This window comes from Pedobacter sp. N36a (assembly GCF_014472395.1).
Taxonomy (GTDB): domain Bacteria; phylum Bacteroidota; class Bacteroidia; order Sphingobacteriales; family Sphingobacteriaceae; genus Pedobacter.
Window position 1 is genome coordinate 1 of record NZ_JACSZW010000007.1, and the last position, 325,988, is coordinate 325,988.

Annotated in this window: 261 protein-coding genes, 6 tRNA genes and 1 pseudogene; 140 read left to right on the forward strand and 128 right to left on the reverse strand. The window is 41.0% G+C overall.

The window, feature by feature from the left end; all coding sequences use genetic code 11:
- The 4 genes and pseudogenes from H9X96_RS14740 to metG all read right to left on the reverse strand — a co-directional run.
- Window positions 1-219 (reverse strand): annotated as a pseudogene (locus H9X96_RS14740) (IS256 family transposase); the annotation flags it as partial.
- A 146-nt stretch (window positions 220-365) separates the two neighbouring features.
- A complete protein-coding gene (locus H9X96_RS14745) occupies window positions 366-1,184 on the reverse strand; it encodes a metallophosphoesterase (protein WP_255431130.1) in 819 nt (272 codons plus the stop codon).
- An 865-nt stretch (window positions 1,185-2,049) separates the two neighbouring features.
- A tRNA-Arg gene (locus tag H9X96_RS14750) sits at window positions 2,050-2,121 on the reverse strand.
- Window positions 2,122-2,126: 5 nt separating this feature from the next.
- Window positions 2,127-4,235, reverse strand: coding sequence for a methionine--tRNA ligase (gene metG, locus H9X96_RS14755; RefSeq protein ID WP_222943912.1), 2,109 nt, complete (start codon window positions 4,233-4,235; stop codon window positions 2,127-2,129).
- Between the two features lie 40 nt (window positions 4,236-4,275).
- Here metG and H9X96_RS14760 point away from each other — a divergent pair, with 40 nt between their 5' ends.
- Both H9X96_RS14760 and H9X96_RS14765 read left to right on the forward strand, forming a co-directional pair.
- The gene (locus tag H9X96_RS14760) at window positions 4,276-5,172 is read left to right on the forward strand and encodes an LD-carboxypeptidase (protein WP_187667035.1); all 897 of its coding nucleotides are present in this window, start codon (window positions 4,276-4,278) and stop codon (window positions 5,170-5,172) included.
- Between the two features lie 277 nt (window positions 5,173-5,449).
- Entirely contained in the window at window positions 5,450-5,929 is a 480-nt protein-coding gene (locus H9X96_RS14765; protein ID WP_187667036.1) for a hypothetical protein, read from the forward strand.
- Between the two features lie 100 nt (window positions 5,930-6,029).
- Here H9X96_RS14765 and H9X96_RS14770 read toward each other — a convergent pair whose 3' ends face one another.
- The 9 genes from H9X96_RS14770 to H9X96_RS14810 all read right to left on the reverse strand — a co-directional run bounded on the left by H9X96_RS14770 (window position 6,030) and on the right by H9X96_RS14810 (window position 29,031).
- Window positions 6,030-7,520 carry a RagB/SusD family nutrient uptake outer membrane protein gene (locus H9X96_RS14770; protein WP_187667037.1) on the reverse strand — a complete coding sequence of 497 codons (1,491 nt, stop codon included), beginning with the start codon at window positions 7,518-7,520 and terminating at the stop codon, window positions 6,030-6,032.
- Window positions 7,521-7,533: 13 nt separating this feature from the next.
- Window positions 7,534-10,716: a TonB-dependent receptor gene (locus H9X96_RS14775; protein WP_187667038.1), complete on the reverse strand. Its 3,183-nt coding sequence runs from the start codon at window positions 10,714-10,716 to the stop codon at window positions 7,534-7,536.
- 383 nt (window positions 10,717-11,099) lie between these two features.
- Window positions 11,100-12,554 carry a RagB/SusD family nutrient uptake outer membrane protein gene (locus H9X96_RS14780; protein WP_187667039.1) on the reverse strand — a complete coding sequence of 485 codons (1,455 nt, stop codon included), beginning with the start codon at window positions 12,552-12,554 and terminating at the stop codon, window positions 11,100-11,102.
- A 10-nt stretch (window positions 12,555-12,564) separates the two neighbouring features.
- Window positions 12,565-15,612 carry a SusC/RagA family TonB-linked outer membrane protein gene (locus H9X96_RS14785; protein WP_187667040.1) on the reverse strand — a complete coding sequence of 1,016 codons (3,048 nt, stop codon included), beginning with the start codon at window positions 15,610-15,612 and terminating at the stop codon, window positions 12,565-12,567.
- Window positions 15,613-15,933: 321 nt separating this feature from the next.
- Window positions 15,934-17,403, reverse strand: a complete 1,470-nt coding sequence (locus H9X96_RS14790; protein ID WP_187667041.1) for a SusD/RagB family nutrient-binding outer membrane lipoprotein — start codon at window positions 17,401-17,403, stop codon at window positions 15,934-15,936.
- A 17-nt stretch (window positions 17,404-17,420) separates the two neighbouring features.
- The gene (locus H9X96_RS14795) at window positions 17,421-20,579 is read right to left on the reverse strand and encodes a SusC/RagA family TonB-linked outer membrane protein (RefSeq protein ID WP_187667042.1); all 3,159 of its coding nucleotides are present in this window, start codon (window positions 20,577-20,579) and stop codon (window positions 17,421-17,423) included.
- 875 nt (window positions 20,580-21,454) lie between these two features.
- Window positions 21,455-22,903: a SusD/RagB family nutrient-binding outer membrane lipoprotein gene (locus tag H9X96_RS14800; protein WP_187667043.1), complete on the reverse strand. Its 1,449-nt coding sequence runs from the start codon at window positions 22,901-22,903 to the stop codon at window positions 21,455-21,457.
- A 13-nt stretch (window positions 22,904-22,916) separates the two neighbouring features.
- Window positions 22,917-26,111 carry a SusC/RagA family TonB-linked outer membrane protein gene (locus H9X96_RS14805; RefSeq protein WP_187667044.1) on the reverse strand — a complete coding sequence of 1,065 codons (3,195 nt, stop codon included), beginning with the start codon at window positions 26,109-26,111 and terminating at the stop codon, window positions 22,917-22,919.
- Window positions 26,112-26,529: 418 nt separating this feature from the next.
- Window positions 26,530-29,031, reverse strand: a complete 2,502-nt coding sequence (locus H9X96_RS14810) for a M14 family metallopeptidase (protein ID WP_187667045.1) — start codon at window positions 29,029-29,031, stop codon at window positions 26,530-26,532.
- Between the two features lie 89 nt (window positions 29,032-29,120).
- Between H9X96_RS14810 and murF the strand changes: the two genes are divergently transcribed.
- Together murF and H9X96_RS14820 are read left to right on the forward strand one after the other, a co-directional pair.
- The gene (murF, locus tag H9X96_RS14815; protein ID WP_187667046.1) at window positions 29,121-30,422 is read left to right on the forward strand and encodes a UDP-N-acetylmuramoyl-tripeptide--D-alanyl-D-alanine ligase; all 1,302 of its coding nucleotides are present in this window, start codon (window positions 29,121-29,123) and stop codon (window positions 30,420-30,422) included.
- Window positions 30,423-30,697: 275 nt separating this feature from the next.
- Window positions 30,698-31,348 carry a DUF6266 family protein gene (locus H9X96_RS14820; RefSeq protein WP_187667047.1) on the forward strand — a complete coding sequence of 217 codons (651 nt, stop codon included), beginning with the start codon at window positions 30,698-30,700 and terminating at the stop codon, window positions 31,346-31,348.
- Here the strand turns inward: H9X96_RS14820 and H9X96_RS14825 are convergent.
- From H9X96_RS14825 to H9X96_RS14835, 3 genes are read right to left on the reverse strand one after another with little or no spacing between them, the layout of a single operon-like run.
- Window positions 31,335-31,814 carry a gliding motility lipoprotein GldH gene (locus tag H9X96_RS14825; RefSeq protein WP_187667048.1) on the reverse strand — a complete coding sequence of 160 codons (480 nt, stop codon included), beginning with the start codon at window positions 31,812-31,814 and terminating at the stop codon, window positions 31,335-31,337. The genes H9X96_RS14820 and H9X96_RS14825 overlap by 14 nt on opposite strands.
- Window positions 31,807-33,480, reverse strand: coding sequence for a regulatory iron-sulfur-containing complex subunit RicT (ricT, locus tag H9X96_RS14830; protein ID WP_370576746.1), 1,674 nt, complete (start codon window positions 33,478-33,480; stop codon window positions 31,807-31,809). Before ricT ends, H9X96_RS14825 begins: the two co-directional genes overlap by 8 nt.
- 2 nt (window positions 33,481-33,482) lie before the next feature.
- Window positions 33,483-34,631, reverse strand: a complete 1,149-nt coding sequence (locus tag H9X96_RS14835) for a DNA polymerase III subunit delta' (RefSeq protein ID WP_187667049.1) — start codon at window positions 34,629-34,631, stop codon at window positions 33,483-33,485.
- 50 nt (window positions 34,632-34,681) lie between these two features.
- On the opposite strand from H9X96_RS14835, the gene ruvX reads away from it, so the two are divergent.
- The 9 genes from ruvX (at window position 34,682) to H9X96_RS14880 (ending at window position 42,796) form a co-directional block, all read left to right on the forward strand.
- Window positions 34,682-35,098, forward strand: a complete 417-nt coding sequence (gene ruvX / locus H9X96_RS14840; protein ID WP_187667050.1) for a Holliday junction resolvase RuvX — start codon at window positions 34,682-34,684, stop codon at window positions 35,096-35,098.
- A 76-nt stretch (window positions 35,099-35,174) separates the two neighbouring features.
- Window positions 35,175-35,810, forward strand: coding sequence for an O-methyltransferase (locus H9X96_RS14845; RefSeq protein WP_187667051.1), 636 nt, complete (start codon window positions 35,175-35,177; stop codon window positions 35,808-35,810).
- Window positions 35,811-35,813: 3 nt separating this feature from the next.
- Window positions 35,814-36,497, forward strand: a complete 684-nt coding sequence (locus H9X96_RS14850) for a glucosaminidase domain-containing protein (protein ID WP_187667052.1) — start codon at window positions 35,814-35,816, stop codon at window positions 36,495-36,497.
- Window positions 36,497-37,408 carry a glucosaminidase domain-containing protein gene (locus H9X96_RS14855; protein WP_255431132.1) on the forward strand — a complete coding sequence of 304 codons (912 nt, stop codon included), beginning with the start codon at window positions 36,497-36,499 and terminating at the stop codon, window positions 37,406-37,408. Before H9X96_RS14850 ends, H9X96_RS14855 begins: the two co-directional genes overlap by 1 nt.
- Window positions 37,409-37,516: 108 nt before the next feature.
- Entirely contained in the window at window positions 37,517-38,269 is a 753-nt protein-coding gene (locus H9X96_RS14860; RefSeq protein WP_187667053.1) for a hypothetical protein, read from the forward strand.
- 26 nt (window positions 38,270-38,295) lie between these two features.
- Window positions 38,296-38,601 (forward strand): hypothetical protein, encoded by a 306-nt coding sequence (locus H9X96_RS14865; RefSeq protein ID WP_187667054.1) that lies wholly within the window; start codon window positions 38,296-38,298, stop codon window positions 38,599-38,601.
- 71 nt (window positions 38,602-38,672) lie between these two features.
- Complete coding sequence (locus tag H9X96_RS14870; RefSeq protein ID WP_187667055.1) at window positions 38,673-39,671, forward strand: DUF3078 domain-containing protein; 999 nt, start codon at window positions 38,673-38,675, stop codon at window positions 39,669-39,671.
- Window positions 39,672-39,755: 84 nt separating this feature from the next.
- On the forward strand, window positions 39,756-41,096 hold the full coding sequence (gene ffh, locus H9X96_RS14875) for a signal recognition particle protein (protein ID WP_187667056.1): 1,341 nt from the start codon (window positions 39,756-39,758) through the stop codon (window positions 41,094-41,096).
- A gap of 158 nt (window positions 41,097-41,254) precedes the next feature.
- Window positions 41,255-42,796 carry a YifB family Mg chelatase-like AAA ATPase gene (locus H9X96_RS14880; protein WP_187667057.1) on the forward strand — a complete coding sequence of 514 codons (1,542 nt, stop codon included), beginning with the start codon at window positions 41,255-41,257 and terminating at the stop codon, window positions 42,794-42,796.
- Window positions 42,797-42,862: 66 nt separating this feature from the next.
- On the opposite strand, the gene H9X96_RS14885 is transcribed toward H9X96_RS14880, so the two are convergent.
- From H9X96_RS14885 to H9X96_RS14905, 5 genes are all read right to left on the reverse strand, one after another.
- Window positions 42,863-43,135 carry a hypothetical protein gene (locus H9X96_RS14885; protein WP_187667058.1) on the reverse strand — a complete coding sequence of 91 codons (273 nt, stop codon included), beginning with the start codon at window positions 43,133-43,135 and terminating at the stop codon, window positions 42,863-42,865.
- A gap of 38 nt (window positions 43,136-43,173) precedes the next feature.
- Window positions 43,174-44,604 carry a COG3014 family protein gene (locus H9X96_RS14890; RefSeq protein WP_187667059.1) on the reverse strand — a complete coding sequence of 477 codons (1,431 nt, stop codon included), beginning with the start codon at window positions 44,602-44,604 and terminating at the stop codon, window positions 43,174-43,176.
- 25 nt (window positions 44,605-44,629) lie between these two features.
- On the reverse strand, window positions 44,630-45,223 hold the full coding sequence (locus H9X96_RS14895) for a penicillin-binding protein activator LpoB (RefSeq protein WP_187667060.1): 594 nt from the start codon (window positions 45,221-45,223) through the stop codon (window positions 44,630-44,632).
- Between the two features lie 35 nt (window positions 45,224-45,258).
- On the reverse strand, window positions 45,259-45,666 hold the full coding sequence (locus H9X96_RS14900; RefSeq protein WP_187667061.1) for a hypothetical protein: 408 nt from the start codon (window positions 45,664-45,666) through the stop codon (window positions 45,259-45,261).
- 196 nt (window positions 45,667-45,862) lie between these two features.
- Window positions 45,863-46,456 (reverse strand): TlpA disulfide reductase family protein, encoded by a 594-nt coding sequence (locus H9X96_RS14905; protein ID WP_187667062.1) that lies wholly within the window; start codon window positions 46,454-46,456, stop codon window positions 45,863-45,865.
- Between the two features lie 84 nt (window positions 46,457-46,540).
- Here H9X96_RS14905 and H9X96_RS14910 point away from each other — a divergent pair, with 84 nt between their 5' ends.
- Complete coding sequence (locus H9X96_RS14910; protein ID WP_187667063.1) at window positions 46,541-48,691, forward strand: S9 family peptidase; 2,151 nt, start codon at window positions 46,541-46,543, stop codon at window positions 48,689-48,691.
- Window positions 48,692-48,814: 123 nt separating this feature from the next.
- Here the strand turns inward: H9X96_RS14910 and H9X96_RS14915 are convergent, their stop codons facing one another.
- From H9X96_RS14915 to htpG, 8 genes are all read right to left on the reverse strand, one after another.
- Window positions 48,815-49,771: a tail fiber domain-containing protein gene (locus H9X96_RS14915; RefSeq protein WP_187667064.1), complete on the reverse strand. Its 957-nt coding sequence runs from the start codon at window positions 49,769-49,771 to the stop codon at window positions 48,815-48,817.
- A gap of 29 nt (window positions 49,772-49,800) precedes the next feature.
- Window positions 49,801-51,213 carry a hypothetical protein gene (locus H9X96_RS14920; RefSeq protein ID WP_187667065.1) on the reverse strand — a complete coding sequence of 471 codons (1,413 nt, stop codon included), beginning with the start codon at window positions 51,211-51,213 and terminating at the stop codon, window positions 49,801-49,803.
- Between the two features lie 5 nt (window positions 51,214-51,218).
- Window positions 51,219-76,544, reverse strand: a complete 25,326-nt coding sequence (locus tag H9X96_RS14925; protein ID WP_187667066.1) for a choice-of-anchor Q domain-containing protein — start codon at window positions 76,542-76,544, stop codon at window positions 51,219-51,221.
- A 465-nt stretch (window positions 76,545-77,009) separates the two neighbouring features.
- Window positions 77,010-79,145 carry a M3 family metallopeptidase gene (locus H9X96_RS14930; protein WP_187667067.1) on the reverse strand — a complete coding sequence of 712 codons (2,136 nt, stop codon included), beginning with the start codon at window positions 79,143-79,145 and terminating at the stop codon, window positions 77,010-77,012.
- A gap of 120 nt (window positions 79,146-79,265) precedes the next feature.
- Window positions 79,266-80,645, reverse strand: coding sequence for a hypothetical protein (locus H9X96_RS14935; protein ID WP_187667068.1), 1,380 nt, complete (start codon window positions 80,643-80,645; stop codon window positions 79,266-79,268).
- Window positions 80,646-80,709: 64 nt separating this feature from the next.
- Window positions 80,710-81,279 carry an RNA polymerase sigma factor gene (locus H9X96_RS14940; protein WP_187667069.1) on the reverse strand — a complete coding sequence of 190 codons (570 nt, stop codon included), beginning with the start codon at window positions 81,277-81,279 and terminating at the stop codon, window positions 80,710-80,712.
- A gap of 185 nt (window positions 81,280-81,464) precedes the next feature.
- A complete protein-coding gene (locus H9X96_RS14945) occupies window positions 81,465-82,184 on the reverse strand; it encodes a DUF4397 domain-containing protein (protein ID WP_187667070.1) in 720 nt (239 codons plus the stop codon).
- A 153-nt stretch (window positions 82,185-82,337) separates the two neighbouring features.
- Complete coding sequence (htpG, locus tag H9X96_RS14950; protein WP_222943914.1) at window positions 82,338-84,227, reverse strand: molecular chaperone HtpG; 1,890 nt, start codon at window positions 84,225-84,227, stop codon at window positions 82,338-82,340.
- A gap of 154 nt (window positions 84,228-84,381) precedes the next feature.
- On the opposite strand from htpG, the gene H9X96_RS14955 reads away from it, so the two are divergent.
- From H9X96_RS14955 to def, 5 genes are all read left to right on the forward strand, one after another.
- Complete coding sequence (locus tag H9X96_RS14955) at window positions 84,382-85,365, forward strand: DUF2157 domain-containing protein (RefSeq protein ID WP_187667071.1); 984 nt, start codon at window positions 84,382-84,384, stop codon at window positions 85,363-85,365.
- A complete protein-coding gene (locus H9X96_RS14960; RefSeq protein ID WP_187667072.1) occupies window positions 85,362-86,534 on the forward strand; it encodes a hypothetical protein in 1,173 nt (390 codons plus the stop codon). The genes H9X96_RS14955 and H9X96_RS14960 overlap by 4 nt, the downstream gene beginning before the upstream one ends.
- A gap of 55 nt (window positions 86,535-86,589) precedes the next feature.
- The gene (locus H9X96_RS14965; protein WP_187667073.1) at window positions 86,590-87,093 is read left to right on the forward strand and encodes an HmuY family protein; all 504 of its coding nucleotides are present in this window, start codon (window positions 86,590-86,592) and stop codon (window positions 87,091-87,093) included.
- Window positions 87,094-87,249: 156 nt separating this feature from the next.
- A complete protein-coding gene (locus tag H9X96_RS14970) occupies window positions 87,250-88,479 on the forward strand; it encodes a pitrilysin family protein (RefSeq protein ID WP_187667074.1) in 1,230 nt (409 codons plus the stop codon).
- An 18-nt stretch (window positions 88,480-88,497) separates the two neighbouring features.
- Window positions 88,498-89,058, forward strand: coding sequence for a peptide deformylase (gene def / locus H9X96_RS14975; protein WP_062546315.1), 561 nt, complete (start codon window positions 88,498-88,500; stop codon window positions 89,056-89,058).
- On the opposite strand, the gene H9X96_RS14980 is transcribed toward def, so the two are convergent.
- Genes H9X96_RS14980 through H9X96_RS14990 form a run of 3 tightly spaced genes read right to left on the reverse strand, consistent with a single transcriptional unit; the run spans window position 89,055 to window position 91,102 of the window.
- Complete coding sequence (locus H9X96_RS14980; RefSeq protein WP_187667075.1) at window positions 89,055-89,693, reverse strand: hypothetical protein; 639 nt, start codon at window positions 89,691-89,693, stop codon at window positions 89,055-89,057. The two genes, def and H9X96_RS14980, sit on opposite strands and share 4 nt — an antisense overlap.
- 53 nt (window positions 89,694-89,746) lie before the next feature.
- Window positions 89,747-89,992, reverse strand: coding sequence for a NifU family protein (locus H9X96_RS14985; protein ID WP_187667076.1), 246 nt, complete (start codon window positions 89,990-89,992; stop codon window positions 89,747-89,749).
- 36 nt (window positions 89,993-90,028) lie between these two features.
- A complete protein-coding gene (locus H9X96_RS14990) occupies window positions 90,029-91,102 on the reverse strand; it encodes an Mrp/NBP35 family ATP-binding protein (protein ID WP_187667270.1) in 1,074 nt (357 codons plus the stop codon).
- Between the two features lie 119 nt (window positions 91,103-91,221).
- Here H9X96_RS14990 and H9X96_RS14995 point away from each other — a divergent pair, with 119 nt between their 5' ends.
- From H9X96_RS14995 to H9X96_RS15005, 3 genes are read left to right on the forward strand one after another with little or no spacing between them, the layout of a single operon-like run.
- Window positions 91,222-93,393 (forward strand): transglycosylase domain-containing protein, encoded by a 2,172-nt coding sequence (locus H9X96_RS14995; RefSeq protein WP_187667077.1) that lies wholly within the window; start codon window positions 91,222-91,224, stop codon window positions 93,391-93,393.
- A gap of 18 nt (window positions 93,394-93,411) precedes the next feature.
- Window positions 93,412-93,969, forward strand: coding sequence for a hypoxanthine phosphoribosyltransferase (gene hpt / locus H9X96_RS15000; RefSeq protein ID WP_187667078.1), 558 nt, complete (start codon window positions 93,412-93,414; stop codon window positions 93,967-93,969).
- Window positions 93,970-94,018: 49 nt separating this feature from the next.
- Entirely contained in the window at window positions 94,019-94,678 is a 660-nt protein-coding gene (locus tag H9X96_RS15005; protein WP_187667079.1) for a phosphatidylserine decarboxylase family protein, read from the forward strand.
- Between the two features lie 608 nt (window positions 94,679-95,286).
- On the opposite strand, the gene H9X96_RS22930 is transcribed toward H9X96_RS15005, so the two are convergent.
- The 7 genes from H9X96_RS22930 to H9X96_RS15035 form a co-directional block, all read right to left on the reverse strand.
- The gene (locus H9X96_RS22930) at window positions 95,287-95,421 is read right to left on the reverse strand and encodes a hypothetical protein (RefSeq protein WP_255431133.1); all 135 of its coding nucleotides are present in this window, start codon (window positions 95,419-95,421) and stop codon (window positions 95,287-95,289) included.
- A gap of 248 nt (window positions 95,422-95,669) precedes the next feature.
- Entirely contained in the window at window positions 95,670-96,017 is a 348-nt protein-coding gene (rplS, locus tag H9X96_RS15010) for a 50S ribosomal protein L19 (RefSeq protein WP_187667080.1), read from the reverse strand.
- 220 nt (window positions 96,018-96,237) lie between these two features.
- Window positions 96,238-96,528: a hypothetical protein gene (locus tag H9X96_RS15015; RefSeq protein WP_187667081.1), complete on the reverse strand. Its 291-nt coding sequence runs from the start codon at window positions 96,526-96,528 to the stop codon at window positions 96,238-96,240.
- A 174-nt stretch (window positions 96,529-96,702) separates the two neighbouring features.
- Window positions 96,703-97,023 (reverse strand): hypothetical protein, encoded by a 321-nt coding sequence (locus H9X96_RS15020; protein WP_187667082.1) that lies wholly within the window; start codon window positions 97,021-97,023, stop codon window positions 96,703-96,705.
- Window positions 97,024-97,443: 420 nt separating this feature from the next.
- The gene (trmD, locus tag H9X96_RS15025) at window positions 97,444-98,121 is read right to left on the reverse strand and encodes a tRNA (guanosine(37)-N1)-methyltransferase TrmD (protein WP_187667083.1); all 678 of its coding nucleotides are present in this window, start codon (window positions 98,119-98,121) and stop codon (window positions 97,444-97,446) included.
- A 14-nt stretch (window positions 98,122-98,135) separates the two neighbouring features.
- Window positions 98,136-98,663 carry a ribosome maturation factor RimM gene (gene rimM / locus H9X96_RS15030; protein WP_187667084.1) on the reverse strand — a complete coding sequence of 176 codons (528 nt, stop codon included), beginning with the start codon at window positions 98,661-98,663 and terminating at the stop codon, window positions 98,136-98,138.
- Window positions 98,664-98,799: 136 nt separating this feature from the next.
- Window positions 98,800-99,369, reverse strand: coding sequence for a 30S ribosomal protein S16 (locus H9X96_RS15035; RefSeq protein ID WP_187667085.1), 570 nt, complete (start codon window positions 99,367-99,369; stop codon window positions 98,800-98,802).
- 313 nt (window positions 99,370-99,682) lie between these two features.
- Between H9X96_RS15035 and H9X96_RS15040 the strand changes: the two genes are divergently transcribed.
- Window positions 99,683-100,003, forward strand: a complete 321-nt coding sequence (locus tag H9X96_RS15040) for a heavy metal-binding domain-containing protein (RefSeq protein WP_187667086.1) — start codon at window positions 99,683-99,685, stop codon at window positions 100,001-100,003.
- A gap of 76 nt (window positions 100,004-100,079) precedes the next feature.
- On the opposite strand, the gene pfkA is transcribed toward H9X96_RS15040, so the two are convergent.
- From pfkA to H9X96_RS15060, 4 genes are all read right to left on the reverse strand, one after another.
- Window positions 100,080-101,063: a 6-phosphofructokinase gene (gene pfkA / locus H9X96_RS15045; RefSeq protein WP_187667087.1), complete on the reverse strand. Its 984-nt coding sequence runs from the start codon at window positions 101,061-101,063 to the stop codon at window positions 100,080-100,082.
- Window positions 101,056-102,762 carry a protein-disulfide reductase DsbD gene (locus H9X96_RS15050; protein ID WP_187667088.1) on the reverse strand — a complete coding sequence of 569 codons (1,707 nt, stop codon included), beginning with the start codon at window positions 102,760-102,762 and terminating at the stop codon, window positions 101,056-101,058. The genes pfkA and H9X96_RS15050 overlap by 8 nt, the downstream gene beginning before the upstream one ends.
- Before the next feature lie 229 nt (window positions 102,763-102,991).
- On the reverse strand, window positions 102,992-103,441 hold the full coding sequence (locus H9X96_RS15055) for a protein-disulfide reductase DsbD domain-containing protein (protein ID WP_062546331.1): 450 nt from the start codon (window positions 103,439-103,441) through the stop codon (window positions 102,992-102,994).
- Window positions 103,438-104,217 carry a biotin--[acetyl-CoA-carboxylase] ligase gene (locus H9X96_RS15060; RefSeq protein ID WP_187667089.1) on the reverse strand — a complete coding sequence of 260 codons (780 nt, stop codon included), beginning with the start codon at window positions 104,215-104,217 and terminating at the stop codon, window positions 103,438-103,440. The genes H9X96_RS15055 and H9X96_RS15060 overlap by 4 nt, the downstream gene beginning before the upstream one ends.
- 41 nt (window positions 104,218-104,258) lie before the next feature.
- On the opposite strand from H9X96_RS15060, the gene rsfS reads away from it, so the two are divergent.
- The 4 genes from rsfS (at window position 104,259) to H9X96_RS15080 (ending at window position 108,605) form a co-directional block, all read left to right on the forward strand.
- On the forward strand, window positions 104,259-104,633 hold the full coding sequence (gene rsfS / locus H9X96_RS15065) for a ribosome silencing factor (RefSeq protein ID WP_187667090.1): 375 nt from the start codon (window positions 104,259-104,261) through the stop codon (window positions 104,631-104,633).
- Between the two features lie 30 nt (window positions 104,634-104,663).
- A complete protein-coding gene (ftsH, locus tag H9X96_RS15070) occupies window positions 104,664-106,754 on the forward strand; it encodes an ATP-dependent zinc metalloprotease FtsH (protein WP_187667091.1) in 2,091 nt (696 codons plus the stop codon).
- A 57-nt stretch (window positions 106,755-106,811) separates the two neighbouring features.
- Window positions 106,812-107,456 carry an LUD domain-containing protein gene (locus H9X96_RS15075; protein ID WP_187667092.1) on the forward strand — a complete coding sequence of 215 codons (645 nt, stop codon included), beginning with the start codon at window positions 106,812-106,814 and terminating at the stop codon, window positions 107,454-107,456.
- 66 nt (window positions 107,457-107,522) lie between these two features.
- Window positions 107,523-108,605: a 3-oxoacyl-ACP synthase III family protein gene (locus H9X96_RS15080; protein WP_187667093.1), complete on the forward strand. Its 1,083-nt coding sequence runs from the start codon at window positions 107,523-107,525 to the stop codon at window positions 108,603-108,605.
- 24 nt (window positions 108,606-108,629) lie between these two features.
- Here H9X96_RS15080 and H9X96_RS15085 read toward each other — a convergent pair whose 3' ends face one another.
- The 5 genes from H9X96_RS15085 to H9X96_RS15105 all read right to left on the reverse strand — a co-directional run bounded on the left by H9X96_RS15085 (window position 108,630) and on the right by H9X96_RS15105 (window position 112,895).
- Entirely contained in the window at window positions 108,630-110,126 is a 1,497-nt protein-coding gene (locus H9X96_RS15085; RefSeq protein WP_187667094.1) for a tol-pal system YbgF family protein, read from the reverse strand.
- Window positions 110,127-110,251: 125 nt separating this feature from the next.
- Window positions 110,252-110,995 (reverse strand): zinc ribbon domain-containing protein, encoded by a 744-nt coding sequence (locus H9X96_RS15090; protein WP_187667095.1) that lies wholly within the window; start codon window positions 110,993-110,995, stop codon window positions 110,252-110,254.
- Window positions 110,995-112,092, reverse strand: coding sequence for a Nif3-like dinuclear metal center hexameric protein (locus H9X96_RS15095; RefSeq protein ID WP_187667096.1), 1,098 nt, complete (start codon window positions 112,090-112,092; stop codon window positions 110,995-110,997). The genes H9X96_RS15090 and H9X96_RS15095 overlap by 1 nt, the downstream gene beginning before the upstream one ends.
- 124 nt (window positions 112,093-112,216) lie before the next feature.
- Window positions 112,217-112,576: a TM2 domain-containing protein gene (locus tag H9X96_RS15100; RefSeq protein WP_187667097.1), complete on the reverse strand. Its 360-nt coding sequence runs from the start codon at window positions 112,574-112,576 to the stop codon at window positions 112,217-112,219.
- Complete coding sequence (locus H9X96_RS15105) at window positions 112,569-112,895, reverse strand: DUF2752 domain-containing protein (RefSeq protein ID WP_187667098.1); 327 nt, start codon at window positions 112,893-112,895, stop codon at window positions 112,569-112,571. The genes H9X96_RS15100 and H9X96_RS15105 overlap by 8 nt, the downstream gene beginning before the upstream one ends.
- A 112-nt stretch (window positions 112,896-113,007) precedes the next feature.
- Here H9X96_RS15105 and mfd point away from each other — a divergent pair, with 112 nt between their 5' ends.
- Both mfd and H9X96_RS15115 read left to right on the forward strand, forming a co-directional pair.
- Entirely contained in the window at window positions 113,008-116,349 is a 3,342-nt protein-coding gene (gene mfd, locus H9X96_RS15110) for a transcription-repair coupling factor (RefSeq protein WP_187667099.1), read from the forward strand.
- 12 nt (window positions 116,350-116,361) lie between these two features.
- Complete coding sequence (locus H9X96_RS15115) at window positions 116,362-116,574, forward strand: DUF3820 family protein (protein ID WP_062546342.1); 213 nt, start codon at window positions 116,362-116,364, stop codon at window positions 116,572-116,574.
- Window positions 116,575-116,683: 109 nt separating this feature from the next.
- Here the strand turns inward: H9X96_RS15115 and H9X96_RS15120 are convergent, their stop codons facing one another.
- The 10 genes from H9X96_RS15120 to H9X96_RS15165 form a co-directional block, all read right to left on the reverse strand.
- Entirely contained in the window at window positions 116,684-118,006 is a 1,323-nt protein-coding gene (locus H9X96_RS15120; RefSeq protein WP_187667100.1) for a DUF4302 domain-containing protein, read from the reverse strand.
- 24 nt (window positions 118,007-118,030) lie between these two features.
- The gene (locus H9X96_RS15125; protein ID WP_187667101.1) at window positions 118,031-119,425 is read right to left on the reverse strand and encodes a putative zinc-binding metallopeptidase; all 1,395 of its coding nucleotides are present in this window, start codon (window positions 119,423-119,425) and stop codon (window positions 118,031-118,033) included.
- Window positions 119,426-119,443: 18 nt separating this feature from the next.
- Window positions 119,444-120,889, reverse strand: coding sequence for a RagB/SusD family nutrient uptake outer membrane protein (locus H9X96_RS15130; protein WP_187667102.1), 1,446 nt, complete (start codon window positions 120,887-120,889; stop codon window positions 119,444-119,446).
- Window positions 120,890-120,929: 40 nt separating this feature from the next.
- The gene (locus H9X96_RS15135; protein ID WP_187667103.1) at window positions 120,930-124,550 is read right to left on the reverse strand and encodes a SusC/RagA family TonB-linked outer membrane protein; all 3,621 of its coding nucleotides are present in this window, start codon (window positions 124,548-124,550) and stop codon (window positions 120,930-120,932) included.
- A 33-nt stretch (window positions 124,551-124,583) separates the two neighbouring features.
- Entirely contained in the window at window positions 124,584-125,561 is a 978-nt protein-coding gene (locus H9X96_RS15140; protein ID WP_187667104.1) for a FecR family protein, read from the reverse strand.
- Window positions 125,562-125,630: 69 nt separating this feature from the next.
- Entirely contained in the window at window positions 125,631-125,900 is a 270-nt protein-coding gene (locus H9X96_RS15145; RefSeq protein WP_187667105.1) for a hypothetical protein, read from the reverse strand.
- Between the two features lie 53 nt (window positions 125,901-125,953).
- A complete protein-coding gene (locus H9X96_RS15150) occupies window positions 125,954-126,550 on the reverse strand; it encodes an RNA polymerase sigma-70 factor (protein ID WP_187667106.1) in 597 nt (198 codons plus the stop codon).
- 55 nt (window positions 126,551-126,605) lie between these two features.
- A complete protein-coding gene (locus H9X96_RS15155) occupies window positions 126,606-127,415 on the reverse strand; it encodes a phosphatidate cytidylyltransferase (protein WP_187667107.1) in 810 nt (269 codons plus the stop codon).
- A gap of 24 nt (window positions 127,416-127,439) precedes the next feature.
- Window positions 127,440-127,649 (reverse strand): DUF2007 domain-containing protein, encoded by a 210-nt coding sequence (locus tag H9X96_RS15160; protein ID WP_187667108.1) that lies wholly within the window; start codon window positions 127,647-127,649, stop codon window positions 127,440-127,442.
- Entirely contained in the window at window positions 127,621-128,556 is a 936-nt protein-coding gene (locus tag H9X96_RS15165) for a CPBP family intramembrane glutamic endopeptidase (RefSeq protein ID WP_187667109.1), read from the reverse strand. Before H9X96_RS15165 ends, H9X96_RS15160 begins: the two co-directional genes overlap by 29 nt.
- Window positions 128,557-128,609: 53 nt before the next feature.
- Here H9X96_RS15165 and dusB point away from each other — a divergent pair, with 53 nt between their 5' ends.
- Window positions 128,610-129,617, forward strand: a complete 1,008-nt coding sequence (dusB, locus tag H9X96_RS15170; RefSeq protein WP_187667110.1) for a tRNA dihydrouridine synthase DusB — start codon at window positions 128,610-128,612, stop codon at window positions 129,615-129,617.
- Between the two features lie 35 nt (window positions 129,618-129,652).
- On the forward strand, window positions 129,653-130,039 hold the full coding sequence (gene apaG / locus H9X96_RS15175) for a Co2+/Mg2+ efflux protein ApaG (RefSeq protein WP_187667111.1): 387 nt from the start codon (window positions 129,653-129,655) through the stop codon (window positions 130,037-130,039).
- 15 nt (window positions 130,040-130,054) lie between these two features.
- On the opposite strand, the gene H9X96_RS15180 is transcribed toward apaG, so the two are convergent.
- A complete protein-coding gene (locus H9X96_RS15180; RefSeq protein WP_187667112.1) occupies window positions 130,055-130,750 on the reverse strand; it encodes a zinc metallopeptidase in 696 nt (231 codons plus the stop codon).
- 161 nt (window positions 130,751-130,911) lie between these two features.
- On the opposite strand from H9X96_RS15180, the gene H9X96_RS15185 reads away from it, so the two are divergent.
- Window positions 130,912-132,234 (forward strand): DNA recombination protein RmuC, encoded by a 1,323-nt coding sequence (locus H9X96_RS15185; RefSeq protein ID WP_187667113.1) that lies wholly within the window; start codon window positions 130,912-130,914, stop codon window positions 132,232-132,234.
- Here the strand turns inward: H9X96_RS15185 and thiL are convergent.
- Window positions 132,229-133,269, reverse strand: coding sequence for a thiamine-phosphate kinase (gene thiL, locus H9X96_RS15190; protein WP_187667114.1), 1,041 nt, complete (start codon window positions 133,267-133,269; stop codon window positions 132,229-132,231). The two genes, H9X96_RS15185 and thiL, sit on opposite strands and share 6 nt — an antisense overlap.
- Window positions 133,270-133,360: 91 nt before the next feature.
- On the reverse strand, window positions 133,361-134,353 hold the full coding sequence (gene nadA, locus H9X96_RS15195; RefSeq protein WP_187667115.1) for a quinolinate synthase NadA: 993 nt from the start codon (window positions 134,351-134,353) through the stop codon (window positions 133,361-133,363).
- A gap of 400 nt (window positions 134,354-134,753) precedes the next feature.
- On the opposite strand from nadA, the gene nadB reads away from it, so the two are divergent.
- Window positions 134,754-136,340: an L-aspartate oxidase gene (nadB, locus tag H9X96_RS15200; protein WP_187667116.1), complete on the forward strand. Its 1,587-nt coding sequence runs from the start codon at window positions 134,754-134,756 to the stop codon at window positions 136,338-136,340.
- Between the two features lie 3 nt (window positions 136,341-136,343).
- Window positions 136,344-136,853, forward strand: coding sequence for a gamma carbonic anhydrase family protein (locus tag H9X96_RS15205; protein ID WP_187667117.1), 510 nt, complete (start codon window positions 136,344-136,346; stop codon window positions 136,851-136,853).
- A 33-nt stretch (window positions 136,854-136,886) separates the two neighbouring features.
- Here the strand turns inward: H9X96_RS15205 and H9X96_RS15210 are convergent, their stop codons facing one another.
- The 5 genes from H9X96_RS15210 to H9X96_RS15230 all read right to left on the reverse strand — a co-directional run bounded on the left by H9X96_RS15210 (window position 136,887) and on the right by H9X96_RS15230 (window position 147,787).
- Entirely contained in the window at window positions 136,887-138,515 is a 1,629-nt protein-coding gene (locus H9X96_RS15210) for an Ig-like domain-containing protein (RefSeq protein ID WP_187667118.1), read from the reverse strand.
- Between the two features lie 143 nt (window positions 138,516-138,658).
- Complete coding sequence (gene mnmG / locus H9X96_RS15215) at window positions 138,659-140,521, reverse strand: tRNA uridine-5-carboxymethylaminomethyl(34) synthesis enzyme MnmG (protein ID WP_187667119.1); 1,863 nt, start codon at window positions 140,519-140,521, stop codon at window positions 138,659-138,661.
- 1,038 nt (window positions 140,522-141,559) lie between these two features.
- On the reverse strand, window positions 141,560-143,422 hold the full coding sequence (locus H9X96_RS15220) for an ABC-F family ATP-binding cassette domain-containing protein (protein ID WP_187667120.1): 1,863 nt from the start codon (window positions 143,420-143,422) through the stop codon (window positions 141,560-141,562).
- Window positions 143,423-144,010: 588 nt separating this feature from the next.
- The gene (gene ybeY / locus H9X96_RS15225) at window positions 144,011-144,457 is read right to left on the reverse strand and encodes an rRNA maturation RNase YbeY (RefSeq protein WP_187667121.1); all 447 of its coding nucleotides are present in this window, start codon (window positions 144,455-144,457) and stop codon (window positions 144,011-144,013) included.
- A 12-nt stretch (window positions 144,458-144,469) separates the two neighbouring features.
- Window positions 144,470-147,787 (reverse strand): DUF4175 family protein, encoded by a 3,318-nt coding sequence (locus H9X96_RS15230; protein ID WP_187667122.1) that lies wholly within the window; start codon window positions 147,785-147,787, stop codon window positions 144,470-144,472.
- Between the two features lie 122 nt (window positions 147,788-147,909).
- Here H9X96_RS15230 and H9X96_RS15235 point away from each other — a divergent pair, with 122 nt between their 5' ends.
- Entirely contained in the window at window positions 147,910-148,731 is an 822-nt protein-coding gene (locus H9X96_RS15235) for a glycerophosphodiester phosphodiesterase family protein (protein ID WP_255431134.1), read from the forward strand.
- A gap of 87 nt (window positions 148,732-148,818) precedes the next feature.
- Here the strand turns inward: H9X96_RS15235 and H9X96_RS15240 are convergent, their stop codons facing one another.
- From H9X96_RS15240 to H9X96_RS15250, 3 genes are all read right to left on the reverse strand, one after another.
- On the reverse strand, window positions 148,819-149,010 hold the full coding sequence (locus H9X96_RS15240; protein WP_008241764.1) for a cold-shock protein: 192 nt from the start codon (window positions 149,008-149,010) through the stop codon (window positions 148,819-148,821).
- A gap of 95 nt (window positions 149,011-149,105) precedes the next feature.
- Window positions 149,106-150,044 carry a hypothetical protein gene (locus H9X96_RS15245; RefSeq protein WP_187667123.1) on the reverse strand — a complete coding sequence of 313 codons (939 nt, stop codon included), beginning with the start codon at window positions 150,042-150,044 and terminating at the stop codon, window positions 149,106-149,108.
- A gap of 60 nt (window positions 150,045-150,104) precedes the next feature.
- On the reverse strand, window positions 150,105-151,355 hold the full coding sequence (locus H9X96_RS15250; protein WP_187667124.1) for an aspartyl protease family protein: 1,251 nt from the start codon (window positions 151,353-151,355) through the stop codon (window positions 150,105-150,107).
- A 172-nt stretch (window positions 151,356-151,527) separates the two neighbouring features.
- Here H9X96_RS15250 and H9X96_RS15255 point away from each other — a divergent pair, with 172 nt between their 5' ends.
- The gene (locus tag H9X96_RS15255) at window positions 151,528-152,031 is read left to right on the forward strand and encodes a histidine phosphatase family protein (RefSeq protein ID WP_187667125.1); all 504 of its coding nucleotides are present in this window, start codon (window positions 151,528-151,530) and stop codon (window positions 152,029-152,031) included.
- Here the strand turns inward: H9X96_RS15255 and H9X96_RS15260 are convergent.
- The 4 genes from H9X96_RS15260 to H9X96_RS15275 all read right to left on the reverse strand — a co-directional run bounded on the left by H9X96_RS15260 (window position 152,026) and on the right by H9X96_RS15275 (window position 156,278).
- Window positions 152,026-152,712, reverse strand: a complete 687-nt coding sequence (locus tag H9X96_RS15260) for a M15 family metallopeptidase (protein WP_187667126.1) — start codon at window positions 152,710-152,712, stop codon at window positions 152,026-152,028. The genes H9X96_RS15255 and H9X96_RS15260 overlap by 6 nt on opposite strands.
- A gap of 3 nt (window positions 152,713-152,715) precedes the next feature.
- A complete protein-coding gene (locus H9X96_RS15265; protein WP_187667127.1) occupies window positions 152,716-153,942 on the reverse strand; it encodes an alanine dehydrogenase in 1,227 nt (408 codons plus the stop codon).
- Between the two features lie 62 nt (window positions 153,943-154,004).
- Window positions 154,005-154,421 (reverse strand): tRNA (adenosine(37)-N6)-threonylcarbamoyltransferase complex ATPase subunit type 1 TsaE, encoded by a 417-nt coding sequence (gene tsaE, locus H9X96_RS15270; protein WP_187667128.1) that lies wholly within the window; start codon window positions 154,419-154,421, stop codon window positions 154,005-154,007.
- Between the two features lie 300 nt (window positions 154,422-154,721).
- Entirely contained in the window at window positions 154,722-156,278 is a 1,557-nt protein-coding gene (locus tag H9X96_RS15275) for a bifunctional response regulator/alkaline phosphatase family protein (RefSeq protein WP_062546370.1), read from the reverse strand.
- A 106-nt stretch (window positions 156,279-156,384) separates the two neighbouring features.
- Here H9X96_RS15275 and H9X96_RS15280 point away from each other — a divergent pair, with 106 nt between their 5' ends.
- The 6 genes from H9X96_RS15280 to H9X96_RS15305 all read left to right on the forward strand — a co-directional run bounded on the left by H9X96_RS15280 (window position 156,385) and on the right by H9X96_RS15305 (window position 162,568).
- On the forward strand, window positions 156,385-157,608 hold the full coding sequence (locus tag H9X96_RS15280; RefSeq protein ID WP_187667129.1) for an HD domain-containing protein: 1,224 nt from the start codon (window positions 156,385-156,387) through the stop codon (window positions 157,606-157,608).
- A gap of 105 nt (window positions 157,609-157,713) precedes the next feature.
- Window positions 157,714-158,787 (forward strand): UDP-3-O-(3-hydroxymyristoyl)glucosamine N-acyltransferase, encoded by a 1,074-nt coding sequence (gene lpxD / locus H9X96_RS15285; protein ID WP_187667130.1) that lies wholly within the window; start codon window positions 157,714-157,716, stop codon window positions 158,785-158,787.
- Complete coding sequence (locus tag H9X96_RS15290) at window positions 158,787-160,199, forward strand: bifunctional UDP-3-O-[3-hydroxymyristoyl] N-acetylglucosamine deacetylase/3-hydroxyacyl-ACP dehydratase (protein ID WP_187667131.1); 1,413 nt, start codon at window positions 158,787-158,789, stop codon at window positions 160,197-160,199. The genes lpxD and H9X96_RS15290 overlap by 1 nt, the downstream gene beginning before the upstream one ends.
- Window positions 160,196-160,981 carry an acyl-ACP--UDP-N-acetylglucosamine O-acyltransferase gene (gene lpxA, locus H9X96_RS15295; RefSeq protein WP_187667132.1) on the forward strand — a complete coding sequence of 262 codons (786 nt, stop codon included), beginning with the start codon at window positions 160,196-160,198 and terminating at the stop codon, window positions 160,979-160,981. The genes H9X96_RS15290 and lpxA overlap by 4 nt, the downstream gene beginning before the upstream one ends.
- 9 nt (window positions 160,982-160,990) lie before the next feature.
- Window positions 160,991-161,605 carry an ABC transporter ATP-binding protein gene (locus H9X96_RS15300; RefSeq protein WP_187667133.1) on the forward strand — a complete coding sequence of 205 codons (615 nt, stop codon included), beginning with the start codon at window positions 160,991-160,993 and terminating at the stop codon, window positions 161,603-161,605.
- A gap of 372 nt (window positions 161,606-161,977) precedes the next feature.
- Entirely contained in the window at window positions 161,978-162,568 is a 591-nt protein-coding gene (locus tag H9X96_RS15305) for a 5-formyltetrahydrofolate cyclo-ligase (protein WP_255431135.1), read from the forward strand.
- Between the two features lie 5 nt (window positions 162,569-162,573).
- Here H9X96_RS15305 and H9X96_RS15310 read toward each other — a convergent pair whose 3' ends face one another.
- From H9X96_RS15310 to H9X96_RS15325, 4 genes are all read right to left on the reverse strand, one after another.
- Window positions 162,574-163,584, reverse strand: a complete 1,011-nt coding sequence (locus tag H9X96_RS15310; RefSeq protein ID WP_187667134.1) for a formimidoylglutamase — start codon at window positions 163,582-163,584, stop codon at window positions 162,574-162,576.
- A complete protein-coding gene (gene hutI / locus H9X96_RS15315; protein WP_187667135.1) occupies window positions 163,584-164,828 on the reverse strand; it encodes an imidazolonepropionase in 1,245 nt (414 codons plus the stop codon). Before hutI ends, H9X96_RS15310 begins: the two co-directional genes overlap by 1 nt.
- A gap of 11 nt (window positions 164,829-164,839) precedes the next feature.
- Window positions 164,840-165,610, reverse strand: coding sequence for an exodeoxyribonuclease III (locus H9X96_RS15320; RefSeq protein WP_187667136.1), 771 nt, complete (start codon window positions 165,608-165,610; stop codon window positions 164,840-164,842).
- A gap of 119 nt (window positions 165,611-165,729) precedes the next feature.
- Window positions 165,730-166,449 carry a peptidylprolyl isomerase gene (locus tag H9X96_RS15325; protein ID WP_187667137.1) on the reverse strand — a complete coding sequence of 240 codons (720 nt, stop codon included), beginning with the start codon at window positions 166,447-166,449 and terminating at the stop codon, window positions 165,730-165,732.
- Between the two features lie 94 nt (window positions 166,450-166,543).
- Between H9X96_RS15325 and H9X96_RS15330 the strand changes: the two genes are divergently transcribed.
- The 5 genes from H9X96_RS15330 to ygiD all read left to right on the forward strand — a co-directional run bounded on the left by H9X96_RS15330 (window position 166,544) and on the right by ygiD (window position 169,941).
- The gene (locus tag H9X96_RS15330; RefSeq protein ID WP_187667138.1) at window positions 166,544-166,942 is read left to right on the forward strand and encodes a hypothetical protein; all 399 of its coding nucleotides are present in this window, start codon (window positions 166,544-166,546) and stop codon (window positions 166,940-166,942) included.
- Window positions 166,943-167,046: 104 nt separating this feature from the next.
- On the forward strand, window positions 167,047-167,583 hold the full coding sequence (locus tag H9X96_RS15335) for a heavy-metal-associated domain-containing protein (RefSeq protein ID WP_187667139.1): 537 nt from the start codon (window positions 167,047-167,049) through the stop codon (window positions 167,581-167,583).
- Between the two features lie 9 nt (window positions 167,584-167,592).
- The gene (locus H9X96_RS15340) at window positions 167,593-168,405 is read left to right on the forward strand and encodes a hypothetical protein (protein WP_187667140.1); all 813 of its coding nucleotides are present in this window, start codon (window positions 167,593-167,595) and stop codon (window positions 168,403-168,405) included.
- Between the two features lie 83 nt (window positions 168,406-168,488).
- Window positions 168,489-169,061: a YceI family protein gene (locus H9X96_RS15345; RefSeq protein WP_187667141.1), complete on the forward strand. Its 573-nt coding sequence runs from the start codon at window positions 168,489-168,491 to the stop codon at window positions 169,059-169,061.
- A gap of 52 nt (window positions 169,062-169,113) precedes the next feature.
- Window positions 169,114-169,941 (forward strand): 4,5-DOPA dioxygenase extradiol, encoded by an 828-nt coding sequence (gene ygiD / locus H9X96_RS15350; RefSeq protein ID WP_187667142.1) that lies wholly within the window; start codon window positions 169,114-169,116, stop codon window positions 169,939-169,941.
- Between the two features lie 38 nt (window positions 169,942-169,979).
- Here the strand turns inward: ygiD and H9X96_RS15355 are convergent, their stop codons facing one another.
- Window positions 169,980-171,380 carry an aldehyde dehydrogenase family protein gene (locus H9X96_RS15355; protein ID WP_187667143.1) on the reverse strand — a complete coding sequence of 467 codons (1,401 nt, stop codon included), beginning with the start codon at window positions 171,378-171,380 and terminating at the stop codon, window positions 169,980-169,982.
- Between the two features lie 242 nt (window positions 171,381-171,622).
- On the opposite strand from H9X96_RS15355, the gene H9X96_RS15360 reads away from it, so the two are divergent.
- The 3 genes from H9X96_RS15360 to H9X96_RS15370 all read left to right on the forward strand — a co-directional run bounded on the left by H9X96_RS15360 (window position 171,623) and on the right by H9X96_RS15370 (window position 175,341).
- Window positions 171,623-173,989, forward strand: a complete 2,367-nt coding sequence (locus tag H9X96_RS15360; RefSeq protein ID WP_187667144.1) for a prolyl oligopeptidase family serine peptidase — start codon at window positions 171,623-171,625, stop codon at window positions 173,987-173,989.
- 145 nt (window positions 173,990-174,134) lie between these two features.
- On the forward strand, window positions 174,135-174,680 hold the full coding sequence (locus H9X96_RS15365; RefSeq protein ID WP_062546387.1) for a peroxiredoxin: 546 nt from the start codon (window positions 174,135-174,137) through the stop codon (window positions 174,678-174,680).
- A gap of 76 nt (window positions 174,681-174,756) precedes the next feature.
- Entirely contained in the window at window positions 174,757-175,341 is a 585-nt protein-coding gene (locus tag H9X96_RS15370) for a carboxymuconolactone decarboxylase family protein (protein WP_187667145.1), read from the forward strand.
- Between the two features lie 364 nt (window positions 175,342-175,705).
- Here the strand turns inward: H9X96_RS15370 and H9X96_RS15375 are convergent, their stop codons facing one another.
- The 5 genes from H9X96_RS15375 to H9X96_RS15395 all read right to left on the reverse strand — a co-directional run bounded on the left by H9X96_RS15375 (window position 175,706) and on the right by H9X96_RS15395 (window position 183,083).
- On the reverse strand, window positions 175,706-178,297 hold the full coding sequence (locus H9X96_RS15375; RefSeq protein ID WP_187667146.1) for a phosphoenolpyruvate carboxylase: 2,592 nt from the start codon (window positions 178,295-178,297) through the stop codon (window positions 175,706-175,708).
- 239 nt (window positions 178,298-178,536) lie between these two features.
- On the reverse strand, window positions 178,537-180,084 hold the full coding sequence (locus H9X96_RS15380) for a DHA2 family efflux MFS transporter permease subunit (protein ID WP_187667147.1): 1,548 nt from the start codon (window positions 180,082-180,084) through the stop codon (window positions 178,537-178,539).
- Window positions 180,085-180,088: 4 nt separating this feature from the next.
- Window positions 180,089-181,132 (reverse strand): HlyD family secretion protein, encoded by a 1,044-nt coding sequence (locus tag H9X96_RS15385; protein WP_187667148.1) that lies wholly within the window; start codon window positions 181,130-181,132, stop codon window positions 180,089-180,091.
- 21 nt (window positions 181,133-181,153) lie between these two features.
- Window positions 181,154-182,467: a TolC family protein gene (locus H9X96_RS15390; protein ID WP_187667149.1), complete on the reverse strand. Its 1,314-nt coding sequence runs from the start codon at window positions 182,465-182,467 to the stop codon at window positions 181,154-181,156.
- Window positions 182,457-183,083 carry a TetR/AcrR family transcriptional regulator gene (locus tag H9X96_RS15395; RefSeq protein WP_187667150.1) on the reverse strand — a complete coding sequence of 209 codons (627 nt, stop codon included), beginning with the start codon at window positions 183,081-183,083 and terminating at the stop codon, window positions 182,457-182,459. The genes H9X96_RS15390 and H9X96_RS15395 overlap by 11 nt, the downstream gene beginning before the upstream one ends.
- A gap of 181 nt (window positions 183,084-183,264) precedes the next feature.
- Here H9X96_RS15395 and H9X96_RS15400 point away from each other — a divergent pair, with 181 nt between their 5' ends.
- Window positions 183,265-183,447, forward strand: a complete 183-nt coding sequence (locus H9X96_RS15400; protein WP_187667151.1) for a hypothetical protein — start codon at window positions 183,265-183,267, stop codon at window positions 183,445-183,447.
- A 253-nt stretch (window positions 183,448-183,700) separates the two neighbouring features.
- Here H9X96_RS15400 and H9X96_RS15405 read toward each other — a convergent pair whose 3' ends face one another.
- From H9X96_RS15405 to H9X96_RS15430, 6 genes are all read right to left on the reverse strand, one after another.
- Window positions 183,701-184,210 carry an anti-sigma factor gene (locus H9X96_RS15405; protein WP_187667152.1) on the reverse strand — a complete coding sequence of 170 codons (510 nt, stop codon included), beginning with the start codon at window positions 184,208-184,210 and terminating at the stop codon, window positions 183,701-183,703.
- Window positions 184,207-184,788: an RNA polymerase sigma factor gene (locus H9X96_RS15410; RefSeq protein ID WP_187667153.1), complete on the reverse strand. Its 582-nt coding sequence runs from the start codon at window positions 184,786-184,788 to the stop codon at window positions 184,207-184,209. The genes H9X96_RS15405 and H9X96_RS15410 overlap by 4 nt, the downstream gene beginning before the upstream one ends.
- A gap of 32 nt (window positions 184,789-184,820) precedes the next feature.
- Window positions 184,821-185,180: a DUF6249 domain-containing protein gene (locus H9X96_RS15415; protein ID WP_255431136.1), complete on the reverse strand. Its 360-nt coding sequence runs from the start codon at window positions 185,178-185,180 to the stop codon at window positions 184,821-184,823.
- A gap of 179 nt (window positions 185,181-185,359) precedes the next feature.
- Entirely contained in the window at window positions 185,360-185,785 is a 426-nt protein-coding gene (locus tag H9X96_RS15420; protein ID WP_187667154.1) for a hotdog fold thioesterase, read from the reverse strand.
- On the reverse strand, window positions 185,785-186,291 hold the full coding sequence (locus tag H9X96_RS15425) for a DinB family protein (protein ID WP_187667155.1): 507 nt from the start codon (window positions 186,289-186,291) through the stop codon (window positions 185,785-185,787). Before H9X96_RS15425 ends, H9X96_RS15420 begins: the two co-directional genes overlap by 1 nt.
- Window positions 186,269-187,486, reverse strand: a complete 1,218-nt coding sequence (locus tag H9X96_RS15430; RefSeq protein WP_187667156.1) for a HAMP domain-containing sensor histidine kinase — start codon at window positions 187,484-187,486, stop codon at window positions 186,269-186,271. Before H9X96_RS15430 ends, H9X96_RS15425 begins: the two co-directional genes overlap by 23 nt.
- 89 nt (window positions 187,487-187,575) lie before the next feature.
- Here H9X96_RS15430 and gltX point away from each other — a divergent pair, with 89 nt between their 5' ends.
- The 8 genes from gltX to H9X96_RS15470 all read left to right on the forward strand — a co-directional run bounded on the left by gltX (window position 187,576) and on the right by H9X96_RS15470 (window position 197,068).
- Window positions 187,576-189,084 carry a glutamate--tRNA ligase gene (gene gltX, locus H9X96_RS15435; protein WP_187667274.1) on the forward strand — a complete coding sequence of 503 codons (1,509 nt, stop codon included), beginning with the start codon at window positions 187,576-187,578 and terminating at the stop codon, window positions 189,082-189,084.
- A gap of 72 nt (window positions 189,085-189,156) precedes the next feature.
- Window positions 189,157-189,993: a neutral zinc metallopeptidase gene (locus tag H9X96_RS15440; RefSeq protein WP_187667157.1), complete on the forward strand. Its 837-nt coding sequence runs from the start codon at window positions 189,157-189,159 to the stop codon at window positions 189,991-189,993.
- Between the two features lie 132 nt (window positions 189,994-190,125).
- Window positions 190,126-191,250, forward strand: coding sequence for a hybrid sensor histidine kinase/response regulator (locus tag H9X96_RS15445; protein WP_187667158.1), 1,125 nt, complete (start codon window positions 190,126-190,128; stop codon window positions 191,248-191,250).
- Between the two features lie 14 nt (window positions 191,251-191,264).
- Entirely contained in the window at window positions 191,265-194,879 is a 3,615-nt protein-coding gene (locus H9X96_RS15450) for a response regulator (protein ID WP_187667159.1), read from the forward strand.
- A 42-nt stretch (window positions 194,880-194,921) separates the two neighbouring features.
- The gene (locus H9X96_RS15455; protein WP_187667160.1) at window positions 194,922-195,290 is read left to right on the forward strand and encodes a two-component system response regulator; all 369 of its coding nucleotides are present in this window, start codon (window positions 194,922-194,924) and stop codon (window positions 195,288-195,290) included.
- Window positions 195,291-195,296: 6 nt separating this feature from the next.
- Window positions 195,297-196,118 (forward strand): protein-glutamate O-methyltransferase CheR, encoded by an 822-nt coding sequence (locus tag H9X96_RS15460; RefSeq protein ID WP_222943915.1) that lies wholly within the window; start codon window positions 195,297-195,299, stop codon window positions 196,116-196,118.
- Window positions 196,118-196,681, forward strand: coding sequence for a chemotaxis protein CheB (locus tag H9X96_RS15465; protein WP_187667161.1), 564 nt, complete (start codon window positions 196,118-196,120; stop codon window positions 196,679-196,681). The genes H9X96_RS15460 and H9X96_RS15465 overlap by 1 nt, the downstream gene beginning before the upstream one ends.
- 18 nt (window positions 196,682-196,699) lie before the next feature.
- On the forward strand, window positions 196,700-197,068 hold the full coding sequence (locus H9X96_RS15470) for a response regulator (RefSeq protein WP_187667162.1): 369 nt from the start codon (window positions 196,700-196,702) through the stop codon (window positions 197,066-197,068).
- Between the two features lie 71 nt (window positions 197,069-197,139).
- On the opposite strand, the gene H9X96_RS15475 is transcribed toward H9X96_RS15470, so the two are convergent.
- Window positions 197,140-198,822 carry a Zn-dependent hydrolase gene (locus H9X96_RS15475; protein ID WP_187667163.1) on the reverse strand — a complete coding sequence of 561 codons (1,683 nt, stop codon included), beginning with the start codon at window positions 198,820-198,822 and terminating at the stop codon, window positions 197,140-197,142.
- A gap of 137 nt (window positions 198,823-198,959) precedes the next feature.
- On the opposite strand from H9X96_RS15475, the gene H9X96_RS15480 reads away from it, so the two are divergent.
- On the forward strand, window positions 198,960-199,793 hold the full coding sequence (locus H9X96_RS15480) for an N-acetylmuramoyl-L-alanine amidase (protein ID WP_187667276.1): 834 nt from the start codon (window positions 198,960-198,962) through the stop codon (window positions 199,791-199,793).
- Window positions 199,794-199,916: 123 nt separating this feature from the next.
- Here the strand turns inward: H9X96_RS15480 and H9X96_RS15485 are convergent, their stop codons facing one another.
- The gene (locus tag H9X96_RS15485; RefSeq protein ID WP_187667164.1) at window positions 199,917-201,578 is read right to left on the reverse strand and encodes a glutamine--tRNA ligase/YqeY domain fusion protein; all 1,662 of its coding nucleotides are present in this window, start codon (window positions 201,576-201,578) and stop codon (window positions 199,917-199,919) included.
- 80 nt (window positions 201,579-201,658) lie between these two features.
- Here H9X96_RS15485 and H9X96_RS15490 point away from each other — a divergent pair, with 80 nt between their 5' ends.
- The 7 genes from H9X96_RS15490 to H9X96_RS15520 all read left to right on the forward strand — a co-directional run bounded on the left by H9X96_RS15490 (window position 201,659) and on the right by H9X96_RS15520 (window position 206,679).
- The gene (locus tag H9X96_RS15490; protein ID WP_187667165.1) at window positions 201,659-202,078 is read left to right on the forward strand and encodes a cobalamin B12-binding domain-containing protein; all 420 of its coding nucleotides are present in this window, start codon (window positions 201,659-201,661) and stop codon (window positions 202,076-202,078) included.
- A gap of 28 nt (window positions 202,079-202,106) precedes the next feature.
- Window positions 202,107-202,889: an enoyl-CoA hydratase/isomerase family protein gene (locus H9X96_RS15495; protein WP_187667166.1), complete on the forward strand. Its 783-nt coding sequence runs from the start codon at window positions 202,107-202,109 to the stop codon at window positions 202,887-202,889.
- 174 nt (window positions 202,890-203,063) lie between these two features.
- Window positions 203,064-204,464, forward strand: a complete 1,401-nt coding sequence (locus H9X96_RS15500; protein WP_187667167.1) for a sigma-54 dependent transcriptional regulator — start codon at window positions 203,064-203,066, stop codon at window positions 204,462-204,464.
- Between the two features lie 6 nt (window positions 204,465-204,470).
- Complete coding sequence (locus tag H9X96_RS15505) at window positions 204,471-205,523, forward strand: AI-2E family transporter (protein WP_187667168.1); 1,053 nt, start codon at window positions 204,471-204,473, stop codon at window positions 205,521-205,523.
- A gap of 53 nt (window positions 205,524-205,576) precedes the next feature.
- Complete coding sequence (locus H9X96_RS15510) at window positions 205,577-205,843, forward strand: YtxH domain-containing protein (protein WP_187667169.1); 267 nt, start codon at window positions 205,577-205,579, stop codon at window positions 205,841-205,843.
- 22 nt (window positions 205,844-205,865) lie between these two features.
- Window positions 205,866-206,252, forward strand: a complete 387-nt coding sequence (locus H9X96_RS15515) for a phage holin family protein (RefSeq protein ID WP_187667170.1) — start codon at window positions 205,866-205,868, stop codon at window positions 206,250-206,252.
- The gene (locus H9X96_RS15520; RefSeq protein ID WP_187667171.1) at window positions 206,236-206,679 is read left to right on the forward strand and encodes a hypothetical protein; all 444 of its coding nucleotides are present in this window, start codon (window positions 206,236-206,238) and stop codon (window positions 206,677-206,679) included. Before H9X96_RS15515 ends, H9X96_RS15520 begins: the two co-directional genes overlap by 17 nt.
- A 65-nt stretch (window positions 206,680-206,744) precedes the next feature.
- Here the strand turns inward: H9X96_RS15520 and aspS are convergent, their stop codons facing one another.
- The gene (gene aspS / locus H9X96_RS15525; protein WP_187667172.1) at window positions 206,745-208,490 is read right to left on the reverse strand and encodes an aspartate--tRNA ligase; all 1,746 of its coding nucleotides are present in this window, start codon (window positions 208,488-208,490) and stop codon (window positions 206,745-206,747) included.
- A gap of 146 nt (window positions 208,491-208,636) precedes the next feature.
- Here aspS and H9X96_RS15530 point away from each other — a divergent pair, with 146 nt between their 5' ends.
- From H9X96_RS15530 to H9X96_RS15560, 7 genes are all read left to right on the forward strand, one after another.
- Window positions 208,637-209,182 (forward strand): RNA polymerase sigma factor, encoded by a 546-nt coding sequence (locus H9X96_RS15530; RefSeq protein ID WP_187667173.1) that lies wholly within the window; start codon window positions 208,637-208,639, stop codon window positions 209,180-209,182.
- Window positions 209,183-209,184: 2 nt separating this feature from the next.
- Window positions 209,185-209,718 carry a hypothetical protein gene (locus H9X96_RS15535; protein ID WP_187667174.1) on the forward strand — a complete coding sequence of 178 codons (534 nt, stop codon included), beginning with the start codon at window positions 209,185-209,187 and terminating at the stop codon, window positions 209,716-209,718.
- Window positions 209,715-211,046 carry a hypothetical protein gene (locus H9X96_RS15540; RefSeq protein WP_187667175.1) on the forward strand — a complete coding sequence of 444 codons (1,332 nt, stop codon included), beginning with the start codon at window positions 209,715-209,717 and terminating at the stop codon, window positions 211,044-211,046. The genes H9X96_RS15535 and H9X96_RS15540 overlap by 4 nt, the downstream gene beginning before the upstream one ends.
- A 90-nt stretch (window positions 211,047-211,136) precedes the next feature.
- Entirely contained in the window at window positions 211,137-211,916 is a 780-nt protein-coding gene (locus H9X96_RS15545; RefSeq protein WP_187667176.1) for a TerC family protein, read from the forward strand.
- Window positions 211,917-211,925: 9 nt separating this feature from the next.
- Window positions 211,926-212,981: a nucleoid-associated protein gene (locus tag H9X96_RS15550; RefSeq protein WP_187667177.1), complete on the forward strand. Its 1,056-nt coding sequence runs from the start codon at window positions 211,926-211,928 to the stop codon at window positions 212,979-212,981.
- 156 nt (window positions 212,982-213,137) lie between these two features.
- On the forward strand, window positions 213,138-214,673 hold the full coding sequence (locus tag H9X96_RS15555; RefSeq protein ID WP_187667178.1) for an MFS transporter: 1,536 nt from the start codon (window positions 213,138-213,140) through the stop codon (window positions 214,671-214,673).
- An 18-nt stretch (window positions 214,674-214,691) separates the two neighbouring features.
- Entirely contained in the window at window positions 214,692-214,949 is a 258-nt protein-coding gene (locus H9X96_RS15560; RefSeq protein WP_187667179.1) for a DUF6814 family protein, read from the forward strand.
- On the opposite strand, the gene H9X96_RS15565 is transcribed toward H9X96_RS15560, so the two are convergent.
- Complete coding sequence (locus H9X96_RS15565) at window positions 214,946-216,130, reverse strand: class I SAM-dependent rRNA methyltransferase (RefSeq protein WP_187667180.1); 1,185 nt, start codon at window positions 216,128-216,130, stop codon at window positions 214,946-214,948. The two genes, H9X96_RS15560 and H9X96_RS15565, sit on opposite strands and share 4 nt — an antisense overlap.
- Window positions 216,131-216,288: 158 nt before the next feature.
- Between H9X96_RS15565 and H9X96_RS15570 the strand changes: the two genes are divergently transcribed.
- The 3 genes from H9X96_RS15570 to H9X96_RS15580 all read left to right on the forward strand — a co-directional run bounded on the left by H9X96_RS15570 (window position 216,289) and on the right by H9X96_RS15580 (window position 217,786).
- Entirely contained in the window at window positions 216,289-216,624 is a 336-nt protein-coding gene (locus tag H9X96_RS15570; RefSeq protein ID WP_187667181.1) for a tRNA-binding protein, read from the forward strand.
- Complete coding sequence (locus H9X96_RS15575) at window positions 216,625-217,098, forward strand: nucleoside deaminase (RefSeq protein ID WP_187667182.1); 474 nt, start codon at window positions 216,625-216,627, stop codon at window positions 217,096-217,098.
- Between the two features lie 82 nt (window positions 217,099-217,180).
- Window positions 217,181-217,786 carry a superoxide dismutase gene (locus tag H9X96_RS15580; RefSeq protein ID WP_187667183.1) on the forward strand — a complete coding sequence of 202 codons (606 nt, stop codon included), beginning with the start codon at window positions 217,181-217,183 and terminating at the stop codon, window positions 217,784-217,786.
- Window positions 217,787-217,908: 122 nt separating this feature from the next.
- Here H9X96_RS15580 and H9X96_RS15585 read toward each other — a convergent pair whose 3' ends face one another.
- On the reverse strand, window positions 217,909-218,841 hold the full coding sequence (locus H9X96_RS15585) for a hydrogen peroxide-inducible genes activator (RefSeq protein WP_187667184.1): 933 nt from the start codon (window positions 218,839-218,841) through the stop codon (window positions 217,909-217,911).
- Between the two features lie 135 nt (window positions 218,842-218,976).
- Entirely contained in the window at window positions 218,977-219,906 is a 930-nt protein-coding gene (locus tag H9X96_RS15590) for a GDP-L-fucose synthase (protein ID WP_187667185.1), read from the reverse strand.
- A gap of 94 nt (window positions 219,907-220,000) precedes the next feature.
- Here H9X96_RS15590 and trmB point away from each other — a divergent pair, with 94 nt between their 5' ends.
- From trmB to H9X96_RS15610, 4 genes are all read left to right on the forward strand, one after another.
- A complete protein-coding gene (gene trmB, locus H9X96_RS15595) occupies window positions 220,001-220,651 on the forward strand; it encodes a tRNA (guanosine(46)-N7)-methyltransferase TrmB (RefSeq protein WP_187667277.1) in 651 nt (216 codons plus the stop codon).
- Between the two features lie 64 nt (window positions 220,652-220,715).
- Window positions 220,716-221,042: an MGMT family protein gene (locus H9X96_RS15600; RefSeq protein WP_187667186.1), complete on the forward strand. Its 327-nt coding sequence runs from the start codon at window positions 220,716-220,718 to the stop codon at window positions 221,040-221,042.
- 135 nt (window positions 221,043-221,177) lie between these two features.
- Window positions 221,178-221,519 (forward strand): carboxymuconolactone decarboxylase family protein, encoded by a 342-nt coding sequence (locus H9X96_RS15605; RefSeq protein WP_187667187.1) that lies wholly within the window; start codon window positions 221,178-221,180, stop codon window positions 221,517-221,519.
- Between the two features lie 88 nt (window positions 221,520-221,607).
- Window positions 221,608-222,168 (forward strand): DNA-3-methyladenine glycosylase I, encoded by a 561-nt coding sequence (locus H9X96_RS15610; RefSeq protein ID WP_187667188.1) that lies wholly within the window; start codon window positions 221,608-221,610, stop codon window positions 222,166-222,168.
- A 22-nt stretch (window positions 222,169-222,190) separates the two neighbouring features.
- On the opposite strand, the gene H9X96_RS15615 is transcribed toward H9X96_RS15610, so the two are convergent.
- Complete coding sequence (locus H9X96_RS15615; RefSeq protein WP_255431137.1) at window positions 222,191-222,883, reverse strand: hypothetical protein; 693 nt, start codon at window positions 222,881-222,883, stop codon at window positions 222,191-222,193.
- A gap of 197 nt (window positions 222,884-223,080) precedes the next feature.
- On the opposite strand from H9X96_RS15615, the gene polA reads away from it, so the two are divergent.
- Complete coding sequence (gene polA, locus H9X96_RS15620; protein ID WP_187667189.1) at window positions 223,081-225,894, forward strand: DNA polymerase I; 2,814 nt, start codon at window positions 223,081-223,083, stop codon at window positions 225,892-225,894.
- Between the two features lie 123 nt (window positions 225,895-226,017).
- Here polA and H9X96_RS15625 read toward each other — a convergent pair whose 3' ends face one another.
- The 4 genes from H9X96_RS15625 to H9X96_RS15640 all read right to left on the reverse strand — a co-directional run bounded on the left by H9X96_RS15625 (window position 226,018) and on the right by H9X96_RS15640 (window position 229,977).
- Window positions 226,018-226,695 (reverse strand): metal-dependent hydrolase, encoded by a 678-nt coding sequence (locus H9X96_RS15625; RefSeq protein WP_187667190.1) that lies wholly within the window; start codon window positions 226,693-226,695, stop codon window positions 226,018-226,020.
- 33 nt (window positions 226,696-226,728) lie between these two features.
- Window positions 226,729-227,034, reverse strand: a complete 306-nt coding sequence (locus tag H9X96_RS15630) for a YbaB/EbfC family nucleoid-associated protein (RefSeq protein ID WP_062546437.1) — start codon at window positions 227,032-227,034, stop codon at window positions 226,729-226,731.
- Window positions 227,035-227,177: 143 nt separating this feature from the next.
- On the reverse strand, window positions 227,178-228,719 hold the full coding sequence (locus H9X96_RS15635; RefSeq protein ID WP_187667191.1) for a DUF4394 domain-containing protein: 1,542 nt from the start codon (window positions 228,717-228,719) through the stop codon (window positions 227,178-227,180).
- Between the two features lie 109 nt (window positions 228,720-228,828).
- Window positions 228,829-229,977 carry a M28 family metallopeptidase gene (locus H9X96_RS15640; RefSeq protein WP_187667192.1) on the reverse strand — a complete coding sequence of 383 codons (1,149 nt, stop codon included), beginning with the start codon at window positions 229,975-229,977 and terminating at the stop codon, window positions 228,829-228,831.
- Between the two features lie 112 nt (window positions 229,978-230,089).
- On the opposite strand from H9X96_RS15640, the gene H9X96_RS15645 reads away from it, so the two are divergent.
- The 9 genes from H9X96_RS15645 (at window position 230,090) to H9X96_RS15685 (ending at window position 239,841) form a co-directional block, all read left to right on the forward strand.
- Window positions 230,090-231,292, forward strand: a complete 1,203-nt coding sequence (locus tag H9X96_RS15645) for an FAD-binding oxidoreductase (RefSeq protein ID WP_187667193.1) — start codon at window positions 230,090-230,092, stop codon at window positions 231,290-231,292.
- A gap of 611 nt (window positions 231,293-231,903) precedes the next feature.
- Entirely contained in the window at window positions 231,904-232,611 is a 708-nt protein-coding gene (locus H9X96_RS15650) for a GNAT family N-acetyltransferase (protein WP_187667194.1), read from the forward strand.
- A 13-nt stretch (window positions 232,612-232,624) separates the two neighbouring features.
- Window positions 232,625-233,818 carry an argininosuccinate synthase gene (argG, locus tag H9X96_RS15655; protein ID WP_187667195.1) on the forward strand — a complete coding sequence of 398 codons (1,194 nt, stop codon included), beginning with the start codon at window positions 232,625-232,627 and terminating at the stop codon, window positions 233,816-233,818.
- Window positions 233,808-234,779, forward strand: a complete 972-nt coding sequence (gene argC / locus H9X96_RS15660) for an N-acetyl-gamma-glutamyl-phosphate reductase (RefSeq protein ID WP_187667196.1) — start codon at window positions 233,808-233,810, stop codon at window positions 234,777-234,779. The genes argG and argC overlap by 11 nt, the downstream gene beginning before the upstream one ends.
- A 71-nt stretch (window positions 234,780-234,850) precedes the next feature.
- Complete coding sequence (locus H9X96_RS15665; RefSeq protein ID WP_187667197.1) at window positions 234,851-235,987, forward strand: aspartate aminotransferase family protein; 1,137 nt, start codon at window positions 234,851-234,853, stop codon at window positions 235,985-235,987.
- 1 nt (window position 235,988) lies between these two features.
- On the forward strand, window positions 235,989-236,951 hold the full coding sequence (locus H9X96_RS15670; protein ID WP_187667198.1) for an acetylornithine carbamoyltransferase: 963 nt from the start codon (window positions 235,989-235,991) through the stop codon (window positions 236,949-236,951).
- Between the two features lie 166 nt (window positions 236,952-237,117).
- The gene (gene argB, locus H9X96_RS15675; RefSeq protein ID WP_187667199.1) at window positions 237,118-237,906 is read left to right on the forward strand and encodes an acetylglutamate kinase; all 789 of its coding nucleotides are present in this window, start codon (window positions 237,118-237,120) and stop codon (window positions 237,904-237,906) included.
- A 43-nt stretch (window positions 237,907-237,949) separates the two neighbouring features.
- On the forward strand, window positions 237,950-238,768 hold the full coding sequence (proC, locus tag H9X96_RS15680; protein ID WP_187667200.1) for a pyrroline-5-carboxylate reductase: 819 nt from the start codon (window positions 237,950-237,952) through the stop codon (window positions 238,766-238,768).
- A gap of 5 nt (window positions 238,769-238,773) precedes the next feature.
- A complete protein-coding gene (locus H9X96_RS15685; RefSeq protein ID WP_187667201.1) occupies window positions 238,774-239,841 on the forward strand; it encodes a M20 family metallo-hydrolase in 1,068 nt (355 codons plus the stop codon).
- Window positions 239,842-239,911: 70 nt separating this feature from the next.
- On the opposite strand, the gene H9X96_RS15690 is transcribed toward H9X96_RS15685, so the two are convergent.
- Window positions 239,912-242,815 (reverse strand): prolyl oligopeptidase family serine peptidase, encoded by a 2,904-nt coding sequence (locus H9X96_RS15690; RefSeq protein WP_187667202.1) that lies wholly within the window; start codon window positions 242,813-242,815, stop codon window positions 239,912-239,914.
- 149 nt (window positions 242,816-242,964) lie between these two features.
- Between H9X96_RS15690 and argH the strand changes: the two genes are divergently transcribed.
- Entirely contained in the window at window positions 242,965-244,296 is a 1,332-nt protein-coding gene (argH, locus tag H9X96_RS15695; RefSeq protein WP_187667203.1) for an argininosuccinate lyase, read from the forward strand.
- Between the two features lie 24 nt (window positions 244,297-244,320).
- Window positions 244,321-245,574 (forward strand): pyridoxal phosphate-dependent aminotransferase, encoded by a 1,254-nt coding sequence (locus H9X96_RS15700; protein ID WP_187667204.1) that lies wholly within the window; start codon window positions 244,321-244,323, stop codon window positions 245,572-245,574.
- 100 nt (window positions 245,575-245,674) lie between these two features.
- Here H9X96_RS15700 and H9X96_RS15705 read toward each other — a convergent pair whose 3' ends face one another.
- Together H9X96_RS15705 and H9X96_RS15710 are read right to left on the reverse strand one after the other, a co-directional pair.
- On the reverse strand, window positions 245,675-247,255 hold the full coding sequence (locus H9X96_RS15705) for a peptide chain release factor 3 (protein WP_187667205.1): 1,581 nt from the start codon (window positions 247,253-247,255) through the stop codon (window positions 245,675-245,677).
- A 153-nt stretch (window positions 247,256-247,408) separates the two neighbouring features.
- Window positions 247,409-248,833 carry a DUF6600 domain-containing protein gene (locus tag H9X96_RS15710; RefSeq protein WP_187667206.1) on the reverse strand — a complete coding sequence of 475 codons (1,425 nt, stop codon included), beginning with the start codon at window positions 248,831-248,833 and terminating at the stop codon, window positions 247,409-247,411.
- Window positions 248,834-249,131: 298 nt separating this feature from the next.
- On the opposite strand from H9X96_RS15710, the gene H9X96_RS15715 reads away from it, so the two are divergent.
- Window positions 249,132-249,845: an SAM-dependent methyltransferase gene (locus tag H9X96_RS15715; RefSeq protein ID WP_187667207.1), complete on the forward strand. Its 714-nt coding sequence runs from the start codon at window positions 249,132-249,134 to the stop codon at window positions 249,843-249,845.
- Window positions 249,846-249,847: 2 nt separating this feature from the next.
- Here H9X96_RS15715 and nadD read toward each other — a convergent pair whose 3' ends face one another.
- The 3 genes from nadD to H9X96_RS15730 are packed head-to-tail and all read right to left on the reverse strand — an operon-like array spanning window position 249,848 to window position 251,863.
- Complete coding sequence (gene nadD / locus H9X96_RS15720) at window positions 249,848-250,420, reverse strand: nicotinate (nicotinamide) nucleotide adenylyltransferase (RefSeq protein ID WP_187667208.1); 573 nt, start codon at window positions 250,418-250,420, stop codon at window positions 249,848-249,850.
- Window positions 250,421-250,993: a guanylate kinase gene (gene gmk, locus H9X96_RS15725; protein WP_187667209.1), complete on the reverse strand. Its 573-nt coding sequence runs from the start codon at window positions 250,991-250,993 to the stop codon at window positions 250,421-250,423. It lies immediately after the preceding gene.
- Between the two features lie 6 nt (window positions 250,994-250,999).
- The gene (locus H9X96_RS15730) at window positions 251,000-251,863 is read right to left on the reverse strand and encodes a YicC/YloC family endoribonuclease (protein ID WP_187667279.1); all 864 of its coding nucleotides are present in this window, start codon (window positions 251,861-251,863) and stop codon (window positions 251,000-251,002) included.
- A gap of 230 nt (window positions 251,864-252,093) precedes the next feature.
- On the opposite strand from H9X96_RS15730, the gene H9X96_RS15735 reads away from it, so the two are divergent.
- A complete protein-coding gene (locus H9X96_RS15735) occupies window positions 252,094-252,810 on the forward strand; it encodes a hypothetical protein (RefSeq protein WP_187667210.1) in 717 nt (238 codons plus the stop codon).
- 22 nt (window positions 252,811-252,832) lie between these two features.
- Here the strand turns inward: H9X96_RS15735 and rnc are convergent, their stop codons facing one another.
- From rnc to H9X96_RS15750, 3 genes are all read right to left on the reverse strand, one after another.
- A complete protein-coding gene (rnc, locus tag H9X96_RS15740; RefSeq protein ID WP_187667211.1) occupies window positions 252,833-253,561 on the reverse strand; it encodes a ribonuclease III in 729 nt (242 codons plus the stop codon).
- 62 nt (window positions 253,562-253,623) lie between these two features.
- Complete coding sequence (gene fabF / locus H9X96_RS15745; protein ID WP_187667212.1) at window positions 253,624-254,877, reverse strand: beta-ketoacyl-ACP synthase II; 1,254 nt, start codon at window positions 254,875-254,877, stop codon at window positions 253,624-253,626.
- Between the two features lie 28 nt (window positions 254,878-254,905).
- Window positions 254,906-255,142, reverse strand: coding sequence for an acyl carrier protein (locus H9X96_RS15750; RefSeq protein ID WP_008241990.1), 237 nt, complete (start codon window positions 255,140-255,142; stop codon window positions 254,906-254,908).
- 159 nt (window positions 255,143-255,301) lie between these two features.
- On the opposite strand from H9X96_RS15750, the gene H9X96_RS15755 reads away from it, so the two are divergent.
- From H9X96_RS15755 to H9X96_RS15770, 4 genes are all read left to right on the forward strand, one after another.
- Window positions 255,302-255,721: an IPExxxVDY family protein gene (locus H9X96_RS15755; protein ID WP_187667213.1), complete on the forward strand. Its 420-nt coding sequence runs from the start codon at window positions 255,302-255,304 to the stop codon at window positions 255,719-255,721.
- 140 nt (window positions 255,722-255,861) lie between these two features.
- The gene (gene pyk, locus H9X96_RS15760) at window positions 255,862-257,292 is read left to right on the forward strand and encodes a pyruvate kinase (RefSeq protein ID WP_187667214.1); all 1,431 of its coding nucleotides are present in this window, start codon (window positions 255,862-255,864) and stop codon (window positions 257,290-257,292) included.
- A gap of 47 nt (window positions 257,293-257,339) precedes the next feature.
- Window positions 257,340-257,427 (forward strand) — tRNA-Ser (locus tag H9X96_RS15765).
- 263 nt (window positions 257,428-257,690) lie between these two features.
- Window positions 257,691-257,963, forward strand: coding sequence for a hypothetical protein (locus H9X96_RS15770; RefSeq protein WP_062546460.1), 273 nt, complete (start codon window positions 257,691-257,693; stop codon window positions 257,961-257,963).
- Window positions 257,964-258,073: 110 nt separating this feature from the next.
- Here H9X96_RS15770 and H9X96_RS15775 read toward each other — a convergent pair whose 3' ends face one another.
- The 3 genes from H9X96_RS15775 to H9X96_RS15785 form a co-directional block, all read right to left on the reverse strand.
- The gene (locus H9X96_RS15775) at window positions 258,074-258,784 is read right to left on the reverse strand and encodes a hypothetical protein (protein WP_187667215.1); all 711 of its coding nucleotides are present in this window, start codon (window positions 258,782-258,784) and stop codon (window positions 258,074-258,076) included.
- 146 nt (window positions 258,785-258,930) lie between these two features.
- Entirely contained in the window at window positions 258,931-259,365 is a 435-nt protein-coding gene (locus tag H9X96_RS15780; protein WP_187667216.1) for an SRPBCC family protein, read from the reverse strand.
- 108 nt (window positions 259,366-259,473) lie between these two features.
- The gene (locus tag H9X96_RS15785; protein ID WP_187667217.1) at window positions 259,474-260,049 is read right to left on the reverse strand and encodes a 2OG-Fe(II) oxygenase; all 576 of its coding nucleotides are present in this window, start codon (window positions 260,047-260,049) and stop codon (window positions 259,474-259,476) included.
- Window positions 260,050-260,235: 186 nt separating this feature from the next.
- Here H9X96_RS15785 and H9X96_RS15790 point away from each other — a divergent pair, with 186 nt between their 5' ends.
- Entirely contained in the window at window positions 260,236-261,243 is a 1,008-nt protein-coding gene (locus H9X96_RS15790; RefSeq protein ID WP_187667218.1) for a TlpA disulfide reductase family protein, read from the forward strand.
- Window positions 261,244-261,319: 76 nt separating this feature from the next.
- On the opposite strand, the gene H9X96_RS15795 is transcribed toward H9X96_RS15790, so the two are convergent.
- Window positions 261,320-262,054 (reverse strand): MIP/aquaporin family protein, encoded by a 735-nt coding sequence (locus H9X96_RS15795; protein WP_187667219.1) that lies wholly within the window; start codon window positions 262,052-262,054, stop codon window positions 261,320-261,322.
- Between the two features lie 382 nt (window positions 262,055-262,436).
- Between H9X96_RS15795 and H9X96_RS15800 the strand changes: the two genes are divergently transcribed.
- The 3 genes from H9X96_RS15800 (at window position 262,437) to H9X96_RS15810 (ending at window position 265,934) form a co-directional block, all read left to right on the forward strand.
- Window positions 262,437-263,051 carry a porin family protein gene (locus H9X96_RS15800; protein WP_187667220.1) on the forward strand — a complete coding sequence of 205 codons (615 nt, stop codon included), beginning with the start codon at window positions 262,437-262,439 and terminating at the stop codon, window positions 263,049-263,051.
- A gap of 293 nt (window positions 263,052-263,344) precedes the next feature.
- Window positions 263,345-263,992 (forward strand): porin family protein, encoded by a 648-nt coding sequence (locus H9X96_RS15805; RefSeq protein ID WP_187667221.1) that lies wholly within the window; start codon window positions 263,345-263,347, stop codon window positions 263,990-263,992.
- Window positions 263,993-264,197: 205 nt separating this feature from the next.
- Window positions 264,198-265,934, forward strand: coding sequence for a glycoside hydrolase family 3 protein (locus tag H9X96_RS15810; RefSeq protein WP_187667222.1), 1,737 nt, complete (start codon window positions 264,198-264,200; stop codon window positions 265,932-265,934).
- A 41-nt stretch (window positions 265,935-265,975) separates the two neighbouring features.
- Here H9X96_RS15810 and H9X96_RS15815 read toward each other — a convergent pair whose 3' ends face one another.
- Window positions 265,976-266,473 carry a thioredoxin family protein gene (locus H9X96_RS15815; RefSeq protein WP_187667223.1) on the reverse strand — a complete coding sequence of 166 codons (498 nt, stop codon included), beginning with the start codon at window positions 266,471-266,473 and terminating at the stop codon, window positions 265,976-265,978.
- Window positions 266,474-266,633: 160 nt separating this feature from the next.
- On the opposite strand from H9X96_RS15815, the gene H9X96_RS15820 reads away from it, so the two are divergent.
- The 5 genes from H9X96_RS15820 (at window position 266,634) to H9X96_RS15840 (ending at window position 276,732) form a co-directional block, all read left to right on the forward strand.
- A complete protein-coding gene (locus H9X96_RS15820) occupies window positions 266,634-269,873 on the forward strand; it encodes an exodeoxyribonuclease V subunit beta (RefSeq protein WP_187667224.1) in 3,240 nt (1,079 codons plus the stop codon).
- 2 nt (window positions 269,874-269,875) lie between these two features.
- Complete coding sequence (locus H9X96_RS15825) at window positions 269,876-272,791, forward strand: PD-(D/E)XK nuclease family protein (RefSeq protein ID WP_187667225.1); 2,916 nt, start codon at window positions 269,876-269,878, stop codon at window positions 272,789-272,791.
- Window positions 272,792-272,812: 21 nt separating this feature from the next.
- A complete protein-coding gene (locus tag H9X96_RS15830; RefSeq protein WP_187667226.1) occupies window positions 272,813-272,959 on the forward strand; it encodes a hypothetical protein in 147 nt (48 codons plus the stop codon).
- A gap of 300 nt (window positions 272,960-273,259) precedes the next feature.
- Window positions 273,260-274,246 (forward strand): pyruvate dehydrogenase complex E1 component subunit beta, encoded by a 987-nt coding sequence (locus H9X96_RS15835; protein ID WP_187667227.1) that lies wholly within the window; start codon window positions 273,260-273,262, stop codon window positions 274,244-274,246.
- A 173-nt stretch (window positions 274,247-274,419) separates the two neighbouring features.
- Window positions 274,420-276,732, forward strand: coding sequence for a Tex family protein (locus H9X96_RS15840; protein WP_187667228.1), 2,313 nt, complete (start codon window positions 274,420-274,422; stop codon window positions 276,730-276,732).
- A 50-nt stretch (window positions 276,733-276,782) separates the two neighbouring features.
- Here H9X96_RS15840 and H9X96_RS15845 read toward each other — a convergent pair whose 3' ends face one another.
- On the reverse strand, window positions 276,783-277,256 hold the full coding sequence (locus H9X96_RS15845) for an Lrp/AsnC ligand binding domain-containing protein (RefSeq protein ID WP_062546475.1): 474 nt from the start codon (window positions 277,254-277,256) through the stop codon (window positions 276,783-276,785).
- Window positions 277,257-277,411: 155 nt separating this feature from the next.
- Between H9X96_RS15845 and H9X96_RS15850 the strand changes: the two genes are divergently transcribed.
- A tRNA-Asp gene (locus H9X96_RS15850) sits at window positions 277,412-277,522 on the forward strand.
- A 98-nt stretch (window positions 277,523-277,620) separates the two neighbouring features.
- A tRNA-Asp gene (locus H9X96_RS15855) sits at window positions 277,621-277,763 on the forward strand.
- Between the two features lie 128 nt (window positions 277,764-277,891).
- Here H9X96_RS15855 and H9X96_RS15860 read toward each other — a convergent pair.
- Both H9X96_RS15860 and H9X96_RS15865 read right to left on the reverse strand, forming a co-directional pair.
- On the reverse strand, window positions 277,892-279,205 hold the full coding sequence (locus tag H9X96_RS15860; protein ID WP_187667229.1) for an amidohydrolase family protein: 1,314 nt from the start codon (window positions 279,203-279,205) through the stop codon (window positions 277,892-277,894).
- Window positions 279,198-281,924: an amidohydrolase family protein gene (locus H9X96_RS15865; protein WP_187667230.1), complete on the reverse strand. Its 2,727-nt coding sequence runs from the start codon at window positions 281,922-281,924 to the stop codon at window positions 279,198-279,200. Before H9X96_RS15865 ends, H9X96_RS15860 begins: the two co-directional genes overlap by 8 nt.
- Before the next feature lie 321 nt (window positions 281,925-282,245).
- Here H9X96_RS15865 and H9X96_RS15870 point away from each other — a divergent pair, with 321 nt between their 5' ends.
- The 8 genes from H9X96_RS15870 to H9X96_RS15905 all read left to right on the forward strand — a co-directional run bounded on the left by H9X96_RS15870 (window position 282,246) and on the right by H9X96_RS15905 (window position 288,754).
- Window positions 282,246-282,698, forward strand: coding sequence for a cytochrome B (locus H9X96_RS15870; protein ID WP_370576748.1), 453 nt, complete (start codon window positions 282,246-282,248; stop codon window positions 282,696-282,698).
- A 254-nt stretch (window positions 282,699-282,952) separates the two neighbouring features.
- Complete coding sequence (locus H9X96_RS15875) at window positions 282,953-284,356, forward strand: anthranilate synthase component I family protein (RefSeq protein ID WP_187667231.1); 1,404 nt, start codon at window positions 282,953-282,955, stop codon at window positions 284,354-284,356.
- A 19-nt stretch (window positions 284,357-284,375) separates the two neighbouring features.
- On the forward strand, window positions 284,376-284,948 hold the full coding sequence (locus H9X96_RS15880) for an aminodeoxychorismate/anthranilate synthase component II (protein ID WP_187667281.1): 573 nt from the start codon (window positions 284,376-284,378) through the stop codon (window positions 284,946-284,948).
- Window positions 284,949-284,951: 3 nt separating this feature from the next.
- Window positions 284,952-285,743, forward strand: coding sequence for an indole-3-glycerol phosphate synthase TrpC (trpC, locus tag H9X96_RS15885; RefSeq protein WP_187667232.1), 792 nt, complete (start codon window positions 284,952-284,954; stop codon window positions 285,741-285,743).
- A 22-nt stretch (window positions 285,744-285,765) separates the two neighbouring features.
- Window positions 285,766-286,956: a GTPase HflX gene (hflX, locus tag H9X96_RS15890; RefSeq protein ID WP_187667233.1), complete on the forward strand. Its 1,191-nt coding sequence runs from the start codon at window positions 285,766-285,768 to the stop codon at window positions 286,954-286,956.
- A gap of 19 nt (window positions 286,957-286,975) precedes the next feature.
- Window positions 286,976-287,359 (forward strand): 30S ribosome-binding factor RbfA, encoded by a 384-nt coding sequence (rbfA, locus tag H9X96_RS15895; RefSeq protein ID WP_187667234.1) that lies wholly within the window; start codon window positions 286,976-286,978, stop codon window positions 287,357-287,359.
- Window positions 287,360-287,378: 19 nt separating this feature from the next.
- Window positions 287,379-288,086 carry a peptidoglycan DD-metalloendopeptidase family protein gene (locus H9X96_RS15900; protein ID WP_187667235.1) on the forward strand — a complete coding sequence of 236 codons (708 nt, stop codon included), beginning with the start codon at window positions 287,379-287,381 and terminating at the stop codon, window positions 288,084-288,086.
- A 17-nt stretch (window positions 288,087-288,103) separates the two neighbouring features.
- Entirely contained in the window at window positions 288,104-288,754 is a 651-nt protein-coding gene (locus H9X96_RS15905; protein WP_187667236.1) for an energy transducer TonB, read from the forward strand.
- A 21-nt stretch (window positions 288,755-288,775) separates the two neighbouring features.
- Here the strand turns inward: H9X96_RS15905 and H9X96_RS15910 are convergent, their stop codons facing one another.
- On the reverse strand, window positions 288,776-289,654 hold the full coding sequence (locus H9X96_RS15910) for a diacylglycerol kinase family protein (protein WP_187667237.1): 879 nt from the start codon (window positions 289,652-289,654) through the stop codon (window positions 288,776-288,778).
- A gap of 53 nt (window positions 289,655-289,707) precedes the next feature.
- Between H9X96_RS15910 and H9X96_RS15915 the strand changes: the two genes are divergently transcribed.
- Entirely contained in the window at window positions 289,708-290,688 is a 981-nt protein-coding gene (locus H9X96_RS15915; protein WP_187667238.1) for an App1 family protein, read from the forward strand.
- Between the two features lie 28 nt (window positions 290,689-290,716).
- On the opposite strand, the gene H9X96_RS15920 is transcribed toward H9X96_RS15915, so the two are convergent.
- Window positions 290,717-291,085 carry a YccF domain-containing protein gene (locus tag H9X96_RS15920; protein WP_187667239.1) on the reverse strand — a complete coding sequence of 123 codons (369 nt, stop codon included), beginning with the start codon at window positions 291,083-291,085 and terminating at the stop codon, window positions 290,717-290,719.
- Between the two features lie 72 nt (window positions 291,086-291,157).
- Here H9X96_RS15920 and aat point away from each other — a divergent pair, with 72 nt between their 5' ends.
- Window positions 291,158-291,790: a leucyl/phenylalanyl-tRNA--protein transferase gene (gene aat / locus H9X96_RS15925; RefSeq protein ID WP_187667240.1), complete on the forward strand. Its 633-nt coding sequence runs from the start codon at window positions 291,158-291,160 to the stop codon at window positions 291,788-291,790.
- Between the two features lie 13 nt (window positions 291,791-291,803).
- Here the strand turns inward: aat and H9X96_RS15930 are convergent, their stop codons facing one another.
- Window positions 291,804-294,698 (reverse strand): DEAD/DEAH box helicase, encoded by a 2,895-nt coding sequence (locus H9X96_RS15930; RefSeq protein ID WP_187667241.1) that lies wholly within the window; start codon window positions 294,696-294,698, stop codon window positions 291,804-291,806.
- 246 nt (window positions 294,699-294,944) lie between these two features.
- Here H9X96_RS15930 and H9X96_RS15935 point away from each other — a divergent pair, with 246 nt between their 5' ends.
- On the forward strand, window positions 294,945-295,550 hold the full coding sequence (locus H9X96_RS15935; protein ID WP_187667242.1) for a GIN domain-containing protein: 606 nt from the start codon (window positions 294,945-294,947) through the stop codon (window positions 295,548-295,550).
- Window positions 295,551-295,655: 105 nt separating this feature from the next.
- Here the strand turns inward: H9X96_RS15935 and H9X96_RS15940 are convergent, their stop codons facing one another.
- A complete protein-coding gene (locus H9X96_RS15940; protein WP_187667243.1) occupies window positions 295,656-297,194 on the reverse strand; it encodes an aldehyde dehydrogenase family protein in 1,539 nt (512 codons plus the stop codon).
- Window positions 297,195-297,530: 336 nt separating this feature from the next.
- Here H9X96_RS15940 and H9X96_RS15945 point away from each other — a divergent pair, with 336 nt between their 5' ends.
- From H9X96_RS15945 to H9X96_RS15975, 7 genes are all read left to right on the forward strand, one after another.
- Entirely contained in the window at window positions 297,531-298,934 is a 1,404-nt protein-coding gene (locus tag H9X96_RS15945) for a tetratricopeptide repeat protein (RefSeq protein WP_187667244.1), read from the forward strand.
- A gap of 67 nt (window positions 298,935-299,001) precedes the next feature.
- Window positions 299,002-299,772 (forward strand): phosphosulfolactate synthase, encoded by a 771-nt coding sequence (locus H9X96_RS15950; RefSeq protein ID WP_187667245.1) that lies wholly within the window; start codon window positions 299,002-299,004, stop codon window positions 299,770-299,772.
- A gap of 16 nt (window positions 299,773-299,788) precedes the next feature.
- Complete coding sequence (locus H9X96_RS15955; RefSeq protein WP_187667246.1) at window positions 299,789-300,529, forward strand: shikimate dehydrogenase; 741 nt, start codon at window positions 299,789-299,791, stop codon at window positions 300,527-300,529.
- Window position 300,530: 1 nt separating this feature from the next.
- The gene (gene gldD / locus H9X96_RS15960; protein WP_187667247.1) at window positions 300,531-301,118 is read left to right on the forward strand and encodes a gliding motility lipoprotein GldD; all 588 of its coding nucleotides are present in this window, start codon (window positions 300,531-300,533) and stop codon (window positions 301,116-301,118) included.
- Between the two features lie 16 nt (window positions 301,119-301,134).
- Window positions 301,135-301,776 carry an MBL fold metallo-hydrolase gene (locus tag H9X96_RS15965; protein WP_187667248.1) on the forward strand — a complete coding sequence of 214 codons (642 nt, stop codon included), beginning with the start codon at window positions 301,135-301,137 and terminating at the stop codon, window positions 301,774-301,776.
- Window positions 301,777-301,790: 14 nt separating this feature from the next.
- Entirely contained in the window at window positions 301,791-303,023 is a 1,233-nt protein-coding gene (locus tag H9X96_RS15970) for an ABC transporter permease (protein WP_187667249.1), read from the forward strand.
- 4 nt (window positions 303,024-303,027) lie between these two features.
- The gene (locus H9X96_RS15975; protein WP_187667250.1) at window positions 303,028-303,405 is read left to right on the forward strand and encodes a hypothetical protein; all 378 of its coding nucleotides are present in this window, start codon (window positions 303,028-303,030) and stop codon (window positions 303,403-303,405) included.
- A gap of 18 nt (window positions 303,406-303,423) precedes the next feature.
- Here the strand turns inward: H9X96_RS15975 and H9X96_RS15980 are convergent, their stop codons facing one another.
- Both H9X96_RS15980 and mqnB read right to left on the reverse strand, forming a co-directional pair.
- Window positions 303,424-304,269: a menaquinone biosynthesis family protein gene (locus H9X96_RS15980; protein ID WP_187667251.1), complete on the reverse strand. Its 846-nt coding sequence runs from the start codon at window positions 304,267-304,269 to the stop codon at window positions 303,424-303,426.
- A gap of 85 nt (window positions 304,270-304,354) precedes the next feature.
- Window positions 304,355-304,987 carry a futalosine hydrolase gene (gene mqnB, locus H9X96_RS15985; RefSeq protein ID WP_187667252.1) on the reverse strand — a complete coding sequence of 211 codons (633 nt, stop codon included), beginning with the start codon at window positions 304,985-304,987 and terminating at the stop codon, window positions 304,355-304,357.
- A gap of 72 nt (window positions 304,988-305,059) precedes the next feature.
- On the opposite strand from mqnB, the gene H9X96_RS15990 reads away from it, so the two are divergent.
- From H9X96_RS15990 to H9X96_RS16005, 4 genes are read left to right on the forward strand one after another with little or no spacing between them, the layout of a single operon-like run.
- Complete coding sequence (locus H9X96_RS15990; RefSeq protein WP_187667253.1) at window positions 305,060-305,470, forward strand: 6-carboxytetrahydropterin synthase; 411 nt, start codon at window positions 305,060-305,062, stop codon at window positions 305,468-305,470.
- Between the two features lie 10 nt (window positions 305,471-305,480).
- Window positions 305,481-306,113: a GTP cyclohydrolase I FolE gene (gene folE, locus H9X96_RS15995; protein ID WP_187667254.1), complete on the forward strand. Its 633-nt coding sequence runs from the start codon at window positions 305,481-305,483 to the stop codon at window positions 306,111-306,113.
- Between the two features lie 19 nt (window positions 306,114-306,132).
- Complete coding sequence (gene fabD / locus H9X96_RS16000; RefSeq protein ID WP_187667255.1) at window positions 306,133-307,023, forward strand: ACP S-malonyltransferase; 891 nt, start codon at window positions 306,133-306,135, stop codon at window positions 307,021-307,023.
- A 31-nt stretch (window positions 307,024-307,054) separates the two neighbouring features.
- Entirely contained in the window at window positions 307,055-310,741 is a 3,687-nt protein-coding gene (locus H9X96_RS16005; RefSeq protein WP_255431140.1) for a HAMP domain-containing sensor histidine kinase, read from the forward strand.
- A gap of 8 nt (window positions 310,742-310,749) precedes the next feature.
- Here the strand turns inward: H9X96_RS16005 and H9X96_RS16010 are convergent, their stop codons facing one another.
- Window positions 310,750-311,658, reverse strand: coding sequence for a hypothetical protein (locus H9X96_RS16010; RefSeq protein ID WP_187667256.1), 909 nt, complete (start codon window positions 311,656-311,658; stop codon window positions 310,750-310,752).
- Between the two features lie 184 nt (window positions 311,659-311,842).
- Between H9X96_RS16010 and H9X96_RS16015 the strand changes: the two genes are divergently transcribed.
- The gene (locus H9X96_RS16015; RefSeq protein ID WP_187667257.1) at window positions 311,843-313,399 is read left to right on the forward strand and encodes a glycoside hydrolase family 10 protein; all 1,557 of its coding nucleotides are present in this window, start codon (window positions 311,843-311,845) and stop codon (window positions 313,397-313,399) included.
- A 115-nt stretch (window positions 313,400-313,514) separates the two neighbouring features.
- Here the strand turns inward: H9X96_RS16015 and H9X96_RS16020 are convergent, their stop codons facing one another.
- Window positions 313,515-316,379, reverse strand: coding sequence for a pitrilysin family protein (locus tag H9X96_RS16020; RefSeq protein ID WP_187667258.1), 2,865 nt, complete (start codon window positions 316,377-316,379; stop codon window positions 313,515-313,517).
- Window positions 316,380-316,503: 124 nt separating this feature from the next.
- Window positions 316,504-318,423, reverse strand: coding sequence for a glucosamine-6-phosphate deaminase (nagB, locus tag H9X96_RS16025; RefSeq protein ID WP_187667259.1), 1,920 nt, complete (start codon window positions 318,421-318,423; stop codon window positions 316,504-316,506).
- Between the two features lie 217 nt (window positions 318,424-318,640).
- Here nagB and H9X96_RS16030 point away from each other — a divergent pair, with 217 nt between their 5' ends.
- From H9X96_RS16030 to H9X96_RS16040, 3 genes are all read left to right on the forward strand, one after another.
- Window positions 318,641-319,840 carry an anhydro-N-acetylmuramic acid kinase gene (locus H9X96_RS16030; protein ID WP_187667260.1) on the forward strand — a complete coding sequence of 400 codons (1,200 nt, stop codon included), beginning with the start codon at window positions 318,641-318,643 and terminating at the stop codon, window positions 319,838-319,840.
- A 70-nt stretch (window positions 319,841-319,910) separates the two neighbouring features.
- Window positions 319,911-320,126, forward strand: coding sequence for a hypothetical protein (locus H9X96_RS16035; protein WP_187667261.1), 216 nt, complete (start codon window positions 319,911-319,913; stop codon window positions 320,124-320,126).
- A 62-nt stretch (window positions 320,127-320,188) separates the two neighbouring features.
- Window positions 320,189-321,889, forward strand: coding sequence for a S41 family peptidase (locus H9X96_RS16040; RefSeq protein ID WP_187667262.1), 1,701 nt, complete (start codon window positions 320,189-320,191; stop codon window positions 321,887-321,889).
- On the opposite strand, the gene H9X96_RS16045 is transcribed toward H9X96_RS16040, so the two are convergent.
- Window positions 321,890-322,210 carry a 2Fe-2S iron-sulfur cluster-binding protein gene (locus tag H9X96_RS16045; protein ID WP_062546508.1) on the reverse strand — a complete coding sequence of 107 codons (321 nt, stop codon included), beginning with the start codon at window positions 322,208-322,210 and terminating at the stop codon, window positions 321,890-321,892.
- Between the two features lie 2 nt (window positions 322,211-322,212).
- Window positions 322,213-323,223: an NAD(P)/FAD-dependent oxidoreductase gene (locus H9X96_RS16050; RefSeq protein ID WP_062546509.1), complete on the reverse strand. Its 1,011-nt coding sequence runs from the start codon at window positions 323,221-323,223 to the stop codon at window positions 322,213-322,215.
- Between the two features lie 129 nt (window positions 323,224-323,352).
- Here H9X96_RS16050 and H9X96_RS16055 point away from each other — a divergent pair, with 129 nt between their 5' ends.
- The 4 genes from H9X96_RS16055 (at window position 323,353) to H9X96_RS16070 (ending at window position 325,631) form a co-directional block, all read left to right on the forward strand.
- Window positions 323,353-324,096 carry a UDP-2,3-diacylglucosamine diphosphatase gene (locus H9X96_RS16055; RefSeq protein ID WP_187667263.1) on the forward strand — a complete coding sequence of 248 codons (744 nt, stop codon included), beginning with the start codon at window positions 323,353-323,355 and terminating at the stop codon, window positions 324,094-324,096.
- A gap of 161 nt (window positions 324,097-324,257) precedes the next feature.
- Entirely contained in the window at window positions 324,258-325,331 is a 1,074-nt protein-coding gene (gene prfA, locus H9X96_RS16060; RefSeq protein ID WP_187667264.1) for a peptide chain release factor 1, read from the forward strand.
- 77 nt (window positions 325,332-325,408) lie between these two features.
- A tRNA-Asp gene (locus H9X96_RS16065) sits at window positions 325,409-325,482 on the forward strand.
- Window positions 325,483-325,557: 75 nt separating this feature from the next.
- Window positions 325,558-325,631, forward strand: a tRNA-Asp gene (locus H9X96_RS16070).
- The last annotated feature ends 357 nt before the right edge of the window (window positions 325,632-325,988 follow it).

Sequence of the window (325,988 nt, forward strand, 5' to 3'; positions counted from 1 at the left end):
TACGGTCTTTTTACTCTTACCATTCTTACGGTTAGGATGATCAGCCAGCTTACTCTCGGAAATATGATGCTCCAGCTCAGCGGTCATCATGGATTCCAGAAAATGCTTCATCATTGGTGCCAGCACGCCATCGCTGCCGGTCATCTTTTTGCCAGAGTATAATCCAGCTATAGCTTCCTTTTTAAAGGACTCAAAATCAAAGTCGTCTTGTGTTGCCATATTTATGTCGATAGTTTAAAGTTACACTATTGACACAGTTTGTGAAACACCCTCAAATCCAATCATGTTTGATCAAATAAGTTTACCCTTTTTTCTACCCCAATAACGTCTCCAGATTTTCCACCAAGGTGTTTTAATACATGATTTTATATTTCGATTATTAGCTCCTTATTATAGCCATTATGTTTTTCATCAAGATAGCCATGTGGATTACATATAATCTCTGTTTGACCTATCTTATATCTTGTTGGAGTATGAATATGCCCATGTATCCAATACAACGGATTATATTTCGAAATCAAATCCTCAAGATTAGAAGCGTATGCAGAAGTTACTGGATCATTTTTGTATAATTCAGGAACCGATTTTATACTCGGTGCGTGATGCGTAATAACAACATTCTTATAATCTCTTGATTCCTCCAGACTTTCCTCCAACCACATTTTTGAAAACTGGTGAATCTTATAGGTGTCTATAGTTCTCAATTTAGAATAGGAAGGATCCCAGCGAATTTGTTTATAGTCATTCATTTTAGCTTGGCAGATAATCCCATATTCAACTGGGTTTCCAAACAAGGAAAAGTCTGTCCATAAGGTTGTACCATGGAACCTTATCCCGCTGAACTCAATTCTGTTATTTTCAAGAACTGTTACATTTGAGTCTCTTGATGCCTCAATGATCTTATGGAGTGTCTTTGGATATGAACCCTTGTAGTATTCATGATTACCAAGAATATAAATTACAGGTATATTTGGAATATATTTTTTAACCCATTCAAGCCCTTTTGTCCCAAGATTGGTATCACCAGCTAAAATGACAAGGTCAGCATTTTTAAAGTTTAGATCTGAAATCCCAAACTCTTGATGTAGGTCGCTAATAATTTGTATTCTCATTTTTATTTTAAGAGATGACATTACCATACTTATCAAGTTCTGCTTGACACTTAGAACATGTATTCCCCCCATAAAATGCCTGATTTTGATTCTTGGGAACTCTTATTATAGGTTGCTTATTACCGCAGACAGGACAATAAACTCTTTTAAAGTTCAACCCATATTTTGATTTACGCTTACTCATTATGATGAGCCATATAATAAAGCCAAGCGTTATACCTACAGTCAGAATCAAGTCGATGTATCTATCCATATTACTACTGAAATTGATTGTTGCTAAATATCGTTTATTTTTTGTCGAAAGCTTAAAGCTCATTTTTTTTGAGAGAGCAACGAATAACACGCTTCTGACCTTACCCCTGACTTAAATAGATTTCGTCGTTCTCGGGCAATAAAAAGTGGTTAAAACGCATGATTAAGTTTAATCCGGTCTACCTTTTCAATTTCCATATTACTATTTCATTACTGCGTGTCTCAAATAGGATTTATCTTTAATGATCACAAACTTGATTTGATCTCTTTCTCATGCCTCAGTTGAGCATTGCTCATTTACTCTCTTTGGGGTTTATCATTATTCTGGCACTAGTACAGGAATTAAAGTCATTTACTTACATATTCCCATACTATATTATCATTTCCCCTCGGCGGGTAAATGAGGTAACTTTGGTAACGTGAATCGAACACTGGATGTATGAAAACCAAGAAATTCCTACAGCACCAAAAAAATCTGTCAGAAAAATATTTTAAAATTATTTTATCTATACAGGAATTTTGATTTCTTGAGCTCTGAGGAATGCAATTTGATGAAGCTAAAAGATCAAGCCCAAAGCTCAAATCGAAGCAACTGAAGACCAATCATCGTCAAATTTACTCGCCCCTTTTCTCGCCCCATGGCATAAAAAAACCAGTAGTTATGTATAACTACTGGCTAAATAAGTGGTCCCGACGAGAATCGAACTCATATCTAAAGTTTAGGAAACTTCTATTCTATCCGTTGAACTACGGGACCAGAACCTACCTGATTACGCTGCCATTACCATGGTTTGCTACAGGAGCCACAAAAGTAAGTTTTCCTTCTGAATTTTCAGACATTAAAATCATTCCTTGTGACAAAATTCCTTTTATTTCTCTTGGTGCAAGATTTACAACCAAACTTACCTGCTGACCAACAATATCTTCCGGTTTAAAAAATTCTGCGATACCTGATACTACAGTACGTTGATCGATGCCAGTATCTACTGTTAATTTCAGCAGTTTTTTAGTTTTCTCTACTTTCTCTGCAGCGACGATGGTCGCAACACGGATATCAATCGCACCAAACTGCTCAAACTGAATGTTTTCCTTTGCAGGAGCAACTTCAGCAGTAGTCAATAAGTTATCTGATTTACTCTTATTCAATTTGTCAATTTGTGCCTGAACCTCTTCATCTTCGATTTTCTCGAACAATAATACTGGCTCATTCAACTGGTGACCGCGGTGCAGTAAATTCACTTTACCCGCATCTTCCCACTGGTGACCGCCATAATTCAGCATCTTCATCAGCTTATCTGCCGTGAAAGGCAAGAATGGCTCGATCAGGATCTCAATATTAGCTGCAATCTGTAAACTGATATTTAAGATCGTGCGCACCCTATCTTCGTCCGTTTTGATCACCTTCCAAGGTTCTGTTTCTGCCAGGTACTTGTTACCTAAACGTGCCACATTCATCACCTCTGTTAAAGCTTCTCTGAAGCGATAGTTTTCAATTGATGCGCTGATCTTTGCAGGATAAGCGGCAAGCTCATCCATTACCGCCTGATCAACCGGAGTAATCTCCATACACATCGGCACCCTACCCGCAAAATATTTATGCGTCAATACGGTTACCCTGTTGATGAAATTCCCAAGAATCGCCACCAGCTCATTGTTATTTCTTGCCTGAAAATCTTTCCAGGTAAAATCATTATCCTTTGTTTCAGGAGCCGTAGCCGTCAATACATAACGTAGCACATCCTGTTTACCTTTAAACTCTTCCAGGTACTCGTTCAACCAAACTGCCCAGTTTTTAGAGGTAGAGATCTTTTGGCCTTCTAAATTCAAGAACTCATTTGCCGGAACATTATCCGCTAGGATGTAATCTCCATGTGCCATTAACATCGCAGGAAAAATCACACAATGGAACACAATATTGTCTTTACCAATGAAGTGAACCAATTTCGTTTCTTCATCTTTCCAATAATCTTCCCAGTTACCTTTATTTAAGCCCGTTTTATTGATATAATATTCTTCTGCCTTAGGATTCCATACATCCAGACGGGCATATTCGAACAGCTCTTTAGTCGCCGAAATATAGCCGATAGGCGCATCAAACCATACATAAAGCACTTTACCTTCCGCATCTTTAACCGGAACTTTTACACCCCAGTCTAAATCTCTGGTCATTGCACGAGGCTGTAAACCGGCATTCAACCAGGACTGACATTGTCCGTAAACATTTGGTTTCCACTCTTTATGACTTTCAATATAAGTTCTCAATTGATCCTCATATTTATCCAGTGGCAAGAACCAGTTCTTGGTCTCTTTCCTTACTGGTTTTTCGCCAGAAAGTGTAGACTTGGGGTTGATCAGGTCAGTTGCATTTAAAGTACTTCCACAGCTCTCACATTGATCACCGTAAGCATTTTCATTGCCGCATTTCGGACAAGTTCCTGTGATATACCGATCTGCCAGGAAAGTCTGTGCCTTCTCATCATAATATTGTTCTGTGACCTCTTCGGTAAAAACCCCTTTTTCATAAAGGTTTTCAAAGAATTCTGAAGCGGTCTGATGGTGCATCAAAGAAGAAGTACGGTGATAAATGTCAAAAGAAACACCGAAATCCCTAAAAGAATCTCCAATGATTTTATGGTATTTATCAACGATCACTTGAGGACTAACCCCTTCCCTTTTAGCTTTAAGGGTAATAGGCACGCCATTCTCATCCGATCCACAAATAAACTTCACATCTCTCTTATTCGAACGCAAATACCTCACATAGGTATCCGCGGGCAAATAAACACCCGCAAGGTGTCCAATATGCACTGGCCCATTTGTATAAGGCAAAGCGGCCGTAACCGTATATCTCTTTATTTTACTATTATCCAAAACTATTTTTATTATTTTGTCAAATATAAGTGTTTTACCTATGATTAAGCAGCCGCCATATTTAAAAAAAGGAGACAAAATTGGAATCAGCTCTCCTGCCAAGAAATTAACCACAGACCTGAGCAAAGCGATCGCCGTTTTAGAGGGCTGGGGGCTGCAGGTAGTCCTTGGCGAAAATGTTTATGCTGCGCATGATCAATTTGCAGGAACAGATGAGCAAAGACGAAAAGACCTGCAAACGTTTTTAGACGATCCGGAGATCAAAGCCATCTTTGCTTCAAGAGGCGGCTATGGGACCATCAGAATCATAGATGAACTTGATTTTACTAAATTTCAGCAACACCCAAAATGGGTCATTGGCTTCAGTGATATTACCATTTTACTCTCCCATATTTTGGCCAAAACCAATACGCAAAGTATCCACGGACAAATGCCTAAAACATTTGAAACTGGCACGGCGGAATCATTGGAATCATTAAGAAAGGCCTTGTTTGGAGTAACAGAAACCTATACCTATAGCACTGAATTCGAAAACAGACCCGGCCAATCAGAAGGAGTGCTGATTGGCGGGAATTTAACTTTACTAATCGCCACAGCAGATTCTGATTCCGAATTTGATTATAATGATAAAATCCTGTTCCTAGAAGATGTAGGAGAACATGAGTACGCTATCGACAGGATGATGAGAGCACTAAAAAGAAGTGGTAAACTGGCTAAATTAAAAGGTTTAATCATAGGTGCATTTAATGGCTATGAAGTGGAAGAGCTCCCATTCGGACAAAGTCCGGAACAAATTATACAAGAAATTGTGAAGGATTATGATTATCCTGTTTGCTATAATTTCCCGCTTGGCCATATTGACGACAACCAAGCAATGATTATTGGAAGAATGGTTCAGTTCTCTACCAAGACTAATTCCACAAACCTCACATTTTAGCCGCTTGAAAACAACTTATCTTAATAATTATTATTATTTTCAAGACACTAAGCATCACTCTTAATCCACAATATGACATGAAAAAGTCTTTAGCGCTTCTCCCATCTTTATCTTTTGCCTCGCAACGGCCGAAGCTCAAATCAGTATAAGCACCGATGTTTCCGGTAAGCCATTAGAGGCTAGAAATTCAAAAGACAATCCAGTTGGGAGTAAATACCTGAATGAAAGCTGGACGCTTGGCGATGTACTTCAGGTAGATAACAAATACTTTAATGGAATGAACCTGAAGTATGATATATTCAATGACCAACTGATTTTTAAAAACCAAAAAGACGCGATATTAGCATTTAAAACTCCCGTTAAAGAATTCCATTTGTATGAAGATGTTAATGAAAATACCAGGGCAGTTCGAATCTATAAAAACAATTTTCCAGAGATAGATAAATTTCATAAAAACAGCTATTACCAGGTCTTAGTAGATGGAAAAGCAGTTTTATTAAAGAAATTCTTCCTGAATATTGTAGAGGGCATACCCTATGGAACTTCTGATGTACAAAAGACACTCATTCCAAATCAGGCTTATTTTTTATTGGTGAATGGAAAGATGACCAAGGTAAAGAAGCAGAAAGACAGCTTTCTATTACCGCTTTCCAATCATAAAGCAGCACTGAACCTTTACATTATAAATGAGAAAATCAAATTTAAATCTGATGAAGACCTGATCAAAATTCTTAGCTACTATAATACGCTAAATTAAAGACCCAGTTCAGATTAACTTATAGAAAGGTTAATTCCATAAAAACAAAAAACGGCGGCTGTATCATGATACAGCCGCCGTTTTTTGTTTAAAATCGGGATTATTGTCCGACTAAATTATTAGTATTCCTCTCTATTGTAGGAATTGGGAAAGTATAACGTTGATCTGATACTGCAATCGAAGTACCTGCTCCAACCGAAGGAAGCGGCTGATTAGTTCTTGCCAGGTCATTGTACCTGAAACCTTCACCTAAAAGTTCAATCCTTCTTTCTTTTAAGATTGCTGCTTGAAGTTGAGTGGCAGACAATGGACCAAAATTATAAGCGGCATCAGAACGATGACGCACCGCATCAAGTAAAGCTCTTGCCCGCACAGCATTTCCACCTGGTGCAGCTTCCGCTTCAGCAACGTTCAACAAAACCTCTGCATAACGAAGGATAGGCACAAAATCAATAAAAGGATTGGGAGTTGCGTATTTCTTTAAGAAAGGCTCATTTACTAAACCACTTCCTGTAAATAGGCCTGTGAATTTCACCTTACGGGCATCAGTTGCCGGCCATGCTGGATCAGCATAAATTCCAGCACCTGATTTATTCAAGTAATAAATAAACCCTCCACTCGTAGAGTTAAAATAAAAAGCCAGACCATTCTGCGTTCCTGGAGCGTTTGTACTTGCCATAGGAAAGGAGAAGATGGATTCTGGAGAAGTATATGGCGTAGCGAATATTGTTGCTGGATCTGCAGCCAATGAAGCTGGAGTTCTTGCTGTATTCACAAATGGAGCCACTTGTGGAACCATCTTATTCCCTTCTAAAATTACATTTGCATAATCTGCTTTAGCCAAATAAACCCTGGTTTTTAAAGCGATAACTGTATTCTTATGCGCTCTTGTGGTACTTAACTTTAAAGTTGCAGATACTGGGTAAGTATCTGGCAAATTAGGCTCTGCCTCATTCAAATCTTTTAAAATCTGAGTATAAACTTCTGCAACAGTACTGGATTTCAAATTGTTATTTGCTAAAGTACTTTCTGGGGTTAACCTCAATGGCAAACCTCTGGAAGTACCTCCATTTAGTACATATGGTTTTGCGAAAAGCTGGACAAGGGTAAAATAATTTAGGGCTCTGATAAATTTAGCTTCAGCGATCCCAGTATTCACTACACTGGCAGCCAGGCCTTTCTCATTTTTCTCTAAACCCGCAATTACAATGTTTGCTCTGTTTATCGTTAAATATGACTGAACCCAAAAATTGGCAACATTCGAACTTCCCGCGTCATTGGTCCCCTGATAAACGTCGTAACCAGTTACCACATTCGGATCTCTCGAAAGAAAATCTTCTCCCCTAACATCGTTGTACACTAAATATCGTCCTCCAAATATTCTACCATCTTTGGCAGAAAAATAAAGCCCCGACACTAATTTTTCTACTCGTTCCGGAGTTTCAAAAGCTTGACCTTCCGGAAGTTCTAGTACCGGTACTTGTGTTAAAAAATCCTTCTTGCAAGAGGAAAGCACCGCTGTAAATGCTATTGCAACAATAGCAGCTCTTGCTATTGGCAATGTATATGTGTTTCTATGAAATATTTTCATTGTCTGTCTTATATTATAAACCTATACTAATCCCAAAAGTGAATACTCTTCCTTGTGGAATACTATTTCTCTCTACACCACTAGAAAGATTTTGATTACCATTAGAGGAAATCTCTGGATCTACACCACTATAACCCGTGATTAAAAATGCATTGTTCACCTGTCCATAAAATCTAAGTTTACTAATTCCTGATTTTCCTAAAATACTAGAACCTGTAAATAGATTGGTAGGAAGTGTATAACCAAGCGTTACTGTTTGCAGACGAAGGAAATCACCCTTTTCAACATTCGCTGAGATCAGATAAGAAGAACCATTGGAAATGTTATCACCATAAATTGGCTTAGGAATTTCTGCATTCTGTCCTGGAGCAGACCAAGCATTTAAAACATCAACAGAATTGTTCCAGAAACGTTGGTCCAACAAACCAGCTCTTGAGCCGTTATAGATATAGTTACCTCCTGAGAAAGTAAAGTTAACCCCCAAATCAAAGTTTCCGTAGCTCAGATTATTGTTAAAACCACCATACCATGTTGGTAAAGTATTTCCAAGAATTTGTTGCTGATCTGTTGGTGCTGGAGCTGTCGTTCCGTCACTCACATAAGTATAACGAGAACCTAAATGCTCATACTGGATCTCACGACCTTGTAGGTCTACAAAGATACGGCGTCCATTTACAGGATTCACACCATTTGTTTTCACCCCATAGATACTCGCAGCAGAGTAACCCACAATAGTTGCACTCGTAGTTTCTAAACCAGAGGTCGTTGCCGTTACTTTCTGCACATTAGGATCTAATGCCGTTACTTTATTTTTTATAGACGTAAAGTTCAATGAAGATGTCCATTTCAGCTTAGTATCTCTAAATACAGCGGCTGTAATACCAAGTTCCACACCTCTATTGTACATCGCTCCAACGTTAGCTAAGATCTCACCTTGTGGATCATTTGGAATACCTTTTGAAGGTGCCTGAGGAACGCTTAAAATCATTCCGTCAATATTTTTGTTAAAATAGTCTACTTCAACCGTTAGTCTGTTGTCAAACATCCCAATATTCAAACCAATATCCGTTTGCTTACTGGTTTCCCAGGTTAGGTCAGTATTACCTGCCCTATTAAAGATAAAGCCAGTACCAGCTTCACCATACAATACAGGATTAAAAGTAGTAAACGCTCTATAAGCACCTACAGCACCGTTACCTACTACACCATAACTTGCTCTAAGTCTAAGGTTGTTTACAAAAGAACCCAATGAAGAGTTTGCGAAGAAGTTTTCTTTCGAAATCAACCAACCTACTGATGCACCACCAAAGTTCCCCCATTGTTTACCAGCGGCAAGTCCAGAGTTACCATCGCGTCTGTAATTTCCACTAATAAAGTATTTACCATCATAATTATAGTTTAACATTGCTAAATACGACTCTAAAGCCACTGCACTAATTCCATTTCCAGCAGCAGTATTCGTAATGAACTGTCCTTGAAATTGATTGTAAAAAGGGTCAGAAAGGCCTGCTCTTTGAGCTCCCCAATCATCTACAGTAGTCTTTTGAATCTCATTACCTACAATCACATTTAGGTTGTGAAGTTCTCCAAATGTTTTAGTTAAGTTTAAAGTATTGATCCAATTCCAGTTATTCCTTCTGTTGTTGTTATTATAAGCTAAGCCATTCGGTGTTTTACCATCACCTGATAATGGGTTCCAGAACTGAATATTTTCCGTATTACTTCTATCCCATGAATAGCTACTTTTAACCAACAATTCTTTTGTTAGTTTCAATTCAGCACCTAGGTTGGCAATAAATCTCGTTGCTTCCGAAGAATTTCTATCCTTTGCGATTAATACCGCAGGATTTGACCAAGAAGTTGGAATCAAGTTATTTTCATTGCCCACTGAACCATTTACAGAATTCAGGCTATAACTCCCATCAGGATTATATGGTCTTAAATTTGGTGCCAGAGCCACTGCAATCCTTCCTAAACCTGAACTCGCAAAAGCACCTCCGTCCGTAGAGCCACTATTAGGGCTGGCATTAAAACTGTTGGTGTAAGCCATGTTCATATTTAATTTCAGGTAGTCTGTTGCCTGATGTGTTACGTTTGCACGACCTGTGTATCTTTTGAAGGAGTTTCCTTTTAAAAATCCGTTTTGATCAGAGATACCACCAGAAACAAAATAAGATGTTTTCTCATTTGCGCCACTCAAGTTCACATTGTGATTTTGTGTGTAAGCAGTACGATATACCTCATCAAACCAATCAGTATCTACATTAGATCCATCTGCATTTACTGTAGGGAAGAAACTTTTTCCATTTGCATCCCTTTGAGATGCGGGAATTCCAGTAGGGTTAATCGCCAATAAGTTAGCAACTGCCTTATTTTTGTGGTTGATATATTGTTCCGCATTTAAAACTTCCGGTAATCTAACCGCATTACTCACACCAAACCAGCCATCATAATTAAGTCTGGTTTTACCGATTTTACCTTTCTTAGTGGTGATAATCAATACGCCTGCTGCACCTCTTGAACCATAGATTGCAGTTGATGCTGCATCTTTAAGGATGTCGATACTTTCGATATCCTCAGGATTGATATCTCCTAATGGGTTGTTAGCGGCAGAGTTCGCAGAGGTATTGCTTGTAGAAATTGGAATACCATCTACTACTACCAATGGAAATGAACTTAAAGAAAGAGAACTTAATCCCCTAACTCTAATCACCGGTGGATTGTTCAAAAGCCCATTCGGCTGAACAATACTTACCCCTGTTGCCTGACCCGCTAAACTTTGTCCAAAACTCTGAACTGGTTTATTCGCAATCTGGGCAGCTGTAACTGTTGCGGCAGATCCAGTAAAGGTCTTTCGGTCAATTTTACCGTATCCTGTTACTACCACTTCTGTTAATGCTTTTGAATCCGACTCCAACGCAATGTTAATCACAGAAGCATTGATGTTCTTAGATTCAGAAACATAGCCCAAATAAGAAAACTCTAAGGTATTTACTCCTTTTGGCACTTTCAAGTTGTACCGACCATCTGAACCAGTCTGAGTGCCGCCTTGTGCTCCTTTTAATTTGATGGTTACGCCTGGTAGTGGTTTTCCATCACCACTGTCCGTAACTGTTCCGGTAATTGTTCTTTCTTGCGCCATTGCAGTTCCTGCAACAAACAAAAGAATGAACAAACTTCGTAGAAGTTTTTTCATAAAAATAATTTAGGTTAGTTAATAGTTCGGTTAAGATATGTAACATATTTTATAATTTTGAACAAAAAATCATTTTACTGTCTTTTTATTCGGAAAAAACAATAAAAATCAATGGCCTAAATAATAAGTGGTTACAGAAAAATAGCCTACAAATTCAATAGACATTGTTTTTTCGCAAAAAACTTGCTATGAAGGAATTAACGAAAAAAATGAGCTTCAAGCACCAAATAAGGTTTTTTCGTAAGGTAGAATTGAGCATATATCCTAAAAGGAAGGCATTAACAATGTAAAAAACAAAACGGCCGATCCTTCCAAAATGAAAAATCAGCCGTTTTGTAAAAAAAAATGCCCTGGAAATTTCTGGGAATCCAATATAAAGTAGGCTAGTTTGGGTTCTGAATCAATACCCCATTTGAGGCATTAATAGAGATCTGGTCAATGGGCAATTGAAATTTATCAGATCCGGCAGGAAGCAATACTTTTCTGTAAGGGCGACCAGTCCCATCTGCGCTGTCACCAAAACGAGCATTTCTAACTACCGGTAGGTTTTTACGTTTCAAGTCCACAAACCGATCACCTTCAAAAGCAAGCTCTAATCTTCTTTGTAAAGCAATCGCAGACTGCAGAGCTATGCCCCGCTCCCCACCAGCTCTAAAATCAGTATAACGTTTAGACCTCAGGTTATCTAAATCGGCAAGTGCCAATCCATCATTACCCGGGATATTGCTATAAGCTTCTGCTCTGTTTAATAATACTTCAGCAACGCGCATGAGTTTAATATCTACTACGTTCAGGTTTCCAGAAGCCCTGCCCTCGTATTTACTCACATAATTGAGCAGAATACCTTCGTTTGTTTTCTCGGTAAAATAGGCTGCCTTTCTAACATCCGTTGCCTTGTATAAATTATAGAAGTCGAAAGCCGGCACTTGCTCCGCTCTGGCATTTTGTCCTAAAACAGTACCTGGAGTAAGTCTATTCACATCAAGAACAGCTAATTTGAACAATACACCTGCATCAGTCGCATCTTTCCAAATCCCTGAAAATTCGCTCAACGAACCTGCATCCCCGTTAATTGCTAACGCACTGCTGCTTGCAGTGACACATTTGTCCCATTCCCCACGGTATAAATACACCCTCGACAAATAGCCGTAAACTGCCGCTCTGGATAAACGTCCTTTTGCTTTAACAGCTGACAGGTCATCAATTAAGCCCGCTGCTTTTTCTAAATCATCTCTGATTTGATCATAATTACTTTTTACTGTTGCTCTAACAGGGTTGTCGGTCACCAGTTGAACCGTTTTGAGGTAAGGAATGCCCAAATCAGTAGCCGAAGCATTGGTATACGTTTTACCAAATAACCTTAGCATATCAAAATGTACAATTGCTCTGACTGCTAGCGCCTGCCCTTCAACATCAGCTCTCGAACCATCTTTAAGGTTATCGATTTTTGCTAAAATTGCATTTGCAGTTCTGATGATGCTGTAACCATCTTGGTAGAAATTAGTTGTCGATAAGCCATTGTAATCCCAGTTCTGATAAACCAGGCCTGTTTGCCGACCGCCGCTGTAGCTGATCGCATTATCCGAAAGGATGTCATTCGAAGCAATAAAATTAAAATTATCAGTACCACCATAGTAATCATTGGGTACATAGGCCGCCTGATTTCCCTTAGATAGCATTCTTAAATACATTCCTCTCGCTGCGGCTGCAAAATCGCTTGGCCTGATCAAGGCTTGCTCGTCAGTTACGGCATTGAATGGCTTTAGATCTAGTTGTTTTTTACAGGAACTAAAGGCGATTACAGCCATCAATCCCGTTAATATATAAATACGTTTCATCTTTCTTAATTTAGAAGGTCATGTTTAAACCAACAGTCCATGATTTATAGTTTGGATAAGAATACAAGCTATATATACCATTTACATAAGGAGTACCATTCACTGGATTTGTAGGATCTGTCTCTGTAGAACCGATTCCGACCTCGGGATCACCTTTGTAATGCGGACGGTAAGTCAGCAAATTATGCCCGGTTACATACACATTTACGGCCTGGATAAATCCAGTTTTCTGCAAAATCACTTTAGGGACGCTATAAGCTAAAGTCACATCTCTCAAACGGACATAATCCCCTTTTTGGAGAAATCTATCTGTATCCTGGAAATCCGTATTGCCTTTAACCGGTTTTGGATTTTTACTGAGCTGACCTGGAGTTTTCCAATAATCCAAAGCATCCTGAGCCAACCTTAAACCAACGCTTGAACCATCAGAGATTTGAGTAGCATATATTGCATTATAGATATAGTTACCACCACTAAAAGCAGCGATTGCCGACAACGTAAAGTCTTTATAACCTAGCTGGACATTTGCTCCACCATAATAGGTAGGCGTAGCCGATTTACCGGATAAAGCAACCGCATAGCTGCCGAATTTATTGGTGACATTTCCCGCCAAATCATAATAAAGGGCATCCCCATTTTCTGGATCAACACCTGCAGATCTCGTAAGAAAAAAGTTTGCATAGGGCCTGCCTACAGCTAAAGTGGTGTAGCCATCCGGCTGAGGTATGCTTTCGTTAGGCTTACCCGTTAGTTTCGTGATTCTGTTTTTATTAAACGAAACGTTCCCTCCTGCACTAAATCGCCAGTCCTGGGTCCTGATAAATTTGTAGTCCAATGAGAATTCATATCCTGAGTTTTTCATGGTACCCATATTTTTAAGCTGCGAAGTAAAGCCTACCGTACTTGGAACCGGAACCAATTGCAGCAAATCTTCTCTAACCTGAGTATAGTAATCGATTGAACCTGTCAATCTGGTATCAAACATGATGAAATCAAAGCCAACGGTACCTGCCTTTTGTTTTTCCCAAGCTAAATGATCACTTCCCAATTGGGTTGGCCTCAAGGCTGATCCACCGCCGTAACTCCCGTATCCATATAATGGTAAAGAGTTATAATTGCCAATGTTAAAATTACCGGATGTACCAATGCTGGCCCGAAACTTTAAGTCGTTGATGACCTCAACGTCTTCCATAAAGTTTTCTTTGGTAACATTCCATGCCAGACCAGCAGAATAGAAAGTACCATATTGATTATCCTCACCAAACCTTGAAGAACCATCTCTTCTTACAGAAAAGTCAACAAAATATTTCTCCTGGTAGTTATAGCTAGGCTTGAAGAATACGGAGAATAAGCTCCATTGCTCTCTACCTGTACTTGTTGTTAAAGGTACGGAAGAGTTGTTTTGAGTCGTTAAATCAGGATTTGCGAAACCTTTACTTGATAAAAAGTAGTTCTTTGCATCATTCTTTGTGAACTCAGAACCCAATAGGAAATCTAAATGATGGTCTTCATAGATGGCCGTTTCATAATGAGCGGTATTAGTCCAGGCATAGTTGAACAGCCTCGTACCATTGTCTGTCTTCGTTCCAGGAGCGGCTTTATCACCACTGATCTGATCCAGGTAAGAACCTGGCTTTATATAAAATTCTCTGGTATAATCATAGAAATTCAAGCCCATTTGAGACTTCAGTTTTAAGCCTTTCATTGGATTTGCTTCTACAAACAAAGACCCGAAGGCGGCATTTGTGTTGTTAAATTCAGGGTTATTTTTGATCGCCTCTAATACTGGGAAACCACTATAAGTAAGGTTATAACTGCCATCCTTATTAAATACCGGCTCATAAGGGTTGGTCCTCATGGCCACGTAATAAGCATTCTGTGGGCTATATCTATCCCTCTGCGCATCAATACGGAAAGAAGAAAAGTTAGAATTGACACCGACGCTTAGCCATTCTTTAGCTTTATAAGTGACGTTTAAACGACCACCAGTGCGTTTAAACTTAGAACCAATCACAATACCGTCCTGGTCAAGGTGTTCTAAACTCAAATAATAATTAAATTTACCATCTGCTCCGGATAAGGAAATTTGATTTCTGACTTGTGGCGCAGTACGCAGGATTTCTTTTTGCCAATCTGCTCCATTTGCATTTAAGCTGTTCCATTGTTCAGTTAATTTATCCGCAGGAATAGCCTGAAGATTAGCATAACCATTGTTTCGCATGAAAGCAGTCATGAACCGATTACTGAATCCTAAATCATACTCATACTGTAAGGTCTGATCTGGAGTCATCAATTTATAATTGTCATTGATGCGCGACTGCTCCGTATACTCCACCGAATACGTGAATTTTGGCTCATTTAATTTTCCTTTTTTTGTGCTGATTAAGACCAGCCCATTCGCACCCCTGGCACCATAAATGGCCGAAGAAGAGGCATCTTTAAGGATAGAGATCTGCTCGATATCATTTGCATTGATCGCATTGTATACTTTAGCATCTACAACCGTACCATCGACTACGAATAAAGGATCGGAACCTGCCGCCAGTGAGCCCACACCTCTTAACCTGACAAAGGCACTTTGCCCTGGAGCACCGTTCATTGCGGTTACCTGTACGCCTGCAGCCTGACCTTGTAAAAGGTTACTTAAGTTAGGTACCGGTAAATTCTCAATTGATTTACCACTGATCGAAGAAACCGCACCGGTAATCGTTGATTTTTTCTGGCCAGAATAACCAGTCACCACAACCTCACCCAGCTGTTCCGTATCCGTACTCAATACAACATTGATAATTGTAGCCGAGCCAATAAACTTGCTGATTTTTGTATAGCCTACTGAATAGAATTCAATCGTCATAGCTGAGGCCGGGGCTGAAATGGAATATTCCCCCTGTTCATTGCTGGAAGTACCCATCGAAGTGCCAATAATTTTAACAGAAACACCAGGAATCGGCAAACCGTCATCTTTTCCGGTAACTGTACCAGTAATTGTCCGGTTTTGAGCCAGCGCAGTACCTGCGATGAACATCAAAATGAACAAACTTTGTAAAAGTTTTTTCATATAATACATTAGATTTTTTAATAGGGGCCGAATATAGACAAACAGGATAGGCATGCGCCATAAAAACCGATGATACAACCTTAATGACGTTTTTTTGACAAATAGAAACCTGAAGATTTCGAGGCTCTATAAAACGCATTAAATTTCATAAAAGAATGCCAGTCCAAATTTAATTTTCTTATTTATGGACAAGGGGTATGATCACCCTGGAAAATAAACCGAAATGTAGTAGTGTAAAGAAATAACTTGATTTTACTATAAATAACAAAGCCCGCTGAATTTAAAATTCAGCGGGCCTTTACTTAAATATAAAAATGGGAATTATGGTCTTACGTCCCAGAAAGCTCTAGCATCCATGCCTGTTTTTTGTTTGGCATTTGGATTTAAGGAAGTCTCTGTTTGTGGATAGAATAATGATCTTGGAATATAATTCGTTACCGCTTGTGCAGCAACTGCAATTGCTGGATAACCTGTTCTTCTCCAATCCGTCCATGATTCTCCCAGTACACCAAAACTAGCGATATATTTTTCATTGATGATTTGTTGAAGTTGTTGAGCCGGAGTACCAGTCAAAGTACCATGACCTGCAAGATATATATCCCGATCTACAGCTTCAACTTTAGCATCATTCATCGAAGCAGTTATACCTGCCTGGAAGAAGGTCTGCGCACTACCTGGAGAATTAAACCTTAATGCCGCTTCAGCTCGCATGAAATTATATTCAGCGAAAGTTAGCATTCTAATAGGAGCAGCTCCAGAATAAAAATCTTCATTCGCATCATACTCTCCTCTTAAATACTCATGAAACTTAGAGTAATTCTGAGAAGGCGCAGCACCACTTACACTTCCTACAAACAAACCAGATCCTTCAGGAAACTCTGTAAAATAAAATGCACGTCTTGGATCATCCTTCACGTTCATCATGTTCACTATAAAGTTATTTGCTACCAAATAACCAGCACGAGCCGTTGCATATTGCTCAATTGGATTCTGATTACTCGCTTCACTGGTAAAAGGCATTTGGAAACTATCAGCATTACTTGTGAACAATGGAACCCCTGAAGCAATTAGCTGATCAATCTGAGCTTTTGCAAAAGCAGGATCTTTCTCACTATAATGAAGGTATATCCTTAATTTTAAAGTATTTGCAAACTTAATCCAGTTCGCTTTTGAAGTTGAAAATGCTCCTTTATAAATAGTACTGTTTGTACTAGGAGACTCAAGTGAAGTTGTTGCATTTACTTCGGCAATTCCTTGATCCAATAAAGGAATCAGCGCTTTATAAATAGATTCCGAAGAATCGTATTTTGGCTGAAGATTAGCCAACGTCTGCTGAGTCTCAGAAAAAGGAATATCTCCCCACATGTCTACAGAAGTCTGGTAGGCATAAGCTTTCATGATTTTTGCAATACCAGAATAATGAGGGCTTCCTTCTGCAGTAGCTTTAGTGATGATATTTTCTGCATCATTTAAAATCGTAGCATACAATGTTGACCATGCATTGTTTAGATCAGTTCCTTGTATCAAATATCGCTCATAAAGTTGAGTAGCATTTAAAGTCCCACTGCTCTGTCCAGAAAACTGCTGCATAATCAGCGAGGTATTTCTATTCATATCACTACCAGCATAAAACCCAAGGTTTACGGTTAATGAGGTTAATTGTTGTTTAATTGGAGCAGACAATACAGAGTCTGGATCCTGATTAATATCGTAAAACTTCTTGCAAGAGCTAGCAGTCAATATGCCAACTGTAGCAAATGCTATAACGACTATATTTTTTATATTTTTCATATACGTTCCTATTTAAATTATAGTGATAATTTTAAATTCACACCCACGGTTCTTGTACTTGGCAATGAGTTAAACTCAAGACCTTGTGCATTACTTACACCAAATGCATTTTGCTCTGGATCAAAGTGTGGATAGTTTTTAGCTTTCAAATAAAGATTACGGCCAAAAACACCAAACTCAACACTTCTAAATGGAGTCTTACCAATCACTGATTGTGGCAATCGGTAGTTTAAAGCCGCTTCACGAATTCTAAACCATGAAGTATCATAGATATATCCTTCAGCAGCGACGTACTTACCCGCATTACCATAGTAATCCTGTGCACGTACTTGAGTCGTATTTGGCTGTCCTGCATTTGGACCTGATGCATAAACTCCCTCGAACCTATAAGGTCTTGTTGGCGTTACATTATCAGCTTCAAAACGTGGGAATTCTGCAGTTTCTTTAGCAGCACCATTCCGCTGAACATCAGCTATATTCCTTGAATATTGATCGCCACCTTTACGAATATCAATTAAGAATGAGAAAGAGAAATCTTTATATTTAAAAGTATTAAAGATACCAGCAGTATAGTCAGGATTTGGATTCCCAATTTTCTCAACATTCGCACTTGACAATGGCAACCCAGTCGCTGGGTTAATCAGCAATTGACCTTCAGCATTACGTTGATAAGCAGAACCATAAATCTGCCCATATTCATCCCCTGCTACCAATTGAATATTTGGCGTAGTAAAACCAGCAAGGAAAATATCTTGTACACCTGGTGCCAATTCTTCTACTGTTGATTTATACTTAGTGAAGTTCAAGCTAATATCCCATGAGAAATCAAGCGTTTTTAATGGCGTACCACTCACCATAAACTCGAAACCTTTAGTACTTAGCTTTCCAGCATTCTTATATAAGTTGGTAATTCCAGAAGCAGCAGAATAAGGAACAGAAAGAATTACACTTCTTGTGTTTCTAGTATAATAAGTCGCATCTAAAGTTAATCTGTTTTTAAAGAAAGTCAATTCCGTACCATAAGAAATCTCTCTGGTAAACTCAGGAGTTAGGTCAGGATTCCCCGCAGTATCATTCAAGGTATAACCAGCTAAACCATCAAAAGGGAAAATAATTTCTGCTCCAGTACCATCACCAGCAGAGGACTTATCATAATAAGTAGATGTGGTATAAGCTGGAGCTCCTTTTCCAACCTCACCTGCACTTACCCGAAATTTAATCTGATTGATATACTTATCATCTTTCAACTCTGGAAAAGCGTCAGTAAGCACGAAACTTAAGGCAGCTGCAGGATAGAAAATAGATCTATTAGCTGGTGCTAGAGTTGAAGACCAGTCATTACGCGCTTTTAAGTTTAATGACAAGTAGCCTTTATAGTCTACTACAAAATCCGCAAAAACACCCAGCAGTCTGGTTTTAGAACTGCCCAAAAATGGGTCACGAATCAAAGTGTTTTTTATGTTATCAAACCCTGGAATAACAACGTTATAACCAGTGATGCTCATATTACCAATATAATTTTGATTGATCTCATTACCTAAAGTAGCCAATAGGTTAAAATCACCAAATTTCTTATTTGCATTTACAGTAAAATAAGAACTGAAATTTCTAACATTGTTGTTTTGGTCGATAATACCACCGATTAACCTTGATGTTGCACCAGTAAAACCTCCTCCTCTGTTGCCAACCTCATCAAAGCCTTTGCTTTTCATGTTGAAGAAATCTGTTCCAACTTTAAGGTCTACGTTTAACCAGTCAGTGAATTTGTATTGTGCATTTGCATTTCCAAGAATACGATTCACTTCATCATTATACTTATTGTATTTGATCGTCCAATAAGGATTGTCTTCTCCAAATGGGAAAAGTTGATTGCCTTTTACATCTTCAAAAGGAAGACCGGTCAAATCATAAGATCTAGGAGTAAAAAATGCTCTAAACAATGGATTTGACAATTGGTTACCTTGCAAGGTTCTAATCGAATTCGTATTGGTATAGGTAACAGAAGCGCCAACGGTCAACTTAGAAGTAACCTCAGTAGTTCCATTAAAAGTCACGTTATTTCTCCTTAACTTATTATTATCAATTACATACGTTTCCGTAGAATTACCATAAGCTAATCTAAAAGTCGATTTTTCCGTACCTCCAGCAAAACTAACGTTATTCTGCAGATTATAGGACTGCTTGAAAATGTCTTTTACGTTATCAGGATATGCTGTTAAGATAGCAGGTTGACCATGGGCGTTGGTATAAGCCTGACCCATAATTTTTGGTCCCCATGAAGTACTTACACCACTTCCAATTGCTGTAGCTTTACCAATGTTAGCTGGCGTTAACAAGCCATTGTTACCTTGAGCATACTCATTTTGATACTCAGGAAGGCGATTTACATTTCCTACATTGTAACTAGAAGAAACAGTAATTGTTCCTTTTTCATTCTTTTTACCTTTTTTGGTAGTAATCAAAATTACCCCAGAAGCACCTCTTGAACCATAAGTTGAAGTCGCTGCAGCATCCTTTAAGACTACGATGTTTTCAATATCGTCAGGATTGATATCGATAGCCCTGTTGGATAAAGAAGGTCCTGATTGCAATGGGGTATCACCACCACTGTTGTCGATTGGCACACCATCCACAACATACAACGGCTGGTTGCTTCCTGTAAATGTAGTCATACCTCTAATAATCACACCAGAACCGGTAAATGCACCACCCGAACCTGAAGCACGAACACCTGGCACTTTTCCTACCAGCTCATTTGTTACGTTTGTAGATTTAGAAGTAGTTAACTCCTCCGCATTGATCTTAGTAGTAGAATATCCGAGAGATTTTTTATCCCTTTGGATACCGAAAGAAGTTACAACAACTTCATTCAACGCTTTTGAATCGGACGCTAAAGAAACATTCACTACGTTTCCAGCACCAAGTGTTACAGATTTGCCTACATAACCTAGATAGGAGAATTCTAAAGTAGCGGCAGATGAAGTTACTTTTACAGCATACTTACCGTCTGCTCCTGATTGAGTCCCGGTTTGGGTTCCTTTAATTTTAACAGTTACACCTGGTAATGGCTTACCATCTTCAGTGTCCGTAACTGTACCAGTAATTGTTCGATCCTGAGCCATAGCGGAACTCGCTATAAACAGCAAAATGAACAAACTTTGTAAAAGTTTTTTCATAAAAAATAAATTTAGGTTAGTTAATAATTATATGAATATAGACAGTTTGCTTACCATAATGTTACTCTAATTATTTTGCAATAAATAAATGACAATTTCATGACTATATTTTTTTGTAACAAAACTCATAAAAACCAGACTAATACCTCTATTAATTTGTTAAAAAAGCGCTTTTGCAAAATTAAATACCAAAATCTAAGAATCGCATTATTGCCTTTTTTTTTGAACCAAAAAATGACATTTATATCGAATAAGATTCAATTTAAAGGTTTTCTAAGAAAATAAAAATGAAAAATTAGTGCCAGAACACGTAGAGGATGGGGCAAGCTTTCTGATGAAAACAAATGCAACCGACAACTTAAAGGAGTAATTTCGGTCTAGATACTTTTAAAAATGAACGAGTTACTAGAAGTCTATATTCAGCTATTTTGAAGGTTCATTTTATTAAAACATGAATACACATGAACTTATAAAATAGCCTTACAGCATCAAAAACGCTATTAACAGTTTCAAACTTGCTGCGAAATGATCATCCCCTAAACAACCAAATTAGATTGAGATATTTTATTAAAAAAAAAGAAAAGATAGCGACAATTATGAAAATCACATTGAAAAAAAATTTTACAAAGCCTCACAATTAATATTAAGTTAATCACCAACAATAAATAAACCTTCAAGTACATCAATTGCCATTCTCCAAAAGAACCGAAACTATCACTAGGACACTATTATAGAGCCATATATAAGCCCACAATACCAGCTCACCTGACCACTATTGCCATCTTCATAAAGGGAGAGAACCAGAGGTAAAAACACCAGCAAAAAAGGGCGTCCATTTTCATGAACGCCCTTTCGGAATTATTTAAGAGAACTAACTATCGTGTACCACCGGCCCACCATACATTCTCAGTTTTTACATACTGACCATTGCCATAAGCATTCTTAACGTTATTGTTAGTAGTCACATCACTGCTACCATAAGTGAAACGTAATGGGAATTCAGAAGGTTTTGGATTAGTCAAAACAATAAAGTTATCCCCCATCGCTTTCAACCTGCGGTAATCATTATAAGATTCAATTGCTTCATCATCATAGAAAGCAAGGTATTTCTGAACCATGATCTCCTTTGTAGGATTCTGGTCAAATAAAGCTTTCACATGATTCGTATAATAAGCATCTGCAGCAGCTGAAGTCAAACCAACCTTAACAAAAGCAGCGCCAATACCAGCCTTTAAAGCTGTTTCAGCATTCCCACGATCACCTAATCTTGCATAAGCTTCTGCTTTCAAGAATTGAAGTTCATGGAAACTCAATAGGTTAACAGCAGCAGTAGCATCAAGTAATCCTGAAATGCCATAACGCTCCTGTACCTGACTTGGTGCACCATTTGGCGCAAATTCCAAAGGAATTGGATTTTTCTTAGGGTAAGCCTTGAAAAACACATTATCGCGCGGATCTGCTCTATCCACTAGTTTCTCATGTAAGCTCTGACTTGCACCGAAATAATCACGGTCGCTGTAGAAGCTATATAAAGGATTAACAGTAGAACCTCCATTAAATTTAAATGCAGCCTGCTCAGTTGCGGTAGCAAAAGATTTATTCGCATCGTCAATTACTTCCTGGTATTTAGCAGATCTGAAAGAAAGACGCATTTTATAACGTGCTTTTAATCCTTGAGCCATTTTAACCCATAGTTCGTTCTTTCCAGCATACAATAAATCCTGACCGCCCATTGAAGGGAAAACAGTTGTTTTTCCAAGATTTACAATTGCATCATCCAAAAATTTCATGATGTCTCCATAAATCACTTCTTGTTTATCCAGTTTCGGCTGGAAAATCACAGCTGGCTGAAGTGCTTCAGACCATGGAATATCTCCCATTAAATCCGTCTGAATCGCAAGGTTATAAGCAGACAAAATCTGGGCAACACCCAATGCCTGGTAATTTCCTGCTTCAGATCCTCCTGGAGAACATTTTTCAATCACCGCCTTTAGATTCAAAAGGTTGGTGTAAGTAGAGCTCCATGCATTATCGTAAGTGGAAGAAGAAAAAGGCTCTGCTATTCTGATCTCTGCGTTAAACATCTGGCCGTAAATACCAACCTGCTGCTCCATATAAATAGCGGAATAGAAGGCATAATCACTTCCTGTTACTTTAAATGCACTCGATATAATCGCATCAGTCAGCACAAAGCGCGCAGGTGCAGTAACCGGGTTATTTCTGTCCTCATTGATTCTGTCCATCACATCTTCTGAACAAGAGGAAAACACAACGGTCGTTAAGAATAACGCCAGTCCTGTCTTTTTTATATTTTCTAATATCATGATTTACTAATTATTAAAATGTAAGGTTTAAACCCATACCAAAAGTAGACGTTTGAGGAACCGAGAAACGCTCGAATGCTCCACCCATATTTGTATTACCTTGAGAAGACTCAGGATCGAAGTTTGGCAACTTAGACCAGATTAAGATGTTACGTGCAAAAGCAGAAACGCTTAAATTCATTTTATTGAACTTAGGAACTTTGTAGCTGAACACTAATTCTCTCATTTTCACAAAAGAAGCATCATAGATGAAAGCCTCATCAATGTTACCTAATACATTTGAATACAACATTTCGTAAGCATAAGAATCCGAAGCGCCACCTCTAACGATATCATTTACAGATCCATCTGCTTTAACACCTGGATAGATAAATGGTGTAGTACGATCTTCTGTATCTTTACCCATACCATAAGTATTCATCAGGCCATTGCTTCCAGAATAAATTGAACCACCATTTTTCCATTCAAAAGTAGTACTTACAGAGAAGCGTTTGTAACGGAAAGCTGCATTACCACCTAAAAGGAATTTAGGAGAAACACTACCAATCACACCTGGCTCACCTGCTAAAGGCATACCGTAGTCATCTGCATTTTTATCTTCCTGAACAAGAACGTTTCCATTTCCATCCCTTAAGAAGGTACCACCATAAATTACCGGGAATTTATCTCCTACACCAGCACGTACTTGTGGAGTAGTGAAACCACCTAAGAAAATGCTTTCTACACCAGGAGCTAACTCATCCACATAGTTGTCAATTTTCGTGAAATTGAAACCGATGTTAAAGTCCATATCTTCCTTTTTAACAGGATTGATATTTAATGAAATCTCATGTGCATTGGTATGGATTTTTCCACCATTCATAATGATCTGACTTGCACCAGATGAACCTCCAAGAGGAACAGGGAAAATCTGATTTTTTACATCCTGTCTAGAGAAAGTATAGTCAATAGTAAATAAGTTATTCAATACTCTTGCTTCAAAACCAACCTCTTTAGAGATGGTATTCTGAGGCTTAAGGTCTTTATTGTATAATGTTCCATCTGGTGTATAAGCTGTAGTTCCGTCAATAGGATAATTAACAGGATCATTACGCCAGAATCCACCACCATAACTAGGTGTACTGTAATAGTTCATCAAATATTTACCTGCCTGACCAACTTCTGCATAAGAAGCTCTTAACTTTAAGAAGTTAAGTACCTCACTCTGCTTCAATCCTTCCAACTCAGTAACAATAAAACCTAACGATGCTGAAGGGTATACGAATGAACGGTTACCTCTTGGCATACTAGAAACGATGTCATTTCTTCCTGTTAAATCTAAGTATAACATGCCTTTGTAAGCTAAGTTTACGCTAGAGAAGAAACCTACTGTTCTGTATCTGTTCTTAGATTCAGTTGCATTTCTAGTGGTCGTATTGTCGATATGTTTCCAGCCACCGAAGTTGAAGTTCAAACCTGTCTCATCATATCTCTTTAAATTCTGGTCATTAATCTCGTTACCCAATAAGGCAGTTAAGCTGAAATCATCAGAAAGTTTAACCGCATAATTAGCCGTTAACAAAGAGTTATAAGTCGCAACAGTAGCCCCATAATTATTGATCGAACCAGCCTTTCCGCCGTTTCCGTATCCAAAAATGTCCTGGTAGTTTGAAGCGTAAGAATCCACACCTAACTGATATTTAACGAAGAACTTTGAATCTCTTCCCCAGTTCACTACAGGGTTGAAGTTCACATAACCATTTCCAAAGAAACGGTTGGTACGCTCGTTAAATACGTTGTTTTCCATACCCCAATAAGGGTTATTGAAAGTTAATGAACGATAATTGATCTGTGTATATGGATCACTTGGAATATGACTTGGAATTCCTTTTAAATTATAATTCACCGGAGCAGGATAAACTGTTCCCAATAAGGCGTCATTTCCAGCAGAAGCTTTGTCAATATCCGACTGCACATAGTTTCCAGAGAAGCCTATTTTCCATGCTTTATTTAGATTAGTTTCCGCTGCAACTTTAGCATTATATCTCTCCATTGAAGTAGAAGAAATAATACCTGTTTGGCTGGAGTTACCTATACCAATGGAAAAGTTTCCAGTTTCAGTTGCCTGAGCTACATTTACCGAGTTGTTGAAGGTTCTTCCAATTTCGAAGAAATCTTTAACATTGTCGTATTTACCAGGAGTTGCCCATGGATCCAGACCTGCTTGCGCCAATTGCGGTACATAGTACTGACCTGGGTGTAAACCACCTACAGTATAGATATTGTCTTTACCCTGTGTGTTTCCACCATAAAAAGTACTATTTGGAAGATCCTCTACTTTTGGTCCCCATGACATAGATGTATTTGGAGCAAATTCGCCATCACTTCCTTGTGCGTAAGTATTCTGCAATTTTGGCTTGCGTGAAATTCTGTCTAATGCAAAACTAGAGTTAAAAGTAACCACTGGTTTTCCTTTAGCTAATCCTTTACCACTTTTAGTAGTGATCACAATTACACCATTTGAAGCACGAATACCATATAATGCCGAAGCTGCCTGACCTTTTAAAACACTCATGCTCTCGATGTCATTTGGATCTAAATCCACAGAACGATTCGCTATATCAGATCCTGTTACCCCATTTCCTGTAGAAAAATCTGCAGTAGAAGAAATCGGCATTCCATCAATCACGTACAAGGGACTGTTGTCACCAGTAAATGATCTCGCTCCACGTACCACAACGTTTGCAGAAGCACCCGGCATACCACTTGAAGGCTTGATCTCTACACCTGACAATTTACCTTGCAGCGATCCAACTAAACTTGGGTTAGATGCCTTTGTTAAATCTTCACTTTTTAAGGTTTGAACATTGTAAGCCAACGCTTTTTTCTCGCGTGAAATACCCATTCCCGTAACCACAACCTCAGAAAGTAATTTTGAATCAGCTACTAAAGAAACATTAATAACATTAGACGCTAATGAACGTAATTGCGTTAAATAACCTAAATAAGAGAACTCTAATTCTGTTGCGGATGAATTTACCTTTAAGGTATATTTACCATCTCCGCTTGTTTGTGTACCCCCTTGGGCACCCTTAATCCTAACTGTTACTCCTGGAAGTGGCAAGCCATCTCCTTTGTCAGTAACCGTCCCACTGATTGTCCTTTCTTGTGCTATCGCTGATCCCGCGATAAACATCAAAATGAACAAACTTTGTAAAAGTTTTTTCATAAAAATATTAAAATAAGGTTAGTTAATAGGGGCTGAATATAGACATAACATGCTATGCGAGCATCATAAAAAACCCTCAAATTAGGCTTAAATGACGGTTTTTTGACAAAAAACCCATTTAGTTTAAAAAAAATAGAAGTCAAAAAACAACATTTAATTTTGCAATATTGATTTTTGCGGAATTTTATTTTCTTAGTGATAGCTTAGAGATGCTAAATCCTTTTTTTAGAAGGAAAAATCAGTTTTTAATTAAAATTCAATTTTCATGTAACAAAAACATACAATTCTGATCTGAGAAACACAAAATTGCCAAATCGTCCACACATCTGAACGAATATGGGTATTGACAAATTGATAAAATTTAACATTGACCTCTAAAAAGAAAGAAATTGGGGCTATTGAGTAGAAAAAGCCTCATTTAATTCACTAAAAACAACGCGTTTAAGAACAGTTGCTTTCCATTCTCCCAAAAAGAGCGGAACAAAACATCGGTTCCAATATAGATTATAGCCCCTTTTCCCAAAGATTGAACCCCCAATGTCATTCCGGAGCTCAGTGTTTTTTTTACCGTATTTCCTGCAACTCCAGCCACATAACTATCCGGCTTAAGTAAGCCTACGTTCCAGCCTTTATTTAAAGGGGAATAAATATGATCGTCGGTTTTAAGTGCATAATAATAAGCCCCTAAACCGGTAGCCAGCGGATGGCTATGGTCTAGATGTACTTTAAATATAGCCCCTGGAATCGCATCAGAGAGGTCCAGCGTATTCCGATTTGCATACAGTGCTGGATTCACCAGTACTTCGTCTTCTTTAAAAACCTCTTTCTTTCTAACCTCAAAAAGTTTAGAGTCAGTGACACTTTGAACGGCATCCTCCAGCAGGATTAATCTACCTCCAATCTTGATCCAATCTTCTAATTTATCCATTATTTCCACTGGATAAGTCCCATCAGGAAGAACCAAAACGTTGATCTTGTTCAGATTAAGATTATCAATGTTTCTCAGAGCAATCAGGCTTACTGAATAATTTAATTCCTGTTCCATGAAATGCCAAAGCGCTCCAACGCTCTGTGAAGTGCTTTCAGGACCAGACACTATCGCTACTTTGGGTTTAATCAAGATCCTGTAGGCAGAAGAACCAAAGTCCTTTCCCCGATCTACAAAGCCACTTGCGGCAGGATAAAAGGACTGCTTCATCTTTCTCTCTATTGCAGCCATTTTTGCAGCCAGCCCAGGTATCAGTTTCTCATTTTCTGTCCGGTAAACTAGTAAAGAACCAATCTCAAATTTACGCCCAGTAACGGTAAATGGCTCCTCAGCAATCCGAACCTTGATGTTTTCATTCTGCAGGGCAATTAAGACCTGTGCATCGTTCATACTTCTCCAGGGAAAAATCCAGGCATAAGGTCTTTCAACCACCGGAAAGAGATCCGTTTTTTCTTCTGGCGTAGAGAAAAGCCCTTTAATGGCTTCCTGGGTAGCAAAAGCAGGCAAGCCATAGGCATAAGGCAATGCCCAGGCGGTAATGTCGTAAGTATTGGAATCGCTCACAACGGTTTGAGGCTCCATCAGCACGTTCGCCAATACAGCTCTGGGCTGGTTTAAATTGATCACCAGGTCATTCCGCTCCCCTTTAAACCGTTCGGTTTTTCTACTTTCATAACTATAACCCGTATATTCCTTATCCAGACCATAAGTAAACTGTATGTGGTTCTTTTTCAAAAGACCTGCCAATTTCTGCTGTCTATATTTATTTTGCGCCTTAATCACATAGCTTTTATGGACTCCTGGAGGAGTGGCCATCCCCTTTTCAAAATACTTCCCAAACTCCTCAACTAGCTGATCAGCATGTGCCGAAACCGTTTCCAATGTGGCCATCCCTGTAGTAAAATGATGCGCAATCCTATCTTTTAAGGTCAGCGTATCCCCATCAATGGTCGCCACAGCTAACCCTGCCCCAATTCCTCCTTGCTCATACGTCATTCCAATCGCACCATTATATAAAGGATAGGTATCCCCATAAGAAGGGTACAACAGGTCAAACTGCTCTTTTGTGAAATATTGCCAGCCATTCTGGTCAAAATATTTGGCATTACTCTTTCCTACAGTAATCTGAAAACTCCTTTGCCAAGGAGTAATGTCCTGATGAATCGGCTCTGCAGCAGGGGCGAAATAATAAGGCTCATTGTAGCTTTGCTCATGAAAATCAACATGAACTTCCGGCATCCAATCCTGATATAAATCCAGTCGCTGCTGAGTTTCTATTTGTGATTGCCAGGCCCAATCTCTGTTCAGATCGAAATAGTAATGATTAGATCGACCTCCAGGCCAGGGTTCAGTATGTTCTCTAGACATCGGGTCTGGATTGGGTTGTATGCCCACTGTTGAGGTAAAAAAACTCAAATAGCGTTCCCTCCCATCTGGATTGAGACAAGGATCAATGATCACCACCGTATTCTTTAACCAATTTTGAATGTTAATCGTCTTTGCCTCTGCCAATGTATACAGCATTTTCAGAGCGGTTTCCGTAGAACTCGCCTCATTGCCATGGACATTGTAACTCAACCATAAAATAGCAGGTTGTTTGCCTTTAGGAACTTGCTTATTGATCAAAGAAAGGCCTTCAGCATTACTTAAACTGAGATTTTGCTTCCTGATACTCTCCAGATTATCCATATTCTCCTTTGCAGAGACAATAGCCACTAATAGCTCCCGACCTTCATAAGTCTTTCCATATTTCTGGATTTTAATGTTCTTATTGACAGATCCCAAATATTTGAAGTACTCCAGCACTTTATAGTGAGGCGTAAATTTACTGCCCAAAGGATAGCCTAAGAAGTCTTCCGGCGACCTTAGCTGTGCTTCCGCAGGCCTTAGTCCGGTCAGCAACAACAAGAATGAGAGCAAATAATACTTCATAATCAGCAATTAAGACTCCAAAATACTAAAGAATATTTTTTGTTTCTCTTTCATAGTGTAATTTTACCATATCATTTAGATTTAAGCACATGTCAACTCCAAACTCCCTGTATCCATATTTTTTAAAATACCCTACGATATGCACCGATACAAGGAGCATTACTAAAGACTGTCTTTTCTTTGCCCTCAAAGGCGAAAATTTTGATGCCAACTCCTTTGCGGAACAGGCATTAGCCAATGGTGCTGCACATGCGATCATTGACAATCCCGCTTATTCGATTGATGAGCGCTGCATTATAGTGCCAGATGTATTAACCGCGCTGCAGGAATTGGCCAAATACCACCGCGAACAATTAAATATTCCTGTAATCGGTTTAACCGGCAGCAACGGAAAAACAACCACCAAAGAACTAATCAATGCCGTTCTTTCTGAGAAATACAAAACATTTGCCACTAAAGGCAACCTGAATAACCACATTGGTGTCCCGCTTTCCCTGCTTTCCTTAACCAGTGAAACAGAAATCGCAGTGATAGAGATGGGTGCAAATCACCAAAAAGAGATCGAATTTTTATGCGAACTCGCAAAACCAACACACGGCCTGATTACCAATGTTGGCATGGCCCATCTGGATGGCTTTGGAGGATTTGAAGGGGTCAAAAAAGGAAAAGCAGAGCTTTATACCTACCTAAAAAAACACGATGGAACAGCTTTCATCAACCGTGATAACCCATATCTATTAGAAATGACCGCTGTTGCTGAATTGACAAACACAGTCTATTATGGTAGGGAAGTCAACAATACCATTTCGGGTAAACTATTGAAAACCGATCCATTTCTGGACCTTTTCTGGACAGATCAGGTGAGAAGCCATCATGTACAGACTCAACTTACCGGAGCTTACAATTTTGAGAACATGCTTGCTGCGATATGTATCAGCCATTTCTTTGGCCTGACTGCCGCACAAATCAATGCTGGATTATCGGGATATCAACCTAAAAACAACCGTTCGCAATTGAGCAAAACGGATAAAAATACTGTGATCTGTGATTTTTACAATGCCAATCCAAGCAGTATGACCGCGGCTTTGGCCAATATCGAGGCCCTTTCTGCCGACAAAAAAGTAGTCATCATCGGAGATATGTTTGAACTGGGCGATGAGTCTGCTGTACAGCACCAGCTAATCATTTCTGAAGCCGAAAACACCAATATAGCGACCCTAATTTTCATTGGTAAATATTTTTATGAGCAGAAGGGCGATCACAGAGGTCATTTTTTCCATAATCCAGCCGAAGCTAAAGCCTTCCTGGAACAAGCTTCAATTGAAGATAGCCTGGTGTTACTGAAAGGTTCAAGAGGAATGGCTTTGGAACAATTACTTCCTTTTTTGTAAAAAAAATTTAAAAAAAAGCCTCCTTTTTTGGAGAGCATGTCTTTTCCTCAGTCAAGGCCCTAACAGGCTTTTACTAGGGGGCTGGCAGGGCCCCAAACCCTACGGGAACTTCATCAATCACGACTTAAACCGCTCGTCGTACTCAACAGTGTATAGACAGTTTCCCCTCCAGCTCACAGACAGTTCTGTGTCCTGAAAACTATGAACTTTTAATGGTAGATTTAATTATGATGACTAGAATTCATCATAAGAATTGAAACCATAAACCAATTATCATGGCAATCATGAAACACAATGCCTTGGGTATCCCCCATGGAAAAATCGGAAATTTAGTTTTCTATCGTTTAAACGACAAACTGATCTGCAAGAGAATCGGCAATCCTGGTCCGGCTACGCCATTACAGCTGGTGAACCGTCAAAAGATGACGGTCACGATGAAGCTGCTCAGTCCGATGCTCAAATACCTCGATCTGGGATTCGCAAAAGCGGTAAAAGGAACGGATAAAAACGCCCATAATCTGGCAACGGCGTACCATAAAAAACACGCTTTAAAAGGGGAATATCCCAATATAGAAGTGGATTATGAACAGGTGATCATCAGTCAGGGAACACTCGCTGTAATTCAAGGGGTACAGCTCAGCAAGGCAGCGACAGGACTGCATTTTACCTGGGATGCCAGTCAGCAAACTGAAAATGGAGAATACGATGATCTAGTCATGATCATGGTATGCTATACCGATACTCAAAAAGCAGATTCTCACCTAAATGCGGCAAAGAGAAGTGATGGTGTTCACTTTTTACAGATGCGCTCTGACGATCTTAAAAAACCAATGGCCATATATATGAGTCTCAGGAGTGCAGATGGAAGGCGTATTTCAGACAGCAGTTATCTGGGCGCTTTAAATGTCAGGCCTAAGGCTGAATAGCGGAAACCTTTATGCCCGCGTCACTGATCCCTTTTAATGGATTATCGCGCATATTTTGCTCTAATTCCAGCTCATATTTTCCCGGAGAAGGGAACTTATAATTGGTTAATAAAGGCAAAGTATAAGTGTAAAGGTTACCGGAACCGGAACCATTCCATTGGCCATCAGGCTGTGCTAAGCGGTATTCGAAACGTCTGGTTACTTTTTTATCTCCTTGTTTACGCAGATGCATCAGCACAAAGATGTTAGAATAACCATAATCAGCGGTATGACGAAGCTTAAAATAGATATTATAAGGCTTGCTGCTATCGGTAATATCGATTACTGCTTTTACCCTGTGGTCATAGCTCCAGTTTCTGGAGGGCATAGAAACATTGTTATCAATTACATTATGGGTATCACAGCCGCTCGAAAGAGTGGCCATGATACCCGTAATTAGCACTAAAACTGCTTTAAAATTATTCATTTGCAGGCTTATCCGTTGGTTTTTTTCTGCGGTTATTATTTCTGTTTCTATTGTTGCGACTCTTTGCAGGAGGCGTAGTCCCCTCAGTTGCGGGTACTCCATCCACTGCCGGACCTGATTCTCCAGCTACATTTGCTGCTGGTCTTGGTACTTTTGGCTGTGTATTTTGCCCTGTTGTTCCTAGGTTTTTTGCAGGTCCTTTATTTTGACCTTTCTGCTGTCCAGCGTTACCGCCTGGCTGCTGTGCTTTTGCTGGAGCGCCTGCTGCCGCCTGTGCATTTGGAGCGGATCCTTGTGCTTTAGGCTGTGCATTTGGGTTTCCTCCCTGTGCTTTGGGGTTTGCATTTCCAGCAGACCCCTGTCCTTTTGGCTGTGCATTTTGTCCGCCAGTTGCAGGTGCATTTTTATTCCCTTCCGGACGTGGTTTGGCAGGTTGTCCAGGCCTGTTTTGCTTCTCTGGTCTCGCCGCTTTATCGTTTCTGTTAGGGTTGTTATTTGTTTTTTGCTCCCCAGTACGAGGCGCATTATTTCTATTGTTGTTGTTGCGGTTGTTCTTATTTCTAGGCTTATCGTCCAGACGTGTTAAACTATCCTGTCCAACTACATTTTCATAATCAGGGATCTTCTCAATCACTGTGTTTGAAACCAGTTCTACTGCTTCTTCTTTCAGGTTATTCGGTTTCAGGCCTTTCTTATTCATGGCCATGATCTCTTTCACTCGATCCACTTTCAATGGAATCCAGTCTTCCATGTTAGGATAGCTGAACCACATCAATTTCTTAAAAATATCTGTTTTCTGGTGACGGGCAACGCCAACTTCTGTCTGCAGATTCTCAATACGGTCTGGGATATCTTTTAAAGCATCCAGGTACGTATCCAACTCGTAGTTTAAGCAGCATTTCAACTTTCCGCATTGTCCGGCAAGTTTCAAGGTATTTAACGACAGGTTCTGGTACCTTGCAGCGGCAGTAGATACTGTTTTAAAGTTCGTTAACCAGGTAGAACAGCACAATTCGCGACCGCATGAGCCAATTCCGCCCAATCTGCCGGCTTCTTGTCTCATTCCAATCTGGCGCATTTCGATCCTGATTCTAAACGTTTCCGCCATTTTCTTGATCAGCTCTCTGAAATCTACACGCCCTTCAGCAGTATAAAAGAAAGTAGCCTTGGTTTTATCACCCTGGTAATCTACATCACTGATTTTCATCGACAAACGTAAATCTAAAGCCAGCGTACGGGCTTTATGCATGGTTTCCCATTCTAGGCCCTTTGCCAATTTCCATTTCTCTACATCTGCTTCGGTTGCTTTCCTGTAAATCTTTCTGGTCACCTGATCGAGCGGGGTCTTACGACGTTTCATCTGCATGCGGACCAATTCTCCCGTTAGAGAAATATGTCCTATGTCGTAACCTCCTGTAGGGCCTTCTACGGCCACTAATTCACCAATTTCAAGGTAGATATTCTCAGTATTCAGGAAAAATTCTTTCCTCGCACCTTTAAATTTAACTTCTACAACTTGAAAAGGTATATAATTTGAGGGCATGTCTAAATTCGACAGCCAATCGTAAACTTCTAATTTCTGACAGCCGCCAGTAAGGCATGAGCCATTACTTTTGCAGCCCGAGGGGGCGCAACCGCCACCTGTAGAACAACTTCCACATCCCATAGTTAATTGTATATATATTGAGTCCCTTTCGGGAGCGTTTTAAACTTAATTATTTTTACCAATTGTAAAGATACATCTAAAAACAAGATTTTAGGGTTGGCGTTTCTTTCGATATGGTAATGAGCGCGTTCCAGTTCCTGAATAATGGCCTCCGCCATTGATAAATCCAATACCTTTTCGCTCAGCTTTTTTGCGGTATCTAATGTTCTTGCGGGCAGTTTCACCAGTACTTCGGCATCACTAAGCAGCAGGCTGCATTCCCTCAGAAAATTAATTCCATATTTTAAAAAATTCTTTTGATTTTCTCTTCCCCAACCGGCTGCCTGATCCACAAAAGCAGTCAGTTCCAACACACGGTTGCCATAACCCATCCTCAGCCAGTCGGCAAATTTATCGGCATTGCCATTTTGAGTATTGGCTAGTAACAGCTTCGCTTCAATCAGATTTCCATCCGCCAGAAAGCTATATTCTGTAGCCTGCTCTTCCGGCATACCGTGTTTTTCGGTCAGGTAGCTTTCAATTGTTTCATGTGATAACTTCGGGATCTTCACAATTTGCGTACGTGACAGCAAGGTTGATAAGATTTGCTCCTGGTTATTCGCCACCAGCAAAAATAAGGTATTTGCAGGTGGTTCTTCGATGATTTTCAGCAAAGAATTCCCTTCACGATCCAAGTATTCGGGCAGCCACATGATCAAAACCTTGGTCTCCCCTTCAAAAGCTTTATAACTCAGCTTTTTTATAATGTCATGACATTCGGCAATGTTGATGTTGGCCTGTTTATTCTCCGCATTTAATTTTGAACGCCAGATGTCCATGTCAAAATAAGGATCTTCAAGCAGCATACTGCGCCATTCGTCGATCACATCAACTGCAATTCTGGCATCCTTAGATGCGAAAAAAGGATAGGAAAAATGCAGGTCGGGGTGGATATATCGCTCGTACTTCCGACAAGAAGAACAGGCCCCACAGCTATCATTATCCTGCTTGTCCAGGCAATTGATGTATTGCGCATAAGCGATAGCCAAAGGTAAAGCACCACTCCCTTCAGTAGACAGAAATAACTGGGCATGGCTCACCCTGTTTTCGACAACGGTTTGTACCAACTGTGCCTTAATCTCTTCCTGTCCGATGATGTCTTTAAATTGCATTTGGTGCAAAATAACAAATTTTTAGATTATTGATTTGCATATTTGCATTTATGCCTAGAATTCTAGCTTTTGATTACGGAACTAAACGAATCGGAATTGCCGTTACAGACCCCTTGCAGATTATTGCAACTGGGCTGGACACCATACACCCGAAAGATATCATCGAATACCTAAAAAAATACATGCTCACAGAATCAGTGGAAGCCTTTGTCCTCGGAGATCCCATCCAAATGGACGGCACACCTTCAGAATCCAAGCAGCATGTAAAAGGTTTTGCGAAGATATTGAGGAGAACTTTCCCAGACATCCCACAATTCTGGATTGATGAGCGATTTACCTCTAAACTGGCGCATCAAACCATCATGCAGAGTGGCTTTAAAAAACAAGATCGGAGAGATAAAGATCGGGTGGATACCATTGCAGCAACCATCATCCTGCAATATTTTATGGAACAGCCCCGTTTATAGTGGAATTAGTAAACCTGGTTCATGAAAGGAGTAAACCAGATCCAATTAAAGAATAAGAATGCCGAATAATTAAATTATGAGCCTGATTAATGACGATATGCAGCAATTGCTGCTCAATTACTGCGAACCGGAATCAGCGTTACTAAAAAAAATAGACCGCGAAACCAACCTTAAAGTACTGATGCCAAGAATGATTTCCGGCCATTATCAAGGTCGCGTATTGAGTTTTTTAAGCAAAATGATCACTCCGCGAAGGATTTTAGAAATTGGTACGTTTACCGGATACGCCACAATTTGCCTGGCAGAGGGTTTAACCGAAGATGGGATCATCTATACGCTCGACAAAAATGAAGAGCTGGAAGAAATGGTCATCCGCAACCTTGCTGCTGCCCCAAATCCTTCAAAAATCATTTATATTTTGGGGGATGCTACGGAAACCATCAATGATCTGGAAGAGACTTTTGATCTGGTATTCATCGATGCAGATAAAAAAAACAACGGCACTTATTACGACCTGATTTTCGACCGTATACGCCCTGGAGGACTGATTATAGTAGATAATGTGCTTTGGAGTGGTAAGGTCTTAAAGCCTGCACAGGATAAAGAAACTAAAAATATAAGTACATTTAATGATAAAATAGCGGCCGACGACCGTGTAGAAAAACTGATCCTCCCCATTCGGGACGGACTTTTTATCATCAGAAAAAAATAAAATATGGTTAAAAAACTATGGTCACTTTTGCTCAGCATCACACTTTTTAGTGTTGCTGCGCAGGCCCAAAGTACAGAAGATTATATTACAGAACGCGTAGATCACGCCCAAGAGCTAATGCGCGAAAACGGAATCCCGGCCAGCATCATTATCGCTGTTGCCATTCACGAATCGGCCTCCGGACAAAGTAAAATTGCCCGATACATGAACAATCATTTCGGCATCAAAGGTCCAAATAACAATACGGAAATCCGTTCCGCTTACCGCGATTATGACTCCATAGAAGCCTCTTATGATCATTTTATTGAGTTTTTGAAAAGCAGAGCAACGTTCAGCCCTTTGTTTGAAAAATACAATCAATATGATTACCGGTCCTGGGCCAGGGGGATACAGCGCGGTGGTTATGCCCACAGCAGATCATGGTCATCCCAAATCGTTGGTCTCATCAAAAAATACGAGCTTTACCAGTATGATGAGCGACCGGAAGATTATGTAGAACCTGCAGTTGTACTGAGCAGTCATCCCAAGAAAAAACCGTCTACCACTACCGGAAGAAGATATACCGTGAAAATTGGGGATAATTTAAGTACGATCGCTAAGCGTTACCATACCAGTACTAAAGCAATTATGAAAAAGAACGGATTGAAGAGCATACGCCTGAAACCCGGACAAAAAATAAGAATCTAATGAACAATAATTTTCTAATGAAAAGTAGAGTAGTCTTGCTTGCCCTGATCCTCCCGCTATTCTTTGCCTGTAAAACCAAACAATACAGTCGCAATAACAAGCAAATTGAAAAAGCGGCCAATAAAGCAAATCCAAATATGCCTTCTTACACCACTTTAAACTACATTGAGTCGTTTAAAGCAGTAGCGATTGAAGAGATGAATGCTTTTGGAATCCCGGCAAGTATTACACTGGCACAAGGAATTATTGAATCCGGTAGCGGAAACAGCAGTCTGGCGAAGTTTGCCAACAACCATTTTGGGATTAAATGTACTTCTGAATGGAAAGGAAAGGCTTATTATAAAGATGACGATAAAAGTGACGATTGCTTTCGCGTGTATAAAGATGCCAGAGAATCTTATAAAGACCATTCACAGTTTCTCAAAAGAAAACGTTACAGTTTTCTTTTTGAGTTGGACAAAAACGACTATAAAAACTGGGCTTATGGCCTGAAGCAGGCAGGATACGCCACCAACCCGAAGTATCCAACCATGCTGATTAACATCATTGAAAAGTACCAATTGAATCAATATGATCAATCAGAAACAGAAAGAGAGAAGCTGAAAAGAGAAGACAAGGTGTTTTCAGAGATCAATGCGGGCATCACTCAGGAAAAGAAAAAATTTACGCCGGTAGCGGTCCCACCTTCTAAACAGGTGATCAAAACACCAGCTGACACCACTGGAACGGTACCCTCTGGACCAGGCTCTGTAGACCCTCCGGGCCCCGATAAAACCTATACCGTACAAAAAGGAGACACACTGTATAACCTTTCAAAAAGGTTCAATATTAGCATTGAAGACATTAAAAACTTGAATTCGCTATCAGAAGAAGGTATTAAAATCGGCCAGAAACTGATCCTGGTTAAATAAAAGGAATACAATAAAAGCAAAACTAATCCTGCTCAAATCAATGCAGGCTTAGTTAAATAATGTTAATCTTTAATTTGAAGCGCTAGATATCTCGTAATTTTGTAATCAATGAAGCGGTTAGGTCTATTCTTGTTACTATCTTTTCTAAGTTTTAAAATTTTTGCACAGCAGCCAGCGGTGCAGGGATTTGTGATAGACAAAGAATCTAAATTGCGATTGGCAAAGGTATATGTCTACAATTCCAGTAAGGATGAAGGTATTTACAACAATCCAAAAGGAGAATTTAGTATCAAAGCTTCGGTTGGGGACACATTATTTGCCGTATTGCAAGGCTATGCGCTGGATACCTTGGTTTATAAGGGCCAGAAAGCCGTCTATTTTCAATTGAAATCTTTAGGCATCAATTTAAGGGAGGTTGCTATTATTGGCGAGAAGTATAGCCCTCAGCAGCGCCATGAACTCACGTTAAAAGAGTATAAATATGCCCTGGATAAAGGCAAAGCTAAAGACCTACTCAATCTAGGCACAGGAGGTGCAGGACTAGGTATTGATGCAATCTACAACCTGCTGAGCCGTGATGGCAAAAATGCCAGACACCTGCAGCAGATCCTCGAAAAAGACTATAAAGAAGCAATTATTGACTATCGCTTTAAATCTGAATATGTCAAAAGAGTACTCCATATCGGTGATTATGAAGCTGCAGATTTTATGCAGCAATACCGTCCTACTTATCAGTTTGCATTGACGGCATCCGATTATGCCTTTATTGTGTTCCTGAAAAACAGCTATGCGAGTTATAAGCGAAATCCTGCTGCATTCCGGCTAAAGCCGCTCCCAAAATTAACGGTTGATGAATTTTGAGGTACTTCTTTTTGATATGGCCCCGGATGTCTGCCAATGCCATGGCCATTTTTCCCTTTATCATTTTACAGCATAAAGCTCAAAAAACCAATACCACCTTAATCAATCATGAGCGCATTCATCTGCAGCAGCAGCTGGAACTCCTGATCCTTCCCTTCTATATTTTATATGGCCTGAACTATTTATGGAACCTTTACCGCTTCAAAAACCACTACCTCGCCTATTTTAACATCTGTTTCGAACGCGAGGCCTATGCAAATGAATCAGATTTAGGCTATTTAAAAAAACGTAAGTGGTTTTCATGGTGGCCTTACCGTGCCGAAAAGCCATAAATCCCTCTGCATCTGCAATTAGTTTGCTATTAAACTTTTAATAAGCAACATTTTTGTTTTTCTTTGTAGGAATGAAGATTTTTTACGCCAGCTTCTTATTGATCTTAGTCGTGTCCCTCAATTCAGCATCTGCTCAGGAAGTAGACAGCATTCCAATTGATACTAAAGGTTTAGACATTAAACTTAAACGCAGTCCCCTGCCTTCCAGAACGGGGAACCTTAATTTTAAACCAGTACAATTTACACCTGTTGTAGTGGGTGCAAAAGTAAATTACTGGAAAACCAGAACTGCTGTAGGCATCAATTTCAACCAGGCAGTCTTTTCAAATAACTGGACAGGTGGTGGTGTGAATTCTATTGGTATCATGGGAACGATCAACTATAAAGCAGAGTACAGTAAAGAAAACTATAGTTATGTGAGTGAGCTGATCCTGGAATATGGAAAAGTGAAAAATAAAGGGCAACTGGAGAAAAAGACGAGAGATCGGATTTTCTGGGACAACAAGGCCGCAATTCAACTTTCCAAAAATTGGTATTTCTTCGGTTCCCTGACTTTTGAATCACAATTCGACCGTGGTTTTAAATATGCGACGAATAGTGCTGGTAAAGAGGAGGAAACCCTGATTTCCAGATTTATGGCGCCTGGAACATTGACAGAATCAATGGGTTTTGAGTATAAGCCTAATAAATATTTCTCTACCAGAATTGGTACAGGTACCGCCCGCCAAACTTTTGTGTTGGACACTAATATTTATAAAAACAACAATTCAAACTATGGGGTGGAAAGGGGTAAGACCTTCAAAAATGACCTCGCTTTCCAGGTAGTATCGAATTTTGAGAAAGAAGTCTTCACCAATTTCTTCGTAAAATCAAGGTATTCGATGTTTATTCCATACGACAAGTCATTGAAATACATTGATCACCGTCTGGATTTAGAGCTAAGATCCAAGTTAAACAGATTGATGGAGGTAAAAGTAACCTGTGTAGGGCTCTACGACAGGGATAATGACAAGCACATTCAAGCCAGTCAGATACTTGGTCTTGGCGTGATGTTTGTTTTCCCGAGGTAATACTTTATAAATATTCCCATTTCATTCGGCCAAAATTAATAACTTTGGCTTTCACAAAAAATTGAACACTAAGCATTAAAGAAAATGTTTGAAAATTTACAGGATAAACTAGACCGTGCATTTAAAGTTTTAAAAGGACAAGGCAGTATTACAGAAATCAACGTGGCCGAAACCATGAAAGAAATCCGTAAGGCTTTGTTGGATGCCGACGTAAATTACAAAACAGCCAAGAGCTTCACAGATGATGTGAAAGAAAAAGCACTTGGTTTAAATGTACTTACTGCTGTTTCTCCAGGTCAATTGCTGACCAAGGTAATGAACGATGAGCTGACTGCCTTAATGGGTGGTGAAGTGACAGAGTTAGATCTAAAAACCAATCCAACCATCATATTGATCGCCGGACTGAATGGTGCAGGTAAAACGACCTTCACTGGAAAACTGGCCAACTACCTGAAAAGTAAAGGCAAGAAACCTTTATTGGTTGCCGGTGATATGTATCGTCCTGCGGCGGTAGACCAGCTTCAGATTCTTGGCGAGCAGATTGGCGTACCAGTATATGCGAACCTTGGGTCGAAAGATCCGGTAGCCATCGCTATGGAAGGTATTGCGGAAGGTAAAAAGAACCACAACAATGTAATTATTATTGATACGGCAGGTCGTTTAGCAATAGACGAGGAGATGATGAATGAGATCGCTGCCGTAAAAGAACATACAAAACCTCACGAAATTCTATTCGTGGTAGATGCCATGACCGGTCAGGATGCCGTGAATACTGCCAAAGTCTTTAATGACAGGTTAGACTTTACAGGTGTGGTATTGACCAAATTAGATGGTGATACCCGTGGTGGTGCGGCGTTATCGATTAAATCGGTAGTGAACAAACCGATTAAATTTATTGGTACAGGAGAGAAAATGGAAGCCCTGGATGTATTTTATCCAGAAAGGATGGCTTCACGTATCCTGGGTATGGGTGACGTGGTTTCCCTTGTTGAGCGTGCACAGCAGCAGTTTGATGAGAAAGAAGCTGCAGAACTTCAAAAGAAAATCCGCAAAAACAAGTTCGATTTCAACGATTTCTATAGCCAGATTCAGCAGATCAAGAAAATGGGTAACATGAAAGACTTGATGGGCATGATTCCAGGGGTGAGCAAAATGATGAAGAATGTGGAGATCGAAGATGATGCTTTTAAAAATGTGGAAGCCATTATTCAATCGATGACCAAGTACGAGCGTGAAAATCCGGACAGCATTCAACAGAGCAGACGCGCAAGGATTGCTAAAGGTTCTGGAAACAAAATTGAAGACGTGACGAAACTGATCAAACAGTTTGAAGATATGCGTAAAGTAATGAAGCAGTTCTCTAATCCTGCAGCAGCAGCGAAAATGATGAAGAACATGCCTAAAATGCCAATGGGCAGAATGTAGGTTCAGCGCTTCAAAAAGAATAATTTTTGATAATTTTAGAAAACCCGGTCCTTTAAGACCGGGTTTTCTATTTGCAGTTTATTTAGGTTTTATTTGCCTGAATCTAACCACTGTATCGTTGATTCGCATAGATTAGACCAGAACCCGATCTGTTAACTATGCTGGTAAAAACCTATGGAAGCGCTGTTTTTGGCGTCGATGCACTGACCATTACAATTGAAGTCTGCATTGGCGGCGGCAATAAATACCATATTGTAGGCCTGCCGGATAATACGATCCGGGAAAGCCTGAGAAGGATAGAAAGTGCTATCCAATCTGCAGGATTAAAAATGCCCAGACAGAAGATTGTGATCAATCTGGCTCCGGCAGGAATCCGGAAAGAAGGTTCTGCTTATGACCTTCCTATTGCCATCGCGATTCTCGCCGCTTCAGGGCAAATAGAAGCGCTCCATGCCGATCAATACTTCATCATGGGAGAACTCTCCTTAGATGGTGGATTACAGCCAATAAGAGGCGCATTGCCAATTGCCATACAAGCGCAGGCAGCTGGATTCAAAGGTTTCATTCTTCCCAAAGGCAATTCCAGAGAAGCGGCCATCGTCAGCGAGTTATTAGTTTATGGGATGGATACTTTGTTGGAAGTAGTTTCCTTTTTTAAACTTCCATTGGCAGAGCGGCCACCGCATACCCTGTTGCCGGCAAAAGAGACCTTTCCTGTGTCGGCTGATTTTGACTGTGATTTCTCCGATGTCAAAGGCCAGGAGAACATCAAGCGGGCCTTAGAAATTGCGGCTGCCGGCGGTCATAACCTCATTTTAATTGGCCCTCCGGGTGCCGGAAAAACGATGTTGGCAAAGCGATTACCCAGTATCTTACCTCCATTGAGTATTCCAGAGGCGCTGGAAACGACTAAAATCCATTCTGTTGCCGGAAAGCTAAATGGCCTGGATGCTTTATTGAGCAGCCGTCCATACCGTTGTCCACACCACACCATTTCTGATGTGGCATTGGTAGGTGGAGGTGCAAACCCGCAGCCCGGAGAAATTTCCCTGGCTCATAACGGTGTACTGTTCCTCGATGAACTCCCTGAATTTAAAAGAAGTGTACTGGAAGTGATGCGGCAACCTTTAGAAGACCGCAACATCACCATTTCCCGGGCAAAATTAAGTGTAAGCTACCCGGCTAGTTTCATGCTGATTGCTTCTATGAATCCCTGTCCGTGTGGATTCTATAACCATCCGACCAAAGAATGTAGCTGTGCTGCAGGTATGGTGCAAAAATACCTGAGTAAGATTTCCGGACCGCTGCTGGATCGGATAGACCTTCATGTGGAAGTTACACCCGTAAATTTTAAAGAGTTAACATCTGCCGCAGCTGCCGAAAAAAGCGAACTGATCAAGGCAAGAGTGATTGCCGCGAGAGTGATTCAAGGCGTTCGCTTCCAGGAAAGACCTGATATGCACTGCAATGCGCAGATGAATGCGAACATGGTACGTCAGGTTTGTCAGATCAATGCGAAAGGACAGGCACTCATTAAAAAAGCAATGGAAAGGCTGGGTTTATCGGCCAGGGCTTATGACCGGATTCTGAAAGTCGCAAGGACCATTGCAGATCTTGCCGGAACGGATGACATCAGATCGGAACATCTAGCAGAGGCCATCAATTACCGGAGCCTGGACCGGGAAAGCTGGACGCCATAGGAAAAAATTAATTTTAATAAACAAGAAAGGCGCAAGCCATAAGTTACGCCTTTCTTGTTTTATTAATTAAGCTTCGTCGTCCTCGTATTGATCTTCAGCCTCTTCGTCTTCTATTTCCGGCACATACGCCATAATTTCTTTACCAATATTATTGATCTCTTCGTCGATCTCAAATAAAGGAAGCGCTGTTTCTTCATCCAGTTTCAACCATTGAAGGTCTGTATCTTTTTGAATGTGGGCATATTCTTTACCTTCCTTAAAAATTACATAAGTATCATTTCCTTCTGGAAAGACCGCGTAACTCACATCCCCTATTTCAATATCAAAAGGCTCTTGCATAACGTTTTATTTCTAATTTATTAATCTGATCATCGCGACTAGCGTAAGGTGGAGTAGTTATAAAATTGCAGCCTTCCTGTGCCCGTCACTTCTATTGTTTTTGTTTCTTCTGTGCCATTCGACGCTTTTAAATTCAGCGTAATGGTATTTTTTCCTTTTTGTAAAGGGATTCGCGTATAGCTAATGCTGGCGGGCAAAGACTGCCAGTTTCTGGTATCTGATTTCTCTGACAGCAAACTATACAATTGAACGCCAAACCCTAATCCTTCCAGTAGAGAATTATCATTTCCATTCTTTCCAGTTCCTTTTGAACTTTCCCTCAACACATATTCCGCGCTTTTCTTCACTGCAAGGCGACTCAAAGTTTTACCCATTTCTTTCAGGAAACGCTGTTGCAGGGTTTTATAGGCCAGCTCATTGATATCTTCTGCTTTTTCAAAGCCGACCGTTGTTTTTCCATCCGTCAAAGTCGCACTGCTATAAAATGGCGGTCTGCTCACATATTTAGGAAAAGTAGCCCTTAAACTCTGGACAGAATTCACGTTAAAATTACTGCCGTAACCATTGCTAAAAGGAATAATAATCGTTCCGCCCACATTGGTGAAGAAAAGACTGCCATCTTCCCCTTTTACCAAAGAAAAGAAAAACTCTTCCTGCTGCTTAACCGGTGCCAGTCCATTTTCCCAGAAGAATACCAATTCGCCACCTTCCGGTGCTTTCTCTGCCGTGTAATTGAGCTTGAACAGCGCTTCAAAACGCTGTAATTCGGCAGTAAAGCCCATTGCAGCAGCCGTTCTTAAAAGATCCTTTTTCAGTTCTCCTGGCATTGACGTGCCGTAATAGGTTTGATCTTTGCTGTTCAGGTAAACTTCCGCAGCATTACGATAAGCAATAAAAGCATTGTTCATATCACGATCATATTCATAGATCAAGCCTTGCAGCATTAGAGAGAAAGCATCTTTCGAATAGCGATTGTCCTTATTATTGAACTTATCACCCTGTTCCTGAGACTGCAACCCAATACGTCTGGCTTCCACAATGGCATCTTCTGGCTTACCGAGATACACATAATTTAAAGCCTTATAGTAGTGGATCATGAACTTCTCAAAGTCTTCTCCTTTATACACCTGATTCATTGGGTTTACTAAAGTCCCAACTACTGCATCCATAGCACCGCCTAATCCGTTTTCTAACCGCTCATCGGCCTCATTAAAATAGCGGTTGCTATTTTCATAATCTCCCAGCAGATGTGCCGTTTTCCCTTTTTCCATCAGGAATAGCAGCTTGTTACGAGGTTTTTGCAGGAGCTTATTCTTTTCCAGCTCCTTCATTGCCTCTGTATAATTACCACTAGCCATCTGCTTATAATATGGCGTAATCATATCATTATAGCTGGAACAGCTAAAAAGAAAGAGCATCAATCCCATAAAAATTGATGCTCTAAAAGTATGCTTAGTGAGATTACCCATGTTAGATTTAGCCTGTTAAGCCAGACTAATTTTTAACGTATTTCGTGATTTTCTTATCGCCAATCCAAACCACTTCATTAGTTTGAATATCAGTCAGTTCCAGGTTTACCTGGTAGTAAACTACTTTTTGTCTTTTATGAGAGTCTACAATAGAATTGATCGATCCCTGAAGGATGTAATCTGCACCGTTTTCCAATCCGAATTTCTTCATCGTAGATACAGAAGCATTGTCCTGCTGATCTGCTTTCTCTGCACGCAGTTCTTCTCTCTTTTTACCACCTTGAACCAGTCTCACGCGGCCGCTTTGGATAAAAGCCTGCTCTACATCTTTCACGAAAGTTTCCGCATCAATGTGTTCATGGCTTTTATTGGTCACCACACCCACAATTACCGTTGGTTTTTTGCCCGCTTTCGCTTCTAAATATTCCGGTAACCATTTGCTTCCCAAAATGCTCTGTGTCATTTCCTGGGCCACTAATCTTGAATCTGTATTGTTCCAATTACCGCTGATATCGATCGTTTGATCAGGATTTACACGTGTAACTTGTCTGGAGCAAGAACTGATCATGATTCCAGAAGCTGCAATAGCCACTAAGGTTATTATCTTTTTGAACTGCATATATTTAAAAAATAAAATTTTCTGTTGTTGTCTGTTTACCAGCGTCCCCAATGTCTGTTGTAGCCAATATTAAAACCTCCATAACGACCAAAATGTCCAAATCCCAAGCCTAAAGAATAGCCGAAATTAGGATAATAATTAAAGGAAGGGTAAAAATAACCGTTGTTATAATCGTAAGGGCTGTACCAGCTGCTGTTGTTTCTTTCTCTGCGCTGCTGACGGCGTTCTTCCCTGGCGGTGTACCAATCGTAAGCTTTATAGGTACTTTGAACAGTGCTGCCTTGTGTCAGATTTAAAGAATCAGCCATTCCCATGTATTTAGCGCGGCTTTCCTGATATCTTGGATTTTGATCTTTAAAAAGTGGAGGCGTTTGTGCAAAACCCATTGAAGCATAAACAAAACTGATCATGCAACCTAAGATAAATATCAAATTTCGTTTCATCTTTTTATGTTTTTATCTGACTCTAAAAATAGGACAACATTTATGCCAATGATTAACGATACAAAGTTAAACATAGCCAGGGTTTTAACTGCCATTTTAACGTTAAAAAATGTTAATTAATTAACTGATGAACGGCTTTGATATTCTATAAAGATGCAGCCGTTACCTAACAGGTATTAAACACCCTGCTAAACGGTTAATCTGCTTTCAACTGTTTAATGAAATCCACAAACTTCTTATTCCCATAATCTGCCGCACCCACCTCATGGTAAGACAGTCGGCCATGCTTATCCAAGACTACCGTTGTAGGCAAAGAACCTGCAAATAGCTGCTGAGGAATTTGACTTGCTACGGCATAAACCGGCATCTGGTATCCCTTTCTATCCATATATTTCTTTGCTTTCGCGAAATCGCTATCTGCATCCACCATGATGAAAACTACTCCATCATCTCCCTTAAACTGCTCATACAATTTATTTACCGAAGGCATTTCCGCCAAACATGGGGGGCACCAGGTGGCCCAAAAGTTAATAAAGATCACTTTGCCTTTTAAATCGCCAAGGTCTACGACCTTTCCTCCTGCATCTTTAAACCTAACTCCAGCCAGACTTTCGGACTGGATGTTTTCGTTGCCCTTTTTATAATCAATACTGGTATCAGGCGAAAATAAACCAACTTTCATCAGCCCCTGGATCATTAATGCCTTTGCCGATGGTACAAAAAGAACCACCAGGATCAGCACACCCAAAAGGCCGTTTATTATATTACTCTTATTGAAGATCTTTCTCATTTAGATAAAGTTTTAATGGGAACCATCCTAACTTAAAGAAATTAATCTATTTTGTAGAGTCTATGCCTCAACCTTTACTAACTTATGATAAAAAAAACTCTTCCAGGATTACTGTTACTCAGCGTAGCTTTGTCCTGTACAAACAAAGCGCAGAAAATGGAACCCTATAAATGGCCAAATGCTACCCCACCAGTAGCGGAAGTGAAACCTCATATCAGAACTATTCATGGTGATACGGTGGTAGACAATTATTACTGGATGATTGACTACTTTAAAAAAGGTAAAGACAGTACTGCTGTAATTGATTACCTGACCGAAGAAAACAAATATCTGGATACCATGATGGCGGGAACGAGACAACTGCAGGCAGATCTTTTTAAAGAGTTAAAAGGTCGTATCAAGGAAAAAGACGAGTCAGTGCCGGTATTGAAAAATGGTTATTTCTATTATACCAGAAGTGAAGAGGGCGAACAATATTATAAATACTGTAGAAAAAAAGGCAGCCTGGATGCTAAAGAAGAGGTATTATTGGATGTAGATCAGCTGGCAAAAGGTTTACCTTACTACTCGGCTACAGGTTTTACCATCAGCCCAGACAATAAAATGCTGGCCTTTGGCGTAGATAAAGTATCGAGACGCCAATATGTGATCCATGTAAAAAATCTGGAAACTGGAGAGGTTTTTAAAGACGCCATTCCAAATACTGAAGGTGATGCCACCTGGGCGGCCGACAATAAGACCATTTTCTATACTTCTAAAAATCCGGTCACTTTACTCAGTGAAAAGATTAAAAAGCATGTATTGCATACCGATGCCAAGCTGGATGAGACCGTCTATGAAGAAAAAGACAAGTCAAATTATATCGGTGTGGGTAAATCAAAATCCGGTAAATACCTTTTCATTTATTCGCAGGCAACACAATCAAATGAGATGAGAATCCTGGAAGCTGATAAACCTAATGAAGCGTTTAAAGTTTTTCAGCCAAGGGTCAAAGATGTATTGTATGATGTGATCGCATTGGACGACAAATTTCTAATCCTGACCAATTGGGAGGCCAAGAATTTCCGCCTGATGGAATGCCCATTGGATAAACCAGAAAGGGCAAACTGGAAAGAAGTAATTCCTCACCGTAAGGATGTTCTGCTGGAAGGAGTCGACGAATTTAAAAGCCATATTGTAGTAACTGAGCGTAAAAACGGATTGACACAGCTACTGGTGCGTCCATTCAAAGGTGCGGAATATCATATTGCTTTTGCCGAGCCAACTTATATGGCACAAGTAGGTTCAAACCCGGACTATCAAAGCAAAACATTGCGCTATATTTATTCATCGCTAACTACACCAACTTCTACTTTTGATTATAACGTAGATACCAAAGCACAGCAGCTGATGAAACAGCAGGAAGTAGTGGGTGGCTATGATAAATCGGCATATGTGTCGGAGCGGCTATATGCAACGGCAAAAGATGGCACCAAAGTTCCCATCTCCCTGGTTTATAAAAAAGGCCTGAAAAAGGATGGCAATGCGCCCCTATTGCTATATGCCTACGGTTCTTATGGATCGAGTATGGATGCGACTTTTAGTAGTGGGAGGTTAAGTCTGCTGGACAGAGGTTTTGTATTTGCCATTGCACACATTCGTGGAGGTCAGGAAATGGGCCGACAGTGGTATGAAGATGGTAAATTGATGAAAAAGAAAAACACTTTTACCGATTTCATTGATTGCGGACAATACCTGATTGATCAGAAATTGACCAGCAAGGGCCATCTATATGCACAAGGTGGCAGCGCTGGCGGATTGCTAATGGGTGCGGTAGTCAATATGGCTCCAGACATGTGGAACGGTATTATTGCACAGGTTCCTTTTGTCGATGTGATCAACACGATGTTGGATGAAAGTATTCCTTTAACCACCAATGAGTTTGATGAATGGGGAAATCCAAAGCAAAAAGCCGCTTATGATTATATGAAAAGCTATTCTCCATATGAAAATATTGAGAAAAAAGCGTACCCGAATATGTTGGTGACCACAGGACTGCACGATAGTCAGGTGCAGTATTTTGAGCCTGCCAAATGGGTGGCCAAACTTAGGGCTACTAAAACTGATAAAAACGTATTGCTGCTCAAAACCGACATGGATTTTGGCCATGGTGGCGCATCCGGCAGGTTTGATTACCTGAAAGATATTGCTTTAAACTATGCGTTTCTATTTGCCCTTGAAGGGATCAATAAGTAACAAAAATTCGCTGATGCGGATTCATAAAAATGCCCCCAAAATTCAGAAAAATTTTGGGGGCATTTCAGTTTTTAAAAGCGATTATATGATGCCATTGATTGGCCTTTCAATCATGACCTGTAATTATTTCTTTGCCTTCAGCAGTTCCTTCAACTCCGCAACGGCCTTTTTCAATTCTTCAATTTCTGATTTCAGACTTTTCAATTCCTTTTGCTGAACTGCGATTTCCTCATCATGTTCCTGCCATCCTTTCAATAAAGGAACGGTCATGGACTGATAATTCAAAGAAAGCGTTTTCTTTGGATCCGTATCTGCTTTTACCAAGGAAGGGAAAAACTCCTGAACATTCTGGGCGATAAAACCGATCTGGTGTAAATCTACATCTCTTCGATCATAAGAGACCGCATGCAATCTTCTCAGTTGCTCAGAAACCGCTGGAAGTGTCTCGATATTCTTCTTCAACCGTATGTCGGAATTTGCCGTTACATCTCCTGAAGCCTTAATATCTCCATTCACAATCACCTGCCCGGTTACCGTTAATTCTGAATTCACATCCAGCGTGGTAAACTTTCCTTGTGCGGGTGTAGAGCCCCCGATCAGAGTATTATCAATTGCCCCTTTGGTGATTTCTACGGCATCTTTATTCTGAATGGCCAAGGTTCCTAAGCCCAGGTTTTCCCTTGCAGCCTCGGCAGTAATTGCGCCCGTTCCTCCTTTTTCAATAGACAGCGTTTCTCCTGTACCTCCACCGGTACCACCTCCCATTTGGCTTTCCACCCAATTGCTATTGGCAATTCCGCCTTTCAATTGATAAAACTTTTCTTCCAGAATGGAATAAACCAACATCCCTACAGACCTTCTGGCAGGGGTAATCAGGTCTCTTTCGGCATTACTGGCTACGGATCTGAAACCTCCTTTACCATAAATATCACTATGGGTCGAGTATTTATCCGTCAGGTCATTGGGCTCTAAAGCTCCAATCACCTTCACCTGCCCTATAGCCGAGAAGCTGAGCGTACACAACAGTACGCAAAATGTATAAATCGCTTTCATTGGGATGTAATTTTCAAAATTCTTCATTGCTTTTTAAATTTGGACTGATGACCGGCTTATTGAATGGTAAAAGTTAAACCCGCAGCAGTGTTGTCTCTTTGCACAAAAATCACATAATCCGTAACCCCTCCAACGCTATTCCTGAAAGACCTGGTCGTCTTTTCAAAAGCACCTGTAGAATCCAGAATGCCAACAATGATTTTCGACCCTCCCCAAATTGAAGGATAGGCAATCACCAGTTTTTGACGTCCTGAAGGACTTGCTGCTTTATTAGAAACGGCTGCTCCGCTTCCGAATTCACTACTGCCAAGCGCCAGAATTTGTGCATCAGTAGGGGCAAAGTTCTCCCCATCTTCACCGCCATTCGCGAATCCATAATAGCGCTTCCATTGGAAATTCAGTGAAGCCGTGGCTTCCGCCGTTTTATTGTCTGCTGTTTTTACGATGAGTTTAAAGGTGTTGGACTGGTTACTGGTGGCCGATACATTAACGGTTCCCGTCACTGTAGCCCCCGGAGCAGGAGAAGAACTGAAAACTTCCTGGCCTGCCACGTTGATACTGGTCAGCTCCCCGGTTTCCATAGCTCGCCCTGCAGTCCAATTTAGCGTAACAGCAGTATTTCCTGCCGGCCCCATTTCTTTTGTCCCCGAAGGGTTGCTGGTTAGACTCGCAGAAGGCCCTAGTGAAGGATAAAATACAGCTTCAATCCATTTCGCCAGATCATTCGTACCAGGATTTACATTCTTATAATAATCTCCGGTAATTGGTCTGTTTCCGTTGAAAGCACCAACGTTACCCCCGCCGCCACCTAGTGTCGCTTTATCAACCCAGGCCACTGAACCATCTGCATTACTGACCATCACCTGATCTGCCGCATCAGATTTGATATTTGCTGCGGTAATGACTTTTTCAGCGATAGAAGGATTAGGATAGGTTCCTGTTAAAGCACCTCCGGCAGCACCAGTTACAGCGCCCTGCAACAACAACCAAGGCCATGTCGCATCCTCTTTCTTCGGACCGAAAAGCGTTTGGTCGGTGGTGTTGATATAGAAATCACCTGTTTTTCCAGTGTCGGCAACCGGAATTCCCACACCATAAATCAGGTTATTTCCTCCCGCAGATGCGCCCGAAGAGAACAAAACCCAATTGGCATTGTTTTCCAATTCCGCAGGTACATCCGCACAGATCAATTGATAGGTTTTTGTTTTCCCGGTACCATCGTCCATCACGGTACATAACATCCCTGGCTGACGTCTTAGCGGACTCAGGTTATTGCGATCTGCGAGAGTCGCCACCTGGTGATGTCCACCCTTTGCATCATTCGTATAGATGATCACTTTTCCGGGTACCGGAATCAGTGGATTACCCACAAATTGTGCTGTTCCCTGTTTCGGGGCAAAAAACACAAATCCCATCGCCACCACCGCACATCTGATCCAATAATCTGTTCGTTTTTGTTTGATTTGCATATCCTTTATTTCTTTACAATTTCTATTTGTCCATCTTCTTTGATCAGGAAGGCCAGTTCATTTCCATAGGCTACTCCTAATTTATTTACCGCATAAGCTTTCACATAATACGGGATTCCAGTACTCAAACCTTCCAGGCTAATGACCGAAGCATCCGCTCCTGACGCCACTTTTGCGTCTGCCAGTGTAGGGTTTGGCACGGTGCTCCAACAGATGCCAGATTCGGTAAGTGCCGACCCGCCATCGCTGATTAAAGCCATACCAGTAAGCACGGCAGTCGTATTTTGAGCACTTACTGCAACTGTTTTTAACAGTGGCTTTTTAACCGGTGCATAACCATACCATTCCGTCAGTTTAAATGGTGGATCCTGATCCTCCAAGTGGCTCTTACCATTCAACCATGCCAAAGAGAATGGTGCTTTTCTTTCTGTCTCATTTATTTCTCCGATGGCGAGCATGTAATCTGCCACCATCTTCATGCTGATCGCTCCGGATGCCGGCAATGGATTCAATTTCCAATCGGCATAAAGCGTAATGCTTTCTGTAATTGGGAGGCCAAAATTAAAAACAGTTTCCATATTTTGGTCACTATACCAGGCATAAAAAACTGCTCCCTCTTTCGTCGTAACTGCAGGAGTAATTAAGGCCTGATCTTCTACAACCAGTGGGGCCACTGCTGTTCCACCATTACTTTCCCAGGTAATGGTATGGTACAATCTGGAAATCTCAAGAGATCCGTTTACAAAAGCAAAGTCATAGTTGTCTGCTTGTAAACTGCCAATTCCCAGTACCACAGGATAAACACCTGGCAAACTCGCCACAGTAGCTGTAGTATTAGCCTCAGGTTCTCCTGTTAGTTTTGTTGCTGCCCTTATACCCGACGCTATTTCTCCATATTTAAAGCCTTCCATTTGATAGGTAAATGATGGATTTTCATGTGCAAAGTAACGTTTCAAACTATCTCCATGAACGGTCAGTAAAGCTTTACTGATGACGAATCTTTGTTCTGCCTCTGCTTTTTCATAAAATGCACTGCCGGCCTGAACAGCTTTAATGATCACTTGTCCGGCACCCTCTATGGTGACTAAATCGCCGTTCAGATTCAGGTATCCGTCTAACAATTCAAAAGTAACTGGCAAACCTGAAGAAGCTGTCGCCTGCAACTGGAAAGCATCATCACCGTATTGCTTATTGGCAATCGCGGTAAAATTGATCACCTGACTTGCTTTTTGAACCCGGATCTCAGCCAGGGCTGTTTTCAAGCCAGTATTGAAGGTGTTTGCTGCCAATGTTAACTCCCCAACCATCAGTAAATCAACAATCGGAGCTGCGACATAAACTGCAGGATCCCAGCTAACCGCCAGGTTTTCTGTAGAGCCATCATTATAAGACACTGCTATTGAAGCAGGTAATCCTAATCCTGAAAACGGTGTACCATAAGCCACTGTTATTGGCGCAATCACCGCTACAGAATCGATATCCTTCTGCAGGGTAATCTTAATTTTCCCTTTCAGGTCCAAAGTATTTCTAATGTCACTGGTCAATTGAACAAGCCCACTGATCGTCTGTTCCTGTAAGAGATTACTTTGATAACCTGCTTCTTCCCAAAGTACCGGTAACTCCTCAGTAGTTTGATCGTCATAGGTCACCTTTACCGTTAAGGGCAGTTCCAATGCGCTGAACAACTTTCCATATACATCTACTAATGCCGGAGATTGTGCTACATCAATGATGTTTTTCTGATCGATAATCACCTCCACTTTAGCCGTAATATCTGTTGGATTTGAAGCCCCAACTGCTGGATCCAGGATTCCGGTGAAGTTAAAACTACCCACCTCGTTCTCTATAAAATCCGCAGATTCCCAATCTACTCCGACAACACCGGTACTGCCAACTGTGTAGCTTACCGGTAAGGTAGCACCCAGCTGCGCCATCACCTGAGCTTTACTGGTGCCTAATGGAAAATGTATTGGAGAATTTACCGTCACCGTATTGATCATTAGCAGAGGAACCTGCACACTTACTTTAATACTGGCAGATTTATTATCCTTGTTTTCTTCAGGGCTATCCGGCAGCAGTATACCATTCAACACATAATCTCCAGCGATATTTCCATTGAACGTTCCTTCCTCCCATAAGACCGATAGTGGTTCAGTTTGCTGGTTATTGTAAGTCACATCCACCATCGATGGCAATGCCAGATTACTGAATAATGTTCCATGAGGCACAACCATATCTGGAATAGCCGCAACAGAAACCACAAATCTAGCTTCCACTTTTACCTTTAACATCGCCGTTATGTCGTTCGGGTTTTCGGTATTTACCGGAAGGGTAACCGTTCCGATGAATTCATAAGCCCCTTTTTCAAAAGGATTGTAATCTGTATTTTCCCAGGTCTTCAGGCTGATCATTTCTGTAGAGCCATCATCAAATACACCAGATACCTGAACAGGCAAGCCCAAGGCATTTAAGGCGGTTCCATTCACTACTGAAATAGAATCTGCTGCAATGGAGACTAACGTTCTGATCTTCTCCGCAACAGTTACACTGATCGCTGGCTGCAGAGGTTTAGGGTTGTCAATTTCATCAGGGACAACCATGGTTCCCGGAAGAATATAGGTACCTGCTAATTTTTCATTGTAATTCCCTTTTAGCCAATCTACCGGCAACAAGTCTTCAGACTGGTCATTGTAAATTACTTTTACGGATTCCGGTAAAGTTAAAGCATCAAAACTGGTGTTGAAAGGAACGCTTAAAGGCGCAATTGCTGCGATTGATACGATCTCTTTTCTACCCACCTTAATCCAAACCTGAGCTGGTAAATTCTTTGGATTTTGCACCCCTTGCGGCAACTCCAATTCCCCTTCAAAGAGGTAGGTTCCCGACTGTGTTTCATCGTAATCCAAGCTTTCAAATGAAGGATTCATCACCGGAATATCCAGGTCTGTTCCATCATCCAATCTCGCATTGCGAAGAACAGGGAAAACAAGATCTGTCAGTTTCGTCCCATAAACCACCGCTAGCGTATCTGCCTTTAAAGAGATAATTTCTTTGGCTCTTGGCAATACATTGATTTCTATCTTAGGAATAATTCCTTTAGCGTTTTCGATATCATCCGGCAGGATAAATGTGCCATTGATGACATACTCTCCTTCCATATTCCCATTATAGTTGCTCAAATCCCAGCTTACACCCAGGTCCTGCATTCCTCCGTCTACGAATTCTGCCATCAGTGCATCCGGCAAAATTAATGACCCCGCATCCGTTCCAAAAAACACCGTTAAGGCATCTGGACTCAGGTAAGATTTGATGATGCGTTTACCAATATTCACTTTTAAATTTGCCTTTACACTATCTGGATTAATGAATCCATCCGGAGTCTCCAGTTCTCCGATCAACTGGTAAGCACCTGGTTCATCCGCTAGATAATCGCCTTCCAGCCAGGTGACATTTAAGCTCCCTGAACTCAGGTTGTCATAAGTCACCGCAGCCTTTTTCGGGAACAATAATTTCGCCGAATTGAAATCCGTACCATAAGGGATGTTCAAAGAATCAGGAATAGAAGACACTACTGTTAATGGTTTCGGTCCAACTTTTACGACCACTTCCGCATACTTCATATTCGGATTTTCAATCTGATCATGGATCACAATTTCTCCTTTGAAAGTATAACTTCCCTCCTGTAAACGGTTGTAGGTAGCCGAACTCCAAAGTACACCTTCTGTGCCCGCCGACTGGTCATTATACCTCACCGCCACTTCATCTGGTAAGCCAATCTGATCTGTTTCGGTTCCATATTTCACATTGATTAATGCAGGATTTGTAACCGAAATGATCTCTTTTTTACCTAAGATAATTGTGATGGATGTACTGCGCATATCCTTATTTGCAACTCCAGGAATCAGGATCGGATCACCATCAAAAGTATAGAACCCTGGTTTCAATGGATCATAACCCTCCGCATCCCAGGTCATGTTCAACGTTCCGTTACTGCCGTCATCATAGGTTACAGGAATCGCTAATTTCAACGCTTCAATTGCATTCACCAAGGTCCCAAAAGAGACATTTACAGAATCTGGTTTTGCAATGGACACGATATTTTTTGGTTTTGGAAGTACCGTTAAAACAATTTTTGCTTCCAGATTACTGGTATTATCGATGCTGGAATTGTGAAGTAGTGTACCTAATAAATTGTAATCAGCGGAAACCATTGGGTTGTATTTTCCAGGTTTCCATTCTACCCCTACCGTATCTGTTGTCCCATCATCAAACTTCGCCATAACTGTTTTAGGTAACTCTACATCGTCAAACTCAGTAGCGTAAGGTGTGCTCGCTGCTGGAACTGGCAATATTGAAGTGATGTTTTTACGGATGATCACCTTCTGCTCTCCGGTTAGGCGTTTACTGTTTGAAGTCAATGGTTTCAACTGTAAAGCTCCATTCAGATCATATTCACCTCCTTTGTTTGGGGTATAAATAGCCGTATCCCAAATCACATTCAGGAAGCCTGTGGTCTGATCATGGTAAGTCACACGGATAGAAGACTGTAATGGCAGGTTGGCTACTGGCGTCTTTAAAGGCACAGTAATATCTGCTAAGGGTTCAACTGAAATAATATCATGTTGCGCATACACATCTACACTAGCTTCAAACCCGGCAGGGTTGGCATGAACTTCTTTCAAGACCAGATCTGCATATAAGCGATACAAGCCAGACTTCAGGTCATATGATCCTTGTTTCCAGACTAGGCTTAACATATCTGTAGTCACGCGGTCGTCATAGGTTACACGAACCTGCTTTGGCAATTGCGGCAATACTTCTGAGAAAGGTATTCCATACCATACATAAACTGGCGGAAATTCTTCCAGTGCGATGATATAAGGGTAAACCGGATCAATCACTGCAACTTTAGCGGTGGCGGTCAGGTTGTTCCTGTTCATTTCTGGCTTGGGCACTATAATATTTCCGATCACCGTATACAGTCCTTCTACGTTCCCGTTATAATCACCCGGCAACCAGGTAACAGGGAATTTCGCCTGGCTCTGATCACTCATGATCACTTCTACCTGAGGGACCAGCGTTAACTGATCGAATGGCGTTCCTGTATCAATTTTAACTGGGAGAGGATAAGGTTTCAAGACCTCGATGATATAAGGTTCCCTTGGATTCACTTTCAATTTAATCTTCAGTGAACCGCATACATTATCTCCGGCTACCGCAAGGATAAACTCATATTCTCCAGCTTCACTTGCTTCTCCGGAAATGACTCCCCCCGGACTTAAAGTCATCCCATCAGGTAATAAGCCCTGGGAAAGACTAAAGATATAATTGCCCGCCGTAGCCAAAGTAACCTGATGGGTATAAGGGCTCCACTGATCTGCTGCCGGCAATTGCTGTTCTGCATTTTCCAGGTATAATCCCTGGAATTCATAGGCCCCGATATCTACGGTATTGTGCTGAATTCTGATGGCTCCGGCAAGGTCCAGACCCAATCCGGCAACCTTACTGTTGTCTCCCATGTTGATGGCAGGAGAGCATGCCGAAAGCGAGAGTTCATCCCCATCAGGATTGTTAAACTGAGGATCCTTAGTTAAAATTAATGTGCCGGTTTTATAGCCATTTTCAATAGTGCTATTGGCTACAATGATGCCCGTAGTCAGCTGATCGGCTACTTTATTTCCTCGTTTGTTATTCCATAAAATACTGTTGTAAATATTCAGCGTTCCAGTATAACGATATACCGCTCCACCATATTGGTTGGCTGCGGAAGTATTCGCATAGGCGATGCTATTATTGGCCATCGAAGTATTCACCAGATTGGTTACCCCATTATAATGGTACAATGCACCACCATAATAACCGCCAGTACTTGTTACCCTATTCCGGCTAAAGACCGCATTGCTGATGTTTAAAGTTCCTGAATACTGATAGATCGCTCCACCATGCTGTACCGCCGTGTTTCCAATAAATTTAGCATTCGTGATGGCTGGTTTCCCATTGGTAGAATTGTAGATGGCACCTCCGCTAATCACTGCTGCATTGTCTTTGAAATCGACTTTATCCATCGTGATGGCAGCGCTGATATTGAATAGTCCAGCACCATGCTTTGCTTTGTTGCTGATGAATTTTACATCTCTAAAACTCGACGCTGCGGAGTTGTACATCCCACCACCATAGGCATAGCCTCCGGTAACTACAGTGTTATTCTCCAATATGATATTGCTAAATTCAGCAGCGCCACTATTGAAAACACCTCCTCCATAATTATAGGCAGTGTTGTCTTTAATCCAAAGGTTTCTAAAGATCACCTTTCCTAAAGCATTGTAAATTCCCGCCCCATAATAGGCTTCATTACTGGAATTAGATCCCATTGCGGTTTTTCCTCCTGAAATGCTAAACCCATCTACAATGGTCGCATTGGTTAAGGCAACACGGTTATAGAGGACGTGGTAACTTCTGTTTTCCCCACTCAAAATCGTCTCATTTGTCGTCGAAATGGTTTCCGGAACCCGGTCTGAAAGCTCATTTTCCGTCCCTGCAAAACCACCAAATAGCTTCAGATTCTCTTTCAAAGTAAAGTAGTTTGTGACTTTAAGACCTGGGTTATATTTTCCTTTTGCCACCCAGACCGTGTCTCCAGCCAGGGCAGAACTTAAACCCTTTTGAAGATCAAGAAAACCATTGGTCCAGTCGGCACCATTGTCCATTCCGCTAGCGGCCTGGTTCACATAAATACGAACCCCACCGATCCCAGGTTTCACTTCTACCGTATACAGCCTGTTTCCACAAAGGTGGCCATCATTTGCCGTTACGTTGAAGGTGTAGATTCCATTATTAATCGGTCTGCCAGTAATGCTTCCTGAAGTACTCATCAACAATCCGTCTGGTAATTTACCATAGCTGATGGCATAGGTATAGGTACCGTTGCCACCTGTCGCAGTCATTTGCTGCAGGTACTTTTGTCCACGGATCCCTTCCGGCAATGCCGCCGGACCCACCATAATTCTATTCTGCTGATTTTCATAAGCACCAAGATCTACCGCATCTGCCATGATCCTGTTCTGACCAGTGATATCTTTGGTTAATCCCGCAGCAAACACATTATCTCCCATATTTATAGCTGGAGAACATGCAGATAAAGATAAATCATCAGGGTTTGTCAGGTTGAACATTGGATTCGCATCAACTACTGTTTTTCCAGCCGCATAACCTCCCTGAATCAGGGCATTGCTCACTTTTACATTCAGGTTTAACTCATCTGCGACATTATTTCCTCGTTTATTTCCCCAAAGGATGCTGTTTTGCAAAGTCAGTGTGCCTGCATTGCGGTAAATACCTCCGCCATATTTGTTAATGGAAGCATTCACGTAACCGATGCTGTTATTGCTGAACGTAACGTTGTTTAAAGTAGATGTCGCTGTATATTGGTAGAAACCACCACCGAAATATCCGGCAGTACTGCTCACTTTATTTCTGCTGAAAATCGCATTGTTTAAAGTCAATGTTGAAGCGTACTGGTATAAACCGGCACCATGCTGTACCGAAGTATTTGCGATAAATGCAGCTCCACCTACGGTAATCTTACCGCTGTAAGCATAGAATCCACCGCCAATCAGATTTGCTTTATTCTCTTTAAAAACCACATTGTTCAAGTTCAGTGCTGCAGTAACATGGTACAGTCCGCCGCCATAGTTTGCCGTATTGTTTAGGAACTCTAGGTTATTCATAGTTGCAGCGCCTGAATTGTATAACCCACCGCCATAAGGGTAAGATCCTGTACTGATCGTATTGCCTTCAAAAGTGATCTTTGTCAGCACCGATGCCGCGGCATTGTACATCCCTCCGCCATAACTGCTGGCATTGTTATTTTTAATCCAGAGGTCGTTAAAGATCATCGCCCCACGACTGTTATACACACCCGCTCCGATATAAGGTTCGCTGCCGCTACCACCAATTGCCGTACGTCCGGCGGTAATGGTAAATCCATCCAGAACCGTTGCTTTTGTTAAAATTGCCGTATTGAAAATAACGTGTCTGTTGATGTTTTTACCGTCTAATATCGTTTGATTAAGTGTTCTTGTGTTTAGCGTATCTCTTTCTGAAAGCAGGTTCTCCGTGGCGGCAAAACCACCGTATATTTTAACCCCTTCTTTCATTTGGAAGGTCGAGGTTAGGAGTGGCCCAGGACTGTATGTCCCTTTCGCTACCCAGATTTGATCCCCAGGTAAAGAGACTTTTAAGGCGTTTTGTAAATCGAGATAGGCATTATCCCAGGTACTTCCGTTGTTCTGACCAGCAACTGCGGCCTGGTTTACCAGGATACGAACCACTCCTGTACCCGCCACAATTTCCATGTTGTACATCCGATGACCACATAAGTTCCCATCAGTTGCTTTAACAACAAAAGTATATTTACCAATTACAATTGGATTTCCTGTGAGGAATCCAGATGGAGTCATTGATAACCCATCAGGAAGTTTACCAGAAATCACCTGATAGGTATAGTTGCCTGCTGTGCTTCCAGCCCCATCAACTCCTTGTAATTGTACACTGATGCTTTCCCCACGATTCCCTTGCGGCATTGCTGCAGGTTTCACCTCAATTACCTCTTGCTGGTATTCTAAAGCACCCATATCTACCCATTCCGATTTGATCCTCTCTAACCCAGCAAGATCTTTGCTGCCTGCTGCTACCAGGTTATTATCTCCCGTATTTACCGCTGGCGAACATCCGGTAAGTCCTAGATTATCCGCTGCTGCGTTCACAAACATCGGTTCAGCATCAATGATATTTGCACCAGCTGCATAACCTCCCTGAATCAGGGAATTGTTTGCCTTAATGTTCAGGTTGAGCTGATCTGGTGTATCGGATCCTCTGGTATTCCCCCAAAGCACACTATTGTTTAAGGTAACTGTTCCTGCATTTCTGTAGATCGCACCACCATAGTTTACCGTACCTGTCTTGAAATAATTGATGCTATTGTTACTGAAACTGTTGTTCGTTAACACTGCCGTTCCGGAGTATAGGTAAACCGCTCCGCCATAATTAGCCGCTGTCGAAGTCACCCTGTTCCTGCTAAAAGTACTGTTGTCAAGCTTAAACACACTGTTAGACCAAATCGCTCCGCCATGTAATGCAGCAGTGTTATTGGTAAATGATGTTCTGTTTAAGGTCAATGTTCCGCTGGCGTAAATTGCACCACCACTTCCTGTTGCGATATTGTCTTTAAAAATCACATTCGTAAATACCGGTGTTCCATTGGCAATAAACACAGCCCCTCCGGTAGTAGATTTATTGGCATTAAAACTGGCATTGGTGATGGTTAAAGTGGCTCCGGAGTTGCTATAAATCGCACCTCCTTGTCCATTGGTGATCGTGTTATTGTCGAACCGGACATCCGTCAGTTCTGCCATCCCTGCGTTGAACAGGGCAGATCCATAACCCGGATAACTCGCCGATTCAATGATTTTGTTGTTTTCAAAAACACCACCTTTAAGCTTAAATCCACCAACATTATAAACGGCGGAACCTCTAGCATAATTACCCGTTGTACGGTTGTTGCTAAAGATGATATTGCTATAAGTTGCATTGCCACTGTGGTAAATTCCAGCACCATAACTGGCCACATTATTCTTAATCCATAGGTGATTGAAAACTGCCGCACCTGCAGAGTTGTAAATTCCGGCACCATAATAATTGCCATTGTAATAATAGCTGTTATAGCTGGTTCCTGCATTTCCTCCTTGAATAGAAAATCCATCCAGCACAGTAGCATTAGTCAACGCTGTGGCATTGTAAACCACATGATAACTTGGCTTACCCTGGCTACCATCAAGAATGGTTTCATTGGCACCACGAATCGCTGTACTGTCTCTTTCTGTAAGTAAGGTTTCTGTACCAGCAAAACCACCATAGATCTTCACGCCTTCTTTTAGGTTGAAGTAAGAACTGATCAGCAAGCCCGGACTATAAGTCCCTTTGGCCACCCAAATCTCATCACCAGCAGAAGTTTGCCCTAAGGCAACTTGTAAATCAGTAAAAGCATTTGGCCAGTTACTTCCGTTCTGATCTCCGGTTGCCGCCTGGTGTACAAATAACCTTCCTGAGCCATTTAAAATGTTAACCGTATACTGTCTATTTCCACCTATCGTGCCATCAGTTGCACCAATTACAAAAGTGTAACTGCCCACCACGGTTGGCGTTCCCCTTAATTTACCATCCGGCAGGAAGACCAATCCGGTTGGCAATTTACCTCCCTGGAAGCTCCAGGTAAGTGGTAATAATGTTCCTGTCGCTGTTAATTGAATTTCAGCATATGCTCCTCTTTTCAATGGCGCAATCGTCATCGGATTTAGAATCAGGCTTTCTCCACCCTCATTTTCATAAGCCCCAAGATCAATCAGGTCATTGATGATACGTGGATTTCCGCCAAGGTCTTTATCAAATCCCTGCCAGCTGTTTTTCCCTGCATCAATAGCCAGAGAGCCTCCTTTTAGTTTCAGGTTATCCGCTGCAGCATTTTCAAACATCGGGTCACCAAACTTAATATCCTCTCCCGCAGCATAGTTGTTCTGGATTAAAGTGCTGCCTGCAACAATACCCGCATTGAGCTGATCCATCACATTATTGCCACGTTTATTGCCCCATAGAATACTGTTATGGAGTGTCACCACGCCCGAGTTGCGATACAATGCGCCCCCATAATTTAAAGTTGCACTGGCATTGATATAACTGATGCTATTGTTACTAAAAGTCACGTTATTGATCAATGCTTCTCCGGAGCTCACATAGATTGCTCCTCCATAATGGGCCGCAGTTGAACTTACTTTATTGCGACTAAAAATACTGTTGTCAATTCTGATACTGCCATTCGTCCAGATTGCCCCACCATGTTGCAGCGAGATATTCTCTATAAAAGAAACCCTGTTTAAGACTGGTGTCCCAGCAGCATAAATTGCACCTCCCATTCCGTTTGCCGCATTCGCTCTGAAGATCACATCGGTAATTTCCGGGAAGCCATTGGCGATAAATAAGGCCCCACCAGTAGTCGCTTTATTTCCTGTAAACTCCGATTTGCTGATTTTTAAACCTGCTCCGGAATTGTTATAAATCGCTCCACCTTGTCCATTGGCAATCGTATTGTTTACAAATTTTACCTCCTCCAGTTCCAGTAAACCGCTATTAAAGATGGCGGCTCCGTAACCAGTGTAGCTAGCCGATTCAGTGATTTTATTGTCTTCAAAAAGGCCTTTAGTTAAGGCAAAGCCCCTGGAATTGTAGACCGCAGCACCCCGGGCATATGATCCTTTGGCAATGTTATTCGTAAATCTGATATTGCTGTATTCCGCATCTCCGGTATGGAATAAACCTGCACCATAAGTGGCCAGGTTGTTCTTTATCCATAGATTTCTGAAGATGGCAGATCCGGCCGTATTGTATATACCTGCACCGTAATAATTGGCATTGGAACCAGAGCTATAAGTAGTCAGTGATTTTCCTCCCTGAATACTAAAACCATCTAAAACTGTTGCCGCCGTCAGGGCTGCGGTATTATACACCACGTGGTAACTGGCTACTCCAGTGCTGCCATCCAGAATGGTTTCATTCGCAGCAGAAATGGCTGTACTATCTCTTTCTGTAAGTAAGGACTCCCTTCCGGCAAACCCTCCGTACATTTTTACACCTTCTTTTAAGGTGAAATAACTAGTCGCCAGAGCACCCGGATTATAAGTTCCTTTTGCTACCCAGATTTCATCTCCTGCCTTGACTTGCGCCATCGCTGCAGTTAAATCTGTAAAAGCATGCTGCCAATTGCTTCCGTTATTGTCGCCTGTTGCTGTCTGATGTACAAATAACTTAACTGGTCCCTCTTTAACGTTTACGGTGTATTGCTTATTTCCTGCTATTGTTCCATCAGTCGCGCCGATGACAAAGGTATAGCTCCCTACTAAGGTTGGCGTGCCCCTTAATTTACCATCAGGCAGGAACACCAGGCCGGTGGGTAGTTTCCCTCCCTGGAAGCTCCAGGTCACCGGCAATGTAGTTCCGGTATAGGTAAGTTGCAGATCCAGGTAAGCCCCTCTGCTGAGGTCTGGAATTAAGCCCGGGCTGATCATCAGCTGTCCGGCGCCATCATGCTCGTAAGCTCCAAGATCCACCACATCATTTACCAATCGGGGGTTGCCCGCCAGATCCTGATCGAAAGTCTGCCAGTTGTTATCTCCCACGTTGATGGCCAGAGAACCTCCTTTAAGTTTAAGGTTGTCGGCGGATGCATCTTCAAACATCGGGTCTCCGATTTTAATCTCCGTTCCGGCAGCATAATTATTTTGAACTATAGAATTGCCGACAATGATTCCTGCGTTCAATTGATCCGCAACATTGTTGCCGCGCTTATTGTTCCAGAAGATGCTATTATGAACGTTTACTGTTCCTGAGCTACGGTACAAAGCTCCTCCATAACTTAGCGTTGCACTTGCATTGATATAGTTGATGCTGTTGCCACTGAAACTCACGTTGCTGATATTGGCAGTTCCCGAGCCGATATAAATGGCTCCCCCAAAATATCCTCCGGTAGCGCTCACCTTGTTTCTACTGAAAATACTATTGTCTATTTTTAATGTTCCACTAGACCAGATGGCGGCACCATGTTGTACCGAGGTATTGCCTGCAAAGCTGATGCGGTTTAAGGTCATCGTAGCTCCCGTATAAATTGCCCCTCCTGTTGCTGTTGCAGCGTTGTCTTTAAAGCTTGCTGCGTACAGATCAAGGCTGCCATTTGCAAAGAATAGGGCTCCACCGGTGGTTGCCTTATTTCCTGCAAACGTTGCTTCTTTAATTTTCACAATGGCTCCGGAGCTAGAGTAAATCGCTCCTCCCTGTCCGCTGTTAATGGTATTATTGATAAATCTAACGTCATTCAGTTCCAAAGCTCCCGCATTGAAAATACCGGCCCCATATCCGGTATAGCTGGTCGATTCCGTGATCTTGTTATTTTCAAAAAGTCCCTTTTGAAGTTTAAAATTTCCTCCATTGTAAACCGCAGATCCCCTTGCCGTATAACCTTTCGATTCATTGTTGCTAAAAGTGATATTGGTATAACTCGCCGTTCCCTGATGGAATAATCCTGCTCCATAAGTAGCAATGTTATTTTTAATCCAAAGATTTCGGAAGATCGCCGATCCGGCAGTATTGTATATTCCTGCCCCATAGTAATTGGCGTTCGTGCCAGAGCTGTAAGTAGTCAGTGATCTTCCTCCCTGAATACTGAAACCATCCAGAACTGTTGCCGCTGTTAAAGCAGCTGTATTGTATACCACGTGGTAACTTGCTATACCTTTACTTCCATCAAGGATGGTTTCATTAACCCCCGAAATTGCGGTACTATCTCTTTCTGTCAATAGGGATTCTGTTCCTGCGAAACCACCATACATCTTTACTCCTTCTTTTAAGATGAAGTAAGAACTGGCTGTTGTTCCGGCAGTGTAACTTCCTTTGGCCACCCAGATTTCATCACCTGCTGAGGTTTGCGCCAATGCGGGTTGTAAATCGGTAAAGGCGTTAGCCCAATTGCTACCATTGTTCCCTCCGTTTGCAGACTGACTTACATATAATCTGGCTGCACCACCGGTTACGGTAACGGTATATTGTTTACTTCCGATCAGCTGACCGTCTGTTGCCGCAGCTACAAAAGTATAGCTGCCAATTAAGGTTGGCATTCCTGTGATTAACCCCTCAGGTGTCAACACCAAACCGACTGGCAAGCTGCCCGACTGAATAACCCAGGTATAATTTCCTGAACCGCCGGTAGCCGTCATCTGAATGGCTGGATTTACCCCTCTTAAGAATGGGCTAAAAGTTGCCGGCAGAATTTTCAATCCTGATCCACCTTGATTCTCGAAAGCACCCAGATCGATCTGATCATTAACTACCCTTGGATTTCCTGCAACATCTGTTGTACTGCTGTTCTTCGCATTGTCTCCAGCGTCTATGCCCGGAGAACCTCCTTTTAACTGTAGGTGATCAGTTGCTGCCTGCTCGAATAAAGGATCCCCAATCAGGACATTTGTTCCTGTGGCGTATCCGCCTTGTACCAGCGAATGGTATAATCCTACTCCGGCATTCAGCTGGTCAGGAATTTCATTCCCACGTTTATTGCCCCAGAAAATACTATTGTTGACATTGATCACACCCGCACTACGATACAATCCGGCACCACCTATGGTACTGGCATGAGTAAAGGCAATCCTATTTTCACTAAAGGTAAGGTTGTTTAAAGTAGCTGCTGCTGCCACATATAGACCCCCTCCGTAATAAGCACCAACAGTGGTGACTGCATTTCTACTGAAAACCACATTGTCCAGGTTAGCTGTTCCTCCCAGGTGATACATCCCTCCTGCCTGCTGACCGGAGGTATTATTGATAAATGAGCTATTCAGCATAGTCAATACCCCACCATTGTGCGCAAAACCACCGGCATAAAGTCTGGCGGTATTTTGCTTAAAAGTGGCGTTGTTTAGGGTTATCGCGGTATTTAGATTGTACATCCCCCCTCCATAAGCACTGGCTTCATTATTCTGGAAAAGAAGGTGTGTAAATACTGCAGGTCCCTGATTGTAAATCCCTGCCCCACGATCTGCTTTATTATTTAATAGTTGAAGGTTATTGAAAATGGCTTTTACTGTGGCATAATTGTAGATACCCCCACCTCGGTGGTTGTCTGTATCTCCGGCAGCGAGTGCTTGTCCGCCGCTAATTGTAAATCCATCTAGTATCGTGGCAGTGGTTAAAGCCAAATTGTTAAACACGACGTGCCTACTGGCTACCCCCTGACTACCATCCAAAATACTTTGATTGTCGCTGTGGATGGTATTTGCCTGTCTTTCTTCAAGCGTGTTTTCTGTTCCGGCAAAACCACCATAAACTTTTACCCCCTCCTTCATGGTAAACCAGTCTGTGGCCAATAAGCCCGGGCTATACTTTCCTTTCGCCACCCAAATCTGATCTCCGGTAATAGATTTGTTCCAGGCATTTTTCAAATCGGTAAAGCCATTTTCCCAGCTGCTCCCATCGTTATTGCCAGTGCTTGCTGCTACATTAGTATATAAAATGGCCGCAGCAGGATTTACCAATAAAGTGTATTGCTTGCTGCCTACCAATTCTCCATCGGTTACGCCAACTACAAAAATATAAGACCCAGCAACCATCGCTCTTCCTGACAGCTCTCCATTAGGTTTAAGTACAATTCCTGATGGTAAATTTCCTGAAGTAATTTTCCAGATTAATGCATTTGTAGAACCGGTTACAGTTAAAGGAACCTCCAGTTTTTCACCACGATCATAGGCCTTCAAACTTGTTGGAGCAACGATCAGACTGGCTGTCCCCTGATTTTCGTAAGCGCCCATATCCACGGTTTCATTTACTAAACGAGGATTCCCATCGAGGTCTTTAGTGGTAGAAATCTTGGTGTTGTTTCCCATATCTATTGCGGGAGATCCACCTTTCAGACGAAGGTTATCCTGCTCAGGACTCACAAACATTGGATTCCCGATCACAATATTTGTCCCTCCCGAATAGTTCCCCTGCACAATACTCTGGTCAACAGTAACCACTCCTGAAATTTGATCCGGAAGATTGGCACCATAAGTATTCCCCCAGAAAATACTATTGTAAACAGCTACAGTCCCGCCACTACGGAATAATGCGCCACCCCCTGCTGCGGCTCTGGCAATGCTGTTGTCACTGAAAGTAACATTGATCAAAGTCGCATTGGCGGTTGCATACATCGCTCCACCATAATAGTTCCCCGTAGAGCTGACCTTATTTCTGCTGAAGATCACGTTGTCCAGCTTGGCAACACCCCCGGAATAAAAAGCACCACCATGTTGTACCGCCTCATTTGCAATAAAAGAAACGCGGTCTAATACTGGTGTTCCCACACTATTGATGGCACCCCCCATTCCTGTGGCCCTATTTCCAATAAAGCTCAGCTCCTTCAGTTCCAGTACCCCTGTGCTCAGATAAGCCGCTCCACCAGTTAGCGCCGTATTTTCAATAAAAGTAGTTTTTGATATTTTTGAGGAAGCACCTGCAGCATGGTAATATGCACCACCTTGCGCATAGCCCGTTCCCTCTATTCTGTTGTTTTTAAAAGTCGCATTGCTAATGTTTGTGAAACCATAATTCATCATTGCACCAGCGTAGGTATTACTTCCTGCTGCTACCACATTGTTTTCAAAAGTAAGGCTGTCCAGGTTTCCTGTTGCGCCACTATTTATATATAATGCGGCGGCTCTTCCATAACTACCAGTCGTGGTATTGCCAATAAACTGGGTATTGGTAATGGTGGCTGTACCTCCGTAAATCATCATCCCTCCACCATAAACCGCATTGTTACCGGTAATGAACAAGTTATTAAATATCGGATTTCCCAGGCTGCTGAAAATTCCTCCTCCATAGTGGTTTGTGCCTAAACTACTGCTGTTAGAGTTGATGGTTTTTCCTCCGCTAATCGTAAATCCGTCTAATAAAGTGGCATTACTTACTGCAATGGTATTGGAAACAACATGGTAACTTGCTACCCCCTGGCTGCCATCCAGGATACTTTTGTTAGTGGTATTGATGTCTGTTATTTTCCTTGCTTCCAATGTTGCTTCTGTTCCGGCGAAGCCTCCGTATATTTTAACCCCCTCTTTTAGATTGAATGTTGATGTGGCGAGTAATCCCGGGCTGTAATTCCCTTTTGCCACCCAGATTTCATCTCCTGCAATGGATTGGGTAATGGCTGATTGTAAATCGGTATAGGCATTTTCCCAATCACTACCATCCTTTTTTCCCGTTGCCTTCTCATTGGTCATTAGATGTGTACTGGCCGCATTGATGATGTAAGTGTATTGCTTGCTGCCGATAAACTGTCCATCGGTTACAGCGACGACAAATGTATAGCTCCCTGCGGTCATCGCTCTGCCCGTTAACCATCCTCCGGAGCTTAGCGAAAGACCTGGTGGCAAACTTCCTGAAGACACTGTCCAGCTTAATTTTCCTTCAGCGCCGCTTGCCGTAAATTGTTGATTTAAGATCGCCCCTCTGCTTCCCTGAGGAAGTGTTGCGGGAAGAATGCCTAAGCTTGCTCCGCCTTGATTTTCATAAGCTCCCATATCCACCTGACCGTTCACCACCCTTTCGTTGATGTCCAAATCTCTGGAAGTTCCAGTAGCCGAGTTGTCGCCGGCATCTATGGCTGCCGATCCTGGTTTAACACGCAGGTTATCATTAGCTGCATCTGTAAAAGATGGATTCCCGATGGAGATATTCGTTCCTGTAGCATAGCCGCCCTCAACGATAGCATTCGCAATGGTTAATCCTGCACCAGATACTTGATCTACTACATTTCCACCACGCCTATTGCCCCAGAATATACTGTTATAAATGGCAGCTGTTCCAGATGCGGCCTTGAAAAAGCCTGCACCGGTAGCAATTGTGGCATGCACATAAGCGGTGGTATTGTTACTAAAAGTGGTATTGGAAAGGGTGGAAGTTCCTGAGGCATGGTACAAGCCCGCCCCATATCCACTGGTATTCACTCCGGTTACTGCATTTCTGCTAAAGATGATATTGTCCAGTCTGATTACCCCACTGTTGTAAATCCCTGCACCATGCTGCAGGCCGATATTGGCAATAAAAGATCCACGGTTCAAGGTTAAGGTTCCACTGGTATATATTCCGGCACCTTGAGTTGCAGAAGTATTTCCTTTAAAGGTTAAATCCTCTGCATCAATAACCCCGGCATTTAGAATCCCGCCACCAGTAGTTGCTGAAATATTGCTTTCAAAAATTCCTTTTCTAATGGTCAATAAACCTGTTCTATGGTATAAACCGGCTCCTCCTCCTGTAGTCGCTTTGTTGCGCAAAAACTGAATATCCTCCAGTCTGACCTCCCCAAGGTAATTGTACATTCCCCCACCAAGAATTCCTTCATTCTCTACAAAGGTCAGTTTTCTAAAATTGGCCTGGGCATTTAGGTTGTATAAACCACCACCATAACCCACACCACCTGAAACGATATTTTTCTCCATTCGAATATTTTCGAATGTAGCAGGACTGTTGTTATAAATCCCCGCACCAGCCTGATAGGCATTGTTATTTTTAACCCATAGATTTCTAAATACGGCCGTTCCTGCATTGTTGTAAATCCCAGCCGCACTATAAGCAATGGAAGTACTTCCAGTTGCTGTTCTTCCTCCGCTAATACTAAAGCCGTCTAAAATCGTTGCTGCAGTTAATGCAGCTGTATTTGTTACGACGTGGTAACTTCTTCCATTTCCATTTAAGATAGACTCATGAGTTCCATATAGCGTATTTACATCCGCCACACGTTTCGATAAGTCATCTTCAGTACCTGCAAAACCACCATACATTTTAACCCCTTCCTTCAGCGTAAATGTTGAAGCAAGCTCTGTTCCTGGAAGGTAATTTCCTTTGGCCACCCAAATCTCATCCCCTGCTCCCGCTTGAGCCAGGGCTACCTGAAGATCGGTAATCGCATCGTTCCAGTTGGATCCATTCTTTGCACCTACTGCGCCTTCACGGACATAAATACGAGTTGGAGCCTGTTGTACTTCTACGGTATATTGTTTAGATCCGATCAGCGTACCATCCGTAACCGAAACTACAAATGTATATCCGCCAATTACTGGAACCATCGCACGGCCAAAAAATTTCCCTTCCGGAGCTATCGAAATTCCCGGAGGGAGATCTCCTGACAACAGCGCCCAAGTATAGGCCCCAGTACCACCGCTGGCTTGTAATTGGAGATCCTGCGCTTCACCGCGTATCATCACCGGAAGAGATGCTGGCGTAATTTTTAAAGAAGCACCACCTTGATTTTCATATGCCCCCTGATCAACAATCGTATTGTAAAATCTTGGGTTACCATCGATATCATTTGTAGTCGTGGTATAACTATTATTCCCTTTGTCGATGGCCAATGACCCGCTTTTCAGACTAAGGTCATCTGTTTCCGGGTTGCTGAATAATGGATCTCCTACCAGGATGGCTGTTCCTGTGGTATAATCATCCTGTACAGTACTGCTGATGATCGCATTGATTCCAGTGTTCAACTGATCTGGAACTCCGCCAGCTTTGGTATTCCCCCAGAAAATACTATTGTAAATTCTTACCGTACCACTATTTTTGAATAAACCTCCACCCGCATTCGCCGCCACAAAAGCGACATTGTTGTTGCTGAAAGTTCCATTGGTCAGGGTTAAGGTGCCACTGTACAAATACAATCCACCACCATTAAACAAACCTGTCACCTTATTCCGACTAAACACAACGTTATTCATCGTATTGGTTACTGTTCCATAATAGGCCCCTCCATTTTGTACCGCAGTATTTCCGATAAAAGCAACCCGGTCCAGCGTACTTGTTCCCACGTTATTCATGGCACCAGCAATCAAGGCCGCGGTGTTCTCTCTGAAAACAGCATCTGTCAGGGTGATGGTACCCGAATTGTAGATCGCTCCCGAATGACCATCTGATCTGTTCTTATTGAATTCGGAATTGGTCACGATCAGGTTGGTCACATTTGCAGCATTCACCAATGCCCCTCCATAGGTTATACCCAGGTTATTCTCAAATATCGCTTTGTTGATGGTAGCGCCAATTCCGGAGTTGTACACACCTCCACCAATCGTTCCCTGGTTACCCTTAAAAATAACATTATTAATCACCGCATTTGCTCCGGAGGTAAATAAACCAGCGCCATATCGAAGCCCTGTAATCAGGATATTGTCTTCAAAAAGTACGTTATCAATTTTTAATGCCGGCGCCAGGTTATAAAATCCTGCTCCGTATTGGGTCCCTTTATTATTTTTGATGATCAGGTTCCTGAAAGTACCGTTTGCCGCAGCAGCAAGATGGTTGATTCCAGCACCGGAAAGATTAGAATTTCCATTAGAAATGGTAAAACCATCCAATAAGGTTTCTATACCTAAAGCTGTGGAATTGGTGATGACGTGGCGGTTAAAATCATTCCCGCTTAAAATTGTTTCCTGCTGGGTAAACTTACCATTCGCATCCGCCTTACGCTGGGTTAGACTCGTTTCTGTACCTGCAAATCCCCCATACATCTTTACTCCTGAAACCATATAAAACGCAGAATCCAGAACTGCTGTAGGGATATATTTTCCTTTGGCTACCCAGATTTCATCTCCATCTTTTGCCAAGGTCAATGCACTTTGCAATTTGATGAATCCATTTTTCCAGTCTACACCATTATTGCTTCCTGTTGCATCCAGTTTAACATGTAGTCTTGTGGCACCAGGGTTTACAACCAGGGTATATTGTTTTGTTCCAAGGAGGGCTCCCTGAACCGAACGAAGCACAAAAACGTAGGTTCCAGCGATCATTGGGATTCCGCTGATTATCCCTGTTTGGGGATTTAAAGTTAAGCCTAAAGGTAAGGTACCAGTAAGTACCTCCCAGGTTGCCGGAGCAGGTCCATTGCTTAAGCTAAACGGCAGTTCAATCGATGCTCCACGCGTCAATGGCGTTAATGACTCCGGAAGAATGGTTAAAGAAGCAGACATTCCCAATGGATTTTCAAGAGCTCCAAGGTCTACTGTTCCATTCACAATTCTGGGTTTTCCTGCAAGATCCGTTGCCGTAAAAACCTGCAGGTTATCACCTGCATCAATTCCTATAGCGCCATTTTTTAAGCGTAAATCATGTTGTTCCGGATTTTCAAAATCAGGGTTAGCCACCAGGTTATTGATCCCGGAAGTGTAGTTGTTCTGAACCAGGTTGTTCGTCATGTTTTTAAGCACAGCGCCACCGATCTGATCCTCTACATTGGCCCCACGTTTATTGCCCCAGAATATGCTGTTATAAATATTTACTGTAGTTGGGCCAGCCCATAAACCTCCACCGGCAAACGTTCCCTCTGCAGCTGTCATTGCTACCGTATTCTGACTGAAAGTACTATTTTGAATATGAGCGGTTCCACTTTCCACCATCATCCCGCCACCATTAGAAGAGGCTGCAGTACTGGTGACCACATTTTTACTAAAGATCGTATTTCGCACCGTCGCCAGAGATAAGGTATAAAGTCCTCCACCTCTTAATTCCGCCGAATTTTCAAGAAAAGAGACGCGGTCAAGTACAGCTGTTCCGGTACTATACATCCCGCCACCATAGGTCTTAGTGGTATTGTTTTTAAAGCGCACATCGCTCAGACTGACCTCTCCAGTATTTACCATTCCTGCTCCTGATGCAGAACTCGTATTCCCTTCAAAACTGCTTTCAGTCAGGACAACTTTAATTGCGGTGATATTGTATAATCCTCCACCTTGTGTGGCAGTATTGTTTCTGAAAACAACCTGATTCAATAGGGCATTGGCACCTGAGTTATACATCCCACCACCATATCTAGTGCTCGTCAGTACCTCGTTATTGTCAAAAAGAACATTGTTCAATTTTAAACCTATGGCAGCATTGAACATCCCTCCACCATAGATATTGGCTTTATTATTTTTAATGATCAGGTTGTTGAAAATTGCATTACCAACCGAAGCACCATTGTAAATTCCTGCTCCATATCCATTTGCGGAAGTCCCATTTGCAAACCCTTCTGTGATGGTAAAACCATCCATCAGGGTATTGGCAGAGAGGACCACGACATTGTATACCACATGTTTATTGGTTCCATTTCCATTCAGAATGGTTTCATTGGCAGTAAATTTCCCAGATGCATCGGCTTGTCGCTGACTGATCTCAGTCTCAGTCCCTGCAAATCCACCATACATTTTCACGCCAGAAACCATAGAGAACGCAGAGTCTACATGTAAAAACGGACTATAGGTCCCTTTTGCTACCCAGATCTCATCTCCATCTTTTGCGAGTGCCAATGCAGTTTGTAACCTGGTAAAACTATTAGCCCAATCGTTCCCACTATTTTTTCCTAAAGCGGCTGCATTGACATGTAATCTCGTCAGTCCTGCATTCACCACAACCGTATACTGGCGGGTTCCCACTTTATCTCCCTGTAATACGCGCAATACAAAAACATAGGTTCCGGCTACCATTGGAATACCACTTAACTTTCCAGTATTGGCATTCAGCGTAATTCCCAAAGGCAGATCTCCCGTTAATAGCGACCACTGTGCGGCACCAGAACCGCCACTAAGGCTCAGCTCCTGTTGGAAATTAGCCCCACGAATCTGGGCTGGAATTTCCGCTGGCATGATGGTTAAAGAAGCAGGCGTTCCTATCGGATGCTCTAGTGCACCTATATCTACAGTTCCATTGATGATCCTTGTATTTCCTGCAAAATCCGTTTCCGTACTCACCTTCAGATTATTTCCGGCATCAATAGCAATAGAACCATTTTTAAGTCGGAAGTCATGTTGCTCCGCATTTTCAAAATCAGGATTACCGATCAGGTTATTGGTTCCGGAGGTATAGTTATTCTGGATAAGGTTATTGGCCATATCTTTAAGTACCGCACCACCGATCTGGTCTGCGACGTCGTTCCCTCTTTTATTAGCCCAAAAAATACTATTATGAATATTCACCGTACCAGATCCAGCCCATAAACCGGCACCAACAAAACTTCCATCAGCAGCAGTAAGCGCTACGGTATTTTGACTGAAAGTACTATTCAGAATGTTCGCTGTACCAGTTTCCACCATCATACCTCCACCATTAGAAGCTGCTGCGGTACTGGTTACACTATTTTTACTAAAAATCACATTTCGCAAAGTAATGGTCGTTAAGGCATAGAGCCCTCCACCTCTTAATTCTGCCGAATTTTCCAGGAAGGATACCTGATCCAGTGTTGCTGTTCCGGAACTATACATCCCGCCACCATAACTCTTGGTTAAATTGTTTTTAAATACACTATTTGTGACGCTGATTTCTCCGGTATTCAATAGACCAGCCCCTAATGCTGTGGTATTATTTCCTTCAAAACTGTTTTCGGTTAAGGTTACTTTTGCGGCTACGTTATATATTCCAGCCCCTTGAACGGCGATATTATTCCTAAAAATAACCTGATTCAAACTGGCATTAGCCCCTGAATTATACAACCCACCACCGTATCTGGTTGAAGTTGTCGCTTCGTTATTCTCAAAAAGAACATTCGTCAATTTTAAGGCGACGGCCACATTAAACATCCCTCCACCATGCGTGTTGGCCTTATTATTTTTAATTACCAGGTTATTGAATATGGCATTCCCTACTAAGGAGCCATTGTATATTCCCGCGCCCTGACCATTCGTTGAGGTACCATTTGCATAACCTTCCGAGATGGTAAAACCATCCATCAAGGTGTTTGCAGAGAAGGCAAGCACATTATAAATGACGTGTTTATTGATTCCATTTCCACTTAAAATGGTCTCATTTCTTGTGAATTTCCCCGATTCATCGGCCAATCGTTGAGTCAAACTACTTTCTGTTCCTGCAAAGCCACCGTACATTTTCACACCTGAAACCATAGCGAATGCAGAGTCAGCATGTAAAAATGGGCTGTACTTTCCTTTCGCTACCCAAATTTCATCTCCATCTTTAGCAATGGCCAACGCCGTTTGCAACCTCGTATATCCGTTTGCCCAGTCTACCCCGTTGTTCATTCCTGTTGCCGATACGTTCACGTGTAATCTGGCTGCTCCCGGGTTAATTGCAAAATTGTATTGTCTGCTTCCGATCAGACTTCCACTAGTTGCTTTGATCACGACCGAATAATTTCCAGCAATCGTCGGAATCCCACTTAGCTGTCCTGTTTGTGTGTTTAAGCTAATTCCGGGAGGCAAGAGCCCAAATGTGATCTCCCATTTACTTGCGGTGGCACCTCCTCTCAAGCTGAGCGGCTGGTTGTAAGGTAGTCCACGTTGCTGTTCAGCAATGCTTCCTGGAAGAAGATCTAATGTCGCTGTCATTCCAGAAGGGCTCTCTATTGCCCCCAGGTCTATGTTCGCACCAACCAACCTTACATTGCCAGAGAAATCAGCCGTGCCATTCTGTTTGGAATTATCTCCTGCATCAATTGCTATAGATCCATTTTTTAATTGAAGGTCATCTCCCTCTGCGTTCCGAAAATCCGGGTTAGCGATGATATTATTTAGCCCGTATAAATAGTTATTTTGGACAATACTACGCTCCATCGTGATTCTGACCCCGCCAATCTGATCCTCTACACTGTTGCCTCTTTTGTTTCCCCAGAAAATACTGTTATAAACATTCGAGGCCACATTCACATACAGTGCGCCTCCATAAGTGTTATTGTCTGCAACCGTATAAGAAATGGAGTTGTTACTAAAACTGCAGTTAAAGATATTCAGCGCAGTGCTCATGCCATATACGGCCCCGCCAATATGATTTGAAGCCAGCCCGGTAACCCTATTCCTGCTGAATATTGAATTCCGAAGCGTCATTCCACCCGAGCTGTAAATCGCTCCTCCCTGCTGACCGGCAGTATTTTGTATAAAGCTAACCCGATCTAATGTTAAAGAGACCGTACTCGCTAATCCCCCTCCATTGATAGTCGAAATATTGTTTTTAAATACATTATCCTCTAGGGTAGAAACTACCGTATTGTATAGTCCTGCACCTGAGCTTGCCCCGGTATTATTGATAAAAGAAACACTTTTGAAAACAGCGGCTCCAGAATTATACATCCCAGCACCAAAGGTGTAACTGAAGGCCGCGTTATAAAAACTATTGTTCTCCAGAACAAGGTTGATGTAAGTCGGCGTACCACTATTGAAAAATCCTGCGCCATAATTACTGGCGATATTTTCCTTAATCCATAGGTTTTGAAAGACAGCAGATCCAGCAGTATTATAGATCCCTGCACCTCTATTCACTACATTTGAAGCGTTACTGTTTACGGTTCTTCCTCCACTGATGGTAAATCCATCTAAAACCGTTTCTTTAGGAACATTCACAAGGTTGCTGACCACATGGTTGTTGACATTGTTACCAGTAAGAATACTTTCATTATCGCTGAATAAGCCTGCCGCATTTGCGATACGCTGTGTCAATGAACTCTCCGTCCCTGCAAAACCTCCGTAAATTTTAACGCCTGCTTTTAGCGCAAATGTGGCCGCTGCCGCTGTCCCAGGGCTATAAGTCCCTTTTGCCACCCAGATTTCATTTCCGGTAGCCGCTTTAGTAATGGCATTGAGCAAGTCCGTATAGGCATTATTCCAATCCGCACCGGTATTTGAACCCGTAGCGGCAGCATTTACATAAATTTTAGTTTGAGCGGTAATTTGAAGAGCGGAAAAGAATAGAATGGAAAAAGTAATGGCCTTAAAAAGGGAGGTACGCATAATTTGACAAAGGGATTTCTTCTTGAAAAAATTAAGATTCAATATGTGCGGGGCAAAATGGTTTATCAGCTTTCCACCAAAGAAAGAAAATTGTGCTTTATGGCATTTTTAAGAAAAAATCTGTAAAAAGAACCAAATTATTGTTGTTTTATTGATGGTTTAAATAACAAAATCAACCCATTGGCAAAGCTATAAAATAAAGTTTGCTTCACAATAAAATTACCAACTGTTTTAGTAAAAAAATAGATAGCTAAATCAATAACTTAGAATAAGTTAGCTGAGATTACACGCGATTCTGAGAATTTGAATTTTAAATTGCCTCTAGGATTAAAAGACCAGCTTTTTGAAAAAACAAAAGGGGACAAAAAAAATGACCAACATCGTCAAAATCGAAGATGTTGGTCATTTAACTTTGCTGGCGCAGCAATCTATGCCGCTCCAGAGCACAAAAAAATAAAGCCAGGGTTAAAGCGCTTTGTCCAGCCCCCTATCTTTTAGCAAGTATTTCATATTTGGTTCTTTACCTCTAAAGGCTTTATATAAATCCATTGGCTCTACAGTTCCGCCTTTTTCAAGTACGTTTTTACGGAAAGAATTGGCCACTTCCGGATTAAAGATGTTTCCGCTTTCTTTGAAGGCAGCGAAAGCATCGCTATCCAATACCGCCGACCAGATGTAGCTGTAATAGCCTGCTGAGTATCCAGAAGCAAAGATATGTTGGAAATAAGTACTGCGGTAGCGAGGTGCAATTTGCTTGATCAAGCCATATTTATTCATTTCTGAAGTTTCAAATTCCGTTGCATTTACTTCTTTTCCGGCAGGCACGGTATGGAATCCCATATCCAGCAAAGCAGCAGCAAGGTATTCTACGGTTTCGAAGCCCTGGTTAAATTTCGAAGCATTCTTCATGCGATCGATCAATTCCTGAGGAACAATTGCACCCGTTTTATAATGTTTAGCATAAAACTGAAGTACTTCCGGCTCAAAAGCAAAATGCTCCATCACCTGAGAAGGCAACTCTACAAAGTCGCGGGGAACAGATGTTCCAGCCAGACTTCTGTATTTCACATTCGACAATAAGCCATGCAATGCGTGTCCCATTTCATGGTAGAAAGTAGTCACCTCATCTGCTGTAAACAAAGCCGGTTCATCACCGTTAGGTCCTGAGAAATTACAAACGATAGAAACTACTGGCGCTACACGTTTGCCATTTTCATAAGATTGAGTCGCATAAGAAGTCATCCATGCACCGCCACGTTTAGAGCTGCGGGTAAAGAAATCCATGTAAATCACGCCGATATGGGTTCCATCAGCTTCTTTCACCTGATACGCAGAAACGTCTTTATGGTATACCGGAACTTCTGGAAGCAAGGTAAAAGTAATGCCATACAATTTGTTGACTACTTTAAAGAATCCTTCTCTTACATTGTCAATCTGGAAATATGGACGTAAGGCTTCTGCATCATAATTGTATCTTTCTTTACGCACTTTATCTGCATAATGTGCCCAATCCCAGGCTTCCAATTGCTCATTGCGACCTTCTTTGTCCATCATTTTCTGCATATCCACAGCTTCTTGTTTGGCAACTGGTAGAGCCGCATCCCAAAGACCATTTAACAAGTCGTAAGCTTCTTTAGGAGATTTTGCCATACTTTCTTCCAGTACAAAATCAGCGTGGCTGTTATAACCTAATAATGCGGCTTTTTCTGCACGCAGCGCCACAATACGGGAAATGATCTTTTTGTTGTCATGCTCATCATCATGATTGGCGCGGTTGATATAAGCATTGTACATTTTTTCGCGAAGGGCACGATTTTCCGAATACTGAAGAAAAGGCGTTACACTAGGTGTGTGCAGGGTAAATCTCCATTTTCCTTCTTTTCCTGCTTGCTTAGCGGAGGCCGCAGCAACAGCTTTTACCGATTCTGGCAAACCTGCAAGATCAGCCTGGTTGTCAATCAAAAGTTCGTAAGCATTCACTTCAGCCAGCAAATGCTGTCCGAAATTTAAGGTCAGTAAAGAAAACTCTTTATTGATCGCTCTCATTTGCTGCTGCTGTGCTTCATTTAAGTTGGCACCGCTTCTCACAAAAGCTTTATAAGTTTTCTCCAGCAAGCGCTGTTGTTCTGCACTCAGCTTTGAAGCAGTACGTTTATCATATACCGCTTTTACTCTTTTGAACAATTCCGCATTCAGGTAAATGTCGTCACTGTGTTTAGACAATTCCGGAGCCATCTGCTGCGCAATTTTCTCTAGCTCAGGCGAAGTATTTGCGGAACTCAGGTTAAAGAAAACTGTACTCACTTTCGACAATAATTTGCCGCTTTCTTCCAAAGCCACTACGGTATTCACAAAAGTTGGCACCGAGCGTTGTTTATAGATAGCGGCAACTACCTGCTGCTGCTGTTTCATTCCTTCCTGAAAGGCTGGAACAAAATGAGCATTGGTAATTTTATTAAATGGTGGCACCCCATAAGGAGTGTTATACGTTTCCATAAATGGATTTGTGCTTTGTCCTAATGCCATTTTATCGGTCACCAGGAGCATACCGCAAACTAAAAGCATAGAAGGGATTCCTTTTTTTAAGTTCATCTTTTTCATCAAAATTTATTCATCTACCACAAAACCCTGGCAATCCAGGTCCTCACAAAGATAATTTTAAAAAGACTGATGCCCTTCTTAAAATGTATCATTGTTGCAACAAAATAGTGATAAAAGTATTTAAAAATCGAATTTCACCCGCAAACCTGTTCCAATCAGGTATAGATTTTCCTGAGTAAACTCTTTAATTGGGAGTTTTAAAAATGGCTCTAAAGAAACTGATTTTCCGCGAGAGATGCGTTGCTTGTAGCCCAAAGAGAAGTTATAGAACCCAAGGTAAGGATCTGTTTTAAGCTCATCAGAAGACTGACGTTCTTCTGTAATCATAGTGTTCAGTACATTGGATTTAAAGGCAAATGTTCCTGCAGGATCAACCGGACTATCCTGAACCTGACTTTCCAAAAAGATGTTTTTTCTTTTCTGATTCAGGACCGCAAAAGCGGATATACCCACATTTGCATATAGACTTTTACTCAGGCGGTAGCTAATCTCCAAAGGAATATCTATTCCCTGCAGACTAGCGTCTACGGATTGCAGCTGTTTGCTATTGCTCGGAAATCCACCAGCAAAAGTACTTGGCATATTTTGCTCAGCTCCAGCAGAAGAGGCTGCATTTCTTGAGGCTCCCATCTCATTGTAGGAAATTCCTGAATTGATGGATACCTTTTTACTCAAAGCGTAGGCCATGCTAACTCCATACCCCATATTCAATTTCTTGCTGCTGCCAAAAGATGGAGCGACCATCACCCCCATCTCCCATTTGTCGTCTTGCATCGCTAATGCCCTTTGATTACCGGTATTTCTTCTTCCGCGGGCATTCCCATTTTTGGATTCCTGCGCTAAAAATTCTTCCAGACTTTGTTTTTGAACTACAATTGGAGCTTTCGGTAGGGCAGCTTCTGTGGTTTTATCTTTTACAAGCGCCATACTAGAATTGTTCAGTCCGGCAACCGCAGTGTTCAATGGCTGCTGGTCCATAGGAATTTTAGTACTGGCTACAGCTGCGTTTTCCTTTTTTAAACCCTTGTCTTCATTTATCCCCTTGCCCTGGCCAACATCGTTACCTTCGCTTGCATCCATGTCTTTCAGGGGCAGATTTTGTGGAACACTAGCAGATACATTTTGTTTCGAAGCCCTAGGATTGGAAAGCCCTATTTTTTCTTTTTCCTTTGCAAATTCACCTGACTTCAATCTTTCATCGAACCCCTTTTCCGTTAATTTTATATCTTGATTCGAGGTCTTATTTCCGGTCAATACTGACGGTTTAGGCCCTTCTTTTCTTTCATTTATTAAAAATATAGCAAAGCCGATCAGGATCAATGCGGCAGCACTGCTTAAACTTCCGAACCAGAAGAATACACCTCGTTTTTTGGCTGGCTTTTCAGAATTGAAATTTTCCCATGCTCCGGGAGCATAGTCTTCCTCATGAGCCATTAACTGCTCCTTAATGTGAGCGATCAGCTCATCATCAGGCAATTTCATATGTTCATTCGGTTTCATCCTTATATTTTTATTTAGGTCATTTTCCCCATTCATCCCCTATTATTCCTTTCGCGCGCGCCTTTTAATTGGGTTCAAAATCAGTAATTAATGATTTTGAATACAGTATTCTTAATTTGTTCTTTGCCCTGGTCAGGTACACCCGACTAGAACTTTCCGGTATTTTTAGTAGTTTCGAAATCTCCTCATGAGAAAAGCCCTCCAGTTCATACATATTGAAGATCAATTTATGCGTTTCCGGTAATTGATTCAATAGTTTCATAATGTCTTGCACATGGAGTTGAGAAATGGCATTTAATTCTGTGATTGGCTGTGGCGGCTCCTCCATATCGTCTACGTATAAAAAAGTCTTCTTACTGCGTAAAAAGTCGATCGCTGTACGGGAAGAAATCCTGGCGGCCCATCCTTTAAATGCTTTTTGTAATTGTTCCGGATCATTAGGCGCCCCAAACTGCCCTAATCCTTTAAATACCTTAATGAAGCAGTCGTTGATCAGCTCTTCCGCATCATGACGATCGTTGACATACCTTAAAATAACGCCCATTAAATACCCATAAAATGATTTATAAACCACCTCCTTGCATTTATTGTCATTTTTCAAACATCCAGCTAAAACGTCCTCAAACTTGAGCATTCTTTTCTAACACCATTAAGGATTTTTTTAATTTACATTGTACAGAAGAAAGGAAATTTATTAAAAACTTCCTTTCTTCCGGACATCTTCTAAAACAAGGTTTACCCTTAGAAAGGCTAATTTACGCATTTCCAAATTAACCGTTTTAGAAGCCGGCCCATAAATGGGCCAAAGTTCATGGTGTCTTATTTTGCAGCGTAAACTGCTGCTTTAAATTTCAAAGAATCTGTCTCAGCTTTGTCTTTAAATCCTTTTGCCCAAACGGTATAGAATTTACCTTTTTCCAGTTTCATTGCAGGAAGTGTTGCTTTAACGGCTTTAGTAGTATGGTCTTTTACTTCCAATGCTACACTTTCTCCTGGCGTTACATCAGTAAAAAGGCTATACTCTTTAAATGCTTTGTTGCTCGCGATATCTGTTGCTGAACCAGTAATGGCTAAATCTAAAGTTGGTGCATCTGGACTTAAGTTGATGAAACGAACTTTTGCATTGTCATTCGCTTTGATACTATCTAACTTGTCATTGATCGTTAGGAAAGATCTTTTACTTCCAGTATCCAATAAGAAAGTACTGTAGAACTGACCTGATTTATACAATTCATTTTTTGTCAGCAAGAAAGTTGTTTTTCCTCTTTCTGTGATGGCAATCGTACTCATACCTGGATACAATCCCAGGTACCCTAGTTTAAAGCCATATTTAAATGCACCGTCATTGTTTGCTCTTTGTCCGCCAACAATAAAATCTAGTTCTTTAGCATCCGGACCAGCATGAACAATGGTTAAAGCTGCAAGATCAATGGGCTCTCCGCCATCGAACTTTTTTGAGCAGGCTGAAAACACGACTGATACTGCAACTGCAGCAACAAAAGTCTTAGATATTGTTCTTAAATGGTTTGAAACTCTCATAATTATTTTTTTTGTGTGAATGGTTAATTATTGGCCTTTAGCCTTTTCCTTATAAAACGAAGGTCATTTTAAAAACGCTACAACCTCCATGAAAATAAAATAAAAAACCCCGCTGCATTGCTGCAGCGGGGTTCCATATTCTTTTAAAAAAGATTAAATCAGGTTTACACTTCTACTTACAAAAGCAGTCAATTCCGCACCTGTTAACATTCCTTGCGCTAATAAAGCAAGATCTACGGCTTGTTTAGCCAATAATCCTTGTTCCTCTTCATTGTCGGTCAAAAGAATCTTACCAATCAATTTATGGTTTCCATTGATGGCTACTTTATAGCTATCTGGCATGCTGCCGTACAAGCCCATTCCGCCACCCATTTGTGCCATTTCTTTCATGCGGCGCATAAACTCGTCCATGGTTACCGTTACTGGCAATTCTTCCGGGTTCAGGCCAACTACTTCTACCTGCATTCCTGGTTTAGTAATCGCTTTGGTAAAGATATCCGTGATCTTTTTCGATTGATCTTCTGTCAATACAGACTCGATCGCCTCGTCCTTTTCGATCAGTTTATCGGCAACACTAGAATCTACACGTTTCAATAACGTTTTCTCCAGTTTATTTTCCAGAAAGCTGATAAAGTGATTGTCAATTGCCGAGTTCATCAGCAGTACATCGTAATCTTTTTTATTGGCCGACTGGATAAAGGTATCCTGTTTAGAAGGATCCGTTGCATAGATATAAACTACCTGGCCATTTTTGTCGGTCTGGAAGTCTTTTACCTTATCATGGTATTCTCCTAAGGTGTAATTTTCGTTTTTAGTATTGGTTAGCAAGGCAAAATCCTTCGCTTTATCATAGAATTTCTCTTCGCTTACCAAGCCATATTTCACGAACAATCCAATATCACCCCATTTTTCTTCGTAACCTTTACGGTCTTTATTGAAAAGCTCCTGAAGTTTATCTGCTACCTTTTTCGTGATGTAGCTATTGATCTTTTTCACATTGCTGTCTGCCTGAAGGAAACTTCTGGAAACATTCAAAGGAATATCCGGTGAATCAATTACCCCATGTAACAACATTAGGAATTCAGGAACGATGTCTTTTACCTCATCGGTGATGAATACCTGACGTGAAAACAACTTGATCTTGTTGCGCTGCATGTCAAAATCATTCTTCACTTTCGGGAAGTACAATACGCCTGTTAAGTTGAAAGGATAATCTACATTCAGGTGAATCCAGAACAAAGGATCTTCTGCATAAGGATACAATTGCTTGTAAAATGCAAGGTACTCCTCATCTGACAAATCTGCAGGTGCCTTAGTCCAGATAGGATTGGTGGTATTGATGATATTATCTACCTCAACAGCCACTGTTTTTGGTTTTCCTTCTTCATCTTCTCCATCAGCAACATGTTCCGTTCTTGTACCAAATTTAATTGGTACCGGTAAGAACTTACCATATTTCTCCAGAATCTCTTCCAGTTTGTTTTTGCTCAAAAACTCTTCAGATTCAGCATTGATGTGCAGGGTAATTTCTGTTCCACGAGTGGTTCTGTTACCTGCAGAAATCTCAAAAGAAGTACTGCCATCACATACCCAGCGTGCTGGTTCTGCACCATCCTGGTAAGAAAGGGTTTGAATTTCTACTAAATCCGACACCATAAAGGCCGAATAAAAGCCCAAACCGAATTTACCTATGATTTCATTCGCGTCTTTCGCGTCTTTAAACTTCTCTACAAACTCACTTGCGCCGGAGAAAGCCACCTGATTGATGTATTTCTTGATCTCCTCAGCAGTCATACCTAAACCATTATCTGTAATGGTAATGGTTTTTTTATCTGCATCAACCGCTACTTCTACCAATGGGTTACCCAGCTCTCCGTTGTATTGTCCTAATGCAGCAAGACGTTTAATCTTTTGTACCGCATCTACTGCATTGGATACCAGCTCGCGCAGGAATATCTCATTGTCTGAATACAGGAATTTTTTGATGATCGGGAAAATATTCTCCGTGTGAATGGAAATGGTTCCTTTTTCTTCTATGCTCATATATTAACTCATTTTTAAGTACATAGCCAACCTATCAATGGCTATTCCAATTCGAAAATCTTGTCAAATTGACAGTAAAAACTGGCCAGATATTGCCAAATCATTCTCCCAAATTTATGTATACTTGAATATCTTATCTATATCATCTCGTCTCATGACTAATGCCGACCTTTACGAAACCTTGAAAGAGGAGGGGACCCTGTCACCCGAATCTTATGAAAAGCTATGTGAAAAACAGGGAAACACCTTGTTTTCCTTACACTGGGAATTAAAGACACTCCTATACCTTGGCGTGATGATGCTCAGCACCGGATTAGGCGTGCTGATTTATAAAAACATAGATACAATCGGCCACCAGGGCATATTGGCCCTCATCGCAGCCATTAGCGGTGGCTGCTTTTACTATTGCTTTAAACATAAGAAACCCTTCAGCAAAGAATTGGTAAAGGCTCCTAATGCGATGTTCGACTACCTGCTGCTACTGGCCTCCCTAAGTTTCCTGACTTTTACCGGTTACCTACAATTTCAATATCAGGTTTTTGGAACCAATTATGGCCTGGCCACCTTTATTCCAATGGTGGTTTTATTTTATGTGGCTTATGAATTCGACCATTTAGGAATTCTCAGTATGGCGATCGCCAACCTCGCCGTTTGGATGGGGGTATCGGTAACCCCAAGCCGCTTACTTTCCAATGGAAATTTCGACAACCAGACGGTCATTTATACTTACCTGGGCTTAGGATTCATCCTACTCCTTGCAGGTTTCCTAACCGATCGATACGATTTTAAAAAGCATTTCCGATTCAGCTACCTTCATTTTGGCACCCACATCAGCTTCATCGCTTTGCTGTTTGGATATTTTAATGCGTATGAATCGAAACTGGCCGTTTTATGGTTATTGGTCTTATTTGCCCTTGCCTTCTATCTATACCTGGATGCTTTGCGCCATCAATCTTTTTACTTTGTGCTACTGGTAATCCTTTATAGTTATCTCGCGGTCAGCATTCTTGTTTTCCGGATGCTGGATGGGATAAACAATATGGGCGGACTCTACCTGCTCTGCTTCTACTTTATCATTTCTGCCACCGTATTAATCCTGCGCATTGTCCGTTTAAACAAACAAATGAAAGCCTCATGATCATTTACAATATTACCTGGTTAAAAAATCTGATCATTCAGGATCAAATGAAAAAAGTGCAGCATGATCTGCAGCCTGGTGAATTACTAGACATCCTGGAAAAACATCCAGTGCCTTTTCATAGTTCTAATCTGTTTATGCGGATCGGATTATTTGTGGTCACTAGTATTCTGACTTCTTTTGCCTTTGGCTTTGTGAGTCTGATACTGAGCAATAACCAGTTACTAGAATCCCCCGCTTATTATATTTTTCTTGGCTTGATCAGCTATACTGCACTGGAAATTGCGGTAAGGGAATACCATCATTATAAATCAGGTGTGGACGACGCACTGCTATGGACAGCCGGATCCTTACTGATCATGGCTCCTTATGTTTACATCGACATGAAGTACAACCTGAACAACCTGACCAGTGGATTACTGATCTCTGGAATGATCAGCGTGTTGGGCACTTACTTTACACTCCGATTTGTGGATATGCTCATGGCCTTGCTTACTTTCTGCGCATTCATCGCTTTTGTCTTTTTTGCCTGGTACGAATATGGCTTTCTACCTTTTGCAACCATGCCCTTCCTGATGATGATTGTATCAGCGACGGTCTATTTTCTAGCACGCGATCTTTTTAAAAAGCATTGGATCTATAAAGATTGCCTCCGCATCATCCAATTGGCAAGTTCATTAATCACCTATGCCGCCGGAAATTATTTTGTAGTCAGAGAGCTGGGCAGCATAATGAATGACATCAGCCTGTCTCCAAATCAAGGCATTCCTTTTGGCTGGTTTTTCTGGCTCTGGACCTTTGGAGTTCCATTAGTATATATCGGAATGGGCTTAAAGCAAAAAGAAGTGATCCTGCTGCGATCAGGCCTGATTCTCGTCGCAATGGCTGCTTTTACCTTTAGAAATTACTACCATATCCTACCTATTGAAATGGTACTGGTCATTGTTGGAGCTTTACTGCTGGGGCTTTCTTATGGAATCATGCGATACCTGAAAACTCCGAAACATGGCTTTACAGCAGAAGAATTGGAAGGAGATCAGGTATTAGACCAGCTCAAAGTAGAGTCGCTGGTGGTAAGCGGTACTTTTGGAACAGGAACGACAAGCCCAGAAGGCACCAGAATGGGTGGCGGCAATTTTGGCGGAGGAGGAGCATCAGGAAATTTTTAGAAAATTATTTAGAATAATTATAAATAGTTCGTTTCTTTGTGAAAAAAGAACTCCCATGAAATTCATCATCAAGACCTTATCTATTCTATCTCTTACGCTTTGTACAGGGCAGGCCATATTTGCACAAACTGCTAAAACGGAAAAAAATCTGGATGCAAAATCTAAAACCACCTTTTACAGCCTGGCGGAAGGAAAGCCAGTAAAAGAAGGCGAGAACTGGGATCTTGCCTTCAATAACACGACCATCAAACTCAACAGCAAACATAAAGTTGCCGGTCAGATATTAAGCAATACCAGCTTTGATAAAGTAGTCAAAGCACCAGAAACGGGCTATAAAGAAGATACGCAAAGTACAAGTGTGATCCCTACCGGATCAGGAAAAGGCTGGTATAACTATGACATGGCCAGCCATGCTTTAACCCCAATTGAAGGTAAAATCATTTTGATCCGCAATGCTGCCGGTAAACACTATAAGCTGGAAGTATTGAGTTACTATTATGACGAGCAGGACTACAACGAAACTGGTTTTTACACCTTCAAGTATAGGGCATTGAAATAGGGGCTGCGGGGATTCTGATCTCAATTCATAAAACATCAACCGATAAAATAAGCGTCTTATCAAAGGCTAAGTCGCTTATTCCGACACAGAAATGACCGGAATGCTACATAAATATTATCCCGCTGAAGGTGATTTCTTCCGTATCTTTGTGCCCTGATGGAATACAATGTTCACACCCTGCCAAACGGCATACGATTACTTCATGTCCCTTCTCCTTCTGCAATTTCTCATGCCTGCATTATTGTAAATAGTGGGTCTAGAGATGAGCAGGAAGAAAAATCTGGTCTGGCTCATTTTATTGAGCACTTAATCTTTAAGCGCACAGAGAAAAGAAATACGAACCAGATCTTAAACCGACTGGAAAGTGTGGGTGCAGATCTCAATGCCTACACTACCAAAGAATATACTTGTGTTCATGCTTCTTTTTTGAACCCTTATCTGGACAGAACCTTAGAGCTTTTCCATGATATAGTATTCCATTCTACCTTCCCGGAAGATGAAATGGACAAAGAAAAAAGTGTGATTCTGGATGAAATTACCTCCTACCTGGATCAGCCGGAAGAAGCGATTTACGATGATTTCGAAGACCTTGTTTTTGCGGGTCATCCACTGGGTAGAAATATCCTAGGCAGCCCTGAAACGGTGAATAACATCAGCCAGGCAGACATCCATCAGTTCATCAAAGAAAACTACCATACCGACAAGATTATTGTTGCGGTTTTAGGAAACTACAGTCTGAATAAACTGATCAAAACCGCTGATAAATATTATTCGGAGATTCCAGAAAACTCACACAAAGATACCAGAACAGCACCAGAAAAAGCTCCTTTGGCGAAGGTGATCCTGGAGAAACCGATCAGCCAGGCTCATGTCATGCTGGGCGCGCAGGCCTATTCTTTGCACCATCCTTATAAAACCGGCTTATTGTTACTGAACAATATTGTTGGCGGCACAGGAATGAGTTCTATTTTAAACTTACAGATCCGCGAGAAATACGGTATTGCATACACCATTGAAACTGGTTATAGTCCGCTGAGTGATACTGGCATCTTTACCTTGTATTTCGGTACAGATAAAGAAAAAGTGGACCGTGCCTTATCGCTGATCTTTAAAGAATTTAAAAAGCTAAAGGACCAGCCATTAACGGAAGTACAGCTTCAAAAGGCAAAGAATAGATTTATCGGACAAATTGCTTTAGGTGAAGAAAATAGAATCGGACTGATCATATCTATGGCTAAAAGCCTGATCGACTACAATCACATTGAGGATTTACAGGCGGTATTTAGTAGGATTCAATCCGTTACTACTACTGATATGGCCAATATTACCAATGAAATCTTAGATGAAAGTAATCTTAGCGCCTTAACCTTTTACCCTTTAGCGTAATATTTGTATTTTTGCATTATGAAATTACCCATTGTAGCATACGGCGATCCGGTACTTAAAAAAGTTTGCGCTCCTATAGACGAGACTTATCCGGATTTAAAACAATTGATCAGCAACATGTTTGACACCATGTATAATGCTCATGGAATTGGTTTAGCTGCCCCTCAGATTGGCTTACCGATCAGGTTATTTATTGTAGATACGGGAGTGGATGAAGAGGAGAAGCAAGGCTTCAAAAGTGCTTTCATCAATGCAGAGATCCTGGAAGAAACAGGCGAGCCCTGGGCTTTCAACGAAGGCTGCTTGAGTATTCCTGACATCAGAGAAGATGTAATGCGAAAGCCTAACATCCGCATCAGATACTATGATGAGAACTGGGATTTACAAGAAAAAGAACTTAATGGCATCCTAGCCCGTGTGATTCAACATGAATATGACCACATTGAAGGCAAGCTGTTTACAGAAACTTTAAGTTTATTGCGTAAGAGAATGCTGAAAAGCAAGCTGGATGCGATCTCTAAAGGGAATGTAAGAGTAGATTATAAAATGCGTTTCCCGCAGCAGAGCAGAAGGCGTTAATTCCCTTCGCTCCTGCTTTTATCACCTTTGAATATGGATTGCATCAACTTACCCCATGCGAATGGGTTTAAAAGCGGGTTGGTTTGCACCATATTCTTGTTTACAGACCTATCGTGATTCAACCTGAAGTTGATTCCGGAAATCTCTCCGGCATCTCTCGGCAGCGTCTGCATCATTCCACTGATACTTTCTGGTGAAAGATTCCTGATGGCGATTGCAAAATCATCATCAGCAATCTTCATGGCCATAAAATCTCTGGTGAAATCCTCTACTGTTGCCCATGGGTAAACCCGAACGGTTGGCAGATTGACGATCTCAGACTTTAGTTTTACCATCGCTGTATATTTACTGTCGTCAATTTGTGTAGGAATCGCCTGCAGCAAATCCCTGTACCCTACGGCAGTATATAGAATGGTATCACCGGGATGTGCGATAAAAGAGAAATAACCCTTATAATTCGCTGCATACCGCTGGCCTTTATTAGTTAAATTGGTCACCGTCACATAAGGCACCACTGTATTACTGTCTACATCGGTAATAATCCCGCTAAACTGAATCAACTTTTTACTAGGACCGTCCTGTGCAAAGGCCGTACCCATAAAAAGAAGTAATAATAAGGTGAGTGAATACTTCATATACAAAAATAGCGGTATTAATTAAGACGGCTAGTTAAATAGTGTTAAAACGATTATACTGGCTCTGCAAGGTTAATAGCCACAACAGAAGTGATTTGCGGCACAGCTTTCATAATGGCTTGTTCAATACCCGCTTTCATGGTCATGAAGCTCATTTTGCAAGATCCACAGTTACCTAATAATTTCAATTTAACTACATTTTCCGCCGTAATCTCTTCTATAGCCACGTCCCCACCATCAGCGATTAAATATGGTCTGATCGTGTCTAGTGCCTGCTCTACTTGTTGTGTTAAATCCATTTTATCAATTTTTTAAAATATAAAAATAGTAATTTTTTAGCAATTAACCGTCAGCGCATTGTTAATTGCGACCTGTTGTGCCACCTTTCCTGCAATTTCTGCAAACACAGCTGACATTTTACTGGACAGGTCCAGTGCAATCGGAGCACCATGATCACCAGCAGCTGTAATGCCCTGAACGATTGGTATTTCGCCTAAGAATGGCACCTCGAATGATTTTGCCAGCTCCTTACCACCATCTTTACCGAAGATATAGTATTTGTTATCTGGTAATTCTTCTGGCGTAAAGTAAGCCATATTTTCGATCACACCTAACACCGGGATGTTAATACTTGGCATTTTGAACATCGCCAGTCCTTTTCTTGTGTCTGCAAGGGCTACCTGCTGAGGAGTGGTCACAATCACCGCACCTGCAATCGGGAAGCTTTGAGTAATGGTAATGTGAATATCGCCTGTTCCCGGAGGAAGGTCAACAATCAGGTAATCCAGTTCCCCCCAATCTGCATCATTGAACAGTTGCTTGATCGCATTCGAAGCCATTGGACCTCTCCATGGTACGGGCTGATCTGGATCTGCAAAAAATCCCAGTGACAATAGCTTGATACCATATTTCTCAATAGGAAGAATCAGTGTTTTTCCGTCTTCAGTTTCTCTGGCGCTAGGTTTTGCACCCACCAGGTCGAACATGGTTGGAACTGAAGGGCCGTAAATATCGGCATCAATCAATCCTACTTTTGCACCATCAGCAGCCAAAGCCACCGCAAGGTTACTCGCAACCGTAGATTTCCCAACTCCACCTTTTCCGGAAGAAACCAGCAAAATATTACGGATCGCTTTCAGCTGAGTTGTATCCATAGGCTTGGTTACCCTCGATGTGATGTTGATTTCTACTTCTGCTTCCTGGCTTACAAAATGTTTCACCGCATTTAAACACGCATTTTTCAGCATATCTTTCATCGGACACGCAGGAGTAGTTAACTCCAACGTGAAACTTACCTTCTTATTTTCTATTTTCAAATCTTTGATCATGTTCAAAGTCACCAGATCTTTTTTAAGATCAGGGTCTTCAACATTTCTCAGAGCGGCTAGAACTTGTTCTGGACTAATCATCATTAGCCAAAATTAACAAAAGACGGCCACAATTAATTGACTTTAGGCTTTTTAAGTGTAATTTTAACACGAAATAAACATTTGCGTTTAACGTTTAGCAATTATACCTACTTTACCGTATGCAACTTCCCAAAATTAACATCCCAAAAAAATATATAAAAATAGCGGCCTGGGTGTTTGGAGTTTTTCTTGTGACCTCAGTTATTGTAGGCGGTATTGCCTATAGTAAAAGGGAAGCATTGTTACAAAAAATGATGGCGAAAGCCGTTGCTAAAGCCAACAAAGACTACGGCCTGGACCTTAAAATAGGGAGCTATGGTTTCAGTGGATTGAGTACAATACACCTAACCAATATCTCTGTCGTGCCGAAAGAACGCGATACACTAGCCACAATTGATGATTTTACGGTTGGCGTAAAGCTCTTCCCCCTGCTCTTCGGAAATGTAAAGCTATCAGAGATGATCCTGAATAAAGGGAACCTGAACGTGGTGTTTAAAGATTCCCTGAGCAATCTTGATTTCCTGCTGAAACGTAAAAAGAAAGACTCGGTGAGCACAAAAAAATCTGATCTTGCCGACCTTGCCCATAATTTATTAAACCAGGTTTTATACAAAATTCCTGACCACATGGAGCTGAAAGACCTGATGCTCCGAATCAATGATAATGATACTGCAAAGCTTACCTTTTTAACGACTACAGCCACCATAAATGATGGGGAGTTATTGTCTACGATTAAAGTGAACGGTAATTATGCCACCTGGCATGTGAACGGCTCCGTGTATCCAGGGAAAAAACAGCTGGATATGATGCTCTTTGCTGACAACAAAAAAGTAGATTTTCCTTACCTTGAAAACAGGTTCAAAACGAAGTTCAGCTTTGACACTGTAAGAACGGAACTGAAAAGTGCGGACTATAGTGGTGATGACTTCAAAATTAAAGGCTCATGGGCTGTGAAAAATCTACTGCTGAACCATCCAAAGGTTGCTTCAAATGATATTGTGATTGCCGATGCTAAGATTGATGCCGATATGCGCATCGGTCCGAATTACATCGCAGTGGACAGCTCATCAACGGTCTACCTTAAAAATGCAATCGTTCACCCCTACCTGAAATATACACTATCACCGAATAAAATATATGAAGTGAAAATCCAGGCGCCGGAACAGGACGCGCAGCAAGTGCTGAATGCTTTCCCACAAGGATTGTTCGAATCATTAGACGGTCTGCAGGTAAGTGGTAAGGTGAAATATGCGCTGAACTTTTACCTGGATAGCTCCATACCAGACAGTGTGAAATTTGATTCCGGTTTAACCCCAGTCAATTTTAAGATCCTGAAATGGGGGAAAACAAACCTGCAAAAGATCAACAGCGACTTTATCTATACGCCATACGAGCGTGGAAAGCCAATGCGCGACATTATGATCGGCCCTTCAAACCCGAATTTTACACCGCTTTCGCAAGTATCCAGCAATTTCAAAAATGCGATCCTGACTTCAGAAGACCCTTCGTTCTTTACCCATAAGGGGTTTGTACAGGAGTCTTTCCGCAAGTCCTTAGCCGTGAATTTTAAAGAGAAAAAGTTTGTCAGAGGTGGCAGTACGATCTCGATGCAATTGGTGAAAAATATCTTCCTCAGCAGACAAAAAACACTGGCCAGAAAAGCAGAAGAAGTGCTCATCGTATGGCTGATTGAAAATAACCGTCTCATCAGTAAAAACAGGATGCTGGAAGTCTATTTCAACATCATAGAAATGGGACAAAATGTATACGGTATCGGTGAAGCCACCCGCTATTACTTCGGAAAACGACCTTCCGACCTGAATATCGGAGAAGGGATATTCCTCGCCAATATCGTTCCGCGTCCAAAGATTGCCCTGTTTAAATTTAAACCAGACGGCGGACTGAAAGATTACCTGCATCCGTACTTTAAATATATTGGCAATATCATGGCCAATCGGGGCTTAACGCCAAGAGATAGCAGTGCCTACGGCTTCTACAATGTGCAGTTAAGACCTGCATTGAGACAATATTTATTACCGGATACCACCGCTGTAGACACTTCGGCATTCGATAATGATGACCCTCTTCCAGCCATAGAAACTCATGATGAGTCTAAAAGTTTATTCGACCGAATCTTTGGCGGCAACAAAAAAGACACGACCTCCCGTCCAGCCATTAAACCTGATAGCCTGCAGAAAACTAGAAAACAGTTGAGACAGGAAAAAAGAGAGCAAAAACGGAAAGAACAAGAATTAGAAAAACAAATGGAGCAGTCCAAAGGAAACGGTTAATGCTCCAAAAAATAAGATATGAATACGATTAAAGTACTAGATAAGGACTTCGATATCCTTCTCGAAAATGACAACATTATGAAACGTACCCGATTAATCGGGATACAGATGAATGTTGATTATGAAAACCGTAATCCCCTTTTTATTGGGGTGCTGAACGGTAGCTTTTTGTTTATGGCTGACCTAGTGAAAGAGATCACCGTTCCCTGTGAAATGACTTTTATTCGTGTTTCTTCCTATAAGGATACCCAAAGTACTGGAGAGATCAAAGAGATTTTCGGCCTACCGGAGAACCTGGAAAATCGCGATATTATTATCGTAGAAGACATTGTAGATACCGGTTTTACTTTGAGCCATATCCTCAAAGAGATCTATAAACAAACACCGGCTTCCGTTAGCGTATGCTCCCTATTGCTCAAACCAGATGCCTTAAAAGTACAGATAGATGAGCTGGAATATGTCGGATTTGAGATTGCAAATGACTTCGTTGTTGGTTATGGTCTGGATTATAATGGCTACGGCAGAAACCTTAACCACATCTATACGGTTAAAACTGTTGCCAACCCTTTACCTTAATGTTATATTTTTTTATCACTTTTGCAGAAACTAATACTCCCCATCATCAATGACCATACATAAAGAAGGTTACACTACCATTGCCGTATCATTGCTGTTCATCTTTGTATTGAACGCATTCATCGATTATAAATTTGCAGATATTACCTGGTTAACCTGGTTCGTATACATATTATCATTTGCCCTGTTCGTTACTGTATTGCAATTTTTCAGGAACCCTAGCAGACAGTTCATTACTGCCGACAATAAAGTAATCTGCCCTGCAGATGGTAAAGTGGTGGTTATTGAAGAAACTGAAGAAGGTGAATATTTTAAAGATAAAAGAATTCAGGTGTCCATATTTATGTCGCCAGTGAATGTACACATCAATAGAAACCCGATTTCTGGTGTGGTGAAGTTTTTCAAATATCACCCAGGTAAATACCTGGCCGCATGGAACCCGAAGTCTTCTACAGAAAACGAACGTACAACAGTGGTAGTAGAACATGCGAATGGAACTCCAGTATTGTTCAGACAGATTGCTGGTGCCCTTGCCAGACGTATCGTATGGTACGTGAAAGAAGGTGATCAGGTGAAACAATCGGAAGAATTTGGATTTATCAAATTTGGTTCCAGAGTAGATATATTTTTACCCCTTGGCACGAAGGTTAACCTTCAGCTGGATCAGGTGGTAAAAGGTGGAATTACGGTGTTAGCGGAATTGAGCTAGATCGTTTCCTAAGCGATTATTTAAACGGCGTTCTGTAATAGGACGCCGTTTTTTGTTGCTGTTATTTGGAGTAATTAAGGGCAGGTCTAAAAATCGGCCACCACTCTTCAGCGGCTGAAAGCTTTGCGTTGAAAGACGCAAAACCTTCTATGCCTTTTCAGAGGATACCCGATTTTTTTGACTAATGAAGGTTCTGTTAAATGGCATGAAACGGAAATAATTCGTTTGTTTCAAACGCAGATCGCATTTGTTAATGTTTATCAGAATTTTATTTTGGAGTCCGCAAAGGTTTATTGGGTGCATTAGTATTGCTTCATGAAGTTCTTCAAGGTTACTGCCGTTCATATAGTGTAGGATTAATAAAAAAATTGGATTGTTCTTTTTATCCCTGTGAAGGTTTGCCCTTCAGCAAGGATTCGAGGACAAAAAGAATACCCCAGTTTTTTAACGATGATGACGAATCGGATGACAAGTAATAGAAAACCTTTAAAAAGCTAATGCAAGGGCAAAAGAAGCTTTTACGACGCATTAAACCTATCCATGGATCAAGAACTGAATGTTTTTTGTTAAAGGCCTTAGCATGCGCCTTTCATTAAATTCTTTGATCCTTATAAAGGAAGCTTGCAAAAATTGTAGACGCTACTATTTAGCTGGCCAATCTGAGGGATTCGCTCATTTACGCTGACCAGGGAAAGGTCATCACGTGTACCATGAGTTAGGGCTGCCAGAGTGGAAACTCTCATGGGTTTTAAATGGGTACGCGGAAATTAATTACCAGACAGCCTTCGGCCATAGGTATACATCCTTCCATTCTAAAGCATCTTTGCCTTATTTACCCGGTAATTTACTCGAATCCTTTTTTAAAAGGATAGCTCTTGGTATCACAGGCAAAATACCGGCGAATACTTTTGAAATACCTCTTTCAAGAGGAGAACAAAAAAACCTCCCCGATTGGGATCGAGAAGGCTATTATGCTTTTTGACTAGAGAGATTAAATTCTTCTAGATTTGATACGAGCTGCTTTACCAGTTAATTCACGTAGATAGAATAATTTCGCTCTGCGAACCTTACCGTGGCTGTTAACCTCTATTTTAGCGATATTAGGCGAATTGATAGGGAATATACGTTCCACACCAATACCATTAGACATTTTACGAACAGTAAACGTTTCATTAGCCCCTACACTATTACGTTGTAATACTACACCTTGGTAAATTTGAATACGTTCTTTATTACCTTCGCGAATTTTATAGTGAACACTCACTGTATCTCCTGATTTGAATGCAGGAAACTCATTTTTTGCGATTACCTGCTCTTCAACAAATTTTACTAAATCCATGATTTTAAGCTATTAAGCCGACTTTTTGTTGTTTAAAATCGGACTGCAATATTAGGAATTATTTTTTATAAATGAAAGCGATTTCTGTTTTTTTCCACATTCTTTGATATTTCCACATTCCATTCTTTCGCATTTCCACAATTAAAGCCACTACAAAGCTGTTTTTAGCTTAAAAATTATTTTTTAGCGATTTGACTACCAGCAATGTGAGTGATTTAAATTATGCTTCTTCAATAGGCTGAGCATCTTCAGCAATAAGCTGAGCCAGGCGCTTCTCTTCAATAGGATAATTGGCGAGTTGACCACGCTCCAGTCCAAAGATTCCCTCCAGCATAATGACCGTTGCATAAGGGATATCAGCCTTTCCGTTCATCGGGAGTTTCCTATAATTATGAAAAGTATTAAAAGCAATGTTCAAGTATTTTGGAATTAACCTACTCGCCGCTTTATAACTCTTAAGGTTCAACTTGTTCATTTCTTCTTCAATTTTGTACTTCCTTGGTTCTTCCATTATTTTTTTGGTTTTGCGATTAACAAATTAGAAATTGATTTCATTGAGATTAAGTACAGCTTATTTCTAATTAAACAATTATCAGGTTGCAATTATATAAATAAGTGCTGACTCTACATAATTTATTTCTTTTTAGCGTACGTATTATCACCAAAGGAATTCAAGGAAGTGCCTTTACTTGGTACTGATCTTATGGATGGGCCATTCCAAACGCACTTTATTTAAACTGGGCTGCATCAGGTCCTTTAGGTTACAAACCTCAATAGGTTCTGTCCTTAAAGTGCCAGGAGCCATACCAAAAAGCTGCTCCATCATCACAACTTTTTCATAAGGAATGTCCTGTGTTTCGGTTCCCAAAATATTTCGATAATTATGGAAAGTATTTAGAGAAATGCCCAAAATTTTAGGTAGGTGTTGTATCGCCATCCTATACTCTTTCACATTGAGCTGGTAGAGATAATCATTGATTTTATACTTTCTAGAGGCTTCCATCATATGTTTTTAAAAAAAATAATATTTGAAGTGTGTTTTTATCAAAATTATGACGTCAAACACATAATTTACTAAAACTAAAATACTTATTATTTTTAGCAAAAACACCAAATATTACAATTTTTTTAAGAATCTAAAAAGTACGGTAGACGGGATCTTAAAGAAAAACAACGGAAGGCTCATTTGGTTGGCCGGAAAAATGGATCATTAAAGCTGAGTCTGGTTACAGGCTCCATCAAATATAGGGATCTAGAAAAGATGGCCAAAATACTGGAGGCTTTTCCTCAGACGTATTTTAGCGAGATTAAAGCAACTTTAAATGACCCAGTAGGAAAAGATCCGTTGTAACATTAGACCCGAATACAGCGAATTAAAACAAACTTTAAAGAGCTGCAAGCGTTAACCGATAAGTTAGCTCGGGAGTTAGTCTGTCAATAAATCAGGTCTGCGTTGCTGCGTACGCAGCAAGGCCTGCTCATGACGCCAGTCGTTGATTTTCTGCTCATGACCGCTCAATAGGATCTCTGGTACTTTATGTCCGTTAAAATCAGCTGGACGCGTATATACTGGCGCATCCAGTAATTCTCCCTGAAAACTATCTGATAAAGCCGAAGTTTCATCATTTAATACGCCAGGGATCAACCGCACAATAGCATCCACCAGGACGGCCGCTGGCAGCTCTCCTCCAGACAATACGTAATCGCCGATAGAAATCTCTCTGGTTACATATAAATCTCTTATACGCTGGTCTATACCTTTATAATGCCCGCATAAGATCATGATGTTCTCTTTGCCGGACAATTCATTGGCGATGGTCTGGTTAAAGGTCACGCCGTCGGGACTCATAAAAATAACTTCATCATATGCTCTTTCCGCTTTTAAGGCTTCAATACAGCTTGCAAAAGGTGGAATAGACATCACCATTCCACTTCCCCCACCGTAAGGATAATCATCCACACTTTTTTGCTTATTCGTGGAATAATCTCTTAGGTTATGGACTACAATTTCGGCAATTCCTTTAGTCTGCGCACGTTGTAAAATAGAGTGTGCAAAAGGACTGTCCAATAAAGCGGGTAATACAGATATGATGTCAAAACGCATAGGGCAAAGGTAATTTAATTTTCCAGGTAAATGTCTAACAAACCATCAGGAAGGTGTACTCGAAGGATACTTTCTTCCTCATCAATCTCCACGATCAGGTCGTCATTGAGTGGAAACATGATTTCTTTTTCCTGATAAATCACCGTAGCAACAAATTGCTGAGGGTATTCATTTACTTCAGTAATTTCTCCTAATTCACCATGGTTTTCATCAGAAACCAAGTACCCTTTCAGGTCATTATAATGAAATTCATCATCAGAACGGTCTGGCATTTTTGTAAGTGGTAAATAGATTTTTTTCTTCAATAAAGGCTGAGCTTTATCGATATGGTCTACATCATCGAAATAGATATTGGCGGTATTATTGACCTGCAATTTATAAGTAGAGACAAAATAAGGGACTAATTTCCCATTAAAATCAGCAAAAACGACATCCAGTTCCAACAAATCGGGTGCATCATATTCAAAAAATAGCTGTACCTCTCCTTTTAATCCTTTGGTCTTGGTGATGTAACCAATGTAAAATGCTTCTTCAATCTTCATAATCGTATCTTTAATATTTTCCAGGTCTTCTGGAATTGCGTCTTATAGGCTGCGCCAAAAATATGGCTTAAATGAAAATAGCGAAGAATACATTCCAATGGAAGATTCTTCGCTATTGTTCAGAATAACAAAAATATTATGCTTGTTCTTCTTTGTTTTCTTCTGCTGCAGGAGCTTCTTCAGTTGCAGGAGTTTCCTCAGCTACTTCTTCAGTTGCTACTTCTTCTTCAACAACTTCTTCTGCTACTGGAGCATTTTTGATTGCTAAAGCAGCTGCGCGATCTGCATTTTTCTTAGCTTCAGCAGCTAAAGCAGTTTTCTTAACTTCTTCTTTAGATTTAGTCAAGTTGTCTTTTTTACCTTCGATTTGACCGTCTTTACCAACTAACCAAGCAGCAAATTTAGCTTCTGCTTGTTCTTCAGTTAAAGCGCCTTTTTTAACACCACCTTGTAAATGTTTTTTGTATAAAACACCTTTGTATGAAAGGATAGCACGACAAGTATCCGTAGGCTCAGCACCTTTGTTAACCCAGTCTAAAGTTTTATCGAAATTGATTTCGATGGTTGCAGGATTGGTGTTTGGGTTGTATGAACCTAAACGCTCAATGAATTTACCATCTCTTGGTGAACGAGAATCCGCTACCACTACGTGGAAAAAAGGCTTACCTTTTTTACCGAATCTTTGCAATCTGATTTTAGTTGCCATTTGTTATATAGTTTATGTATTCAACATAGTTCCCGGAGCAACGCGCTTGCGGGAGTGCAAAAGTAAGTAAAATCCTATTGATTAGCAAGATGCATTATTTTTTAATTATATGAAGCGCAGGAGAATTGAAGGGAGCAGAAAAAAAACACAGGGGTGCAAGGAAAGGATACTCTATTCCTTAGTTCTGACTGGGTTGTGGCGGGGATCATTATATTTCCTTTCCATATCCCGATACTCTGGGCGACTTACAATTTTAGGCGCAAAATTTGTAACATCGAATTCAGATCCACATCAAATCTAAAAAAAACAAATTATGCTAGTCACGACAACGAATTCAATAGAAGGCAGAAAAGTAGTAAAATACATTGGCCTGGTGAGCGGCGAAACGATTATCGGCGCAAACATTTTCAAAGATTTATTTGCCAGCATCCGCGATGTGGTGGGTGGAAGATCTGGTTCTTACGAACAGGTTTTGAGAGAAGCAAAAGACACGGCGATCAATGAAATGCAGCAATATGCTTCTGCATTAGGTGCCAATGCCATCATTGGCGTTGATCTGGACTATGAAACAGTTGGCAGCGGAGGCAGCATGCTACTGGTTGCAGCTACAGGAACAGCTGTTATTATTGAGTAAGTTTTAAAACAAACATGCCCCATAAAGCTTCGAACTTTATGGGACAATATCACCGCTTTGTGAGGGCGTTATATTTTTATAAAGAAAGAATCTCTACCAGTTTTAACCAGGCTGGAGTGATTTCTTTAGCATCGATATGTTTGATGGCATGGTCAAAAGGCGTAAAGATTATTTCTCTGTTCATCTGTCCAACCATGGCACCTGATTGCCCTGCAAGCAATCCTTCTACGGCAGCAACACCAAGGGTGCTGGCCAATACACGGTCCATACAACTTGGTTTACCGCCACGCTGAATGTGTCCAAGCACAGAAACTCTGATGTCATACTGAGGGAACTTCTCTTTCAGGACTTCACCTACATTAAATGCACCACCCACTTCATCGCCTTCGGCTACAATAATAATTTTTGAGGACTTATCTTTTCTTCCGGAGGCTAATCTCGTTACCAGACCTTCTACGCCCATATTGGCTTCAGGAATCATGATCGCTTCCGCCCCAACACCTATCCCGCTTCTTAAGGCAATCAGTCCGGAGTCACGTCCCATTACTTCTACGATAAACAGACGGTCATGAGACTCTGCGGTATCGCGAATTTTATCTACTGCATTGATCACCGTATTGATGGCTGTATCGTACCCGATGGTGAAATCAGTTCCTTCCAGGTCATTATCAATCGTGCCTGGCAGCCCCACTACAGGGAAATCAAACTCTGTAGTTAGTAAATGCGCCCCAGTAAAGGTACCATCACCACCAATAACAATCAGTGCATCAATATCTTTTGCTTTTAATTGTCTGTAAGCCTCATCTCTACCTTCTTTGGTGCGGAAGGCATCGCTTCTAGCTGTTTTCAAAATCGTGCCGCCACGTTGAATAATATTGGCTACAGATTTACGGTCCATATCAAAGAAATCCCCATGAATCAAACCTTCATAGCCCCTTAATATACCGGTAACTTTCAAATCATAATAGATTGCCGCTCTTACCACTGCCCTAATGGCAGCATTCATTCCCGGGGCATCACCGCCGGAAGTTAATACTCCTATATTTTTAATTTTATTCATTTGGTTTTTCAGCGTTTTTAAATTTATCTAAACCACTTTGTAAATATGCAGCGTACTCCTTTGCGTCAAAAATTGCGCCCTGAGGTTTTACCAGAGGGTTCAGGTCATGGCCTCCCAATACGTAGTAAGGCTGGGAATTCGAGCCATATTTTGTGGCTTGAAAATCACCATTCCACCTACCCAGATCGTCGGTTGTAGTCCTTAAGATTTCCGAATAGTGGACTTTATCTTTAGGCATTTTGATGTTTCTCTCATCCACATAAAGCTGGATCAGGACATATTCCTCCTTGATGATCCTGCCTACTTCTTTATCAATCCAAACCTTATCTTCCATCTTGCGGCAGTTTACACAGGCATGTCCTGTAAAGTCGATCAGGACAGGTTTATTTACACTTTTCGCATAAGCTAAACCTTCATCCAGGTCGAAGAAAGCATTGAATCCTACTGGCGGTTTCAAGGTTTCATTATATTTTACAGTGGCAGGGAAGCTACTGGAAGCAGCGGATGCCGATCCTCCTCCATTACCACTCAGGATAAAGTCTTGGGTATTCATTGGCGGTGCAATGCCGCTCAAAACATTTACTGGCGCACCCCATAGTCCAGGAACCAGATATACGGCAAATGATAAAGAGATGATGGCAAAGAATAACCTAGGGACGGAAACGTAAGGTACATCGCTATCGTGCGAGAACTTGAGCTTTCCTAGCAGGTAAATGCCCATCAGCACAAAGATGACGATCCATAAGGCCAGGAACAACTCACGGTCGAACCATTCCCAATGCCAAACCAGATCGGCAGCAGAAAGGAATTTCAAGGCCAATGCCAGCTCCAGGAATCCTAAACATACTTTTACACTGTTTAGCCAGCCACCGGATTTGGGCATTGCGCTTAAGAATCCAGGGAAGATCGCAGATAAAGTGAAAGGTAATGCCAGTGCCAATGCGAAACCAAACATCCCGATTGCAGGGGCGAGAATGTCTCCTTTAGAACTCGCCTGTACTAAAATAGTTCCGATAATCGGACCGGTACAAGAGAAGGAAACCAGCGCCAGAGAGGCCGCCATAAAAAAAATTCCTCCTAAACCTTTGCTATTGTCTGCTTTCTGATCGATTTTATTAACCAGCGAACTTGGCAGTGTGATCTCGAAAGCACCAAAGAAAGAGATGGCGAAGACGACCAATAAGATAAAGAAGAAAAAGTTAAAGTAGCCACTAGAGCTGAGTTCATTGAGTTTTGCCGAACCAAAAAGTACGGTAATCAATAGTCCAAGCGCCACATAAATAACAATAATTGAAATTCCATAGATTAATGCCTGTCCGATTCCACCTTGTTTACTGCCTGCTCTTTTAATGAAATAGCTGACAGTAAGCGGCACCATTGGAAAGATACAAGGCATTAGAAAGGCAATAAAACCGCCCAATAAACCTGCGATAAACGTTTCCCAAAGGGTTCTGTCTGCTTCTGCTGGTATGGTAGTTCCGGTAGCAGCTGCTGTAGTCATTTTGACTGCAGTATCTTTCTTTACCGTGTCTTTAACGATGTTATTTGCGATGCTATCTTGCGAGGACCCTACTTCGGTAAAAACAAGTTCTTCTTCTGTAGCGGCAGTATCTGGTTTTTGTATGGAGGCAAAACCAGTTGAGGTTAGGGCTGCGATAAATAGCAGCATTAGGCTCAACATTAAAAATAATCTCTTCATTCTTGTGTGTATTTTACTCAAAGGCTCACCATAAATGGGGAAAATCCATTAAAACGGCAATTCTCTTTATGATAAGGGCGTGAAATTAGTTATTATTTTTTATTTAAGGCTTTCAATATGGGCCGATGGGCTATAATTTTACGTTGGACGGATAACTCTCTGAATGAATGGGCATAAAAAAAGCGATGAGAGAAATCCCATCGCTTATATTGCTGTTCTTTAATTCCGTTTATTTCACAGGAATACTGAAGCTCACCTCTTCTGGAGGCAGACATTGTTTGTCGTTACATACCATAAATTCAACTTTTCCTTTGACCGTAGCCGTTGCTTTATTCAGTTTCACTTTTTGCTGGAATATTACTTGTTTACCAAAGTAACTTACGTTCATTTTAAAATTCTCGTCAAAATAAGTGGTTGCTTTTGGCTCTGTAGTTTTCCCTACCAGTGTATAGTCTTTTGAAGCCGGGAAACTAAAAATAGTTGGACTCGGTCCGCCTGGTTTCAGGGTTTGCGAGTAAATGTGCCATCCTTCGTCCATCGTGGCTTTCATATACACAACGGCTTCCGTTTTACTTATTTTTTTCGCCGCATACGACCAGGTTACCGGTTTCTCTATTTGAGCAGAAGCACCGATCACTGTGAATAATACGAATGAGAGGATCAAACTGATTTTTTTCATGTTGTGTGATTTAAAAACGCTATTTCTTTAAAATTGTACTCTTTTTTCTCTCCGTCGACCAGGAGAACCAGCATCCCTGCCTCGGTCACTTCAATGATCCTTCCTTCAATTATCTCGCCATTTTGGCGGTAGCTTGAAAGAGTATCAAATTTATACAGTCCGCTGACATAATCAGCGATCAGGTCTTTGTAATTTCCTGACTTTAAACGGAGGTATTGTTTTTCAATATTGCTACAAATTTCTGCTAATACCTGAAATAAATTAACATCCTCTTGTAAAATTCCCTTCATAGAAGTTGCCCGATTTTGAAGCTCCGGTGCGAAGACCGACTGGTTTACATTGAGTCCAATCCCAATAATACTGGCTTTATAAGTACTTCCAGCAAGGATGTTTTCGATGAGTACACCACCCATTTTTCGGTCGCCATGGTAGATATCATTGGGCCATTTGACTTTGATTCCTTCCTTAATAAAAACTTGCAATGCCTTTCTAATACCGATGCTTATGGCCATATTGAGCAGGAATTGCTTGGTTATTGGCAAGAAATTCGGCTTCAGGTAAATGCTAAAAGTAAGGTTTAATCCGGGTTCGGTATGCCATACATTGCTTTGCTGTCCTCTTCCAGCGAATTGATGATCTGCCATAATAACAGTTCCTTCTGTTAATGGCTCGGAATTTGACACCAAGTGTTTTACAAAGTTATTGGTAGAATCAACCTCTAATAATTTGATAAGATTTTGACCAACAAATAATGTTGAAAAAGTGTTATTTTGCAAGTGTTGATTGTATATTTGTTTATCAAAACTAAAAAATTTTAATGGTAAAAAAGAAAAATGTAATCCTTTCTACATACCTCTCAGAGATAGCCGTAAACGGCATGCAGGAAAAAAAAGGGAAAGATATTGTGCGTTTAGACCTACGTGACCTGAACAGTTCTGTTTCTGACTACTTCATCATCTGCCATGCAGATTCAGCTACCCATGTGAAGGCAATTGCGGATAGCGTAGAAGAAGAAATCTATAAAAATACACAAACCGATCCCTGGAGAAAAGAAGGACAAGCAGGTGCAGATTGGATCATATTAGATTATTTTGATGTAGTAATTCACATCTTTAAGACTGACAAGCGCGAGTTTTATGGTATAGAAGATTTATGGGGTGATGCCCAATCTACCAGCTATCAAAGCGCTTAATCATTTACACAAAAACATTGTTGACTCAAGATGAAAGAGAACCCGAATACAAAACCTAAGTTAATTAAGAGAATACCGAATATTCCTAAAAAGCCTCAAAAAGGCTCTAAATTCAATATTATTTGGGTTTATGGGGCAATTATTTTAGGTCTGTTTTTACTGCAGTTTTTATTTAGTGCAGATACGACCAAGGATGTTACTTACCGTACTTTCGAAACTCAAATGCTTTTGCCTGGTGACGTTGAAAAACTGGTTGCCTATAAACATGAAGACCTGGTTAAGGTTGAAGTGTATATAAAGAAAGACAAACTCAATGAGGAGAAGTATAAAAAGTACATCAGCAAAAATAACTTCGGTACACAAAATGGCCCATTGGTATATTTTACTGCTGGATCTATGGATGCGCTAGATGCGCAGTTAAAAGAAGCTCAGAAAAATATCCCTCCTGATCAGCAGATTCTGGCGGAAAAAGAGACGAGACAAAGTACTTTTAACTCTTGGTTCTTCACCGTAATTATTCCGGTATTGTTATTTATCGGGTTCTGGATTTTCATTATGCGTCGTATGGGCGGTGGCGCTGGTGGCGGCGGCGGACAAATTTTCAACATTGGGAAATCTAAAGCAACGCTATTCGACAAAGAAAGCCAGGTGAACGTTACATTTAATGATGTTGCTGGTCTGGAAGAAGCCAAACAAGAGGTAATGGAGATCGTCGATTTCCTTAAAAACCCTCAGAAATACACGAATTTAGGGGGTAAGATTCCTAAAGGCGCGCTATTGGTCGGTTCTCCTGGTACTGGTAAAACCTTATTGGCGAAGGCTGTAGCTGGTGAAGCTCAGGTTCCTTTCTTCTCTCTATCGGGTTCCGACTTCGTAGAGATGTTTGTAGGAGTTGGTGCTTCCAGGGTACGTGATTTGTTCAAGCAGGCGAAAGATAAAGCACCATGTATCATCTTCATTGATGAGGTGGACGCGATTGGTCGTGCAAGAGGAAAAAACAGTATGATGGGTGGAAATGATGAGCGTGAAAACACGTTAAATCAGCTATTGGTAGAGATGGATGGTTTCGGTACAGATTCAGGAATTATCATTCTTGCTGCAACTAACCGTCCGGATGTATTGGACTCAGCATTGCTAAGACCAGGTCGTTTTGACCGTCAGATTTCTATTGACAAGCCAGATTTAGTGGGTCGTGAGCAGATTTTTAAAGTTCACTTGAAGCCTATTAAAACGGATGAAGTAGTAGATGCTAAAAAGCTTTCTGCACAGACTCCAGGTTTTGCCGGTGCTGAGATTGCGAATGTTTGTAATGAAGCTGCTTTAATCGCCGCTCGCCGCAACAAGAAATTTGTAGATATGCAGGATTTCCAGGATGCGATTGACCGTGTGATTGGTGGATTAGAAAAGAAAAATAAAATCATCTCTCCGGAAGAGAAAAGAATAGTTGCTTACCATGAGGCTGGTCATGCGATTGCAGGATGGTTCTTGGAACATGCCGATCCATTGGTAAAAGTATCTATTGTTCCTCGCGGTGTGGCTGCCCTTGGGTATGCACAATACCTGCCAAAAGAGCAGTTCCTGTACACTACAGAACAGCTAACTGATGGCATGTGTATGACGATGGGCGGACGTGTTGCAGAGGACCTTATCTTCGGTAAGATCTCCACTGGTGCACAGAATGACCTGGAACGCATTACAAAATTAGCTTATGCAATGATTACCATTTATGGTATGAATAAGGTAATCGGTAATGTCTCATTCCATGATCCGCAAAATGAATATAACTTCAACAAACCTTACTCAGAAAAAACATCAGAATTAATTGATGTGGAAGTGCGTAAATTAGTAGAAGAAGTTTATGAGAGAACAAAACAACTCTTAACAGATAAAAGTGAAGGACTAGAGAAACTGGCTCAGAAACTTTTAGAAAAAGAGATTTTATTCCAGGCAGATCTGGAAGAGATTTTAGGCAAACGTCCTTTTGACAACCGAACTACTTACGATGAATTCGTAAATGGTACAGGTGATCAGAAACCAGCTGCTGAGGGTCTATTGCACCAAGGTGTTGGCGAGGCAACCGATGTATCGGCTCCTACCAGCCCTGCACAAACAGAATCTTAAACACATTTATGAGGAACCGCCAGTACGATCATGTGCTGGCGGTTTCTCCTTTTTTTTATGCAAGAAAACCGATCTTCTAAAGAGTTAATGCTAAAAAAGATAAGGAAGGCGCTTTTAGAAAAGCGTGACAATCCTTATCCGAATCTGGAAGATACCCCATTGTATCCTAAGAGCGATGAATTCCTGGAAATCATGTTCGCTGAAGAGCTGACTGCCGTTTCCGGTAATTTTATTTATTGCGAAAATGGTATGGATTTCATTGAAAATATGCTGCAGCTTGCAGAGAAATTCAATTGGAGAAAGATCTATTGCTGGGAACCTGAATTACAAAACCTTTTATCAGAATATGAATTCCCCTTTTATCAAACCGATAAGGACTTTGAAATGGCGGAAGTAGGCATTACCCTTTGCGAAGCTTTAATTGCGAGAAATGGCTCTGTAATGGTTTCTAATGAGAATGCTGCTGGCAGAAGGCTGAGCATTTTCCCACATCACCACATCATTATTGCCAGAACCGGTCAGCTGGTACTGGATTTAAAAGATGCATTTAAGCTCATTAAAAACAAATATGCGGATCAGCTTCCTTCTATGATCAGCACAATTACCGGGCCCAGCAGAACTGCTGATATTGAAAAAACCTTGGTACTCGGTGCACATGGACCAAAGGAATTATTTGTAATTTTAATTGACGATTTTAGCTAATCGTTTTACATTTCAATTAATTAATCCTAATTTTATACTGTACACCAATTCAGTATCCGGTTCAAAATGGGCGAAAAAACAAACATACATTCAGTTATTATAGGTACTGGCAGTTATATTCCAGAAAATATCATCTCAGGGGACGCATTTTTGAATTCCACATTTTACGACAATGGCGTATTGCTGGAGAAGGATATTCATGAAATCATCCATAAGTTTAGCGAGATCACAGAGATCAAGGAAAGACGATATGTGGATGAAGATATGACGAACAGTGATATTGCAATGATTGCTGCGCAACGTGCAATTGACCATGCTGCAATAGATAAAGAAAGCCTGGATCACATTATTTTCTGCCATAATTTTGGCGATGTCAAACTCGGTTCTAACCGGATGGATATTTTGCCTTCTCTTGCGGCAAAAGTGAAACAAGCGCTGGAAATCAACAATCCTGATTGTGTGGCGTATGACCTTATTTTTGGCTGTCCGGGTTGGGTACAGGGCGCTATTCAGGCAAATTACCTGATCCAAAGCGGAGATGCCAAAAGAGTACTGGTAATTGGTGCAGAAACCTTGTCTAGGATTACTGATCCTCATGACAGAGATTCTATGATTTTCTCTGATGGTGCCGCGGCCGTGGTTTTTGAAGGACAGCATTCTTCAGAAGACCTGGGCATTATCGCACATAAAACTCAAACTTACGCGGTTAATTTTGGCTCCCTGTTACAAATGGGCAGAAGTAACAATCCGGCGGAAGACAATGGCAATGCTTACCTGAAAATGAATGGCCGTAAGCTCTATGAATTTGCAGTAACCAATGTTCCACAGGTAGTAAAGAAGGCCATTGACAAAGCAGGAATTGATATTACTGCAATTAAAATTGTGTTTATTCACCAGGCCAATGGGAAAATGGACCATGCCATCATGAAACGTTTATTCAAATTGTATGATATAGATTCGGTTCCTGAGAACCTGGTTCCGATGTCTATCTGCTGGCTTGGAAACAGCTCTGTGGCCACCGTTCCTACCCTGCTTGACTTGGTCTGGAAAGGAAACGTAGCCGGTTATCAGATCAATAAAGGCGACTATGCAGTCTTTGCTTCTGTTGGCGCAGGGATGCACATCAATGCATTCGTTTATCGTTTTTAAACTATACTTATATCTTAGTTGAGGCTATTTAATCCGGTTTAATCCCGCCTTAGCCTGAGTTTCAATACTGCTTTCGTATTCATGATTTTTCATCTGGATGGCCGTATTGAAACTTTCCTTTGCTTTGGCTGTGTTCTTTTGCTTTTCATACACCTTCCCCATCTGCAGTGCAGCATTGGCAGCAAAGTAATATTTCAATTGTTTTCCGTTGCTGATGGCCAGCTGATAATTCGTCAAAGCCGCATCATCCTTGCCCAAGTCGTCGTATAAACGCCCTAAACGGTAATAATACTCCGTACGGTCTCTACCCACACTGAAATCTTCTGCTTTACGTGTTGATAATACTTCGACTCCTTTGCTGTAATATCCACCATCAAAAAGTAAACGAACTTTTAAAAGGGTTAAATCAGGCATTGGACCATTTGCTTCATTGAGTGCTTGCTTGTCTTTTTCCTGATAGACATAACCATTGTTTTTTACTTTCGTAGTAAAGCCAGTATAAGCTCCTGTATCGCCTTTTAATAAAGAAACCCAAGCCAAGTGCAGGTTGGCATCTTTAATGTAATTAACGCCTTTATTTTGCTGCAGAAAGCGATTGAAATACACAGCAGCCGAAACATCGAGTTTGTTGAGCATCGCGGTTCCCGTTAGAAGTTCCAGATATGGAAATGAAGTATAATAATTACCAGAAGGCCGGTTTTGCAAGATCTGTATCGCTTCGGCATTGTGACCGGTTTTAGCGCATACACTCGCTTGCAAATAAGCTTTCAATAGACTACTATCAGCCATTCTAGCCGTATATTTCATGGTTTTCTGGTAAGCATTCGGACTGTGTGCAATGTCATTTAATACGAATACATAGTAAAACACGACTTCTTCATAAAAGGGCTCATAAGTAGATTTCGGTAGGTTTTCGGCCAGGTTATCCAGCATATTCATGCCAGCCTTAAGGTTTCCTTTGATGCCAAAAGTAGCCAATGTACTTTTTAACATGCCATCTGGCAGGTTGCCAAGGAAGGCATTGATGACGCCCAGTCCCTTTGAGTTGAGGTGGAAAGCGGGGAACTTTTTAGTGTTTTCCTGCAGTAGCCCATTGGCTTTTTTAATCTCTCTGGCCGCGGTAAAATATTCTCCGTAACGTCCTCTGATTAAAGCCCATTGCAGGTTAATTTCTGCCTGAGCATACAAATAATAAGGCGAGCTTTTATCGTCCCCCTCAATCTGGTCCAATCTTTTTGATTTGTTATCTTTTAGCTGATCAAAATCGGCTTTGCTTTCTGTAGTCAATAAATGAAAGTAATCGACATAATTTTCCAACAGCGGGATGATCGAATTTTTAGGGTTGACTTTTTTCTCATTAGCGATCAATGCTTTAGCGGTGTTGAGTTTCAGCTCAAAGATATTCTGGTAAGCACGGAGACAGTTGGCATTGAAGTCGAAGTTGGCAAAAACCGCAGTAGGCGCAGTTAAAAAGAGGATAAAAAGGGATAATCGGGTACAAAAAGATTTTATTTCAGCCATTATAGATATAAGGAATTAATAAGGATTAACAGCAATGGGGCGACAATGTTTCAAAGATAAAAAACAAGGCCAACGAAAAAAGGCCGGAAATAAATCCCGGCCTTTTTATATTCGATAATTTGTGGTTATACTGGAGCTACTTCTTGTGTTAGGGCTTCATCCACAAGGATTCTTCCACAGTGCTCACACACGATAATTTTCTTACGTTGACGAATGTCAAGCTGACGTTGAGGCGGGATCTGGTTGAAACAACCTGAACATGAATCACGGTCAATCGTTACCACTGCCAATCCGTTATTTGCATTTCCTCTTAACCTGTTATAAGCGGTTAACAGTCTTTCCTCGATTTGAGTTTCTGCTTTTTCAGATTTTTTAGCTAGTGATTGCTCTTCTTTTTCCGTTTCAGCAGTAATGGTTTGCAATTCGCCTTTTTTAATTTCAAGATCTTTTTTTCTTGACTCTAAATCAGCTAATGCTTTTTCATAAACCTCATTTTTCGTTGCGATGTCAAAACCATGCTCTCTGATTTTCTTCTCACAAACCTGAATTTCAAGTGTTTGTATTTCTACCTCTTTAGTTAAGGCGTCATACTCACGGTTGTTTTTAACATCTTTTAACTGGGTCTCATATTTCTTGATCAAGTTCTGAGCTTCTTTGATCATGTTTTTACGCGTTACAATGGCATCTTCAGTATCATCCAATTCGCCTTTGAATTTTTGTATACGTGTTTCCAGGCCAGCAACTTCATCTTCTAAATCAGCCACTTCCATTGGTAATTCACCACGGATTTGACGTATTTTATCGATCTTAGTATGCAGGGTTTGTAATTCGTATAAAGCTTTTAGCTTTTGCTCTACAGTTTGTTCCATTAAATGAAATAATTTATGGGGTTTGTGTTATGCTCCGTTAAACGGATTGCAAAGTTAGGAAATTTTTCTTGAATAATATCTATCAACAAATCAGATGTAAATTGTTCACTCTCAAAGTGTCCGATATCTGCAATGACTAATTTTTCATCGGCATCAAAAAACTCATGGTATTTAAAATCTGCAGTTACAAAAGCATCGGCACCTGCAGCAATGGCATCTTTGAGCAGAAAGCTACCGGAACCACCACATACTGCGACCTTTCTGATTCTTTTAGGAAGTATTTTGGTGTGTCTGATCACGACAGCATCCATCCTGTCTTTGACCAGGTTGAGGAATGCGCGGCCGTCCATAGCTTCGTCCAGCCAGCCGATCATGCCCGCTCCTACGGTATCCAGCTTATTTTCGAGCTGGTAAATGTCGTAGGCCACTTCTTCATAAGGGTGGTTCTCTAGCAGTGCCAGGAGGATTTTGCGTTCATTTTGTGCGATGAATACTGTTTCAATCCTGATTTCTTCTTCATGGTGACGAATCCCTGGTTCTCCAACAAAAGGATCTGTGTGTTCATTTCCTTTGAAAGTACCGGTACCAGTGGCATTAAAACTGCATTCGCTATAATTGCTGATGTTCCCTGCTCCCGCAGCAAAAAGTGCATCTTTAAGTTCTTCTGCCTGTTCCACCGGACAAAAAGTAACGAGTTTTTTAAGTAATGACCCTTTTGGACTGAGAATTTTGGCATTTTTTAGTCCGAGTCTTTTCGCAATGACGCCATTGACGCCATATTTCACATGGTCCAGATTGGTATGAATGGCATATAAGGCAATGTTATTTTGGATGGCTTTGAGGACTACCCTTTCCACGTACGTTTTTCCGGTGATCTTTTTCAATCCTTTGAAAACGATGGGATGATGGGTAATGATTAGGTTGCAGTTTTGGGCTATTGCCTCCTCTACAATCGCTTCTGTACAGTCGAGGGCAACTAATGCGCCATGTACTTCCATTTCAGGCTGGCCCACCAACAGGCCTGAGTTGTCATAATCTTCCTGATAATTGAGCGGTGCAAAGGCTTCCAGATGTGCTATTAAAATGGATAATCTCATAAGCTGTAAATTTACGATTTGAACCGCATAAAATAAACTTAATCATTTTCGGGCTTTTCTGCATTGGATCCTGCAAAAAAAAGCCGGTTCAAAAGATTGAACCGGCGCTGTTATTTTAAAGGTTTTATTGGATATTTCCCATTTTCACCATTTGCAAGCTTTCAAAAACCATACGCTGGTTGTATTCCATGGCTAAAGTTTTGTGGTTTACCAAGTCGATAATCGTCCCAATAAAGCACAATCCAAAGGTAAAGAAGTAAAGGACGCCCATTCCGATCTGGTTGACCAGAAATCTAGGTAATCCAGGAACAAAAAATCCCAGGATACAGTACAATACCATATCATCTGGATTTCTTCTTTTACTTCCGTAAATCATTAAAAATCCCCTTAACTGTTGTTCACTAAATCCTGTAGTTGCAGTCTGCAAGTAAGAATATTCCTGAGGTGTGATGCCCGGCAGTGTCATAAATGGTGAATCAAACATATCTCTCCTCCTTATATTTTAATTTTCTATTGTTATCTATTATCCTGTTAACCAGTTCAATAATTCGGTGTCCAATGATCAGCAGTGCTGGAATTCCAAACCAATGATGCGCCAGACTTTCCCTTACATTTCCGTGGAGCAGCTGGGTAATTGCCCTGCCGATGCCACATCCTGGGCACCAATCTACGCCCAAATTTGCTAGCGGGCACAGTGTAAAATGATGAATATGCCCATGCGGTATTGGTTCTGCCATCGCCAGCAATACCAAGGCCGTAATCCAGAAGATCAATTCAACAGGTATGCGCTGCAGCATTTTCATCAATAGCCATTATTTGGTTAGGAAATTTATGGTCCTAATATCGTTTTTATTTTAGATGGATTAATAGAGACTTTGTTACATTTAAGCTCGCCATAAATCTTACCTTTGCATAGTGAACATCCGTGACCTGATAAATACCTATAAAACAGACGAACGCATTGTCGCATTGGCAAAAGCCCTCAACGCGGGCAAAGGTAATAAACTTCAACTAAAAGGTTTAGTTGGTTCTGCCGATGCAACGATAGCCATTGCTATTTATTTTCTGTTGCACAAGCCCATGTTATTTGTCCTTCCTGATCGGGAAGAGGCTTCTTATTTCATGGCCGATCTGGAGAGTATCCTTGATAAAGAGGTATTACTTTTCCCATCTTCCTTCCGTAAACCCTTTGAATTCACCCAGGTAGACACCGCAAATGTGCTGGCCAGGGCAGAAGTGCTCAATGAGCTGAATCATCATTCAGAATATGGCAAAATTGTGGTGACCTATCCGGAAGCTTTGGCGGAAAAGGTAATCAATAGGAGTGTCCTGGAGAAAAATACGCTTGAAATTGCCGTTCAGACAAAACTGGGAATTGATTTTATCAATGAATTCCTGATTGATTACGATTTTGAGCGCACAGAATTCGTTTATGAGCCTGGGCAATTCTCCATTCGTGGCGGGATTGTAGATATTTTCTCTTTCTCACATGATTTACCTTACCGAATTGAATTTTTTGGTGATGTGATCGAGAGCATCCGGACCTTTGAGATTGAAAGTCAGCTGTCTGTGGAAGATGTAAAAACTTTTACCATCATCCCAAATGTGCAGTCCAAATACCTGACAGAAAGCAATATCAATCTGTTGGATTATATAGAAAAAGACACTATACTTTGGTTTAAAGACGTAGAATTTAGTCTGGACGTCATTAAAGGCGGTTATAAGAAAGCAAAAGAGCTTTGGCTTGCTTTACCGGCAAAAGAGAAATCGGAGAATCAGGATTGGATTGATCCTAAATTTGCTTTTACGGATGAGAAAATGATGGCCGATATGGTGCATGATTTTTCATTGATCGAATTTGGCAAGCAGTTTTTCTATAAAACTGAGCATGTGATCTCTTTTGAGACTAAACCGCAGCCATCCTTCAATAAAGATTTCAACCTGCTCATTCACAACCTGAAAGAGAATGAAAAGCAGGGGATCCACAATTATATTTTCAGTTCTTCTCCGAAGCAAACCGAGCGTTTGTATGCGATTTTAGAAGATATTGATAAAACAGCCAAGTTTACACCGGTTAATATTCCATTGCGGGAGGGGTTCTTAGATCCACACCAGAACGTGGCTTTTTATACCGACCATCAGATCTTTGACCGTTTCTATAAATACAAGCTAAAAAGAGGCTATCAACGGAGTCAGGCCATTACTTTGAAAGAACTCAGAGACCTGAAACCCGGAGATTTTGTGACCCATATTGACCATGGTATCGGAAAGTATGCCGGACTTGAAAAAGTAGAGGTAAGTGGTAAGACGCAGGAGATGATTCGCTTGGTTTATGCCGATAACGACTTGCTGTATGTAAACATCAACTCCCTAAACCGGATTGCTAAATACAGCGGAAAGGACGGAACAGCTCCGAAAATGAATAAACTGGGCACAGAAGCCTGGGATAAGCTTAAAAAAAATACTAAAAAAAAAGTTAAAGACATTGCCAGGGACCTGATTAAGCTGTATGCGCTGAGGAAAACCCAGGTAGGTACTGCATTTGCTCCTGATGGCTATCTGGAAACAGAACTGGAAGCTTCCTTCATCTATGAGGATACCCCAGACCAAGAAAAGGCCACCATGGATGTCAAAAAAGACATGGAAGCGCCGCATCCAATGGATCGTTTGATTTGTGGTGATGTAGGTTTCGGCAAGACTGAAATCGCTATCCGTGCTGCTTTTAAAGCAGTTGCCAACGGAAAACAGGCTGCCATACTGGTGCCAACTACCATTCTGGCACTGCAGCATTTCAAAACTTTTTCGGCCCGTTTGAAGGACTTCCCTTGTACGGTAGACTATATCAACCGTTTCAAGACGAATAAACAGATCAAGGAAACCCTGGCCAAATTGGCTGAAGGGAAAGTAGACATTGTAATTGGTACCCACAGACTCTTGAGTAAAGACGTGAAATTCAAGGACCTGGGCATCATGATTATTGATGAAGAGCAGAAATTTGGGGTAACTTCCAAAGAAAAGCTAAGGGTACTGAGGGCAAACGTAGATACACTGACCTTAACCGCTACACCGATTCCAAGAACATTACACTTTTCGCTGATGGGCGCAAGGGATCTTTCGATCATGAGCACACCACCACCAAACCGTCAGGCAGTAAATACGGAATTACATGTTTTCAATGATAAATTGATCCAGGAAGCTGTTCAATTCGAGCTGGACAGGGGTGGACAAGTCTTTTTCATCCATAATCGGGTGAATGATCTGCCGCAATTAGGAGGGATGATCCAAAGATTAGTTCCTAAAGCAAGAATCGGAATTGCACACGGACAGCTGGACGGCGATGCACTTGAAGATGTGATGCTTGATTTTATCAATGGAGAAAAAGATGTATTGGTAGCAACCACGATTATTGAGGCTGGTCTGGACATTCCAAATGCCAATACCATCATCATCAACCATGCCCATATGTTTGGGCTAAGTGATTTGCACCAGATGCGTGGCAGGGTAGGGCGCTCCAACAAAAAGGCCTTTTGTTACTTGTTGAGTCCACCGTTATCTACACTGACTTCCGAAGCCAGAAAAAGACTGAGTGCGATAGAGGAGTTTTCAGACCTGGGCAGCGGTTTCAACATCGCCATGCGGGATTTAGACATCCGTGGGAGTGGAAACTTGCTAGGAGCGGAGCAGAGTGGTTTCATCGCCGAAATCGGCTTTGAAATGTACCATAAGATCTTAGATGAGGCCATTCAGGAGCTGAAAGGTGATGAGTTCAAGGAATTATTTAAGAATGAACCGGCTCGTCCTTTTGTAACCTATACACAGATAGATACCGATCTGGATATGTTTATTCCAGATGATTATGTGACCAATATTACCGAACGCTATAACCTGTATACCGAGCTTTCCAAGTTGGAAAATGAAACACAGCTGAAAGCTTTTGAAACTGCGTTAAAAGACCGTTTTGGACCTGTTCCGAAGCCGGTAAAAACCATGCTCAATGTACTCCGTTTGCAATGGGTAGCCAAGAAACTGGCTTTTGAAAAGCTGAGCTTTAAAAAAGGGGTATTGCGCGGTTATTTTATCGCTGATAAGCAATCTGCCTTCTTTGATTCAACGATGTTTAATCAGATCCTGCATTTTGCACAGATGCACCCGAGGATTTGTAATTTAAAAGAAGTGAAAAACTCTTTACGGATTGCTTTTGAAGGCTTGAAATCAGTGGACGAAGCGGTAGAGATGCTAAATATGGTGGCTAATTAACCCAAGAAATCAATGAATCCTCAATTATTAAACGATCTGGTGACCATGAAAATGCCTTATGGCAAGTACCAGGGGAAGACCATGTGTGACCTTCCGGAATATTACCTGGTATGGTACCACAATAAGGGTTTCCCTGCGGGAAAACTAGGGGAGATGATGGCTACGTTATATGAGATTAAATTGAACGGTTTAGAATACTTATTACAGCCTTTGAAGAAAAGATAGCCTAAGGGTCTTTTTCAAAGAGAAAGTCGCTTAAATGCGCTTATTCTCGTTCAAAAGAACATAAAAAAAGCTGCAGATCTCTCTGCAGCTTTTTTTATGCTTTCAATTATTATTGAGCCAATACTCCGTAGAAATAAGAGTTTGGATTAGTCTCACTTAAGAATCCACCTACAGTTGATCCTGATGGTGCTGCAGCACCAATATAGGCCACCTTAAAGGCATTTGTGTTCAAATAATTAATAAACGGAGTTAATGCAGGTCTAATCGCCTCCCCATTACTTACCGTTGTACCAGAAACTGGCGCAGGAATTCCTGTAAGTTGAGCAACCCCAGCGTCATTAACCGCCATGTTGAAGTAAAAATCTCCATCATAAAAAGTTGTGCTATTGGTCGCTGCCGGAAGGAAACGAACCCTTAGGATCATTTGGTTATTTCCTGTAAATAATAAGGTCATATAATCCAGACGCAGCCCTTGAATAGCTGGTAAGCTGGTTGCCACAGCATTATATCTTGTCAAGAAATCTGCAGACAAATCGGGTAAAACTGCTGGACTGATCTTCATAGAAGTAAACCTTGTACCAAGAAGGGTATGCAATGCGGGTGTTTTGTCAAGAATTAATGGGACAGTAGAAGCTACAACTTTGAATTTTGTAGTCCCCTCCAACAGGTAAAAATAGCTATCAGTAGCATCCCATAAGACTTTTTTAAAGACATGTGCACCATACACAATTGGATTTTTAAGCTCCAATCCATCAATTGCAAAAGCAAAAGCATTGTCTACACCTCCAATATTGAATGACTTTGTAGACACCCCGATAGACACTGGTACTTGTTTATTATCCAGCATTACATAAGGGAACTTTCCAGCTAAGAAGGCAACTGTTTTAGTTCTCATTGTGTTTAAGCCTCCGCCAATGATTGCTTGTTCTTCCAAGCCTGAAAGCTTCACCATATTCATTAGGTTTCCATTGACAATACCTCTCATTTTGAGCGTATCTCCAATAATTCCATCAAAAGCAAATTCAAAGTCAGAAGTTAAACCTTTACCATTAGTACCACCGCTGATGCTTCCGTTTGGATCTGCTGGCAAGTGAATATAATTGTACGTATCAAACATTAAAGTTGGAAATTGCAAGGCTTTCAAGCGGTAGGTACTTTCCTGAAGAGTAACTGCTGTCGTGGTATTAAAATCCGACAGCATTTTCACTTTCCCTTCTTTGTCAAATTTGAAATAAAAGGAAAACCCTTTCCCCAGCTTTGGGTAAATTGTGCCTTTCCATCCATTTTCAGCGGATAAAAGCTCTGCCTGATGTTCTACAAGTGCTGCTGCTACTCTTTGATCAGGGTCATCCAGAATTGGATTTTCGTCCTTCTTACATCCGGTAATAAACCCTGCGGACAGTAGAACTATATATAATAAGAATCTTTTCATATCAGTATTTTTATTGATCAGCTATTAATATTTAATTACACCTAAAGTCCCAAAGAAGGAACTATTGGCATCTGATGTTTTGAACCATTGACCGTATTCCAAAAGATTGGCATCATAACGGTAATTCATCCCGAAGCTTCCGGTGGTCAGGTAGTTGGTTAAGGCTACAATTCCAGGAGCGATCGTATTTCCGTTCGTATCTCTTCTCACATACGTTAGGGTCATGTTGCGGTTGGCATCGTACGCTGCTTTGTATACAAAATGTGCCACAGTAGCAGTAGTTCCGCTTGTATAGTTGACGCGTAACACCAGTTCGCCTGCTTTAGGGTAAAAGAATACGACAAAACTATTCAATGTTTTTACGGGGCTCGGTAAGGCTGCCAGGCCGGCTTTAGCAGTTGCCCAGGTGCTCATAAAAGCAGCAGACATTCCTGCATTATTAGTAGGGTCTACACTTAGTGAGGTAAATTGACGGCCGTTACCGAAGATCGTCGCCAGATTTATCGGTGCATTCTCTGCCAATGCATAATTGGTGCGATTTCTCAGTTTCGCAAAATCAATTCCATATGATTGCTTAAAATAAGTGATGACACTTTCTTCTTTCTTACGGATAAATGCTTGCGCCGTGGCATTTGGAATTTCTCGCTGAATGATGAAAGGAGGGTTAGCAGGATCAGGAATGGAGTCGATTTTTGGCAAGACAATGCTGTTTACTTTGGCGTCATACGCAGATTTTCCTTCCGTCAGCATAATAGAAGTCATCTCTGCATAATCCTCTCCAGGAGCTGCCTGAGCGTATTGGCTGATATATCCAGCCGCATTTGCATTCGCTAAAGTCGTATTGTTCCAATCTGCAGTATAACCTGCAGGAGTAATTTTCTCAAACTCTTTCGCATAGCTGATGGTCTGGTTTAAGATGTGGGTAAACTCATGGTGAATGGTTTTCAATACCGGTTTAATGATATTCCTGTCAGTCTTTACAAAGTTATTGATGTTGAACAAAGTAACCCTGTTACCACCTTCAGCCTCACCAAGTGTTACCGTACCACCAGAATTGTATTGTAAACTTCCTACTAACAGGTATTGGCGAGGTGCAAATTGCTTGATAAAACCTAATCCTGCTTCTGCGGTATACACATCAATCCATCCTGCTTTCACAATTTCCATCACTGGCTGTACTTTTTCAGTTCTTGGCGGCACCAATGTTTTAGATAAATCCAGTTCTGATCCATCCCAACGATATTTTACATCAATATTGAAAGGCTTGGTGAAATTATCTGAAAGCCAGCTATCTAACGGGCCATTTACCCAGGTATCTCCTCCTAAACCAACAATTTCCCGGTCCAGGGTCTCTGATTTCTTACAAGCGGCCAGGGCTAGCATCATCCCGGCGGTCAATAATATATTTAATTTTTTCATTATAAGCGGGTTAATAGATTAACGTGGATTTAATTCCACACCGGACAAGGTTACTTCTGGAGGCAATTGGCAAAGTCTTCTTGGATCATTTGCCGGTAGTACCCTAATGGTACCATCCAGGTCAATGTGAGTTACCGGGATATTTAAGCGTTTAATATCCAGCCATCTCATACCTTCGTGTACAAACTCAGCAGCTTTAAGGTCTAATACTGCTTTTAAATAAGCTTGCTGCGGATCGGTGATGGTCGCAATGTAAAAGTTCTTAATTTTTGCATCTGTTAAATCATGCGTTGCAGAAATATAGCCGTTTACCCTCCTACTGATCAGTGTATTCATATCTTCCAGGGCAGCGGTATAATTGGCTTTCATTACATTGGCTTCAGCTCTGTTCATTAAAACCTCTTCAGTTGTCAATAGAGGCACCATTGCATAATAAGTACCCGTAGTGGCATTGATGGTAGTTCTAACGAAATGCGCATAGAACTTGTTTACAAAGTAAAAAGTACTGCTGTTGGAGTATTTCCTTAATGCGGAGAAATTGATACCTAATGGAGCAGTCAGGTTATTTAATTTTACCTGAGACATAGAATAACGGGTATTGTAATAGTTATTCGCGATTCTTGAAACCGTTTCACCAAGTAATATATTCCCTGGATTAGTCGCTGCAGTGTATTGAATTCTTGTTTCTGTCTGATCCAAAGCCGCAAAAGCAAACCAAGGTCTAACATTGGATGCGAATTCATTGGAAGGGAAGGTTTCATTGGCTTCAGAAATTACTTTATCATAATCTCTTTTGTTCAAATAAAAACGGGATGCAAAGGCATGAGCTGCCTTTCTAGTGAAATGGTAGGCAGGAGCTGTATAATTATCAACGATCAATGGAAGACCTTCAGTTAAATCTTTCTCGATCTGCTCATATACATAAGCTACAGTTTTACGCTCATACTTCTTCAATACTACGGTTTCTGGCTCCGTTACATAAGGAATACCTGGATCATTAGCTGAGGTTGCTGGATCATAAGCTTTTGAATAATAAGTCACCAACATAAAGTGCGCGTAAGCTCTGGCTACCAATGCTTCTCCTTTTTGTGCCCTATAGGCTTCTGGATTTGCGGCTTTATTACAAGCGTCTAATGCCTGATTTGCGGCGGCAATAGCAGTATAGCAGGCCCCCCAGTAATAGTTTGGTGAATCCTGAGCGATATCTTCCGGATCTTTCCAGAAATAACCGCCAATATTGATGTTATTTGCCGCACCAGCAATACTATTATCGATCACATTATCAGACATCGACTCGCTCCAAAGGAATAGATTGGCTCTAGGGTAGGCGGTAACCAATAATTCTGAAACTTTCTCTGGCGTATTTAACTTGGTACGCTGATCTGGCACTTGCTCCAGGTATTTTTTACATCCGGTGAAAAGGAAGATCACCGCAAGAATAAAGTATATATTATATTTTTTCATTGGAATATAATTTAAATTTTTAGGTTATGAAATGATCCGGTTAAATGCCAACTTTTAGGGAAAGCGTGATCTGTTTCGGAATCGGCATTGCCACCCCTCCAGAACTAAAGAACTCAGGATCCTGACCTTTCAATTTCTTATCTGCATAAATCAACCACAGGTTATTTCCTACCAATGATAGCGACAAATTGTTGCCACCAATCGACTTAATCCACTTTGCAGGAAGATTGTAGGCCAATGAAACTGTTTTCAAGCGTACAAATGAACCATCAGCAACGCGATCTGAAGAATAGTTATAAGCAGTGTAAGGATATTTTCCATTTAAGGTATTTTGTAACAAGTAATCAGCGATCGACGGCACATTTGTGGCATTTTGATCTAGCGGCAGTGTCCATCTGTTTAAGAATTCTTTTGGCAAGGCATCACCATCAGAATATTTAGTCTGGAATACATTGCTAAGGCGGATTTTATTTCCTGCCTGATAAGAAACAAATACGTTTAAAGTGAAATTTTTGTAGCTGAAATTGTTCATTAATCCACCGGTAATCGTTGGATCTACAGAACCTTCATATTTCAAGTAGTCACTAATGGCACTTTGCACATAAACACTATTGCTTACTTCGCCATTCTCATTTACAAAGGTTGGCACCCCAACTTTGTCTAAAGCCTGGAAATCGATAGAATACAAGCCTCTTACCGCTCCGCCTAGCTTAGGACCACCTTCAGGAACGATCAGATCGTAGATACGCGGTGTGCTTTTCAGGTTCACAATTTTGTTGGTGTTGTAACCAAATGTAAAGTTGGTTTTCCAGCTGAAGTCATTTCTTCTCAAGATCGGACCACCAAGAGTGACCTCAAAACCTGAAGAATTCATGTCTGCATAGTTGGCCAGTTTAGTGGTTTGTCCACCAATACCAGAGGTTCTGATCGCAGAAATTAAGTCAAATCCTTTACGGTTATAATAATCTACACTCAGGTTTATTTTACTGTCAAATAAGCCGATATCAAAACCAATGTTGGCTTCATACTGCTTTTCCCAGGTCAGTTCTGAGTTCTCCAGGTCGTCGATAACGATCCTTGGTTCTACTTCAGAAAGCACTGGACGACGTGCAGAGCTGTTTTGGAATACTACAGATGAATTCGTGGCACTTCCCATACTTGCAGTTAGTCCGTAGCCCCCTCTAAGCTTCAAATAAGAGATCTGACTTACATTTTTCATGAAGTCTTCCTGATCCACATTCCATGCCGCACTGGTGGTCCAGGTTGGCAGCCATCTTGCTACTGCAGATTCTCCCAATCTGTTAGAACCGTCATAACGACCAGTTGCACTGATCACATATTTACCATTGTAAGAATATGTTCCGTTCAAGAAGAAGGAAGCATACCTATCATACAACTCATTCATACCGTAGTAGTTAAAGTTGCCTTCCAGGGTTTGTTTAATGATGCGGTAATCAATAAATGGTACACCGCCTTTATCATATTGGTAACCGTAACCATTACTAAAGCTGTTTTTACGGTCTGTAAATTTGATCTCTTGTCCGGCTAATGCAGTAAACAAGTGTTTGTGGTTGAATTCTTTTTTCCAATCCAACTGATTTCTAACGTAGAAATTTAGCAGATTGTCATCATTTCTGTTGTAAAAACCACCCTGTGGCAATACGATTTGCTTATCAATATCTTCCGGGTGACTAGGGTCTTTATACAAAAAGTCGTTTTTATTTCTGATCGTATTTGTTGGCGCATAGCGATACGCATTGGCCATGTTTGAATATTCTGTTACCCGGTGTTCTCTGGTTGTTTTCACATAACGCAGCGCTCCCAAAGACTTAAAATTCAGATTTTCTGTGATTTTAATACCCAGTTCAGCCTGTAATTTCATGTCTAACATGTCCAGTTTAATCTTGTTATTTTCCTGCTCCTGAATGATGTTAAAGGGTGCATAGTTTTTTGGAAAAAAGTCTAATTCCCCATTTTCATCATAAGCAGTTAAGGCTCTACTCGTATTTAAAGCGTAACTGAAAGGGTTGATGTCAAATGAACGGGTATATTTTCCTTCTACTACGTTACTCGTACGGCCCAATGTTCCTGGTGCATCCTGCTGTCTCAATGAACCTGTAGCGATTACGCCAAGGGAAACACGGTCTGAAAGTTTGTAGTCGTTACGTACATTCATCGTGTAACGCTTCACTTTATCAGCAATAGACCAGCCATTGTCATTATAAAAGCCGGTTGAGAAATAACTTCTTGCTTTTTCTGTACCCGAAGAAATACTTACCGTATGTTCCTGAACTAATGAGTTTTTGAACAAAAGATCAAACCAATCGGTGTTGGTATTGACAAATCTGCCGAGGTAAGCAGCACGATCTTCTGCAGTATTGTTTAAGCCAAACTGCCCAGATGTTTTATCATATCCTTTGATCATCTTCCACATCTTCGTATACACCCCACCGTCTGCATTATTGGCGATGCTGATGCCTAAACCGCCTTTACGGGCAATTTCAGAGTATACAGACATCTGATCTGCAGAATTCATAATGTTGTAAGAATCGTAAGTAGGCTTTAAGAAGGTAGAAAAGTTTCCAGTATAAGAAACCACTGTTTTCCCGATACGTCCTTTTTTAGTAGTGATTACGACTACACCATTCATCGCTCTTGCACCGTATAAAGCGGTTGCAGAAGCATCTTTCAGGATGTTAAAACTTTCAATGTCATCTGCGTTAATTCCTGCAAGAGAAGAACCAATCAGCGTAGAGGCATCACCGCTTGACAACTGGTCGTTGGAGATGTTGACTACATCTTCTAATACCACTCCATCTACTACAAATAGTGGTTTATTCTCTCCAGATATCGATGTTGCACCACGAACACGGATTTTTGGTGCTGAACCAAATGTTCCCGAAACGTTTTGAACGGATACACCGGCCACTTTGCCTTCCAGCATTCTCGTCACATCAATTACCCCGTCTTGTTTCACATCTGTTCCACTGATGCTAGTAGCCGAACCTGTAAATAATTTCTTATTGATGGTCTGGTATCCAGTGACCACGACCTCATTTAATTTGTTCTGATCTTCTTCCAGAATGATATTAAACTGAGTTTTTGCAGCGGTTACCTGTGCTTCGATCGATTTATAACCGATATAAGAGAAAACTAAGGTAGCTCCTTCAGGAACGCTGATGCTAAATTCACCGTTTCCATTTGTAGAAACCCCATTTTTAGTCCCTTTTTCTTGAACGTTAATCCCTGCAACTGCGTCAGCAGCGCCAGAACTTAATTTAAGTTTTACACTTCCTTTTGCCGTAATATTTTTTTTCTTAGTGTTGTTGATTACCGGTCTGATCAGTTTACTCAGGATCACTTTTTTTCCAGTGATCACATAAGCGATACCGCTAGGTTCTAATTGTTTTAAAACCTGGTCAATGGACTTAGATTCAGTATTCACCTCCACACTGGTATTCTTGTTTACTTCTGAGGCATCATAAACAAAGTTGACTTTGTACTGCTTTTCCAGTCTTTTGAGCAAAAATTCCAATGTTTCCATCTTCATCTGCATCTCTCTAAAGGCAAAACCAGCTGAGGAATTGAGTAAAATCAACATGGCTAACAGCCAGGTGATTCCATTCCGTCCCCCTCTTCTTTTGTAGAAGTTTTTAATCATAATTGAAAGTTTAGGTTGGTAAATTTTAGTTTGTTATTGTTTTATTATTATTTGATTATCGTGGTGGTCAATCGTGATTTTATAGGTCATTCTCAAGACATCAAGTACATCCTTTAAGGGGTCATTTTTAAAGTTTGCATTCAACTTCTTGATGTTGGAAATGTTTCCTTGAATGGTGATTTTAACACCGTATTGCTGTTCTATTAAGGCACATACTTCGGGTAAAGTAGCGTCTACAAAGTTGAGTTCTTTGTAAAGCCAGTTGGAATTGGTTTGTGTGTTCAGACCCAGGTATTTTTGAGTTTTACCAGTTTTCTGATCATATCGGATGGCCATTCCTTTTTCCAGAATATGGCCAGGATCACGGTCTGTGCTTTCGAACATGACTTTCCCTGATTTAACTTCCAGGGCAATGGTACTGTCGATATTTTGAATGTTGAAGGTCGTTCCCAGTACCTGAACGGCTGATTTATTGATCAGCACGGTAAAAGGATGCGCCGGATCTTTGGCGATATCAAAGAAAGCTTCTCCTTTTAAAAGGAAGAACTTACGCTGCGATTTACTGAAAGTAGTCGCATATTTAATTTGTGTGTGTTTGTTTAGGAAAACTTTAGAACCATCTACCAGCAGAATGGAATCCTGTTGATCATTAGTGCTTCTAAAAATAAAAGCCTCGGATTTAAGCTCTCTGTAGCCCCATAAGCCTGCCATCCCAAATACCAGTACCGCCGCAGCAGCTCTCCACCATAATTTATAGGTTTTTGCAGGGGAATTATATTGGATTTTTTCTTCTAATCGTGCAGTAAAGGCGGCTACCGCCTGATCCAGATCTCTGCCTGTATAGCGTTCTTCTACATTTGCAGATTGCTCCCAAATGCGCTTAATACTGGTATATTCTGCTTCATTAGCTACATCTAGGCCTCTCCAGGCTGCCAACTGCGCTTGTAAAGCAGCATCCGCCGGATGGTTTAATGCATTTATAATCAGAGAATAGTGATCTTGGTGTTCCATACCCTTTTTTAGAGATAGACACGCCCAAAATCAAATACCCTTGCTCGGTTTGATTATTTTTTCAATAATTTACTTGACAAAGAAAAAACAGAGCACCAAACCTGCAGACATTATTGCGGATAAGGCGAATCTGTAGGTCAGCGGTTTTTCTCTTTTAAGGAGGTTATACCCAATAAAACCAAGAATAAAAACCTGGAATAACATCAATGGAATGGTCACCAGCTCTGCCACAGCACCTATCACAACTGAGTTTATGCCAGCGAAAACGCCGGTAAACATCAAAACGAAATATACAGAAGACAGAATTGCGGCTATAAAAATCTTTTTATCAGCAGTCATTTGAGCAGTTGTGGTCATAAAAGCACAACACCATAGCCATTAGAAAGTTTAAACTATTTTTCTAATAAGCACCAGCTGAGGTAGCTCAATAAGAGGAGTATACCCAATAAGTTAGCCCTTAGAATTTTTAAGGCTTTAGCAATATGACCTTCCACGGTTTTCTCTGAAATTTGCAGTTCTTCTGCAATCTGACGGTATTTTAGGCCCTCAAAGCGGTTCATTTTAAAGACCGTTTTGCATTGAGGAGGCAGGCTTTCTATAGCCCTGGCTATCTTCCTTTTCAGCTCCTCCTCTTCCAGTAAAGTATTGACAAATTCCGGATTGGTAGCTTTAGAAAGCTGATCATAATGTTTATTCTGTGTTTTCTGATTGCGGAGTTTATTCAGGGATTCATTGCCCACAGAGCGATACAGGTATCTTTCAAATTCTGCAATCTGATGAAACTTGTTTTCATTTTCCCAAAGTCTCAAAAAAACATCCTGAATCACTTCTTCCGCCAAGTAATCATCCCTCAAAATCTTCAAGGCCGTCATAAACAACCTTTTAAAGTAATGACGGTATAGTTTGGTAAAGACCGCGACACTATTCTCCCTGTTTTCTCCTAAAAATTCTTCTTCTATCAATAATGAGATAGTTCCCTCGCCGTCCATATTACAATTATAACAGAATTCTGTATATAATTATATTATTTTTCGTGTCAAATACTTAGTACAAAATTAGATACAGGTAGACATAAACCACAGGAGCAGACATTAAAAGCCCGTCAAATCGATCTAAAAGGCCTCCATGCCCAGGTAAAATATCTCCAGAGTCTTTTACATTCAAGCTTCTTTTCAACATAGATTCTACCAGATCTCCTAAAGTTCCAAAACTGGATATTAGAACAGCCATTCCTCCAAGGATTAAAAAAGAAAGTTCTGTAAAGTAAATAGAAAGGACATAAGCGACTACTACACTCGTAAATACGCCACCAAAGAAGCCTTCCCATGATTTCTTAGGGGAGTGACGTTCAAATAGCCTTGTTTTGCCAAATTTAGAGCCGAAAAGGTAGGCACCAGTATCATTTGCCCATAACATCAGCATGAAAGCTAATGGTAAATGAAAACTATAATCAGGGATATGACCGATGAAACCCAGAGCATAAAAGAAACAAAAAGGAACGGTCACATACATGAACCCTACAAAGGTGTAAGAGATATTGGCAAAAGGTATTTTATCTTTTTTATACAGCTCTGAGATAAATACAGCAAAGATCAAAGGAACCAGCAGCAGTAAAAACTTGGTTTCAAACTGCAGAAAATGATAACCAGCTGTTATTAAAAATATCAGCGCTGCGGCAACCATGGCCATATTCCGATGCGGTCTGATTCCTGTCGTTTTGATCAGTTTAAAAAACTCCCATAAGGCAGCCAGACTCAGCAGTAAATAAAAAGCAGAATAGACATAAGGTCCCAAAAACATGGATCCTAACATCACTATGGTAAAAAAGAAGGCTGTAATCGCTCTTGTTTTCATGCGTAAAAGTGTAATTGCGGTAATTTATGCGATCTCGTTATCTTTGATATAAGCGTTTGCTTTGTCTACATTATCCGGGTGTACCAGGATATGAATGGTTCCAAAAACCTTATAAGAAGAGTCTTGCTGGTTCATCACTACCGCAGGAATATCATTTTCCAATAGTCCTTGTTTTAATATTTCTGCGGTAAAGTGATCTTCGGTACTAAATACTTTTGTCCAATTGTTTTCCATCTGCTTTTAATGATTTATTTTTAAAATATTTGAATACCAGGAATGTTAAAATCACACTGATCAGCACCCCATACCATTGAAAATTGGTGGTTTTATTTGCTTCCGACAAAGGTATATTGTTTTTTTGCATATACCATGCTCCAGTTACCGCATAAGCGTTATTTACAAAATGGGCGAACATGGAGTACCACAAACTTTGAGTCCAAAAGAAAATGTAACCAAAGGCTGCACCCAGGAGTAAACGCGGTAAAAACCCATAAAACTGGATGTGGATTGCACTAAAAATGAAGGCAGTGAACCAGATTACAAAATGCGGATTTTTAAACATCCTTCCTAGAGATCGCTGAATAGCTCCTCTAAAGATCATTTCTTCGGCAATGGCTGGCAAAATGGCAATCAACAAAATACTGATCAGATAATCCCCAATATTGTTGATTTTTAAGAGATTCACCATGGTTTCCATATTCTTATCCTCCTGCGCCCTCATCCATTCTTCCACTGGTTTCAAAAACCCCGGCAGCACCATTTTCATGTTTATCATGGTGATCCATTCCAATATCGGCATAGAAAACACCATCATCAGGATCACCAAAAGCAGTAATTGGGTTTTAACTTTATTGAAACCATAAAATTCCTGAACCCGCTGCTTTTCTCCCCAGGCCAGCACTAGAGCCGGTAATAGAAAAAGTCCGATTTGCTGCATTCCTATAAATATCCTCATGGTCACCAGATTTTTAGAATTTCCCGGATTCAGCCAATCTGGATTAAAAATTTCTCCGTACCAAAAATATAAGCTTAAAATTGAGGCTAAACTAGCCAGTACGATTCCTGCAATGGCATATAAACCCAAGGTAAGTAATTGTACATAAGGACTTTTTTCAAGTCTTTCGTGATCAATAAAATTCATTATTTGTAATATTTGTACCTTTGTCCTTTGATTTAAGGTTTGAAGATAGAGAAATGTCTGTAAAGATAGGAAATATAGATCTGGGAGAGTTCCCACTTTTGCTTGCACCAATGGAAGATGTAAGTGACCCTCCGTTCCGTTTTGTATGTAAACAAAGTGGTGTGGATATGATGTACACGGAGTTTATCTCCTCAGAGGGGCTCATCAGAGATGCCGCAAAGAGTAGGGCTAAACTGGATATTTTCGAATATGAAAGGCCGATTGGCATCCAGATTTTTGGCAGCGAAATCGACCATATGCGCGAAGCTACAGAGATTGCAACACTCGCAGGACCAGACCTGATGGACATCAATTATGGCTGTCCGGTTAAAAATGTAGCCTGTCGCGGCGCCGGATCTGCATTATTACAAGATATTGACAAAATGGTGAAAATGACCGAGGCTGTAGTAAAAGCCACGCATTTGCCTGTTACTGTTAAAACCCGTTTGGGATGGGATGATACGACCAAAAATGTGGAAGAAGTTGCCGAACGTTTACAAGATATTGGTATTCAAGCCTTAACCATCCATGGAAGAACGCGTGCACAATTGTACAAAGGTGCTGCCGACTGGACTTTAATCCGTGAAATCAAAAGAAATCCAAGGATAAAAATTCCTATTTTTGGAAATGGTGATGTAGACAGCATTCAAAAAGCCGCAGATTGGCGATTAGAATATGAAGTGGACGGCATCATGATCGGCAGAGCAGCCATTGGATATCCCTGGATTTTTCGGGAAATCAGACATTTTTTCAAAACCGGGGAAATCCTTGCCGGACCATCCGTGGAAGAACGTGTCAATGTATGCAGAACGCATTTTGAAAAATCTATAGACTGGAAAGGTCCAAGAGTAGGTGTATTTGAAATGAGACGCCATTATGCCAATTATTTTAAAGGTTTACCAGATTTTAAACCTTACAGAATGTTATTGGTCAAAGAAGAAAACATAGAAATTATTCATAGCATTTTAGACGAAGTGGCAGATAAATACCATAACATTTCCCCTGTAGGGGAAATGGCGTGATTTTTGAAAAGCACAGGCTAATTTAATTATTTAAAATGGTTACAGCAATCACTCAGGGCGTTAAAATATCAGTAGAAACCATGTACCAGGATGAATATTCTAATCCTGGAAATGAGCATTTTATGTTTGCTTATCAGATTACTATTGAAAATTTATCTGACTATGCCGTTCAATTGATGAGAAGACAATGGTTTATTTTTGATTCTAATGGGACAGAGAGAGAAGTAGAAGGAGAAGGTGTAGTTGGTCTGCAGCCAGTGATTGAGCCTGGTACCAGCTATACTTATGTTTCCGGAAGCCATTTAAATACTGATATGGGTTCCATGAAAGGAAATTACCTCATGAACCGTCTTGTTGATCAAACCGATTTTACCGTTGATATCCCAGAATTTAACCTGATTGTACCCTATCGCCTAAATTAACCAGGACGATAGATGTTAATATTTATTGCGTCCAAATAACATGGAAGCATAATAGATTAAATTGGCTAAAGCACCCAATGCTGCGACTACATAGGTCATTGCTGCCCACCAAAGTGCATCTTTGGCCTGTATATTTTCTTCCGGCGTATTCATCACTCCTTTATTATTTTTCAGCCAGATCAATGCCCTATTGCTCGCATCGAACTCCACAGGTAAGGTAATGACACTAAAAATTGTCAATAAAGCTAAGCCAATTACGCCAATACTCAGTACAAAAGGATTTCCCGTAAAACCAATTAATAATACACCAAGGATCAGTACCCATTGTAATAAGGTAGAAGAAATGCTCACTAAAGGCACCATACTTGTCCTCAGCTGCAACCAATGGTAAGATTTGGCATGCTGCACTGCATGTCCGCATTCATGAGCTGCAACCGCGGCAGCAGCTACACTTCTGCCATGGTACACATCGGTACTTAAATTCACTGTTTTATCTGCAGGATTGTAATGATCCGTTAATTGTCCATCTGCATTCATTACCCTCACATCGTATATTCCATAGTCGTGAAGCATCTTTTCCGCCACTTCTTTTCCCGAAAATCCCGAGCTTAAACGCATCTCTGTGTACTTTGAAAATTTACTTCTAAATTTCCACTGTACATACATGCTAATCAATAAGATCGGGATAATTAAAAATAAATAAGTTCCCATTTTCGTAATGTATGTTTTTCAATTATTCCAAATCAAAAAACGAGCCTAAAACCTGATCATTAATAAATAATCTTTAAAAGTTTAAAAATGAACAACTCATTATTTACGAATATCGCTTGCAGGAACGTTTTAATTTTTTCATTTTTGATAAAAATATTAGTATGGAAATAGCAATCTTCTTCTTATTGATCATAATATTAGTAGCAATTGTTGTGTTATTCTTAAAAAAACCTTCCAGCGGAAATCAGCACATTGCCCTGCTGGCCTTGAAAGAAGAAGAACATCAGAAATCATTAAACTGGTTAAAAGAAGAAAAATTGAGACTCGAAGATGAACTGAACGATCTGCGCAGTAATTTCCTTTTAGAACGTAGTAAAGTGATCAAATCTGAGGAAACTCTGGTAGCTCAAAGGGAAAAACAAGCGGAACAGGAAAAATATATAGCTGATTTACAGCAGCGCTTCAAACTTGAGTTTGAAAACATCGCGAATAAGGTACTGGATGAAAAAACAGCCAAATTTACCGAGCAGAACAGAACCAATCTGGACCTTATCCTGAATCCTTTCAAAGAGAATATCAAAGCCTTTGAAGAGAAAGTAGATAAGGTATATAAATCAGAATCTGACGAAAGAAACATCCTTAAAGGGGTCATTTCACAGCTGATGGACCAGAGTAAACAAATCCAGGAGGATGCGAACAATCTCACGAAAGCCCTTAAAGGAGATGCAAAAAAACAAGGCAACTGGGGGGAAGTCATTCTAGAAAGAGTGCTAGAGCGGTCCGGTCTGATCAAAGACAGAGAGTACAGGATACAGGCCAGCTTAAGCGGTGTAGAAGGCAGCAGGATGCAGCCGGATGTGATCATTGACCTTCCAGATGATAAACATGTAGTAGTCGATTCCAAGGTCTCCCTGGTGGCTTACGAGCGACTGGTTACAGCAGAGACAGATATAGAGAAAGAAACTCATTTGAAACAACATTTACTTTCTATAAAAAATCACATTCAAGGATTATCGGGCAAAAATTACCACGATTTATATCAGATTAATTCTCCTGATTTCGTACTCCTGTTTATCCCTATAGAATCTTCCTTTGGCATTGCTGTTCAGCAAGATGCAGAATTGTTCAACTATGCCTGGGACAGAAAGGTAGTCCTGGTGAGCCCCTCTACTTTACTCGCTACTTTACGGACCATTGCCAGTATCTGGAAGCAGGAAAGACAGAACAGAAATGTACTGGAAATTGCCAGATTAAGCGGCAGTATGTATGATAAATTTGTTGGCTTTTTAACAGATATGGAGAGTATTGGAAGGAACATCCGACAAAGTCAGGATGCCTACGATAAAGCCTTAAATAAATTGTCTACCGGAACCGGAAACCTGTCCAGTACTTCAGAGAAAATCAAAAAATTAGGTGCCAAAGCAACGAAGCAAATTGACACCAAATTTTTAGATCCTTTAGTTGCTGAGGAAGACAGCTTATAATTTAAATGCGTTCCATCCCTGTGCTTTCAATTCATGCACCACATTGGACTTAGAAATCATTTTACAGCCAGAGTTTTTATCGGTGATGTGACCGATAATACTGATATCAACATCATTTTTTAACTTCGTATAATCGTCTTGTTTAATGGTAAACAGCAATTCATAATCTTCCCCGCCATTTAATGCGCAAACGGTTGGATCTAAGCCCAATTCGCGTGCAGTTTCATAGGTCATCGGGTCAATTGGAATCTTTTCTTCGTATAAAGTACAGCCTTTTTCCGACTGCTGACAAAGGTGCATGATCTCCGAAGCCAGGCCATCAGAAACGTCGATCATCGATGTAGGAATAATTTCCATTTGTGCCAATAAATCAACAATGTCTCTTCTTCCTTCCGGCTTCAGCTGGCGTTCAATAATATAGTCTTTTCCTTCCAGATCCGGCTGAATATTAGGGTTTTCTAAAAAGATCTGTTTTTCTCTTTCCAGGATTTGTAAGCCCACATAAGCACCGCCTAAATCACCTGAAACACATAGAAGATCGCCTTCCTGTGCACCGCTTCTGTACACAATATCTTTCTTTTCTGCGTAACCAATACTGGTTACACTGATGATCAATCCTTGTTTGCTCGAAGAAGTATCTCCGCCAATCAGGTCAATGTTGAATTTATTACAAGCCAATTCAATGCCTTTGTAGATTTCTTCTACCGCTTCCAAAGGAAATTTACTGGAAATTCCGATCGAAACAGTAATTTGAGTCGCAATACCGTTCATGGCATAAATGTCACTCAAATTCACTTGAACAGCTTTAAAACCTAAGTGCATTAAGGGTACGTAAGCCAGGTCAAAATGGATGCCTTCCAACAATAAATCTGTTGAAATCAACATTTCCTTATCAGGAAAACTCAATACTGCTGCATCATCCCCAACTCCCTTAATACTGCTTTCATGCCTGATCTTAAAGTTCTCAGTCAGGTGTTTTATCAGACCAAATTCCCCAAGTTCTCCGATGTCGGTACGCTCTTTATTCTCAAACATATATTTTATATCTATTGAATTTTAACTTTTATTATTTACTGATTTTCCTTTTAATTATCGCTCGTCTGCAGGAGAATCGCGTATTTTTAAATTATAAACCCAAAGCTGCGGATATCTCCAGCATTCTTTCAATTGGTTTACGAGCCTGCACAATAATATCTGCAGGAACTGTCACTTCAGGGCTTCCATTTTTTAAACATAAATAGAGTTTTTCCAAAGTGTTTCTTTTCATATAAGGACAATCATTACAGGCACAGTTATTATTTGGCGGAGCCGGAATAAATGTTTTTGTCGGATTTGCTTTCTCCATCTGATGGATAATTCCACTTTCCGTTGCTACAATAAATTCCTGAGCATCACTTTTCGTGCTATAGTTCAATAATCCTGTAGTCGATCCAATGTAATCTGCCAATTCCAGAACGGCCTCTTCACATTCCGGATGCGCAATAAACTTCGCATTGGGGTGACGAGATTTCAATTTGGTGATTTTTTCTCTCGAAAAAATCTCATGGACCATACACGCACCATTCCAAAGCACTAAATCCCGGCCTGTTTTCTTAGCCACCCAGGCTCCTAAATTTTTATCCGGACCAAAAATGATCTTCGTATCCTTTGGAAGACTCTCCACAATCTGTACTGCATTCGTAGAAGTACAAACAATATCGCTCATTGCTTTCAATTCTGCCGTACAATTCACATAGGTAATCACCACATGATCAGGGTGTTTCTCTTTGAATTTTTTAAACAGGTGCGGCGGACAACTATCGGCCAGTGAGCATCCTGCTTTCAAATCTGGCAGCAAAACGGTTTTCTCAGGCGAAAGAATCTTGGCAGTTTCTGCCATAAAATGAACTCCTGCAAACACAATCACCTCAGCATCAGTCCTTGCCGCTTCTTGTGATAGTCCTAAACTGTCTCCAATATAGTCGGCAATATCCTGAATATCAGGCTCTTGATAGTAGTGCGCCAGCACTATCGCCTTTTTCTCTTTTTTTAGTTTTTCGATTTCCACGAAAAGATCAAGTGTAGGATCAATCTTTTCTTCGACAAAACCTTTTCTATTTAATTCCTCAAATGTATCCATTTTCAACAGTTCAATAAATTATAATTATTTAATATAGATAGACTTCTATTGTTTATTAGTGTGTTAATAACGTTTGTAAATTATTTTTTTTTAGGCGATTATTTGAGTTATTCATAAGTTATCCACAAAAAAGTTGAATTTTTAAACCAAATATCGGCTGATTTACAGTATTTTATTTTTTGCCCTTAAAACTTATCCATAGTAATATGTGTATTGTTAGTTTGTGTGTAAAAAGTGGATAACCTCTGCAAAGTTGCTCAAAAATAACTGAAAATATTGTGGCAAATTCCCTTTTTAGCTTAGCTTTAAACATTCAAATTTATTTGTTCTATATGTTTAGACAAGAAATTAACAATTATATCAACGTTGTTAACAAAGTAAGGGAAGTAGCTTAATTTCAATGAGAAAAGTAGATTTTTTAGTAATAGGGTCGGGTATAGCGGGTTTAAGCTTTGCATTAAAAGCAGCTCAGCATGGTAAAGTTTTAATTGTTACAAAATCAAATGAAGATGAGTCGAATACAAAATATGCGCAGGGTGGAGTAGCAGTTGTTGTGGATAAAGATGATTCGTTTGAAAAACATATTGAAGATACATTAATTGCTGGAGATGGGCTGTGTGACAGAGAGATAGTTGAAATTGTGGTCAAAGAAGGGCCTCAGAGAATTCAGGAAATTATAGATTATGGGATCAATTTTGATAAAAATCTGACCGGAGTTTATGATTTGGCGAAGGAAGGAGGACACTCAGAAAATCGCGTTTTACACTATAAAGATGTGACCGGATATGAAATTGAAAGCGTTTTATTAAAGCAGATTCATCAGAACGAAAACATAGAGATATTAACACATTACTTCTGTTTGGAGTTAATTACTCAGCATCATTTGGGTGTGCATGTGGATAAGAGTTCAGAAGATATCCACTGTTACGGCATATATGCCTTTAACACAGAGCGTAACGATGTGGAAAAGATATTAGCGAATGTGACTATCATGGCTTCGGGTGGTGCAGGGCATGTATATAGCAGCACAACTAATCCCGTGATTGCCACAGGCGACGGAATGGCGATGGTATACCGTGCAAAAGGAAAACTGAGGAATATGGAATTTATTCAGTTTCATCCAACCGCTTTATATCATCCTGGGGAATATCCTGCTTTTCTAATTTCTGAAGCAGTTCGCGGTTATGGCGGTGTACTCAGAAGAAAAAATGGAGAAGAGTTCATGTATGAGTATGATCCTAGAGGATCTCTAGCCTCCAGAGATATTGTGGCTCGTGCGATCGATTCTGAAATGAAAAAATCTGGAGAGGAATTTGTCTACCTTGACATCACCAATCGAAAAAAGAGCGATATTTTAGCTCATTTCCCGAACATTTATGCGAAGTGTCTATCTATAGGTATAGACATGACCAAGGATTTGATACCGGTTACGCCTGCAGCTCATTATATGTGCGGCGGAATTATGGTAGATGAATATGGTCGTTCTTCTATAAAAAATTTATATGCCTGCGGAGAATGTTCATCTACAGGCTTACATGGCGCCAATCGTTTGGCCTCAAATTCCTTGCTGGAAGCACCTGTGTTTGCGCACCGAATCTATCAAGATGCGATAGCTACTTTTAAAAATACGGTGATCCCTGACCACATCCCTGACTGGAATGACCATGGAGTAAAACAGTCCGACGAAGATATTTTAGTGACGCATAATTTGCGAGAAACGCAAAAATTAATGAGTGATTATGTTGGGATTGTACGGTCTGATTTTAGATTAGATCGGGCAATGAGGCGTTTATTTTTGCTCCATGAAGAAACAGAAGCCTTTTATAAAGCCAATAAAGTATCTGTGAAACTCTGCGAATTGCGCAATGTGATCCAGGTCGCCTTCACGATTATTAAGTCTGCAAAAGCTAGAAAAGAGAGCCGCGGACTGCACTATACCACTGATTATCCAGTACATTCAGCTCAATTAACCGATACAATTTTTTAGAAGATGGCAGTTATATTACCAGTGAAAGATAAGCACCCGAAATGGGCAGAAAATTGTTTTATTGCGCCAAATGCGACGATTGTTGGCGATGTAACCATGGGCAGTAACTGTTCTGTCTGGTTTAATGCGGTGATCCGAGGCGACGTAAATACCATTACTATTGGGAATGATAGTAATATTCAGGATGGGGCAGTGATCCATGCTACCTATTTAAAGGCGGCAACTGTAATTGGAAACAGAGTTTCTATAGGGCACAATGCGATTGTTCATGGCTGTATTTTAAAAGACCATATCCTGATCGGTATGGCTGCCATTGTAATGGACAATGCGGTAGTTGAAGATTACTGTATTATTGCCGCAGGAGCCGTCGTTTTGGAAAATACGCATTGTGAATCAGGCTATATCTACGCAGGCACACCAGCTAAAAAAATAAAGCCCATTACTGAAGAGCAACGGGCTTTACTAAATAAATTGCCGGACAACTACATCATGTATGCCGACTGGTTTAAATAAACGATCGATCTGTCCTAACAGATCGATCGTTTATTATTCTTTTGGAATCGTAATGGTTTCATTTCTTTCCCAAAGGGCTCTGATCGAGAGTTCTTTGGGTTCGTTCCATATCTTTTCCGGCTGTGTGCCTTTGGTCACATTTCCAGTATCCCATTTCTTGTTTTTATTGCTATCGTAGGTAATTCGAGTATAGTATTTACCCGCTTTATAGTTGTTAAAAGTGACGGTGGTATCCTTCGTAATCACCATACTATTGACTGCGTGTTTGTTCGCGTCGATCACCTCTACGATATAACTTTTGTCCTTTTCCGGAACAATCAGTTTTAGGACTAAGGTACCGTAATCATCTTTGCTCCCTAATTTGAAATCTTTCTTGAACTCTTTATTTTTTGTGTTAAAGATCGCTGTAAATGCGCCTGTCTCAAACTTGAGTTCATAAGATTTTTTAACGCGCCAAGGATACTTAATGTAATAAGATAGAAAGTCGGTGCTGTCTTTTTCCAGCGTAAAGTTGGTCCGCTTTACCGAATCTTCCAATAATTCTATTTTATTTACATCTGAGCTTAAAATTGGAAAATTGAAGGTCAGTTTGAAATGTCTGTTCGGATTTAAGGTTCGATCCTCCAGGTTATCTGTTGCGGTCAGAACTCTGGTGTAAGTTTCTTTTTTCCCGCGGTTCAGTATAACGGTCTGCAATAATTTTCCGTTTTCATTGACGTTGACTTTAGCAGAATCAAAACTTAATTCGGTTAGCCAGATTTTTAAGGAGTCATTGTTTTTATTAAACTTAGTATATTTTGTTGCATTAAGTGCAGGAGGATCTGTCACTACGACTTCCGGTTTCAACAACTTCTGATTGAAAGCAAAACTGATACTTCCATCCGCATTGATCCGTTTATCCAATACCCGGAATACGGTGGCGTCTTCTTTGAAGACTTGAATATTTACAGAATCCAGGTTCTTTTTTAAGACGATTGGTTCTTTAATAAAACCAATTTCGTCTGTACTCTGCTGGTAGATTTTATCTCCGCCTTTTTCCTTTAGGGCGTAAATTTTATAAGTGCCTTCTCTTAAATTGTTGAGACTGTAATGACCAGAGCTATCTGTTAGTGAATAAATTGCTGGCCTTCCTTTTCCAAAAATTGTGTCTCTTTCCAAGGGCAGGATAAATGCGACCGCCTCAATTTCCGGTTCGCCAGTGATGGAATTGGTGACCTTGCCTTTGATGCTCAATGAATCGAGCTTCGGACCTGTTGAAAATACATAGGAGAAATTCTTTAGGACGTTGTTTTCGTTGATATCCGCAATCAGCTTCCCGAAGTTCAATGTATAGGTTGTGTTTTTTTCCAGGGTGTCTGGGAACGAGATTTCTAAAAACTTTTTTCTCACCTTGAGTAGGGGAGGGACTTTTAGCTCCGGCGAAATCGAGAATTCTTTTCCTTCGTTCTGAAGTTTGAAATATTCATCGAATTCCAAGAGGATTTTCTTGGCCTTGAAATTTGTCGTTAAATTTTCAGGCTCCATACTCAGCACCTTTGGAGGCTCCGTATCCCGGGGCCCGCCCTGAGGCTGCTGGATGCTCGCACAGCCATATATTATAGAAATTAATAATAGGAGCGATGCAAAAAGCCTGAAGTTCGGTACAATGCTATTTTTGGCCATTTATATGCGTTGTGTTAAGTTTATTACTCTTTTTAATATATAACATTAAAAAATTTTAAAAGTCGCTTAAAACTCATTTAAATGAGTCAGTTAAAAGGGCTTTGAAAACTCAATTAACTAACTCTTTATCAGTTGTTTATGGATTATTTGCTCATATGAACCATCAAGACGGAGATGTCTGAAGGAGAAACTCCTGAAATTCTGGATGCCTGACCCAATGTGCGGGGTTTGATCTTCAATAATTTCTCTCTGGCTTCCTTAGAAAGAGATCCCAGCTGAGCATAATCAAAGTCAGGATTGATGTCTTTATCTTCCATCTTTTGCATTTTGTTTACAATCTCCTGTTCTTTCTCAAAATAACTTTCATACTTAATTTTGATTTCCGCCTGCTCTACCGTCTCTTTGTCGAATGAACTTAGGTACTCCTTAAATGGGGAACTCATTTCACGAACGTCTTCGATACCCACTTGCGGTCTGCCCAGCAAACTAATAATTTTAACATTTTGGTTCAGCGTGCTGGTCCCTAATTCTTCGAGTTTCACATTGGCCTCTTCCATGTCAATACTTTGCTTTTTGGCAAAGGCAACAATGGCGTCAGAATTGGCGACCTTTTGTTTTACAATCTCTAAACGCTCATCGCTGATCAAGCCCAGCTGATGACCGATAGGAGATAGACGGATGTCTGCATTGTCTTGGCGAAGCAGCAGTCTGTGCTCAGCTCTGGAAGTAAACATACGGTATGGCTCTTCGGTTCCCTTAGTCACCAAGTCGTCGATCAATACACCAATATATGATTCAGAACGCTTCATGATCAGCTCATGTAAATCATTCACTTTTTGATGCGCATTGATACCCGCAATAAAGCCCTGACTCGCGGCTTCTTCATAACCCGTAGTTCCATTGATCTGACCAGCGAAATATAAATTGCTGATCATTTTTGTCTCTAGCGTTAAAGACAATTGAGTAGGCGGGAAGAAGTCATATTCTATCGCATATCCAGGACGGAACATTTTAGCATTTTCAAATCCTGGGATTTTAGTCAGTGCTCTATATTGTACATCTTCTGGTAAAGAAGTAGAGAAGCCATTGACATAGATTTCGCAGGTATGTAATCCTTCTGGCTCTACGAAAATCTGGTGTCTTTCTCTTTCTGCAAAACGATTAATCTTATCTTCAATAGAAGGACAATATCTCGGGCCCAATCCTTTAATACGACCAGTGAACATTGGAGATTTTTCAAATCCTTCTTTCAGTGTTTCGTGCACTTCAGAATTGGTATAGGTAATCCAGCAGCAACGTTGTTCTGTTGGGCGTTCTACATTGGTATAAGAAAAGCGACCAGGATTTTCATCACCCCATTGCTCTTCCATTACGGAATAATTTAACGATCGGCCATCCACTCGGGGTGGAGTACCGGTCTTCATTCTTCCGGCTTCAAAACCCAGTTCTACCAATTGCTCAGTTAAACCAGTTGCCGCTCTTTCTGCTGTTCGTCCTCCACCAAATTTCTTCTCGCCAATATGGATTAATCCATTTAGGAAAGTACCATTTGTTAAAACAACTGATTTGCTTTTGATCTCAATTCCTAAAGAAGTTTTAACACCGATGACTGTATTGTTTTTAATGAGTAGACTGCTCACCATGTCTTGCCAGAAATCTACATTAGGTGTACGTTCTAATGCTAATCTCCATTCTTCAGCAAATCTCTTTCTGTCGTTTTGAGCTCTAGGACTCCACATTGCCGGACCTTTCGAAAGGTTCAGCATTCTGAATTGAAGAGTAGTCTTATCACTGATGATTCCAGAGTATCCACCCATGGCATCAATCTCTCTTACGATCTGTCCTTTTGCTACACCACCCATGGCTGGATTACAGCTCATCTGTGCAATAGTTTCCATATTCATGGTGATCAGCAAAACTGAAGATCCAAGATTGGCAGCAGCGGCGGCGGCTTCACAACCTGCGTGTCCGGCACCTACTACTATAACATCATATTCTTTAAACATTACCTGTGTTTTTATATCGCTTAAAAATTGTTTCACGTGGAACGCATAAATATGCCCGCTGTTAAGCGCTGATGTTTCACGTGAAACAATAAGTTAAAATTAATCATTTAATAGTGGAGAGGAGCTAATTCCTCTCTCTTTTATTCTTTCTTTTTTTTGTGTTTACCGATTTAAGGAGTAGCCATTCTATTCCTAATAAAGGAGGTTTTGCAGTTTGAATGATTTCAAAATGCTTGACTTTCAAACTACAGCAGCGCCTATCTTAATTGGAACTCAATTTAAAGCATCGCTTCAAATGATGCTTGCTTTTATATTTTGCTAACTATCTGAAATTGCTTGTGCCAAGGATGCTTTTTATAGATGATCTTCCGCTTTCAGCAGCTTCCTCTGGTATTGTTTAGGGAATAGCTGATGCATCAAATTACCCTCAGCTTGCTGTATTCTCCCTTGGCTTGCTGTCATTCAAAGGGGAAGTAAGTCCCGGTACTTACCCAATTTTTCCAATCATCAGCAATAACATAGGCTGCTTATTAAAGTGTATTTGTTTTAACTCCTGGAATCTTTTCCTCCTTTTTCAAAACTCATGATTCCTTGTTTCTATGGTGGAAATAAGAGACAAATCCAAGAGGGATTTGATCTTTTAACGGTGGCCAATTGATCATAAACATCGATGAGCTCAATATTAAATCAATCCAATTAGCTCATGATCACAAGCAATTTTTATAAGCCAGCCCAACTATATTCAGGAGTTTTTTCCTGCAAAAACCAAATGAACCCTGCAAAACGATCTATGACTGAAACCGAAAAAAAAGCAATTTCGCTTTCAATGCATTTAAATTATTAAAAATGAGAAAGAACAATTTGTTGTTTTTTGAAAGCAGCAGGAGGGAAGGTTTCTAACCAATCGTCCTGAAGAATTTCTTTTATATCATTTAAAAGGGCTGGAAATCGATCATGAATAAATCCTGCAGAGAGGAGAAAATGTTCAATTATCCCCAGCTGAATACTCATGATTCAGGCGGGGATAATGGTTAGGATTTATTGTTCTGATAATGTTAACCAGCGTTCAGTAACTGTTTCCAATTCCTGATTTAAGCCCTCAATCGTTTTAGAAATTTCTTGTATTTTGGTATAGTCGGCACTGTCGATCGTCAGGAGAGAATTGCTCAATTCCTGAATTTTTCCTTCCAGTTCAGCGATCTTCGCTTCCGAATCTTCCAGTTCTTTCTGCTCTTTAAAGGACCGCTTTTTAACCGGACTTGCTGCTGCTTGCGGAGCAGGCTGTTCCTTCGTTTTTGCTGGTGCCTTTTCTTTTGGTGTCTCTAAACTGATTCTATATTCAGAGTAGTTACCATTGTAAATTCCTACTTCTCCATTGCCTTCCATGATGAACAATTGCTCACTCATCTTATCCAGTAAATACCTATCGTGAGATACCAGGATCAATACACCTGGGAAGTTCTCTAAGAACTCTTCTAATACGTTCAGCGTATCAATATCCAAGTCGTTAGTTGGCTCATCCAGGATCAGGAAATTAGGATTCTGCATCAACACCTTCATCAGGTGTAATCTTTTCTTTTCACCACCGCTTAGCTTTTCAACCATCCCATGCTGTTTCTTAGGAGGGAAGAGGAACAAGGTCAATAATTGTGAGGCAGAGATCGTCTGGCCATCGGCCATTTTGATATATTCTGCATCAGATTTTACGATATCAATTACTCTTTCTTTCTCATTGAAGGCTAAACCACCTTGCTTATAATAACCATAAACAGTAGTTTCACCAGTACTTACTTTTCCTTTTTCAGGCGTTAGATATCCAGTAATGATGTTCAGTAAAGTAGATTTTCCCGTACCATTTTTACCTGCAAGACCAATGCGGTCTGCACGTTTAAAAGTATAGCTGAAATCATTAATGATGGGTTTGCCATTGAAAGACTGACCAATATGGTCCAGTTCCAGGATTTTATTCCCTTGACGAGCCATTTTTACATTAAGCGTAACGCTTTGATTGTCAGATCTTTGTTTGGTTTTGCTTTCCAGGTCATAAAAAGCATCAATACGTGATTGAGACTTGGTAGTACGTGCAGCAGGCATTCTTCTCATCCATTCCAGTTCCTTTTTCAAGAGGTTCTTATTTTTCTGAAAAGTACTCTCATCTGCCATTTCACGCTCAGATTTCTTCTCCAGGAAGTAAGCGTAATTGCCGTTATAATTGTAAATCTTTCCTCTGTCTAACTCTACAATCGTGTTACAAACATTGTCCAAAAAGTACCTGTCGTGTGTAACTAACAATATAGTTTTATTGCCGGAAGTCAATAGTTTTTCTAACCATTCGATCGTATCAATGTCCAGGTGATTGGTAGGCTCATCCAATACATAGATCTCAGGGTCCTCTATCAATAGCTTTGCAAGCGCCAAACGCTTTTTCTGGCCTCCAGATAGGGTAGAGATCTGCTGTTGCAGATGAGTGATTCCCATACGGCTTAAAATTGTTTTAATTTCATGCTCGTATTCCCAGGCATTGTGCTCGCTCAATTCTTCGTATAGGCGGTTCAATGTTTTTTCATCCGGGTTTGGATCTTCAATCAGTTCCTCATATTCTTTGATCAGTTGCTGCTGTTTGTTTTCCGTAGAGAAGATGAAATCGCTAATCGAGTGACCATCTGGAAAAGAAGGCTCCTGATCCAGAAATCCTATTTTAACAGATTTATTCTTCACGATTTTACCTTCCAGAGGATTAAACCTTTCGGCAAGTAATTTCAGTAAGGTGCTTTTTCCAGCACCGTTTATACCAACCAACGCGACGCGCTGTCCAGGTTGAATCCCCAGGGTCAAATTTTTAAATAGCCATTCATCATGGTAAGCATGGCCTAAGTTTTCGGCTGCAATTAGTGTACTCAAAGTCTGTGTTTAACGATATTTTATGTATGAAATTACTGCAAAAGTAAGCAATAATTCTTAGGTATAGAGTTGAGCCTATTGAACATGAATCGATTTTCCCCATTAAAAATCAGCCAATTGGGTAAAAAATATTCAGATAGGGCAGCTGGATTGTGAAAAGTATTTTCCGTATCGGGGAGCAGTAAATCATTTAAAAATGACAGAATTGAACAAGTCAGACCCTGAAAAGCAGCAGGCTTAACGATAAGTGTACCAGCCAGTCACCGGCACACTACTTTAGAAAAAGGCTTGGTTTTAGCGCTAAAAATGGAAGATCAGTAACACTATTTAATCGTATGCGTTAAAGAAACAGTCTTTTCAACGGACTTGATGCCAAACTTTGTTCCGGTAAGGATAATGACAGCAGTGGCGCCAATCAGTAATTTTTTTATGGTGGTTTTCATGGTTTCCTGGTTTTAGGTTTGCGAAAAATCTTTCATTAATAAGACGCAGGCCCAGGAAAAACGTTTCAAAAAATTGACGTTCATTAGACCATCTGTGCTTTAATTTCGACGAACAGACGGATATAACCTATCAACGCGAACTACTTTAAACGGCAGATTCCATCGATTTAAACAAAGCCAAAGATTCATCTTCTTTCTGCGTCATCAATGTTTTTGCTGCTTTACCCTTGTCTTTATAACCCAAAAGATGCAAGGTGCCGTGAGCCATCACTCGGTACAATTCATCCGCTACAGTGTGCTTAAATGTTTTTGCATTTTCCTGAATGCGCTCCAGACTGATAAATATATCTCCTACAATCATTTTAAGCTCATCTGAGTTGTCAAAAGTGATGACATCAGTATAAGTGTCATGATTTAGGTATTCCTGGTTTATACGCAGTAAATACTCGTCTGAGCATAAAATGAAGTTCAGTTCTTGTAATGAATAACCTTCTTTTTCAATGATAGCCTTGATCCAGGCCTTAAGCATGGTTTTCTTTTTAAGGGTATAACTAAGGTCTTCGGTGAAAAAATGAACTGCTGGTTTTGCCATCTGGATATAGAATTATTGGGCCAAATTTAGCAATTTAAAATATTCCGCAATTTTATTTTTATAATAGTAGTTCATACTGGGCGGCAACTTTTGGATCCATTCGGTCTCATTTTTTTGATTTTTCCGGAACTTTTCCAGCATTTGCTGATAGGAAGGAGGGAATTCTTTCCCAGCTCTACTTTCTCTTTTTGAATTCTGCTCCTGCTCCCTTTGCGCATCATTTGCCTGCAAAAGTTTAGTCAGGAGTTCTTTCTGGCGGTTCAGCGTTTCCTGTTCCAGGCGCTTATTCACCAAATCAGTTTCTGTCGACTTCATATCCTTGATCATCTGATTCAAGTTGCCCAAACCAGATTTACCGTCTTTATTCTCTTCCCGGTTGATCTTTTCCAAAGCTTCCCGGATCATCTGCTGCTGCTGTGCCATCTTCGCAAACTCTTCAGACATCTGCCCCTTTGGAACAGTGCCCTTATTGCCCGATTTTTGCAGCTGATCCTTTGCTTTCTGCATACTGTTGTTGAGCTGATCCTGCATTTGCTGCAGCTGTTTCATACTTTGTTTCTGTTTTCCTTTACCACTGCCACTGGAGTTTTTCTTCATCTTCTGCAGTTGTTCCAGCGCCTCATTGAGCATTAATGAAAGGTTATTGATGGAAGTCATCGTATACTGCTGGTTCTTATTTGCCGCTGCAGTATTTCTTTCGCCCAGGTTATCCAGACTCTTATCCATGTTGAAGTTGATCTTTTGTAGCTCCTCATTTACCGTGCTTTCAATCTGGGGCACCCGTTTACTTAACGAAAACAAGCTATCGGCAATGGTCTTCATGTTGTCCTTGATCAGTCTTTGCTGCTGGACATTGGCTGTATAAAGTGGATCATTATTACTGAGTTTTCTGAGGTTAAGCATTACTTTTTCCTGATCAAAAGAGGTTTTAAGTAAGTTTTCCAGTAATTGACGCAGCTCCTGAACATTGAGGTTATTTTCCATTTCTGCAGATTCCTGCTGCATATCGTCCATCTTTTTAGCCAGCTGCTCCAGCTGATCGGCTGCCTTCTGCTGGTTTTCAGCTGCTTGCTTACGGTCGTTTTTTTCCAGGTTTTCTTTACTTTCTTTTTGCTGCTGCTGAATGTCTTTGGCCTCCTTCTCAGGGTTCTGGAAAGGATTTGGACGTTCTAGCTGCTCATTTTTTTCCTGAAGACTTTTCAATTCTTTTCGGATGTCTTCAAAAGCAGCACGCTGTTCTTCCTGCTGCTGTTTCAATTCTGAGGCTGTTTTTTTCTGTTCTTTACTTTGCTGAGAAAGTGCCTTCTGTTCCTTGGCAACTGCTTTTATCCGGTCAATATTATTTTGCAGACCTTGTTCAAATTCCAATTGCTTGTAAAGCTCAAGAATGCGATCCAGCTCATTCTTTAAAGATTTATGATCCAGCTGCATCTTGGAAAGCTCCTGCTGCGTCTGGTCCTTGTTATTTTGATCCATCATGCTTTGCAGCTGCTCCAATAGGGCCTTTGTCTTATCGTCCAGCACATTATTAAACAACTCGTCGATTTTCTTTTGTTTTTCGAGCAGTTCATCTTTTGCCGCTGCATTTTCTTCCTTATCAAAATTATTCTTCTCATTCAGCTCTTTGAGCGATTTTACCGACTCTTCCAGCTGTTTTTGCTTGTCCAGCAATTGCTGAATCTGCTTCTTATCATCAAAATTTAAAGCTTTTTTATCCAATAAGCCGGCACCAAGTTTTTTACTCTCTTTTTCTACGGCAGCAGCGAGCTTAATGGCTTGTTCCATTTTCTGTTTTACCGCCAGGCTGCCCTGGTTGATTTTTTCAGCAACTTGTTGTGCAGAAGGAAGCTCGTAGGTTTTTAGCGCAGATTTGGTTGTTTTTGGGCCGTTCACACCATCATTATCGGATACTTCAAAGTAATATTCTAATTGCTGACCAGGTTTAATTCCTGCTTTATTCAGGTCCCAGAAGAAGAAGAACGCATTTTCTAATTGTGTCTTTTTAATCGGAATGGATTGGCTGATCTTATTTTTAGCCTGGCCATTTTCTGAAATTACATAGCTGAATTTCAGCGAGCTGAAACCATGATCATCTGAAACATTTCCAGAGAAATACAGGGCTTTACTACTCAAGGAATCCGGGGATTCTGTAACGGTAATGTTTGGATATTCATCTGCAATGACCGCAACCTGGTGGATCAAAGAATCTTTACTGCCCGCAAAAAAGCTGTTTTTTGGGCTTAGCCTGTATTCTCCACTCTTGCGTAAAGTGCTTTTGAATGTAAAATTATTGTCTTTGGAAAGGATCAGCTGCTCCTTGTTGTCCCATATAAAAGCCATCTGGTCGCTGTTTGCGGTTTTTAATTTCCAGGTTACAGTACTGCCATCAGGGACTAGCAGATCACCGGCATTGGCAATAGTTTCGTCTTTTTTACCCAGATATGGCGGGTAATGAAGATCGGCGGTCATGGCTAAAATCGCTGGACGTGGTTTCACCTCAATTACATAAGGAAGAGAACTAAAACCGCCTGCATTAAAGCGGATCTCTTTGTTCTTCTGCAGATTTTTGAAGGTATATTGAAAAGTAGCTTTGTCCTTTTTTTCCAGCTTATAGGTATTCAGACCGTCAGAAATATACACCTCCTGCGGCAGTTCATTCCCCTTAAGTTTAAGTTTCAAAGTCAGGTCGTCTCCCTGAGCACAGATTAGGGTCTTATTGGTCAATTGAAAGGTAAAAGGCGCCTTCGGTAAGATTTCTCTGTTGTATTGAACAAAACTGCTGGTGCCTTCTCTTAAAATGGAAGGTGCGATTACGGCAATCAGCAAAATGATACTCAATGGAAAAAGGGAATATGGGAGGTATTTTTTATTGTCATTTAAGCGAATGGCCGTACCAAAAGGAATTGGTTTTAGGGCATTGATCTTTTGATCAATACCTGCCATAATGAGCATATTGTGTTCCGGGTGCTGATCTGCAAGGGCCTTTAACTGGAGCGTATTTAACAGCTTGTCTTTGACATTGAAAAAGTGATCGCCAATCAGCGTTGCCGCTTCTTCGATACTTAAGGTTTTACTCAGCTTAAAGTAGGCAAGGGCAGGTTTGATGACCCAAATAGCAATAGCAAACACAGAAAGCGCGATAGAGCCGAAAAACAAAAGTGTTTTCATGGGAATTCCCGGCTGTGCGTAATAAACCAATACGAACAGCAATAAATACAGCGCTAAAAGAAAAGTAGCGGCATAAATGCTGCCCCGCAATAGTTTGTTCAGGTAAAACTTTTGCGTAAATTCATTGACTTTTGAAATTAAAAGCTCGTAATTGCTGTTCATGAATTAGCTATAATGACGCTTAAATATAGGGAATGAATCTTGGTTGTGATAAATAAAGACATCATAACATTAAATTAACGCTGGGATCTCGTCTTTTGTACTATTTATAAACCAATAATAAGATGATCAATTCAATTTATGCCATTGCGATGGCTACGTTATTTACTACAACCGGAATAAAAACTTCTGAGATGGAAAAAACAATAGCTCCTGTGCTGCAAAAAACGGAAACTTGGAATAAAAATCAGGTGATTGCGCATCGTGGTGCCTGGAAGAAGAAAAGCCTGCCTGAAAATTCCATTGCTTCCTTAAATGAAGCTATAAAATTAGGCTGTTACGGCTCTGAATTTGATGTACAAATGACTTCCGACAGTATTTTGGTGGTCAACCATGATGACGATTTTCTGGGAATGACGATTGCCAGCCATACTTATAAGGAATTGCTGGAAAAGAAACTGAGCAATGGCGAAAGCATCCCAACACTGGACGCTTATTTAAAGGCAGGAAAGAAACAAAAAGGAACCAAATTGATCCTGGAGTTAAAGCCTTCAAAAGTCAGTGCAGAAAGGGACTTGCAGATGACCAGAAAGGCGATAGCCATGGTAAAGAAGCTAAACGCAGGTGCTTGGGTAGACTATATCAGTTTTAGTTATCCGATCTGTCTGGAAATACTGTCGTTACAGCCAGGTGCAAAGGTAGCGTACCTCAACGGAGATGCGTCGTTGAAGCAGCTAAAGGAAGCCGGTTTTTATGGAGCAGATTATCATTTCTCCGTTTATAAAAATAACGACTGGTTTACAGATTCTAAAACACTTGGACTGACTTTAAACGCCTGGACCGTGAACACTGAAGCAGAGATGAACCGTCTCCTGGATCAGCATATCGAATTCATTACCACCAATGAACCAGAACTGCTGTTTGGTCTCCTTAAATCCAGGAAATAATCCAAATTATTCAGTAAAGAAAATACGTTTAAAACAAAAAAAGCATCGCGATTGCTCGCGATGCTGTACAATTATGTTTTTAATAATCTAGATTACTTTAACATTAATCGCATTCAACCCTTTTTTACCGCTTTCAACATCGTATTCAACTTTGTCGTTTTCACGAATTTCATCGATAAGGCCTGTTGAATGTACAAAAATTTCGCTATCTCCGTTAGCTGGAATGATGAATCCGAAACCTTTAGTTACATTAAAAAATTTTACTGTTCCTTCTTGCATTGTATTATTTATTAATAAATTAAGTGTGCAAGATACGTAATATTTTCTATAATACACACAGGCGAAACTTTTCTCAAAACGTCGAATTCATGCGTTTATTTAGCTGCCTTTTTTCCGGCAATAATCACGGTTATTTCGCTGGAATGAGGGATTCCAAGGGTACTGCCTGGAGTGATTTTTAATAGGTTTTGGAGGTATACATTGATAATGGCCTCCAATGTTTTTTTCCTTGGCTCATAATTCGCTGGATCCGAAATACGGAAGGTTCCGAGATGCATTTTTCCCTTCGCATCCACTACTGCCGTAAACTCATACCCGAAGTCTTCATAAGCCTTTGAGATGTCTATGCGATATCTCGGAAACAGGTAGTCATAAGCCTCGGTTTTACCATTAAGCCGGTCTACGACGTTTAACTTTTCTACCTTGATCATGTCGCTCAATGGTTGAAATACGACCGGCTGACGGCCAGCGAAAGCCAGCTTAAGCTCTGAAGGATGTTGGTTAGACGCGTCGCTTAATTTTTGAATATATAAAGTGTCTGCTTTTGTTGGCTTTTGCAGCTGTTCGGGCGTAGTTTTAAGCACTTTTTGAATGTAGTCCTCCGAATAATAGGTGATGTTTACGTCTGATCGGATGTCTTTTGCAATTTCCTTTCTCACGACCTGCAAACGCTGCATCAAAAGGCTGTCTTTGCTGATTTTCTTAATTCTAAACCACTCTTTTGCGAAATTATAGACGTCTCCATGGTCATATTGCAGAAAAAAGGTCTGCATTCTCTTCTTCTGAGGACTATAAGCCATGATGGAGTCGTTTGACTTGAATTGAATGATCCAGCTTGGCTCTTGCTGGAAACCCATCTCATTAAAAGACAAGCCGGTACTGAAACGTCGCTTTACTTCATGGTATTTAATGCCTTTTATCGTATCAAAAGACAGTTCTCTTGCGCGATTTCTTCTTTCTTGATTGGTTTCAGCGTTACAGCTCAGCAAAACACTAATGACAGCTAATAAGATATAAATGAGCTTTTTGGACATGCAAAGAAAATAATGGTCATGGATTAATTCTAATGGCAAAGTTATAAGAATCAAGAGATTTTATATTCTTTGTTTCAGTTTTATCACCTTAATGTTGAGCTGCCCCTTCCTTAAGATCGTAACGATAACGGTTTTGTCATTTCCTTCCCGGAAAACCTTGTTGAGCTCTGTTAATGAATAACCGCTGGCGGGTAGGAAATTTAGAAAGATGATCTCATCATCGGCTTCCAGGCCACCTATTTCCGCTGGAGAGCCTGGTTCAAGTCTGCCAATATAATAGCGCTTTAGCTGGGTCTCGTCTGAATATATCTCCATTCCGGCCATGTCGTGCTGAAATGGACGGTTAAAATTCCCATTTTTACGCAAATACATGGCACTGTCGGCATAATCAAAAGTGACATCAAAACGGCTCAATATATCGGCACCCAGATTTCCATTCCGATCATGACGTAATACCTTACCGGCAACCTCCTCATATTTTGGATAGGAAGTTAGGACCCCATTCAATTGAAAAGAGCCGATTCTAAAGATCGGTATCCTGCCGATGCTCCCGCTAATGGGGCCGCCTAAACCCATTCCCAGGTTGGCCAGGATGGACACTGGGGGTAAAGGGAAAGGCTTTTTATCTAATAATTCCAGAGAAATCGCATGGCTGGCGCCATTGTCGACCAGCATTTTTAACGTTAGAGACCCCAATTCCGGCGATTCAACGGCTATTTTTGCATAAGGTTTGTCGTTGATCATTTCCAAAGCAATTCGTTCTCCCTTGATCTTTTTACCATAAGAAGGCAGATAGAAAACGACTCTCTTATTCGAGTATTTAAGCTCTACAATGAAACTTTTGAAAAAGTGATAACCTAATAATCCATGAATTGGCATACCTACATAACTGGACAAGCGAAACAGATCTTCTTTTAGTATTGCCGTTGGGATGTGTTCCAGCGTTGCTTTTCCAATTCTTGCTTCCAACGAAGTGGTCACATAGGCTTCAATTTCGCCGCCTTTACCCAGGCCAGCGATTTTGATGGTCCTTAGGTCTTTGATGTTTAAACTGTCGGTTAAACTGGGATCGGAGATGATCATTGGTCCAACTCCAGTATCTAAGATGAAGTTAAATGGCCCTTTATCATTGATGTAAACAGGAATAATCACCAGATTTTTAATCAGGATCATATGGATGGCATCTTTCTTCCGGTCATTTGAAAACTCGAAATTTTGGGCATAGCCGTACTTTATAGTCATAGCGAAGGTCAGGAAGAGCAGCAGGATTTTAAGCCCTGTTAATTTCATCGCGCATTCTAGCCGTTTCATTGATCTAATTTAATAAATTAGTTCCTAGGAAAATTATATTTAAGCATAAAAACAAAACTTATTCAACAGGTAACCTAGGTATTTTATCAGGTTCGCTTATCTTTAAACGAGCACCGGATTGGCCTCGTTTAGGGCTAAGTTTAAAGGAAATTTTAATACGAATACGATCAACATGAAACGTTTGTTAATATTACTACTGATTTTAACGGCCAGTTACAGTTTACAGGCCCAAACTACAAAAATATGGATTGTCAGACATGGAGAAAAAAGCCTCGAAGACCCTGCAGATAAAGACCCTGCCTTAAGCAAAGCAGGAGAACAGCGGGCAGTAGCTCTGGCTAAATACCTGAAAGGAAAAAAAATGGCGGCCTTGTTCAGCACCGACTATAAAAGAACTAGAGCGACATTGGCCCCTTTGGCAGCAGCACAGCAATTGCCTTTACAGCGGTATAAATCTACCGCTTATCAGGCATTGGCAGATACGATTCTACATACCTATAAAGGAAAAAATATCGTCATTTGTGGACATTCTAACCGACTTTTGGGGATCATCGCCGCATTTAAAGCGACGAGTACACTGAAAGAGATCACAGAAGATGAATACAGTCATATTTTTCTGATAGAGATCAAGGAGGATCGGGTAAAGCTAAAGGAGGGCCATTATGGAAAGCTATAACTTTTCAAAAGGAATGTCCAGCAGGTCATAGTTTTTATAGCCCTGAAAATCAAAATGCCACCACTCGTTTGACAGTACCCGGAAACCATGTGCTTGCATCACCTGTATAAGTAGGTTGCGGTTTTTTAATACTGCAGGGGGCAGCTGATGATAATTTGCCGCAGCCAATGGTGAAAAACTGTCATAAGGAGTAGGCATTTGCAGTTCTTTTCCGGTTTTCAAAGAGATTAAAGTCAGGTCAAGGGCACAGCCTCTATTGTGTCTGGACCCTGTTTTTGGATGGGCAACAAAGTTTTTGTTGCTCGCTTTCTGGTAGAGCATTTTTGTGGCAGTATAAGGTCGGTAGGCATCATAAATTTTCAAGGCATATCCTTTTTTGGCTAAAACCGCCTGTACCTTTTTCAATTGCATGACCACCGGTCTTCTGGCAAAAGCCCTGGCTTGTTTGTAAACGGCGAGCTTCATAAAATTATTTGTCGTTGCGTATCGAATGTCCAAGGCAAGACCTGGAATTTCTTTTTTCAATTCCAGCAGCTCTTGATTGGGATCCTGGACATAAGCCTGTTTGTACGCAGTAAAACTACGTACCACCTTTAACGGTTTTAAAATGGCTTTTTTTTCTGCGGCTGGTTCCTGGAAAAACAAGGAGCTCAGCAAGAGCAGACAAATGGATTGGATCATTTTCTATTGATTAGAGACCACCAGGAGTTCAATATCCTTAAAGGGAAGGTTAAACATATTGGACAGGTCTTTATTCGTCAGGTGACCCTGATATATATATAGGGCTTCCCGAATTCCAGGTTTGCTCCAGATCACGCCGGTCAGGCCACCAAGGTCGCCGATGTCTAATAGGATCGGCGCAAAAATATTGGTCAGTGCATAAGAGGCTGTTCTTGGTACTCGCGAAGCAATGTTTGGAACACAATAGTGAATGACCTCATGTTTTCTAAATACTGGGTTGCTGTGGTTGGTCACTTCGGAAGTTTCGAAGCAGCCGCCCTGATCAATGCTCACATCGATGACCACTGAGTTCGGTTTCATCCGCATCACCATTTCTTCCATCACAATGCAAGGGCTTCGGCCATGATTGGCGCGAATTGCTCCGATCACCACGTCACAGGTGGTAATTGCCTTACCTAAAACGATCGGTTGCATCACCGAAGTGAAGACCCTGCTTCCTAAGTTATTTTGGAGCCTTCTAAGGCGGTATAGGGAACTATCGAATACTTTTACTTCCGCACCTAGAGATAGTGCCGTACGCGCGGCGTATTCTCCGACCGTTCCGGCCCCTAAAATGACCACTTCGGTTGGAGGAACTCCGGTAAAGCCGCCAAGCATCAATCCTTTGCCTCCGGTAGCGGAGCTCAGGTATTCTGCCGCAATGAAAATTGAGGTGGCCCCAACAATTTCACTCATCGCCCGTACCACACTTAAAATTCCACCTTCATCACGCAGGTTTTCAAAACAGAGGGCATTGATCTTTTTATTCAATAAAGCTTTCAGATAATTTTCTTTCAGGCCACCCATTTGCAATGCAGAGAGGAGTGTTTGCCCTTTGTGCATCATCCCAATCTCTTCCAGGGTTGGTGGTGCAATCTTAACCAGTATATCGGCCTCGAAGACGCTTTTCTTATGAAATGAAATGGTGGCACCCTGCTCGCTGTAATCATTGTCGGAGAAATTAGCGCCAATTCCAGCACCACTTTCAATAATTACCCGGTGACCGTTATTGATCAGCAAAGCAACAGACAATGGGGTTAATGCGATTCTGTTCTCCTGAAATGAAATTTCTTTGGGTATGCCAATATAAAGACTATTGGTTTTTTTGTTGATTTCCGACATGGTCTCTTTGGGCTGTATCAGTCCTTTTTGAGCAATAGAGGCCATTCCTTCCCGTAATCCTGTAGCCATTTTATTTATAGATATTTGTCCTCAAAATAAGCAAAATACCTGAAAATAAGTGTATTTACAATTTAAATTTTGGAAATTGACAGTAATCTTTCCGTTTCTCCCGGTGCGGTGATTTCGATTTTAACGTAATGTTCAGGGAGTAGTTCCTCCACTTTTTCCGGCCATTCGATCAGGCAGATATGCTCCGAATAAAAGTATTCCTCGTAACCAATATCATAAGCCTCCTGAAGGTTTTTGAGTCTGTAAAAATCGAAATGATAAATGATAACGTCTTTTCCTTCATATTCATTAACAATAGAAAAAGTAGGACTGGACACGACGTCAGTGACCCCCAATGCTTTCGTCAGTGCTTTGATGAAAGTCGTTTTTCCGGCACCCATATCTCCTTCAAAGATGAAAAAACGCTCATTTTGAGCAAATTCTAATACTTTCTGTGCTGCCTCGTCCAGGCCGGCTAAATTTTTAACCTCAATATTCATTTTAATGTTTTTTATCGATCAGGTCTACTTCCTTCGCAGCGAAATCCCTTACATCCAAAACTAAGAATTTTTAGAAGCTTAGGGAAATTATAAGGTAAATCTAGGTGTCGATAACCAGTGGCGCTGAAGTTCGTATAGTAGTCGGGAAGAGACCTGATGTTCTTTAGCTGTAGGAGGGGGTTCGGTTAGGGTTTGGATAGCAGAGACTAAGCAACCCTACGCGAACCCTACGCGAACCCCCTCCGAACCCTATTATAAGGCAGGTCTCTTCCCGAACACTTCCCGACTACTTCCCCGTTTTTATTTTGAACTGTAAGTTGCTACGGGAATGATCATTTCTTCCAGAGAGATTCCACCATGCTGGAAGGTCTCGTTATAGTAATTTACAAACTGATTATAGTTGTTCTGATAGACAAAATAGCGGTCTTCTTTCGCAAAAATATAGTTAGAGCTGATGTTGATCTTAGGCAGCTGTGCTTCATGCGGATTCTTAATTAAAAATACCTCCTTGGCATTGTAATTCAAATTCCTGCCTTGTTTGTAGCGCAGGTTGGTATTGGTATTTCTATCTCCAATCACTTTGCTGGCATGTTTTACACGAATCGTTCCGTGATCGGTAGTGATCACCAGTTTCACTTTTTTCTGGGCAATCTTTTTCAGGAGTTCCATCAAAGGAGAGTGCTCAAACCAGGAAAGAGTAAGCGAACGGTAAGCGGCATCATCATTGGCCAGCTCACGAATCATCTGCATGTCGGTACGGGCATGAGAAAGCATGTCCACAAAGTTGTATACGATGGCATTAAAGTCATTTTGAAGCAGGTTATTCACTTGCTCATTCAAAGCCTTCCCGTCGTCATAGGTCAGAATTTTATGATAGCTGTGTTTGTAATCTTTACGCAGCGTTCTTTTGATATTTTCCGTTAAGAAAGTGCTTTCATGTAAGTTTTTTCCACCCTCATCGTCGTCATTCTGCCATAATTTAGGGAAGCGTTTCTCCATTTCTAAAGGCATCAGTCCAGAAAATATCGAGTTTCTCGCATATTGTGTGGCCGTTGGCAGAATACTGGAATACGTATCTTCTTCTTCCAGGCGGAAATGCTCCGTAATTAATGGATTGATGATTTTCCACTGGTCATAACGTAAATTGTCAATCAGGATGAAAAACACAGGCACATTGCTATCAGTTATGAGTGGAAAAGCTTTTCTTTTCAAGAGCTCATTTGATAATAAAGGCGCTTTTTCTTTGCCGTTTACCCAACCCAGATAATGGTCTTCGATGAATTTCGAAAACTGTGCATTGGCTTCTGATTTTTGCATGGTCAGGATCTCATGCATCTGTGGATCATCGAGCTTTTCAAGCTCCAATTCCCAGAAAACCAGTTTTTTATAGACATCTACCCATTCTTCATAACTCAGCCTGTCGTTCAGGGTCATTCCTAGTCGGCGGAAATCCTGCTGGTAGGCCATTGATGTCTTTTCGCTGACCAAACGCTTATTGTCAATGATCTTTTTAATGGTCAATAATACTTGTTTTGGGTTCACTGGCTTAATTAGATAGTCGTCGATTTTAGAACCAATCGCGTCTTCCATTAAGTTTTCTTCTTCACTTTTGGTGATCAATACCACCGGCACATCATTTCTGATGTTCTTGATGGCAGTAAGGGTTTCCAATCCGGTTAATCCCGGCATATTTTCATCCAAAAATACCAGATCAAAATGCTCTTTACCAAAGGCTTCTAGTGCATCGTTGCCGTTGGTGAAAGTAGTCACATGGTATCCTTTTTCGTTTAATAATAGTATATGTGGTTTTAATAAGTTGATCTCATCGTCGGCCCATAAAATTTTGGTTTCCTGCATTGCTGTACTTATATAAAATAAAATTAAATCCTTCAAAAAAGTATTTCTCTTTCTTAGTATGGATAAAAATAGCAATTTTTGTACCGTATAATTTTATTTGTAAGGATTGAACAAAAAGAAAATCATAAATGACCCGGTCTATGGCTTCATAAATATCCCCTCTGAAATCGTGTTTGACTTGATCTCACACCCATACTTTCAGCGGTTGCGGTATATCAAGCAATTGGGGATGACCCATTTGGTCTACCCGGGAGCCCTGCACACCAGGTTTCATCATGCGCTGGGCGCAATGCATTTAATGAGCCTCGCTTTAGAAATCCTGAAAAGTAAAGGTCAGGCCATCAGTAGAGAAGAGGAAGAAGCGGCCACAATTGCCATTCTTTTGCATGACATCGGACATGGGCCTTTTTCTCATGCGCTGGAACATACCCTGGTGAACGGAATTCACCATGAATCCATTTCTATGCTGATCATGGAAAAGTTGAATGTAGAGTTTGGAGGCCGACTCACTATGGCTATCAATATCTTCAAAGGTGATTATCCCAAAAAATTCCTGCCGCAGCTGGTTTCCGGTCAATTGGACCTGGACCGCATGGATTACCTCAACCGCGACAGTTTTTTTACTGGTGTAAGCGAAGGAGTGATCAGTTTCGACCGCATCATCAAGATGTTCAACGTATTGGATGGTGAATTGGTGATCGAAGAGAAAGGAATTTACTCCATTGAAAACTTCCTGATTGCCCGCAGACTGATGTATTGGCAGGTATACCTTCATAAAACAGTAGTCGCCGGTGAATATTTGCTGGTTAGAATACTGGAACGTGCCAAGGAGCTTTCCGGCAGAGGCGAAATGCTTTTTGCTACGCCATCATTGCAGCATTTCCTGAAAAATGATGTCAATAAAGAAGAATTCTTTCAGAATGAAGTTCACCTGCAGGCCTTTTCTAAGCTGGACGACCAGGATATTTTTACCTCAGTCAAGGTTTGGAGAGATCATCATGATCCGATTTTATCGCAGTTATGTACGATGTTTATCAGCCGCAACCTCTATAAAGTAGAGATCAGTTCGGAAGCACCAGATCCCGAGCGCGTTCAAAAACTGAAAGAAAAAATCGCCGAAAGCCTAAAGCTCAGCACTCAGGAAGTGGGTTATTTCGTTTTTACAGATCAGATAGAAAACCGCGCCTACAACGCAGGAAGTGGGAATATCAATATTTTGATGAAAAATAATACCATTATTGACATTGCAAAAGCATCAGATTTATCTAATTTAGAATCTTTAGATAAAACCGTAACCAAACATATACTATGCTATCCCAGAATGATTTAGCATTTTTTAACAAAATAATTAATTTTTAATCCCGTTTTTAGATTGTGCAGAGATAACCTAAATAGGTTTATTTGTTCATATCAATTTAACACTTAACTTTGTACGATGCAATTTACTGCCAAGCAGATAAGCGAATTTATAGATGGCACCATTGAAGGCGATGAAAATGCTAAGGTAACAGAACTTTCTAAGATAGAAAATGGTACTGCTGGGTCTTTATGTTTTTTGTCTAATCCTAAATATGAAAATTATTTATACTCCACGAAGGCTTCAGTTGTCATCGTAGGGAATGATTTTTTTCCGTCTCAGCCTATAGAAAGTACCTTAATTAAAGTGGCTGATCCTTACAGTGCGTTTTCAGTTTTACTGGAGAAATACAATGAAGTGATCAACCAGATGAATGCGCAATCAGGTATTGAGCAGCCGTGTTTCATCCACCCTTCTGCAAAAATTGGCAAGAATGTATTCATTGCAGCTTTCAGTTATATCAGTGAAAATGTGGTGATTGGTGATGATACTAAGATCCAGGCGCAGGTATTTGTAGGTGCAGATACCCGAATTGGAAACAATTGTCAGATTTTTCCTGGCGTAAAAATATACAACCGTTCTGTACTCGGGGATCACATCGTTATCCACGCAAATACCGTAATTGGCAGTGATGGTTTCGGCTTCGCGCCGCAACCGGATGGTACGTATTCGAAGATTGCACAAATTGGAAATGTGGTGATTGAGGACGATGTTGAGATTGGTGCGAATACGACGATAGATCGGGCAACAATGGGCTCTACTTTCATTAGAAAAGGAGTGAAACTTGATAATTTGATCCAAATCGCACACAATGTAGATGTAGGCGCACATACTGTAGTGGCTGCACAAACCGGAATTTCCGGCAGTACAAAAATCGGTGAGAATTCGGTTATTGGCGGACAAGTTGGTATTGCCGGTCACCTGAGCCTTGCAAAAGGGACTCAGATTGGCGCTCAGGCAGGAATCAACTTCAATATCACCACCGAATTTAAACAATGGCATGGTAGCCCTGCACAGCCTTTAAGAGACTGGATGAGGGCTTCAGTGATCTTTAAACAACTGCCAAGCGTTGAAAAGCGTATCGGGGCATTAGAAAATACTATTTCAGAACTCAAAGCATTAATTGAACAAAACAGCACAATAGCAAAATAATGAATGTGAAGCAAAAAACCATAAAAGGCGAAGTTTCTGTATCGGGCGTAGGCTTGCATACCGGAGCAAATGTGACGCTTACTTTTTGTCCGGCACCAGAAAATCACGGATTTAAATTTCAAAGAACCGATTTACCGGGTAGTCCGATTGTGGATGCTGATTGTGACAATGTTACGGACACTGCAAGAGGAACTACAATTTCTCAAAACGGTGCCAGTATCAGTACAGTAGAGCATGTAATGGCTTCGTTGGTGGGAATGGACCTGGATAACGTATTGATTAAGTTAGACGGCCCGGAAACACCAATCATGGATGGCAGCGCGATTATGTTCCTGGAGGCACTGGAAAGTGTAGGTGCCCAATTACAAAGCGTAGATCGTGAGTATTTCACGATTCCGCATAACATTACCTATACAGAGCCAGATAGAAAAGTTGAAATTGTGGCGATGCCATTAGATGATTACAGGTTCACTTGTATGATCGACTATAACTCTCCGGTTTTGGGCAGTCAGCATGCCGGAATTTCCAGCATTGCAGAATTTAAGAAAGAAATTGCTTCCTGCAGAACCTTCTGTTTCCTTCACGAATTGGAATACCAGCTTCAAAACAACCTGATTAAAGGTGGAGATTTGAACAATGCCATCGTGATCGTTGATAAAGAAGTGACTAAAGAAGAGTTAGACCACCTGGCGAAAATCTTCAACAGAAGCGCGATAGAAGTGGCTCCTCAAGGCATTTTAAATAATATGGAATTGCGGTACCAAAATGAGCCAGCAAGACATAAATTGTTAGATATGATCGGTGACCTTGCCTTGGTAGGGGTTCACTTAAAAGGTCATATTATGGCTGCTCGTCCTGGACATGCGGCTAATGTGGCTTTTGCTAAGAAAATCAAGGCAGCCATTAAAAAAGAGAAAAATAAAAAAGTACAGCATATCTATGATCCATCTGTAAAACCACTATATGATGTGGTTCAGATTATGGATATTCTGCCCCACAGACAGCCATTCCTGTTTATCGATAAGATTTTGGAATTGTCTAAAACACATGTAGTTGGTGTTAAGAATGTAACGATGAACGAAGAGTTCTTTAAAGGACACTTCCCAGGAGCACCGGTATTTCCGGGCGTAATCCAGATCGAAGCAATGGCGCAGACCGGTGGTATTTTAGTATTAAGTACTGTTGAAGACCCAAGAAATTACCTGACTTTGTTTTTGAAAATTGACAATGTACGTTTTAGAGCTCAGGTATTACCTGGCGATACGATCGTGTTCAGGTGTGACTTAATGGAGCCCATCAGAAGAGGCATCGCTCAGATGAAAGGTGTCGGCATGGTAGGTGGTAAAGTTGTGGTGGAAGCAGAGATGATGGCCCAAATTGTTAAAGTAAAAGAAAGCGAAACCGTATCATGATACAACCCTTAGCGTATATACATCCGCAGGCAAAAATTGCCGATAATGTAGTAATTGAGCCTTTTGCAGTGATACACAAGGATGTAGAAATTGGGGAAGGTACCTGGATCGGGTCAAATGTGGTCATCATGGATGGCGCTAGAATTGGTAAAAATTGTCGGGTGTTTCCAGGATCAGTGATCTCTGGAGTGCCTCAGGATCTGAAATTTGCAGGAGAAGTAACGACTGCAGAAATTGGCGATAATACCACGATCAGAGAGTGCGTAACCATCAATAGAGGTACAAAAGATAAATGGAAAACGGTGATCGGCAGCAACTGCTTGATTCAGGCGTATTCTCACATTGCCCACGATTGTGAGGTAGGTAATCACTGTATTTTCTCTAACAGCACCACACTTGCAGGTCACATCACCATCGGTGATTATGTCGTTCTTGCGGGTTTGGTAGCCATCCACCAGTTTGTAAAAGTTGGTTCTCATGCTTTTGTAACCGGTGGTTCATTGGTGAGAAAAGATGTTCCTCCTTATGTGAAAGCAGCTCGTGAGCCACTTTCTTATGCAGGAATCAACTCTGTTGGTTTGAGAAGAAGAGGTTTTTCTTCGGAACAAATCAATGAAATTCAGGAAATTTACCGCGTATTATTTGTGAAACATAACAATGTAAGTAAAGCATTGGACATGATTGAAGCAGAATTCGCACCTACAGAAATCAGAGACGAGATCTTAGAATTCATCAGAAACTCGAATAGAGGGGTGATGAAGGGCTTTGGTTCTGGTAGCTAATACTTATTGATGAAAATCAGTTTAGATAAGGCCGGAAGAAGGTTCAACCAGGAGTGGATTTTTCGTAACCTCAGTTATGAATTCAAAGCCCCTGGTACTTATGCGATCCTCGGGCCAAATGGTTCGGGAAAGTCGACCTTATTGAGCATGATTCTCGGTAATTTATCTCCTTCTGAAGGCTTAATCAGCTATCAGAAGGAGAAAATTGTTCCCGTCGAAAATATCTATCAGTACCTCAGCTTCGCCGCACCATACCTCGATTTAATCGAGGAGTTTACGCTCGAAGAAACGATAGATTTCCATTTCAAATTTAAAGGGCTATACAAGAACATGACCAAAGAAGGGGTGTTGGAGCTGCTGGGACTGGCGAAGTCGCAGGATAAGGCTTTAAAATACTTCTCTTCGGGAATGAAACAGCGTACCAAACTCGCTTTAGCCTTTTGTACCAGCACACCGATTTTGCTTTTAGATGAACCGACCTCTAACCTGGATCAACAGGGGGTAGACTGGTATCTGCGCTTAGTCGCCGATTTTACCGACGAAAGATTAGTCATAGTAGGGTCAAATCAGGAGGTCGAGTATTCATTTTGTGCGCATTACCTCCAGGTAACTGACTATAAATAATGTCATGTTTTCATTTTTTTTCGCCCTTGAAACGCGTTTAAACGAAGAAAAACGGGTAAATAAATATTTTTTTAAAATACTATTGTGAGATTCAAAAATAGTATTTACCTTTGCAGAACGAAATAAGGGCCGGAGGTTCAGTAATATTTCGGATAAAATGACAAAATACGAACCTGTGAAAACAGGGGAAATATATAAAGATAATAAAATAAGAATTTTCATAGTTTAGTTTTAGGTTTAGGTTGATTGTGGCTTCGGAGTGGTTCCCGAAGCCATCTTTTTTTACCAGGTTTTTTCTCCATCCGGGGCACCACACCCTTCATTTCCCCTTTTTTTGTATCTTGAGCTGCTGAAAATCCGGCTGAGGAATGTTTGGAATCAGCAAGAAGAAATATGGATAAAGCAAGCATCAGAAAACGAATTTTGCCCATGAGAAAGGGGCTTTCTCCTGAATGTGTTCAAGAACTTACGAAGAAACTACTGGAACAGTTCAAACAGCTCGACCTGTCTAAGGTTAAAACCCTTCACATTTTCCTGCCCATTAAGTCTCAGAATGAACCGGATACTTTTTTAATCATCGATTGGCTGAAAATACACCATCCGGAGATGAGGATAGTGGTACCAAGAGCGGATTTTGAAACTTCATTAATGACACATCACTATTTCGAAGGCATGGAGGATCTGGAAATGAATGCTTATCAGATTTTGGAACCCGCAAAGGCGAAAATTCATCATGGAGAAATTCAGATGGTAATTGTGCCTTTGATTGCGTTTGATCGAAATGGATACCGTGTAGGGTATGGAAAAGGATTCTACGATAGGTTTTTGCAGGGAATAAAGACGGAAAAAATCGGTCTTTCGCTGTTGGATGAATTGGTTGAAATTGACAATGTCAACGCGCAGGATGTGCAGCTTGATCGCTGTATTACGCCGGATAAGACTTACGTTTTTCCGATTTCCTGAGTTATTTACCTGCTTCCAGTAGCAACGAGCTGTGCTTTTATAAAATCAGTCACCAGATAGGCAATGGTTTTTGCTGTAGCGCTGCTTTCCCTGCCGTCGCTCATTTTTGCCGCAGCTTCACAAACGTGCATATAAGCGAATTTCTTCTTCGTTTGAAGGATGATCTTCCGGATGTCGTTAAGCTGGAATCCTGAGGGCGTAAATGCGCTGGAGAGGACATTTTCTATACAATCGAGGTCTATTTCCAGTCCCGTAGGATTGGTTAAAACAGAAAGCAAGGGATGCAGTTCCATCAGGTAACTGTGGTCAGCTGCTAACAAATCATCAAAAAATACCGCATTTATATTTGGGTTTTGGGAAATTTCAGTTAAAATACTGCTGCTGTTATAGTTCTGATGCAGGCCGAAAATCGAATAACGCCGTAGAAATCCATGTTTTAGTGCGTAACTGAAGCCATTTCCGCTATGCCTGCCCTTTGCAGGACGAAGATCAGCATGGGCGTCTATGTTCAGCACATCCATCGTTTTTTTTAAGCCTAGCGCGCATCCTTTAAGAATCGGATAAGCATTGTTATGGCCTCCACCGATGATGATGGGTGTTTTTCCCGCAGCGATGATCTTTTGAATGACTGGATAAACCTGTTCATCAATTTCGGCAACTGCGTTTTCTAGTCGGGTATTCTCCAGCCTGATGTTTTTCGAATGGGTATTTTCTGGATCTGGGAATTCGAAATGCCCAAGCACCATTAACTCATTTCCGGATAAAAAAAGAGTGCTTTGTGTGTTTAATAAGGCTTTTAAAGCAGGTATCCAGGCGGTAGCGGCACCTGCAATACCATGATTGGCACGAATACCGATGTCTTCTGGAATGCCCAATAGCACAAAATGAGCCGGACTGTCTTTTAACTGCTCCCAGCCAGAAAATGGGAGTACCTGTTCACCAATTTTGGTTTCGCCTTCCCTTGAATTGACCAGCGCTGAAATGTTCGCTTTATCGTATGTTTTTAAGGCTTCCATTAGTAGATTTTACCGTTAAGGATGATCGTTTTTATCTGCAATTGCCCAAAACTGTAAGGCAGGAAAGCCAGGGAGGAGAGTGGTCTGGTGAGGATCAGATTGGCTTTTTTTCCTTTCGTAATGCTCCCAGTAAGGGCGCTCAGTTCCATTGCAGCCGCTCCGTTTAAAGTACAGGCATTTATCGCTTCTTCAGGCAGCATTTTCAATTTGATGCAGCCTAAAGACAGCACAAAATTCATGTTGCCAGAAGGGGTAGATCCTGGATTATAGTCGCTGGCAAGTGCCACAGGGACGTTGGATTGTATTAAAGCACGTGCATTTGCAAAAGGAATACCCAGGTAAAAAGAGCAGGATGGCAATAAGGTGGCCATCGTGTTTCCTGAGGCCAGGGAAGCAATTGCCGCTTCATCGGTGGCTTCCAGATGGTCTACAGAAACGGCCTGGTGTTTTAGGCCGATTTGTACGCCTCCCGATATGGAAAGTTGGTTTGCATGGATTTTTGGCTTGAGGCCATATGGAGCAGCTGCAGTCAGCAATTGATCGGTCTCCTCCAGGGAGAAGAATCCCTGTTCACAAAATACGTCCATATAATCTGCCAGACCTTCTTCTGCAATTTGTGGCAGCATTTGGTCTATAATCAGGGAAATATAACCCTGGTGGTTATTTTTATAAGCAATCGGGAAGGCATGCGCGGCTAAAAAACTGGCTTTTATCGGAATGGGAAAGCTATCTTTTAGTCGGCGGATGACCCGGAGCATTTTCAGTTCACTGGCTAGCGATAGGCCATAGCCGCTTTTAACTTCAAGGGCACCGGTACCTTGTCGGATCATGTCGTTTAAGCGGATAGCAGCGGCTTCAAAAAGATCCTCTTCCGTAGCCAGCTGCATTTTTGCTGCGGAATTTAGAATACCGCCTCCGGCAGCAGCAATTTCCTCGTAGCTTTTCCCTGCAATTTTCATCACGAATTCCTCCTCCCTGGGGGCGGCAAAAACGATATGAGAATGGGAATCACACCAGGAAGGCAGCACATAGCCACCTTCCGCAGATCGTGTTTCCAATTCATTGGGCAATTGCAAAGGGAGCGCATCCATGGTTCCAAAGTCACTGATCAGCCCCTCTTCGCACAGGAGCCAGGCATTTTCCAAAACTGGAAGCTGTGCCATTTCGGCGCCCCTGAGCATCATGATTCCTTTAGGGTGTAAGCCAACGAGGGTTCCGATGTGGGTGAGGAGTAATGAAGCCATAGTGATAACGCTTAAGTGGTTAGTTCTAACATCACCGGACAATGATCTGAGTGTACGGCATCTGCTAAAATAGTCACGTTTTTCAGTCTTTCCAACATTGGGTTACTGGCCAAATGGTAATCGATGCGCCAACCTAGGTTCTTTCCTCTGGAACCCGCTCTGAAACTCCACCAGGTATAATGATGCGGATCCTTGTTGAAATGCCTGAAAGTGTCGATAAAGCCATTTGTCAGGAACATTTCCATCCACTTTCTTTCTTCCGGTAAAAATCCTGAGGAATTTGCGTTAGATTTCGGATTATGGATATCGATCGCAGTATGACAGATGTTGTAATCTCCGGAAATGATCAGATTAGGGTGCTCCTTCTTCAGTTCTCCGATATAGTGGTCAAAAAAGCGCATGAATTCATACTTTTTAACCTGTCTGTCGTCTCCACTGGAGCCAGACGGCAGATACACACTCATTAAAGAGAAAGTGTCGAAATCTGCACGTAGCATACGTCCTTCTTTGTCGATCCATTCTTCTCCACAGCCGTACGCTACATGATTAGGTTTGGTTTTGGTTAAAATGGCCACGCCACTGTATCCTTTTTTTTCTGCCGGAAACCAGTAATGGTGGTAGCCCAGTTGCTCGATTAAAGTCAGGATTTCCGGAATCTGGATGGGCAATGCTTTAACTTCCTGCAAGCAAACCATGTCTGCATCGGTAGACTGTAACCAGCCGATGAAATTTTTTGTAGTGGCAGAACGTATGCCGTTGACGTTGTAAGAAATGATTTTCATCCGTATTGTTGTGTTATAATGTCTTTAAAAGGGATTTATTCCCCTTCGCAGGTGATATTTATTTTTTGCGCTAAAATGATTGCGAGGTGTTTTTTTGAGGAAGCGCTTAAAGGGGGAGCTTAATCAGCCGAATTGCCGGTCATTAATTCTTCCTGACGTTTCATTTCTTTCTCCAGTTTTTTTGCCTCCCGGCGTTTCAAAACGGTAATCGTCATTCTGACATCTACTCTTGGGCGGTCATTTTTGTCGGTCTCCACACCAGCCACTTGGTCAATCAGGTCGATTCCGCTCACCACTTCTCCATAGACGGTATAATTGCGGTCCAGGTGTGGTACGCCGCCAATCGTTTTATAAACTTCGCGCTGATATGCAGGGATTTTTGCTTTTAACCTGTTGGTTTCTGTCATGTCCAATTCCTCCTCCGTAAACTTGCGGCCCTGAACCAGGTAAAACTGACTGCCGCTGGATGCTTTCTCTGGATTGTCATCTCGAGCAGCTGCTAATACGCCTTTTTTATGAAACAGGCTATCGCGGAATTCCGCAGGAACGGTATAACCTACGCTTCCTTCTCCAAGCCGCTGTCCGAGCTTCGCATTTTTAGTACTCGGATCGCCGCCCTGAATCATGAAACTCTTGATCACCCTGTGGAATAAGGTGTTGTTGTAAACGCCTTTCTTCGTCAATTTCAGAAAGTTATCTCGGTGCAGTGGGGTTTCATTGTGGAGCATGATGATACATTCTCCCTGGTCGGTTTTTAGCCTTACATATTGGTGTTTTGGCTTTGCAGCAAAGGTAGCGCTGAAGCACAAACACAAGATAAGTACACAGAATTTCTTCATTATTTAGTCAAATTTAGGGCTAAGTTAAGGTAAATCTGCTTTATTAAAAGAGGCAGTCGTTTTCTCTCACAATTATGACTAGTTTTGTTAAAAGATGAAGCTGCGACAAAAACTTACACTGGGCCTATGTGCATTTTACCTGATCACCATGATCGGATTTGCATTGAATATGCACTTTTGTGGGGGTAAGCTTTCCGAAGTTCGCTGGATAGAAACGGCCAGCTGCACTGCCTGTAAAGCATCGGAAAAGAAGCAGCTTTCTGGCGATTGCTGTAAGGATAAATCGATTGAAGCGAAGATTAAAGACAGCCATCAGGTAGGGTCGAAAGTCAAGGTTCCAATGGATTTTAGCCTGGAAATGTTCTTTAGTCCAATGATTTCAGAAGTTTTCAGACAATTGCTGCCTACACTATTCAGCAGAGTAGAAAACAAGGCACCGCCGCTCTCCTCCATTCTCTCCCTTCACGCTTTCAACTGCGTATTCAGAAATTAGATCAGGAATAATTTATTTTCCTTGCGGCAAAATGCGGTGAGGACTTTGACGCGTTCGTATTTCGCTGTCAACGAGTTCATTATTAACATATAAATTATATCCACATGAATACTATCAAAAATCTAATCATACTTTCTATCGTTTTCATCGCAGGTAAAGCATCTGCACAACAAATTACTACTGCTGAGTTACAGGTAACCGGTTTAACCTGCTCGATGTGTTCTCAGGCTACTGAAAAATCTTTGAGAACTTTAGATTTTGTAGATGCAATTGAGCCTGATTTGAATAAAAACCTGTTTGCCATTACTTTTAAGAAGGATAAAGCGGTAAATATCGACCAGATCAGGAAAAAAGTAGAAGCTGCAGGATTCTCTGTAGGCAACCTGACCGCCGTTTTCAATTTTAACAATACCAAAGTGGATGACAAAGGACTGGCTACTGCCGGAAGCAATGTTTATCAGTTTTTAAATCAGAAAAATCAAACCTTAAATGGGCCGTTAAGGGCAACGGTTGTCGACAAAAACTTTATCTCTGGTTCCGAATTCAAGAAAAAAGCCGCACAGCTGAAATCTGATACTTATGCCAATGGCGAAGGTCTGGTAAATGGTAAAAAGACACGTATTTATCACCTAAGCATCTAATTGTAAGGCATGAGATTTCTAAAATTTTTACTGGCACCCATCGCAATTGCGATAGGTGCCAGTGCTCAGGCGCAGGAATTATACGTATTCACTGAACCTGCCAGTAATATGCCGGCAAAATCAGTTGGATTTAGGTTGACTCATGAGGGTAGGGTTAGTCCTGACTTCTCGATTAGGACCACTCCAGAGTTAATGCTGGGCTTCAATAAGAACCTGATGGTGCATGCGCAAGGCTTTTTATCCAATATGGATGGCAGTTACAAGGTGGAAGGGGCTAGTTTATATGCGAAATACAGGTTTCTTTCCATAGATGAGATGAAGCGGCATTTCCGCGCGGCTGCATTTGGTAGAATCAGTACCAGCAGCAGGCCTACTTTTTCCGAAGACATTAGTCTGGAAGGTGATAATTCAGGGATCCAGGGGGGATTGGTGTTTACACAATTGCTGCATAAATTGGCTTTATCGACTACTTTAAGCTATACCAAGTCTTTTGAGCGCGAGCGTAAACAGCAGCTGGGGATGCCTCAGCCGAATCAGATGCTGGGATACAGCTTTTCGTCGGGTTACCTGATGCTTCCATTTGTGTATAAGAACTACAATCAGCCAAATTTTAACCTTTATTTTGAGGTTTTGGGGAAAACCAACCCTGAAAACGGAAGGTCTTATGTCGATTTTGCGCCAGCAGTTCAGATGATCATCAATAGTAGGACGCGGATAGATTTGGGGTATAGGTTTCAAGTTGCAGGAAATGTGGCCAACCGCTACAACAAAAACATGTATATGGTTAGAGCAGAGTTCAACTTTTACAATGTGCTAAAATAAGCTGTTGTAGGTATTTCTTATCATACATCAACAATCTGCCTTTTAATTCGTTATACATTTGTAAATCACTAAAATATAAAATTATGAAAAAGGTATTTTTAATGCTGGTTGCGCTTTCCATCAGCCTGGCGTCTTTCGCACAAACTAAATGGAAGCTTGACCCGATGCACTCTTTCGTGAACTTCTCCGTAGGTCATATGGGAATTTCATTTGTAGATGGGGCATTCAATAAGTTTGATGGCACGATAGAAGATGCTAAAACAGATTTTACAGATGCTAAAATTAACTTTACAGTAGATGTAAATAGCGTAGACACCCGTGTAGAACCACGCAATAAACATTTGAAATCAGATGATTTCTTTAATGCAGAAAAATATCCAAACATGACTTTTGTGAGTACGTCTTTCAAAAAATTGAGTGGAAATAACTATGAACTGGCAGGAAAACTGACCATTCGTGATGTGACGAAAGATGTAAAGTTTAATGTGGTTTTCGGTGGAACACATACGGATGATAAAGGAACAACAAAAGCTGGTTTTGCAGCAAATACCACCATTAACCGCCTGGACTATAATATCAAATTTGATCCAACAGGCATGGGTGTAGCTAAAGACGTTAAAATCTCATTGAACCTGGAATTCGTTCAGGCAAAATAAGAAAAGGACATTTAGGGGGGGGGGATCCCCCCTTATTTTTGATTTCATCATCATGACCAATTTATCTCAATTCCGAACTTTTAGTCAGCATTTACCGCTTCAGGATTACTTAATGCCCGTTTTATTTATGGGGCATGGCTCTCCTATGAATGGCATTGAAGACAATGAGTTTAGTGCAAAATGGGCCGCAATGGCTCAGAATATTCCCGTTCCAACCGCTGTAATCGTCGTTTCCGCGCACTGGTTTACGAAGGGAACCCATTTAACCGCTATGGATTTTCCAAGTACGATCCATGATTTTGGAGGTTTCCCCCAAGCTTTATTTGACGTCAATTATCCTGCTCCGGGGAGTCCGGATCTGGCGATCGCCGCGAAAAAGCTGATCCAAAGTGTGGAAGTCGGGTTAGACCACGATTGGGGCTTAGATCATGGTGCATGGACGGTTTTAAGGCACATGTATCCTCAGGCGAATGTCCCTGTGGTACAATTGAGCATCGATTATACGAAAGATGCCAAATTTCATTATGAACTGGCAAAAGAGCTGTATGAACTCCGTAAGAAGGGGGTGCTCATTATGGGCAGCGGTAATATGGTGCATAACCTGAGGATGATGAGCTGGGAAATGATCAATGGAGGGGGTTACGACTGGGCTTTAGAGATCAATGACCAGTTTAAACAGTTGATTCTGAATAATGAACATCAGCCTCTACAAGCTTATCAGACTTTAGGAAAAGCAGCAATGCTGGCCATTCCAACACCAGAGCATTACCTGCCGCTGATGTATACCTTAGGCTTGAAAAATGACCAGGAACCGGTTACACTTTTTAATGATAAGGCCGTTGCTGGCTCGTTAACGATGACTTCTGTTAGAATTGGTTAGCGCTCATTCGGGTATTGTCTCCAGTATCATTGCGTATTTTACATCAACTTCCTCAGCCATTTCAAGACCCATCCTTTCTTCTCATAAGGTGGATAAATCAGCTTGCTCATGTCCAGTGTGGATTGGAAAACAACAGCTCTTTCATGAGAAAAGGTTTTAAATCCAAATTGACCATGACAACTGCCCAATCCGCTGCCATTAACCCCGCCGAAAGGTAATTTAGGGTTGCTGATGTGGATCAGTACGTCATTTACGCAGGTTCCCCCAGCGCTGGTGCTTTTGATTACCTGCTGAATCTGCTTTTTATCCTGACTAAAGATGTAAAGGGCCAAAGGTTTGTCCATTTTATTGACGAATGTAATGGCCTCCTCAATGGTTTTATATGGGATAATAGGTAAGACAGGGCCAAAAATCTCTTCCTTCATGATGTTTGCATTTTCTGGAAGGTCAGTCAGTACTGAGGGTAGAATGGTTTGTGTAGATTTGTTTGCTGGGCCTCCATAAGGAAGTTTGGCTCCTTTTGACAGGGCATCATCCACAAGTCCTTGAATGCGGTTAAAATGCTTTTCATTGATGATTTTAGCATAACTGGAGAGGTTGAGTTCCCCGGTCTCAGTAAAGAACATCTGCTGAACTGCCGCCTTGTATTTTTCCAGGAATGCGGTTTGTAATGATTCCTGAATGAGTATATAATCTGGTGCAATACAAGTCTGTCCTGCATTGGTGAGCTTTCCCCAGGCAATTTTGGAGGCAGCGATGTCGAGGTTGGCCGTTTCATCAATCAGCGTTGGTGATTTTCCGCCGAGTTCCAGCGTTAAAGAGGTCAGATTTTTCGCCGCAGCTTCCATCACTATCTTTCCTACAGCAGTACTTCCTGTAAAAAAGATGTGATCAAAGGGTAAACTCAGCAGATGCGTAGAGAGTGCGGCGTCCCCCTCAAAACAGCAAATTTCCGATTCTTCAAAGCATTCTTCAATCACCCGACAGAGGATAGAACTGGTTTCAGAACTTAGTTCTGAGGGCTTTAATATCGCACAATTTCCTGCAGCAATGGCCGAAATTAATGGGGCCATCATCAGCTGAAAAGGATAATTCCAAGGCGAAATGATTAGGCAAACACCCTTTGGTTCGTAATAGATCCTGTTTTTTGCCATCAGTGCAGTAATTGTTTTGCCTACTTTTACCGGACGCATCCAGCTGCTCAGATTTTTAATGGCGTAGTCTATCTCGCTGTAAATAAAAACCACTTCAGTAAGTGCGGATTCAAATTCGCTCTTTCTCAAGTCGCTCTGCAAGGCCGCATAAATCTCTTTTTCATACAGCTGTATGCTGCTCTTTAAAGCACTCAATTTATTAATTCGTTGCGTCGCATTGCTGTTTCTAAGTGTATATTTATACGCTTGCTGTGCTTTAAAAACGGAGTTAATAGTTTGTATCATAAATGCCGGCTAGGTGATGCTAATGAAAAGGACCTCTGTTGAGGTGATTAAATATACAAAATGAAACGCTCTTCTGCTCATCTTGAAGCGCGGGTATCTAAAATTATCTACCGCTATAACGCTGAAGTTAAGAAGAGGCCTGCTGTGATGATTAAAAGTATTTCAACCCCTTTAATGCAAAAAATAAACCAACCGGCCGGGTAATTAGTTAGCCCTGGTCCAGAACCATCAAAATAGATAAAATGAAAAGATTATTTACCCTCTTACTGCTTGCGGGTGCCAGCGCTCAGGCCCAGCAAAATTCAGCACTCAGTGTTGAGAAGATCATGCGCGATCAGAAATGGATTGGCGTAGCACCCACGAATTTCCGCTGGGCTGCGGATAGTAAAGTCCTGTTTTTTGACTGGAATCCTGAGAATAAAGACAAATCAGAAGGTTTTCAAGTGCAGGCCGCTTCCCTAAAAAGAGAGAAGTCTGATGAAAAGCTGAAAACCGCAGCTATTGGTGCCGACTATATTTATTCAAATGACCGCTCGCTAGGGATCGTTGAAAAATCGGGAGATCTGTACTTATACTACCCGAAAACCCGGCAGGAACAACGATTAACCCGTACTATAGAAAGAGAAAGCAACCCTCGATTTTTAAAAAATGGAGCAGTAGTTTTTCAGCGTGGAGATAATCTTTTTACGCTCAATCTGAAGAACAATGAAATTACTCAGCTGACGAATTTTATCAAGGGAAAAGCAGGAAGTGCTGCGGATAAAGGCAAGCCGACCATTCAAAGTACCTGGTTAAAAGACGAACAGACGGAGCTTTTTGACATCATTAAGAAAAGAAATAAAGAAGGAAATCCGGTAAGGGGACGTTTTGCGAACCTGACACCAGAAAAGCCGGAGAAATCGATAAAGCCCATCTATCTGGAGGAGAAATTCCTGAATGGATTAATCGTAAGTCCAGATGGCAGATATGTGAGTTATAAACTGATGACCCCTGCTGCGGGAACTATAAATACGATCGTTCCCAATTTCATTACCACATCTGGATATGTAGAAGATATTGCTGGCAGAACCAAAGTAGGCGAGCCATTGCCCACCTATCAGAGCTATATTTACGACCAGCAGCGCGACACCGTGTATGGGGTGCATACGGAGCAGATTCCAGGAATTAAAGACCTTCCAGACTATGTAAAGGACTATCCTAAGCAATTGGCTGAACGTCAGAAGAAAAACGAAGATCGCCAGGTGAACCTTAGCGGACCGTATTGGAATGAAGCAGGAACAACTGCCATCATGCTCGCCGATGCACAGGACAATAAAGACCTTTGGATTTTGAAACTGGATGCTGCCACAGGAAATTTAAGCATCGTAGACAGACAAAGGGATGAAGCCTGGATCGGTGGCCCTGGCATTGGCTGGGGAAATGTAGGCTGGGTAGATCAAAACCGCTTTTATTTCCAAAGTGAAGTCTCAGGATACAGTCATTTGTACCTGGCAAATGTTGCCACCGGAGAGAAAAAACAATTGACTTCCGGCAATTGGGAAGTGCAGAAGCTAGCACTTTCAAAAGACAAGAAAACCTTCTATATCACCGCAAATAAAGACCATCCTGGGATCACTCAATTCTACAAACTGGATGTAAATGGTGGTCCATTGGTGCAATTAACCAGTATGAAAGGTGGAAATGAAGTGACGCTTTCGCCGGATGAAAAATGGCTGGCCATCAATTATTCTTATATGAATAAGCCATGGGAACTGTACATTCAACCTAATCAACCGGGTGCAAAGGCCGTTCAGGTCACCAATTCGACTTCTGAGGAGTTCAAAGCTTACCCATGGAGGGAACCAGATCTGGTTGCTTTTAAAAATCGTTACGGATCAGATGTGTATGCGAGGGTTTATCCAGCAAAGCACCCACATCCAAACCGCCCTGCTGTAGTTTTTGTACATGGTGCAGGTTATTTACAGAATGTGCACTACTGGTGGAGCCAATATCAAAGAGAGTACATGTTCAATAATATGCTGGCCGACAATGGTTATACTGTAATTGACATCGATTATACGGCAAGTTCTGGTTATGGCAGAAATCACCGTACCGGGATCTACAGACACATGGGTGGAAAAGACCTCACTGATCAGGTGGATGGCCTGAAAATGCTGGTAGAAAAATATAACGTCAATCCGAAGCATGTTGGCCTATATGGGGGCTCTTACGGTGGTTTTATCACGCTGATGGCCTTATTTAACGAACCGGATGTTTTTGCCAGTGGAGCGGCGCTAAGGTCGGTAACCGACTGGGCACATTACAACCATGGCTATACTTCCAATATTTTAAATGAGCCTTATAATGACGAACTGGCCTATAAACGCAGTTCACCGATCTATTTTGCCAATGGTTTAAAGGGCAATTTGCTGATGTGCCATGGCATGGTAGACGTGAATGTGCAGTTTCAGGACATCGTGAGGCTTTCTCAGCGCTTCATTGAGCTAGGTAAAGACAACTGGGAGCTGGCTGTTTATCCCGTTGAAGATCATGGCTTTGTGGAGCCTTCCAGCTGGACTGATGAGTATAAAAGGATTTATAGATTGTTTGAGAATACTTTGAAAAAGTAAATAGAGGAAAACTAATTCTTAATGCTACTGTATAGTTTTTGTCTATATCTATATTAGTATTAAGTATCTGTTATCTCTTGAATTCGGTTGCATTTGAGGGGATATAGCCTTACCTTTGTGTCACGAAATTAAAAAACAAAAAATTATGATTAATATAGGTCAACAATTCCCATCATTCTCAAAAACTGCTGTAGTTAGTATCGAAAAAGGTAAAGAATTCGAAACAATTACTTCAGATTCTTTAATCAACGAAAACAACCAGTGGACTTGTATGTTCTGGTGGCCAAAAGATTTTACTTTTGTTTGCCCAACAGAAATTGCTGAATTTAACAATAACTTCAATGAATTCCGTGACCGTGATACTACCTTAATCGGTGCATCTACGGATTCTGAATTCGTTCACGCGGCATGGAGAACTCACCACGATGATTTACGTGATTTGAAATTCCCAATGTTAGCAGATACGTCTAAATCTTTAGCTGAAGCTTTAGATATTTTAGAGCCAAACGAAAAAATCGCTTACCGTGCTACTTTCATCATCGATCCTCAAGGTATCGTACGTTGGGCTAGTGTAAATGATTTAAGCGTTGGTCGTAACGTTAAAGAAGTAATCAGAGTACTAGATGCTTTGCAAACTGACGAACTTTGCCCATGCAACTGGGAAAAAGGTCAAGAGACTTTAACTGTATAATTTTACTGTTTAATCCTAAGAATCCCTGTAAAATGCATTTTTGCAGGGATTTCTTTTACCCAAAAATTTATTTATCATGACAGCAGCAACAGAAACTATTCAAGAATTATTAGCCGTAGTAGGTCTTGAACCAGATTATAGAAATGAAAGTCTGACGCTTTTAGAAAAAGGCAATTCAAGATACGTACGTGATTTAAAATTAAACTTAAGCAGCACTTTTACCTCAAGCCATTTGAGCGATAAGGAATGTGCATTGATCGCATTGAGCATTGCTGTAAATAACAACAATAAGGTGTTGACTGATTTCTTTGAGAAATTGGCAATCGCAAAAGAAGCCACAGTAGAAGAAATCGCTGAAGCAGTAGGTTGTGCGTCTTTATTGGCCTTAAATAACGTGTTTTACCGTTTCCGTCACTTTACAGGAAAAGAGAAATATACTCAAATCCCTGCACGTGTGCGCATGCAGATCATGAGCAGCCCGGTTACTGGGAAAGAGTTTTTTGAGTTGATGAGCATCGCCGTTTCTGCCGTGAATGGCTGTGAAATGTGTGTAAATGCACATGAGCACTCGATTCTTGCTCTAGGCGCTACAGAAGAAAGAGTATTTGATGCGGTTCGTATCGCTTCAATTGTTACTTCTGCAGGAAAAGTAATTTACTAATTTGTTTGTTCCTGAGCGACTGAAGGGTTGATCAGGTCCGATTTAAAAAAAGAAGCTTGACTATTCATCGGCTGAAACCTTTTGCGCTAAACAGCGCAAAACTTTCTAGGCCCTTTCCTAGCAAAGCTTCTTTTTTTTGAAATTAAGGTTAGAAGTCCTTCCTGTAAGGTGAAATCCCTTCTTCGACTGATCCATGGGATTAAGTCGGTGTAAGGCATTAGTCGGTTTAGGAGTAAAATAAGTAAGCAGGTAGGAGTGTATTGCAGAATTTATAAAAGGAGAACTATGCTTTGAAGACATTCGAATCTTTGTGTTTCAGCAAAGCTTCGGGGATGAAAAGTATAGTTCTCCTTTTTAGCAGCAGTTAAGCGAGGTTTCTTCCCGCGTTCACGATACCATAAACGGTTCTGATGGACAGCTTTTCTAATGATTGCTGTTCTTCCTCAGAAATATTGTCATTTTGAAGCTGTTCTAATGCGTAATGCTGGATCAATACCAATGGCAGTACAATCTTCTCCCTAACGGAAATAGAACGCTTCTCGACAGGGTAATTCTCCATCAGGCTCTCATGTCCGGACAGCTTCAATAAAAGCGTCTTAGATAGCTCAAATTCATTGTATAGCGTGGTCCAAAATGCACCATATTCTTTATCATTGGCGAAATGGGCAGTAATGGCGAAATCGGCTTTGCTCATAGACATCATACAATTGTCGATGATGGTTTTAAAATAGCCGGATTCCTGATAAGTTTTGACCACTTTATCCCAGTTTCCAAGGTCTAACTGACTTTTTAGTGCTGTTCCGATCCCGTAAAAACCTGGTATATTCTGCTTCAGCTGGCTCCATGCGGTGACGAAACTGATGGCTCTTAAATCTTCGAGTTTCAATGCTTCTCCAGAATTTCTCTTTACCGGTCTGCTGCTGATCGTAATCTTAGACAATAAGGTAAGCGGAGAGAATTTCTCCAGGTAACTCAGGAATAAAGGATGTTTACGTAAGGAAACGAAAGCCTCAAAGCTTTCTGTAGCCATCTCATCCAATAGGTTTTTATGTAAAGGATCCAAGAGGATGTTGTGTTTTTCCTTCATACCAGCAGAGATTCCTGCATTGATCAGTTGCTCCATATTAAATTCGGCACTGTCAATGGAGCCATACTGCGAGCTGATACTTTGGCCCTGAACGGTCAGCTGGATATTTTTATTGGCAATTTCCTTACCCATAGAAGCATAGAAACGGTGTGTTTTACCACCCCCTCTGGAAGGAGGACCACCTCTGCCATCAAAGAAGGCCAGTTGGATATTGTGCTTGTCGGCGGTTTCAGTAAGGGCCACTTTCGCATTAAAAATAGACCAGTTGGCCATTAAATAACCACCGTCTTTGGTACTGTCAGAGAAGCCGAGCATGATGTGCTGCTTGCCGCCTCTGTTTTGTAAATGTTTTTTATAGAATGGGTGACTATACAGTGTTTCCATGATTTCGGAAGCATCTGCAAGGTCATGCACGGTTTCAAAAAGCGGAACGAAATCGATCGTCAGTTTGTCTTCTGTCCAGCCGTTATAAAGGAATAACTCAATCAGCTGTAAGATATCACTCGCCTGCTGGCAATTACTGATGATGAACCTGTGACAGGCCATTTCCCCATTGATCTGCTGAATCTGCTTGATCTCTGCGATGGTTTGCAGGGTGTCTTCCGTTAATGAGTTTGCAGGTTCCGTGTAATTCACCTTGGCGCTTTTAAAGATCATAGCATTGATCTTCTCCTGCTCATTTAAGCTTTCATAGTTTTCAGGGTATAAGGTCGTTAAAGGCTTGCTCTGGCGACAATAAGTATGCACATCTCTCAGTACCCTGCTGTCTTGTCGGATGTCTAAAGAGGCAAAGTGACTGCCATACAGCTCCATCTTGCGGATCAGATCCGAAACAAGGTCAGCAAACAGGCCGTCATGGTCTTCTAAAAGCGTGGTTTTAATCTTATTCAGGATCTCAATTAAGCTGGCAGAAATGTCTTCTGTGGCAATATTTGGATTAAAGGCCTGGGCGTATAGTGTTTCCTGTACCAAGGCAATATTTTCTTCTACTCCTCTAAAGGTAATGCGTCGTTTCAGGTTTCTAAAGTCCCTGTAATAACATCTGAAAAGGATCTGACGCAGCATTTTAGAGACCTGAATGGTCGAATCGGCATGTACATTTGGATTCCCGTCACGGTCACCTCCTGGCCAGAAGCCTAGTTCGATGATCTTTTTAGATTCCAGGTTATAGTCATTTAAGCTTTGATCAATCTCCGATTGGATATTGGCTGCTGCAAAATAGAATACATTTTCCAGGTACCAGGCCAGGCTTAAGGCTTCATCTACCGGGGTAGGTGATTTCTTATTGAAGAATGGCGTTTTACCCAATTGCTGCAGCAGTTGATTGATGGTAGAAATGTCATTCGTCTTAATGGCGGTGGTTAAGTCGGTAATGATCGACAGGACACTTCCAGGATAGAACTGGGTAGGGTGGGCGGTCAGTACCAATCTCAGGGAAAACTCTTCAATCAGTTTCTCAATTTTTTCGGTTAAGGCTGGGTTGTCAACCGCCTTCTTCAGATAAACAAGTAAAGCACTGTGTTCTTCTTCTGCATTTAGTTTATTGAAGGAGGCATCTTCAACAGCATCAAACAATACCACCTGACGTTCGATGTATTGAATGAAGCGGAAAAGCAGGTCGATAATGTCTTTCTTAGAATTATTTTGGGTATACTTTTCAAAAAATGCATTAATGATTCCTGCTGGCGTTTCGTGGTTCTTGACACCATCTTCGCAATACTTAATGAAGAGCGGAAGCAAAGTTCCGGTATCTTTTACTCTGTAGAAGGGAAGGGTAAGGAAAAGGCTGTTGTATAGTTCAAATCTGGAGACAACCTCATTGTTGAATACGGACTCTCTCTGGCCTTTAGCGCGTTGTTTCTGCATCATCTTTATGGTTCATTTTTTCGCGCTTAAGCTACCAAAAATGATTTGGAAAAGGGAATAATGCGGTTAATTAATTTAATTGCGGTTGCGGACTAAATTTATTAACTTAGAGGTATAGAGGTTATACCAATTCCTTTTAAAGAATTGCTAAGTTTGGCGTATGCGCCTGGATGAGGCAGAATTAATTGTTAATTTTTTGGGGTTAAACAGCCGTTAAGAATGTTCTTAACGGCTGTTTTTTGTTAATGTACGTCTGCCGGAATGGCTACGTTTTTCTTGAATTTTTGTAAGTACAGCAATGGAATTGAGCACAATAGCACCAATCCAGCCACCCAATAGGCGTCGCTGTAAGTTAGCAGTAAACTTTGTTTGGTTACTGCACCTTCAATGGCTTTCAAAGCCAGTGATTTTGCATCCAGATAATTGTACCCTTTTGCGATAAAACCCTGAATATAGCCATTGAAACGCTCTGTAAAGGCCGGATTATTTTCGTTGACATTCACCAGCAGATTGCTGCGGTGAAAACCCTGACGTACGTGAATTAAGGTGGTTAGGGCTGCAATACCAAAAGAGCCTCCCAATTGTCTCATCATGTTATTCAATCCTGATCCCTGTCCGATTTCAGCACCTTTCAAGTCCTGAATCGCCAATGTGGTCAGCGGCACAAATAGTAAGGCCATACCCACACCTCTGATCATCAGTGGCAGGAAGAAATCTCCCGTTCCTGATTGTAAGGTTGAGTTGCTCAGCATTGAACAGAAAACGAAGAAAAGGAACATTCCGATGGTCGCCATAAACTGTGCTGGGATATTTTTCTTCAGCATGATCCCAATAAAAGGCATCATGACAATCGTGCAAAGTCCTCCTGGGAACAGCAATTCCCCGGTTTGAAGTGCCGAGAAGCCCAATAAGTTCTGACAAAATACCGGAAACACAAACACGGAACCGTATAATCCGAACCCTAAGATAAAGGAGGTAAACATCCCTACAGAGAAACTGCGGTGCCTCATAATTTTAAAATTTACGATCGGGTGATCCGTGCTGAGTTCTCTCCAGATGAAGAGCAATAAGCCCAATACGGAAGCCACTGCTAATGCAGTAATATATGGTGTAGCGAACCAATCTTCACTTTCTCCTTTTTCCAGTACTGTTTGTAAACTACCTATAGCAATCGCAAGTAACGCGATTCCCCACCAATCTACCGGCATTCCTTTTCCTTCTTTTGGCGTTTCCCTTACAAAAGTGTAGGTACAATACGCGGCGAGAATTCCGACGGGAATGTTCACATAAAATATTAAGGGCCAAGAGCTCACTTCCAGTAAATAACCACCAATGGTTGGACCTACAGTGGGGCCTACTACGGCCCCCAGTCCAAATAGCGCGGTGGCAATACCGATATCTTCTCGGGGCCAGGTTTCAATTAAGATGGCTTGTGCGGTAGAAATTAATCCTCCTCCTGCAAGTCCCTGAAGGATACGAAAGGCGATGAGTTCTTCCAGATTGGTCGCATTTCCGCAGAGGAAAGAGGCGATGGTAAAGAGAACAATGGAAAAAAGGAAATAATTTTTACGTCCGAAACGACTCCCCAGCCAGCCGGACATGGGTAAAACGATCACATTCGCGACCGCGTAACCGGTAGATAACCAGGCCACATCTTCTAGGGTTGCGCCCAGGTTACCCTGTATCTGAGGGATGGCAACGTTCACAATGGTCGTATCAATCAGCTCCAGTAAGGAGGCTGTGATTACTGTGAACGTGATCACCCACTTTTTTAAACCTTTCTCGGCCATCTTGTTAGTCTTTTATAGAAACGGAAACTTTTACACTCATTCCGGGACGAAGTTTTTCCAGGATTTCTTTTGGAGCGTTGGTAATCTTAATCTTTACCGGAATACGTTGTACTACTTTTACGAAGTTTCCTGTGGCATTATCTGGAGGAAGAAGTGAGCCTTTTGCACCTGTAATCGGCGCGAAATTGTAAACTTCACCTTCAACTTCTGCATTTGGATAAGCATCTACTTCCACTTTTACTTTTAAGCCTGGTTTAATGTCTTCCAACTGCGTTTCTTTGAAGTTTGCGGTCACATAAATGCTGTTGTCATTCACGATAGAAAACAAAGATTGTCCAGCTTGAACCAATTGGCCTTTTTGAACATTCTTTTTAGAAACGATCCCTGTTGCAGGGGCTTTAATGTCGGTATACGACAGCTGTAATTTCGCAAAATCTACATCTGACTGGCGTTGTGTAACTCCATTATGGCTTACTGCCAATTGAGATTGCGTAGTACCTACTTGTTTTACTGCTGCAGTATATTGATCGTTTGCTGCTGTAAAAGCGGCTTGCGCTGATTCTTTCTGTGCTTTAGCCTGGTCAAATTGTTGTTGGGTAATTGAACCATCTTTTACCAGGTTTGCATAACGGTCATAATCTTTCTGTGCCAGGGATAGTTTTACCCTTGCTGCTTCAATATTTGCTCTGGCAGTACTGGTATTTGCTGCGGTAGCGGCAATCTGAGACTCAGAAACACCTACACCTGCGCTTGCACCCATTTGGCCTGCCTGTGCTTGCTCTAGTTTCACTTTATAGTCGCTGTCGTCAAGTTTTACTAAAACATCGCCTTCTTTTACGCGCGTATTTTCTTCAAAATTGATGTCTTTTACATAACCGCCAACACGTGCAACAACCGGACTGATATCGCCATCAATCTGTGCATCATCCGTGTCTACGTGTTTGCTGTAATAGATGAATTCTTTTACCCCGAAAATCCCGCCTAGAATGATCAATACTGCTAATATGATCGGGATTATGATATTCTTTTTTTTCTTTTCAGTTTCCATTGGAATTTATATAAAAGGTTTTTATTGGGAGATTTTTCCCGTTGATTTTAATAAGGTATAATAGGCAAGTCCGGCATCGGCTCTTGCCAATTCCAGGTTGATTTTTGCCTGGTATAAAAGGGTTTCCGCATCAATTCTATCGATGGCAGAGGCCACATTGTTTTTATATTTTGAAGCCAGTAACTTGTCGTTTTCTGTTGCCTGTGCGATAGAAGTCTCTAAAACTTTAATCTTGTTGACCGACAGCTGGTAATTCTGATAATTTCTGTTCACTTCAGTTTTCACCTGATCCGAGAACACATCTTTTTGAAGTTCTACCTCTTTCTGCTGAATTCTGGCATCGGTAACTTTGTGTTTATTGGTCCAAAGTGTGCCGATATTCCAGGAAACATTAGCGCCTAAAGTCATAGGAACTAAAAACTGGTGGGTTGGCGGAATGAAAGAACCGCTTGGATTGATATAATACAAATCTGCCCCAATACCTACAGTGGGCAGGGTATTGGCTTTTACAGATTTAATATTTACTTCGGCCACTTTGTTCCTGATGTCAAACTGCTTCAATTCCTGGCGATTTGCGAAAGCCTGATCCAGGTAGCTGTTTAAAGCAGGTAGTGCTTTCAGGTTCTCGTTAGGATCTGTTGGCAGCAGCTCGGTATCCTCAGAGATGCCCAGTAATACGTCCAGGTTGTAGTTGATAATCTTTCGGTTGTTTTCAATCTCCATCTCTGTTAAAGAGACGTTTGCTTGTTGCAACTGGAACCTGAGCACATCATTTTTGGTGACGATACCCTGGCTAAAAAACCTTTCTGCCTGTTTTAGCTGACCAGCGATGGATTCCAGATTTTGCGCCACCACCTTTTTACTTTGGATGATTTTGTAAAGTGAAAAATAGGTGTTGATCACTGCATAGCTGATCTCCTCCTTATCTTTATCTGCATCTAATCTGGCGACCTCTGTCAACAGACGAGTGGATTCTTCTGCATATCTCAGCTTACCACCGCCATAAATCAGCTCTTTTACGCTTGCTGTACCCACAAATGCATCTGCACGTTTTGGCAAATTAATTGGGTTAGCACCGCCGATGATGAGTTGATTGGTTGGGATTTCAGCATGATTGTACAGAAAAGAAGCCTCTGCCGTTGGCAAGGCCATATCTTTGGCAATGCTCAGCTGATTGATTGCTGCATCCACCTTGTTCTGAGAACGTTTCAGGTTTTTGCTGTTTTCAATGCCGAGCTGTATGGCCTCCGATAAGCTCAGGTTTTTGGTGTTTTGCGCGTAAAGCATTCCCGGCAGGAGCAATGCGATGACGCTGAACTTGATTCTATTTATCATTATTGGGAGTTAAATACACGGTGAGCAGGTCTTTTAGATGCGCAATCAGACGGTCGGTAATCACGGCTTTGTCGTCCTCGTTGTTGATATCGAGCGTCGTACCGTAAGTGATTTTTGCAGGGGAAATGGCCACATTACTGATGGTACCCATCACTGTTGCGATGAGCATCCTCACATCTACCGATCGGAAACTACCTTCTGTGATCCCATCATCAATGATTTGTTCAATCACAACGAGGTTGTTGGCCATGGAGTTTTTTACTTTTAAAAACATTTCCGGGCGCTGGGAAAGGGTGAGTTCTCTATGCATCATTTTATGCAAACCTGGGTTGCATAAAATACGGTTCGCATAGTTTTCAATTACTTTCAGTAATTTTTCCATGTGTGAGAGTTTATCCTGGCTGATGCTGAGGAGCTGTTCATTGAAACCGAAAATTCTTTTGGACATGATTTCCATGAAAACGCCTTCTTTAGATCCAAAGTAATAGTTGATCATGGACATATTGGCTCCTGAATCTTTCGCGATTTGACGGGTAGAAGTACCTTCATAGCCCAGTTCTGTGAACAATCGCTCCGCGGCGTCCAGAATACTCGCCTTTTTATCTGCTTTTTCCATTTCTAAATTTGACGAAGCAAAATTAATCAATCGATTGAATAGTTGTGGCGCAAGATTGGAACTCAACTCTTAATTGACAAAGCGTTGACATTATATACGAGAATATTAGATGGATAGTTCAGTGCTTACTGCTTTCTATTTTGAAATAAATCAATATCTTTGGGGCCTAAGTATATTAAAAATGACTAACGAAGAAAATAACAACAGTTTTGATTGGGTATATTATGTTCTAGGCCTGTTTTTCGGAACTTTAACAGCAGCAATAATCTCAGGCACATTTTTATGGTCTGTATTAGGTGGAATTATCGGATTTATTCTTTCCGCAATGTTCCTGAACGGATTGGTTAAAGGACGCGAATACTAGTCTTTTCCCATATTTTAATATAAAATGCCAGCCTAAGCTGATCGTTTACCTATAAACGAATCTATTAGGTAAAGGCAAAAAAGGACACGATATTTTTGGTGACTTGAATGCTGGTTGCTCATGTTTTATGCTATTTTTAGTATAATAAATGCTAAAAGCGAATTCCACAATTCATTAAAATAAAATATAAGCGATATAGAAAATGCCGGATCATCAACTGATCAGGCATTTTTCATTTATTGTATTTAGTGTCTTAAGAAATACCATTCTCATGAGGACCAATGCGCTTCCTTCGCAGAAAACTGTCCAGATAAGCGAAAGCCAATAGGAGATCTACAAATAGAAATATTTTAATGAAGGTGGGCGTGATGTATTTACTAAAGTCCAGTTGTCCGGAGCTGAATAAGCTGCCAAATTTTGCATCCTGAAAAGTAAAATCGCTATTGGCGATGATGTAGGCCACTATTGCGAGTATGGAACAGATGAAAAATGCAGAAATACTGTAAATAATGCGTTTATCTACCTTTGTTTTCATCGATACCGGTGCGATTTCGAGCTTTACCTGCTCCATCACATTCCTGGTAAATGACATAGAAGGTTCTTCCAGGCCCATTCCACTCATCTCTTTATTGATTTCCAGGAGCTCCTGATATAAGGAACTGTAAACTGGATCTGAGGCAATCTTAGCTTCCACAGCCAATTGCTGTTCCGGGCTGCCACTGCCATCAATATAATCCCAGATTTCTTCTTCTATAGTGATCATAATAACTCCTTTACTTCGTCTTTTAACAAATATTGTAATTTTTCTTTCAGTCGGATTCTGGCGCGGTGCAATTTTACTTTTACCGTATTGCTTTCCATATTGAGGGTCTTTCCGATCTCCTCCAGACTTTGTTCGCCTTGATAAAATAGGGTGATGATACTGGCATCATCGGCAGATAGCAAGGCAATGGCCTGGTTTAGGTATACATAACCTGATTTTTTTTCTACCAGGTCTGAATTGAAGTCCGAGGTATGGTTTTCCAATTGGAGGATGCTCCCTTCATCATCGATCGATTGTACATCCAGTCGCTTTTTACGTAAAAAGCTCATAGCAGTCGTATAGGTAATGGTATACAGCCAGGTCGAAAATTTTGCTGTCTGTTTATAGGTTCCCAGGGCTTTATATGCTTTAATGAAACAATCCTGTGCGATCTCCTCCGCGTCTTCCCGACGTTTGGAGAAACGCATGGCCAATGTAAATACAAAGCGCTGATGACGTTTTACCAGTTCGGAAAAAACCGCGGTATTGCCCGACAGGACTTCTGTAATTAAATCGATATCCGATTGCTTATGCTGCATATATTGTAGACGCGCGTCTTTTTTTGAGAGGTTTATATATCTTTCTGTTTATCTAGCCAGTTTTTTTCCATCGCATAAGAAACGATCAGGCCAAATCCGCCAAAAATGCTCAGGCATCCAAAATAAACGGCAACTCCTTCTTCGTCATCTAATCCGGTGTTTCTTACGGTGAATAAGGCAACAATCAATCCCAATCCTAGTCCAACTAATAATAAGCCGAATTTTAAACTCACAAAAGGCATTGGTGCACTAGGTCTTGATTTGGCCAGTCCTGGATCCATGCCACGTTCAATCATGGCCATTTTCTCTTTGTTAGACATGTACCTTAAACCAAATACAAGGGCGGTGGTACAAAGGAAGAGTGTGATCGGTACTAATATTTCATTTCCCATTTTATTTAAATTTTAGGTGTTAAAGATCTGTTTTATTGAACTCATGTTCTGTAAGCTATGACCACATGAAAATGAAACAGGTTACAGGAAAATATAAAAAAAATAAAGTCGGGTAAAAAGGATTAAATGCGAAAAGCCCGGGGTTTCCGAGCTCTTCAAAGCGGGGAAATGAATCCCGCTTATACCTGAGGTTTAGCAATAACGGCTACTGTTAAACGGCTTACACAGTTCATTTTACCTTTATCGGTGTATATTTTTATTTCCCAAACATGGGTTTTTGCGCCTATATGCAAGGGCTTACAGATCCCGGTAACCAGTCCGCTTTTTACCGGTCTGAGGTGGTTGGCATTGATTTCAAGGCCTACAGCCATGTATTTTTCCGGGTCAATGCACATATAAGAGGCAATGCTGCCCAAGGTCTCTGCAAGCACTACAGATGCTCCGCCATGCAGAATCCCTGCAGGCTGATGCGTTCTTTCATCTACAGGCATGGTGGCGGTTAAAAAGTCGGCACCAATTTCTATAAACCGGATGTCGAGTAAACCTCCTAAATGATTTTTCGGGCGATTATTTAACCCTTCCGGTGTAAATTGGGAGAACCACATTATAAATACCTTTCTTCGATGATACCAGTATGATGAATTACGTGACCTGCAATAACAAATAACAAGGCCCTAACGCTGATCTGACGCTCAGAAGCGGTGCCGCTGAGGTTAAGTTCGTGTTCATTTAAAGACTTGAACAAATATAAATTAGCTTTTCTCAGCAAGGCAAATTCTTCTGAAAAACTCTGCAGACTGCGGTCAGCGAAATGAGCATTCGTCACATAATCATCTTCATCAAAGCCAGGTAAGGCATGCTGTTCTGCACGGGCAAAACACGTTAAGCGGTATACCAGAATTCGTTCTGTATCCACAATATGCCCTGCCATCTCCTTAATAGTCCATTTTCCTGGCGCATAAGCATAGTCTGCTTTTTCTGTCAGGGTATTTAAGAACTCAGGAAAATCAGTCCCTTGTTTTTCTAAGAGAGCCAGGATATCATCCCCCGAAATTTTGCTGATGTAGGTCTCCGCCCAGGCGGGATACTCATGTGTTTGAGGTCGGTTCATAAGTTATGCTGCTTTTTAAAATGATGCGGAAAGTGGTTCCTTTTTCCAGTTCAGACTCTTTTACAAAAATCTGCCCGTTATGGTAATTCTCGATAATCCTTTTGGTCAGTGACAAGCCGAGTCCCCATCCACGTTTACGAGTGGTGTAACCAGGTTGGAAAACGGCGTCGAATTTGGATCTTGCGATCCCTCTTCCGGTATCCGTGACATCGATAAATACCTCTTCTTTGGTTAAGTTCTCAATGATGTCGATCGTGATCGTACCTTCATTCTCGATAGCATTTGCTGCGTTTTTCAATAAGTTTTCGGTCACCCAATCAAATAGAGGTACGTTCAGCAAGGCACGAACCTGTTCATCACCGGTAATCTTAAAAATGATCTTATCTGAAGTCCGGAGTTTAAAGTATTCTACAAAGTTATGGATGACAGTATACACAACATGGTCTTCCACGATCGGTTTAGAGCCGATCTTAGAGAATCGATCGGTGATGACCTCCAGTCTTTTGATGTCATTTTCCATCTCGGCAATCAATGGGTCGTCTTCCGCATTGAACCGGGATTTCATCAACTCTACCCAGGCCATCAGTGAAGAAATCGGTGTGCCGAGCTGGTGTGCTGTTTCCTTCGCCATACCCACCCAAACCTGATCCTGTTCTGCTTTTCTCGCCGAACTGAAGGCCACATAGGCAGTGAGTAGGAACAATCCGATCACGGCGAGCTGGATATATGGGAAATAACGCAGCTGCGTTAAAGTGGCGGAATCTTTGTAATAAACGTACCAGCGTGTGTCGTCAAGCCCTATAATAGGGGTTGGGGGGTGCTGCTTTTTCATCACATTCAGCTCCCGGAGGAAATAGGCGGGATCATAAGTCAGCCCGTCTTTCTTTTGTAAATCATAATTGGTTTTCGTAGAATCCAGTCCCTGATAAGAAAGAATTGTCCCTTCGTTATTGATGATCATGATGGGCAATTTAGTATTCGTTCTGATGACGTCAACCAGATCTGTGGTGTTTTCATCGTCATACATGGCCAGTGATTTTTCGGTCACTTTGACGAAGAGTTGAAATTGCATTCTTTCCTCACGTTCCATCTTTTTTACGAAGAAATCGCTGTACAATACAGAGGCAGTACCAATCACGATGGCAAAAAATAGTAAGAAGAATTTCCAGCGGCGCTTTTTTTCGTATGGATTCATAGGTTATCCGGGCAAATTACAAAATACCATTCAAAAATAGCGGAATACAAAGGTAACGCAGTAAAAAATATATCTTTGTAATTCGTATGATGGAAAAGAAAGTAAGAGTAAGATTTGCCCCTAGCCCAACAGGCGGGTTGCATTTGGGTGGTGTACGCACCGCTTTGTTTAATTATTTGTTCGCTAAGCAACATAACGGAACCTTTATCCTTAGGGTAGAAGATACCGATCAGACCCGTTTTGTGGAAGGTGCAGAAGCTTATATCGCTTCCTGCCTGGAATGGTGCGGCATGAAACCGGATGAAAGTCCAGAATTGGGGGGGCCATTTGCCCCATATCGCCAAAGCGAGCGTAAATCTACTTACAAACAATATGCAGATCAGCTGATTGCCGATGGTTTTGCTTACTACGCTTTCGATACCCCGGAAGAACTGGATGCTAAACGTAAGGAAATACCTAATTTTACGTATGGTCTATCTACTCGTGGCGACATGAGGAACTCTTTAACTTTAGCGGATGCTGAAGTTGAAGCCCTTTTAGCTGCAAATACACCACATGTGGTCCGCATAAAAATCCCTGCTGATGAAACCGTTTCTTTTACTGATTTAATCAGAGGTCATGTGAGTTTTGATACGAATCTGGTAGATGATAAGGTATTATTGAAGGCTGACGGCATGCCAACCTATCATTTGGCAGTAGTTGCAGACGATAAAGCGATGGAAATCAGTCATATTTTTAGAGGTGAAGAATGGTTGCCATCTGCACCAATTCATGTGCTCCTTTGGAGATACCTGGGTTGGGACGATGAAATGCCGCAATGGGTACATTTACCATTAATTCTTAAACCTGATGGCAATGGAAAGTTGAGTAAACGTGATGGAGATCGCTTAGGCTTCCCTGTTTACGCACAAAACTGGACAGATCCTAAAACCGGCGACCTAACTAAGGGATTCAAAGAACTGGGCTTTATGCCAGAAGCTTTTGTGAATCTTTTGGCCATGTTAGGCTGGAATGATGGTACGGAAAACGAAATTTTTTCTATGGCGGAGCTGATTGAAAAGTTCTCTATTGAACGCATCAGTAAAGCAGGGGCAAAATTCGACTATGAAAAAGCGAAGTGGTATAATCACGAGTGGATCAAAAATAGTGCTGCTGCGGTAATCTTGCCAACGGTTAAACAGGCATTTGCTGCGGAGGGAATCGAAATCAATGATGAGACCTATTTAGCAACAGTAATTGACCTGATTAAAGATCGCTGTCACCTGTTAACAGATTTTGTTCCTCAAAGTGCTTACTTTTTTGTGGCCCCAGTAGAATTTGATCTTCCAGCAGTACAGCCAAAATGGTCTGCAGAGAAAGCGGCGTTTTTTAATGCTTATGCAGCAGTCATCACTGATGGACTAACAGCCTCAGAATTAGAAGAAAAGTTCAAAGAACTGGCTGCAGTGCATAGTTTTAAACCTGGTGAATTGATGCTACCTTTCCGCATTATGTTGGTAGGCGGAAAATTCGGTCCGGGTGTATTTGACATCGCTATAGCTCTAGGCGCGACAGAAACTATCCAAAGAATACAACTTGCTTTAACTGCATTTGCATAAAAATAAACTTTTCGTTTAAATTGGTATAACAATTGTCGCAGGTTCTTGTAAACCAATTTAAACGGAATTTATATGCAATGGTTCGGTAAAGGAAGTGGGAATATTGAAGACAGGCGAGGAATGAGCGGTGGCGCCATAGGAGGTGGTATAGGAATCATAGTCGTGATCCTCGGATTGTTCTTCGGACAAGATCTAACAGGCCTAGTGAGTCAGTTGCCAATCGGAGAAACGACTCAGGGAACACCCAAAACAGGGGATCCAACAGATCGAGAAGGAAAATTTGTAGATGGAGTGCTCGCCTCCACAAATCAGGTATGGGAACAGCAATTCCAGGAAATGGGAAAAGTCTATGAGCAACCGAAATTAGTCTTATTTACAAATAATGTACAGTCTGCTTGCGGAAGTGCCAGTGCCGCAGTAGGGCCGTTTTACTGCCCCGGCGATCATAAAGTATACATCGATCTGAGTTTCTATCAGGAATTACAAAACCGTTTCGGTGCCGGAGGCGATTTTGCCCAGGCCTACGTGATTGCCCATGAAGTAGGGCACCATGTTCAGAACCTATTGGGTATTTCAGAAAGAGTACAGCGCGCAAGAGCAACGCTCAGCGAAAAAGAATACAACAGACTTTCCGTAAAATTGGAGTTACAGGCAGATTTCTTCGCCGGTTTATGGGCCAATCATGCTCAAAATTTAAAAGATTTTAAATTAGAGGAGGGCGATCTTGAAGAAGCCATTACGGCTGCAAATGCAATAGGAGACGATAAATTGCAGAAACAGGCTCAAGGAGAGGTCGTACCCGATGCCTTTACCCATGGTACTTCAGCCCAAAGAATGTATTGGTTTAAAAAGGGTTTTGATACCGGCGATTTCCGTCAAGGTGATACTTTTAATTCCACTCCACTCTAAGAATCTTGTAAGTTTGAAGAATAAAACATGTCTAAACATGTTTTATTCTTCAAACTTACATAAATTAGCAAAAGACTATTTGCACAATTATGCATTGGCAGCTGATGATTCAGTCGCCCTATTTATTTAAGAATGATACTAATTGTAGATGATACCCCCGAGAACCTGATCTCATTAAAAAAGGTTCTGGAGAAACATAATTTTGAAGTAGATACCGCATCATCAGGAGAAGAGGCCTTAAAAAAAGTTCTTAAAAACGAATACGTCCTGATTATCCTTGATGTACAAATGCCTGGAATGGATGGTTTCGAGGTTGCTGAGGCCATTTCTGGTTATAGTAAGGCAAAAGAGACTGCGATTATTTTCCTTTCTGCAGCAAATACGGAAACAAAGTTTATTACCAAAGGATATTCTTCCGGTGGATTGGACTATATCACTAAACCCGTAGATATGGACATTCTGCTGTTAAAAGTGAAAACCTTTTACCGCATTTATGAGCAAAGCAGAAAGCTGATCGAAATTCAAAAAGCTTTACTGGACGAGATTGAGTTCAGAAAACAAGCCGAGCGTAAAAAAGATGAATTCATTAGTATTGCGAGTCATGAGTTAAAAACCCCGCTTACCAGTGTTAAAGGATATGTTCAATTGCTCGAAAGGAGTATTGATAAAGGGGATGTTCCTACTTTAAAAAAGCATTTGGCGAAAGCTCAGGTGCAATTGGAAAAGTTAAATGAACTCATTACGGATCTGCTTGATATTTCTAAAATCGAAAGTGGTAAACTAAAGTTCAACAAACAGCCGTTTGTTTTAGATGATTTGCTCGACAGTGTGATCGAGATTATTCACCAATCTAATCCGGAATTTAAACTGCTAAAAACAGGTACGGTAAGCAGGGAAATCTGTGGAGATGAAATGCGTATTGAACAGGTGATCATTAACTTTTTAACCAATGCTATAAAATATTCGCCGGGAACCTCAGAAGTACACATCAATGTCGAAGATCGTGGAGAAAGTGTATATGTAGGGGTCAGAGATTTTGGAATTGGCATTGATGAGGAACTGCAGAAGAACGTATTTGAAAAGTTTTATCGGGTAGAAGAAACCGCCATTCATTTCCAGGGACTAGGTATTGGCCTTTACATTTCTGCCGAAATTATCACAAGACATGGTGGTGAGGTAGGCGTGAAAAGTATCCCTGGTGAAGGGTCAGAATTTTATTTTAATATTCCATTTAATGCTATATCCGAAAAGGATTAAAAAGAAAATTAATTATGCTGAAAAATAAGCAACGATCTTTAAGAGGAAAACTCCGTGTTGGATTAGGGCTATCATTATTGATACTGTTTATCAGTTCTATGGCCTCTTATCAAAGTATTACCAGTCTGATTCGTAGTGCGGATATGGTGCACCATAGTAATGAAGTGATTACCGGACTGGAAGAGATTATTTCTACCCTCAAAGATGCGGAGACCGGACAACGGGGATACTTATTGACGGGTGAAACGGTATTTTTAGATCCCTATAATGGAGCGAAACAACGCGCTACGGCCTTACTTGAAAGTATAAAATACTTAACCAGAGATAATTCCTTGCAGCAAAAACAAGTGGCTAAACTAGAGGAGATCATTACTGGAAGGCTGGGTATACTTGAAAAAACCATTTCTATCAAGGAAAGAGGAGGGAGTGTGAGTGTTTCTGAACTCCTTAATGGGAAGAAATATATGGATAGCGCCCGTGCGGTGATTTCCAGTATGGAAAAGGAAGAAAAGCGATTGCTGGAAGATCGTACGGCGAGCATGAATAACCTGTCTAAATATACACCAATGCTCATCGTATTGGCTGCCTTGTTAGCCATTATAATCACCATCTTCTTTTACCGTAAAGTGATCTTTGACTTTAATGAGCGATTGAAGCTGGAAGAAGAGTTAAAGAAGAAAAATGAGGATATTGACCGTAGGATAGAAGAGGTTCGTCATGTTGCTGGACAAATTTCCAATGGTGATTATGACGTTAGAGCAGATGAAGAAGGTAAAGACGGACTGGGAGGGGTAGCGCTATCGCTCAATGCCATGGCCGAATCTCTAAAATATTCTTTCTCCCTCCTGGCAGATAAGGAATGGCTGCAATCTGGGATTGCCAGTCTGAACGATCAGATGGTGGGCGAAAAAAGTGTTCCTGAACTTGCAAATGATGTCCTGGAATGTACAGTTGCCCACACCAATAGCCACGTGGCTGCTTTCTATTTATTGGAAGAGGATAGTCACCTGGAGTTGATTGCAGGCTATGCGCTGCTGGAAAGAGAGCGACAGCAATCTTTAAGATTGGGTGAAGGTCTTGCCGGGCAAGCCTGGAAATCTGCTAAACAGATTTTAATCAATGACATTCCTGATGAAGAATTAACCATCAGCTATGCTGCCGGCAATACTAAGCCGCGTAATGTAGTTGCGGTTCCTGTTTTCCGTCATGACGAATTGGTGGGCGTATTGGAATTGGGTTCTTTAAATACGTATAGCCCATTACAATTGGAGTTCATCAAAGCGATTTCTACCAATATAGGCATCGCCATTCATGTGTCTCAAAACCGCAAAAAACTTCAGGAATTTTTGGAAGAAACGCAGGCACAGGCAGAAGAACTCCAAGCACAGCATAGCGAACTGGAGGGCTTAAATGCTGAATTGGAAGCACAGACTCAGAAAATACAAACCTCAGAGGAGGAGCTGCGGGTGCAGCAGGAAGAGCTTTTACAAAGCAATCAGGAATTAGAAGAACGTACCAGTTTACTGGAAGAAAAAAATCAACTGATTCAGGAACGGAATCTGGACATCCAGCAAAAAGCAGAACAGCTGGAGCAAAGCACAAAATATAAATCGGAATTCCTGGCCAATATGTCTCATGAATTGAGGACACCATTGAATTCTATCCTGCTGCTTTCTAAGCTGATGTCTGATAATAAGGACCTGGACGAAGAGTATATTGAGTATGCGGAGGTGATCCAAAGCTCCGGACAAGGGCTATTAGCATTGATTGATGAAATCCTCGACCTCTCTAAAATTGAGGCTGGAAAGATGAAACTGGAATTTGCTGAGGTGCCAATGACTGAAGTCGCGGCTGATATGCGCGCTTTATTCTCGCCTTTGGCTTCCGATAAAAAATTGGAGCTGGAATTGGAGCTGGAACCAGATTTACCATTGGTAGAAACAGACAAAATGCGACTGGAACAAGTGCTGAAAAACCTGCTTTCCAATGCGATTAAGTTTACCAGCAAAGGAAAAGTCAGCATGAACATCAAAAAAGAGGCAAATGGTAAGTTCCTGCTATTTAGGGTAAAGGATACTGGAATCGGAATTCCTGCCAATAAACAGGCCATGATCTTTGAAGCTTTCCAACAGGCCGATGGCTCTACGCGACGCAATTTTGGAGGTACAGGGCTTGGACTTTCAATTAGTCGAGAGTTGGCGAAATTGCTGGGTGGCGAAATACAGTTGAGCAGTCAGGAGCAAGTGGGCAGTGAGTTTACCCTGAAGTTACCAATTAAACAAGCGGATGCCTTAGTTTCTGGTTTCGGTGAGACGGATGCGGTAGCGATTGTAAAGCCAATATTCTCTGAATCATTCGTAGAAGCACCTATAGCACGTTTTACAGTGCAAAACATTCCTCAGGAGATTGCCGACGACAGGGATGATATCCAGCCTGGTGATAAGGTGATCCTGATCGTTGAGGATGATACTAATTTTGCAAAAACACTGCTGCAGTTTACCAGAAAGCGTGGTTATAAAGGAATTGTAGCAGTAAGAGGCGATGTAGGTATCGAACTGGCCAATCTATATAAACCACTGGCGATTTTACTGGATATTCAACTTCCGGTAAAAGATGGCTGGCAGGTAATGGAAGAGCTAAAATCTAACCCCGAAACCAGACCGATTCCTGTACATATCATGTCTTCTCTGGAAGTGAAAAAGGAAAGTCTGCTGAAAGGGGCTGTTGACTTTATCAATAAACCGGTAGCACTGGAACAGATCAAGAATATTTTCCAGAAACTCGAAGATGCTTTTAGCCGCTCTCCGAAAAAAGTACTGATTGTCGAGGAAAATAAACAGCATGCCGAAGCATTGAGCTTCTTCCTCAGCAATTATAACATCCAAACAGAAGTAGTCAATAACGTAGGTGAAAGTATTGGCGCATTACATAAAAATGAGGTCGATTGTGTGATTCTGGACATGGGGATCCCGGATAAGAATGCCTATGAGACCTTGGAAACTATAAAAAAGAGCGAAGGATTGGAGAATTTGCCGATCATCATTTTTACAGGTAAAAACCTGTCGAAAGGAGAGGAAATAAGGATCAAGCAATACGCCGATTCTATCGTTGTAAAAACCGCACATTCTTATCAGAGAATCCTAGATGAAGCCGGTTTGTTCCTTCACCTGGTGGAAGAAAAAGAAACAGAAGGTAAGCATAATCATAAAAAACAGGCTACTGAGCAACTTGGCGGTCTATATGAAGTCCTCAACAATAAAACGGTTTTAATTGCCGATGATGATGTGAGGAATATTTTCTCACTCACCAAAGCATTAGAGCAGCATAAGATGAATGTTTTGGCGGCTACGGATGGAAAGGAAGCCCTGCAGCTGCTTAAGGACAATCCAACAGTAGACATTGTACTTATGGACATGATGATGCCGGAGATGGACGGATATGAAAGTACCAGGGAGATTAGAAAGATTCCTGCCTTCAAACAATTGCCAGTCCTGGCTGTTACTGCGAAAGCAATGATGGGCGACCGGGAAAAGTGTATTGCAGCGGGTGCTTCTGACTATATTTCTAAACCGGTAGACATCGATCAGCTCATCTCCTTGCTCAGGGTATGGCTTTATGATAAAGCGTAAATTGAAAAAGGTTTAAATGTAATGCTCAATTGTTTTTGATATATGGCAGATAATAAAATATTAATAGTAGACGACGATAACAGGAATATATTTGCGCTTTCGGCAGTGTTGAAGTCAAAAGGTTTTCAATGTGTTTCGGCAATAGGTGGAGAAGAAGGATTGGATTTGCTGAAAAAAGAGAAAGGAATAGCAGTGGTTTTAATGGACATGATGATGCCTGGAATGGATGGGTATCAGGCCATGGCGCAAATGAGTAGACATCCGGAGCTAAAAGAGATCCCGGTGATTGCCGTAACTGCACAAGCCATGTTGGGAGATAGAGAACGATGCCTCAATGCAGGTGCTATTGGCTATGTTTCTAAACCAATCAATGTGGACGAATTAACAGACCTGCTAAAGCTTTATATCTAACCTATTTTGGAAATTTCTGCTGTTAATGACGATCAGGTTGAAATCCTGCTTACAGACCTCCTGGAGCAATATGGGTACGATTTTACCGGGTATTCTAAGGCTTCTTTAAAAAGAAGAGTCAACCGCTTATATACCCTGGATAAATCACTCAGCTTTGCTGAATTTCGGTATAAAGTAAACAATGACCCCCTCTATTTTAAACGTTTTGTAGAACAGATCACGGTAAATGTGACGGAAATGTTTCGTGATCCACAGTTTTTTAAAACACTGAGAGAACAGGTATTGCCCCAATTGGGTACCTATCCCTTTATTCGGATCTGGCTGGCAGGATGTTCCACCGGAGAAGAAGCTTACTCTATTTCCATTCTTTTAAAAGAACTGAATTTACTGCATAAATCATTGATTTATGCCACGGATTTAAACCCAACAGTGCTCGAAAAAGCCGCTCAGGGGATGTTTGCCCTGTCGCAAATGAAACAATACTCGGAGAATTACATTGCCGCCGGCGGAACACAGGATTTTTCCAGTTACTACAGTGCCAATTATTCTCTGGCCAAATTTGATGATGAGCTGAAAAGTAAAATCATCTTTTCTACACATAACCTGGTTTCAGACCATTCATTCAATGAATTTCAGTTGATCCTATGTCGAAATGTCCTGATCTATTTTGACCGCGACCTGCAAAATAAAGTCCTTGAACTCTTTGATGATAGTCTGGAAGATCTGGGATATCTTGCATTAGGAACAAAAGAAACCATTGAATTTTCAGATATTCACAAACAATATAAACGATTACCGGCAAACAAAATCTGGAGGAAACAACGCTAATGAAGAAGTGTAAGGCATTTATAATCGGCGGTTCCGCAGGAAGCCTGGAAGTACTATTAAAGGTCTTGCCAGCTCTAGATCCTAGCCTTTCCTTTCCGATTGTTATTGTGATACACCGAAAACACGGGGCAGATTCTTTGTTGCCAGGCCTCCTTTCCTCCAGGACAGCAATGCCAGTTAAGGAAGTTGATGAGAAAGAAATGATGGTTCCTGGATCCATTTATATTGCCCCCTCAGATTATCACTTACTCATTGAAATGGACTGCACTTTCTCCCTGGACTACTCGGAAAAGGTGAATTATTCCAGGCCGGCGATTGATGTGACCTTCCAAACCGCAGCAGAAGCTTTGAAAGAGGAGCTCGTTTGCCTGCTGCTTTCCGGCTCTAATGCCGATGGTGTAAATGGCTTGGCGACCGTAAAACAATGGGGCGGAATAGCTGTAATTCAGGATCCAGACTCTGCTCAAGTGGCCTATATGCCAGAACAGGCAAGAAAAAATGTGCAGATAGATCGTATCTTGCGCATTGAAGAAATTGCAGCGTTTATAAATTTACTAAGCTAGAAATAACAATATAAATAAATGGGGAATTCAAAAAAGGTTTTTGTGTTTGATGACAATGCGGATATTTTGGAACTGTGTACGATCATTCTGGAAGATGCAGGCTATGAGATTAAGACCTCTGCGACCTCTAACCAGATCATTGATCAGGTGATGGCCTATATGCCCGATATCATCTTTATGGACAATTGGCTGCCAGATGTGGGCGGCATTGATGCCACAAGGGAATTGAAAGGCGATGAGCGCCTGAAAAATATTCCCGTGATTTACTTCACCGCGAATAATGACGTGAAATCTCTGGCAGAACAAGCTGGAGCGGATGGCTATCTATCTAAACCTTTTGATATTCAAGAACTGGAAGACATCATTGAAAAACACTTAAAGGGTTAGTTTTTCCCATAAAAAAAGGGCAATAACCATCAAGGTTACTGCCCTTTTTTTATGGGAAAAGTCAGAGGCTTTTACTTTACGCCCAGCACATCTACACCCTGCTCAAAAATCACATCCACAGGAATGCCTTTTTGCGTCAGTTTGTCTAAGTCTTTTTGTAGTTCAGGACTAATCACCGCATGCTCTTTTTGGACCTTCGCTACAGCAGCTTTATCGCCATTTCCCTGAAGGGTAATGATCAGCTTACTCAGCTTGTTCATCGCCGTTTCAAATTTCGTGTAATCTACTTTATAGGTACCATTCTCATTTCTGATAAAAGCGCCATTCTCTTTGAAGAAGTTGAAACATTGCATATTGGCTTTACCATGTGCACTAGCAGCGCCAAACCTTACTGAACGTAGGATACCTGCCATATATGTCGTATAGAAAGTCTTTAAATCACCTTCCAGCTCGCCTTTTTTAAGTAACCCTGTGACCATATAAAGGCCAAGTACGTCGGCTTTGCCTTCTTCTAACCAGGAGTATTGTTCCTGTAAAGCTTCTTTTACGAAGCCTTTGCCATTTACGGTGTTCTTGATTCCTAAGCCATGTGCAACCTCATGGAACATCACATTGGCAAAGAAAGCATCGAAATTGATGTATTGCTGCTGGTCTTTGTCGATCAGTTCTTTTGAAATTGGTACCAGAATCTTGTCGAACTTTGCTTTCATGGCATTTTTCAATTGAGAACGTCTCGTGCCTTTTTTCTGTTGAATGATTTCATCATTCGGCAGGTTTACGGCAATCGTTTTTGATCCCGCATTACAATCTCCAGCATAGTAAACGACATCATAAGCGTTCAGTTCGGAGTCTGTTCCTGGTTTTTCTTTTTTATACTTTGCATCAACTGGCAGGCCTTCCTGTAATTGAGGCAGCATGGCTACATATTTAGCCAATCGTTTACTCCAAACTTTATCTTTTACCAAGACATAAGCTTCATAAGAAGCTCTGGCATTGAATAATTTATCTTCATAATTTTCAATTGGGCCAATGATGATGTCCAGGTTATTGGTTTTCATGTCTAACCAGGCATAATCACTTGCGGTAAAATTATCTGAAGTTAGGGCATCTGCACGCAGGTTCAGGTATTTTTTGAATCCTGCATCTTCCGTTAATAAAGCGGCTTGTTTCAGTAATGAAGAAGCATTTTGCAGCTCTGAAGCGAACAATACATGGTATGGGATTTCAGTTAATTTTCCAGTACTATCTTTCTGGATCACTGAATATTGGTTGAATTTACCTTTAAGGTCTGATTTTTCCAGTTGCTCTTTCGTCATCCCAGCAGGGTAAAACGTAGCCCCATCAGGTTTTGCGCCGACGCCGGCAATAAATGGTTTATCTCCGTTTAAGCGATCCCATGGGCCATAATTGATCCATACAAAAGCCTTGGTTTTTTCATCTTTTATGGTGCTTAATAAGCTGTCGCGCTGAGGATAAGCCTGTTTCCAGAACAAATCATCCATAATCTGTGCAGCCTGAATCAATAAAGGCAAGATCTTACGGTCGGTGGCGGATAAATCGTTCAGGTTGGTGCTCAGTTTCACTTTCTCATAAATGGCAATCCGCTCGTTTACGTAACGCTGCAAGCTGTCTTCACTGGAAGTGACTTCTTTGGCATGGGTATTGGTGTTTCCCTGAGGATTACTACAAGACGAAATCCCTGTAGCGATCGCGCATCCGGCAATAATAAGCGTTAATTTGCTTAAGTTCTTCATATTGATCTTTGTTTTTTATCGGTAGCAAAGTTACATCAAATGCGGGCATTTTTGTCGTTTTCCTGCATTGATCTGAGTATAAGATGGCAACTAAATTAGTAAAAAATAGTAATTTTACCACTTCTATCCCCTCCACTATGATACAAACCTTTCAAATTAAAAGCTCAGGCTTACTGATGGCTGCCTTATTTTTTATGGCTTCCTGTTCGACAAATAAGTACGCAGTGACGAATAAAATTTATAAAGATCAGGCCACTGGATTTGCCGAAATTATCAAATCAACACCCCCGGTAAAGCAGAGCAAAGAGACGCTGGATCCTACGATGCAAGACTGGATTGGTTCTGTAAATTTCGGAATGCGCCGCCCAAACTTTGTGATTTTGCACCATACTGCACAGGACTCCCTGAACCAAACGGTGAAAACTTTTCTGAATAAAAAAGCTGAAGTAAGCGCACATTATGTGATTGGTAGAGAGGGTAAGGTGGTTCAGATGGTGAACGAATACCTGCGTTCTAACCATGCAGGAGTGGGGAAATGGGGCAATGATACTGATCTGAATTCTTCTTCGATTGGTATTGAGCTGGACAATAATGGTAAAGAGCCATTTGCAGACGCACAAATGAAAAGCCTGGTGGCACTTTTAGGTGCACTAAAGAAAAAATATAACATTCCTACAGCCAACTTTATTGGCCATTCTGATGTGGCGCCAAGACGTAAAGTAGACCCTTTAAACTTCCCCTGGAAAGTTTTAGCGAAGAAAGGATTCGGATTATGGTATGATGATGTGTTAAAAATGCCACCGGTAGATTTTAATGCAGAACTGGCATTGAGAGCAATTGGATACAATGTGAGCAATGTCAGCTCGGCGATAGTGGCCTTTAAAATCCATTTCGTGCAAACCGACGTCACACCGATACTGACGCCGGCAGATAAACTGATTTTATACAATCTATACGCTAAGTACTTGTAAGCTGCTTTTTAGCCTCCTTCGTGAGGAAGGCAAAGAAGAATTTTTAAGATATAAAAAGGCCAGATTAGCGCTAATACCGCTAATCTGGCCTTTTTATATTTTACTCTTTTTTAAGGATTGATTTTATTTTTTTGCTTTCGCCCAGGCATCCTTCAATCCAACCGTACGGTTAAAGATCAAATGATCCGGAGTAGATTCCTGATCTACACAGTAATAACCTTTACGGATAAACTGGTATCTCGAATCCAGGTCTGCACTGGCTAAATAAGGCTCGATATAAGCTTCTTTAATCACTTCAACGCTATCTGGGTTCAGGTAATCTTTGAAATCACCTTCTTCAGAGTCTGGAGATTCTACGGTAAATAAACGATCATAAGATCTGATTTCTGCTTTTTTAGCATGGTGGGTACTTACCCAGTGAATCGTTCCTTTTACATTGATACCGCTGGTATCTTCGCCGCTTTTCGATTCCGGGATATAGGTACAATGTACCTCAGTGACATTGCCTTCTGAATCTTTAACGAAGTTTTCACATTGTACGATGTACGCATGTTTCAATCTTACGGTAGCACCAGGCGCAAGTCTGAACCATTTTTTAGCTGGTTCTTCCATGAAATCTTCGCGCTCAATCCAAAGCTCATTGCTGAAAGGAATGGCTCTGATTCCCCCTTTATCTTCTGCTTCAGGGTTGTTTTCGCCGTTTAAGGTTTCTTCTTGTCCTTCAGGATAATTGGTAATGATCAGTTTAATCGGGTCTAAAACCGCCATCACTCTGTTCGCTATTTTATTCAGGTGCTCACGTACGCAGAATTCCAATAAGCTCAGTTCGATCAGGTTTTCTCTTTTAGCAATACCGATTCTTTCACAGAATTCACGGATACTTTCAGGCGTATATCCTCTTCTTCTTAAGCCACTGATGGTAGGCATGCGTGGATCGTCCCATCCGGTAACTACGCCTTCATTTACCAATTGAAGCAATTTTCTCTTGCTCATCACGGTATATGTAAGGTTTAAACGGGCAAATTCATATTGTTTAGAAGGGAAAATTTCCAGGTGCTCAATGAACCAATCGTACAGTTCACGGTGAGATACATACTCTAAAGTACAGATCGAATGTGTGATTTGCTCAATGCTGTCACTCTGCCCGTGCGCAAAGTCGTACATCGGATAGATACACCATTTATTCCCTGTACGGTGATGTTCTGCATGTTTGATGCGGTAAATAATCGGATCGCGCATGATCATATTCGGACTAGACATATCTGCCCTCGCTCTTAAGATGCGTGCGCCGTCAGGGAATTCACCAGCTTTCATACGGCTAAACAAGTCCAGGTTCTCTGCAATGCTGCGGGAACGGTATGGGCTGTCTTTACCAGGTTCTGTAGGGGTTCCTTTCAAGGCTGCGATTTCTTCAGCAGTGCTGTCGTCGATATAAGCCAGGCCTTTTTCAATCAGTTTAACTGCGAAATCGTATAGTGTATCAAAGTAATCTGAAGTATACAGTTCGTTTTTCCACTCAAAACCAAGCCATTTAATGTCTTCTTGCTGGCTATCTACGTATTCGGTTTTCTCAGTTACTGGATTGGTATCATCAAACCTAAGGTTTGTATAGCCACCATATTTTTTAGTCAGACCGAAGTTCAGGCAAATCGCCTTTGCGTGTCCGATATGTAAATAACCATTGGGTTCAGGTGGAAAACGAGTAACTAGGGTCTCGTATTTTCCACTTTTCAAATCGTTTTCAATGATCTCTTCAATAAAGTTCAATGATCTTTCCTCACTCATAAAAACTGTAAATTTAGTCTTCAAAGTTAACATAAAACCGCTAATTTACTTACATTTACAACCTACTATTCGTATATTTTATGAGCAAGACATTAAACAGACCCGTTCGGGTTTTAGTGGCTAAAGTTGGATTGGATGGGCACGATAGGGGGGCAAAGGTAATTGCCACTTCCTTGCGGGATGCTGGCATGGAAGTGATTTATACTGGCCTTCGTCAAACACCAGAGATGGTGGTAAACACCGCTTTACAGGAAGATGTGGACGCTATTGGGGTCTCGATTTTATCTGGAGCTCACATGACCGTGTTCCCTAAAATAGTAGAAATCATGAAACAGAAGGGAGTGACCGATATTTTGCTGACCGGCGGTGGGATCATTCCTGAGAGCGACATGGACAAGTTAAAAGCAATTGGTGTCGGGGAATTGTTTGCTCCTGGAACTACCATGGAAACGATCACCAATTACATCAAAGATTGGGTAACTGAAAATAGAAATTTCTAACCTCCTTAACCGCATAAACAGACCTTATATGGCTTATCAAAATCTTCTATCAGAAATCAGAGAATCGGTATTATATGTGACGATTAACAGGGAACAAAAGTTGAATGCGCTCAATAAGGATACTTTGTCCGAATTGGCTGCTGTGATTGCTGATGCTGCGCAGAACGCTAAAGTGCGTGCAGTGCTGCTTACTGGTGCCGGACCAAAAGCTTTTGTTGCCGGAGCTGATATTTCAGAATTTGCCGCTTATTCAGGTGAAGAAGGAGAAGCGCTGGCTAGAAATGGACAGCACCAGGTATTTGATGCGATTGAAAATTGTCCGAAACCGGTGATTGCCGCAATTAACGGATTTGCATTAGGCGGTGGATTGGAACTGGCTATGGCCTGCCACATTCGAATTGCCTCGGAAAATGCAAAATTGGGATTGCCGGAAGTGACTTTAGGTTTGATTCCAGGTTATGGTGGTACTCAGCGACTAACGCAATTGGTGGGAAAAGGAAAAGCAATAGAATTGATCACCACTGCAGACATGATCAGTGCTGCGGAAGCCGAGAAAATTGGCCTTGTCAATCATGTCGTTCCTGCAGAAGAATTGCTCACAAAAGCGGAAGAAATTCTATCAAAAATTAAGCAGCGAGCACCACTCGCAATTGGGAGTGCCATTCGCGCTGTAAATGCCGCCTTCCGACAGGATGAAAATGGCTTCGAAGCGGAGATCAAAGAGTTTGGTAAGTGTTTTGATACAGAAGACTTTAAAGAAGGTACTTCTGCATTTTTAGAAAAAAGAAAAGCAGCGTTTTTAGGGAAATAATCGCGTTTTGTACATATTTAAGGCCCATTTGACACGACTTCAATGGGCTTTTTTAATGGATAAAAACTGACCTTTTTATAGGTCGGAGGATTAAAAAGTGTAGAAAATTTTTCCCATACGAAAAAAGTATTTATATTTATCTGGTTATAATACAGTAAACTATTTAATTTCCCTATGAGAAAAATATTGATTGTTGACGACGAAATAAACATTGGTTTATTACTTTCTAAGTTTTTAACCAGAAATTCGTTTAGCGTCTCAACAGCTACAAGTGGTGTTTCAGCGATGGAATATCTGGCAAAGGAAAGCTATGATTTGGTTTTGTGTGACTACCGTCTGGAAGATACGGACGGGAAAGAAATGCTGATCAAGATCAAAGAAAGCTATCCCGGCACTGGAGTAATCATTATTACAGGATATTCAGATATTAAACTAGCTGTAGAACTCATTAAGCTGGGCGCCTACGATTATATCACCAAGCCTCTGTATCCAGATGAAATCTTAAATACCATCAATAAGGCTATTGATACCCAAACTGCTTTGAATGACAATAGGCTGGAAATTCCAGCAGAAATGCCAAAGCAAAAGGGACAAAAGCAGACCTATAGTCATGCGGAGAATTTTGTGATCGGCGCAAGCGGCGCTTCCAAGGAACTGCAAAGACAGATTCACCTGGTTGCACCCACCACTTACAGTGTCATCCTGACTGGTGAAAGTGGGACTGGAAAAGAGTCGGTGGCCATGGCCATTCACTTGAACAGCCCACGTAAAGATTTACCTTTTGTGGCCATGGACTGCGGTTCACTGACCAAAGAGCTGGCAGGAAGTGAATTTTTCGGTCATGAAAAAGGATCTTTTACTGGCGCATTATATACTAAAATAGGGCACTTTGAAATGGCAAATGGAGGTACTTTGTTTTTGGATGAAGTTGGAAACCTTTCTTATGAGATTCAGGCGGCCTTATTGAGGACAGTGCAGGAACGAAAGATCAAAAGAATCGGCAGTACCAAAGAAATTGAACTGGATGTAAGGATCATCGTGGCCACGAATGAAAATCTGGCAGATGCAATTCAAAAAGGGAAATTCAGGGAAGATTTATACCATAGGTTTAATGAATTTTCTTTGAGCTTGCCGCCATTAAGACAGCGTGGGAATGACATTATGGTGTTCGCACATACGTTCTTAAAAGGAGCAAATGAGGAGTTAAACCGCAAGATTCACGGCTTCTCTCCAGAAGTGGAAGAGTGCTTTATGACTTATAACTGGCCAGGAAACGTAAGAGAGCTGAAAAATGTGGTCAGAAGGGCATCCTTGCTGACGGAAACGCAGGAAATTCAATTGAAAGCACTGCCATTGGAAATCTCTACTTATGCCAAAGCTTCCGCCATGGAGACCTCTATTGCACGTACAGAAAAACCTCGTGACCTTAAAAATGCGGCTTTAGAAGCAGAATATGAGGCGATTTTGAAAGTATTGAGAGAAGTGAATTTTAACAAAACTAAAGCAGCTAAAATCCTGAATATCGATAGGAAAACACTGTATAATAAAATGAGAGCTATCAATTTGGAAGGTTAAACGCGAATGTCTTTATTCACCCATAAACAACGGAATAACATCAATCTGGTGATTATCATTGCCTTGGGTTGTTTAATTGCTTATTCTATACAGGGAATCTTTGGATCAATTTTAAGTACCCTGGTGTTGTTTACGATATTAAGACCCGCTTATATCTACCTGGTAGAAGAGAAGAAATGGAATAGACGTCTTTCTGCTCTTCTGCTATTGTTTGCTTCCGTGCTCGTGCTGATTCTTCCGTTTTATGCCTTAAGCACGATGGTGATCGAGAAAATTGCAGAACTGCAAAGCGATCATATTTATTTTAAAAACATGCTCTTCAAGCTAAAGCACTTGATTCCGCTCAATAGCGATTTCCAGAATCTGGTAGAAGAGGGTATGAAAAAAGCTGGAACCTGGGCTACAGAGCTCTTCCCCTCTTTAATTTCCGGTGCTTTTAACATCATCCTGGGGCTGATCATCATGTATTTCCTCTTGTATTTCATGCTGGTGGAGCGCGAAACGTTTGAAGCTTCATTGATCAAATACGCACCTTTCCGGGAGCAGAATGCCTATCGTTTTGCGGAAGAAATGAGGAATACCACCTATTCCAATGTATTGGGACAAGGTTTAATTACGATTGTACAGGGCTCATTGGTGAGTCTGGCTTTTTATGTCCTTGGTTATTCTGATCCATTATTCTGGGGTGTGGTGACGATGTTCATCTCCTTTGTACCCGTACTGGGCCCACCAGTAGTTTTTGTGCCTGCCGCGTTATTGCAGCTAGCCAATGGGAACAACTTTGCTGGCTGGGCCATGCTCATCTTTGGATTCGTGGTGATTATCAATATCGATAATGTGCTGCGCTTCATGATCGCCAAAAAAGTTGGAAATATTCACCCCATTATCACCGTAATTGGCGTAGTTATTGGTGTACCCTTATTTGGAATACTAGGCCTGGTCTTCGGTCCGTTGTTATTGTCCTACTTCGTATTATTGATCAAAATATACGAAAGCAGTGCGATGGCGGCGGAAAGATTGGAAAGAATTAAAACAATTTCTGAAGGGGAATCGTTATAATTACTATATTCCAGCATCAACAAAATAAATATTCAACACAAAATGTAAATGTCATGAATGATAATTCAAAAGTATTAATTGGGCTATTGGCCGGTTTAGCTGCAGGTGCTGCACTAGGGTTACTATTTGCTCCAGAAAAAGGCAGTGAAACAAGAGATAAATTAAGCCAGTCCTTGAAAGATCTTGGAGATACGATCAGAGATAAAGCCGCAGATGAAATTAATCAACTGGCGAGCTTAAAAGATAAAGTGGTAGGGACTGTGAAAGAGAAACTTCGTAAAGAAGAAGAAGAATTTGAAGACGATTTAGAACACGCATAGGTAATCCTAAAAGCACATTATAATGCAGGAAAATAAAGAAAAAGATCTGGAAGGACTGGTTGGAGATGCCAAAGCGTATGTAAATACACGATTGGAGTATATCCGTTTATACCTGATTGAGCGGGGCTCAAAAATGTTCGCCGATTTGGTGACTAACGCCGCGGTAGCCATTTGCTTTTTGCTGGCTTTCTTGTTTGGTACCTTTACTTTAGCCCTGTTTTTATCAGATGTATTGGGCAGTTTTACCAGGGGTTTTGGATGCGTAGCATTGATCTACCTGCTATTGGCTGTGATCGTTTATTTTACGAAAGAAAAATATATTGAAAAGGCCATCATTAATTTTACCATCAGACGCTATTTTAATAAACTAGCCGATAAGGAGGAGGAAGAAGATGAACCGAAAGTATAACATCAATAACCTCGAAGATCTACATCTGCAGGTGCGGCTGTTGAAATCTGAATATACTTCAAAGGGAGAGGCGCTGGTTGGGGATTCTAAAAAATACCTCCATCAGTTTACGATCAATGGCTTGATTAAGAAATATGCCACACCATCAGCTTTCCTGAAAATTGATGATAAATTTAACATCAGCAGCAAAGTGCTTTCTATGGCGCTTCCTTTAGTAATGAACAGCACCTTTTTTAAAGGCTCAGGTTTAGTTACAAAGGCTTTGGTAGGCTTAGCCTCGGGTAAGCTTGGAAAGTCGCTGGATGCAGAGCATTTGTCGGCGATATACAATTCGGTAACGGGTTGGTTTAGCAAGTCTAAGAAAACAAAAGAAAAACTACCGCTGGAAGTCGATTACGGCATTCCGCCAGATAGTGAAACCTACTAAGATTACAGATATAAAAAAAGGAAGCCCTAAAGCTCCCTTTTTTTTATGACCCAACGATACCGTAATTAAACCGTTGTTTGGATTTTCAATTCTTTCATTTGTTTCTCATCAATAGTCGATGGACTATCAATCATCACATCTCTTCCTGAGTTGTTTTTCGGGAAGGCGATCACATCCCTGATGCTGTCCAATCCTGCGAAAATAGAACACAGCCTGTCAAATCCGAAAGCAATACCACCATGTGGAGGTGCACCAAATTCGAAAGCGTCCATCAGGAAGCCAAATTGTTTCTGTGCATCTTCCGGAGAGAAGCCTAAGTGTTTGAACATTAAAGCCTGAAGGGCTCTATCATGGATACGAATAGAACCACCGCCGATTTCAGTACCATTTACCACCATGTCGTAAGCGTTTGCTCTTACATTTCCTGGATCAGTATCTAGTAATGCAATATCTTCTGGTTTTGGAGAAGTGAATGGGTGGTGCATCGCATGATAACGTTCCGTTTCTTCATCCCATTCTAATAGCGGGAAGTCCAATACCCAAAGGGCGCTAAATTTGTTTTTATCACGTAAACCAAGGCGCGTACCCATTTCAAGGCGTAATTCGCTCAATTGCTTGCGTACTTTATCTGTCAGTCCTGACATGATGAGGACTAAATCACCCGGTTGGGTATTCATTGCCGCCGACCATTTTTTCAGTTCTTCTTCATTATAAAACTTATCTACAGAAGATTTCAATGAACCATCTTCGTTATGACGCATGTAAATCAGGCCTGTTGCTCCAATCTGCTGACGTTTTACAAATTCTGTCAATTCGTCCATCTGCTTTCTGGTATAGCTTGCGCAGCCAGCAGCATTGATTCCGATGATCATTTCTGCATTGTCAAAAACAGGGAAATCTTTTCCTTTTACCAGTTCCGTTAATTCTACGAACTGCATTTCAAAACGGGTATCAGGTTTATCAGAACCATAGAATTTCATGGCATCTGAATATTGCATTCTTGGAACTTCCGGTAAATCGAAGTCTTTCAGGTCTTTGAATAATGTACGGATCAGTCCTTCGAAAGTGTTTAAGATGTCTTCTTGTTCAATGAAGGACATTTCACAGTCGATCTGTGTAAATTCCGGCTGTCTGTCTGCACGTAAATCTTCATCTCTGAAACATTTAACGATCTGGAAATAACGGTCGAAACCAGACACCATCAGCAACTGCTTGAAGGTTTGCGGCGACTGTGGAAGGGCATAAAACTGTCCTTCGTTCATTCTGCTTGGTACCACAAAATCTCTTGCTCCTTCTGGTGTCGATTTGATCAATACCGGTGTTTCTACCTCGATAAAGTCCAGATTGTCTAAATAACGACGTACAGCTTGTGCCATTTTATGACGCAATACCATGTTGTTACGGATCGGATTTCTACGTAAATCCAGGTAACGATATTTCATACGCAAATCATCACCGCCATCAGTTTCATCATCGATCATGAATGGAGGTAATTTTGCTGCGTTCAGTATTTCTAATGCAGTGATTTTAATTTCGACTTCACCTGTAGGCATTTTCAGGTTTTTGTTGGAGCGCTCTACCACTAGACCGCTGGCTTTAATTACAAATTCCCTGCCCAGGCTACGTGCTGCCTCGCATAATTCCCGGTTGTCGTCCATATTGAAAACAAGTTGGGTAATGCCGTATCTGTCGCGGATGTCAATAAAAGTCATCCCTCCTAAATCCCTGGATTTTTGAACCCAGCCACATAAGATTACATTTTCACCTAAATTCTCAATAGTTAGAGCTCCGCAAGTAGTTGTTCTTAACATTATTAATAAGTATTAAGTCCCAAAAATATTGATTTTGAACCGGATATTTCAACCCTCATTGAATTTAGCTTGGTATATTGAAAATATTTTTGTTTGAGATGCAACGTTTTAAAAAATCACCTGTCTTATAATCGAATTGGAAAACATTGGAAACTGTATACATCGATAAACACGTAACACTCGTTCAGGAGTGCCGGCAAGGAAACCGGAAAGCACAATTTGAAATTTACAAATTGTATGCTAAGGCTATGTATAACGTAGCGTTGAGAATAGTGAACTTCGATGATGAGGCAGAAGATGTCTTACAGGAGGCGTTTCTGGATGCTTTTACCCGGATAGAGAGTTTTAGAGGAGAGACCACTTTTGGCCTTTGGCTGAAGCAGATTGTGATCAATAAATCGATCAATTACCTCAGAAAGCGAAAAGTAGAGTTTGTGAGCCTGGAAGAAGTAGAATTCGCGGAACCGCAGACGCTGGACGAAGAAGACTTGGAATTGAGGGTAGAGGAGGTGAGAATGGCGATTGCCAAACTGCCAGACCGATACCGTGTGGTGCTGAGCTTATATCTTTTTGAAGGTTACGATCACGAGGAGATTGCACATATTTTGAAAATAGCAGAGAGCACTTCCAGAACACAGTATATGCGTGCGAAAATGAAATTAAATGATTTATTTGTAAAGAGAGGGGTATAGCGATGAACAAGAGGAGTATCGAAGAATACATTAAAGAAAACAAAAAGGAGTTTGACTTCAAAACGCCATCCGACCAGTTATGGGCGAGGATTGAGGCAGGATTAGATCAAGAGCGGGTAAAAAAAAAATCGGGAATGCCATTTTGGTTAGGTATAGCTGCATCGCTGATCCTGATCATGACGGTTACTTTTATTTATACCTCCCGTAAAGAAGGAAAACAGGAGCTGGAAATTGCAGACATCAGTCCGGTTTATGGAAAAAAAGAAATGAAATTTGCCAGTTTGATTGAAGAGAAAAAAGATAGTTTGCAAGTGTTTGCGAAGAAAAATCCGGTGTTATATAAGCAGTTCAGCTCAGATTTGAACCAGTTGGATGGTGATTATGAAAAGTTAAAAAAAGAATTACAACACAGTCCGAATCAAGAAGTAGTAGTAAGGGCAATGGTGAAAAATCTGGAGCTACAATTACAGGTGATCAATCAGCAATTGTCAATCATCAATGAAGTGAATCAAATCAAAGAGGAGAATCAAATATGAAAAAGTTAGTTTGGGGACTGAGTGGCCTGTTATTGGTGGCCAACTTTGCCGGCGCCCAGTCGGTGGTAAAGGAACTGAAAGATGCGCCGAGGATGGCTGTCCTGGTTCCTCTACAGGTAGATGTAAACGTAGGGCCAATTGTGGCCTTGACGCCGCTACCGCCATTGCCTCCTCTGAACCGTCAGGACAGCGATCGTCAGGACGATGCCGAAGATCCTGGGAAATCAAAAACTTTCTCTAAAACGTTTACAGTTGACGCTGGTGATAAATTGGGCATTATCAATAAATATGGTGCTGTAGTGATCAAAACATGGGATAAAAGAGAAGTAAAGGTGGATGTCGACATCAAAGCCTATAGCAAGGATGTCGATGATGCACAGCGCTTATTGGATGAAACCAGTATTGAAGCTGGAAAATCCGGTGATCAGATCTCCTTTAAAACTAATATCGGATCAAGAGATGGTCGCTATGGCAGCAGTGTAAGGAATGGAAAAGTGATCTGGAGAAGAGAAGTGAAGATCAATTATGTGGTTTATATGCCGGCTACTATGGCATTAACGGTGAATAACCAGTATGGTGGATTAAGTATGGCTGATTTTTCCGGCGCACTTTCCGTGAAGCTTCAATATGGTGCGTTTACTGCGGGCAATTTGTCCAGTACGAACAATTATGTCAACGTGCAATACGGACAAACAGATATCGCCAATATGAACAAAGGCGTGATCAAGCAGCAATATGGTGCCGCGCTTAAACTGGGCACGGTAGGTACGCTGGATCTGGATGCACAATATGTTGGCGTGACAATTACGGCGATCAAAGGCGACGCACAGATCAAACAGCAGTATGGAAAAGGGCTGAACATTGGCTCGGTAAATCACCTGGATCTGAATGCGCAGTACACCAATGTAAATGTGAGCATCGTGAATGGAAATGCAAACATTAAGCAGCAATACAACAACATTACGATTGGTTCGGTAAATAAATTGAACATCAACGGACAGTATACAACGGTTAAAGTTGGTACGCTGAAAGGAGATGGAAATTTCGACCTGAGTTATAATAAGCTGGTCGTTGATAATGTCCTTCCGAGCTGTAAAATTTTAACAGTAAATTCTAATTATACCGGGGTTTCGCTTGGCTTTGCTAGCAATTATAGCGGTGATTTTGAAGTAAGAGCAAATTATGGTGGCTTTAAACCAGGTGATAATGTAAGTTCAAAACTGGTTTCTGAAAGCGGAAGCACAAAACATTACTCCGGTAAAATCGGAAACGGGGCTAATGGAAATGTGACTGTACGTACAAATTACGGGGGGATTTCCTTCAATTAATCCAAGGCATAACGTATTTATAAGGAAAAGCCTGTTGATAATTCAGCAGGCTTTTTTTATATCTTAGTGGCTTTAATTATTTTATTTCAAATGGAAATTTTTAGCAGCCCGGAAGCTTGGATATCACTCATTACCTTAACCATACTGGAGATTGTATTGGGTATTGACAACATCGTATTCATTTCAATTTTAGCAGGAAAACTGCCGGTAGATCAGCAGAAAAAAGCACGTCAGGTGGGTTTAGGTCTGGCGATGATCACTAGAGTACTGCTATTATTATCCCTAACCTGGGTGATGAAATTAACGGCACCATTGTTTAATGTGGGCGATTGGATTGCCATCAGTAATGGAGAATGGCTGGAGAAACTGGCGATTTCCGGAAGAGACCTGATCCTAATTATCGGTGGATTATTCCTGATTTATAAAAGTACACATGAAATCCACCAGAAGCTGGAAGGCGAGGAAGAGGGGGGCATCAAAGGAAAAGTTCATTCTTTCATGGGCATTATCATACAGATCCTGATTTTAGATGTAGTTTTCTCTTTAGACTCTGTGATTACCGCGGTGGGGATGGCAGATCATATCGAAATCATGATTGCAGCGGTCATCATTGCCGTATTGATCATGTTAGTATCAGCAGCAACGATTAGTGACTTTGTAAATAAACACCCGACCGTTAAAATGCTGGCCTTATCATTTTTGTTATTAATCGGTGTTTCCCTGCTTGCAGAAGGCTTGGATCAACACATTCCTAAAGGATATATCTATTTTGCCATGGCCTTTTCGGTATTGGTAGAGATGCTGAATCTGAAAATGAAAAAAAGCAATAAACCTGTAGAACTTAAGAATACCCCGCACGAAAACAAGTAATTTTACCGCATGATTTCATTTTTTGAAGCCGCACTGGCTGAATTATCGATACACCGCATTGGAAATAAGGCACAGGACGAATTTTATGTCCTTTCTGAAAAATCTATTCCCGTAAAAGACAATATGCTGAGCAATTTATTGCAGCAGTACTTTTTAGGCCCCTTTGCTAAAGTGAATGAGATTTATCATTTCACACACCCAAATGCAGATTTAAATCTGAATGAAGTGTATCATTTTGCTGCCAAAATTTTTGAAGATGGCACTACATTTCATGAATACAGTATGGAGCTCGCTAAGTACCTGTATGATGTTTCCGGGCATCCAAAAATTAAGCCAGGAGAGCTTTATGTGGCTTATTTTGAAAATGTGCAGATTGAAGGAGAGCTTCATGATGCCATTGGAATCTTTAAATCAGAAACCAAAGAGCCTTTCTTAAAGGTTTATCCGGAAGAAGGTGGTTTTGGTCTGGGTTATGAAGAAGATGCGATCAATATCAATAAGCTAGATAAAGGATGTTTGATCTTTAATACCGACAAAGAAGAAGGTTTCCGCGTTGCGGTGATTGATCAGACCAATAAAAGTGCAGAAGCGGTATATTGGAAAGATGAGTTTTTGAAATTGAAAATCAGAAATGACAATTTCAACCAGACCAATAGTGTATTGGGCGTTTATAAGAACTTTGTTACAGAAAAGCTGGACCAGGAGTTTGATATTTCTAAAGCAGATAAGATCGATTTATTGAACAAATCCATGAAATATTTCAAAGAGAAAGAGAGTTTCGACCTGGATGAGTTTTCAAATGAGGTAATTGGCAATGCCGAAGGAATTGAATCTTTCAAGAACTATAAAAAGAGTTACGAAGAAGAGTTTGATACCCCGATTGCAGACACTTTTGACATTTCTGGTGCTGCGGTCAAAAAGCAAACCAGGGCTTATAAGAGCGTCTTAAAGCTGGATAAGAACTTCCATATCTATATCCATGGAGATAAAGACCTGATTGAGAAGGGTTACGACGATGATAAGTCCATGAACTACTATAAAGTGTATTTCAGAGAAGAAGAATAAAACCTTTCTTTTAGTGTCAATTTATAATCAAAAGAACCAAATCCTTTAGAGTCTCTAAAAGTTTTGGTTCTTTTTTTGCAAATTACTTTTATTGACAGTTAATAGTTGAGAAATAATAGTAGCTTTAGTTCAGAAGCCAAATTATTTCTTTAACGTATGAACCCGGAATTACAGAAGAACAGTATTTTCAAAGTCATTGGTGCCTCTTCTCTGGGGACATTGATCGAATGGTATGATTTTTACATTTTTGGTAGCCTGGCCACGATCATTGGAGCCCAGCTTTTTCCTGCAGATGCAGGGGCTTCTGCCCTGATCAATACGCTGGCGATTTTTGCTGCGGGTTTTATAGTGAGGCCCTTTGGTGCCTTGGTATTTGGTCGCCTGGGTGATTTAATTGGCCGTAAATACACTTTTCTCCTGACTTTAGTGTTAATGGGTGGTTCTACCTTTTTAATCGGTCTGATCCCCTCTTATTCCAGTATTGGCTATGCAGCTCCGATTTTGGTACTGATCCTGCGCTTGGTGCAGGGCTTAGCATTGGGTGGAGAATATGGGGGCGCCGCTACTTATGTGGCGGAACATGCACCCGCCAATAAAAGAGGATTTTTTACCAGCTGGATTCAAACGACTGCTACAGGCGGGTTATTTCTCTCCTTAGGCGTGATTGTATTGACAAAAAACCTGCTGGGCGCAGATGACTTTGCCGCATGGGGCTGGAGGATTCCCTTCTTATTGTCGATCCTGCTGGTAGGGGTATCCATCTATATCAGAATGAAAATGCACGAATCCCCAATGTTTACGAAATTGAAAACAGAAGGAAAGGTTTCGAAAAACCCTTTAAAGGAAAGCTTCAATAATAAAGCGAATTTTAAAATGGTGCTATTGGCGTTATTTGGTGCGACAATGGGGCAGGGCGTGATCTGGTACACCGGACAATTTTATGCGCAATCTTTTATTGAAAACACCTGTAAAGTAGATTTTAACGATTCCAGGTATATATTGCTCTGGGGCATCGCCTTTGCGACGCCTTTCTTTGTCATCTTCGGCTCCTGGAGCGATAGGGTAGGTCGAAAATGGATCATGCTGACTGGCATGCTGCTGGGGATTATCTTTTACCGGCCTATTTACCAGATATTTTTAGACGATACGGATTTTAGTCAAGTCACACAAGAGGATATTTTATCGGTTGACGATCCGGTGATTACGCGTGCAGCCATAGATGGGGGATTAGATAGCCTGGTCAGCACCACGGCCTTAGTGACCCTGGTAGATGGCAGCAGTTATCATAAAGTACAATCTCACACCAAATTTGCTGCTGCGGATAAACCGATTGAAGTTCATCCGGAACTGCTGAAAGATAAAAAATTATCAACTCCGGTATTTTGGAAATTTGTATTCCTGATTTTCTTCCAGATTTTACTGGTGACGATGGTATACGGACCTATCGCGGCGTTTTTAGTGGAGCTATTCCCTACAAAGATCAGGTATACTTCCATGTCTTTGCCTTATCATGTTGGAAATGGTGTATTTGGCGGACTAGTGCCTTTTATCGCCACGCTGATTGCCAGTTTCTCCGGTTCTACACCTTTATCCGGCCTCTGGTATCCAATCGGTATTGCCGCTTTGAGTTTTGTGATTGGCGCTGTTTACCTGTCCAATAAAAAACCTGTGGAAGCAGAAATTGAAAATTAACCGCCAAAAAACACGATTATGAACGGATTAAAAAAAGGATTAGGACTGTTTTGGATGATATTGGGCCCCGGATCGATCATCTTTTTATTTTTGCAGGCTTACGAAAAAGTGGGGCTGGCTGCGGAAGGGGTACAAAAAACGAATACGGCCTTACAATGGGGGATTATATTATTCATTTTTATCCCAATCAGCGCAGGCCTGGTGATATTCGGCTATTATGCGCTGAAAGGGGAATATGATCAACTGTCTGAAGGTTCCGAAGAACCCGCCGACTAAAGTACTCTTAGTAACAAACCTTTCAGGTATTCTCCTTCAGGGAAAGAAACCCTTACTGGATGGTCTTCTGGTTGGTTGAACTGTTTCAGGATCTGAACTTCTCTTCCTGCGTCTAAAGCAGCCCAGGCAATGATTTGTTTGAAGGTTTCCATGTCTACTGCTCCAGAACAAGAATAAGTAGCTAGTAAGCCGCCTTTTTCAAGCAATAACATGCCCAATCTGTTTAGGTCCTTATAAGCTCTTGCAGCTCTGTCTAATGCAGAACGGGAAGGGGCATATTTGGGTGGATCCAACACGATAATGTCGAACTTCTTGCCTTCTTCTTTGAAAACGCGCAGTTGTTTGTTCACATCTGATTGAATGCTTTCCTGGCGTGCGGGATCGAGGCCGTTAAGCTCCAGGTTGTGTTTTAAGGTTTCAATCGCCAAAGCAGAGCTATCTACGCTGGTTACATGCGCTGCGCCCTTTTTTAAGCTATTTAACGTGAAGCCACCGCTGTAGCAGAAGCAGTCCAGCACGTTTTTATCCTTGCTGTAAGCAGCAAGAATGTCGCGGTTATCACGCTGATCGCAATAGAAACCAGATTTTTGTCCGTCTGCTATATTGATGTGGTAAGCAATTCCGTTTTCTTTTACTTCGATGAATTCTGGTGGAGTTTCGCCCCAAAGTAAACCTTGTGTCGCTTCTAGATTTTCATGTTTACGAGCACCAGCATCACTTTTATCAAAAATACCTCTTGGATTTAATTCTTCAATTAAGATCTCCATCAGCTCCTGTTTCGCATTTTCCATTCCTGAACTCAAGATTTGCAGGGAAAGGAAATCTGCATATTTATCTACGATTAGTCCAGGAAGGAAGTCGGCTTCACTGAAAACCAGTCTGCAGGTATTGGTATCTTCATTTAATAAATGCTGTCTGGAAGCAATCGCATCGCGAAGTTTCAATTGATACCATGATTTGTCAATGGTTTTGCTTTCGTCCCATTCCATTAACCTCAATGCTACCCTGGATTCGGCATTGTAATACGCATAGGCAAGAAATTCTGCTGCTGCAGAACAAACTTTAACGATTTCACCATTTTCTGGTTTTCCCTTAATTTTATCAATCGCTCCTGAAAAAATCCAGGGATGGTGAAGCATTGCCGCTTTTTCTTTTCCTTTTTTAAGTATTACATCAATCATGCTGCAAAGTTAGGAAAAACAATGCTCTTTTTAGTTTGATGGATTTGGCCGAAAAAATAAACACTACATGCCGGATGAGGTGGTCATGAGCAAGATTGGAAATCCCAGGCTTCGATGAAAGGACTTGAGGTTCTGGCAATAAGTTGTAATTTTAGCGAATGGAAGAAATAACCTGGAATGATTTTGAAAAAGTCGAACTTCGTGCAGGGACAGTGCTGGAAGTAGTTGATTCTCCGGAGGCCAGAAAGCCCGCTTACAAGCTGAAAGTAGATTTTGGCGAATTTGGCATTAAGATGAGTAGTGCGCAGGTAACGAAACACTATTCAAAAGAAGACCTTGTAGGTCAGCAAATTGTAGGTGTGGTCAATTTTCCTAAAAAACAGATCGGTAAGTTTATGTCGGAATTCCTGGTGACAGGCTTCGCGGATGAGGATGGAGATATTGTGCTGACCACATTAAATGGTACCGTGCCGAATGGCAGTAAAATGATATAAATGAGTTATTTTAATTTTTCAGAAGAAGAGAATCCTGCTGCCGAAGATGAACATTATATGCGTCTCGCTTTGCAGGAGGCTCAAAAAGCGTATGATGCGGAAGAGATCCCAATTGGGGCAATTATCGTGTGTAAAGGAAGGATTGTTGGTCGTGGATATAACCTCACCGAACAATTGAACGATGTAACGGCACATGCGGAAATGCAGGCTTTTACAGCTGCTGCTCAGACTTTAGGTGGCAAATACCTAAAAGACTGTACCTTATACGTGACGATTGAGCCTTGTGTGATGTGTGCGGGTGCCAGCTACTGGACGCAGATCGGACGCCTCGTTTATGGGGCCCTAGAGCCAAAACGTGGCTTTACCTCTAAAAATGCCAGCCTTCTTCATCCAAAAACGGAATTGAAAGGTGGTGTGCTTGCACAGGAATGCGGGTCGCTGATGACACGTTTTTTCGCCAACAAAAGAGGGTAACTTGACAAAGAATTGAACAAAAACTAACGTTTGAATGTTATATTTGTACAAGAAATAATATTTAACCTTAAAATATAATAATATGGCTTTTGAATTACCTGCGTTACCTTACGCAACAGATGCACTAGAACCGCATATTGATAAACTTACAATGGAAATTCACCATGGTAAGCACCACCAAGCATACGTTACCAACTTAAACAAAGCTTTAGAAGGTAAACCGGAAGCGAATCAAAGCATCGAAGAAATCGTTAAAAACATCTCTAAGTTTCCTGCTGCAGTAAGAAACAACGGCGGTGGTCACTATAATCACTCTTTATTCTGGGAAATTTTAGGTCCAAATAAAGGTGGCGAGCCTAAAGGGGAATTGGCAGAAGCAATCAACGCTGCTTTCGGTTCTTTTGCTGACTTTAAAACTAAATTTGCTGAAGCGGGTGCTACTCGTTTTGGTTCAGGATGGGCTTGGTTAATCGTTACTGCTGATAACAAATTAGCGGTTTCCTCTACTCCAAACCAAGATAATCCATTAATGGATATCGCTGAAGTAAAAGGTACTCCACTATTGGGTATGGATGTTTGGGAACATGCTTACTACTTAAAATATCAAAACAGACGTCCTGATTATATTTCAGCTTTCTGGAATGTAGTAAACTGGGATGCAGTTGCTGCTCGTTTCAAAAAAGCATAATCAACACGTTTTTAAAAGAACAGCCTGTAAGGAGATCCTTACAGGCTGTTCTTTTTACTTTCTATTTTGATGCTCCTGGTCAAGGGATGAGCATCATATATATATATTCGTTTTGATCAGGTTTAGATCCCAACCACGTCTTTTCTCTTTTTTTGCTTCATGGCCTTTGGAATGATGGCCAGAATTTCTTCTTTTAGGGCATTCAGCATGCGTTTCTTAATGAAATTCTTATGGGTAACCAGGCTGATCTCTCTGACTGGTTCAGGCGATTTAAAATGGCGTACTTTGCTGAGTTGTTTAGCATTTAGGTCTGTTAAGGCAAGTTCAGGAAGTAAAGTAGCACCATTGTTTACATCCACCATACGGATCAGTGTTTCTACACTTCCCGTGTTATAAGTTAGGCCCTGAAGGCGATTGTCTTTGGTAGATCTACAAATATTCAATACCTGAGAACGCATACAATGCCCCTCATTTAATAACCAGATATTTTCTTCTTCCAGATCATTGGCATCAATTGTTTTCTTTTTATATAACTTGCTGTTTTTGCTGATGTAAGTCACAAAGTTTTCATAATAAAGCGGAAGCTCATTGAGGTGGCTGTCGGCAAGGGGAGTGGCTAGAATGCCACAGTCTAACACGCCCGTTTTAAGGTGGTGGATGATGTCTTCCGTGGTATATTCCCAAATTAAAAGCTTGAGATCGGGATATTTTTCCATCATGCCTGAGATCACTCTGGGTAGTAAATAGGGTGCTACGGTAGGAATGATACCTACTTTAAGCTCTCCTACAACGTCTTGCTGCTGACTGCTGATGATTTCCTTGATCTTTTGGCTCTCCTGGAGGACCAGTCTGGCCTGTTCGATGATCTGGGCACCGATTTCAGTAGGAACTACTGGTTGTTTGCTGCGGTCAAAGATTTTGACATTCAGCATTTCTTCCAGCTTTTGTACCTGCATACTTAAGGTGGGCTGCGTCACAAAACACTTATCTGCTGCGCCAACAAAGCTTCTATAGGTATCTACGGCAACAATATATTCCAGTTGAACTAAAGTCATATAGTTAAAATTTATCTAGTTTAACAAAGATATCAATTTAAGCTATATGACTTTATGCTGGTCTTGCTTGTGACTTAAATATGTCTTGTTGCTCCAGAAAATTCTTTTTGGGCTTGAATCTGTTTTAGACCGGGCTTAAATATGTTTGGCTAAAAAGTCGAGGTAGGCCAGTTTAATGCCTTCTTCCAGCTCTATTTTATGTTTCCAGCCTAATGCATGAAGTTTAGCAACGTCCATTAGCTTACGAGGTGTGCCATCTGGTTTGCTGCTGTCGAATGTCAATTCTCCTGCAAAACCGATCACTCTCTTGATCAATAACGCGAGGTCTTTGATACTCAGGTCTACTCCCGTTCCGATATTTAGAAATCCAGCTTCATTGTAATTCTGCATCAGGAAATAACAGGCTTCTGCCAGGTCATCTGCAAAAAGAAACTCGCGCATTGGTGATCCGGAACCCCAGATATTCACCTCTGCTGTGCCATTTACCTTTGCTTCATGAAACTTACGGATCAATGCTGGTAGCACATGGGAATTTTGCGGGTGGTAGTTGTCGTTATAGCCATATAGATTGGTTGGCATGACAGAGATAAAGTTACAATTATACTGCGCTCTGTAAGCTTCACACATCTTGATCCCCGCAATTTTAGCAATCGCATAAGGCTCGTTGGTTTCTTCCAGCAGACCGGTCAGTAAATAATCTTCTTTTAAGGGCTGAGGGGCCAGTTTCGGATAAATACAGCTTGATCCTAAGAACATCAGCTTGGTGACACCGGTTTTGTAAGCCTCATGAATCACATTGTTCTGAATGCAAAGATTCTCATATAAAAAGTCTGCCCGGTAAGTATTGTTGGCAATAATACCACCTACTTTAGCTGCGGCAAGGAAAACAAATTCTGGTTTTTCTGCAGCAAAGAAGTCGGCCACATCCTGCTGATTGCGTAAATCAAGTTCCGATGATGTTCTGATAATCAGTTGAGTATAGCCTTCCTTTACCAGTTTACGATAGATTGCTGAGCCTACCATACCACGATGGCCAGCTACATATATTTTTGCGTTCTTTTCCAATTACAATTCGATTATAGGAACAAAATTACGAAATAGTTCGCATCATCCTTAAGAGACTGATTTAATTGTATTTTTGCATAAAAAATTTTTAGTAGTGGGTAAAGATAAATTAAGAAAATTTGCAGAGATAGATACTTTTTCCAATGTCTATCAGATGGAAGAAGGAAAACCTTTGAAGGGTAAATGGGGATCAGATCATTTCAAAAATGAAAAACCAATGGTATTGGAACTGGCCTGCGGTAAAGGCGAATATTCGGTTAATATGGCGAAATTCTTTCCGGAGAAAAACTTCATCGGGATTGATTTAAAGGGAAATCGCATCTGGAGAGGCGCAAGAACAGGGGTAGATGAAAACATTGAAAACCTGGCCTTTTTAAGGATTCAAATCGAAGACCTTACTGAATACTTTGAAAAGGCTGAAGTGGACGAAATTTGGATTACTTTTCCTGATCCTCAGCCTCAGGACAGCAGAGAGAAGAAAAGATTAACTTATGATCGCTTTCTGGATATGTACAAAATCTTGCTTAAACCTGGTGGAAGAGTGAACCTGAAAACAGATAATGATGGTTTATATGCGTATACCGTTGAAAAAGTAGAAGAATTGGGCTTGATTTGTCATAAGAAAACAGATCATTTATATACTTCTGAGTATTATGATGACGTTTTAAAGATTAAAACTCATTACGAGCGTATTTATTTGAAACACGATAAGAACATCAATTATATACAGTTCTCCTTTGAATAATGCCACTTTAAATCAAATGAAACATTTGTTTCTTTTGAAAAGGTAAAAAATTAAAAATCATCAGATGGAGCAATCATTTTATGACCAGGTTTTTGAATTGGTTAGGCTAATCCCAAAAGGAAGGGTGTCTTCTTATGGCGCAATTGCAAAAAGTTTGGGCGCTGGTGGCTCTGCCCGAATGGTCGGGTATGCCATGAGCACTGCCGGTGCCGCGCATCCAGCTGTTCCTGCCCATCGGGTGGTGAATAGTTCGGGCTTGCTCAGTGGTAAGTTCCATTTTAAAACGCCGGAAATGATGCAGGAATTGCTGGAAGCCGAAGGTGTTTTGGTGAAAAATGATAAGGTACAGAATTTCAAAAACCTGTTCTGGAACCCTCTGATGGAACTTTAGAGGCTTTAGTCCGTTCTTTTTTTAGAAAGATCTTCAATTAACAGAAAGAAGGTTCTTCATTAAAATGATGTTCTTTAGCCAGGAATACGGTCCATTTAAATAACGTAAAATAAAAAATCATAGTATTAGCTGATTATGGGAAAATTAGTAGAAGAATTTAACGACTACCGTTCTAAAATGAACGATAGGATTATGGAGACTGCAAATACAAATATCAAACGTTTCTTTGCATTAGATACCACCACGTATGCTGAAGGGGCATTAAATGTGAAAACCAAAGAAATGTTAGGTTTAGTAGCTTCGATGGTACTGCGTTGCGATGATTGCATTAAATATCATTTGGAAAAATGTTTTCATGAAGGCGTAAGTAATGAAGAAATTAATGAAGTTTTCATGATTGCAAATCTTGTTGGAGGATCGATTGTGATTCCTCACTACAGAAGAGCTGTGGAATACTGGGACGAATTGAGTCAATAGTTTCTATAATATTAGGAATTTAGGCCATGGGATTATCCATGAATAAAAAGGTCTTCAAAGCATAAAAAGAATATTAATCAATCAAAAGATGTCAGAAATTATCAGATGCGGGTGGTGTGGTACTGATCCTTTATATGTAAAATACCATGATGAAGAATGGGGAAAGCCTGTTTATGACGACCAAACACTTTTTGAATTTTTAATTCTTGAAGGTGCACAGGCTGGTCTCAGCTGGATGACCATTCTAAAAAGAAGAGCTGGATATAAAGCTGCTTTTGCTGATTTCGACGTTCAAAAAGTTGCAGCTTTCAGTGCAGCGGATGAGGAGCGTTTAATGAATGATTCGGGGATAATCAGGAACCGGTTAAAGGTAAAAGCAGCCATCACTAATGCTCGTCTTTTCATTGAAATCCAAAAAGAATTCGGGTCTTTTTCCGATTTTATCTGGGGATTTATTCCTGGAAAAAAGCCAATCGTTAATATAGTAAAGTCCCTAAGTGATGTTCCGGCACGAACAGAAATCTCTGATGCCATTAGTAAAGACATGAAAAAGCGTGGATTTAAGTTCTTTGGAACAACGATTTGCTATGCGCATATGCAGGCAACTGGTATGGTCAATGACCACATCATCGGCTGTATCAGTAAATAAAAATTACAGCTACAAACTTGCCTTACTTATGAGCTTCATTATAAGCCGTCACAAAAGCGATAATTAACTTTGAATCAAAGTTTTCTGTCGCTTTTATTTTTTCTGCCAGATCTGCATCATCGCCTATTTGTTCTAGTAATACTGTTTTGATCCGCTGATTGTTTTCTGCTAAACCGGCTCCATCAACAGGCATTTCCATTAAGCGGCCAGTGCCGGGCTTTTCCATAAAAAACGTAGCGGGCATCATTTTCCTTGCAGTTGGCTCTTGATTACGACCACCCAGAATGGTGATTCCAGCACCAACTCCCAGGCCAGTACCAAAGGTTCCTGTCCCTGCTCCAATGCCAATACTAGGTATAATCCGTGTTTTTTTAACCGCGGGAGGATCAATAAGGACATTTCCGCCTATTGAATATAAGTTAATGGTCCCATATTCAATGATCTTGAAAAATTTGTGCAGTGTTTTTTTGTTTACCACAACCGGCTTACTCACATAAGTTGCTCCATTCCAAACAAACTCCTGGATATCGGAGGCTTTGTAATGAACGACAGATTCATCGTCTTTTGCAAAGACTACAGAGGAGTAGTCTGTTCCCTGGATCGTTCCTCGAACAAAATTTCCTGGAGAAAACACTATAATATCTTGCGCCATTGCGCCAATACCTGCAATCATTAGTAAAACAAACAGGCCTAGGGTCTTTATCGCTTTCATCATGATCAAATAACGGAAATTATTTGCGGTTGTTATGGATAATGATAAACAATTATTTAAGTATTAGTACCTTTATCCGATGCGGTTGCTGCTGATATGGAGGTCATACTCCATAGGCTAACCGTCCAATAATAAAGTATACATGTAATGGAGGATCAGCAGCTAATGATCGCTTCCTAATCAATAAAAAACGAATACTGATGAAAAAACTTTTTCTTCTTGACGGCATGGCGCTCATCTACAGAGCACACTTTGCATTGAGTAAAAACCCCCGGTTTACGTCCACAGGGATTAATACATCGGCAGTGATGGGTTTTGCAAACACCTTAATGGAGGTGCTGAAAAAGGAAAAACCGAGTCATATTGCTGTGGTTTTTGACACCGCAGCTCCTACAGAAAGACATACCGATTTCGAGGCTTATAAAGCCCACAGACAAGCGATGCCGGAAGATTTGTCTGCTGCTTTACCTTATGTCTTTAAGCTGATTGAAGGGTTTAAAATCCCGGTCATTACCAAAGATGGTTTTGAAGCAGATGATATCATCGGTACTTTAGCCAAAGAAGGCGAGAAACAAGGTTTTAAAGTATACTGTATGACTCCCGATAAAGATTTCGCACAACTGGTGTCCGAAAATATTTTCATTTACAAGCCTGCACGTATGGGGAATGAAATGGAAATTATGGGGGTCGATGAGGTGAAAGCAAAATGGGAAATTGAAGATGTAAAGCAGGTCATTGATATTCTTGGCCTATGGGGTGATGCAGTAGATAATATCCCGGGTATCCCAGGTATCGGAGAAAAGACTGCGAAAACATTAATCCAGAAATATGGCTCGATGGAAAATATCATCGCCAACTCCCATGAGCTAAAAGGAAAACAACGTGAAAACGTAGAGACCTATGCAGAACAAGGTTTATTATCTAAAAAACTGGCCACGATCATCCTGGATGTTCCGGTAGAATTTAATGCCGATGAACTGGTATTAGAGTCGCCTAGCCGCGAACTATTAGAACCATTATTTGCAGAACTGGAATTCAGAACTATTGGTAAACGTGTCTTTGGAGAAGAGTTTAATGTGAATGAGGCGAAAGCACCTGTATCTCAGCAAATCGACTTATTTGGCAGTCCAGTGGATCAGCCAGCAGGTAAGACGGGCACATTTGTGTCTGCTCCAACCTTCTCTGAAGAAACACCTGCCTCAAAAACAATAGAAAATACGCCACATAATTACCAATTGGTAGCTACAGCAGCAGCACGCAAATTATTGATCGCGCAGCTGGAAAAAGAAGAAAGCATTTGCTTTGATACAGAAACCACTGGTACAGATGCAAATCTTGCGGATCTGGTTGGAATTTCTTTCAGCACTAAACCTGGAGAAGGCCATTATATTCCTTTGTCTGCGGATAGGGAAGAAGCATTGGCAATTCTGGAAGAATTCAGAGGAGTTCTTGAAAATGAAAGTATTGGAAAAATCGGACAGAACATCAAGTATGATATCCTGATCATGAAATGGTATGGCATCTCTATCAAAGGAAAACTGTTTGATACCATGCTGGCACATTACCTGATTGACCCTGATACCAGACACAACATGGATGTGCTTTCGGAAAATTACCTGGGTTATACCCCAATTTCCATCACAAAACTGATTGGAGCAAAAGGGAAAAACCAGGGGAATATGAGAGATGTTCCAGTAGAGCAAGTGGTAGATTACGCTGCTGAAGATGCAGATGTCACCTTGCAGTTAGCGAATGTGTTCAGACCGATGTTAAAAGAACTGAACGTAGAAGAACTGGCCAGGGATGTAGAAAATCCGCTAGTCTATGTACTCGCTGCGATTGAAAAAGAAGGCGTAAGAATCGATGTAGATACCCTGAATAACTATTCGAAAGAACTCGAAATCGACATCAGAAAATTTGAGCAGAATGTATTCGAGAAATGCGGCGTTACCTTTAACCTCGCTTCTCCTAAACAATTGGGAGAAGTTCTTTTCGATAAATTACAGCTGGATCCTAAAGCTAAAAAGACTAAAACGGGGCAGTATCAAACCGGAGAAGACGTGTTATTGGCATTGGCCAGCAAAAGTGATATTGTAAAAGACATCCTTGATTTTCGCCAGTTACAAAAGCTGAAATCAACCTACGTAGATGCCTTGCCATTATTGGTAAATCCAAAAACAGGACGTGTCCATACCAGCTATAATCAAGCGGTAGCGGCTACAGGGAGGTTAAGTTCTAACAATCCTAACTTGCAAAATATTCCTATTCGGAGTGACCGCGGCAGAGAGGTTCGTAAAGCTTTCATCCCAAGAGATGAAAATCATGTGCTCCTTTCTGCGGATTATTCTCAAATAGAGCTGAGAATCATTGCCGAAATCAGCAAGGAAGAAAACATGCTGGAGGCCTTCAATAAAGGAATTGATATCCACACAGCAACCGCCGCCCGTGTTTATGGAATTTCTATTGAAGAGGTGACTTCAGATCAGCGTCGGAACGCGAAAGCAGTAAACTTTGGAATTATCTACGGTCAATCTGCTTTTGGATTGTCTCAAAACCTGGGTATTCCAAGAAAAGAAGCTGCGGCCATTATTGAACAATATTTTGAACAATATCCAGGAATTCAGCGATACATGGCAGATACCATGAATTTCGCCAGAGAAAACGGCTTCGTAGAAACTATCCTCGGCAGAAGAAGGTACCTGAGAGACATTAACTCCGCCAATCAAACTGTACGCGGTTTTGCAGAGCGAAATGCGATCAATGCGCCGATTCAAGGCTCTGCAGCAGATATGATCAAAGTAGCTATGCTCAATATCCACAAAGACATCCAGGATCAAGGCCTGCAATCAAAAATGACCATGCAGGTGCATGATGAGTTGGTCTTTGACGTGTTGAAAACGGAAGTGGAAGCCATGAAAAAGATCATTACACACCGCATGAAAACAGCGATAAAAACCACTGTGCCGATTGAAATAGAAATCGGTGAAGGAAACAACTGGCTGGAAGCACATTAAAATTTAAATAAAAAAAGGAGATATGTCAGTAGATTCCAGAATCGACGACATGCCTCCTTTTTTTATAAAAGCTCCTAAACAGGCTGATACCTAAATCAACCTACTATGGAAAAAAGCGGAATCTTATAAGTCAATCGTCTCGCCAATTGCTGGTAATAACAAAACCTTATTCTCTCTCTTAAACTTTGCAATCGCCTCTTCTGTGTCAATAGCGATTACAGGGAAGGTATTATAATGCACCCCAATCACTTTATCACATTCAAAATACTTGGTAGAAATCAAGGCATCGTCCACATCCATGGTATAATTTCCACCAATAGGTAAGATCGCATAATCCAAATTGTATAGATCCGCAAGCAATTTCATTTCTATCGTTAAAGAAGTATCTCCGGCAAAATAAATAGTCTTTCCTCCAGTTTCCAGTACAAATCCGGCAGGATTTCCACCGTAACTGCCATCAGGCATAGAGCTGGAATGTGCGGCCCATACCATTCTTAACTTACCGAACTCAAATTTTTGAGCACCGTAATTCATGTCATGCGTATTGGTTACACCTTGTGCTTTCGCCCAGCCAATCACTTCCGGCATGGCAATCACGACTGCATTTGTTTGTTTTGCCAGGCTCACCAGGTCGGCCACATGATCACCGTGTCCATGACTCACCAGCATATAATCTGCTTCAATCTTGGTCGTGTCAATGTGTTTTGCCAATCCATTCGGACTAATAAATGGATCAAAAAGAAATTTCTTGCCATCTGCTTCTAATAAAAAGCAAGATTGACCATAATAAGTATATTTCATGAGGCTATGAAATTAAGGTTTAAAACGATTCGCCTATTGGCCGAACAGACCGCCCAGGCCACCCATCATCGACTGTGTAGCGGCTTGCATTTCATGCGCGCTTACTTGCTCTGCTTGCGCTAAAGCTTTGTTGATGGCAGTTAATAACAGTTCTTCTAATTCTTCTTTATCTGCTTGTTTATAAAATTCTTCTTCGATTTCTACTGCAGTAATGGCTTTATTCGCTGTTGCCGTGATTCGGATGGCACCACCTTCTACTTCACCAAAAACAGAAACTGTATCTAATCTCTTTTTTATCTCTTCGGCTTGCTTTTGTGCAGCCATTAATTTATCGAACATAAGCTTGTTTATTTATTACAACAACGAAATTAAGGGAAATTGGTTTAAAGAAATCATTTAATGTGAAGATTTTCGGAGGGAGAATAAAAAAAACAGCCGCATCCTATCGGATGCAGCTGTAGTCATAAGTAGATAAAAGAAGGTTACATGCCTAAACCAAGGGTCATTCCGGTCACTGTTCTTGGAAATTCAGTAACCGAGGTCGCTACACCACTGGTTAGGTTAATCGTATATATTTTGTTGACCCCGCCAACGGTAAATATGGCGTAAGCGGTTCCTGAGGTACTGCCAATGTCAAAGCCATTGGTGCTGTCCACATTGATGCCCAGACTGCCGACTTCTACTAAAGTTCCGTCGTTTGGCGGCGTTTGTTTGTATAGTTTATCGGTGGCCTGGTCAATATCGTAGAGTATAGTTTCTGTGGCACCGGCAAAGTTATTGGTATAGGCTGCGGCACTAACTGCTGGAGTTCCTGGTTTCAAGATTCCATCTATAGCGGCTACAGCACCAGTTTCGGGGTGTAATCGTAAATTCTGACCATCATTACCTACCACACGAATCCGATCTACGGTAGGATTGAAATCAAAGCCGTAACTGCTGCCCGTTAACAGCGTAGTGAGTACGCCCGGACCAACCAGCGTAAAGGCGCCTGTGGCCGTGTTCACGGTATAAAGTCTGCTGGAACTGCCCAACGCATAAATCTGGCCGTTAGCAGGTCTGAAATCGATGCCTAACACGGTTTCCAAAGGCGCTAATCCTGTGATTGGCTTAGAAACCAGGCTTGCCGGGCTCATTGGATTAAAAATCAAAAAGTTGTTGGCATTGTCTACTGCATAGGCTACCGGATCTGTAGGGATCGCGAGGCCTTCAACTGGACTGGCAGCTGGGAATTTTCCTGCTAGAGTCGCTTTACCGGTTTCCAGGCTGATGGTATAAAGACTGGAAGCTCCGGCAACCGTGCCTGCTGCAAGCGCTTTGGTATTGTCCGGAGAAATGTCAAATGCAGCACTGGTGCCGATTTCTACACCTAATGCGCCAACTTCTACGAGTTTTCCATCATTTGGCGGATCTTGTTTATACAGCTTTTTGCTGGTCAGGTCGATGTCGAAAAGAATAGTGGTTGCGGCTCCGGCTTTGCTGTTGGTATAAGCTGCACCAGAGATAATTGGATTGGTAACACCATTGATATTGCCGTCTGTAGCTGCTACAGCACCCGTTTCCGGATGAAGCCTCAGGTTTTGTCCAGTATTGGTGATCAGGCGGATGCGGTCTACGGTTGGGTTAAAATCTATGCTGACCGCAGTTCCGTTAATCGCAGGACTAAAGCCTGTACCAATTGCTCTGGCGACCCCATTTAGTCGGATTGCAAATAGTTTACTGGTGTTGCTTACCCCGTAAAGTTCTCCTGTAGCAGGGCGGAAATCGATACTCAAAATCTTTTCATTTAATGCAAGTCCGGTAATGGCAACGGTAGACATCGCTGTGCTGACATCTTTTGCATTAAATTTAAGGAGGTTGTTGTTAGATAGGGTGTAGAAAACCTGATCTGGGCCTAAAACAGGAAGTATTGGCGGATCAATGATGGTGTTTTTGTCTTTCTTGCAAGCGGTTATGCTGGCCATAACAGCTAGCAGGATCAATAAGGATCTCCTCAGGAGAATCCCTGTTAAGTTAAAGTTTTTCATAGATAGGTGTTTTTATGATAGGTTATTCGTACCTACGCAAAAAAACTTAGCCCGGTTTTGTAACTCTTGACTCCATTATGGAGTTAAAATCGGAATTCCATATGGAGCGTTATTTCATTAAAGCCTTATTAAAGTCAATAAACAACCTAAAAAGATCTTCAAACTTGTTGAGTGGCAAGGTGGAAGAAAGGTCATTGATGTCGTGGTAGGCCGTAATTCCGCCTTGCGTATATAGAAAAAAAGCAGGGACACCTTTTTCTGTAAAAAAATAGTGATCGCTATTGGCGGCTTTCCCTCTGGAATTGATTTTACTCAGGTATTTTTTGTCCTGATTAATTTGCTTTAATAACGTAAACTCTTTGGGATGAATCGTGGCGTTGACTACTGTGATGCCAGCTTCGCCGGTCCCTACCATATCAACATTCGTTAAAAACCGGATGTGATGAAGGTGAATTAAAGGATGTGCTGTGAAATATTTGGAGCCTTGTAAGCCATTTTCTTCTCCGGCAAAGCCGATAAAGGCCATGGTATACGGCTGTGGGTGCTTGGCGTAATATTTTGCCAGGCTCAGTAACAGGGCAAGCCCACTGGCATTGTCGTTGGCTCCTGGAAAATAAATATCCTTCCCTAAACTGCCCAGGTGATCGTAATGTGCGGTCATTAACAGGATAGAATCCGGATACTGCGTACCTTTTACCAATGCACAGACATTGGCCGCCTGAAATTCGGGTAGGAATTTGTTTTCAATATCAATCTCTATGTTTTCAGGAGTTTCAGTTATTGCTTTCCGGTCGATTTCTATAACCGTATAATCTGCTGCTTCTGGGGCTACAGACCAGGTCAGCTTATCTTTCAGCAGGACAAGGAGCCGGTGTTCAATATTGATAAAACTGACACTGTCTCTTTGCGCCAATATAAGCTTTGCTTCCTTTAAGCCTCTACTTTCCGGACTCACTAAAAAATCCTTTCCCGGAAGGAGTAGTTTTCCATTTATACGCAGCGTCATTTCAGCGGGAAATGTATTGACCGGATAGCTGAATACCTGTTTGAAGTCCTTTCCGTCCATGGGAACCAAGCCATAAGCGGCAAATGATGAGCTGATGAAGCTGGCCGCTTTGGCCATGCCGTCCTTTGTATATCCCCGGCCCCACATTTCCCTGGAAGTTAGGGTGTCTATCACCTTTCTAGCCATTTTTAAATCTTGTCCGAAGGCCGATTTTGCAAAAATAAACAGGAAGATAAACATCAGCTTTTTCATGGGGCTGCAGGGCTTTGAAAACGAATATAGTGGATTTAAACCTGTAGCGTATTAAAACAGATCGGTAAAAGTATTGTTATTGCAGGGAACCCCAATACTTGATCTACAAGATATGAATATTCGATCTAATGAACCTTTCTGGCTAGTAAAAAATGGATTACTGTACACTTATCCTTCCTTAAAGGAAAACATCATTTGCGAAGTTTTGATTGTCGGAAGTGGCATTACAGGTGCCTTGATGGCACATTCCATGATGAAGCAAGGATATGATACAGTATTGATAGACAAAAGAGAAATTGCTAACGGCAGCAGTTCCGCGACGACCTCTATGCTGCAATATGAGATTGATGTGCCTCTTTACAAGTTAACCGAAATGATTGGGGCACAAGGTGCGATTGCGAGTTATAAAGCTTGTAAAGAGGCCATTTACGCCTTAAAAGATTTAGTGGCAGAGATCGAATCGCCCTGCGGATTTGAACGCAAGGATTCGCTTTATTTTGCCGGCAGGCGTAAAGACGTACCCTGGCTGAAAACAGAGTTTGAAGCGAGGAAAGCGGCAGGTTTTGGCGTAACCTGGCTAGAGAAAAAAGAAATTAAGGAGCGCTATGGCATCCTGGCGGAAGGCGGGATTTTATCGGAAGATGGAGGAAGTGTAGATGCCTTTTGTCTGGCACACGATCTGCTGCACTACAACGCCAAAAAAGGACTGCGGGTGTTCGACAAGACGGCGCTGAAAAAAGTGACATACGAAAAAGATAAGGTGCTGGTGGAGCTGGAAACCGGGCTGCAGATTAGCGCGGGTAAGGTAATTTACTGCACGGGCTATGAAACACAGGAGATGTTGCCGGAAAAAATAGTCTCCCTAAAAAGTACTTATGCTATGGTCAGTGAAAAGGATAATACGTTATCGCCGGAACTGGAAAACACCCTGTTTTGGAATACTGATACCCCATATCTGTATATGCGCAGTACCGCTGACGGACGTTTATTGGTTGGCGGCGAAGATGAAAATTTTAAAAATCCAGGACTGAGGGATGCCTTGCTCGGTAAAAAAAGAGACCGCCTGATCAAAACTTTAAAATCTTATCTGCCAGATCATCAGTTTGTTGAAGACTTCTGCTGGTGCGGCACCTTTGGCGAAACCAAAGACGGCTTACCCTATATCGGAGCCCATCCAAAGTTTCCCAATAGCTATTTCGTCCTGGGTTTCGGCGGAAATGGCATTACGTTCTCTGTAGCAGGAATGGATATCATTCCAGAGATGATGAAAGGTACGCCTGGATTGCTATCACATTATTTTAGGTTTGGCAGGTAAAAGATTGTTTTTAAGTCATCTATGTATTTGTTGGTTTTAAAAAATTAATCAAAACTTAATGCTTGTAGGGATCATCCTTTTATCCATTAGCTTATTTTTGAACTATAAGATAATATCTGGAGGAACAGATTTAGCATAAACTTGACAGGATATGGCATTTAAAACAGGCTGATCAATAGAAAGGGAGGCTAAAAAGAAAAGGCTTGAAAAAGGGGCCTGATATTTGATAATTTATGGTGTTGAAAGGAGATATAGGAAGTCAGTTTTCAATTCTATCTTTTTTTACGTAAAAATGTAAAAAAATTAAAAACGTATTGCACAACTCAATATTTATTTAAACCTTTGCGCCTCAACTATTTTAAAGAAGTATCAGACACAAGAAATGATTAAGCAAATTATACATAAACTTTCTATTGTAGAAGCAAAGAATATTGCTTCCAAAAGTCTGTTTATTGTCCGTTTGCGACCCATATTTTCTGTGACCACTAATCGGCAAAATTTCACGCCCCGGATTTGAATCATTTCTGAGTAACCCTCAGTACATTTCCATAGAGGATTGCCTCTTAAAAAACAATTAATCAGAACATTTATTTTTTTTCGTTAACCTATTAATGAATACAAACGATTTTATAGTGCAGGTTGCACTTCCTGAACATCGTGTCTTTGCCGAAGAAATTTGCGAAGAAATGGCCGAATCGGCCAAAGCACGTGGTACAGGTATCGCTAAACGCTCTCCGGAGTATGTTGCAGGTAAAATTTCGGATGGAAAATCAGTCATAGCGTTCCATAAAGATGGAACCTGGGCAGGATTTTGCTATATCGAAACCTGGAGTCATGGACAATTTGTGGCCAACTCTGGCCTCATTGTAAGTCCTAAATTCCGAAAGGCCGGGCTCGCTCATGCCATCAAAGAAAAAATCTTCGAACTTTCCAGACAGAAATATCCGAAAGCTAAAATTTTCGGGCTAACAACTGGATTGGCAGTCATGAAGATCAATTCCGACCTTGGTTACGAGCCGGTTACCTACTCAGAACTTACCCAGGATGAAGATTTCTGGAAAGGGTGTCAAAGTTGCGTGAACTTTGAAATCCTGACGATGAAGGAACGTAAAAATTGCATGTGTACCGCAATGTTATACGATCCTGCAACTCAAAAGCACGATGTGGCAAAGAAATTTGCAGAAGAATTAGCGCGAAAGCCGAAATTGTATGAACGCTTTATGCGCATCAAACAAAGATTGGTGTTAAAGCCTAAGTCTTCGGGAAAAGGGGGAGTAAGGGCCCTGTTATTATTATTGTTTACCTTTTTATTTAAATAGCTGTTATTTTAAGATGAAGAAAAAAGTTGTTTTAGCTTTTAGCGGAGGTTTGGATACTTCGTTTTGTTGTATTTATTTGGCACAGGATCGTGGAATGGAAGTTCACTCTGTGATTGTTAATACTGGTGGTTTTTCTGAGGAGGAATTGCAAGAGATTGAAAAACGTGCTTATGCCTTAGGTGTAGCTTCTCATGCCGTAGTAGACGAAACGGCCAATTATTATGAAGGCTGTATTAAATATTTAGTGTTTGGTAATGTGTTGAAAAATGCGACTTATCCACTTTCTGTAAGTGCAGAACGCGTAAGTCAGGCCACAGCCATTGCAAACTATGTGAAAAAAATTGGTGCTGATTATGTAGCGCACGGGAGTACCGGTGCAGGAAATGATCAGGTACGTTTCGATATGATTTTTAACATCATCATCCCGAATGTAGAAATCATCACACCAATCAGAGATTTAAAATTATCACGTGAAGCGGAAATAGAATATTTAGCCGGTCATGGCGTAGAATACAGTGCGGAAAAAGCCAGATATTCTATCAATAAAGGTTTATGGGGTACTTCTGTAGGAGGAAAAGAAACTTTAACTTCTCATGAAACCTTACCTGAAGAGGCATGGCCAACACAAGTTTCGGAAACGGAGCCACGTAAATTGGAGCTGACCTTCGAAAAAGGAGAACTGGTCGGTATCGACGGAGAAACATTAGCTCCGGTTGCGGCCATCCAAAAATTACAAGCCATTGCACAGCCTTACGGAATTGGAAGAGATATTCACGTAGGTGATACCATTATCGGTATTAAAGGTCGTGTAGGTTTTGAAGCTGCTGCACCAATGGTGATCATCAAAGCACACCATACTTTAGAAAAACATACGCTAACAAAATGGCAGTTGTCATGGAAAGAGCAATTGGGTTCTTTTTATGGAAACTGGCTGCATGAAGGTCAGTTTCATGATCCAATCATGCGTAATATCGAAGCTTTCCTTGCAGATACACAGAAAACGGTGAGTGGAAAAGTATTTGTAGAATTGTTGCCGTACCGTTTCCAAATCATCGGGATCGAGTCGGCACATGATTTAATGAGCAATAAATTCGGTAGCTATGGCGAAATGAACAATGCATGGAGTGGTGAAGATGTGAAAGGTTTCTCTAAGATTTTTGGCAACCAGGTCATGATCTGGCACAAAGTGAACGGCGATGAGAGTTAGAGCAGGAATCGTTGGCGGTGCCGGTTATACTGGCGGAGAGATGCTGCGTTTACTGATCAATCACCCATCGGTTGACATTGTTTTTGTAAATAGCAAAAGCAATGCAGGAAACCTGATCTCTGACGTACACACGGATCTTTTTGGAGATACAGACATTCGTTTTACCGGAGATCTTTCTTCGGATATCGACGTATTGTTCTTATGTGTCGGTCATGGAGATGCGAAAAAATTCTTAGACGCGAATCCAGTTGCTGAAGGGATTAAAATCATTGACTTGAGTCAGGATTTTAGATTGAAAGTTGCAGCTGGAGAGGAGTGGGTTTATGGTTTACCAGAACTGAATAGGGATCGTATAAAAACAGCGAGTTATATTGCAAATCCAGGTTGTTTTGCCACTTGTATCCAGTTGGGATTATTGCCACTGGCGGCTAAAGGCTTGTTAAAGGGGGAAGTTCATGTGAACGCGACTACCGGTTCTACCGGCGCGGGGCAAAGTTTATCAGCAACTTCTCATTTCAGCTGGCGCAACAATAACCTATCAATTTATAAGGCTTTTGAACACCAGCACCTGAATGAAATCGGCGAAAGCCTGATACAGATGGACCCGAATTTTGATGGCGTCCTGAATTTCATCCCACAGCGTGGAGATTTTCCAAGGGGGATTTTGGCTTCCATGTATGTGGAAAGTGACTTGACAGCTGAGGAAGGGCAAACCTTATATGAGGACTATTATGCGGCACATCCTTTTACGCATGTGAGTAAGAAAAATATAGATTTGAAACAGGTGGTGAACACAAATAAAGCATTGGTACATGTCGAAAAACATGGTAACAAACTATTTGTGATCAGTATCATCGATAATTTATTAAAGGGGGCGAGCGGACAAGCGGTGCAGAATATGAATTTGATTTTTGGACTGGAAGAGCGGCAGGGTCTGGCGCTTAAAGCAGCAGGATTTTAATTAAAATCCCGCTGTGCTGAACGTAGTTCAGGAACTGTTTAATTTTTAATCACCTATTCAAACCTTAAAAAATGAATTTATTTGACGTATACCCGTTAAACAATATTGAAATCGTAAAAGCGGCAGGCAGTACCGTTTGGGATGCCTCAGGCCTGGAATATTTAGACCTTTATGGCGGCCATGCCGTGATCTCTATCGGTCATACCCATCCTCACTATGTGAAAAGACTGACCGATCAGTTGAATAAAGTGGGATTTTATTCTAATTCAGTGCTGATTCCTTTGCAGGTAGAGCTGGCTGAAAAGCTAGGGAAAGTGTCTGGAAAAGAAGATTACCAGCTGTTCTTATGTAATTCAGGAGCGGAAGCAAATGAAAATGCATTGAAACTGGCTTCTTTCTATAACGGACGTAAAAAAATTATTGCCTTTAAAGGTGCCTTCCACGGAAGAACTTCATTGGCAGTTTCTGCTACTGATAACCCAAAAATTATTGCTCCAGTTAATGAGACGGAGAACGTTGTTTTCCTTCCTCACAATGATGAAGCAGCCTTAGCAGCAGCTTTCGCAGCATACGGTAACGAAGTTTGTGCGGTCATCATCGAAGGTATTCAAGGCGTGGGCGGCATTAAAGAAGCTTCAATTAGCTTCCTTCAAAAAATCCGTTCGCTCTGCGATCAGTATGATGCGCTTTACATTGCGGATAGCGTACAATGCGGCTATGGCAGAACCGGGAAATTCTATTCTCATGACCATGCTGGCGTTGATGCAGATATCTATACCATGGCAAAAGGGATGGGCAATGGTTTTCCAGTAGGAGGAATCTCGATCGCTCCGAAATTTAAACCCTGGCATGGTATGTTAGGCACTACTTTCGGTGGTAATCACCTGGCTTGTGCTGCTGCGTTGTCTGTATTGGAAATCATGGAACAAGATCAGCTGATGAAAAATGCAGAAGAAGTTGGAACCTATCTGATCTCCGAACTGAAGAAAATTGACGGTGTTGTGGAGGTTCGCGGTCGTGGATTAATGATTGGCATTGAGCTTCCGGCAAGCTTGCCAAACGTAAAGAAAGACCTGCTGTTTAAGCACCACATCTTTACTGGTGAGGCAAAACCGAATGTGATCAGACTATTGCCCGCTTTAAACTTAACAAAAGCACAGGCAGATCAGTTTTTAACCCATTTTAAAACCGCTTTAACAGAATCATAAGATGAAACAATTCACTTCAGTAAATGATGTTGAAGACATCAAAGAGTTAGTAGAAGCGGCATTGGCCTTGAAAAAGAGCCCTTACGCGCATCAGGAATTAGGAAAGAACAAGACTTTAGGATTGGTTTTTTTAAACCCTAGTCTGCGCACCCGCTTAAGCACGCAAAAGGCAGCACTGAACCTTGGGATGAATGTGATGGTGATGAATATGGATAAGGAAGGCTGGGCACTGGAAACACGTGATGGTGTGGTGATGAACGGTACCACAGTAGAACATATCAGAGAGGCTGCAGCAGTAATGGGGCAGTATTGTGATGTGTTAGGCTTGCGTTCTTTTCCGAAATTAGTGAACAGGGACGAGGATTATAACGAGGAGTTTTTTAATAAATTTATCAGCTTCTGCGGCGTTCCGGTAGTGAGTTTAGAAAGTGCTACACGTCACCCTTTACAAAGTCTGGCGGATCTGGTCACTATCAAAGAAACCTGGAAAGGCGACAAAAAACCTAAGGTGGTTTTGGCCTGGGCACCGCACATCAAAGCTTTGCCTCAGGCAGTGCCGAATTCTTTTTCGGAATGGATGTGCAAAGCACAGGAGGAAGGAATCCTGGACTTTACTATCGTGCAGCCAGTAGGTTATGAGCTTTCTAAAGATTTTACACCAGGAGCGAATATCAGTCATAACATAGAGGAGGCTTTGCAAGACGCCGACTATATCTATGTGAAAAACTGGTCCAGCTATAAACAATATGGAAAGGTATTGCCTTTTCCAGAAGGTTGGATGATCACCAACGAACGGCTAAAAGTGACGAATGATGCGAAAGTGATGCATTGTTTGCCTGTACGCCGGGACTTGGAATTATCGTCGGAAGTATTGGACGGACCAAATTCTTTGGTAATACAAGAAGCAGGAAATCGTTTATGGGCCGCGCAGGCAGTCCTGAAAGCAGTCCTGGAAAAATTATAAATTTCATTAAGGGATGTTGGAGTAAATCCAACATCCTTTTTTTATATCGCTAAACTTGTGCTGGAATTTCCTGGTGGCATAGTCACCAGAAAATAGCCAGTATTTTGAAGGTCAAAAGAGAAAACAGGTTTTTTAAAGCCTGAAATATTGAAAACATTGATTAAAAATGAAGAAACTAAGTGTAATTAAAATCGGCGGAAATGTAATTGACAACTCGGAGAAACTGCATCAGTTCTTACTGGACTTTAAAGCGCTTTCCGGTGATAAGATTTTAATTCATGGAGGTGGAAAAATTGCGACTGAACTTGGGGTTTCCCTTGGCGTAGAAGCGAAAATGGTGGAAGGCCGCCGCATTACCGACATTGAAACGCTGAGAATCGTGACGATGGTATATGCCGGTCTGATTAATAAAAATATGGTGGCACAACTGCAGGCCAAAGGCTGTAATGCAATTGGCCTGACCGGTGCCGATGGGAACATCATCAAGGCGGTTAAACGCCCTGTAAAAGATATTGACTATGGCTTTGTAGGTGATCTGGATGAACATTCTGTAGCTTCCGGCACTTTAGATAGCCTGTTAAAAGCTGGACTAGTACCCGTTTTATGTGCAATCACACATGATGGCGAAAGTCAGCTGTTAAATACCAATGCGGATACGATTGCTTCTGCGGTGGCCGTAGCCATGTCCGATTTGTACGATACTGTATTGGTGTATTGTTTTGAAAAAAGAGGCGTTATGCGCGACATAGAGGATGATAATTCCTTAGTTCCTGAGATTAAGATGGAAGAATTTGATGGACTAAAAGCGGAAGGGGTAGTCTCCGGAGGTATGATTCCGAAATTGCACAATGCTTTTGATGCGATAAAAAGAGGAGTGACTGCGGTGTATATCGGCAAAGCCGATGAACTTCCCCAACTAAATGAAGTGGGTTTCGGAACCCGGTTAATCATTTAATTTTTTGAATACCTAGATCAATTACCAACCAAACCATAAAAAGATGAAACAGTTTAACGGCAATATCGCCATTTTAGGAAGCGGAAATATCGGCATTTCTTTGGCCAGAGGACTCGTAAAAGCAAACTATGCAGCAGCCGGTCAGATCAGTTTAACCAGAAGAAACGTCGACAACCTAGCGCCCTTTGCCGAACAAGGTTTTGTGGTGAGTAGTGATAATGCAGCTATAGTGGCGGCCTCAGACGTGATTGTACTGGCCGTTTTGCCGCAGCAGTTAAACCAGTTAATGGACCAAATACGCCCTTCGGTAGATTTGAAAAAGCATCTTTTTATTTCTGTGGCCTCCGGTGTGAGCTGTGCAGACATTCGAAGTAAGTTGGGGGCGGAAGCTCAGGTTGTTCGCGCCATGCCAAATACGGCGATCGCCATTGGGCAATCTATGACCTGTATCGCTACCGATCAGGCTTCGCCAGAATATATGGAAGAAGTGACCCGTATGTTTGAAACTGTAGGGGCAGTAGTGAAAATAAATGAAGACTTAATGACAGCCGCTACAGCGCTTTGTGCCTGTGGAATTGCTTTCTTTTTAAGAGGGATCAGGGCCGCTTCGCAAGGAGGGGTGGAAATTGGGTTCCATGCGGATGAGGCGTTGAAAATGGCGGTTCAGACCGCAAAAGGAGCCGCAGATCTGCTGTTACAGATGCAGTCGCACCCAGAACAGGAAATAGATAAAGTAACTTCGCCGAAAGGCTGTACCATTGCCGGGTTAAATGAGATGGAGCACAATGGCTTTAGCTCCTCTTTGATTAAAGGCATCAAGCTGTCGGCACAAAAAGCCGGTGCTTTATATACCAAAGAATAAAAATTATGATAGAACAACTGCAAAAGGATAGTTTAGAACTGTTGAAACAATTGATTAGCATCTCTTCATTTTCTAAAGAAGAAGATCAGACTGCTGATGTAATTGAACGGTTTTTGCAGATGCGTGAGGTGAAAACTCATCGCAAATTGAATAATGTGTGGGCTTATAACAAGCATTTCGATTCGAATAAACCAACCCTGCTGTTAAATTCACACCATGATACGGTAAAGCCAAATTCGGGCTATACACGCGATCCTTTCGCGCCAACCGTTGAAGATGGTAAATTATATGGATTGGGCAGTAATGATGCAGGAGGATGCCTGGTTTCGCTTATAGCGACCTTCCTTTACTTCTATGAGCAGGAAGGTTTGAGTTATAACATATGTCTGGCCGCTACGGCTGAAGAAGAAATTTCTGGAAATAACGGCCTGGAATGTGTACTTCCAGACCTAGGTGAGCTGGAATTTGCCATCGTTGGTGAGCCTACTCTGATGAATTTAGCTGTTGCTGAACGCGGTTTGCTGGTTTTAGATTGCGTAAGTACCGGAAAAGCGGGGCATGCTGCCCGTGAAGAAGGCGAAAATGCAATTTATAAAGCACTGAAGGATATTGAATGGTTCCGCAGCTACCGTTTTTCTAAGGTCTCAGAAATGTTTGGACCATTGAAAATGTCCGTCACGATGATCAATGCCGGATCTCAGCACAATGTGGTGCCTGCTACCTGTACTTTTACAGTCGATGTAAGGGTAACAGATGCTTATGCAAATGAGGAAGTTTTGAAAATTATCAGGACAAACGTGGATTGTACGGTAACGCCGAGATCTGTTCGTTTGAAACCTTCCTCAATTGATAAAGAACATCCGATTGTCCTTGCTGGAACGGCGTTGGGAAGAACAACCTATGGTTCTCCGACTACCTCAGATCAGGCGCTGCTGAGCATTCCTTCTCTGAAAGTGGGGCCAGGTGACTCTGCGCGCTCTCACATGGCAGATGAATATGTTTTTGTGAATGAAGTAGAAGAAGGGATTAAGTTATATATCGAAATGTTGAAACCCGTGATTAACGGAAAATAAGAAGGAAATTGAAAAGAACAGGCCGCAAGATTTTTCGATTTTGCGGCCTGTCTTCGTTTAGATGATTTTCTTATTGTTCTGCTACGTTTTCAAATGCTCTGGCTTCCAGATGTTTTTCCATATCAGAGCGTTTTATTCCTTTTGCCCACCAATCTGGTGCAGGTTTGTCTTTTAACATATAATCGAAATATTCCATCATGCGAACCGCGTAATCTTTTCTATTTGGAATTTTGGCAATTCCATGGTTTTCTCCACGATAAGTGATCATCACGACCGGTTTATTTAACCTTCTCAGGCCATTATAGTACTCAATACCCTGGGTATAGTCCACCGCACCATCTTTGTCATTGTGTAATAACAGTAATGGTGTTTGTACTTTTTTGATGTGATATATCGGAGAGTTGCGTGTAAAAGCATCCCAATTGTCCCAATAACCAGGTGTTAATCTGCCTTGACTTGCCTCAAAAATCGCCTGGTTAGTGCCGCCACTGTTCCAGTAAATCAGGCTGTACATACTGATCATATTGGTCAAGGGTGCACCCGCCGCGGCTGCTTTAAAGATGTTGGTTTGAGTAATCAGGAAGGAAGTTTGATAGCCTCCCCAGGAGTGTCCGTGAATCGCTACGCGTTTCTCATCCACAATTCCGGTCGCGATCGCTGCCTTTACAGCTGGAACCACACAAGCCACTGCCGACATTCCCGGGTCGTTTAATTGGTACTTGATATCAGGCATTAAAACCGCATACCCGTTGCTGTTGTACATTGCCCTGTTGAAACCTCCGCCAGGAAAAGCAGGCATAGAATATACATTCATTTCATTGGTTAAACGCTCATAGATATAAGTAATGGTAGGATAACTTTTTCCTTCCTGATAGTTGGCAGGTAGGTATAAAACAGCTTGCAGTGAATCCCCGTTTGCGCTGACATAATTAATCAGTTTAACCCCAGAAGACCAGGCATATTTCCCCTGATCAGGTGTGTTTTTGCTGATCTGTTTAGCACTGGCAAGCGTAGCTGCGGTAGTCGCATACATTTCCGGCGATTTTTCATTGTCATATTTCATGTAAATGAAAACATTCGCATCCGTTGCTTTTTTTAATCCGCCATAAACATGAGCATCTGCAAAAAGCGGTTTGATAGTCGTTTTGCCCGCCTCTAATAAGCCAATACCTGAGTTTTTATTCTGCCGATTGAACACAAGGAAGTATTGGTCTTTAGTCAAATCCGTTCCTTTTTCTTTCGGGTAAAGGGAGAACCGCTCTACGACTTCCTGTTTTTTGCTTTTCCAATTGTCAGAAAGAGGAACTGCTGTTTTTCCATCTACAGAAATCCGCCATAAATCATAATTGTCCTTGATCAGCGCAAATTTGGAGTCTGCAGACCAGCCGAAATTGGAGGTTTCAGGCTTAAGCACGTTGTGGTCGTCTAATTCATCTACAAAAGAGGATTTGATGTTTTTGGTCAGGTTATATTGTTCCAAAGTTTCCAGGTTGATACTGTAAAAGGCGCCATCTCTACTGAAAGTAGCCCATTTACCATTTGGAGACAGGTTAAAAAGGTCACGTCCTGCGGTATAAAACTTCTCAAAAGCACGTTTTTTATTCCCCGTTTTTAGGTCGATTACATAGATGTCGGTATATCCCTGTCCATCCAAATTCTTCATTAACTCATAGTTCGAGTCGTCGTAGCCAATTGCATACAGGGTTTTCGGAGCCAGCACAACGTTTCTTAGGTTGCTGTCTGCCAGCTGACTGAATTTTTGATCGGCAAGGCGATAAGCACTCAGGTAGCTGTAGTTTTTATCCCGGGTTTCCTGCGTTTGCTGTGCAGACTGCAGGCGCTTGTCCTGCCAGTTCCAAATGATCATATCCGGTTTTTCAATGTCGGCTTTGGCAAGTGCTTTTAGGCCTGGTTTAGTTTTACCCGTACTATCGGTTTTGGTTTTAACACTATCAGTTTTACTGTTGACAGTGGCGGTTGCCGCTTTGCTGCCGAATTTTTTATCGGTGCTGTCGGCTTTCTTTTCCTGAGCGCTGATGCCAAAAAACAAAGTCGACTGGTCTTCTGACCAATATGGCCTGCCATTACCGCTGATCCCCATATTGGCCGGAAAATTCTTAGCCGATGTGCCGTTGAAGGAAATCTTATGACTTACTGCTCCGGCAATTTTATTGAATCCAATGACGGTATATACGTCTTCTTTATACTTTTCATTCTTGTTGGATTTGAGTAAGGCAAAAGCATCTCCAACCTCGTTCCAGTTGATATTTTTATAATTCGCCTTATCATTTTCCAATGCGGTAATCAACCCGGTTTTCATGTCTCTGATGAAAACCCCATTTCCATTTTGTCCATTCGCGTCAATGATATAAGTCAGCAAGTTTCCCGCCTTATTAAAGGCATATTCGGATACATTACCCAGATTGAAACTCTTTTTTGTACTCAATTGATACAGCAGTAAATCGGTTCCTTTTGCCGCGTCTTTATCTTTTGATGCATTTTCTGCAGGTACAAAATGAATGGCCAGCCAATCCGGATTATCGGAAGAAAAACTGAAAGCCTTGACTTTTTCAAATGTTGTCTTTTGATTCCCTGGCAGAGAAACTAATAAAAGCTGGTCGTAAAGCGGTTTCATGGTTTTCTTGACCGCCTTCACCTCTGCATCTTTTGCCGAAACTTTAAAGGCAGCATACTTAGCGTCTTTTGAAAAGTAAACAGGAGCAGCAGTTGCCCCAATCGGATAAACGAAATTGATCGTATCTGAAACTTTTCTGATCACCGTTTGAAGGTCTCCTTCAGTAGGTCCTTTTGCCCAGGATAACCATTGCCCATCAGGAGAGAGGCTATAGGTGTTATTTCTGATGTAATTCCAATCGGAAACATCTTTCCAGCTCAATGCCGGTTTTTGCTGTGCCAGTACCCCTGAACTAAAGGGCAGGAGGAACAGTAAGAGCGAGTACTTGATTCTGTTCATTATGTTTGAAGGTTTCCTCTAAATTATTGTTTTAGTTTAACAATATTCTAATGTGACAAGAAAATTGTTCAGCCCTCCTTTGTAGCGTAATTATTGTATTTTTGCAAAATACCTTTAGCCCTTAAAGAACCTAAACAATAGATTGATAAATGAAGATTTGGCAGAAAAACGTAGACGTAAATAAAGATATTGAAACTTTTACTGTAGGTAAAGACAGAGAATTGGATTTACAAATGGCAGCTTTTGATGTGCTGGGCTCTTTGGCTCATGTGGAAATGCTGGAAAGTATTGGCCTGTTAACCGCAGCAGAGCTGGTAGAAATACAAACAGAATTGAAACATATTTACGCGGATATCGCCGCAGGCAAATTTACCATCGATGATACGGTAGAAGATGTACACTCACAGGTAGAATGGCTATTGACTCAGCGTATCGGAGAAGCGGGCAAGAAAATTCATAGCGGACGCTCCCGTAACGACCAGGTTCTGGTAGATTTAAAACTTTATTTTAGAAGCTGTATCGAAGAAATGGTGGGCAATACCACTATACTTTTTGAGCAGCTGATTGAACTGAGTAACACGCATAAAGACAAATTGCTTCCTGGTTATACGCATTTACAGATCGCCATGCCTTCCTCTTTTGGCTTATGGTTTGGCGCTTATGCCGAAAGTCTGGTAGATGATATGGAAATGATGCTGGCCGCTTATAAAATCTGTAACAAAAACCCATTGGGCTCTGCAGCAGGTTATGGCTCTTCTTTTCCTTTGAACAGAACGATGACAACGGAATTGCTGGGCTTCGAAAGACTCAACTACAATGTGGTATATGCACAGATGGGCCGAGGAAAAACGGAACGCGTGCTGGCGCAGGCAATGTCGTCGGTAGCTGCTTCACTGGCTAAAATGGCCATGGATGTATGCTTGTTTATCAACCAGAACTTTGGGTTTATCTCTTTCCCTGATGAATTAACTACGGGTTCAAGCATCATGCCTCATAAAAAGAACCCGGATGTTTTTGAATTGATCCGTTCCAGATGTAATAAAATTCAGGCCCTGCCGAATGAAATTGCATTGATGACCACCAACTTGCCTTCAGGGTACCACCGCGACCTGCAATTGCTGAAAGAAAATCTTTTCCCTGCCATTACTTCTCTGAATGAATGTCTGGAAATGACCACTTATATGCTGGAGCACATCCGCATTAAGGACAATATCTTAACAGATAAAAAATATGCTTACCTGTTCAGCGTTGAAGTAGTAAACGAGCTGGCTTTAAAAGGGGTTCCTTTCAGAGAGGCGTATAAAATTGTTGGAGAATCCATTGAAAATGGTACATTCTCGCCTTCTACGGAGTTAAATCATACCCATGAAGGCAGTATCGGCAATCTTTGCAATCCGGAGATTAAAGGAATGATGAACGAAGTGCTCTCGCAGTTCAAATTTGAGAAAACGACTGCCGCAATTGAAAAATTGCTGGCTTAATTATTCATATATAAATAAAATATAATGAGAGTATCAGTATTAGCCAACACGCTTATCGGTTCAGAGATTATTAAAATTGGAAACGAAGTGAATGAAATGAAGCGAAAGGGTGCAGAAATTGCAAATCTGACCATCGGTGATTTCGATCCTTCTATTTTTCCGATACCCGCTGAACTGAAAGAGGAAATTATTGATGCTTATCACCATAATCAAACCAATTACCCACCTGCAGAAGGTATTTTGCCATTGCGCGAAACAGTAGTCGATGTTTTAAAAGACAGGTATGCCCTCAGTTACAGCAGTTCGGACATTCTGATAGCTGGTGGATCCCGCCCTTTAATTTATGCAACTTACCTGGCCCTGATCGATCCGGGAGATAAGGTGATTTATCCGGCGCCATCCTGGAATAACAACCATTATTGTCACCTTTCTTCTGCTAAAGGAATTGCAGTGGAAACGACCGTAGAAAACAACTTTATGCCAACCGCTGCGCAGTTAAAACTCCATTTTAAAGGGGCTACTTTACTGTCTTTATGTTCTCCATTGAACCCTACGGGAACCATGTTTACCAAGGAGCAGCTAGAAGAAATTTGTGATGCAGTGATCGCGGAAAACGACAGCAGGGGACCAGAGGATAAGCCATTATACATTATGTATGATCAGATTTATTCCTTGCTGACTTTCGGTAAAGAACACATCAACCCGGTGAGCTTACGCCCGGAATTAAAAGATTACGTCATTTATATTGATGGAATCTCTAAATGTTTGTCGGCTACCGGAGTTCGTGTAGGATGGGCTTTCGGACCAGAAAATGTGATTGGAAAAATGAAATCAATACTCGGACATATCGGAGCATGGGCACCTAAAGCAGAACAAGTGGCCGTTGCCAAGTATTTTAAAAATTCGACTTTGGTTGATCAGTACCTAACATCCTTTAAAAAACAAGTTCAAAATAGCCTTGATGCACTTTATAACGGATTTCAGGAATTAAAATCGGCAGGTTTTGCGGTAGATGCAGTGATTCCTATGGGTGCAATTTACCTGACGTTAAAGATTGATTATATCGGCAAAACTACTCCTGAAGGGAATGTGTTACAAAACAGCGCAGATGTGAATTTCTACCTGATTAAACAAGCTCAGGTGGCATTGGTACCCTTCTCTGCTTTCGGCACAGACGAAACGGTGAACTGGTTCCGCGCCTCGGTTGGTGGCTGTTCATTGAAAGATATTGAAAACATGATTCCTAGAATTAAAGCAGCTTTGAGTCAGCTGAAATAAGAAGTCCATGCCAGGCTTTCCTAAGCCTGGTGGTATAATAAAAGAGAAGCCCCATAAAGTTCATTACTTTATGGGGCTTTTTCATGAGCACTTCAATCGTTTATTTAAATTCCGAAGTTTTGTGAAATTCAATATCCGGATAATCGCGCATGGTCATATTGATCATGAAATCATTATCTGCAAGGAATACCGGATTACCATCCTTATCCTCACCAATATGCTGCTGTTTTCTTTTCAGGAATTCGTCTAATTTTTGCTTGTCTTTGGAAGTCACCCAGTTCGAACGGCCGTAACTTAAAGTACGGAAATAGGCCTTTGCACCATATTCATGCTCCAAGCGGAAGGCGATTACCTCAAATTGAAGTTCACCAACTGCACCAATAATCTTACGGTTACCCGGTTGTGCAGTAAATAATTGCGCTACACCTTCTTCTGTAAGCTGTTGTATACCTTTCTCCAGCTGTTTTGTACGCAATGGATCTTTATTCTCCACCTCTTTAAAGATCTCAGGAGAGAAGCTAGGAATTCCTTTAAACTTCAATTGTTCTCCCTCAGTCAGGGTATCTCCAATTTTAAAGTTTCCGCTGTCGTATAATCCAACAACATCTCCAGGCCATGCTTCTTCTACAATACTTTTCTCATTGGCCATGAAATCCATTGGATTGGAGAATTTCAGCTTTTTCCCCTGACGGGTATGGTAATAGAATTTATTACGCTCAAATTTACCGGAGCAAACCCTTAAAAAGGCAATACGGTCACGGTGTTTTGGGTCTAAATTGGCATGTATTTTAAAGACAAAGCCGCTAAAATTCTTTTCATCTACTTTCACTTCACGCTCTTCAGCCTCTCTACTTCGAGGGCTAGGGGCGATCTGAACGAAAGTATCCAGCAATTCTTTAATGCCGAAGTTATTGATCGCACTACCAAAAAACACAGGGGCAAGTAAACCTTCTGTGTACATGCTTTTGTCAATCTGACCATAAACACCTTCTACCAATTCCAGTTCGCTTTTCAGACCATCCAGTTCTTTTGGTTTCAGGAAATTATTCAGGTTAGGATCATTCAGGTCATTTACCTGAATTACCGATTCGCTGATTTTAGTTTTATCGGGCTCAAAAAGGTTCAGATGTTTGTTATAGATACTGTAAACGCCTTTGAACGTATGACCCTGACCAATTGGCCAGGACAGAGGACAAAGACTGATGTTCAATTTATTTTCAATTTCGTCTAATAGATCGAAAGCATCCTTACCTTCACGGTCCATCTTATTGATAAAGATGATTACTGGAGTATTACGCATCCGGCAAACTGCCATCAGCTTTTCGGTCTGCTCTTCCACACCCTTTACACAGTCCACCACCAAAATAACGCTGTCTACAGCAGATAAAGTACGGTAAGTATCTTCCGCGAAGTCTTTGTGACCTGGCGTATCTAATATATTAATGCGTTTTCCACTATATTCAAAGCCCATTACTGAGGTAGCCACGGAAATTCCACGCTGTTTCTCAATTTCCATAAAATCGGAAGTATTGCTTTGGTTTGCCTTGTTACGTTTAACCGCTCCGGCTGTATTTATTGCACCTCCAAAGAGTAAAAACTTCTCCGTAAGGGTAGTTTTACCGGCATCGGGGTGACTGATAATAGCGAATGTTTTTCGTTTTTCTATTTCTGGGTGAATCATAAAGAATTAAGCCTGTTGTGCTTGATGAGGCTGCAAAGATAAATATAATATATAAAAGAAATCGTATCGCTTCCTATAGTGCTGCGGATCAGCAAGAGCGGACAAAAGAAAACCGGTCTGCAAGGACCGGTTTTCACTAATTTTCAGAAGAGATTATCCTCTTCCACCTCTGGAAGTTCTTGCTCCTTCAGTTCTGCCTTCGCTGCTTCTGCCTTCAGAACGCGGAGGGGCACTTTGACGCGCTTCTCGCTGGGGCTGAGCCTGTGGCTGCCTTTGCGGTTCTGCTGGTCTTTGTGGTTCCGGCTGACGTTGTGGCTGTTGCTGCGGCATCTGCCTTTCCTGTCTTTCCGCTCTTGGATAAGGCTGTGGACTCTGCTGTTGTTGCTGAGGCGTTTGCTGCGGTCTCTGCTCACGCTGTGGTCTCACCTGCGGCTGTGGCTGCTGTTGAGGGGTCGACTGCTGCTGAGGAACATTTGGAGACGAATTCGGCATTCTCGAGGGACGGTTTTCTCTGCCAGGATATGTACGGTCAGGTTGGGCTGGATTTACCTCAGGATTGCTGCCAGGTAAAGTTGCAGGCCTGTTGTTTTCTCTTGATGGTCTGTTTTCTGGTCTGCCAACAGTATTTCCCGCGCCAACACTCCCTGCATCTTCTCTCGAAGGTCTGTTATTCGTTGAAGGATTCACATTGTCCCGATTTCCTCTGTCAATTCGGTCTGCATCAGGAGTTCTACCGCTATTTATACCCTCAGCTCTGGAAGGACGGCCAACGGTAGTATTGCTGCCATTGCCTCTGGTAAAGTTTGCATCCCCCTGAATCGAGTTTCTTGGCGCTTGTACAGTCCCTCTTGCTTCCCTGGAAGGTCTTGGGTTGTAAATATTCAGTTCATTGCCCTTAATTTCGCTTCTTCCTGATCTGTCGGTTCTGTTTACACGATATACGGTCACATCGCCTCTGGTGGCGCGCCTTACATCATCTATCCTCGGGCCAGTATAATAAGTTCTTCTGCCTCTTTCATAAGTATTGTTAATGATTGTCGTATTGTGAATAATCGTCACATTTCTGCGGGAATAATACCTTGGGAAACGGTCGTAATAAATGTTTGCCTGAGGGACAAATACCCACCAGTTATCAGGAATGCCGATATTGATGTTGATATGGAGGCCTGGACTTAAAGGCGCCCAGCCATAGTATCCTCCTCCACTTCTCCAGCTCACCCATGCTGGTCCCCAAACAGTATCAGGAATCCATAACCACTGTCTGTAGCGGTTATATACCCATCTTCCATAGTGAAACGGTGCCCATCCCCAGTCATAATCAGAGACCCAGGTATTGCCATATTCGGTCATTGCCCATCGGCCGTTGCTATAATAAGGTCTAAAATCTTGTTGGTCAACGTCAGGTCTCCAGACATACCCATACTGTGGATCCTGAATCCAGGTACCATAAGGAGAAAGCTCATCATAAAATGATTGGAGCGATACATCGTCATCCTGCGCCATAGCGCGCTGCGTGAAACCGGTGATTAGGAGCAGTAGCCCCAGCACAATTGCCGGTAATTTGATTAACTTTTTCATCTGTGTGTGTGTTTAATTTACCTAACGCTTTTGATGTATCAATTTGAGTTCCAAATCTTGCAAATAGTTTAAAGCCTAAGAGAAATATTACATTAGGATTATGTCGTTATGCCTAATAATATTGGCTTTTATAGGCCGTTTGAGGATATTTAATTCGTTAATGTGGGTTCAATTTATTGACAAATTAGTTGAAAATATTTTTTATCATCGTTATAATATGGTCAGAATGCAATATTAAATCCCAGGTCTTGCTCTTTCCAGGAATATATTTTCTTCTTTTGTAAACAAAACACAACTTATGCAAAAAGGCACTTTATTTTTAATACCTGTTCCTCTGGCAGAAAATGCTGCTCAGAAATCTTTTACCCCTTTTCTTGGCGATACCATCAACTCCATCAGTACTTATATTGTGGAAAATGAAAAATCCGCCAGAAAATTCCTAAAAGAGGCTGGATTGAAAATGCCACAGAGTGAGCTGATCGTTCATGATTATGGCAAGCATCAGCGTAATACCTCTTTAGCGCCCTATTTTAAAGAATTAACTGCTGGAAAAGATGTCGGTCTGATGAGTGAAGCCGGATGCCCGGGAGTAGCAGATCCAGGTGCAGAGATCGTTGCAGAAGCACATAGAAGAGGAATTAAGGTGGTTCCTTTAGTAGGCCCTAGTTCTATATTACAAGCTTTAATGGCTTCGGGGTTCAATGGCCAGAGTTTTACTTTTCATGGATACCTGCCGATTGACAAGGTCGAAAGAGCAAAGAAGATCAAAGAAATTGAGTTGTTGTCTACAAAAAATAAGCAAACGCAAATTTTTATGGAGACACCATTCAGAAATAATCACCTGTTTGAAGATGTATTGAAAAATGCTTCAGCACATGCGATGTTATGTGTGGCTTCGAATATCAATGGCGAAGAAGAGTATATTAAAACATTATCGGTTACTTTCTGGAAAAAGGAACGCATCGATCTTCATAAAAAACCAACGATCTTTTTGCTGTATAAACCAGCCTAAAACTACCGGTACATGTTTTTATTGTCCATGAAAGACAAGACATTATCCGGAACAAAATATTGAACATTTCTTCCATCTTTTAACGCTTTGCGAATAAAGGTAGAAGAAATGTCCATTTGTGGGGTATCCGTAATCGTAATTGAAGGGTGGTTTTCCCAATCTTTTACATCTACACCTGGCCTTGGGTAGACAAAAATCTCATAATTTTTCAGCAGGGTCTCATAGTTCTTCCACTTTTTAAGGGAGGCGAGGTTATCTGCGCCCATGATTAGCACAAACTCCCTTCCAGGATATTTTTCCTGTAGGTAAGCTAGTGTGTCAATGGTATAAGAGGGTTGAGGCAGTCCAAATTCAATGTCGCTCACTTTAATATGATCGGCATTTTCCGTGGCCAGTTTTGCCATTTCCAGGCGGTCGTACATATTGCTCAGCCCAGCTTTATTCTTTAAGGGATTATGTGGGGAAACGACCAGCCACACCTCTTTGAGCCCGGTAAAACCCGCCATATAATTGGCGATCACCAGGTGTCCGATATGGATGGGATTAAAAGACCCAAAAAATAACCCTGTTTTCATTTATTTTTTATTGATAAAATCACCAACCAGTTTTTCCGCTTCTTTACAAGCAGTTTCCAGGTCAAAGTTTTTCAGGATCACATCAAATTTCTCGGCATAAGCCAACTCCTTTTCCGCTTTTGTAAAGCGTTCCTGAAGTTTTTCCGGACTATCAGTACCTCTTCCTGTTAAACGTTCTTTTAATACCTCTAAAGATGGTGGCTGAACAAATATAGCCAAAGCATTCTCTTCATATTTACGTTTTAGACGTAAGCCACCTTCTACGTCAATGTCAAAAATTACATGTTTGCCGGTATTCCAGATGCGTTCAATCTCAGATCTTAATGTACCATAAAAGGTACCTGTGTATACTTCTTCGAACTCTACGAATTCCTGATGCGCTACTTTATGAAGAAAACTCTCCTGAGAGATAAAATAATAATCTTTTTCATGTTCTTCATCGCCTCTTGCCGGACGTGTAGTGGCTGATATAGAGAAGCTTAATGAAGGGAATTTTTGTAAAAGGTGTTTTACGATAGTGGTTTTACCTGCGCCGGAAGGTGCCGAAAATATAATGAGTTTACCTTGTGTCATGCTTACTTATAAAACGTTTAATAGTTGTTCTTTAATTTTCTCCAGCTCTTCTTTCATCCCTACTACTAACTGTTGTATTTGTGCATCATTTGCTTTAGCACCCATAGTATTGATTTCTCTGCCAATTTCCTGGGAGATGAATCCTAATTTTTTACCGTTGGCATCCTTGCTTTTCAAAGTGGCTGTAAAATAATCACAGTGACTTTTCAGGCGGGTCTTTTCTTCGGTAATGTCTAATTTATCGATGTAATAAATCAATTCCTGCTCTAAACGGTTCTGATCCACGTTGATTTTACCTACATTTTCCTCTAAAAACTGGTTCAATCTAGCCCTGATCTGTGGAATTCTTAGGGGCTCTAATTCTTCCACCTGAGCAAAAAATTGTAAGATATTTTTAATTCTGAGTTCTAAATCTGTCTTTAAAACGTTTCCTTCAGTAAGTCGGAATTGATTAAAGCTTTCTAAGGCCTTGTTGAATGTGCTGTATAAGATATCCCAATCGCCTTCGTTGATTTCCTCTTCCTGGTAAGAGATGACCTCAGGGAAGCTTAGAACAGCCTGTAAAAGATTGGAAGAATTTGCACCCAGATCCACATTAATGGCTTCCAGTTGCTTGTAGTATTTGCTCAATAACGCCGCATTAATGGTTGCACCTTTCAGACTCTCTTCGCCACGGTCAATGTTAATAGCAACACTTACTTTTCCGCGCTCAATCTCTTTACTGCAAACATTGCGTAACAACAACTCCTTCTCGGAGAAAGCCCTTGGAAGTTTTAAGTTGAGTTCTAAAAACTTACTGTTTAAAGACTTAATCTCTACTGCAAACTTGATGTTTTCATGATCAGTAGAGGCCAGGCCAAAGCCCGTCATTGATTTTATCATGTGCAAAGATATAATTTATTGTTAAAATGATTAAACCTATGTTACTTAATGACGCTGAGATCTCATTGGTTCCTAACCTTTTTCTGTTTTTTTTGTAAAAAAATAGCGGATTTTAACATTTGCAAAAAGTTAAAATACCGTCATTAATGAAGATTTTAACTTTTTTTAACGTAATCGGTTGAAAAACTATGGTTAAGTTTACAAAAAAACGATACGAAATGAAGTTTCTACATCTCCTTACACTGTCATTTGGCGTGTTTTTCTTTACGGCGATGCCCTCTGCTTTCTCTCAAAAAGAGTTTATATTGAGTGGTGCAGTAAAAGAACGGGGAACAAATTCCAGGATACAAAATGCTCAGGTGATCAATAAACGTAATGGATATACCGTCTTTACCACTGATTTAGGCCTTTTTCAGATCAAATCAGCTGTAGGAGATAGTCTGTTGATCCTCAAAGCAGACTATTCAGATGGAGAAGTTGGGGTGTTTAGTACAGCTGATATCATGGTTTACCTGAGTAAAGGATCAACATTGGAGGAAGTGAAGATTTTTGGGCAAACGAAAAAACAGGAAATGAATGATATTAAAAGAGAATTTAGGAACCAGGGCTCTTTTTATCAAGGCAAACCACCGCTTTTAGCTTACATATTCCAGCCTTTAACTGCGATGTATGAGTTGTTTGGACGTACCCCTAAAAATGCGAGAAGATTTGGGCGGTATTACGACAATGAGCTGAAGCAGTCACAGGTAGACAACTTTTTTAATGAATCCCTGATCCAGAGCCAGACCGACTTGAAAGGAAAAGAATTGGAAGATTTTATGCTCAATTACAGGCCTGATTATGAGAAATCCAGAAACTGGGCAGAATATGATGCCATCAAATACATCCGGGATTCCTATAAAAAATACAAGGAATCCTTAAATAAAATACCGTAAAACAAGAAATTGTGCTGGCTGACTAGATGGACAGTGCTTCACATGCTTTTTCAGCGGCTAGCTTTTCTGCATTCTTTTTATTGTAATCACGACCAATTCCATAGCTTTCACCCTCCACAACTGCACTAATCGTAAACAGCTTAGCGCTATCTCCTTCGGTATTTTGAATCATGTCGAAAGTAATATCTTTTCCATGACGCTGGCACCATTCGATTAATTTGCTCTTGAAATTCGTCTCTGTAAGTTCCAGGGTGTGAATGTCTATGTAAGGCTTAATGATTCTTTTTAATAAGAAATCTTTGGTGTAATTATACCCTTTATCCAGATATACGGCACCAATTAAGGCCTCAAAAGCATCTCCAAGCATGGAATGATGTTTGGTTTGAATGTTTACCGCTTTCTGATCAAAAACCATCAGCTGATCGAAACCCATCTTACGGGCCAGCTGATTTAGGTTAGCTCTATTCACAATTTTTGAACGCATTTCTGTTAAAAAGCCCTCTTCTTTGTAGGGATAGGCCTTAAATAATACTTCCGCAATCACAGAACCTAAAATCGCATCTCCAAGAAATTCAAGACGTTCATTACTGCTTCTGCTTCCATTCTTCAGAACTTTTGCTACAGACCTGTGCCTGAATGCCATTTTGTATAAAACAGTATTTCCAGGAACAAAGCCTAAAATATTTTTTAGCTTTTTTATAAAGACCTTATCTGTCGAAAAATAAAGCTTGTACAGGTCGAATAACGGCATTAATTGTTACAAAAATTAGTGGATCATATTTGTGAATAGTCTCCTTTTACAGAGACTAATTATTATTCTTCGTACTTTTTGAATATCACAGATGCATTATGACCACCGAAGCCAAAAGTGTTGCTTTGTGCAGCACGAATGGTGCGTTTTTGTGCCTTGTTGAACGTGAAGTTTAATTTTGGATCACATTCAGGATCATCAGTAAAGTGATTGATTGTTGGTGGTACTATATCATTCTGGACAGCAAGAATCGCGGCGATAGCCTCAATTGCGCCTGCAGCACCGAGTAAATGGCCAGTCATTGATTTTGTAGAACTGATGTTTAGTTTGTAAGCATCTTCTCCGAATAAATCAACAATTGCCCTGCTTTCAGAGATATCTCCTAATGGGGTAGAAGTACCATGAACATTGATATAATCAATATCTGCGGTAGTTAAACCTGCATCTTTTAGAGCATTTGACATCACCATTCTTGCGCCAAGTCCCTGAGGATGAGGTGCAGTAATGTGATTCGCGTCTGCGCTCATTCCTCCGCCTATTAATTCAGCATAGATTTTCGCACCACGTTTTTTAGCATGTTCCAATTCTTCTAAAATGATGGTTCCTGCACCTTCACCAGCAACAAATCCATCTCTGTCTTTGTCGAACGGTCTTGAAGCTGTTTTTGGATCGTCATTTCTAGTCGAAAGCGCATGCATGGCATTGAATCCTCCGATTCCAGCCTCATTAATGATGGCCTCAGATCCTCCGCTAATGATCACGTCACACATATTCAAACGAATATAGTTGTAAGCATCAATCATGGCGTTAGTGGATGAAGCACAGGCAGATACAGTGGCAAAATTCGGTCCGCGCAACCCATACTTTATAGAAATATGGCCGGGAACGATGTCAATAATTACCTTAGGGATGAAAAACGGATTAATGCGTGGGGTACCATCGCCTAAAAAGAAGTTTTTCATTTCGTCCTGAAATGTTTTAAAACCGCCAATACCTGATCCCCAGATAACGCCGATCCGATTGCAATCTAATTGTGAAAAATCAAAATTACCATCCTTAACAGCCTCATCTGTTGATACTAAAGCGTATTGAACAAATGGATCTAACTTGCGGGCTTCTTTTTTATCCAAAAAATCTTCAGGATTGAAGTTTTTAAGTTCACATGCAAACTTCGTCTTGAACTTTGATGTGTCAAAACCTGTAATAGGGCCAGCGCCGCTCACGCCATTCAGCAAACCATCCCAGAATTCTGGGATCGTATTGCCAATTGGAGTGAGCGCACCCAACCCTGTAACTACTACTCTTTTTAATTCCATTTATACGGATTATACGGAGACCGTATTTTTACTTAACGTTTTTCTCTAAGTAAGCAATTGCTTGACCAACAGTACCAATAGTTTCAGCCTGATCATCAGGGATCGCTACATTGAATTCTTTTTCGAACTCCATAATAAGCTCTACTGTATCTAAAGAATCAGCACCTAAGTCGTTAGTGAAAGAAGCTTCTGGTGTAACTTCGTTTTCATCTACACCTAATTTTTCAACGATAATAGCCTTAACTCTTGAAGCAATATCAGACATAATGTTTATAATTTAATGGTTAAATAATTCAGTGCAAAGAAAAATAAATAATTACACATTTCAAATGTTTTTATTTCTCTTCCAATTTTAATGTTTTTATTTTGAACATTAATGTAAAATTAGTTTTATAATTTTGTAATTCCCGTAAAAAAGTGTGTTTTGAACAAAACTTATTTAAAACTGTCCTTAGATCTTGATTTTGTTTTAATCGCCATTACAGCTTCACTGAAGGATTATATGCTCTGTCACAAGGTCAATACCAGCCTGAATTTCGACTTCGAAAAGATTGATGATCACGAGGTTTACTTCAATGTGGATGAAAATCCGCTGGCCTTTTCGAAGTATTATTTTTTTGTGGAACAGGGAGAAATCGAGTACTATATCATCAATAATCGCAACGCAGAAGGTTTTTTGATTCCTGAAATGAATAAAGTTGACTTTTTTATGATAATTCATCAGTATATTGACAAAGAAGACCTAAATTTTATTTTGACTGGATTAAACAAACTGCCTGATATTCAGGTAGCTGCACAAATTGATCCGAAAAAGTTGAAGTCGCGTGAAAATTTGGTAATGTAAATTTTATATTGAAGGTGTATTAAATACACTATATTTGATTTTAGAAGACTCAGAAATAAAAATATTAATAACCTGGCCAACATCGGTTTTAAACATCGAAACCTTCATTTTGTTGGTCCATATAAATTTAAGTAACCAAAATGAAACCATTTCATTCCAGAACAAAAATCGTAGCGACGCTTGGTCCTGCTTCAGCTAAACCAGAAGTTCTATTTAGCATGTTTAATGCCGGACTTGACGTATGCAGATTAAACTTTTCACACGGTTCTCAGGCAGATCACCAGGAAGTACTAAATACCATCCGCAGTCTTAATAAAAAACACAATTATAACGTAGGTATTCTGGCTGATTTACAGGGCCCTAAGATTAGAATTGGAATGGTGAAAGACGGTGGTATTCACTTAGTTAACGGTAACAGGACGGTGATCACAACCAAAGAATGTATCGGTAATGAAGAACGTATTTACATCACTTATACCACTTTTCCTCAGGACGTTAAGCCAGGTGAAATCATCTTGTTAGATGATGGAAAACTTCAAATGAGAGTGATCGAAACTAACTTGGTTGACGAGGTAGTTTGTGAGATCGTTCATGGTGGTATCCTGACTTCAAGAAAAGGAGTTAATCTTCCAAACACTAAAGTTTCTATTCCTTCACTTACTGTGGAAGATCGTAAAAACTTAGAGTTTGTATTGGAAAATGATGTAGAGTGGATCGGACTTTCTTTTGTTCGTAACGCTGCTGACATCGTTGAATTAAAAGAGATTATCAAACAAAGAGGTAAAACTGCACGTGTAATTGCGAAGATTGAAAAACCTGAAGCGATTGCAAATATTGATGAAATCATTGCTGTTTCCGATGGAATCATGGTTGCCCGTGGCGATCTAGGTGTGGAAATGCCAATGGAAGAAGTTCCATTGTTGCAAAAAATGATTGTTCAGAAATGTAGAGCAGCTTCAAAACCAGTAATTATTGCGACTCAGATGCTGGAAAGCATGATCACTACACCAAGGCCAACACGTGCTGAAGTGAATGATGTGGCCAACTCGGTATTGGACGGTGCTGATGCAGTGATGCTAAGTGGAGAGACTTCAGTAGGTGAATTTCCGCTGATTGTAATTGAAACAATGCAAAAAATCATTCAGAACATTGAAGTAAACAACTATCCATTCCATCCTGAAAAGTTCCTTAAACCGAAATCTGAAAGCTTCCTGAGCGATGCAATCTGTGATACAGCTTGTTTCTTATCAAAACAAACAAACGCTGTTGGTATCGTTTCTATGACGGTAAGTGGTTATACTGCTTTCGAAATTTCAAGTCACAGACCAAAAGCATTAACATATATCTTCACTAGCAATATATCACTGTTGAATACATTGAGCTTATTATGGGGCGTACAAGGCTTCTATTATGATAAGTTTGACAGTACTGACGATACCATTCAGGACGTAAATAACTTGCTAAAAGAATACAAAATGATTAAAAAAGGTGATGTAATCATCAACACAGCGGCTATCCCAATGGAGAAAAAAGGAAAAACCAATATGTTGAAAATTACAGTAATTGATTAATCACTTGTAGCAATCAAAAATTTTTCTACTTTTGCAATCCGCAAAAAGGAGAGATGTCCGAGTGGCTGAAGGAGCACGCTTGGAAAGCGTGTGTACCTCAAAAGGGTATCGAGGGTTCGAATCCCTCTCTCTCCGCGAATTACAAAAGTATCAAAAGGCTTTCAGCATTTGCTGGAAGCCTTTTTTGCTCAGCCTGTTCAGCGCAAAGTATTTGCAAGCCGGAAAGGCTGTAGTACTTTCTTCTGCAAAGGGACTAGCAGAGGACTGGTAGGGGGCTGGTAGGGCCCTAGTTGCTTAAATGGCACAGTCAGGACTTTGAATACCGCCTTTTAACGCCTTTAATCACGCTTTCGAAAAATAAACAGTTTATTAAGCGTACCTTGCGCTTTTACCTGATTATGAGCGATATTACAAAAGAGTTGCACCAGGGTGCAGATGAGAAAAAGAGACTGGAGTTTGAGGAAAAACTTAAGCAAATTGCTCTGAAATATGATCGCTGGTTTAGTGGCCATACGAATAAAGATACAGGTGACAAGCCTGATAAAATTCAAAATTATTTCCGTTACTTCCAAAATCACGAAGGATTAACCCAACTTTATATCAAAGATGGTATGCCAATAGAAGTTGATTTGGACTGTAGAGAAGCCTTTAAAGCAACCTTTAAAGCTTAAAATACCCCATTCATTCGCTTTATTTCGACCATTGCCGATTTGTCTGTTCTTCCTTCTTCATGCTATGAATGGGGAAGAAGAGATAAGTCTTTGGGGTTTGAATTTTCCGATTACTCGAAAACGAAAAAAGGCTTGAGTAATGGTGGACTTTTAAAATCCTTTGGTGGCAGGGCGTCCTTTCCTTTTATTTGCCAGACCTTGAGTTCTTTGATTGCTGCATCGCCATTGATGGCAAAGCCAAATTGTCCTTTGGACTTTACAAAACCCGTCTTGTCCTTAAAGGAGATGACCGCTTCCTGATTGATCCAGATAAAAAACTGATCTCCTGATCTTTGTATTTTCCAGTCTTGCCAGTCAGTTTGTTTGGTTCTTCCTACCTTCGGCAGGATGCCGATATGGCCTGTGCTATGAACAAATGTGCCTCTGTTCTCCAAATCGGCAAACAAAGAGCGATCTTCTATAGCCACTTTATTTTCCAATTGATTGAGTAAAATTCCAAGAAATTTGGACCCATTTAAGTTCAGGATGACTTCAAACAAATAGGTTTTTGGAGCTGCCATTGCCGAAAATGTTAAAACGTAATCTTCAGGTAGTGATTTATTGGCTAGTAAAATTGCCCAGTTCACATCCTTGCTTCCATATAATGCCTGATCCTTGATTTCCCAACTCCCATTAGCAGTCAGCCAATTTTTTTGATGCAGGTTCTTTTTAAAGTTTTCTTCAAAAATCAGTTTCCTTTGGGCATCTGCAGTGAATGCAGTATTAAAAATTAAAAGAGAGGTTAAAAATGCGGCGGAAATTAATTTTTGGAACTTGATCATACGATTAGAATGGGCAGAATATTGCTGGAATCAATTCACAAATATAGGAATTGCAGATGCGCTATCTCCAAAAAAGAGGCCGTATCTACAATTCCCATGGGCGCTTGTTTCTAGAGGGGGACCATATATCGCCCTTTTTTTTTCGCTTATAATGGCCTGGCAGATTCTACATATCTTTTGAAACTGTCCATAATAGCTTGCCAACCATCTCTTTGCATCTCTATAGGATTTTGTCCCTCCGCGTCAAAATTTTCAGTGATTTTTACACCGTCGGCATTTTTTTCGAAGGTAATTTTAACTGTTCTACCATCACCAAGAGTATAACGCATGAGTTCATAAGGGATCACCTCATCATAAACACCACCAAAGTCAAACCCAAAACTTCCGTCCTTGGCTTCCATTCTTGAATTGAATTTCCCGCCGGTACGTAAATCGTTTTCTGCCTTGGTGGTGTGCCAGTCATCGGATGCAGCACTCCATTTGGTAATGTGAGATGGGTCGTTCCAGGCTTTCCAAATGACGTCTATAGGGGCATTTACAGTAGCTGCTACCGTAATTACGGTTTGATCTTTTGTTGTCATCTTTTTTCTTTAATTGGTTGATGAATTAAAGTTAATGGTAATTTGCGACAATCTCATTTCAGCAATTGAGCTTTATTTTTTTATGCTTAATCCTTGTTTTATAAATGGTTAACCTATTTTTAGCCAGCCAGTAATGCTCATTCTAGGTTTATTCGTCACCAAAACTTCGTGTTCCAGTTCACTGCTTTTAAAAAACACACTCTTCCCATCTATAGGTGGAATTTTTTGTAAACTATCGGGATGGTGGACGCACAATTCACCGCCGTCGGCAAGTTGCCAGTCGGCATTTAAATACATAATCATAGAGTATTGCCTGCTGGCATTTGTTCGAAACTGGTCCAGGTGTTTTTTATAGCAGCTGCCTTTTTCATAGAGGGTGTAATGGAATTCATAACCTGTGATTCCGGTGTAGCAAGTGCTGTTCAGGTGGTTCACGAAACGATCCATGAGATCAAAAAAGGCATTTTCATGAGGGTCATTGTGTGCGCGATCCAGCCAGTATATGCGGTCACTTCTAAATAGTTTGTCGGGAACAACAATGGTGTCGTTGCCTGTCCCTGCGGATAATAGTAGGTTTCCCTGGTAGAGCCGTGTCAAATTGTTTTTTAAATGACCTGATAAAGTCTCATTTAAAAAAAGGTCTGCTATGCCAACTTTATCTTTTATAAAGCTGTCAATTAGCATATTAAATATTTTTTCCAATGGAAAGGTACGGCGCGATCGGGGCGTAATTGCCCTTATCTGGTGAAGGTAGTTTTAATTAATGGTAACTGATTGTATGTCAGTTGTATTTATAAAAATCAAAGTCTATGGGATTAGTAGTTTATTTGTTTATATTTGTGCAGTTAAAGATCAAAAAAGCTCAAGACCATGAACATATTTAAATTTTCCATTTTAGGACTATTGCTGAGCAGCACGGTAATTTATGCACAGGAGAATAGTAAGGTAACCATTACAGGAACCCTTAAAGGGGCAAGTACAGGGAAGGTATACCTTCAGAAATTCGACAATAAAATGTTTAAAACACTGGATTCTGCGGAAGTAAAGAATGGTGCATTTAAGTTCAATAAAAGCTTGAAATTGCCAGAGCTTTACGGTTTGACGGTTGATAAAGAGCAAAGTCCATTGTATGTTTTCCTGGAAAAGGGGCAGGTGAATGTTACCCTTGATCCGGAAAAATATTATAGAAATTCAGTGGTGACTGGTTCCGTTTCCAATGACCTTTTTGCCAGTTATAAGCAAGAAAAAGACGTTAAAATTGACGAGTTCATCAAAAAGAATCCCGGTTCTTTAGTCTCTGCTTATGTATTATATAGAGATTTCTCTTACAGATTGACTCCAGAAGAAATCAACCAAAACTTGCAGTTATTGGATCCGACACTGCAAAATACACCTTACGTAGCAGTATTAAAAGACTTAGTAAATGTACTGAACTCGGTAAGCATTGGAAAAAAAGCACCTGATTTTGAAGCGAATACCTCGGAAGGAAAGACAATTAAACTTTCTGATCATTTTGGAAGATACTTATTGCTCGATTTTTGGGCTTCCTGGTGCGGTCCATGCAGAAGGGAGAACCCAAATCTGGTAAAAGCTTATCAGAAATACCATGACAAAGGCTTCGATATTTTTGCGGTCTCTTTAGATAAATCAAAAGAAGCTTGGTTAAAAGGAATTAAAGATGATAATCTTAGCTGGACTCATGTGTCTGATCTTGCTTTTTGGAATAGTGCCCCAGCGAAATTATATGGGGTAAGGGCAATTCCTGCAAATGTATTGATTGATCCTAATGGAGTAATCATTGCAAGAAACCTGACTGGTGAAGACTTAGAAAATAAATTAGCAGAGTTATTGGCAGCGCCATTAGCGAAAACGAAATAAGACGGAATGTGCAAAGCCCTCAAAATTCTCTAGCTCTTTGAGGGCTTTTGCAGGTGCAAAAAAATGATGAACAACCTTATAGCTGATGTAAATACATGTTTAGAAATGCCGCTAATGCGCTGCCAATGAGCGGACCAGCGACAGGAATCCAGGCATAACCCCAGCCATTATCTCCCTTTCCATGAACAGGTAATATCGCGTGCATGATTCTTGGACCCAGATCTCTAGCCGGGTTAATCGCATAACCTGTGGTTCCGCCAAGGGATAACCCAATCACCCAAACGAGAAAAGCAACCGGGATGGCTCCCAATGAGCCTAATCCTATGGCCGTTTTTTCGGTGCCTAGCGCGGCGTCGGTAAAGTGAAGAATGGTAAATATCAATACAAAAGTGCCAATGATTTCAGAGATGAGGTTGGACCATGTATTCTTAATGGCAGGGGCGGTACAAAAAGTAGCCTGCTTTGCCCCTTGATCCGAGGTTGGTTTATAATGATCTTTGTAGGTCAACCAGACCAAAAATGCGCCTAAAAATGCACCTATAAATTGGGCTGCAACATACAAAGGTACTTTCGCCCAGCTGAATTTTCCGGCGATGGCCAGGCCAATAGAAACGGCCGGGTTAAGGTGTGCACCGCTATATGGACCAGCAACGACTACACCTACAAAAACCGCCAGTGCCCATGCAGTAGTGATGACAATCCAACCCCCATTATTTCCTTTGGTACCGGATAAGACCACATTTGCGACTACTCCATTTCCCAAAAGTATCATTAACATTGTACCGATCACCTCGGCCGAAAATTCCGACATTTCTATAGATTTAAACTTTATTAATCAACTAAGTGTAATTATACGTAAGTATAAACAATCGTTATCGAAACTAAAAGAAAGCGGTTGAAATATTTTATCTATCCCTTTTTCAGCCTTATTTTATCATGATGTTCGGAGATCTCTATTAAGACTGATGTATAACAAGAGTTTTTGAAAAAGGGAGAGGACGGCTTCTTATTGTATCAAATTTGATACAATAAGAAGCCGACATACGACCCCTGTTGGAGCATTCTTAATTTTTTTGTTAAGTCCGGTAATTCGCTTAAAATGAACGCTCCAAGTTCATTTGATCAAAATGAAATGAGTACAGCGAGTATCGTGGCACATTTCTTTCTAAGCCCCTTTCATAAAACAACACATTATGAAAAAGATCATCATTTTGGCAATATGCCTATTCACCGCAGGTGCTGTCAATGCACAGAGTCCTATCAGATTGGGGGTCAAGGCTGGATTAAATCTCCCTAACATTATCAAAGGAGACGGAAATAACGATTATGATACAAAAGTAAATCCTGGATTTAATGCCGGTATTACCTTAGATATCATGTTGATCAAAGGATTAGCCTTTACGCCGGAGTTATTGTATTCCACAAAAGGATACAAGCTGGAAACACCACTAGGTGAATTTAAACAAACCACTCATTTTGTGGACATTCCAATTTTAGCCTCTATTAATTTAGGTGGTTCAGGATTAAATCTGGTTGTAGGACCTCAGGTTTCTTTCTTAACCTCCACTAAAAACAAGTATTCCAGTAATTTCGGACCAACTGTAGAAGAGGAATATAGAGAAGATTCTGATAAGTTTAAAAAGAGCCTTGTAGGAGGTGTAATTGGATTTAGATATGATATTAATGACAAATTCGACCTTCATGGTCGTTATGCTCTGGATTTCCAGAAAAATAATGAAGACGGAACGAAAAGAACTCCTGAATATAAAAATCAGGTATTCTCGGTTGGTGTTGGTGTAAAATTCTAGTACCTTTCTTTGTCAAAAAAAGGAATGCTTTGACCGGCATTCCTTTTTTTATGCCTGCTTTTTTCCAGAGATTTTCGGAACCTGGAACCATGATCGTTTTTTTAGGTGTGTGGAATTCCGGACAACTGATCTGTAGCTCAGGTGGAAGTCATAGGGCTCTCTTTGACTATATCGTTTTGATAGTCAGTGGTGTTTTGTCAGTTTAATCGTTCTTTTTTACCTTAAAATCTAAGTTTTTGGCATGGTTATTACAATAGTCTATCCGAATTTTAAAATAATTAAAATCGATAACTATGAAAAAATTATTCATTATAGGATTAGGTTTGACGATGAGCAGTCTGGCCTTCAGAGCAAATGCACAGCAATCACAAAGTACAGCAAATGATCAGATGAGGTTCGGTATTAGAGCAGGAGCAAATCTGATGAACATGGGTAAGATCTCTATTGGTGATCAAAATTATTCCACAGATTCAAAAGTGGGATTTCAGGCTGGTGTATATGCTGACCTGCCTTTGGGTGGTGGCTTCGCATTTTTACCTGAAATAATGTACGCGCAAAAAGGAGGTAAAGTGGAAAAAACTTTTGCAGGAAATACTAATGAATTCGATTCTAAACTAGGTTATCTTGATGTTCCAATTCTTATTGGTTTCAGACCAGCTCCTGAATTTACCATTTTTGCAGGTCCTCAGGTTTCCTTCTTACTTTCTCAGGAGTCTTCATTTAAAGTGAATGGCGAACAGGTAGGAGATAGCTTTACAAACAAAAAGGATTACAAAAAATCTATTGCTGGTGGAGTTGTGGGTGTTGGATACAGCATCACACCTAACATCAATATCAATGGAAGATATGCGATGGACTTCCAAAAATCATTTAATGATGATTTAAACCAGGATAAATTGAAAAATAAAGGTTTCGCCCTATCATTGGGTTATACTTTTTAAGTGTAATAGATTTATTTAATCAAGTATCAAAACTTTATCTAGTTTGAAAGGCCTGTATCATCGTGTATGATGCAGGCCTTTTTTTTACAGATAGAATGGCTAAAGTCGATCTGATTCGAACTGATTTTGCCCTTATCGCTGATCTGAGCAAAAACCGTTCTCCCTATTTTTATTTATATTTGAAATTTAACCGAACACTAGCTCAATGAAATTTAAGTATCCCATCCTTGTCTTTATTTTCTCTTTAACGGGCCTTTCTGCCGTTTTTCCACAAGAATTGCAGTCCTCCAAATTACCATCGCTGCGAAAAAGTTATATAGAAACCTTGTCCAGCCCTAATCCATGGGTCGACTCTGTGTTTAACAAATTAAATAGGCGCCAGAAAATCGCGCAGCTGTTCTTTGTGAGGGCACATACAGATATGGGCAAAGTGTTCGAGGATTCCATTGCCAAGGTGGTTAAGAAAGAAAGGATCGGAGGACTCGTGTTTTTTCAGGGAGGTCCAGGCCGACAAGCCATTCTGACCAATAAATACCAGGCATTGGCCCGCGTGCCTTTACTGATTACTTCTGATGGTGAATGGGGATTAGGCATGCGTTTAGACAGCACCATTTCTTACCCTTACCAGATGGCTTTAGGGGCTGTTCAGAACAAAGAACTGATTTATAAAATGGGTCTGGAGGTGGCTAAAGATTACAAACGGATTGGGATGCACATGAATCTGGCCCCAGATGTAGACGTAAATAATAACCCTAAAAATCCGGTCATCAATTACCGGTCTTTTGGTGAAGATAAATACAATGTAACCGCTAAAGCTTCGGCTTATATGAACGGAATGCAGGATGGCGGACTATTGGTGAGCTTGAAACATTTCCCGGGTCATGGAGATACCGATGTTGATTCCCATTACGACTTGCCAAAGCTACCATTTTCAAAAGAAAGGTTGGATAGTCTTGAAATCTATCCTTTTCGCGAGCTGATCAAAGAAGGAGCAGCGGGAGTGATGATTGCACACATGAACATTCCGGCATTAGACAATACACCTAATATGCCCTCTACCTTATCGAAACCGATTGTTACTGGGATCTTAAAAGAAGAACTGGGCTTTAAAGGCATTGTCATTTCCGATGCGATGGGCATGAAAGGGGTGCTGAAATATTTTAAAGATGGGGAGGCCGATGTGATGGGGATTATTGCCGGTAATGACATCCTGGAACTTTCAGAAAATAGCGCAAGGGCGATTAAGCTTGTGAGGAGAGCAGTTAGAGAAGGTAGGATCCCTATGGAGCGCATTGACGAAAGTGTAAAAAAAATCCTGACTGCCAAATACTGGGCGGGCTTAAATGTCAAAGACACGGTAAATGAAAACAATGTTTTCGCGGAAGTCAACCGACCGGAAAGTAAATTACTATTACAGCAATTGGCAGATGCCTCCGTGACCTTGTTAAGAGGAAAACAATATCTGAAAACGCTTGCTGCTCAAAAGAGAACAGTGATCATTAGCATTGGTACGCCTCAGGTAACGACCTTCCAGCAAGAACTGGGTAAATTTTATAAAAACTCCATTTTTTATACACTGGATAAGACTGCAAATGCAAATGCCGTTGCGAAAGTATTAAAAGAGATTGGCAATTTTGATCAAGTCATTATTGGCATTCATGATACACGAACCCGCCCAGGAAATGGGATGGTATTAACTGCAGATCTGAAAATGTTGATTAAAAGCATGGCCGAAAAAAATGCTGTATTTGCTTTATTTGCCAACCCGTATAACCTGGCTGCTTTGCCAGGTCTGGAAAATAGCAAGGTGCTGCTAATCGCTTATCAAAAAGAAGATTTTATGCAGCGTGCAGCAGCATCAGTCATTAAAAATCAATTGACAACATCTGGAAAATTACCGGTTGCCGTTAATACTGCCTTCAAATATGGTGATGGCGAGTAATGTGCTGTAGTAGTTGAAGGTTGCTTATGCCTTTTACAATTCTATTTATTGTTTTCCGGCTTTAACGCAGCAACATTCCAGTTTTTAAGGAATTCTGTTACTTTTTTCACGCTGTGGCCTTTTCCTTCTTCCAGATAAGCTGAGTTTTGCGTGTGTAAAAGTTTTCCATTGCCATCAAGAATCAGGAACACTGGAAACCCAAAGCGTCCTGGGTATTGTAATTTGGCCAGTACAGCTTCATTTTTGTTCTCTTTGCTATAATTGACTAAAACCGTTTCATAGTTGTCGTTCAGCAATTTTTTAAGCTCAGGGGTATTGTCTACCAGATGGTGAAAGGCGATACACCAGGAGCACCAGTTTCCTCCTACCTGTACAAATACATGCTTACCTTCTTTTTTAGCCTTCGCTACGGCAGCATCAAGGTCGGCCTGAGCATTTGCCTCAGGGTTATAAATTTTTACAGCTTCTTTGGTATCCTGGGCAAAAGTGCTGACAGAGATGGTTATAAAAGCGAAAAGTAATAAGGTTAGTTTTTTCATGGCAATTTACAGGTTAGTGATGAAATTGAATGGTCATGCAGCTAGACCCAAAAGTAAAGAACTATTAAGATATTTTTGTAATCTGAGTATAAAATTACCCTACTAATCTAGTAGTTTACTATTTTGTGGAAACTTCGCAAGAATCCTTTAGCTTTACCTAATGCCTCAACAGCCGCTAAAAATACTACAAGCTTCCGCAGGATCTGGTAAAACATTCAGTCTTACAGCCCATTATTTGACACTTTTATTATCCGGAGAAACCAAGTATCGGGAAATTCTTGCCGTAACCTTCACGAATAAGGCAACGGAAGAGATGAAAACCAGAATCATGGAGGTGTTGAAAGGTTTTGCCCTAGATCTGGATGATGTGGAAGATTACCGGGTATTGGTTTTAAAAGCACACCCAGATTTAAATAAATCATTGCTTCAGCAAAGATCAGAGGCGATATATAAGAGAATTCTTCACGATTACAGCCGTTTTTCAGTAAGTACGATTGATGGTTTCGTTCAAAAGGTGATCAGAGGTTTTGCCTTTGAACTTGGACTTGATTCTGGTTATGCGCTGGAAATGAATTTTGAAAAGGTAAAGAACGAGCTTGCGGATAAGCTGGACGAGCAGATGGATCACAATCCAAATTTGCTACAGTGGATCATAGACCTCGCCTTAGACCGAATCAGCAACAATGTAAGCTGGAATTATAGAAATGAACTGACTGACCTGGCGGGAGAGATTTTTAAGGAACGTTATCAGCCTTTTGACAACGCCATTCAGGAATTAATCGAGCATAACGACCTCAATGTAATGTTTGGAGAGTACAGCAAATCTACCAAACAGCAGATCAGTTTATTTGAAAGCGCGCTAAAAGAGCTTGCTTTACATGCGGCTAATTTATTTGAAGCCGCAAATATCGCGACCGATCAGCTCAAAGGAAAGTCAAGGTCGCCTTTGCTGGCGATTGCCAAGATTTCCGATGGCGATTTTTCTAAAATTGAAACGATTGCTAAACTCATCGATGAACCGGAAGAGTGGTTTAAAGCAGGAGCAGATGATAGTTTATACTATACCCTGAATCCTGTTCTCGATAAATTATACCAGCATTATAACAATGGCCTGCCAGAATATATTCTGGCACAGGCCTTCAACAAAAACTTATACTACCTGCGTTTAATGCAGGAAATGGCCGTTTTGTTAAAAACTTACCGACAGGAAAGTGGCAATTTGCTCATCAGTGATGCTCAAAATCTACTGAAAGGGATTACCGGAGAAGATGATGATAACCCAGCCTTTATCTGGGAAAAAACCGGCAGTCGTTACCGACATTTCTTATTCGATGAATTCCAGGATACGTCTGCGAATCAATGGGGGAACTTTAAGCCTTTATTGAAAAATGCGATGGCAGAAGCCAATGGCAAACTGATCGATCATTTGATTGTGGGTGACGTAAAGCAGTCCATCTACCGCTGGCGTAATGGGGATTGGAACATTCTTCACCAGCAGGCCAAGAAAGACATTGGCGAAACGTATGTAGTTGCCGCAAATCTGGAAGAAAATTATCGGAGTACCGAAAATATCATCTCCTTTAACAATACGCTTTTTAAAGCGCTCCCCATCCTGATGCAGCGTCGTTTAAATGAAACCATCGGAGAACAATCTGCTAATCAGAAATTAGCAGATTGGTGGGAAGAAAAGGGCTTCAGCCACATCATGACCGATGTATATGAGGAAGTGGTTCAGAAGATCACGCCAAAAACAGCAGCAGGCGGCGCCATTGATTTCTCTGTTTTGAAAACGGATGCTGATGGGGCTAGTTTGGGCCGGACAGGTTTCAAACCCGAAGCGTTAAGGCGGATGGTAGAGACTTTAAAACGCTTAATTCTGGAAGAAAAACGCTATAAAGCAGGTGATGCCTGTGTTTTGGTGCGTTCCAATTCTGAAGCCATTGCTGTGGTAGATGCTTTGATGGAAAATAACATCAATGTGATCTCCGGTGAAGCACTCCTAATTGAAAACAATACCGCGGTTAAAATTTTGATCAACACGCTAAAAGTGATGGCAGGAATCCCCGGAAATACCGCTTTGTATAAAGCCAATATCATCAGTATGTATGCGCAGTTGAGGGAAGTAGAAGTGCTGCCGGATCATTTATTCAACCTGAAAATTAAAGGTCTGGAGCATTTGATCGATCGACTGCCTCTTCCGCTTTGTGAAAATTGGAAGAGCTGGATGCAGCAGCCATTGCCAGAATTATTGGAAAAACTAATTCATGCTTATGGGTTGAGTCAGGCAAAACATTCCGCGCATTTACCTTATTTATTTGCTTTGAGGGACCTTGCAGGGAATTTCGCCCGACAAGGGGAAAAAGGCATCACTGCCTTCCTGAATTATTGGGATGAAGAGGGGAAAAGAAAAACTTTACCATCTTCAGAAAACACCGACGCAGTACAGGTGATTACCATTCATAAATCTAAAGGATTGGCCTTTAAAGTGGTTATGGTGCCATTCTGTAACTGGGAAATCAATGGAAAACCAAATGGGATTTTCTGGGTGCCTACTGCAGATACGGCGTATCATCAGTTGCAAAGTATCCCATTGAAATACAATAAAGAACTTGGACGGTCGGCCGTAGCCATTCCTTATTACGAGGAATTGCTTTACAATAATATGGATGCGCTAAACATGCTGTATGTAGCCACGACCAGAACCAAAGAATACCTATACATCACTTGCCTGGGTAAAAAAACGGACACCGTAAGTACAATTGGCGATGTGCTGGCCATGACTTTACAGGATCAGCTGGATGAAGAGGGCCGGTTTTTTGTGGATGTCCCTGTAGTTAAAAAGAGTAAAACAAAGCGCGTAGAAGAAAGCGGGCCAACCTTTATCAATCTGCAGGAATATCCGACTTCAGAAAGGCTTTCGGAAGTTTTCAATAACAACCTCAAAAGAAAGGAGTTAGAAATGCTGACCGGTACCAATGCGGGCAGGGAAGGAACCATATTGCATGAAGTATTGGCAAGATCTGCTAATTTGGAAGAGATGGAAACTGCCCTGAGTAATATGCTCAATGAAGGCTTCTTTAAAGCAGAGGAATTACCTTCACTAAGTAAGCAGGCAGGAAATGTATTGGCTCATGCCGAATTACAGGCCCTATTGAAAACGAGTAGGGAAACGATCAATGAAAAGAGCATTATTGATATCCGTGGAAAAATGTATCGTCCGGATAAAGTGCTGATTTCTGGAAATGAGGTCATCGTAATCGATTATAAATTTACGCTCAAAGAGAGCGATTCACATATTAAACAAGTGTACGGATACCGCGACTTGTTATTGGCAATGGGCTACCAGAAGGTAAAAACCTATTTGTTTTATGCACATAGTGCAACCTTAAAATCAGTGTAAAGATGAAGGCGTTTTTAAAAGAAGTTGCGGAAGATTTAGTAAAAAGGTTGGGTTCGGATCTGCACCATGCCGCAGTAGTTTTTAATAATAAAAGACCGGTGCCCTACCTGCAGAACCATTTGGCAGATACAATGAGGAAACCCTTTTGGGCACCTTCCTTTTTTACCATTCAGGAGTTTTTTGCACTTTCTACCCATTTGCAGGTGGCTGATGGTTTTAATCAGTTTTTTACCCTGTTAAAAGAATACAATAAGCTCCTTATTGAAGAAGGAGGAAAACCGCTGAATCCGGATGTTTTCTATCCGATTGCAAGGATTATTCTCAGCGACTTTTCACAAATAGACAACGATCTGGTGAATGCAGATCAGCTTTTTCAGGAGCTGGAAGATATTGCTGTGATTGAAAAGGATTTTCAGCACCTGACCCTAGAACAGCAGCAGTTTTTGGAGCAGTTCTGGTCGTCGTTTTCTGCCGGAAAACAACAATACCATCAGGAACAGTTTATCCGTATGTGGAGACGGATGCCTAAATTATACCGTGGATTTCATGCGGCATTAAGAGAAAAAGGATATACTACAATGGCTTATATCTATCGCCAGTTGGCGGAAGGAAAAGCAGATAAACCAGAATTTATTGAAGATTTTAAAGAGGGAAAGATTGTTTTCGCGGGATTTAATGCCCTTAGTAATGCAGAGGCGGTAATTTTTAAGAAATGGAATAAAGATGAAAAGGCTTTGTTCTATTTTGATGTCGATAAATACTATATGGAAGATGAGACTCAGGAAGCAGGTTTGTTCCTGAGGAAAAATATACAGCGACTGGGGCTGCCGAATGCTTTAGGTGAGGCAAGGGACTTGATTCGCGGACAGCAAAAAGAGATTAATGTTTACAAAACACAGGGACAAACAGCACAGGCAAAGATTCTCCAGCAGGAATTGTTACAGGATTATCCATTATTGGATGTAGCTGATAATGCCGGGAAAATCGCACTGATTCTTGCAGATGAAAGCTTATTGCTGCCTGTTTTGCAAACCATTCCCACCAAATATCAGCATGCAGGAGGTATTTCGAATATCGAATTGAACGTTACGATGGGTTATCCCTTGCTGGCGACTTCCATTTTTGGACTGGCAGATTTATGGCTAAGCGTTCAGGCGCAGCTGATTGATGGAAAAAAAGACGCCATTTATTACAGAGAAGTCGAAGCCTTCCTTTCTCACCCTTTAACGGGTGTCTTGCCTGTCGACAGAGATGATGTGCAGCAGGAAATCCTGAAAGCGCAGTTGATTGATGTTCCAATAAAAACTTTGCATAAAGACCCTTTGTCCATTTTGTTTTTTAGCAAAGTAGATTCAGGACTAATGGCTATCGAACACCTGCAGCGAGTGTTTAAATTGATACTGGAAAGACAACTTGAAGAAAAGACGTTAAAGCAAACAGAAGCTGATTTATTTGGAGCTACGTTAAAAGAACTGAACAGATTACACGATACCTTAGAAGACTATGCGGCACATCTGCCTCTTTCTTTTGTGCTTTCTTTGATGCAAAAAGCAGTTCAGGGAATTGCGGTTCCATTAAGCGGAGAACCATTGCAAGGGGTTCAGGTGATGGGATTACTGGAAAGCAGGAGTCTGGATTTTGAGCATGTATATGTGCTTGGTGTCACAGAAGGAATTTTGCCACAGATCAATGTGTCACCAAGTTTCATCCCCGATAGTATCCGCAGGGCCTATGGATTACCGGTTATTGAAAACCAGGATGCCATTTCTGCCTATATGTTTTACCGTTTATTGCAGCGTTCCAATAAAGTAAGTCTGGTTTATAACGGGCAAGCTGACGATAGCAATACCGGAGAACCTAGTCGCTTTTTGAAGCAGCTGGAATTTGAAAGCGGCTACACCTTTAAATATTTTGACCAGTCGCAATCTCTTGCTATTGAGCCGAAAGTAGAATTTGAGATAAAAAAAGAAGGAGAGGTATTGCGGCGTTTATATACTTATCTGGACAATCAGGAGGAAAATCCGGTGAAATTATCTGCCACCAGATTGACTACCTACCTCAATTGCCCTGTGCAGTTTTTCTATAAATACATTGCCAAAGTGGAAGAACCGGAAGAACTGGCCGAAAACATGGAAGCCAACAGCATTGGGTCTATCTTACACAAGGTAATGGAGCTTTTTTATCAGAAATTAAAAGCTGAAAGCCCTTATATCACTAAAGAGCGGATCGCCGAAAATAGAAAGCAGCTCAAAGAAATGTGCCAGCTTGCTTTTGCGATAGAGATGTTTGATACAGAAGAAATATTATTGGAATTTAGTGGAATGCAGCAGGTCATGCTGGCCATTGTTGCCGAATATGCCAATGTAATTCTGGATCATGATGAACAGCAAGCGCCATTTTCAATCGTAGAACTGGAGAATAATAAGGATTACGACAAAGTGACCTTCCCGATCAAGGTAAAGGGAGAAGAACGGAAGCTAACTTTATTGGGCATTATCGACCGTGTAGATCAGCGTAATGGGGTCACTAGAATTGTCGATTATAAAACTGGAAGAGATGAAGTTGGCTTTTCTTCTATTGATGAACTATTTGACAGCGAGAGTGGTAAGCAAAATAAAGCCCTGGTGCAAACGTTGTTTTATACTTATGTTTATGAGCAGACAAGAAAGATTTCAGGGGTAGAGCCCAATCTTTATATTGTACGAAAAATGCGTGATGAAGGTACCTTATTCTATCTAAAAGAAAATAGAAAGAAGGTCCTCTTACAGGCAGAGCATCTAGAGGATTTGAAGGGGAATTTTACGGACTTATTACGCCAGAAACTGGAAGAATTATTCAATCCAGACCTTCCTTTTAAGCATACAACCGTTGTAGAAAATTGCGCATATTGCCCTTATTTAACGCTTTGTGGGAAATAATTAAACAAAAAAAATACGCTTATGCTACTTTCAGCAGTACCTATTCTGGCTTCTATTGATCAGGTGGAAACCATTGTTTTTTACCAGGAAAAAATGGGCTTTACGCTGAATTCTGAATGGGATGGTTACCTGATTTTCAGTCGCGAACAAGTCAGTATTCACCTCTGATTTACGGAAGATATAGCCGTTCCAAAGCATACAGGCTGTTATATTAATGTAAATAATTTACTGCAATTGTATCAGGAATATGAGCGTCAAGGGATTTGTTCATCCGAATGGAAAACTGGCTGAAATGCCCTGGGGGATGCATCAATTCTCGATTTTGGACAACAATGGAAACATTATTCATTTCGGTGAGCCCCTCGAAAAACCCAGCAATTAATGCGGAAAACACAGTGTAATTAAAACACTACTTTATAATTAATTTACAATGGTTATATTTGCCATCAGTTAATATTTGAATATACAATGAGAGAAATTCAATTTAGAGAAGCGTTACGTGAAGCCCTAAGTGAAGAAATGCGTAAAAACGAGAACATTTTTTTGATGGGTGAAGAAGTAGCGCAATACAATGGTGCTTATAAAGTAAGTCAGGGTATGTTAGACGAGTTTGGTGACAAACGCGTAATTGATACTCCTATTGCCGAAATGGGCTTTACCGGTATTGGTATTGGCGCAGCAATGAATGGATTAGTTCCGGTCATAGAATTTATGACTTTCAATTTCTCATTGGTTGCTATTGATCAGATTATTAACGGTGCAGCCAAAATGCTTTCAATGAGTGGAGGTCAATTCTCTATTCCGATCGTATTCCGTGGTCCAACCGGAAATGCAGGTCAGCTGGGTGCACAACACTCTCAAAACTTTGAGAACTGGTTTGCAAACTGTCCGGGTTTAAAAGTAGTAGTTCCATCTACTCCTTACGAAGCTAAAGGTTTATTAAAACAAGCTATCCTTGATCCAGATCCAGTGATTTTCATGGAATCCGAAGTAATGTATGGTGATAAAGGTGAAGTTCCTGAAGAAGAATATTACCTGCCTATCGGTAAAGCTAATATTGTTAAAGAAGGAACTGATGTAACAATTGTTACTTTTGGTAAAATGTTAACCCGTGTGGTAAACCCTGCAGTTGAAGAACTGACAAAAGAAGGAATCAATGTGGAAGTAATCGATTTACGTACAGTACGTCCTATTGATTATGCAACGATCATTGAATCTGTTAAGAAAACGAACCGTTTAGTGGTAGTTGAAGAGGCATGGCCATTGGCTTCTATCTCTTCTGAGATTGCGTTTAATGTTCAAAAGAATGCTTTTGACTATTTAGATGCACCAGTATTACGTATCACTTGCGCGGACGTTCCACTTCCTTATGCACCAACACTAATCGCGGCTAGTTTACCTAACGCTGAAAGAGTGATTAAAGCAGTAAAAGAAGTGTTATACGTAGCAAAATAAGTTACAAATTACATCGTTAATATAGGATCCCGTTGGTATTTACCAACGGGATTTTTTTTAACCCATTCTAATCTGGAGTCAACAATTCATTAACACATTATTTATTTTAGGATATCGATTGTTAGCCTTAATTTTGGCGCCAATTGTACGATAGCCTATCAAAAGATCATTAAATGAGTCATCATTCTAAAATAATTGCTACCGAGCTTAGCGTAGCTGAAAAACAGGTGGTTGCAACCATCGAATTGTTAGATGCCGGTGCAACTGTGCCATTTATTTCCCGCTATCGTAAGGAGGTCACCGGAAGTTTGGATGAAGTACAGGTAGCGGCAGTCCGTGATAGATTTCAACAGCTTCGCGAACTGGACAAACGTAGAGAAGCAATTCTTAAAGCCCTGACCGCATTGGATAAATTGAGTCCGGAACTGGAACGTCAGATCAATGAGGCCAGCGAGATCAGCACGATTGAAGACATTTACCTTCCTTATAAACCTAAACGTAAAACGAGAGCTTCTGAAGCTAGAAAGAAGGGGTTGGAGCCATTGGCGCTAATGCTGCTGGAACAAGGTAAAGGAGATCCGGATTCGGAGGCTCAGGCCTTCTTAAACGAGGAGCTAGGCGTGAACTCCAGGGAGGAAGCCCTGGCAGGTGCAAGAGATATCATTGCGGAAATTGTGAATGAGCATGTGGAGGTGAGAACTTCCATGCGTCAGTATTTTCAGCAGAAATCTTCTTTTAAATCTTCTGTAATGAAAGGTAAAGAAGAAGAGGGAATCAAGTATAAAGATTATTTCGACTGGGAAGAGCCGCTTAAAGCAGCACCATCACACCGTGTATTGGCCATGAGAAGGGGAGAAAATGAAGCGATTTTGAAACTGGAAACGATGCCAGAAGAAGAAGGAGCCATCTCTATTATCGAGGGACAATTCATTAAAGACAATTCTGCAGCTTCGAAACAAGTGAAAATGGCCATCCAGGATTCTTACAAACGTCTTTTGGGGCCGGCTATGGAAACTGAAATCCGCTCTTTCTCAAAAGAGAAAGCAGATGCAGAAGCCATCCGCGTATTTGCAGAAAATGCCAGACAATTGTTATTGGCAGCGCCGATGGGGCAAAAGAATGTGCTGGCCATCGACCCTGGATTCCGTACCGGATGTAAGGTGGTTTGTTTAGACCGACAAGGAAAATTATTAGAAAATACAGCGATATACCCACATACCGGACAAGGGAATGTGAAAAATGCAGCAGATAAAATTATAGAACTTTGCAAAAAGCATCAGGTAGAAGCGATTGCCATTGGTAACGGTACTGCGGGTAGGGAAACAGAAGTGTTTATCCGTGGTTTACAGATCCCTGAGGTGGCTGTTGTGATGGTCAATGAAAACGGAGCTTCTATTTATTCCGCTTCAGATGTGGCCCGTGAGGAATTTCCTACACAGGATATCACCGTTCGTGGAGCGGTTTCTATTGGCAGAAGATTGATGGATCCATTAGCAGAATTGGTGAAAATCGATCCTAAATCTATTGGCGTTGGACAATACCAGCACGATGTAGATCAGAGTAAATTACAGCAATCGCTGGATGATACAGTGATGAGTTGTGTGAATGCCGTAGGAGTTGAGTTAAATACAGCTTCAAAACAGGTATTGGCCTATGTTTCAGGTTTAGGCCCGCAACTGGCACAAAATATTGTGACCTATAGAAATGAAAATGGTGCTTTTAAAAATAGAGATAGTCTGAAAAAGGTACCTCGTTTAGGCGATAAAGCTTACGAGCAGGCTGCGGGTTTCTTAAGGATCAGAGATGCAGAGCAGATTTTGGATGCTAGTGGCGTTCACCCGGAGCGTTATGCTTTGGTGAATAAGATGGCGAGAGACTTGAATTGCAGTGTTGCGCAGCTGGTAAAAGATGCGGAATTAAGAAAGCAAATCAAGCTGCAGCAATATGTAACGGAGGAAATCGGTTTGCCGACTTTAAACGACATTATGAATGAATTGGCGAAACCTGGAAGAGACCCAAGGGAACAGTTCGAGGCTTTCAGTTTTACGGATGGTGTGAATGAAATCGCTGACTTAAGAATTGGCATGAAGCTTCCTGGAATCGTGACCAATATTACCAATTTCGGTGCTTTTGTGGATATAGGCGTTCATCAAGATGGATTGGTGCACACCAGTCAGCTGGCCGATCGTTTTGTAGCGAATCCTAATGATGTGGTCAAAGTACATCAAAAGGTAGAGGTGACCGTGGTAGAGGTTGATGCGGCAAGAAAACGCATTTCCTTATCCATGAAATCAGGAGAAGCAAAGCCGAAATTAAAAACAACAGGGAAAGCAGAAGAGCGCGAAAAAACTTTCCATAAGCCAGTTAATAAAAATCCTGCTGGCAATAGGCCAAAGCCTGTTCATAAGTCTGAACAAAAAGGAAAAGCACAGCCGGAAGGCGATTTACAGCTGAAACTGGAAGCTTTGAAAAGCAGGTTTAAATAAGTAAGACAGTCAATTTCTAAAACTGGCTCTTATAAAGAAGACAGATTGAATTACAATTCAATCTGTCTTCTGATACTTTCTTCCAGTGAAATCAGTGTTTCTGTACGTTGAATCCCTTCAACCGCTTGTATTTCCTCATTTAACACATGTCTCAAATGATTCGTATCTCTACAGATGATTTTAGCGAACATACTGTAAGCCCCGGTCGTATAGTGTAGCTCCACCACCTCTTTGATTTTACTCAATTGCGCTACAGCATCTTTATACTGAATTCCTTTTTCCAGGTAGATTCCAAGAAAGGCAGTAATGTCATAACCTGCCTTTTGCGGATCAATCATCAAATGTGAGCCTTTGATAATGCCCATTTCCTGTAATTTCTTCATCCGAACGTGGATAGTTCCTCCAGAAACGATCAGATCTTTAGCGATTTCCGTGTAAGGTTTCGTCGCGTCCTGCATTAACTGTTTTAAAATGTCAATATCCAGGTTATCAATTTCTAAATTTTGGCTTTCTTTTTTAAGCATGATTTTGATATTTGTTAACGATATTCAAATATAATTATTAATATGGTAATAATAAAATAATATGATTAAAATATTTGCAACATAATAGGGTTGTTGTTACATTTGTATCAAGCAAGTAACAAAAAATATCAGTTCTTTAACATTTGCTTATACTCTGTAGGGTGGTGAAACTGGCAGACGCACCTCCTTGTCTCGGTGGTGGAGAATATGGAAAACCCGTAAGGGCTAACTACTCCTTGAAGGTTCGACTCCTTCCCCTACAGCCATGAAGTTTTGAGTGATAAGTTTTTTAATTCTAATATAAGGTGCATTTGGAAATTTACAACTTAACGCTTAAAACTCAGAAGATTGTCCTTTAAAATAATGTTGGGTGGTGAAATTGGCAGACACGCCTCCTTGTCTCGGTGGTGGGGATAAATGGATAAACGTAGTTTATGGGTTGACCACAATTGATTTTGAACTATAGCTAACTACCCCTTGAAGGTTCGACTCCTTCCCCAACAGCCAGTTTTTTTATGAATAATAAGTTAGTTAAAAAAAAGTGACCTTGGATGAGGTCACTTTCTTTTTAACGTCTTTACATTAAAAAAAAGCGGCTGCTTTTTTCAAAACAGCCGCCAGATCTAGCAGAAAGATTATGGCTTCAATTGATACTTTTCACTGAACTTCTTATCCAGTTGTTTATGAAGATTGTCTAGATTGATGTCTCTTCCCTGAATAAAAGCCTGTTCTACATGATTACTTTTCATATCTAAGGCGTCTCCAGAGGAGATAAAAAATGTAGCATCTTTACCCATTTCTAAACTTCCGGTAGTTTTATCTATACCCAATACTTTTGCTGTATTCAAAGTGATGGTTTGCAATGCCTTTTCCGGATCTAGTCCCCATGCAGCAATGGTTCCTGCCATGAAGGGAAGGTTGCGCTGTTGCCAGTAACCATCAATACTCAGGACCACATTTATACCTGCATTGGCCAATACTGCCGCATTTTTATAAGGCATGTTCACGTCATCATCCACAGAATTCGGCAATGCATGCGGTTGTTTTACGACTACTGCCACATTGTTCTGCTTTAAGAAATCTGTAATCAGATAAGCTTCATCTCCACCAACAATGATAGGGGTAATCTGATATTTCTTCGCAAAATTTACCGCTGCAATGATGTCTTTCTGGCCGTCTACATTGATAAATAAATGCTGTGTTCCATTAAATAGGTTTCTCATGGCTGCCAAACGTGCATTGCTGACCGCAGGCTTTGGACCTTCTGCATAAGCTTTGGCTTCTGCAAAAAGCTGATCCAGCTCATTGATCGAATTTTGTGTTCTTTCTTTTAGGACTTCTGCTGCGATCACAGGGCCGCGGAATCCAAAGCCTCCTCTGCCTTTAGGAACGATCGGCCAGGTGATGTGCATGGCATCGTCTTTCTTAATCGCTGCATCTTCCCAATTCCAGGCATCCATCTGTACTACAGAGGAACTTCCTGAAACCATTCCGCCCTGCGGCGTAACCTGTGCCATTAAAATACCATTGCTTCTTAAGGTTGCCGGAACTTTAGAATCGGTGTTATAAGCAATAATAGAGCGGATATGTGGATTGATATTACCGATTTCAGCAAAGTCCAGCGTGGCTTTTACCGACTCGAATTCTGTCAGGCCCAGGTTCGTTACCGGCGCAATGAATCCAGGGTATACATGTTTGCCATTCGCCTGAATCAGGTTTCCTTTGCTCATGTCCAGACGGACTACCGTTGCATCTCCAATGCCAGTGATTTTCCCTTTATCAAAAATCAGGTAGCCATTTTCAATGACGCTGCCGTTGCCCAGGTGTAATTTGGCACCCAGCACATAAGTAAGCTTGCTTTGTGTAGGAGCTGGAGAGATATTCGCCTGTGCGAAACCTGCAACCGTTGCAGCTGCGGTAAGGAATACGGTTAAAATATATTTATTCATGAGCATGTGTCCTTTCTAATTCGTTTAGTTCCATAGCATAATCTTCCACAGTTTCGCAGTGGTACATGCGAGGACTTTCAGCTACTGGACGCTGAGTTTTTCCGCCTTTTCCTTTGCTCTCCTGCATTTTTTTAATGATTCTTGCGCGTTCGTTCTGCTGGTCTTTTCTAACTTGTTCATCACGATCGATGTCCCAATAAGAAATACCATCCACGAAAGTTTTTTCTGCTTTCGCATAAATAGACAATGGATTTGCCGACCAGATGACAACATCTGCATCTTTACCTACTTTAATACTGCCCACTTTATTATCAATATGGAGCATTTTTGCAGGGTTCAAGGTCACAAATTTCAAGGCATCTTCTTCTGGTACGCCGCCATATAATACCGCTTTACCGGCCTCCTGGTTTAACCTGCGCGCCATTTCAGCATCATCAGAGTTGAATGCAGTAGTGATGCCTACATTGTGCATGATTTTTCCATTGTAAGGAATTGCTTCTGCTACTTCTATTTTATAAGCCCACCAGTCGGAGAAAGTGGAAGCATTAATGCCGCGGGCCTTCATTTTGTCGGCCACTTTGTAACCTTCCAGAATATGGGTGAAAGTATTGATTTTAAAACCAAGGCTATCGGCAACATTCATCAGCATATTGATCTCTGACTGCACATAAGAATGACAAGTAATGAAGCGTTTATTGTCTAGAATTTCGACAATCGCATCCAGTTCTAAATCCCTGCGTACGTTGTTTCCTTTCGTGGCTAATGCCGTTTTATATTCTTTTGCGCGCGTAAACTCGTCTACAAAAGATTGTTCTACGCCCATTCTGGTCACAGGGAAACGAGCACCAGTACCGAAATTACTTTGTTTAACGTTTTCACCAAGGGCGAATTTGATAAAGCCATCAGCTCCAGCAAACTTCAATTCTTCAGGCAGTTTACCCCAGCGAAGTTTAATCAGCTGTGCTTGTCCGCCTACCGGATTTGCTGAACCATGAAGGATGTGCGAAGTCGTTACGCCACCTGCCAGCTGACGATAAATGTTCACATCTTCAGAGTTGATGATGTCTGCAATGCGCACTTCTGCAGAAGAAGACTGCGCGCCTTCATTGATGCCTCCTGTTCCGGCAATATGTGAATGTTCATCAATTAAACCCGGTGTAATGTGCTTTCCTGTTGCGTCAATGACTTTCGCATTGCCAGCACTTAGGTTTTTTCCTACTGCTTTAATCTTGCCATTTTCCAATAATACGTCTGCATTTTGAAGGATTCCTTCTTTTTCATTCGTCCATACTGTTGCATTTTTTAACAATACGGTTTCCTGTTTTAATGGGCTGGCGGTACCGAAAGCAGTGAAAGGATAAATAAGCGAACCTGCGTTTAAAACTGGTTTTTCCAGCGCTGTTTTAGCCAAAGTTTTCGATACGGTATCTTTTTCATCCTTTTTATTGGTGATGAATCTTTTTCCTTGTACCCAGTTTTCCAATACAATGTTGCTCTTTTTAAAGAGACTATCGGAAGTGATAATGAAGTTGGCCAGTTTACCTTTTTCCAGCGTTCCTACTTTATCAGCAACACCAATCATTGTTGCGGGGATTTCAGTAACCGATAAAAGTGCTTGTTTTTGAGTCAGGCCATTGTCGATCGCAGTGCGGATGTTGGTCCAGAAATCAGCAGCTTTATCCAGTCCGAAGGTGGTTAAAGAGAATTTAATCCCTGCTTTCTCCAGAATTCCTGGATTTGAAGGGGCCATTTCCCAGCCTTTCATCTGTGCCAAAGTCACATTTCTTGCATCTGAAGGATCTTCTACATCGTAAGCTTTAACAAAGTTAATCGGGATAATCAAACTCGCACCGGTTGCTTTTACAGCGTCAACACGTTGATACTCATCGCCATTTGATTTTATGATGTACTGTTTTCCAAATTCTTTGCCGATTTTATCTGCACGCAGGATATTTTGCCAGCCATCAGCTTCAAAAATTTGTGGGATTTGCTGCTGTTTGTTGAAAGCTTCCAAAGAGAGATTGTATTCTTCTTTTTGTTTGCCATACCATTGAGCGTCATAATAAGTCTGGCGCAATAGGGCAATGGAGCCCATTAATGAGGTTGGATAGTCGTTCTGTGAAGTTCCTTTATTGAAAGAGTAGTTCGCAGCAGCTTCAGGGTTTAATATGGTGCTGTTCTCTCTTTCATCACTCAGGCTGACTACAGAAGAGGTACCGCGAGCAATACCATCTCTGTTGATGACGTTCACACTGCCGAATCCTGCTTTACGCAATTCATCTGCCTTTTTTGTGTCAATTGCAAAGATGGCGTGTACTTGTGTTTCTGGTCTAATGGCTTCATTCCAGCCATAAGCACCTTTTTTAGTGGAGGTAAAGATGGATTGGCGAGTACCTCCGGTTAAGGTTCTGGTACTTTCCGGTACGCCATAGGCAGAAAATGCATCCACCAACGAAGGGTAAATAAATTTTCCTTTTAGGTCGATCACCACGTAGCCTTTTGGTATTGCGGTGCCGATGCCTACAGATTGGATCGTCTGACCCTTAATTAATAGGGTTCCGTTGGGGATGGTCTGGTTTGCATTTACCACGATATTTGCATTGGTAAAAGCATAATTCCCAGGTCTGATGTCATAAGACCCATTTACAGGGTAGGTCTGCTGAGCAAATACCAGGGTACCAGAAAAGACCAACGCAAGCGAGAGTAGAATTTTCTTCATAAAGATTTAGTTTTTAGTACCTAAATCTAACCTAAAAAATTGGGAGGATTTGTTTATAACCTATTTTTTACCAAGAGAGAAATTTTGGTTTTAGAGTTAATGTGTAATATGTTGGCAAGAAATGTGAATTAACGGCTAAAATAAGGATGCGATTGACCACAATTGAGCTGGTCTTTTCCACAATTGTGTAACATTCGTCTACAAATGTGGAGTATTCAAGGAAAAGCAGATCTTGCTAACTATAACGCTATTAGTTTATAATGATTTTAAATATCGATTACTATTTTTCCTTTTTTTAAAAATGTATTTTATTGGTTAAGTTTGAAAGAAAAACTTGTTATGGATTTCTATCATATTTTGAAAAGTGCGCACTCAGGATGGCGTTACCTGGTTTTAATTATGTTGGTGTTGGCAATCGTTCAGGCATTGGCTGGATGGTTAGGCAAAAAACCATATACAGAAGCAAATAGAAAGATAAATGTTTTCACATTGATCTTTGTACATACCCAAATATTATTTGGATTGGGCTTATATTTCTTGAGTCCATTGGTTCAGGCAGGCATTAGATATTGGAAAATGGAGCATATCGGAATGATGATTTTTGCGGCTATTTTAGTGACTGTTGGTAATGCAAGATCGAAACGTATCGACGATGCAGCGAGTAAACACCGTACTATCGCTCTTTATTTTGGCCTTGGACTGATTGTTATCGTTGCCTCTATCATTCAAATGACTCAGGTTGATTCTACAAGGACATTCTGGGGAGCATCATAAAATTTCACAATTTAATTTGGTGTTGTAAGATTTATTTATATTTTTGTTGCACATGATTAACAATATACATACTTGGCAATGGCGCAGTAATTCTGAAAAGAGTTTCGTCGTAGCTTCGTGTACCTTATAGTTTATCAACCTAAACCAAACCACACTTATAAACCCGACGTAACCACACGTCGGGTTTTTTTGTATAAAAATTTTTATGACGGCGATGAAATACAATTGCATACTGATGAAAACTAAGATTTAAGATGAAGAATTATATCATTAACACCACTTACAAGAAGCGCCTTGCGGATACCACTACTCCGGTAAGTATTTACCTGAGGTTAAGGGATGTATATCCGAATACCATTTTATTGGAAAGTTCCGATTACCACAGTCGCGAGAATTCGGTGAGTTACGTGTGTGCCCAGCCAGTGGCCGGGATCGTATTGAAGAATGGCATCTTATCGACCTATTTCCCCGATGGAAAGAAAGTGGAAAAAGAGAACTTTGTGCTCACTGAAGAAATTGATGCTTTTAAGCAGCAATTCGAGCCTGGCGTAGTAAATGATACGCGCTATATCTCTAACGGTTTATTTGGTTATTTCACCTGGAATGCCATTCAGCATTTTGAAGACATTTCTTTCCAGGCAACTTCTCCTGAAGGAGAGGACATCCCGATGATGCAGTACCACATTTACCGGTACATCATTGCCATTGACCACTTTAAGAATGAAGTGACCCTGTTCAAAAATACTTTTAACGGGGATGAAGATGATGACCTGGAGAAAATGGAGTACCTGGTGCAGAATAAAAACTTCCCGGAATATAGTTTCAAAACTACAGGAGAGGAGCATTCTAACTTAACGGACCAGGGCTTTATGGACATCGTCGACAAAATGAAAAAACACATTTTAAGAGGTGATGTTTTTCAAATTGTACCATCAAGAGCGTTTAAACAAGGATTTTTGGGTGATGAGTTTAATGTATACCGTTGCCTGCGCTCTATCAATCCTTCTCCGTATCTTTTCTATTTCGACTATGGAAGCTTCAAGTTATTTGGTTCTTCTCCCGAAGCACAAATCACCATCAAAAATAATGTAGCCAATATCTTCCCGATTGCAGGAACCTTTAAACGTACCGGAAATGACGAAGAAGACGCTGAACTGGCCCGAAAACTGGAGCAGGATCCTAAGGAAAGCGCAGAACATGTGATGTTGGTAGATCTGGCAAGAAATGACCTGAGCAGACATTGCAGTGGTGTAGAGGTGAAGTCATTTAAAGAAGTACAATATTATTCTCATTTGATACACCTGGTTTCTAAAGTTAGCGGGAATCTTCAAAAAGATGTTTCCTCCTTCAAAGTGGTGGCTGATACGTATCCCGCAGGAACATTGAGCGGTGCACCAAAATATCGCGCCATGCAGCTGATTGATGAGTACGAAGGATTAGGACGTAATTTTTATGCGGGTGCCATCGGATATATGGGCTTTAATGACACCTTTAACCATGCCATTATGATCCGTACTTTTATGAGTAAAAACAATGAATTGCACTATAGGGCAGGAGCGGGTATTGTGGCCGATTCTATCCCTGAAAATGAAATGCAGGAAGTAAATAACAAAATTGCAGCTCTTCGAAGAGCTGTAGAAATGGCCGCAGGGATATAACATGACAAACGATAGAGAGATGCAAAAGAAAGTATTGGTAATTGACAATTACGATTCATTCACTTATAATTTAGTCCACCTGGTAAACGAGTTAGGAAGAGAAGTGGAAGTATGGAGAAATGATAAGTTCAAATTGTCTGATGTAGCACAATACGATAAAATTATCCTGTCGCCAGGCCCTGGTATTCCAGAAGAAGCAGGTTTGTTATTGGATGTGATTAAAGAATATGCAGCAATCAAGAGTATATTTGGTGTCTGTTTAGGGCAGCAAGCCATTGCTCAGGCATTTGGCGGTACTTTATTGAATTTAGGTAGGCCAATGCATGGCATTGCCACCCCAATTCAGGTGCTGGATAAAGAAGAAATTCTTTTCAAAAATTGTCCAGAGGTGATCAATGTTGGCCGTTACCATTCTTGGGTAGTCAATGCGGAAGGTTTACCGGACTGTTTAACCATAACTGCCACAGACAAAGACCGGGAGATTATGGCGCTAAGACACAAAGAATATGATGTTAGAGGCGTTCAGTTTCATCCGGAAAGTGTGCTGACAGACTTTGGTAAGGAAATGATGAAAAACTGGTTAGAAGCTTAAAAGATGAATATTTTAGATAAAATTGTCCTTCGCAAGCGCGAAGAAGTGGCGCTGGCCAAAGAACTGGTTTCTATAAAAATGCTAGAGGCTGCATTGCATTTCAACCGCGTACCTTATTCTTTTGAAGAGTTTCTTTTGGATGAAAAGCGTTCAGGAATCATTGCCGAGTTTAAGCGACGTTCGCCTTCAAAAGGCATCATTAATGACAAAGTGACTGTAGAAGAGGTGACTACTGCTTATGCAGCAGCAGGGGCTTCGGCGCTTTCTGTACTGACGGATGTAGATTTCTTTGGCGGCCATACCAATGATTTACTGGCGGCAAGGGCGCTGAACAATATCCCAATTCTTCGAAAAGATTTCATGATCGATGAATATCAGATTCTAGAGGCCAAAGCATTGGGGGCAGATATTATTTTGCTGATTGCTGCGATTCTAACACCAGATGAGATTGAGGACTTAGCTGTGTTTGCTAAAAGCCTTGGATTAAACGTGTTACTCGAGGTTCATAATCTGGATGAGCTGCAAAGAAGCGTGATTCCTGAGTTGGATGCAATTGGCGTGAATAACAGAAATCTAGCTGATTTCTCTGTTAATATTCAGACTTCTTTTGAATTGGTAGACGAGATTCCTGATGACTTTTTGAAAATCTCTGAAAGTGCCATCAGTGATCCGGTGACCATCAATGAATTGCGATCCGCTGGATTTGACGGTTTCCTAATCGGTGAAAACTTTATGAAAACTCAAAATCCAGGAGCATCCATGGCCGACTTTGTCAGTCAGCTGATCTCGGTATAACTTTTGTATCTTTGTATTTTACATGGGAAAGCAAAAATATTTTGATACCGCGCTTAAACCTGAACGTGCTGTTCTTGTTGGCGTAATAAGACAAGGTGAAAAACCGGAAGAAACCAAAGAGTATTTGGATGAACTGGCATTTCTGGTAGATACTGCCGGAGGTGTGGTGACGCATATTTTTACTCAAAAAATGGAGAAGCCTGACCGGAGCACTTTTGTAGGTACAGGAAAATTAGAAGAAATAGCGGCTTATGTGAAGTCGGAAGAAATAGATTTAGTGGTGTTTGATGATGAATTGTCACCTTCACAACTGAGAAATATTGAGCGTGAACTGCAGGTAAAAGTGCTGGACAGGAGTAACCTGATCCTGGATATTTTTGCAGGCAGGGCGCAGACCGCACAGGCGAGAACGCAGGTGGAGCTGGCTCAGTTGCAATACTTATTGCCGCGATTAACCCGTTTATGGACCCACTTGGAGCGCCAAAAAGGGGGAATCGGAATGAGAGGTCCCGGTGAAACTCAGATTGAAAGTGATAGAAGGATGATTTTGGAGAAAATCGCACTTTTAAAAGAACGTCTGAAACTCATCGACAAGCAGAATGAGACACAAAGGAAAAACCGTTCTGAACTGATCCGTGTAGCATTAGTAGGTTATACCAACGTGGGTAAGTCTACTATCATGAACATGCTGTCGAAATCGGAAGTATTCGCGGAAAATAAATTGTTCGCTACTTTAGACACTACCGTGCGTAAAGTGGTAATCGAAAACGTGCCTTTCCTTTTGTCGGATACGGTAGGGTTTATTCGCAAACTACCTCACCATTTGATCGAATGTTTCAAATCGACCCTCGATGAGGTGCGTGAAGCAAACGTTTTGATCCATGTGGTAGACATTTCTCATCCTAATTTTGAAGATCAGATCAATGTGGTCAATGAAACCTTAAAAGACCTGGGTGCAAGAGATAAGCCGACGATCATGCTGTTCAATAAAATTGATGCGTATGTGAGTCCGGAAGTTGATCTGGAAAATGGAGAGAAGTCTACATTGACCATTGAAGAGTTTGAACACAGTTGGATGGCAGCGAACAATGCCCCTGCGATGTTTATCTCAGCCTTGCACAAAGAGAATTTAGAAGAATTTAAACAATTATTGTACGATAAAGTAAAGACTTTACATACAGAGCGCTATCCTTACGATAAGCTGTTATATTAATATTAAGATTGGAATAATTATGGAAAGTAAACGTCAGCAGAAATTTGCCGGAGTCCTGCAAGAGGAATTAGCTAGTATATTTCAACGTGAAGGAGCAGCATATTTACCAAATACCCTGGTTACCATTACTAAAGTCCGTGTTTCTCCGGATTTAGCGGTAGCAAAGGTTTATTTAAGCTTTTTAAACACCAACAATACCACATTATCTGTGGCAGAAATAAATGCTCATTCTAGTGAGATCAGGTATAAATTAGGGGCAAGAATTCGCCACCAGGCAAGAGTTGTTCCTACCTTAACCTTCTTCCTTGACGATACCAATGAGTATGTACAGCACATGGATAAAATTTTTGACAAGATTGCAAAAGAGCCTAGACAGCCAGATACAGAAGAAACAGCGGACTAATTTATAGCGCTAAAATAATATGCAGGAAACAGCAGTCGCAAAGCATCCATTAAATCTGGAAGGGGTAGAGATCGGAAAGGTGGTAGATTTTGATCCCTCAACGGATCAATTGCATCCTTTTAATTTCACCGTTAGCAATACGGAGCTGAGTCCGGAAATATTGGCCGATACGGCAGTTTTTAGCAGTTGGATTACAGGTCATTTGGCGAAGGCCAATGCCCGTTATGGGATTGGTGGATATGATGAACACCGGACGATCTATGCCCGGAGTCATCATTTTGATAGTGATGAAGAGCCTCGCAGATTACATCTTGGTGTTGACATCTGGGGCCCTGCAGGAACAACTGTCTATAACTTTTATGATGCGGAAGTCCACAGCTTTAAATTCAATGACCACTATGGAGATTATGGGGCAACCATTATTCTTAAATACACGATCAATAGCCAGGTGTTTCATGCTTTGTACGGACACCTGAGCTTAGCTTCATTAAGCGGCTTGGTAGTAGGGCAAAAAATAGCTAAAGGTGCTGCATTCGCAGCTTTTGGCGTCCCTGAAGAAAACGGTCAATGGCCTCCTCACCTTCATTTTCAATTGATATTTAACCTGTATACTGCTAAAGGTGATTACCCTGGCGTGTGTCAGTTTTCTCAAAAGGCGGCATTTCTCCTGAACTCTCCAGATCCTTCCGCAATATTAAAACATACTTTTAAAGCTGCATTGATTTAATTTCCGTAAGTTAGGGTATGGGAAAAATTCTTCTCTTATGCTTCCTGCTGTTCGGATTTTCGGTACAGTCGCAACCTAGATTAAAAGGGGGGCTGGACAGATTTGTCATGGAAAAAAAGGTGTATCCGCCATATTCCCTGCGCAATTGTATCCAAGGTCTGGTGACCATTGAATTTAAACTCAATGACCAGGGAGAGCTGACCTATTCCGCAATTCGTTCAGGTATGGGCACAGACCTGGACGATGAAGCACTCCGGCTGATCCGTCTGAGCAGCGGTAAATGGGAGGTTCCTAAAAGCCATGATTCTACCATAGTACTGCTTGCACCCATTAAATTTGAGCTTTCCGGATCTGGCTGCGATGGGAAAACCAAGACAGATATTAACCTGGCAATCGCTAATTATGTATCCAACGCCTCCCTCACGGCAGTGATCCAGAATTTCTATAAAAACAAGGAAACAGTAGGGTATAAACCGGAAGATGAGGCCAGGTTTGCCAGGCTAAAAGAAGAGTTGGGTTACGATGATGATTACTTTCAGGAAAGGATAAAAGATGGGAAGCGCAAGCTGAAACAAAAAGATCCTCAAGGTGCCTGCGAAGATTTTCTATTTGTCAAAAATATGGGTTCCAGGATGGCTGATGACCTCATTGCTCAGTATTGCCATTAGGAAAAAAAAGCTGGCAGCTTATCATGGACTGATGATCGTAATAGCTGCAGGAAGGATAGTGGCTTCCACACGGTTCACTTTTCCGAGGTACTCCCCATCTACTTGAAAATGTACTTTGTGCTTCGTTTTGATACACAGGTCTTTGGTGTGGAAGAGTTCAATCTTTTCCGGATTAAATGGCAGTTCTGTAAACCTGACCTTTAAAATTTCCAGTACCGTATATTTCTTGACTAAAATGACCTCAAAGAAATCATCCGATAAATTGCCTTCAGGGTTGATTTTCACGCCTGTTCCATAGCTGGTGGCATTGGCAATCACCACCATGGCTGCCTGGGTGTTGATCTGTTTTCCTTTGATTTCTATCTCTATCTCCATTTTATGGTGGTTCCAAAGGGCTTGCCAGGCCGCTTTTGCGTAACCGATCATCCCACGACTGGGCAGACTGTCGAATCGCTTGATGATGTAGGCATTAAAGCCGATATCGGCAAGATGAATACAAAGTTCTCCATTTACTTTTATGGCGTGGATTTTCTTTGGCTGACCATTCGCAGCTACTTGTAGTGCGGCCTCAAGGTCCAATGGAATACCCAATTCTTTGGCCATTCCATTAGCAGAACCGGCAGGAATGATACCTATCGGGGTGTTTGTTCCCTGTAAGCATTCGGCAACGAGTTTTAACGTACCGTCGCCGCCTACAGCAATGACACGGTTGGCCTTTGATTGATCAATGGTTTGCTTTATTTTTTCAAGACTGCAGTTTTTAGGGAGCTCAAAAATCTGAATTTCCTGGGGCTGCTCTTTAAAATGAAGGGCTATAGCTTCGGAATAGTTAACTTCCTGGTTTCCGGAACCGGGGTTAACGATAAAAAGTAATTTTGCACTCAAATTAGCTGCTCCCATTGATATTGTTTAATACCACAAACAACTTCCGGCTTACTCTGTTTTAATTAGCAATGAATAAATCCTGCAATGTTAAAGTATATCATGGCTACGGACACACCCATAACCTGGTTATTTATGGCCATGTGTTTACCTTTAAAGCGAAAACAAAACAAGTTTACAGCAACAATATCTTTGTAAATATTGCCCATCTTTTAAAACTGTTTATTGTTAAACCCGCTGCATTTACCAGGGTACAGCTTAATTTTAATGGACAGTTGCTAGAGCAAAAAACTGCTTATGATGGCTTTTTTAAGTTTGAATGGGAAGCTGTTGAGAATGCAACTGCTGGATGGCATGGTGTAAAGGTAAAGGCATTTGCAAAAGATGGAGCTGTGATTGGTGAGGCTTTAGGTAAAGTATATGTGCCACACATTACCCAATATGCGATCATTTCTGATGTGGATGATACCGTGATGGTTTCCCATTCGGCCACCATAGGACGAAGACTGCGGGAGCTGTTTATTAAAAATCCCAGAACGCGCAAAACCTTTCCTGGCATCGCCGAATTCTACCGCCTGCTCGCTTTATCTCATACCACCGCTGATCAGCCCAATCCTTTCTTTTATGTATCCAGTACAGAGTGGAATCTTTATGATTATCTGGTAGAAACGTTTCGTTTTAACCGACTGCCAGAAGGAGCCTTTTTGCTCAATCAGCTGAAACGCTGGACTAGCTTAATTAAAACCGGTAAAACAGGGCATGAAGGTAAACTGATTCGTTTGCGGAGGATTATGGCCGTTTTTCCCAATCAAAAGTTTATCCTTTTTGGTGATAACTCGCAGAAAGACCCCTCTATTTACGCGACAATAGCAGAGAAGTTTCCGCAAAATGTAGCCGCAGTATTCATTAGAAACGTGCGCAAAGAGAAGGAACTGGAAACGTCTGCGATATTACTGAAAATGGAAGCGATAGGGATCCACACTTGCTTGTTTAAAGACAGTCAGGAGGCATTTACGAAAGCGCAGAAAATAGGTTTGATTGAAATTCATTAATTATAGAATCCAGTGCATCAGGTGTTGTTTAACTGATTGATTTTCCGAAAGGTGTAAAGGCCAGGTTCATTAACTTGAAATGTTGTCTGCCAAAAGGAATACCTATAATCGTAATACAAAACAACAGGCCGAAAACCAAATGGGTTAAAGCAATCCAGAAACCGCCAAAAACCAACCATATGATGTTCATGATGGTAGACAAGCAGCCAGTATTGGAAGAAGTATCTGTGATTTTTACCCCAAACGGTGCCAATCCCACAATGGCAAATTTGAAACATTGCAGGCCAAATGGGATACCTATAATCGTCAGGCATAAGATCAGTCCTCCGATGATGTATTCGAAAAATATGAAAATGCCGCCGAAAATAATCCAGATGATATTGCCTATTAAATTCATAACCTTGTTTTCTATTTAAGATACAATAAGGAAGGCTTCGTTACATTAAATTATTGTTTTTATTATTGCATCATGGTTTTTAGACTCGATGAAAAGGAGATTAGCTTTCCAGACCCGGCATTAGCCGATCCGGATGGATTATTAGCAGTAGGGGGAGACTTGAGTGTCAACAGACTGCTTTTGGCCTATCATCATGGGATTTTTCCATGGTTTAGTGATGATGATCCTATTTGTTGGTATTCGCCTCATGAGCGCTGCGTAATCCATCCAGATCAGGTGAAGATTAGCAAAAGCATGATGAAAATTCTAAAAGATGGGGTATTTAAAATCACCTATAATGAAGCTTTTCCAGAGGTGATCAGAAATTGTGCGAAAGTTGGTAGAAAAGACCAGCCGGGCACTTGGATTACAGCTGAAATGCAGGAGGCTTATATTGCTTTACACGAACATGGATTTGCAAAAAGTGTGGAAGTCTGGAAGGATGGACTTTTGTGCGGCGGATTATACGGACTGGAAATAGGTAATGTATTTTGCGGGGAAAGCATGTTTAGCCTGGTCAGCAATGCTTCTAAAGCAGGTTTGATCTGGTTATGTCAGCATAAAAACTTTCAGCTGATCGATTGTCAGCTCCCGAATGACCATTTGATGAGCCTGGGCGCAGTCATGATCAGTCGGGATGAATATTATCTTTTTTTGCAGGGGTAGCTTTTTGTTAAGGCTAATTCAGGATTTCCCTGATGTCGTCTTTGCTCAGTGATTTGAAGAAGCTTTCTTCCGTTGTAATTAATGAGCTGGCCAGTCTTTTCTTACGGTTTTGCAAGGCAAGGATTTTTTCCTCTACCGTATCTTTTGCGATAAACTTGTAAATGAAAACTTTCTTTTCCTGTCCGATACGGTGGGTTCGGTCAATGGCTTGTTGCTCTACAGCGGGATTCCACCAGGGATCAAGAATAAATACGTAATCGGCCTGGGTTAGGTTTAAACCGACACCACCTGCTTTGATCGAGATCAGAAACACCTTCAATTCGGTGTTTTCCTGAAACTCTGACACGATTTCTCCTCTGTTTTTTGTAGCACCATCCAGGTAGGAGAAAGGGATTTCTTCCTGCTCAAAATATTGCCTGAAAATATTCAAGTGTTTCACAAATTGGGAGAAGATCAGCACTTTATGACCACCTTTTAATACATTATCTAGGGTATGGATCACGTTTTCGAACTTACCGGAATCAGAGGTATAGCTTTCATCAATCATCACCGGGTGATTGGCCAGCTGCCTCAATGCGGTTAATCCTTGCAACAGCTGGACCTGTTTTTTCGCATAAGTACCATCATCCATGCTGCTCAGCAAGTCGTTTCTATAGGCTGATTTTGTTTCCTCATAATAAGCGGCCTGATCTTCAGACATGTCGCAATAAATTACCTGCTCTGTTTTTGCTGGAAGCTCAGAGGCTACCTGCTCCTTGGTTCTGCGCAAGACAAAGGGTTTGATGATGGCCTGTAGTTTCCTGGCCTTTTCCTCATCTTTTCTTTTCTCAATGGCCTGTACATATTCATCGTTGAAGAAGGTTTGTGTACCTAATAAACCTGGATTTAAGAAAGTGAGCTGTGTCCAGAGGTCACTCACCGAATTTTCTACCGGTGTACCGCTCAGGATCAGCTTATGCCTGGATTTCAATGTTTTTACGGCTTTAAAAGATTTTGAAGAAGGATTTTTTATGTTCTGACTTTCATCTAAAATGATATAGTTGAAATAATAATCCTTCAGTAAATCTATGTCTACGCGGGTAATGCCATAAGTGGTGATGATGATGTCGTATTTCGCAAATTGACTGATGTCTTTGTTCCTGGAACTGCCGGTATGGGCATGAATCTTTAGTTTCGGAGTAAATTTCTTCGCCTCATTCAGCCAGTTATAGATCAGAGAAGTAGGCATAATAATCAGTGACGTACTTTTTGTCGACTGCTCTTCATCTTCTTCTTTAATTTTTTGCAGCATCGCCAGGGTCTGAATGGTTTTACCTAAACCCATATCATCCGCCAGGCAGCCACCAAAATTATACTCCCTTAAAAAGCTAAACCAATTGTATCCTGCTTTCTGATAGCTGCGTAGGTCTCCTTTAAAATGTACCGGCATTTTAGTATCAGCAATATTTTCAAAATCATTCAATCTTTGCAGCTTACGACTCAGCGTAACATTGGCAATGCCATCTTCCGCCAACTCATTGATCAGCCCGATGTGGTGTTTTTTTAACTTCAGTTCCTTGCTGCCATCAGAAAGGCTAAACAGACTTCCATATTGGGTAAACCATTTTTCAGGAATGATCGCAATGGAGCCATCAGGAAGGGTAAACTCTCTTTTTTTATGTAGGATATGTTGTTTTAGGGCAATAAATGGGATGGGGTGCTGACCGAAATACACGATCGCATGGATGTCGAACCAGTCATTGTCTTCTTTAATTTCAAAATCAATCTTGTTACTGGCGAACTGGAATTTCTTAGCACTCTGGTCTTGTTCAATTTCAAATCCTTCCGATTTCAATTGCTCAATATGTTCATTTACCCAGTTGAGTATCGCATAGCTCTGATTTTCATCTGCATGTGCGGGCAATTCGAGATTATGATCCAGCGGACTAACCTTTTTAAGCCCAAGAGCGGTCAGAAAGTTAAATTTTTGTTTTTCCCATGTTGCATCTCTTTTGATGCGGGTGAAGATATAATTGTCTTCTTTTTTTTCTATGTGTACGGTTATCTTTTTCTCATTGCCCATTGCAAAAGCATGGGCATCATACCTAAAGTATAATTGTAACTGAGAGATACCTGCATCCACATAAATCACCTTGATCACTGGTGTAGGTTCATGTTTCTCGGTTTTGATGTCAAATCCTTCCGCATATACATGGTATTTTTCAATCAGTGGAGCGACAAACTTTTCAAAATAAGCGCCTTCCGTTGATTTAGGAATCGTGATGTAGCGTTTGTTTAAAAAAGGCAGCAGTTTTTTACCCTCAATGTCTTGTTCGAAGAAGTATAGTACATCATTCAGCAGAAGCCAGGCCGGTTGGTTACTCACCACCTGTGCTTCTTGAAACATGAAATCAATACGCATTCCCTGGTATTTGATGGTCGGGAAATAGCGGGTTTCCATCGCGTTGCGCCTAAAATGAAACAATACCGTAGCTGGTTCAGCAGCGAGTTCAATTTTTCGCTCTGCAGGCCAGCCATCACTGTCCATCTGATACAATGCTCCATCCTTTTTAATCAGCTCCAAAGCCTCTGCCAGTTTCTTTTCAATCTTTGGTCTTACATTCTCATAAAACTTATCATTGAAGAACTTGCTGAAGAATTCTACCGGACGAATGGGCTTCTTATGGAATTTCTTGATGATGAAGTCCTGCTCGGTTTCATCCAGAATTTTAATCAGCTTGAAATCTTTTTCTGTCAGGTGTGCCGCGAATTCTGAGGCGGTATGAGAAAAAATTCGTTGGTAAGTTAATGAAAAGTCTCCCTGAGGGTTCAGCTGGACAATATGAGGCTCTATCAAATAACCGAAAAATTCGTGTTTACACAAGGAATAAACAATTTTACAGGGCTTAGAACTATCTACTCGTAACATCAGCTAAAGGTTAAAACAAAGGGAGGGTAAGCATTTAAAAATCTTTAAACATACAGCAAATTGAACTTCTTTCAAATAAAATACCGGATTTAGCTATTTTTTTTTCTGCCCGTTCGTCGAAAAAAATAGGCCTTTGGTCGGGGATTCTTTCATTATGGTCTAAAACGGTAAAAGTTGTTGAAACGTTTCTGAAATGGAGGCGTCTTATCTACAAAACCTTAAGAAATCATTTAAAATCAAAATATTATGAAAACCGCTGTAAAATCATTAATCGCCCTAACCCTAACCGCAATTGTGTTATCTACCTCTGCATTTACAAATGTATCGATGGCAGCAACTACACCAACCGCTATCAGTCCTGAAAGACCTTTCAATAAGATTGATGTACGTGGAAATGTGAAGGTAACTTTGATTCAAAGTAAAAATGAAAGACTGGAAGTAAAGAGTGAAGTGGAAGGCAATGAGCTGACATTTAAGCAGAAAGGCTATACCTTAATCATTAACTCTGATGCAAAAGAAACTTTAGATGTAGTTATTTATGTGAAAGATTTACACAGAATTGAGGTTTCAAATGGCGCTAAAGTAGCCACTTTAGGGAAGTTTGACCTGAATGTATTACAAGTATTCCTGAACGATGATGCTAAAGCAACATTTAAAGGTAATATCAAAAGCTTGTACACCGTAACCAATGGCAGCTCAGATTTGAAACTGCTTGGAACTGCTAACGAGCATATTTTAGTGAAAAATAAAACGTCTGTGCTGAATACTACGGATTTTGCTGCCTTGAAAACTGAGAGCACTTTCCTTGAAAATGGAATTACTGCAAACACGAAAACGACTTTAGTGAAATAGAAAAGAAAGATTTGCGGTACTATAACAAAGCGGCGGGAGATACTTCCCGTCGCTTTTTTTAGTTCAATTTATTTAAAAACCTTGCTTCTGGCAGATGATGCTGCCCTATAAATCAAACTTGATGCCTTGCGCCAAGGGTAAAGTATTCGCATAATTGATGGTATTCGTTTGCCTGCGCATATAGCCTTTCCAAGCATCAGAGCCACTTTCCCTACCGCCACCAGTTTCCTTCTCGCCACCAAAAGCACCGCCGATTTCTGCACCTGAAGTACCGATGTTTACGTTCGCAATGCCACAGTCGGAGCCTGAGGCCGATAAAAACTGTTCGGCTTCCCTAAGGTTTAATGTCATGATGGCTGAGGATAGTCCTTGCGGTACGCCATTTTGTAAGGCAATGGCCTCTTCGAGCGTTTTATATTTGATCAGGTAAAGAATAGGGGCAAAAGTTTCTTCCTGTACAATTTCAAAATGATTTTTTACTACTGCCACGCAAGGTTTTACATAACAGCCGGAATTATAGTTTTCGCCGGAGAGAACGCCTCCTTCCACTACAAACTCCGCACCTTCCTGGATTCCCTTTTCGATCGCTTTGCTGTACATATCCACAGCTGCGGTATCGATTAATGGCCCTACATGGTGGTATTGGTCTAAGGGATCACCGATTCTCAACTGCCCATAAGCTTTAACCAATCTATTTTTAAAATCTTCAAAGATGTCTTCATGGATGATCAGCCTGCGGGTAGAGGTACAGCGTTGTCCGGCAGTACCCACTGCGCCAAACACAGCTCCAATGATGGACATTTCTAAATCGGCATCCTTTGAAATAATAATGGCGTTGTTCCCACCAAGTTCCAGGATACTTCTGCCGAATCTCCCTGCTACCGCAGTCGCAACGGTACGGCCAATTCGGGTAGATCCGGTAAAGGAGACCAGCGGAATCCGTTTGTCATTATTGATCATGTCGCCTACAGCATTGCCAATCAACAGGTTACTGATGCCTTCTGGCATATCGTTGTCCTTGAGTACTTTTGAGATGATCTGCTGACAAGCAATGGCACATAATGGTGTTTTTGAAGAGGGTTTCCACACGCAGACATTCCCACATACCAGTGCCAATGCCGTGTTCCAGCTCCATACAGCTACCGGGAAATTGAAGGCCGAAATGACGCCTACGATTCCCATCGGGTGCCATTGTTCATACATCCGGTGATGCGGCCTTTCCGAGTGCATCGTCAAACCATACAGCTGACGGGAAAGTCCGACTGCAAAATCACAGATATCTATCATTTCCTGTACTTCGCCGAATCCTTCCTGTAAACTTTTCCCCATTTCATAAGAGACCAGGGTGCCCAAATCTTCTTTTGCGGCTCTTAATGCATCCCCAAACTGACGGACAATGTCGCCGCGTTTTGGTGCAGGCAAGCTACGCCAGTATTGAAACGCATTTTCCGCAGTTTTCATGACGGTTTCATAATCTTCGGCGGTAGCCACCTGTATGCGGGCAATCTTTTGCCCGTCTACCGGCGAAAAGCTATCTATAGTTTTGGCATTTTTTGCTGCTGACCAGATCTGGCCAGTGCTGTATGCAGGATTGAGCTCCTGAATCCCTAAGTTTTTTAAAACGGAACTGATGTTTTTTTTCATTCGTTTTACGGTTTATGAACGGTGATAAAGCTTTATCCTGAGGAGGATGTCTGCCTTTTACAACCGTTTTTTTAATATTTGGTTTCTTTTCTGACCTGAATTTTACAGGTTTTCATTTAAAGTTATGTTATTTTGCAAGATAATTGTGATCATTATCTCTATTGCAAAAAGCGGTCAACTCATTTTCCCCGAGCCTTTTGCCAAAAAATATTACTGTTAGTCATTTAGGGTTCGGGTGTGTGGATGTTGAAAATTAATTAGTTTGTGCAAATATTTAATTTGTAAACTTATATTGTGTTTTTAAAATCTGGGATCTGTTCTTTAATTATTCGCAACATGGAAGAGGAGTTTTTATTTGAGTTTAGTGATGATGCGCAACGTTCTGTAGAACGTTATGAGGAGATGATACGTAATCAGGATCAGTACTTCTTCGATGCGCAGGCTTTTGAAAATATTATTGATTATTATATCGAGAAGAGTGATCCTGTAAAGGCACTGCAAGTGACTGATTATGCAGTGAATCAGCACCCTTATGCCGCTGTATTTCTGGTGAAACAAGCACAGTTATTTTTTGTGACGGATCAGGTTGAAAGGTCATTTCTTTCTTTGCAAAAAGCGGAAATGCTAGAAGCTTCGGAAGCGGAGATTTATATCTTACGCGGCAACATTTACAACAGTCTGGAACGTTATGCGGAAGCATTGGATAATTTTCAGATCGCATTGGGTTTTGCTGAATCTACCGATGAAATCCTGTTACAAATCGCTTATGTTTATCAAAATATGCTCGATTATGAACAAGCAATTGTTTATATCAAACGTAGTTTGGAACAAGATATGGAAAACAAAGATGGCTTATATGAGCTTGCATTTTGTTATGATATCCTGGATAAACAAGAAGAAAGCATTAAGTTTTATCAGGAATATATTGATAATGACCCCTATTCTTATGCGGCATGGTATAACCTTGCCAATTCGTATCATAAACTCGACCTCTTTGAAAAAGCGATCGACGCTTATGATTATGCAATTTTAATCAAGGATAATTTTGCTTCTGCTTATTATAATAAAGGAAATGCATTGGTACAGCTAGACCGTTTTGCGGAAGCTATTGAAGTGTATAAACATACTTTTGAGTACGAACCGCCTAATGCGGATACGTATTGTGCTATCGGAGAATGCTATGAAAAGCTGGATTTAATGGACGAAGCGCGTGCTTATTACAAGAAATCCGTGAAAATGGATGCTAAAATGGCAGATGCTTGGTTCGGAATAGGAGTGACCCTCAATTTTGAAGAGCGCTATTTTGAATCCCTTCATTTTTACCGCAAAGCTTTAGAACTGGACGACGAAAATCCAGACTTCTGGTTTGCTATGGCTGATGCCTTTTATAAACTCGGACAGATTGAAGAATCTATTGAAGCTTACTATAAGGTTCTGGAGTTTAATCCGGTGGATATTGAAGCCTGGCTGGACTTTTCTACAGTGCTTTATGAGCAGGGAAGGCTGCTGGAGGCTTCAGAAACGATTTTAGACGGGATAAAAAATAACCCGGATGCCGCAGAATTATATTACCGTATGGTGGCCTATCTGTTTGCCCTTGGAGAGAAAAATGATGCACTTGTTTATTTGGAAACTGCGTTGGTGACTGATCCGGATAAACACTATATTTTGTTTGAATATTTGCCGCAATTGCAAGATAATGGCTCAATAATAGAAGTGATTAACCGCTATGTTAAATAATGTTACCATTTTTTATTAGATATACCTGATAAAAACTGTCCATTTTTTTTTCACCTTTGTGACCAATATGAACTACCCATTAAATAATATACCCGAAAGATCTGTAAAGCCACGCAATAAAGGAATTACAATGGTCATGGATAAAGGACTAAGCTTAAGACAAACTGAAGATTTCATTGAAGTTGCCGGAGTACATACTGATATTGTAAAATTAGGCTGGGCAACTTCGTTTGTAACGCCTAACTTAAAAGAGAAGCTCGCAATTTATAGAGATGCAGGAATTCCTACTTATTTTGGAGGGACATTATTCGAAGCTTTTGTAATTCGTAATCAGTTTGACGACTATTGCAGAGTGCTGGATAAATATCAGATGGAATATGCTGAAGTTTCTGATGGCTCTATTACCATTGAACACGACCTTAAATGCGAATTCATTCAGAAATTAGCAAAACAAGTCACTGTAATTTCTGAAGTAGGCTCCAAAGATGCTGCAAAGATTTTTGCTCCATACAAATGGATCAAATTGATGAATGCAGAACTGCAAGCTGGCTCATGGAAAGTAATCGCTGAAGCTAGAGAAGGTGGAAATGTTGGCATCTACAGAGGTTCTGGAGAAGTGAGGGAAGGATTAGTAGATGAAATTCTTACTCAAATTCCTGAGGAAACCATCATCTGGGAAGCGCCGCAAAAAGAACAACAAGTTTGGTTTATTAAGCTTTTAGGAGCCAATGTAAACCTTGGAAATATCGCTCCTGCGGAAACTATTCCTTTGGAAACTATCCGTTTGGGCTTAAGAGGTGATACTTTTGATCATTTTCTGAACCTGGATAAATTGTAACCCTACATTTATACAAATGAAGAAATTTGGCCTCATTGGGTATCCCTTATCTCATTCCTTTTCAAAAAAATATTTTACAGAGAAGTTCGCGCAAGCGCAAATCGCTGATTGTGAGTACGAGCTCTATCCAATTGAAAACATCAGTTCCTTTCCGGAGCTGATTGCTGATGAAGAAATTTGCGGAATTAATGTAACCATCCCTCATAAAGTGGGTGTGATGGCTTACATAAATCAGCTGGATGAAGCAGCAGCAGAGATTGGTGCCGTAAATTGCATCGATATTCGGAGAGAAAACGGTGTTGCTGTGCTGAAAGGCTACAATACCGATGCTTATGGATTTGAAACTTCTTTATTTCCTTTTTTAAAGGAACACCATACTAAAGCCTTGATATTTGGCGATGGAGGTGCTGCAAAAGCAATAAAATACGTACTCCATAAACTGGGGATCACGTTCTTAGTCGTAACGAGAAAACCGGCAGAAGGAACGATCTTATACGAGGACGTAAATGAAAAAATGCTGCAGGAATATACGGTGCTGATCAACACGACACCCTTGGGAATGTCGCCTAATGTAGAGAGCTGCCCGCAGATTCCTTATGAATTTATCACGAATAAGCACCTTTCTTACGACCTGGTTTACAATCCTGAGCTGACTAAATTTTTGGAACGAAGTGCGGCTTCCGGTGCTGCCATTAAAAATGGACTGGAAATGTTGTACCTTCAAGCCGAACGCTCCTGGTACATTTGGAACTCCTGATATGAATAGATTTTTCCCGGTCGGCCTCCTTGCGCTGGTTCTGGCTTTTACTGCCTGTAATCAGGAAAACAATTATGCACCGAAGCCGAGAGGGTATTTTCACATTGATTTTCCGAAAAAAGCATACCAAACTTTCAATGAAGGCTGTGCTTTTTCCTTTGAATATCCAATGTACGCAAAAATGATTCCCGATAGTGGGAGAGATACACAGCCTTGCTGGTATAACCTGTCTTTTCCGCAATTTAACGGACGTCTCCACCTCACTTATTACGATGTATCTTCTAAGAAAGAATATGAAGGTCTGGTTGAAGATGCCAGAACCTTTGCTTTTAAACATACGGTGAAGGCGAACGCAATTGATCAGAAGCTGATCAATTACCCGGAAAAGAAAGTTTATGGCATTTATTACGCCATAGAAGGGAATACTGCTTCTTCTGTACAGTTCTTTTTAACAGATAGTGCGAAACATTATTTCCGCGGTGCTTTATATTTTAATGAACGCCCTCAATACGATTCTATTCAGCCTGTGGTTAACTTTATAAAGAAAGATATTGATCAAATGATCAGTACCTTCAAATGGAAAAATTAAGACTTATTTTAAATATATGATTAGTATTCAGCAATTTGCTTTCAATCCATATCGCGAAAACACTTACGTTTTATTTGATGAATCTTTGGAATGCGTGATCATCGATCCGGGCATGTATGATGGTGATGAACAAAACGAACTGGTTCGTTTCATCAAAGAGAATAAGCTAAAGCCGGTATTGTTATTAAATACACATTGCCATATTGACCATGTATTGGGTAATAAATTTGTGTACGACAACTGGAGCCTGAAGCCTCAGTTTCACGCAGGAGAGCTTTCGGTGCTCCAGGCTATTCCAGGATATGCCACACAGATGGGCTTTGAGTATGAACTTTCCCCGGAACCAGAAGTGTTTTTGGGAGAAACTGGAACGGTTAAATTTGGAAACAGTCAGCTGGAACTGATTTTTGCGCCAGGTCATTCGCCGGCACATTTATGTTTCTATGCCGCTGCAGACAACTTTTTAATTGGTGGTGACGTGCTTTTCTATACCAGTATAGGTCGTACCGACCTCCCTGGTGGTAATCATGCGCAATTAATCAATAGCATAAGAAATAACTTGTTTATATTGCCAAACGATTGCAGGGTTTATCCAGGCCATGGTCAGTTTACGACCATTGGTTTTGAAAAACAACACAATCCATTTTTACAGTCGTAACGTCATAACCAGATTTGAATACAGCCTTTTACATAGCCCGCAGGTATCTTTTTGCTAAAAAATCTACCAATGCGATCAATATCATTTCCGCGATTTCCGTGTTAGGGGTATTTGTGGGAAGCGCTGCATTGATCATTATTTTATCGGCTTTTAATGGACTTGGAGAGATGGTGTTGAAAATGTTCAATACCATGACCCCTCAGCTGGTCATCATACCTGCTCATGGCAAGACATTCGAACCAAATACGGCTTATTTTAATCAGTTGAAAAAGGCGGATGGCATCTATTCCTACGTGGAAATCTTGTCCGAAAATGCCCTGCTTAAATACAATGATAAGCAGAGCGTAGGTCTGATCAAAGGGGTAGGCCCAGATTATCTGAAGAACAAAAGTCTGGACAGTACCATTATCGACGGGCATTTCATGCTCGACAATCCAAGTGGTCATTACGCGGTAATTGGTTCTGCAATTCAGAATTTCCTGGTGGTGAATACCACTGATCCATTTAACCCTTTGCAAGTATATTCTCCAAAAAAGGGAAAACGGGTGAGCTCCATTAATCCAGGAGATAACTTCACCGTATTGACCATTCCGGTATCCGGAGTATTTGAGGTGCAGCAGGATTTTGACAACGTGGCTATTGTGCCCTTAGACTTTGCCCGCCAGCTATTAGCAGAACCCAGCAAAATTTCTTCTATAGAATTGCTTTTAAACCCAGGCATAGATCCAGATAAATTTAAAGCGGAAATAGAAGAGAAGATCGGTTCGGAATTCGTTGTAAAAGACCGTATTGAGCAAAACTCAGCGCTTCACAGCATCCTGGGGAGTGAAAAATGGGCGGTTTATATCATCCTTACTTTTGTCTTAATAATTGCTATATTTAATATTATTGGCTCATTAACAATGCTGGTGATAGACAAATTGAAGGATATTTCCGTTCTAAGTAGTTTGGGGGCAGGAAAAAGCTTGATCAAGCGGATATTCTTATTGGAGGGGATGATGATTACCATGACCGGGTGTATACTCGGGTTATTTGTCGGACTGATCTTTTGTCTGGTACAGCAGGAATTTGGCCTGATCAAGATGTCGCAAGACAACCCAATGATTTCCAATGCCTATCCAATCGGCCTTAAATGGGCGGATTTTTTATTAGTATTTTTAACAGTGACTGTGTTCTCTTTTATGGCATCAGCTTTGTCGTCTAATCTGAGCGTCAAGAAAATTGATCACTTAAATCAAGATCTCTAACATCATGAATATATCTATCAAATCATTACCTTTATTAATACTCTGCTCAGCTGTTGTTCTGGCCTGTAATACCAAGCCAGTATCTGTTGAAAAGAACAATATACGGGTGATTAAAGGCTTGTATAGCTATGGTCCGGAGATTAAATCTTTTACGGATTGCGAAGAAGGAAATGAGTATTGGGTTGCCGATAGTGCGAAAACATTGGAACTGGCCTATAGTAATTTCAATTTTGAAAAGCCTTATGAGCCCGTATACATCGAGGTAGAATGCCATATGATCAAATCCGACAGCTTAATTGTTGCCGCAGATTTTGATTCTACTATGGTGGTCACAAAATTATTAAAGATCACTAAAGAAATTCCTGACGGGCCTTGTAATTAAAACCCGTCTTTAAAATAGCTAAGGAATCAGGTAAAGTTCTTTTGTAATAGGTTGGATCAATTCTTTTTCCTGTGCCATTTGAAATAACACATCAACTGCTTTTCTCCCCTCAGTACCCAGATCAATTGAGTATTTGTTAACGTACAGGTCAATGTGTTTGTACATGACTTCCTCGCTCATTTCCTGTGCATGCTGTTTGATGAACTCAATTCCAGATTTAGGGTTTGCAAAAGCAAATTCTACAGATTTGCGAAGCACTCTATTTACCTTTTCTTTTGTCTCCTGATCCAGGTTTCTATTGATCACAATTCCCCCTAGAGGAATGGCACAGCCGGTTTGCTGCTCCCAGTAGTTGCCCAGATCCATCACCTTGTGCAGGCCCTTGTCCATATAAGTAAACCTGTTTTCATGGATGATCAATCCGAGGTCAATTTGATCTATCAAAAGTGATTGCTCGATAGCAGAGAAAACCATTTCCTCCTTTTGCACTAAATGGGGAAAAGCAATGCCCAACAGGAAGTTGGCGGTAGTGTATTTTCCAGGGATACCCACGCGAAGGTCGGCATTGATATGATCAGGATGATTGGCGAGGTATTCATTTTTGGCGATGAGTAAAGGTCCAACACCGAAACCTAAGGCACTTCCTGCATCTAATAGCGCATACTGCTCGTACACATAAGCAAAAGCATGAAAGCTCAGCTTGCTGATGTCCAGTTCGCCTTTCATGGCCTTTTGATTCAATGTTTCCACATCATCAAATGAAACTTTAAAATCTAATCCTTCTGTATCAATTTTATGATGAATCAGGGCATCAAAGATAAACGTGTCATTCGGGCAAGGGGAAAATCCAAGGCTTAAGGTCATTTCAGTATAATTTATCTGTTTGAAAAGATCGGCTGATCAATGGCAGCCGACAGTCAAAGGTAATTAAAATCCAAAGGGAAGATCGTTAGCTGTTTGTCAAAAATCCGATGGCCCATTCATTCAAATTCTTGATGGCAAGGCCGATTTCCCAGCTTTGCCGGTTTCTGGGTTCCACATAATTGGAGATGCTGCGAATCTGCAGACAAGCGATTCCGGCTTGCTCACAGCTGTAAAGTACAGCAGCGCCTTCCATACTTTCCGTAATGGGATGCAAACGGTTTTTAACCGCATCAATGCTTTCTGCAGCACCATGAACTGTATTTACGGTGATCCCTTTTACTTTTTTAAGTTCTGTTAAAGAAGGATGAAGAAGGTTATTATAGGCATGGTAACTACTCTTTCCAAAGCCCAGGTCCTCTATGGGGAGAAACTGTCCATGATCCTCTGCGCCGAGCTCAGAAAAGTCATCTGCGACTACATTTAAGACCGTTCCTAGCGGGATCGCCGGGTCAAATGAACCTGCAATACCTAGGTTGAGGACCAATTGATACCGGTTAGATAAATGCTTTCCCAATGCAAAAGCGGTGGCAGTCATTCCTACCCCAGTAATCAGCAGGTCGAATTTTTCTGTTTTCATCAATGCTGCTCCTGATAATCCGAAATGTTCGGTTAATAAAGAGATTTCTGCATTTGTTGCTGCGACTAAAAGAATCTTCATAAAGTCTAAGTTAGAGATTAAACCTTTCTACTTTAAGCTTTCTGCGTATATTTGTCAACAATATAAGAGAGAATGATATACATAACGAGAAAAGCATCATTTAACGCTGCGCATAAATTGTCAAGACCGGATTGGTCTGAAGATAAAAACACAGAAGTTTACGGAAAATGTGCCAATCCAAATTGGCATGGACACAACTATCAGCTGTATGTAACTGTTAAAGGGGAAATTAACCCGGAGACAGGGTTTCTTGTAGATCTGAAATGGTTGAAAGACATCACCAATACTTATGTGGTGGATAAAATTGACCACAGAAACCTGAATCTAGATGTAGATTTTATGAAAGGTAAATTGGCCTCAACGGAAAACCTGGCCATCGCAATATGGGAAGAATTACTGCCTTATATTGAAGAGTCTGGCGCAAACCTGCACTGTATCAAAATTTACGAAACTGAAAATAACTTTGTCGAGTATTTCGGCTAACCCATCAGATATGAACAATCATACAGATCATTTAGATGAAACTGAAGACGGTTACATCAAAATAGACCGTTACAACGAAGTGAAGATCTCCGCTGTAGCAAGTCATTATACAGATATTCTAAGCCAGTTAGGCGAAGACCCTAGTCGTGAGGGACTGATAAAAACACCGGAGCGTGTAGCTAAAGCCCTGCAATATTTAACGCATGGCTACGACCTGGATCCTGCAGCGATCCTTAAAGGGGCAATGTTCAAAGAAGACTACAGCCAAATGGTAGTCGTCAAAGATATTGAAGTGTTTTCTATGTGTGAACACCACATGCTTCCTTTCTTTGGAAAAGCACATGTGGCCTATATTCCGAACGGTCATATTGTTGGATTGAGCAAAATTCCTAGAATTGTGGATGCTTTCTCTCGCCGTTTGCAAGTTCAGGAACGCTTAACAAATGAAATCAGAGATTGCATTCAGGAAACATTAAATCCTTTAGGAGTGGCCGTAGTGATTGAATGCAAGCATTTATGTATGGCAATGAGGGGAATTCAGAAGCAAAATTCTGTGACTACCACCTCTGCTTTTACAGGAGAATTTGCAAAAGATACAACAAGGGCAGAGTTTTTGAGGTTAATCACTGCCAACTTACACTAAACACACATTAAGCATAAAGATGAAAGCATATATATTTCCAGGACAAGGCGCTCAGTTTTCGGGCATGGGTAAAGAATTGTACGAAAATGAAATCGCTAAAGACTTGTTTGAAAAGGCAAATGAAATTATTGGTTTCCGCATCAGTGACATTATGTTCTCTGGAACAGATGAAGAATTGAAAGAAACAAAAGTAACTCAGCCAGCTATTTTTCTTCATTCTGTGATTTTGGCAAAAACATTAGGTGCAGATTTCAAACCTGATATGGTAGCAGGACACTCTTTAGGAGAGTTTTCGGCATTGGTAGCCGCAAATGCTTTGTCTTTTGAAGATGGCTTAAGATTGGTGATTGCAAGAGCAAACGCCATGCAGAAAGCCTGCGAATTACAGCCTTCTACCATGGCCGCTATTTTAGGCCTTGCAGATGAGGTCGTAGAAAAAATCTGTGCAGGAATTCATGAAGTAGTCGTGGCTGCAAATTACAACTGTCCTGGACAAATCGTGATCTCTGGCAGCATTGAAGGTGTGGATATCGCTTGTCAGCAGTTAACTGAAGCAGGTGCTAAACGTGCTTTAAAGCTAAATGTAGGCGGTGCTTTTCACTCTCCATTAATGGAGCCTGCAAGGGTAGAACTTCAGGAAGCAATTGAAAATGTAACGGTACTTTCTCCGGTATGTCCTATTTATCAAAATGTGGATCCGGTTCCAAATACTGATCCTGAAAAGATCAAAGCAAACTTAATCACACAATTGACCGGTGCGGTAAAATGGACGCAGACTATCGAGCGTATGATCGCTGATGGTGCCAGTGAATTTGTAGAAGTGGGTCCTGGCAATGTTTTACAAGGCCTGGTTAAAAAAGTGAATAGAGCCTTCCCAACAAGCTCTGCAACTACCACAGCAAAGGTTTAACGTGAGTATCGCGGGTAAAATCAGATTTTTATTGTTGATACTTGGGGCCTGCTGTATTGGTACGGCCTTAACTTTAAAAAGTACGATCAGCAATAAAGATCTGCTTACCCATGAAGCCGCAGGCCTGCAGGAGAACCTGAGCGATAAAGAAAGTATTGTTTACGACTTCCTCTCCGATTCGAAAATGGTAGAGCAGTCCAAGCAATATGAACTCAACGAAAAATATGCCTTAGATTTCATTAACCTCTATCCGAAACAGGGAATCAACCTGCTGGTTTATGAAAAAAACGATTTAAAATTCTGGAGCTATTTCAGCGCTTTTCCTTCCAGTTTGGAAGCGATAGCCGAAGGCTCATCCTTCGTTCAGCTACCCAATGGCTGGTATGAGGTGGTTCGAAAGACAATCGGAAACTATGCGCTGGTCTTCCTCATTGAAGTGATGGACCAATATAATATCCAGAATCAGTACCTGCGAAACGACATTTCGCCTTACCTTTTACCTTCCAATTCTTTATCCCTAGCCTCTTTTACCGATACAGACGTTTATGGTATCAATAATTTTGATGGCCGACTACTGTTTGAAGTGAAGTTAAAACCGAGTTATACGAAGAGCATTTATTCAAAAATAGAGGTTTGGTTATGGGCAATCGGATTGTTTAGCATTTGCTTATTCTTTAATTCATTTTGTGTCTGGATGGTGAAAAAAGGGCGGCTGCTCTCTGCCACCTTATCCCTGACCCTGTTTTTTGTAGTCTTAAGGGTAACCGATCTGGAATATGGATGGTTCAATCAACAGTTTGACCTGCTGATTTTTAGTCCTACCATATACGGGGAGAGTTTCTTTTTGCCTTCTTTAGGCGACTTCCTGCTCAATGTATTTGCCATAACCTGGGTTGTTTATTTTATTTATAAACATAGAAATGAATACCGTTTGCCCTCTTGGCTGAACAAGAATAAAGTGATAGGATGGGCTTTTTATTTGGTATTGCTCGCCTTATTTGGTCTAATGGCCCTGATCAGTGACCAGGTTTTCTTTGGGCTGATCATCAATTCAAAGATTAATTTTGACATCACTAATATCATTAATCTGGGCTGGGTAAGCTGGATCAGCATTGTTATTTTATGTCTGGTATGGTTCAATATTTACCTGGTCATCACGGTACTATTGGAACTGAGTAAAACCCTGAATGTCAACAATAAGGAGCGGTTAACACTGTTTCTGTTTGCATTCTTAGCTTACCTTGGCTATCGCCTCAGCACAGATTTCAGTATTTTCTTTGTGGTGTATGCCGTGTTTATTCTCACCGTAGGCTGGAATGTATTTATTAGAGAGAACAAGTTCTCTATCGGGGTTTTTACCACGATCTTCTTCTGTCTGGCCTTTATGTCCTCCATCAAGTACTTGAAATTCATCGATATTAAGGAGAAAAACAAAAGACTTACGATTGCACAGAAACTGGAATCTACAGACGATCCTAAGATTATTAGTGCAATTGAGAGTCTAGAAGTAGGCATTTACACAGATAGCTTTGTAGCCGATTACTTTAAGCAGCCTACACTGGGAAGGACGGATGTTTTACAAAGACACATCAATAAGCAGTTTTTAGGAGGATATCTCTCGAAGTTTGAATACAATATTTATGAATACAATAGCAAGGACTCTTCGCTAAATAAGCAGGGGGTACCGCTAAGTTATTATAAGAAGCTGGTGCAGGCAGGTTCTATAAAAGCTTCCGAATCAAATTTCTTTTACCGCCTGAATGATACTTTTGGTTATCAAAACTACTTCGGAATTATTCCTATTTTCGAGGAGAATCACATTCTTGGAACATTGGTGATCGAGCTGAAATCACAGCAATACAATTACAATAGTCAACTGCCGGATATCCTGATCGACCGTAAAAATAAGAGCGAAGATGATTATAGCAATTACTCTTTCGCCTTCTACAGTTATGGTAAATTAGTCAACCAATCGGGCCCCTATACCTATAAACTCTCTGCTTTTGATTTTAAAGCGGAGCCTGGAAGGGCTAGGGTCATCACAGACAGCCTTGGGTATACTCATGTAGTTTACATGCCCATCGCCTCTAAAATGATCGTGGTGAGCAAGGAAAAAGTGTCTTACGTGGCGCGCCTCGCAACGCTATCTTTCTTCTTTTTAGTTTTCATTATCTTTTCGGTTACGCTCTACGCTTTGATCTGGGTGTTAAAGAATATCGATGAAAGCTGGGGTGGCTGGTTCAATATCAACCGTTCGTTAATGATCAATGCAAACAAGATCCTGTATAAAACAAGGATTCAGTTTTCGATTGTGCTTTCCGTGGTAGCCACGCTAGTGATTGTAGGTTGGACTACCTATTTCTATATCCGTGATGAGTACCGGCGGCAACAGGAAGACTATATCCAGGAGAAAATAAGAAAAGTACAGCTGTCTTATGAGAAACGGATCTTTGCTACCGGATTGCCCACCTCTGATGAAGAATCTACCCGATTTTTCAATGAGTTCGCAGATGTAAATGGCGCATACCTCAACCTTTTTGATGCCAATGGAAACCTATTGTTTACCTCTTTGCCCAGGATTTATGATTTCGGTATTATAGGGCGTAAGATGGGCGCAAAAGCCTATGTTTACCTGAAGCAGATGCAAAGATCAGAGTACATTAACCCAGATGAGCACATCGGAGATTTCAGATATTCCTCTGCTTATGCACCGATCCGCAATGCGATGAATGAGACCATTGCTTATATCGGACTGCCTTATTATGCCAATGAAGCAGATTACCAGCGTAAAATTGGCCTATATATCAATACCTTAATTAACATCTATGCCCTGGTATTTGTAGCCATTGGTATTCTTGCTGTGTTTCTGGCCAATCAGATCACCAGTCCGCTTACTTTTATTCAGGAAAGTATTCGTAAGACTAAATTAGGGCAGAAAAACCAGCCCATTCAATGGTCGAGGCATGATGAAATTGGTTCCCTGATCCGAGAATACAATAAGATGATTGCCGCTTTAGAGGAGAGCGCTTCTAAACTGGCCCGATCCGAAAGGGAGATCGCCTGGAGGGAGATGGCCAAACAGGTGGCACATGAGATTAAGAACCCTTTAACGCCATTAAAACTAGGTGTGCAGCTGCTGGAGAAATCCTGGAAAGAGAAAGACCCTAATTTTGAAAAGAAGTTTGAACGTTTCAATAAGTCATTTATAGAGCAGATTGATAGCCTGGCTTCTATCGCTTCGGAGTTCTCAAATTTCGCGAAAATGCCAGATACTAAACTGGAAAAACTACGTTTGCTGCCGATTATACAGCAGGCGAGGGACGTTTTTACGAATACACAAAATGTAGAAATCTACATATTTAACCATACTAGGGTAGAAGTGATGATTCTTGGAGATAAGGATCAGCTGCTTCGTACATTTAATAACTTGCTTAAGAATGCGATCGAAGCTGCTGATCCAGACACGAGGTGCATCATTAAAGTAAATGTGATGAATGATGAGGAAAACGTATTTGTAGAGGTAGAGGACAATGGCAAGGGGATTGACCCGGAGCAGCAGGATAAGATTTTTGTACCGAATTTCACGACTAAATCATCGGGAACAGGTTTAGGTCTGGCCTTCGTAAAACAAGCCGTGGAGAATGCAGGAGGAACGGTTTCATTTAAGTCTTTTGCTGATGTGGGAACCACTTTTTATCTGAGCTTCCCACTTTCTTAACCAAACCTCTATTTTAATTCAATTGCTGCTTTACCCATGGTAAAACCATCTGCATAAAGAATGATCGAATAAGTGCCTTTAATAAAAGGATTCGGGTTGATCCAGTCCATCTTGTAGACAGTATTGTCGTCGTTATATGAAATGGAGGTAGAAGAAGTATATTGCATTTGCTCACCATCCGCTTCAAATAGGTTTTCACCATCAGCAATCAGGTTTCCTGCAGGGTCAAACACACGCAGATATATTTTATGGTAATCTTTCGCGGCGAGCGCATTAGAGGCAATATTGAAGTTAATCGTTAATTTTTTGGCAGTACTGGCACGAATCACTTCTATGTTATTTCCGTTATTTTTCACCTTATAAGCCGCAATAGACACATTTCCAGCTTTTAAAGCTGCACCGGTCTTAACCTTCGCTTCTAATTCGGTATTCTTCTTTTCTAGGTCGCCGGCTTTTTGAGTAGCCGTATAAGCGAACTTTTTTAAACTGTCACGTTGTGTTCGTAAATAAGCGTTTTCTTTTTCTAAGCGAATGATCTCGTCGCTATAGTTTTTCACAAATTCACGTAGTTCTTTTACCTCTTTCTGGGCAGTATTTAGGTCGCCTTGCGTCAGTTTCCCATTTTGAAGCGCAAGTTTCAGTTCTGCAATCTTTGCTCGCGCCAGCTTTTGTTCTTCCTGAAGCTTATCTGTTAAGGTGACATTGAGGGCGTTTACTTTATCCAGTTCCGCTTCTATCTTTTCCACTTCAAGCTTTAGTCTGTCTTTTTCTGTGTTCACGGTTACAAAGCGCTGGCTTTGATGTCGGTCTTTCAAGTATAGGTAAGCATTGGTCCCCAGAAGGGCGAGAATGACAACAATTAGAAAATATATCTTATTGCGGTCTCCCTTATTTACCATCTCATTTTGGTCTGACATTTCTTGAATTCTTCTCTAAAGGTGTTTAAAACGCGAACATAATATAAAAATATAGGAAATAGTAAAAAAAACAGCCTATTTGTATGAGACTTTAAAAAAAATCGTTTACTTGCTAAGATCTCGAATACGCAACGTATAGTAGAACACACAAACGAAACGAATTATTAAGTACAAATTATATAAAATGTTTAAAAATACTATCTATGGGCTATTGTTTCTAATAGCACTAACCCCAATTCTATCTTTCGCACAAGGCACATCAAAAATTGCTCCAAAAAGAGAGTTTCGGGGGGTATGGGTGGCTACGGTGGCGAATATCGACTGGCCTTCTAAACCAGGTTTAAGCATGGATCAGCAGAAGCAGGAGTTGATTGGCTTGTTGGAGATGCACAAAGCAAATGGAATGAACGCGATCATGTTACAGGTAAGACCTGCAGCAGATGCTTTTTATGCCAAATCGAGGGAACCTTGGAGTCAGTGGTTAACCGGCAGACAAGGTGTTGCTCCGGGACCTGATTATGACCCATTGGCCTTTGCGATTAACGAAGCCCATCAAAGGGGAATGGAACTGCATGCCTGGTTCAATCCTTATCGTGCCACCACAAGCCCTAGTACCGTGGTGAGCGCCGATCACATGACCAGAAAACGCCCGGAATGGTTCTTTACCTATGGCGGCAAGAAACAGTTTGACCCAGGGATTCCAGAAGTAAGGGAATACATCATTCAGGTGATTCTGGACGTGGTGAAAGGTTACGATATTGATGGAATTCATTTTGACGACTACTTTTACCCTTATAAAATTGCCGGACAAAAGATCAATGATGAGGCTACATTCAGCAAATATGCGAATGGCTTCAGTAATATCAACGATTGGAGAAGGAACAATGTAGATTTACTAATTAAGCAGCTGGACGACAGCATTCATACCCATAAAAAGCATGTTAAATTCGGAGTGAGCCCTTTTGGGATCTGGAAAAATGACAATGAAGATGTGGAGGGTTCTGCGACCCGTGGCTTGTCGAACTTCCACGAACTTTTTGCAGATTCCAGAAAATGGGTAAAAGAGGGATGGGTAGATTACATTAATCCACAGATTTATTTTAGCTTTAGCCGTAAAGTAGCCCCTTTTGCCACTCTGGTAGATTGGTGGAGCAACAATACTTATGGCCGCCACCTTTATATTGGTCAGGGAGCATACCTGGTGAATCAAAAGATGGAAGCTGCCTGGAGATTGCCAGAGCAGGTACCAGATCAAATCCGGTACTTACGTCAGAATAACCGCGTTCAAGGAAGTGTGTTTTTTAGCTCAAAATCATTTTCTACAGTTGCACGTGCCGTTAGCGATTCTTTAAGAAACAACCTTTACAAATACCCTGCATTACCACCTCAAATGCCATGGCTCGATGATGTAGTGCCTCATGCGCCCCAGGAACTGACTGCCGAAGCAAAGAACGATGGAGTACACCTGAGATGGGAAAAACCAACGGTTGCCAGTGATGGTGAAACCGCATCAGGTTATGTGATTTACAGATTCAATGAAGGGGTAAAAGTGGATGTATTGGACGCCAGAAATATCCTTAGAATCAGCTTCGAAAATTATACATCCTTTATTGATACCACTGTGGAGAAAGGAAAAAGATATACTTACCTGGTTACCGCATTAGATCGATTGAAGAATGAGAGCGAGCCAGGCAGCCCTGTTGGACTGGAAACAAGTGCATTGGTTAAACTAGAAAAGTAAAGTAGTAAAGTTTCTATTCGGCGATAGGGATGCCTCATTTAATAATGGAGTTTAAATCAGAAGGCCTGATGTTTTTAAGCATCAGGCCTTTTCTATGCCCCCTAAGAGCAGTAGCTTATTTTTGAGGAACCAGTACGAAACGCAGGTAATTGTTTTCGTTCAGGTATTTGTTTGCTGCAGCTTTTGTGCTTTCTACAGTTACTTTTTCCAATAATTTAGGCTGTTGGAAAACCATATCCATTGGTTCTCCATTTTTAATACAGCTGCTCAGGTAGCCTAGCCAGAAACCATTATCTCTAAGGCTCAGTTCAGTTTGACGCTGCTCTTCAGATTTAAATTTCGTCAGGTCATCCGCTGATGCACCACTTTGTTTGATTTTGTTGACTTCATCTAAGGATGCCGCAATCAGCTTTTCTACATTTGCTGGAGCACAGCTAAATGAAATCGTGAAATAATAGTGAGGATTTGGTTCTTTGTTGATACTTAGGCTCACATTCGGACTGTATACACCACTTTCTTTCTCTCTCAAACGCTCCAGAATCTTGATTTTTAAGGCCTCGTTTAAGGCATCCAGCTGTACGTTGTTTTCTTGTGAAAAGTCATAATCTCCATGCAGGTACAACTGTACTGCCGCTTTATCTTCTAATCCTTTATAAACAGTTTTGCTGATCTTTCCTACCGGAGGTTTCAGGCCATTGTCGGCGAAGTTTTGTTTTTTACCTGCTGAAGGTAAGCTCGCGATATAAGTTTCGATTAAAGGTTTAATCGCATTTACATCAAATGCGCCAACGATCACAAAAGTCTGTTCTCCAAGGTCTGCAAAGCGTTCTTTATAGAATTCAAAAGCCTTATCCAATGAAATTTTATTCAGATCAGACAAGTTCATTGGCATGCCGCGTTCATGGTAAGAAGCCATAACTGCCTGTACGGTATCCGCAAATACACTGCTGGGACTGGCATTCTTATTGGCTAAAATGACCTTATAATCACTCATGTTTTTATTGAAAATCTCTGCATCTTTTCTTGGTTTGGTCGCATATGCGTATACCAATTGGAAAGCGGTTTCCAGGTCTTTTGGAGAAGCACTACCGCTGAAACCCTGATAAAGGTCGTTCACATAAGCACCCGCATTCGCAGTATTTCCTGCTAGCAGTTTATTCAGGTTTGAAGGATTAAATTCCCCAACACCACTTTCTGGGATCAGGCTTACGAGCTCAGCAGAACGGAAATCCGAATTGCTGGCCAGAGAAGTTCCTCCTTTAGAAAAGGAGCTGAAGACAATCTGATCATTTTTGAAATCTGTTGGCTTCAACAAGACCTTAACACCATTGCTTAACGTTAATTCTGTGGCGCCTACGGCATCAATTTTCTTTTCTGAAACAATCTTCCCCGCAACAGGCTTTTTGTCTAGCAGTGGCTTGTTAATGGAGTTGTCTACATAAGGGGTTACGCCATTTCCTGCATTTTTTAAAGTGGCTAATAACTGCGCTTCAGTAGGTAAACTGGCTTTTTCTTTTTCTGGTGCCATCACCAAGATGATCTGATTGTCTTTTGTAATCAGGGTCTTTGCTAAAGCATTAATATCGGTAAGGCTGATTTCTTCCAGGGTCTTTTTAGTCAGGTCATAGCTATATTCGGTTGCAGCGATACTACTTCCTTCCAGAAAATTATTTAGGTATTTCTGAACAAAGCTGGAAGAAGGAGTTTTATCTTTTTCTTTCAGGCGTTTTTCATTTGCAGCGGTAATGTTTTTCTTAGCGATCTCTATTTCTGAGGGTAGAAAACCGAATTTGTTCAGGCGTTCATTTTCTGCTAAACCTGCAGTAAGTGCTTTTTCCAAAGTGCTTGCGGAATTCGAAACCACGACGGTTTGAAGTGCATTGATATTTGGGACCAAACCTCCTTGGAAGGGGCCATAACTAGATTGGGCAACTAAGAACGGCGCATTCCCTTTTTGAAGGATCTCCTGTAAACGTGCGCCCAACATGCTGTTGATCATGGAATACATCAGACTCTTTTTAAAATCTGCAGTCGTTTTAACCACTCCACCACGTTGTTTATACATCACTTGCGCCACATTGTAGGGCTGTTCAGGGTCTGTGATGATCTTTACCAATGGGTCCTTATTGTCAGGAAGGTCGTAGGTTAAACGTGGTCTAGGATTCGCAGGATTCGCCAGATCAGAGAAGTTCTGTTTGATCAGCTGTTCTACTTCATTGACATCGAAGTCGCCTACTGCAATGACTGCCTGAAGGTTTGGTCGGTACCAATCTTTATAGAAATTGCGGATTTTATCGTGTGTAAAGGTTTGCAGTAAATCAACCTTACCAATTGGCAGTCGGTTTTCATAGCGGGAGCCTTTCAAAATCAGAGGCAGCATTTGCTTTTGCATCCTTTCCTGTGCATTTTTTCCACGCTGGCGATCTTCTTCGATGATCACACCACGTTCTTTATCAATTTCTTCACCGTCCATGCTGATTTTTCCTGCCCAGTTGGCCAGGATTTTAAATCCTGATTTGAATACTGCGGTACTATCTGTAGGGATCGGCAGTTGATATACCGTCTGATTGAAACTGGTATAAGCATTTAAGTCAGCACCAAAACGAACACCTGCTTTCTGCAGATAATCAATCATTTCATTTTTAGGGAAATCTTTAGAGCCATTAAAGGCCATGTGTTCCGTAAAATGGGCGAGACCTCGCTGGTCATCGTTCTCCATTAAAGAGCCAATACTTGTGGCTAAATACAGTTCTGCCCTGTTTTTCGGCTCTGTATTCTTTCTGATGTAATAAGTGAGTCCATTTGGAAGTTTTCCTATTTTAACATTTGGGTCATTTGGAATGAGCTGTCCATCCGATTTTTTTGCGGGGATTGTGGTCGCAGCTTTTGTAGTACCTGGTTTTTTTTGAGCATATCCAGGGTGATAAACCGCCAATTGCGCGACCAGTCCTATCGCAAGAATATAAATATTTTTCTTCATGTAGTTTGATAATAAGTTGTACTAAATTATAGTTTTATCACGAGTATTCATGAAGTGGACATAAAAAAAACCGCTAAGCTTTAAGAGCTCAGCGGTTGTAAAAACATTTAGGAATTAAATTCGATTAGAAATGGTAACGCACGAAGGCTTCCATTGCTTCATATTCTGCCAATCCAAGGTTGTCATAAGCTGCTGCTGTTTCTCTGTTTCTGTCTTCAGCTCTTACCCAGAATTCTCTGGAATCATCACCAGGGAATACAGCGCGGTCTTTTTGTGATTGGTGTTTGAAAATAGCGAATTTCTTTTTCTCTACTTCTTGTGGACTCAATGGCACGGCCATTTCAATCTCATAAGTATCAAACTCTAACCATGCACCACGGTATAACCATAACCAGCAGTCTTTAACCCAGCTTTCCGTTTTCGCTAGTCTTTGTAATGCTGATAAGATGATATTGAAACATACGATGTGTGTACCATGTGGATCTTCAAAATCTCCAGCTGCAAATACCTGTTCTGGTTTGATTTTCTGTAAAAGCTCCATTGTCAGTTCGATGTCTCTCTCTGTTACCGGATTCTTTTTAGTTTTTCCACTTTCGTAGAAAGGAAGGGCCATGAAATGGATATGGTCATCTTCTAAACCGCAGAATCTGGCACCAGCAATTGCTTCTCCTTTTCTGATCAATCCTTTAACAGATTGTAATTCCGGAGTGTCTACTTGATTTGGTTGTTTGGTCTCGATGAAACTGCGGATATTTTGGTAAATACCTTTCATTTCATCCTGATTCATTCCCATTTTTTCTGAGAAATCGATGTTGAATTCTACGAAACGAAGGGCATCGTCATCCCAAACAGCAGTATTACCTGAGGTCTGGTAAGCCACATGCACATCATGTTTCTGGTCCACTAAACGGATGAAGGTACCTCCCATAGAGATCACATCATCATCAGGGTGCGGAGAGAAAATTACGACACGTTTGTTCGCTGGCTCCGCACGTTCTGGTCTTTGAGAATCATCAGCGTTTGGCTTACCACCTGGCCATCCAGTGATGGTGTGTTGTAACTTATTGAAAATATGAATGTTAATATTGTATACCGGACCTTGTTCCACTGCAAGCTGAGCCATGCCGTGGTTGTTATAGTCGTCTTCAGTCAGTTTCAAAATTGGCTTACTTAAAGTTTTTGCCAACCAGATGACCGCTTTTCTGGTCATAACTTCATCCCAGATGCAATCTTTTACCAGCCAAGGTGTATCAAAACGTGTCAATAAAGAAGCAGCATCCTGATCTAGAATAAATTCTACATGATCAGATAATTGCAGATAAGTAGCTGGAACTTCACTTGAAATTTCACCTTCTACAGCTTTTTTAATGATGGAAGCTTTTTTCTTATTCCAGGCCATAAGAATGATCTCACGGGCTTTGAAAATAGTACCGATACCCATGGTAATTGCTTTTGTAGGAACAAAAGATTTACCACCAAAGTCGCGGGCCGCATCTCTTCTGGTCAAATCGTCAAGTGTAACTAAACGGGTACCTGAGTTTGGCGCAGAACCTGGCTCATTGAAACCAATGTGACCAGTACGACCAATACCCAGAATCTGAATATCTAAACCACCAACTTCAGTGATTTTTTTCTCGTAAGCTAAACAGAAAGCAGGAATATCTTCCAGTTTCAAGGTGCCATCAGGGATGTTTACGTTTTCTTTTTCAATGTCAATATGATCAAATAAATGATCATTCATGAAAGATACATAGCTCTGTGCAGCTGTTGGCTGCATAGGGTAGTACTCATCAAGGTTGAATGTGATTACATTTTTAAAGCTCAAACCTTCTTCCTTATGCATTCTAACTAATTCCGCGTACACCGCTATTGGTGTAGCTCCGGTAGCTAGGCCTAAGACAGCCTTGGAATTGTTCTTTTGTTTTTCTTTAATAAGGTCCCCGATGCGGTGAGCAACACTTAAAGATGCTGCTGTAGGATTTTCAAAGACAGAAACGGGCAGTTTTTCAAAACGCGTTTCTTCCAGAAGATTTAATCTTGCCATTTAATTGTTCTTAAATTTTGTACGGAGCAGTAAATATAGGGACTCTGCCGACTTAATCCAAATTTTTAACCCTGCTGTGTTTTTTGTTTGAAATTGGCAATCAAAATGGCTGTTTTTTACAAAACTGTTAGTTTTTTTGGCTTATAAGGAGGATTTTTTATGAAATCCCTTGGAGCAAATGATTTTAACCTATTTTAGTAGCTTACAAAGCAGCCTTATGAATTCAAACTGGAAACAACTCTTCGAGATACTGCATAAACCGGAACGCCTGATCATCGGACTGATGTCTGGTACCTCATTAGACGGCCTGGATATTGCCCTTTGTGCAGTAAAAGGAAATGGTGCGGAAACAACAGTGAAAGTGCTGGAATTTACTACCGTTCCTTATCATCAGGAGTTTAAGCGCGAAGTTAAATCTGTTTTTTCCAGAAGAGATGCGGACTTGCAAATGGTTTGTCTGATGAATGAGAAGATTGGCCTATATCATGCCAGGCTGATTTTGGAAACCTTGAAAACCTGGGGAAAAACACCTGAGGAAATTGATGTCATCGCCAGTCATGGGCAAACGATCTTCCATGCGCCTGCAACTTTACACGGCTTGCTAGAGTACCCCAATGCTACCCTTCAAATTGGAGATGGTGACCATATCGCGGTGAAAACCGGCATCATTACCGTTTCAGATTTTCGGCAGAAACACCTGGCAGCGGGAGGAGAAGGAGCACCATTGGCTGTTTACGGAGATTACCTCCTCTTTTCAAAAAAAGGAGAAGACCGCATCATGCTCAACATTGGCGGAATTGCAAATTTCACGTATCTGCCAGCCAGTAATGATGCTTCGAAAGTTTTTTCTACGGATGTTGGCCCTGGGAATACCATGATGGATCAATATGTGCAACAGCATTATCCAGGCTTATATTTCGATGAAAATGGGACAATAGGCAGCAAAGGAACAATAAATGAAGACCTATTAACGGCTTTATTAACAAATGAATTTCTACATGCTGATTTTCCGAAAACCACCGGACCTGAACTTTTCAATCTGAACTACCTATACAGAGCACAAGAGCAATCGGGCACTTTGAACTTATCTAAAGAAGATGTATTGGCCACTTTATGTGCCTGCTCCGCAAAAGTGATCCTGGCGGCTATCAACAGATGCTTTGAAAAAACAGCAACACCTCATATATACATGAGTGGGGGAGGAATGCACAATCCGCTTTTAGTACGTACGCTGAAAGCAGGGCTGCCAAAGGCCAAATTCAGTACGACAGCGCAGCTGGAGGTCAATCCGGATGCTAAAGAAGCAGTGCTTTTTGCCGTCCTGGCCAATGAGACTTTAGTTGGCGAAAAAATCAATTTCGGTGCACGCGAGGGTGTCCCTTCCATCCGAATGGGAAAAATCTGTTTACCAGATTAACTGGAGAATGCGGAATCCCTGTGCTCCTCTCATAAATTTTCCTATTTTTGCAACCAAACTATAATACATTATGGCAAGTTTTACACTTACTCCTGAGACCTGGACAAAGGTTAAAATTAAGTTTCTTAGAAAATACCGCGACCTGGCGAAAGAGAACCTATCTTTTGTTCCTGGACAAGAAGACCAATTGGTTGAGCAATTGATGGGCTTAGTGAAAAGAAACCGTGAGTATGTAGAATTTACCATCAAGAAAGCCCTGGCTGATCCTGATGGCAACAGGCTATAATTCCATTAGCCTATTGAGTTACAAGCCTTTTTTGTAAATTTACCCTTCAACAGATGGGTAAAATGAAAAAATTCAGACTTGTAGCCGCCTTTTCGCTGATCGCTTTTGCTTCCATAAGCTGGTCTTTTAAGGAAGATCTTTTTCAGGTTTCCAAAAACCTGGATATTTTCGCGTCTTTATATAAAGAGATTAACGTCAATTATGTAGACGAAACCAATCCATCCGAGCTCATGCGCAGCAGTATAGATGCCATGCTGGATGGACTAGATCCATATACAGAATACATTCCTGAGTCAGAAGTAGAAGACTATAAACTAAAATATGTGAGCACCCAATATGGGGGCATTGGCGCGAGTACACTATTTATCGAAGGAAAGCTATTTGTAAACGAAGTGACAGAAGGCTACCCTGCTGACCAGCAAGACCTGAAACCTGGCGATCAGATTGTAAAGATCAATGATGTTGCAGTAAAAGGAAAAGAACGCGCACAGGTAAGTCAGCTCCTGCGTGGTCCTCGTGGTTCAGCGGTGACCTTATTAATCATTAGAAACGGTGCGGTCATCACCAAAAACCTCAATCGGGAGGAAATTAAACAGCCGAATGTATCTTATTCAGGCATGACCGATGACCATTTTGCCTACATCAGATTGGATAAATTCCTGGAAAATGCAGGGCAGGAAGTAAAAGATGCAGCCATTAACCTGAATAAACAACAGCCTAAAGGGATGATCATTGACCTGCGCTACAATGGAGGTGGAATCCTGCAGGAGGCCGTAAAAATTGTAAACCTGTTTGTGGTTAAAGACGTCTTAGTGGTCACTCAAAAGGGCAGAAATCCACAAAAAACCATTACCTATAAAACGCTGGCAGAGCCCTTACTTCCTCAAATCCCATTGGTGATTCTAGTGGGAGGCAATTCTGCTTCTGCTTCAGAAATTGTGGCGGGAGCTTTACAGGATCTAGACAGAGCCATCATTGTAGGGCAGCGCAGTTATGGAAAGGGATTAGTGCAGCAAACCTTTCCCTTGCCTTATAATAGCCTGGTGAAAGTAACCGTAGCCAAGTATTTCACGCCTTCAGGCCGCTGCATTCAGGCTTTGGATTATGCCCATAAAGACCAGAATGGAAAAACACCTAAAGTAGCGGATTCCCTGATGAATAAATTCAGTACCCGTACCGGTAGGAGCGTATATGATGGCAATGGAATCTACCCCGATATTTTCGTGGAAACACCTAAACTGAGTCCGATTACCATCTCTTTATTGAATAAGAGCCTGTTTTTTGACTATGCCAATTCCTATAAAAAGAACAATAAAACCATCGCCTCTGCAGCAGATTTCCAATTGACAGATCAAGACTATGCGGCTTTCCTGACCTCTTTGGAAGGAAAAGATTATGCTTATGTGTCAAGAACGGAACGTTTATTAGCAGATTTACGTACAGAGGCCGAAAAAGAAAATAAACTACCCGCTGTAAAAGCAGATCTGGAAGACCTTAAAGCTAAAATGCTTGGAGCAAAGAAAACAGACCTGACGACGTTCAAACCGGAAATCAAGAGGGTGTTGGAAACGCAGATTGTGAGTAGGTATTATTATGAAAAAGGTAAGGTGATCCAGGCTTTTCAATACGATAAAGAGCTGACTGCAGCAAAAGCAGTGCTGAGCAATTCCTCAAAAATGCTGGCAATATTGAAAGGGGAGGGCGAATATAAAACTATAGGCAGCCCAATCAAGACAATTGCGGCTGCTCCTATAGGAAATTAATTAGTGTAGTTTAACGACCAGTCCGTCCATTGCGGGACTCAACTGTAACTGGCAGGCTAACCTGGAGTTAGGAAGTAAATCTGGTAAGGTGTCCAGCATGGCATATTCGTCATCGGTCATCTCATTCAATTTCTCTTCTCCTTCCAGTACGTCTACGCAGCAAGTTGCGCACAGTGCCATTCCACCACAGGTGGCAAGAATATCGTATTCACATGCTTTCAGGTATTCCATCAAGCTCAGGCCCATGTCTACAGGCGCTTCTAATGTTGTTCTGCTGCCGTCTGGATTCTGGACGTGCAGGGTAATGTTATTTTCTTCCATGCTTAGAATTCGGATACCCCGTTTACGGTAGTGTATTTCATGGTATATTTAACTCCTGGGTTCATGTACTGGTAAGCACTGTGACTCATTAATGCTGCTTCATGGAAACCGCAAAGGATCAGTTTCAATTTATTCGTGTAAGTATTGATGTCGCCAATCGCATAGATACCTGGAATATTGGTCGAATAATCATCTGTATTTACTTCAATTGCACTTTTGTTGATGTTTAAGTTCCATTGTTCAATCGGGCCTAATTTAGGGCTCAATCCAAAAAGAGGAATTAAATGATCTGCCTGGATGGTGCTTTTTTCAAGGCTGCGGTTATGAACCAATTCTACTGTTTCCAGTTTTCCATTTCCATGAACAGAGCTTAAGTTGCTATTCAAGACCAGGTTGATCTTTCCGCTTTCCGCAAGCGCCATCACTTTATTTACGGAGTCTGGTGCACCACGGAAGCTTTCGCTGCGGTGAACTAAGGTCAATTCATCAACAATATCCGCAAGGAAAATTGTCCAGTCTAAAGCAGAGTCACCACCACCGGCGATTACCATTTTCTGACCACGGTATTTTTCAGGATCAAGAATCATATAATTCACTCCTTTACCATTTTCAAACTGCTCTAATCCTTCTACTGCTGGTTTACGAGGCTCAAAACAGCCTAATCCGCCAGCAATTACCACTACTTTAGCTTCGATGATCGTACCCATATTAGTGGTCAACACAAAATCTCCTTCTCCACGTTTCTCCAGACCTTCAATACGTTCTCCTAAAGTAAAACCAGGATGGAAAGGTTTCCCTTGCTCCATTAGGTTGTCAATCAATTCCTGAGCAAGTACTGTTGGGTACCCAGGAATGTCATAAATGGGTTTCTTAGGATATATTTCAGACAATTGACCACCTACCTGAGGTAAGTAATCGATCAAATGACAACGCATTTTAAGGAGTCCTGCTTCAAAAATCGCAAATAAACCAACGGGTCCGGCGCCAATAATGGCTATATCTGTAGAAATCATGTGTTTAAATTTTGGGCGAATTTACGAACTTTTGTTTTAATAACCGCGACTGTTTAGATATATTCTAGATAATTGGTAGAACTTATGACAAACCTGCGATATTTTTTTTACTTATCTTTGTTGATACTGATGACAAAAAATATATATTTTGCTTCTGATTTCCACCTGGGTTCTCCCAGTCATCAGGAAAGTAGAAAGCGCGAAGATCGAATCATTCGTTGGTTAAACGCTATAGAAAGCAGTTGTGCTGAGCTTTTTTTGATGGGTGATATTTTTGACTTCTGGTTTGAATATCAGGAAGTAGTCCCAAAAGGTTTCGTTCGCCTGCAAGGTAAGCTTGCTTCGATGACTGACGCAGGAATAAAAATTTATTTTTTCAAGGGCAACCATGACATGTGGGTGAAAGATTATTTCACGACAGAAATGGGCATTGAAATCATTAGTGATGAAATGGTTATGGAGCGAAATGGTAAAAGTTTTTACCTGCACCATGGAGATGGACTTGGGCCCGGCGATGAAAAATATAAATTGTTGAGAAAAGTGTTTAGAAACCCGGTTTGCCAGTGGTTATTTTCCATTGTGCCGCCGCGTATTGGACTCGGAATTGCCAATTGGTGGTCTGGAAGCAGCAGGGTAGCCAATAAAACTGAGGAAGCATTTCATGGAGAAGAATTCGAATGGCTGGCGATTTATGCAAAAGAACAATTGCAAAAGAGACATTATGACTATTTTGTATTCGGACACCGCCACTTGCCTTTAGAGATCGATCTGAATGAGAAAAGTAAGTATGTGAACCTTGGGGAATGGATTAATTTTAATTCTTATGCGGTATTTGACGGCAAAGATTTAACACTGAACTATTTCGAAAAATAATCATCAGGGCTGTAAGAATCCGGCAAGCAGTAAATTTTTAGTGTCAATTAACTGAAAAAGCCGTATTTTTGCCTTCCAAAATAAATCAATTGCCAGGACAGGATCCGCAGGACGGGTCTGAATCAAAAAGGCAACAAGTATTAATTTTCTGAAAAAAGAATATGTTAGAAAAATTAGAAGCAATTAAGCTACGCTGGGAAGATGTAGAAGAACAGTTGAGTAATCCTGATACGATGCAGGATATGAAACGTTTTGCGGCTTTAAATAAAGAGTATAAAGATTTAGGCAAGATTGTAGACCAATACAAAATCTACAAGAATGTAATGAGCAATATCGAGGCAAATAAGGAAATTCTGGCTACAGAGAAAGATGCCGAGATGCGCGAAATGGCTAAAGAAGAATTGGATATGTTGTTGAAGCAGCAGGAAGAACTGGAAGAAAAAGTACGTTTGATGCTGATTCCTGTAGATCCTGAAGATGCTAAAAATGCTGTATTCGAAATACGTGGTGGCACTGGAGGTGATGAAGCAGCTTTATTTGCTGGTGATTTATACCGTATGTACAGCCGTTTCTTTGAGCAAAAAGGCTGGAAGGTAGAAACTGTGGATGTAACTGAAGGTACTGCCGGTGGTTATAAGGAGGTGATCCTGAAAGTAAGCGGAGAAGATGTTTATGGACAATTGAAATATGAATCAGGAGTACACCGTGTTCAACGTGTACCAGATACAGAAACTCAGGGGCGTGTACATACTTCGGCAGCTTCTGTTGCGGTATTACCGGAAGCAGAAGAAATCGATCTATACCTTAATCCTGCAGACATTGACTTGCAAACTTCTCGTTCAGGTGGTGCTGGTGGTCAGAATGTGAATAAAGTAGAGACGAAAGTGCAGTTGACCCACAGACCTTCGGGACTGGTAGTGGTTTGTCAGCAGGAACGTTCTCAGCTTGGAAACAGAGTCATTGCAATGGAGATGCTGCGTAGTAAACTATATGATATCGAATTGCAGAAGAAAAATGGAGACATTGCTGCAAGACGTAAGACGATGGTATCTACCGGTGACCGCTCAGCAAAGATCAGAACTTACAACTATCCTCAGGGAAGAGTAACAGATCACCGTATCGGATTGACACTTTATAACCTAAATCATGTAATGGATGGTGGTGTTCAGGAGTTGATCGATGCACTACAGTTTGCAGAGAACGCTGAAAAAATGAAAGAAGGCTCTGTGGCTTAATCAGTTGCGATTATTTCAAAAAATAGTTTGTAAATATAAATAAAGACTCTATATTTGCAATCCCGAAAGGGAACAACGGACCGGTAGTTCAGCTGGTTAGAATGCCGCCCTGTCACGGCGGAGGTCGCGGGTTCGAGTCCCGTCCGGTCCGCAAAAGTTTCTCATTTGAGAACTTGAAGTTGTTAAGTAGAGGATCTACTATAAAATCCACCCGTAAGGGAAACACGGACCGGTAGTTCAGCTGGTTAGAATGCCGCCCTGTCACGGCGGAGGTCGCGGGTTCGAGTCCCGTCCGGTCCGCAAAAAGCCACTCCAACGAGTGGCTTTTTTGATTTACAGGAATTCTGGCCACCGGGCCATAAGCCCGCTTCAATAGCCGCCCTTCAAGAAATCCTGGATGTATCTTATTTATATAGTAGCTTGCCAATTCAATGGCTTAAAAAAGCGGATCAAGCGGAATTCTTGGGGGGAAGGAAATAAATTCTTTCTTTTGCATTCGTAAACCAAACAAAAATTTTCATTTTGAGTCGAGCCGAGCAAACCCTGATCAGTTTATTATTACCGGAAGGTATTCTGGATTATTTTGAATTAACGCAGGTAGAAAAAGAAGGTAAGATGCTAAACATCTACCTTGAAGAGAAAAATATAGCCCCAGAT

Excerpts from the sequence above, each read along its gene's own strand:
- H9X96_RS14745 (WP_255431130.1), bottom strand. The coding sequence starts at position 1,184 with ATGGGGGGAATACATGTTCTAAGTGTCAAGCAGAACTTGATAAGTATG.
- H9X96_RS14760 (WP_187667035.1), top strand. The coding sequence starts at position 4,276 with ATGATTAAGCAGCCGCCATATTTAAAAAAAGGAGACAAAATTGGAATC.
- H9X96_RS14765 (WP_187667036.1), top strand. The coding sequence starts at position 5,450 with ATGAACCTGAAGTATGATATATTCAATGACCAACTGATTTTTAAAAAC.
- H9X96_RS14770 (WP_187667037.1), bottom strand. The coding sequence starts at position 7,520 with ATGAAAATATTTCATAGAAACACATATACATTGCCAATAGCAAGAGCT.
- H9X96_RS14775 (WP_187667038.1), bottom strand. The coding sequence starts at position 10,716 with ATGAAAAAACTTCTACGAAGTTTGTTCATTCTTTTGTTTGTTGCAGGA.
- H9X96_RS14780 (WP_187667039.1), bottom strand. The coding sequence starts at position 12,554 with ATGAAACGTATTTATATATTAACGGGATTGATGGCTGTAATCGCCTTT.
- H9X96_RS14785 (WP_187667040.1), bottom strand. The coding sequence starts at position 15,612 with ATGAAAAAACTTTTACAAAGTTTGTTCATTTTGATGTTCATCGCAGGT.
- H9X96_RS14790 (WP_187667041.1), bottom strand. The coding sequence starts at position 17,403 with ATGAAAAATATAAAAAATATAGTCGTTATAGCATTTGCTACAGTTGGC.
- H9X96_RS14795 (WP_187667042.1), bottom strand. The coding sequence starts at position 20,579 with ATGAAAAAACTTTTACAAAGTTTGTTCATTTTGCTGTTTATAGCGAGT.
- H9X96_RS14800 (WP_187667043.1), bottom strand. The coding sequence starts at position 22,903 with ATGATATTAGAAAATATAAAAAAGACAGGACTGGCGTTATTCTTAACG.
- H9X96_RS14805 (WP_187667044.1), bottom strand. The coding sequence starts at position 26,111 with ATGAAAAAACTTTTACAAAGTTTGTTCATTTTGATGTTTATCGCGGGA.
- H9X96_RS14810 (WP_187667045.1), bottom strand. The coding sequence starts at position 29,031 with ATGAAGTATTATTTGCTCTCATTCTTGTTGTTGCTGACCGGACTAAGG.
- murF (WP_187667046.1), top strand. The coding sequence starts at position 29,121 with ATGTCAACTCCAAACTCCCTGTATCCATATTTTTTAAAATACCCTACG.
- H9X96_RS14820 (WP_187667047.1), top strand. The coding sequence starts at position 30,698 with ATGGCAATCATGAAACACAATGCCTTGGGTATCCCCCATGGAAAAATC.
- H9X96_RS14825 (WP_187667048.1), bottom strand. The coding sequence starts at position 31,814 with ATGAATAATTTTAAAGCAGTTTTAGTGCTAATTACGGGTATCATGGCC.
- ricT (WP_370576746.1), bottom strand. The coding sequence starts at position 33,480 with ATGGGATGTGGAAGTTGTTCTACAGGTGGCGGTTGCGCCCCCTCGGGC.
- H9X96_RS14835 (WP_187667049.1), bottom strand. The coding sequence starts at position 34,631 with ATGCAATTTAAAGACATCATCGGACAGGAAGAGATTAAGGCACAGTTG.
- ruvX (WP_187667050.1), top strand. The coding sequence starts at position 34,682 with ATGCCTAGAATTCTAGCTTTTGATTACGGAACTAAACGAATCGGAATT.
- H9X96_RS14845 (WP_187667051.1), top strand. The coding sequence starts at position 35,175 with ATGAGCCTGATTAATGACGATATGCAGCAATTGCTGCTCAATTACTGC.
- H9X96_RS14850 (WP_187667052.1), top strand. The coding sequence starts at position 35,814 with ATGGTTAAAAAACTATGGTCACTTTTGCTCAGCATCACACTTTTTAGT.
- H9X96_RS14855 (WP_255431132.1), top strand. The coding sequence starts at position 36,497 with ATGAACAATAATTTTCTAATGAAAAGTAGAGTAGTCTTGCTTGCCCTG.
- H9X96_RS14860 (WP_187667053.1), top strand. The coding sequence starts at position 37,517 with ATGAAGCGGTTAGGTCTATTCTTGTTACTATCTTTTCTAAGTTTTAAA.
- H9X96_RS14865 (WP_187667054.1), top strand. The coding sequence starts at position 38,296 with ATGTCTGCCAATGCCATGGCCATTTTTCCCTTTATCATTTTACAGCAT.
- H9X96_RS14870 (WP_187667055.1), top strand. The coding sequence starts at position 38,673 with ATGAAGATTTTTTACGCCAGCTTCTTATTGATCTTAGTCGTGTCCCTC.
- ffh (WP_187667056.1), top strand. The coding sequence starts at position 39,756 with ATGTTTGAAAATTTACAGGATAAACTAGACCGTGCATTTAAAGTTTTA.
- H9X96_RS14880 (WP_187667057.1), top strand. The coding sequence starts at position 41,255 with ATGCTGGTAAAAACCTATGGAAGCGCTGTTTTTGGCGTCGATGCACTG.
- H9X96_RS14885 (WP_187667058.1), bottom strand. The coding sequence starts at position 43,135 with ATGCAAGAGCCTTTTGATATTGAAATAGGGGATGTGAGTTACGCGGTC.
- H9X96_RS14890 (WP_187667059.1), bottom strand. The coding sequence starts at position 44,604 with ATGGGTAATCTCACTAAGCATACTTTTAGAGCATCAATTTTTATGGGA.
- H9X96_RS14895 (WP_187667060.1), bottom strand. The coding sequence starts at position 45,223 with ATGCAGTTCAAAAAGATAATAACCTTAGTGGCTATTGCAGCTTCTGGA.
- H9X96_RS14900 (WP_187667061.1), bottom strand. The coding sequence starts at position 45,666 with ATGAAACGAAATTTGATATTTATCTTAGGTTGCATGATCAGTTTTGTT.
- H9X96_RS14905 (WP_187667062.1), bottom strand. The coding sequence starts at position 46,456 with ATGAGAAAGATCTTCAATAAGAGTAATATAATAAACGGCCTTTTGGGT.
- H9X96_RS14910 (WP_187667063.1), top strand. The coding sequence starts at position 46,541 with ATGATAAAAAAAACTCTTCCAGGATTACTGTTACTCAGCGTAGCTTTG.
- H9X96_RS14915 (WP_187667064.1), bottom strand. The coding sequence starts at position 49,771 with ATGAAGAATTTTGAAAATTACATCCCAATGAAAGCGATTTATACATTT.
- H9X96_RS14920 (WP_187667065.1), bottom strand. The coding sequence starts at position 51,213 with ATGCAAATCAAACAAAAACGAACAGATTATTGGATCAGATGTGCGGTG.
- H9X96_RS14925 (WP_187667066.1), bottom strand. The coding sequence starts at position 76,544 with ATGCGTACCTCCCTTTTTAAGGCCATTACTTTTTCCATTCTATTCTTT.
- H9X96_RS14930 (WP_187667067.1), bottom strand. The coding sequence starts at position 79,145 with ATGAAAAAGATGAACTTAAAAAAAGGAATCCCTTCTATGCTTTTAGTT.
- H9X96_RS14935 (WP_187667068.1), bottom strand. The coding sequence starts at position 80,645 with ATGAAACCGAATGAACATATGAAATTGCCTGATGATGAGCTGATCGCT.
- H9X96_RS14940 (WP_187667069.1), bottom strand. The coding sequence starts at position 81,279 with ATGCTCAAGTTTGAGGACGTTTTAGCTGGATGTTTGAAAAATGACAAT.
- H9X96_RS14945 (WP_187667070.1), bottom strand. The coding sequence starts at position 82,184 with ATGAGAGTTTCAAACCATTTAAGAACAATATCTAAGACTTTTGTTGCT.
- htpG (WP_222943914.1), bottom strand. The coding sequence starts at position 84,227 with ATGAGCATAGAAGAAAAAGGAACCATTTCCATTCACACGGAGAATATT.
- H9X96_RS14955 (WP_187667071.1), top strand. The coding sequence starts at position 84,382 with ATGACTAATGCCGACCTTTACGAAACCTTGAAAGAGGAGGGGACCCTG.
- H9X96_RS14960 (WP_187667072.1), top strand. The coding sequence starts at position 85,362 with ATGATCATTTACAATATTACCTGGTTAAAAAATCTGATCATTCAGGAT.
- H9X96_RS14965 (WP_187667073.1), top strand. The coding sequence starts at position 86,590 with ATGAAATTCATCATCAAGACCTTATCTATTCTATCTCTTACGCTTTGT.
- H9X96_RS14970 (WP_187667074.1), top strand. The coding sequence starts at position 87,250 with ATGGAATACAATGTTCACACCCTGCCAAACGGCATACGATTACTTCAT.
- def (WP_062546315.1), top strand. The coding sequence starts at position 88,498 with ATGAAATTACCCATTGTAGCATACGGCGATCCGGTACTTAAAAAAGTT.
- H9X96_RS14980 (WP_187667075.1), bottom strand. The coding sequence starts at position 89,693 with ATGAAGTATTCACTCACCTTATTATTACTTCTTTTTATGGGTACGGCC.
- H9X96_RS14985 (WP_187667076.1), bottom strand. The coding sequence starts at position 89,992 with ATGGATTTAACACAACAAGTAGAGCAGGCACTAGACACGATCAGACCA.
- H9X96_RS14990 (WP_187667270.1), bottom strand. The coding sequence starts at position 91,102 with ATGATTAGTCCAGAACAAGTTCTAGCCGCTCTGAGAAATGTTGAAGAC.
- H9X96_RS14995 (WP_187667077.1), top strand. The coding sequence starts at position 91,222 with ATGCAACTTCCCAAAATTAACATCCCAAAAAAATATATAAAAATAGCG.
- hpt (WP_187667078.1), top strand. The coding sequence starts at position 93,412 with ATGAATACGATTAAAGTACTAGATAAGGACTTCGATATCCTTCTCGAA.
- H9X96_RS15005 (WP_187667079.1), top strand. The coding sequence starts at position 94,019 with ATGACCATACATAAAGAAGGTTACACTACCATTGCCGTATCATTGCTG.
- H9X96_RS22930 (WP_255431133.1), bottom strand. The coding sequence starts at position 95,421 with ATGAGAGTTTCCACTCTGGCAGCCCTAACTCATGGTACACGTGATGAC.
- rplS (WP_187667080.1), bottom strand. The coding sequence starts at position 96,017 with ATGGATTTAGTAAAATTTGTTGAAGAGCAGGTAATCGCAAAAAATGAG.
- H9X96_RS15015 (WP_187667081.1), bottom strand. The coding sequence starts at position 96,528 with ATGGAAGAACCAAGGAAGTACAAAATTGAAGAAGAAATGAACAAGTTG.
- H9X96_RS15020 (WP_187667082.1), bottom strand. The coding sequence starts at position 97,023 with ATGATGGAAGCCTCTAGAAAGTATAAAATCAATGATTATCTCTACCAG.
- trmD (WP_187667083.1), bottom strand. The coding sequence starts at position 98,121 with ATGCGTTTTGACATCATATCTGTATTACCCGCTTTATTGGACAGTCCT.
- rimM (WP_187667084.1), bottom strand. The coding sequence starts at position 98,663 with ATGAAGATTGAAGAAGCATTTTACATTGGTTACATCACCAAGACCAAA.
- H9X96_RS15035 (WP_187667085.1), bottom strand. The coding sequence starts at position 99,369 with ATGGCAACTAAAATCAGATTGCAAAGATTCGGTAAAAAAGGTAAGCCT.
- H9X96_RS15040 (WP_187667086.1), top strand. The coding sequence starts at position 99,683 with ATGCTAGTCACGACAACGAATTCAATAGAAGGCAGAAAAGTAGTAAAA.
- pfkA (WP_187667087.1), bottom strand. The coding sequence starts at position 101,063 with ATGAATAAAATTAAAAATATAGGAGTATTAACTTCCGGCGGTGATGCC.
- H9X96_RS15050 (WP_187667088.1), bottom strand. The coding sequence starts at position 102,762 with ATGAAGAGATTATTTTTAATGTTGAGCCTAATGCTGCTATTTATCGCA.
- H9X96_RS15055 (WP_062546331.1), bottom strand. The coding sequence starts at position 103,441 with ATGAAAAAAATCAGTTTGATCCTCTCATTCGTATTATTCACAGTGATC.
- rsfS (WP_187667090.1), top strand. The coding sequence starts at position 104,259 with ATGGTAAAAAAGAAAAATGTAATCCTTTCTACATACCTCTCAGAGATA.
- ftsH (WP_187667091.1), top strand. The coding sequence starts at position 104,664 with ATGAAAGAGAACCCGAATACAAAACCTAAGTTAATTAAGAGAATACCG.
- H9X96_RS15075 (WP_187667092.1), top strand. The coding sequence starts at position 106,812 with ATGCAAGAAAACCGATCTTCTAAAGAGTTAATGCTAAAAAAGATAAGG.
- H9X96_RS15080 (WP_187667093.1), top strand. The coding sequence starts at position 107,523 with ATGGGCGAAAAAACAAACATACATTCAGTTATTATAGGTACTGGCAGT.
- H9X96_RS15085 (WP_187667094.1), bottom strand. The coding sequence starts at position 110,126 with ATGGCTGAAATAAAATCTTTTTGTACCCGATTATCCCTTTTTATCCTC.
- H9X96_RS15090 (WP_187667095.1), bottom strand. The coding sequence starts at position 110,995 with ATGGAACAAACTGTAGAGCAAAAGCTAAAAGCTTTATACGAATTACAA.
- H9X96_RS15095 (WP_187667096.1), bottom strand. The coding sequence starts at position 112,092 with ATGAGATTATCCATTTTAATAGCACATCTGGAAGCCTTTGCACCGCTC.
- H9X96_RS15100 (WP_187667097.1), bottom strand. The coding sequence starts at position 112,576 with ATGTTTGATTCACCATTTATGACACTGCCGGGCATCACACCTCAGGAA.
- H9X96_RS15105 (WP_187667098.1), bottom strand. The coding sequence starts at position 112,895 with ATGAAAATGCTGCAGCGCATACCTGTTGAATTGATCTTCTGGATTACG.
- H9X96_RS15115 (WP_062546342.1), top strand. The coding sequence starts at position 116,362 with ATGAATCCTCAATTATTAAACGATCTGGTGACCATGAAAATGCCTTAT.
- H9X96_RS15120 (WP_187667100.1), bottom strand. The coding sequence starts at position 118,006 with ATGAAAAGATTCTTATTATATATAGTTCTACTGTCCGCAGGGTTTATT.
- H9X96_RS15125 (WP_187667101.1), bottom strand. The coding sequence starts at position 119,425 with ATGAAAAAATTAAATATATTATTGACCGCCGGGATGATGCTAGCCCTG.
- H9X96_RS15130 (WP_187667102.1), bottom strand. The coding sequence starts at position 120,889 with ATGAAAAAATATAATATATACTTTATTCTTGCGGTGATCTTCCTTTTC.
- H9X96_RS15135 (WP_187667103.1), bottom strand. The coding sequence starts at position 124,550 with ATGATTAAAAACTTCTACAAAAGAAGAGGGGGACGGAATGGAATCACC.
- H9X96_RS15140 (WP_187667104.1), bottom strand. The coding sequence starts at position 125,561 with ATGGAACACCAAGATCACTATTCTCTGATTATAAATGCATTAAACCAT.
- H9X96_RS15145 (WP_187667105.1), bottom strand. The coding sequence starts at position 125,900 with ATGACTGCTGATAAAAAGATTTTTATAGCCGCAATTCTGTCTTCTGTA.
- H9X96_RS15150 (WP_187667106.1), bottom strand. The coding sequence starts at position 126,550 with ATGGACGGCGAGGGAACTATCTCATTATTGATAGAAGAAGAATTTTTA.
- H9X96_RS15155 (WP_187667107.1), bottom strand. The coding sequence starts at position 127,415 with ATGAAAACAAGAGCGATTACAGCCTTCTTTTTTACCATAGTGATGTTA.
- H9X96_RS15160 (WP_187667108.1), bottom strand. The coding sequence starts at position 127,649 with ATGGAAAACAATTGGACAAAAGTATTTAGTACCGAAGATCACTTTACC.
- H9X96_RS15165 (WP_187667109.1), bottom strand. The coding sequence starts at position 128,556 with ATGAATTTTATTGATCACGAAAGACTTGAAAAAAGTCCTTATGTACAA.
- dusB (WP_187667110.1), top strand. The coding sequence starts at position 128,610 with ATGTCTGTAAAGATAGGAAATATAGATCTGGGAGAGTTCCCACTTTTG.
- apaG (WP_187667111.1), top strand. The coding sequence starts at position 129,653 with ATGGTTACAGCAATCACTCAGGGCGTTAAAATATCAGTAGAAACCATG.
- H9X96_RS15180 (WP_187667112.1), bottom strand. The coding sequence starts at position 130,750 with ATGGGAACTTATTTATTTTTAATTATCCCGATCTTATTGATTAGCATG.
- H9X96_RS15185 (WP_187667113.1), top strand. The coding sequence starts at position 130,912 with ATGGAAATAGCAATCTTCTTCTTATTGATCATAATATTAGTAGCAATT.
- thiL (WP_187667114.1), bottom strand. The coding sequence starts at position 133,269 with ATGTTTGAGAATAAAGAGCGTACCGACATCGGAGAACTTGGGGAATTT.
- nadA (WP_187667115.1), bottom strand. The coding sequence starts at position 134,353 with ATGGATACATTTGAGGAATTAAATAGAAAAGGTTTTGTCGAAGAAAAG.
- nadB (WP_187667116.1), top strand. The coding sequence starts at position 134,754 with ATGAGAAAAGTAGATTTTTTAGTAATAGGGTCGGGTATAGCGGGTTTA.
- H9X96_RS15205 (WP_187667117.1), top strand. The coding sequence starts at position 136,344 with ATGGCAGTTATATTACCAGTGAAAGATAAGCACCCGAAATGGGCAGAA.
- H9X96_RS15210 (WP_187667118.1), bottom strand. The coding sequence starts at position 138,515 with ATGGCCAAAAATAGCATTGTACCGAACTTCAGGCTTTTTGCATCGCTC.
- mnmG (WP_187667119.1), bottom strand. The coding sequence starts at position 140,521 with ATGTTTAAAGAATATGATGTTATAGTAGTAGGTGCCGGACACGCAGGT.
- ybeY (WP_187667121.1), bottom strand. The coding sequence starts at position 144,457 with ATGGCAAAACCAGCAGTTCATTTTTTCACCGAAGACCTTAGTTATACC.
- H9X96_RS15230 (WP_187667122.1), bottom strand. The coding sequence starts at position 147,787 with ATGAACAGCAATTACGAGCTTTTAATTTCAAAAGTCAATGAATTTACG.
- H9X96_RS15235 (WP_255431134.1), top strand. The coding sequence starts at position 147,910 with ATGATCAATTCAATTTATGCCATTGCGATGGCTACGTTATTTACTACA.
- H9X96_RS15240 (WP_008241764.1), bottom strand. The coding sequence starts at position 149,010 with ATGCAAGAAGGAACAGTAAAATTTTTTAATGTAACTAAAGGTTTCGGA.
- H9X96_RS15245 (WP_187667123.1), bottom strand. The coding sequence starts at position 150,044 with ATGTCCAAAAAGCTCATTTATATCTTATTAGCTGTCATTAGTGTTTTG.
- H9X96_RS15250 (WP_187667124.1), bottom strand. The coding sequence starts at position 151,355 with ATGAAACGGCTAGAATGCGCGATGAAATTAACAGGGCTTAAAATCCTG.
- H9X96_RS15255 (WP_187667125.1), top strand. The coding sequence starts at position 151,528 with ATGAAACGTTTGTTAATATTACTACTGATTTTAACGGCCAGTTACAGT.
- H9X96_RS15260 (WP_187667126.1), bottom strand. The coding sequence starts at position 152,712 with ATGATCCAATCCATTTGTCTGCTCTTGCTGAGCTCCTTGTTTTTCCAG.
- H9X96_RS15265 (WP_187667127.1), bottom strand. The coding sequence starts at position 153,942 with ATGGCTACAGGATTACGGGAAGGAATGGCCTCTATTGCTCAAAAAGGA.
- tsaE (WP_187667128.1), bottom strand. The coding sequence starts at position 154,421 with ATGAATATTGAGGTTAAAAATTTAGCCGGCCTGGACGAGGCAGCACAG.
- H9X96_RS15275 (WP_062546370.1), bottom strand. The coding sequence starts at position 156,278 with ATGCAGGAAACCAAAATTTTATGGGCCGACGATGAGATCAACTTATTA.
- lpxD (WP_187667130.1), top strand. The coding sequence starts at position 157,714 with ATGCAATTTACTGCCAAGCAGATAAGCGAATTTATAGATGGCACCATT.
- H9X96_RS15290 (WP_187667131.1), top strand. The coding sequence starts at position 158,787 with ATGAATGTGAAGCAAAAAACCATAAAAGGCGAAGTTTCTGTATCGGGC.
- lpxA (WP_187667132.1), top strand. The coding sequence starts at position 160,196 with ATGATACAACCCTTAGCGTATATACATCCGCAGGCAAAAATTGCCGAT.
- H9X96_RS15300 (WP_187667133.1), top strand. The coding sequence starts at position 160,991 with ATGAAAATCAGTTTAGATAAGGCCGGAAGAAGGTTCAACCAGGAGTGG.
- H9X96_RS15310 (WP_187667134.1), bottom strand. The coding sequence starts at position 163,584 with ATGGAAGCCTTAAAAACATACGATAAAGCGAACATTTCAGCGCTGGTC.
- hutI (WP_187667135.1), bottom strand. The coding sequence starts at position 164,828 with ATGGCTTCATTACTCCTCACCCACATCGGAACCCTCGTTGGCTTACAC.
- H9X96_RS15320 (WP_187667136.1), bottom strand. The coding sequence starts at position 165,610 with ATGAAAATCATTTCTTACAACGTCAACGGCATACGTTCTGCCACTACA.
- H9X96_RS15325 (WP_187667137.1), bottom strand. The coding sequence starts at position 166,449 with ATGAAGAAATTCTGTGTACTTATCTTGTGTTTGTGCTTCAGCGCTACC.
- H9X96_RS15330 (WP_187667138.1), top strand. The coding sequence starts at position 166,544 with ATGAAGCTGCGACAAAAACTTACACTGGGCCTATGTGCATTTTACCTG.
- H9X96_RS15335 (WP_187667139.1), top strand. The coding sequence starts at position 167,047 with ATGAATACTATCAAAAATCTAATCATACTTTCTATCGTTTTCATCGCA.
- H9X96_RS15340 (WP_187667140.1), top strand. The coding sequence starts at position 167,593 with ATGAGATTTCTAAAATTTTTACTGGCACCCATCGCAATTGCGATAGGT.
- H9X96_RS15345 (WP_187667141.1), top strand. The coding sequence starts at position 168,489 with ATGAAAAAGGTATTTTTAATGCTGGTTGCGCTTTCCATCAGCCTGGCG.
- ygiD (WP_187667142.1), top strand. The coding sequence starts at position 169,114 with ATGACCAATTTATCTCAATTCCGAACTTTTAGTCAGCATTTACCGCTT.
- H9X96_RS15355 (WP_187667143.1), bottom strand. The coding sequence starts at position 171,380 with ATGATACAAACTATTAACTCCGTTTTTAAAGCACAGCAAGCGTATAAA.
- H9X96_RS15360 (WP_187667144.1), top strand. The coding sequence starts at position 171,623 with ATGAAAAGATTATTTACCCTCTTACTGCTTGCGGGTGCCAGCGCTCAG.
- H9X96_RS15365 (WP_062546387.1), top strand. The coding sequence starts at position 174,135 with ATGATTAATATAGGTCAACAATTCCCATCATTCTCAAAAACTGCTGTA.
- H9X96_RS15370 (WP_187667145.1), top strand. The coding sequence starts at position 174,757 with ATGACAGCAGCAACAGAAACTATTCAAGAATTATTAGCCGTAGTAGGT.
- H9X96_RS15375 (WP_187667146.1), bottom strand. The coding sequence starts at position 178,297 with ATGATGCAGAAACAACGCGCTAAAGGCCAGAGAGAGTCCGTATTCAAC.
- H9X96_RS15380 (WP_187667147.1), bottom strand. The coding sequence starts at position 180,084 with ATGGCCGAGAAAGGTTTAAAAAAGTGGGTGATCACGTTCACAGTAATC.
- H9X96_RS15385 (WP_187667148.1), bottom strand. The coding sequence starts at position 181,132 with ATGGAAACTGAAAAGAAAAAAAAGAATATCATAATCCCGATCATATTA.
- H9X96_RS15390 (WP_187667149.1), bottom strand. The coding sequence starts at position 182,467 with ATGATAAATAGAATCAAGTTCAGCGTCATCGCATTGCTCCTGCCGGGA.
- H9X96_RS15395 (WP_187667150.1), bottom strand. The coding sequence starts at position 183,083 with ATGGAAAAAGCAGATAAAAAGGCGAGTATTCTGGACGCCGCGGAGCGA.
- H9X96_RS15400 (WP_187667151.1), top strand. The coding sequence starts at position 183,265 with ATGACTAACGAAGAAAATAACAACAGTTTTGATTGGGTATATTATGTT.
- H9X96_RS15405 (WP_187667152.1), bottom strand. The coding sequence starts at position 184,210 with ATGATCACTATAGAAGAAGAAATCTGGGATTATATTGATGGCAGTGGC.
- H9X96_RS15410 (WP_187667153.1), bottom strand. The coding sequence starts at position 184,788 with ATGCAGCATAAGCAATCGGATATCGATTTAATTACAGAAGTCCTGTCG.
- H9X96_RS15415 (WP_255431136.1), bottom strand. The coding sequence starts at position 185,180 with ATGGGAAATGAAATATTAGTACCGATCACACTCTTCCTTTGTACCACC.
- H9X96_RS15420 (WP_187667154.1), bottom strand. The coding sequence starts at position 185,785 with ATGTGGTTCTCCCAATTTACACCGGAAGGGTTAAATAATCGCCCGAAA.
- H9X96_RS15425 (WP_187667155.1), bottom strand. The coding sequence starts at position 186,291 with ATGAACCGACCTCAAACACATGAGTATCCCGCCTGGGCGGAGACCTAC.
- H9X96_RS15430 (WP_187667156.1), bottom strand. The coding sequence starts at position 187,486 with ATGAATCCATACGAAAAAAAGCGCCGCTGGAAATTCTTCTTACTATTT.
- gltX (WP_187667274.1), top strand. The coding sequence starts at position 187,576 with ATGGAAAAGAAAGTAAGAGTAAGATTTGCCCCTAGCCCAACAGGCGGG.
- H9X96_RS15440 (WP_187667157.1), top strand. The coding sequence starts at position 189,157 with ATGCAATGGTTCGGTAAAGGAAGTGGGAATATTGAAGACAGGCGAGGA.
- H9X96_RS15445 (WP_187667158.1), top strand. The coding sequence starts at position 190,126 with ATGATACTAATTGTAGATGATACCCCCGAGAACCTGATCTCATTAAAA.
- H9X96_RS15450 (WP_187667159.1), top strand. The coding sequence starts at position 191,265 with ATGCTGAAAAATAAGCAACGATCTTTAAGAGGAAAACTCCGTGTTGGA.
- H9X96_RS15455 (WP_187667160.1), top strand. The coding sequence starts at position 194,922 with ATGGCAGATAATAAAATATTAATAGTAGACGACGATAACAGGAATATA.
- H9X96_RS15465 (WP_187667161.1), top strand. The coding sequence starts at position 196,118 with ATGAAGAAGTGTAAGGCATTTATAATCGGCGGTTCCGCAGGAAGCCTG.
- H9X96_RS15470 (WP_187667162.1), top strand. The coding sequence starts at position 196,700 with ATGGGGAATTCAAAAAAGGTTTTTGTGTTTGATGACAATGCGGATATT.
- H9X96_RS15475 (WP_187667163.1), bottom strand. The coding sequence starts at position 198,822 with ATGAAGAACTTAAGCAAATTAACGCTTATTATTGCCGGATGCGCGATC.
- H9X96_RS15480 (WP_187667276.1), top strand. The coding sequence starts at position 198,960 with ATGATACAAACCTTTCAAATTAAAAGCTCAGGCTTACTGATGGCTGCC.
- H9X96_RS15485 (WP_187667164.1), bottom strand. The coding sequence starts at position 201,578 with ATGAGTGAGGAAAGATCATTGAACTTTATTGAAGAGATCATTGAAAAC.
- H9X96_RS15490 (WP_187667165.1), top strand. The coding sequence starts at position 201,659 with ATGAGCAAGACATTAAACAGACCCGTTCGGGTTTTAGTGGCTAAAGTT.
- H9X96_RS15495 (WP_187667166.1), top strand. The coding sequence starts at position 202,107 with ATGGCTTATCAAAATCTTCTATCAGAAATCAGAGAATCGGTATTATAT.
- H9X96_RS15500 (WP_187667167.1), top strand. The coding sequence starts at position 203,064 with ATGAGAAAAATATTGATTGTTGACGACGAAATAAACATTGGTTTATTA.
- H9X96_RS15505 (WP_187667168.1), top strand. The coding sequence starts at position 204,471 with ATGTCTTTATTCACCCATAAACAACGGAATAACATCAATCTGGTGATT.
- H9X96_RS15510 (WP_187667169.1), top strand. The coding sequence starts at position 205,577 with ATGAATGATAATTCAAAAGTATTAATTGGGCTATTGGCCGGTTTAGCT.
- H9X96_RS15515 (WP_187667170.1), top strand. The coding sequence starts at position 205,866 with ATGCAGGAAAATAAAGAAAAAGATCTGGAAGGACTGGTTGGAGATGCC.
- H9X96_RS15520 (WP_187667171.1), top strand. The coding sequence starts at position 206,236 with ATGAACCGAAAGTATAACATCAATAACCTCGAAGATCTACATCTGCAG.
- aspS (WP_187667172.1), bottom strand. The coding sequence starts at position 208,490 with ATGTTAAGAACAACTACTTGCGGAGCTCTAACTATTGAGAATTTAGGT.
- H9X96_RS15535 (WP_187667174.1), top strand. The coding sequence starts at position 209,185 with ATGAACAAGAGGAGTATCGAAGAATACATTAAAGAAAACAAAAAGGAG.
- H9X96_RS15540 (WP_187667175.1), top strand. The coding sequence starts at position 209,715 with ATGAAAAAGTTAGTTTGGGGACTGAGTGGCCTGTTATTGGTGGCCAAC.
- H9X96_RS15545 (WP_187667176.1), top strand. The coding sequence starts at position 211,137 with ATGGAAATTTTTAGCAGCCCGGAAGCTTGGATATCACTCATTACCTTA.
- H9X96_RS15550 (WP_187667177.1), top strand. The coding sequence starts at position 211,926 with ATGATTTCATTTTTTGAAGCCGCACTGGCTGAATTATCGATACACCGC.
- H9X96_RS15555 (WP_187667178.1), top strand. The coding sequence starts at position 213,138 with ATGAACCCGGAATTACAGAAGAACAGTATTTTCAAAGTCATTGGTGCC.
- H9X96_RS15560 (WP_187667179.1), top strand. The coding sequence starts at position 214,692 with ATGAACGGATTAAAAAAAGGATTAGGACTGTTTTGGATGATATTGGGC.
- H9X96_RS15565 (WP_187667180.1), bottom strand. The coding sequence starts at position 216,130 with ATGATTGATGTAATACTTAAAAAAGGAAAAGAAAAAGCGGCAATGCTT.
- H9X96_RS15570 (WP_187667181.1), top strand. The coding sequence starts at position 216,289 with ATGGAAGAAATAACCTGGAATGATTTTGAAAAAGTCGAACTTCGTGCA.
- H9X96_RS15575 (WP_187667182.1), top strand. The coding sequence starts at position 216,625 with ATGAGTTATTTTAATTTTTCAGAAGAAGAGAATCCTGCTGCCGAAGAT.
- H9X96_RS15580 (WP_187667183.1), top strand. The coding sequence starts at position 217,181 with ATGGCTTTTGAATTACCTGCGTTACCTTACGCAACAGATGCACTAGAA.
- H9X96_RS15585 (WP_187667184.1), bottom strand. The coding sequence starts at position 218,841 with ATGACTTTAGTTCAACTGGAATATATTGTTGCCGTAGATACCTATAGA.
- H9X96_RS15600 (WP_187667186.1), top strand. The coding sequence starts at position 220,716 with ATGGAGCAATCATTTTATGACCAGGTTTTTGAATTGGTTAGGCTAATC.
- H9X96_RS15605 (WP_187667187.1), top strand. The coding sequence starts at position 221,178 with ATGGGAAAATTAGTAGAAGAATTTAACGACTACCGTTCTAAAATGAAC.
- H9X96_RS15610 (WP_187667188.1), top strand. The coding sequence starts at position 221,608 with ATGTCAGAAATTATCAGATGCGGGTGGTGTGGTACTGATCCTTTATAT.
- H9X96_RS15615 (WP_255431137.1), bottom strand. The coding sequence starts at position 222,883 with ATGATGAAAGCGATAAAGACCCTAGGCCTGTTTGTTTTACTAATGATT.
- polA (WP_187667189.1), top strand. The coding sequence starts at position 223,081 with ATGAAAAAACTTTTTCTTCTTGACGGCATGGCGCTCATCTACAGAGCA.
- H9X96_RS15625 (WP_187667190.1), bottom strand. The coding sequence starts at position 226,695 with ATGAAATATACTTATTATGGTCAATCTTGCTTTTTATTAGAAGCAGAT.
- H9X96_RS15630 (WP_062546437.1), bottom strand. The coding sequence starts at position 227,034 with ATGTTCGATAAATTAATGGCTGCACAAAAGCAAGCCGAAGAGATAAAA.
- H9X96_RS15635 (WP_187667191.1), bottom strand. The coding sequence starts at position 228,719 with ATGAAAAACTTTAACTTAACAGGGATTCTCCTGAGGAGATCCTTATTG.
- H9X96_RS15640 (WP_187667192.1), bottom strand. The coding sequence starts at position 229,977 with ATGAAAAAGCTGATGTTTATCTTCCTGTTTATTTTTGCAAAATCGGCC.
- H9X96_RS15645 (WP_187667193.1), top strand. The coding sequence starts at position 230,090 with ATGAATATTCGATCTAATGAACCTTTCTGGCTAGTAAAAAATGGATTA.
- H9X96_RS15650 (WP_187667194.1), top strand. The coding sequence starts at position 231,904 with ATGAATACAAACGATTTTATAGTGCAGGTTGCACTTCCTGAACATCGT.
- argG (WP_187667195.1), top strand. The coding sequence starts at position 232,625 with ATGAAGAAAAAAGTTGTTTTAGCTTTTAGCGGAGGTTTGGATACTTCG.
- argC (WP_187667196.1), top strand. The coding sequence starts at position 233,808 with ATGAGAGTTAGAGCAGGAATCGTTGGCGGTGCCGGTTATACTGGCGGA.
- H9X96_RS15665 (WP_187667197.1), top strand. The coding sequence starts at position 234,851 with ATGAATTTATTTGACGTATACCCGTTAAACAATATTGAAATCGTAAAA.
- H9X96_RS15670 (WP_187667198.1), top strand. The coding sequence starts at position 235,989 with ATGAAACAATTCACTTCAGTAAATGATGTTGAAGACATCAAAGAGTTA.
- argB (WP_187667199.1), top strand. The coding sequence starts at position 237,118 with ATGAAGAAACTAAGTGTAATTAAAATCGGCGGAAATGTAATTGACAAC.
- proC (WP_187667200.1), top strand. The coding sequence starts at position 237,950 with ATGAAACAGTTTAACGGCAATATCGCCATTTTAGGAAGCGGAAATATC.
- H9X96_RS15685 (WP_187667201.1), top strand. The coding sequence starts at position 238,774 with ATGATAGAACAACTGCAAAAGGATAGTTTAGAACTGTTGAAACAATTG.
- H9X96_RS15690 (WP_187667202.1), bottom strand. The coding sequence starts at position 242,815 with ATGAACAGAATCAAGTACTCGCTCTTACTGTTCCTCCTGCCCTTTAGT.
- argH (WP_187667203.1), top strand. The coding sequence starts at position 242,965 with ATGAAGATTTGGCAGAAAAACGTAGACGTAAATAAAGATATTGAAACT.
- H9X96_RS15700 (WP_187667204.1), top strand. The coding sequence starts at position 244,321 with ATGAGAGTATCAGTATTAGCCAACACGCTTATCGGTTCAGAGATTATT.
- H9X96_RS15705 (WP_187667205.1), bottom strand. The coding sequence starts at position 247,255 with ATGATTCACCCAGAAATAGAAAAACGAAAAACATTCGCTATTATCAGT.
- H9X96_RS15710 (WP_187667206.1), bottom strand. The coding sequence starts at position 248,833 with ATGAAAAAGTTAATCAAATTACCGGCAATTGTGCTGGGGCTACTGCTC.
- H9X96_RS15715 (WP_187667207.1), top strand. The coding sequence starts at position 249,132 with ATGCAAAAAGGCACTTTATTTTTAATACCTGTTCCTCTGGCAGAAAAT.
- nadD (WP_187667208.1), bottom strand. The coding sequence starts at position 250,420 with ATGAAAACAGGGTTATTTTTTGGGTCTTTTAATCCCATCCATATCGGA.
- gmk (WP_187667209.1), bottom strand. The coding sequence starts at position 250,993 with ATGACACAAGGTAAACTCATTATATTTTCGGCACCTTCCGGCGCAGGT.
- H9X96_RS15730 (WP_187667279.1), bottom strand. The coding sequence starts at position 251,863 with ATGACGGGCTTTGGCCTGGCCTCTACTGATCATGAAAACATCAAGTTT.
- H9X96_RS15735 (WP_187667210.1), top strand. The coding sequence starts at position 252,094 with ATGAAGTTTCTACATCTCCTTACACTGTCATTTGGCGTGTTTTTCTTT.
- rnc (WP_187667211.1), bottom strand. The coding sequence starts at position 253,561 with ATGCCGTTATTCGACCTGTACAAGCTTTATTTTTCGACAGATAAGGTC.
- fabF (WP_187667212.1), bottom strand. The coding sequence starts at position 254,877 with ATGGAATTAAAAAGAGTAGTAGTTACAGGGTTGGGTGCGCTCACTCCA.
- H9X96_RS15750 (WP_008241990.1), bottom strand. The coding sequence starts at position 255,142 with ATGTCTGATATTGCTTCAAGAGTTAAGGCTATTATCGTTGAAAAATTA.
- pyk (WP_187667214.1), top strand. The coding sequence starts at position 255,862 with ATGAAACCATTTCATTCCAGAACAAAAATCGTAGCGACGCTTGGTCCT.
- H9X96_RS15770 (WP_062546460.1), top strand. The coding sequence starts at position 257,691 with ATGAGCGATATTACAAAAGAGTTGCACCAGGGTGCAGATGAGAAAAAG.
- H9X96_RS15775 (WP_187667215.1), bottom strand. The coding sequence starts at position 258,784 with ATGATCAAGTTCCAAAAATTAATTTCCGCCGCATTTTTAACCTCTCTT.
- H9X96_RS15780 (WP_187667216.1), bottom strand. The coding sequence starts at position 259,365 with ATGACAACAAAAGATCAAACCGTAATTACGGTAGCAGCTACTGTAAAT.
- H9X96_RS15785 (WP_187667217.1), bottom strand. The coding sequence starts at position 260,049 with ATGCTAATTGACAGCTTTATAAAAGATAAAGTTGGCATAGCAGACCTT.
- H9X96_RS15790 (WP_187667218.1), top strand. The coding sequence starts at position 260,236 with ATGAACATATTTAAATTTTCCATTTTAGGACTATTGCTGAGCAGCACG.
- H9X96_RS15795 (WP_187667219.1), bottom strand. The coding sequence starts at position 262,054 with ATGTCGGAATTTTCGGCCGAGGTGATCGGTACAATGTTAATGATACTT.
- H9X96_RS15800 (WP_187667220.1), top strand. The coding sequence starts at position 262,437 with ATGAAAAAGATCATCATTTTGGCAATATGCCTATTCACCGCAGGTGCT.
- H9X96_RS15805 (WP_187667221.1), top strand. The coding sequence starts at position 263,345 with ATGAAAAAATTATTCATTATAGGATTAGGTTTGACGATGAGCAGTCTG.
- H9X96_RS15810 (WP_187667222.1), top strand. The coding sequence starts at position 264,198 with ATGAAATTTAAGTATCCCATCCTTGTCTTTATTTTCTCTTTAACGGGC.
- H9X96_RS15815 (WP_187667223.1), bottom strand. The coding sequence starts at position 266,473 with ATGAAAAAACTAACCTTATTACTTTTCGCTTTTATAACCATCTCTGTC.
- H9X96_RS15820 (WP_187667224.1), top strand. The coding sequence starts at position 266,634 with ATGCCTCAACAGCCGCTAAAAATACTACAAGCTTCCGCAGGATCTGGT.
- H9X96_RS15825 (WP_187667225.1), top strand. The coding sequence starts at position 269,876 with ATGAAGGCGTTTTTAAAAGAAGTTGCGGAAGATTTAGTAAAAAGGTTG.
- H9X96_RS15830 (WP_187667226.1), top strand. The coding sequence starts at position 272,813 with ATGCTACTTTCAGCAGTACCTATTCTGGCTTCTATTGATCAGGTGGAA.
- H9X96_RS15835 (WP_187667227.1), top strand. The coding sequence starts at position 273,260 with ATGAGAGAAATTCAATTTAGAGAAGCGTTACGTGAAGCCCTAAGTGAA.
- H9X96_RS15840 (WP_187667228.1), top strand. The coding sequence starts at position 274,420 with ATGAGTCATCATTCTAAAATAATTGCTACCGAGCTTAGCGTAGCTGAA.
- H9X96_RS15845 (WP_062546475.1), bottom strand. The coding sequence starts at position 277,256 with ATGCTTAAAAAAGAAAGCCAAAATTTAGAAATTGATAACCTGGATATT.
- H9X96_RS15860 (WP_187667229.1), bottom strand. The coding sequence starts at position 279,205 with ATGAATAAATATATTTTAACCGTATTCCTTACCGCAGCTGCAACGGTT.
- H9X96_RS15865 (WP_187667230.1), bottom strand. The coding sequence starts at position 281,924 with ATGAAGAAAATTCTACTCTCGCTTGCGTTGGTCTTTTCTGGTACCCTG.
- H9X96_RS15875 (WP_187667231.1), top strand. The coding sequence starts at position 282,953 with ATGAAGAATTATATCATTAACACCACTTACAAGAAGCGCCTTGCGGAT.
- H9X96_RS15880 (WP_187667281.1), top strand. The coding sequence starts at position 284,376 with ATGCAAAAGAAAGTATTGGTAATTGACAATTACGATTCATTCACTTAT.
- trpC (WP_187667232.1), top strand. The coding sequence starts at position 284,952 with ATGAATATTTTAGATAAAATTGTCCTTCGCAAGCGCGAAGAAGTGGCG.
- hflX (WP_187667233.1), top strand. The coding sequence starts at position 285,766 with ATGGGAAAGCAAAAATATTTTGATACCGCGCTTAAACCTGAACGTGCT.
- rbfA (WP_187667234.1), top strand. The coding sequence starts at position 286,976 with ATGGAAAGTAAACGTCAGCAGAAATTTGCCGGAGTCCTGCAAGAGGAA.
- H9X96_RS15900 (WP_187667235.1), top strand. The coding sequence starts at position 287,379 with ATGCAGGAAACAGCAGTCGCAAAGCATCCATTAAATCTGGAAGGGGTA.
- H9X96_RS15905 (WP_187667236.1), top strand. The coding sequence starts at position 288,104 with ATGGGAAAAATTCTTCTCTTATGCTTCCTGCTGTTCGGATTTTCGGTA.
- H9X96_RS15910 (WP_187667237.1), bottom strand. The coding sequence starts at position 289,654 with ATGGGAGCAGCTAATTTGAGTGCAAAATTACTTTTTATCGTTAACCCC.
- H9X96_RS15915 (WP_187667238.1), top strand. The coding sequence starts at position 289,708 with ATGAATAAATCCTGCAATGTTAAAGTATATCATGGCTACGGACACACC.
- H9X96_RS15920 (WP_187667239.1), bottom strand. The coding sequence starts at position 291,085 with ATGAATTTAATAGGCAATATCATCTGGATTATTTTCGGCGGCATTTTC.
- aat (WP_187667240.1), top strand. The coding sequence starts at position 291,158 with ATGGTTTTTAGACTCGATGAAAAGGAGATTAGCTTTCCAGACCCGGCA.
- H9X96_RS15930 (WP_187667241.1), bottom strand. The coding sequence starts at position 294,698 with ATGTTACGAGTAGATAGTTCTAAGCCCTGTAAAATTGTTTATTCCTTG.
- H9X96_RS15935 (WP_187667242.1), top strand. The coding sequence starts at position 294,945 with ATGAAAACCGCTGTAAAATCATTAATCGCCCTAACCCTAACCGCAATT.
- H9X96_RS15940 (WP_187667243.1), bottom strand. The coding sequence starts at position 297,194 with ATGAAAAAAAACATCAGTTCCGTTTTAAAAAACTTAGGGATTCAGGAG.
- H9X96_RS15945 (WP_187667244.1), top strand. The coding sequence starts at position 297,531 with ATGGAAGAGGAGTTTTTATTTGAGTTTAGTGATGATGCGCAACGTTCT.
- H9X96_RS15950 (WP_187667245.1), top strand. The coding sequence starts at position 299,002 with ATGAACTACCCATTAAATAATATACCCGAAAGATCTGTAAAGCCACGC.
- H9X96_RS15955 (WP_187667246.1), top strand. The coding sequence starts at position 299,789 with ATGAAGAAATTTGGCCTCATTGGGTATCCCTTATCTCATTCCTTTTCA.
- gldD (WP_187667247.1), top strand. The coding sequence starts at position 300,531 with ATGAATAGATTTTTCCCGGTCGGCCTCCTTGCGCTGGTTCTGGCTTTT.
- H9X96_RS15965 (WP_187667248.1), top strand. The coding sequence starts at position 301,135 with ATGATTAGTATTCAGCAATTTGCTTTCAATCCATATCGCGAAAACACT.
- H9X96_RS15975 (WP_187667250.1), top strand. The coding sequence starts at position 303,028 with ATGAATATATCTATCAAATCATTACCTTTATTAATACTCTGCTCAGCT.
- H9X96_RS15980 (WP_187667251.1), bottom strand. The coding sequence starts at position 304,269 with ATGACCTTAAGCCTTGGATTTTCCCCTTGCCCGAATGACACGTTTATC.
- mqnB (WP_187667252.1), bottom strand. The coding sequence starts at position 304,987 with ATGAAGATTCTTTTAGTCGCAGCAACAAATGCAGAAATCTCTTTATTA.
- H9X96_RS15990 (WP_187667253.1), top strand. The coding sequence starts at position 305,060 with ATGATATACATAACGAGAAAAGCATCATTTAACGCTGCGCATAAATTG.
- folE (WP_187667254.1), top strand. The coding sequence starts at position 305,481 with ATGAACAATCATACAGATCATTTAGATGAAACTGAAGACGGTTACATC.
- fabD (WP_187667255.1), top strand. The coding sequence starts at position 306,133 with ATGAAAGCATATATATTTCCAGGACAAGGCGCTCAGTTTTCGGGCATG.
- H9X96_RS16010 (WP_187667256.1), bottom strand. The coding sequence starts at position 311,658 with ATGTCAGACCAAAATGAGATGGTAAATAAGGGAGACCGCAATAAGATA.
- H9X96_RS16015 (WP_187667257.1), top strand. The coding sequence starts at position 311,843 with ATGTTTAAAAATACTATCTATGGGCTATTGTTTCTAATAGCACTAACC.
- H9X96_RS16020 (WP_187667258.1), bottom strand. The coding sequence starts at position 316,379 with ATGAAGAAAAATATTTATATTCTTGCGATAGGACTGGTCGCGCAATTG.
- nagB (WP_187667259.1), bottom strand. The coding sequence starts at position 318,423 with ATGGCAAGATTAAATCTTCTGGAAGAAACGCGTTTTGAAAAACTGCCC.
- H9X96_RS16030 (WP_187667260.1), top strand. The coding sequence starts at position 318,641 with ATGAATTCAAACTGGAAACAACTCTTCGAGATACTGCATAAACCGGAA.
- H9X96_RS16035 (WP_187667261.1), top strand. The coding sequence starts at position 319,911 with ATGGCAAGTTTTACACTTACTCCTGAGACCTGGACAAAGGTTAAAATT.
- H9X96_RS16040 (WP_187667262.1), top strand. The coding sequence starts at position 320,189 with ATGAAAAAATTCAGACTTGTAGCCGCCTTTTCGCTGATCGCTTTTGCT.
- H9X96_RS16045 (WP_062546508.1), bottom strand. The coding sequence starts at position 322,210 with ATGGAAGAAAATAACATTACCCTGCACGTCCAGAATCCAGACGGCAGC.
- H9X96_RS16050 (WP_062546509.1), bottom strand. The coding sequence starts at position 323,223 with ATGATTTCTACAGATATAGCCATTATTGGCGCCGGACCCGTTGGTTTA.
- H9X96_RS16055 (WP_187667263.1), top strand. The coding sequence starts at position 323,353 with ATGACAAAAAATATATATTTTGCTTCTGATTTCCACCTGGGTTCTCCC.
- prfA (WP_187667264.1), top strand. The coding sequence starts at position 324,258 with ATGTTAGAAAAATTAGAAGCAATTAAGCTACGCTGGGAAGATGTAGAA.